Origin of the sequence: Paenirhizobium cremeum (genome assembly GCF_047553425.1) — a bacterium.
In the GTDB taxonomy this organism is placed as follows: domain Bacteria; phylum Pseudomonadota; class Alphaproteobacteria; order Rhizobiales; family Rhizobiaceae; genus Allorhizobium; species Allorhizobium cremeum.
In genome coordinates, this window is the sequence record NZ_CP180217.1 from 3,441,593 (window position 1) to 3,865,000 (window position 423,408).

General features: G+C 61.4%; 380 protein-coding genes, 3 tRNA genes, 1 pseudogene and 3 riboswitches (2 of these 387 only partly in view). Of the genes and pseudogenes, 160 read left to right on the top strand and 224 right to left on the bottom strand.

The window, feature by feature from the left end:
• Positions 1-278, top strand: partial view of a response regulator gene (locus tag ACLBKR_RS16685; protein WP_112830353.1) — the 3' portion only. It extends 82 nt beyond the left edge of the window; 278 of the gene's 360 nt are visible here — the last part of the coding sequence; its start codon lies off the left edge, out of view; the stop codon is at positions 276-278.
• Positions 279-293: 15 nt separating this feature from the next.
• Here the strand turns inward: ACLBKR_RS16685 and ACLBKR_RS16690 are convergent, their stop codons facing one another.
• On the bottom strand, positions 294-833 hold the full coding sequence (locus tag ACLBKR_RS16690) for a gamma-glutamylcyclotransferase (protein WP_113447391.1): 540 nt from the start codon (positions 831-833) through the stop codon (positions 294-296).
• 52 nt (positions 834-885) lie between these two features.
• Between ACLBKR_RS16690 and ACLBKR_RS16695 the strand changes: the two genes are divergently transcribed.
• Positions 886-1,899, top strand: coding sequence for a DUF2125 domain-containing protein (locus ACLBKR_RS16695; RefSeq protein ID WP_113486157.1), 1,014 nt, complete (start codon positions 886-888; stop codon positions 1,897-1,899).
• Positions 1,900-1,910: 11 nt separating this feature from the next.
• On the opposite strand, the gene ACLBKR_RS16700 is transcribed toward ACLBKR_RS16695, so the two are convergent.
• From ACLBKR_RS16700 to ACLBKR_RS16710, 3 genes are all read right to left on the bottom strand, one after another.
• Positions 1,911-2,840: a prephenate/arogenate dehydrogenase family protein gene (locus ACLBKR_RS16700; protein WP_113486159.1), complete on the bottom strand. Its 930-nt coding sequence runs from the start codon at positions 2,838-2,840 to the stop codon at positions 1,911-1,913.
• Positions 2,840-3,946: a histidinol-phosphate transaminase gene (gene hisC, locus ACLBKR_RS16705; protein WP_113338231.1), complete on the bottom strand. Its 1,107-nt coding sequence runs from the start codon at positions 3,944-3,946 to the stop codon at positions 2,840-2,842. The genes ACLBKR_RS16700 and hisC (ACLBKR_RS16705) overlap by 1 nt, the downstream gene beginning before the upstream one ends.
• Positions 3,947-4,058: 112 nt before the next feature.
• Positions 4,059-4,808, bottom strand: coding sequence for a class I SAM-dependent methyltransferase (locus ACLBKR_RS16710; RefSeq protein WP_113443076.1), 750 nt, complete (start codon positions 4,806-4,808; stop codon positions 4,059-4,061).
• A gap of 84 nt (positions 4,809-4,892) precedes the next feature.
• On the opposite strand from ACLBKR_RS16710, the gene gloB reads away from it, so the two are divergent.
• Both gloB and ACLBKR_RS16720 read left to right on the top strand, forming a co-directional pair.
• The gene (gene gloB, locus ACLBKR_RS16715) at positions 4,893-5,663 is read left to right on the top strand and encodes a hydroxyacylglutathione hydrolase (protein WP_113486161.1); all 771 of its coding nucleotides are present in this window, start codon (positions 4,893-4,895) and stop codon (positions 5,661-5,663) included.
• Positions 5,663-6,088: a cupin domain-containing protein gene (locus tag ACLBKR_RS16720; protein WP_113443077.1), complete on the top strand. Its 426-nt coding sequence runs from the start codon at positions 5,663-5,665 to the stop codon at positions 6,086-6,088. Before gloB ends, ACLBKR_RS16720 begins: the two co-directional genes overlap by 1 nt.
• A gap of 4 nt (positions 6,089-6,092) precedes the next feature.
• On the opposite strand, the gene ACLBKR_RS16725 is transcribed toward ACLBKR_RS16720, so the two are convergent.
• From ACLBKR_RS16725 to ACLBKR_RS16735, 3 genes are read right to left on the bottom strand one after another with little or no spacing between them, the layout of a single operon-like run.
• Positions 6,093-6,719, bottom strand: a complete 627-nt coding sequence (locus ACLBKR_RS16725) for a lysoplasmalogenase family protein (RefSeq protein WP_113486163.1) — start codon at positions 6,717-6,719, stop codon at positions 6,093-6,095.
• A 30-nt stretch (positions 6,720-6,749) separates the two neighbouring features.
• Positions 6,750-7,637: an EamA family transporter gene (locus ACLBKR_RS16730; protein ID WP_113486165.1), complete on the bottom strand. Its 888-nt coding sequence runs from the start codon at positions 7,635-7,637 to the stop codon at positions 6,750-6,752.
• A gap of 40 nt (positions 7,638-7,677) precedes the next feature.
• Positions 7,678-8,442, bottom strand: a complete 765-nt coding sequence (locus ACLBKR_RS16735; RefSeq protein ID WP_113486167.1) for a DUF3108 domain-containing protein — start codon at positions 8,440-8,442, stop codon at positions 7,678-7,680.
• 240 nt (positions 8,443-8,682) lie between these two features.
• On the opposite strand from ACLBKR_RS16735, the gene rpmB reads away from it, so the two are divergent.
• Together rpmB and ACLBKR_RS16745 are read left to right on the top strand one after the other, a co-directional pair.
• On the top strand, positions 8,683-8,973 hold the full coding sequence (rpmB, locus tag ACLBKR_RS16740) for a 50S ribosomal protein L28 (RefSeq protein ID WP_112830364.1): 291 nt from the start codon (positions 8,683-8,685) through the stop codon (positions 8,971-8,973).
• A gap of 104 nt (positions 8,974-9,077) precedes the next feature.
• Positions 9,078-9,713, top strand: a complete 636-nt coding sequence (locus ACLBKR_RS16745) for a queuosine precursor transporter (RefSeq protein ID WP_113486169.1) — start codon at positions 9,078-9,080, stop codon at positions 9,711-9,713.
• Positions 9,714-9,738: 25 nt separating this feature from the next.
• Here ACLBKR_RS16745 and ACLBKR_RS16750 read toward each other — a convergent pair whose 3' ends face one another.
• The 4 genes from ACLBKR_RS16750 to ACLBKR_RS16765 all read right to left on the bottom strand — a co-directional run bounded on the left by ACLBKR_RS16750 (position 9,739) and on the right by ACLBKR_RS16765 (position 14,369).
• Positions 9,739-10,776, bottom strand: coding sequence for an esterase-like activity of phytase family protein (locus tag ACLBKR_RS16750; protein ID WP_414899729.1), 1,038 nt, complete (start codon positions 10,774-10,776; stop codon positions 9,739-9,741).
• Complete coding sequence (cobT, locus tag ACLBKR_RS16755) at positions 10,766-12,670, bottom strand: cobaltochelatase subunit CobT (protein ID WP_113338224.1); 1,905 nt, start codon at positions 12,668-12,670, stop codon at positions 10,766-10,768. Before cobT ends, ACLBKR_RS16750 begins: the two co-directional genes overlap by 11 nt.
• Before the next feature lie 13 nt (positions 12,671-12,683).
• A complete protein-coding gene (cobS, locus tag ACLBKR_RS16760; protein WP_112830367.1) occupies positions 12,684-13,676 on the bottom strand; it encodes a cobaltochelatase subunit CobS in 993 nt (330 codons plus the stop codon).
• A 66-nt stretch (positions 13,677-13,742) separates the two neighbouring features.
• Positions 13,743-14,369 carry a J domain-containing protein gene (locus ACLBKR_RS16765; protein WP_113486171.1) on the bottom strand — a complete coding sequence of 209 codons (627 nt, stop codon included), beginning with the start codon at positions 14,367-14,369 and terminating at the stop codon, positions 13,743-13,745.
• 107 nt (positions 14,370-14,476) lie between these two features.
• Here ACLBKR_RS16765 and ACLBKR_RS16770 point away from each other — a divergent pair, with 107 nt between their 5' ends.
• Positions 14,477-14,758, top strand: a complete 282-nt coding sequence (locus tag ACLBKR_RS16770; RefSeq protein ID WP_113338222.1) for a BolA family protein — start codon at positions 14,477-14,479, stop codon at positions 14,756-14,758.
• Between the two features lie 66 nt (positions 14,759-14,824).
• Here ACLBKR_RS16770 and ACLBKR_RS16775 read toward each other — a convergent pair.
• The 3 genes and pseudogenes from ACLBKR_RS16775 to ACLBKR_RS16785 form a co-directional block, all read right to left on the bottom strand.
• Positions 14,825-15,694 (bottom strand): annotated as a pseudogene (locus ACLBKR_RS16775) (HlyC/CorC family transporter); the annotation flags it as partial.
• An 11-nt stretch (positions 15,695-15,705) separates the two neighbouring features.
• Positions 15,706-16,833 carry a 3-dehydroquinate synthase gene (gene aroB, locus ACLBKR_RS16780; RefSeq protein ID WP_113486175.1) on the bottom strand — a complete coding sequence of 376 codons (1,128 nt, stop codon included), beginning with the start codon at positions 16,831-16,833 and terminating at the stop codon, positions 15,706-15,708.
• The gene (locus ACLBKR_RS16785; protein WP_112830372.1) at positions 16,826-17,422 is read right to left on the bottom strand and encodes a shikimate kinase; all 597 of its coding nucleotides are present in this window, start codon (positions 17,420-17,422) and stop codon (positions 16,826-16,828) included. The genes aroB and ACLBKR_RS16785 overlap by 8 nt, the downstream gene beginning before the upstream one ends.
• Before the next feature lie 148 nt (positions 17,423-17,570).
• Here ACLBKR_RS16785 and ACLBKR_RS16790 point away from each other — a divergent pair, with 148 nt between their 5' ends.
• From ACLBKR_RS16790 to ACLBKR_RS16810, 5 genes are all read left to right on the top strand, one after another.
• A complete protein-coding gene (locus ACLBKR_RS16790; RefSeq protein WP_414899734.1) occupies positions 17,571-17,723 on the top strand; it encodes a hypothetical protein in 153 nt (50 codons plus the stop codon).
• 15 nt (positions 17,724-17,738) lie between these two features.
• Positions 17,739-18,680, top strand: coding sequence for a site-specific tyrosine recombinase XerD (xerD, locus tag ACLBKR_RS16795; protein ID WP_113447399.1), 942 nt, complete (start codon positions 17,739-17,741; stop codon positions 18,678-18,680).
• 77 nt (positions 18,681-18,757) lie between these two features.
• Complete coding sequence (locus ACLBKR_RS16800; RefSeq protein ID WP_112830701.1) at positions 18,758-19,711, top strand: acetyl-CoA carboxylase carboxyltransferase subunit alpha; 954 nt, start codon at positions 18,758-18,760, stop codon at positions 19,709-19,711.
• 173 nt (positions 19,712-19,884) lie between these two features.
• A complete protein-coding gene (locus tag ACLBKR_RS16805; RefSeq protein WP_112830374.1) occupies positions 19,885-21,165 on the top strand; it encodes a L,D-transpeptidase family protein in 1,281 nt (426 codons plus the stop codon).
• Between the two features lie 5 nt (positions 21,166-21,170).
• On the top strand, positions 21,171-21,407 hold the full coding sequence (locus ACLBKR_RS16810) for a sulfurtransferase TusA family protein (RefSeq protein WP_113425532.1): 237 nt from the start codon (positions 21,171-21,173) through the stop codon (positions 21,405-21,407).
• 70 nt (positions 21,408-21,477) lie between these two features.
• Here the strand turns inward: ACLBKR_RS16810 and ACLBKR_RS16815 are convergent, their stop codons facing one another.
• Positions 21,478-22,614 carry a CobW family GTP-binding protein gene (locus ACLBKR_RS16815; protein WP_113447400.1) on the bottom strand — a complete coding sequence of 379 codons (1,137 nt, stop codon included), beginning with the start codon at positions 22,612-22,614 and terminating at the stop codon, positions 21,478-21,480.
• Between the two features lie 14 nt (positions 22,615-22,628).
• Positions 22,629-23,696 carry a D-alanyl-D-alanine carboxypeptidase family protein gene (locus ACLBKR_RS16820; RefSeq protein ID WP_414901811.1) on the bottom strand — a complete coding sequence of 356 codons (1,068 nt, stop codon included), beginning with the start codon at positions 23,694-23,696 and terminating at the stop codon, positions 22,629-22,631.
• 208 nt (positions 23,697-23,904) lie between these two features.
• On the opposite strand from ACLBKR_RS16820, the gene ACLBKR_RS16825 reads away from it, so the two are divergent.
• The 3 genes from ACLBKR_RS16825 to ACLBKR_RS16835 all read left to right on the top strand — a co-directional run bounded on the left by ACLBKR_RS16825 (position 23,905) and on the right by ACLBKR_RS16835 (position 25,649).
• The gene (locus tag ACLBKR_RS16825) at positions 23,905-25,068 is read left to right on the top strand and encodes a M20 aminoacylase family protein (protein WP_113447401.1); all 1,164 of its coding nucleotides are present in this window, start codon (positions 23,905-23,907) and stop codon (positions 25,066-25,068) included.
• A gap of 66 nt (positions 25,069-25,134) precedes the next feature.
• Positions 25,135-25,211: transfer RNA gene (locus tag ACLBKR_RS16830), tRNA-Arg, on the top strand.
• Positions 25,212-25,358: 147 nt separating this feature from the next.
• The gene (locus ACLBKR_RS16835; RefSeq protein ID WP_113447402.1) at positions 25,359-25,649 is read left to right on the top strand and encodes a hypothetical protein; all 291 of its coding nucleotides are present in this window, start codon (positions 25,359-25,361) and stop codon (positions 25,647-25,649) included.
• A 73-nt stretch (positions 25,650-25,722) separates the two neighbouring features.
• Here the strand turns inward: ACLBKR_RS16835 and ACLBKR_RS16840 are convergent, their stop codons facing one another.
• Both ACLBKR_RS16840 and ACLBKR_RS16845 read right to left on the bottom strand, forming a co-directional pair.
• Positions 25,723-25,887: a hypothetical protein gene (locus ACLBKR_RS16840; protein WP_162708312.1), complete on the bottom strand. Its 165-nt coding sequence runs from the start codon at positions 25,885-25,887 to the stop codon at positions 25,723-25,725.
• 81 nt (positions 25,888-25,968) lie between these two features.
• Positions 25,969-26,166, bottom strand: a complete 198-nt coding sequence (locus ACLBKR_RS16845) for a hypothetical protein (RefSeq protein WP_112830379.1) — start codon at positions 26,164-26,166, stop codon at positions 25,969-25,971.
• Between the two features lie 239 nt (positions 26,167-26,405).
• Here ACLBKR_RS16845 and ACLBKR_RS16850 point away from each other — a divergent pair, with 239 nt between their 5' ends.
• Positions 26,406-26,963 (top strand): sigma-70 family RNA polymerase sigma factor, encoded by a 558-nt coding sequence (locus ACLBKR_RS16850; protein WP_244710545.1) that lies wholly within the window; start codon positions 26,406-26,408, stop codon positions 26,961-26,963.
• A 72-nt stretch (positions 26,964-27,035) separates the two neighbouring features.
• Here the strand turns inward: ACLBKR_RS16850 and ACLBKR_RS16855 are convergent, their stop codons facing one another.
• Together ACLBKR_RS16855 and ACLBKR_RS16860 are read right to left on the bottom strand one after the other, a co-directional pair.
• Positions 27,036-27,536 carry a ferritin-like domain-containing protein gene (locus tag ACLBKR_RS16855; RefSeq protein ID WP_112830380.1) on the bottom strand — a complete coding sequence of 167 codons (501 nt, stop codon included), beginning with the start codon at positions 27,534-27,536 and terminating at the stop codon, positions 27,036-27,038.
• Between the two features lie 87 nt (positions 27,537-27,623).
• Positions 27,624-29,468, bottom strand: coding sequence for a heavy metal translocating P-type ATPase (locus ACLBKR_RS16860; protein ID WP_113486178.1), 1,845 nt, complete (start codon positions 29,466-29,468; stop codon positions 27,624-27,626).
• 125 nt (positions 29,469-29,593) lie between these two features.
• Here ACLBKR_RS16860 and dxr point away from each other — a divergent pair, with 125 nt between their 5' ends.
• Positions 29,594-30,787 (top strand): 1-deoxy-D-xylulose-5-phosphate reductoisomerase, encoded by a 1,194-nt coding sequence (gene dxr / locus ACLBKR_RS16865; protein WP_113447404.1) that lies wholly within the window; start codon positions 29,594-29,596, stop codon positions 30,785-30,787.
• A 26-nt stretch (positions 30,788-30,813) separates the two neighbouring features.
• Here dxr and ACLBKR_RS16870 read toward each other — a convergent pair whose 3' ends face one another.
• The 5 genes from ACLBKR_RS16870 to ACLBKR_RS16890 all read right to left on the bottom strand — a co-directional run bounded on the left by ACLBKR_RS16870 (position 30,814) and on the right by ACLBKR_RS16890 (position 37,190).
• Positions 30,814-31,935, bottom strand: a complete 1,122-nt coding sequence (locus ACLBKR_RS16870) for a serine hydrolase domain-containing protein (RefSeq protein WP_113447405.1) — start codon at positions 31,933-31,935, stop codon at positions 30,814-30,816.
• A 78-nt stretch (positions 31,936-32,013) separates the two neighbouring features.
• The gene (gene hemA, locus ACLBKR_RS16875) at positions 32,014-33,228 is read right to left on the bottom strand and encodes a 5-aminolevulinate synthase (protein WP_113486180.1); all 1,215 of its coding nucleotides are present in this window, start codon (positions 33,226-33,228) and stop codon (positions 32,014-32,016) included.
• Positions 33,229-33,452: 224 nt separating this feature from the next.
• Positions 33,453-34,253: an FAD binding domain-containing protein gene (locus ACLBKR_RS16880; protein ID WP_113338211.1), complete on the bottom strand. Its 801-nt coding sequence runs from the start codon at positions 34,251-34,253 to the stop codon at positions 33,453-33,455.
• A 15-nt stretch (positions 34,254-34,268) separates the two neighbouring features.
• Positions 34,269-36,617, bottom strand: a complete 2,349-nt coding sequence (locus ACLBKR_RS16885) for a xanthine dehydrogenase family protein molybdopterin-binding subunit (protein WP_113338210.1) — start codon at positions 36,615-36,617, stop codon at positions 34,269-34,271.
• 84 nt (positions 36,618-36,701) lie between these two features.
• The gene (locus tag ACLBKR_RS16890; protein ID WP_112830387.1) at positions 36,702-37,190 is read right to left on the bottom strand and encodes a (2Fe-2S)-binding protein; all 489 of its coding nucleotides are present in this window, start codon (positions 37,188-37,190) and stop codon (positions 36,702-36,704) included.
• A 303-nt stretch (positions 37,191-37,493) separates the two neighbouring features.
• Between ACLBKR_RS16890 and ACLBKR_RS16895 the strand changes: the two genes are divergently transcribed.
• The 3 genes from ACLBKR_RS16895 to ACLBKR_RS16905 all read left to right on the top strand — a co-directional run bounded on the left by ACLBKR_RS16895 (position 37,494) and on the right by ACLBKR_RS16905 (position 44,029).
• Positions 37,494-37,760, top strand: a complete 267-nt coding sequence (locus ACLBKR_RS16895; RefSeq protein ID WP_112830388.1) for a YMGG-like glycine zipper-containing protein — start codon at positions 37,494-37,496, stop codon at positions 37,758-37,760.
• A 154-nt stretch (positions 37,761-37,914) separates the two neighbouring features.
• Entirely contained in the window at positions 37,915-39,840 is a 1,926-nt protein-coding gene (locus ACLBKR_RS16900) for an autotransporter assembly complex protein TamA (RefSeq protein ID WP_414899744.1), read from the top strand.
• Positions 39,841-39,871: 31 nt separating this feature from the next.
• Positions 39,872-44,029: a translocation/assembly module TamB domain-containing protein gene (locus ACLBKR_RS16905; RefSeq protein WP_113425524.1), complete on the top strand. Its 4,158-nt coding sequence runs from the start codon at positions 39,872-39,874 to the stop codon at positions 44,027-44,029.
• Positions 44,030-44,083: 54 nt separating this feature from the next.
• Here the strand turns inward: ACLBKR_RS16905 and ACLBKR_RS16910 are convergent, their stop codons facing one another.
• Positions 44,084-44,509: an Lrp/AsnC family transcriptional regulator gene (locus tag ACLBKR_RS16910; protein WP_112830391.1), complete on the bottom strand. Its 426-nt coding sequence runs from the start codon at positions 44,507-44,509 to the stop codon at positions 44,084-44,086.
• A 125-nt stretch (positions 44,510-44,634) separates the two neighbouring features.
• Here ACLBKR_RS16910 and rocF point away from each other — a divergent pair, with 125 nt between their 5' ends.
• The 3 genes from rocF to ACLBKR_RS16925 all read left to right on the top strand — a co-directional run bounded on the left by rocF (position 44,635) and on the right by ACLBKR_RS16925 (position 48,379).
• Positions 44,635-45,573, top strand: coding sequence for an arginase (gene rocF, locus ACLBKR_RS16915; RefSeq protein ID WP_414899747.1), 939 nt, complete (start codon positions 44,635-44,637; stop codon positions 45,571-45,573).
• Positions 45,574-46,112: 539 nt separating this feature from the next.
• Positions 46,113-47,900 carry a methyl-accepting chemotaxis protein gene (locus tag ACLBKR_RS16920; RefSeq protein WP_414899749.1) on the top strand — a complete coding sequence of 596 codons (1,788 nt, stop codon included), beginning with the start codon at positions 46,113-46,115 and terminating at the stop codon, positions 47,898-47,900.
• Complete coding sequence (locus ACLBKR_RS16925; protein ID WP_112830394.1) at positions 47,900-48,379, top strand: chemotaxis protein CheW; 480 nt, start codon at positions 47,900-47,902, stop codon at positions 48,377-48,379. Before ACLBKR_RS16920 ends, ACLBKR_RS16925 begins: the two co-directional genes overlap by 1 nt.
• Before the next feature lie 119 nt (positions 48,380-48,498).
• Here ACLBKR_RS16925 and ACLBKR_RS16930 read toward each other — a convergent pair whose 3' ends face one another.
• From ACLBKR_RS16930 to ACLBKR_RS16965, 8 genes are all read right to left on the bottom strand, one after another.
• A complete protein-coding gene (locus ACLBKR_RS16930) occupies positions 48,499-48,729 on the bottom strand; it encodes a formate dehydrogenase subunit delta (RefSeq protein WP_113438931.1) in 231 nt (76 codons plus the stop codon).
• Positions 48,719-49,549 carry a formate dehydrogenase accessory sulfurtransferase FdhD gene (fdhD, locus tag ACLBKR_RS16935; RefSeq protein ID WP_414899753.1) on the bottom strand — a complete coding sequence of 277 codons (831 nt, stop codon included), beginning with the start codon at positions 49,547-49,549 and terminating at the stop codon, positions 48,719-48,721. The genes ACLBKR_RS16930 and fdhD overlap by 11 nt, the downstream gene beginning before the upstream one ends.
• Positions 49,550-49,580: 31 nt before the next feature.
• Entirely contained in the window at positions 49,581-52,463 is a 2,883-nt protein-coding gene (fdhF, locus tag ACLBKR_RS16940; RefSeq protein WP_113447410.1) for a formate dehydrogenase subunit alpha, read from the bottom strand.
• Positions 52,464-52,467: 4 nt separating this feature from the next.
• On the bottom strand, positions 52,468-54,024 hold the full coding sequence (locus ACLBKR_RS16945) for a formate dehydrogenase beta subunit (protein ID WP_113425518.1): 1,557 nt from the start codon (positions 54,022-54,024) through the stop codon (positions 52,468-52,470).
• Positions 54,021-54,500 carry a formate dehydrogenase subunit gamma gene (locus ACLBKR_RS16950; protein WP_112830400.1) on the bottom strand — a complete coding sequence of 160 codons (480 nt, stop codon included), beginning with the start codon at positions 54,498-54,500 and terminating at the stop codon, positions 54,021-54,023. Before ACLBKR_RS16950 ends, ACLBKR_RS16945 begins: the two co-directional genes overlap by 4 nt.
• Before the next feature lie 193 nt (positions 54,501-54,693).
• Complete coding sequence (locus ACLBKR_RS16955) at positions 54,694-55,587, bottom strand: LysR family transcriptional regulator (RefSeq protein WP_112830401.1); 894 nt, start codon at positions 55,585-55,587, stop codon at positions 54,694-54,696.
• A 59-nt stretch (positions 55,588-55,646) separates the two neighbouring features.
• On the bottom strand, positions 55,647-56,021 hold the full coding sequence (locus ACLBKR_RS16960) for an ArsR/SmtB family transcription factor (protein WP_112830402.1): 375 nt from the start codon (positions 56,019-56,021) through the stop codon (positions 55,647-55,649).
• Between the two features lie 127 nt (positions 56,022-56,148).
• Complete coding sequence (locus tag ACLBKR_RS16965; RefSeq protein WP_414899757.1) at positions 56,149-57,081, bottom strand: L-lactate dehydrogenase; 933 nt, start codon at positions 57,079-57,081, stop codon at positions 56,149-56,151.
• Positions 57,082-57,260: 179 nt separating this feature from the next.
• On the opposite strand from ACLBKR_RS16965, the gene ACLBKR_RS16970 reads away from it, so the two are divergent.
• The 4 genes from ACLBKR_RS16970 to ACLBKR_RS16985 all read left to right on the top strand — a co-directional run bounded on the left by ACLBKR_RS16970 (position 57,261) and on the right by ACLBKR_RS16985 (position 62,637).
• Positions 57,261-58,205, top strand: coding sequence for a LysR substrate-binding domain-containing protein (locus ACLBKR_RS16970; protein ID WP_112830404.1), 945 nt, complete (start codon positions 57,261-57,263; stop codon positions 58,203-58,205).
• A 101-nt stretch (positions 58,206-58,306) separates the two neighbouring features.
• Positions 58,307-59,731, top strand: a complete 1,425-nt coding sequence (aldA, locus tag ACLBKR_RS16975; protein ID WP_414899759.1) for an aldehyde dehydrogenase — start codon at positions 58,307-58,309, stop codon at positions 59,729-59,731.
• Between the two features lie 64 nt (positions 59,732-59,795).
• Positions 59,796-61,013 carry a mandelate racemase/muconate lactonizing enzyme family protein gene (locus tag ACLBKR_RS16980; protein WP_414899761.1) on the top strand — a complete coding sequence of 406 codons (1,218 nt, stop codon included), beginning with the start codon at positions 59,796-59,798 and terminating at the stop codon, positions 61,011-61,013.
• Positions 61,014-61,023: 10 nt separating this feature from the next.
• Positions 61,024-62,637, top strand: coding sequence for a GMC family oxidoreductase N-terminal domain-containing protein (locus ACLBKR_RS16985; protein ID WP_113447415.1), 1,614 nt, complete (start codon positions 61,024-61,026; stop codon positions 62,635-62,637).
• Positions 62,638-62,738: 101 nt separating this feature from the next.
• Here the strand turns inward: ACLBKR_RS16985 and ACLBKR_RS16990 are convergent, their stop codons facing one another.
• From ACLBKR_RS16990 to ACLBKR_RS17030, 9 genes are all read right to left on the bottom strand, one after another.
• On the bottom strand, positions 62,739-63,146 hold the full coding sequence (locus ACLBKR_RS16990; protein WP_113447416.1) for a F0F1 ATP synthase subunit epsilon: 408 nt from the start codon (positions 63,144-63,146) through the stop codon (positions 62,739-62,741).
• Positions 63,147-63,217: 71 nt separating this feature from the next.
• Positions 63,218-64,681, bottom strand: a complete 1,464-nt coding sequence (atpD, locus tag ACLBKR_RS16995; RefSeq protein WP_112830409.1) for a F0F1 ATP synthase subunit beta — start codon at positions 64,679-64,681, stop codon at positions 63,218-63,220.
• Positions 64,682-64,705: 24 nt separating this feature from the next.
• Positions 64,706-65,584: a F0F1 ATP synthase subunit gamma gene (locus ACLBKR_RS17000; RefSeq protein WP_113447417.1), complete on the bottom strand. Its 879-nt coding sequence runs from the start codon at positions 65,582-65,584 to the stop codon at positions 64,706-64,708.
• A 29-nt stretch (positions 65,585-65,613) separates the two neighbouring features.
• Positions 65,614-67,143 (bottom strand): F0F1 ATP synthase subunit alpha, encoded by a 1,530-nt coding sequence (atpA, locus tag ACLBKR_RS17005; RefSeq protein ID WP_112830411.1) that lies wholly within the window; start codon positions 67,141-67,143, stop codon positions 65,614-65,616.
• Entirely contained in the window at positions 67,143-67,709 is a 567-nt protein-coding gene (locus ACLBKR_RS17010) for a F0F1 ATP synthase subunit delta (protein WP_112830412.1), read from the bottom strand. Before ACLBKR_RS17010 ends, atpA begins: the two co-directional genes overlap by 1 nt.
• Positions 67,710-67,970: 261 nt before the next feature.
• Positions 67,971-68,354, bottom strand: coding sequence for a DUF4345 domain-containing protein (locus ACLBKR_RS17015; protein ID WP_112830413.1), 384 nt, complete (start codon positions 68,352-68,354; stop codon positions 67,971-67,973).
• Between the two features lie 102 nt (positions 68,355-68,456).
• Positions 68,457-70,661: a primosomal protein N' gene (locus ACLBKR_RS17020; protein WP_113447418.1), complete on the bottom strand. Its 2,205-nt coding sequence runs from the start codon at positions 70,659-70,661 to the stop codon at positions 68,457-68,459.
• A 125-nt stretch (positions 70,662-70,786) separates the two neighbouring features.
• Positions 70,787-73,102, bottom strand: coding sequence for a methyl-accepting chemotaxis protein (locus ACLBKR_RS17025; RefSeq protein ID WP_162757829.1), 2,316 nt, complete (start codon positions 73,100-73,102; stop codon positions 70,787-70,789).
• A 377-nt stretch (positions 73,103-73,479) separates the two neighbouring features.
• Complete coding sequence (locus ACLBKR_RS17030; RefSeq protein ID WP_112830416.1) at positions 73,480-74,379, bottom strand: 1-acyl-sn-glycerol-3-phosphate acyltransferase; 900 nt, start codon at positions 74,377-74,379, stop codon at positions 73,480-73,482.
• Between the two features lie 140 nt (positions 74,380-74,519).
• Between ACLBKR_RS17030 and ACLBKR_RS17035 the strand changes: the two genes are divergently transcribed.
• Complete coding sequence (locus ACLBKR_RS17035; RefSeq protein WP_113447420.1) at positions 74,520-75,455, top strand: tyrosine recombinase XerC; 936 nt, start codon at positions 74,520-74,522, stop codon at positions 75,453-75,455.
• 103 nt (positions 75,456-75,558) lie between these two features.
• A complete protein-coding gene (locus ACLBKR_RS17040; RefSeq protein ID WP_112830418.1) occupies positions 75,559-76,653 on the top strand; it encodes a TraB/GumN family protein in 1,095 nt (364 codons plus the stop codon).
• Between the two features lie 6 nt (positions 76,654-76,659).
• Here the strand turns inward: ACLBKR_RS17040 and ACLBKR_RS17045 are convergent, their stop codons facing one another.
• From ACLBKR_RS17045 to sdhC, 18 genes are all read right to left on the bottom strand, one after another.
• Complete coding sequence (locus tag ACLBKR_RS17045) at positions 76,660-77,136, bottom strand: DUF2867 domain-containing protein (RefSeq protein WP_113425578.1); 477 nt, start codon at positions 77,134-77,136, stop codon at positions 76,660-76,662.
• A gap of 43 nt (positions 77,137-77,179) precedes the next feature.
• The gene (locus ACLBKR_RS17050; RefSeq protein ID WP_414899768.1) at positions 77,180-77,680 is read right to left on the bottom strand and encodes a cytochrome b; all 501 of its coding nucleotides are present in this window, start codon (positions 77,678-77,680) and stop codon (positions 77,180-77,182) included.
• 137 nt (positions 77,681-77,817) lie between these two features.
• A complete protein-coding gene (lpdA, locus tag ACLBKR_RS17055) occupies positions 77,818-79,224 on the bottom strand; it encodes a dihydrolipoyl dehydrogenase (RefSeq protein ID WP_113447422.1) in 1,407 nt (468 codons plus the stop codon).
• Between the two features lie 47 nt (positions 79,225-79,271).
• Complete coding sequence (locus ACLBKR_RS17060; protein ID WP_112830421.1) at positions 79,272-79,769, bottom strand: hypothetical protein; 498 nt, start codon at positions 79,767-79,769, stop codon at positions 79,272-79,274.
• Position 79,770: 1 nt separating this feature from the next.
• Positions 79,771-80,406, bottom strand: coding sequence for a LysE family transporter (locus tag ACLBKR_RS17065; protein ID WP_112830422.1), 636 nt, complete (start codon positions 80,404-80,406; stop codon positions 79,771-79,773).
• Positions 80,407-80,498: 92 nt separating this feature from the next.
• Entirely contained in the window at positions 80,499-81,728 is a 1,230-nt protein-coding gene (odhB, locus tag ACLBKR_RS17070) for a 2-oxoglutarate dehydrogenase complex dihydrolipoyllysine-residue succinyltransferase (RefSeq protein WP_113447423.1), read from the bottom strand.
• A 27-nt stretch (positions 81,729-81,755) separates the two neighbouring features.
• The gene (locus tag ACLBKR_RS17075; RefSeq protein WP_112830424.1) at positions 81,756-82,082 is read right to left on the bottom strand and encodes a YciI family protein; all 327 of its coding nucleotides are present in this window, start codon (positions 82,080-82,082) and stop codon (positions 81,756-81,758) included.
• 13 nt (positions 82,083-82,095) lie between these two features.
• Complete coding sequence (locus ACLBKR_RS17080) at positions 82,096-85,092, bottom strand: 2-oxoglutarate dehydrogenase E1 component (protein WP_112830425.1); 2,997 nt, start codon at positions 85,090-85,092, stop codon at positions 82,096-82,098.
• 172 nt (positions 85,093-85,264) lie between these two features.
• Positions 85,265-86,167 (bottom strand): succinate--CoA ligase subunit alpha, encoded by a 903-nt coding sequence (gene sucD / locus ACLBKR_RS17085; RefSeq protein ID WP_113425506.1) that lies wholly within the window; start codon positions 86,165-86,167, stop codon positions 85,265-85,267.
• Positions 86,168-86,184: 17 nt separating this feature from the next.
• Positions 86,185-87,378, bottom strand: a complete 1,194-nt coding sequence (gene sucC / locus ACLBKR_RS17090) for an ADP-forming succinate--CoA ligase subunit beta (protein ID WP_113338184.1) — start codon at positions 87,376-87,378, stop codon at positions 86,185-86,187.
• 33 nt (positions 87,379-87,411) lie between these two features.
• Positions 87,412-88,374 carry a malate dehydrogenase gene (mdh, locus tag ACLBKR_RS17095; RefSeq protein ID WP_112830428.1) on the bottom strand — a complete coding sequence of 321 codons (963 nt, stop codon included), beginning with the start codon at positions 88,372-88,374 and terminating at the stop codon, positions 87,412-87,414.
• Between the two features lie 178 nt (positions 88,375-88,552).
• Positions 88,553-89,716, bottom strand: a complete 1,164-nt coding sequence (gene zapE, locus ACLBKR_RS17100; RefSeq protein WP_113438923.1) for a cell division protein ZapE — start codon at positions 89,714-89,716, stop codon at positions 88,553-88,555.
• 68 nt (positions 89,717-89,784) lie between these two features.
• Positions 89,785-90,306: a protease inhibitor Inh/omp19 family protein gene (locus tag ACLBKR_RS17105; RefSeq protein ID WP_112830705.1), complete on the bottom strand. Its 522-nt coding sequence runs from the start codon at positions 90,304-90,306 to the stop codon at positions 89,785-89,787.
• Positions 90,307-90,515: 209 nt separating this feature from the next.
• Positions 90,516-91,295 (bottom strand): succinate dehydrogenase iron-sulfur subunit, encoded by a 780-nt coding sequence (locus ACLBKR_RS17110; protein ID WP_112830430.1) that lies wholly within the window; start codon positions 91,293-91,295, stop codon positions 90,516-90,518.
• A 9-nt stretch (positions 91,296-91,304) separates the two neighbouring features.
• Entirely contained in the window at positions 91,305-91,646 is a 342-nt protein-coding gene (locus ACLBKR_RS17115) for a succinate dehydrogenase (protein WP_113425505.1), read from the bottom strand.
• Position 91,647: 1 nt separating this feature from the next.
• Positions 91,648-93,489 (bottom strand): succinate dehydrogenase flavoprotein subunit, encoded by a 1,842-nt coding sequence (gene sdhA, locus ACLBKR_RS17120; protein WP_113425504.1) that lies wholly within the window; start codon positions 93,487-93,489, stop codon positions 91,648-91,650.
• 6 nt (positions 93,490-93,495) lie between these two features.
• Positions 93,496-93,876 (bottom strand): succinate dehydrogenase, hydrophobic membrane anchor protein, encoded by a 381-nt coding sequence (sdhD, locus tag ACLBKR_RS17125; RefSeq protein WP_112830432.1) that lies wholly within the window; start codon positions 93,874-93,876, stop codon positions 93,496-93,498.
• Positions 93,877-93,886: 10 nt separating this feature from the next.
• A complete protein-coding gene (gene sdhC, locus ACLBKR_RS17130) occupies positions 93,887-94,282 on the bottom strand; it encodes a succinate dehydrogenase, cytochrome b556 subunit (RefSeq protein WP_112830706.1) in 396 nt (131 codons plus the stop codon).
• A 298-nt stretch (positions 94,283-94,580) separates the two neighbouring features.
• Between sdhC and ACLBKR_RS17135 the strand changes: the two genes are divergently transcribed.
• The gene (locus ACLBKR_RS17135) at positions 94,581-94,955 is read left to right on the top strand and encodes a hypothetical protein (protein WP_113486188.1); all 375 of its coding nucleotides are present in this window, start codon (positions 94,581-94,583) and stop codon (positions 94,953-94,955) included.
• Between the two features lie 15 nt (positions 94,956-94,970).
• Here ACLBKR_RS17135 and ACLBKR_RS17140 read toward each other — a convergent pair whose 3' ends face one another.
• Genes ACLBKR_RS17140 through tsaD form a run of 5 tightly spaced genes read right to left on the bottom strand, consistent with a single transcriptional unit; the run spans position 94,971 to position 98,467 of the window.
• On the bottom strand, positions 94,971-95,615 hold the full coding sequence (locus tag ACLBKR_RS17140) for a class I SAM-dependent methyltransferase (protein WP_112830434.1): 645 nt from the start codon (positions 95,613-95,615) through the stop codon (positions 94,971-94,973).
• A 9-nt stretch (positions 95,616-95,624) separates the two neighbouring features.
• Entirely contained in the window at positions 95,625-96,056 is a 432-nt protein-coding gene (locus ACLBKR_RS17145; protein WP_113447426.1) for an EVE domain-containing protein, read from the bottom strand.
• Positions 96,057-96,061: 5 nt separating this feature from the next.
• A complete protein-coding gene (locus ACLBKR_RS17150) occupies positions 96,062-96,355 on the bottom strand; it encodes a YciI-like protein (RefSeq protein WP_113486190.1) in 294 nt (97 codons plus the stop codon).
• A 28-nt stretch (positions 96,356-96,383) separates the two neighbouring features.
• Positions 96,384-97,373, bottom strand: a complete 990-nt coding sequence (locus ACLBKR_RS17155) for an NAD(P)H-dependent glycerol-3-phosphate dehydrogenase (protein WP_113437690.1) — start codon at positions 97,371-97,373, stop codon at positions 96,384-96,386.
• The gene (gene tsaD / locus ACLBKR_RS17160; protein WP_113486192.1) at positions 97,370-98,467 is read right to left on the bottom strand and encodes a tRNA (adenosine(37)-N6)-threonylcarbamoyltransferase complex transferase subunit TsaD; all 1,098 of its coding nucleotides are present in this window, start codon (positions 98,465-98,467) and stop codon (positions 97,370-97,372) included. Before tsaD ends, ACLBKR_RS17155 begins: the two co-directional genes overlap by 4 nt.
• 74 nt (positions 98,468-98,541) lie before the next feature.
• On the opposite strand from tsaD, the gene hemC reads away from it, so the two are divergent.
• The 6 genes from hemC (at position 98,542) to ACLBKR_RS17190 (ending at position 104,410) form a co-directional block, all read left to right on the top strand.
• Positions 98,542-99,471 carry a hydroxymethylbilane synthase gene (gene hemC, locus ACLBKR_RS17165; protein WP_113438922.1) on the top strand — a complete coding sequence of 310 codons (930 nt, stop codon included), beginning with the start codon at positions 98,542-98,544 and terminating at the stop codon, positions 99,469-99,471.
• Complete coding sequence (locus ACLBKR_RS17170) at positions 99,392-100,204, top strand: uroporphyrinogen-III synthase (RefSeq protein ID WP_414899778.1); 813 nt, start codon at positions 99,392-99,394, stop codon at positions 100,202-100,204. Before hemC ends, ACLBKR_RS17170 begins: the two co-directional genes overlap by 80 nt.
• Positions 100,205-100,293: 89 nt before the next feature.
• A complete protein-coding gene (locus ACLBKR_RS17175; protein ID WP_113447430.1) occupies positions 100,294-101,586 on the top strand; it encodes a COG4223 family protein in 1,293 nt (430 codons plus the stop codon).
• Between the two features lie 12 nt (positions 101,587-101,598).
• The gene (locus ACLBKR_RS17180) at positions 101,599-103,197 is read left to right on the top strand and encodes a heme biosynthesis protein HemY (protein ID WP_113438919.1); all 1,599 of its coding nucleotides are present in this window, start codon (positions 101,599-101,601) and stop codon (positions 103,195-103,197) included.
• A 12-nt stretch (positions 103,198-103,209) separates the two neighbouring features.
• Positions 103,210-103,686 carry a TerB family tellurite resistance protein gene (locus ACLBKR_RS17185; RefSeq protein WP_113438918.1) on the top strand — a complete coding sequence of 159 codons (477 nt, stop codon included), beginning with the start codon at positions 103,210-103,212 and terminating at the stop codon, positions 103,684-103,686.
• A complete protein-coding gene (locus ACLBKR_RS17190; protein ID WP_113447431.1) occupies positions 103,679-104,410 on the top strand; it encodes a glutamine amidotransferase in 732 nt (243 codons plus the stop codon). Before ACLBKR_RS17185 ends, ACLBKR_RS17190 begins: the two co-directional genes overlap by 8 nt.
• Positions 104,411-104,430: 20 nt before the next feature.
• Here the strand turns inward: ACLBKR_RS17190 and ACLBKR_RS17195 are convergent, their stop codons facing one another.
• Complete coding sequence (locus ACLBKR_RS17195; protein ID WP_113447432.1) at positions 104,431-105,678, bottom strand: MFS transporter; 1,248 nt, start codon at positions 105,676-105,678, stop codon at positions 104,431-104,433.
• 110 nt (positions 105,679-105,788) lie between these two features.
• Between ACLBKR_RS17195 and ACLBKR_RS17200 the strand changes: the two genes are divergently transcribed.
• Together ACLBKR_RS17200 and ACLBKR_RS17205 are read left to right on the top strand one after the other, a co-directional pair.
• The gene (locus ACLBKR_RS17200) at positions 105,789-106,109 is read left to right on the top strand and encodes a YggT family protein (RefSeq protein ID WP_113338171.1); all 321 of its coding nucleotides are present in this window, start codon (positions 105,789-105,791) and stop codon (positions 106,107-106,109) included.
• Positions 106,106-106,420, top strand: a complete 315-nt coding sequence (locus tag ACLBKR_RS17205; protein ID WP_244710578.1) for a DUF167 family protein — start codon at positions 106,106-106,108, stop codon at positions 106,418-106,420. The genes ACLBKR_RS17200 and ACLBKR_RS17205 overlap by 4 nt, the downstream gene beginning before the upstream one ends.
• A gap of 2 nt (positions 106,421-106,422) precedes the next feature.
• Here ACLBKR_RS17205 and ppa read toward each other — a convergent pair whose 3' ends face one another.
• Positions 106,423-106,956, bottom strand: coding sequence for an inorganic diphosphatase (gene ppa / locus ACLBKR_RS17210; protein WP_112830447.1), 534 nt, complete (start codon positions 106,954-106,956; stop codon positions 106,423-106,425).
• A gap of 194 nt (positions 106,957-107,150) precedes the next feature.
• On the opposite strand from ppa, the gene ACLBKR_RS17215 reads away from it, so the two are divergent.
• Entirely contained in the window at positions 107,151-107,774 is a 624-nt protein-coding gene (locus tag ACLBKR_RS17215) for a hypothetical protein (protein WP_414899783.1), read from the top strand.
• Between the two features lie 11 nt (positions 107,775-107,785).
• Here the strand turns inward: ACLBKR_RS17215 and ACLBKR_RS17220 are convergent, their stop codons facing one another.
• Together ACLBKR_RS17220 and typA are read right to left on the bottom strand one after the other, a co-directional pair.
• Positions 107,786-108,292: a GNAT family N-acetyltransferase gene (locus ACLBKR_RS17220; protein WP_113338168.1), complete on the bottom strand. Its 507-nt coding sequence runs from the start codon at positions 108,290-108,292 to the stop codon at positions 107,786-107,788.
• Between the two features lie 200 nt (positions 108,293-108,492).
• Positions 108,493-110,319 carry a translational GTPase TypA gene (gene typA, locus ACLBKR_RS17225; protein WP_112830450.1) on the bottom strand — a complete coding sequence of 609 codons (1,827 nt, stop codon included), beginning with the start codon at positions 110,317-110,319 and terminating at the stop codon, positions 108,493-108,495.
• 188 nt (positions 110,320-110,507) lie between these two features.
• Between typA and ACLBKR_RS17230 the strand changes: the two genes are divergently transcribed.
• The gene (locus ACLBKR_RS17230) at positions 110,508-110,978 is read left to right on the top strand and encodes a YiiD C-terminal domain-containing protein (protein ID WP_414899786.1); all 471 of its coding nucleotides are present in this window, start codon (positions 110,508-110,510) and stop codon (positions 110,976-110,978) included.
• 34 nt (positions 110,979-111,012) lie between these two features.
• Here the strand turns inward: ACLBKR_RS17230 and ACLBKR_RS17235 are convergent, their stop codons facing one another.
• Positions 111,013-113,076: a M3 family metallopeptidase gene (locus tag ACLBKR_RS17235; protein ID WP_113447434.1), complete on the bottom strand. Its 2,064-nt coding sequence runs from the start codon at positions 113,074-113,076 to the stop codon at positions 111,013-111,015.
• Between the two features lie 265 nt (positions 113,077-113,341).
• Between ACLBKR_RS17235 and ACLBKR_RS17240 the strand changes: the two genes are divergently transcribed.
• A complete protein-coding gene (locus ACLBKR_RS17240) occupies positions 113,342-114,535 on the top strand; it encodes a multidrug effflux MFS transporter (protein ID WP_414899789.1) in 1,194 nt (397 codons plus the stop codon).
• A gap of 73 nt (positions 114,536-114,608) precedes the next feature.
• On the opposite strand, the gene ACLBKR_RS17245 is transcribed toward ACLBKR_RS17240, so the two are convergent.
• The gene (locus ACLBKR_RS17245) at positions 114,609-115,832 is read right to left on the bottom strand and encodes an argininosuccinate synthase (RefSeq protein ID WP_113338166.1); all 1,224 of its coding nucleotides are present in this window, start codon (positions 115,830-115,832) and stop codon (positions 114,609-114,611) included.
• A gap of 207 nt (positions 115,833-116,039) precedes the next feature.
• On the opposite strand from ACLBKR_RS17245, the gene ACLBKR_RS17250 reads away from it, so the two are divergent.
• Positions 116,040-116,891, top strand: a complete 852-nt coding sequence (locus ACLBKR_RS17250) for an SDR family NAD(P)-dependent oxidoreductase (protein ID WP_113338165.1) — start codon at positions 116,040-116,042, stop codon at positions 116,889-116,891.
• A gap of 89 nt (positions 116,892-116,980) precedes the next feature.
• A complete protein-coding gene (locus ACLBKR_RS17255) occupies positions 116,981-117,622 on the top strand; it encodes a LysE family translocator (protein ID WP_112830454.1) in 642 nt (213 codons plus the stop codon).
• A gap of 63 nt (positions 117,623-117,685) precedes the next feature.
• Here the strand turns inward: ACLBKR_RS17255 and ACLBKR_RS17260 are convergent, their stop codons facing one another.
• The 7 genes from ACLBKR_RS17260 to ACLBKR_RS17290 form a co-directional block, all read right to left on the bottom strand.
• Positions 117,686-118,480 carry an ABC transporter ATP-binding protein gene (locus tag ACLBKR_RS17260; protein WP_113338164.1) on the bottom strand — a complete coding sequence of 265 codons (795 nt, stop codon included), beginning with the start codon at positions 118,478-118,480 and terminating at the stop codon, positions 117,686-117,688.
• Positions 118,477-119,358, bottom strand: coding sequence for an ABC transporter permease (locus ACLBKR_RS17265; protein ID WP_113338163.1), 882 nt, complete (start codon positions 119,356-119,358; stop codon positions 118,477-118,479). Before ACLBKR_RS17265 ends, ACLBKR_RS17260 begins: the two co-directional genes overlap by 4 nt.
• A gap of 97 nt (positions 119,359-119,455) precedes the next feature.
• Complete coding sequence (locus ACLBKR_RS17270; RefSeq protein ID WP_113447435.1) at positions 119,456-120,409, bottom strand: ABC transporter substrate-binding protein; 954 nt, start codon at positions 120,407-120,409, stop codon at positions 119,456-119,458.
• 89 nt (positions 120,410-120,498) lie between these two features.
• Entirely contained in the window at positions 120,499-121,725 is a 1,227-nt protein-coding gene (gene rlmN, locus ACLBKR_RS17275; protein WP_414901814.1) for a 23S rRNA (adenine(2503)-C(2))-methyltransferase RlmN, read from the bottom strand.
• A gap of 350 nt (positions 121,726-122,075) precedes the next feature.
• Entirely contained in the window at positions 122,076-122,579 is a 504-nt protein-coding gene (locus ACLBKR_RS17280) for an invasion associated locus B family protein (RefSeq protein WP_112830459.1), read from the bottom strand.
• A gap of 304 nt (positions 122,580-122,883) precedes the next feature.
• Complete coding sequence (locus ACLBKR_RS17285; protein ID WP_113447436.1) at positions 122,884-123,273, bottom strand: YkvA family protein; 390 nt, start codon at positions 123,271-123,273, stop codon at positions 122,884-122,886.
• Between the two features lie 57 nt (positions 123,274-123,330).
• Entirely contained in the window at positions 123,331-123,630 is a 300-nt protein-coding gene (locus tag ACLBKR_RS17290) for a 4a-hydroxytetrahydrobiopterin dehydratase (RefSeq protein WP_113447437.1), read from the bottom strand.
• 30 nt (positions 123,631-123,660) lie between these two features.
• On the opposite strand from ACLBKR_RS17290, the gene ACLBKR_RS17295 reads away from it, so the two are divergent.
• Positions 123,661-124,140, top strand: coding sequence for a low molecular weight protein-tyrosine-phosphatase (locus ACLBKR_RS17295; RefSeq protein WP_113425493.1), 480 nt, complete (start codon positions 123,661-123,663; stop codon positions 124,138-124,140).
• Here the strand turns inward: ACLBKR_RS17295 and thpR are convergent.
• Both thpR and ACLBKR_RS17305 read right to left on the bottom strand, forming a co-directional pair.
• Positions 124,074-124,667, bottom strand: a complete 594-nt coding sequence (gene thpR / locus ACLBKR_RS17300; protein ID WP_113338158.1) for an RNA 2',3'-cyclic phosphodiesterase — start codon at positions 124,665-124,667, stop codon at positions 124,074-124,076. The genes ACLBKR_RS17295 and thpR overlap by 67 nt on opposite strands.
• 67 nt (positions 124,668-124,734) lie before the next feature.
• Positions 124,735-125,382 carry an arylesterase gene (locus ACLBKR_RS17305; RefSeq protein ID WP_113447438.1) on the bottom strand — a complete coding sequence of 216 codons (648 nt, stop codon included), beginning with the start codon at positions 125,380-125,382 and terminating at the stop codon, positions 124,735-124,737.
• 78 nt (positions 125,383-125,460) lie between these two features.
• Here ACLBKR_RS17305 and ACLBKR_RS17310 point away from each other — a divergent pair, with 78 nt between their 5' ends.
• The 3 genes from ACLBKR_RS17310 to ACLBKR_RS17320 all read left to right on the top strand — a co-directional run bounded on the left by ACLBKR_RS17310 (position 125,461) and on the right by ACLBKR_RS17320 (position 129,634).
• Positions 125,461-126,174: an ABC transporter ATP-binding protein gene (locus tag ACLBKR_RS17310; protein ID WP_112830709.1), complete on the top strand. Its 714-nt coding sequence runs from the start codon at positions 125,461-125,463 to the stop codon at positions 126,172-126,174.
• Positions 126,171-128,717 (top strand): ABC transporter permease, encoded by a 2,547-nt coding sequence (locus tag ACLBKR_RS17315; RefSeq protein ID WP_414899796.1) that lies wholly within the window; start codon positions 126,171-126,173, stop codon positions 128,715-128,717. Before ACLBKR_RS17310 ends, ACLBKR_RS17315 begins: the two co-directional genes overlap by 4 nt.
• 170 nt (positions 128,718-128,887) lie before the next feature.
• On the top strand, positions 128,888-129,634 hold the full coding sequence (locus ACLBKR_RS17320; RefSeq protein WP_112830466.1) for a Bax inhibitor-1/YccA family protein: 747 nt from the start codon (positions 128,888-128,890) through the stop codon (positions 129,632-129,634).
• Between the two features lie 261 nt (positions 129,635-129,895).
• Here ACLBKR_RS17320 and ACLBKR_RS17325 read toward each other — a convergent pair whose 3' ends face one another.
• The 4 genes from ACLBKR_RS17325 to ACLBKR_RS17340 form a co-directional block, all read right to left on the bottom strand.
• On the bottom strand, positions 129,896-130,468 hold the full coding sequence (locus tag ACLBKR_RS17325) for a CarD family transcriptional regulator (RefSeq protein WP_112830467.1): 573 nt from the start codon (positions 130,466-130,468) through the stop codon (positions 129,896-129,898).
• Between the two features lie 390 nt (positions 130,469-130,858).
• Positions 130,859-131,197 (bottom strand): ferredoxin FdxA, encoded by a 339-nt coding sequence (gene fdxA, locus ACLBKR_RS17330; RefSeq protein ID WP_112830468.1) that lies wholly within the window; start codon positions 131,195-131,197, stop codon positions 130,859-130,861.
• A 210-nt stretch (positions 131,198-131,407) separates the two neighbouring features.
• The gene (locus tag ACLBKR_RS17335; RefSeq protein ID WP_112830469.1) at positions 131,408-131,809 is read right to left on the bottom strand and encodes an RNA-binding S4 domain-containing protein; all 402 of its coding nucleotides are present in this window, start codon (positions 131,807-131,809) and stop codon (positions 131,408-131,410) included.
• Positions 131,806-134,862 carry a helicase-related protein gene (locus ACLBKR_RS17340; protein WP_113447440.1) on the bottom strand — a complete coding sequence of 1,019 codons (3,057 nt, stop codon included), beginning with the start codon at positions 134,860-134,862 and terminating at the stop codon, positions 131,806-131,808. The genes ACLBKR_RS17335 and ACLBKR_RS17340 overlap by 4 nt, the downstream gene beginning before the upstream one ends.
• Here ACLBKR_RS17340 and ACLBKR_RS17345 point away from each other — a divergent pair.
• From ACLBKR_RS17345 to ACLBKR_RS17355, 3 genes are read left to right on the top strand one after another with little or no spacing between them, the layout of a single operon-like run.
• Entirely contained in the window at positions 134,861-135,568 is a 708-nt protein-coding gene (locus ACLBKR_RS17345; protein WP_162759170.1) for a hypothetical protein, read from the top strand. The genes ACLBKR_RS17340 and ACLBKR_RS17345 overlap by 2 nt on opposite strands.
• 46 nt (positions 135,569-135,614) lie before the next feature.
• On the top strand, positions 135,615-135,770 hold the full coding sequence (locus ACLBKR_RS17350; RefSeq protein ID WP_112830472.1) for a DUF3309 family protein: 156 nt from the start codon (positions 135,615-135,617) through the stop codon (positions 135,768-135,770).
• A gap of 28 nt (positions 135,771-135,798) precedes the next feature.
• Positions 135,799-136,053, top strand: a complete 255-nt coding sequence (locus ACLBKR_RS17355) for a glycine zipper domain-containing protein (RefSeq protein WP_112830473.1) — start codon at positions 135,799-135,801, stop codon at positions 136,051-136,053.
• Positions 136,054-136,400: 347 nt separating this feature from the next.
• Here ACLBKR_RS17355 and ACLBKR_RS17360 read toward each other — a convergent pair whose 3' ends face one another.
• Together ACLBKR_RS17360 and ACLBKR_RS17365 are read right to left on the bottom strand one after the other, a co-directional pair.
• Complete coding sequence (locus ACLBKR_RS17360; RefSeq protein WP_113447442.1) at positions 136,401-137,126, bottom strand: beta-ketoacyl-ACP reductase; 726 nt, start codon at positions 137,124-137,126, stop codon at positions 136,401-136,403.
• Between the two features lie 144 nt (positions 137,127-137,270).
• Positions 137,271-138,452: an acetyl-CoA C-acetyltransferase gene (locus ACLBKR_RS17365; RefSeq protein ID WP_112830475.1), complete on the bottom strand. Its 1,182-nt coding sequence runs from the start codon at positions 138,450-138,452 to the stop codon at positions 137,271-137,273.
• A 230-nt stretch (positions 138,453-138,682) separates the two neighbouring features.
• Between ACLBKR_RS17365 and phaR the strand changes: the two genes are divergently transcribed.
• On the top strand, positions 138,683-139,258 hold the full coding sequence (gene phaR / locus ACLBKR_RS17370; protein ID WP_112830476.1) for a polyhydroxyalkanoate synthesis repressor PhaR: 576 nt from the start codon (positions 138,683-138,685) through the stop codon (positions 139,256-139,258).
• Between the two features lie 81 nt (positions 139,259-139,339).
• Here the strand turns inward: phaR and ACLBKR_RS17375 are convergent, their stop codons facing one another.
• The 4 genes from ACLBKR_RS17375 to mtgA all read right to left on the bottom strand — a co-directional run bounded on the left by ACLBKR_RS17375 (position 139,340) and on the right by mtgA (position 141,634).
• Entirely contained in the window at positions 139,340-139,747 is a 408-nt protein-coding gene (locus ACLBKR_RS17375) for a hypothetical protein (protein WP_112830477.1), read from the bottom strand.
• A 129-nt stretch (positions 139,748-139,876) separates the two neighbouring features.
• Entirely contained in the window at positions 139,877-140,062 is a 186-nt protein-coding gene (rpmF, locus tag ACLBKR_RS17380) for a 50S ribosomal protein L32 (protein WP_112830478.1), read from the bottom strand.
• A gap of 158 nt (positions 140,063-140,220) precedes the next feature.
• Positions 140,221-140,868: a glutathione S-transferase family protein gene (locus ACLBKR_RS17385; RefSeq protein ID WP_113486204.1), complete on the bottom strand. Its 648-nt coding sequence runs from the start codon at positions 140,866-140,868 to the stop codon at positions 140,221-140,223.
• Positions 140,869-140,944: 76 nt separating this feature from the next.
• On the bottom strand, positions 140,945-141,634 hold the full coding sequence (gene mtgA, locus ACLBKR_RS17390) for a monofunctional biosynthetic peptidoglycan transglycosylase (RefSeq protein WP_162759171.1): 690 nt from the start codon (positions 141,632-141,634) through the stop codon (positions 140,945-140,947).
• A 195-nt stretch (positions 141,635-141,829) separates the two neighbouring features.
• On the opposite strand from mtgA, the gene ACLBKR_RS17395 reads away from it, so the two are divergent.
• Positions 141,830-142,750, top strand: a complete 921-nt coding sequence (locus ACLBKR_RS17395) for a polyprenyl synthetase family protein (RefSeq protein WP_113425575.1) — start codon at positions 141,830-141,832, stop codon at positions 142,748-142,750.
• A gap of 1 nt (position 142,751) precedes the next feature.
• Positions 142,752-143,807 carry a histidinol-phosphate transaminase gene (gene hisC / locus ACLBKR_RS17400; RefSeq protein WP_113438913.1) on the top strand — a complete coding sequence of 352 codons (1,056 nt, stop codon included), beginning with the start codon at positions 142,752-142,754 and terminating at the stop codon, positions 143,805-143,807.
• 182 nt (positions 143,808-143,989) lie between these two features.
• On the opposite strand, the gene bfr is transcribed toward hisC (ACLBKR_RS17400), so the two are convergent.
• From bfr to ACLBKR_RS17415, 3 genes are all read right to left on the bottom strand, one after another.
• Entirely contained in the window at positions 143,990-144,475 is a 486-nt protein-coding gene (gene bfr / locus ACLBKR_RS17405) for a bacterioferritin (RefSeq protein WP_112830482.1), read from the bottom strand.
• Positions 144,476-144,715: 240 nt separating this feature from the next.
• Positions 144,716-145,027 carry a (2Fe-2S)-binding protein gene (locus tag ACLBKR_RS17410; protein ID WP_112830483.1) on the bottom strand — a complete coding sequence of 104 codons (312 nt, stop codon included), beginning with the start codon at positions 145,025-145,027 and terminating at the stop codon, positions 144,716-144,718.
• A gap of 215 nt (positions 145,028-145,242) precedes the next feature.
• The gene (locus ACLBKR_RS17415; RefSeq protein WP_113438912.1) at positions 145,243-146,982 is read right to left on the bottom strand and encodes a glucan ABC transporter ATP-binding protein/ permease; all 1,740 of its coding nucleotides are present in this window, start codon (positions 146,980-146,982) and stop codon (positions 145,243-145,245) included.
• A gap of 328 nt (positions 146,983-147,310) precedes the next feature.
• Between ACLBKR_RS17415 and ACLBKR_RS17420 the strand changes: the two genes are divergently transcribed.
• The gene (locus tag ACLBKR_RS17420; RefSeq protein WP_113338145.1) at positions 147,311-148,051 is read left to right on the top strand and encodes a LuxR family transcriptional regulator; all 741 of its coding nucleotides are present in this window, start codon (positions 147,311-147,313) and stop codon (positions 148,049-148,051) included.
• 122 nt (positions 148,052-148,173) lie between these two features.
• A complete protein-coding gene (gene pyc / locus ACLBKR_RS17425; protein WP_113447446.1) occupies positions 148,174-151,632 on the top strand; it encodes a pyruvate carboxylase in 3,459 nt (1,152 codons plus the stop codon).
• Positions 151,633-151,718: 86 nt separating this feature from the next.
• Here the strand turns inward: pyc and ACLBKR_RS17430 are convergent, their stop codons facing one another.
• The 6 genes from ACLBKR_RS17430 to ACLBKR_RS17455 all read right to left on the bottom strand — a co-directional run bounded on the left by ACLBKR_RS17430 (position 151,719) and on the right by ACLBKR_RS17455 (position 165,645).
• A complete protein-coding gene (locus tag ACLBKR_RS17430; RefSeq protein WP_414899806.1) occupies positions 151,719-160,211 on the bottom strand; it encodes a GH36-type glycosyl hydrolase domain-containing protein in 8,493 nt (2,830 codons plus the stop codon).
• A 291-nt stretch (positions 160,212-160,502) separates the two neighbouring features.
• On the bottom strand, positions 160,503-161,198 hold the full coding sequence (locus tag ACLBKR_RS17435; RefSeq protein ID WP_112830488.1) for a helix-turn-helix domain-containing protein: 696 nt from the start codon (positions 161,196-161,198) through the stop codon (positions 160,503-160,505).
• A gap of 94 nt (positions 161,199-161,292) precedes the next feature.
• On the bottom strand, positions 161,293-162,906 hold the full coding sequence (locus tag ACLBKR_RS17440) for a 5-guanidino-2-oxopentanoate decarboxylase (protein ID WP_113443120.1): 1,614 nt from the start codon (positions 162,904-162,906) through the stop codon (positions 161,293-161,295).
• A complete protein-coding gene (locus tag ACLBKR_RS17445) occupies positions 162,891-164,093 on the bottom strand; it encodes a pyridoxal phosphate-dependent aminotransferase (protein ID WP_113447534.1) in 1,203 nt (400 codons plus the stop codon). Before ACLBKR_RS17445 ends, ACLBKR_RS17440 begins: the two co-directional genes overlap by 16 nt.
• Before the next feature lie 11 nt (positions 164,094-164,104).
• Positions 164,105-164,770: a TetR family transcriptional regulator C-terminal domain-containing protein gene (locus ACLBKR_RS17450; RefSeq protein WP_113447448.1), complete on the bottom strand. Its 666-nt coding sequence runs from the start codon at positions 164,768-164,770 to the stop codon at positions 164,105-164,107.
• Complete coding sequence (locus ACLBKR_RS17455) at positions 164,767-165,645, bottom strand: arginine deiminase family protein (protein WP_112830491.1); 879 nt, start codon at positions 165,643-165,645, stop codon at positions 164,767-164,769. Before ACLBKR_RS17455 ends, ACLBKR_RS17450 begins: the two co-directional genes overlap by 4 nt.
• Positions 165,646-165,849: 204 nt before the next feature.
• On the opposite strand from ACLBKR_RS17455, the gene ACLBKR_RS17460 reads away from it, so the two are divergent.
• The 5 genes from ACLBKR_RS17460 to ACLBKR_RS17480 all read left to right on the top strand — a co-directional run bounded on the left by ACLBKR_RS17460 (position 165,850) and on the right by ACLBKR_RS17480 (position 170,231).
• Positions 165,850-166,623 carry an ATP-binding cassette domain-containing protein gene (locus tag ACLBKR_RS17460; RefSeq protein WP_112830492.1) on the top strand — a complete coding sequence of 258 codons (774 nt, stop codon included), beginning with the start codon at positions 165,850-165,852 and terminating at the stop codon, positions 166,621-166,623.
• Between the two features lie 47 nt (positions 166,624-166,670).
• Positions 166,671-167,441, top strand: coding sequence for a transporter substrate-binding domain-containing protein (locus tag ACLBKR_RS17465; protein WP_414901817.1), 771 nt, complete (start codon positions 166,671-166,673; stop codon positions 167,439-167,441).
• A gap of 72 nt (positions 167,442-167,513) precedes the next feature.
• Positions 167,514-168,245 (top strand): ABC transporter permease subunit, encoded by a 732-nt coding sequence (locus tag ACLBKR_RS17470; protein WP_113338138.1) that lies wholly within the window; start codon positions 167,514-167,516, stop codon positions 168,243-168,245.
• A 4-nt stretch (positions 168,246-168,249) separates the two neighbouring features.
• Positions 168,250-169,065, top strand: coding sequence for an ABC transporter permease subunit (locus tag ACLBKR_RS17475; protein ID WP_113338137.1), 816 nt, complete (start codon positions 168,250-168,252; stop codon positions 169,063-169,065).
• 2 nt (positions 169,066-169,067) lie between these two features.
• Complete coding sequence (locus ACLBKR_RS17480) at positions 169,068-170,231, top strand: M20 aminoacylase family protein (RefSeq protein ID WP_244710609.1); 1,164 nt, start codon at positions 169,068-169,070, stop codon at positions 170,229-170,231.
• A 212-nt stretch (positions 170,232-170,443) separates the two neighbouring features.
• Here ACLBKR_RS17480 and ACLBKR_RS17485 read toward each other — a convergent pair whose 3' ends face one another.
• The 4 genes from ACLBKR_RS17485 to ACLBKR_RS17500 form a co-directional block, all read right to left on the bottom strand.
• The gene (locus tag ACLBKR_RS17485) at positions 170,444-173,644 is read right to left on the bottom strand and encodes an efflux RND transporter permease subunit (protein WP_414899812.1); all 3,201 of its coding nucleotides are present in this window, start codon (positions 173,642-173,644) and stop codon (positions 170,444-170,446) included.
• On the bottom strand, positions 173,641-174,624 hold the full coding sequence (locus ACLBKR_RS17490) for an efflux RND transporter periplasmic adaptor subunit (RefSeq protein WP_414899814.1): 984 nt from the start codon (positions 174,622-174,624) through the stop codon (positions 173,641-173,643). The genes ACLBKR_RS17485 and ACLBKR_RS17490 overlap by 4 nt, the downstream gene beginning before the upstream one ends.
• Positions 174,625-174,650: 26 nt before the next feature.
• Positions 174,651-174,851 (bottom strand): DUF2892 domain-containing protein, encoded by a 201-nt coding sequence (locus ACLBKR_RS17495; RefSeq protein WP_112830497.1) that lies wholly within the window; start codon positions 174,849-174,851, stop codon positions 174,651-174,653.
• A gap of 104 nt (positions 174,852-174,955) precedes the next feature.
• On the bottom strand, positions 174,956-175,819 hold the full coding sequence (locus tag ACLBKR_RS17500; RefSeq protein WP_113447450.1) for a DMT family transporter: 864 nt from the start codon (positions 175,817-175,819) through the stop codon (positions 174,956-174,958).
• A gap of 213 nt (positions 175,820-176,032) precedes the next feature.
• Between ACLBKR_RS17500 and ACLBKR_RS17505 the strand changes: the two genes are divergently transcribed.
• On the top strand, positions 176,033-177,226 hold the full coding sequence (locus ACLBKR_RS17505) for an MFS transporter (RefSeq protein WP_113447451.1): 1,194 nt from the start codon (positions 176,033-176,035) through the stop codon (positions 177,224-177,226).
• A gap of 13 nt (positions 177,227-177,239) precedes the next feature.
• Here the strand turns inward: ACLBKR_RS17505 and ACLBKR_RS17510 are convergent, their stop codons facing one another.
• Together ACLBKR_RS17510 and ACLBKR_RS17515 are read right to left on the bottom strand one after the other, a co-directional pair.
• A complete protein-coding gene (locus ACLBKR_RS17510) occupies positions 177,240-179,522 on the bottom strand; it encodes a molybdopterin cofactor-binding domain-containing protein (RefSeq protein WP_414899817.1) in 2,283 nt (760 codons plus the stop codon).
• A complete protein-coding gene (locus ACLBKR_RS17515; protein WP_113447537.1) occupies positions 179,519-179,977 on the bottom strand; it encodes a (2Fe-2S)-binding protein in 459 nt (152 codons plus the stop codon). Before ACLBKR_RS17515 ends, ACLBKR_RS17510 begins: the two co-directional genes overlap by 4 nt.
• Before the next feature lie 76 nt (positions 179,978-180,053).
• On the opposite strand from ACLBKR_RS17515, the gene ACLBKR_RS17520 reads away from it, so the two are divergent.
• The 3 genes from ACLBKR_RS17520 (at position 180,054) to ACLBKR_RS17530 (ending at position 182,718) form a co-directional block, all read left to right on the top strand.
• Positions 180,054-180,641, top strand: a complete 588-nt coding sequence (locus tag ACLBKR_RS17520) for a TetR/AcrR family transcriptional regulator (protein WP_162708317.1) — start codon at positions 180,054-180,056, stop codon at positions 180,639-180,641.
• An 81-nt stretch (positions 180,642-180,722) separates the two neighbouring features.
• Positions 180,723-181,973, top strand: coding sequence for a flavodoxin-dependent (E)-4-hydroxy-3-methylbut-2-enyl-diphosphate synthase (gene ispG / locus ACLBKR_RS17525; protein WP_113447453.1), 1,251 nt, complete (start codon positions 180,723-180,725; stop codon positions 181,971-181,973).
• Between the two features lie 79 nt (positions 181,974-182,052).
• Positions 182,053-182,718: an OmpA family protein gene (locus ACLBKR_RS17530; RefSeq protein ID WP_112830502.1), complete on the top strand. Its 666-nt coding sequence runs from the start codon at positions 182,053-182,055 to the stop codon at positions 182,716-182,718.
• Positions 182,719-182,799: 81 nt separating this feature from the next.
• Here the strand turns inward: ACLBKR_RS17530 and ACLBKR_RS17535 are convergent, their stop codons facing one another.
• The 10 genes from ACLBKR_RS17535 to obgE form a co-directional block, all read right to left on the bottom strand.
• The gene (locus tag ACLBKR_RS17535; RefSeq protein WP_113447454.1) at positions 182,800-183,327 is read right to left on the bottom strand and encodes an RNA pyrophosphohydrolase; all 528 of its coding nucleotides are present in this window, start codon (positions 183,325-183,327) and stop codon (positions 182,800-182,802) included.
• Between the two features lie 18 nt (positions 183,328-183,345).
• On the bottom strand, positions 183,346-184,524 hold the full coding sequence (locus ACLBKR_RS17540) for a divergent polysaccharide deacetylase family protein (protein WP_113447455.1): 1,179 nt from the start codon (positions 184,522-184,524) through the stop codon (positions 183,346-183,348).
• 63 nt (positions 184,525-184,587) lie between these two features.
• Positions 184,588-185,910: a S41 family peptidase gene (locus tag ACLBKR_RS17545; RefSeq protein WP_112830505.1), complete on the bottom strand. Its 1,323-nt coding sequence runs from the start codon at positions 185,908-185,910 to the stop codon at positions 184,588-184,590.
• Complete coding sequence (locus tag ACLBKR_RS17550; RefSeq protein WP_414899822.1) at positions 185,900-187,366, bottom strand: murein hydrolase activator EnvC family protein; 1,467 nt, start codon at positions 187,364-187,366, stop codon at positions 185,900-185,902. The genes ACLBKR_RS17545 and ACLBKR_RS17550 overlap by 11 nt, the downstream gene beginning before the upstream one ends.
• A 99-nt stretch (positions 187,367-187,465) precedes the next feature.
• Entirely contained in the window at positions 187,466-187,948 is a 483-nt protein-coding gene (rlmH, locus tag ACLBKR_RS17555; RefSeq protein ID WP_113338128.1) for a 23S rRNA (pseudouridine(1915)-N(3))-methyltransferase RlmH, read from the bottom strand.
• Positions 187,949-188,063: 115 nt separating this feature from the next.
• A complete protein-coding gene (gene rsfS / locus ACLBKR_RS17560) occupies positions 188,064-188,498 on the bottom strand; it encodes a ribosome silencing factor (protein WP_112830506.1) in 435 nt (144 codons plus the stop codon).
• A gap of 114 nt (positions 188,499-188,612) precedes the next feature.
• Positions 188,613-189,263 carry a nicotinate-nucleotide adenylyltransferase gene (locus ACLBKR_RS17565; protein WP_414899825.1) on the bottom strand — a complete coding sequence of 217 codons (651 nt, stop codon included), beginning with the start codon at positions 189,261-189,263 and terminating at the stop codon, positions 188,613-188,615.
• Positions 189,238-190,524 carry a glutamate-5-semialdehyde dehydrogenase gene (locus ACLBKR_RS17570; protein WP_113447456.1) on the bottom strand — a complete coding sequence of 429 codons (1,287 nt, stop codon included), beginning with the start codon at positions 190,522-190,524 and terminating at the stop codon, positions 189,238-189,240. Before ACLBKR_RS17570 ends, ACLBKR_RS17565 begins: the two co-directional genes overlap by 26 nt.
• Positions 190,517-191,698: a glutamate 5-kinase gene (proB, locus tag ACLBKR_RS17575; RefSeq protein ID WP_112830508.1), complete on the bottom strand. Its 1,182-nt coding sequence runs from the start codon at positions 191,696-191,698 to the stop codon at positions 190,517-190,519. Before proB ends, ACLBKR_RS17570 begins: the two co-directional genes overlap by 8 nt.
• A 1-nt stretch (position 191,699) precedes the next feature.
• Positions 191,700-192,761 (bottom strand): GTPase ObgE, encoded by a 1,062-nt coding sequence (gene obgE / locus ACLBKR_RS17580; protein ID WP_113338125.1) that lies wholly within the window; start codon positions 192,759-192,761, stop codon positions 191,700-191,702.
• An 85-nt stretch (positions 192,762-192,846) separates the two neighbouring features.
• On the opposite strand from obgE, the gene ACLBKR_RS17585 reads away from it, so the two are divergent.
• Positions 192,847-193,704 (top strand): endonuclease/exonuclease/phosphatase family protein, encoded by an 858-nt coding sequence (locus ACLBKR_RS17585; protein ID WP_113447457.1) that lies wholly within the window; start codon positions 192,847-192,849, stop codon positions 193,702-193,704.
• A gap of 62 nt (positions 193,705-193,766) precedes the next feature.
• On the opposite strand, the gene ACLBKR_RS17590 is transcribed toward ACLBKR_RS17585, so the two are convergent.
• The 4 genes from ACLBKR_RS17590 to rplU all read right to left on the bottom strand — a co-directional run bounded on the left by ACLBKR_RS17590 (position 193,767) and on the right by rplU (position 195,737).
• Positions 193,767-194,342 (bottom strand): GNAT family N-acetyltransferase, encoded by a 576-nt coding sequence (locus ACLBKR_RS17590; RefSeq protein ID WP_113486219.1) that lies wholly within the window; start codon positions 194,340-194,342, stop codon positions 193,767-193,769.
• A complete protein-coding gene (locus ACLBKR_RS17595; protein ID WP_112830512.1) occupies positions 194,339-194,974 on the bottom strand; it encodes a GNAT family N-acetyltransferase in 636 nt (211 codons plus the stop codon). The genes ACLBKR_RS17590 and ACLBKR_RS17595 overlap by 4 nt, the downstream gene beginning before the upstream one ends.
• 136 nt (positions 194,975-195,110) lie before the next feature.
• The gene (gene rpmA / locus ACLBKR_RS17600; RefSeq protein WP_112830513.1) at positions 195,111-195,383 is read right to left on the bottom strand and encodes a 50S ribosomal protein L27; all 273 of its coding nucleotides are present in this window, start codon (positions 195,381-195,383) and stop codon (positions 195,111-195,113) included.
• Between the two features lie 39 nt (positions 195,384-195,422).
• Entirely contained in the window at positions 195,423-195,737 is a 315-nt protein-coding gene (gene rplU / locus ACLBKR_RS17605) for a 50S ribosomal protein L21 (RefSeq protein WP_113425475.1), read from the bottom strand.
• 302 nt (positions 195,738-196,039) lie between these two features.
• Between rplU and ACLBKR_RS17610 the strand changes: the two genes are divergently transcribed.
• From ACLBKR_RS17610 to ACLBKR_RS17630, 5 genes are all read left to right on the top strand, one after another.
• A tRNA-Ser gene (locus ACLBKR_RS17610) sits at positions 196,040-196,129 on the top strand.
• A 384-nt stretch (positions 196,130-196,513) separates the two neighbouring features.
• Positions 196,514-198,100, top strand: a complete 1,587-nt coding sequence (locus ACLBKR_RS17615) for a hypothetical protein (protein ID WP_414899830.1) — start codon at positions 196,514-196,516, stop codon at positions 198,098-198,100.
• A gap of 148 nt (positions 198,101-198,248) precedes the next feature.
• On the top strand, positions 198,249-199,484 hold the full coding sequence (locus ACLBKR_RS17620; RefSeq protein ID WP_414899831.1) for a hypothetical protein: 1,236 nt from the start codon (positions 198,249-198,251) through the stop codon (positions 199,482-199,484).
• A gap of 307 nt (positions 199,485-199,791) precedes the next feature.
• Positions 199,792-200,043 carry a hypothetical protein gene (locus tag ACLBKR_RS17625; protein WP_414899833.1) on the top strand — a complete coding sequence of 84 codons (252 nt, stop codon included), beginning with the start codon at positions 199,792-199,794 and terminating at the stop codon, positions 200,041-200,043.
• A gap of 6 nt (positions 200,044-200,049) precedes the next feature.
• On the top strand, positions 200,050-201,360 hold the full coding sequence (locus tag ACLBKR_RS17630) for a hypothetical protein (protein ID WP_414899835.1): 1,311 nt from the start codon (positions 200,050-200,052) through the stop codon (positions 201,358-201,360).
• Between the two features lie 453 nt (positions 201,361-201,813).
• Here ACLBKR_RS17630 and ACLBKR_RS17635 read toward each other — a convergent pair whose 3' ends face one another.
• From ACLBKR_RS17635 to ACLBKR_RS17655, 5 genes are all read right to left on the bottom strand, one after another.
• Entirely contained in the window at positions 201,814-203,718 is a 1,905-nt protein-coding gene (locus tag ACLBKR_RS17635) for a DUF262 domain-containing protein (protein WP_414899837.1), read from the bottom strand.
• A 45-nt stretch (positions 203,719-203,763) separates the two neighbouring features.
• Positions 203,764-206,451 (bottom strand): DEAD/DEAH box helicase, encoded by a 2,688-nt coding sequence (locus ACLBKR_RS17640; protein ID WP_414899839.1) that lies wholly within the window; start codon positions 206,449-206,451, stop codon positions 203,764-203,766.
• Positions 206,451-208,136 carry a site-specific DNA-methyltransferase gene (locus ACLBKR_RS17645; RefSeq protein ID WP_414899841.1) on the bottom strand — a complete coding sequence of 562 codons (1,686 nt, stop codon included), beginning with the start codon at positions 208,134-208,136 and terminating at the stop codon, positions 206,451-206,453. The genes ACLBKR_RS17640 and ACLBKR_RS17645 overlap by 1 nt, the downstream gene beginning before the upstream one ends.
• A 13-nt stretch (positions 208,137-208,149) precedes the next feature.
• Positions 208,150-209,073, bottom strand: coding sequence for a phospholipase D-like domain-containing protein (locus ACLBKR_RS17650; protein WP_414899843.1), 924 nt, complete (start codon positions 209,071-209,073; stop codon positions 208,150-208,152).
• A 139-nt stretch (positions 209,074-209,212) separates the two neighbouring features.
• Positions 209,213-212,098, bottom strand: a complete 2,886-nt coding sequence (locus ACLBKR_RS17655; protein WP_414899845.1) for an SNF2-related protein — start codon at positions 212,096-212,098, stop codon at positions 209,213-209,215.
• Between the two features lie 585 nt (positions 212,099-212,683).
• Here ACLBKR_RS17655 and ACLBKR_RS17660 point away from each other — a divergent pair.
• Positions 212,684-213,190, top strand: a complete 507-nt coding sequence (locus tag ACLBKR_RS17660; RefSeq protein WP_414899847.1) for a hypothetical protein — start codon at positions 212,684-212,686, stop codon at positions 213,188-213,190.
• Positions 213,191-213,210: 20 nt separating this feature from the next.
• Here the strand turns inward: ACLBKR_RS17660 and ACLBKR_RS17665 are convergent, their stop codons facing one another.
• The 7 genes from ACLBKR_RS17665 to ACLBKR_RS17695 form a co-directional block, all read right to left on the bottom strand.
• The gene (locus tag ACLBKR_RS17665) at positions 213,211-213,450 is read right to left on the bottom strand and encodes a hypothetical protein (protein ID WP_414899849.1); all 240 of its coding nucleotides are present in this window, start codon (positions 213,448-213,450) and stop codon (positions 213,211-213,213) included.
• A gap of 782 nt (positions 213,451-214,232) precedes the next feature.
• Entirely contained in the window at positions 214,233-215,000 is a 768-nt protein-coding gene (locus ACLBKR_RS17670; RefSeq protein ID WP_113486236.1) for an ABC transporter ATP-binding protein, read from the bottom strand.
• Positions 215,001-215,009: 9 nt separating this feature from the next.
• Complete coding sequence (locus ACLBKR_RS17675; RefSeq protein ID WP_113486238.1) at positions 215,010-215,987, bottom strand: ABC transporter substrate-binding protein; 978 nt, start codon at positions 215,985-215,987, stop codon at positions 215,010-215,012.
• 65 nt (positions 215,988-216,052) lie between these two features.
• Positions 216,053-216,892 carry an ABC transporter permease gene (locus ACLBKR_RS17680; RefSeq protein ID WP_113338120.1) on the bottom strand — a complete coding sequence of 280 codons (840 nt, stop codon included), beginning with the start codon at positions 216,890-216,892 and terminating at the stop codon, positions 216,053-216,055.
• 9 nt (positions 216,893-216,901) lie between these two features.
• Positions 216,902-218,254 (bottom strand): LLM class flavin-dependent oxidoreductase, encoded by a 1,353-nt coding sequence (locus ACLBKR_RS17685; protein ID WP_113447458.1) that lies wholly within the window; start codon positions 218,252-218,254, stop codon positions 216,902-216,904.
• Positions 218,255-218,699: 445 nt separating this feature from the next.
• On the bottom strand, positions 218,700-219,575 hold the full coding sequence (locus ACLBKR_RS17690) for an acyl-CoA dehydrogenase family protein (protein WP_112830538.1): 876 nt from the start codon (positions 219,573-219,575) through the stop codon (positions 218,700-218,702).
• 138 nt (positions 219,576-219,713) lie between these two features.
• Positions 219,714-220,250 (bottom strand): flavin reductase family protein, encoded by a 537-nt coding sequence (locus ACLBKR_RS17695; RefSeq protein ID WP_113447459.1) that lies wholly within the window; start codon positions 220,248-220,250, stop codon positions 219,714-219,716.
• A gap of 138 nt (positions 220,251-220,388) precedes the next feature.
• On the opposite strand from ACLBKR_RS17695, the gene ACLBKR_RS17700 reads away from it, so the two are divergent.
• Positions 220,389-221,849, top strand: coding sequence for an FAD/NAD(P)-binding protein (locus tag ACLBKR_RS17700; RefSeq protein ID WP_113447460.1), 1,461 nt, complete (start codon positions 220,389-220,391; stop codon positions 221,847-221,849).
• 609 nt (positions 221,850-222,458) lie between these two features.
• On the opposite strand, the gene ACLBKR_RS17705 is transcribed toward ACLBKR_RS17700, so the two are convergent.
• Genes ACLBKR_RS17705 through ACLBKR_RS17715 form a run of 3 tightly spaced genes read right to left on the bottom strand, consistent with a single transcriptional unit; the run spans position 222,459 to position 228,155 of the window.
• Positions 222,459-225,797: an error-prone DNA polymerase gene (locus ACLBKR_RS17705; RefSeq protein ID WP_113447461.1), complete on the bottom strand. Its 3,339-nt coding sequence runs from the start codon at positions 225,795-225,797 to the stop codon at positions 222,459-222,461.
• A complete protein-coding gene (locus tag ACLBKR_RS17710; RefSeq protein WP_414899854.1) occupies positions 225,794-227,203 on the bottom strand; it encodes a DNA polymerase Y family protein in 1,410 nt (469 codons plus the stop codon). The genes ACLBKR_RS17705 and ACLBKR_RS17710 overlap by 4 nt, the downstream gene beginning before the upstream one ends.
• Before the next feature lie 40 nt (positions 227,204-227,243).
• Complete coding sequence (locus ACLBKR_RS17715) at positions 227,244-228,155, bottom strand: ImuA family protein (RefSeq protein ID WP_414899856.1); 912 nt, start codon at positions 228,153-228,155, stop codon at positions 227,244-227,246.
• Positions 228,156-228,313: 158 nt separating this feature from the next.
• On the opposite strand from ACLBKR_RS17715, the gene ACLBKR_RS17720 reads away from it, so the two are divergent.
• Together ACLBKR_RS17720 and ACLBKR_RS17725 are read left to right on the top strand one after the other, a co-directional pair.
• Positions 228,314-228,754: a metallopeptidase family protein gene (locus ACLBKR_RS17720; RefSeq protein ID WP_112830544.1), complete on the top strand. Its 441-nt coding sequence runs from the start codon at positions 228,314-228,316 to the stop codon at positions 228,752-228,754.
• A gap of 173 nt (positions 228,755-228,927) precedes the next feature.
• Entirely contained in the window at positions 228,928-229,677 is a 750-nt protein-coding gene (locus ACLBKR_RS17725; protein WP_113486241.1) for an SDR family oxidoreductase, read from the top strand.
• A gap of 49 nt (positions 229,678-229,726) precedes the next feature.
• Here ACLBKR_RS17725 and ACLBKR_RS17730 read toward each other — a convergent pair whose 3' ends face one another.
• Together ACLBKR_RS17730 and ACLBKR_RS17735 are read right to left on the bottom strand one after the other, a co-directional pair.
• Positions 229,727-229,933 carry a DUF1737 domain-containing protein gene (locus ACLBKR_RS17730; RefSeq protein WP_112830546.1) on the bottom strand — a complete coding sequence of 69 codons (207 nt, stop codon included), beginning with the start codon at positions 229,931-229,933 and terminating at the stop codon, positions 229,727-229,729.
• Positions 229,930-230,841 (bottom strand): HpcH/HpaI aldolase/citrate lyase family protein, encoded by a 912-nt coding sequence (locus ACLBKR_RS17735; RefSeq protein ID WP_414899859.1) that lies wholly within the window; start codon positions 230,839-230,841, stop codon positions 229,930-229,932. The genes ACLBKR_RS17730 and ACLBKR_RS17735 overlap by 4 nt, the downstream gene beginning before the upstream one ends.
• A 110-nt stretch (positions 230,842-230,951) precedes the next feature.
• On the opposite strand from ACLBKR_RS17735, the gene ACLBKR_RS17740 reads away from it, so the two are divergent.
• The 5 genes from ACLBKR_RS17740 (at position 230,952) to ACLBKR_RS17760 (ending at position 235,351) form a co-directional block, all read left to right on the top strand.
• Entirely contained in the window at positions 230,952-231,191 is a 240-nt protein-coding gene (locus ACLBKR_RS17740; RefSeq protein WP_112830720.1) for a hypothetical protein, read from the top strand.
• A gap of 154 nt (positions 231,192-231,345) precedes the next feature.
• On the top strand, positions 231,346-231,951 hold the full coding sequence (gene leuD / locus ACLBKR_RS17745) for a 3-isopropylmalate dehydratase small subunit (protein ID WP_113338111.1): 606 nt from the start codon (positions 231,346-231,348) through the stop codon (positions 231,949-231,951).
• 176 nt (positions 231,952-232,127) lie between these two features.
• Complete coding sequence (gene leuB, locus ACLBKR_RS17750; protein ID WP_112830549.1) at positions 232,128-233,246, top strand: 3-isopropylmalate dehydrogenase; 1,119 nt, start codon at positions 232,128-232,130, stop codon at positions 233,244-233,246.
• 196 nt (positions 233,247-233,442) lie between these two features.
• Positions 233,443-234,234: a lipid A 1-phosphatase LpxE gene (gene lpxE / locus ACLBKR_RS17755; RefSeq protein ID WP_414899862.1), complete on the top strand. Its 792-nt coding sequence runs from the start codon at positions 233,443-233,445 to the stop codon at positions 234,232-234,234.
• 241 nt (positions 234,235-234,475) lie between these two features.
• Entirely contained in the window at positions 234,476-235,351 is an 876-nt protein-coding gene (locus ACLBKR_RS17760; protein ID WP_113486311.1) for an RNA polymerase factor sigma-32, read from the top strand.
• A gap of 10 nt (positions 235,352-235,361) precedes the next feature.
• Here the strand turns inward: ACLBKR_RS17760 and ACLBKR_RS17765 are convergent, their stop codons facing one another.
• The 4 genes from ACLBKR_RS17765 to thiB all read right to left on the bottom strand — a co-directional run bounded on the left by ACLBKR_RS17765 (position 235,362) and on the right by thiB (position 240,541).
• Positions 235,362-236,783, bottom strand: a complete 1,422-nt coding sequence (locus tag ACLBKR_RS17765) for a M48 family metalloprotease (RefSeq protein ID WP_414899864.1) — start codon at positions 236,781-236,783, stop codon at positions 235,362-235,364.
• A 359-nt stretch (positions 236,784-237,142) separates the two neighbouring features.
• Positions 237,143-237,871, bottom strand: a complete 729-nt coding sequence (locus ACLBKR_RS17770) for an ATP-binding cassette domain-containing protein (RefSeq protein WP_112830552.1) — start codon at positions 237,869-237,871, stop codon at positions 237,143-237,145.
• Positions 237,861-239,540 (bottom strand): thiamine/thiamine pyrophosphate ABC transporter permease, encoded by a 1,680-nt coding sequence (gene thiP / locus ACLBKR_RS17775; protein ID WP_414899866.1) that lies wholly within the window; start codon positions 239,538-239,540, stop codon positions 237,861-237,863. Before thiP ends, ACLBKR_RS17770 begins: the two co-directional genes overlap by 11 nt.
• On the bottom strand, positions 239,513-240,541 hold the full coding sequence (gene thiB, locus ACLBKR_RS17780; RefSeq protein ID WP_113486247.1) for a thiamine ABC transporter substrate binding subunit: 1,029 nt from the start codon (positions 240,539-240,541) through the stop codon (positions 239,513-239,515). Before thiB ends, thiP begins: the two co-directional genes overlap by 28 nt.
• A 41-nt stretch (positions 240,542-240,582) precedes the next feature.
• Positions 240,583-240,697, bottom strand: a riboswitch (TPP riboswitch).
• Between the two features lie 199 nt (positions 240,698-240,896).
• On the opposite strand from thiB, the gene ACLBKR_RS17785 reads away from it, so the two are divergent.
• On the top strand, positions 240,897-242,702 hold the full coding sequence (locus tag ACLBKR_RS17785; RefSeq protein WP_113486249.1) for an ABC transporter ATP-binding protein/permease: 1,806 nt from the start codon (positions 240,897-240,899) through the stop codon (positions 242,700-242,702).
• A 55-nt stretch (positions 242,703-242,757) separates the two neighbouring features.
• Here ACLBKR_RS17785 and ACLBKR_RS17790 read toward each other — a convergent pair whose 3' ends face one another.
• The gene (locus tag ACLBKR_RS17790; RefSeq protein WP_113447466.1) at positions 242,758-244,590 is read right to left on the bottom strand and encodes an ABC-F family ATP-binding cassette domain-containing protein; all 1,833 of its coding nucleotides are present in this window, start codon (positions 244,588-244,590) and stop codon (positions 242,758-242,760) included.
• Positions 244,591-244,594: 4 nt separating this feature from the next.
• Positions 244,595-245,245, bottom strand: a complete 651-nt coding sequence (locus ACLBKR_RS17795) for a thiamine diphosphokinase (RefSeq protein WP_113425569.1) — start codon at positions 245,243-245,245, stop codon at positions 244,595-244,597.
• A 233-nt stretch (positions 245,246-245,478) separates the two neighbouring features.
• Here ACLBKR_RS17795 and ACLBKR_RS17800 point away from each other — a divergent pair, with 233 nt between their 5' ends.
• The 6 genes from ACLBKR_RS17800 (at position 245,479) to ACLBKR_RS17825 (ending at position 250,651) form a co-directional block, all read left to right on the top strand.
• On the top strand, positions 245,479-246,321 hold the full coding sequence (locus ACLBKR_RS17800) for an AAA family ATPase (RefSeq protein WP_113447467.1): 843 nt from the start codon (positions 245,479-245,481) through the stop codon (positions 246,319-246,321).
• Positions 246,318-246,815, top strand: coding sequence for an NUDIX hydrolase (locus ACLBKR_RS17805; RefSeq protein WP_414899870.1), 498 nt, complete (start codon positions 246,318-246,320; stop codon positions 246,813-246,815). The genes ACLBKR_RS17800 and ACLBKR_RS17805 overlap by 4 nt, the downstream gene beginning before the upstream one ends.
• Before the next feature lie 24 nt (positions 246,816-246,839).
• Positions 246,840-246,917: riboswitch (SAM riboswitch) on the top strand.
• A gap of 106 nt (positions 246,918-247,023) precedes the next feature.
• Positions 247,024-247,953 (top strand): homoserine O-acetyltransferase MetA, encoded by a 930-nt coding sequence (gene metA / locus ACLBKR_RS17810; RefSeq protein WP_113447468.1) that lies wholly within the window; start codon positions 247,024-247,026, stop codon positions 247,951-247,953.
• 4 nt (positions 247,954-247,957) lie between these two features.
• Entirely contained in the window at positions 247,958-248,410 is a 453-nt protein-coding gene (locus ACLBKR_RS17815; RefSeq protein WP_112830560.1) for a GNAT family N-acetyltransferase, read from the top strand.
• Positions 248,411-248,416: 6 nt separating this feature from the next.
• Complete coding sequence (locus tag ACLBKR_RS17820; protein ID WP_113447469.1) at positions 248,417-249,601, top strand: vWA domain-containing protein; 1,185 nt, start codon at positions 248,417-248,419, stop codon at positions 249,599-249,601.
• A 39-nt stretch (positions 249,602-249,640) separates the two neighbouring features.
• Positions 249,641-250,651 carry an aldose epimerase family protein gene (locus ACLBKR_RS17825; RefSeq protein ID WP_113447470.1) on the top strand — a complete coding sequence of 337 codons (1,011 nt, stop codon included), beginning with the start codon at positions 249,641-249,643 and terminating at the stop codon, positions 250,649-250,651.
• Between the two features lie 34 nt (positions 250,652-250,685).
• Here ACLBKR_RS17825 and ACLBKR_RS17830 read toward each other — a convergent pair whose 3' ends face one another.
• Together ACLBKR_RS17830 and ACLBKR_RS17835 are read right to left on the bottom strand one after the other, a co-directional pair.
• Positions 250,686-251,453, bottom strand: a complete 768-nt coding sequence (locus tag ACLBKR_RS17830) for an SDR family oxidoreductase (RefSeq protein ID WP_112830563.1) — start codon at positions 251,451-251,453, stop codon at positions 250,686-250,688.
• A 119-nt stretch (positions 251,454-251,572) separates the two neighbouring features.
• Positions 251,573-251,647: transfer RNA gene (locus tag ACLBKR_RS17835), tRNA-Gly, on the bottom strand.
• A gap of 260 nt (positions 251,648-251,907) precedes the next feature.
• On the opposite strand from ACLBKR_RS17835, the gene ACLBKR_RS17840 reads away from it, so the two are divergent.
• From ACLBKR_RS17840 to ACLBKR_RS17855, 4 genes are all read left to right on the top strand, one after another.
• Positions 251,908-252,429 carry a prolyl-tRNA synthetase associated domain-containing protein gene (locus ACLBKR_RS17840; protein ID WP_112830564.1) on the top strand — a complete coding sequence of 174 codons (522 nt, stop codon included), beginning with the start codon at positions 251,908-251,910 and terminating at the stop codon, positions 252,427-252,429.
• Positions 252,430-252,490: 61 nt separating this feature from the next.
• A complete protein-coding gene (trxA, locus tag ACLBKR_RS17845) occupies positions 252,491-253,468 on the top strand; it encodes a thioredoxin (RefSeq protein ID WP_113447471.1) in 978 nt (325 codons plus the stop codon).
• Between the two features lie 95 nt (positions 253,469-253,563).
• Positions 253,564-254,247 carry an LON peptidase substrate-binding domain-containing protein gene (locus ACLBKR_RS17850; RefSeq protein ID WP_112830723.1) on the top strand — a complete coding sequence of 228 codons (684 nt, stop codon included), beginning with the start codon at positions 253,564-253,566 and terminating at the stop codon, positions 254,245-254,247.
• A gap of 135 nt (positions 254,248-254,382) precedes the next feature.
• Positions 254,383-254,571, top strand: coding sequence for a Trm112 family protein (locus ACLBKR_RS17855; protein WP_112830724.1), 189 nt, complete (start codon positions 254,383-254,385; stop codon positions 254,569-254,571).
• A 55-nt stretch (positions 254,572-254,626) separates the two neighbouring features.
• Here ACLBKR_RS17855 and ACLBKR_RS17860 read toward each other — a convergent pair whose 3' ends face one another.
• On the bottom strand, positions 254,627-255,841 hold the full coding sequence (locus ACLBKR_RS17860) for a ubiquinone biosynthesis hydroxylase (RefSeq protein WP_113447472.1): 1,215 nt from the start codon (positions 255,839-255,841) through the stop codon (positions 254,627-254,629).
• 121 nt (positions 255,842-255,962) lie between these two features.
• On the opposite strand from ACLBKR_RS17860, the gene tesB reads away from it, so the two are divergent.
• The 6 genes from tesB (at position 255,963) to xth (ending at position 263,383) form a co-directional block, all read left to right on the top strand.
• The gene (gene tesB / locus ACLBKR_RS17865) at positions 255,963-256,847 is read left to right on the top strand and encodes an acyl-CoA thioesterase II (protein ID WP_112830567.1); all 885 of its coding nucleotides are present in this window, start codon (positions 255,963-255,965) and stop codon (positions 256,845-256,847) included.
• Between the two features lie 213 nt (positions 256,848-257,060).
• Positions 257,061-257,411 (top strand): P-II family nitrogen regulator, encoded by a 351-nt coding sequence (locus ACLBKR_RS17870; protein WP_162708326.1) that lies wholly within the window; start codon positions 257,061-257,063, stop codon positions 257,409-257,411.
• A gap of 27 nt (positions 257,412-257,438) precedes the next feature.
• Complete coding sequence (locus ACLBKR_RS17875; RefSeq protein ID WP_112830568.1) at positions 257,439-258,800, top strand: ammonium transporter; 1,362 nt, start codon at positions 257,439-257,441, stop codon at positions 258,798-258,800.
• Between the two features lie 262 nt (positions 258,801-259,062).
• Positions 259,063-261,738: a DNA translocase FtsK gene (locus ACLBKR_RS17880; RefSeq protein WP_113447473.1), complete on the top strand. Its 2,676-nt coding sequence runs from the start codon at positions 259,063-259,065 to the stop codon at positions 261,736-261,738.
• Positions 261,739-261,883: 145 nt separating this feature from the next.
• On the top strand, positions 261,884-262,495 hold the full coding sequence (locus ACLBKR_RS17885) for an outer membrane lipoprotein carrier protein LolA (protein WP_414901820.1): 612 nt from the start codon (positions 261,884-261,886) through the stop codon (positions 262,493-262,495).
• An 84-nt stretch (positions 262,496-262,579) separates the two neighbouring features.
• Positions 262,580-263,383, top strand: coding sequence for an exodeoxyribonuclease III (gene xth, locus ACLBKR_RS17890; protein WP_113338097.1), 804 nt, complete (start codon positions 262,580-262,582; stop codon positions 263,381-263,383).
• A 14-nt stretch (positions 263,384-263,397) separates the two neighbouring features.
• Here xth and ACLBKR_RS17895 read toward each other — a convergent pair whose 3' ends face one another.
• The gene (locus ACLBKR_RS17895; RefSeq protein WP_112830572.1) at positions 263,398-263,853 is read right to left on the bottom strand and encodes a cyclic nucleotide-binding domain-containing protein; all 456 of its coding nucleotides are present in this window, start codon (positions 263,851-263,853) and stop codon (positions 263,398-263,400) included.
• Between the two features lie 22 nt (positions 263,854-263,875).
• Entirely contained in the window at positions 263,876-264,559 is a 684-nt protein-coding gene (locus ACLBKR_RS17900) for a response regulator transcription factor (protein WP_112830573.1), read from the bottom strand.
• A gap of 151 nt (positions 264,560-264,710) precedes the next feature.
• Between ACLBKR_RS17900 and ACLBKR_RS17905 the strand changes: the two genes are divergently transcribed.
• Together ACLBKR_RS17905 and ACLBKR_RS17910 are read left to right on the top strand one after the other, a co-directional pair.
• Complete coding sequence (locus ACLBKR_RS17905) at positions 264,711-265,268, top strand: L,D-transpeptidase family protein (RefSeq protein ID WP_414899878.1); 558 nt, start codon at positions 264,711-264,713, stop codon at positions 265,266-265,268.
• Positions 265,265-265,687, top strand: a complete 423-nt coding sequence (locus ACLBKR_RS17910; RefSeq protein ID WP_414899880.1) for an Inorganic pyrophosphatase — start codon at positions 265,265-265,267, stop codon at positions 265,685-265,687. Before ACLBKR_RS17905 ends, ACLBKR_RS17910 begins: the two co-directional genes overlap by 4 nt.
• 46 nt (positions 265,688-265,733) lie before the next feature.
• On the opposite strand, the gene ACLBKR_RS17915 is transcribed toward ACLBKR_RS17910, so the two are convergent.
• The 4 genes from ACLBKR_RS17915 to leuC all read right to left on the bottom strand — a co-directional run bounded on the left by ACLBKR_RS17915 (position 265,734) and on the right by leuC (position 269,897).
• Positions 265,734-266,291: a SixA phosphatase family protein gene (locus ACLBKR_RS17915; RefSeq protein WP_113338096.1), complete on the bottom strand. Its 558-nt coding sequence runs from the start codon at positions 266,289-266,291 to the stop codon at positions 265,734-265,736.
• 173 nt (positions 266,292-266,464) lie between these two features.
• The gene (locus tag ACLBKR_RS17920; RefSeq protein WP_112830726.1) at positions 266,465-267,295 is read right to left on the bottom strand and encodes a DMT family transporter; all 831 of its coding nucleotides are present in this window, start codon (positions 267,293-267,295) and stop codon (positions 266,465-266,467) included.
• Positions 267,296-267,490: 195 nt separating this feature from the next.
• Positions 267,491-268,300 (bottom strand): methyltransferase domain-containing protein, encoded by an 810-nt coding sequence (locus ACLBKR_RS17925; protein WP_113447542.1) that lies wholly within the window; start codon positions 268,298-268,300, stop codon positions 267,491-267,493.
• 187 nt (positions 268,301-268,487) lie between these two features.
• Positions 268,488-269,897 (bottom strand): 3-isopropylmalate dehydratase large subunit, encoded by a 1,410-nt coding sequence (gene leuC / locus ACLBKR_RS17930; protein WP_112830576.1) that lies wholly within the window; start codon positions 269,895-269,897, stop codon positions 268,488-268,490.
• Between the two features lie 319 nt (positions 269,898-270,216).
• Between leuC and ppk2 the strand changes: the two genes are divergently transcribed.
• Positions 270,217-271,122: a polyphosphate kinase 2 gene (ppk2, locus tag ACLBKR_RS17935; protein WP_112830727.1), complete on the top strand. Its 906-nt coding sequence runs from the start codon at positions 270,217-270,219 to the stop codon at positions 271,120-271,122.
• A gap of 18 nt (positions 271,123-271,140) precedes the next feature.
• On the opposite strand, the gene ACLBKR_RS17940 is transcribed toward ppk2, so the two are convergent.
• From ACLBKR_RS17940 to rplS, 4 genes are all read right to left on the bottom strand, one after another.
• Entirely contained in the window at positions 271,141-271,974 is an 834-nt protein-coding gene (locus tag ACLBKR_RS17940) for an amino acid ABC transporter permease (RefSeq protein WP_113447476.1), read from the bottom strand.
• Between the two features lie 43 nt (positions 271,975-272,017).
• Positions 272,018-272,815 carry a transporter substrate-binding domain-containing protein gene (locus tag ACLBKR_RS17945; RefSeq protein ID WP_113447477.1) on the bottom strand — a complete coding sequence of 266 codons (798 nt, stop codon included), beginning with the start codon at positions 272,813-272,815 and terminating at the stop codon, positions 272,018-272,020.
• Positions 272,816-272,963: 148 nt separating this feature from the next.
• Positions 272,964-273,488 carry a tRNA (N6-threonylcarbamoyladenosine(37)-N6)-methyltransferase TrmO gene (gene tsaA, locus ACLBKR_RS17950; protein ID WP_113447478.1) on the bottom strand — a complete coding sequence of 175 codons (525 nt, stop codon included), beginning with the start codon at positions 273,486-273,488 and terminating at the stop codon, positions 272,964-272,966.
• 145 nt (positions 273,489-273,633) lie between these two features.
• A complete protein-coding gene (gene rplS / locus ACLBKR_RS17955) occupies positions 273,634-274,170 on the bottom strand; it encodes a 50S ribosomal protein L19 (RefSeq protein ID WP_112830580.1) in 537 nt (178 codons plus the stop codon).
• A 268-nt stretch (positions 274,171-274,438) separates the two neighbouring features.
• Between rplS and ACLBKR_RS17960 the strand changes: the two genes are divergently transcribed.
• The gene (locus ACLBKR_RS17960; RefSeq protein WP_113447479.1) at positions 274,439-275,185 is read left to right on the top strand and encodes a sulfite exporter TauE/SafE family protein; all 747 of its coding nucleotides are present in this window, start codon (positions 274,439-274,441) and stop codon (positions 275,183-275,185) included.
• Here ACLBKR_RS17960 and trmD read toward each other — a convergent pair.
• From trmD to ffh, 5 genes are all read right to left on the bottom strand, one after another.
• Complete coding sequence (trmD, locus tag ACLBKR_RS17965) at positions 275,167-275,868, bottom strand: tRNA (guanosine(37)-N1)-methyltransferase TrmD (protein WP_112830582.1); 702 nt, start codon at positions 275,866-275,868, stop codon at positions 275,167-275,169. The two genes, ACLBKR_RS17960 and trmD, sit on opposite strands and share 19 nt — an antisense overlap.
• Positions 275,869-275,876: 8 nt before the next feature.
• Positions 275,877-276,446 (bottom strand): ribosome maturation factor RimM, encoded by a 570-nt coding sequence (gene rimM / locus ACLBKR_RS17970; protein ID WP_113338091.1) that lies wholly within the window; start codon positions 276,444-276,446, stop codon positions 275,877-275,879.
• Positions 276,447-276,575: 129 nt separating this feature from the next.
• The gene (rpsP, locus tag ACLBKR_RS17975; protein WP_113447480.1) at positions 276,576-276,950 is read right to left on the bottom strand and encodes a 30S ribosomal protein S16; all 375 of its coding nucleotides are present in this window, start codon (positions 276,948-276,950) and stop codon (positions 276,576-276,578) included.
• Positions 276,951-277,013: 63 nt separating this feature from the next.
• Entirely contained in the window at positions 277,014-277,334 is a 321-nt protein-coding gene (locus ACLBKR_RS17980) for a chorismate mutase (RefSeq protein ID WP_414899886.1), read from the bottom strand.
• A gap of 11 nt (positions 277,335-277,345) precedes the next feature.
• The gene (gene ffh, locus ACLBKR_RS17985) at positions 277,346-278,917 is read right to left on the bottom strand and encodes a signal recognition particle protein (RefSeq protein WP_113447482.1); all 1,572 of its coding nucleotides are present in this window, start codon (positions 278,915-278,917) and stop codon (positions 277,346-277,348) included.
• A 330-nt stretch (positions 278,918-279,247) separates the two neighbouring features.
• Between ffh and ACLBKR_RS17990 the strand changes: the two genes are divergently transcribed.
• The 12 genes from ACLBKR_RS17990 (at position 279,248) to ACLBKR_RS18045 (ending at position 291,345) form a co-directional block, all read left to right on the top strand.
• A complete protein-coding gene (locus ACLBKR_RS17990) occupies positions 279,248-280,255 on the top strand; it encodes an MBL fold metallo-hydrolase (RefSeq protein ID WP_113486251.1) in 1,008 nt (335 codons plus the stop codon).
• Between the two features lie 49 nt (positions 280,256-280,304).
• Positions 280,305-280,436: riboswitch (TPP riboswitch) on the top strand.
• Positions 280,437-280,575: 139 nt separating this feature from the next.
• On the top strand, positions 280,576-282,417 hold the full coding sequence (thiC, locus tag ACLBKR_RS17995) for a phosphomethylpyrimidine synthase ThiC (RefSeq protein ID WP_113486253.1): 1,842 nt from the start codon (positions 280,576-280,578) through the stop codon (positions 282,415-282,417).
• Between the two features lies 1 nt (position 282,418).
• The gene (gene thiO, locus ACLBKR_RS18000) at positions 282,419-283,429 is read left to right on the top strand and encodes a glycine oxidase ThiO (protein ID WP_113486255.1); all 1,011 of its coding nucleotides are present in this window, start codon (positions 282,419-282,421) and stop codon (positions 283,427-283,429) included.
• The gene (gene thiS / locus ACLBKR_RS18005) at positions 283,426-283,623 is read left to right on the top strand and encodes a sulfur carrier protein ThiS (protein ID WP_113486257.1); all 198 of its coding nucleotides are present in this window, start codon (positions 283,426-283,428) and stop codon (positions 283,621-283,623) included. Before thiO ends, thiS begins: the two co-directional genes overlap by 4 nt.
• Before the next feature lies 1 nt (position 283,624).
• Positions 283,625-284,398, top strand: coding sequence for a thiazole synthase (locus ACLBKR_RS18010; protein WP_113338088.1), 774 nt, complete (start codon positions 283,625-283,627; stop codon positions 284,396-284,398).
• A complete protein-coding gene (locus tag ACLBKR_RS18015) occupies positions 284,395-285,000 on the top strand; it encodes a thiamine phosphate synthase (RefSeq protein ID WP_414899890.1) in 606 nt (201 codons plus the stop codon). Before ACLBKR_RS18010 ends, ACLBKR_RS18015 begins: the two co-directional genes overlap by 4 nt.
• A gap of 78 nt (positions 285,001-285,078) precedes the next feature.
• Positions 285,079-285,984 carry a diaminopimelate epimerase gene (dapF, locus tag ACLBKR_RS18020; RefSeq protein ID WP_414899892.1) on the top strand — a complete coding sequence of 302 codons (906 nt, stop codon included), beginning with the start codon at positions 285,079-285,081 and terminating at the stop codon, positions 285,982-285,984.
• Positions 285,906-287,285 carry a tRNA (N(6)-L-threonylcarbamoyladenosine(37)-C(2))-methylthiotransferase MtaB gene (gene mtaB / locus ACLBKR_RS18025; protein WP_414899894.1) on the top strand — a complete coding sequence of 460 codons (1,380 nt, stop codon included), beginning with the start codon at positions 285,906-285,908 and terminating at the stop codon, positions 287,283-287,285. The genes dapF and mtaB overlap by 79 nt, the downstream gene beginning before the upstream one ends.
• 29 nt (positions 287,286-287,314) lie before the next feature.
• The gene (gene ftsY, locus ACLBKR_RS18030; RefSeq protein ID WP_414899896.1) at positions 287,315-288,676 is read left to right on the top strand and encodes a signal recognition particle-docking protein FtsY; all 1,362 of its coding nucleotides are present in this window, start codon (positions 287,315-287,317) and stop codon (positions 288,674-288,676) included.
• Positions 288,677-288,722: 46 nt separating this feature from the next.
• Positions 288,723-289,373, top strand: coding sequence for a septation protein A (locus ACLBKR_RS18035; RefSeq protein ID WP_113338083.1), 651 nt, complete (start codon positions 288,723-288,725; stop codon positions 289,371-289,373).
• Entirely contained in the window at positions 289,370-289,960 is a 591-nt protein-coding gene (locus ACLBKR_RS18040; protein ID WP_112830597.1) for a DUF2585 domain-containing protein, read from the top strand. The genes ACLBKR_RS18035 and ACLBKR_RS18040 overlap by 4 nt, the downstream gene beginning before the upstream one ends.
• Positions 289,961-290,163: 203 nt before the next feature.
• On the top strand, positions 290,164-291,345 hold the full coding sequence (locus ACLBKR_RS18045; protein WP_414899899.1) for a GGDEF domain-containing protein: 1,182 nt from the start codon (positions 290,164-290,166) through the stop codon (positions 291,343-291,345).
• Here ACLBKR_RS18045 and ACLBKR_RS18050 read toward each other — a convergent pair.
• From ACLBKR_RS18050 to ccmA, 5 genes are all read right to left on the bottom strand, one after another.
• Positions 291,329-291,946: a DsbE family thiol:disulfide interchange protein gene (locus tag ACLBKR_RS18050; RefSeq protein WP_113447493.1), complete on the bottom strand. Its 618-nt coding sequence runs from the start codon at positions 291,944-291,946 to the stop codon at positions 291,329-291,331. The two genes, ACLBKR_RS18045 and ACLBKR_RS18050, sit on opposite strands and share 17 nt — an antisense overlap.
• Positions 291,943-292,125 (bottom strand): heme exporter protein CcmD, encoded by a 183-nt coding sequence (ccmD, locus tag ACLBKR_RS18055; RefSeq protein WP_113443158.1) that lies wholly within the window; start codon positions 292,123-292,125, stop codon positions 291,943-291,945. Before ccmD ends, ACLBKR_RS18050 begins: the two co-directional genes overlap by 4 nt.
• On the bottom strand, positions 292,122-292,889 hold the full coding sequence (locus tag ACLBKR_RS18060; RefSeq protein ID WP_113447494.1) for a heme ABC transporter permease: 768 nt from the start codon (positions 292,887-292,889) through the stop codon (positions 292,122-292,124). Before ACLBKR_RS18060 ends, ccmD begins: the two co-directional genes overlap by 4 nt.
• Before the next feature lie 45 nt (positions 292,890-292,934).
• A complete protein-coding gene (gene ccmB / locus ACLBKR_RS18065) occupies positions 292,935-293,594 on the bottom strand; it encodes a heme exporter protein CcmB (RefSeq protein WP_112830602.1) in 660 nt (219 codons plus the stop codon).
• A 91-nt stretch (positions 293,595-293,685) separates the two neighbouring features.
• Positions 293,686-294,333, bottom strand: coding sequence for a heme ABC exporter ATP-binding protein CcmA (ccmA, locus tag ACLBKR_RS18070; protein ID WP_113447495.1), 648 nt, complete (start codon positions 294,331-294,333; stop codon positions 293,686-293,688).
• 277 nt (positions 294,334-294,610) lie between these two features.
• On the opposite strand from ccmA, the gene acnA reads away from it, so the two are divergent.
• The 3 genes from acnA to ACLBKR_RS18085 all read left to right on the top strand — a co-directional run bounded on the left by acnA (position 294,611) and on the right by ACLBKR_RS18085 (position 300,647).
• Positions 294,611-297,304, top strand: a complete 2,694-nt coding sequence (acnA, locus tag ACLBKR_RS18075) for an aconitate hydratase AcnA (protein WP_113338078.1) — start codon at positions 294,611-294,613, stop codon at positions 297,302-297,304.
• A 223-nt stretch (positions 297,305-297,527) separates the two neighbouring features.
• Positions 297,528-298,265 carry a DUF1223 domain-containing protein gene (locus ACLBKR_RS18080; protein ID WP_113447496.1) on the top strand — a complete coding sequence of 246 codons (738 nt, stop codon included), beginning with the start codon at positions 297,528-297,530 and terminating at the stop codon, positions 298,263-298,265.
• Between the two features lie 288 nt (positions 298,266-298,553).
• Entirely contained in the window at positions 298,554-300,647 is a 2,094-nt protein-coding gene (locus tag ACLBKR_RS18085; protein ID WP_113447543.1) for an ATP-dependent helicase, read from the top strand.
• Positions 300,648-300,732: 85 nt separating this feature from the next.
• On the opposite strand, the gene ACLBKR_RS18090 is transcribed toward ACLBKR_RS18085, so the two are convergent.
• Together ACLBKR_RS18090 and ACLBKR_RS18095 are read right to left on the bottom strand one after the other, a co-directional pair.
• The gene (locus ACLBKR_RS18090; protein ID WP_113486270.1) at positions 300,733-302,910 is read right to left on the bottom strand and encodes a TonB-dependent siderophore receptor; all 2,178 of its coding nucleotides are present in this window, start codon (positions 302,908-302,910) and stop codon (positions 300,733-300,735) included.
• Positions 302,911-303,070: 160 nt separating this feature from the next.
• Positions 303,071-303,955 (bottom strand): helix-turn-helix domain-containing protein, encoded by an 885-nt coding sequence (locus ACLBKR_RS18095; RefSeq protein WP_113447498.1) that lies wholly within the window; start codon positions 303,953-303,955, stop codon positions 303,071-303,073.
• A gap of 123 nt (positions 303,956-304,078) precedes the next feature.
• Here ACLBKR_RS18095 and ACLBKR_RS18100 point away from each other — a divergent pair, with 123 nt between their 5' ends.
• The 3 genes from ACLBKR_RS18100 to fhuB are packed head-to-tail and all read left to right on the top strand — an operon-like array spanning position 304,079 to position 307,762.
• The gene (locus ACLBKR_RS18100) at positions 304,079-304,894 is read left to right on the top strand and encodes an ATP-binding cassette domain-containing protein (RefSeq protein ID WP_113447499.1); all 816 of its coding nucleotides are present in this window, start codon (positions 304,079-304,081) and stop codon (positions 304,892-304,894) included.
• A complete protein-coding gene (locus ACLBKR_RS18105; protein WP_414899905.1) occupies positions 304,884-305,792 on the top strand; it encodes an ABC transporter substrate-binding protein in 909 nt (302 codons plus the stop codon). Before ACLBKR_RS18100 ends, ACLBKR_RS18105 begins: the two co-directional genes overlap by 11 nt.
• Positions 305,789-307,762: a Fe(3+)-hydroxamate ABC transporter permease FhuB gene (gene fhuB / locus ACLBKR_RS18110; protein ID WP_414899907.1), complete on the top strand. Its 1,974-nt coding sequence runs from the start codon at positions 305,789-305,791 to the stop codon at positions 307,760-307,762. Before ACLBKR_RS18105 ends, fhuB begins: the two co-directional genes overlap by 4 nt.
• Positions 307,763-307,768: 6 nt before the next feature.
• On the opposite strand, the gene fhuF is transcribed toward fhuB, so the two are convergent.
• The 11 genes from fhuF to chvE form a co-directional block, all read right to left on the bottom strand.
• The gene (fhuF, locus tag ACLBKR_RS18115) at positions 307,769-308,572 is read right to left on the bottom strand and encodes a siderophore-iron reductase FhuF (RefSeq protein ID WP_414899909.1); all 804 of its coding nucleotides are present in this window, start codon (positions 308,570-308,572) and stop codon (positions 307,769-307,771) included.
• 4 nt (positions 308,573-308,576) lie between these two features.
• Positions 308,577-310,748, bottom strand: coding sequence for a TonB-dependent siderophore receptor (locus tag ACLBKR_RS18120; RefSeq protein WP_113486272.1), 2,172 nt, complete (start codon positions 310,746-310,748; stop codon positions 308,577-308,579).
• Between the two features lie 156 nt (positions 310,749-310,904).
• Positions 310,905-311,555 carry a 2-dehydro-3-deoxy-6-phosphogalactonate aldolase gene (locus ACLBKR_RS18125; RefSeq protein WP_113438899.1) on the bottom strand — a complete coding sequence of 217 codons (651 nt, stop codon included), beginning with the start codon at positions 311,553-311,555 and terminating at the stop codon, positions 310,905-310,907.
• Between the two features lie 14 nt (positions 311,556-311,569).
• Positions 311,570-312,490 carry a 2-dehydro-3-deoxygalactonokinase gene (locus tag ACLBKR_RS18130; protein WP_113447503.1) on the bottom strand — a complete coding sequence of 307 codons (921 nt, stop codon included), beginning with the start codon at positions 312,488-312,490 and terminating at the stop codon, positions 311,570-311,572.
• A gap of 18 nt (positions 312,491-312,508) precedes the next feature.
• Positions 312,509-314,023: an aldehyde dehydrogenase (NADP(+)) gene (locus tag ACLBKR_RS18135; RefSeq protein WP_113447504.1), complete on the bottom strand. Its 1,515-nt coding sequence runs from the start codon at positions 314,021-314,023 to the stop codon at positions 312,509-312,511.
• Between the two features lie 21 nt (positions 314,024-314,044).
• Complete coding sequence (locus tag ACLBKR_RS18140) at positions 314,045-314,974, bottom strand: Gfo/Idh/MocA family protein (RefSeq protein ID WP_113447505.1); 930 nt, start codon at positions 314,972-314,974, stop codon at positions 314,045-314,047.
• A gap of 10 nt (positions 314,975-314,984) precedes the next feature.
• Complete coding sequence (araD, locus tag ACLBKR_RS18145) at positions 314,985-316,730, bottom strand: L-arabinonate dehydratase (RefSeq protein WP_112830617.1); 1,746 nt, start codon at positions 316,728-316,730, stop codon at positions 314,985-314,987.
• Positions 316,731-316,800: 70 nt separating this feature from the next.
• The gene (gene araD1, locus ACLBKR_RS18150) at positions 316,801-317,766 is read right to left on the bottom strand and encodes an AraD1 family protein (protein WP_113338065.1); all 966 of its coding nucleotides are present in this window, start codon (positions 317,764-317,766) and stop codon (positions 316,801-316,803) included.
• A gap of 10 nt (positions 317,767-317,776) precedes the next feature.
• Positions 317,777-318,988 (bottom strand): multiple monosaccharide ABC transporter permease, encoded by a 1,212-nt coding sequence (gene mmsB, locus ACLBKR_RS18155; RefSeq protein WP_112830619.1) that lies wholly within the window; start codon positions 318,986-318,988, stop codon positions 317,777-317,779.
• Positions 318,988-320,523 (bottom strand): multiple monosaccharide ABC transporter ATP-binding protein, encoded by a 1,536-nt coding sequence (gene mmsA, locus ACLBKR_RS18160; RefSeq protein ID WP_112830620.1) that lies wholly within the window; start codon positions 320,521-320,523, stop codon positions 318,988-318,990. Before mmsA ends, mmsB begins: the two co-directional genes overlap by 1 nt.
• A gap of 114 nt (positions 320,524-320,637) precedes the next feature.
• The gene (gene chvE, locus ACLBKR_RS18165; protein ID WP_112830621.1) at positions 320,638-321,708 is read right to left on the bottom strand and encodes a multiple monosaccharide ABC transporter substrate-binding protein; all 1,071 of its coding nucleotides are present in this window, start codon (positions 321,706-321,708) and stop codon (positions 320,638-320,640) included.
• Between the two features lie 170 nt (positions 321,709-321,878).
• Between chvE and ACLBKR_RS18170 the strand changes: the two genes are divergently transcribed.
• Both ACLBKR_RS18170 and ACLBKR_RS18175 read left to right on the top strand, forming a co-directional pair.
• The gene (locus tag ACLBKR_RS18170) at positions 321,879-322,826 is read left to right on the top strand and encodes a LysR family transcriptional regulator (RefSeq protein WP_113338273.1); all 948 of its coding nucleotides are present in this window, start codon (positions 321,879-321,881) and stop codon (positions 322,824-322,826) included.
• A gap of 106 nt (positions 322,827-322,932) precedes the next feature.
• Positions 322,933-323,331, top strand: coding sequence for a DUF2794 domain-containing protein (locus ACLBKR_RS18175; protein ID WP_112830622.1), 399 nt, complete (start codon positions 322,933-322,935; stop codon positions 323,329-323,331).
• A gap of 4 nt (positions 323,332-323,335) precedes the next feature.
• Here the strand turns inward: ACLBKR_RS18175 and ACLBKR_RS18180 are convergent, their stop codons facing one another.
• Together ACLBKR_RS18180 and ACLBKR_RS18185 are read right to left on the bottom strand one after the other, a co-directional pair.
• Complete coding sequence (locus tag ACLBKR_RS18180) at positions 323,336-323,893, bottom strand: GNAT family N-acetyltransferase (RefSeq protein WP_113447545.1); 558 nt, start codon at positions 323,891-323,893, stop codon at positions 323,336-323,338.
• A gap of 156 nt (positions 323,894-324,049) precedes the next feature.
• Positions 324,050-325,927, bottom strand: a complete 1,878-nt coding sequence (locus ACLBKR_RS18185; protein ID WP_113338063.1) for an MFS transporter — start codon at positions 325,925-325,927, stop codon at positions 324,050-324,052.
• Positions 325,928-326,515: 588 nt separating this feature from the next.
• On the opposite strand from ACLBKR_RS18185, the gene ACLBKR_RS18190 reads away from it, so the two are divergent.
• Both ACLBKR_RS18190 and ACLBKR_RS18195 read left to right on the top strand, forming a co-directional pair.
• A complete protein-coding gene (locus ACLBKR_RS18190; RefSeq protein ID WP_113425432.1) occupies positions 326,516-327,550 on the top strand; it encodes an aspartate-semialdehyde dehydrogenase in 1,035 nt (344 codons plus the stop codon).
• 167 nt (positions 327,551-327,717) lie between these two features.
• The gene (locus ACLBKR_RS18195; protein ID WP_113425431.1) at positions 327,718-328,539 is read left to right on the top strand and encodes a lytic transglycosylase domain-containing protein; all 822 of its coding nucleotides are present in this window, start codon (positions 327,718-327,720) and stop codon (positions 328,537-328,539) included.
• A 21-nt stretch (positions 328,540-328,560) separates the two neighbouring features.
• Here the strand turns inward: ACLBKR_RS18195 and ACLBKR_RS18200 are convergent, their stop codons facing one another.
• The 3 genes from ACLBKR_RS18200 to pdxY form a co-directional block, all read right to left on the bottom strand.
• A complete protein-coding gene (locus ACLBKR_RS18200) occupies positions 328,561-330,156 on the bottom strand; it encodes a sensor domain-containing diguanylate cyclase (protein WP_112830626.1) in 1,596 nt (531 codons plus the stop codon).
• A gap of 95 nt (positions 330,157-330,251) precedes the next feature.
• Positions 330,252-330,935 (bottom strand): carbonic anhydrase, encoded by a 684-nt coding sequence (locus ACLBKR_RS18205; RefSeq protein WP_112830627.1) that lies wholly within the window; start codon positions 330,933-330,935, stop codon positions 330,252-330,254.
• Positions 330,936-331,012: 77 nt separating this feature from the next.
• Positions 331,013-331,891 (bottom strand): pyridoxal kinase PdxY, encoded by an 879-nt coding sequence (pdxY, locus tag ACLBKR_RS18210; RefSeq protein ID WP_112830628.1) that lies wholly within the window; start codon positions 331,889-331,891, stop codon positions 331,013-331,015.
• A gap of 202 nt (positions 331,892-332,093) precedes the next feature.
• Here pdxY and ACLBKR_RS18215 point away from each other — a divergent pair, with 202 nt between their 5' ends.
• Both ACLBKR_RS18215 and ACLBKR_RS18220 read left to right on the top strand, forming a co-directional pair.
• A complete protein-coding gene (locus tag ACLBKR_RS18215; RefSeq protein WP_414899919.1) occupies positions 332,094-336,881 on the top strand; it encodes an NAD-glutamate dehydrogenase in 4,788 nt (1,595 codons plus the stop codon).
• A gap of 88 nt (positions 336,882-336,969) precedes the next feature.
• Positions 336,970-338,307 carry an MFS transporter gene (locus tag ACLBKR_RS18220; protein ID WP_113486315.1) on the top strand — a complete coding sequence of 446 codons (1,338 nt, stop codon included), beginning with the start codon at positions 336,970-336,972 and terminating at the stop codon, positions 338,305-338,307.
• Between the two features lie 52 nt (positions 338,308-338,359).
• On the opposite strand, the gene purH is transcribed toward ACLBKR_RS18220, so the two are convergent.
• The 4 genes from purH to htpX all read right to left on the bottom strand — a co-directional run bounded on the left by purH (position 338,360) and on the right by htpX (position 344,331).
• Positions 338,360-339,976: a bifunctional phosphoribosylaminoimidazolecarboxamide formyltransferase/IMP cyclohydrolase gene (gene purH, locus ACLBKR_RS18225; RefSeq protein WP_113486278.1), complete on the bottom strand. Its 1,617-nt coding sequence runs from the start codon at positions 339,974-339,976 to the stop codon at positions 338,360-338,362.
• Between the two features lie 99 nt (positions 339,977-340,075).
• Complete coding sequence (locus ACLBKR_RS18230; RefSeq protein WP_113486280.1) at positions 340,076-341,752, bottom strand: heparinase II/III domain-containing protein; 1,677 nt, start codon at positions 341,750-341,752, stop codon at positions 340,076-340,078.
• 219 nt (positions 341,753-341,971) lie between these two features.
• On the bottom strand, positions 341,972-343,378 hold the full coding sequence (locus ACLBKR_RS18235; protein ID WP_113447510.1) for an RsmB/NOP family class I SAM-dependent RNA methyltransferase: 1,407 nt from the start codon (positions 343,376-343,378) through the stop codon (positions 341,972-341,974).
• Positions 343,369-344,331, bottom strand: coding sequence for a zinc metalloprotease HtpX (htpX, locus tag ACLBKR_RS18240; RefSeq protein ID WP_113338055.1), 963 nt, complete (start codon positions 344,329-344,331; stop codon positions 343,369-343,371). Before htpX ends, ACLBKR_RS18235 begins: the two co-directional genes overlap by 10 nt.
• A 115-nt stretch (positions 344,332-344,446) precedes the next feature.
• Here htpX and ACLBKR_RS18245 point away from each other — a divergent pair, with 115 nt between their 5' ends.
• The 3 genes from ACLBKR_RS18245 to ACLBKR_RS18255 all read left to right on the top strand — a co-directional run bounded on the left by ACLBKR_RS18245 (position 344,447) and on the right by ACLBKR_RS18255 (position 345,569).
• Entirely contained in the window at positions 344,447-344,683 is a 237-nt protein-coding gene (locus ACLBKR_RS18245) for a DUF1674 domain-containing protein (protein ID WP_414901823.1), read from the top strand.
• A 58-nt stretch (positions 344,684-344,741) separates the two neighbouring features.
• Positions 344,742-345,200, top strand: coding sequence for a thermonuclease family protein (locus tag ACLBKR_RS18250; RefSeq protein ID WP_113338054.1), 459 nt, complete (start codon positions 344,742-344,744; stop codon positions 345,198-345,200).
• A gap of 87 nt (positions 345,201-345,287) precedes the next feature.
• The gene (locus ACLBKR_RS18255; protein WP_414899923.1) at positions 345,288-345,569 is read left to right on the top strand and encodes an excalibur calcium-binding domain-containing protein; all 282 of its coding nucleotides are present in this window, start codon (positions 345,288-345,290) and stop codon (positions 345,567-345,569) included.
• Positions 345,570-345,692: 123 nt separating this feature from the next.
• Here ACLBKR_RS18255 and acs read toward each other — a convergent pair whose 3' ends face one another.
• Positions 345,693-347,645: an acetate--CoA ligase gene (acs, locus tag ACLBKR_RS18260; RefSeq protein ID WP_112830636.1), complete on the bottom strand. Its 1,953-nt coding sequence runs from the start codon at positions 347,643-347,645 to the stop codon at positions 345,693-345,695.
• 237 nt (positions 347,646-347,882) lie between these two features.
• Between acs and ACLBKR_RS18265 the strand changes: the two genes are divergently transcribed.
• Positions 347,883-348,584 carry a DUF1013 domain-containing protein gene (locus ACLBKR_RS18265; protein WP_112830637.1) on the top strand — a complete coding sequence of 234 codons (702 nt, stop codon included), beginning with the start codon at positions 347,883-347,885 and terminating at the stop codon, positions 348,582-348,584.
• Positions 348,585-348,702: 118 nt separating this feature from the next.
• On the opposite strand, the gene ACLBKR_RS18270 is transcribed toward ACLBKR_RS18265, so the two are convergent.
• Positions 348,703-350,610: a propionyl-CoA synthetase gene (locus ACLBKR_RS18270; RefSeq protein WP_113338053.1), complete on the bottom strand. Its 1,908-nt coding sequence runs from the start codon at positions 350,608-350,610 to the stop codon at positions 348,703-348,705.
• A 113-nt stretch (positions 350,611-350,723) separates the two neighbouring features.
• Positions 350,724-351,383, bottom strand: coding sequence for a YggS family pyridoxal phosphate-dependent enzyme (locus tag ACLBKR_RS18275; protein ID WP_112830733.1), 660 nt, complete (start codon positions 351,381-351,383; stop codon positions 350,724-350,726).
• A gap of 202 nt (positions 351,384-351,585) precedes the next feature.
• On the opposite strand from ACLBKR_RS18275, the gene leuS reads away from it, so the two are divergent.
• The 3 genes from leuS to holA are packed head-to-tail and all read left to right on the top strand — an operon-like array spanning position 351,586 to position 355,782.
• Positions 351,586-354,213: a leucine--tRNA ligase gene (gene leuS, locus ACLBKR_RS18280; RefSeq protein ID WP_414899926.1), complete on the top strand. Its 2,628-nt coding sequence runs from the start codon at positions 351,586-351,588 to the stop codon at positions 354,211-354,213.
• Positions 354,203-354,724, top strand: coding sequence for a hypothetical protein (locus ACLBKR_RS18285; RefSeq protein WP_244713489.1), 522 nt, complete (start codon positions 354,203-354,205; stop codon positions 354,722-354,724). The genes leuS and ACLBKR_RS18285 overlap by 11 nt, the downstream gene beginning before the upstream one ends.
• Positions 354,725-354,735: 11 nt before the next feature.
• The gene (gene holA / locus ACLBKR_RS18290; protein ID WP_414899929.1) at positions 354,736-355,782 is read left to right on the top strand and encodes a DNA polymerase III subunit delta; all 1,047 of its coding nucleotides are present in this window, start codon (positions 354,736-354,738) and stop codon (positions 355,780-355,782) included.
• A 52-nt stretch (positions 355,783-355,834) separates the two neighbouring features.
• Here the strand turns inward: holA and ACLBKR_RS18295 are convergent, their stop codons facing one another.
• The 8 genes from ACLBKR_RS18295 to hemE all read right to left on the bottom strand — a co-directional run bounded on the left by ACLBKR_RS18295 (position 355,835) and on the right by hemE (position 364,607).
• Positions 355,835-356,716, bottom strand: a complete 882-nt coding sequence (locus ACLBKR_RS18295) for a ParB/RepB/Spo0J family partition protein (protein WP_112830641.1) — start codon at positions 356,714-356,716, stop codon at positions 355,835-355,837.
• 28 nt (positions 356,717-356,744) lie between these two features.
• Positions 356,745-357,539 carry a ParA family protein gene (locus tag ACLBKR_RS18300; protein ID WP_112830642.1) on the bottom strand — a complete coding sequence of 265 codons (795 nt, stop codon included), beginning with the start codon at positions 357,537-357,539 and terminating at the stop codon, positions 356,745-356,747.
• Positions 357,540-357,555: 16 nt separating this feature from the next.
• A complete protein-coding gene (gene rsmG, locus ACLBKR_RS18305; RefSeq protein WP_113437753.1) occupies positions 357,556-358,194 on the bottom strand; it encodes a 16S rRNA (guanine(527)-N(7))-methyltransferase RsmG in 639 nt (212 codons plus the stop codon).
• Positions 358,195-358,196: 2 nt separating this feature from the next.
• Complete coding sequence (gene mnmG, locus ACLBKR_RS18310) at positions 358,197-360,068, bottom strand: tRNA uridine-5-carboxymethylaminomethyl(34) synthesis enzyme MnmG (RefSeq protein WP_113338049.1); 1,872 nt, start codon at positions 360,066-360,068, stop codon at positions 358,197-358,199.
• 63 nt (positions 360,069-360,131) lie between these two features.
• Entirely contained in the window at positions 360,132-361,463 is a 1,332-nt protein-coding gene (mnmE, locus tag ACLBKR_RS18315; protein ID WP_113338048.1) for a tRNA uridine-5-carboxymethylaminomethyl(34) synthesis GTPase MnmE, read from the bottom strand.
• Between the two features lie 107 nt (positions 361,464-361,570).
• Positions 361,571-362,836, bottom strand: a complete 1,266-nt coding sequence (gene rho, locus ACLBKR_RS18320; RefSeq protein ID WP_112830735.1) for a transcription termination factor Rho — start codon at positions 362,834-362,836, stop codon at positions 361,571-361,573.
• Positions 362,837-363,033: 197 nt separating this feature from the next.
• Positions 363,034-363,579 (bottom strand): protoporphyrinogen oxidase HemJ, encoded by a 546-nt coding sequence (gene hemJ / locus ACLBKR_RS18325; protein ID WP_113338047.1) that lies wholly within the window; start codon positions 363,577-363,579, stop codon positions 363,034-363,036.
• Positions 363,576-364,607 (bottom strand): uroporphyrinogen decarboxylase, encoded by a 1,032-nt coding sequence (gene hemE / locus ACLBKR_RS18330; RefSeq protein WP_113425420.1) that lies wholly within the window; start codon positions 364,605-364,607, stop codon positions 363,576-363,578. Before hemE ends, hemJ begins: the two co-directional genes overlap by 4 nt.
• A gap of 400 nt (positions 364,608-365,007) precedes the next feature.
• Here hemE and ACLBKR_RS18335 point away from each other — a divergent pair, with 400 nt between their 5' ends.
• The 5 genes from ACLBKR_RS18335 to dnaQ are packed head-to-tail and all read left to right on the top strand — an operon-like array spanning position 365,008 to position 368,616.
• A complete protein-coding gene (locus ACLBKR_RS18335; RefSeq protein ID WP_113338045.1) occupies positions 365,008-365,829 on the top strand; it encodes a pyruvate, water dikinase regulatory protein in 822 nt (273 codons plus the stop codon).
• Between the two features lie 36 nt (positions 365,830-365,865).
• The gene (locus ACLBKR_RS18340) at positions 365,866-366,465 is read left to right on the top strand and encodes a Maf-like protein (RefSeq protein ID WP_113425419.1); all 600 of its coding nucleotides are present in this window, start codon (positions 365,866-365,868) and stop codon (positions 366,463-366,465) included.
• Positions 366,458-367,318 (top strand): shikimate dehydrogenase, encoded by an 861-nt coding sequence (locus ACLBKR_RS18345; protein ID WP_113425418.1) that lies wholly within the window; start codon positions 366,458-366,460, stop codon positions 367,316-367,318. The genes ACLBKR_RS18340 and ACLBKR_RS18345 overlap by 8 nt, the downstream gene beginning before the upstream one ends.
• A complete protein-coding gene (gene coaE / locus ACLBKR_RS18350; RefSeq protein ID WP_113425417.1) occupies positions 367,315-367,914 on the top strand; it encodes a dephospho-CoA kinase in 600 nt (199 codons plus the stop codon). The genes ACLBKR_RS18345 and coaE overlap by 4 nt, the downstream gene beginning before the upstream one ends.
• A complete protein-coding gene (gene dnaQ, locus ACLBKR_RS18355; protein WP_113425416.1) occupies positions 367,915-368,616 on the top strand; it encodes a DNA polymerase III subunit epsilon in 702 nt (233 codons plus the stop codon).
• 57 nt (positions 368,617-368,673) lie between these two features.
• On the opposite strand, the gene secB is transcribed toward dnaQ, so the two are convergent.
• Together secB and ACLBKR_RS18365 are read right to left on the bottom strand one after the other, a co-directional pair.
• Entirely contained in the window at positions 368,674-369,150 is a 477-nt protein-coding gene (gene secB, locus ACLBKR_RS18360) for a protein-export chaperone SecB (RefSeq protein ID WP_112830653.1), read from the bottom strand.
• Between the two features lie 96 nt (positions 369,151-369,246).
• A complete protein-coding gene (locus ACLBKR_RS18365) occupies positions 369,247-369,744 on the bottom strand; it encodes an FxsA family protein (RefSeq protein WP_113338041.1) in 498 nt (165 codons plus the stop codon).
• A 152-nt stretch (positions 369,745-369,896) separates the two neighbouring features.
• On the opposite strand from ACLBKR_RS18365, the gene ACLBKR_RS18370 reads away from it, so the two are divergent.
• The 5 genes from ACLBKR_RS18370 to gyrB all read left to right on the top strand — a co-directional run bounded on the left by ACLBKR_RS18370 (position 369,897) and on the right by gyrB (position 375,209).
• Positions 369,897-370,595 (top strand): Tim44/TimA family putative adaptor protein, encoded by a 699-nt coding sequence (locus tag ACLBKR_RS18370; protein WP_113338040.1) that lies wholly within the window; start codon positions 369,897-369,899, stop codon positions 370,593-370,595.
• Complete coding sequence (locus tag ACLBKR_RS18375) at positions 370,592-371,713, top strand: murein transglycosylase A (RefSeq protein WP_113447513.1); 1,122 nt, start codon at positions 370,592-370,594, stop codon at positions 371,711-371,713. Before ACLBKR_RS18370 ends, ACLBKR_RS18375 begins: the two co-directional genes overlap by 4 nt.
• Entirely contained in the window at positions 371,710-372,273 is a 564-nt protein-coding gene (locus ACLBKR_RS18380) for a Smr/MutS family protein (protein WP_414899938.1), read from the top strand. Before ACLBKR_RS18375 ends, ACLBKR_RS18380 begins: the two co-directional genes overlap by 4 nt.
• The gene (locus ACLBKR_RS18385; protein WP_113447514.1) at positions 372,270-372,635 is read left to right on the top strand and encodes a helix-turn-helix transcriptional regulator; all 366 of its coding nucleotides are present in this window, start codon (positions 372,270-372,272) and stop codon (positions 372,633-372,635) included. Before ACLBKR_RS18380 ends, ACLBKR_RS18385 begins: the two co-directional genes overlap by 4 nt.
• Before the next feature lie 138 nt (positions 372,636-372,773).
• Positions 372,774-375,209: a DNA topoisomerase (ATP-hydrolyzing) subunit B gene (gene gyrB / locus ACLBKR_RS18390; protein ID WP_113338038.1), complete on the top strand. Its 2,436-nt coding sequence runs from the start codon at positions 372,774-372,776 to the stop codon at positions 375,207-375,209.
• Between the two features lie 72 nt (positions 375,210-375,281).
• Here the strand turns inward: gyrB and ACLBKR_RS18395 are convergent, their stop codons facing one another.
• On the bottom strand, positions 375,282-375,878 hold the full coding sequence (locus ACLBKR_RS18395) for a nitroreductase family protein (RefSeq protein ID WP_113425414.1): 597 nt from the start codon (positions 375,876-375,878) through the stop codon (positions 375,282-375,284).
• 316 nt (positions 375,879-376,194) lie between these two features.
• Here ACLBKR_RS18395 and ACLBKR_RS18400 point away from each other — a divergent pair, with 316 nt between their 5' ends.
• The 8 genes from ACLBKR_RS18400 (at position 376,195) to ACLBKR_RS18435 (ending at position 384,040) form a co-directional block, all read left to right on the top strand.
• Complete coding sequence (locus ACLBKR_RS18400) at positions 376,195-377,475, top strand: polyhydroxyalkanoate depolymerase (protein WP_113447515.1); 1,281 nt, start codon at positions 376,195-376,197, stop codon at positions 377,473-377,475.
• A gap of 141 nt (positions 377,476-377,616) precedes the next feature.
• Positions 377,617-378,045, top strand: coding sequence for a DUF2852 domain-containing protein (locus ACLBKR_RS18405; RefSeq protein ID WP_112830737.1), 429 nt, complete (start codon positions 377,617-377,619; stop codon positions 378,043-378,045).
• A 95-nt stretch (positions 378,046-378,140) separates the two neighbouring features.
• The gene (locus ACLBKR_RS18410; RefSeq protein WP_113338035.1) at positions 378,141-378,899 is read left to right on the top strand and encodes a M48 family metallopeptidase; all 759 of its coding nucleotides are present in this window, start codon (positions 378,141-378,143) and stop codon (positions 378,897-378,899) included.
• A gap of 74 nt (positions 378,900-378,973) precedes the next feature.
• Entirely contained in the window at positions 378,974-379,648 is a 675-nt protein-coding gene (locus ACLBKR_RS18415; RefSeq protein ID WP_112830738.1) for a phosphoribosylanthranilate isomerase, read from the top strand.
• Positions 379,645-380,865: a tryptophan synthase subunit beta gene (gene trpB, locus ACLBKR_RS18420; RefSeq protein WP_113338034.1), complete on the top strand. Its 1,221-nt coding sequence runs from the start codon at positions 379,645-379,647 to the stop codon at positions 380,863-380,865. The genes ACLBKR_RS18415 and trpB overlap by 4 nt, the downstream gene beginning before the upstream one ends.
• Before the next feature lies 1 nt (position 380,866).
• Positions 380,867-381,706, top strand: coding sequence for a tryptophan synthase subunit alpha (gene trpA, locus ACLBKR_RS18425; protein WP_113447516.1), 840 nt, complete (start codon positions 380,867-380,869; stop codon positions 381,704-381,706).
• A 38-nt stretch (positions 381,707-381,744) separates the two neighbouring features.
• Positions 381,745-382,653: an acetyl-CoA carboxylase, carboxyltransferase subunit beta gene (gene accD / locus ACLBKR_RS18430; protein WP_112830664.1), complete on the top strand. Its 909-nt coding sequence runs from the start codon at positions 381,745-381,747 to the stop codon at positions 382,651-382,653.
• Between the two features lie 43 nt (positions 382,654-382,696).
• Positions 382,697-384,040 (top strand): bifunctional folylpolyglutamate synthase/dihydrofolate synthase, encoded by a 1,344-nt coding sequence (locus ACLBKR_RS18435; RefSeq protein WP_414899944.1) that lies wholly within the window; start codon positions 382,697-382,699, stop codon positions 384,038-384,040.
• 63 nt (positions 384,041-384,103) lie between these two features.
• On the opposite strand, the gene trxA (ACLBKR_RS18440) is transcribed toward ACLBKR_RS18435, so the two are convergent.
• From trxA (ACLBKR_RS18440) to ACLBKR_RS18495, 12 genes are all read right to left on the bottom strand, one after another.
• Positions 384,104-384,424 (bottom strand): thioredoxin, encoded by a 321-nt coding sequence (gene trxA, locus ACLBKR_RS18440; protein WP_112830666.1) that lies wholly within the window; start codon positions 384,422-384,424, stop codon positions 384,104-384,106.
• A gap of 75 nt (positions 384,425-384,499) precedes the next feature.
• The gene (addA, locus tag ACLBKR_RS18445; protein ID WP_113447517.1) at positions 384,500-388,054 is read right to left on the bottom strand and encodes a double-strand break repair helicase AddA; all 3,555 of its coding nucleotides are present in this window, start codon (positions 388,052-388,054) and stop codon (positions 384,500-384,502) included.
• On the bottom strand, positions 388,044-391,226 hold the full coding sequence (gene addB / locus ACLBKR_RS18450) for a double-strand break repair protein AddB (protein ID WP_113447518.1): 3,183 nt from the start codon (positions 391,224-391,226) through the stop codon (positions 388,044-388,046). Before addB ends, addA begins: the two co-directional genes overlap by 11 nt.
• A gap of 3 nt (positions 391,227-391,229) precedes the next feature.
• Positions 391,230-391,961 (bottom strand): nucleotidyltransferase family protein, encoded by a 732-nt coding sequence (locus ACLBKR_RS18455; protein WP_113443196.1) that lies wholly within the window; start codon positions 391,959-391,961, stop codon positions 391,230-391,232.
• Between the two features lie 9 nt (positions 391,962-391,970).
• Entirely contained in the window at positions 391,971-393,494 is a 1,524-nt protein-coding gene (gene tsaE / locus ACLBKR_RS18460; RefSeq protein WP_113486299.1) for a tRNA (adenosine(37)-N6)-threonylcarbamoyltransferase complex ATPase subunit type 1 TsaE, read from the bottom strand.
• A complete protein-coding gene (locus ACLBKR_RS18465) occupies positions 393,491-396,046 on the bottom strand; it encodes an ATP-binding protein (protein ID WP_414901826.1) in 2,556 nt (851 codons plus the stop codon). Before ACLBKR_RS18465 ends, tsaE begins: the two co-directional genes overlap by 4 nt.
• Positions 396,047-396,284: 238 nt before the next feature.
• A complete protein-coding gene (gene ahcY, locus ACLBKR_RS18470) occupies positions 396,285-397,685 on the bottom strand; it encodes an adenosylhomocysteinase (protein ID WP_113447520.1) in 1,401 nt (466 codons plus the stop codon).
• Between the two features lie 167 nt (positions 397,686-397,852).
• Complete coding sequence (locus ACLBKR_RS18475) at positions 397,853-398,125, bottom strand: HPr family phosphocarrier protein (protein ID WP_112830673.1); 273 nt, start codon at positions 398,123-398,125, stop codon at positions 397,853-397,855.
• A gap of 21 nt (positions 398,126-398,146) precedes the next feature.
• Positions 398,147-398,548, bottom strand: coding sequence for a PTS sugar transporter subunit IIA (locus tag ACLBKR_RS18480; RefSeq protein WP_099055923.1), 402 nt, complete (start codon positions 398,546-398,548; stop codon positions 398,147-398,149).
• 123 nt (positions 398,549-398,671) lie between these two features.
• Positions 398,672-399,139, bottom strand: a complete 468-nt coding sequence (locus ACLBKR_RS18485) for a hypothetical protein (RefSeq protein ID WP_113447521.1) — start codon at positions 399,137-399,139, stop codon at positions 398,672-398,674.
• Complete coding sequence (locus tag ACLBKR_RS18490) at positions 399,136-400,917, bottom strand: sensor histidine kinase (protein WP_112830675.1); 1,782 nt, start codon at positions 400,915-400,917, stop codon at positions 399,136-399,138. The genes ACLBKR_RS18485 and ACLBKR_RS18490 overlap by 4 nt, the downstream gene beginning before the upstream one ends.
• 72 nt (positions 400,918-400,989) lie before the next feature.
• Positions 400,990-401,712, bottom strand: coding sequence for a response regulator transcription factor (locus ACLBKR_RS18495; protein ID WP_244713632.1), 723 nt, complete (start codon positions 401,710-401,712; stop codon positions 400,990-400,992).
• Between the two features lie 343 nt (positions 401,713-402,055).
• Between ACLBKR_RS18495 and ACLBKR_RS18500 the strand changes: the two genes are divergently transcribed.
• The 4 genes from ACLBKR_RS18500 (at position 402,056) to ACLBKR_RS18515 (ending at position 405,424) form a co-directional block, all read left to right on the top strand.
• Complete coding sequence (locus ACLBKR_RS18500; RefSeq protein ID WP_113338025.1) at positions 402,056-403,666, top strand: phosphoenolpyruvate carboxykinase; 1,611 nt, start codon at positions 402,056-402,058, stop codon at positions 403,664-403,666.
• 95 nt (positions 403,667-403,761) lie between these two features.
• Complete coding sequence (arfB, locus tag ACLBKR_RS18505) at positions 403,762-404,196, top strand: alternative ribosome rescue aminoacyl-tRNA hydrolase ArfB (RefSeq protein ID WP_112830677.1); 435 nt, start codon at positions 403,762-403,764, stop codon at positions 404,194-404,196.
• 90 nt (positions 404,197-404,286) lie between these two features.
• A complete protein-coding gene (gene lysM, locus ACLBKR_RS18510; RefSeq protein ID WP_112830678.1) occupies positions 404,287-404,760 on the top strand; it encodes a peptidoglycan-binding protein LysM in 474 nt (157 codons plus the stop codon).
• Between the two features lie 37 nt (positions 404,761-404,797).
• Positions 404,798-405,424: an alpha-ketoglutarate-dependent dioxygenase AlkB family protein gene (locus tag ACLBKR_RS18515; protein WP_414899952.1), complete on the top strand. Its 627-nt coding sequence runs from the start codon at positions 404,798-404,800 to the stop codon at positions 405,422-405,424.
• 35 nt (positions 405,425-405,459) lie between these two features.
• On the opposite strand, the gene coaA is transcribed toward ACLBKR_RS18515, so the two are convergent.
• The 6 genes from coaA to hisB form a co-directional block, all read right to left on the bottom strand.
• Positions 405,460-406,455, bottom strand: a complete 996-nt coding sequence (gene coaA, locus ACLBKR_RS18520) for a type I pantothenate kinase (RefSeq protein WP_112830679.1) — start codon at positions 406,453-406,455, stop codon at positions 405,460-405,462.
• Positions 406,452-406,775, bottom strand: coding sequence for a phosphoribosyl-ATP diphosphatase (locus ACLBKR_RS18525; RefSeq protein ID WP_112830741.1), 324 nt, complete (start codon positions 406,773-406,775; stop codon positions 406,452-406,454). The genes coaA and ACLBKR_RS18525 overlap by 4 nt, the downstream gene beginning before the upstream one ends.
• Positions 406,776-406,791: 16 nt before the next feature.
• Positions 406,792-407,580 carry an imidazole glycerol phosphate synthase subunit HisF gene (hisF, locus tag ACLBKR_RS18530; RefSeq protein WP_112830680.1) on the bottom strand — a complete coding sequence of 263 codons (789 nt, stop codon included), beginning with the start codon at positions 407,578-407,580 and terminating at the stop codon, positions 406,792-406,794.
• A gap of 14 nt (positions 407,581-407,594) precedes the next feature.
• Positions 407,595-408,329, bottom strand: coding sequence for a 1-(5-phosphoribosyl)-5-[(5-phosphoribosylamino)methylideneamino]imidazole-4-carboxamide isomerase (gene hisA, locus ACLBKR_RS18535; RefSeq protein ID WP_113338024.1), 735 nt, complete (start codon positions 408,327-408,329; stop codon positions 407,595-407,597).
• A gap of 31 nt (positions 408,330-408,360) precedes the next feature.
• A complete protein-coding gene (gene hisH, locus ACLBKR_RS18540; RefSeq protein WP_113338023.1) occupies positions 408,361-409,011 on the bottom strand; it encodes an imidazole glycerol phosphate synthase subunit HisH in 651 nt (216 codons plus the stop codon).
• Positions 409,012-409,110: 99 nt separating this feature from the next.
• On the bottom strand, positions 409,111-409,719 hold the full coding sequence (hisB, locus tag ACLBKR_RS18545) for an imidazoleglycerol-phosphate dehydratase HisB (RefSeq protein WP_113338022.1): 609 nt from the start codon (positions 409,717-409,719) through the stop codon (positions 409,111-409,113).
• A 208-nt stretch (positions 409,720-409,927) separates the two neighbouring features.
• Here hisB and hslV point away from each other — a divergent pair, with 208 nt between their 5' ends.
• The 6 genes from hslV to ACLBKR_RS18575 all read left to right on the top strand — a co-directional run bounded on the left by hslV (position 409,928) and on the right by ACLBKR_RS18575 (position 418,747).
• Positions 409,928-410,455 carry an ATP-dependent protease subunit HslV gene (gene hslV, locus ACLBKR_RS18550; RefSeq protein ID WP_112830684.1) on the top strand — a complete coding sequence of 176 codons (528 nt, stop codon included), beginning with the start codon at positions 409,928-409,930 and terminating at the stop codon, positions 410,453-410,455.
• Between the two features lie 38 nt (positions 410,456-410,493).
• A complete protein-coding gene (gene hslU, locus ACLBKR_RS18555; RefSeq protein ID WP_414899957.1) occupies positions 410,494-411,801 on the top strand; it encodes an ATP-dependent protease ATPase subunit HslU in 1,308 nt (435 codons plus the stop codon).
• Between the two features lie 159 nt (positions 411,802-411,960).
• A complete protein-coding gene (locus ACLBKR_RS18560) occupies positions 411,961-412,911 on the top strand; it encodes a DUF1402 family protein (RefSeq protein WP_113457747.1) in 951 nt (316 codons plus the stop codon).
• Between the two features lie 34 nt (positions 412,912-412,945).
• Positions 412,946-414,364: a cytochrome P450 gene (locus tag ACLBKR_RS18565; RefSeq protein ID WP_113447522.1), complete on the top strand. Its 1,419-nt coding sequence runs from the start codon at positions 412,946-412,948 to the stop codon at positions 414,362-414,364.
• 91 nt (positions 414,365-414,455) lie between these two features.
• A complete protein-coding gene (locus ACLBKR_RS18570; protein ID WP_113447523.1) occupies positions 414,456-416,456 on the top strand; it encodes a hydantoinase/oxoprolinase family protein in 2,001 nt (666 codons plus the stop codon).
• A 116-nt stretch (positions 416,457-416,572) separates the two neighbouring features.
• Positions 416,573-418,747, top strand: a complete 2,175-nt coding sequence (locus ACLBKR_RS18575) for a malate synthase G (RefSeq protein ID WP_414899960.1) — start codon at positions 416,573-416,575, stop codon at positions 418,745-418,747.
• Between the two features lie 78 nt (positions 418,748-418,825).
• Here the strand turns inward: ACLBKR_RS18575 and ACLBKR_RS18580 are convergent, their stop codons facing one another.
• Positions 418,826-419,497, bottom strand: coding sequence for a L,D-transpeptidase (locus tag ACLBKR_RS18580; RefSeq protein ID WP_112830688.1), 672 nt, complete (start codon positions 419,495-419,497; stop codon positions 418,826-418,828).
• A gap of 180 nt (positions 419,498-419,677) precedes the next feature.
• On the opposite strand from ACLBKR_RS18580, the gene ACLBKR_RS18585 reads away from it, so the two are divergent.
• Positions 419,678-420,163 carry an MmcB family DNA repair protein gene (locus ACLBKR_RS18585; protein WP_112830689.1) on the top strand — a complete coding sequence of 162 codons (486 nt, stop codon included), beginning with the start codon at positions 419,678-419,680 and terminating at the stop codon, positions 420,161-420,163.
• 2 nt (positions 420,164-420,165) lie between these two features.
• Here the strand turns inward: ACLBKR_RS18585 and ACLBKR_RS18590 are convergent, their stop codons facing one another.
• The 3 genes from ACLBKR_RS18590 to hrpB form a co-directional block, all read right to left on the bottom strand.
• Positions 420,166-420,756: an ActR/PrrA/RegA family redox response regulator transcription factor gene (locus ACLBKR_RS18590; RefSeq protein WP_112830744.1), complete on the bottom strand. Its 591-nt coding sequence runs from the start codon at positions 420,754-420,756 to the stop codon at positions 420,166-420,168.
• A gap of 78 nt (positions 420,757-420,834) precedes the next feature.
• The gene (locus ACLBKR_RS18595; protein ID WP_113486303.1) at positions 420,835-422,139 is read right to left on the bottom strand and encodes an ActS/PrrB/RegB family redox-sensitive histidine kinase; all 1,305 of its coding nucleotides are present in this window, start codon (positions 422,137-422,139) and stop codon (positions 420,835-420,837) included.
• A 27-nt stretch (positions 422,140-422,166) separates the two neighbouring features.
• Positions 422,167-423,408: the 3' portion of an ATP-dependent helicase HrpB gene (hrpB, locus tag ACLBKR_RS18600; protein ID WP_113486305.1), read on the bottom strand. Its footprint extends 1,221 nt past the window's final position; the window shows 1,242 of its 2,463 coding nt (coding positions 1,222-2,463); the start codon falls outside the window, past its right edge; it ends in the stop codon at positions 422,167-422,169.

A 423,408-nucleotide genomic window follows, 5' to 3' on the forward strand; every position in this document is an offset into this window, starting at 1 on the left:
CCTATGAGGCGGCCGATGGCGCCGAAGGCCTGGAGCGCCTCTCGGAAAAATCCTTCGATCTCCTGCTTTCAGATATCCGCATGCCCGTCATGGACGGGATAGAACTGGCGCACCGTGCTGCTTCATCCTTCCCTGACCTCAAAATCCTGCTGATGACCGGCTATGCCGAGCAGCGCGAACGCGCCGACGACCTCGCCGCAAAGATCATCGACGTCGTCTCCAAGCCCTTCGCCCTGCCGGATATTCGCGCGGCCGTCGCACGCGCCCTGGCAGGCTGAAGCGTTTCACAACACCTATTCCACGCCGACACCCTCAAGCTTTGCAATCTCCGCGACCACGGCCTCAAGCCAATGGTCGCGGATACCCATCTCTCTCAGATGAGCGACCGTATTGGCGACATAAACGGGATTGGGTCCGGATTGACCGACAGCCGCGTTGACGATCCGAGCAGCCTCGCCGACCGTGACGCCGCCGCCGTACTGATGATGCGCCCGGTCTACGACATAGGTCACAGCCTTGACGATGCGGCCGTCATCGAGTTTCAGCGGCAGAAGCCGCTCGATATAGACGTGCGTGACGAGTTCGCGCTGCCTGAGATAGTCGAGAGTCTCGTCCCGGTTGGCATCGGAAACCTTGAAGGCCACACCCCTGCACGATCCGCCCCGGTCAAGGCCGAGCACCAGTCCCGGCTGCTGTTCGGTACCCCGATGCACCCATGAACGCACGCAGAGCGAGCGGCGATATCCCATCAGCCGCGCCTGAACCCGCTCTTCAAAGGGAAAGCCCGGATTCCACATCAACGATCCGTAGCCAAACACCCAAAATTCGTCCATATCGCAAGTCATTCCCGTTTGCCGAACAACCATTTTACGATCGGAGCGCCGGATGGCAACGAACAAGCCCGGGACAAGTGCCATAAGCCGCAAGATTATGCGTCTCGGCATCCTCATCCTGCTCGCCATCGCCGTCTATTGCGGGGCGTGGTTCTTCGCGGCCAATTCGCTGCAGAAGAGCCTTCTCGCCTTCTTCGGCGGCGAAAATCCGGCGGAAGTCAACATCAGTTGCGATGACACGGCTGTTCGCGGCTTTCCCTTCCGCATCGGACTTTTCTGCTCCCGGGTGGGTCTGGACGACCGCTTCCATGGCCTTTCGGCCTCGTTCGGCGCGTTGCGTTCGGCTGCCCAGATCTACGCGCCGGGCCATGTCGTCTGGGAGCTCGACGGTCCGGGCGAGGTGCGTTCCGCCCTCGGCTTCTCCGCCGCGCTGCAATGGCAGGCCCTGCGATCAAGCGTCGACTCCGGTCTGTCGGGAGTCGATCGCACCTCGCTGGAAGCAACAGGCGCAAAAGCGACCCTGACCGCGATGACCACCGGCCAGACTTTCGATACCGCTTCCGAACATCTCGAAGCCCATGCCCGCCGCAACGGCGACGACCTCGATATCGCTCTCCTCGTCCGCAACGGGATTTTCCGCTTGGCAGGCGGAGCGCCGGTCATGCCGCCGGTTTCGACGACTGTGGACCTGACCCTCGCCGGCAAGGCGAAATATCTCGACATGCAGGGCGACCGGGGAGAGGGATTGTACGGCAGCAGCGGCGAGGTCCGCCGCATCGCCATCGATCTCGGTGAGGGCCGCGTCCTGACCGCGAACGGGCCTTTTTCGGTCGGCACGGACGGTCAGATTTCCGGCAAGCTCCGCCTCGAGATGGAAGGAATAGACGGCTGGAAAGATACCCTTGTCACAGCTTTTCCCGATGCCGCTGACAACATCAAAAGTGGCACGAAGATCCTGAAGGCGCTGTTCTCCGGCAAGCAGAACGGCGGTGTCGACCTGAAGATCGAAAACGGCGTCATCATACTCGGTGGCTTTATCCCGATCGGCGTCCTGCCGCCGATCTGAGGGTCCGCAAATCAGGGTTTCTTGTCGAGGGCGTGACGACCGAAATCCGGAACGTCGACGTCCTGGCCGGCCTCGATGATCGAACGGCGAACCGCGCGTGTGCGGGTGAAGAGTTCGAACAACTTGTCACCCTCGCCCCAGCGGATCGCCCGCTGCAGATAGGCGAGGTCCTCCGAAAACCGAGCCAGCATTTCAAGGATGGCGTCCTTGTTGTGCAGGCAGACGTCGCGCCACATGGTCGGATCGGAAGCGGCAAGGCGGGTGAAATCGCGGAAGCCCGAGGCCGAATATTTGATGACTTCCGATTCCGTCACCGTTTCGAGATCATCGGCAGTGCCGACGATGTTGTAGGCGATGATGTGCGGCAAATGGGAAACGATAGCCAGCACCTTGTCGTGGTGTTGAGGGTCCATCTCGTCCACCCGGGAGCCGAGCGCTTCCCAGAAAGCCTTGAGCTGCGACAGAGCTTCGGCATCCGTCCCCGGCAGCGGTGTGAAGATGCACCAGCGACCCTTGAAGAGGCCGATGAAACCGGCATCGGGACCGGATTTTTCCGTACCTGCCAGCGGATGGCCGGGAATGAAATGCACGTTTTCCGGCATATGCGGCGCCATCTGAGCGATGACGGAAGCCTTGGTGGAGCCGACGTCGGTGATGATCGCGCCCGGCTTCAGGCGCGGAGCAATCTGTTTCGCCACAGCCTCGGAAGCTCCGACAGGCACGGAAACGATCACCAGATCGGCGCCCTCGACGGCGTCCGCAGCCGACGGTGAATAGGATGTGCCGAGTTCCAGTTCCTCGGCCCGCTTCAGCGTATCGGCGCTGCGCGTCGAGACCACCACCTCGCGAGCCAATCCGAGTTCCTTTACATCACGGGCGATTGAAGAGCCGATAAGGCCGATACCGATCAGCGCGATACGGTCGAACATGGGTTCCGGCATCACGCGCGTCCCATGAATTCGGTAAGCGTCTCGATCACGCCGAGATTGGCCTCGGCACTGCCGATCGTCATGCGAAGCGAGTTGGCGAAGCCATAGCCGCGCACCGCCCGCAGGATGTAACCGCGGCTGGTCAGGAACTCATCGGCCTCCGGCGCGCGCTTGCCGTCGACATCGGGAAAATGCACTAAAACGAAGTTGGCAACGGAAGGAGTGACCTTCAGACCGAGCCCGATCAGCGCTTCGGTGACCTTTTCGATCCAGACGAGATTGTGCTCGACGGCCTTGCCGACGAATTCCTGGTCGCGGATGGCGGCGGCACCGGCAGCGATGGCAGGCGCGTTGAGGTTGAAGGGACCGCGCACGCGATTGAGGGCATCGAGAATTTCGGACGGCCCGTAGACCCAGCCGATACGCAGCGCAGCCAGACCGTAGACCTTGGAAAAGGTCCGGGTCATGACGACGTTGCGATTGCTCGATACCAGTTCGACGCCGGCCTCGTAATCGTTACGACGCACATATTCGGCATAGGCGGCATCGAGCACGAGAATGACATTGCCCGGCAGTCCGGCATGCAGACGGCGGATTTCGCTTGCCGGCACGTAAGTGCCCGTCGGATTGCCCGGATTGGCCAGGAAGACGATCTTCGTCTTCTCGGTGACGGCCGCAAGGATCGCATCGACGTCGACGGTGCAATCCTTCTCCTTCACCACGACGGGGGTGGCACCCGCGGCCATGATCTGGATCTTGTAGACTAGGAAGCCGTGCTCGGTGATGATGCCCTCGTCGCCGGCGCCAAGGTAGACGTGGCAGAGCAAGCCCAGAAGCTCATCGGAACCGTTGCCGCACAGAATATTGTGCATGTTGAGGCCGTGGACATCGGCAATCGCCTCGCGGAGCGCCAGCGCCTGTCCGTCGGGATACATTTCGAGATGGCCTGCACTCTGCTGGAAAGCGCCGATCGCCTTGGGGCTCGGGCCAAGCGGCGACTCGTTGGACGACAGCTTGAAGACGCGGGCGACACCCGGTGCATGCTCCTTGCCCGGCACATAGGCAGCAATGTCGAGAATACCCGGGCGCGGTGTCGGCTTCATCACTTCGATGCTCATCAAACTGGCTTTCTGTCTCGAAAAATCCGGGTGAAGACCCGGTCATGTCGGCGAAAGCCAATAAAGCGGAACACCGGATTTGTCGAGACTTCGGGCAGAAAACCGACGGCTCTCAGCGCCTGACCGCCTGCCGCGTGGTCGGCACGCCATGCGGCGCGATAACCGGCACGAAAACCCGGCGAGAAGCGCGGGCCGCGACCGGCAGCCCCTGATAGAGACGTTTCTGGGCCTCGACCACGATAACACCGGAAAAGGCCGGCCAGAGCATGCGCCCGATCCGCTCGAATCCGCTCCTGAGCCTCAGCACCGCCCGGATCTTCGACGGCGGGAAGAACAATGCCTCTGCGCTTGCGCCCGGCGTGAAATTGGTTTCCCTGAGCAGGGTGGTGAGCTGCCCGCGCGAATACGGCCGCCCGGAGCCGAAGGGCGTATGCTCCATCCGCGCCCAGACGCCACGCCGGTTGGGCACCACGATCACCAGCCGGCCACCGGGTGCAAGGATGCGCCAGATCTCCTTCAGCGTCTCACGCGGGTTTTCCGTAAATTCCAGCGAATGCACCATCAGCACCCGGTCGATCGAGGCATCTGGCAGCGGCAATTCCTCTTCGAACACCAGCGCCGTGGCAGAGGGTTCTCCGACCGGCCAGTTCACCGCCCCCTGCCCCGCGGGCATGAAGGCGAAGGTCCGCTCGGTATCGGCCCTGAAGCGGTCGAGAAAAGGAACGGCATAGCCGAGACCGACCAACCGCTCCTCCGGCATACGCGCCCAGAGCGATGAAAGAGCCATGGCAATCGAATGCTCCGCCACGCGCCCCAGCATGGAATGGTAGAACTGGCGAAGATCGACGATATCGACGTGCATGCCTCATTGATAGCAGCCAGCGATTGGACTTCAAGACCGAACACGCTACATTCCGGCGAACCATCAGGAAGGAACTGAGGTCTGATGAAACCCCTCGACATCGAAGTCTTTCTCTGCCGGAGCGACAATTTCGGCGTTCTTATCCATTGCGAGGAATCCGGCGTCACCGCCTCGATCGACGCGCCGGAACTGGAGCCTATTCTTGCCGCGGCAAAGCGGCGCGGCTGGTCGATCACCCACATCTTCATCACGCATCATCACGGCGATCACGTCGAGGCGAATCTGGCGCTGAAAGAGCATTTCGGCTGCGAGATCATCGGCCCCCGCAACGAGGCAATAGCCATACCGGGGCTCGATCGCGCCGTCGGCGACGGCGACAGCTTCACCTTCGGATCAAGGACGGTTCGAGTGATCGAAACGCCCGGTCACACCGCCGGCCACATCTGTTACCACCTGCCTGACAGCAAGATCCTGTTTGCCGCCGATACGCTGTTTGCGCTCGGTTGCGGACGTCTTTTCGAACGGCCCGCGTCCGACATGTGGCATTCGCTGCAGAAACTGGCGGCGTTGCCGGACGAAACCGCCGTATATTTCGGGCACGAATATACGCTCTCCAACGCCCGCTTCGCCCTGACCATCGATCCGGACAATGCGCGACTGGTGAGCCGCGCCGCCGAAATCGAGGAGAAACGGCAGAAGGGCGAGTTCACCATACCGACCACCATCGGCCTCGAGAAGGAAACCAACCCCTTCCTGCGGGCGGAAGACCCGGCCATTCGCCGGAACCTGCTGATGGAAGGACGAACCAACGAGGAAGTCTTCGCCGAGATCCGCAAGCGCAAGGACAATTTCTGATGCGGGCGGAAGAAATCATTGAAACGCTCGGCATGCAGCGCCATCCGGAAGGCGGCTGGTTCGTCGAGACCTTTCGCGATCCCGCAGGCGCGCCGCGCGGACACTCCACCGCCATCTACTATCTGCTCCAGGAGGGCGAGCGGTCCCACTGGCATCGCGTGAAGGACGCCGTCGAGATCTGGCACTATTATGCCGGCGCGCCGCTGGCACTGCATTGCTCGCCGGATGGTAGCACCGTTGAAACCCTCGTGCTTGGGCCGGACCTTGCCGGCGGCGCCAGACCACAGGCCGTTATACCAGCCGGCGGCTGGCAGGCCGCCGAAAGCCTCGGCGACTTCACGCTTGTCGGCTGCACCGTCGCGCCGGGATTCGAATACGCATCCTTCGAGATGGCTCCGCCAGGCTGGAAACCGACAGGCATCTGATCGACTAGAGATACACCAGCGAGAGGGTCAGGATGCACTGGGCGAGAAAATAAAACGCCCAGACAGCATAGCTTGCTATCTTCTTCTGGCCCTCATCTTTCAACAGGAAAGTCTCGAGCGCGATCAGGGCATCCGAAATCAGGAACGCCACAGCCCCGATGAAGACGAAGGGCGACGGCATGGTCAAGGACATCAGGCCCATCGCCAGCATCGCGGCGATATAGGAGGCAATGGCAGGTGCCAATGGTCCCGTCGGCTTCCAGAGAATGCGCAGCAGGAAAATTCCGGCAACCAGCAAAGCGGCGGCCCCGGTCCACCGCCACGGAGCGGCCATAAAGATATCGGCATCGCCTGCCTGATAGAAAACCGTGGCATAGATCAAGAGAACGATGAGGAAGGCCCAGAGACCGAGCTTGAAGGCAAGCTCACCGCTGCGGGAAATCAGGGCGTCGCCAACGGCGCTCAACGCCAACGCGGCAACGACAAGCGCCCATGCGCCGGAAAGAGCCGCAAAAACACAAAGAAAAACGATCGGCAGGGTTTTCGCCACCGTCCGGAAATGGCTTTCCGGGCGCGGCAATATCGCGAAATAGGCAATGCCCAATAATACGGCGAGGTAAAATATCGTCATGCCGGCACTTTGGCATGCGGCGCAGAACCGTCAAGCCTCCACTTCCACTTCAGGCTGACGCCGACGGATCATATCCCGGGCGGCGAGCATGGCTCCGCCCGTAATCAACAGGCAGGCAAGGCCGATCCTGAGGCTCGGCTCCGCAAAACCGAAGAGCGTGAGGATCAGCGTCGAGAGCAGCGGTGCCGCGTAGGAAGACGCTCCGAGGATCTGGATATCGCCGTTTTTCACGCCGTAATCCCAGGCGTAGAAGGCAAGACCGACGGGGAAGAGGCCGAGGCCGACCACGGCGATCCATTGAGAAGCCGATTCCGGCCACACGGTCGTCTCCAACCCCAGATGGCAGACGAGCGAAAGGAGCGAGGTCGCGAGGCAGAAGCCCGTGACGACATCCGTCGAAGCGGCTTCGAAACGCCGCGTCATCAGCGAATAGGCCGACCAGGTGAAAGCGCAGAGAAAAGCGGCAAAATAACCGAAGCCATACGCAGCGTCGAAGGAGATGCCGTTCTTAGCAACGATCAGCACCGTGCCGGCAAGACCGGCCATCGCGCCGAGGACGTGATACCAGCGCAGCTTTTCACCCGGCAGCAGCGCTGAACCCACAACGATCAGCAGCGGCCATAGATAGGCGATCAGCCCGGCCTCGACGGCCGGAGCGTTTCTGAGCGCGGTGAAATAAAGGAAATGGTAGCCGAAAAGCCCGATCACGCCGGTGAGCCAGACCCTGGCGGGTTGCCGTAGCTCCCGGATCCGCTCGGGCCGGAGGATGAAGGTTATGATGCCAGGCAGGCTGCCGATCGCAAAGGTGACCGCCGAAAGCTGGAAGGGCGGCATCTTGCCCGAGGCGGCCGTCAGCAGCGCCAGAAACGACCACATGAGAATGGCCGTGAACCCGATAAGCGTCGACCTGATCTTCACCTTTATCCCCCATTGCGGGAATAGAGGCGTTCCCGCGTCGTCAGCCGTCGAACTTGACGGCGGTTACATACAGAGTGCCCATGCGCGTCGGCACGCGCGCGTAGACCGGAGCGTATACCTTCAGCTGTGCCGTCTTGGCAAACCAGATTTCCATGCCGGTCACGCTGCGAAGATATTCGATATCCTTGCGTCCCTTGCGAAAGCCGGACTTCGGGACATACCGAATACCGCAGACGACAGCCTCTCCTTCCACGTCTCCGGCGGTAAAGCTGCGCGTCCCCTTCGGCGTCATGATGAGATCCATCCGGCTCTCGCCGTCATAGATCGGCAGCGTCCGCGGGCAGACGGCTTCGCCATCGGGAACAATAAGCCCAGTGATCGGATCGAATACCGATTTGAGGTCTTCGTCGGTCACGGCGATCCAGCTTGCAGAACGTGGCTTGGGCGGCGGTTCGACCACGGTCTTCGTAACATTGCCGTTCTGGTAGCTGACGTCATAGACGCTGGTCTTCTTACCCGTCTGATAGACCAGCCGATAATGCTGCGCCTGCATGCGCTGGCCGCTCAGGAGACCGGAAACGGTGCTCTCTGCGGAAATCCGGGAAATGATGTCAATGAGCCCGGACGAGCGGAAATTGGCCGAAATCTTGTAGTTCTCGTTGTTCACCTCCGTCAGGAACGAAGCCCTGGCGATCGGCAGCGCACCGAGCGAAACGCTGTAGTCCGTCCGGTAGCGAATATCCTGCCCGGCCGCAGATGTGGCAACCGACACCGCAACAGCAAAAGCAAGGCTGGAGAAACGCAAGATTGGGACCCCCGGGTTCGAAAAAGCGCATTCGGCAAATCGCTTCGAGCTTTATCCTTCAACCGGACTGTGGCAAGAACATAGCGGAAATGGCCCGCGCGTGAAGGAAAATCCAAGCTTTGGCTTGACGTGGCCGGCCAGTCTGACTATAGAACCGCAACTTTCCAATCAAGCGCCGTTGGATTGCTTGACCGGCTGTTGTCCGGAAGCAGTGCATTGGCAAAGAAAAATAGGTGTACCATGTCCCGCAGTTGCGAATTGACCGGCAAGGGCGTCCAGTCGGGCAACAATGTGAGCCACGCGAACAACAAGACCAAGCGCAAGTTCCTGCCGAACCTGTGTGACGTCACGCTGATCTCGGATGCACTTGGCCAGCGTTTCCGCCTGCGCGTTTCCGCTGCCGCCCTCCGCTCCGTCGAGCATCGCGGTGGCCTTGATGCCTTCCTGCTGAAGGCGAACGAAAACGAACTGTCGATGCGCGCGCGCCTTCTGCGCCGCCAGATCGTCAAGAAGACCGCAGAAGCCGCATAAGCTTCTGCACCACATCGCTATCAAAGGCATGAAGGCTTGACCGGGTTCATCGGCAGGCCTTTTCCTTTGTCCCTCCAACTGGTGGCATCACCCAGGATAAAAAAATGCAGATGACACGTGCTATTTTCGTTTACAGCCTGCTGATGACGGCCGTGGTGGTCGCATCCAACATTCTCGTCCAGTATCCGCTTTCTGGCGAATTCGCAGGCATCAATCTCGGCGATCTCCTGACCTACGGTGCCTTCACCTATCCGATCGCCTTCCTGATTACAGATCTGACCAACCGCCAGTTCGGCCCCTCGACCGCTCGCAAGGTGGTTTTCATGGGCTTTGTGGTGGGCGTCGTCCTCTCCTTCGTCACCTCGCAGCCCCGCATCGCGATTGCATCCGGCTCCGCCTATCTGGCCGGCCAGCTGCTCGACATCTCCGTGTTCAATCGCCTGCGCCGGCTTGACTGGTGGAAGGCGCCGCTGATGGGCTCGCTCATCGGCTCGGCCCTGGACACCGCGATCTTCTTTTCGCTGTCCTTTGCTCCCATTTTCTCGATGATCGGCCCCAACGACGATTTTGCCATCGCATCGGCTCCGATCCTCGGTATCTTCTCCACCGAGGCTCCGCGCTGGATCTCCTGGGCGCTGGGTGACCTGTGCGTGAAGATACTTGTCGGCCTCTTCATGCTTCTGCCTTATGGAGCCCTGATGAACGTGCTGAAGCCCATGGCTCCGGCCCGCTCCGCCTGATTTCTCCATCGATTGTTCCGGCTCGTCAGTCCACGAGCCGGAATTCCAGCATCACCGTCCGCTGCAGGATCGAATGATTGTCGTCCGAAACCAGGATGACATGGGTGGATCCGTCTGCAGCGACAAAGGTGTCCAACCCCTCCATATTATCGATCTCTGCGGAACCGTTGGCCTCGAGAATGATCTCGCCGTCAACGACGGCACCGGGCTTGAGGCTTGCGGCCTCGATCCGGCGCAAGCGCATTGCAACGCCCGTGGCAATGGTGAACCGGCGTTCCAGCAGCAGCATGTCGCCATCGGGCAGAAAATCCCCGTCGGTCACGTCGAAGCCATCGTGAGGCACCACGCGAAAACCGCCTTTCAGGGGACCGTCGAGAATACCGGCAAAGAGGTTGCCGTCGCTGTCGACGCTCTTCTCGGCAATTGCCACGAGACCGCCCTTCAGCGGCCCGTCCTGGGAGGCGACAGCCAGCGTCTCGATCCCACCGTTGCCGCGCAATCTGCCTGCCGGAAATGGCAAGGGCAGTGCCCGCAGGAACGGCCGCGCGGTCTCAATGGTCGAAAGCGGAGAATAGCCCGTGACGCGATGCACCTGCTCGAAACCCACGAAGGCTTCATCGCCGCGCAGGGCAAGGCTCTCCGCATCGACAGTGCGCTTCGGCGCCGAACTGCGGCCGGCGGCATCCAGCATCGGCGCAATCGTCACATCATCCAGACCAGCGAGACGACCGGATGGGTCTCGCTTGATCGAACCCGTCAGCCAGTGACCGGTATCGAGAACACCGATGAATTTCCGCCCGTCATCGGTCAACCTGATCGACGACCATGCCCCGAAGAGCCGTTCGGAGGAGGAAAGCTCGAGCCCGCCCAAAAATTCAAACGCACCGAAACGGGTGTCGCCGGAGCCAGGCAGGAAAGAGGTGATCGGCCGGGCGTCCATGGGTGCGGCAACAATCTCGCCCGCAGCGCCCACATCACCCCACGCAACGGAAATACCGATCAGCGCAGCCGCAAGCAGCCGTCCAGACCGCAATCCTCCAGCCCCCACGCGGTCAGCCAGCACGGCGCGTGCGACCGCCGCGCTTGCCGCCGCTCTCGCTCTGGTCCTCGAAAAGTGCAGCAAGCTGTTCGGTCATCGCACCCGCCAACTCGTCTGCGTCGACGATGGTCACAGCCTTGCGATAGTAGCGCGTCACATCGTGCCCGATCCCGATGGCAAGCAGTTCGATCGGCGAACGCGTCTCGATCTGTTCGATCACGGCGCGCAGGTGGCGCTCCAGATAATTGCCCGGATTGACCGACAGCGTCGAATCGTCGACCGGCGCGCCATCCGAGATCATCATCAGGATCTTGCGCTGCTCCTGCCGCGCCATCAGCCTGCCGTGCGCCCACATCAAGGCCTCGCCGTCTATGTTCTCCTTGAGCAGACCCTCGCGCATCATCAGACCGAGATTGCGGCGGGCGCGCCGCCACGGAGCATCGGCGGACTTGTAGACGATATGGCGCAGGTCGTTGAGGCGACCGGGCGTCGCGGGCTTGCCGCTCGCCAGCCACTTCTCCCTCGACTGACCGCCCTTCCAGGCCTTTGTCGTGAAGCCGAGGATCTCGACCTTGACGCCGCAACGCTCAAGCGTGCGGGCAAGAATATCGGCGCAGGTGGCCGCAACCGTGATCGGCCGGCCGCGCATCGAACCGGAATTGTCGATCACCAGCGTCACGACCGTGTCGCGGAACTTGGTGTCGCGCTCCCGCTTGAAGGACAGAGGCTGCATCGGATCGATCACCAGACGGGTCAGGCGGGCGGTATCGAGATAGCCTTCTTCCAGGTCGAAGTCCCAGGAACGGTTCTGCTGCGCCATCAGACGACGCTGAAGCCTGTTCGCCAGGCGTCCCACGGCACCCTGCAGATGTGCGAGCTGCTTGTCGAGGAAGGATCGGAGACGATCAAGTTCGGCTTCGTCGCAAAGCTCTTCCGCCGTGATGACCTCGTCGAATTCCTGGGTGTAGATCCGGTAATCGACCTTCTCGTTGAAATCGTCGAAGGGACTGGCCGGCCGGCGCATTTCGCCGGGCGTTTCGGAATCGTCATCGCCCTCGTCCGACATGTCGTCGTCGGAGATTTCGGCGCCGTCCATCTCGCCGTCTTCCATCTGCTCCTGCGAGGCTTCGCTTTCCTCGGCGGGAGCGGATTCCGAACCGGCCTCTTCTTCGGCGTTTTCCTGTTCTTCTTCGTTGCTGCGCGGTTGATCCTCGTCGGTCGACTGGTCTTCGTCGCCTTCCTCTTGGTCCTCGCCGACATCCTCCGCCATTTCCATGGCCGAGAGCATATGTCTGATAACCTTGGCGAAGGCCTGCTGATCGTCGATCGCGTCTTTCAGTTCATTGAGGCTGGAGCCCGCCTTCTCCATGATGAAAGGACGCCATAGATCAAGCACCTTGCCGGCGCTGGCCGGGGGCTTTTCTCCCGTGAGCTGCTCGCGGACCAGCATCGCGACGGCCTCCTGGATCGGAGCATCCTCCTGCCGGCTGATGCCGGAGAAATTCGCCTTGGCGTATTTTTCCGAATTCATCGCGCTCATATTGGCGGCCATACCGCTCATTCTGAGCGCTCCGATCGATTCAACCCGCGCCTGCTCCACCGCATCGAAAACGGCGCGGGCATCCGCACCCTGCGGCGCCAGGGCGGCATGCACCTTCTGGTCATGGCAGGCAATGCGAAGCGCCATGGAATCGCCGAGACCGCGGGTCACGGCAAGCTCATGAGCCGTCGGTCGCTTGGAAAGCTCCGGCAGGCGCACGCGCTCGCCGGCAAGGCCGGGCCGCTCATTGGCGAACACCACTTCAACCTCGGGACTGCCGGCAACCGACCGCACGCAGCCAGTTATCGCCCTCCGCATCGGCTCGGTATCGACGCCCGCACCGGGCTTCGCGTTCACATTGTCGCCGCGACCTGCCATTTCGATCGCCTTCTTATGCGCCTACAACGATATTGGCGGCGCTCTCCTTGAGTTCGACACCGAAGGCGCGCTGGTACTGCTCGGCCACCAGCGTACGCTCGAGTTCGTCGCACTTATTGAGGAAGGTCACGCGGAAGGCGAAGGCGACATCGCCGAAGATCTCGGCATTCTCGGCCCAGGTGATGACGGTACGCGGGCTCATGACCGTCGAAAGGTCGCCGTTCATGAAGGCTGCGCGCGTCAGATCCGCCAGACGGACCATGCGCGAAACGGTGTCACGGCCGGCATCGTTGCCCGCAAAGCTCTTCACCTTGGCGAGAACGATATCGACTTCCTTGTCGTGCGGCAGATAGTTCAGCGTGGTCACGATCGACCAGCGGTCCATTTGCGCCTGGTTAATCTGCTGCGTGCCGTGATAGAGGCCGGTGGTGTCGCCGAGACCGACGGTGTTGGCGGTCGCGAACAGGCGGAAGGCCGGATGAGGCCGGATGACGCGGCTCTGGTCGAGAAGCGTCAGGCGTCCGGACGATTCCAGCACGCGCTGGATCACGAACATCACGTCCGGACGTCCGGCATCGTATTCGTCGAACACGAGCGCAACATTGTGCTGATAGGCCCAGGGCAGGATGCCGTCCTTGAACTCGGTGATCTGCTTGCCGTCCTTGAGAACGATGGCGTCCTTGCCGACGAGGTCGATACGGCTGACATGGCTGTCGAGGTTGACGCGCACGCACGGCCAGTTCAGACGGGCGGCAACCTGTTCGATATGGGTAGACTTACCGGTTCCGTGGAAACCGGAAACCATCACGCGGCGATTATGGGCGAAGCCGGCAAGAATGGCGAGCGTGGTTTCGCGGTCGAACAGATAATCGGGGTCGAGATCCGGCACATAGGCATCTCCCTTGCTGTAGGCCGGCACGCGCAGGTCGGTGTCGATGCCAAAAACCTCGCGAACCGACACAGTCGTGTCGGGGAGATTGGAAATATCAAGTTCAATTTTGCTCATCGTCTCTCCATGCCGGACGCCCCGGAGCCGGCCGCATAAAATGAAGCTTCTTGCCCAAGCTTCGGATTAACAGAAACCAACCTGCTTTAACAATTGATACGCTTGAATAACAGCGCGAAAGCGCTCTTCCGAGCCTCGGTCTCCGCCATTTGCGTCAGGATGGTGTTTTTTTACAAGCTCCTTGTAACGGCTCTTGATCTCCGCGGCAGAAGAATTGCCGGAAAGCCCCAGCGTGTCGAAGGCCTTGGCCTCCAGACTCTTCAGTTTCCGCAGCTGCGGTTGGAAGCGCGGCCCATTGCCGCGGCTCTGCTGCACGAAACCGAAAGGGTCCTTCAGGCGTGCCTGGGAGGCCGCGGAACCCGACCGCGCGGTCGAGTGAAGCGGGCTCGAACGCGCAGCCTTGTTGACGCCAACCGTCCAGGTCGGACGATGACCGGTAATCGCTTCCTTCTGGTAGCGCGCGATCTCGCCGTCGGAGAGGCCGGAGAAATAATTATAGCCCTTATTGTATTCCTTCACATGCTCGAAGCAGAACAGAAAAAACTGCCCCTCGGCGTTGCGACCAACCGGCGCGCGATGCACGCCCGGCTTGTCGCAACCGTCCCACTGACAGGTCGCAGGTGCCGACTCGGCTTCCGGCGCCTTTTTACGACGCGTCCGGATCCGATCGAAATATTTTGAATCGAGTTTCATCCGGTGATTATGGTGCCTCCGGCAAATGACGACAAGAATTGACAAACGCGAATGTTGGGAGCTTTCTGGGGGCTTTTTCGGGGGCTGCCGAAGCAGGGCGGGAAAGCATGTCCATACGCACCACAATTGAGGCGAAACTGCGCGCGGCCTTTTCGCCTGAGCGGCTTCTCGTGATTGATGAAAGCGCCCATCACGCCGGTCACCAGCCGGACATCACAGGCACGGGCGAAACCCACATGCGGGTCAGGATCGTGGCGGCCGCTTTCAGTGGCATGCCGAGGCTCGCCCGCCACCGGGCGATCACCGCGCTGCTTCAGCCGGAACTCGACGCCGGCCTGCATGCGCTGGCGATAGAGCCCGCCGCACCGGGCGAGGAAACCCGCTGGTAGCCGCAAGGCGATCCGTCGTCGTGGGAACTACTCTCAGATGGTTCCCGGACGAGGGGATTTCAAGCGTTATTCCGATCTCGCCACATCGTCGACCGGACGGATCCTGAGCTTGGTCAGGCGGTTCTTCTCGCGCTTCATCACAATGAACCGCTTGCCGTGGAACGTGAACGCTTGGCGCTCCTCGGGTATGGATTTCGATTCGTGGATGACAAGACCGGCAATCGTCGTAGCTTCCTCGTCCGGCAGGCTCCAGTCGAGCGCCCGGTTGAGGTCGCGGATCGGCACGGAGCCATCCACCACTATGGAGCCATCCGCTTCCTGACGCACACCCTGAATTTCGAGATCGTGCTCATCGGCGATATCGCCGACGATCTCCTCAAGAATATCCTCAAGGGTCACGATGCCCTGGACCTCGCCATACTCGTCGACGACCACGGCGAAATGCACTTTGCGCCGCAGGAAGGCACCGAGCTGATCCCGAAGGCTAGTGGTGTCAGGCACGAACCAGGGCTTCTGCGCAACCTTGGTAATATCGAGCTTTTCCGGCTCGACGCCGGGCTCGGCGAGCGCCCGCAACAGATCCTTGGCATGCACCACGCCGACAATGTTTTCGGCGGACCCCTTCCAGAGAGGCATGCGCGTATAAGGGCTTTCCAGCACCGCCCGAACCGCCACCTCTGGCGGATCATCGACATTGACGCCCCGCATCGCGGTGCGATGCCGCATGACGTCTGAAATCTCGAGCTCATCCAGTTCGAAAAGGCCGCTCAGCCGGTCGCGATCCTGCTTGTCTGTGGAGGCCTCGCGCTGCATGAGTTGGAGCGCCACATGCAGCGTGTTGGAATTGGCGAGCGCCAGCGTTTCCCCGCCAAGACGCACGCCCGTGATGCGCAACAGGCTGCGGATCAAGGCATTGACAGCGCGCGACAGCAAGCCATCCCCGGATGTCATTTTTCCCGCTTTTCCTCCAGGAAGCTGAACACTTCGGAGGCCGGCACGTCGTCGGCGACGAAGGACTGGCCGATGCCGCGGGTCAGGATGAAGGTAAGCTTTCCACTCTTGACCTTCTTGTCCTGGGCGATGGCATCCATCAGGAATTCGGTCGACGGCAGTTCACCGGAAATTTCGTCGATCCGGGTCGGCAACCCGACGGCCTTCAGATGAGCCTCGACCCGCCCCGCATCGTCCGGGCTTGCCAGATTGAGGCGGGCGGAAAACTGGTGCGCCAGCACCATGCCGATCGAGACCCCCTCTCCATGAACGAGACGACGACTGTCATATTCGGTCGCGGCTTCCAGGGCATGGCCGAAGGTATGGCCGAGGTTCAGGAGGGCGCGACGGCCATGTTCGCGCTCGTCCGCCGCCACCACGTCCGCCTTCGCCTGACAGCTCGTGGCGATCGCCTCGATGCGGGCTTCGCCACCGGAAAACACGTCTTTCCAGTTGCGTTCGAGCCATTCGAAGAAATCCGGCTTGTCGATAAGTCCGTATTTTGCGACTTCGGCATAGCCCGCACGGAATTCGCGCTCGCTCAGCGTGTTCAGCACGTCGGTATCAGCAAGAACGAGATCGGGCTGGTTGAAGATGCCGACGAGGTTCTTGCCGTGCCGGGTGTTGATGCCGGTCTTGCCCCCGACGGAGCTGTCGACCTGCGACAGGAGCGACGTCGGGATCTGCACGAAACGGACCCCGCGGCGGACGATCCCGGCCGCAAAACCGGTGAGATCCCCGATCACGCCGCCGCCGAGCGCGATGACGGTGTCGTTTCTCTCGATCCGCGCCTCGAGCAGCACGTCGCAAACCTTGGTCAGGCAATCGAAGCTCTTGGTCTTTTCTCCCGGCGGCAGGCTGAGCGACACGGCCTCGATGCCATCGGTCTGCAGGCTGTCCATCAGCGGGTCGAGATAGAGCGTGCCGACATGCTCGTCGGTGATGATCGCTGCCTTGCGACCCTTGATCCGCGTGGAAATTTCTCCGCCCGCCCGGCCGATCAGGCCGGGTCCGATCAGAATATCATACGAGCGCTCGCCCAGCGGGACATGCACCAGCCGTTCGGTATTGTCTGATCTACTCATTCTTGCTTGCTGCCTTTGCCGTGTAATCGATGATCGCCGCCAGAACCTCATTGGCGATGACCTCCTTGCGCACGTCGCGCGACAGGACGGTGATATCCGCCAGCGCATAGATCGGGTAGCGCTTCTGCATCAGGTCTTCCAGCGTCTTCTTGGGATTTTCCGTCTTGAGAAGAGGCCGGTGATCGCGCTTGTTGACCCGCTCCCAGAGCACGTCGAGATCGGCATTGAGCCACAGCGAAATGCCGCCCCTCTCGATCTGCTTGCGTGTTCTCTCGTTGATGAAGGCTCCACCGCCGGTGGAAACCACCCGTGGACCGGACTTGAGCAGGCGCTTGATGACGCGCGTCTCAAGCGCGCGGAACTCGTCCTCGCCATAAGCCGCAAACAGCTCACTGATCGTCATGCGCGAGACACGTTCGATTTCCATGTCGGTATCGACGAACGGCAGACCGAGCTGCCCCGCGACCATCCTGCCGATCGCGGATTTTCCCGCGCCCATCAATCCGACGAAAACGAGATTGCGGCGCCCTAGCGCGGCCCGGGCGCGTTCGCCCAAAGTCGGGACATCGGGAAAAATCGTATCGGTCATCGGCCTGTTCGCAAGTGTTTTAACACGGTATTTACAAATGAAGGGCAAGCGTCAAGCCATACGCATGAAGGAAAGCGATGGCCGCGTGCCTTGCAATGCGCAGGATACGTCGTCATATCAGCTTTCGGCCTGACCCGAGGACGATGCCATGCCAACCTTGTTCCGTTTCCTTTTCTTTTGCGCCACTGCCGTTGCGATCGTTTACGGCATCATGTGGTCGCTGGTGGTTTTCGTGGAGCCGCGGGAACGGGAAGTCACCGTTCGCATTCCATCTGAGCGCGTCAATCCGCCAGCGCAATAATCAGCGGAGGCCACCTTGTCCGATCTGAGCCGGGCCCGCGTGGAGGCCTTTCTGGAGATGATGAGCGCTGAACGCGGCGCCGCGGCCAACACGCTTTCATCCTATGAACGCGATCTGGACGATCTCCACGAGTTCCTGTCCTCCCGCCGCATTAGCCTGTACGCGGCCGACCGGCAGGCCCTTTCCGCCTATCTGTCGGACCTCGCCAGGCGAGGATACGAGCCGACCTCGCAGGCGCGGCGCCTCTCCACTATGCGGCAGTTCTACAAGTTTCTCTATGCCGAGGGCTTGAGAGGCGACGATCCGACGGCGATCCTCGATTCCCCGAAAAAAGCGCACGCCTTGCCCAAGACGCTCTCGATGGAGGACGTGAACCGACTGCTCTCGCTGGCCGCAGAGGAAGCGGCCCTGCCGGACCCAGGGCAATTATCCCGGCTGCGCATGCTGGCCCTGCTGGAACTGCTTTATGCGACAGGCATGCGCGTCAGCGAACTGGTGGCGCTGCCGGTCAAGGTTCTGGCCCAGGAAGGGCGTTTCCTGATGATCCGCGGCAAGGGAAACAAGGAAAGGCTGGTGCCTCTCTCCCGTGCGGCGATCGCGGCAGTTGCCCACTACGGTCAAAGGCTGGCCGCGGATACGGGCGGCGAGACCGGCCCTTTCCTTTTCCCCGCCGCCAGCAAGGAAGGTTATTTGCCCCGGCAGGTTTTCGCCCGCGACCTTAAGGATCTTGCAATCCGAGCCGGCTTGAAGGCGTCAGCCATTTCTCCGCATGTGTTGCGCCATGCCTTTGCCAGCCACCTCCTGCAGAACGGCGCGGATCTGCGCGTTGTGCAGGAATTGCTGGGCCACAGCGACATTTCCACGACCCAAATCTATACACATGTGCTGGATGAAAGGCTCCAGAAGCTGGTCCAGACACATCACCCCCTTGCAAAACAGGCCAAAAACCACGATTAGAGCCTCGGCTCTCCAGACTGGCAATGCCAGCGCCATGTTTAAGAATGGCCCAGGGCAGAAAGATCGGAACGGATTTCATGCACAATTATCTCGACTTCGAAAAGCCCATCTCCGACCTCGAGGCAAAGATCCACGAGTTGAAGAAACTTGCCGAGGAAGACCAGAGCATCGACACGTCCGAGGAAATCGGTCGACTGGAAGCCAGGGTCGGCGAGGCCATGGTGGAGATCTATTCCAAGCTCAACGCCTGGCAAAAGACGCAGGTCGCGCGCCATCCGCAGCGTCCGCATTTCGTTGACTACGCAGCCAGGCTGTTTACGGATTTCACGCCGCTTGCAGGCGACCGCAAATTCTCCGAGGACGCCGCGATCCAGGCCGGCCTCGCCCGGTTCCGCGGCCAGGCGGTCGCCGTCATCGGGCAGGAAAAGGGCAACGACACCAAGTCGCGTCTCAAGCACAATTTCGGAAGCCCCCGTCCGGAGGGCTATCGCAAGGCCATCCGCATCATGGAAATGGCCGACCGCTTTGGCCTGCCGGTCGTCAGCCTGATCGACACAGCCGGCGCTTATCCCGGCGTCGGCGCCGAAGAACGCGGCCAGGCGGAAGCGATCGCCCGTTCGACGGAAATGTGTCTTTCGCTGCACGTTCCGATCATCTCGGTCGTTATCGGTGAAGGCGGCTCCGGGGGCGCCATCGCGATCGCAACCGGTAACCGCGTCTATATGCTGGAACACGCGATCTATTCGGTTATTTCGCCGGAAGGTGCCGCGTCCATCCTCTGGCGCGATTCCACCCGCGCCAAGGAGGCAGCCACCAACATGAAGATCACTGCCGACGACCTCAAGGGACTCGGCGTTATCGACGGTATCATCCCCGAGCCGGTCGGCGGCGCCCACCGTGATCCGGAGCGCGTGATCGATACCGCTGGCGATGTCATCGCGGGCGCCCTTGCAGAGCTTTCTGGCCAGCCGGGCGAAAAGCTGCGCAACGACCGCCGCCAGAAATTCCTCAATATCGGGCGCAATCTCTGAGGCTTGCAGTGCAAAGCGGCCACAATCCTGCTGCTTTGCAGCGTTAGGGGCGGCACTATACTGGTCGGGCAAGCGCCTTTGGTTTATGGTTTGTAAAGATTGAAATCATAAACTGGCAACATGGCGCTTTCCGACGAAAGCACTTGTATCTTCTTCGAGATGAGCCGTCCCGAATGCGTTGGAAATCGTCAGTCCTCGTTTTGACCCTCGCCACAGTCCTGGCCGGTTGCACAGTCAACGAAACGCTCGAAACCGTCGATCTTTCCCAGGTTAGGGACAAGGACGATCATCCCCTTTCGCCGAAGATCCTCGCGGACATGCAGGCCAAGGGCATGGATCGCAACTCGCCGATCGCCATCCGCATCTTCAAGGAAGAAGGCGTTCTGGAGATCTGGAAAGCCAAGACGGACAACCGTTTCGAAAAGATCAAGGAATACGCGATCTGCGCCTGGTCCGGCCGCCTCGGCCCGAAGATGAAGGAAGGGGACCGGCAGGCACCGGAAGGCTTCTATCCCCTCTCGCCCCAGCATCTCAATCCGAATTCCAAATATTACCTGGCGATCAACACCGGCTTCCCGAACCGTTACGATGTTGCGAACGGCCGCAACGGCACGAACCTGATGATCCATGGCGCTTGCTCGTCGGCCGGTTGCTATTCGATGACCGACGAACAGATTCTCGAGATCTACGCCTTTGCCCGCGACGCTTTCAAGGGTGGACAGCAGACCATTCAGTTGCAGGCCTTCCCCTTCCGCATGACGGCGGAAAACATGGCGCGCCATCGCAACAGCCCGCATTTCGAATTCTGGCAGATGCTGAAGGTGGGTTATGACAATTTCGAGGTGACCAAGCGGCCGCCCGAAGTCGGCATATGCGGCAAGAAATATGTCTTCAACCAGCAGGTGGAAGGCGGCAAGGCCATGAGTGCGGGCGCAGCCTGCCCGCCCATGTCGACCCCGCCGGCGCTGGAAATGGCGTTGAATTCCTATAACAAGACCTACCAGATGGCCTATGAAAAGGCCTTGAAGAAGCTTGGCGACAAGGTCTGGTACGATCCGACCGAAGCCGAGCGCAAGGCGATCGTCGCTGATCAGCGCAAGGGTCACGATCTCGCTTATGCGCCGACCGGTTCCGCCCTGAAGGCCGGCAAGCTTGTCTCGGTGGAGGACGCCGAGAAAATGCAGCTTGCTCAGACCGCTGCGCCGACCTCGGCTCCGGCCGCGATTGCCCGCATGGCCGCTGCAAAACCGAACCAGAGCACGCCCGCGCCGGCAACCGCACAGCTTCCGCAGCAGACCGCTGCGGCTCTGTCCGCGACCACCGCGCCGCAGGGCACGCCGGCCGCCGTTCCCGTACCGCAGCCCAATCCGCTGACGGCGACCGCGAACGCCGCCACCGCACCGGCACAGGAAACCGCTCAGGCCGAAAAGAAACCGTTCTGGAAGTTCTGGTAGTCGCCATGAGCGAGCCTGCGGTCTATGACCTCAAGGGACTGAAATGCCCCCTGCCGGTCCTCAAGACCCGCCGCCGACTGGCCGGCATGGTCGCCGGGGCCGAACTCAGGGTCGAAACCACCGATCCACTTGCTGTGATCGACATCCCGCATTTTTGCCGCGAAGACGGCCACGATCTCCTGGAGGCGACCAGGACCGACGACGGTCATCGTTTCCTCATCCGCAAGGGGCCGGATCGTTAGAGCCCGCTGTCCGCAAACCGGCAGCGGTTACGCGATGACGGCATGCGCCATGACACCAAATCTCGGCGCCTCATATCTTCAAGCCAGGAATGGCGAGAGGATTGTCTTCGAGCGCAGCCCTGTCCGGCCGGTCAATTCCGGGACGTCCGGTAAAGGCGTCGAACAGTTCGCGCACATAGCTTTCCGACAGATCCCTAGTAATCAACACCAGACGCGTGCGCCGATCCGATGGATCCGGCCAGCCCGGCAGGCGAACCGGCGGATGAAAGATGGACTGTACCCCGTGCAACACCACCGGCCAGTCCGGCCGGTCGGTCAGCCCCACCACGGCCTTCATGCGCAGCAGTTTATCTCCGTGGGTGGAGCGAAGAATATCGAGAAACATCTCCAGCGCCATCGGATCGATCGGCGCGTCATGGATGATCGAATAGGAACGGATGTCATCCCCGTGCCTGTTCACGTCATGATGGTGATGATGCCCATGGCTGTGGTGCCCGTGGTCATCATGATGGCCGTGACGATGTTCCTCCGCGATCTCGTCCTTTAGCCAACGGTCGACGTCGGCGATCTTCGTCGCCGGATCGTAAAGCCCGTTGACAAGAACGGCGGCCTTTCCGGCTTCCTCGCTGTCGCCATCGGTGACGACGGCACGCGGATTGAGCTCTCTGAGCCTCGCCACGAGCGCATCGATCCCTGCGGCATCGGCGAGGGTCTTCTTTGTCAGGATCAGCCGGTCGGCTACCGCGACCTGCCGTACCGCCTCAATGAAGCTGTCCAGCGTCTTCATGCCGTTGACGGCATCGACGACGGTTACCACGCCATCGAGATCGAAATGCTGGGCGATGGCCGGATGCCCCATCACCGATTGCATGACCGGCGCCGGATCGGCAAGTCCCGTCGTCTCGATCACGACCCGCGAGATCGGCTTCAACCTTCCGGTCTGCATGCCGTCGACCAGCATGGCCAACGTCTCGACCAGTTCGCCGCGAACCGTACAGCACAGGCAACCGTCCGCAAGCTCGATGACGGAGTCGTTCGATGCCTCCACCAACATGTGGTCGATTCCGACTTCTCCGAACTCGTTGATGATGACGGCGGCATCCTTCATCGCCGCATCCTTGAGGATACGGTTGAGAAGTGTCGACTTTCCGGCACCGAGGAAACCGGTGATGATCGAAACCGGAATCCGGCTTTTTACAGGCGACATGATATCTCTCGAAGTCAGAATGTGGGCCGTGGCCTCGGAATCGGCACGTTGGCGATCTCGGCGACATCGGCGCTACCCGGCTTCTTCGCGGGAGCTTCCGTACCGGGGATCAGACCCGCAAAGACCGTGCGTGGCGGCCGCCCCATTTCATGGATATAGGGCGAGCGCAGCTTCATGCGGCCGGCCTCGTCGCGCCCTTCGCTGCGAACTTCACGCGCCTTCGGATTGCAGACCTCGGCGCTAATATCGGTCACCTCGCCATAGGCGTCTCCATAGGGTTGCAGCGTATCGAGACGCGGGCCGGAATTGCCCGATGTCGTCAACGCCTTCTGCAGCAGTTCGGCGGAAATATCGGCGCGTCCGCCGAGACTGTCCGCACCGAGCACGACGGACACGACCGTGCGGCCGTTGCGCGTCGCCGAGGAAACCTGATTGAAGCCGGACGCACAGATATAACCAGTCTTCATGCCATCGGCGCCGTCGAAACGACCGATGAGCAGATTGTAATTGGGATATTCCTTTTTGCCGGTATTGATCCCTTCCAGCGAGAAATAACCGGCATATTCCGGAAACTGGCGCCGCAACGCGACCGCGAGGATCGCGAGATCACGAGCGGTTGTGTACTGGCCCTTGCCCGGAAGGCCATTGGGATTGATGAAATGCGAAGAGGTCATGCCGAGGCTCCTTGCATCCGCATTCATGCGCGCAACGAAGTTGTCGACCGACCCGCTGACCCGCTCGCCGATAGCGACAGCAATGTCGTTGGCCGATTTGACCAGCAGGATCTTGAGTGCGCTGTCGAGTGTCAACTGGGCGCCCGGCTTGTAGTACATCTTGCTCGCCGGCTGATCCGCTGCGTTTTTGCTCATCGTCACCACGCTTTCGAGCGAGACCTCGCCCGCACGGATCGCCTTGAAGGTCGAATAGGCGGTCATCATCTTGGTGAGCGATGCCGGATACCATTTGCGGAACGCATCTTCATGTTCGATCACCCGGCCCGACCCGACATCCACGACCATCTTGGGATTGGCATGGGAGAGCGTCGGAAACGCGAGAGTCAGGGCGCAGACGAAAGCTGCCAGTCCCCGACCGGTCTTCTGCGTTTTCTGCACGGCGGAATACTTCGTCGACACGATCAGTCCTCTTCGGATGCGGATGAGTCTCGCAAATGGCAATTATTTGCCCTATGACTTCAAGCAATGGCAAAGCCCATTGAATACGTCAATCTTGAGGCGCACATTCCCGCGCCGTCCCAAGCAATACTCTGAAATCGTCGAGCAGGAAAGCAACATGCCGATATTGAACCGCGCTGCCGAACTCCAGGCGGAGGTCAGCGAATGGCGTCGCCATCTTCATGCCAATCCGGAAATTCTCTACGATGTCGAGAACACCGCGGCCTTCGTCGCAGACAAGCTCAAGGAATTCGGCGTTGACGAAATCGTGACCGGCATCGGGAGAACCGGGGTCGTGGGCGTAATCAACGGACGTGGCGAGAGCCGTCGCTCCATCGGCCTGCGCGCCGACATGGATGCGCTGCCGATCGAGGAGATCAGCGGCAAGCCATGGGCCTCGAAAATCGCCGGTAGGATGCATGCCTGCGGCCATGACGGACATACCGCCATGCTGCTGGGTGCGGCAAAATACCTCGCAGAAACCCGCAACTTCAACGGCAGGGTCATCGTCATCTTCCAGCCGGCGGAAGAAGGCGGCGCAGGAGCGCTCGCCATGGTCCAGGACGGGCTGATGGAACGTTTCGGCATCGAGGAAGTCTATGGCATGCACAACATGCCAGGCCAGCCGGTCGGCACCTTCTCGATCCGCAAGGGCGGCATCATGGCTGCTCCGGACAAGTTTTTCATCACCGTCAAAGGCCGCGGCGGCCACGCGGCCGAACCGCATAATACGGTAGACCCGATCGCCATCGGCGCCCAGATCGTCACCAACCTGCAGCTGATCGCCGCGCGAAACGCCAACCCGCTGCGCTCCGTCGTGGTTTCCGTCACCCGCTTCAACGCCGGAACGACCCATAACATCATTCCGGAAGAGGCTTCGCTGACCGGCACCGTCCGTTCGCTCGACGAAAACGTTCGCGACCTCGCCGAAAAGCGTATCTATGACATTGCCCACGGCCTTGCCGCCGCCAACGGCGCGGAAGCGGAAGTCGTCTACGAACGTGCCTGCCCGGTCACGGTCAATCATCCGGAAGAAACCGAACATGCCGCCCGCGCCGCCATGGACGTCGCCGGCAAGGACAAGGTCAACACCGAGATCGATCCCTCGATGGCCGGGGAGGATTTCGCCTTCATGCTGCAGTCGAGACCCGGCGCCTATATCATGATCGGCCACGGCGACACCCCCGGACTGCACAATCCGTCCTACGACTTCAACGACGAGGTTCTTGCCTATGGCATATCCTATTGGGTGCGCCTCGCCGAACAGCGACTGACCGATTGATGCCACACCCTGCAGCCGCAAAAGGGCTTGGCTTCCCGCCCGGCCTTTTGTATGGATGCGTCGAGTGGTCCCGTAGCTCAGCAGGATAGAGCATCAGATTCCTAATCTGGGGGTCGCGCGTTCGAATCGCGCCGGGATCACCATTCCTTCCTGCTGCGGGTCGAGCGGGCAATCGCACCGGGAATATTTACCAGTCTTTCAGATTCCCCCTCGTGAATAGCGCTTCACATCTTGATCGCGAATGCTGCATTCGACGATATTGGGCGCGTCATCATTGCTGCGGGGGCGCAATGCAGAACGAAATCAGCATCACCGGTCTCGAAATCCGCACGCTGCAGGAGATGGGATGGCCGTTATGGCTTTTCGCCATAGTGGCTTTCGTGGGCGTGTTTGCCATACTGCGGCGGGCTGCATCGAGACCGCAGAACATCGAAACCACTTTCCGCAAGACATTCTCCCTGACGGACGACGAGATGATGGAGGCCATCATCCGGCATTACATGGGAAAGCACGCCTGCGACCGGCAGGATGCGATGCGGCAGCTTCTGCGGGAAGTGGACCCCGAACTGGTACGGCCCTGACGGTTCTTCGCCCCAAGGGGCATTCACCCGGCGACGAAGCAGCGATCTTTCGGCCGTTTCAAAGACCCGGCGCTCAATAGCACTTGGTGCCTTCGGCACTTCCGATGCTGGCGGTAAGCTGGCCGTCGAGATGCGGCCTGTCGTCCCCGAGGGCCCACACACCGACGCCGATCAATCCCGCCCACATGGCGAGTGAAATGTTAGTCGCGACAATGAGGGCTTTCATCCTCGTGGTCATGGCGGGTTGCTCCTGGATCAGTCTGGAGCAGAATGGCAGAGAGGTTTTTGAGTCCGCTTAAGCCGATCGCTAAAATTCGATCTATCTCTTCGATTTTCGCGTCGTCCAGCCGGACTGACGCTTTTGATCGATGGCGCGCTGAAGCGCGAAGGCGGCCTCGATCAGGCGGTTTGGAACCGGCTCTCCTTCGATGGCGCCATGCAGCAAGTCCAGCTTGCGGCGAACCAGCCGGCTGTCAGCCTTCGTATCCTGCGCATTGCTGCCTGGATCGTTCCCCATGCCCACCTCCAGCGGTCCGAAAGGCCCGTCTCCGTCATCTTTCTCCGGGGCGCAGCCCTGTTTCGCGGCGATATGCCTACCCTTCGCCAGTTCTTCGTCCTGTCATTCCAACCGTTCGCGGCTCCGGATGTTCCTGCGCAAACGCGATACCCCGTTGGCGCCGGCCGGAACCACAGCAGGCGGGCGGCGTTAAATAGCATATCTCCCGTCCGTATTGTTCGCCATAGAGGAAGACGACATTGGCAGCCCAGAGAGCCAGGCGCGATGCGCAGATGGAGGTGGTCGAACTCATTCCGGCGCTCCGGGCTTTTGCCCGAACCTTTTGCAGCAAGGCCGAGGATGCCGACGATCTCGTTCAGGAAACCCTGACCAAGGCGCTTGGCAATCTCGACAAGTTCGAGCCGGGCACCCGCCTGAAGTCATGGCTGTTCACCATCATGCGCAACAGCTTTTTCACGAACATCCGGCGGCGGGGTCGCGAAAATGTCGGCCTGCCCGACGACATAGCCGAATATCTGACGGTGGAAGCCAGCCAGGAATGGTCGGTAGAGGTCGAAGACGTTCGCCGCGCGCTCTGGAGGCTACCTGAGCACCATCGCGAGATGCTGATATTGATCGTCATGCTGGGAGAACGCTACGAGGACGCGGCCGCCATATGCGGCTGTCCCATGGGGACGGTGAAGAGCCGTTTGAACCGCGCAAGGCGACAATTGCTCAGGGAATTGGGAGAAGCGCCACAAGAAACAGACGACCGAGAACCGGGCGGATCCATTCGGTCGAACCTGCGGCGCGTTTGACCTGTGTATTCATTTCTCGGAATTGGGAAGGACGGGTCCCGGCAAATCGCGGGACCCGCTATCGCGACGCAATCAGGCCGCCTTCTTCCGCGCTGCGACATTGACGGCGCTTTCGGCAAGCTTGGTCAACGCGTCATCCGTCGCGCTTTCTTCTTCCAAGGTGGCATCCAGCAAGGCGACTGCCTTGGAATGGCCGAGCTGCTTGGCCCAGGCCCGCAGCGTGCCATAACGGCTGATTTCGTAATGTTCGACCGCCTGTGCCGCCGCCAGCAGCCCGGCATCGAGTGCGGGCGTTCCCTTGAACTCCTCGAGGATCTCCTCGCCTTCCTCGATAATCCCGTCGATCGCCGGACACGTCTTGCCCCGAGCCCGCTTGCCGATGATCTCGAAAACCTGCTGCAGACGCTCGACCTGTCCCTCGGTTTCCTCCTTATGCTTCTCGAATGCCATCTTCAGCTTGGAATCCTGTGCGCCGCGCGCCATCTTCGGCAGAGCTTTCAGGATCTTGCGCTCGGCGTAATAGATGTCCTTGAGGGTTTCAAGAAACAGGTCATCAAGAGTCTTCTGTGTCATTACCGCTGTCTCCTCATCATGCTGAATTGCACAGGATGAGAACCAAGCACGGGCGGCTTTGTTCCGGAAAATTCGAGCGCCCTGCGGTCAGCCGCGCAACGCACGCAGGGCATTCAGGATTACCGCCACGTCGATCACTTCCTGCAACAGTGCGCCTTGGACGGGCGGGAGATATCCGCCCGCGGCAAAGATCATCGCCCCGACAGAAAGAGCCAGCCCCGCGACAACGCTTTGGCGGGCGATACGCCGCGTCCTGCGGGCAATCGCCAGAGCCTGCGGGAGGCGCTCCAGCATGTCGACCAAGAGTACCACGTCGGCGGTTTCGGAGGATGCAGCAGCGCCGCGCGCGCCCATGGCCACGCCCAGGTCGGCCGCGGCCAGGGCCGGCGCGTCGTTGACACCGTCTCCAATCATCATCACCGGACCATTGCGGCGTTCGCCCAGAACTACCTCCACCTTTTCTCCGGGCAGCAAGCCTCCCCGAATCTCGTCGACTCCCAGCATCCTGCCGGCAGCATCCACCACGTCGGCGCGATCCCCCGATGCGAGCACGAAGCGCCGGATGCCCTGTGCCCGGAACGCATCGATTGCCGCACCCGCGTCTGGGCGCAGCCGATCCGCCAGCAGGATGATACCCGCCACCTTGCCGTCGATGCCGAGGGCGACGACTGCAGTGCCGGGCGGCAGATCGGTGCCCAGAGCGCGAGGATCGCCGGACGAGCATCTGCCACGCACGAAATCGCTGCCGCCCACCACCACCGCGTGGCCGTCTATCCGGCCTTCCAGACCGGTACCCGGCGTTTCGACGACCTCCACAGGCGTGGAAAGAACCATGCCTCGCGTCTTTGCTTCGCACACCAGCGCTTCCGCGCTGACATGGTTGGAAGCCTGGTCGAGCGAAGCGGCAAGGCGCAAGACTTCGTCCTCCGGCACGGCACCGGAAGACCGGATCGCAACGACCCCCGCCTGTCCGCCGGTCAACGTACCGGTCTTGTCGAGCACCGCGACACGGATCGTCGCAAGCGTTTCGAGCGCTCCGCCGCTTTTCACCAGCACGCCGCGGGATGCAGCCCTTGAGAGGCCGGAGATGATCGCGACCGGAACCGCAAGGATAAGAGGACACGGCGTGGCAACGACGAGAACGGCAAGCGCTCGAGTGCTGTCTCCGCTCGCCCACCATGCGCTGCCGGCGAGCGCAAGCGTCAGCAACAGGAACCAGAGAGCATAGCGATCGGCAAGACGCATCATCGGCGCGCGGCTTTGCTGGGCCGTTTCCACCAGTCGCACGATGCCGGCATACGTGCTTTCCTCCGAACGCCGTAGTACCTCGAGATCAAAGGCGCTGCCCACCACGGTGCCACCGCTCGCCACCTCGTCCTGCCGTGAAAGCCGCACAGGGAGCGATTCACCGGTCAACGCCGACATGTCGACATCCGCCCGGTCGGACAGAAGTCGCCCATCGACAGGTACGACCTCGCCGCGCCGCATCAGGATACGTTCGCCGGGACAGAGACTTTCGATCGGCACTTCCTCCAAGTGGCCATCGACATAGCGCATGGCGGTACGGGCCACGCGACCAAGGAGCGCGGTCATTTCCCGCCTCGCTCGCCCTTCGGCGAAATTTTCGAGTTGCTGTCCTCCGGCATACATCAGCGCCACGATGGCGCCTGCAAGCGGTTCCCCGAAAGCCAGCGCCGCCGACATGGAAAGCCCGGCGATCACATCGACGCCGAGATGCCCCCTCGCAAGCGACTGCAGGATTTCCACTGCAAGTGCAGCGAGGACAACCCCCGTTCCGCCGAACCACGCAAGCATTGCAAGATCGGGACGAGCGAGGAAAAAGGCAAGACCGCCACCGCCGAGCGCTGCGAGCGCGAGAACGGCGAGAAATACCGATCCATAGTCGCGCGCGAACACCGATATGGACCTCATAGCTTCCTCACCCCGCCACCACCAATCGCCGTCGAGCCGAACGAGCATTTATAAGCAATGCTTGCCGCCCGCCGCTTTCCCTTGTAGACGGATCGGCGAATGAAGCAATCTCCGGACAAACCCATATGACGACGGACACCGGAAGGCCGCGACGCCTCACAATCCTCGGTTCCACCGGTTCGATCGGCGTCAATACACTCGATGTCGTACGGCAACTTGGCGGACGCGACACCTTCGAGGTTATGGCACTGACGGGCAACGGCAATATCGAGCTTCTGGCACAGCAGGCGCGCGAGACGGGTGCGAAGCTGGCGGTGACCGCGGACGAAAGCCAGTATATCGCCTTGAAGGACGCGCTTTCCGGCAGCGGTGTCGACGTTGCGGCAGGCGTGTCGGGGCTCGACGAGGCGGCAAGCCTTGAGGCCGAATGGGTCATGGCGGCAATCGTCGGTACGGCGGGGCTTGCCCCCACGCTGAAAGCCGCAAGCCGCGGCGCTGACATCGCACTCGCAAACAAGGAATGTCTGGTGTCGGCAGGTGAACTCTTCGTCGAGGCCGTCCGTGCCGGCGGCGGGAGGCTTATCCCGGTCGATAGCGAGCACAGCGCGATCTTCCAGTGTCTCGACAATCAACAGCGGCACGCTTTGGAGCGGATCATCCTTACCGCGTCCGGTGGCCCTTTCCGCACCTTCACACGCGACCAGATGGCGGGCGTCACCGTTGAGACGGCAAGAACCCATCCCAACTGGTCGATGGGCCTGAAGATTTCTGTCGGCAGCGCCTCGATGTTCAACAAAGCGCTGGAAATGGTCGAAGCCAAGCATCTCTTCAGTCTGCGCCCCGATCAGGTCGAGGTGATCGTCCATCCTCAGTCGATCGTTCATTCGATGGTCGGCTACAGCGACGGTTCGGTCATCGCCCAGCTCGGCACACCTGACATGCGCACCGCCATCGGCTATGCGCTGACTTATCCGAGGCGCCCGAAGCTGGATGTGGAAAGGCTCGATTTCGCCAAACTGGCCCGGCTCGATTTCGAAGCACCCGACGAGGCTCGGTTTCCGGCACTGCGGCTCGCACGCATCGCGCTGGAACGCGGCGGGGTACAGGCTGCGATAATGAATGCCGCGGAGGAAACCGCCTTCAACGCTTTTGTGGAACGGCGGATCGGCTTCCTCGACATGGCCGAGGTCGTTGAGGCCGTGATGGACCGGCTTGTCTCATGCCCGCCTGCGTCGACGATCGCCGACGTCTTCGCCGCAGATGCCGAGGCAAGGCGGACCGCCGCTCAGATCATTACCATCCGAGAACAGGCTGCCTGAAATCCCACTCCCGCCGCGCAAGCTGTTCAGCGGCGGCCATAGACCGCACGTCGCAGCATCTCGGGATAAAAACCCATGCAACCCTCAAGGGCCGTGTTCGTCATGCTGACGACCGTCAGACCTTCGGCCGGATCGATGAACCATGTGTTGCCGTAGACGCCGCCCCATTGGACCGCTCCGGGCGGCAGCGCGGTTCCTGCCTCGCGGGGATCGGTAATCACCGCGCCAAAGAACCCGAAGCGTGAGCCGGGCTCACCCTCGATATTCCCGATCTGGTTGGAAAGGCCGGCTATGGCGGTTTCGGGTTTCAGGATCGGCGCACCGCCGGTGCGAAGCGTTTCCAGAAGCTTGAGAAGGTCGTCCGCCGTGCCCGCCATGCCGGCCCCGCCTGACTGGAAAGCCTTGGGATTGAAGATCCGTGAAGGGGAAAAGACGGCCCTCCAGCCTGCATCTTCTCCGGCAACCCAGGGATCGGACATGCGGACAGGCCGCGACGGGCCGTCTCCGTAAGCCACGGTGAGACGGCCGGGATCGGTCACGTGAAAGCGCGCATCGTGCATCCCGAGAGGACCGGCGACATAGTGAACCACGGCTGCTTCGAGGCTGCCGCCATGCACGGCGGCGACCACACCGCCGAGAATGTCCGTCGCGAAGGAATAAGCCCAGCGTTCGCCAGGCGCAAAGGCGAGCGGAATATCGTTGTGGCGCGCGAAATTTTCCTCCAGCCCGAGCTCCGTATCGGATATCCCAAGCGTAATCGCCCGGTCGGCGGGCAAGAGTTCCAGCCCCGGATTATAAACGAGACCGGATGTGTGGGTGAGAAGATGACGAACGGTGATCGCCGCCTCGGCCCCATCGGCGGTTTTCGGCCGAAACCATGGCAGGTATTCCGAAACCCGGTCGTCTAACCCGAACAGGCCCGCATCGACCATCGCCAGCGCCGTTGTCGCCACGATCGGCTTGGTGATGGAAGAATAGCGGAAGATGCTGTCGATCTGCATGGGGATACCGGCTTCGCGGTCCGAAAAACCAGCCGCGCGCCGCAGCAGAGGTTCGCCGTTCCGATAGACCAGCACCACGGCGCCGGTGATGCGCTCCTGTTCGACAGCATGATCGATCATCCGGTCGACACGATCTGCAACAGTCATTCCTGAAAATCCATGAAACGAAAAATGCGGACCATGTTTCCATGGTCCGCATCGAAATGACAGCGATCGAATAAAGGATCAAGCAACAGCCCGGGCAAGCGCGCAACGCGACCACAACTGATGCAGCGCACCGACCAGATGATCGATATCGGCATCCGAATGCAGCGGTGTCGGGGTAATGCGCAGGCGCTCCGTCTTCTTCGGCACGGTCGGATAGTTGATCGGCTGCACGTAGATGTTGAAGTTGTCGAGCAGGATGTCGGAGATCCACTTGCACTTGGCCGCATCGCCGACCATCACCGGAACGATGTGGCTCGGGTTCGGCATGTGCGGAATGCCACGGGCATCGAGCATGGAACGCAGGCGCCGCACCCGTTCCTGATGAGCGAAACGCTCGATCTGGCTCGACTTCAGATGACGGATCGAAGCGACCGCGCCGGCAGCCAGCGACGGCGGCAGCGCTGTCGTGAAGATGAATCCGGATGCAAAGGAACGGATAAAATCGCAAAGCGCATTAGAAGCCGCGATGTAACCGCCCATCACGCCGAAGGCCTTGCCGAGCGTGCCTTCGATGATCGTCAGGCGATCCATCAGGCCTTCGCGTTCGGCAACACCGCCACCGCGCGGACCGTACATGCCGACAGCATGCACCTCGTCGAGATAGGTCATCGCGCCGTACTTGTCGGCGAGATCGCAGATTTCCTTGATCGGGGCGATATCGCCATCCATCGAGTAGACCGATTCGAAGGCGATGAGCTTCGGCGCCCTGGGGTCGGCCGCCGCCAGCTTGGCTTCGAGGTCCTTGAGATCGTTATGTTTCCAGATCACCCGCTCGCACTTCGCATAGCGGATACCTTCGATCATCGATGCGTGGTTGAGCGCATCGGAGAAGATGATGAGTCCGGGGATCTTCTGGCCAAGCGTACCGAGCGTCGCCCAGTTGGAAATATAGCCGGAGGTGAAGATCAGCGCGGATTCCTTGCCGTGCAAGTCGGCGAGTTCACGCTCCAGAAGGACGTGGTAATGATTGGTGCCAGAAATATTCCGGGTGCCTCCCGCACCCGCGCCACAGTGATCGATGGCCGACTTCATCGCCTCGATCACGGCCGGGTTCTGGCCCATGCCCAGATAGTCGTTGGAACACCAGACGGTAACGTCGTGCTGACCGTCCTGGGTATAGCGCGTGGCGCGGGGGAAATTGCCCTGCTGCCGCTCAAGATCCGCAAAAACCCGGTAACGCCCTTCTTCGTGAAGGCCTTCCAGTTGGCTCTTGAAAAACGCCTCGAAATCCATCGTCAAAAACTCCAGCCTGCTATTTCCCTTTTGGGATCCAACGCGTCGGCGGTCAACCCCGGCTTTGTAAATTCATTCTAAACTGCGACAAAAGGCGCGGCTTTGAGAATCTTTCCAGAGAAGTGCTAATCGATCGTCTCCATTTCAAACTTGATCTGCGTCAAGCAGGAGAAAAAAGGGCGGCCGCGGCCGCCCTTTCCTGCAGTGGCCCGTTTCAGGCGACATCACGAGGCCCCGACCGCGCGTTTGGCCATCACTTTCACGAGATTGGCGCGATACTCGGCCGTGCAATGCAGGTCCGACATCAGATCCGACGAATCAATTACGACATCGGCAATCGCGCCCGGTGACCAGTCGCGCGCAAGCGCCTCCTCCAGCCCCGCATGTCGGAACACGCCGTTCGAACCCGCGCCGGTCACGGCAAGCCGCACGCCGGCCGGGCCTTTCGCGACGAAAACCCCGGTCATGGCAAACCGGGAAGCCGGGTTAGAAAACTTGGCATAGGCCGCCCGTTCCGGCGCCGTGAACCGGACGGCCGTAATGATCTCGCCCTCCTGCAACGCCGTCTCGAAGAGATCGACAAAGAAGTCGTCCGCCCCGATCTCACGGCGATCGGTAACGATGGTTGCGCCGAGCCCGAGCATCGCCGCCGGATAATCGGCCGCCGGGTCGTCATTGGCGATCGATCCGCCGATCGTGCCGAGATGACGGACGTGCGGATCACCGATCAATGAGGCGAGATGGCATAGGGCCGGACAGACCGAGCGGATAAGACTCGATTCCGCCACCTCGGCATGAGTGACGCCGGCGCCGATGGTGACCGACCGTCCATCGACGGAAATTCCCTTGAGCACGGGAATATGCCGAAGATCGATCAGGTCGGACGGTTGCGCGAGCCGCTGCTTCAGCGTCGCGATCAGCGTCTGACCGCCGGCGATGTACTTGCCGTCATCGGCTCCGGAAAGAAGCCGGCCCGCTTCCTCCAGGGAAGAGGCGCGATGATAGCTGGTTGGATAAAGCTGCATGAAACGTCCTCCCTCTTATTCCGCGGCCTGCAGCGCTGACCAGACCGCATTCGGCGTGGCGGGCATGTTGAGCCTGTTGTTCCCGATGGCATCCGTGATGGCGTTGATGAGCGCTGGCGGAGAACCGATGGCGCCGGCCTCGCCACAGCCCTTGATACCGAGCGGATTGCCCGGACATGGAGTGTTCTGGTGCGACACCACAAAGGAGGGCAGATCGTCGGCACGGGGCATGGCATAGTCCATGTAGCTTGCCGTCAGGAGCTGCCCGTTCGACGGATCGTAGTGAACGCCTTCGAGCAGCGCCTGCCCGATGCCCTGAGCAATACCGCCGTGCACCTGTCCCTCGACGATCATCGGATTGATGATATTTCCGAAATCGTCGGCCGCGACGAACTTCTCAATCGTGGTCTTGCCCGTTTCCGGGTCCACCTCGACCTCGCAGATGTAACAGCCGGCCGGGAAGGTGAAGTTGGAAGGATCGTAGAACGCTCCTTCTTTCAATCCGGGCTCCATGCCTGCCGGCAGATTGTGCGCGGTATAGGCGGCGAGCGCCACCTGGAACCACGGCAGCGTCTTGTCGGTGCCGGCCACCTTCAGTTCGCCGTTTTCGATGACGATATCGCGTTCGTCTGCTTCCATCAGATGGGCGGCAATCTTCTTGGCCTTGGCCTCGACCTTGTCGAGCGCCTTGACGATCGCGGACATGCCAACCGCCCCGGAGCGGGAACCATAGGTTCCCATGCCCATCTGTACCTTGTCGGTATCGCCGTGAACAATGGAAACATTGTCGATCGGCACTCCGAGCCGGTCGGAAACGAGCTGCGCAAAAGTCGTCTCGTGCCCCTGGCCGTGACTGTGCGACCCGGTCAGCACTTCAACAGTTCCGACGGCATTGACCCTCACTTCAGCCGATTCCCAAAGGCCGACGCCAGCGCCGAGCGAACCCACCGCCTGGGACGGTGCGATACCGCAGGCCTCGATGTAGCAGCTCATGCCGATGCCGCGCCTCTTGCCACGCGCGGCCGCCTCCGCCCGCCGTGCAGGGAAACCTGCCCAGTCGGCCGCAGCCATCGCCGCCTCCAGCGAAGCATCGTAGTCGCCAGCGTCATAATTCATGATGACAGGCGTCTGGTGCGGGAAGGTGCGGACGAAATTCTGCCGCCGCAGTTCGGCTGGAGAAACACCGAGTTCGCGCGCGGCCGTTTCCATCGTCCGCTCCAGGAGGTAGGTCGCCTCCGGCCGGCCCGCGCCGCGATAAGCATCGACCGGCGCCGTATTGGTATAGACGGTCCGGACATTAGCGTGGATCGTCGGGATCGCATATTGGCCCGAAAGCAGCGTCGCATAGAGATAGGTCGGCACCGCCGACGAAAAGAGCGACATGTAGGCGCCGAGATTGGCGATGGTGTCGACCTTGAGGCCAATGATCCGGTTGTCCTTGTCGAAGGCCATCTTGACCTTGGACACGTGGTCACGGCCATGAGCGTCCGTCAGGAAGGCCTCCGTGCGATCGGAGGTCCACTTGACCGGCACGCCGGTCTTCTTCGATGCCCAGAGACAGACGATCTCCTCAGGATAGATATAGATTTTCGAGCCGAAGCCACCGCCGACATCGGGAGCGATGACGCGCAACTTGTGTTCCGGCGCGACGTTGTAGAAGGCGCTCATCACCAGACGCGCAACATGCGGGTTCTGGCTCGTCGTATAGCAGGTATAGTGATCTTCGGCCGCATCATAGATGCCGAGTGCCGCGCGCGGCTCCATCGGATTGGGCGAAAGGCGGTTGTTGTGGATCTCGATCTCGGTGACGTGCGCCGCGGAAGCAATGGCCTGGTCCGTTGCGGCGCTGTCGCCGATTTCCCAGTCGAAGATCAGATTGCCGGGCGCCTCCGGATGCAGTTGCGGCGCACCAGGCTTCAGGGCTTCGGGCGCCTCGGTCACGACAGGCAATTCTTCGTAATCGACCACCACCGCTTCCGCGGCATCATGGGCTTCCGCGGCGCTATCGGCCACCACGACCGCGACGGCATCGCCGACATAGCGCACCGTCTCGTGCGCCAACGGCCGCCAGGCGCCCATCTTCATCGGCGATCCATCCTTGGAATGGATCATCCAGCCGCAGATCAGGTTGCCGATGCCGTCCGCCAGCAGTTGCCTGCCGTCCAGAACGTCGATCACGCCGGGCATCGCCTTGGCGGCGGATGCGTCCACGCCCTTGATCCTGGCATGGGCATAGGGTGAACGCACGAAGTACGCATATTTCATTCCCGGCACGACCATGTCGTCCGTATACCGGCCCTTGCCTGTCAGGAAGCGCTTGTCTTCCTTGCGCGCCACGCGCGCACCAATTCCCTCAACACCCATGATTTCCTCCCGATGGCGTTCCCGGCCCGAAAATCCCTTCGTCGCGGCTCCTCAACCACGACGTCCGGCCGGAGGATGAAACGATTATTCGGCAGCCTGCCGTCTGCCATGCATTTCCGCATTGGCTGCCAGCACCGCCTTGACGATGTTGTGGTAGCCGGTGCAACGACAGATATTGCCTTCGAGTTCGTGGCGAACCGTCGCTTCGTCGAGGTGGCCGCCATGGCGGTTAATCATGTCCACGGCCGTCATCACCATGCCCGGCGTGCAGAAACCGCATTGCAGACCATGATGTTCCTTGAAGGCCGCCTGAACCGGATGAAGATCGCCACCGCTCGCCAATCCCTCGATGGTGGTGATGGTCGAGCCGGATGCCTGTACCGCCAGGATCGAACAGCTCTTCACCGATCTGCCATCCATATGCACCACGCAGGTGCCGCACTGGGTCGTGTCGCAACCGACATGGGTTCCGGTCAGGCCGAGCTTTTCACGAATGAAATGCACGAGCAGCGTTCGATCCTCGCACTCACCGCTCACCGAACGGCCGTTCACCGTCAGCGTTACTTTTGCCATATTGTTCCTCCTCGTGTCTCTCCCGGACACGAGGAGCATCATTTGACTTTTTCACATCATCTTCAACCTGTACTTTAATGCATGTCCGAAAATTATATTTCGCGGCGCAACAAAAGCGGCCCACATTATTGAAACCCCAAGCATGTCCTGGACTGGAGCCGCGTCCTCGACTTTGATCTCCATGGACTTTCCCGATTTGACGGCTATTCTGCAGGCACGGTCGTCATGACAATGCCTGCGAAACGGGCACGACCGATGCAGGGGCCGGTTTTTCCGGACGCGTAACCAGTGGAGAAGAAACGCATGAAAAAAGCTCTTGTGCTCGTACTGCTCGGCCTTTCGGTCGCAGGCTGCACGCAGACCGAAAAGGGCGCTGCCATCGGCGCGGCTTCGGGCGCAATCATCGGCGGAGCAATTACCGGCGACGTCCGGGGTGCAGCCGTAGGTGCCGCCATTGGTGGCGTGTCCGGCGCCGTCATCGGCAATGTGGCAGACCAGCCCGGCCAGTGCTACTACCGCGACCGCTACGGTCGCCGCTACATCGACTCGTGCCCGCGCGGCGGCTACTGAGGTCCGATATAGGGAGGGTCCGGCATTGTCCGGCCCCTCTCCTTGATTCGTTTTTCTCTAAAAAGTATGTCCCATCCGGTCATTTGCGTCTAAACTGGAGAGGGTTGAGCGGAATTGTCCGTACGGCCGATCCCGTTTTTGAGCAAAGTAGTGCATGCCGAGTAGATTGAGACCACCGATAGGACGTATCGCGTTTCGGACGGCTGGCACTGCATTCACGCTTGCTGCAATCCTCTGCTTTTCGCTGGTCTTTGCCGACGAAGCCTACGCATTCAAGATTTTTGGCATTACCATCTTCGGTGACGACGAAGCGGAGGTCACAGTCCTCGATCCCGTCCGCTATACCGTCTCTTTCGATACCGACAGTTCCGACAAGGAACTCGCCGACGCACTGAACCGCACTTCGCTCCTCGTCAGCGACGAGAAAAAACCGGTTTCCGGAGATCTCGGCGTGGTCATCAAGGCGCGCGACGACCGGGACCGGCTGATCGCAACTCTTTACGAAAATGCCCGTTACGGCGGAGTTGTCACAGTCACCGTCGCGGGTCAGAATCTCGACCTGCTGCCGCCGAATCCGTCCTTCGATCGCTCGGCTCCGGTTCCGGTCTCCGTCAGAATCGACCCCGGCCCTCTCTTCACACTCGGCGACGTCAGGCTGGAGGGGGATGCCGCGCGGCTCGACCCGACCGCATACGATCTTCGCACCGGCGGTCCGGCCGGCTCGCTGGTGATTCTGAAAGCCGGCAACAAGATCGTGGACGACCTGAAGGCAGAAGGCAGGCCGCTGGCGGAGCTGACGAAACGCGAGGTGGTCGCCGATCACGAGACGAACACCATCGACGTCGTACTTGCCGCCGAGGCCGGTCCCGTGGCGCCGCTTGGACCGATTGTCGTCAAGGGTGCCCGCAAGGTCGACGAGGCCTTCATCCGCCGATATTCGCGGCTCCAGCCGGGCCAGCAATATTCGCCCGAGCAGTTGCGCAAGGCCGGCGAGCGGCTCCGCGTGCTCGGCGTATTCTCCAGCGTGACCATCGAGCAAGCCGACAAGCTCGCGAGCGATGGCACGCTGCCGCTCGGAATTATCGTATCGGAAGGCAAGCACCGCTATTTCGGTTTCGGCGCCAGCATGTCCTCGATCGACGGCCTCGGTCTGCAGGGCTATTGGGGCCATCGCAACCTCTTCGGCCAGGCGGAATCGCTGCGGCTGGAAGGAACGGTCAGTGGCCTCGGCGACGGAAACATCATCGACGACCTCGACTATTCCGCCGGCATAACCTTCATAAAGCCCGGTGCCTTCTTCCCGTCCGCGACGCTGGAAGCCAGCATCAAGGGTACGACGCTCACCACGGATTCCTACGACGCGAATTCCATTGCCGGAAAGGTCACCCTCGCCTACGAGATCAGTGACTACGATACCGTCAGCGGCGGTCTTTCGCTGACCTATGACGACATCGACGACGCCTTCGGCAATAACAGCTACCTGACATTCGGGCTCCCCATCGGCTATATTCGCGATACGCGAGACAACAAGCTCAACCCGACCGAGGGCTACTATGCATCGCTGACTGCGATCCCGAGCTACGAGATCACCGGGAGCACCTTCTTTTCGTCCTTCGAAGGCTCGGTCTCCGGCTATTACGGCATCGGTGCGGAAGATCACGTGGTTCTTGCCGCGAAACTGTCGGCCGGAACCCTGCTCGGCGCCGGCGACCTGAAAGCCATTCCGGCGACGCGCCGCTTTTTTGCCGGAGGCGGAGGCTCGGTGCGGGGTTACGCCTACCAGGAGATTTCTCCCTATAACGACAATGACGACGCAACGGGCGGTCGTTCTTATGCCCTTGGCTCCTTCGAGGCGCGGGTGAACATCACGGAGAGGATCGGAATCGTGCCTTTTCTCGACATCGGCAGCGTCTCGACGGCGAATTTTCCGGATTTCTCCGATCTGCGCATGGGAGCGGGCATAGGCCTGCGCTATATGACGCCATTCGGACCATTGAGACTTGATGTCGCCATGCCGCTCGACCGCTATGACGGCGGCAGCCAATACGGCATTTATGCCGGGATCGGGCAGAGTTTCTGATGGACCGTCACGACAGGAAGACGAAACCCGGATGCTGAAGCGCCTGATCATATGGATCCGTCGATTGTTCGCCTATACGGCAGGCGGAACGCTTGCGCTCGCCATCGTCGCGATCCTGTTCGGCGGCTTCACGACGGCCGGCGCCGGCATGGTCACCAACTGGCTCTCGGCCATGCTTTCGACACCCGAGCGACGCATCACCATCGACGGTGCCGGGCCACTGCTGACAGGCGCACTGCGCGTCGAGCACCTGGCGATCGCCGATGGCGAGGGCGTCTATGCGGAGATCGACAATCTGGCGCTCGACTGGACCCCGCTGGATCTTCTATCGGGCACCTTCCGGGCCCTGCGCCTGGCCGCAGACAGGGTGAAGATCGACCGCCCGCCTGTCGTATCCGCCGGACAGACCCAAAACGACGGCGGATTTTCCCTGCCGGTCGCGATTGCCATCAAGAAACTGGAGCTGCCGGCGATCGATATCGGTGCCGCGCTTGCAAGTCGGGACGTCCGTCTCTCTCTCACCGGTTCCGGCAGGGCTTCCGGCGACACGATAACCGCGCACATCGAGGCACAGCGTCCCGGCTCACCTGAAACAAGCCTGCGTGCCGATTTCGTTTACGCACCCGCAAAGAACCGTCTGCAGGTCGCCGCCAATCTCGCGGAACCTTCCGGCGGGCTCCTCGCCAACCTGCTGAAGTTGCCGGGCGCACCCGCTGTCGATCTGACCGTCGACGGTGACGGACCGCTGTCCGACTGGCAAGGAAAGATTGCTGCAAAGCTCGATGGACGGCCTACCCTCGCCGTCCAGGCGACCCACCGACAATCAACCGATGGCACCCGCCGCATTCTGGTCGAGGGCGGCGGCCGGTTCGATGCCATACTCCCACCGGGATTGCGGCCGCCCTTTGCCGACGAAACGACAATCGATCTCGATGCGAGCCTCACCCGCAATGGCGCAATCCAGATCGACCGTGGCGCCTTGTCGACCGGAGCGCTCTCCCTTTCCGCATCAGGGCGTTATGATCCCGAAGGAGAAAATGATCTTTCGGCCGAGCTCACTGGACTGAAAGGCCCCGTCGATTTCAGCTATGAAAGCAATGGAGAAGCCGTCACTGCAGCCATCCGGGAAGCGAGCCTCTCGCTGCGCGGCCGTGCCGACGCCGCCCTCTTCGAAATGTCCGCCAAGCTGGACAAGGTGAAGGCCGCCCAAGGCGAATTCGCCGGGCTTGCCCTGGAGGCGAAGAGCAGGGCCTTCAACCTGACGAACATGACCGGCCGCATCGAAACGATGGTGACCCTGACCGGCATGCAGTTTGTCAACGCCGAACTCAACCGTCTCCTGCAGGCGCCGATGACGTTGAAGGCGCCGATCGTACTTGCCGCAACCGCGGTCGGGCTGGAGGCCGCCACCATCGAGAGCGCCAGCATAGGGGGCACCGTGGTCGGTCAATATGCGCTTGAGGACAAGCGCCTGACCGGCCGCTTCGAACTCTTCGGCATTCCCGGCATTCTTCCGGATGCCGTCGCCGCCAAGCTGCGCGACACCATCCGCGTCTCTGGCAACCTCAACTACAATCTTCCGCAGGATATCAGGCTGAACAACCTGAAGATCACCACCAATCTTGGGGAAGCCACGGGCAATATCGAACTCGACGCGGAAAAAAAGCTGACCGCCGATCTCGCCGGCCGCATTGCCGATATCGGCGCGATCGTAGAAAACACCACCGGGCCCTCCGATTTCTCGCTCGCCGCAAGCGGACCTTTGGAGGCGCTGATTGCCCGTCTTTCGCTCCGAAGCGACGCTGCAACGGTCGCGGGCCGCAAGCTTGAGGGCTTCACGGTCGATGTCGAGGGCACGGCGGACAAGACAGCTCCGAAGGGAACCCTGCGGATGGCCGGCCGTATCGACGAACAGCAGGTACAGGGCACGGCGGATCTCGTTGCCGAAAATGGCCGCTCCGCCATTCCGGCCCTGAACATCACCGTCGGCAGCAACAGGCTGGACGGCGCAATCGCCTTTTCACCCGCTTTCCTGCCGTCGGGGAACCTGACATTCGATTTTCCTGACATCGGCCTGCTCGCTGCCTTCGCCGGACAGACGGCGGCCGGTGATCTCAAGGGCACGATCGCCCTGCAGGAAAATAACGGAAAGCTGGCCGCGCAGATCGCCGCTTCCGGCTCAAATCTCAAGCGGGACACCCTTGCGGTAGCCAAGCCCGACCTGCGGCTGAATATCTCCGATCTCGCCGCTTTCGCGGTCGAGGGAACAATCTCCGCGGCCGAGGTCAAGAGCGGGACGAACCGGGTCGAGAATCCCAATCTTTCCTTCAACCGTCAGGGCAGCCGTACCGCTTTCGATCTGAACGCCCGCTACGATGCGAGTCCTCTTGTCGTGACAGGCAGCGTCGAGCAGCAGGAGGGCGGGATGGCTATCGCTCTCGACAAGGCGTCCGCGACACCCAGTGGCATCTCCCTGAAACTCGCGCGGCCGGCCGCACTGCGCCTGAGCGAAGGAACCTTGACCATCAGGACGGCCACGATCGTCGCCGGCAGTGGCTCGGTCGACATCAAGGGCAGCGCCGGTCACGAGCTTGATCTGACCGTAACGCTTGACCGGCTACCGGCCTCGCTGGCGGCAAAGGCAGCACCGAACCTATCGCCGGAGGGCGTCATATCCGGCACGTTGACGGTCAAGGGTCCGACCGCCGCCCCCGCTCTCGCCTATCGTCTCGACTGGGCAAATGCCGGTATCGCGCAAACCAGGTCGTCCGGCATCGGCACTTTCTCCGTCTCCGCGAACGGCGAGTTCAAGGATCAGAATCTTTCCCTCGACACCAGGGTCACCGGCCAGCAGGGGTTGGCCTTTGCCGGCGGGGGAACGTTGGGGCTGGCCGGAAGCCGGCCGATCAACATGAAATTCACCGGCAACCTGTCCTTCGCAGCCCTGGGAAGCATCCTCTCCGGCCAAGGCCTGGTGCTCGAGGGCAATGCCACAGCCGATGTGGCCATTACCGGCAATGCCGGCGCGCCCGAAATCAACGGTACGGCGAGAACCGCCGGCGCTAGACTGATCGATGTCCGCCGCAACCTTGCGCTCGAACAGCTGGCCGCCACAGTCAGCCTTCGCGGCGACCGGGCGGACATCACCGAACTCACCGGCAAACTGGCAAGCGGCGGTCGCATTTCCGGCAGCGGCACAATCGACATCCGTGCACCGGGGCTGCCGGCCGATATCGCCATCACGCTGGACAAAGCCGTCTATGTCGACGGAACGATGGTCGCCAGCACGGCCGACGGCAAACTTGCCCTCAAGGGACCGCTGCTCAACAATCCCGTGCTTTCTGGAACCATTTCACTTTCCAGGACCGCGATCACCATCCCTGAGAAATTGCCCGCCAGTCTTTCCCAGCTCGATATCCGGCACAAGAACGCGCCGGCTGCCGTCAGGAGCCAGATGGCCAAGGTCACCAAGAGCGAAGAGCACGGCTCCTCCTCCACCATTGCGCTGGATCTCACCGTTTCGTCGCCGACGCAGATCTTTGTGCGCGGGCGCGGGATCGATGCAGAACTCGGTGGTACGGTGCGGGTCACCGGAACGGCGGCAGCGCCAAATGTCTCCGGCGCCTTCGATCTGAGGCGCGGCCGCATGTCTATCCTGACCAAGCGGCTGGAATTCACCGAAGGCACGATCACCTTCGGCGGCGGTCTCATTCCGATCCTCGACATGGAAGCCAGCACGACATCGGGCACCACCACGATCACCATCAAGATAGCCGGTTTCGCCAACGATCCAGCGGTTTCCTTCTCCTCCTCTCCCGCATTGCCACAGGACGAAATTCTGGCACAGCTGATCTTCGGCCAGTCGATGTCACGCCTCTCCGCTCTGCAGATCGCCCAGCTCGCCGACGCGGCAAGCCAGCTCGCCGGCGGCCGCTCGACCTCGCTTTTCCAGAGCCTGCGCTCCACACTCGGTGTGGACGACCTCGATATTTCCACCGACGAGACCGGCCAGACCAATGTCAGCGCCGGCAAATACCTGAATAACCGCACCTATATCGAGCTGCAGCAAAGCGGCTCGGGTCAGAGCAAGGCCGTCATCAACCTCGACGTCGGCCGCGGCGTGAAGCTGAAGGGCGAAGCGGGAGCGGAAGGCGCGGGTGGCGGTATCTTTTACGAAAAAGAATATTGATCGGGACGACGTCGATCGGGAGAGCATCGTTCGATCGCTGTCCCCGCCCTCGTCTCAACCGACCTTGCTGGACTTCAGCAGAATACTCGATTCCGTCGTATTTATACCCTCGATCAGGCGTATGCGCCGCAGGGTCTCGTCGAACGAAGCAAGGTCGCGATCCTCCAGTTCGGCGATGAAATCCCATCGGCCATTGGTGCTGTGGAGCGCCCTGACCTGCGGCAGACCCCGCAGCTGATGGGCCACCCGATCGGCAAACTTGCCGATGACTTCGATCATCGCAATCGCCCTGACGCCGGCCGGCCTGATCTCGCTGCCGGTCCGGATCGTGAAGGCCGCGATCGTGCCATCCGCCACCATCCGCTCGATGCGCGCAGCCACCGTCGCACGCGATGCGCCCGTCATCGCCGCCAGAGACGAGGCGGAAATCCTTGCATTGTGGCGCAAAGCGCCGAGGATATCGCGATCGAGATCATCCATACGTACATTCTGTCAATCAAGTTCTGCACTTTGCGCAATTTAACTGACTTTCCGACGATTTTCCATCTTTTTGCCAACGGCGACCTCGGCAAGAATTCCGGCTTTCAGCGCCAGTTCCGAAGGAGATGCGGATGACAGAAAAGAAGGCGGCAACACTCATTGGCGTTCCCCTTGAAGAAGGCTCCGGTCGTGGTGGTTGCGCCATGGGGCCGGCTGCGCTGCGCATCGCCGGCATCGGCCACGCACTCGGCGAACTCGGCTATGCCGTCACCGATATCGGCGACCTGCGTCCGGCGCCTGCGACGGACCTCCCTCGCCATCAAAACGCCCGGCATCTGCCCGTCGTCGCCGCCTTCACGCGCGCGCTGGACGAGCACACCTACCAGGCGGCCCGTGCCGGAACCGTTCCCATCCTTCTCGGCGGCGATCACAGCCTTTCGATGGGCAGCGTTTCGGGCATGGCGCGCCATGCCGCGGAACTCGGCCGTCCGCTCTATGTGCTGTGGTTGGACGCCCACGCCGATTTCAATTCTCCTGAGACCTCGCCTTCCGGCAACATGCACGGCATGCCGGTCGCATTCTTCTGCGGCAAGGCCGAGTTCGCGCCCATCCTGCCAGGCGGCCGTCCTCTCGTCGATCCGAAGCACGTCTACCAGGTCGGCATCCGGTCCGTCGATGACGAGGAACGGGTGGCGATCATGAAAAACGGCGTCAAGGTTTTCGACATGCGCGCCATCGACGAGGAGGGCATAGGAGCGATCGTGCGCCGCATCATCGCCGAGGTCTCCGACGCCAACGGCCTGCTGCATGTCAGCCTTGACGTGGATTTCCTCGATCCGGATGTTGCGCCGGGCGTCGGCACCACCGTGCCGGGAGGAGCCACCTTCCGCGAGGCCCACCTCGTCATGGAAACGCTGCACGACAGCGGGCTCGTCTCCTCCCTCGATCTGGTTGAACTCAATCCCTTTCTTGATGATCGGGGCAAGAGTGCCCGTGTGATGGTCGAACTGGCGGCGAGTCTTTTCGGCCGCCGCGTCCTGGACCGCCCCACCCGTGCCGCCTGACCGGCCAGGAGATCCCGGACATCCCCATCGTCCGGGATCGGATACCCCAGCACCACGAAGACAAACCGCCAGATTTCGCACTGACGTAACGACATGTATGTCAGGGATCAAAGGGGATGTCAGTGAAACCCGATCGGGGTCTTGATCGAGCCGATCGAGCGGGATACGGCGCCTGCACCCTTTTCAGCCACCTGGGCGATTATCGAAAAATTATGCGCGCTAAGGATGAAATATTAACGCGAGCAGTGAATTAAATTTATACCTGAAAAAATATATAAGAGAGTATTTCATCTAAATATTACCGAGGGTTGATTTGATAATATTCATCAACCATCGGTAATTAAAAGCATAAAACTACAGTTGGACCGTGGCTACCGAAAACCCACAACGATATTTTAACTAAAATACATATAAAAATGCTTCGAATATGAAACAACTCCCAGGGTAAATCTCGGGAGCGTGCGCCAGCTAGATTTGTCATTTGCAAACTCCAATCTGCTGACGCGATTGAAACGGAACCTCGAAGCAAAGGCGTTGATATGACCTTCCTGATGCCCTTCGGTTCGGATGCAAAGGCCATCCTCGCCGCGATGACGAAATCGCTCGCAATCATCGAATTTGATTTGCAGGGCAACATTCTCGATGCCAACGAGAATTTCTGTAGGGCGCTGGGCTACGAACTCGCCGAAATCAAAGGCAAGCATCATCGTATATTCTGTGAGCCCGCTTATGTAAGCTCTCCGGAATACAAAGATTTCTGGGCCAAGCTTGCTAAGGGCGAATTCGATGCGCGTGAATATAAGCGCATCGCGAAATCCGGAAAGGAAGTCTGGATCCAGGCGTCATACAATCCGGTCTTCTCCGGCGGCAAACCTTACAAGGTCGTGAAGTTCGCAACCGATATCACGGCGGCGAAGCTGAAGGCAGCCGAGGATGCCGGCAAGCTGGATGCGATCTCCCGGGCCCAGGCGATCATCGAATTCACGCCGGAAGGCGAAGTATTGAGCGCCAACGACAATTTTCTCACCACCCTCGGCTATACTCTGCCCGAGATCAGGGGCAAGCATCATTCGATGTTCTGCGAACCCTCCTATGTCCAGAGCAGCGACTACAAGCTCTTCTGGAAGAAACTCGCAAACGGCGATTTCGTCGCGGAAGAATTCAAACGCATCGGCAAGGGAGGCAAGATCGTCTGGATCCAGGCGTCCTACAATCCGATCTTCGACATGAACGGCAGGGTCTTCAAGGTCGTCAAGTTTGCGACAGACATCACCGAACGCGTGCGCGCCGTGGACGATCTGGCCGCCGGCCTGACCGCGCTGGCCAATGGCGACCTGACGGCAAGGATAGAGAAACCGTTCATTCCGACCCTCGAAAAGGTTCGACTGGACTTCAACGCGTCGATCGAGAAACTGCAGGCAGCCATGCGCACTGTCGGAGAAAATGCAGAGGGTATCGCCGCCGGTTCGGCGGAGATTCGTTCGGCGTCCGACAGCCTCGCAACGAGAACACAGCAGCAGGCGGCAGCCGTCGAGGAAACCGCCGCCGCCCTGGAAGAGATCACGCAGACCGTTGCCGACAGCTCGAAACGCGCCGGCGAGGCGGGACAACTGGTCGCCCGCACCAAGGCCGCCGCCGAGAAATCCGGCGCGGTGGTCAAGAACGCAATCGGCGCCATGGGTCAGATCGAAAACTCGTCCCATGAAATCTCCAATATTATCGGCGTGATCGACGACATCGCCTTCCAGACGAACCTTCTGGCGCTCAACGCTGGCGTCGAAGCCGCGCGCGCCGGCGAAGCCGGGAAGGGCTTTGCGGTCGTTGCCCAGGAAGTCCGCGAACTCGCCCAACGCTCCGCCAATGCGGCAAAGGAGATCAAGACGCTGATCAATACCTCCGGCGACCACGTCAAGAACGGAGTCTCGCTGGTCGGCGAGACCGGGAAGGCACTCGACCAGATCGTTGCGGAGGTCCAGGAAATCGATCGCAACGTGATGGCGATCGTCGAGGCGTCTCGCGAGCAATCGACGGCGCTTCAGGAGATCAACAAGGCCGTCAACGGCATGGACCAGAATACCCAGCAGAACGCAGGCATGGTCGAGGAAACGACCGCAGCAAGCCACAGTCTTGCGCGGGAGGCCGAAACGCTCCGCAATCTCCTGGCACAGTTTAGATTTGGGCAACACTCTTCCGTTACAGTCAAGGTAGCGCGTCCTGATGCCTCGCCCGTCGCATCCCCGGCACGCACTCTAATCGCAAAGGCAGCCCGCGCCACCGGCGGCGCGGCCGCTTCTGCCCAGGCACAGGAAAGTTGGGAAGAATTCTGATGGCAACGACGATCAACTCCACGACCTTCGGCGGGGAAACCCTCGAAATCATCGCCTTCCGCCTGCATGACCAGGAATTCTGCGTGAAGACGACCACCATCCGCGAAATCCGCGGCTGGGCTCCGTCGACACCGATCCCGCATGCCCCGGCCGACGTTATCGGCGTCATGAACCTGCGCGGTTCGGTGATCCCGATCATCGACCTCGCTTACAAGCTTGGCATGAAGAGCACCGTCGCCAACGAGCGGTCGGCCATCGTCGTTGCCGAAGTACACAACATGGTCATCGGCATGCTGGTCGATCGGGTTTCCGATATCCTCACCATCTCGTCGAGCCAGGTGCAGCCGGTTCCGGAAATCTCGGCCTCCTTCGACAAATCCTTCTCCGAAGGCATCATCGCCAACGAGAACGGCATGATCTGCTTCCTGAACCTTTCCAAAATGTTCAAGGGCAACGAAGCGGACGACCTCGCGGCCTGAGACGGCAAAAGAGACGGATTTCAAAGACCGGAAGGTCCCGCATTGCGGGACCTTCTGTTTTTTGGAACAGCCCTTTCCGAAAAGGATAAATCCAATCGGAGCATATCTTGCCGGACCAGTCAGGCAACGACCGGACGCTTGATCGCCTTGGAAGCTTGGATCACCAGCGGCAGCAGTCCCTCGCCGCCATGATCGATATGTTCAAACAGCTGGCGACGCATGCGCGGCTCCCAGAACCTGTTGATGTGGTTCGCAACTCCTTCTACCCGCACGCCTTCCGGCTGGGAGAGGAAGAAGGTGGCGATCTGGTTCGCCATGCGAACGAGTTTTTCCGATGTATCATGCGACATTGCTGGCAACTCCGGCGACGATGCGTTCTGGTCCGGTGAAAACTTCAAAATCCTGGCCGCGCGCAATTCCGATCATGGTCATGCCCGCCTCCTCCGCCGTGCGGATGGCAAGCGCCGTCGGCGCCGAAATGGCAACAAGCACCGACGCGCCAAGGATCGCGGCCTTTTGCACCATCTCCACGGAAAGCCGGCTTGTGACGACCACGGCGCCCTCTTCCCCCTTTCGGCCCGCACGCAGCACCGCTCCGATGAGCTTGTCCAGCGCATTGTGGCGGCCGACATCCTCACGCAGCGCAATCAGACCCTCGCCGGGCACGAAGAAACCGGCTCCGTGTACGGCATGGGTTTCGCGATTGAGCAACTGCGCGCGACCAAGCGCCGCCATGGCCTCCTCGATATCCGAAGGCGTTATTAACCCGAAGCCCGAGGCAGCCACACGCGGCACGGGACGGCTCGCCTGCTCGATCGATTCGATACCGCAAAGACCGCATCCGACCGGGCCTGCCATTCGCCGCCGGCGCGCCGTCAACGCTTCCGCCGTCACGTCCCGCAATGTCACCTGAACATCGATCCCCGCCCCGGCTTCGATCGGTTCGACGGCGATGATGTCATCCGGCGAAACGATAATTCCTTCCGCCAGCGAAAACCCGAAGGCGAAATCCTCAAGATCGGCAGGCGTCGCCATCATGACCGCATGGGTGGAACCGCGATAGGAAAAAGCGATCGGCATCTCCTCCGGCACGACGCGCGAGCCGGAACGGACGACACCATTGCGACTGGCGATTTCCGGAACCGTCGCGGTGGTCTTCAATGCGCTCACGGGTCCGCTCCCCTGCCCTGCGGAATGCTTCTCACTCGGCCGCCTCCAGCTTGCCGGCGATGCGCCGCGAACGGCGCGACAGCTCTTCATAATCCTGCTGCCATTCCGTCGGACCGTTGGACGGCGACACCTGCACCGCCGTCACCTTGTATTCCGGGCAGTTAGTCGCCCAGTCGGAATAGTCCGTGGTGATGACATTCGCCTGCGTGTCCGGATGGTGGAAGGTGGTGTAGACCACGCCCGGAGCCACGCGCTCGGTAATCAGCACACGAAGCGTTGTATCGCCGGAACGGCTGGCAAGCTTGACCCAGTCGCCGTCCTTGATGCCCCGCTGCTCGGCGTCGTGCGGATGGATTTCCAGCCGGTCCTCCGCGTGCCAGGTGACATTGTCCGTCCTGCGGGTCTGCGCCCCGACATTGTACTGCGACAGGATACGGCCGGTCGTCAGAAGCAACGGGAAACGCGGCCCGGTCCGTTCGTCGGTCGCGACATATTCGGTCCGGATGAACTTGCCCTTGCCGCGCACGAAGCCGTCGACATGCATGATCGGCGATCCTTCGGGGAACTTCTCGTTGCACGGCCACTGAACGGAGCCGACCTTCTCCAGATAGTCGTAGGAAACGCTGGCGAAGCTCGGCGTCGTCGCGGCGATCTCGTCCATGATTTCGGACGGATGCTTGTAGTTCCAGTTGAGACCCATGGCCTGGGCGAGCTTCTGGGTGATCTCCCAGTCGCCATAGCCGTTCTTCGGCGTCATCACCTTGCGCACGCGGTTGATACGCCGCTCGGCATTGGTGAAGGTGCCGTCCTTTTCGAGGAAGGTCGAGCCCGGGAGGAAGACATGGGCATAATTGGCCGTCTCGTTGAGGAAAAGATCCTGCACCACCACGCACTCCATCGCGGCAAGCCCGGCAGAGACATGCTTGGTATCCGGATCGGACTGGAGGATGTCTTCACCCTGGATATAGATACCCTTGAAAGTGCCGTCGACGGCTGCGTCCAGCATATTCGGAATGCGCAGGCCCGGCTCATTGTCGAGCTTGACGCCCCAGAGTTTTTCGAAGGTCTCCCGCGTCGCATCGTCGGAGATGTGGCGATAACCCGGAAGCTCGTGCGGGAAGGAACCCATGTCACAGGAACCCTGCACGTTGTTCTGACCGCGCAGCGGATTAACGCCGACACCCGGCCGGCCGATATTGCCGGTCGCCATCGCAAGATTGGCGATCGCCATGACCGTGGTGGAACCCTGGCTGTGTTCGGTCACGCCCAGGCCGTAATAGATGGCGCCATTGCCGCCGGTAGCAAAGAGCCTTGCGGCGCCGCGCACGAGATCGGCCGGAACGCCGGTAAATTGCTCGGTCTCTTCGGGGCTGTGCTGCGGCTCGGCGACAAACGCCGCCCAGTCCTCGAATTCCGACCAGTCGCAACGCTCACGAATGAACGTCTCGTCGCACAGGCCTTCCGTGACGATGACATGGGCGAGCGCCGTCATCACCGCGACATTGGTGCCGGGCTTCAGCGGCAGATGGTAGGCAGCCTCGACATGCGGGCTGCGCACGATATCCGTGCGGCGAGGATCTACGACAATCAGCTTGGCGCCTTGGCGCAACCGCTTCTTCAGCCGCGAACCGAATACCGGATGGCCGTCCGTAGGATTGGCACCGATGACCATGACGACATCGGAATGCTCGACGGAATCGAAATCCTGCGTACCGGCCGAGGTGCCGAAAGCCTGACCGAGACCGTAACCCGTCGGCGAATGGCAGACGCGGGCGCAGGTATCGACATTGTTGTTGCCGAAGCCGGCGCGGATCAGCTTCTGGACGAGGAAGGTCTCTTCATTGGTGCAACGAGACGAGGTGATGCCGCCGATCGAATCCTTTCCATACTGATACTGGATGCGGCGGAATTCGCTCGCCACATGGGCATAAGCCTCTTCCCAGGTGACCTCGCGCCAGGGGTCGCTGATCTTTTCACGGATCATCGGACTGAGGATGCGGTCCTTGTGGCTGGCATAGCCATAGGCAAAACGGCCCTTGACGCAGGAATGGCCGCGATTGGCCTTGCCGTCCTTCCACGGCACCATGCGCACCAGTTCCTCACCGCGCATTTCGGCCTTGAACGAGCAGCCAACGCCGCAATAGGCACAAGTGGTGACCGCCGAATGCTCCGGCTGGCCGATGGCTATCACCGATTTTTCCGTCAGCGTGGCGGTCGGGCAGGCCTGCACGCAGGCGCCGCAGGAGACGCATTCGGAATCGAGGAAATGCTCGTGCATGCCCGGCGATACGCGACTATCGAAGCCGCGGCCCTCGATTGTCAGGGCAAACGTGCCCTGCACTTCCTCGCAAGCACGCACACACCGCGAGCAGACGATGCATTTCGACGGATCGTAAGTGAAATAGGGGTTCGATTCATCCTTCGCCATCCAGCGCGCATTCACCTCGCCGAGGCCGTCGCGCGCCTTGACGTGATTGTTGCCATCATAACCATAGCGCACGTCGCGAAGGCCAACGGCGCCTGCCATGTCCTGCAATTCGCAATCGCCGTTGGCAGCGCAGGTCAGACAGTCGAGCGGATGATCGGAGATATAGAGTTCCATCACCCCCTTGCGGATCTGCTTCAGGCGATCCGTCTGCGTATGCACGACCATTCCCGGCGCGCAGGGCGTGGTGCAGGAGGCCGGGGTGCCGTTGCGCCCCTCGACCTCGACGAGACAGAGGCGGCACGAGCCGAAGGCTTCGACCATATCGGTAGCGCAGAGTTTCGGCACCTGGATGCCCGCCTCCATGGAGGCGCGCATGATTGAAGTGCCCGCAGCCACCGTCACCTGCCGGCCGTCGATTGTCAGCGTCACCGTCTCTGTGGATTTCGATGCTGGCGTGCCGTAGTCGATTTCATGAATGAGAGACATGGCTTTACTCCGCTGCTTCAACGAGTGGGGTTGGCGCGAAATCCTCGGGGAAATGCGTCATGGCGCTCATCACCGGATAGGGCGTAAATCCGCCGAGTGCACAGAGCGAACCGAATTTCATCGTGTTGCAAAGGTCGGCGAGTAGAGCCCTGTTCTTTTCCGGCTCGATGCCGCGCGCAATCCTGTCCACCGTCTCGACGCCACGGGTCGAACCGATGCGGCAGGGCGTGCATTTTCCGCAGCTTTCGACCGCACAGAATTCCATGGCGAACCGCGCCTGCTTCATCATGTCCGCCGTGTCGTCGAACACCACGATACCCGCATGACCGATCAGGCCGTCTTTCGCCGCGAAAGCCTCATAGTCGAAGATCGTATCGAACAGGGAGGGTGGGAAATAGGCGCCGAGAGGCCCGCCGACCTGCACCGCCTTCACCGGACGACCGTTCGCCGTACCGCCGCCGATGTCATAGACAAGTTCGCCAAGCGTCAGACCGAAAGCCGTTTCATAGAGACCGCCATGCTTGACATTGCCGGCTAGCTGGATCGGGATCGTGCCGTGCGAGCGGCCGACGCCGTAGTCGCGATAGAAGGCGGCGCCCCGGTCCATGATGACCGGCACCGAGGCCAGCGATATGACGTTGTTGACGACCGTGGGACAGCCGAACAGTCCCTGCAGCGCCGGCAGCGGCGGCTTGGCCCGAACGATGCCGCGCTTGCCCTCAAGCGAGTTGAGCAGCGAGGTCTCTTCGCCGCAGACATAGGCGCCCGCGCCCATGCGCACTTCCATATCGAAAGTGTGGCCCGATCCCATGACCGAAGGACCGAGGATTCCGGCTTCCCGCGCGATCTCGATCGCCGCAGTCATCATGCGGATCGCATGCGGATATTCCGAACGGGTATAGACATAGCCCTTGGTCGCTCCGGTCGCGAGGCCGGCAATGGCCATACCCTCGATCAGAACGAAGGGGTCGCCCTCCATAACCATCCGGTCGGAAAATGTGCCGCTGTCGCCCTCATCCGCATTGCAGACGATGTACTTGCGATCACCCGGCGCATCGAGAACCGTCTTCCACTTGATGCCGGTCGGGAAACCCGCACCGCCACGGCCACGCAGGCCGCTGTCGGTCACCTGCTTGACGATATCGGCAGGCGCCATGGCAATCGCCTTTTCCAGCCCTTTCAGGCCCTGATAGCGACGGTAATCCTCCAGTGAAAGCGGATCGGTCACGCCGCAGCGCGAAAAAGTAAGGCGTGTCTGGCGCGCAAGAAAGGGAATATCCCTAGTCTGCCCCTGGAAGAGCGGGTGAACGCCGCCCTCAAGGAAATTCGCATCGAAGAGGCCGGGCACGTCCGCGGCTCTGACAGGGCCGTAGGCGATCCTGTGATGATCGACACGGACCTCGACAAGCGGTTCCAGCCATAGAAGACCGCGCGAACCGTTGCGCACCACATGCACATCGAGACTGCGTGTCTTTGCCTCGCGTTCGATCGCGGCGGCAACCTTGTCGGCACCGACGGCAAGTGCGGCAGAATCTCCGGGAACGAAAACGGTCACGGTCATCGGCGTGCCTCCGCAACAAGTTCGCCAAGACAGTCTTCATCGAGACGCCCACGCAACTCGCCATCCAGCATGGCGCTGGGCGCGCAGGCGCAGAGCCCGAGACAGAAGACCGGCTCGAGCGTCACGGCCCCGTCGGATGTGGTCTCGTGAAAGTCGATACCTAGAAGCGATTTGACCCGCTCGGCCAGTCCATCTCCGCCCATCGACTGACAGGCTTCGGCGCGACAGAGCTTCAGCACATGGCGACCGGCAGGGTGGGAGCGGAAATCATGATAGAAAGAAACGACGCCATGCACCTCCGCGCGGGAGAGATTGAGCGCCTGCGCGATCAACGGCTTGGCCTCTTCCGGCACGTAGCCGAACGTATCCTGTACGGCATGCAGGATCGGCAGCAGCGGGCCTTCCGTGCCCCGAAACTCGGAAATGATCGCAGACGTGCGAGACAGAACATCATCCGAAGACGATCTCACATTCATGTTCAGCCCTCCCAAACCGACACGAACATCACCAGCAGGCTGACTTTCGAAACCGGGCGCCGTCGTCGGATAAACTGGTCGTAACGTTGACGAAGACCGGAACTTGTCATTCCCAGCCGACCTTTACGGAGAATGAGCCTCCCCACCCGGCATGGTCAATAAAGCAGTCGTGTGGATTGATAGAAAAAATCTATCAAAACGCCTGCGCATTCGCCAGCCGGCCGGCTTCGTGGAGCAGCGCCGACACAAGCGGCGTGAAGGGTTCACGATACTGCGCAACCAGACCGACGGAGTGCTCAGCCTCCGGCTCGCCTATCGGGATCATCCGGATCTCCTCTGAAAAGCCAAAGGATTCCGCAACGTTGCGTGGCATGATGGAAGCCCAGCGACCCGTGCGGATATGGGAGAACAGCACGATCATCGAATTGGATTCGAGTGTCGGATGCGGCGTGACGCCAGCCTCTGCCATATGCTGGTTGATGATACGCCTGTTCTGCATGTCTGCGGTCAATAGGCAAAGTCGAAGATCGGCCATATCCCGCCACGTCACTTTTTCGCGATCCGACAGGGGCGTTCCCGCCGCCGTAATCAGGTGATAGCGCTCGGAATAAAGCGGCACCATGCTAACCCGCCCAAGGGGTTCGTTGTCGAGATAGGTGATGCCGGCGTCGATCTCAAGATTTTCAAGGAGGCTGAGAACCTGCAGCGAGGTGCGCGACAGGATGGAAAAGGTCACGTCTGGATGCTTGGCCTGGAAGGGCTCCGTGATGCGCGGCACCATCGAAAGCGCGGTGGGGACGACGGCGATGCGGATATGACCGGCAAGACCCCGGCGCGCAGCGCGCATTTCTTCCCGCATGGTGCGCGCATCGCCGACGATGCGCCGCGCCCATTCCAGAACCCGCTGCCCTTCCGGGGTGAGCCCCTGATAGCGGGAACCACGCTGCACCAGCATGACGCCAAGCTGGTCCTCCAACTGCCTGATCGCGGCCGAGAGGGTCGGCTGGGTAATGCCGCATTCCTCGGCCGCCCGGCCGAAATGTTCCGCCCTTGCGAGCGCGATGAAGAATTCAAGCTTGTCGATCAACGCCGCCCTCCCGTGCGTGCATCGTCGGGAGGAAGAAGTTCGCTACAACGTTGCAGCTTTCAGGCGTCCTCGCGCGCATCATCGGCAGCATGCGCCTTTTCGCCCGGCTCGCAATACATCTTGTAGAGCACAGACACGAGTTCGTTGAGTGCCGGGTCGGCGATGCGATAATATATCATTCGCCCATCGCGCCGGGTGCGTACGAGATGTTCTCCGCGCAGGCGCGCAAGCTGCTGGGAAACGACGGCCTGCTGCAGTCCGAGAATGGCTTCGATTTCGCCCACCGTTTTCTCGCCCCGGCTGAGAATGCACAGCATCAGCAAACGGGTCTCATGCGACAATGCCTTCAGCAACGCGCTGGCCGCCCGAGCTTTCGACATAAAATCGTCGAGCTGGTCCAGTTTCAAATCAGGACTGAACGTCGGAACACTCATCAAACCATCCGGGCGCGAGGGTAAGCATCGCTCGTGCGATATATATAACGCAATGCAGCGAAACCCCAAATAGACGACTGTCACTCTCAGGAAAAGAGCCCGCCCAACCCACAGAAATTGACGAAAATCAAAGCGCGATTGATTCGACCCTTTCCTTGAGAAGGGCCGCACTCCTGCCAAGCGCGGCATATTCGCCGACATCCAGTTCCGGAATGAGGTCAGCGATCACACCTTCCGCACCAACGATTCGGGGAACGGACAAAGCGACATCCGTCACATCCACGATATGCGGCGTGACGATCGACACCGAAAGCACGTCACGCTGATCCTGGGCGATTGCCTTGACGATGCGCGCAAGGCCGGCGCCGATGCCGTAATAGGTCGCGCCCTTGCCATTGATGATCTTGTAGGCGGCGTTGCGCACACCGTCATCGATCGACTGGCGCACATGGTCCGTCAGAGGCGAGCCGATCTGCTCGGCAAAGGATCTGAGCGAAACCGATCCAGCCCGCGCATTCGACCAGCCCAGGACTTCGCTGTCGCCATGCTCCCCGAGAACATAGGCATGAACGGACTGCGGGGATATGCCGAGATGGCAGCCAATCAGGCTGCGGAACCGGGCCGAATCGAGGATCGTTCCCGAGCCGATCACCCGTTGCGGCGGCAAGCCGCAAAGACGAGTGGCCACCTGGGTCATGATATCGACGGGGTTGGTGGCAATCAGCAGGATCGCGTCCGGCGCAACCCGCAGCACTTCGCCTACGACCTCGCGAAAGACGGCGGCATTGCGCTCCAGCAATTCGAGCCGGCTTTCGCCGGGTTTCTGGCTGACGCCGGCGGCAAGAATAACAACGCCTGCGCCCGCAAGATCGGCATAGTCGCCAGCCAGAACGCTGGTGGCCGACATGAACGGTACGGCATGCGAGATATCCTCCGCCTGCGCGATCGCCAGCGCCGCATTGCGATCGACCAGCACGATATCGCTGACGATGCCCATCAGGGCGAGCGCATAGCCAGCCGAGCTTCCCACCATGCCTGCTCCGACGATACCGACTTTCATGACTGTCTTCCCCTGTGACGAACGGCTGGTGGACTATCTCATCGCTACCGGCCGCGTTTCAATTGCCTCGCTTTGCCAGGATCGAAAAACATCCGGCATAAACCGGATGACGTCGTTACGATGGTTCTGTTTTAATGACGTGACAGCAGGCCGCAATCGGCGGCGGAGACGGGACTATCATGCGAAAACTGCCGGCGCTTTCCGCCATGAAGATCTTCGAGGTCGTGGGACAGACCCGCAGCTTCACCCGCGCTGCCGACAGACTGAACCTGACCCAGAGCGCCGTGAGCCGGCAGGTGCGCAATCTCGAGGAACAGCTCGGCGAGAAGCTGGTCATACGCCGCCATCATCATCTCGACCTGACGCCCTCGGGCATCGAATTGCTCGAAGCGCTGCAGCGCGCGTTCCACGACGTGGAACTGACGGTTCGCAACATCATGGAGAAAAGCAACCAGCATCGCCTGCGCGTCAACGTGCCGCCGACCTTCGCTAAGCGCTGGTTGATGCCCCGGCTCGGCAGCCTGCGACGCTTTCTTCCCGAGATCGAGATCAGCATCACCACCGAATTGCAGGACAGCCTGACCGAACGCAGCATCCTCGACTGCGCGATTCGCTTCGGCGATGGCGAGTGGCCCATGCTACAATCTCAGTTGTTGATGACCGAACGCCACATCGCCGTCGGCGCGCCTCAACTGCTTGCCGGTCGCACGAGAAGCGGACCGCTCGACCTTTCCGGCCTAACCTTCCTCCATGTTCTCGCCTCCACCGACCGGCGTTACCTCACCTGGCAGCACTGGCTGGTTGCAGCGGGCCTGAGCCACACCGATACGCGAGGCGGACTGGAATTCGACCTCCTCGATATGGCGATCGAAGCCGCCTGCAACGGCCTTGGAGTAACTGTCGCCGACCGCTTCATGGTAGCGTCGCTGATGAAGGAGGGTCGACTGATGCAAGTGCTGGACGTCGAGGTGGAAGGCCACGAATCCTACTGGTTGGTGACGCGGGCCGAACAAGCGGAGCCGGTGAACGTGAAAGCCTTCCGGCAATGGCTGCATCTGGAGCTCTCCAGAGATCCGGAACCCGCTGGCGGCAAGGAAATCGCCAGCAAGGCCGGCGCAGTCTGAAACATTCGATTTTTGAATGATGACCCCGAGAATAACTCGCTTGCACGAACAGGCGGGACGGCTCCTACTTGATGGAAAATACGCGGGAAGAGCAGGAGCCCATGACGGACTATCGCAATTTCATCGACGGCCATTTCGTCTCGCCAGGCGAGACCCCCGCGATCGACGTCGTAAACCCTGCCACCGGTGAAATCTTTGCGAGCGTCCCAGCGGCGTCGGAAGCCGATGCCATCAGGGCCGTCCAGGCAGCGGCCCGCGCCCAGAAGGTCTGGGGCCGGCTTCCCGCGATCAAGCGAGGGGATGCGTTGCGCCGGCTCGCCGACGCGGTGGAACGCCGCTCCGAAACGATCGGGGAGGCTCTTGCCCGGGAGTCCGGCAAGAGCATTGCGGATGCGACCGCCGAGACGATCTACGCCGCCATTCTTATGCGTTATCACGCAGAATGGGCAAGGCGCATCGAGGGAGAGGTGATCGAGAGCGACATGCCGGACGAAACGCTGATGCTGAAACGCACCCCGATCGGCGTTGTCGCCTGCCTCATCCCCTTCAATTTTCCGATCTATACGCTCGTGCGCAAGATCGCTCCGGCTCTGATCGCTGGCAACGCGGTCGTCGTGCGCCCGAGCAACAACACGCCCACCTCCGCCTTCGTCTTTGCCGAAGCGATGGAGGAAGCTGTTTTGCCGGCCGGGCTCGTCAACATCATGACGATGACCCATGACGTCGCCGGAACCCTTTGCACCCGGCCCGAAGTGGGCATGATAACACTCACCGGCAGTGTGGCAGCCGGCCGCACCGTTCTCGAATACTGCAAGGCGAACATCGCCAAACCATCCCTGGAACTCGGCGGCAAGACGCCGGTGATCGTCGAGCCCGACGCGGATCTCGATGCAGTTGCGCGCCTGGTGCTCGCAGCCAAGACCGCCCATTGCGGACAGGTCTGCACCTCGGTCGAACGTCTCTATGTGCACGAAACCGTCCACGACACCCTGCTCGACAAGCTCCGCGCCGCATTTTCCTCCCGCCGCTTTGGCGACCGCTCAAAGGACCCCGACCTGATGGGGCCTCTCGCCAACGCGGTTGCCCGTTCGCGCATCCATGCCATGGTCGAACGCGCCACGGCGGAAGGCGCAAAAGTCGAGGCAGGCGGCGTCATCCCTCAGGGCGACGGCTTCTTCTATCCGCCGACGCTTCTTTCCAACTGCCGGCAGGACATGGAGATCGTTCGCGAGGAGGTCTTCGGTCCCGTACTTGCGGTCATCCCCTACGGAAATTTCGACGAGGCGCTAACAATGGCCAGCGACCACCAATACGGCCTCGCCTCCGTCGTCTTCTCGGAAAACTATCGCAAGGTGATGAAGGCCGCCAACGAGATCGAGGCCGGCGAACTCTACGTCAACCGTTTCCCGGCCGATCCCTATCAGGGCTACCATGCCGGCTGGAAACGTTCTGGCCTCGGCGGAGACGACGGCAAGCACGGCATGCTGGAGTTCACCCAGACCCGGCTGGTCATCCTGAAGCACTGACGGGACAGCCACCGGCCTGCAAGCTCACGAAATACGATCGAACGATACGCCCGGGGGAACCGCCATGAAGATCGCATCGCTCAAGACCTATGTCGTCGCCGTCCCGCCGCCCCATATCGGCGGCATGTACTGGATCTTCGTCGAACTCGAGACGGCCTGCGGCATCAGGGGTATCGGCGAAATCTACGATACCGCCTTCCACCCGTCCGGGCTCGTGCCTCTGATCGAGGATGTCTTCCAGCGATACCTGCTGGATCACGACCCCCATCGGATCGAACGCTTCTGGCGGGCGGCCTATTCCAGCGGCTTCACCCAGCGCCCCGACCCGACGATGATGGGCATCGTTTCCGGTCTGGAGATCGCCTGCTGGGACATCATTGGCAAGGCGGCGAACCGGCCGGTGTCCGATCTGCTCGGCGGAACCGTCCACGAAAAGCTGCGCGCCTACACCTATCTCTATCCGAAAAACGCCGCCGGCGAATACGACTACAACGATCCCGATCTCGCCGCCGAAGAGGCGGTCCGAATGGTGGAAATGGGTTTCACCGCGGTCAAGTTCGACCCGGCTGGCCCCTACACAAACTATTCCGGCCACCAGCTTTCGCTCGGCGTCATGGATCGCTGCGAAGAATTCTGCCGCAAGATCCGCGATGCCGTCGGCAGCCGCGCCGACATCCTCTTCGGCACCCATGGCCAGATGGTTCCTTCCTCCGCGATCCGGCTGGCAAAACGGCTGGAGAAATACGATCCCCTCTGGTTCGAGGAGCCCGTACCGCCCGGCCAGGAGGCCGCCATGGCAGAGGTGGCCCGCGCAACCTCGATCCCCGTCTCGACCGGCGAGCGGCTCACCACGAAATACGAATTCCAGCGCGTTCTCCAGCTCGGCGCGGCCTCCATCCTGCAGATGAACGTCGCCCGCGTCGGCGGTCTTCTCGAGGCAAAGAAGATCGCCGGAATGGCCGAAGCCTTCTATGCCCAGGTCGCGCCGCATCTCTACAACGGCCCGGTGGGTGCCGCCGCATCCATCCAGCTTTCCGCGGCAACCCCGAACTTCCTGATCCACGAGGCGATCAGGGACTTCAGCGACTTCCACGGACGCATCCTCAAGAACAAGCTCGCCTTCGACGACGGTTATCTCATTCCCTCTCGCGAACCGGGACTCGGGATCGAACTCGACATGGCCGTCGTGGAGCAGCACACGCCATATATGGGCGAGCGGCTGCATCTGCAGATGGGCGCGGAACCAGCCGACGTCAAAGCCTTCGCTCCGGCCAAGGGCTGAACGGCAAGCCATGACTTACGATTTCATCATTGTCGGCGCCGGCTCCGCCGGCTGCATTCTCGCAAGCCGGCTGAGCGAGGACGGTCGCTATAGCGTTCTGCTCGTCGAAGCCGGTGGCAAGGACGACAGCTTCTGGTTCAAGATCCCGGTCGGCTACGCCCGCAGCTATTACAACCCGGCAGTCAACTGGATGTATTCCACCGAGCCGGAGCCCGAACTCGGCAACCGCCGCATCTACGCCCCCCGCGGCAAGGTGCAGGGTGGATCGGGATCGATCAACGCCATGATCTTCGTACGGGGCGCCGCATCCGACTTTGACGACTGGGAAACCGCCGGCAATCCCGGCTGGGGCGCAAGCGACGTATTGCCCTTTTTCCGCAAACTTGAGACCCATGCCGGAGGTACTTCGCAATGGCATGGCGGCAATGGCCCCATCCATGTCACGCCGATGCGCGATGATATTCATCCCGTTTCCCACGCCTTCCTCTCGGCCTGCGAAGAGCGCGGACTTCCGGTCAACACAGACTTCAACGGAGCCTCGATCGAAGGAGCCGGCGTCTACGACATCAACACGCGCTGCGGCCAGCGCTCCCACTCCAGTGCCGAATATCTGCGGCCAGCATTGAAACGGTCCAATCTTGCCATCGAACGTAATGCGGTCGCCCAGCGCCTCCTCTTCGCAGAAGATGGCAAGGCGGATGGCGTCGAGGTGATGCAGCATGGCCGGCTGCGTTCCTTCAGGTCGCGCAGGGAAGTGATCCTCGCGGCCGGCGCCGTCGATACGCCAAAACTGCTCCAGCTCTCTGGCATCGGCGATGGAACGGCTTTACAGCATCTCGGAGTAGAGACACGCCACCACCTGCCCGCCGTCGGCAAGAACCTCCAGGATCATCTCTGCGCCAGCTTCTACTATCGCGCCACCCGGCCCACGCTGAATGGCAGCTTCGGCAGCATTTTCGGGCAGGCGGCATTGGGTCTGCGATATCTTCTGACCCGCAAAGGTCCCTTCGCGATGAGCGTCAACCAGGCCGGCGGTTTCTTCCGCGGCACCGCTGATGCGCCTCGCCCGAACATCCAGCTTTATTTCAACCCACTCTCCTACCGTATCCCGGACAATCCGAAAGCAGGATTGAAGCCGGAGCCCTATCCTGGCTTTCTGATAGCATTCAATGCCTGCCGGCCGACCAGCCGCGGCGAGATCGCCATCGCCTCTTCCGATCCGCATCGCGCGCCGCTGATCCGTCCCAACTATCTCTCCACGGATCATGACATCGATGAGGTGTTGCAGGGCAGCCATCTGGTCCGCCGCATCGCGACCGCCCCGTCCCTGTCCGCGATCATCGCGAATGAAGTATCCCCCTCGCCTGCCGCCGATACTGACGAGAAACTGCTCGACTATTTCCGGCTGAACAGCGGTTCGATCTATCACCTCTGCGGAAGCTGCGCGATGGGTCCGGACGATCGCCAGGCCGTTGTCGACGCACGCCTGCGGCTACATGGCTTGCGCGGACTCCGCATTGTCGATGCTTCCGTCTTCCCGAATGTCACGGCCGGCAACATCAACGCGCCGACCATGATGGTGGCTGAAAAAGGCTCCGCCATGATTCTGGAAGATGCCCGCTAAGAACCGCAGTATCGACGAGCACGACTGCGAAAACAAAAAAGCCGGCGCACAAGGCCCGGCTTTCTTTCATTCCGAAGTCCCGGTCTATCCGTCGTAGCGGCTTACGCAGCGATCAGTATACCGTTCAGATGGGTGAGCTCGGCGAGGTATTGCTCGAGCCGGGTCTTGTGCTCGTGGTTGTCGGCCGCGTTCAGTTCCGCGCGAGCAGCCTCAATCCGCTTGGTCAGCGTTTCGCGGTTGAGCTCGGTCATCGCCACAGCCGACTCGGCCAGCAGCGTGCAGCCGGTCGGAACGATGTCTGCGAAACCACCGAAAACGACATACTTGCTGACCTGTCCGGAAGCGAGCTTGACCGAGACCACGCCCGGCTTGATGGTGGTCATGGTCGGCGCATGATTGGCCATGACGGTCATTTCGCCTTCGGTTGCCGGAATGACAACTTCGCTCACCTTTTCGGAAAGCAGCAGGCGCTCAGGCGAAACGAGTTCAAAATTGAAATTGTCGGCCATGATGGTTCACTTCTCTCGTGGATGAAGGACCGGCACGCGAAACCTTTGTTCCGCGTGCCGCAGATCCATTATCAGGCAGCTTCGGCGGCCAGCTTCTTGGCCTTCTCGATAGCTTCGTCCATGGAGCCGACCATGTAGAAGGCAGCTTCCGGCAGGTGGTCGTATTCGCCGTTGACGAGACCCTTGAAGCCCTTGATCGTGTCTTCGAGAGCAACGAGCTTGCCCGGCGAACCGGTGAAGACTTCGGCCACGAAGAACGGCTGGGACAGGAAGCGCTCGATCTTACGGGCGCGGGCAACGGCCAGACGGTCGTCTTCCGACAGTTCATCCATACCCAGGATGGCGATGATGTCCTGCAGGGCCTTGTAGCGCTGCAGCGTCGACTGAACCTTACGGGCGACTTCGTAGTGCTCTTCGCCGACGATCAGCGGGTCGAGCATGCGCGAGGTGCTATCGAGCGGGTCAACGGCCGGGTAGATGCCCTTTTCGGCGATCGAACGCGACAGAACGGTCGTTGCGTCCAAGTGGGCGAACGAGGTGGCCGGAGCCGGGTCGGTCAAGTCGTCGGCCGGAACGTAAATGGCCTGAACCGAGGTGATCGAACCCTTGGTCGTGGTGGTGATGCGTTCCTGCATGGCGCCCATGTCGGTTGCCAACGTCGGCTGATAACCCACGGCCGAAGGAATACGGCCGAGCAGAGCCGACACTTCGGAACCTGCCTGAGTGAAGCGGAAGATGTTGTCGACGAAGAAGAGAACGTCCTGACCTTCGTCACGGAACTGTTCAGCGATCGTCAGACCGGTCAGGGCGACGCGAGCGCGGGCGCCCGGCGGTTCGTTCATCTGGCCGTATACGAGCGCAGCCTTCGAGCCTTCGCCGCCGCCGTGCTTGTTAACTCCGGACTCGATCATTTCGTGATAGAGGTCGTTGCCCTCGCGGGTACGCTCGCCAACGCCGGCGAATACCGAGTAACCGCCGTGTGCCTTTGCAACGTTGTTGATGAGTTCCATGATGAGAACGGTCTTGCCGACGCCCGCACCACCGAACAGGCCGATCTTACCGCCCTTGGCGTAAGGAGCGAGAAGGTCGACGACCTTGATGCCAGTGACGAGGATCTGCGCTTCCGTGGACTGCTCGACATAAGCCGGAGCTTCCTGGTGGATGGCGCGCTTGGCTTCCGTGTTCAACGGACCGGCTTCGTCAACCGGTTCGCCGATGACGTTCATGATGCGGCCGAGGGTCTCCTTGCCGACCGGAACCGAGATCGGAGCGCCGGTATCGGTGACCGGCTGGCCGCGGACCAGACCTTCGGTCGAGTCCATGGCGATCGTACGAACCTGGTTTTCGCCGAGGTGCTGGGCAACTTCGAGAACCAGGCGGTTGCCCTGGTTGTCGGTTTCCAGCGCGTTCAGGATCGCGGGCAGCTCGCCGTCGAAAGCGACGTCAACAACAGCGCCGATGACCTGGGTAACCCGGCCGACAGAGCCGGTTGCGGACTTCGCCGCGGTAGATTTCGGGGTAGCTGCCTTAGCCATGTTTCTTACCCTCTTTCCTTAACCTCAGAGCGCTTCCGCGCCCGAAATGATTTCAATGAGTTCCTTGGTGATCTGCGCCTGACGCTGACGATTGTAGGAAAGCGTCAGCTTGTTAATCATCTCACCTGCATTGCGCGTCGCATTGTCCATGGCGCTCATCTTTGCGCCCATTTCGCCGGCGACGTTTTCGAGCAGCGCCCTGAAGACCTGAACCGAGATGTTGCGCGGAATGAGATCCGTCAGGATCGCGCCTGCATCCGGCTCGTATTCATAGACGGCGGTTGCGCCGTTCGCCGGGGCTGCTTCGCCGGCGGAAGCCGGGATGAGCTGCTGCGCGGTCGGAACCTGGCTGATGACCGACTTGAACTCCGAATAGAACAGAGTGCAGACGTCGAACTCACCCTTGTCGAACATCGCAATGACCTTGCGACCGATCGCATCGGCGTTTTCGAAGCCGATTTTCTTGACTTCCCGCAGGTCCGTGCGCTCGACGATCAGGCCGCCGAACTCACGACGAAGGCTGTCGTAGCCCTTCTTGCCGACGCAGAAGATCTTGACGGTCTTGCCGGCCGCCAGGAGCTTGCGGGCATGATCGCGGGCAAAGCGCGAGATCTGCGAGTTGAAGCCGCCGCAAAGACCGCGCTCGGCCGTGCAGACGACGAGCAGATGCACGTCGTCCTTGCCGGTGCCCGTCATCAGCCGCGGCGCGCTGTCATCACCACCCACCGCCTGGGCGATATTGGCAAGGACGGCGCTCATCCGCTGCGAATAGGGCCGGGCGGCCTCGGCCGCCTCCTGCGCGCGACGCAGCTTCGCCGCGGCGACCATCTTCATCGCCTTGGTGATCTTCTGCGTCGCCTTGACGGAGGCGATCCGGTTTTTCAGATCCTTAAGTGAAGGCATCCGTTATCCGTCCTTGGCTTGAGCCCCGATTACGCGAAAGACTTGGCGAAGGCGTCAAGAGCAGCCTTGAGCTTGCCCTTGGTGTCGTCGCTGATGGCCTTTTCCGTACGGATGGTGTCGAGGATAGCCTTGCCTTCCGACCGCAGGTAGGAGAGCAGGCCCTGTTCGAACTTGCCGACCTGGTTGACGGCGATCTTGTCGAGGTAACCGTTCACACCGGCGAAGATCACGGCAACCTGTTCTTCCGTCTTGAGCGGCGAGAACTGCGGCTGCTTCAGAAGTTCGGTCAGGCGCGCACCGCGGTTCAGCAGGCGCTGCGTTGCAGCGTCAAGGTCAGAACCGAACTGGGCGAAGGCGGCCATTTCGCGATACTGGGCAAGTTCGCCCTTGATCGAGCCGGCAACCTGCTTCATCGCCTTGATCTGGGCCGACGAACCAACGCGGGAAACCGACAGACCGACGTTAACGGCCGGACGAATGCCCTGGTAGAACAGGTCGGTTTCAAGGAAGATCTGGCCATCGGTGATCGAGATCACGTTGGTCGGAATGAACGCCGAAACGTCGTTACCCTGGGTTTCGATAACCGGCAGAGCGGTCAGCGAGCCGGCGCCACGCTCATCCGAAAGCTTGGCGGCACGCTCCAGAAGGCGGGAGTGCAGGTAGAAAACGTCACCCGGATAAGCTTCGCGGCCCGGCGGGCGGCGCAGCAGCAGCGACATCTGGCGGTACGCCACGGCCTGCTTGGAAAGGTCGTCGTAACCGATCAGCGCGTGCTGGCCGTTATCACGGAAATATTCGCCCATGGCGCAGCCGGCGAACGGAGCAAGATACTGCATCGGCGCCGGATCGGACGCGGTCGCGGCAACGACGATCGAGTACTTGAGAGCGCCGCGCTCTTCGAGAACCTTCACGAACTGGGCAACGGTCGAACGCTTCTGGCCGATAGCGACGTAGACGCAGAACAGCTTGTCCTGATCCGGGCCGTTGTCGTGGATCGGCTTCTGGTTCAGGAAGGTGTCGAGGATGATGGCGGTCTTGCCGGTCTGACGGTCACCGATGACCAGCTCGCGCTGGCCGCGACCGACCGGGATCAGGGCGTCGATAGCCTTGAGGCCGGTCGACATCGGCTCATGAACCGACTTGCGCGGAATGATGCCGGGAGCCTTGACGTCGACGCGGGCGCGGCGGGCAGCGTTGATCGGGCCCTTGCCGTCGATCGGGTTGCCGAGCGCATCGACGACGCGGCCGAGCAGTTCCGGACCAACCGGAACGTCCACGATGGCGCCGGTCCGCTTGACGGTGTCGCCTTCCTTGATGTCGCGGTCGGAACCGAAGATAACCACACCGACGTTGTCGGCTTCGAGGTTCAGCGCCATGCCGCGGATGCCGCCGGGGAACTCGACCATTTCGCCGGCCTGAACGTTATCGAGGCCATAAACGCGGGCGATACCGTCACCAACGGAGAGAACCTGGCCGACTTCCGAGACTTCCGCCTCTTTGCCGAAATTTTTGATTTGATCTTTCAGAATTGCGGAAATTTCCGCGGCGCGGATATCCATCAGCCAACCTCTTTCAGTGCAAGCTTAAGGGTGGAAAGTTTGGTGCGAAGAGACGTGTCGATCTGGCGCGAGCCGACCTTGACGATCAGACCACCGAGAATGGACGGATCGATCGAGACTGCGACCGAAACATCCTTGCCGGTGACGCTCTTCAGCGCCGCCTTCAATTCATCTTCCTGTTCGGAAGTCAGTGCATGGGCAGACACCACCTCGGCGGTGACTTCGCCACGATGGCGGGCGGCGATCTGCCGGAATGCGGCAACCATGCCCGACACGGCAAAAAGCCGCCGGTTGCCGGCGACAACCTTCAGGAAGTTCGCGACGAGGCCGCTGATACCGGCCTTCTCGCACAGCGCCGCGACAGCCTTCGACTGATCCTCGGCGGAAAACACCGGAGAAAGCACCAGTCGCTTCAGGTCGTCGCTTTCATCGATCATCGTCTGGAAACGGTTGAGATCGGCGGCGACGGCATCAATGGAACCGGCTTCGAGAGCAAGCTCGAAAAGCGAGGACGCATAGCGCTCCGCCACACCTGAAATGACTTGGGATGTGTCTGCCACGGGCAAAATATTCCCTGATTTTCATCCAGAATCCCCACGCCTTTGGAAGGCGATGCACATGATCCTGAAATCGTTACGTTTTCCCCCGAAAACACAAGGAAAGGCCGCTTGCGTTTTCCGAATTTCGCGGTCCGTCTAGCATAGGAACTCTGGACTCGCAACACGCGTATTAACGGAATGAGTCTTTAGGACAAGGCCTTGGCAGCAATTTTCCGCGAATCTGCGTCAAATTGGCAAAAGCCGCCGATGCCGGATCGACCGGCCCGTTCACACGAGACCGAAGACGTAGATGATCGGCAAAGCAGCCAGAGCGATTTCCACAATCAAAAGTAGAAAATTCAGAGCCGTCGCGCCCCTGTCCGACATGATGGAAAGAACCCGGCCGAATGCCGCGAGAACAACGGCGAAGCCAAGCGCGAGATAGACCATCGGCTGCGCCACGAGAAGCGCGGTCCCGGCAAAACCGACAATCAGACCGCCCGCCGAACGCGTTGCACCATACCCTTCCGGCCGACCGTCCCGAGGCTGGACACCAAAAAATCCCATGGCAAGACCCGGCGCGAACATCACGAAAGCGCCGATCAGGACCATTGCGGCAGCCGATCCGAAGGCCAGCTGCTCGCCGAACTCCGTCGGAAGGTAGAACTCCATTTGTCATCCCCGTCTTGGAAAATCACTCAGGCGAGGCTTATCGCACAAACGGCGGGATCGCGGTATATCTCGGAAACCTCCGATGTGGGGGATTTCGGTGGATTACAGGAAGCTTTGCGGGTCGACATCGACCTGGACCTGGATCGACCGCCGCTCCTTCGGTCCATTGGCAATCATGGTCCGCACAAAGCCCTGCATGTCGCTGGTCCGGCGACCGTGGACGAGCAGCCGGAAGCGATGGCGCCCACGGATCAACGCAAGCGGCGCCTCGGCCGGCCCAAGCACCGCGACCCCGGGCTCGGCGGGCGCCGCCTGCCTGAGCTGCCGTGCGTGGGTCTCGGCATCGATACGGTTATCCGCCGAAACGATGATCGACACCAGCCGGCCGAAGGGCGGCAGGCCGGCACGCTCCCGTTCGAGGATCTCACGATCGTAGAAGGCTTCGGCATCGCCGGAGACGATCGCCTGCATCACCGGATGCATCGGCTGGAAGGTCTGCAGCAGACCGTGGCTCTTGCGTCCCGTTCTGCCGGCGCGACCGGTCACCTGCGAAAGGAGTTGGAAGGTGCGTTCGGCCGCGCGCGGGTCGCCGTTGGCAAGGCCGATATCGGCATCCACGATCCCCACAAGCGTCATCAGCGGGAAATTATGTCCTTTCGCGACGAGCTGGGTGCCGATGACGATATCCGCTTCCCCATTGGCGATGGCCTCGAGTTCGAGGCGCAGCCGCTTCACGCCGCCAAGGTCGGAGGAAAGCACCAGCGTCCGGGCGTCGGGGAAGTGTTTCTCGACTTCCTCCGCAATGCGTTCGACGCCGGGTCCGCAGGCGATCAGATGATCGAGCGTCCCGCATTCCGGGCAGGCCTGCGGCGTCGGTTCGGCATAGCCGCATTGATGGCACTGGATTTGCCCGCGAAACCGGTGCTCCACCAGCCAGCTCGAACATTGCGGGCACTGGAAACGATGGCCGCAGACACGGCAGAGCGTCAGCGGCGCATAGCCGCGACGGTTGAGGAACAGAAGCGCCTGCTCATTGCGCTCCACCGTCTTACCGACGGCCTTGAGCAGAAGCGGTGAAAGAAACCCCCCTCGTTCCGGCGGATGCCGGCGCATGTCGATCAGATGCAGATCCGGCAGCGCCGCCCCGGCAAAACGGGTCGGCAGATGAATGCGCCTGTAGCGCCCGTTCATGCAATTGACCTGGCTTTCGACCGAGGGCGTCGCCGATACCAGTACGACCGGGAAGCCGGATATCCGGGCGCGCACCACCGCCATGTCGCGGGCATTGTAGAAGACCCGATCTTCCTGCTTGAAGGCGGGATCATGCTCTTCATCGACGACGATGAGACCGAGATCCTCGAAGGGCAGGAAGAGAGCTGAGCGCGCACCGGCCACCACGCGGATATCGCCGGTGGCGCACTGCCGCCAGACCTTTTCACGGGTCTTCGTGGCAAGATCCGAATGCCATTCACCGGGTTTCGCGCCGAAACGATCCTGGAAGCGTTCGAGGAAATTGGCGGTCAAGGCGATTTCCGGCAGGAGGATCAGAACCTGCTTTCCCTGCCGCAACGTCTCCGCAATCGCCTCGAAATAGACTTCCGTCTTGCCGGACCCCGTCACGCCGTCGATAAGCGCGACCGAAAAGCCACCGGCGCGAACGCCTTCGAGGATTTCGTCGGCCGCTTCCTTCTGCGGTCCGGCCAGTCGGGATTCGGCATACTCGGGGTCGGGCTTTGCCACCAGCGGTGGCGGCGGCAGGAAGACGGTCTCGAACACCCCCTGCTTCACCAGCCCGTCGATCACGCTCGAAGAAACTCCGGAAGCGTGGGCAAGGCCGCTCTTGGTCCACGAAAGACCGTCCGCCGCGAGATCGAGAACCTTGCGCCGCGCGGGCGTCAGTTTCTCCGGCTCGATGCCGGAAAAACGGAAGCCTTCTACCATCGGCTCGGGATCGAAGGCAGCGGGCGCGCGAAGCGCCATGCGCGCCACATAACCCGGCGGCGACAGGGTGTAGGATGCCACCCAGTCGAGAAAAGTGCGCATGTTCAGGTCAAGCGGCGGGCAATCGAAGACCTTGGTTACAGCGCGCAGCTTCTTCGGATCGACGGCGCCTTCGTCCGGCCCGTCCCACACGACACCGATGACCTGACGCGGCCCGAGCGGCACCTGAACGATCGAGCCCGGCTCAGCGGCCATGCCCTCGGGCACGGCATAGCTGTAGGCGGTCGGCGCCGGCATCGGCACCAGAACGGGCACGACGCGAGGGCGTGGCGGCAAACCGAACAGTCCGGGCGAATCGTCTTTCATGGGTCGCCAACTTGCATCCAAGGACCCGGAAAGAAAACTGCTAATGCGGGACGGAAAGCGGATGGCCCGCGGAAAACCGCGGGTCATCCCGTTCGAAATCACCGGCTGACAATGCGCCGTCCGGATCAGCCGTAGGTAGCGTAACGCTGCACCGGCGAAGCGGCCATGGCACCGGCGGTTCGACGAAGCTGAGAAACGGCGTCAGACGAAATCCCGTCCAGCCGGAACTGGGCAATCAGGTCGCGAAGCCTTTGCGATTCCATGGCGAGCGTCGCGCTGGCAGCATTCGCCTCTTCGACCATGGCCGCATTCTTCTGCGTCACCTGGTCCATCTGGTTGACGGCCGTGTTGACCTCCGAAAGCCCCACCGACTGCTCACGGGCGGAGGTCGCGATCGCATCCATGTGCTGGTTGACGGTGACGATATAGGCCTCGATCGTCTTCAGCGCCTCGCCAGTGTCCTTCACCAGCTTTACTCCGCTTTCAACCTCGGTGCTGGAATTGCGGATGAGATCCTTGATCTCCTTTGCTGCCTGCGCCGACCGCTGGGCAAGCTCGCGAACCTCCTGCGCCACCACCGCGAACCCCTTTCCGGCCTCTCCGGCGCGCGCTGCTTCGACGCCTGCATTCAGCGCCAGAAGGTTGGTCTGGAAGGCGATCTCATCGATCACGCCGATGATGTTCGCAATCTGGTTGGACGATTGTTCGATGCGCTGCATGGCGTTGACGGCATCGGCCACCACGGCGCCGGAATGGACGGCGCTGGTATTGGCCTGCACCGCAACGATCCTCGCCTCCTCGGCGCGTTTCGATGAATTCGTGACATTGACGGTGATTTCATCGAGAGCCGCCGCGGTCTCCTCAAGCGATGCAGCCTGCTGTTCCGTGCGCTTCGAAAGATCGTCTGCGCTCTGGCTGATCTCCTGCGTACCTGAATCGATGGAACGGGACGCGGCAGCGACGGCGGCCATCGTCCGGCTGAGCTGTGACACCGCTGAATTGAAGTCGCTGCGCAGGCTTTCGAACTCCTGGGCGAAGGGTTCGCCGAGATGGAAGGAAAGATTGCCGGATGCGAGTTGCTTCAGACCGTCGGCAAGGCCGGCCGTGGCCTGCGTCATGGCCTCGGTGCGAATGCGCTCGATATCCAGGTTGCGCCGGCGTTCACGTTCCGCCGTTTCCTGCGCGGCTGCGGCCTCTTCCTCCAGTCGCCGGTTGGCGATGGCATTGTTGCGAAAGATCTCCACCGCTGCGGCCATGGCACCGATCTCGTCGGGAAGGCCGACGCCCGGAATGTCGCATGTCGTGTCGCCATCGGCCAGCCGACGCATGCTGGCCGTCATGTTGCGGATCGGGCCGGCGATGCTGCGCGCCACAAGCCACATGGCTGCGACGCCACCCATTGCGATGACGGCGGCCACAATGACCTGCAAAACACCGTCGCTGCCGTTACGCTCGGTCAGATCCCGGTCGAGTTTCGTCGCTTCGGCCATGGCGACGGCGCGCGGGACGTCGATCATCACGGACCAGGGTGTTGCCGTCCTGCCGATGACGATTGGAGCAAACGCCTTGAACGCATCGCCGCTGGCGTGGACCTCCTCCTTACCGGACTGGATAAGCGCCAGATATTGCGAAAGCGCGCTATCGCCCTGGTCGAAGGGCTGGCCGATGCTTTCAGGCTTCTCGCTCGAGGCGACAATCAGCCCCTTGTGGCTCACGATCGAAACCGAGGCCTTGCCGTCATAGATCGACGCCTTCACCTGTTCGGCAAGCTTCTGGACGAAGGAGAGATCGAAATCCGCGCCGGCCACGCCGGCGAACTTGCCGCCGATGGTGATCGGAACCGACATTGTCGCCAGATAGACATTCTTGCCCTGAACGATATAGGGCAGCGGATCGAGGATGCTCTCGCCATGGCCCGTCTGCGGCCCGATATACCAGCCTCCCTTCATCACGCCGTTCGGATGAAGCTCTGAACTGTCGTACTCAACGAGCGGCTGGAGCGCGATCTTGCCAGCAGCATCCCGAGTCCAATAGGGAAGGAACCGCCCCGTCACATCCGATCCCATGTCCCGGCGGTCGCGAAACTCGGCATCGGCCCCGTCCAGCGCATTCGGTTCCCATGCACTATAGGTTCCGTTGAAGCGCGGATTGTCCTTGAGCACGTTCAAAAGAAGGGCATTGAGCTGCGCACGACGAGTTGCCGCAGGAGTGGTTGCGTCCCCGCCGGCAAGCGTCTCGAAGCTGCGCGCCATTACGCGGGCGGCATCGAAGGCACCGTCAAGCGAAGAGCGGATGATCCCCGCCTGTGTCGATGCAAGCGTCTGAAGGCTCTGCTTCGTCTTCACATCCGTGAGGCTCGTCACCTGCGTGGCAACGAACTCCCGCGTACTGGCCGCTGAAATGATGCCGTACCCCACCAGGGCCGCTGTGGCCGCCAGCACACAGACCCCCGACAAGACTGCAATTTTTAACTGTATGGATTTGAAGCGCATTCCCCGGTCCCCCTATGGCGCACACTGATCGGGGAGCTGAATGCTCCCTGAGACGGACGCTAGCTTGGGGGTCGGCGTGGTTAACGAATACCCACTAAAAACCGGGAGGAAAAACGAATCCTAATTAAGCAATTTCGAAAACTGTAGCGATTTCGCGACACCACGCCACCGAGGGGAAGACCAGGCGAAGAAACGCAACCTTGGATATATTTTTCCCGGCTGCGCGCCATCTCCGGCACCGCATACAACCGGCCGAAAGCAGATCACGGCGCAGCGTCCCGCAGATCGCCCGGCGATCGTACTCAGTCAGCACCGGCAGCCGTCGACTACGGGCTAAAGGATGCGTTGCCGTCTGCCGCAAGGGCATGCACGGTATGATGTTCGAGCGCGGCAGTGACATCATTCAGATCGCCTTCGAGCCGTGCGGGCGAGATCAGGTCACCGATGACGAAATCGAACCGGTCGCCCCTTTTGTTCAGGAGTTCGTGGAACACCGTCATGTCCCTGAGCTCGGTCGACCACTTGGCGAACCAGTAGAACAGGCCCGAGTTGCGCGCCGTCATGTGTACCGGCAAAATAGGCAGATCGTATTTGCGGGCGAGACCGACAGCCGACGTCTTCCACGGCCGCTCATTCAGTCGCCCGTTCGCCCAATAGGCGATGCGGCCGGAGGGGAAGAGCACGGTCGCCTTCTGCTCCTCGATCGCCCGGTTGGTGAGCTTCAGCGTCTCGCGGGCCTTGAGCTTGCTCTTGTGTTCCTCCCGCCACTCGACGGGAATGATGATTTCGGCGAAGCGCGGATTGACCCTGATGGCATCGCGATTGGCGAAGAACATCATGTCCGGCCGCCGGCGCTTCAGAAGATCGAAAACCGCCACGCCGTCGGCAATGCCGGTCGGGTGGTTGCTCACCATGATGAAACCACCCTTCTCGGGTATCCGTTCGCCATTGATGACGTTGATGTCGAGGCGCAGGATATTGCTGAGATATTCGAAGGCCTGGAAACCCGGCATGTTCGCGATGTCGTCAGCGAATTCGACCGCCTTTGCATAGCGCAACAACGTATAGAGAAATGGTCGCATCACCGGCCACAGGGGATGATGCACGATCCTCTGACCACGTTCGGCGATCAGTGTGTCGACGATGTGCCCCGGTTGGCCTTGCGAGACCAGAGCAACCGCCTCGGCGAATTGCCCGAACATCGTCATCGAATCACGGCGCGCCATAGAAAACCCCGACTGTACCGATCAGCCTCTATCGCAGCCCAATGTGATCGAAGCATGACACCGGATGCGGCATTTTAGGCATTCCCTAACATCTGAAGATCATGTTGGCTTAGCAGATTCTCAATGTAAAGGCAGCGCCGATGAACGACCTGCTGGTCTTCGCCGATACCGATCTTCTCGCCGAGCGCGCCGCATGGCTGCAGGGTCTTGCCGCAGAAAGAAGGCTTTCGGAAAACACCTTGGACGCCTATGAGCGTGATACCCGACAATTCCTGACATTCCTGACCGGCCATCTCGGCGGACCCGCGCGCATTCGCGATATAAAGGAATTGCGACCGGCGGATCTTCGCGCCTTTCTCGCCTATCGCCGCAAGCAGGGCTCCGGTTCCCGCTCGCTCGGGCGCCATCTCGCAGGCCTTCGCTCCTTCCTGCGTCACCTTGAAAGACGGGGGCTGGTCAACGCGGCCGGCGCCGGCGCCGTCCGTTCGCCGAAGCAACCGAAATCCCTTCCGAAACCCTTGTCCGACAGCCAGGCGCTGGCTGTCGTCAGCCGCGACGCGCAAATGCATGAGGAACCCTGGGTCGCCGCACGCGACGCCGCGGTGCTGACCCTGCTTTATGGTTGCGGTCTGCGCATCTCCGAAGCGCTGGCGCTGATGCCTGCCGACTTCGGCGAAAGAACCACCGCTCTCAGGATCACCGGCAAGGGCAACAAGACCCGTCTCGTCCCGCTTCTCCCGGCTGTGACAGAAGCTGTCGCAACCTACATCAAGCTCTGCCCTTATCATCTGGCGCCATACGAACCGATCTTTCGCGGCGCGAGAGGTGGCAAACTGCAGCCGGCAATCATTCAGCGGGAAATGCAACGCCTGCGCTCCGCCCTCGGCCTGCCGGACACAGCAACACCCCATGCGCTACGCCATTCCTTCGCCACCCACCTGCTCGGCGGCGGAGGGGATCTTCGCACCATCCAAGAACTCCTCGGCCATGCCAGCCTGTCGACGACCCAGGTCTATACCGGAGTCGATGCCGCCCGCCTGCTGGATGTCTATGACCGCGCGCATCCCCGCGCCTGACGGAAGGACCGTTAACCAAAACCGTTAAGGAAAATTGAGGGCCGCGGGACTAGAAGGAACATGTCCTTACAATCCGGGCCGACCCGCCACCAACGGACAAACCATGATCGCGCATTCCATAGACCGCATCCGAAACCGTCTCTCGCTATCCGTTCTGGGAGACGCCGCGCTATGGCTGGCTGCGGCCTTCCATCTCGCGCTGCTTGCGGCCTTCCTCTTCGTGCTGCTGACGCTGAAACCCGCTCACGCGCAGGAGGAACCAACCTGCGGCGGAAAGGATCTGCTGGCAGCTTTGCAGACGGATGAACCGGCGACCTACGCGAAGCTTCGCGCCGAGGCGGATGCGATCCCGAACGGCAGGGGCATCTTCTGGAAGATAGAGAAGCCGGGCCTCGCCCCCTCCTGGCTGCTCGGCACCATGCATGTCACCGATCCCCGCGTCCTGACGATGCCGGCGGCAGCGCGGACCGCCGCCGCAGAGGCATCGACCATCATCATCGAATCCGACGAAATCCTCGATGAAAAAAAGGCGGCTGCCGCGATGCTCATGCATCCGGAACTCACCATGTTCACAGACGGCAAGACCATCCGCGACCATCTGAGCCCCGACCAGGCCACCCGCCTTGAGGACGGATTGAAAAAGCGCGGGCTGGCGCTCGCCGCCGTCCAGCGGATGCAACCCTGGATAATTTCGAGCTTCGTTGCCCTGCCCGCCTGCGAGACGGCACGCAAATCGAAAGGCGCGTCCTTTCTCGATAAACATATCGCCGAGGATGCGATAAAGGCCGGCAAGAACGTCGCGGGGCTGGAGACGCTGGCTGAACAATTGCGCGCCATGGCGGATCTTCCGACGGAATTCCACCTTCAGGCGCTGATCGAAACGCTGGAACTTGGCGACAAGATGGACGACGTCATCGAAACCATGACGACGCTTTATCTTTCCGGCGACATCGGCATGACCATGCCCATGCTGGAAATCGTCACGCCGGCCCAGACCGGCAAGGACGAAAGCAGTTATGCCGCCTTCGAAAAGCGGATCGTCACCGACCGGAACCATGTCATGGCGGAACGGGCTGGTCCCATGCTGGCCAAGGGCGGTGTTTTCATCGCCGTCGGCGCGCTTCACCTTCCAGGCGAGGAAGGCCTTGTCGAGCTTTTGAAGAAGCAGGGTTTCACCCTGACGCCCGCCGGCGGCTGAGCCCTGTCAGCCTCGAACGAGGCGCCCGAGCATCGTCCTGACGATCAGTCTGTGGAACGGCGTGACCACCGCGATGTAGAAACGCCCGAACGCATTGTGGCGACGCACCAGCGTCGTCACCGACACCTTGCCTTCGGCTTCCCCCAACGGCTCAACGTCGACCACGATCCTGAAATCGAGGTGGCTGTCATTGAAACCGAGCACGACCTGTTCGTCCCGCTCGGAAACAACCGGGAATGCGGCGACGGTATTGGCATCCGCCACCTTCAGACCGGCAACCTTCAACCCGAACAGAGAGACGATCCGGTTGCGTAGCGCCATCAGCATCCGGACCCATCCTGGGGAGCGGCCGAGCAACAGCTTCGCGGCATCCAGCGCCACGAGTTGGGGGGCGGCGCTGGCGACAGCATAGCAGTCTGCCCAATCCGCCTCAGGCAAGGCGGGATGCGGCAATTTCACAGGTTCCGGCACGATGTTCGCCATGCGCATTCCTTCGGGGACGACACGACCGGTACGGCCGTTATTCTCAGCCCTTGGTCATACGCTGCGCGACCGGCGTTTTCCAATAGAACTGGTGAACCAGAACTGCGGCAATATGCACCACGATCAGGAGCCACATCAGCAGCTTCAGGGGTCCGCCATGCAATGAACCCACGGCTTCCACCCCGAAGTAATAGGCGGCAGCGCCACTGATCGGCAGGAGGAAGAACAACAGATAGAACGTTCCGTGCGCCAGCTTGGAGGCAATTAGAAAGACAGGCGGTTCCTCAGCCGGGGCGTCGGGTGCACCATGCGCCAGGCGCAGGACAAGACGGACCACCGAAAGACAGAGGATGGCGATGCCGACATAGGCATGCACATTGGCGGAAGCGATGTCTTCAGGTGTTGCGGTTTCGCCGCGGCTCACCAGCCGGTTCCAGTTTTCCATGCCCTCCGTGAAGAGCAGATTGAAAAAGATCAAAGCCGCCATCAGCCAGTGAATGAGCTTCTGCGACAGAGAATAGCCGAGTACAGGATTCGTCGTCATGGCGCTTGCCTTTTGTCAAAATATGAAAAACACGACAAGACCATGATAAAAGCCGCGACCTGAATAACAAGCCGCGGCCTCAATTCTTACAAAAATATAATACTTTACCGGATTAGTCTTATTATCCGGAAAATCTCTTACATGTGGATCGGCTTGAAGAAAGCGGCAAGGGCTGCTTCCTTGACCGCTTCCGACATGGTCGGATGCGCATGGCAGGTGCGGCCCAGATCTTCCGCCGAACCGCCGAATTCCATCAGTACGGCAATCTCGTGGATCATCTCGCCGGCGCCAAAGCCGACGATATGGCCACCGAGGACGCGATCGGTTTCCTTGTCCGAGAGGATCTTGACGAAACCATCGGTCGCCAGCATGGCGCGGGCGCGGCCGTTCGCAGTGAACGGGAACTTGCCGACCTTGTAGGCGACACCCGCAGCCTTCAGTTCTTCCTCGGTCTTGCCGACGGAAGCGACTTCCGGCTGGGTGTAGACGACACCCGGAATGACGTCGTAATTCACATGGCCATGCTGGCCGGCGAGGATTTCGGCGAGCGCCACACCCTCGTCCTCGGCCTTGTGAGCAAGCATCGGACCGCGCACGACGTCGCCGATCGCATAGATGCCGGCGACATTGGTGCGGAAATGGCCGTCAATCTCGACGCGGCCGCGATTGTCGAGCACGACGCCTGCGGCTTCGAGGCCGAGGCCTGCCGTGTAGGGCTTGCGGCCGGTGGCAACGAGGACGACATCGGCTTCCAGGACCTGCGCCTCACCACCCTTGACCGGCTCGAACGTGACCTTCGCGCCCTTGCCGGACTTTTCGACACCGGTGACCTTGGCGCCGAGGTTGAATTCGATGCCCTGCTTGGCCAGCATGCGCTGGAACTGCTTGGAAACTTCGCCGTCCATGCCGCCGAGGATGCTGTCGAGATATTCGACGACGGTGACCTTGGCGCCGAGACGCGACCAGACCGAACCGAGTTCGAGGCCGATGACGCCGCCGCCGACGACAACCAGCTTGCCCGGAACCTTGTCGAGCGCGATGCCACCGGTAGATGATACAATTACCTTCTCGTCGATCTCGACGGCAACGCCCGGAATGCCGGCAACGTCGGAACCGGTGGCGATGACGATGTTCTTGGTCTCGAGAACCTGCTCCTCGCCCTTGTCATTGGTGACGGAAACCTTGCCGGCCGAAACGATCTTGCCGGTGCCCTGGAAGCCGTCGATCTTGTTCTTCTTGAACAGGAAGGAAACGCCTTCGACGTTCGCCTTCACGACGCTGTCCTTGTGGGCCATCATCTTGCCGAGGTTCAGCTTCGGCGCGGCAACCTCGACGCCGAGAGCGTCCATGCCATGGGCAACATGGTTGAACATCTCGGAGGCATGCAGCAGGGCCTTGGACGGAATGCAGCCGATATTGAGGCAGGTGCCGCCATAGGTCGCCCGCTTTTCGACGACGGCAACCTTCAGACCGAGCTGGGCTGCCTTGACTGCACATACGTAACCACCGGGGCCGCTGCCGATTACCACTACATCATAAGCCATTTTCGTCGTTCCTCTGTGTGTTCCTTTGCCGCCGTTCCGGTCTCCGCTTACGGCGCGCATTCCCTGAATGAAAATCCGTCCCACGGCATGGCCTCGACCTTGCCGCCGACGGCGGACAGCTTGAAAGCCGCTCCGAAACCCGGAAGAAGCAACGTCTTCGGCGCTTCGGCGCCCTCCGGGGGCAGAAGGTCGACATTGCCCTGCCCGTCCACCGCATAGACGATACCCTGCCAGACGGTGCAGGCATCAAGATCCGCGCCGGTCACGTCGCCCTCCGGGCAATTGTTCATAGCCATACCCACCGGCCGGGCGATTTCCTCGTCGTACATCACATGCCCGTCGAGCGTGAGGCCGGCCTTTGCCGCCCGAACCTCGAACTTGTGGGAGACCGGCGTGTTCTCGCCGCTCCCTGGCCTGAAGCGCAGTTCCAGACCCGTTTCGCCTTCCGCATAGACGGCATGCTCGACACGGCACGCACCGGCCATCGCCGGGGCTTGGAACCCCGCAACGGCAAAGGCGAGCGACGCGACGAGCGACCGCCTCATCTCAGCTCGCCTTCGTCGCCGCAAGTTTCAGGCCGAAAGCGATGAACACCATGCCTGACGCGCGATTGATCCACTTGCTTGCTCGGGAGAAGGCAGCCCGCATGCGCGGCGTCGTCATGAAAAACGATACGCCGACGAACCATGCGATGAGGCAGGTCGCCATCACCAGACCGTATCCGAACTTCACCATGCCGGGCGTGGAGGCGGCGACCAGAGCCGAGAAGATCGACAGAAAGAAAAGGACAGGCTTCGGGTTCAGCGCGTTGGCGAGGAAGCCGAGGCCAAAGGCTCGCAGAGCACTCTGCCGGGCAGGCTCGGCGCCATCGGCAACCGGATTGAGGTCGCTCTTGCCCGCCCGCAGCGCCATGACACCCATATAGATCAGATAGGCGGCGCCCGCCCATTTGATGATGCTGAACAGGAGCAGCGACTTCGAGATAATCAGGCCGAGGCCGAGAATGGTGTAGGTCACGTGGAACATCAGCGACGTGCCGATGCCGAAGCTCGTGAGGATCGCCTCACGCCGCCCGTGAACCATGGCCTGACGCATGACCATCGCGGTATCGGCGCCGGGGGAAACGATCGCGAAGGAAAACACCGCCATCAGCGATGCGAGTTCCAGAAGATAGGCGTGCATGATGCCTCCATGCCGGCAATGCCGCTCGTGCGGTTGCGCTTACCGGAAAACAGGACGGCGGGAGGCCGAAAGCCGGTCTCCCGCCAGAACGATCAGAGATCGAGAACCAGGCGTTCCGGATCTTCCAGGCTTTCCTTCACTCGGACGAGGAAGGTCACGGCTTCCTTGCCGTCGACGATGCGGTGGTCGTAGGACAGAGCCAGATACATCATCGGACGAATGACGACCTGACCGCCAATGGCGACCGGACGCTCCTGGATCTTGTGCATGCCGAGAATGCCCGATTGCGGCGCGTTCAGGATCGGCGAGGACATCAGCGAGCCGTAGACACCGCCATTGGTGATGGTGAAGGTGCCGCCCTGCATGTCGGCCATGCCGAGCGCGCCGTCACGGGCGGCCTTGGCAAGACGCCCGAGTTCCTTCTCGACGCCAGCGATCGACATCTGGTCGGCATCGCGGATAACAGGAACGACAAGACCCTTGTCGGTTCCGACCGCCATGCCGATGTGGCAGAAGTTCTTGTAGATGATGTCGGTGCCGTCGATCTCGGCGTTGATCGAGGGGATTTCCTTCAGCGCATGGGTAACGGCCTTGGTGAAGAAGCCCATGAAGCCGAGCTTTACGCCGTGCTTCTTCTCGAAGATGTCCTTGTAGCGGTTACGCAGGTCCATAACGGCCGACATGTCCACCTCATTGTAGGTGGTCAGCATGGCGGCGGTGTTCTGGGCGTCCTTTAGGCGTTTCGCGATGGTCTGGCGCAGGCGGGTCATCTTGACGCGTTCTTCGCGAACCGCGTCATCGGCGCTCGAAGCCGGACGGGGAGCAGCAGCCGGAGCCGGAGCAGCGACGGCGGTCGCACCCTTGGCAATGGCGGCGATCACGTCGCCCTTCAGGACCTGGCCCCGCTTGCCGGAACCGTCGACCTGATCGGCCGAAAGATTGTTTTCAGCAAGCATCTTGGCCGCGGCCGGAGCGGCCGGCATGGCCGATGCTGCCGGTGCAGCGGCGGCAGGTGCTGCGACTGCGGGCGCTGCGGCCGGAGCCGGGGCAGCAGCAGGAGCCGGTGCCGAAGCCGTGGCGCCGGCGCCTTCGGCAATCTGGCCGAGCAGTGCGCCGAGGCCAACGGTCTCGCCATTGGCGGCAACGATCTCGGTCAGCACGCCGGAAGCCGGAGCCGGCACTTCGACGGTCACCTTGTCGGTTTCGAGTTCGACGAGCGGTTCGTCGGCCTTGACGGTGTCGCCGACCTTCTTGAACCAGGTGCCGACGGTGGCTTCGCTTACGGATTCCCCGAGGGTCGGGACGCGGATTTCAGTAGCCATTGGTGTATGTCCTGACTGTTGTTTCGTTTATTCGGCAGCCGCGGCACCGCCCGCGGAAGTCCTGATTATGATGGATGGCATGGGCGAGGTTTCGAAGCGGAAACCGAGCTCCGCCTTGATGACCGGATCGTTGTCCGCAAGAGCCTGAGCGGCTGCGGCATCGGCCGCCTCCACGACGGCGATCCCGAAGGCACCGCTCTCGGCAAAAACAGGACCCACCGCGATGGCCGGCCCCTGTTCCGCCAGAGCGTGCCAATATCCTCCATGGGCCTGCATCGCCGTCATCTCTTCCGGCGTTGCATCATGCGGGAAGCTCGACCGCGGCGGTATGAGCTTGAGGAAAAAATAGGCCATTCGACCCGTCTCCTTAGCCGCCGAGCGCGTCCTCGAGGAAAGCTTCCAGCTGGGCGAGATGCTTCGACATCAGGCCGGTAGCTGGCGATGCTGCGGCCGGACGACCGGTGTAGCGAACCCGCTGGTACTTGGCGTCAATGTGAGCCAGGACCCACTCCAGATAAGGATCGATGAACGACCATGCGCCCATGTTCTTCGGCTCTTCCTGGCACCAGACCATCTCCGCATTGCGGAAGCGGGAAAGCTCGTTGATGAGCGCCTTGGCCGGGAACGGATAGAGCTGTTCGACGCGCAGCAGGTAGATGTCGTCGATGCCGCGCTTTTCGCGCTCTTCCAGAAGATCGTAATAGACCTTGCCGGTGCACATGACGACGCGGCGGATCTTGTTGTCCTTCTGCAGCTTGATCGGACCGTCCTTCGTGACCTCCGCATCGTCCCAAAGCAGGCGGTGGAACGAGCTCTCGCCGGCCATTTCGGACAGGCTGGAAACAGCCCGCTTGTGGCGCAGCAGGGACTTCGGCGTCATCAGGATGAGCGGTTTGCGGAAGTCGCGCTTCACCTGGCGGCGCAGGATGTGGAAGTAGTTGGCCGGCGTCGTGACGTTCGCGACCTGCATGTTGTCTTCCGCGCAGAGCTGGAGGAAACGCTCCAGACGGGCGGAGGAGTGTTCCGGGCCCTGGCCTTCATAACCGTGCGGCAGAAGGCAAACGAGACCGGACATGCGCAGCCATTTGCGTTCGCCCGACGAGATGAACTGGTCGAAGACAACCTGCGCACCGTTGGCAAAATCGCCGAACTGGGCTTCCCAGAGCGTCAGCGCGTTCGGGCGGGCCAACGAGTAACCGTACTCGAAGCCCAGAACCGCCTCTTCCGAAAGCATCGAGTTGATGACCTCGTAGCGCGCCTGGTTCGGAGCGAGATTGGCGAGCGGGATGTAGCGCTCTTCGGTCTCCTGGTCATAGAGAACCGAGTGACGTTGCGAGAAGGTACCGCGTTCGCAATCCTGACCCGAGAGGCGAATCTTGTGACCCTCTACAGCCAGCGAACCGAAAGCGAGCGCCTCGCCCATGGCCCAGTCGATGCCCTCGCCGGTTTCCACCATCTGGGCGCGGTTGTCCATGAAGCGCTGGATCGTCCGATGCGCCTTGAAGCCCTCGGGAATGGTCGAGAGCTTACGGCCGATCTCCTTCAGCGACTTCATCGGCACGGCGGTCTTGCCGCGACGCTGTTCATCGGCATTGTCGGCGGCACGCAGGCCCGACCACACGCCGTCCAGCCAGTCGGCCTTGTTCGGCTTGTAGGACTGGCCGGCCTCGAATTCCTGTTCGAGGTGCGCGCGCCAGTCGGCCTTCATCTTCTCGAATTCGCCTTCGGTAATCAGGCCCTCGGCGATCAGGCGTTCTGCATAGAGCTGAACGACGGTCTTGTGGGCGCGGATCGCCTTGTACATCTTCGGCTGGGTGAACGCGGGCTCATCACCCTCGTTGTGGCCGAATCGGCGATAGCAGAACATGTCGATGACGACCGGCTTGTGGAACTTCATCCGGTATTCGGTCGCGATCTTCGCGGCATAAACGACCGCTTCCGGATCGTCGCCATTGACGTGGAAAATCGGCGCTTCGATCATCTTGGCGACGTCGGACGGATAAGGCGACGAACGCGAGAAGGCCGGATTGGTGGTGAAGCCGATCTGGTTGTTGATGATGAAGTGCATCGTGCCGGCAACGCGGTGGCCGCGCAGACCGGAAAGCCCCAGGATCTCGGCAACGACGCCCTGGCCGGCGAAGGCCGCATCACCGTGCAGAAGCAGCGGCAGAACCTTGGCGCGTTCACGAAGCGGAATGATATCGCCTTCCCAGACCTTGGCGAGCTGGTCCTGCTTGGCGCGCGCCTTGCCCATGACGACAGGATTGACGATTTCCAGGTGCGAGGGATTGGCGGTCAACGACAGGTGAACCTTGTTGCCGTCGAACTCGCGGTCGGAGGAAGCACCGAGATGGTACTTCACGTCGCCGGAGCCCTCGACTTCGTCAGGCTTGAACGAACCGCCCTTGAACTCGTGGAACACGGCGCGATGCGGCTTAGCCATGACGTTGGTCAGAACGTTCAGGCGACCCCGGTGGGCCATGCCGAATACGATTTCCTCAAGACCTTCCTGGCCACCGCGCTTGATGATCTGCTCGAGCGCCGGGATCAGGGATTCGCCGCCGTCGAGACCGAAGCGCTTGGTGCCCTTGTACTTGACGTCGATGAACTGTTCGAAGCCTTCGGCCTCGATCAGCTTCGACAGGATCGCCTTCTTGCCGTTCGGCGTGAAATCGACGCCCTTGTCCGGACCTTCGATGCGTTCCTGGATCCAGTGCTTCTCATCCGGATTGGACATGTGCATGAACTCGACGCCGATGGTCGAGCAATAAGTCCGCTTCAGGATATCGAGCATTTCCGGAATGGTCGCGTATTCGAGACCAAGCACGTTGTCGATGAAGATCTTGCGGCCGAAGTCGGCTTCGGTGAAGCCGTAGGCTACCGGCGAAAGCTCGTTATAGTCCTCGACCGGAGCAGCAAGCCCGAGCGGATCGAGATTGGCATGCAGGTGGCCGCGCATGCGATAGGCGCGGATCATCATGATGGCCCGGACGGAATCGCGGGTCGCCTGCAGAACCTCGGCTTCGCTCGCCGGCTTGCCGGTTGCGGCGGCGGTCGCCTCGGCCTTGGCCTTGACCTTTGTCTCGATGGCCTTTTCGATCACGCCCCAGTTGCCGTCGAGCGCGGAGACCAGTTCGCCCTGCGCAGCGATCGGCCAGTTCTTGCGCTGCCAGGAAGCACCGGCGGCTGCCTTCTTCACATCGGCCGGATTGTCGGCCAGCGCGCGGAAGAAAGCCTGCCATTCGGCCGAAACCGAGGAAGGATCATCCTCATAGCGCGCATAGAGCTGCTCGATATAGGCCGCATTCGATCCGTCGAGGAAGGACGTGATCAGAAATTGCTCGTTGGCTTCTTGCCTACCCATTGTGTTCTGCGAACGTCTCCGTTCGCCTCCCGACTTTAAGATGATGGCCGGATGCCCGACCTGCCGCTTTCATCAACCCGAACGCAAGCTGTATTCAGGGACTCTAAAATGCCAAATCCAGGCAAGAGGATCACTATCGGATCCACCTTGCCTGGCGCATGCTTGTGCGATCTCAGCCCTTGAGGACTTCGACCAGCGTCTTTCCGAGACGCGCCGGCGAAGGAGAAACCTTGATGCCGGCGGCCTCCATGGCTGCGATCTTCGATTCCGCATCGCCCTTGCCGCCCGAAACCACGGCGCCGGCATGGCCCATCGTGCGGCCCTTCGGAGCCGTACGACCTGCGATGAAGCCCGCCATCGGCTTCTTGCGACCCTTCTTGGCTTCGTCGATGAGGAACTGCGCTGCATCCTCTTCGGCCGAACCGCCAATTTCGCCGATCATGATGATCGAGGTTGTGGCGTCGTCGGCCAGGAACATTTCCAGGACGTCGATGAACTCCGTGCCCTTGACCGGGTCGCCGCCGATGCCGACTGCGGTGGTCTGGCCGAGGCCTTCGTTCGAGGTCTGGAACACGGCTTCATAGGTAAGCGTGCCGGAGCGCGAAACAATACCGACCGAACCCTTGCGGAAGATGGAGCCCGGCATGATGCCGATCTTGCACTCTTCCGGCGTGAGGATGCCCGGGCAGTTAGGACCCAGCAGGCGCGACTTGGACTTGTCGAGCTTGGCCTTGACCCGCACCATGTCCATGACCGGGATACCCTCGGTGATGCAGGTGATGAACGGAATCTCGGCTTCGATCGCCTCAATGATCGCGTCGGCAGCACCTGCCGGCGGAACGTAGATCACGGTGGCGTCGGCGCCGGTCTTTTCCTTGCCTTCGGCAACGGAAGCGAAGATCGGCAGGGTTTCGCCCTTGGAGCCGGTCCAGGTTTCACCGCCCTTCTTCGGGTGGATGCCGCCTACCATCTGCGTACCGTAATAGGCAAGCGCCTGTTCGGTGTGGAAGGTGCCGGTCTTGCCGGTCAGGCCCTGAACGAGGACCTTGGTGTTCTTATTGACGAGAATCGACATTGGTTCAGGTCCCTCAATTAGCCGTTGATCGCGGCTACGATCTTCTTCGCAGCGTCGTCCAAATCGTCGGCTGCGGTGATCGCCAGACCCGATTCGTTCAGGATCTTCTTGCCGAGTTCGACATTGGTGCCCTCGAGACGAACGACGAGCGGAACCTTCAGGCCGACTTCCTGAACCGCAGCGACGACGCCTTCGGCAATCACGTCGCACTTCATGATGCCGCCGAAGATATTGACGAGGATGCCCTCGACCTTCGGGTCAGCCGTGATGATCTTGAAGGCAGCCGCAACCTTTTCCTTGCCGGCGCCACCGCCAACGTCGCAGAAGTTTGCCGGCTCCTTGCCGTAGAGCTTGATGATGTCCATCGTCGCCATGGCAAGGCCTGCGCCGTTGACCATGCAGCCGATGTTGCCGTCGAGAGCCACGTAAGCGAGATCCCACTTGGAGGCCTCGATTTCTTTGGCGTCTTCTTCGGTTTCGTCACGCAGCGCGCGAACGTCGTCGTGACGGAACAGCGCATTGCCGTCGAACGAGACCTTGGCGTCGAGAACGCGCAGGTGACCGTTCTGCATGACGATCAGCGGGTTGATTTCGAGAAGGGACATGTCCTTCTCGTTGAACGCCTTGTAAAGGATCGGGAAGAGCGACTTGGCATCTTCGGCGGCAGCACCGGTCAGTTCGAGCGCCTTGACGATCTTCGCAACGTCGTCGGCGGTCACGCCGGTTTCCGGATCGATCGCAATGGTATGGATCTTCTCCGGCGTGTCATGGGCGACAGCCTCGATGTCCATGCCACCTTCGGTCGAGACGACGAAGGCAACGCGACCGACCGAGCGGTCGACCAGCAGTGAGCAGTAGAGTTCGCGGGCGATGTCGGCGCCATCTTCGATGTAGAGGCGGTTGACCTGCTTGCCGGCTTCGCCGGTCTGCGCGGTCACCAGAGTGTTGCCGAGCATGTCCTTGACGTTGGCAACGACTTCGTCGATCGACTTCGCCAGGCGAACACCGCCCTTGGCGTCAGGGCCGAGTTCCTTGAACTTGCCCTTGCCGCGACCGCCGGCATGGATCTGGCTCTTGACCACGTAGAGCGGGCCCGGAAGAGACTTGGCAGCCGCTTCCGCCTCTTCCGCCTTGAGGATCGCGACACCTTCCGCGACCGGTGCGCCGTAACCCTTCAGGAGGGCCTTGGCCTGGTATTCATGAATATTCATCGTCTTGTCCCTGTATTGGGCCTGTCAGGCGGATTACTTGAGGGCGGGGGCGATATTGATGCAGGCTTCGCAAAGACCGGCGACAGCGCCGACGGACTTCTGGAAGGCTTCTTCTTCGGCCTTGTTGAATTCGACTTCGATGATGCGCTCGACACCGCCGGCGCCGATGATCGTCGGCACGCCGACATACATGTCCTTCACGCCGTACTGGCCGGAAAGGTAGGCGGCGCAGGGCAGGACGCGCTTCTTGTCCTTGAGGTAGGATTCAGCCATCTCGATGGCGGAGGCGGCCGGAGCGTAGTAAGCCGAACCGGTCTTGAGCAGGCCGACGATTTCGGCGCCGCCGTCACGGGTGCGCTGAATGATTTCCTCGAGGCGCTCCTTGGTGACCCAGCCCATCTTGACGAGGTCGGTCAGCGGAATGCCGGCAACGGTGGAGTAGCGGGCGAGCGGCACCATCGTATCGCCATGACCGCCGAGAACGAATGCGGTGACGTCCTGAACGGAAACCTTGAACTCTTCGGAAAGGAAGAGGCGGAAGCGGGCGCTATCGAGAACGCCGGCCATGCCGACGACCTTGTTGGTCGGAAGGCCCGAGAACTTCTGGAGAGCCCATACCATCGCGTCGAGCGGATTGGTGATGCAGATGACGAAAGCGTTCGGGGCGTACTTCTTGATGCCGGCGCCAACCTGCTCCATGACCTTCAGGTTGATGCCGAGCAGATCGTCGCGGCTCATGCCCGGCTTGCGCGCTACACCTGCGGTGACGATGCAGACGTCAGCGCCTTCGATGGCCGAATAGTCGCTGGCGCCGGTCAGCTTGGCGTTGAAGCCCTCAACGGGGGACGACTGGGCGATATCCAGGCCCTTACCCTGCGGGATGCCGTCGGCAATGTCGAACAGGACGATATCGCCCAGTTCCTTGAGGCCGGCGAGATGCGCCAGCGTACCACCAATCATTCCAGAACCGATAAGAGCGATCTTATTGCGCGCCATTGAAGTGCTTCCTTTTAGATCCAAAACCAAGGCTGACAGGGATTGGCTGCCGTCCCTTGTGGAAAATCGCATATCCCCACTGGGATGAAACTGCAACCGATTATTTTCAGCACAGCATTTTCAATCGGTTAGATGGATTTTTTCTTACGTAAACGTCAAAATTTGTGACGCAAAACTGTCAAACTTCAACACGTTTCGTTTGATGAAGGGCAAGATAGTCGGCGCTGCGCATCTCGAAGAGCCGCGAAATCGTGCGATCGAACTCGAAGCCCTCGGTGCCCTTCTTCTCGGTCAACAGAGCTTCCGGCATCGCCGCAGCCGAGGCAAAAAGCCGGACGGATGCATCGTAGAGCGCATCGATCAGGATGATGAACCGCTTGGTCTCGTTACGCCTCTGTGGACCGAGCAGAGGAATGTGATCGACGAACACCACATCGAACCGTCGGGCAATCTCAAGATAGTCGGCCGCACCGAGCGGCTGCTCGCAGAGTTCGGAAAAGGAGAACCGCGCGGCCGGACCGACAGACCGCCGGACCGGGACGCTCCGCCCCTTCATCGAGATCTCTGTCGGGCTCTCTTTCCCTCCTTCGGTGATCCTCTGCCAAGCGATATCCATGACCCTGTCGGCTTCGCTTGATAGAGGCGCCACGTAGACCGGCAAGCTTTCAAGCTTTTCCAGGCGATAATCGACCGGAGAATCGAGCGTCGTCACTTCGACATACCGCTTCAGCAGATCGATAAAGGGCAGGAAGAGACCGCGGTTCAGACCGTCACGATAGAGATTTTCGGGTTCGACATTGGACGTCGCGACCAGTGTGCAGCCGCGCGCGAAGAGTTCGGTAAAAAGCCGGGCAAGGATCATGGCGTCGGCGATATCCGTCACCGTGAACTCGTCGAAGCAGAGAAGTTCCGCCTCCTCGCGCAGCGCCGCCGCCACCGGCGGCACGGGATCGGCCTGGCGGGTTTCCCCGCTTTTCAGCTTCTGGCGATGCGCATGGATACGTCCGTGCACATCGGCCATGAATTCATGAAAATGCGCCCGACGCTTCTTTTCCACCGGCGCCATCCGGAAGAAGAGGTCCATCAGCATGGTCTTGCCACGCCCGACGCTGCCATGCACGTAAAGGCCGCGAACCGACTGTTGCGGCTTGCGCTTCTGAGCGAACATCCAGCCGAGCGCGCTTTTTTTGGCGGCAGGGCGACGCTGCTTCAGGTCGTGCAGGATGCGGTCGAGGTGGCCTGCCACCTCCATCTGCGCCTTGTCCGCCTTGAGCGTACCGGCCTCGGTCATCGACCTGAGCTGCTCGGCAACGCTCGCGGCGTAATCGGGAATGGGCTGCATGCGGAACGCTCCGCCGGAGCGGGCGCCGCCTCGGCATTGGCCCGCACGGCACGAAGGAAGGAGAAATCTTAGCGGCTGAGACTGATCGGCTGGCCGCTTGCGGTCGTACCATCGAAGCGGGCGTCGGCGCTCTTGTAGAGACGACCGATCGCATTACCGTTGCGATCCTTCAGGACCACCTGCTTGCCGGCCACTTCCCAGGAACCCATCTGCGTGAGTTCGCCGGCGCAGCCGCGCGTTCCGCCCCGCGAACCGCTGCCGAGATTGGTGAGCGTCAGGAACATGTCGCAGGAGGCGCCCCCGTTCGTGACCTTCCAGTTGCCGACCATGGATTCCTTCGTCACGTCGAGCGCGGTCGCCGGCGCGACGTCGCCGGTCAGCGGACCCGGTGTCGCAGCAGCGGGCGCCGCGGGAAACTGGTTGGCGCCGGCGCCGGGAGGCGGCAACTGGCCTGACTGGACGGAAGGAACCGGCTGAGCCTGCAGCGGCGGAAGAGCACTCCCCTGATCGAGGCCGCTATAGGAGGTCCGCTGGCAGCCAGCAAGCGAAAGAACGATCGCGACCCCCGTCGCCGCATACTTCAACTTCATCATAACACTCCCGGTTAACCGCTTCTTGCCGGTTTCTCACCCGAAAACACGGCGGAATTATCGCAAACGACCTGGACGAATCAAGGCAATACGCCTTGCGAACTCCGCGTACTGTCCTTCACCAAGACTGAATCGCATTACGATATGGTAAATGGGCTACACCGGTCAAAATGCAACCCATTCCCGAAAGCGGTCGCAAGAGCTCCGGATCAGACCCGGCGTTCCACCATCATCTTCTTGATCTCGGCGATGGCCTTGGCCGGGTTTAGCCCCTTCGGGCAGGTCTGCGCACAGTTCATGATGGTGTGGCAACGATAGAGCCGGAAGGGGTCTTCCAGATTGTCGAGGCGCTCGCCCTTGGCTTCGTCGCGGCTGTCGATGAGCCAGCGATAGGCCTGGAGAAGCACGGCGGGACCGAGGTAACGATCTCCGTTCCACCAGTAGCTCGGACAGGAGGTCGAGCAGCAGGCGCAGAGAATGCACTCGTAGAGGCCGTCAAGCTTCAGGCGGTCTTCGTGGCTCTGCTTCCATTCCTTGGCGGGCGGCGGCGAAACCGTCTTCAGCCATGGCTCGATCGAGCGGTGCTGGGCATAGAAGTTGGTCAGATCCGGAACGAGGTCCTTGACCACCGGCATGTGCGGCAGCGGATAGACCTTAACCGTGCCGTTGATCTCGTCCATGCCCTTGGTGCAGGCGAGCGTGTTCGTGCCGTCAATGTTCATCGCGCACGAGCCGCAAATGCCTTCGCGGCAGGAGCGGCGCAGCGTCAGCGTCGGGTCGATATTGTTCTTGATGTACAAGAGACCATCGAGAACCATCGGGCCGCAGTCATCGATGTCGATATAATAGGTATCGATGCGCGGGTTCTGGCCATCGTCGGGATTCCAGCGATAGATCCGGTATTCGCGAACATTCTTGGCGCCGGCCGGCTTCGGCCATACCTTGCCTTCGGTGATCTGGGAGTTCTTGGGGAGAGCGAGTTCAACCATGGTAAAATCCTAGTTTGCCGACAGGAAGTCTGTCTTCACATAGCCCTTGCAACCGCCCAGCATGGAATTGCTAGCTCGAACCAACGCAACAGTACCCGAGCGTTCGAGCACTTCTGCCTTGGCACCCGGGCGCACAATGCAGGCAAGGTCCTCCGACATGAACTGGTTCCCGATAACCAGCGATCCATGCGCAGACTTCGCAGCCCTTGCCGTTTTCCAAACGCCAACCTCGTTGCTAGTCGCCGCCGTAACACCACCCGGCGCACGCAGTTTGTAGCGTTCGGCGGACATGGCATGAGACGACACCAGCAAGGCACTCGTGATAACAGCCAGGAAGAGCGGTTTCGTCATGTCAGTACACGCGGGCCTTCGGCGCGATCTTCTTGGGATCGATGCCGTCGGCGATCAGGTCGGTATGAACAGGACGATAGTCGAGCTTCACATCGCCAGCTTCCGAAACCCAGGCCAGCGTGTGCTTGCGCCAGTTGACGTCGTCGCGGCCTGCGAACGGACCGTCGACATAGTCTTCGCGGGCATGACTGCCGCGACTTTCCTTGCGCGCTTCGGCGCCATAGACCGTGGTGATCGCGTTGGCCATCAGGTTATGCAGTTCGAGCGTTTCGACGAGATCCGAATTCCAGATCAGCGAACGGTCGGTGACCTTAACGTCAGGCAGTTCCTTCCAGATCGCCGAGAGGCGGCGGCAGCCGCTTTCGAGCGATTCCTGGGTGCGGAACACGGCGGCGTCTTCCTGCATGGCGCGCTGCATCTTGTCGCGCAGCACGGCGGTTGGCGTCTGGCCGGAAGCGTGACGCAGACCGTCGAAGCGGTCCATGATCCTGTCGCAGGCGGCAACGTCGAGCGCCGGAACCGGCTCAGACTTGTTGATGACCTGGGCGGCACGGATTGCGGCGGCACGGCCGAAGACCACGAGATCGATCAGGGAGTTCGAACCGAGGCGGTTTGCACCATGCACCGAGGCGCACCCGGCTTCGCCCACGGCCATCAGGCCGGGCGCGATGCGTTCCGGGTTCTGTGCATCGGCGTTCAGAACTTCACCCCAGTAATTGGTCGGAATGCCGCCCATGTTGTAGTGAACGGTCGGCAGAACCGGAATCGGTTCGCGGGTCACGTCGACGCCGGCGAAGATCTTGGCGCTTTCCGAGATGCCCGGCAGGCGCTCGTGCAGCACCGCCGGATCGAGGTGGTCGAGATGGAGGAAGATGTGATCCTTGTTCTTGCCGACGCCGCGGCCTTCACGGATTTCCATCGTCATGCAACGCGAAACGACGTCGCGCGAGGCGAGGTCCTTGGCCGACGGGGCGTAGCGCTCCATGAAGCGCTCGCCTTCGGAGTTGACGAGATAACCGCCCTCACCGCGCGCACCTTCGGTAATGAGGCAGCCTGCGCCATAGATGCCGGTCGGATGGAACTGCACGAATTCCATGTCCTGCAGCGGCAGGCCCGCACGGGCAATCATGCCGCCGCCGTCGCCGGTGCAGGTATGAGCCGAGGTTGCGGAGAAGTAGGCGCGGCCGTAACCGCCGGTCGCCAGAACCACCATCTTGGCGGCAAAGCGATGGATCGTGCCGTCGTCCAGGCACCAGGCGACGACGCCGGTGCAGCGGCCATCGGCCGACATGATGAGGTCGAGCGCGAAATACTCAATGAAGAATTCGGCGTTGTTGCGCAAAGACTGGCCATAAAGCGTGTGCAGGATGGCATGACCGGTACGGTCGGCGGCGGCGCAGGTACGCTGCACCGGCGGGCCTTCGCCATAGTTCTGCATGTGGCCGCCGAACGGGCGCTGATAGATCTTGCCTTCTTCGTTGCGCGAGAAGGGAACGCCGTAATGCTCGAGCTCATAGACGGCCTTCGGCGCTTCCATGGCGAGATACTGCATGGCGTCGACGTCGCCGAGCCAGTCGGACCCCTTGACGGTATCGTAAAGGTGCCACTGCCAGCAGTCGGGCGTCATGTTGGTGAGCGAGGCGGCAATGCCGCCCTGCGCTGCAACGGTGTGGGAGCGGGTCGGGAAAACCTTGGTAATGCAGGCTGTCTTGAAGCCCTGTTCGGCCATGCCGAGCGTGGCGCGCAGACCGGCGCCGCCGGCGCCTACGACGACAACGTCATAGGAATGGTCGACATACTTGTAGGCCTTGCCGTTCTGGGCGGGAGAACTGTTCGATGCCATGTTGAATTATCCTACGAATGCGATCTTCAAGATGGCGAAAAGACAGAGACCGCCAATGAGAACCGCGAAGAACGTGTTGAGCATCAGGAGGACGAGCTTGGCCACTTCCGCATGGACGTAGTCCTCGATAATCACCTGCATGCCGAGCTTCATGTGGATGAGCGCCGAGATCACCACGAGGCCCATGACCACGGCGACAACCGGGCTCGAAAGCGCGCCGACGACTTCGGCATAGGGAGCGCCGCCGTAGAGAACCACGAAGCCGACGAAGAAGATGATAAGCGGAATGTTGGCGACGGCCGTCACACGCTGGCGCCAGAAATGATCGGTCCCGTCCTTTGCCGAGCCGAGGCCGCGGACCTTGCCGAGCGGAGTACGCATATCCATGGAAATTACCTCAAGCGCGAACGATGTAGGCGATCACCCAGATCACCACGGTCAGGACAACGGACCCGACGATGTTGGCCTTGGCGAGCTTGGTCGAGAAATGCTTGTCGAAGCCGTGGCCGAGATCCCACATCAGGTGGCGCAGGCCGCCCAGCATGTGGTGGACCAGAGCCCAGGTGTAGCCGAACAGGATCAGTCGGCCGATGAACGAGCCCATGAACCAGCTGACCCACTCGAAATAGGCGGCTCCCGTAGAAGCGGCGATCAGCCACCAGGCGACCAGCAGCGTCCCGAAATAAAGCGCACCGCCGGTAATTCGATGCAGGATCGACATCACCATAGTCGGGATCGGCTTGTAGATTTGCAAATGCGGCGACAAGGGCCGGTTATTTGTCACATTCGCCATCAGAACCTCGCGGCGTTTCAATGCGTTCCGAAATGTCGGACATCCCCCGTGGCAATGCCCAAAAAAGGAGCTTGGTGCATTGCATCAACGGCGACGTTTAATCCCCCAAATGTCGCGCGACAAGCACTATTGCTTGATGATTTCAATTTAATCGATTCGGATGGATAGAACTTTATGCCAACCCCTGCCTTGATCCGGCTGGCGGAAAATCGCCTGGGCGGGGTGACTTTGGGGCTAAAATCCGGCAAAGTGGCGTTAATTTTCCGTTAACGGCGCCACAATTGCGAGGGACTTGCCCATGGTTTTGTCTGCTGGATCGAAAGGGCTTTTCGTCCTTGCAGCGACCTGTGCCGTTCTTGCATCGGCACCGCTTCAGGCCGGAAACGACCGGCTCTACAACTCGTCCCGCCATCTCCCGCCTCGTCATGACGGCGGCGCCGTCATCGGCGGAAACGGCCTGCCCTCCGTCATTCCTGGGCTTGGCACCTTTGCCGGTTCGCTCTCTGCCGTGCGCGTGAAGGGCACAGGAATTTACATGGCGATCGAGAACTGGCCGGTGGATCGCAGCAGGACCTACCAGCCGCCGAAAGCCAAGATCATCGAAATCAATGCGGAAACCAGCGACGCCGCGTGCGCCTATGAGGCAGGCGTCTGCGTCATCCGCCCGCACTGAGCTTACGCGGGTCCGTCAGCGGAACTTCCAGACGGTGGTTTTCTTGATCTCGCTGTCCTCCAGAACGCGCGTGACGGGCACCTGATACGTCGCCAGCGGTTCCAGCCGTTCGGTCGGGCGATAGCTGCGCCCGGGGTCCCCCGCCAGAACTGTGAGACCGTCTGCCGTGAGGCTCGTAAACCATTCCACAAGCGCTGCGGCAAAATCCCTGTCGTAGAAGACGTCTCCCGCAAGAACCAGATCCGCATCGAGCGAATGCCCGATCAGGTCGTCACTTGAAAAGCGGACCGCCACACCGTTTGCCTCGGCATTCAGCCGCACCGCGGTTGCCGCCCAGGGGTCGATATCGACGGCAAGCACGCTATCTGCCCCGGCAAGCGCAGCCGCAATTGCCACGAGACCCGAGCCGCTGGCGAAATCGAGGACCCGCTTGCCGGCCACGGTTTCCGGATGATCCAGTATGTAGCGGGCAAGCCCCTGCCCGCCGGCCCAGGCAAAGGCCCAGAACGGCGGCGGCAGGCCGATTTCCTGAAGATCCTCCTCGGTCTTCAACCAGAGATCATGCACCTCGCTTGCAAGCCGCAGCCGGATTTCCGGCACATGCGGCGGCGCCATCAAGCTGGTATTGGCAAGGATGAACGTCTCCGGATCGGTGACCAATGACGAACCTCAGACCGGCGGATTTTCAAGGCCACCCATGCGGCATACCTCGAAATACTCCTCCTCCGTCACCGGCTGAACGGAAAGGCGCATCGAAGTGACGAGCGACATCTTGGCGAGTTTCTCATTCGCCTTGATGTCTTTCAACGAAACCGGCTTCGGCATGTCCATCACGGCACGGATGTCGACACAGTCCCATCGTGCATCGCCTTCGGCGGTCGAATCGGGATGAGACAGAGCGCAGACCTCGGTGATCCCGACGATCTCCAACCCCTCGTTGGAGTGGTAGAAAAACCCCTTGTCGCCGATCTTCATGGCCCGCATGTTGTTGCGGGCGAGATAGTTGCGCACTCCAGTCCATTCGGTGCCGGCTTCGCCCGCATCCTTCTGCATCTGCCAGGACCATTTGAAGGGTTCCGACTTGTAGAGCCAGAAAGCCATTCCGCTCATGCCTCCGGATTGTTGAAGACCCAGTTGTAGGGCTTCACATCCACGCTTTCGAAGAGGCCGGCCTTGGCGTAGGGATCGGCTTCCGCCAGTGCCCTGGCGGCATCGATATCGGCGGCGTCCACGATCACCAGGCTTCCATTCGGCTTGCCTTCCGCATCAAGGAAGGGGCCTGCGATCTTCAGGGTACCCTCGGCGTTGAGCTTGTTCAGATGTTCGAGATGCGCTGGGCGCGTTTCCATCCGCACGTTGAGATGTCCGGGTTTGTCCTTGCAGATAAAGGCAAACAGCATCGCATTTCTCCTGTTGCAATCGGTTTCGTCATTCGGTGGTGATCGGCCGCGACATCAACTGTTCGATGGCGGTCGGAATATCCAGGCTGCCGTCGATCACCTGCGCAACAGCATCGGTGATCGGCATGCGCACCCCGAGGCCTTCCGCCAGACGCGACGCGACGGCTGCCGCAAAGGCGCCTTCGACGAGTTGGCCACGGGAAAAATCGATCGGCTCTCCGCGCCCCAACGAAATCCCGAAACGCAGATTGCGCGACTGGTGACTGGTGGCGGTCAGCACAAGGTCGCCGAGACCGGAAAGCCCGGAGACCGTTTCCGCCTTGCCGCCCATTGCCTCGACGAGACGGGACATTTCGGCAAGACCTCTGGCGATCAGCGCCGCGCGCGCGGAATCTCCAAGCCCCATGCCTTCGACGATGCCGCAGGCAATCGCCAGCACGTTCTTCAGCGCGCCGCCGAGCTGCACGCCGATCCGGTCAATCGATGCATAGAGCCGGAAGGTCCGCCCCGAAATCGCATGCGCCAACCTCTCCGCGACGACATGGTCGCTTGCGGCAACGGCCATGGCCGTCGGCAGGCCGCGGGCGATATCGGCAGCGAAGCCCGGCCCGGAGAGCACCGCGATGGCATGGCGCGGCAGTGCCTCCTCCAGTACATCCGTCAAGAGACGCGCCGAACTGCGGTCGATCCCTTTCGCACAGGTAACGACGATGGCATCGTCGGCGAGAAAGGGGCCGTACCGCTGCGCGGCTTCCACCTGCGCCTGCGACGGCATGGCGAAGAGCACGATACCGGCTTCCGAAATCACTAAAGGGTCGGCGGAGAACGAAAGATTATCCGGCAGCGCGATGCCCGGAAGAGCGGCGTCATGGCGGCGGCTTGACGCGAGATCCGCCATCAGCGTCTCATCGCGCCCGACAAGCGTCACCTGCGCCCGCCCCTCAATGGCGATGACGGCGGCCAACGCCGTGCCGAAGGCGCCCGCGCCGATCACGGCGATACGTTCCGAAACGCTCATGCCTTGGCTCCCCGCTTGCCGCAACCGATCACGGCCTTGGCTTCGGCATCGAGCGGCCAGCGCGAACGCGGCTGCACATCGAGATCGTCGGGAGCGGCCCCGCTCACCATACGCTCCAGCCCGGCCCAGGCGATCATCACGGCATTGTCGGTGCAAAGCTGCATCGGCGGCGCGACGAAGCGGAAACCGTTTTGATCGCAAAGCGCCTGCAGCGTACGCCTGAGTTCCTGATTGGCGGCGACCCCACCGGCGACCACGAGAGCCGGAACGCCGTCGACTTCCGGAAACTCGGCAAGGAAGCGTTGCAAACCGCGCCCGATCCGGTCTTCCAGCGTGCGCGAAATGGCCCGCTGGAAGGACGCGCATATATCGGAAATATCCTGATCGCTGACGGGGGCGATGCTTTCGGCCGCCTGCCGAACCGCCGTCTTCAGCCCGGAAAAGGAAAAGTCGAGACGTTCCTCCCCCTTGAGCGGCCGCGGGAAATTGAAACGCTTCGGATTGCCCTTCGCGGCCGCCTTTTCCACCGCAGGTCCGCCGGGATAGGGCAGACCGAGCAGTTTGGCGGTCTTGTCGAAAGCCTCGCCCAGCGCGTCGTCGATCGTCGTGCCCCAGCGTTCGTACTCGCCGACGCCGCGGATCAGGACGAGCTGGGTATGGCCGCCGGAAACGAGCAGCATCAGATAGGGAAAAGTAAGATTGTCGGTCAGCCGCGCTGTCAGCGCATGGCCTTCGAGATGATTGACCGCATAAAGCGGTTTGCCGACAGCCCGCGCGATTGCCTTGCCGGTCATCAGCCCGACGATCAGTCCGCCGATCAGCCCGGGACCGGATGTCGCAGCCACCGCATCGATCTCGCGTAGCGTGACACCGGCGCGCTGCAGCGCCTCCTCGATCAGGCTGTCCAGCGCCTCGACATGAGCACGCGCGGCGATCTCGGGAACCACGCCGCCATAGGCGCTATGCTCGTCGAGTTGGCTCAGGACAACGTCGCCTTCGATGATGCCGGTGCCGTCCTCGAGGCGTGTGACGACGGCCGCGGCCGTTTCGTCACAGCTCGTCTCGATGCCGAGAATACGAAGTCTGGATGTCATTTGCCTGTGTTCGTTGATTGCGATCACCCGGAAACCGGTCTACGAGGACTGTCGGTAACAACGGATCAGATCGGATGCAAACAAAACCTTTTCGCATCGGCACGCGCGGCAGCCCGTTGGCGCTCGCTCAGGCTTATGAGACCCGCAGTCGGCTGATGGCGGCCCACGGCCTGCCGGAAGAGATGTTCGAAGTGGTCCCGTTGACGACCAAGGGCGACCGCATCACCGACCGTTCGCTCGCCGAAATCGGCGGCAAGGGACTTTTCACCGCCGAACTGGAGGAACAGCTTGCTTCCGGCGAGCTCGATTTCGCCGTCCATTCCTCGAAGGACATGCCGACCGTCCTGCCGGACGGACTTTTCCTTTCGGCCTTCCTGCCGCGCGAGGACGTGCGCGATGCGTTCGTCGGCGCGACCGCTCCGCGCCTTATCGAACTTCCCGAAGGCGCGACCGTCGGCTCATCCTCCCTCCGCCGCCAGGCGCTGATCCGGCGCCTGCGTCCGGATCTGAACGTCATCACCTTCCGTGGTCTCGTCGATACTCGCCTGCGCAAGCTGGCCGAGGGCCAGGTAGACGCGACGCTGCTTGCCTTTGCCGGACTGAAACGTCTCGGAAAGCAGGACGTACCGACCGAACTGCTCGACCCCAGGGATTTCCCGCCTGCCCCTGCACAGGGCGCCATCTGCGTCGAAAGCCGCATCGGCGACGCACGGATCAATGCCCTGCTGGAGGCGGTCAACGACCGCACGACCCATGATGCCGTGACCTGCGAGCGGGCCTTTCTCGGTGCGCTCGACGGTTCGTGCCGCACACCGATTGCCGGCCACGCAGTTTCGGAAGGCGGAAAGATCCGCTTCTACGGCATGATCCTGACGCCGGACGGCAGCCGTTTCCATGAGATTTCGTCCGAAGGAAATGCCAGCAATGCCGAGCGGATCGGGCGAGACGCCGGCGAGGCCGTGCGGTCAAAGGCCGGCCCCGGCTTTTTCGAAAGCTGGAGCTGAAACCGTGCGCGTTCTCGTGACGCGCCCGGAGCCTTCGGCCACACGCACGGCCGAAAGACTGCGCCGCCTCGGACATGTGCCGGTGGTCCTGCCCCTCGCACGGGCAGTGCACGACGTGCAGGCGGTGGGTGCCGCCCTTGCCTCACCCCATGTGGCAATCGCCGTCACCAGCGCCGAAGCCGTGCGCGCGCTGGAGGAAATGGGGAGCGACGCCATTTCGCCGTATCGCGAAGACCTGTTCTTCGCCGTCGGCAACGCAAGCGCCGAGGCCGCGAGACAACTGGGCTTCCGGCGGATCTTGGCAGGAGACGGCGATGGTGCGGCTTTGGCGGCAATCATCGCCGGAAATATTGGAGGTGGAATTTCCACCGAGCGGCCGCTGCTTTATCTGGCCGGCAAACCACGTGCATCCGGTCTTGAGGATGCACTGCAGGAACGGAGCATTCCGGCAAGCGTCTGCGAATGCTATCGCATGGAAGATACCCTCATCGCAGAACAAGCCTTGCGGGCATGTCTCGTGGAGCAGCCGATCGATGCCATTCTCTTCTACTCCCCGGAAAGCGTGCGGCGCTTTTTCGCTTTGCCGTTCATAAACGCCCACCGTGAGGCGCTCGCACCGATGAAATTCCTTTGTCTCAGTGAGAAAATCCGTAGCGCGCTCCCCCCCGAATTGCAGCGGAAAGCCTGCGCCGCCGAGGCTCCGGCGGAGTCCTCACTCCTTGCTCTACTCTAAGGTCGATGGCCCAAATTTGATCTTCGGCCTTCCCTTCCTCTGTTTCACTGACTAGTTTTACTGCACCGCAGGGAAATGAAGAGGTTGCCATGGTTTCCGGAAAGCCGCCCCGTCGATCGAAGTCGCCGCACGATCCGGTCACCATCGACCTGACAGCAGAGGAAGCGAAGCCAGCCGACGGCGAGGCCACGCAGCAGAGGGAAAGCGCGGAAATATCCGCAGAAGCCCGGATGCCGCATGCCGATACCAGTCCGATCGACGCGCCGGTCAAGGACGTTGAAATCGCCGCGCCGACGGAAGAGACTGCCACGACTGAGGCTGCGGAAACCAGGCCGAAAGAAGACATCTTTTCCGAAACGGAGACAGCCTCGGAGGCAACCTCCGCTGAGGTGCCTCCGTCCGATCCGGCATCCCCCTCCGCTCCGGCGCCTCGTCCCGCTCCCGCGACGTCTTCACTGGTCGCCGCCGGCATTCTCGGCGGACTGATCGCGCTCGCGGCGGCCGGCAGCATGCAATATGCCGGATTCCTGCCGAGCGCCTCTCCGCAGGAGGGGTCCGCCTCCGATACATCCGCCCTGTCTGCCGATATCGCAACGCTCAGGTCGCAGATCGCCAGCCTTCCCGCCGCCGGAACGGCTGCAACAGACCCGGCCTTGGCGGACCGCGTCACGGCTCTCGAAGCCGCCGCGGCCAACCGACCGGAAACGACAGTCGATCCCGCAGCGATCGAAGAACTCCGACTGAAACTTGCACAGAATGAAGAGGCGCTCGCAGCGCTTCGCAGTGCGATCGCCAGCAACAGCGAAGCCCTTTCCGAGAGCGAGCGCCGCCTTGCGGAAGCGGAAAAGAAAATCGAGGAGCCGCGAACGGATGTTCAGATGGCGCGTGCCATTGCGGTGACGGCCCTGAAGTCGGCAATCGACCGTGGCGGCCCCTATCTTGCGGAACTCGATGCGCTCGCCAGCATCGCGCCCGATGATCCCGCGGTTGAGGGACTGCGCCCGCATGCGGCAACCGGTGTGCCGTCGCGAACCGATCTCGTTCGTCGTTTTTCGCAAAGCGCCGATGCCGCCCTTGCCGCCATCCACCAGCCGGATCCCAACGAAGGGATCGCCCAAAGGCTTCTCTCCAGTGCGCTGTCCGTGGTGAAGGTCCGCCCCGTCGGCAACGTCGAGGGAGAAACGCCCGAAGCGATCATGGCCCGCATTGAGGACAAGCTGCGGAATGGCGACCTCAAGGGCGCATCGCTCGAATGGGATACCCTGCCCGACGCGGCCAAGGCGGCCTCCTCCGGTTTCAATGATCTGCTGAAGACCCGCATCGATGTGGAAGCACTGATCGGTGCGGCCATGGCCACCGCAGTTGCCGGCACGCCGGGCTGAGGAAAAGAACCCATGCTCAGAATCCTGTCTTACGTCGTCCTCGTCCTTTTTCTCGGTATCGGCTTTGCATGGCTTGCCGAACGTCCCGGTTCGCTGTCGATCGTCTGGCAGGGCCAGTTGATCGAGATGAGCCTGATGGTCGCCGCGGCCATGCTGGTGTCGATCGTGGCGCTCGTGATGTTCGGCTGGTGGTTCATCCGCACACTCTGGACCTCACCACACTCCGTGCGCCGCTATTTTCGCGCCCGCACCCGCGACCGGGGTTATCAGGCGCTCTCCACCGGCTTGATCGCGGCCGGCGCTGGCAATGCCGCACTCGCCCGCAAGATGAGCGCCCGCGCTCGTGGGCTGTTGCGCGCCGATCAGGAGCCGCTGATCCTCGTGCTCGATGCGCAAGCCGCCGTGATCGAGGGCCGTTTCGATGAAGCCCGCCGCCTGTTCCAGCAGATGTCGGAGGATCCGGAAACCCGCGAACTCGGTCTGCGAGGACTTCACGTCGAGGCAACCCGGCTCGGCGCCCACGAGGCCGCTCGCCAATATGCGGAAACGGCAGCCGAGACTGCGCCTTACCTGCCCTGGGCCGCGAAGTCGACGCTGGAATACCGCTGTCGAGCCGGCCACTGGGACGATGCAATCCGGCTGCTCGACCAGCAGCGTGTCGCCCATGTCCTACAGCGTGCCGAGGCCGACCGCCTGAAGGCCGTGTTGCTGACCGCCAAGGCCGAAGACCGGCTGGAAAGCGACCCGTCTGTTGCCCGCGACAATGCCGTGCAGGCTTTGAAGCTTGCCAAGGATCTGGTGCCGGCGGCCATCGTCGCCGCGAAGGGTTATCTTCGGGAGGACAACCTGCGGAAAGCCACGAGTGTGCTGGAGCAGGTCTGGAAGCTTTCGCCGCATCCGGATATCGCCCGCACCTATCTCAGGGCGCGCAGCGGTGACAGTGCCGTCGACCGGCTGAAGAAGGCGGAGCGTCTGGAGCACCTTCGCCCCAACAATATCGAATCGCTTCTGATCGTCGCCGAGGCCGCGCTTGACGCCCAGGACTTCGCCAAGGCGCGCAGCAAGGCGGAAGCCGCGGCCCTCATGGCAGCCAGCGAGCGCGTCTATCTGCTCCTCGCCGATATCGAGGAGGCGGAGACCGGTGACCAGGGCCGCATCCGCTACTGGATGGGCGAGGCACTGAAGGCCGGTCGCGACCCCGCCTGGGTTGCCGATGGCTATATATCGGAAAAGTGGTTGCCGCTTTCCCCCGTCACCGGCAAGCTGGATGCCTTCGAATGGAAGGTGCCGTTCGACCAGATCGAGGGCGCCATCGAGGACGGCACCGTCAATCGCGGTGAGCAGGCGCTAAGCGCGCTGCCGCCCCTGCAGACGAGGCCGTCAGGGCCTGCCACGCCCGAAGGCGAAGAGATGCAGCCGATGATCGAGGCCGAACCGTCTGCCGCCGTGCCAGCTCCCGCCAGCGGACAAGAGAAGGAGACGCCGAAAGTGAAGGAGGCTGCTTCGGCAACGGTTCCCGAACCCTTCTTCGGCCGCCCGCCCGACGATCCAGGCGTGCGCGATCCCGCGCGTAACACCGAAGACAGCAAGACCCGCCTCCGGCTTTTCTGACAGGGAGACCCAATGCTGGAACGCCTGCAATCCTTCTTCCAGACCCTGACCCACAACCGGGAGAGAAAGGCCTTGGCGCCCGACGATCCAAGGATCGCGGTCGCGGCCCTCTGCTTTCAGGTAATGGAGGCAGATGGCTCCGTCCATAAGGCCGAGCGCGACAAGCTGCGGCAATTGCTGAACGAACAATACGGCCTCGAAGGCGCACAGCTCGAGGAGCTTATCGATGCCGGCCAGAAGGCCGAAAGCGAGGCGGTCGACTATTACCGTTTCACATCCGACCTGAAACGCCACCTGGACGAAGCCGAGCGCCAGCAGTTCGTCGGCATTCTCTGGGATATCGTCTATGCGGACGGCGCCAGAAGCGAGATGGAAGATCATGTGATATGGCGGATCGCCGACCTGCTCGGCGTTTCCGCCCGCGATCGCGTCATCGAGCGCCGTGACGCCGTTACCCGCGCCGGGCTGGAGACTGACAGCGATGCTTGACAAGCCGGTTCGCAACCGGGGGAACAAGGCGCCTGTGCTGATCGTCCTGCACCAGGAACGCTCCAGCGCTGGCCGCGTCGGACAATTGCTGCTCGAAAAAGGCTACCCGCTCGACATTCGCCGGCCCGTGCTCGGCGATGCGCTGCCTGAAACACTGGCCGGTCACGCCGGCGCCGTCGTCTTTGGCGGTCCGATGAGCGCCAACGATCCGGACGATTTCGTAAAGACCGAGATCAACTGGCTCGACGTCCCCCTCAAGGAAAACAAGCCCTATCTCGGCATATGCCTCGGTGCCCAGATGCTGGTACGCCATCTCGGCGGCAAGGTGGAGGCCGAACCGCATGGCCGTGTCGAAATCGGCTGGTATCCCATCCGCCCGACCGAACACGGCCGCCTGCTGATGCGCTGGCCGCAAATGGTCTATCATTTTCACCGGGAGGGTTTCGATCTTCCCCATGGATGCCAGCTTCTCGCGGAAGGCGATGTCTATCGCAATCAGGCCATCCGCTACGGCGAAAACGCCTGGGGCATCCAGTTCCATGCGGAGCTGACCCGCGCAATGATGCATCGTTGGGTGGTGCATGGCGCAAGCCGTTTCGTCATGCCGAATGCCCAGCAGGGACGGGATCATCTCGAAGGGCGCATGATCTTCGATGCGCCGCTGAAAGCCTGGCTGTCCGAGTTCCTGGACCTCGTCTTTGAAAAGAACCGCTGCCCGATCTGATCCGTCGTGCCTTGCAGTTCTTAGGACCGCTTCTGCGAGCCCGGTGCATCGAGGCTGTCGATACGCCTCAGCTGCGGAAAACCGAGGGACCAGAGGATTGCAACGGCAAGCGTGCCGAACCCGCCGATCACCACCGCCGGAACAGGTCCCACCAGATGCGCCATGGTACCGGCGCGGAATTCACCGAGTTCGTTCGATGCCCCGATGAAGACCATGTTGACGGCATTCACGCGGCCACGCACTTCGTCCGGCGTCCAAAGCGCGATCAGCGTCTCGCGCACATAGACCGACGCCATATCGGCAGCCCCCATCAGCATGAGCGCGAGAATGGAGATCCACGCCGTCTGGGAAAGACCGAATGCCACGGTGGTCGCCCCGAAGAGGGCAACGCCGACGAACATGAAGACACCGGCATTGTGGCGGATGGGGAAACTTGCGAGGACCACGGCCACCGCAATCGCGCCGATTCCGGGCGCCGAGCGCAGGAGACCGAGGCCCCAGGGGCCGAGGGTCAACACATCGCTGGCAAAGACCGGCATCAGTGCAACGGCACCGCCGAGCAGGACAGCGAACAGGTCGAGCGAAATTGCGCCCAGCACCACCTTCTCGCCGAAGATGAAACGGAAACCCGCAAGGATCGTATCCCAGGTGACCGTCTTCGACGACGTGCGCTGCGCCGGCTTCTTGACCATGAAGACCAGAATGGCTGCGCCGGCAAAGAAGACGAAGGAAACGGCATAGGCGAGAATGGGACTGACGCCGTAAAGCAGGCCGCCGGCCACCGGCCCGATGATCGAGGCGGTCTGCCACGAGGAGGAATTCCACGCCACGGCATTCGGAAGGTCCTCCGCCGGCACGAGATTGGGAGCGAGCGACTGCACGGCCGGCGCATTGAAGGCACGTTCAATGCCGAAGATGGTCAGGATGATGAAGACGATGACCGGCTCGAAGGCGCCGACAGCGGTGATGACCAGCATGGCGCCGCCGCAAAGGGCGCTGACGATCATGCAGATCGCGACGATCGCACGGCGATTGTAACGATCGACGACCGAACCGGTGACGAGGATCAGAAGGAGCGCGGGCAGAAACTGCACCAGCCCGATCAAGCCCAGATAGAACGCGTTTTTAGTTTCCTCATACATCTGCCAGCCGACGGAGACGCTGAGAATCTGCGTGGCGAAGGCGCCCAGGAAACGGGCGAGGAAGAAGCGCAGATAGGAAACGTGCCGAAAGGCTGCGAAACGGTCCCCGGCACTGGAAGCATGCATGAAAAGGACTTTCCAATCTGGCGGGCGGCACGGAGAAACCGGCGCACCGTTAAACATGTTTTGTTTTCCGGCAGACTGCAGGACTTGCCCGCTTAGTCGCCAATGTCTACATGTCTGTCAACCGAGAAATGGAGACCCGCATGCTTGCGCTGTTTCAGACGATCGATCTGGCATTGAACCTTTATACCTGGGTGCTGATCGCCAGTGCCATTTTTTCCTGGCTCTATGCGTTCAACGTGATCAACTCGAGCAACAGTTTCGTCAACTCGCTGGGGACTTTCTTCTACAATGTGACCGAGCCCGTTCTGCGCCCCGTCCGCAGGGTCCTGCCGGATCTCGGCGGCATCGACATCTCGCCGATCGTCGTCCTGCTCATCATCTTCTTTATCCGCTCCCTGATGTGGAACAGCGTCTATCCGCTCTTCGCGTGAGGCGGCCCTACAAGCGTCAGGAAGATCATCTGCGCCTCGCGATCCGGTTGACGCCGAATGCGGGGCGCGATGCATTGGAGGGGCTGGAGGAAAATGCGGATGGCGAGGTCTATCTGCGCGCCCGGGTCACCAGCGTTCCCGAAAAGGGCAAGGCCAACAAGGCGCTGATCGCCCTGCTCGCCAAGACGCTCGGCGTTTCCAAATCCTCTATCTCCATCGTATCAGGAGAAACCGCCAGACAAAAAATCCTCCGGATCGATGGCGACCCGGAGGACCTGGAAAAGAGAATAGACGGCCTCTCAGCCGGCTGAAATCAATTCTGCGCCTTGTAGCGCTCGATGGCTTCGACGATCAGCTTCTTGGCCACGCCGACATCCTGCCAGCCACCGATCTTCACCCACTTGCCGGGCTCGAGATCCTTGTAGTGCTCGAAGAAGTGCTCGATCTGCTTCAGCGTGATCTCGGGCATGTCGGTGTAGTTGATGATCTTGTCGTAGCGCTGGGTCAGCTTCTGCGACGGCACGGCAATGATCTTCTCGTCCTTGCCGGAATTGTCTTCCATAATCATCACGCCGATCGGGCGCACGTTGATGACACAGCCCGGCAGCAACGGACGGGTGTTGCAGATGAGAACGTCGATCGGGTCGCCGTCGTCGGAAAGAGTGTGCGGAACGAAGCCGTAATTGCCGGGATAGGTCATCGGCGTATAGAGGAAGCGGTCGACGACCAGAGCGCCGGCGTCCTTGTCCATCTCGTACTTGATCGGGTGTCCCCCGACCGGTACTTCAACGATGACATTGATGTCTTCCGGCGGATTCTTGCCAATGGCGATTGCATCGATACGCATTTTCGTCCCCATGGGAATGTTGAAATCCCGGATTTCCTAAAGGGAATCATAACGCAATGCAACACGGCTTTGGACGGACAGACCGGCAATTGCGGGCAAGGTTACCGGCCAGATTTGCATGTTTTTCCCTCTCGTCCCTTGCAACCGCCCCGCCCTCGTCTGGTATAAGACCCCGAATACGGAGGGGATCGACTATGAAGAGCTTTTCTTTCGCGCCGCTGGCAATACTGGTTGCATTGTGTGCACTTCCGCAAGGTGCACTGGCAAACGACAGCACCTATACCGATCTTGATCTCGACAAATGCAAGACGGTCGCCTCCGACGACATGGGCGCCATCATGCTCTGTCGCGGCTATCGCAATTATGACATCCATTTTGCCGAAGGAGACCTGCGCCAGAGCGTTTTCTACGGCCCGCTCGACAAGAAGCTGCAGGAAGAGGCTTTCGAATCCTTCGAGCCTTTCAACCACATCGGCACCAAGATCGAATGGCGGCTCGACGGTTCAGGCAAGCCTTTCGCCGCAATCCTGCGATGGTTTATCGAGAATGTCGGCCCGGAGGGCGTACCGACAGAGGCCAGCACCGGCCAGGTGCTCGTGGTCAGCCGTGTCGCACAACGGGCGGACGGCCTGGGCTGCGTCGTGGGCTATGTGGATGCCCTGTCCAATCCAAACGCCAACGAACTGGCGCGCAAGCTCGCCGACGCTGAGGCCAAGGACTTCGCCTGCGGTTACCAGGAGGCGAGATGGGAGGGAAAGCGTGGCGACAAGGCCGCCGACCCGACCCATGTCTGGCCGGAAGGCTTCGCCAAGGAATAGGAAGGACGGGATCAACTCCAGATGAAGCCGAGCTTCTTGAGCTGAATGTCGTCGAAATCTTCCATCCCCTCGACGGCATCGATCCCGCCATTCGAACGGAAGAAATCGACCGCGTGATGGCTCTCTTCCAGGCACCACACGACGGTGCCGCGGCAGCCGAGCGACTTCAGCAACCGACGGGCTTCGCCGAAAAGCGTGTAGCCGAGGCCGATGCCCTGATATTCCGGGCGCATATAGATCTCGTAGACTTCGCCTTCCTGCGGCAGGGCTCGGGCGCGATTGAGGCCGACGGTCGTATAGCCCGCAATCGTCCCTGCGACATCAGCGACGAGAACGGTCGCCGGACCGGCAGTCGCCTTGCGCCACCATGTTTCGCTGCGGCGCTCGATCATCTTCGTCAGGGCGCGATAAGGAATGAGGCCCGCATAGGCGTGCTGCCAGGACGAGCGGTGCGCCTCCGCTATGGCAGCCGCATCCTGCCGCTCGGCAGGGCGAACATCAATCGACAACGTCTTCATAACGTCACTTTCGTCCCGCTGCGCCTCAGCCACCACCGGCAATCACCGGAAAAGCAGAAGAACCCACAGACTTTTCATCAGGGCAACGACGAAAATTTAACGCTTTTTTAACCTTGGCCGCAAGCCCGGCCACCGCCAAACCACAAACAAAAACCCCGGCTCGGGGAGCCGGGGTTGGAAGAAAGACCTTGAAGAAACGATCAGGCCTGAGCGGCGCGGGCCTTTTCCATACGCTTGCGGTCGTTCGGGTCGAGATACATCTTGCGAAGACGGATCGACTTCGGGGTCACCTCAACCAGTTCGTCGTCCTGAATCCACGACAGGGCGCGCTCCAGCGTGAACTTGATCGGCGGGGTGAGCTTGACCGCTTCATCTTTGCCGGCAGCGCGGATGTTGGTGAGCTTCTTGCCTTTGAGAACGTTGACCTCGAGATCGTTGTCACGGCTGTGGATGCCGATAATCATGCCGGCATAGACCTTCTCGCCGGCATCGATAATCATCGGACCGCGGTCTTCGAGGTTGAACAGTGCGTAGGCAACGGCTTCGCCGGCCTCGTTGGCGAGCAGCACGCCATTGACGCGACCGCCGATCTCGCCCTTGTAAGGCTGGTAGTCGTGGAACAGGCGATTCATCACGGCGGTGCCGCGGGTGTCTGTCAGAAGTTCCGACTGATAGCCGATAAGGCCGCGGGTCGGCGCGAAGAACACCAGGCGGACGCGGTTGCCGCCCGACGGACGAAGCTCGACCATCTCGGCCTTGCGCTCGGACATCTTCTGGACGACGACGCCGGAATGCTCCTCGTCCACGTCGATCACGACTTCCTCTATCGGCTCCATCATCTGGCCGGTCGTTTCGTCCTTGTGCATGACGACACGCGGACGCGACACGGCAAGTTCGAAGCCTTCGCGGCGCATGTTTTCGATCAGAACCGCAAGCTGAAGTTCGCCGCGACCGGATACGAAGAACGAATCCTTGTCGGCCGATTCCTCGATCTTGAGAGCGACGTTACCTTCCGCTTCCTTGAACAGGCGGTCGCGAATGACGCGGCTCGTCACCTTGTCGCCTTCGGTGCCGGCAAGCGGGCTGTCGTTGACGATGAAGGACATGGTGACCGTCGGCGGGTCGATCGGCTGGGCCGTCATTGCCTCGTTGACCGAGGGATCGCAGAACGTGTCCGCGACAGTGCCCTTGGACAGGCCTGCAATGGCGACGATGTCGCCCGCCTGGGCCTCTTCGATCGGAGTGCGCTCGATACCGCGGAAAGCGAGGATCTTCGAAATACGGCCGGTTTCGATGAGCTTGCCGTCCTGGCCGAGAACCTTGACCGCCTGGTTCGGCTTGATAGAGCCGGATGCGATGCGCCCGGTGATGATGCGACCGAGGAAATTGTTGGCCTCCAGGATCGTGCCGATCATCCGGAACGGGCCTTCCTCGACCTTCGGCGCGGGGACATGCTTGACGACGAGGTCGAGCAGCGGCGCGAGGCCTTCTTCCTGCGGACCTTCCGGCGAATGGTTCATCCAGCCGTTACGGCCCGAACCGTACATGATCGGGAAGTCGAGCTGTTCGTCGGTGGCGTCGAGCGCCGCGAACAGGTCGAAGACTTCGTTGATGACTTCTTCAGCGCGGGCGTCCGGACGGTCGATCTTGTTGATGGCGACGATCGGGCGAAGACCGACCTTCAGCGCCTTGCCGACCACGAACTTGGTCTGCGGCATCGGGCCTTCGGCAGCATCGACGAGAACGATGGCGCCATCCACCATCGACAGGATACGCTCGACTTCACCGCCGAAGTCGGCGTGGCCGGGCGTATCGACGATGTTGATGCGGGTGTCCTTCCACTCGATCGACGTCGCCTTGGCGAGAATGGTGATGCCGCGTTCCTTTTCGATGTCGTTCGAGTCCATCACGCGTTCCATGACGCGCTGGTTTTCGCGGAACGAACCGGACTGCTTGAGGAGCTCGTCGACGAGGGTCGTTTTCCCATGGTCAACGTGCGCAATGATCGCGATATTGCGAAGGTTCATGAACAGATCTCTGATGGCTGGGGCGCGAAACGGGGTGCGGCGCCTTGTTTCTTTGGCGCGCTCATAGCCTGTTTTTTGCAATTGCGAAAGGGGAAAGAGCCTGCGGAGCGGCAGAAGGGGCTTTCGCAAGGCTATGAGCCTACCTAAATCCAGTCTCGAAAGAGCCCTTTGCGGAGAGGAAAACCGACATGGCCGGCCCGATGATGACACCTGCTGACCTGCAGGCCTATCTGCATGACCATATTCCGCTTTCCGCAGCGATGCATGTCCGTGTCCTGTCGACGGAGGAGGACAGCATCACACTTCAGGCACCGCTTGCTCCGAACATCAATCACCGCGAAACGGTCTTCGGCGGTAGCGCCTCGGCTGTTGCCATCCTCGCCGCCTGGTCGCTCGTCCACCTGCGGCTGAAATCCGAGGGACTGGAAAGCCGGGTGGTCATCCAGCACAACAGCATGGACTACCTTTCCCCGATCGACGATGACTTCACCGCGCGTTCCTATCTGGTCGATCGGGATGTATGGGCTTCATTTGCACGGTTGCTGGCTCGACGGGGACGGGCACGCATATCGGTTGGTGCTGTTCTAGAGACGGGCGGCGTCATCGCAGGCCGTCTCGAAGGACAATTCGTAGCCTTTTCCAACGCCGGGTTACGCTAGGCGTACCCGGCGTTGATTGGAAGATCGTGCGCCGTCAGGCCGCCAATCCCTTCTGCTTCAGCATGGCGTCGGGGCTCGGCAACCGGCCGCGGAAAGCCTTATAAGCCTCTTCCGGATCGACGGAGCCGCCGACGGAATAGATGTTCGCCTTCAGCCGCTCGGCCATGACGGGATCGAAGGCGTCACCCGTCTCCTCGAAGGCCGCAAAGGCATCCGCATCCAGCACCTCCGACCACATGTAGGAATAATAACCGGCGGAATAGCCATCTCCGGCGAAGACATGCTGGAAATGAGGCGTCGCATGACGCATCACCAGCGAGCGCGGCAAGCCGATCTTCGCCAGCACTTCCGCTTGAACCGCCATCGGATCCTCGACCGGACCGCGGGTATGGAAAGCCATGTCGACCAGCGCCGACGAGGTGAATTCCACTGCAGCGAAACCGGCATTGAAGGTGCGGGCTGCCAGAACCTTGTCGAGAAGGGCCTGCGGCATCGACTGTCCCGTCTCGTAATGGACGGCATAGGTCTTGAGGATGTCCGGCACCGTCAGCCAGTGCTCGTAAAGCTGCGACGGCAGTTCGACGAAATCGCGGGAAACCCCGGTGCCCGATACGGAGGGATAGGTCACATCCGACAGCATGCCATGGGCCGCATGGCCGAACTCGTGGAACAGGGTGCGCGCATCGTCGAGCGACAGCAGCGCTGGCTTACCTTCCTCCGGCTTGGCGAAATTGCAGACATTGTAAATGATCGGGATCTCGCCGACGGTACCGTTCTTCAAGGGCAGCTTGTGCTGCGACTGGAAGGAACTCATCCAGGCACCGGAACGCTTGGATGGCCGGGCGAAATAATCGCCGAGAAACATGGCGACGAGCTTGTCGTCACGGTCGCGGATTTCGAAGACCCGGACATCCGGATGATAGCCGGCGACATCCTTGAGCGGCACCGCCTTGATGCCGAACAGGCGCCCGGCGACGTCGAAGCAGGCCTCGATGATCTTTTCGAGCTGGAGGTAGGGCTTGAGCTCGGCCTCCGAGAAGTCGAATTTGCGGGCGCGCAACTTCTCGGCATAGTGACGCCAGTCCCAGGGCATAACCTCGTGGTTCTTGCCCTCCTCGGCGATCAGGCCGGCAAGCTCTTCCTCCTCGGACTTCGCCTGCACCACCGCCTTGTTCCACACCTTCATCAGCAGTTCGTTCACCGCTTCCGGAGTCTTGGCCATGGTGTCGTCGAGCTTATAGCTGGCGAAATCCTTGTAACCGAGCAGTCCTGCCTTCTCCGACCTCAGCGCCAGCGTTTCCTTGACGATGTCGCGGTTGTCGGTCTCACCGCCATTGACGCCGCGGGAAATCCAGGCGTTGAAGGCCTGTTCGCGCAGATCCCGGCGCGTGGAAAAAGTGAGGAACGGCTCGATGATGGAACGCGACAGCGTCACCACATAGGCCTCGCCCTTGCCGCGGGCCTGCGCAGCCGCAGCCATGGAATCCTTCAGGAAATCGGGAATGCCGGCAAGGTCGGCATCGCCATCAAGCGGCAGCGCCCAGGATTTCTCGTCCGACAGCACATTCTGCCCGAAGCAGGCGCCAAGTCCCGCCAGCTTTTCATTGATCGCGGCGAGCCGCTCCTGCTTCGCCTTTTCGAGCTTGGCGCCGGATTTCACGAAACCCTTCCAGTGACGTTCGAGAACGCGCAGCTCCTCCGTTGTCAGGCCAAGATCATCGCGTCTTTCCCACAGCGCATCGATGCGGTGGAAGAGGTCCGCATTCATGCCGATCTTCGAATAGTGACGCGACATCTTCGGCGCGATCTCGCGTTCCAGCGCCTGGATCGCGTCGTTGGTATGCGCGCCGGCGCGGTTCCAAAACAGCGAGGATACGCGCGAAAGATTGTCTCCTGCCATTTCCAGGGCAACGACGGTATTGGCGAAGGTCGGAGCCTCGGGATTGGTCGCGATGGCGTCGATCTCCGCGTCATGCTCGGCAAGCGCTGCGTCAAAAGCCGGCGCGAAATCGTCATCCGAAACGGCTTCGAAGCGCGGCAACCCGTTGGGGCCATTCCATTCGAAGACGGCGGGACTGAATGACGACGTTTTGCTCATGACGATTTTCCCCTGGACGATCTTTGCTCAGATGCCCGCGAAGCAGACACCTCAAGCGATATGGTATCCCGATCATTTGCTTGGCAAGCGCACAAACGATGATGGAGACAAAATTTCTGGGCCTCCGATGCAGGAGACCTGTCGCGGAGTTGGTATATTTCGCCTCTCGCCAAGAACGTCTTCCGATCGTAAAAGGTGGCGAAGTCCCTTTCCGACCCGGGCCGCGTGACCGCGGCGCCCGGACCATCATAACGAACGGAAGAGCATGACCCAGGCTCGCATGAGCGAGCGCCGCACTTCGCTGATCGGCGCACTGCTGACCACCATCGGCCCCATTTCCATGGCAATCTATACCCCCGCCATGCCGGAACTGGTAAAGGCCTTCGGGACCACCGACAGCGCAATCAAGCTCAGCCTCTCGGTCTATTTCGGCGGCTTTGCCTGCGCGCAGCTTCTCTCGGGACCAATGTCGGACGCCTTCGGTCGGCGAAAGGCGACGCTCGCCTTCCTTGCCATCTATATCGCCGGAAGCCTCACGGCGGCCTTCGCGCCTTCGGTCGAGTGGCTTCTTGTCGGTCGCCTAATTCAGGGTATCGGCGCCTCGGTCGGCGTCACCGTTTCCCGCGCGATCGTCCGAGACCAATTCACCGGTCCGGAGGCAGCCCGCATCCTCAACATGATGGGCATCATGCTGGCCATCGGTCCGGCGGCGGGACCGACGCTCGGTGGCCTTGCGCTCTCCCTGTCAGGCTGGCAGGCGATCTTCCATCTGATGGTCGGCTTCGGCATGTTCAGCGGTTTGGCCGTCAGCTTCCTGATGGCGGAAACGACGATCCCGGACAGGTCGCGCATTCGGCCGGTCCGTCTGCTGACCGCCTATGCCACACTGATCAGCGATCTCAGAGTGTTGTTCTGCGCCCTCGTGCTGGGCGGCTGCGTCGGTGCGCTTTATGCCCAGTCGACCATGCTGCCCTTCGTGCTAATCAATCGGGTGGGGCTTACGCCCAGCCAGTTCGGTCTCGGCATGTTGATGCAGTCAGGCTTCTACTTCGCGGGCTCCGTTGCGCTGCGTTTCCTCAGCCGTCGGCTGGGCGAAAAAGGTTCCTTGCGCACCGGCCTTGCCCTTGTCGGTATCGGCGGAGTGATGATCGCACTTTCCGTCCGGCTGATCGAGCCGACCTTCCTGTCGATCATGGGCCCGGTTGCCGTCTGCTCCTTCGGCATTGCCTTCGTGATCCCCTACATCACCACGGCCGGTCTCCAGCCACATCCGGAGATAGCCGGTTCCGCAGCCGCCCTTCTCGGCTTCGTGCAGATGGGCTCGGGTTTCCTCGGCGGCCTCGCCGCAGCGACGCTCGGCGATCCGCTCACGGCCTTCGGCACCATCATCCCCGTCATGGAGTTCACGGCAATCTTTGCCTATCTTGGCCTGCTGGCCGCCCGCCGACGCATGGCCTGAGCAAATCCGCAATAAAAAAACCGCCGGAGCCCAGACCTCGGCGGTTTTGCGATTTCAATCCCGGAGGCTGCTTTCAGCCCTTGAGATTGCGCTTGGCGAGCGTGCGCAGGCGCAACGCATTGAGCTTGATGAAACCGGCGGCATCCTTCTGGTCATAGGCGCCCTGGTCGTCCTCGAAGGTCACCAGCTTGTCGGAATAGAGCGACTTCGGCGATTCGCGGCCAATCACCATCACATTGCCCTTGTAGAGCTTGAGGGTGACTTCGCCTTCGACATGGCGCTGGCTTAGGTCGATCGCGGCCTGCAGCATCTCGCGTTCCGGCGAGAACCAGAAGCCGTAGTAGATCAGTTCGGCATAGCGCGGCATCAACTCGTCCTTGAGGTGAGCGGCACCGCGATCGAGCGTGATCGACTCGATCGCGCGATGCGCTGCGAGCAGGATTGTGCCGCCGGGGGTCTCATAGACGCCACGGGACTTCATGCCGACGAAGCGGTTCTCGACGAGGTCGAGGCGCCCGATGCCGTTGTCGCGACCATAGTCGTTGAGCTTGGCAAGAAGGGTCGCCGGGCTCAGCCGAACGCCGTCGATCGATACGGCATCACCCTTTTCAAAACCGATCTTGATGATCGTGGCCTTGTCCGGCGCAGATTCCGGCGAAATCGTGCGCATATGCACATATTCGGGCGCTTCCTGCGACGGATCTTCCAGAACCTTGCCCTCGGAAGAAGAGTGCAGCAGGTTTGCGTCGACGGAGAAGGGAGCCTCACCCTTCTTGTCCTTGGCAACCGGGATCTGGTTCTTCTCGGCGAATTCGAGGAGGTCCGTGCGGCTCTTGAACGCCCAGTCACGCCAGGGGGCGATGATCTTGATGTCGGGGTTCAGCGCATAGGCCGAAAGCTCGAAGCGCACCTGGTCGTTGCCCTTGCCGGTCGCCCCGTGGGCAATCGCATCGGCGCCGGTCTTCCTGGCAATCTCGATCAGGTGCTTGGAGATCAGCGGACGCGCAATGGACGTGCCGAGTAGGTAGACGCCTTCATAGACGGCGTTGGCGCGGAACATCGGGAAGACGAAGTCGCGGACGAACTCTTCGCGCACGTCCTCGATGAAGATCTCCTTGATGCCAAGCATCTCGGCCTTCTTGCGTGCCGGCTCGAGTTCCTCGCCCTGGCCGAGATCGGCGGTAAAGGTCACGACTTCGGCGCCGAGTTCGGTCTGAAGCCATTTCAGGATGATCGAGGTGTCGAGGCCGCCGGAATAGGCGAGCACGACCTTCTTCACGTCTTTATGCGATGCCATGATGAGAAGTCCGTTCGTGAGCGTGAGCAGCCAAGGGCATACGAACCCTTGGTTTGCGGGCACTTTTAGCGAGATTATCGCGCTGCGCAAGAGGAACGGCCCGCAGCGGAAAGAAGGACGGGACGTCCGTCATGAAGGCTTCGTGTTTGACCGGTTGGATCGAAGCCCCATATCACATGCGCTATCGTCATCAGAAGAGGGCTCCATATGCAGCAACAGGCAATCTCAAAAGGCAATGTCGCCGTCGTCACCGGTGCTGCGTCCGGCATCGGTCTCGCAGCCGCAAAAGCCTTTGCCCGCAAGGGCATGTGCGTCGTTCTTGCCGATCTCGGCGGCGATCCCCTGGCGGATGCATGCCGGCAGGTCGCAGAACTCTCCCCGAACCCCGATACGGATATCGTGGCGATCGAGACCGACGTCGGCAGGCTTGCCGATCTGGAAGCGCTCGAACGGGCTGTCATCCAGCGTTTCGGCCGCGTTCACCTTCTCATGAACAATGCGGGCATCCAGCCGGGCAGCAGCATTTTCGGTTCGCAGGCCAATTGGGAAAACGTTCTCACGGTCAACCTGATGGGTGTCGTCAACGGCACACGGGTTTTCGGGCCGAACATGATGGCCCATGGCGAACCCGGCCTCATCATCAACACCGGCTCGAAACAGGGCATCACCACTCCACCAGGCGATCCGGCCTACAACGTGTCGAAGGCGGGTGTGAAGGCCTTTACCGAGGCCCTGCAGCACGAACTGCGCACCACCGAGGGATGCCGGGTATCGGCTCACCTGCTGATCCCCGGCTGGGTCTTTACCAGGCTGACACAGGGAGACGCCAAGACAAAGCCCGAAGGCGCCTGGACGCCGGAAGAGACAATAGCCTTCATGCTGGAGAGCATAGAGAGGGGCGATTTCTATATCCTGTGCCCCGACAACGACGTGGACCGTGCGACCGATGAAAAGCGCATCCTCTGGGCCGCCGGGGACATTGTAGAGAACCGGCCGCCATTGTCCCGCTGGCACCCGGACTATGCACAGAAGTTCAGGGCCTTCCTGAACGGTCAATAAGGCCGATTGGCAATCCGCCCGCAGCCCGGTATGGATGGCGCATATAGCGTCGCCCATACCGGGCTTCTCTCTGTTGCGGACCTGCCTCCATGGAATTCATCCCGAGCCTTCCCACCCTCCTCGCCTTCAGCTTGGCCATTTTTCTGCTCGCCATCACGCCCGGACCGGATATGACGCTCTGGATCAGCCGCTCCCTGCGCGACGGCCGGGCAACAGGGCTTATGACCCTTGCAGGCACTAGTTTCGGGATTTCGATTCACACCATGCTGGTGGCCTTCGGCATTTCGGCGCTGATCGTTGCTTCGCCCACTGCCTTCACCATCCTGAAGACCGGTGGCGCCGGCTATCTGCTGTGGCTCGCCATCCAGGCGGTGCGTCACGGCTCGAACTTCGTCGTGCGCGCCGACGGCCAGCGCCAGTCGCAGCCGGTTCAGGCTTTCCTGAACGGGCTCTGGGTCAATCTGCTGAACCCGAAGGTCATCATCTTCTTCATGACCTTCCTGCCGCAATTCGTCAGCGCCAGCGATCCGCATGTCACCGGCAAGCTGCTCTTTCTCGGCATCTGGTCGATTTTCCTGTCGCTGCCGATTGGTCTCGGCATCATCTACATGGCCGACGTCCTGTCGAGTTGGCTGCAGGCGAACCGCAAGGTTCTCCGCGCCGTCGACTACACTTTCGCTGGTGTTTTCTCGATTTTCGCCGTGAAGATCCTCTTCACCCAGGCCCGCTGAACATGAAACAAAAAGGCGCCCGGGGTCGAAACCGGACGCCGTTCAAGAACGCGCCTTACCGGCTCAGCCGATCAGCAACTCGTCGTCATCAAGCGTCTGGCCACGAATGCGTCGGAACATGTTTATCAGGTCTTCCACCTCGAGGTCCTTGCGGCTGTCGCCGGCAACGTCGAGAACGATCTCGCCGGCATGCAGCATGATGGTGCGGGCACCGAAATCCAGCGCCTGACGCATGGAATGCGTCACCATCAGGGTTGTCAGCTTGCGCTCCGATACGATGGACTGCGTGAGGTTCATGATGAACTCGGCCATGCCCGGGTCGAGCGCCGCCGTATGTTCGTCAAGCAACAGCACATCGGAACCGCTGAGTGTCGCCATCACCAGCGAGACCGCCTGACGCTGCCCCCCGGACAAAAGGTCCATCCGGTCGGCCATGCGATTTTCCAACCCGAGATTGAGCGCCGCCACGCGATCGCGAAATTCCCCGCGGCGATTGCCGCCAAGCGCCGCCGAAAGACCCCGACGCTTGCCGCGCATGGCCGCAAGCGCGAGGTTCTCCTCGATGGAGAGCGCACCGCAACTGCCGGCGAGCGGATCCTGGAAGACGCGGGCCACGAGCCCGGCACGGCTGGCGGTCGGCCTGCGAGACACATCCGCATTGCCGATGTTGACGTGGCCGGAGGTCGGCAAAACATCGCCGGCAAGCACGCCGAGCAACGTCGACTTGCCCGCGCCGTTGGAGCCAATTACGGTGACGAAGGACCCCGTCTCGATGGTGAGACTGACATTTTTCAGCGCTTGTTTTTGCAGCGGCGTGCCGCGGCCGAAGACGACATCGATGTTTTCGAGCGAAATCATGCCGAAGCTCCTCCCCGGCGTAGTCTGGGAAGCACGAGCGCGACAGCAACCAGCACCGCCGTCACGAAGTTCAGATCGGAGGCCTTGAGGCCGAGCACGTCGCTGGACAGCGCAAGCTGGATGGCAAGGCGATAGGCAATCGAGCCGACGACGCAGCCGATAAGGGCAACAAGCAGGCCGCGTTTGCCGAACAGTGTCTCACCGATGATGACGGCCGCAAGACCGACGACAATGGTGCCGACGCCGGAGGTAACGTCGGCAAAGCCGTTCGTCTGGGCAAACAATGCGCCGCCAAGCGCTACCAGCGCATTGGAAAGCGCGATGCCGAGATAGATCTGGTTATCCGTCTGCACGCCCTGCGCGCGGGCCATGCGCGCATTGGCGCCGGTCGCGCGCATGGCAAGACCGGCATCGCTTTCGAGAAAACGCCAAACGAGGAAGATCGCGATGGCGACCAGGGCAAAGAGGAAGAGTGGGCGCACGTAATATTCGGGAATCCCGTGACCGTAGAACGGCGTCAGCATGGTGTCCTGATTGAGCAGCGCCACGTTCGGTTTGCCCATCACCCTGAGGTTCACGGAGAAAAGCGCAATCATCGTTAGAATCGAGGCCAACAGGTTGAGAATGCGAAAACGCACGTTCAACAGCGCGGTCACGAGACCGGCCGCCGATCCGGCCACCATGGCGACGGCAGTCGCCACCCATGCGTTCAATCCCGCAATGATGAGGACTGCGGCAACCGCGGCCCCAAGAGGAAAAGAACCATCGACGGTCAGGTCGGGAAAATCGAGGACACGGAAGGCAAGATAAACGCCAATCGCCACGAAGGCGAAGACCAGACCCAGCTCAACGGCACCCCAGAAGGCGATTTGGCTCACGGCAGAAGTCCTTCAAGCTTGCGGCGAACGTCACGACGTGCCCGCCTGCAGCCCGGCAAGAGCAAGGGCCGCGACCGCGGCCCCGCTGTCCGATTTGTTATTCGATCGTTTTGGTCGCGCGGTTGGTGACGCTTTCCGGGAAGGTGACGCCCATCTTGGCGGCCGCGGCCTTGTTAATCACGAGATCGGTGCCGGCTGCAACGCGAACCGCGATGTCGCCGGGCTTTTCGCCCTTCAGGACACGAGCGACGACTTCGCCGGTCTGTTTGCCCACGTCGAAATAGTTGAAGCCGAGGGCTGCGAGCGCGCCGCGAGAAACGGAATCCGTGTCGCCTGCATAAAGCGGAATCTTCGCTTCCTCAGCAACGCCGACGGCGGCTTCGAAGGCAGAAACGATCGTGTTGTCGGTCGGAATGTAGATTACATCAGCACGGCCGACGAGTGCACGTGTCGCACCCTGTACTTCCGCCGACTTGGTGGCGACGGATTCGACGACCGTCAGGCCGGCCTTCTCGGCTTCAGCCTTGAGAGCTGCAAGCGTCGAGACGGAGTTGGCTTCGGCGGAGTTGTAGATGAAGCCGATCGACTTGGCGTTCGGCGTGATTTCCTTGATGAGCGCGACATGGTCGGCAACCGGCGACATGTCCGAAAGGCCGGTAACGTTTCCGCCGGGCTTTTCCATGTCCTTGACGAGCTGCGCGCCGAGCGGATCGGAAACGGCGGTAAAGACAACCGGAATGTCGCGGGTGGCAGCGACCACGGCCTGGGCGGACGGCGTGGAGATCGGCACGATAACAGTCGGGGCGTCGCCCACGAACTGGCGTGCGATCTGCGCGGCCGTGCCCGGATTGCCCTGGGCCGACTCGTAGACGAATTTCAGGTTTTCGCCGTCCTTGTAGCCGGCTTCGGCAAGCGCCTCCTTGATACCATCGCGCGCCGCATCGAGAGCGGGATGTTCGACGATTGCGGTAACCGCAACGGTCACGTCCTCGGCCTTGGCAGGCAGGACGATCGCAGTGGCTGCAAACAGGGCGAGCAGAATTGCACGCATGGGGTAACCTCCGGGATTTTGTTTTATCCGGTCTTCTTATGGAAGCGACCGGTCAAAATCAATCGCGCAGGCCGAAGACACGTCAGACCTTAGTCGTCCTCGCCGTGGCCCACGATCATCATCGCCTCGAAAGCGAGGCGCTCGGTCTTGCGCATGCGCTCGGACTCCGACTTCAGCTGGCCGCAAGCAGCAAGGATATCGCGACCGCGCGGAGTGCGGATCGGCGAGGCATAGCCGGCCTGGTTAACGAAGTCCGCGAACTTCTCGATCTGCGCCCAGTCGGAACACTGGTAGTTGGTGCCGGGCCACGGATTGAACGGTATGAGATTGATCTTCGCAGGAACCCCCTTGAGGAGCTGCACCAGCGCCTTGGCGTCCTCAAGACTGTCGTTCACGTCCTTCAGCATCACATATTCGAAGGTGATGCGGCGGGCATTCGAAAGGCCGGGATACTTCCGGCAGGCGTCGATCAGTTCTTTCAGCGGATACTTCTTGTTGATCGGCACCAGCATGTCGCGCAACTCGTCGCGCACGGCGTGCAGAGAGATTGCCAGCATGCAGCCGATCTCCTCTCCGGTACGGAAGATTTCGGGCACGACGCCGGATGTGGAAAGCGTGATACGCCGCTTCGAAAGTGACAGGCCGTCGCCATCCGAGGCGATCAGCAAGGCCTGCTTGACGTTCTCAAAATTGTAGAGCGGCTCGCCCATGCCCATCATGACGATGTTGGTGATCTTGCGATCGCTGGAAGGCACCATGGCACCGACAGGCACGTCGCGATCGGGGAAATCGCCCAGACGGTCGCGGGCGAGCAGAAGCTGCGAAAGAATTTCCTCCGCCGTCAGGTTGCGCACCAGCCGCTGCGTGCCGGTGTGGCAGAAGGAACAGGTGAGCGAACAGCCGACCTGGCTGGAAATGCAAAGCGTTCCACGGCCTTCCTCGGGGATGTAGACGGTCTCGACCTCGACGGGCCGGCCGGCCCCGCGCGCGGGATAGCGCAGCAGCCACTTGCGGGTGCCATCGTTGGAGACCTGTTCCTCGACGATCTCCGGGCGGGCAATGGTGAAATGCGTCTTCAGCATTTCACGCATGTCCTTGGCGACATTGGTCATCGCGTCGAAGTCGGAAACGCCGCGCACGTAGAGCCAGTTCCACAGCTGGCTGACGCGCATCTTGACCTGCCGTTCCGCCACACCCTTTTCGCGCAGGGCTGCCGCCATGTCCTCCCGGCTGAGGCCGATCAGGGACGGTTTCTCGGACAGCCTTGCCGGCCCGGGCGCCGCCGGTGCAACATCACGTGCGATCACATTTTCCATGACGGCCATGCCGCTCAACCTTCCTGACCCAATGCGCCGATCAAGCGACCGCCTTAAAAGCGGGCGCTTTCGATCGCTTCGATGCACCTAAGGCATGTCGGGCAAACGTGTCGATCGGTTTTGCAATCACGACATGCGAAAAACACGAAACCGAAGCGCAGGATGCTATCCGCAGGATCGCGACACGCTTCAGAAAAATCCGCAGGCGCGCAAATTTGTGCGGACCTTCCGGCTCGGGTCGCGCCTTTAGCAGTTTTTTTGCCCTGCGTCACGCCGAATATGAGGCTTCCCCGAAACGCGAAAAGCCGGCTTCCGCCGGCCCTTCGTGCACAGCCCTTGTCGGGCCGGACTTACTTGCAGCCTTCGATCTTTTTCAGCGCAGCCGAAATACCCGAAAGCGAATAGGTATAGGCAGTTCCGGTTCCACGGGCCGAGGTCGCCTTGACCGTCATCGAATGACCCGTCTTCATCGCCGCAACCAGCGCCGGTTCCTCGGCGGCATTTTCCACCCAGGCCGAAGTGTCCTTCACAAACATCACGAAATTCTTGTTGTCGACCGTGACGTTAACCTTCGAGTTCTCTTTCAACGGATAGCCCATCATGGCCTGAGGCTCATAGGAAATGTTCTGGCCGGGGCGCTGGGATATGACAAAAAAGATATCCCCATGATTGACGGCAGGCGGCTGCTTGTCGGTCGGCACCGACAATACATAGCAGACCGTTCCGCTATTCGACTTGTAAGAATAGGCACCCCAGGCCTTGAACTGCTCGATGCGAGTGGGCGACTGGGCAGCAGCGATGCCGCCGCTTGCCAGGATGATTGCCACTGCGGTTACGGTACTTCTTGCGAACATGTCTTCCTGCCGGTTGTGTTTCCATCCATCGCCCGATCGGGGAGATCGGGATATTTTTCGTCGAAACCTGATTCAGTTTGACTTAATTTAGGTTACCAAACCGTCAACGCCGCGATGTTTCTTGTCGCAGGTCGCTGCACAGTCTTGGTTTCCGTATATGACCGGGCCATGGGGAGATGTTTACCGCACCATCCCTCCCGATGATTTGATCTAGATTCAAGAAATCGGGCAAGAGTTGGGCTGCATGCGTCTTTGTTCGCCGACCTTCGCAGTCCGGATTTTTCATCCGGCCCGTTTCAGTCGCTCAGGCGGCGTCCTGCGCCGAGGGATTGTCCGCGAGCATCCGGTCCGCCGCCATGTAATGCCGTTCATTGATATGCCCGCTGATCAGCGCAATCGCCGTCGTCAGCACCGCGATATCGTCGGTGAATCCGATAAGGGCGAACATGTCCGGGATCGTGTCGAGCGGCAACACGAAATAACCGAGCGCGGCAAGGAGGATGCCACGCACCCGCAAGGGCGTTTCCCGGTCGGTCGCACAATAGAACGAAGCGACGACGTCACGCGAGAACGGGATCTGTCGCAACGCCCTCTTCAGCGTCGGCCAGAATTTCGCGCGGACATTCTCCTCCTGCCTCGCCTGCGTTTCCTCGTCACCGGGCAGCAGGATCTCGCCGATTTTGATATCGTCCATGCCTTCATGATCCTCGTGTTTAGACACGATCAAAATATGGTGAATGGCGAGATGAAATCAATCGGCCGGCAACAGACGGTCGATCGCCTCCGCCATTTTGAAGTCCAGCGCACTCAGGCCCGAGACGGCATGGGTGGAAAGAATGATGTCGACGCGGTTATAGACGTTGAACCATTCCGGATGGTGATCGATCTTTTCCGCAAGCAGGGCGCAGCGGGTCATGAAGGCGAAGGCTTCGCTGAAGTCCCTGAAGCGGAAGCTGCGGCTGATTGCGGCCCCATCCCGTCCGAGTTCCCACCCCCGTCGTTCCGCAAGCATCGTATCGATTGCAGCTGGGTCCAGTTTTTCGTATTTCATGGCAGCGATACCTCCTCGATCAGGGCCTGGATGACTGCGTTCCCAATCCTTTTCGTCTGCCTCGGCAATATCTGCCGCTCGCCTTTGGCCGAAGGCATCTTTCGCCATCTGGCCGGGCAGCGCGGCCTCGCCTCTTCCTATCCGGCCGATTCAGCCGGAACGGGCGGCTGGCACATCGGCCAACCGCCGGACCATCGTTCCATGAAAGTGGCCCTCGGTCACGGGATAGATATTTCCGACCTTCGCGCGCGGCGCGTCGACCCATCAGATTTCAAGCGGTCCGGCCTGATTCTGGCTATGGACAAGAACAATCTCGCCCATCTGCGAAAGATGGCACCATCCGGATGCCAAAGCGATATCGCACTGTTCGGCGACTATGGGTTCGCGGACGGAACGGAGATCCCAGACCCCTATTACGGCGGTCTTGCGGACTTCGAACGGGTCTACAGCATGCTCTTGACCGGCTGCAGTTCCATTTTGGAAAAACTGGAAGCGGCCCGGGCCTCGTGAAGAGGGAAGACCTCTTCCGTCAGGTAAGGACCGCCGCCGACCGATTCCTTCGACGACAGCAGCACGAAGCGCGTGACGGTAAAGGGAGCCGTATGGAAATCGCCGCGGCCGGCGAGGTAATGCACGACATCGTCGACACGCGCCGACTTGAGGCGCGCGAGCGTCACATGCGGCGTGAACTTTCGCGGATCCGGCGGCAGGCCTATGCGCTGGCAGATTCGTTCGATTTCCGCCTGCAAGGCATACATCTCCGGAGCGGGAGACACGCCGGCCCAGACCGAATGCGGTTTCTTCGATCCGAAAGAACCGATGCCATTGAGACTGAGCTGGAATTCGGGACGGTCGATACGGTCGAGTCGGTCGACGATCTCGTCGGCGGTGCGACCATCCACATCGCCGATGAAGCGAAGAGTGATGTGGTAATTCTCCACATCGATCCATCGGGCACCGGGAAGACCACCGCGCAGAAGGGAGAGGCTTAATGCCGCATTGCGCGGAATTTCGAGGGCAGTAAATAATCTCGGCATAGCGAGCTCCCCGAATCTTTTTGCAGATGCTCATAGCGAATCACGCAATGGGCATGCGTGCAAGCTATTATTTCGGCTTGTCCTTAATCGTTTTGAGGAAGCTCTCCGTGACCGGCAGCATGCGCTCGACCATGGTCGCCACACCCTTTGCATTCGGATGCATTCCGTCCTCCAATTGCAGTGCCGCCTGAGCGGCAACGCCATCGAGAACAAAGGGATAGAAGGCAAGCGCGTATTTTTCCGCAAGCCTCGGATAGATGCGGTTGAAACGCTGGGCATAGTCCTCGCCCATGTTGGGGGGCGCAAGCATCCCGACCAGCAACACCGGAATGCCGCGCCCTTTAAGCCGGCTAATGATTGCCTCGAGATTTCGTTCCGTCTCTTCCGGAGCGACACCGCGCAGGGCATCGTTTGCACCAAGTTCCAGGATCACACCGCTCGTACCATCGGGTACGGACCAGTCGACGCGGGAAAGCCCCGCCGAGGTCGTGTCACCCGAGACACCCGCATTGGCGATGACGACGTCATGCCCCCGCGCGACCAGCGCCGCCTCGAGACGGGCCGGCAACGCATCCTCCTGCGGCAATTGATAGCCCGCCATCAGGCTGTCGCCGAAGCCGACAAGCTGCAGGGACTCGGCCGACGCGAAAGACGCGAGCGGGAACATCCCGCCCAGGATCACGGCTAAATGAAGAAGAGCGGCTTTAAATCTCATTGTGCCTTTCCTAAATTGGCGGGGCCGATGACGGTGCGCGGCGGCCTCTTCGCGCCAATCTATATAAGGCGGGCAAGCGTGAGAAAAACCATCATCGAACTCAAGAAGGCCGATCTGACGCTCGGAAGCGCCGCAGCCTCGGTGCATGTGCTGAAGAATATAGACCTTGCCATCTCCCAGGGTGAATCGGTTGGCATCGTCGGTCCCTCGGGTTCGGGAAAGTCCACCCTGTTGATGGTGCTCGCCGGACTGGAACGGCTCGACAGCGGCGAAATCAACGTCAACGGCGAACCGCTGCATCGCCTTGGGGAAGATGCGCTCGCCGATTTCCGCGGAAGGAACATCGGCATCGTTTTTCAGTCCTTTCACCTGATCGCCAACATGACCGCGCTTGAGAACGTGGCGGTTCCGCTGGAACTTGCGAACACGCGGAATCCCTTCGATATCGCGCGGAAGGAACTTCAGGCCGTTGGCCTCGGCGAACGCCTGGATCACTATCCCGGGCAGCTTTCGGGCGGCGAACAGCAGCGCGTCGCCATAGCACGCGCCCTTGCCCCTTCGCCGGCCGTGCTGATCGCGGATGAACCGACGGGAAATCTCGACGTGGAAACCGGCCGCCAGATTGCCGATCTCCTGTTTGCCAAGCAGGCAGAACGCGGCATGACGCTGGTGCTGGTCACCCACGATCCGGCGCTCGCCGACCGCTGCTCCCGCCAAGTGCGCGTCGCCTCCGGGCGCATCGCCGCCGATCTCGTGGGTGACAAAAGACAGCCGGAACGGCAGCCGGCATGAAGGACTTTACATCACGGCTCGGCATCGCCTTTCGAATAGCACTTCGGGAACTGCGCGGCGGCTTGAAAGGCTTTTACATCTTCCTCGCCTGCATCGCGCTCGGCACCGGGGCCATCGCGGCGGTAAATTCCGTCTCCACCGCGATTACCGATTCCATTTCCTCCGAAGGCCGCACCCTCCTTGCCGGAGACGTCCGCTTCGAACTGACCAATCGCGAGGCGAACGGCGAAGAGATGCGCTTCCTGGAAGGCCTGGGAAAGGTATCCGCTTCGACGGTGCTGCGTTCGATGGCCCGCCTGCCGGACGGATCGGATCAGTCGCTGGTTGAGGTCAAGGCCGTCGATGAGGCCTATCCCCTCTATGGCGCCCTCGTCACCGAGCCGCCCCTATCGATACTCGACCTCCTTGCCTTGAAAGACGGAGCCTATGGCGCCGTCGCAGCACCCCTGCTTCTGGAAAGGCTCGGCCTGTCGGTCGGCCAGGAGATCCTTGTCGGAAAAGCCCGCTTCAGGATCACCGGCGCCATCGTCAACGAACCGGATTCCATTTCCGACGGCTTCGGCTTCGCCCCGCGTCTCCTGACCAGCCGGGATGCGCTCAGGGCAACCGGCCTTATCGAAACCGGCAGCCTCGTCGAACACGCCTACAAAGTCCGCTATAACGACCCGGCACCCGGACCGGAGGACGTGCGTCAAAGAGCGCAGAAGGAATTGCCGAATGCCGGCTGGTCTATCCGCACCAGCGACCGCGCCGCTCCGTCGCTCACGGAGAATATAGACCGTTTCTCGCAGTTCCTGACGCTGGTCGGCCTGACGGCCTTGGTGGTCGGCGGCGTCGGCGTCGCCAATGCCGTGCGTGCCTTCCTCGATTGCAAGCGCACGGTGATCGCAACGCTGAAATGCCTCGGCGCCCCGGCCTCGGTGGTGGTGATGGTCTATCTCTTCCAGATCGCCATCGTCGCCGCGATCGGTATCGGCATCGGTCTCCTGCTCGGCGCCATCGCCCCGATCATTGCCGCAAGCTATCTGGCCGGCATCCTGCCGATCTCTCCGGACCCCCGGCTTTATCCCGGAGCCCTGCTGCTTGCGGCCGTATTCGGCATGCTGGTGACACTCGCCTTCGCGATCCTGCCGCTGGGTCACGCCCGCAAGGTCCCGGCGACGGCACTTTTCCGGGAACAGGGCTTTGAGGCACGCGGGCTTCCGGCATGGCCTTACGTCGCAGCGACCGCGCTGGCGCTGGCCGCGTTGGCGGCGCTTGCGATTTTCACGTCCGACGACCGTCGCATTGCAGCAATCTTTCTCGTGGCGATGGCCGCCGGTTTCCTCCTCCTAAGGCTTGTCGCGCTGCTGATCGCCTTCCTCGCCCGGCGCAGCCCGCATATGCCGTCCCCGGCGCTCCGGCTCGCCGTTGGAAACATACACCGGCCCGGCGCATTGACGCCGGCAGTGACGCTTTCGCTCGGGCTTGGTCTCAGCCTGCTTGTGGCGCTTGCTCTGATCGACGGCAACCTGCGCAAGGAACTAACCGGAAACCTGCCGGAAAGGGCGCCCAACTTTTTCTTCGTCGATATCCAGAAGGCCGACCTCGACGGTTTCCGCTCGATCCTGCAGCAGCGGGCGCCGAAGGGAAATATCGTCGAAGTTCCTATGCTCAGGGGTCGCATCCTCGCCTTCAACGGCACCGACGTTACCAAAATGCAGGTCCCTCCGGAGGGGCGCTGGGTGCTGCGCGGCGACCGTGGAATCACCTATTCCGCCGATCTGCCGGAGAACGCCTCCGTTACGGAAGGAAGCTGGTGGCCGGCCGGTTATACCGGGGAACCGCTTGTATCCTTCTCCGCCGAGGAAGCGCGAGAACTCGGCCTGAAACTCGGCGACACCGTTACAGTCAACGTGCTGGGACGAAACATCACCGCCAGAATTGCCAATTTCCGCAAGGTGGAATGGGAGTCGCTGTCGATCAACTTCGTCATGGTCTTTTCTCCCCACACCTTTGCCGGTGCGCCGCATGCCTGGCTGGCGACATTGACCGATCCGGGCGCCACGACCTCGGACGAGGCGGCAATCCTGAAAGCCGTCACGCAGACCTATCCGACCATTACCAGCGTTCGGGTCAAGGATGCGCTTGACGTCGTCGACCGGCTGGTCGGACAGCTCGCAACCGCGATCCGGGCCGCGGCAGCGATTGCGTTGATCGCTTCGGTCCTGGTGCTCTCCGGCGCGCTCGCCGCCGGCAATCGCGCCCGCACCCACGATGCAGTCGTGCTGAAGACGCTTGGGGCAACGCGGGCGATGCTGATCCGGGCATTTACCTACGAATACCTGCTGCTCGGCGCTGCGACCGCTATCTTCGCACTCATTGCCGGCGGCGTCGTCGCCTGGTTCGTCCTCGCCAGGATCATGAAACTGCCCTCCTCCTTCCTGCCCGATGTCGCGCTCATGACACTGGTGATCGCCCTGGCGACGACGATCGGCATCGGCCTTGCCGGCACCTGGCGCATACTCGGGCAGAAGGCCGCACCCGTGCTGCGTGAACTCTGAGGCAGGCCGTTTACCAAGGCGCGTAATGATTACGCCTTTTTAACCTGGGCGGGACTTGTCGCGGGCCACGATAAATCTCATATTATCCACAGGCATGCTGAGCTCCGCAGCGGCGCCCGGGCGTATTGCCCGACACCGTAACATCCATCGGAGCTTGAAAAGAGGAAACAATGTCTGAACTCCGCAACTACCAGAGTCGCGTGGGCCAGAATGGCGCCCAGTCGGCCGCGATGATCGATGAAGGCCTTCGCGCCTACATGCTGAAGGTCTACAACCTGATGGCTCTCGGTCTCGCGATCACCGGTATTGCTGCATTCGTCACCTTCCAGATGGCGGTCGGCAGCGACGGCCAGTTGACCGCCTTCGGCCAGGCGATCTATTTCAGCGCCCTGAAATGGGTGGTGATCTTTGCCCCTGTCGCGCTCGTGTTCTTCATGAGCTTCAGGATTAACTCGATGAGCGTTCCCGCCGCCCAGACAACCTTCTGGGTTTATGCTGCGCTGATGGGTCTCTCGCTATCGTCGATTTTCCTGGTCTATACCGGTTCCAGCATCGTCCAGACCTTCTTCGTGACGGCCGCGTCCTTCGGCGCCCTGTCGCTCTATGGTTACACAACCAAGCGTGACCTCTCGGCCATGGGTTCGTTCCTGATCATGGGTCTGTTCGGCCTGATCATCGCTTCGCTGGTGAATATCTTCCTGGCCTCCTCGGCCCTGGAATTCGCCATCTCTGTGATCGGCGTCCTGATCTTCGCAGGCCTGACGGCCTACGACACCCAGAGCATCAAGGAATCCTATTATGAGGCCGATGGGGCGGAAATGGCCGGCCGCAAGGCGATCATGGGCGCTTTGCAGCTCTACCTCGACTTCATCAACCTCTTCCTGTTCCTCCTCCGTTTCCTCGGCAACCGCGAGTAACGGACGGAACATCGAACAGCGTCACATTCGGCGCCGTTTCGCTCAGTTTGAAGAAGCCCCGCCAATCGGCGGGGCTTTTTGTTGAGATTAGTGCCCTCGGCGTCTCCCGGGGATGTCCGACGGGCATCGGAAAAGTTTGGAGAGCGAGCCTGAAAGGTCGCGATGCACTTCAGGAGCCCAAAAAAAAGCCTCCGGCGCAAACCGGAGGCTTTTCAAAGATTAAGGGCTGGCGATCCGAAATCGCCGCACGCAAGGCAAGCTTTACGCCGCCTCTTCTTCCGGTGCGTCGTCTTCCTCGATCGTCTTGCCGCGCTTGGGACCCTTGGCAAGGTTCACTTCGACGAGACGGACAGCTTCGGTTTCCGACATCTTGTTCACGGCCGCGATTTCGCGAGCCATGCGATCGAGAGCGGCTTCGTAGAGCTGACGCTCGGAATAGGACTGCTCCGGCTGGTTTTCGGCGCGATAAAGATCGCGAACCACTTCGGCGATCGAGATCAGGTCGCCGGAATTGATCTTCGCATCATATTCCTGGGCGCGACGCGACCACATCGTGCGCTTCACGCGCGCCTTGCCTTGAACGACCTTCAGGGCGCGATCGACGAAATCGGTTTCGGACAGCTTGCGCATGCCGATGCTCACAGCTTTCGCGACCGGAACCTTCAGCCGCATCTTGTCCTTTTCGAAGTCGATCACGAAAAGCTCAAGCTTCATGCCTGCTACTTCTTGCTCTTCGATGGCGGTAATGGTACCGACACCATGTGCCGGGTAGACGATCGACTCGCCGGTCTTGAAGCCGTGGCGAGTCGGAGATTTCTTCTGCTGGGTCGTCATTCGTTTCAAAAACTCCCTGTTATGCTCCCGGCAAGATGCCGGCGCCGGGTCGGTCAGGCCCGGATGAGACGGGGGAAACCGTCGGGTCACTCCATCCTGATCCAGCCCGTCACACGCAAACACAACCTTCTTCGCGACAGCGACCCGACAGTCAAATGTCGTTAATGTCACGGAACCCGCGGAGGATGATGAGTTTGCTTTCGTGATGGTTCAGGGCATGCTAATGCCGCAAAGTGGAACAGTTCCGACAATCTATCACAAAAAACTGAGGAAATCAATATTTTACTGCCACGTCGCCTTAAATGCCGCGACGCAGACTTGACCCGGCCCTAAATGCGGCGAATCACCGACGAAGGGGAGTATCAGGCGAGCGCTCCCCGATCCGCTCCCTCAGTCTCCCTGCCCTGGCTTGGGCGAGAAGTACATCTCGTACTTTCCTTCGACGCCATCCATCTCCTTGGCTTCCGGCAATGGATCGCGCTTGACCGTGATGTTCGGCCAGATCTTGGCATATTCGGTATTGATCTGCAGCCACTTGTCGAGACCCGGCTCGGTATCCGGCTTGATCGCCTCAGCAGGACATTCGGGCTCGCAGACGCCGCAATCGATGCATTCATCGGGATGAATGACGAGGAAGTTCTCGCCCTCATAGAAACAGTCGACCGGGCAGACCTCCACGCAATCGGTGTATTTGCAGCGGATGCAATTGTCGGTGACAATATAGGTCATTGCGGCACTCCAAAAGCTCGTTTTCCGCGCGAGGACGGTGACGACCGCGTGCCCGCGCAAATTTGGGTTCAGACCACGGCTGAACGCACTCGTTTAACCAATGGGAGGATCGGTCGGACGGCTTGTCAGCTACTGCGTTATTGGCGCTATAGCAAGGATAAACAATCCTGAAAATAGCCACAGACACACACAGTTTTCTAATGGGAGACTTCAAGGTTCGTCCGGTCGCAGCCGGTCGATTGCCCGTCGCTCCTTTTTGGTGGGGCGGCCGCTTCCGGAAGAACGCACCGCCTGCTCCAGCGCGCTGATGCGTTCCGGTTCCGGTGGCGTCTGGTCCTCATAGAGTTGGCGGGCCTCTTCGTAGGGCCCGCGCCGCTCGCCCGGCTTCAAGACCACCACAACGAGATCGCGCCGCTCCAGCGCGATCTCAAGGCGATCTCCGGGCTTCAGGAGGTGGCTGGGCTGGCGCACGCTCACGCCATTGACCTTGACATGCCCGGCAGACACCCGCTCCTGCGCCAGCGTCCGAGACTTGAGTATCCGCGCAAAGAACAGCCACTTGTCGATACGCTGGCGCGAACCGGAAGGTGGCTGTTGATCGGCGGACGTCACTTCTTCATCTGCTCCTTCAGAGCAGCGAGCTTCGCAAAGGGCGAATCCGGATCGATCGGCTTTTCCTTTCGCGGAGGCTTGGCCTCAAAACGGGCAGGCTGCGACTTGTTGTCGCGTTCGGGCCGGTTGGGCCGGTCCTTGCGCTCGCCCCGATCCGGACGACCGCCGTCCGACTTCTGGCCGAAACCGCCGCGTCCGCCCTCCTTGCCCTTGGGTTTTCCGCCATGGCGTTCGTCGTCGCGGCGACGGTCGTCACGGCGGGCTTCGCCGCGGCCTTCGGCCGGTGCGCGATTGCCGCCATGCCCGCGCCGGTCGCCACCGGGACGCGCGCCACGCTGATTGTCGTTACGACCGCCCGGACGCCACAGGAGAACCGGCTTCGGCTCTGCAGGCGCAGCCTCGTCGGCGGAAGTTGATGCCTCGACGGCGATAGCGGTTTCCGCTTCGCCGGCAGACGTGGCAATCGCCTCGTCCGTGCTTGCCGTCTCATCCTGCGTCGCATCGGCACTCTGCTCGTCCCCGGAGGAAATCTCTTCCGGAGCCGCCTCGCCATCCGCGACGACTTCACCTGCCGGCGCGGCATCCGCTGGAGACTGGGCTGCAAGGAAGGCAGCCGCTTCTTCCGCGGTCACGCTGTCGGCGCGATAGCCAAGGCCCTTCAGGATTTCTTCCATGTCGTCAGGCGTCGCACCGAGAATCGACAGCATGGCGGTGGTGGTCGTAAAACGGCGGCCGTCATAGGCGCCGTCCGGACGCGGGGTCGCGCCGGGCTTCCACTGCAGCAGCGGCCGGATGAGATCGGCCAGACGCTCGAGAATGTCGATCCGCACGGCCCGCTTCCCGAGGAAGCGGAAGCCGGCGAGCTTGTAGAACATCCGCTCGAAGCTCGCATCGGTCACCACGGACGTACGGCCGGCGGCAAGAACCGGAATCAAGTCGCCGTAGCCGGGCTTGTCGAGGCCGTCATTCTTCAGCGCCCAGAGAAGGGTGATGAGCTCCGCCGGAGCCGGCTTCAAAAGCGCCGGCATGAAGATGTGGTAGGCGCCGAAACGCACCCCATAGCGGCGCATCGAGGCGCGCGCATCCTGGTCGAGCGACTTCACGTCGTCGGAAACGTCGCGGCGGAACAGCACGCCGAGGTTTTCGACGAGCTGGAAAGCCAGTCCCTTGGCGAGCCCCTGAAGATCCTCGGCGCGCGAAAGATCGTCGAGAGGCTTCAGAACCGTCGAGATGTGATGATTAACGAAGCGCTCGATGCGGGCAACCACATGATCGCGCGCATTGCCGGTCAACTGCTCGTCTGCAAGCAGAATGACACGCGGATGCAGGATGTGGTCGCTGCCCGTCAGCCGCGCGACGGGATCCCCGAGCCAGCGAACCAGACCTTCCGAACTGATCGCAAGATCGTTGTTGCCGGAAGCATGCAGCCTTGCCGCCCTTGCCTCGAATTCGAGACCAAGCGCCCTCTGCGCCGCGGCCTGCACGGCCTTGGCGTCCGGCCCCTCGGTTCCCGAAATGGGCGTGAACCGAAAACCGGCGAGCTGCCCCATGTGATGTCCCTCCACGAAGACATCGCCGTTCACACTGATTTCAGCTTCCAACATCGCATTCTCTCTCAAGCGCTTCATGAGCACAGATGTCCTGCGATCAACAAAGCGTTTCGTCAACCGTTCATGTAGCGCATCGGACAATCGGTCTTCGATTTCCCGCGTCTTTTCTTGCCAGTGTGTCGGATCGGCAAGCCAGCCGGGCCTGTTCGACACATAGGTCCATGTCCTGATCTGGGCGATTCGCGCGGAAAGCGTGTCGATTTCACCATCGGTGCGATCGGCGCGTTTCACCTGTTCGGCCAGGAAATCCTCGTTCACCGTGCCATGCCTGACGAGATCCGAAAAGAGGCTTTGGATCAGATCTGCATGCTGCGCCGGCGTGATTCGGCGATAATCCGGCAGCGCACAGGCCTCCCAGAGCTTTTCGACCCGCGCCGGCGTGTTCGCGAGATCGATGACTTCCGGATAGCGGGCAAGGAAATCCAGCGCCTGCTGATCGATAGCCGGCAATGCACGTGTCAGTCCCTCGATGCGGGGCGCCGCTTCCAGGCTGCGCTGTAACGCCGTGATCGAGGAAAAATCGAAGGCGGCGGTGCGCCACTGCAAAACCTTCACAGTATCGAATTCATGTCCTTCGAGGCGCTCAACGAGTTCGTCGTCGAAGGGATCGACCCGTCCCGTCACCCCGAAAGTACCGTCCTTGAGATGCCGGCCGGCACGTCCCGCAATCTGCCCGAGTTCCGTGGGATTGAGATTGCGGAACTGGTAACCATCGAACTTGCGGTCCTGAGCGAAGGCAACGTGGTCGACGTCGAGATTGAGACCCATGCCGATGGCGTCGGTCGCGACGAGATATTCGACGTCGCCCGCCTGATAGAGCCCTACCTGTGCATTGCGGGTACGTGGGCTGAGCGCCCCGAGCACCACGGCGGCACCGCCCCGCTGGCGCCGGATGAGTTCGGCGATGGCGTAGACCTCGTCTGCCGAGAAGGCGACAATGGCGGTCCGCTGCGGCAGGCGGGTGATTTTCTTCTGCCCAGCATAGAAAAGCTGCGACAGACGCGGCCTCTCGATGACGGTAATGCCCGGCAGCAATTGCAGGAGAATCGGCTTCATCGTACCGGAGCCGAGAAGCAGCGTCTCGTCGCGCCCGCGAAGATGCAGCAGTCGGTCGGTGAAGATGTGCCCGCGCTCGAGATCGCCGGCAAGCTGGATCTCGTCGATCGCCACGAAGGAGGCCTTGGTCTCCCGCGGCATCGCCTCAACCGTGCAGACGGAAAAACGGGCATTCGGCGGCGCGATCTTTTCTTCGCCCGTCACCAGCGCGACATGCTGGGCACCGACGCGCTCGACAAGCCGCGTATAGACTTCACGGGCGAGCAGCCGCAGCGGCAGGCCGATGATCCCGGAACCATGGGCGACCATGCGGTCGATGGCGAAATGGGTCTTGCCGGTATTGGTCGGCCCCAGCACAGCAGTGACGCCGCGGCCGCTCAGGATCATGGGTTGCGAATTCAATTACCGCTCCGGACTGCAAATGGCCGCCGGCAGGAACGAAAATCCGACCCGCAAACCTCGCCCACACATGGCGACGAACGCCGCCAAAGGCAAGGCCGATCATCGCCAAACTCCGAAAAGCGATGTGTTTTGGAAGACAAAAGCGCGCATTTTTCCGATTCCGGAACAGGCTGCGAACGAATCGGCGACGAATCGACGACTCCAGCGGATTCAGTATTTGTTCACGGCTACATATCGTCGGACTCTTGCCGGACTCCCACGAAATGCTGAATCAAATCATGAAGTTCCTGCTTTAAGGCAATCAGTTTGCTGGCAAAGCGGAGAATCGGAGAACTTCCGTCTGTCAATAGCGTTTCTGCCGGCGAGGTTGACACGAAATAAAACTTCCCCGCCACCGGCAGAATGGATCAGCAGAAGGAACGGCTATAACTTCGTTCTGCTCTACGTCATCGTCATGGCTCCCGTCTTCTGGCAGGTCTTTGGTCCCGACATCTGCTGGCAAGGAAGGACGGTAGCCTGTCCGTTGCCGGGCCATCATCCCTGGAAGCTGGCCCTTGCCGGCCAGTTTCTTTCGGCTGAAACCGTCGTCGCCTGCACGCCGAACACCTGCATATGCCGGAAATTCCCCTGGTTTGCCGCACTGTTGCAAGGGAAACGGCGCGATGGAACAAACTTGCCCACGCCGCGTTGAAGGCCCAGGCAGAACCGAGCTTTGCATCTGAATGGGGAGGGCCGCCATGCTGAGTACTATTCTCGTCGTTATCATCATTCTGCTCCTGATCGGCGCGCTGCCGAACTGGGGTTATAGCCGCAGCTGGGGCTATGGCCCTTCCGGTGGATTGGGCCTTGTGCTGCTCATCCTTGTCATTCTCTTGCTCATGGGCCGGATTTGAGCCCACGTTCCATCGAAAGGAAAAGACGATGAAAAAAACTCTTCTTGCTCTGGCATTGATCGCTCCTCTCGCATCCTGCACGGCAACGGAAAAAGGCGCGAGCATCGGCGCGGCTACCGGCGCCGTAGTCGGCGGCGTTGCAACGAATTCTTGGGGCGGAGCGGCGGTCGGCGCAGCGGTCGGCGGTGTTGCCGGCGCCCTGATCGGGCAGTCCCAGGAACGACCGGGCTATTGCATCTATCGCGACAGGTATGGTCGCCGATATGAGGCGCGCTGCCGATAAACGCACGAGGAGGATTGCGGTTCCGGAACGGACCGCAGCCGCTTGATCGGCGAAACCAGCGCTTCCGAAAAGCCACCGGCCCCACCGCCGGTGGCTTTTTGCCGACCGTTTTCAGCACCCGCGTTAAGACTTCGACCAAAGCCGGAACGAATCGGCGACGAATCGCTTACGCAGCGGGTTTCCCGCTTTGTTCACCGCTATATATTGTTGAATAACAAACGGTTAACCATAGAGAACGGTGGATATTAAGGGATTTCCCTTAGCCACCGGATCGGATCGTTAACGTATGCGCAAAAGGCATGAGGCCGGCACGAAGGCCGGCCTCATATCATGACAGGCGGATTTTCTCAGACGAAAAACTGTCCGCCATTGGCCGAAATCGTTGAACCGGTAATAAACCCTGCATCGTCTGACGCAAGAAACACCACGATGCGCGCGACCTCTTCCGGTTCGCCGAGGCGACCAACCGGGATTTGCGGAATGATGCGTTCGTTCAGCACCTTTTCCGGGATGGCGCGGACCATCTCCGTACCGATGTAGCCGGGGCAGATGGCATTGACGGTGATGCCCTTGGCGGCCCCTTCCTGGGCGAGTGCCTTGGTGAAACCGAGATCGCCGGCCTTGGCGGCGGAATAGTTGGCCTGTCCCATCTGCCCCTTCTGTCCGTTGATCGAGGAAATGGTAATGACGCGCCCGAAATTGCGGTCCCTCATGCCGGACCAGATGGGGTGGGTCATGTTGAAGACACCGTTGAGATTGGTGTTGATGACCTCGCTCCATTGCTCCGGCGTCATCTTGTGGAACATCGCATCCCGGGTGATACCGGCATTGTTGACGAGCACGTCGACCGGACCCAGTTCCGCCTCCACACTGGCAATCCCTTCGACGCAGGCGCTGTAGCTGGAAACGTCCCATTTGAAGATCGGGATACCCGTCTCCTGCTTGAAGGCCTGCGCCTTCTCGTCGTTGCCGGCATAATTTGCCGCCACCGAATAGCCGGCGTCCTTGAGCGCGACCGAGATCGCCGCTCCGATGCCCCGCGTTCCACCCGTCACCAATGCCACTCTGCCCATGAGCTGTCACTCCCTCTCTGTAAAGCTTCGCCGGCCACCGACTTTTCTTCCGAAGCCGTTGTTAGGATAGTTTTATGACACTTGATCAGACCCGCCCGGCGGCGTTTCCCACCCCGCCGGCTCCCGCAGGTCTTCGTTCCTCCCTTAAAGAGCCTCGAGGCACATGGCGATGCCCATGCCGCCGCCGATGCAAAGCGTGGCAAGTCCCTTTTTCGCACCGCGGCGCTTCATCTCGAACAGCAACGTATTGAGAATGCGCGCGCCGGAAGCGCCGACCGGATGCCCGATTGCGATGGCGCCACCATTGACGTTCACGATGGAAGTATCCCAGCCGAGGTCCTTGTTGACCGCGCAGGCCTGCGCCGCAAAGGCCTCATTTGCCTCGACCAGATCGAGATCCGCGACGTTCCAGCCGGCCTTCTTCAGCGCCTTGCGCGAGGCCGGGATCGGCCCTGTGCCCATGACCTGCGGGTCCACACCTGCGGTTGCCCAGGACGCAATGCGGGCAAGCGGCGCGATACCGCGTCGGCCGGCCTCCTCCTCGGTCATCAGCAGTGCCGCTGCCGCACCGTCATTGATGCCGGACGCATTGGCCGCGGTGACCGTGCCTTCCTTGTCGAAGGCAGGCTTGAGCTTGGCCATGCTGTCGAGCGTCGCGCCGAAGCGGATATATTCGTCGGCATCGACCGTGATGTCGCCCTTGCGGCTGGGCACGACCACTGACACGATTTCGTCCTTGAAACGGCCGGCAACCTGCGCCGCCTCAGCCTTGTTCTGCGAGGAAACGGCGAAGGCATCTTGCTCATCGCGCGAAAGCTGCCACTGGCGGGCGACGTTTTCGGCGGTGATGCCCATGTGATAGCCGTAGAAAGCGTCGGTCAGCCCGTCCTTGATCATGCTGTCGATCATCTTCAGGTCACCCATCTTGGTGCCGCCGCGAAGATGCGCGACATGGGGCGCCATGGACATCGATTCCTGGCCGCCGGCAACGATGATTGCAGCATCGCCCGTCGCGATCTGTTGCATGCCCAGCGCAACGGCGCGCAGACCCGAACCGCAGAGCTGGTTCATGCCCCATGCCGTCGCTTCCTGCGGAATGCCGGCCTTCATCGCGGCCTGCCGCGCCGGATTCTGCCCCTGTCCCGCTGTGAGAATCTGACCGAGGATGACCTCATCGACTTCCTTGGCGTCGACGCCCGCCCGCTCCAGAACGCCCTTGATCGCAACCGCGCCGAGTTCGTGAGCCGGCACATTGGCGAAGGCGCCGTTGAAAGATCCAACCGGGGTGCGCGCCGCGCTGGCGATGACAATGGATGCACTGCTCATGGGTGGTCTCCTCGCGTTTATCAGTCGTTGACGATGAAACTGGCAAAGCTTTCACCCGGTGTCAAACAGGAAGAAAGCAGACCCGTTTCATTCCTTGGTTGTACCCTCTTGAATTTCGTCAAATGCGGGTCCCGCAATGCACAAAGAGATTGTCACCGCGCTTCGTTTGCGTTTACATTCATGGAGGGAAGAGCAAAAATTCACAATAACAACGGGGTTAGGAGGCACGAATGGCCAAGACAGAGGGCGAGATTGTCATAAAAAAATATGCCAACCGCCGGCTCTACAACACAGGCACCAGCACTTACGTCACGCTGGAGGACCTGGCCAAGATGGTGAAGAAGGGAGAGGAATTCGTCGTACAGGATGCCAAGACCGGTGAGGACATCACCCATTCCGTCCTGACGCAGATCATTTTCGAGCAGGAGTCGAAGACAGGCAATACGCTACTGCCGATCTCCTTCCTGCGCCAGCTCATCGGCTATTACGGCGACCAGATGCAGATGGTCGTACCGAGCTTTCTCGAACACTCGATGAAGGCCTTCACCGAACAGCAGACCCAGATGCGGGAACAGATCACCAAGGCGTTCGGCGAAACGCCGCTGACCAAGAATCTGCAGATGCCCATACAGCTCATGGAAGAGCAGGTGAAGCGCAATACCGAAATGTTCCACCAGGCGATGCAGATGTTCTCGCCCTTCCTCGGCAGCCAGCCTCCGAAGGAAAGCCGCAAGGCGGAGGCCAAGGACATCGATGAACTCAAGGAACAGCTTCGCACGCTGCAGAACAAGCTCGACAGCCTCTGAGCCAACTACAGAGAGGTACGCGACACGAAGGGCGGAAGCATGGCTTCCGCTTTTTTTTGTGGGCCGAGAACAAGCCTGCAATCAGAGACCGATCGAAACGTCCCGGCCGGCCGAGCGGATGGAAACCGCAAAGCCTCCGACGACGTCGATGAAGGCGATCGTCATCAGGATGAAGAAATTCTGCGTCGCCGCATCCCGCACCAGCAGGAACTCGACCAGAAACGCGATGAAGACCAGCATCGACAGCATATGATTGAGAAGCGAACCGGATCCGTTCCGGGTGGCCTTCAGGATCTCGACGAACAGCACGACGAGGCCGACGAGAATGAACACGTCGCCGACCGACAGGGTCCAGATCGCGCCTGAGAGCATCAACAGCGACATCACTTCGTGCTGCAGCGCCCCGATCCCGCCGGCTCCGAAAACGCCGAGCATGGCGAGATTGTAGAGCACGAACGGCACGATCATCAGCGGGATGGCGGCAACCATGAGAAAGTCCTTCAGCCGGCGGGAAACGAACTCCCTGTCTCATTTCGGGACGATTAATTGCCGGCTGGCCGGAAAAAGTAAAGGCCGGCGCAAAGGCCGGCCCTTGAAAGATCTCTGCGTAAGCAGGACTTATGCGCTTTCCTTCGGCGTCAGCACCTGACGGCCACGATACATACCGGTCTTCAGATCGATATGGTGCGGGCGGCGCAGTTCGCCGGAGTTCTTGTCCTCGACATAAGCCGGGGCCTTCAGACCGTCAGCAGAACGGCGCATACCGCGCTTGGACGGGCTTGTTTTTCTTTTCGGTACAGCCATTTCAGTTACTCCACATGACGGGCAAAACAGATTCCGCGGCCCGGTGAGGCCGAACAGCATCTGTCTCGATCTCGGAATTTTGCGGGCTTATACATGCCCGGCAGGGCTTTGACCAGTCCCTGGCGCATTTTTTTCGCCCGGCCCTGACAAAAATGGCGTCATGCCTCGTCCTCGGGCACGATCCAGGTTTCCTGAAGGGCCGCGTCCCGCCAGGCAACCCATGCCGGGTGAGCCTGCATCGCCGACATGTACTCCAGCGTATCCTCGCTGGAAACCAGATCGTAGACATCAAACCGATTGACCACCGGTGCATACATGGCATCGGCCGCAGAGAACCCTCCGAAAAGGAAGGGCCCGCCCGAGCGCCGGCGCACCTCCCGCCAGATGTTCTCGATCCGCTGGACGTCGGCCGTGACGCCTTCCGGCAGGTCGATCGCCCGCTTCTCCCGCCGGATGTTCATTGGGCAGGCGCTGCGCAGCGCGCGGAAGCCGGAGAGCATTTCCATCGAGATCGAGCGCGCCATCGCCCGGTCACCGACATCCTCGGGCCAGATTCCCGCATCGGGAAAGAGTTCACCGGCATATTCGATGATCGAGAGCGACTCCCAGACCCGCAATGCGCCGTGATGCAGCACCGGCACCCGCCCGGTCGGGGAGATATCCCGGAAGCGAGGATTGCCCGCCTCGAAGTCGAACGGGATCAATTGCTCCTCGAAGGGGATACCGGCCGCCGTCAGCGCGATCCAGGGCCGGAACGACCATGAGGAATAATTCTTGTTGCCGATATAGAGAACGAGCCCGTCCATTGCCTTCCCCCTGCTGCTTACGCCATTTTCGAGCTTAGGGCCGCCCACGGTTCAGCACCAACAAATCTTTTGAAAGTCAGTCATAAAGGCAAGTGATATAGTCGCCTGAACGCTTGGCGCGCCGGTCGACGACGCCGGCCAGACGCTTCATGCCGTTGCCCGGCTTGCTGGCCACCCGGGTGATCGGATTGGGTAGCGAAACGGCAAGCAGCGCCGCCTGCCGCGCATTGAGCTTTGCCGCCGGGATCTTGAAATGGTGCTGGGCCGCAGCCTCGACGCCATAAATGCCCGGTCCCCATTCCGCGACATTAAGGTAAATTTCCATCGTCCGCTGTTTGGACCAGACGGCGTCGGCGACAATTGCCAGCGGCAACTCCATTGCCTTGCGCAGCATCGACCGACCATTCCAGAGATAGAGGTTCTTCACCGTCTGCATCGGAATTGTACTTGCGCCGCGGGTGGCCTCTCCGGCAAGCGCGTCATCGATCACGCTTTTCATCTCGCCCCAGTCGACACCGTGATGAGAACAGAATTGCCCGTCCTCCGACATCATCACGGCGCGCACGAGGTTCGGCGAAATGTCTTCGAAATCGACCCAGCGGCGGTCATAGCCCTGAAACGTCGCGAGATCGGCGAACATGAGCGTCGAGACCGGATGGATGAAATCGAGACGGTAGAGAACGATCAGGGCATAGGGCAGCAGGAGAAGTGCGGCCACCACACCCGCGATCCGCCTTGCCGTCTGCGGTATTCGCCGCGTTGGCACCGGCTCCTCCTCCGGGCCTGCATACCCGATATCGCTGTCCTCAGCCAATGAAACCCTGTCCGATGTTAGACTTTCCGTTTCTCTTAGCCGCCCTTGGCGGCCAACGCCAGACCGCTTTCGCCTATGGCTCGCCAAGCCCCCAGATTCCCGTTGCCTGCGCTTGAAGAGCATGCCAAATAGCCGCCCATGAGCGCGATGACAAAGAGCCCGACGACACCTTCCTTCGAAAGCCGCCTGCTGACAACCGCTTCGAGGGTCGAGGCGCTTCTGGACAAACTCCTCTCGTCTGGCTGCCTGCATGACGAACTCGTCCGGCCGCAACGGCTGCTTGATGCCATGCGCCACGGGACGCTCAACGGCGGAAAGCGCATCCGCCCCTTCCTCGTGGTCGAAAGCACCGCCCTCTTCGGCGGCAACGCCGGGGCGGCATTGCGCATCGGCTGCGCGCTTGAATGTCTTCACAGCTATTCGCTGGTGCATGACGACCTGCCGGCGATGGACGACGACGACCTGCGTCGTGGCAAGCCGACGGTTCATGTCGCCTACGACGAGGCGACCGCCATTCTCGCCGGCGACAGCCTTTTGACCTACGCCTTCGACGTGATTGCGGCACCGGAAACCGCGCTTTCCGATCGCGCCCGGATCGAACTGGTACTGGCGCTTGCCCGCGCAGCCGGCATCGGCGGCATGGCCGGCGGTCAGGCCCTCGACCTTGCGGCCGAGAAGCAGGCGCCGGACGAGGCCGGCATCGTGCTTCTGCAGTCGATGAAAACCGGCGCCCTCCTGCGCTTTGCCTGTGAGGCAGGCGCCATCATCGCCGAGGCGCCGGCTGAAGATCGTGCCCGCCTCAGGCGTTTCGGCGAGGTAATCGGCCGTGCGTTCCAGCTTGCCGACGACCTGCTCGACCTCACCTCCAACGCCGCCACGCTCGGCAAGGCCGCCGGTAAGGACGCCGCTCGCGGCAAGGGAACGCTGGTGGCGCTCAAGGGGCAGGAATGGGCGGAGGCCGAACTCGACCGGCTGGTGGCGGAGGCGGAAAGCCTGATCGGCGCCTATGGCGAGAAGGCAACAACCCTCATTGAAGCCGCCCGTTTCGTCGCCAACCGAAAGCACTGACATGAGCAAGTTCTGGTCGCCTATCGTCACCGCGCTCGAACCCTATGTCGCCGGAGAACAGCCGGCGATCGCGAACCTCGTGAAGCTGAACACCAACGAGAACCCCTGGGGACCCTCACCGAAGGTGCTGGAGGCGATCCACGCCGCGACCAATGACGACCTGCGCCGCTATCCCGACCCTTCAGCAAGGGCGCTGAAGGAGGCTATAGCCCGTTATCATGGCGTAGCATCGGAACAGGTCTTCGTCGGCAACGGCTCGGATGAGGTTCTGGCCTTCATCTTCGCAAGCCTGCTGAAGCACGATGCGCCGTTGCTCTATCCGGACATCACCTACAGCTTCTACCCGACCTATAGCCGTCTCTTCGACATCGAGACGCGCTCGATCCCGCTCGACGCGGATTACCGCATCCGCCCGGAAGACTATAACGCCCCCTGCGGCGCGATCATCCTGCCCAATCCGAACGCACCGACAGGCGTCGGCCTGCCGCTTGGCGATATCGAACGGCTTGCCACAGCCCATTCCGATCAGGTCGTGGCGGTTGATGAAGCCTATGTCGACTTCGGTGGCGAGACGGCGATCCCTCTGATCGCCGACCATGAAAATGTCATCGTCATCCGCACCTTCTCGAAGTCGCGCTCGCTCGCCGGCCTCAGGGTCGGTTACGCCATCGCCCAGCGCCCGCTGATCGAGGCGCTGGAGCGGATGAAGGACAGCTTCAATTCCTATCCGCTGGATCGCATCGCTCAGGTTGCCGCGGTCGCCTCGATCGAGGATGATGCCTGGTTTACCGCCCACCGGGACGAACTGATCGAAAACCGCAGACAATTGACGGAAGAACTTGAAAACCGCGGCTTCGTGGTGCTGCCGTCGCAGGCGAATTTCGTCTTCGCCCGCAAGCCGGGCTTCGAAGGAAAAGAGCTTGCCGCAGCGCTGCGGCAGCGGGCCGTCTTGGTACGCCACTTCAACAAGCCGCGCATTACCGACTTCCTGCGCATTTCCATCGGTACGCAAGCCGAATGCCGCCGCCTTATCGAAGCGATGGATGACATTCTCTAAGGCTCGCCCAGGCAAAGCGCAGTCGATGCAGCGCACTTCATTGAACCGGACACGCTGCAGCAGGCCGCCGATAACAAACAAGGCCGGAGCATCTTGTCCGATGCTCCGGCCTCTTGATAGGTGAGGCTGCGGGCGCCGAAGACCGCCCGCCTTTTCACGCGGTGATGGCGTCAGGCCCGAGGTTATTCCGCTTCGTCAGCGGAAGCGGCGTTGAGCTGGCCGTATTTTTCCTCGCCGATCTTCGAAAGCAGTTCGAGCTGGGTCTCGAGGAAGTCGATATGACCCTCCTCGTCCGCCAGAAGGGTCTCGAACAGTTTCATAGAGACATAGTCACCGGCCTCATAACAGATGTCGCGGGACTTTTTATAGGAGGTGCGAGCGTCATATTCGCCGGCGAGATCGGCTTCCAGAACTTCCTTGACGTTCTGGCCGATGCGCAGCGGTGCGACCGTTTGCAGGTTCGGATGACCTTCGAGGAAGATAATGCGGGCAACCAGCTTGTCGGCATGCTGCATTTCCTCGATGGACTCAGCACGTTCCTTCTTCGCAAGCTTCAGATAGCCCCAGTCTTCCAGCAGGCGATAGTGCAGCCAGTACTGGTTGACCGCGCCAAGTTCGAGGAACAATGCCTCGTTCAATCTTTCGATGACTTTCTTATCGCCCTTCATGGTGGTGATATCCTCTACCTGTGTTGCAATAACTGACATAAACCCTGCATCCAGTGTCATGTCAAACTTTTAGAATGATTCTAATCCAAACTACTGTGTATGCTGCACCGGCCATCCTAGAACATCAACGCGTTCTTGAAAACGGGCCGACCGACGGCCGGTTCCTTGCCGGACATGGAAATGAAACGGGATTCAATGGAAGGCGGCGCGGGACATATGCGCGCCTGAAGTCATCGGATATCAGGCGACCTTGCCGAGGTTTCGGCGGCGCTCAAGATTGGCAAGTCGCTGTTCCTCATGGAAACGGCGCAGGCGTTCCATGAAGTCGCAGACCTTCACGCCGTCCGTCTTGTGTGTAGCGTGATACTCTTCCGTCGTTTTGATGATGATATCGACGACGTTGGGGAAGCAGCCGCAACACCGCCCGCGCTTGCCCATGGCATGGTAAACCTTGGCGGGCACGATAAGCTGCCAACAGTCCTCATCAAGGAGTTCGTTGATAACCTCCCTGATTTCTTTGTCGGTAATAAAGTTGCAGCTACAAACCAGCATGGTTTCGTTGCCCGGGAAACATGACTTTCAGCCACTTCTTTCTGCAAAACCCGATGACCGTTGTCAAGAAAAGAATCCGCTAAAGGACACATGGTAGCCATGCGCGGTGGCGTCCCGAACATCCCATCTGGCCGGGACATCGCTAACGAGGCAACGCAATCCGAAATCCCCCAAGATTTCATCGGCGCCGATGAGCGTCGCGAAGGAGCCTGTCGTTACTGGCTTTGCGTATCGGAAAGCAGGCCGCTGGTGCGCAGCAGCGAAGCGAAACGGCCGCCCCTTGCGCTCAGTTCGTCATAACCGCCCATTTCGATGATCCGGCCCTGGTCGAGAAACAGCACGAGGTCGGCTTCGCGCACGGTCGACAGGCGATGGGCGATGATGAAGGTGGTGCGGTCCTTGCGCAGCCTGTCGATGGCGTCCTTGACGCGGGCTTCGGTTTCAACGTCCAGTGCGCTCGTTGCTTCGTCGAGCACGAGGATCGGGGCATTCTTCAGGATTGCACGGGCAATCGCGATGCGCTGGCGCTCGCCGCCCGAAAGCCGGTTGCCGCGTTCGCCGACCACTGTGGTATAACCCGTCAGGCGGCTCTCGATGAAATCGGTGGCGGCGGCAGCCTCTGCCGCCTTCATGACCTCTTCCTCGGTCGCATCCTCGCGGCCAAGGCGGATGTTTTCCTGGATCGAGCGGTTGAGCAGGCCCGCATCCTGGAACACGGTCGCGATCGAATGACGCAGCGATTTCCGGGTGACGGTGGAGATATCGACGCCGTCGATCAGGATCTTGCCCTTCCGGGGCTCGTAGACACGCTGCAAGAGATTGATGAGCGTGGTCTTGCCGGCACCCGTCGGCCCGACGATCGCGATCGTCTGGCCGGCCTTTACCGAAAAGGACACGTCGTGGACGCCCTGTCCGGTATTGGCGAAGTCGAAGGAAATGTCGCGGAATTCCACGTCGCCCTTGACGTTCCGCAGTTCGACGGCGCCGGCCGGCTCCTCGCGTTCTTGCACCGCATCCTCCAGCTTGTAGAAGTCCTCGAGCTTCGAGCGAGCCTCGAATATCTGGGTCGCGAACTGCCGCATCTGGTCGAGACGGCCGATCAGAAGGGTGGCAAAACCGGTGAATGCGATGACGTCGCCGACCTTGAGGTCGCCTCTCTGGACGAGCAGGGTGCCGATGACCAGAATAATGAGCATCGACAGGGTCGAGGCGATGCGGTTCAGCGCGCTGGCGATGGCCCACCAGTCGAGTACGGGATACTGTGCGGCGAGAAGCTGCTCGGCATAGCGTTTTAGCGCGCGCGTCTCGGCTTCGATGCGGTTATAGCTATGCAGCACCGACACGTTGCTGATCGAGTCGCTGACGTGGGAAAAAACGGTATGGTAATGGCTCTCGACGGATGCCTGCCCTTCCTTGGTGCGGGTCATCACCGTCTTGCCGATCAGAACGTAGAAGATGCTGAGCACGACCAGGACGGCGGTAAGGCGGACATCCATGGAAAACGCGGTCGGAACCAGAAGCGCAATCGCAACAGCGGTTGAAAGATGCGTGCGCATGAACTCGAGCCAGAGGCCGAAGAGCGTTTCGCTGGCGCGCAGCAACGTGTGGAGGGCATTCGAGGTGCCGCGCTTCTGGTGCCAGCTGAGCGGCATGGAAATGATGCGGCCGAAAGCCTCGGTCAGCAGGTCGGCCCGCCGGCCGTGCGCGAGACGGTCAGCCTCGCGTGCGACAAGAACGAAGGCGAAAGTATTGAAGACGCCGAAACAGCCCCAGGCGATGAGGATCATCTTCGGATCGCGCTTTTCGGAGATCGCGTCGATGATGCGACCGAAGAGAATGGGTTCGGCAATGGTGATGACAGCGAGAATGATGTTGGCGAACACCACCAGCGCCACCCGGAACCTGTAGGTCGCGAGGTATTTGAGCGCCTTGATATAGACTTGAAACAGGGACAATTGCGTTCTCTCGTCGGTCAACCGCTATCCGTTCAAAGCTTCAAGCGCTTTTCGCGTAGGAAGGCAAGAGTGAGGCGGGAAACCGGGGCATATGGTTGTTGTGCAGCTCAAGCCACGCGCTGGATAAAAAGAACACTGCAACCGGGACGGGCGGCGGATTTCGATTGGTTGTTCCGGCGGCAATGGCTAGATTTCGGATGTCGAATTTAAACGCCTCCTAACCGAATATGGTAGCAAATGATTTACATCGTGCCGGACGGGCACAAGACAAACGCGACGGCTATGGCTTTTTCGTGGTGTTGCCGCTTCGGCGGCCTTGGGGGTTTAAGTGAGTGTCAATCAGATAATCCAGTTCCTTGTGGTTGCCGACGAATGCAGGTCGCCGGAAGAGGTCGTCGTCGAGCTGGAAAAGCTCCTTCGCGCCTATCGCTTTGATTATTATGGAATTCTGCGGCATCCGAAACCGCACGAAAATCCCATGAAGCTGGTGCTTGTCGGCCGTTGGCCGGAGCGCTGGCCCGAAACCTACATTTCCAAGAAATTCGTGCTGATCGATCCGACCATCCGCTATCTTGCACAGGCCCAGAAGGGATTCCGCTGGCGCGACACGATTGTCGCATTCCGCAACGATCCGCACCGCAAGCGCATGGAACGCATGATGGGCGAATCGATACGCTTCGGCCTTGAGGACGGTTACATCTTCCCGGTTCACGGACGACAGGGGCTGCTGGGCAACATGACACTCGGCGGCAAGCCCGTTGACCTGTCGCCCGTGGAAATCACGCTGTTCGACGCCGTGGCCAAGAAGGCCTTCTGGCGTCTTCTGGAGTTGAAACAGGAGACCGGCGAGCTTGAGGCTGCTGCCACGGTCGACACGAAAATGACGCGACGCGAGATGGAGGTTCTGAACTATCTCGCCGACGGCATGACGTCCAACGAGATCAGCAAGGTGCTGCAGATCTCCAACCACACCGTGGATTGGTACATGAACGGCATCCAGGACAAGTTGAAGGCAAAGAACCGCCAGCATGTCGTGGCGCTGGCGCTCCGGCTCGGGCTCATCACCTGACGGCATCGGCGTGGGCTAAAATTTCCAAGAAACGACGCAGATGGGGCTTGCCCCGGACACCAGGTTATGAAGATATTTCGCAGTTGCAAAAATACCCTGGCCTGTCGTTTGAGGAGACCGATTTGCCCATTTCCAAGATACTTGTCGCCAACCGATCCGAAATTGCCATTCGCGTCTTTCGCGCCGCCAACGAACTCGGCCTGAAAACAGTCGCGATATGGGCGGAGGAAGACAAGCTTTCGCTGCATCGCTTCAAGGCTGACGAAAGTTACCAGATCGGCCGCGGCCCGCATCTTTCCCGCGAACTCGGACCGATCGAAAGCTATCTTTCGATCGAGGAGATCATTCGGGTTGCGAAGCTTTCCGGCGCCGATGCTATCCATCCAGGCTACGGTCTCCTGTCGGAGAGTCCCGAGTTCGTCGACGCCTGCAACGTTGCAGGTATCACTTTCATCGGTCCTCGCGCCGAAACCATGCGGCAATTGGGCAACAAGGTCGCTGCCCGCAATCTGGCGATTTCGGTCGGTGTGCCCGTCGTCCCCGCGACCGATCCGCTGCCGGACGATCCGGCGGAAATTCATCGGCTGGCGGAGGAGATCGGCTATCCCGTGATGCTGAAAGCGTCCTGGGGCGGGGGCGGGCGCGGCATGCGCGCAATCCGTGACCCGAAGGACTTGATCCGCGAGGTGACGGAAGCCAGACGCGAGGCGAAAGCTGCATTCGGCAAGGACGAGGTCTATCTGGAGAAACTCGTCGAGCGGGCGCGGCACGTGGAGAGCCAGGTCCTCGGCGATACTCACGGCAATGTCGTGCATCTGTTCGAGCGCGACTGTTCCATCCAGCGGCGCAATCAGAAGGTCGTCGAGCGCGCACCGGCTCCGTATCTTTCGGAGGCGCAGCGCCAGGAACTGGCCGCCTATTCGCTGAAGATCGCCAAGGCGACGAACTATGTCGGCGCCGGCACCGTCGAGTATCTGATGGATGCGGATACCGGCAAGTTCTACTTCATCGAGGTCAATCCGCGCATTCAGGTCGAGCACACCGTCACCGAAGTGGTGACCGGCATCGACATCGTGAAGGCGCAGATCCACATCCTCGATGGCCACGCGATCGGCACGCCGGGATCGGGCGTACCGAAGCAGGAAGACATCCGGCTGAACGGCCATGCGCTCCAGTGCCGTATCACAACCGAGGATCCGGAGCAGAACTTCATTCCGGACTATGGCCGGATCACAGGCTACCGCTCGGCTTCGGGCTTCGGTATCCGTCTCGACGGCGGCACCGCCTATCCGGGCGCGGTCATTACCCGGTTCTACGATCCGTTGCTGGTCAAGGTGACGGCCTGGGCACCCGATCCGCTCGAAGCCATCCAGCGCATGGACCGCGCGCTTCGTGAGTTCCGTATTCGCGGGGTTGCCACCAACCTCACCTTCCTCGAAGCGATCATCACGCATCCGAAGTTCCGCGACAACAGCTACACCACCCGCTTCATCGACACGACGCCGGAGCTGTTCCAGCAGGTCAAGCGCCAGGACCGCGCCACGAAGCTGCTCACCTATCTTGCGGACGTGACCGTCAATGGCCATCCGGAAGCCAAGGGACGACCGAAACCTCCCGCGGATATCGCAGCACCGGTAGTGCCCTTCATCGAAGGAGATATCCCGGCCGGCACGAAGCAGAAACTCGACGAACTCGGACCCAAAAAATTCGCCGAATGGGTTCGCGCCCAGAAACAGGTGCTGGTCACCGATACCACCATGCGCGACGGTCACCAGTCGCTTCTGGCGACGCGCATGCGCACCTACGATATCGCCCGGGTCGCCGGCACCTATGCCCGGGCGCTTCCGCAGCTCTTCTCCCTGGAATGCTGGGGCGGCGCGACCTTCGACGTTTCCATGCGCTTCCTGACCGAGGACCCCTGGGACCGCCTTGCCCGGATTCGTGAAGATGCTCCGAACCTGCTTTTGCAGATGCTGCTGCGCGGCGCAAACGGCGTCGGCTACAAGAACTATCCCGACAATGTCGTGAAGTATTTTGTACGACAGGCGGCGAAGGGTGGTATCGACGTGTTCCGCGTGTTCGACTGCCTCAACTGGGTCGAGAACATGCGTGTCTCGATGGATGCCATCGCGGAGGAAAACAGGATCTGCGAAGCAGCGATCTGCTATACCGGCGACATTCTGAATTCCGCCCGGCCGAAATACGACCTCAAATACTACACCGCCCTCGCCGCAGAACTGGAACGGGCCGGCGCCCATATGATCGCGGTGAAGGACATGGCGGGCCTGCTGAAGCCCGCCGCTGCCCGTGTGCTCTTCAAGGCCTTGCGCGAGGCGACCGACCTGCCGATCCACTTCCATACGCACGACACCTCCGGCATTGCGGCCGCGACCGTGCTGGCAGCGGTTGAAACGGGTGTCGACGTGGTGGATGCGGCGATGGATGCCCTGTCCGGCAACACCTCGCAGCCCTGCCTCGGCTCCATCGTGGAAGCGCTCAAGGGTTCGGAGCGCGATCCGGGCCTCGATCCGCAATGGATCCGCCGGATCTCCTTCTATTGGGAAGCCGTCCGTAACCAGTATGCGGCCTTCGAAAGCGACCTCAAGGGACCGGCTTCCGAGGTCTACCTGCACGAAATGCCCGGTGGCCAGTTCACCAATCTCAAGGAACAGGCCCGTTCGCTGGGGCTGGAAACGCGCTGGCATCAGGTCGCACAGGCCTATGCCGATGCCAACCAGATGTTCGGCGATATCGTGAAGGTGACGCCGTCCTCCAAGGTGGTCGGCGACATGGCGCTGATGATGGTCAGCCAGGATCTCTCCGTGGCCGACGTCGAAAATCCGGACAAGGACATCGCTTTCCCGGATTCGGTGGTTTCCATGCTGAAGGGTGACCTCGGTCAGCCTCCGGGCGGCTGGCCGGAGGCCCTGCAGAAGAAAGCGCTCAAGGGTGAGAAGCCCTATACGGCAGTTCCGGGCTCGCTGTTGCCGCCGGCCGATCTCGATGCGGAGCGCAAGGCGATCGAGACCAAGCTGGAACGCGCGGTTTCGGACTTTGAATTCGCCTCCTATCTGATGTATCCCAAGGTCTTCACCGACTACGCGCTGGTCGCCGAGACCTATGGCCCGGTGGGCGTTCTGCCGACGCCTGCCTATTTCTACGGGCTGGCGCCGGGCGAGGAACTGCAGCCCGAGATCGAGCGGGGCAAGTCGCTGGTCATTCTGCATCAGGCCAAGAGCGAGCCGGACGAGCAGGCTATGGTGAAGGTGTTCTTCGAGCTGAACGGCCAGCCACGCCTGATCAAGGTCCCGGACCGCAACCGCGCCGCCACCTCGCTAGTACGCCGCAAGGCCGATGTGACCAACGCCGCCCATCTTGGCGCGCCGATGCCGGGTGTCGTATCGACAGTGGCTGTCTCTGCTGGTCAGGCGGTCAAGGTCGGCGACGTGCTGCTTTCCATCGAGGCGATGAAGATGGAAACCGCACTCCATGCGGACCGCGACGGAACCATCTCCGAAGTCCTCGTCAAGGCCGGCGACCAGATCGATGCAAAGGACCTGCTGGTGGTTTTTGCCGGCTGACAGCCGGGCGCAGACACCGTCCTTCAACAAAGAAGAAGCCCGGCTCGTCGAGCCGGGCTTTTGTTTTGTCGAACCTCGAAGTCGGGTTACTTCGTCTTTGCGAGCTTGAAGCCCTTTTCCGGATCGGCAACCTTCTTGCCGTTGATCGTCACGGCATAGGCCGCATCGCCTCTGCGCTCGACCACGATTGCGTAAGCCGTTTCGTCGATCGTTACCGTCGCTTCGAAGGTCTTCCATTCCGGCGGCAGGACCGGACGGACGAACAGGAAATTGCCCTTGCGGCTGATGCCGAGCAGCCCTTCGACAGCGAAACGGTAGAGCCAGCCGGCCGAGCCGGTATACCAGGTCCAGCCACCGCGGCCGAGATAGGCCTCCCCGCCATAGACATCGGCTGCGACGACATAGGGCTCGACGCGGTAGCGCTCGGCGGCCTCCGCATCCCGGGCGTGATTGACCGGGTTGAGGATTTCGAAGCAGCGCCAGGCGTCTGACGCCCGGCCGGCCCTGGCGAGCGCCAGACCGAGCCAGATCGCGGCATGGGTATACTGGCCACCATTTTCGCGCACACCCGGCGGATAGGCCTTGATGTAGCCGGGATCGAGCGGCGACTTGGCAAAGGGCGGCGTGAACAGGCGAACGATGCCCGCTTCTTCATCGACCAGTTCGGAAACGGCCGCGTCGAGCGCCTTGACAGTACGCTCAGGCTTGCCCTGACCGGAAAGCACGCTCCAGGACTGTGCAATCGAGTCGATCCGGCATTCCTGCGAGTCCTTCGAACCGAGCGGCGTGCCGTCGTCGAAGTAGCCGCGACGATAGTAGTCGCCATCCCAGCCGGCAGTCTCCAGAGCTTCGGAAAGCGTTGCAAGATGGGCCGTCCAGCGCGAGACGCGGTCCTTGTCTTCCCGCTCCTCGGCATAGATGAGGAAGGATTTCAGCGTTGCTGCAAGGAACCAGCCGAGCCAGACGCTTTCGCCCTGCCCCTTGGCGCCGACGCGGTTCATGCCATCGTTCCAGTCTCCACCGAGGATCAGCGGCAGGCCGTGCGGACCGGTGCGGGCAACCGCAAGGTCGAGCGCCCGGGCTGCATGTTCGTAGAGATTCGCTTCCTGTTCCGACACGGTTGGCTGGAAGAACGAGTCGTGCTGGTTCACGTCAAGCAGCGGTCCTTCGAGGAAAGCGAGCTTCTCGTCGAGGAAGCTCTTGTCGCCGGTTGCCGTGATGTACTCGTCCACCGCATGGGCAAGCCACACCACGTCGTCAGAGATGTGGGTACGCACGCCAGCGCCCGTCTGGGGCAACCACCAGTGCTGGACATCGCCTTCGAGGAACTGGCGTGCCGCCGCGTTGAGGATCTGGCGGCGGGCAAGTGCGGGCTGGTGCAGCAGGAATGCGAGCGTATCTTGCAGCTGGTCGCGGAAGCCATAGGCACCACTGGCCTGATAGAAGCCGGCGCGGGCGAAGATGCGGCAGGCGAGCGCCTGATAGGGCAGCCAGCGGTTGACGAGGTTGTCGAAGGACTGGTCACCCGTCCTGACCTGCAGCTTGCCGGTGAAGTCGGTCCAGAAGGACTTTGTTGTCGACAGGATCGACTGGAAGTCCTCCTTCCTGATGTCGCCGATCAGCGCGCGGGCGGCGTCCGCCGTTGCTGTCTCGCCGAGCAGGAAGGTCACATCCTTTTCCGCTCCCGCCGGCACTTCGATGTCGAAGGCGATGGCCGCGCAGGGATCGCCCTCGGTATCGATAGAACCAGAGAGGCGCGACTGGCGGGCGAGCGCCTGCGGCATCCGGATCGTGCCATGGCGTCCGATGAACTCCCTCCGGCTCGCGGTGAAGCCGGTCGGCGTTTCAACGCCGGCGAGGAAAGCGATACGGCCAGGATAGTTGATGTCATACGGATTGGTGGCGAAGAGTGCGCCCGTTTCCTCGTCATGGGAGGCGAGAACGAAGGGAGCCGTCTTCTGGGCGTTGTTGCCCAGCACCCATTCCGCATAGCCGTAGACCCGGTAGGTGCGGGCTTCGCTGCCGGTGTTCTTCAGCACCAGACGTGAAAGCTTGACCGGGCGGTTCCTGTCGACCGTCTGGGTCAGTTCCAGTTCGAGACCGTCGTGACGACTGGTGAAGACCGAATAGCCGAGGCCGTGGCGTGTCTCGAAACGGGCGCTGTCGCTGAGGTTCAGCGACTGGAACGGTACATAGGTGTTGCGGCTTTCAAGATCGACCACATAGAAGGCCTCGCCGGGACGGTTCGTCACCGGATCGTTCGACCATGGCGTGACCTGATAGTCGCGCGAGTTCTGGCTCCAGGTGAAGCCGGCGCCTTCGGCGGAGACGTGGAAGCCGAACTGTTCGTTGGCGATCACGTTGATCCACGGCTGCGGCGTGGAGGTCGAGGCGTCGAGGCGCACGACATATTCCGTACCGTCCTTGGTGAAACCGCCGAAGCCGTTCCACATGTCGAGGTCATCGGCCGTTGCGGGTGTCGTTGCGACCGGGGCCGAAGCCGGCGTTGCCGGCAGAAGACCGGCCCATTCGCCTTCGGATCCGTCAGGAATGCGCGGCGTGGCAAACAGCGAGACCGCGCGGTTGATCTGGTCGACGATCTTGCCGTTGCGGGCATGGAAGACGACGCGCGCGGCGGCAAGAAGGGCCTGGGATCCGTTCTCGTCCATAAGGTCATGGCGGACCGTGAAGACGTGCTGGCGGCCTGACACATCCTGCAGGCGGTTGCGCATGTTCTCCGCAATGCGATCCAGCGCATGCTGCATGTCCTGGATGTAGGAGGTCGCACGCTCGTTGACGATGGCGAGGTCGGCGGTGACGCCTCGGCGACGCAGGTATTCGAGACCGCTCAGCGCTTCGCGGGCGATGTCGATATCCATGTCGTCGTTGATGCGCAGCGCAAAGATCGGGAAGTCGCCCGAGATCGCCATCGGCCAGAGCGCCGATTGCGAACGCAGGCCGTTGCGGACCGTTTCCGGGTCTGCACGCAGATGCGGGTCGGGATAGACGAGGTAGCGGCCGAGATGCTGGAAGGCCGCGGCCTGTTGCGAGGTGATGCCGATGTGGCGCAGTTCCACTTGGGCGCGGGTCCAGGCGTGAATGAGTTCGTGGGCGAAGGCATCCGGGTGCCGGTAGCGCTCGATGGCCTTGTCCACCTCTTCGCGACTCGGCGTGGCGATGGTCCAGAAGATCACGCTGACTTTCTTGCCCGAGGGTACGCGCACGACGCGGCGCAGGCTGAGCACCGGATCGAGCGTGAAGCCCTCTGTGCCGGAAAGCGTTGCACCCGGATCGAAGGCGGCCGCCTCCGCGAGGCTGCGGCCGCGGCCGAGGAAACGACGGCGATCCGTCTCGAATTCGGTCGGACGGCCGGGGCCAGCATTGTCGACCACCAGATGGGCGACACAGATGTCCGGATCGCTGGGGCTGCGCTTGTTGCGCTCGGCGCGGATGACGTCGCGACGGCGGCCGAACTCGGTCTTGACGAACATGCGCGAGAACAGCGGATGGGCGTTGTCGGCGTCGTCGAAGCCCAGCACCGGTTCCAGATATGAGGTCACTTCGATGAAGCGGTCTTCCGGGCCGGTGTTGAGGATGGTCAGGCGGCGGCCTTCCGCATCGTGCTCGGTGGCGACGATGCACTCGACGCTCGTCTGGATATCGCCGACCGTCTTGAAGAATTCGGCCTTGTCGTCGCCGAAGATGACCTTGGTCTTTTCGTCCTCGGCGCGGCGCGGCGCGGCGGTCGCTGACCACCACTGGCCGCTTGCCGTGTCGCGCAGGAAGATGAAGGTGCCCCAGCGGTCTTCGGTCGGGTCGGCCTTCCAGCGGGAAACCGACTGGCCGTTCCAGCGAGAATAGCCGGAGCCGGTTGCCGTCAGCATCACCGAGTAATGTCCGTTCGACAGGAAGGCGACTTCACGTTCCTTGTTGGCCGGATCTGTGATGGTGCGGATTTCCGGACGCAACAGGTCGGCCTGTCCCTTGCCGGGGGTCTGGGGCTCGTACTTGGCGCTCATCACCGGGATTTCGCGCGGCGGCTTTTCCTGCAGAAGGAGTTCGGCGGCTTCGATCACCGGATCGGAGTGGAAGAGTTCGCGCAGGCGACCGTTGAAGGCGACGTTGGCGATCGCCGCGATCGACATGCCGTGGTGGTGGGCATAGTAGTTGTAGACCACCGCGCAGGTCTTGCCATCCGGAATACGGGTGGGCGTGAAGTCGACGGCATCGTGGAAGCCGTAGGCGCCGAGCGCGCCGAGCTTGCGCAGGCGTTCCAGGTTCCTGAGGGACTCCTCCGGATAATACTGGCTGGCAAGGATCGAGGCATAGGGCGCAATGACGGCATTCTGCCCGAGGCCGCGCTTGAGGCCGAGCGTCGGTACGCCGAAGTTGGTGTACTGGTAGTTCATCTCGTGGTCGCGGGCATTGAAGGCCGCTTCCGAGATACCCCAGGGGATGTTGAGCCGGCGACCATGGTTCATCTGTTCGACGACAACCAGATTATTGGTCTGGTTCAGAATACCTCCCTGACGCTCCTGCATGACGAGCGGCGGCATCAGATATTCGAACATCGAGCCAGACCAGGAGATCAGCGCCGCACGGGCGCCGATCGGCACCACCTGACGGCCGAGCTTGTACCAGTGTTCGGTCGGAAGGTCGCCCTTCGCCACCGCGAACAGGCTGGTCAGGCGGCATTCGGATGCGAGCAGGTCGTAGCAGGCCTCATCGAGCTCGCGGCTTTCGACGCGGTAGCCGATCGACAGCAGGCGGCGCTCCGGCCGGTAGAGGAAGCTGAAGTCCATCGAGAAGGCGAGGTCACGGGCACGGTCTCGCAGAACGCAGAGACGCTGGCGCAGCGGGTCGATGTTCGACAGGTCGAAAGACGAGTCGGCGATATGCGCCTCGCAGACGCCGACCAGCGATTCCGTCCAGCGGGTGACTTCGGCACTCTGTTCCGAGCGGACCTCGTGATGCAGGTTGGCGGCAAGCTTCTGGATGTCGCGGGCGAGCACGGCGAGATTGGCGATGCGGATCGAGGCAAATTCCCGTTCGCGCTTGATCGAGGCAAGGCCGGTCTTGAAGCCGAGGATACGTTCTTCCAGGCGTCGGCGCAGCGGACGCACCGTCTTGCGGTCGTCAGGCAGTTCCTTCAGCGTCTCATAGAGGATGCCGCAGACATCGCCGATGCCGTCCAGATTGCCCTGCAGATGGGCGGAAGGGGCTTCGCCCCATTCGCGGCAGGCCGACGAAATCGCGATCAGGTGGCCGGCGAGGTTACCGCTGTCGACGGCGGAGATGTAGCGCGGACCGAGCGTCTTCAGCGTATCGGTGTGATACCAGTTGAAGAGATGGCCACGGAACTTGTCCATCCGCTCCACCGTCGAAATCGTCTGTTCGAGACGCTCGATGGTCTGCTCGAAGCTCAGCCAGCCGAAGTGCCGCGCCGACACCGTGGAAAGCAGATAGACGCCGATATTCGTCGGTGAGGTGCGGTGCGCGACGATCGGCTCCGGCTCCTCCTGGTAGTTGTCCGGCGGCAGGTAGTTGTCTCCGGCGGTCACGAAGGTCTCGTAGAAACGCCAGGTGCGGCGGGCGATCTTGCGCAGTTCGACGGTGACCTGTTCGGGAACTTCCAGGCTGTCTTCGGTTTCCGCCGACTGGCTGACATACCAGGCGACGAGCGGAGAAAAGACCCAGAGCACGACGAAGGGCAGGCCGGTCAGGTAGCCGTAGTCGCCCGACAGCGATGCGGCGAGAACCGCCAGCACGGCCAGAACCGGCGCGTGCCGCATCGAGCGGTAATAGGAAGCGATATCACCCTGGGCGACCGACTGCACGCTTGCGGCGGTCCGCCATTCCAAAAGCAGCCTGCGGCTCACCAGCATGCGGTAGAGCGACCGGATGATGGCGTCGGCCATCATGTAGGCGGTATCGGCAATGAAGACGATACGCAGCGCGACCTGGGCGTTGACCGAGCGGACTTCGGACCACAGGGTCTGGAAGTGCGCAGCCGGCACGATGTCGGTCTGGCGCGGGATGAGGCCGGAAAGCAGCGAAATGGTGGGAGCGACGAAAAGGCTGAAGATCAGCACCAGCTGCCAGACCATGGCACCCATCGGCCCCATGGTGGCCCAACCGAGCACGGAGGCGATGAACCAGGCGATCGGGGTTAGCGAGCGGCGCAGGTTGTCGACCATCTTCCAGCGGCCGAGCGCCGTGATGCCGCGGGCAGGATCGAGGATATAAGGCAGAAGCTGCCAGTCGCCACGACCCCAGCGATGCTGACGTGAGATTTCCACCTCGTATCGGGTCGGAAAATCCTCCACCAGCTCCACATCGGTCACCAGCGCGCAACGGGCGAAGGAGCCTTCCAGAAGGTCGTGGCTGAGAACGGTGTTTTCGTCGATACGTCCCTTGATCGACGTCTCGAAGGCATCGACGTCGTAGAGGCCCTTTCCGGTAAAGGTGCCTTCGCCGGTGATGTCCTGATAGACGTCCGAAACGGTGAAGACGTAGGGATCGAGGCCGCGGTTGATCGAGAAGATTCGCTGGAAGACCGAGGCGTCCTCACCGGTAGTGAGCGAAGGCGTTACGCGCGGCTGAAGGAGGCCATAGCCGCTGACGACCCGACCGCTCTTCGGATCGTGGACCGGGCGGTTAATCGGATGATGCAGCTTGCCGACCAGCTTGGTGACGGCGTCGCGCATCAGGCGCGTGTCGGCATCGAGCGTCATCACGTATTTCACGTCTTCGGGCACCATGTTGGCGCCCGGCAGATAGGATGTGTCGCGATCGCCGCGCAGCAGCAGGTTCATCTCGTGCAGTTTGCCGCGCTTGCGTTCCCAGCCCATCCAGCAGCCTTCGGCCGGATTGTAGAGCCGGCGGCGATGCAGCAGATAAAACAGCGTCCTTCCCACATGGGCATAGCGGGCGTTCAGCTCCGCCACTTCCTGCTTGGCATATTCGAGGACCTCTAGGTCTGCGGGGCTTTCCTCCACGGGACTGTCCCGCCAGTCGCTCAGCAGTGCGAAATAGATCTCGCCATGCGGATTGGTGAGGTAGTGGACCTCGAGATTGCGGATGAGTTCGTCGACATCGTCGCGCTTGGCGATCAGGCAGGGCACCGCGACAAGAGTACGCGCATCGGCTGGAATTCCAGCCTTGAACTCGTAGCCGGTAAGCCGCGACGGCTTGACCATCAGGGTCACAAGCGTGTTGAACAGGCCGGTAGCGCCCTCGGAGGCCGGAAGCGAGAACATCGCCAGCAGGATGAGGATGAGCGGCGTGGACAGGCCCGCCTGAGCGAGGAAATAGCCGACAAGCGCCAGCGCTGCGATCGTCAGGCCGATGACGGGCACGGCAATGGCAAGCCAGTTCAGCCGCTTGATGCCGTCGGCGAGACGGCGCCACAGCGGCACGCGATAGTCGATCGCCTGTTCGAGCAATGGACGCCGGGTGCCGACGAGATAGCTGCCGACATCGGGAGCGGCGCCGGCTTCGCCCGAGCGCGTAGCGGCAAGCGCGAGATCGATCGCCACCTGGGCGATTTCGATTTCCGACTTTTCGGAACGGCGGGCAAGCTTTTCGATGGTGTTGCGATAGGCGTTGCGCGAACCGAAGTCGAGCTGACGGTAGTCTGTGTGCTGGCTGAGAACCTTGTCGACCAGACAGACGTCTTCCACCCAGACCGACCATTCCTTGTCGTCGATCTCCCGCAGTCCCTTGACGATATTGCCGGTGGTCACGTTACCGGAGGACAGGCGGTTCTGCTCGGCGGTCATCGCCTCTTCGGCGCTGCGACCCGCCTGTTCCAGTCGCTGCTCCTGCCAGCTGACGGCAAAGCTCGTGTCCTGGGAACCGTTGCGCAGACGGTAGAGGAACTGCGTGGCGAAGGTATTGTCTTCTGCCAGCTGCTCGATCTGCTTCAGGATGTCCGCCGAGGCGTCGGCGTCGTTGATGCGAATGATCTCGTCGGCGACCTCGTTGGCCTTGCGGCGCATGCGCCGCGAGCGGTCGACGCGGGTGGAGATACGCCGCAGGTTTTCGATCAGCACGAAACGAACGATGGAGGGCAGCGCCCAGAGTTCGCCGATTTCCAGCACCTGATGCTTCTGGAAGCCTTCGACGAGCGCCGTCATGCTTTCCATCGACACGGTCGAATGGGTATGGGCGACATAGAGCCAGGCCAGCGCCATGGTGCGCGGGATCTCGCGGTTGCCGATTTTCATCGTCGGAAGCTGGCGGTAGAAACGCCGCGGGAAGTCACGCCGGACTTCCTGGATCGCCTCCTCGATGATGTAGTGATTGTCGAGCAGCCATTCGGCAGCAGGCGTGATGGTTGCGCCGGCCTCGACATCCGCCGCCGTCGCGCGATAGACGCGCAGGATTTCCCGTTCGTTTTCCTTGTGCCGGGCAAAGAAATCGAAATCGATCAGGCCCGGTAACTCGCTTGCGCCATCCCGCGCGAGCGCTTCGGCGCTTTCACGCAGCTCGTCGATCGTGAAATAGGCGGCCCGGATCGAGTCATTGTGATCGATCTGTCTGGATTCAAAGTCGCGCGACGGAACATGCGGAGTCATGGGAAGACTTAATTTCTCGGGTTCTGGGTTTAGAAGGCGTTCGTCAGGGTTTGTCTCGACCACTGCCGTCCTTCGGCGCCTCGCTTTGCACAAATCCGGCCGGTCGTTCAATCATCCGAACTCAAAAAGCCGGTTTGCGCAGCGATGCCGATCAGAAAACTGGTCTAGGCGGAAATCTTTCGTGCCTTCGCTGGGAAAATTGGCTTTTTTATGCCGTATTTCAAAGCCGTAGCCAAGGGGTATTACATCGAGAGCCTTGGCCCGGCCCATGGGACGCGACGCCGGAAAGCGTCACGGATTTTCAGGACGGTCGGGATAGCAGATGATCGACAGGAAGCGGATCGGCAGGCGTACCAGCACTTCCGGCCCGTGGCGGGCATCGGCGTCGAAGAACAGGCTGTCGCCGGGAAGCATAGTGTAGAGCCTGTCGCCGTGACGGTATTTCACCTCGCCTTCCAGCATGTAGATAAATTCCATGCCGGCGTGCTGGAAAGCGGGGAAAACGTCGGAATCTGCGGTCAGGGTGATGAGATAGGGCTCCACCTGCACGCCGTTGCCACTCGTCGGGATGTGACCGAGCAGGTTGTACTGATGGCCGGCACGGGTGCCGCGGCGCTCGATCTCCACGCCTTCACCCGCCTTGACGAAGACGGCATTGCGCGGCTCCTCGAAACGGCGGAAGAAGGTGGTGACCGGCACTCCGAGTGCCCGCGCCAGCGATTGCAGCGTGGTGAGCGAGGGCGAGGTATTGCCGTTTTCGATCTTCGACAGCATGCCGAGCGATATGCCGGTCGCGGCGGCCAGGTCGGAGCCGGTGATACCGAGCTTCTTGCGGAAGGCCCTGACCTCGTGACCGATCGCGATTTCCAGATTGTTTTCCTTGGGATCGCGCACGGCATGCGGGTCCTGCCGCAGCGGCGCCCGCAAAGGCTCGTTATCCGCCTCGGTCTTGTGCTGTCTCTTCCGTTCCGGTGTTCTGTCGGTCATCGTCTTCTCCCCACCGGCCGACTGATAGTCTCTGGGCAGGGGCCATGGCAATCAGACATTTTGCTGATCGCCGCCGATAGTCGCCATGCGGGTATCAATCGAGCATGCCGGCGGTCTTCCGTTCATGAATTTCTATCAGCGCAAGGCCGCCATTGTCCCGGGCTTTGCGCAGAGCCGCAGGAAGATCATCGACATGCCCGAGCCGTTCCGCGGAGATACCGTAGGCCTCCGCGATCTTCGGGAAATCCGGCGCCGAAGGTTTCACGCCTTCCGGCACGATACCCTGCTCGATCATATAGGTCTCAATCTCCCGGTAGCCGTCATTGTTCCAGACAAGAAAGATGACACGGACGCCGGCATCCCTGGCGGAGCCGAGTTCGGCAAGCGAAAACTGCAGGCCGCCGTCGCCCGTCAGGCAGACGATCTGCGTTTCCGGTTCGGCGAGACTTGCACCGACCGATGCCGGCGCGGCATAGCCAAGCGCGCCGTAGCCGGTCGCCGAATTGAACCAGCCATGCGGGCGGCCCGCTTCGAAATAGAGATTGCCGGCATAGACGGCCTGGGTGGAATCGCCGACGATGATCGCGCCCTGAAGCGTATCCCGGATGGTCTCCAGGATGGAGATTTCGGCGCGCATTTTGTCCGTCAGTTCGGCATGGGCCGCGGTTCTCGCAGCGGCGGCACGCCCTCTTCCGCCGGAAGATGTCTTCTCCTCGCCGATCTCCGTCAGAAGATCCTCGACCAGCGTGCCGACGTCCGACAGGATCGACAGGACGGCCCGTGGGCCCCGTGCGAGCTGCATGGCGTCGATATCGACGCGAACGAGATTGTCGAGTTCCGGAAAACCGTCATCGGCAAACATGCCGTAGTCGGTCTGCCCCATCTGGGTGCCGAGCGCCAGCACGAGGTCAGCCTCGGCGACAAGCTTTCTCATGGCCTTGAGGCTCGGGCTTGCCGGCACCGACAGGGGATGCCCCGAAAGCATGCCGCGGGCGTTCACGGTGCTAACAACAGGCGCATCGAGCCGTTCGGCAAGCGTTGCGACCGCCTTTGCCGCATCAACCGCGCCGCCGCCCAGAAGAATGACCGGATTTCGGGCGCGTTCGCAGCGTTCCGCCAGATCGAGCACGCTGGCAAGATCGGCGCGGGGCAAGAAGGCCGGACTTTGAAGAAGCCTCGGCAGAGGGATCTCCATCGACATGACGTCGATCGGGATTTCGATATGAACCGGTCCCGGGCGGCCGGAACGCAGGATGGTGAAGGCTCTCGCCATCACCGCAGGCAGATCGGCCGGATCGAGAAGGGTGTGACTCATCAGCGTGAAGGAAGCCATCATCGCATGCTGGTCAGGCAGTTCATGCAGCCGGCCGCGTCCGTGGCCGAGGCTCGACCGCGCATTGACGCCGGAGATAACGAGGAGCGGCACGGAATCCTGCTGGGCCTGCGCCATGGCGGTTATCGCATTGGTAAGGCCGGGGCCGGTAATCAGCAGACAGACGCCCGGTTTTCCGCTGACGCGGGCATAGCCGTCAGCCATGAAACCTGCACCCTGTTCGTGGCGAGGGGTGATATGGCGGATGTTGGAAGCGGCAAGCCCGCGATAGAGTTCGACGGTGTGGACGCCCGGAATGCCGAAGACGGTATCGACGCCATTGGCTTCCAGAATATCGATCAGCGCTTCTCCGACTGTCTTCATTTCGCCGCCCATTTCTGTTCATCCTCCCGCTCGATCAGTTCCGTCGCCAGTTCGGCCATGCGTCCGGTGGCTTCCTCGAGCTTTTCGTCATCGACGGTGAGCGACACCCGGATGAAACCTTCCGCCTGCTTGCCGAAGGAGCCGCCCGGCATGACGGCGACGTTCTTCTCGTCCAGGAGGCGGTGAGCAAACTCTAGGCCAGTGAGCCCGGTCGCGCTGACGTCGATCACGATGAACATTCCGCCTTCTGGCATCATCGGCTGCAGCGGTCCGTTGCCGGCAAGGCCTTCGGCCACAAGTCGCGCGCGGCGTGCATAATTGCCTCGCATGACGGCGGAGGTGTCGAAGGGTTCGGAGAGCGCCATTGCCGTCATGTCGGCGATGAAGGGCTGGACGCCGAACAGCATGGTTTCCGAAACCGGCAGCAGGCGATCACAGAATTCGACGGGACCGGCGGCCCACCCGCTGCGGAAACCGGGGGCTGCGTGGGACTTGGAGATCGAGGAGACGACGACGGTCCGTTCCGCCAGATCCGGCTGGTCGAAGGGCGAGGCGAAGGGTTTGTCGAAGATCAGTTCTTCGTAAACCTCGTCGCAGACGATCCAGAGATCGTGATCGCGACAGACCTTGCCGATGGCGGCGATCTCGTCCGCCGACAGAACGGCGCCGGTCGGATTGTGCGGCGTATTGAGAAGCAACACGCGCGAGCGGGGCGTAATCGCCCGGCCAAGATCGTCCGGCTGCAGATGGAAGTGGTGTTCCGGCCGAAGCGGAACGGGCGCCATGCGCGCGCCGCTTGAGGCGATGACGCCTTCGTACGTTGCGTAAAAGGGGTCGCCGACCAGCACCTCGTCGCCCGGTTCGAGCAGACCGAGCATGACCGTGAAGAGAGCGGTCTGGGTGCCCGGGAAGCAGAGAATGTTGCGCTCGGTAACTTCAGGACGGCGTTTTGCGTATTTTCCCGCCAGTGCCTTCACCACGCTCGGCTCGCCGCGACCGTTCGAATAGCGGGTGCGGCCCGCATACATGGCGCGGGCACATTCGGCGAGCAGGGCCGGATCTGGTGCCACGTCCGGCTCGCCGATCGTCAGTTCGATGACGGGAATGCCCTTCGCGGCCTTGCGACGGGCCTCGATATGAACGGCCCATTTTCCCGAACCAAGGTGAGCAAGCCGCTCGGTGATGGAGGCGTAACGCATGGGTGTTCCGATCATTTTTCGTTGGTGCCGGCATCTGGCCCGGTAAGGCGCAGGCCACCGAGCAAGGCCTCGACCGATTCCAGAGCGATACGCGGCAGAGCATGGTCGTCAAAAAGATCCTGGGCAAGCGAACCCTCGAGCCAGAGACCGTCGATCAGGCCGTTGATGGCAATGGCCAGCTTGCGGCTTTCGCCCGATGCCGGCGTGCGGCCGCATTCGGCGAGAAAGTCGGAGATAAGTTCTTCCAGCGCATCGCGGAAGATCAGGTAGTTCTCGCGGTGGATGCGGGCGAATTCCGAATCGACGCGGATGTGGCTGATGAACCCGGCCCAAAGCGAGAGCGTGCGCGGATCGGTGACCGGCGGACTGACATTGGCGATGATGAAATCATGCAGTCTGAGGCGCGCGCTCTTCACGTTGCCGCCATCCTCGGCCCCGGCTGCGCTGATCGCCGTCGTGGTCATCGATGCCATGGTCTCGCGATAGGCGGCCTGCAGCATCTGATCCTTGCTGGCGAAGTAATGGCGGATCAGGCCGCCAGTGACGCCGGCGCGGGCCGCGATCTCGCGTACGGTCGCGCCCTCCAGTCCCTTCTCCGAAATGCAGTCCAGCGTTGCCCTAATCAGGTCCTGCCGCCGCTCCGCCTCCCCGGCGCGATGGAAGACCCGCCGGCTCATGACGCCAGTCTCAATATCGGCCGGGTCAGGCAGGTGGGACCGCCTTCGCAGGCGATGCAGAGCGCGTCGGCGGCAAAGGTCTGTACCTCGCAGCCGGCTGCCTCCATGGCGGCGCGGGTTCCGGGGAAACCTTCCACCATGATGACCTTGCGCGGCGAGGTCGGCAGGACGTTGAGGTTCAGGCCGTTGCTGGCGGCAAACTCCTCTTCTGGGGCAAGGACAAGCCGGATGCCCTTTTCCTTCAAGAGGAAATAGAAGGCGGCCGGCAGCAGCGGCGCATGGACGAGCGCCAGATCCTTGGCGAGCGGGCTGATGACCGACATGAGGTGCAGGCAGGCTTCCTCGCCCTGCCAGAGCGGCAGGTCGAAGCCGAGAACCGTGATACCATGAGGTGCCAGCATCGCCGTCATCTGCTCGATGCCGGCCTGGTTGGAGCGCACACCGCGGCCGATCGCAAGCGTTGTTGCGTCCACCCAGACACAGTCGCCCCCTTCGATCGTGCCGGGGGCTTCGATGCGTCCGAGAATCGGAATGCCGGCCTTGCTATAGACTGCCTCGTGCAGTTCCGGTTCGCGCTGGCGCAGCGGCTTGCCCATGTTGAGGATGATGGCGCCGTGATCTGTCATCAGCGAGGGATCGTGGGTGAACATGGCGTCCGCCAAACCGTCGCCGCGGTCCTCTAGCCACAGGATTTCAGCCCCGGCGCCTGCCACCAGATCGGCAAAATGCCCGTATTGCTGGACGGCTCTCGCGCCGTCGAAGGTCGGCCCGTAATGCCAGACGGAGGGATCGGCATCCCTGAGGCTCGCACCCGGCCGGCGCATCACCACCCTCAAGAGTTTCCCCGACATGTCCTGAGAGCCGTAATTCTTCATGCGCCCTTCCCGATCCCACGGCCTGGCATGTCTGACCGCACTGCAAACTGATTTACTTATACGCTTGAATAATTACTGCACAAGTGCAAAACTCCCGGGCAATCCACCGGGCGGGATCCAGCGTCGCACCGGGCAGACAAGAAGCTGGCGGGAACAGTGGCAACCATCTTGCCGGGGCTTTGCCTCCGGGCATTGGCGGTATTCATGACGGTATCGGCGCAAGCCATTGACGTGCAGGATCTGCACAAGCGGTTCGGTCCGCTCGAGGTCCTGAAGGGTGTTTCGCTATCGGCAAGGCAGGGCGACGTGATCGCCATCATCGGCGGCAGCGGCTCGGGAAAATCCACCTTCCTCAGATGCATCAACATGCTGGAACTGCCGAGCGCGGGCTCGGTGACGATCCATGGCGAGACGATCGCCATGAAGAAGGACGGTCATGGCGGCCTGATGCCGGCGGACCGCAGGCAGGTGCAGCGCATCCGCAGCCGGCTCGGCATGGTGTTCCAGAACTTCAATCTCTGGCAGCACATGACGGTGCTGCAGAATGTCATCGAGGTGCCGGTGCATGTCCTGGGCATGCGCAAGGACGAAGCGGTCGCCATCGCCGAAACGCTGCTCAGGCGGGTCGGTCTTTACGAGAAGCGGGACGCCTATCCGGCCTTCCTTTCCGGCGGGCAGCAGCAGCGTGCCGCTATCGCCCGGGCGCTGGCCATCCAACCGCTAGTCATGCTGTTCGACGAGCCGACCTCGGCGCTCGATCCGGAGCTTGTCGGCGAGGTTCTCTCCGTCATCGGCGATCTCGCCCGGGAAAAGCGCACGATGATCCTCGTCACCCATGAAATGAAGTTCGCCCGCGAGGTTTCCAACCATGTGGTCTTTCTCGCCAACGGCGTGATCGAGGAACAGGGACCGCCGGAACAGCTGTTCGGCGCACCGAAATCCGAACGGCTCAAGAAATTCATCAGCTCAATCCATTGAGACTTCATCAAACCTAAAAACAACAGGGGAACATAATGAAGAATGCAATGAAGATCGCCCTTATCGCACTGGCCATCGGCGGAGCGGCCTTTGGCAACGCGGCCGCCGAACAGGTCAAGGTCGGCTTCGCCGCCGAGCCCTATCCGCCCTTCGCATCGCCGGATGCTGCCGGCAAATGGGTCGGCTGGGAGGTCGATTTCATGGAGGCCATCTGCGCCGAGGCCAAGCTCGACTGCGTCATCACTCCGGTCGCCTGGGACGGCATCATTCCGGCATTGACCTCGAAGAAGATCGATATGATCGTCGGCTCGATGTCGATCACGGAGGAACGCCTGAAGACCATCGACTTCTCCGACAAATACTACAACACGCCGACCGGCATTGTCGGGCCGAAGAGCGAAAAGTTCGAAGCGACGCCCGAAGGGCTTGCCGGCAAGATCCTCGGTGTACAGGTTTCGACCGTCCACGCCGATTACGCTCACAAGTATTTCGGCGACAAGGCATCGGAAATCAAGGAATACCAGACCCAGGACGAGGCAAACCAGGACCTCGCCGCCGGCCGTCTCGATGCCGTTCAGGCCGATGCCATCGCGCTCGACGCCTTCCTGAAGTCCGAAGCCGGCGCTACCTGCTGTGAGCTCAAGGGCAATGTGAAGGACGATCCGGCCATCCTCGGAGCGGGCGTTGGCGTCGGCCTGCGCAAGGGCGAAACCGAGCTGAAGGACAAGGTCAACGCTGCGATCAAGGCGATCCGTGCCAACGGCACCTACGACACCTTCTCGAAGAAGTATTTCGACTTCGACATCTACGGCGGTTGACCGTTTCCCCGGACATGCGGCGGGCTCCGTCGCATGCCCTCTCTGGCCTTCTGACAATCGAGGCGTTTCAAGATGGCGGCAGCGTCCGGCAGCCTTTTCGACTTGGGTCTTCTGGCGCTTTCGCCGCCGGGCTGGGGTGGCGTGCTTCTGCAAGGCTTCGCACAATCACTGCAACTTGCGATGGGTGGCTACGGGCTTGGCATCCTGATCGGGATCGGCGGAGCCTTCGGCAAGCTTTATGGCGGGCCTATCCTTCGTGACCTCCTGGAGGTCTATACCACCGTCATTAGGGCCGTACCGGAACTGGTCCTGATCCTTCTCCTCTATTATGCCGGTACGGACGCGGTGAACGCGCTGCTTTCGCTGGCCGGTCTGCCGACGGTCGATATCAGCGGACTTGTTGCCGGTATCTTCGTCATCGGCGTGGTGCAGGGGGCCTATTCGACCGAGGTGCTGCGCGGCGCGATCAAGGCCGTGCCGCCGGGCCAGATCGAGGCGGCGCGGGCCTATGGCATGTCGCCGATCAAGGTGATGACCCGCGTCACGCTTCCCGCCATGCTGCCCTTTGCCATTCCAGGGCTTGCCAACCTCTGGCTGATCGCCACCAAGGACACGGCTCTGCTCGCTGTCGTCGGCTTCAGCGAGCTGACGCTGGTGACGCGGCAGGCGGCCGGGACAACCAAGGCCTACATGCTGTTCTTCTGCGCGGCCGGCGTTCTCTACCTGCTGCTGACGCTGGTCTCCAACGTAGTGATCGGGATCATCGAGCGCCGGGCGCGGCGCGGAATTGCGGAGCCGGTGTAACCACATGACCGAGACCGTCTCCGAAATGCCCGCCTACCAGCCGCCACGAGCACGGCACCTGTTCGAGCCGCACCGGCTATTCATGATGGCGGTTTTTGCGGCAATCGTCCTTTGCGCCGCTTGGTTCATGCGCTGGGACTGGTTGCCGAAATACCAGTGGCGTCTTGTCGCCGGCGTCTGGCAGACATTGCTGCTGCTGGTTTCGACCGCCTTTTTCGGATTTCTGCTGGCGGTTCCGATCGGGCTCGTGCAGGTCACGGGTCCGAAACTGCTGGCCTGGCCGGCCAAAATATTCTGCACGATCATTCGCGGCACGCCGCTGCTGCTGCAGCTCTGGCTGCTCTATTACGGTCTCGGCTCGCTCTTCGCCCAGTATCCCGAGATCCGTTCGTCCTTTCTCTGGCCCTATCTCCGGCAGGCATGGCCCTATGGTTTTGCGGCGCTGATGCTGTCCTTTGCGGCCTACGAGGGCGAGGTGATGCGCGGCGCGTTTGCCGGGGTTCCGAAGGGTGAGCTCGAAGCAGCGCGTGCCTTCGGCATGAGCCGGCTAACGATGTTTCGCCGAATCTGGCTGCCACGGGCGATCCATCGGGCGCTTCCCACCCTGACCGGCGAAACCGTGCTGCAGCTCAAATCCACACCGCTTGTCGCCACCATCACGGTGGTCGATGTCTATGCCGTGATATCGAAAGTCAGGCAGGAGACTTATCTCACCTACGAACCGCTGCTATTGCTGGCGCTGATCTACCTCTGCCTGACCGGTCTTCTGGTCATGGCATTCCGCTTTCTCGAAAACCGCATTCCAAACCGTGGTGCATGACGATGACGATACAATTCTCGAACTACATGGCCGATGTGCTGGCGACCCGTCACCATCTCCACCAGTATCCGGAGATCGGCCTTTCCGAGTTCGATACATCGGATTACGTGGCAAAGCAGCTCGAGGCGCTTGGTTACGAGGTGCATCGCGGGCTGGCGAAAACCGGCGTCGTGGCGACCCTCAGAAACGGGACGAGCACGAAGAGCATCGGCATCCGCGCGGATTTCGATGCCCTGCCGATCCTCGAGGAGACGGGCGCGGCCTATGCCAGCAAGAACCCCGGTGTCATGCATGCCTGCGGTCACGACGGACATACCGCCATGCTGCTCGGCGCCGCGCGCATCCTTGCCGAGCGCCGCAATTTCGATGGCGTCGTGCATCTGATCTTCCAGCCGGCCGAGGAGAATTTCGGCGGCGCCAGGATCATGATGGAGGACGGCCTGTTCGAGAAATTTCCCTGCGATGCCGTATTCGCGCTGCATAACGACCCGACCATTCCCTTCGGCAAGTTCGCCCTGCGCGAAGGGCCGATCATGGCGGCGGTCGACGAATGCGTCATCACGGTCAACGGCCGCGGCGGCCATGGCGCGGAGCCACAGGATACCGCCGACCCGATTGTCTGCGGCGCCTCGATCATCATGGCTTTACAGACCGTCGTCTCGCGCAACATCCACCCCATCGATCCGAGCGTCATTACGGTCGGGGCCTTTCATGCGGGTGCGGCGAGCAACGTCATTCCCGAACGGGCGGAAATGAAGCTTTCCATCCGCTCCTTCGACCCTAAGGTGCGCGACCAACTCGAGGAGCGCATCCGCACCATTGCCGAGGGACAGGCCGCCAGCTACGGCATGAGCGTCACGCTCGACTACCAACGCGGCTACAACGCCACGATCAATCACAAGGCGGAAACCGACTTCATCCGCGCGCTCGCCATCGATTTTGCCGGCGCCGACAAGGTCTACGACATGGACCGGCCGACCATGGGCAGCGAGGATTTCGCCTACATGCTGGAGAAGCGGCCGGGCTGCTATTTCTTCCTCGGCACGCAGCGCACGCCCAACGACCCGCCGCTGCACCATCCACGTTACGACTTCAACGACGACATCCTGCCGGTCGGCACCAGCTTCTGGGTCGAACTGACGGAGAAGTGGCTGGCTGCGAAGTAGCGGCAAAAGGCCCCTCCCCAACCCCTGGAGGGGCTCGATCACCACCTGCCTCAATGCAGCAAGGACCGTTGCACCATCTTGCTTGCCGGTCGCTCCTGCAGAAGCCTGACGAAGCATTGCCACGAATGGTCTCCCCCTTGTGGGGAGATGGCCGGCAGGCCATAGGGGTTGTCATCCGATCTTGCGGAATCGGATGCACACAAGATCCGCTTTCAAGTCCGCAACACCCGGTAGATCGCCGGGATCACCAGCACGGTCAGAAGCGTCGAGGAGGCGAGGCCAAAGAGCAGCGAGATTGCCAACCCCTGGAAAATGGGGTCGGTCAGGATCACCGCGGCACCGATCATGGCGGCGAGCGCCGTCAGCAGGATTGGCTTGAAGCGTATGGAGCCGGCTTCGATCAGGACCTCTGTTAGCGGGCGTTCGGGCGAAGCGGCATGGCGGATGAAATCCACCAGCAGGATCGAATTGCGCACGATAATGCCTGCCAGCGCGATGAAACCGATCATCGAGGTCGCGGTGAAGGGCGCATGGAACAGCCAGTGACCGCCGAGGATGCCGATGAAGGTCAGCGGGATCGGCGTCAGGATGACCAAAGGCAGTTTGAACGAGCCGAACTGGGCGACCACGAGGATGTAGATCCCGAGCAGCGCCACCATGAAGGCCGCCCCCATGTCGCGGAAGGTGACCCAGGTCACTTCCCACTCGCCGTCCCACAGAAGCACGGACTTGCTTTCATCTGCCGGCTGGCCATGAAGAGCGACGTCCGGCTTTTCGAGGCCGGTCCAATCCTGCTTGTCCAGCGCATCCTGAACGGCGAGCATGCCATAAAGCGGTGCCTCGAAATCGCCGGCCAGCTCGGCTGTGACCATCTCGGCATAGCGGCCGTTGTGGCGGAAGATCGGGAATGACGCCTTTTCCTCCGTGACGCGGATGACGTCGCCGAGTTCGACGACCGAGCGCGAACCCGGCAGCAGATTGGCAGGAATCGGCGTCGAGAGGAACTTTTCGTCGAGCACTTTCGCGCCCTTCGGCCGGCTGATGACGATCGGGATCGGCGCGCGGCCCTCCCCACGATGGGAATAGCCGATGGTCGTGGTGCCGTTCAGGATCGACAACGTGTCGAAGACATCGTCTTCCGATACGCCGAAGAAATCGAGGTCGTCGGTCGAGATCGTCGCGCGCAGACGCGGGGAGGGCGTTCCGTAGCTATCGTCGACATCGACGATGAAGGGCACGGACTGGAAGGCTTCCTTCACCTTGCCGGCGGTCGCACGGCGAGTGTCGGCGTCGGGGCCGTAGATCTCCGCCAGCAGTGTCGCCATGACAGGCGGTCCGGGCGGCGGTTCCACCACCTTCAGCACGGTTCCTTCCGGCATGGCAACCTCCGCCAGAAGCCGCTTGCGCAGGTCGAGCGCGATGTCATGGCTCGAACGGTCACGCTCGCCCTTCGGCGTCAGGTTGAGCTGCACGTCACCCATATAGGCGCTCGAACGCAGATAGGCGTGACGCACCAGTCCGTTGAAGTTGAAGGGTGAGGCCGTTGCCGCGTGGGTCTGGACGCTGACGACCTCCGGCGTGGCGAGCGCGACCCTCGCCACACCTTGGGCCACCGCATCGGTTGCCTCGACGGACGAACCTTCCGGCAGGTCGATCTGGACCTGCAGTTCCGATTTGTTGTCGAAGGGCAGGAGCTTCACCGTGACATGCTTCGTGTAGAAGAGCGACAGGGAGCCGAGGGTTGCGACGCCGACGAGAAGGAGGAAAACCCAGCTTGCCCTTTTGGAGGCGAGGACCGGGCGGGCGACCGCGGCATAGCCATCGCCGAGCCTGCCGCCGGTGCCGTGAGCGGCGTCATGATGCAGCTTCGCTTTTCCGGCAATCTTCAACATCAGCCAGGGCGTGACCACGACGGCGACGAAGAAGGAGAAGATCATCGCGGCCGAGGCGTTTGCCGGGATCGGGCTCATATACGGACCCATCATGCCGGAAACGAACATCATCGGCAGAAGGGCGGCAACCACGGTGAGCGTGGCGACGATGGTCGGATTGCCGACTTCGGCAACGGCATCGATTGCCGCTTGACGGCGATCCTTGCCGTCGTTGAAACCCCAGTGCCTCGCGATGTTTTCGATGACGACGATGGCGTCGTCGACGAGAATACCGATCGAGAAGATCAGGGCAAAGAGCGAGACGCGGTTCAGCGTGTAGCCCATCAGGTTCGCGGCAAAGAGGGTAAGCAGGATCGTCATCGGGATGACGATCGCCACAACGACGGCCTCGCGGCGACCGATGGCGACCCAAACGAGCGCGATAATGGAAAGCGTCGCCAGTCCGAGATGAAAGAGCAGTTCGTTGGCCTTCTCGTTGGCGGTTTCGCCGTAATTGCGGGTGACCTCGACCGACATGCTGTCCGGGATCAGCTTGCCCTTCAGTTCCTCGACACGGTGGAGGATCTCTTCGGAAACGACGACGGCGTTGGCGCCGGCGCGCTTGGCAAGCGCCAACGTGACGGCCGGCACACACTTCATGTCGCCGCTCTCGCCCCGCGTAACGGTCGAGGTGCGGGCTTCTTCCGTATCGGTGACGAAAGAAACGTCCGCGACATCGCGTACATAAACGGGGCGGTTGTCACGGGTGGTCAGCAACAGGTTGCCGATCTCGGTGGGCGTAGAGAGGGTTTCTCCTGCAACGACGTTGATCTGCCGGCCGTCGTTCCTGATCTCTCCGGTCGGGAAGGCGCGGTTGGCCGCCGTGACCTTTGAGGAAAGCTGCTGCAGCGTTACCCCGTTGAGCGCCAGTTTTTCGGGATCAGGCGCGATACGAATGGCGTCGCCCGTCTCCCCGACGAGGTAACTGAGGCCGACGTCGTCGATCTTTGCCATTTCGACGCGCAGTTCGCGGGCGATGCGGGTGATCGCGGTGTCATCGACGCCGGCACCCTTGTCTTCGGAGGGCGTCAGCGTCAGCGAAACGATCGCCACATCGTCGATGGTGCGCCCGACGACCAGCGGTTCGGGAATGCCGACCGGGATCGAGCCCATATTGGCGCGGATCTTGTCGTGGACGCGCAAAACCGCGCTGTCTCCGGAGGTTCCGACGATGAAGCGCGCGGTGACCACTGCCTTGTCATCATAGGTCGTGCTGTAAACGTGTTCGACGTCATTGATACCCTTGACGATAGTCTCCAGTGGCTCGGTGACGAGCTTGACCGCGTCTTCCGCCTTCAGTCCGTCGGCCTGCACGATGATATCGACCATCGGCACGGAGATTTGCGGCTCCTCCTCGCGCGGCAGCGTCATCAGCGCGACAAGGCCGAGCGCCAGCGCGGCAAGCAGAAAAAGCGGGGTAAGCGGCGAGGTGATGAAGCTTTTCGTCAGGCCGCCGGCAATACCAAGACCGGGAATCTTCATGGCAATACGATCTCGTCGCCGGCGGAAAGGCCGGTCAGGATTTCAGTCATCGGCTGGCCGTCGATCCGGATCGGTTTCGCGGTCACGACAGCGCGCTCGGCCGTCCCCTCGCCGGCCCTGATGGTGACATAGTCGACGCCGTAGCGGTTCTTCAGCGCGGTTTGCGGCAGGAAGAGCGCGTTGCGTTCGCCAACCGGCACCCGCACGAGGACACGCTTGTTGACGAAGGAGGTCGGCAGATCGCTGACTTCGACATCGGCGATGACCCGGCCGTTGTCGATCTCCGGATAGATCTTGGCCAGGCGCCCCTTGTTTTCATGGCCGTTGCCGCTGTCGATCTCGATCGAAGCGCCTTCCTCAAGAAGGTCGGCATGGCGTTCGGGGATGGCGAGGCGCAGGTAAAAGCCGCCGCCGCCGATCGTGGCAACGGTCTCGCCGGCCATGACGACGGCATCCTTGGTGACGGGAACGGTCAGGACCTTGCCGGCGGTCGGAGCGAGCACGTCGCCCTCTTTGCCCTGCTCTATGTAGACAGACCGCTGCGCTTCGGCGGCTGCGATTTGGTTGCGCACGACATCGACCTGCGTGCGCAGGGCATCAAGGCGCTGGGCAGTGGTCACCCCACGCTTGATAAGTTCCTCGCCGCGGCTCAGTTCCGACTGGGCGTTGTCCAGCGACGCCTTCAACCCAAGGAGCTGGGCATCGATCGCGGCGATCTGGAAGTCGATCTTGTCGTCCTTGACCGTGGCGATCACGTCACCCGTGCCGACGCTGTCGCCCTCCGTTACCTTGAGGTCGACAACGGTTCCGCCGATGCGCGCGCGGGCAGGTACGCTGTTGCGGGCCTCCACGCGGCCATAGACCGCCTTCCATTCCGGGACCGGCATCGGCTTGAGATAAAGGGTTTCGGCGTGCGGCGCGCTGGTCGCCATGAGCGCAAGGGTGAACGCCGTAAGGCGGGCAAGCGGCTGGACAGTCATGGTGCCGTTCCTCGTGGCAGGTGAATTCAGAATGCCGTTCCCGGGCGGATGCCGAGCTTCTTGAAGATCGTCGCGGCCGGGCAGAAGCCGGTAAAGGCGGATTGCAGCAGGTTGGCGCCGATAAAAACGGTAAACCAGACGAACAGCGGATGCACGAAGACCGTCAGGACGACGGAAAGAAGGACCATCACACCGGCAAAAGCCAGAACCATGCGATCGAGAGACATTTCAACCTCCGGGAAAATACATACATATATTCGTATATATGATGATTTATATTCTATCAAGTGCTATTTCGCGAAGGGAGGTCGGCGGAGAAGAGGAGGGGTTTCTAGCTTCTGGCCGTCAGCCGCTCGCTGAAAACGATAATCAGGCCAGCGCTGCAGATCAGCGCGGCGCCGATGAAGACGTTGGCGGCGGGGATATCGCCCCAGATTGCATAGCCCAGCACGAAGGCCCAGACGAGCGAGGTATATTCGAACGGCGCGAGAACGGAGATCGGAGCACGTCGCATACCTTCGAAAAAGGCGAGTTGGGCAGCGCCGCCGATGATGCCGGTCGCCAGCGAGAGCGCAAGCTCGCCGGTAGTCGGCGTGTGCCAGACCTGCATCAGCATCCCTCCGGTCAGGACCAGGAAGAAGCTGTTCGTCACCGTCATCTGCACCAGCGAGCGGGCGCCCATCGCGGTGCGCCGCAGCAGGACGGTCGAAAACGCCCAGAGGCAGGCGGCCTGAAGGGCGAGATAGACCGGAAACGTGATCTTCATGCCGATGGGATTGCTGGCGATCAGAACACCGAGAAAGCCGACGATGACCGCGATCCAGCGCGGTGGTGTAACCCGTTCCTTGAGGATCGGGACTGCAAGCAGGGTCGCAACCACCGGAGCGGCATAGTAGAGCGTCTGCAAGGCCGCAAGCTGCATGCTCTTTGCCGCGTTGTAATAGGAGAGCCAGGCGGTCAGAAGCAGCACACTGCGGATCATCATCGGCTTCACGACCGGAGACGACAAAGTTTCGCGAACGAGGGAAGGGCCGCCGAAAATCAGGCAGCCGACGAGGATTGTGGCACTGCGGAAGAAGAGGATCTGCCAGACCGCCGTGGTTTCCACGAGGATCTTGATGGTGCCATCGTGCAGGGTGAACAGGAAATAGGAAAGGCTGGTCAGCAGGATGCCGATGCCGACGGAGGTTTTCACTCTTGCACCTGTGGCGGATCTTTAAGGAAACGACGGGCGCGGGCGCGCCGTCCGGAAGAAGCGATCCACATCTTTCCGGTTCCGAACTGCGTGTCAATCGGGATGAATTCGTCCATGTCGCAAAGACACAAATCGTGAAAAGAAGAGGCCAATTCGGCCGTTGTGAATTCAATCGATTTAAATAGAGTCGCGCCGAGGCGAAGGGAGACCGCTATGGTGGAGATTGTCAAAGAAGCTGCCGCACCGGATGCAGGTGGACGCATGATTACCCGCTCTCGGGCGGCGGTTTCGGCGCTGTTCTTTCTCAACGGGCTGATGATGGGTGCCTGGGCGCCGAAGATCCCCATCTTCGCATCGGCGTTGCAGCTCAGCGAGGCGGGCCTCGGCATCATGCTGTTCGTTTTCGGTATCGGCTCTCTTCTTCTCATGCCGATTGCCGGCGTGCAGATCGCCCGGTACGGCTCGAGCCGCGTCGTTCAGGTTGTCGCGTTCTTCTTCCTGCCGACAATCGTCGGGCTGACGCTCGTTCATTCCGTCTGGGCGGGAGCCATTGCCATTTTCCTCTTCGGGGGCATCGGCGGTGCGATGGATGTTGCGATGAACGCAAACGCGGTCGAGGTCGAGCGGTCGATGCGCCGCTCCATCATGTCGTCCTGCCATGCGTTTTGGAGCCTGGGATGCCTAGTCGGTTCGGCAACCGGCGGGATTCTCATCGCGGTTCTGGGGCCTCTGGGCCACGCTCTGATCGTCGCGGGCGTCGGAATGGCTCTCTTCTTAATCATCCGGCCGATGATCTTCGCCGACACTCCGCATCCCTCGGAACAGCGGGAGCGCGCCCGCTTTCCGCTTTCGCCGCTGCCTTGGCTGATCGGCATCGTCGCACTGTTTTCGATGATTCCGGAAGGCTCCATTCTAGACTGGGGCGCGCTCTACCTGCGAGACGAACTCAACGCGCCGACCGCACTGTCCGGCCTCGCCTTTGCCGCTTTTTCTCTCGCCATGGCGGCAATGCGGTTTGCCGGCGATCTGGTACGCGACCGGCTGGGTGCCGTCAGAACGCTGCGGATCTGTGCCGCCATATCCTTCGTCGGCCTCGTTATCGCCGGGCAGGCACCCGATGTGACGGTCGCACTGATCGGCTTCGGCATTGCAGGCATCGGCATTTCCAACATGGTGCCGATCGCCTTTTCGGCCGGCGGCAATATTCCCGGACTTGCGCCAGGGATCGGGCTTTCGGTTGTCACCTCGCTCGGTTATTCGGGTATCCTGTTTGCGCCGTCGGTGATCGGCTTCATCGCCGAATACACATCGCTTTCGACCGTCTATACCGGAGCATCCCTGCTGACCCTTGTGGTATTGGCATTATCGGGCCTCGCCCGGCATGCCGACAGCGTTCGGGGACACTGACGGCCTCGACCGGTCAGGCAAATTCGATTTCGTTTGCAAAAGGCAGGCGGCGGAGCCGCTTGCCGGTCAGTGCGAAGATCGCATTGCCGAGCGCCGGCATCGACGGCGGAGTGCCGGGCTCGCCCGCGCCGCCCATGTGCGTCGAGTTTTCCAGAAGCTCGACCTCGATCCTCGGACATCTGTCGATGCGCAATGCATCGTGATCGTGGAAATTGGCTTGCTCGACCACGCCGTCTGCAAAGGTGATCTGCTGGCCGATGGCCGCCGACAGGCCGAAAACGATGCCCGACATCATCTGGGCCTTGAAGTTGAGCGGATCGAGCACGAGACCCGGATCTGCAGCGCACCAGACATTCTCGATGTGGATCGCACCATTCCGGTCCGACACTTCCACCACCTCGGCAACCCATGTGCCGAAGGAGAGCGAGAAGGCGAGGCCCCGGGCATGGCCGGGCCGGGCGGGCGTTCCCCAGCCGGCCATGTCGGCCGCTTTCTCGACGACGGTGCGGGCGACGGGAAAATCCGCCATCAGGTCTCTGCGGAGATCGAGCGGATCTCGGCCGCCGGCATGAGCAATCTCGTCGATGAAGCTTTCATGCATGAAGACGTTGTAGGTGTTGCCGACCGAACGCCAGAAGCCGACCGGAACCGCCAGCGGCACCTTGCGACCGTCGATGCGATAGTTCTCGATACCATAGGGCTGGTTGAAGGCGCCGTCGATAAGGGCGTTGTCAGGTCCTCCCATGGGTATGTCAGGATAATAGCGACCGATGGCGCTCTCTATCACCGAAGGCGAGGCAACTGACCCTGCAAGCGCACGGGGGACGCCCTTTTCGCCGAGAACCGCCTTGTAGCGCGCCTTGGCCACCGGACGATAGGGACCATGGGTCATGTCCTCCTCGCGGGTCCAGGTCACCTTGACCGGCCTCCCCTCTGCTTCGAGAGCAAGCCGGATCGCGTAATCGGAAAAATCCGGTTCGATACGGCGCCCGAAACCGCCGCCGAGAAAGGTGGTATGGACCCTGATCTTTTCCTTCGGCAGGCCTGTGATGCGGGAACCCGCCGTATCGATCAGCGTCGGTCCCTGGTTTGGCGCCCAGACATCGAGAAGGCCATCCTTTAGCCTTGCGGTGGCGTTCATCGGTTCCATGGCGGCATGGGAGAGGAAGGGCGCGTCGTATTCCGCCTCGACGATGCTGTCATGGGGAGCCTCGGCGAAGACGAGGTCCGGATCGCCGAGCGTACGTAGGCTGAAGGAATCCGATCGCTGCAGGGATTGCGTGAGCAGGGTCTCCATTTCGGCGGAGGTGGCCGGTATCGGCCCCTTTTCCCATTCGATGGTGACGGCTTCCGCCGCCTTGAAAGCACGCCAGGTATTGTCAGCGATTACGCCGATGCCATGGCCATAGGGGCTGTCTATCGCGACGACCTTCTTCACGCCTGGCATGGCGAGCGCTGCGGCGGCATCGAAGGTTTTCATCCTGCCGCCGGGACTCGGGTTCATCCTGACCGTACCGTAAAGTATGTCGGGCAGGTCGACGTCGACGCCGTAGATCGGCGCGCCGGTAACCTTGGCCAGCATGTCCTTGCGCGGCTGCGACTTGCCGAGGAGCTTCCAGTCCTTTCGCTCACGCAAGGCAATGTCGGACGGTGGCACCAGTTCCGCGGCTTCCAGCGCCACCTCCCCGTAAGAGAGCGCCCTGCCGGACGCAGGATCGGTAATGACGCCGTCTTTCGTCGTCAGCGATCCCGCCTCCACTCCGAGCCGGCGGCCGGCCGCCTGCTTCAGGGTCTCGCGCGCGGCGGCACCTGCCTGACGCATCCTGTCGAAACCGTCGATCATCGAGGTCGAGCCGCCGGTGAACTGCAAGGCGACGAATTTCGCGACGACGCCCATGGTGCCGCGCAGGCTCTCGGCCAGGAAGCTTTCGTCGAAACGCGGAAACGGCGCGCCTTCACGCATGGCCGCCGCATTGTAATAGGCAGGTGCCGACGGTCCGTGTTCGATGACCACCTGATCCAGCGAAACGTCGAGTTCCTCGCAGACAAGGGCGGCAAGCGTCGTGTAGCTGCCCTGCCCCATCTCGGCCCGCGGGGCGATGATGGTGACACGGTTGTCGGAACCGATCTTGATATAGGGATTGAAGGTCGCCTCGCCTTCGGCGAGTTCATCCTTCAACGGGTTGGCGAAGGGCTTCCTGTAGCTGTAGTAGCCGAAGGCGACGCCACCCGCGACCGCGGCCGTGCCGAGAAGAAAGGTGCGCCGCGCGATCTTGCCGATGCTCGCCATGGTCATGCCCCCGCCATTTGCACGGCTGCCCTGTGTATCGCGGCGCGGATGCGCGGATATGTGCCGCAGCGACAGAGATTGCCGGCCATGGCGGCGTCGATCTCCTCATCCGTGGGAGAGGGATTGTTCTCCAGCAGCGCTACGGCGCTCATGATCTGGCCGGCCTGGCAATAGCCGCACTGCGCCACCTGTTCGTCGATCCATGCCTGCTGGACCGCATGAAGCGCATCCCCGGAGGCAAGCCCGTCGATGGTGCGGACGGGCGAGGTGACGTCTGCTGCCGCGATCTGGCACGAGCGCACCGCCTCGCCGTCGATGATGACCGTGCAGGCCCCGCACAGGCCCGCGCCGCAGCCGAATTTCGGCCCCTTTATGTTGAGCGCATCGCGCAGCGCCCAAAGGAGCGGCATGTCCGGTTCCACCTCGACGGCGCGTGCCGTACCATTGACGATCAGGTTCACTTCGAAGCCCTCCTGCTTTAGGGTCGTCCGGGATTATCGTCGTGACAAAATAACAAAATATGTCAGAATGTCAAATATGGCTGATTTGAAAACCGATCACAAACGGACGGCAGCGCTGGCGGCGGCGCTCGCCACCTTCATAACCTACGGCTATAAGCGCACGACGATGGACGACATCGCCAGGGCCGCAGGGCTTTCCCGCCCCGCGCTCTATCTTCTATACCGCAACAAGGCGGACATCTTCGGCGCCTGCGTTGAAATGAAGATGGAGGAAATGCGGGAGAAGGTCGCCGGATGCTTCGACGGGCGAAGATCTGTCAGCGAAGAGGTCGAGGCTGCGCTGATCGAGGGCATCCTGCGTCCGCACCAGGAGATTGCCGAAACGCCGCATGGCGCGGAAATTTTCGACGTGAAGCACGAATTTGCCGGCGACCTGTTCCTCGCCTGGATGAGGACCGTTGAAACGGAGATTGCCAGGGGATTGCTGTCAGCCTCCAAGGCGGGTCGGATCGGCACCGCGGCGGGCGACATTTCCCTGGAGGAGATCGCATCAATTCTTCTTGATGCCGTCGAGGGCATGAAGATGCGGACACGGGACATAGAGGCGCTCTCCCGCAAGCTTCCGGTGCTGGTGCGTCTGCTTGTGACCCCGCTCGAGACATGAAGGTTTTTTAGCCTGCGGTTGACAAGCGACCCCGTTTGATCCACCTCAGTCGTGCAGTTTTCTGCCGTTCGAGAGACTCCGATGGCTTCAGCAGACGAATTTGATCCCAAACCGCGCCGTGCAACCGTGGCTGTCGACGTCGGCGGCGTGATCGTCGGCGGCGGCGCGCCCGTCGCCGTGCAATCGATGACCAACACAGATACGGCCGATGTCGATGCGACGGTCGCCCAGGTGGCGGCGCTGTTCAAGGCAGGGTCCGAGATCGTGCGCATCACGGTCGACCGTGACGAGAGCGCGGCCGCCGTGCCGAAGATCCGCGAGCGGCTGCTGCGGCTCGGCATGGATGTGCCGCTCGTCGGCGATTTCCACTATATCGGCCACAAGCTTCTGGCCGATCATCCGGCCTGTGCCGAGGCCTTGGCGAAATACCGCATCAATCCCGGCAACGTCGGCTTCAAGGACAAGAAGGACAAGCAGTTCGCCGATATCGTCGAAATGGCGATCCGCTACGACAAGCCTGTCCGCATCGGCGTCAACTGGGGTTCGCTCGACCAGGAGCTTCTGACCCGGCTGATGGACAAGAACCAGGAGGAAGGCTTCCCGCTTTCCGCCCGGCAGGTGACGCGCGAGGCGATCGTGCAATCGGCGCTTCTGTCCGCCGAACTTGCCGAAGAGATCGGCCTGCCGCGCAACCGTATCATCCTCTCGGCCAAGGTCTCCCAGGTGCAGGACCTCATCGCCGTCTATTCCATGCTGGCCGAGCGCTCCAACCATGCGCTGCATCTCGGCCTAACCGAGGCAGGGATGGGCTCGAAGGGCATTGTCGCATCGTCCGCCGCCATGGGTTACGTTCTGCAACACGGGATAGGCGATACGATCCGCGTTTCGCTGACGCCCGAGCCGAACGGCGACCGCACCCGCGAAGTTCAGGTGGCCCAGGAACTGCTGCAGGTGATGGGCTTTCGCCAGTTCGTGCCGGTGGTCGCCGCCTGTCCCGGCTGCGGACGCACCACCTCGACGGTGTTCCAGGAACTCGCCCAGCGTATTCAGAACGACATCCGCAAGAACATGCCGATCTGGCGCGAGCGCTATCCCGGCGTCGAGGGGCTCAATGTTGCGGTGATGGGCTGCATCGTCAACGGACCGGGCGAGAGCAAGCATGCCGATATCGGCATCTCGCTTCCCGGAACGGGCGAAAGCCCGGCTGCCCCCGTCTTCATCGACGGACAGAAGGCGATGACGCTGCGTGGCCCCAATATCGCGTCAGATTTCGAAGCGCTGGTGATCGACTACATCGAAAAGCGCTATGGCAGAAAGAGCGCCGCCGAGTAAGATCGCCGGCCTCGCAACTTCATATTGCCGCAATTTGGCTGTTGAGGCCTTCCGAGTTCCACTGGGAGTGATTCCGACGATGATCAAGAAGCTTTCGATCCTCGCGCTCGCCGCGATTTATCTTTCCTCCTGCACCACGACCGATCCCTATACCGGTCAGCAGAAGGTTTCCAATACCGCAGGCGGCGCAGTGCTCGGTGCGGCTCTCGGTGCAGTCGGCGGCGCGGTCGTCGGCGGTGGCGGGCGCTCAAGCCGCAATGCCGCCCTGATCGGCGCCGGTATCGGCGCGCTGGCCGGCGGCGCGATCGGCAACTACATGGACCAGCAGGAAGCCGAACTGCGCGCCCAGCTGCAGGGAACCGGCATTTCGGTCACCCGCGTCGGCGACCGAATCATCCTCAACATGCCGTCCAACATCACCTTCGCCACCGACCAGTATGCGGTCATGCCGCAGTTCTATCCGACGCTGAACTCGGTCGCGATCGTGCTCAACAAGTTCAACCGCACGCTGGTCGACGTCAACGGCCATACCGATTCGACCGGCAGCCTGCAGCATAACCAGCAGCTGTCGCAGAACCGCGCCGACTCGGTCGCCAACTACCTGTTTGGCCAGGGTGTGGACCAGCGTCGCGTTTCCTCCGTCGGCTTCGGTCCGAGCCAGCCGATCGCATCCAACGCGACGCCGGACGGACGCGCGCAGAACCGCCGCGTGGAAATCCAGATCGCGCCGATCACGCAAGGCTGAACGCCAGATTGTTGATGGGATCTTTGAAGGCGTCGTCTCCGGTCGACGCCTTTTTCTCAGCCGTTCTGCGGGCAGGTTCAATTAGGCCGGAACGCCCGCCAGATGCGAGAATTCCGCGACAACCTCGTCATAGACCTTGCGCTTGAACGGAACGATCAGCTCCGGAAGTTCGGCCATCGGTTTCCACGCCCAGGCATCGAACTCGGCGATATGTCCGCCCGGCGGCGGCGAAATGGCTATCTCGTCCTCGTTGCCCTCGAAACGAAAGGCGAACCAGCGTTGCGTCTGCCCTCGATACTTACCCTTCAACCCGATGCCGATGAGCTCGGGGGGAAGATCGTAATTGATCCAGCGTCCGGCCTCTGCGAGGAGCGACACGCTCTTCATGCCGGTTTCCTCGTAGAGCTCCCGGACGGCCGCGCCCAGCGGCTCCTCGCCGCTGTCTATTCCACCCTGCGGCATCTGCCAGAGCATGGGCGAGCCGTCATATTCCGAATTGCCCTCGGGTATCCGCCGGCCGGCCCAGACAAGACCCTCACGGTTCAGTACCATGACGCCGACGCAGGGACGGTAAGGCAGGTCTTCGGCTCTGATCTTCGGCTCGCTCATGGCTCTCGTTTCATCCTTTCATTGTTCCGAATCGGTCGCAAATGCGGAGACGCCGACGATTTCGATACCACGGCCGGAGGCATCCTTGGCCCAATCGCGGATCGCCAGGATCGTCTCGTCGAAGGCCGATGCCGTGCCGATCGCCCCGCCGCTGCGACGCGCTATGCGCTCCAGCTCATCCAGCTTGTCGAGAATGGCGCGCCGGTCGAGCTGGCCGTCGAGCAACAGATTGCCATAGGCGTGCGGCATGCCGATCGCCTTGGCGAAATCGCCGCTGAGCGAACGGGCCGTGGACCCATCATCGAGAAAGAGCAGGCCCCGTTCGCCGATATCGCGCATCACCGGCTCCAGGGCCTCGCCATCGGCAAGAAACCGGCCGCCCATATAGTTCATGATACCGGTGTAATTGGTCATCCGCGCCATCGCCTCATGCAGGCTTTTCAGATTGTCGGCAGCGGATCGGCTCGTCAGAAGCGTGCCGCGGCCCGGATCATTAGCCGGATAATCTATCGGCTCGAATGGCACCTGCAACAGCACTTCATGGCCTTTGCGGCGTGCCTCCTGCATCCAGCGGGTCAGGCTGTTGCCGGTCGAGGCGAAGGCAAGCGTGATATCCGCGGGCAATTCCCGCACGGCCTTCTGGCTTCCCGTCTGGCTGAGCCCGATACCACCCACAACGATGGCGACGCGCGTGCCGCGCGCGCCGGACCATGGCCGGGCATAAAGGTCGACGGAGCGCAGACCGTCGGGCCCCACGACCGGAATGCGCCCTTCCGGCGTATCCTCCAACAGATCATCGTCCGGAAAGGCAGCCATGCGCGGATCCTGGCCGATATCCTGGGCGCCGATCAGCACGGGACCTTTTCCGTCCCGTTGCCTGGGCGAATATTTCGTCACCACCGAACCATCCTCGGTCACGGTGCGCTCGACATTGGCCCCTGACCTCGGTCGGCTGGCCTGAAGCCCCTGTTCCGCATCCGGTTTCAACACGTCAGCGTCCGCCGAAGCCACAACTTCCGGCAGATCCGTCGGCTGCAGCGTTGTGAGCGGCAGCGGCGCGAATGTCGAATAGAAGGAAAGCCCGAGGAGGCCGAGAACAAAAAAACCACCTGCGAGAGCGCCTGGGGAAGGAACGCGGCGGCGCGCGCCACCGGTCTTGCGGCTCTGACCGAGCGGTGCGTGGAGATCGGCGCTCAAGGTTCTATCCGCTCCCGGGTCGCAAATGCGTTGGGGCGCCGGATTACGCCGGCGCCCTTGTTTTTACTTCGAAACCACGGCCTTCTGCGGGTCCGGCGGGAAGGAAGGATCCGTCTTCACCCCGCGCAGCAGATCGAGCGCGTAGTTGAGCTGGAGGTCGTCCTTGGCCTCCGGCGGAACATAAGCTGAAGAGCCGGAGCCTTCCTCGTTCTCGTTCTGGCCCTTGATGTGGCCCGGCAGCGCGGATTCGCCCTCGGCGCGAACCTTGCCTTGAAGTTCCGGCGGCAGCGGCTGTTCGACCTTGACGTCCGGTTCGATGCCGGTGCCCTGGATCGACTTGCCGGACGGCGTGTAATAAAGCGCCGTCGTCAGCCGCAGCGCGCCCTTGTCACCCATCGGAATGATCGTCTGCACGGAACCCTTGCCGAACGAACGCGTACCGACGACGGTCGCTCGCTTCAGATCCTGCAGCGCACCGGCCACGATTTCCGAGGCCGAGGCGGAACCGCCATTGACCAACACGATGACCGGCTTGCCGTCGGTCAGATCGCCGGCACTGGCATTGAAGCGGCGGGTATCCTCCGGATCGCGCGAACGGGTGGAAACGACTTCGCCACGCTCGAGGAAAGCGTCCGAAACATAGATCGCCTGATCGAGCAGACCGCCCGGGTTGAGGCGAAGGTCGAGGACATAGCCCTTCAGCTTGTCAGCCGGGACTTCCTTCTTGATCTTGGCGATGGCGGCTTCGAGATCGTCGTAGGTCTTCTCGGTGAACGAGATCACCCTGAGATAGCCGACATCGCCCTCGACACGCGACTTCACAGCCCGGATCGGAATGATTTCGCGCACGACGCTAAGCTCGATTGGCTTGTCCGCGCCCTTACGCAGGATGGTGAGCTTGATCGGCGTATTGACCGGACCGCGCATCTTGTCGACGGCGTCTTCCAGCTTCAAGCCGCGAACGGATTCGCCGTTGATCTCGGAGATGAAGTCGCCGGCGAGAATGCCGGCCTTGGCGCCGGGCGTGTCGTCGATCGGGGTGATGACCTTGACCAGTTCGTCTTCCATCGTCACTTCGATGCCGATGCCGCCGAACTCGCCCTTGGTCTGGGTCTGCATGTCCGCCGCATCCTTGGCGTTCATGTAGACCGAATGAGGATCGAGCGAGGTCAGCATGCCGTTGATGGCATTTTCGACCAGTTTTTCCTCATCCGGCGGCGTAACGTACTGGGCTCGCACCCGTTCGAAGACATCGCCGAAAATCGACAGCTCCTTGTAGGTCGAGGCTCCCGCTGCCTGGGCAGGAATTCCGGCCGAATAAAGAACGCTCATCGCAGTCGCACCCATCAGTGCACCGACGAGAACAAGAGAGACCCTACGTACCATTCTCAGCCTTTCCAGAATCGTTCCCTGTCCACCACGGACGGGAATCAACCGGTTTTCCATCTTTGCGAAACTCAATGTAAAGGGTCGGACGATCGGTTTCCAGCGCCAAACCCGTCGCGCTCGCCACTCTTTTTTCTCCCATCACCGCCAGCGGTTCGCCCGAAAGCACGAACTTGCCCTGGCTGGTGCTGATCCTGTCCATGCCTGAGAGAACGACATGATAACCGTCACCGGTATTCAGGATCACCATCTGTCCGTAACTGCGAAATTCCCCCGCGAAAACCACCCAGGCATCGGCCGGCGCCGTTACCAGCGCACCGGCTGACGCGGCGATCACCATGCCCTTCGCCGCATGTCCCGTGCCGTCCGGATCGCCGAACTGACGTAGGATATCGCCCGCCACGGGCAGTTCCAGTTTCTTCTTCAGCTCCGAGAAGGGATATGCGGGCGCAATGCGGTTTTTATCGGGCAATGTCGAGAGCGCCAGCTCCCTTGCTTTCTGCTTTTGTTCCTCTGTCTGCTGACGCCGTTTCTCTTCTTCCGCACGCGCCGCTTCGGCCGCCTCCCGCACCGAGGAGATCTCACTTTCCAGCGAGGCGATCAGTCCCTCCATGGTTGAGGCGCGCTCCGCAAGTTCTTTGGAACGACGTCTTTCCGTCTCCAGTTCCTCGGCATTGCGCTTCGAAAGGCGGTCGTTTTCGACAAGCAGCAGATCCATGCGCCGCTCTTCCTCCTGCCGGCTCTGCATGGTCGCAACAAGACTGGCCATTTCCTTCTGCCCTTCGTCGCGCAGCCTCAAGAGTTCCTGCAGATCGGCGGCAAGCCGGTCCGTCTCCTTGCGGATGCCGGGAACCACGGCGCCAAGCAGAATGGCCGTTCTCACCGAGGCAAGCGCATCGTCCGGGCTGACCAGAAGTGCCGGCGGCGGGTTGCGGCCCATGCGTTGGAGCGCGGCCAGCACCTCCGCGAGAACCGCACGTCGTTCCTTGAAGGAATGCCGTATCTTGTCTTCCCGGATACCGAGATCGGCAAGTTTGCGCTCGCTCCCGGCCATCTTTCGTTCCAACTCCTTGCGTCGCGCAGCGGATTCGATCAGCGCCGATTTCAGGCTTTCCGAAGTCTTGGCGATCGCGGCGATGCTCTGCTGCAGGTTCTCGGTCTTCTCCTGGGAAAGCTGCATGCTTCGGGAAAGCTCCTGCAGTTCGCGCCCGATCTGATCCCGCTTCTGGCGCAGGGCCTGCGCCGCGTCCTCCGCACCAGATTCGGGAGACGGGGCTGCGGCCTGCCCGCCACCTGGCGTAACCGTGGAAGCGGCCGGAGTTGCGGGCTCAATCGGTTCCTGTGCCCTCGCGGGCGTCAGGACATGTCCGGCCATGACCGCAGCAAGCATCGTCAGCGCGCCGCCCGCGCCGGCGCGCAGGATGCGGCGCCCGGAGGCCGTGAATGCTTTTTGCATGGTTGGTCGTTTGTCTTGTCGCAAGGGGCTTTCCCGGTTCGCCGCCGAAATTACGCTGATTTGCCGTCGGCGCAAAGCGCCATGCGACACCAACATGGATCAGACCCGGTGATAGGGATGGCCGGAAAGAATGGTGACGGCGCGGTAAAGCTGTTCGGCGATCAGGATCCGAACCAGTTGATGCGGCCATGTCAGCCTTCCGAGGTTGAGAACGACCTTCGCCCGCTCCCGAAAGTCCGGATCGACGCCATCGGCGCCTCCGATCACGATTGCGAGATCGCGCTGGCCGCGGTCGCGATGTTCGCCGAGCAGCGCAGCAAACTCCTCGCTGTCGAGCGCCTTGCCACGCTCGTCAAGCACAACGATCATAGCGCCGTCCGGCATGCTTTTCAGCAGCTCGGCGGCTTCCTCACGCTTGCGCGTCTGCGCGTTTCCCGCGCGGCTTTCGGGGAGTTCGACCATGCGGGAAAGCTCAAGGCCGCTCGGCGGTCCCGCCTTGGCAAATCGGTCCAGATAGCGGGACGCAAGTTCCTTCTCCGGCCCGGATTTCAGCCGGCCCACGGCATAGATGCCAATTCGCATGTCGCACTCCATCCATTTCGACCGCAAAACCTGATCGGCAGCGATAGCCTGGATCGCTGCATCGCTCGGCTTCCTTCACTGCCGGATGAGCGGCAGCCGGCCGACAGTCGATGGTCTAGTGCAGTCGCCCTTCCTCGATATCCGGAGCCGCCCACATCTTTTCGATGTTGTAGAACTCGCGGATTTCGGGACGGAACACATGCACGATCACGTCACCGGTGTCTATCAGGACCCAGTCGCCCGTTTCCAGTCCCTCGACACGGGCAGAGCCGAAGCCCTCTTCCTTGAGGTCGGAAATCAGGTGCTCGCTGATCGCGGTCACATGCCGATTCGAGCGCCCGGAGACAACGACCATGTAGTCGCCCAGCGCGGATTTTCCGGCAATGTTGATGGTGACGATATCTTCTGCCTTGGAGTCCTCGAGGCTTGCAAGGACCAGCTCAAGCGCGCGGGCTGCGGCATCGGCGCCACGTTCCGGGCTTTTGGGAAGGACGACAGGCATCTTTCCCTTGGTGTGTACTGTTGTCAGAGTTTTTCCTTTCCTTGGCATAACAGAACAGCACGTCGGCGATTCCCTCGTTCGGTAATCGCTCATAGAAGGTGGCATCGTTCCGTTAATCTTTCAAGAGAGCCCGAATTGGCTATGTGGACAGCACGGGAAGCATCATTCGGCAGCCTCCCTGAGCGCAGTGGAGCTCAGCGGCGAGCGCGGCCCGTGGATGAAGGTCCAGGCAGGGGCCTTTTTCTTCCAGAGGACGCCGGCATCGTCCTCGTCGATGCGGGCATAATCGAAGGTCCGCGCCATTTTCGACGAGAGATAGGACAGTGTCGAACCCGGCCTGTCGATCACCGCGATGGGGAAAGTCGTCGCGATCCGCCGCCATTGCTGCCACTTGTGGAACGATTTGAGATTGTCGGCGCCCATGATCCAGATGAAGCGCGCATGCGGATTGCGCGCCTTCACATAATCCAGTGTCCTTGCCGTATAGCTGGTGCCGAGCGTCTGCTCGAAGGCCGTCACCTTGATGCGGGGGTCCGTGGCAAATTCCTCGCATTTTGCCAGCCGTTCGGAAAGGGGAGCGAGATTGCTGTGGCTCTTCAAGGGATTGCCAGGCGTCACGATCCACCAGAGCTGGTCGAGGCCGAGTCGCCTGATCGCGATCTCGGCCACCAGCGCGTGCCCTTCATGCGGCGGATTGAAGGACCCGCCGAACAGGCCGATCACCATGCCGCGCTCGGCATGCGGCATGAAACGGTATCGGTGGGCAATCGGGTCCTTGGCCGTCACGTCAGGGCCGCACCTGTCCGGTGCCACGCACCCGGTACTTGAAGGATGTCAGTTGTTCGACACCCACAGGACCGCGCGCATGCATCTTGCCGGTGGCAATTCCGATTTCCGCCCCCATGCCGAACTCGCCGCCATCGGCAAACTGGGTGGAGGCATTATGCAGCAGGATCGCGGAATCGATCTCGTTGAAGAAGCGCTCGACGACGTCAGGATCTTCCGCCAGCACCGCTTCCGTATGGTTCGACGAATAGCGGTTGATATGGTCAATCGCGCCGGAAACACCATCCACGATCGCGACCGCGATGATGGCATCGAGATATTCGGTGCGCCAGTCTTCCTCCGTCGCCGGCTTGAATCCCGGATGGACCTTCAGCACCGTCGCCGAGGCGCGGATTTCGCAGCCCGCTTCCGTCAGCGCCTCGAGAATCGGCATCAGATGGGTGCCGATCGCCGCGCTGTCCACGAGCAGGGTTTCGGCCGCGCCGCAGATGCCGGTGCGGCGCATCTTGGAATTGACCACAATCTTCTTCGCCATTTCGAGATCGGCCGAAGCATCCACATAGATATGGCAGAGGCCTTCGAGGTGGGCGAAGACCGGCACGCGCGCCTCCGACTGGACGCGGGCGACAAGGCTCTTGCCGCCGCGCGGCACGATGACGTCGATCGTGCCCTCGAGGCCGGTCAGCATGGCGCCGACCGCGGCACGATCCGTGACGGGAACGAGCTGGATCGCATCCGCAGGCAGGCCCGCCTTTTCGAGCCCCTTCACGAGGCAGGCATGGATCGCACGCGAGGAATGAACCGAATCCGAACCGCCGCGCAGGATGACAGCATTACCGGCCTTCAGGCAAAGCGCACCGGCATCCGCCGTCACGTTCGGACGGCTCTCGTAGATGACGCCGATTACACCGAGCGGCGTGCGCACACGCTCGATCCGGAGACCGTTCGGGCGCTCCCAGGCGGCCATGATTTCGCCGACGGGGTCCTTCAGTTCAGCGACTTCACGAATGCCCTTTGCGATGGCGGCAACCCGGTTGGAATCGAGCGTCAGGCGGTCCATGAAGGAGCCCGTCAAACCCGAGGCCTTGCCGTTTTCGACATCGATGGCATTGGCCGCAAGGATCGCTTCCTCGCCGGCCAGGATCGCATCGGCCATGGCGATGAGCGCCGCATTCTTCTGCTCGGTTGGGGCAATCGCCAACGGTCGGGCGGCGGCGCGTGCACTGCGGCCGATATCGAGCATCAGGGCATCGATGTCCGTCTGGTTGGCGTTTGCCGTGTCAAGCATGGGCTTCGTCCTTGTTTTCGGCACTCGCAATATGCTCGTGCTTATGTGCCGGATCGGTCATCACCAGATCGTCCCGGTGGATCATGGCCGAGCGGCCGGCATAACCGAGGATCTCCTCGATCTCGCCGGACTTGCGTCCGGCGATCTTGCGGGCATCGTCGGCATCGTAGCCGGCGAGTCCCCGGGCAATCTCGCGGCCTTCGGTTCCGATGACCGAAACGGTATCGCCGCGGCTGAACTGGCCGGCAACCGTGCGCACACCGGCCGGCAGCAGGCTCTTGCCCGCCTTGAGCGCAACCTGCGCGCCGGCATCGATATGCAGTTCGCCCGCCGGCTGGAGCTGGCCGGCGATCCAGGTCTTGCGTGCGGTGACAGGTGCCGCAGACGGTGCAAACCACGAATGACGAGCGCCATCGACGATGCTCTTCAGCGGATGGTCGGCCTTGCCCGAAGCAATAATCATCGCACAGCCAGCCCCGGTCGCGATCTTGCCGGCGTCGATCTTGGTCCGCATGCCGCCGCGCGAAAGTTCGGACGCGGCCCCGCCGGCCATCGCCTCGATCTCCGGTGTGATCTCGGCAACGGTATCGAGGAACCTCGCCTGCGGATCGAGATGCGGCGGCGCCGTGTAGAGACCGTCGATATCCGACAAAAGCACCAGCAGGTCGGCGCCGGCCATGGTGGCGACGCGGGCGGCAAGCCGGTCGTTGTCGCCGTAGCGAATCTCGGTCGTGGCGACGGTGTCGTTCTCGTTGATGATCGGGACAGCCCCGATCTTCAGAAGCTGTTTCAGCGTAGCGCGCGCATTGAGATAGCGCCGGCGCTCCTCGGTATCGCCGAGCGTCAGGAGGATCTGGCCGGCGACGATGGAGGAGCGTGACAGGCTTTCCGACCAGTGACGCGCAAGCGCAATCTGCCCGACCGCAGCCGCCGCCTGGCTCTCCTCCAGTTTCAACGCCCCGGAGGGAAGGTCGAGTACCGTTCTTCCGAGCGCAATCGCACCCGAGGAAACGACCAGCACATCGATGCCGCGAGCCTTGAGCTCAGCGATATCGTCGCAGATGGCATCGAGCCAGGCTTTCTTCAGACCGCTGCCGCGATCGACCAGCAGCGCCGAACCGATCTTGATGACGATGCGCTTATAGCGAGTCAGCGATTTGCGTGCGGCGGTCATGCTATTCGTCGCTTTCCGTATCCAGATCGCGCTTGCGGTTCTTGTCCCGCTTTTCCGGAAGATCCACGTCGCCGTTCTCGGCGACGATGACGTCCCGGAGCGCGCGGAGCGCCTCGGTCATGCCCTTGCCGGTGATGGCGGAAAGAAGCAGCGGCACCTTGCCGGACGCCTTCTTCAGCTCCTGCGCCTTCTTCTTCAGGCTCGCTTCGTCAAGCACGTCGATCTGCGACAACGCGACGATCTCCGGCTTGTCCTCGAGCCCTCCACCATAGGCTTCCAGCTCATGCTTCACGGTCTTGTATGCCTTGCCGACATTTTCCTCCTGTGCGGAAACGAGATGCAGCAGCACGCGCGTGCGCTCGACATGACCAAGGAAGCGGTCGCCGATGCCCACACCTTCATGAGCGCCTTCGATCAGGCCGGGAATGTCGGCGAGAATGAATTCCCGCTCGTCTATGGTCGCGACGCCGAGGTTCGGATGCAGTGTCGTGAAGGGATAGTTGGCGATCTTCGGCCGGGCGCGGGTCACCGATGCGAGGAAAGTCGACTTGCCGGCATTCGGCAGACCGACGAGGCCGGCATCGGCAATCAGTTTCAGCCTCAGCCAGATCGTCTTCTCCTCACCCTCGAGACCGGGATTGGCCCAGTTCGGCGCCTGGTTGGTGGACGACTTGAAATGGGCGTTGCCAAAGCCGCCATTGCCGCCCTTGGCAAGCCGGAAACGCTGGCCTTCGACGGTCATGTCGACAATCAGCGTCTCGTTGTCTTCCTCGAAGATCTGCGTGCCAACAGGCACTTTCAGCGTCACGTCGTCGCCGTTCGCGCCGGTCCGGTTGCGGCCCATGCCATGCATGCCGACCTTGGCCTTGAAGTGCTGTTGGAAGCGGAAGTCGATCAGCGTGTTGAGACCGTTGACGGCCTCCACCCACACGTCGCCGCCGCGCCCGCCATCACCGCCGTCCGGGCCGCCGAACTCGATGAATTTTTCGCGACGGAACGAGACGCTTCCGGCGCCCCCGTCGCCTGAGCGGATATAAACCTTTGCCTCGTCGAGAAATTTCATGCTTCAGCCATTGATAACGTGTCGGGATGTACGGAATTTATGCGGCCATCGATATAGCCGGTTGAAGCGGAGGTCAAAGAGTATCGTGAAGTTCGTCAGCTACAACATCCAGTTCGGCATGGGTCTGGATGACAAATTCGACCCCGTGCGGATCGCCGACAGCATCCGGGACGCCGATGTCATCGCCCTGCAGGAAGTAACCCGCGGTTTTCATCGCAACGGCCATGCCGATCTCGTCGAAACTTTCGCCGGGCTCTTCCCGGAATACTCTTGCTCCTTCGGTGCGGCTTGCGACGTTCTGGTCGACCACCAGGTCATCGGCGGCCGCCGCAACGAACGTCGCTTCCAGTTCGGCAACATGGTCTTGTCGCGCTACCCGATCCTTGCGACCCGGCATCTGCTGCTGCCGCGCAGCCGAACCTATGACAAGCTCAACCTGCAACGCGGCGCAGTCGAAGCCGTTATAGACGCGCCAGACGGCCCGCTGCGTGTCTATTCCCTCCATCTCGATCACGTTTCGCCCGGCGAACGGATCGCCCAGATCCGCTTCATCAAGGAACGTGTCGCAAACTTCGCCCACGAAGGCGGGGCTCTGACGGGAGCCTGCGAATTCGGGCTTAAGGATCTGCCGCTCCCCTCCGGCTACCTCGTCATGGGCGATTTCAACATGGAACCGGAATCGCCCGAATATATCGAGATGGTCGGCCTCGATGACGCCTTCTACGGCCGCGTGCCGCGCGCCGACCTGCCGCTCGATGCACTGGCGCATTGCCGCGCCCATAGCCCGGAAGGCTACAGCTGGATGAGTCCCGATCGCACCGTGCGCAAGCATCTCGACTACTGTTTCCTCAGTGGTGATCTCGCCTCTCGCCTGAAAAACGCAAGCGTCGACGTTTCCGCCCCGGGTTCGGATCATTTCCCGGTCTGGGTGGAGCTCGCCTGACACTGACAAGCGCCGCCCCCCCGGCGATGCCGGGCAGCATCAACCTGCCCGGCATCCCGTTTTCATGCGCCCGGACGGAAATCCGCCTGCGTCACCCGCGTCTCGATATGCGGCGCAACCGCATTGCGGGAACGTGAGTAGAGATCGCCGCTGCGGGTGACCGCAAAGCCGAGCTTTTCCTGAATGCGCAACGAGGCGGCATTGTCGGCGAAAGCACCGGAATGCAGCACCTCCTCCGGCATGCGGCGGAAGAAGCGCTCGACCGCCGCGGCAGCCGCCTCGGACATGATGCCCTTGCCCCAGTAGTAGCGGTCCAGCCAGTAGCCGAGATTCCACCGACCATGCCGAAGCTCGATGGCTACGGCGCCGATATGCACGTCGTCCCCCGAGGCGGTGATTGCGAACGACCAGTCCGGCGTCAGGCCGGACGTCGCCCGGCTCAGCCAGTCGGTGGCGTCCTGACGGTCGTAGGGAACAGGCACCCGCGCCAGCATCCGCACCACCTGATAGTCGGAGAGAGACTGAGCGATCGCATCGGCATCGCCCATGCGCTGCGGCCGGAGCACCAGCCGCTTCGTCTCGATGACGGGGCAAGGTCCGGGCGGTCGCGTTCCGGGACGCTGGAGGAGAGCGTTCATCTCATCTCCCCCCAGCTCTTGAGCGACATCCAGGTCTTGCGGTCGAGCCTGTACCATTCGACGGGCATCATGCCGCCGGTCGCAAGGTTGCCGACCATGCCGGAACCCTGGAACTGGAAGCCGCACTTCTGGATCACCCGCCGCGATGCGATGTTGGTGACCCTGCAACGGGCATCGATCCGCTCGATGTCGCGGGTACGGAAAGCCATGTCGATCAGCGCATGCGCAGCCTCCGTGCCATAGCCCCGGTTCCAGTAGGGTTCGCCGAGCCAGTATCCGATCTCCAGCGTCTCGTCGTCGCTGGGATGCGGTTCGAGCCCGCAGCAACCGAGAAACTCTCCGTTTACGGCTTTTGTGATGGCATAGACGCACTTGCCAATCTCGCCGATATTCGTGCGTCGCACGAAATCGGCAGCGTCTTTAGCCGTATACGGGTGCGGCATGCGCGACACCATGGTCGCGATCGCGGCGTTGTTGGCGAGATGGGCAAGGGCGTCGATGTCTTCTTCGTGGGGGGCCCGCATGACGAGCCGCTGCGATAACAAGACGGGGCAATCGCTCCGCTGCCGATCCGGCCTGAGCCGGTCCTGGGGTGACCGGGATTGGTCGACCCTCAACAATTCGCTTTGCATGGTTCAGTCTCCTTCTGGTTGAAAAGGCACAAGAAAAAGGGGAGTTGGGTGGCGCCCCATCTCCCCTGTTTTCTAGACTGAACCTGTTACGGACAGCCGGGTCGATGAGACGCCGGCTGTTTAGAGCGTTACCGGCTTATTCCGCTGCTTCCGCCGTTTTCGGCATTACGGACACGTATACTCGGCCGTTGGCCTTCGTACGGTACGCGACATTGCCGGCGGAAAGTGCAAAGAGGGTATGGTCCTTGCCCATGCCGACGTTCGCGCCCGGATGCCACTGGGTGCCGCGCTGACGCACGATAATGTTGCCTGCAACGACGACTTCGCCGCCGAACTTCTTCACGCCAAGGCGCTTGGACTCGGAATCGCGACCGTTACGCGAGGAACCGCCAGCTTTTTTGTGTGCCATTGGAGTTCTCCTTTAAACCTTGTTCTCGTTTGAGCGCGATTAAGCGGCTACGATGTCGGTGATGCGCACCACGGTGTGGTGCTGGCGATGGCCGCGCGAACGCTTGGAGTTCTGGCGACGACGCTTCTTGAATGCGATCACCTTCTTGCCGCGGGTCTGCTCGACGACTTCGGCCTTGACGGAAGCACCGGCGACGAAAGGCGCGCCGATCTTCGCATCGGCACCTTCGCCGACAACGAGGACTTCGGTGAATTCTACGGTTGCACCAGCTTCGGCTTCCAGCTTCTCGATGGAGACCACGTCGTTGGTGTTGACGCGGTACTGCTTACCGCCGGTCTTGATGACTGCGAACATTTTTTATCCTTTCATGTTCGTTCCAGCTCTGCCCGGCTTGCCGGACGGCTGTCTTTTTGTCAGTCGGTATAGCGGATGCCCTCGGCTCTATTTGAACCCGAAACACCCGCCGGTGGCTCCCCGCATCGAAGCGGGGGAAAACGAGACACAGTACGCCCATGTCTAATTCCCCGGTCGCATACGTGAGGCGCAAAAAACTGTCAAGATAAAAGCTTAGGCTGACGCGATATTCGCGCTTGCCAGCCTTTGAAACACCCGCTATGAGACAGCCCGCGCTGACCAACGCGTCATCATGCTCAAGCGGAGAGGTGGCTGAGTGGTCGAAAGCACCGCACTCGAAATGCGGCATACGGGCAACCGTATCGTGGGTTCGAATCCCACCCTCTCCGCCATTTTTAACCCACTCCCCGCCACATACCCACGTAAAGCCTTGGATTTCCGCATAAAGTCTCCGGTTGCCTGCGGCCTTACCGGGAGCAGAAAACATGCGGGTATCGCGCCGGGTACAGTCCGGGGTATCGCTGGACCCCTCGAATGAGACCCCTGAAATCTCGAGTCGGGCAACGGTGGCCATTCGTGGTCCGGGACCCTATCTCGTCAGATCAGGGTCCATTTACATCTTCCAGATAAAGATGCCGAAGAACTTGGGAGGCGGGCGTGCTCCTCCTCCGGTTCGACTCAGTCTGGGTGCGTGTTCCCATCGGCGGGCAAGGTTGTTGGCCGATCTGCTGGCGGCGCGGGCAAGGCTGTTGTTCGACACAATGAGGATGCGACACATGAGCGAAACGGGAGACGGCGGAACGAATGCCGATCGGGAGACGATTCGGGAGGCTGCCGCCTACGCTCTTGTGGAAGTGCGTGGCGAACTGAAAGCCTATCTCAGGATGATTGATCGACCTGACCCGCCAATCACCCCGGACGACCTGCAAAAGACTGCCGGAATACGCGACCTGGTCGGCCTGCATAGGGAACTTCGGAAGCGGGAAGACGGCGAGCCATACAACGACCTGATCGTCAGCAACGCCGAATTGCTGGAGCAGACAGCCCTTGCCAAGCTCGGCGAGACCGCACGCTCACCTGTTTCCCTCGCTGCCATCGTCCATGAACCTGCTGCCACTCCTTTGCAGCCCGCCATCGAAACGCCGCTGCAACCGCCGCGTGACGAGAACGGCAGGCTGATCCCGGCCTTCAAGCTGGATCGCAGGACAGTGGTACGGAGGATGTCAACTCTGCCTCGCCTCAGTGAGGCCATGGAAGAGTATTTCGAAAAGCGGAGACTGAAGAGCGGACCGAAAGGCGCCAAGGATATCAAGACAGCTCGTGCGCGTCTCAATATCTTTATTGAACTGATCGGTGATCACCCCGTCGATACCTATAATCTCACCGATCTCCAGGCCTACATCGACCTCATGCAGTATTGGCCGGGAGACAATAACATCCGTGATTCCTCCCTGTCGGCGATGCAGATCATCGACGGCAATCGCGACCTTCATCTGCAACCGTTGACCCGCAAGTCGCTACAGGAAGGCTATGTCGCCGTCGTGAAGGCTGCCATTCGGTCTTTGATGACCGCCGGAGATTATCCTGATCCCTTTGCAGGGCCGAGGCTCGTCTTTCCATCCACTGCTGCGGGCGCGGTCAAATCCGAACCGCTTGCAACTCACAAAATCAGTCAGGTATTCCGCACCGGGGTGGCTTCCGGGCTCATGGAGGACATTATGTTGCCGCTGCTCGGCCACCTGACGGGTCGCCGTATCGGTCTGCTCATCCATCTGACTGGCAACGATTTTCGGGAGAAGTTCACGGGTGTCTGGGTGGCGCAACTTGCGAGCGTCAAGAGGATCGACAAGGTCTGGGTTTCCACTCCGCACAAGACCGATGCAAGCACAACCTATTTCGTTCTGCATGAATTCCTGAGTGAAATCGGGTTTGTCGAATGGGCAGTCCGGCAAAAAGGAAACTTCCTATTCCCCAATCTGATGCGGCTTGCCGATCCCAGCAAAAGCGCGTCGTCCTACATGAACCGCCTGTTCGAGCGTGCAGGGATCAAGCAGAAGAAAAAGAAGGATGAGGATGAAGAAGGTGTCGGCAGGGAAGTTTTCCATTCACTGCGCGGCGGCAACATCGAAGACATGCGCGATGCGAAGATCGAGGGGCGCGACCGACGCTTGCAGTCCGGTCATCAGGTCGGGAATGACGAACACGACAACTATGGGTTCATGAATCTGGGTGAACGGCAGGCACGGGAAATCGCCAAGCTCCCCCTTGATCCCAACATCGATTTCTCGGTATTCCGGGGGCTGGATTTCGACCAGATCGCACGGAAGAAACGGTTGTCTGGTCCGAAGGCCCGGAAGACTTAGCTCGGATCGCTTGACCCATGCACGCCGACGGTCGACCATGAAAAAGACCGCCATCAATGGGGCTGGAACCCCTCCGGCGGTCTTTCATGGTGTGTTCGAAAATGTTGAACGTTGGCGCTGAAATTGTAAAGACCCATAGAACGGGTCAGTGAGCCGGGGGCTGGTTGATAGACCAGCCCGGACGTCAGAATTTCACACCCCACAGCGTCAACAAATTTGGCCGGGAGATCGGGACAGGCTGCTGTGCCTCGACTGGTCGGTCGAGGCCGATGAAATCCGCCAGCACGTTCCCATGCCTGCCGCACGGTCGGCGAAGGCCGCGCACGTCCAGGCCGCCATCGTCGCCGATGCCATCATGTCAGCACGTCGTGAACCGCTTCGCCGCATCTCCTACTCACGCCGCAAAGGGTGGTGGACGGAGAGCAGCCGATACCGGGGCCGTGAATTCACGTATGACACCGTCGTGCCTGCCGTGGATGCTCTCCTCCACGCCGGAATCCTTGTTGATCATGATCTTCAGCCAGCGGGACGGGCGACCGGAATTCAATCGAGCTATCGGCCCGCAGCCTGGCTTGCGGGTATCAGCACGCCGAGGCTTTGGCGGAAGCCGGGCGAGCTGATCCGGCTGAAGGATTCGGCGGGTTCCCTTGTCTCCTACCAAGACACTGAGCGGACGCACCGGGAGCGGAAGCTGGTGGAGAAGGTCAATCGTCTGATCGCAGATACGGAGATCTCGCTGAACGCACCTGATGCCCATTTCGATGGCGACGTGATTCGATTCGGGGAGCATTCGGTGTATCCGGACATGCTGTCCCTCTACCGGGTCTTCAACGGCGGCTGGACCCTCGGTGGTCGTTTCTATGGCGGTTGGTGGCAGTCAGTGAAATCGAAGGATCGGCAACATTTCACGCTCGATGGCCAGTGCACGGCAGAAGTCGATTACGAGCAACTTCACCCGAGGCTGCTGTATGCTCTCGCTGGGAAGCATCTGGATGGCGATGCCTACACGCTTCCCGGTTGGGACAGGAAGTTGTGCAAGATCGCCTTCAATGTGCTCCTGAATGCGTCTGGCTATCATCAGGCACATGGTGCGCTACTTCCGTATCTTGATGGCTGCGAGGTCTCCGCCCGCGACCTGATCCACGACATCAAGGCCCGGCATCCGAAGGTCGCGGGGTATTTCCATAGCGGCGTCGGGTTGCGGTTACAGAACGTGGATTCGGAAATGTGCCGCTTCGTCTTGGCGGACATGTCCGTGAAGAAGGGAATTGTCGTACTCCCAGTTCATGACAGCTTCATCGTGCCTGAAACGGCAAAGGATGAACTGGTGGCGACGATGAAGAAGGCATTCGAACGAGCAACGGCGCATATCGGAGATAATTGAGCCATTTCAATTACATGACGCGGACGTGGACTACAAATGCAAGCCGTCCGGGCCGTGTGTGTGGACCTGCTGGGCGTGTGCTCCGGCCCTGCACCTGCTGGTCGTCGGTGTGCCCGACCGCTCCTTGCCATTCCCCACGTCGTGGTCCGGCTGAAGGCCTCCTCGAAGAGCTGACGCTTTGACTGGAGACCCCGAAGAGGTTGGAAAGGAAAAGCATTAGTCGGTCACTAAACCTTTTTCTCCCGTTGCGCCGGCTGATTTTTGAAGCGACCATTTTCTGAGTTCCCCGACCACAAGGAGGTTTTCCATGGAACACGAAATGGAAGTTGAACTGACACTCACAACGAAGTCGCTCGGCGACCTGTTGTCCGCCACAGCCGACGCAATACGACACATAGAAGCCGAGCTCCGGGGATGCCGCCCTGATGCGCAGGAGCATCGTGAATTTCTGGAGGAACGCTTGGAGGCGCATTGCCGCTTGAATCGAACTGTTAGTGCGACGCATTGGAGCGTGCAAAGGCAACTCGGTAACGAAGCGCCGAGTTTTTCGAACGCCTGACGACATATGGCTTTTCAGTTCGTCCACCTCGAATCCTACAGTCGCAAGCCGGACCCCAAGGGCCGCTCAGTGGGATTCGTGCTGGCCGAAGCTCGCCGCGATCCGGCGGCGTCTATCCACGTTCCGTTTCCGGGAACGCCGATCGTCGTGGACGGGGTTAATCCGGAACAGGTCGAATCTTTGCACGACGCGGCAGCCGAAGCTGCGCGCACAACGCCGAAAGGCGGAAAGCCTCGCAAGGTTCGCGTCGATCAGCACACTCTTCTAACCGTCGTCGCCAGCCACCCCTACACCGTCGATGAAGTCCATGTCGATCCTCGGAAGCGAGCCGAAGTCGATCGCTGGGAGGAACTGACGATTGCCTGGCTCCGGGAGCTCTATGGCGATGCCCTCGTCTCTGTCGTGCGGCACGAGGATGAAAGCCACTGGCACCTGCACGCCTACATCCTGCCGCCTTCGCAGGACATGAAGGCAGCGGCACTGCATCCGGGGCAGATGGCAAAGGCCGAAGTCATGGCGGCCGGCCCCGGCGCAGACGAGGATTCGAAGACCCTGAACCGACGGGGCGACAAAGCTTATCGCGCCGCCATGCGCGCCTGGCAGGATTCGTACTTCGAAGTCGTAGGGGTTAAGTGCGGGTTGACGCGCCTCGGTCCCGCGCGACGTCGCCTGACGCGCGCCGAGTGGCAGGCGGAACAGACGCAGGCAAATGCGCTGCGGGCTTCCCTCGATCGGGCGGAGCACGTCCAGCGGAAGGCCGAATCCTTCATCGCCCGGACAAAGACGGAGACTGAAAACCTAGTGGCGAGCGCCGGGGCGGAGGCCGCCAAGCTCCGCGAGGAAGCGGACGCCGCGAAGGCCGAATCCTTGTGTCAGATGGAGGCCGCCAAGGCGGCGACCGCCGCCGCGCTGGCCGCGCAAGATCGGGCCGTTGCCGAACAACGGCGGGCAAGGTCGATGATGGCGCGCGTCCGGTCGGAAGCCGAACGGGTCCAGAAAGCGGCGGCAAGGATACAGCGGCTGCCCGGCCTGCTCCGCTCGCTGTGGGACGGTTTCCGGAAGTCGAAGATTCAGGATCGAGTCCGGCAGTCGGTGGATGCCGAGATGTCCCGGCTCCGGGAACAAGCAAAGGCGGCAGCCGAACGTGCGAGCTCCGCCGAAGTGGCGCGTAGAGCGGCGGAAGAGAAGCGCCGGAGCATGGAACACAGCCTTGCCGAAGTCGGCATCCAGCGCGACGCCGCATGGCGGGAGCTGGCGAAGCTGAGGCCCCCGGAGACGCGGCCAGCGCTTTCAGGTCAACCGCGCCCGAGACCGTGATTTCTGCCAAAATCGGCCCGTGCCCACAAATTGAAGGCCGGATTCAGGGCTGTACAGCGCGTCTGGCAGGTGCTGCCGTATCCAAACCCATCCCGAAACGGTCAAGGGTTCTGGCACTGACGGCAAGGCAACTGCCGAGGCTTGAGGCTTGAGGCAGCAGGCACGTTCTCCCGACAAGGATTCACCCCTTCCTCTCGACCGGAGCGCCCGCCAGGCGCCCAGATCGTTCCGGGACCCAGACAAGATGAGCATATCGGAGCGGTCAGCATCGCGCCGCCCTTGCGGGACCGCGGGAATTCGCGCACGCGGCAATCGGTCCCCGGTGGCAGCCATAGGAGCGTCAGCGAGGCGCCGCCCCGGCGGGACGCGGGACTGACTGCCCCCGACGCCGCGTTCCGTAGCTCCTCCCGGAAGGTAACCATGACTATGTCTGCAATAGACACTCTCGGGGCGTTATGCCGGCGCGATCTCGACTTCTTCGAATGGCTCCCGTGAAGTCGCGGCGTCGAACGCTTCGATATCCTCCTTTGACATCGGGGCAAGCCAGATATTTGCGGCAGTACCGAAAAGGTTCTGGCCACGTTGCCTTATTGTTTCTTCGTTCCACTCTTCATAGGAATGCAGCTCACGATTCAGCGTCAAAGCAGCGTGTGCCTTAACCGCAGGCAATTTCACCGAAAAGGCTCCGTTGGATACCTTCGCGTTCAGTTTATGGGTCAGGAGCGTCAGGTTCCCCATTTTGTTGATCGACTGTTGGCGCTGAAGTTCCCGTGCGGTTTTGTCCAAGTCGAACTCGCCGTCGGGTACATGGTCGAACCCCGGTACAGGCCAGTTTTCGTGCCACTTCTGCGGCATGATATGCTCGATTGTCAGGTCGCTTTTGATTGCGATAATCTCGCCGTCGTTGGCCCGTTTTGAGTGCTCGATGGCTTCGAAAATATGCCGCAGACGCGCTTGGCGATTCGACTTGTACTGGTCACTCCCCATCCAGGCCGCTTTCCAGTCTGTATCGCTTGGCCAACGCATGGCGTCCGCTTGGCTTGCTGACAGCAATCTACGGAGCCTTGCGAGCGGATCGCCCTTTCCAGCACGCATTTTTGCAACGACGTCCACGAAGAAGCGATTGTAATTGCCCGTGGGCAGCGCACAAATATCCCGTCGCACGATGTAAGATTCGATAAACTGGAGTGCTTGATCAAGCCTTGAACCAGGGAAGTCGCCGCACGTCGCGAGATACAAGACGAGCGGCATCGCGGTCGAGACGTCGAATGCTTTGGCGAACTGTCCGAACTTGCCAAGTGCAGTCTGATCGGATTGCTCAGCGATCAGTCGGAAGACGTCGGCGCTATTCTTTATCGACTTCAGCTCATTCTCGACGGTATCAAAAGGCTCATCCTCCAGGATCCACTTCCGATACGCTTCGAAGAGATGCTCCACAGAAACCACATCAGCCTGCATCATGGCGAGGTGGTCTACCAATAGCCAATCTAGGCGCGTTTTCGTCTGCCGGCCCCTGGTGTCGCCTTCGCGCCAGAACCAACGATCCAATGGTAGCCAGTATTGCTCGTAGAGCTTGTCGACGTTCAGAGATCCCTCAGTCTGCCCCAGGCCCTTGGCACGCTGGAAGATGAAGTTCCTCATCAGATCGCCCGCGGTGAGATCGACACCGCGGCTGTTCAGCGTTTCAAAGATGGTCTGGGCATCATCCCCGCCTTCCAGCTCGATCGAGACGACGGCTAGTCCCTGACGTAGTGCTTCGAACAGTTTCTCCAGCTTGAACGGATCGAACTCCCCGTTGACCCGGACATGTTCAAGGATTTTTTCCCGGAAGAACGCATGGGCCGCCGTTGCGGGACGAACTACTCCCTGCTCGTCCTCCGGGAGCGGTGTCGCTTTCGGTAACTCTCCCTCGGGGTCTGCTAGCGAAATGAACGAACGCCGGTCCGTGAGGGATGGCCAGAGCTTGTACTTCTCGACCTCGACATGCTCCATCACCCCGTCATTGAAGAGGTACTTCATGATTTCGTTCGAATATTCCGTCGACAGGGACGTTGCCACGTCCCGGAATGCTGCCAACAGCAACTGGAACGTCGTCAGGCGCTGTTGACCGTCAATCACCTCGAATGCTTGGACCTGGCGCCCAAAGGTTTGGATCTGGGAAATGACAATTGCACCCATGAAGTGAGGGGACGGTAGCTGTCCGCCTTGCTCAAATCGGCGCGCAACACGCTCAATGTCTTCCCACAAAAGCTCAAGCTGAGGGCTGACCTTCCAGGCATATTGCCGCTGATAGAGGGGAATGAGATAGCGGCGTTTTCCGTCGAATAGCTCAATGATGGTGCGCGTAAATGGTCTCATTGTTCCCCCCGTTTAGTATGCAATCAAGGTTGTGACACCTGATCCTCAGATGAGTTCAGCGGCCTGCGCATACGCGGCCACCAGTGACGCCAACGTCGCGCTAGGCTTCACCGCGTCATGCGGCACGAGCACATAGGTCCATGGCTTCTCGCAAGTTTCCTTTGCGTGGTTGTTGGCATGGTGAATCCACTTTCGTGCAGCCTTCGCTTTGGCCTGAACGACCGGATCGGCCACCTCGTTCTTCGCCTTGATCTCGACGATGAACTTTTCCTTGTCTGTCTCGACGACGAAGTCCGGTTCGTAAGATTGCCCGGCCGAGTATTCGATCCGGAACTGGCCTACGCCCGGCTTCATCCACCGCTGCACCGATGTCTCGCTACCTGCTTCAATGATGACCGCGAATTCCCGCTCCTGGTCAGACTGAAATTTCTGGTATGGATAGCAGCACTTGGCGAAGCCTTCGAACACGTATTTCGGCGTGTCCTTCAAAGGATTGACGGGCATTCGGAAATTCCGAATGAATGCACTGCTCGGCACGTTGTAGGCCTGCGGCTTCAGCATGACGAACCCGCGCGATACGCTAGCCCGGTAGTCCGTCGGGCTTTCCCAGTAGTGCCCCTTCATCTGCTCGAATATGAAGCGCGCCAAGTCCTTTCCATGTCCGATCAGCACGTTCTCGACATCTTCTGGGGTCGACAGATAGGCTTCCAGGCGCTTCACCATCTGCCCCGCCAGCTTGAAGAGAAGCTCGCTCTGGGTGTCGTAGTCGATCTGCGGCAGGTCCATGAGGTGTCGGACGAGATAGTTCTCTAGCCGTTCTTCCTTGGCGCTATCGACTGTGCGGGCAAGGAAGGCACGGGATTCATCCCGAAGCTTCTGGACCATGATCTGATCCGAGAGTGGCTGCCGAGCAATCGTTTCCAGATTCGAAAGATCGAAATCGTTGAAGCCGAAGTTGACCTCACTGGTCGGCAGCACGACAATTTCGGGAATCGAAATGGTGTGCATGACGAGCTGTTTCGTCACCTTGGCAACGGTCGCTGCGACGTCAGCCTTTTGTTCGAAAGTTTCGAACGTTCCCTGCTCCGGAGACATAACCTCCTTCACGATCCGGGTGATTTCAGCCTGAACCTCTGGCGTTTCGAGCTTGTCGATACCTGTCTTGATCTTGCGTTCGAACTCGCGCTCGATCACTTCCCAGGTGACGCGGGCGACCTCTCGTTCTTCGGGAGTTTCGAACACATATGGCTTCTGTTCGGATTCTTCGAATGAACCTGAGCGGCCCGTCAGCATCGTTTCGACATTGGAAGGAGCTGTAACGATCTGGGCGCCGACATCAGAAACGTCTCCATTGCCGCCGACAATGACCGTTTTGCGGATCGAGATCAGCGAGGCGGGGTCGCGCGCTGCCTTGATGACATCATCGAAACGGTCATGAGCAATCACGGTCAGGCGATCGACGGCTTCAACACCGGTCCGTTGACCATAGGGCAAGCGCAGTCCGCGCCCTAACGTCTGTTCGGTAAGAATATCAGACGCGGAGGCGCGCAGGGGCACGATCGTGTAGAGATTGGTGACGTCCCAGCCTTCCTTGAGCTTGTTGACGTGTATGACGATGTCCGTCTGCGCATCGTGTTCCAGGGCAATAAGCTTCGAGGTTGCCTCTTCCGTCTCTTCGCCTTTTGTTCCGGAGTGAACCTCGATGACGCGTCCCTTGTAGCGCCCTTGGAAGAACTCGTCGGATTCGACGAACTTCCGAATCTCTCCGGCATGGGTCGTATCCTGAGCCACGACGAGCATGAACGGATGAACGAGCTTGCGTCCCGTCTGCTGCGCGTAGATGGCAAGCTCAGCCTTAGTGTGTTCGTGGCAGTGGATGCCGTCTTCAAGCTTCATACGCTCTAGCTGCTCGGGGGTAACAGTATCAGCGCGGAATCCTTCGCGGGTGGCAACAGCCGGATCCTTGACGTAGCCGTCCTCCATCGCCTGACCGAGGGGATAGTCATAAACGACGTTCTTGAATGGGACGGATTTGGCGCCCACCGATCGCGGCGTAGCGGTCAGTTCCAGACCGATCACAGGCCTGAGTTCAGCAATCGCGGACAGTCCTGCTTTCGCACGATAGCGGTGAGCCTCGTCCATTAGCAAAACGAGATCCGGGAGCGCGGAGAGATACTCGAAATAGGATTCGCCGATATATTCGTGGAGCTTGCGAATGCGCCCCTGTTCCTTGTTGATCTTGTCGACGTTGAAGATGAACACGATCGCCGTTTGACCGAGAAGGTCGCCACGCACCGCGTAGCCGCGTTCCCAGTTATCCCCTGTCTCCACGATCGGCGGAAGCTGCGCGAACTCGGCGATGCCCCGGAATACGTATTTCGGGGAGTTCTGCTGGCTGAAGTCGGCAACCAGCTTGTTATAGATGGTCGTGTTCGGCGCCAGGATAAAGAAATGCTTAGAGCGCCCCGTGAGGTACAGGTAGGCGATGAAGGCGCCCATGAGCCTTGTTTTGCCGACGCCCGTCGCTAGGGCAAAGCACAGTGACGGGAAGTCACGCTCGAAGTCCGTCACGCTGGGATAGGTGGTCTTGATCGCTTCTAAAGCAGCAACCGGATCCGCGCTCTTCGAGAACTCGAAGGTGTCGAGGACGTCGGCCAGGATGTCGAGGGCTTCCGACTGCGGCGTCCGAAGGGAGAGGCGCGCCTTGATCTGATGAATCTGCCGCTGCAACATCAATCGTCTCCCATGCTGCCAAACAGCGGCAGCGCGGCCGCCGGCTTGTTGGCCTTCTTGGCGGTTTCGTTGCTGGCGACGTCGGCGGTCGCTTCCGTGACTGGTGCTTGCGGCAGGTTCGCAATTCGAAGTGAATAGTCGTCCCGACCCCACTCGCATTTCGAAAGGATGGAATGAGGGATCTTCTTCACGGTGAGGTTTGGGAAGCTGTCTTCCTGGGCATTGTATGCCTTGCAGCATACCAGGAGTGTGCGCTTCGGCCCGACCTCCTCGGAAAGCTTCTTGAGTGCGTCATACGTCAGCGACTGGGTGGTGACATAGATGAAGTCCGTCTCGGTCGAATGGCCGTGCCGCCAGTAGTCGGCAGGGTCTTGGCTAGGCGCGTAAATGAAGCCTTGATGCTTACAGAGCGCCTCGGCTAGCATCGCACCATTGTATTCTTTCGAGATCACCCAGTTTCCGAAGCGGTCTTTCTCAAGCAGGGACGGCGCAAGACGGTAATAACGGAAGCCACCGCCGCCTTGCCATCCTGTGAGTTCCGTCACACCTCCACTGTCATCGCCGTCGATCACCTTCTTCAGTCGGGGTACGATGTGAGTCACAGCATGATCGCCAAGCTCTACCATGATCCAGCGACGGCCCATTTTGTGAGCGACTGCGCCTGTTGTTCCAGAACCCGCGAATGAGTCCAATACGATATCGCCCTGATCGGTCGCGATCTGTAGAATGCGCTGAAGTAAGCGTTCAGGTTTCGGGGTGGCGAAAACATCCTGCTGATTGAACTCTTTAACCTCGTTCTTCGCCTCATGATTGTGGCCAGTTTCGGAACTTAACCAGACTGTCAACGGAGGAGTTCCGGTGTTTGTCAGCTCTGATAAGAACGTTTTACGTGAAGGGGAGGCCTTCCCATCCCGGCCGAACCAGATTTCATTCCCTTCGTCCAATTTGCGAAGTGTCTCTTCGGAAAAGCGGGGATAGGTTCCGGCCGGCGGCCTCCAAGTCACCCCGTTCCTAAAGGTGTAAGAAAAGCTGGCAGATTTCGTGCTTCCGCTTTTCGCGTGGAGAGGTGTTGCTTTCCAGGGTCCTTTAGGATGCAAGTCGGGATTAGAATATCGAGCGTTCATTTCCTCTGATCGAGCAAGTCGGTTCGGCCTCCAAAGCTCGCGATCTTTCGCATAAACCAAGATGTGGTCATGGTTATCGCTAAAATATTTCGCATCGTTCGCGACAGTATATTTTTTTTGCCAAACAACGTTGGCAATGAAATTCTTGCGTCCAAAAATTTCATCAAGCATTATTTTAAGATAATGCGACTCGTTATCGTCAATTGTGACCCACAGCGATCCGTCATCCTTAAGTAATTTGTAAAGAATCCTGAGCCGTTCGTTCATCATGCCGAGCCATACTGAATGCTCAACGCCATCATCATAGTGTGAAAAGGCTGATCCTGTATTATACGGCGGATCTATAAACACGCATTTTACGCTTCCCGCGAAATCATTTTCGAGAGATTTCAGGGCTAGTAAGTTGTCACCCTGGATCAGCATGTTGTCGTACATCGCATTCGGAAAGTTTGCTCTCGCGATGTGCGATAGTTGATCATCTTCCACTCGAATGCGTGGCTCGATCTTCGGACTATGACCTTTACCGACCCAATTTAGTTCAAGACGTCGTCCGAATTCCATTTCTCTCATCTTTCTACACCCAGCCGTACTCTCTGGCGCTTGTTCGGCCGATCGCTCCCCGTAGGGCGCAAGTTTTCTTCAAGTTCCTGAACTCCTGGGAGTTAAGTTCGATAAATCGGACGTCGTACCTGCCGGGCACACCAGTTCTTGCGAACACGGCGACGTAAGGCGATCTTCCCAAGGTTCCGTCGTTGAGAAGTGGACGGAGCCCATCCTTCACCTCTGGAACCTCATCATTGAGCTGTAGGCGCCACATATGGTTACCCTGAAACTTCATCCGAAGCTTGGCGACGTTTCCAGCGGACGTCACAAACTCGAAGCGCTGATCAGCGGCTCCCTGGGGGTGAAGCCCAAAGAAGAGTGCTTGTTCGGCCTTGAACTCAAGCTCACGACCCATCAAGGTAATAAAGCCACATTCAATCCAGCAAATCGTAGCTTCCGAAGGCTCAATCTCCGTGTCGTCGGATTTCAAGGCGACTTTGTGTTTGGCAGGTGGACCATCTGAAGCTGTTATTTGCTCGATCCTAGCTCGAAGCTGTCTGGCTTTCCTGTAAGTTCGGACATAGTCCGACAAAGCCTCATCTGATAGCACCGCGCCGACACGCCACAACCTCTTCCAAATCTCGAAGAATTGAACCCTGTATGCCTGATCTCCTGGGACAATCGAATTGACTTCACAGTTTGTGTTCAAAGCGGCATAGGTCAGATTTGATGAACCCGATATGCAGAGGTCAAATTCGTGTCCCCGCGTTGATCTGAAATAATACGCCTTTGGATGAAATCGCGCCCCTTTCTCCTGCAAGGATGCTACCCGAAGCGTTGCGCCAGGAAAACTCCTCATCGACTTTAAGGCTTCGGGCTGAGTGATATGATCATCAATTCCGATCAGAAAATTTATCTCTGCCGGATCTGTCAGTCGTATAAGGTCAAGTATCAATCTCGTGCCCGAAACGGTAGCATAGGCAGCCGCTATCCAAAGACCACTGCACTCATTTTCCGCCGACCAGTCTCGGATTGCCGAATAGACAGTGCTTCCGTCTCCGCTCAATTGATGTTGTAGCATTTCCCCTCCAAGGCTATGCGCCTATCTCCCACCGAATCGTCATCACCGGCGTCACATTCGGGGTGATCGCTAGCTTGGCAGCCACTTCGTCAAGTTTGTCGTTCACTTCCTTCCGGATTTCCTTGAGGGTCTTGAACGTGGAGAGTTTCAGCTCATCTCGTTCCTCTTCAAGCTTCTTGATCCGGCGCTCTTCGTTAAGCTTCTCCGCCAGAGGGATGGACTGGTTACCCCGCAACGCCTTCCGGGCTGCGCGCGCTTCGGTGTCCAACTCCTTCACACGCAGATCATTGGCACGCTCCAGGTCCTCGGCATACGCCTCTAGCTTGATCGTCTCTTCATCGAGCCATTTGACGTTCTCGTTTTCCGCAGCCTCCTGGGCGGCTTTCAGCGCGGCCTCATCGATGCTCGCCATCGCGCTTGTCGGATACTCTGCATCAACTGCGTCAACGTCGGCTGGCAGTTGAAAGAAGCGTTCTGCCGTTTCGGACGCCAGTACGGTCCCGTCATCGGTGATTGCCGCGAGGACGAGCCTGTCCCTCGATCCAATGGCCGTCTCGGCACGCATTAACGAAACGCGCATCCATCCGCGCTTGCCCACGTGCGCCTCAACGTCAGACAGCTTCGGTTGTCCTTCGTTGCGGTAGGACTGGTAGTCGAAGCGAAGTTTCGCATCTGACAATGGGCGGGAAAGACTCGTTTGCACGAGGCTGTCGGCGAGAGTGCCATCACCCAGACGGAAGAACTGCCACCCCCGGTAATCCGCCTCGGGCCACACTGTTGACCATGTTTTGCCAGCATGCTGGAACGATGGGATACCCTCGTTGCTGAATGTCGCCTCCGGGAGTTCTGCGCGGGCGAGGAGCCATAGACGTCGTTCGAACTCGGACATGGTCCTCTCGATCTCTCCGCCGCGCTGGCGCAGCATATCGACGATCGAGGCGTCGAAGAGATCGAAGAGCTGCTGACGGGTCTCCGCCATATCCGCCTTGATCTGATCCTCAAGCTCCGCTTCGAGCTTCTGGAAGGCTTCATTGACCTGTGCTTCGGTCCGGCAGGCTTGCACGACTGCAAGCACTTTCTTCTCGAAGTCGATACCGGATTCAATAACCCCGAGAACCTGATCACTGGCTCCGAATAGCCCCTCGAAGAGCCGGAACTTATTGCTGAGAAGCTCGTAAATTCGTCGCTCTGCCTGGTTCTTGCGGTTCAGCATGTTGACGACGGTGACGTCGATCTTCTGCCCGTATCGGTGACATCTACCGATACGCTGCTCAACGCGCTGCGGATTCCAGGGCAGGTCGAAGTTGATCAGCAATGAGCAGAACTGAAGATTTATGCCTTCGGCGCCGGACTCGGTCGCGATCAGGATGCACTTCTCATCGGACTTGAACGCGCTGACGATCGCGCTCTTCATATCGGCAGATTTCGACCCGGAAATTGCGTCCGTTCCCTGCTTCTCCTTGAGCCATTCCTTGTAGATCTTCTGGCTCTCCGGATCGCTGTTGGATCCATTCATGAGCGCAATCTGTCCAGCGTAACCGTTTTGGGAGAGGATTTCATAGAGGTAGTTCTGCGTACGGACGGACTCGGTAAATATGACCGCCTTACGCTGGCCGCCACGTGCCACGACTTCATCAAGAACATCTGGGAGCCTGCTGATGAGCTTTTCTCCCTTGGAGTTCGTTCCGATCGACCTTGCCAGCGACAGATACCCTTCTAGTTCGGCAATCTCCGCCGCAAGCTTATTCGAGTCGATGGCGGGCCGACCATCTTCCGAGGCATCGTCGCTAGACCCGTCTGCCGCGTCAGACAGCGTCGCGTCGTCAGCGATCTCCTCCCCGACCTCTGCCGTATCATCGATGTCCTCGACCACTTCCTCCGTGACGACCTGACTACGCTTCAATCGAGCAATCACGTTCTCGAGGAACAGCGCGATCGCGGCGATGGATGAACCCAGCGTTTTGCGGGCGCCGATGAGAACGAGCTGGTTAGGCTTTGATCCGAAGGCGATGGAGTCAGTCTTTTGCAGATAACTTGAAACCCCTTCGTAGAGTTGCTCCTCCAGGCTATGGGGCTCGAAGTCGAAGGTGACGGCGAGACGTTGAGTGTAGTTGACGTGGCCGGCTGCCTGTACGTCACGCCGCAGGTGACGCTTGTAGAGTGGGGCCATCCGACGTCGCAAAGAAATCAGGGACTGCTTGTCCGTACCGCGTCCGTACATCACCCGGAAGGATTGTTCGTCGCCGAAGAAGTTGTCGTCGATCATGGATACGAGCCCGAAGAGCTCCATCAACGAATTCTGCAAGGGGGTTGCCGTTAGCAGAACCTTGAAGCGAGAAGACAGGGCCTCTTTCAGCTTCTTTGCCTGTGCCGACGTGTTCTTCTTATAAACGTTTCTCAGGCGATGGGCCTCGTCGATGATGACAAGGTCCCAGCCGACGCGATGGATCTGCTCAGCGTTGGCGGCCGCATACTGGTAGGAGGTGATGACAATGGCGGAAGTGTTATCAAAGGGGGTGCGCTGGCCGTTCTTGACGGCGTCGCGGTATGTCTTGGAGTCCAGGATAACGCTCGGCAGAGAGAACTTCTCCTGCAATTCCTGTTGCCATTGAGTGCGAAGCGATGCCGGGGTGATGAGCAGGATGTTGCGGCGACGCTCTGCCCACTTCTGCGCAATCACGAGACAAGCTTCAATGGTCTTTCCCAAGCCCACCTCATCAGCGAGGATGACGCCCTTTGACAGAGGCGAATGCAGCGCGAACCTGGCGGCTTCGACCTGATGCGGTTTCATATCCACTCTTGCAGTGGACAGAGACTTTGCGAATGCCTCGTCGCTGCGTCCTTCGAGCATAATCCTGTGCGCGAAAAACTTGCTGTGGAAGGGAGCATAAACAGACATGAAGACCTCATTTCGAATCGAATGGATAAGACCAAATGAGGCGTTGAATCACAAGTCAGACCTGTAGGATTTCAAGTGGTTTGCAACTTTTACTAACAGAGGGCACGCCGTTACTGTTCTCCACTCTCCTCTCGTACGAGCTCCCCAAAAAACGCAATTTCTGCCAGAAGCTGAGGGCCGCGACGTGCCACAAACTTGCCCGCCCCAGTCGGCTCCTTCCGTTGCGGTCCGCCGAACAATTTCGCCCGGAAGAACTCCTCCGTTCGTCTCACTCGGTCAGTGATCACTGATTTTTGGATAGAGTGGCGGGCTGCCACACGATCCCTGGCGCCATCCACATTTGAATTCGCCTCAACCAACAGCTCGATCGTAGTTTCCAGGTCTGTCAGTCGCATTGCTTCCTATCCCTTATGCCTTGCGCGCCAGAGATTTGCGCCGGTCCCTCCCTAGCCGCATCCTGTCCAGAGGTTTGGAGAAATATCTATGGATCGAGCGTTAAAGAAACGGGAACAGCGTCGAACTTGCGTGGATTGGATGCGCCGGAATATTGCCAGACGGCAGCGACGCGATCCGGCTGCGAAAACCATGCTCCAACTGCTCGGACTGTTGTCTTCGGTGCTGGCGCTGTTTCCGGAGATGAATGCTTTCGCGCTTCCGCGACGCGGAAACTATTTCCGCAGTGATCGCCGGATGCCTCCACCAGATTATGAGCTTGGCGCTGAAGCATGGGCCCGAGAGCGCGGACTTGAACCGAGTTGGTATCCTGTCAATCGACCGAAGCCGCAGCCTTCCTGGAATCGTCTGGTCAAGGACCTGAACCGCCGGACGACAAAGGATCGCGCGCGGATCATGATTGAGGAACGCGTTCCTCCTGAGGCGTTCGAGTGGCTACGGGAGATGATCAAGACCGAGGACTGGATCGCCTTGCGCATCGTCGGCCATGACCGCACGGAAGAGGAAATCCGGGGCAGGGCAGCTATGGCAGCGATGCGGTGGGAAATCGAGCGTCAGACGGCTGAGGCCACACCTCCGGACTCGACTGATCCTGCAGGCGCCGCCGCGCCGCCGCCAGCGCTTAGACCGCGATTTTAGAATGGGGCGTCTCTTGTCGTTCACGCTACCGCTCCGAATGGTTCCAATGCCCGGAGGCCGCGATTCTGGACGTCGCGGGCTAGGGCCTGTCCAGTGCCAGCAATTCGGGTCCTCTGAACGAGACGCTGCGCACCAGTCTTTCGGTGCCTGACGTAGATCATCGCAAGATAGAAGAGCGTTTCGACGGCATTGGCGTGCATCGCCTCGACAACAATCACATCCATCGCCAGTCCACGAATCAGGGTCGTTTTTGTCTCCATCGAAATGCTCCATAACCCATTGAAAACATGTATTTTATAATGGATTTCGGGAGTCGAGCCCAGGCTTCCGGAAGCGATTTCTGGGATCGGCGATCGGATGGCGATCGGATCGTTAACGTCAGTCAGAACGGCACGACGATCAGGCAGGGGTTGACTGTGGCATGGGTCGCCATGGTCGGAAAAGGCATGCCCCCAAGGGGGATGCCGCAGGCCGCAGGCCGTTTCTGAGCGGCACATGCGATTGTCACCGAAGCGCGGGGTCTCGTGACTATGCGTGATGCCCGGTCGCCGCAGGCGAGCGACACCAGACCCGTGGCTTGTGTCGCAGGGGTGGAGCATCGTCGTGGGGCATGCTGAGGGGAACCCGCCGGGCTTAAGATTGTGCGTCATATCGGCCTCGGAACTCGGCCCTTGCCATCGGGGTATCGCTTGGGGTACACCGCCCAGTATCGCAATTTCCGTAGCGCAGTCGGGGCTTTATCCAAGACCTTGGAAGCGCGGGTATCGCGCGGCTATCTGGGGGAGTGTCCCACCCTCTCCGCCATTTCATTACCCGATGCATGGGGGTGACAGCATCAACGCAGCGTACGTGCATGATATCCCATAAAAACTGCGCGTTCTTCTTCGCCTTGCGTGAATGAGTTGTCTTTGAGCAAAGCTTTGCACCGATAGGCCGTCGCCTTTGACCAGCGGGTTCGTTCCCCGGGCGCTTTCTTACACTTGCCCGCGCCCGAGGATCTTCGTGAAAGCGGACCGTCTGCAATTGGCAGCCCCCCGATTTCCTAATGCAGGCCGAACAGCCCGAGCAATTCTTCGCGCTGGCGCACAAAGCCGGGGGTGCTGCGATCGCGCGGGCGCGGAAGGTCGATGTCGATCAGCCTTGGCTCCCCGCCTTTTTCGCGCGGCAGGATCAGGATGCGGTCAGCCAGGAAGATCGCCTCCTCGAGATCGTGAGTAACGAGCACCGTCGTCACGTCCTCCTCCTTCCAGATGCGCGCCAACTCCTGCTGCATGCCGATCTTGGTCATGGCGTCGAGCGCACCCAGGGGTTCGTCGAGCAGAAGGATCTCCGGCTGGACGGCAAGCGCGCGGGCGATGCCCACCCTCTGCGCCATGCCGCCCGAGAGCTGACGGGGATAGGCGGTCTCGAAGCCCTTGAGGCCGACGAGATCGACATATCTCTGGGAGGCGAGCCGAGCCTCCTCGCGGGATAGGCCACGCGTCTCCAGGCCGAAACCGATATTGTCGATAACCGTCAACCAGGGCAGAAGGCGTGGCTCCTGGAAGATGACCGCCCGCTCGGTGCCGACGCCGCGGACCTGTCGGCCATCGATCAGCACATCGCCGCCATCGGCCTCTTCGAGACCTGCAAGAATTCTGAGAAGCGTCGTCTTGCCGGAGCCGCTGGCCCCCACGATCGCCAGGCTCTCGCCCGAGCGGATCATAAGGTTCAGGTCATGCAGAACCGGCAAGGGTTTGCCGTTGAGGATGAAGGACTTGGAAAGGTGACGAACCGCCACCTCTCCGCGAATCGTGCCTGAAGGAGCCATCGTCACGCCTCAATTGCTCGCCGTCTCGGGAGTGTAGAGAAGGTCCCTTGCGGCCAGTTGCCCTTCCCTGAGCTTGCCTTCGCGCACAAGGACGTCGATCCAGAACTGAAGATCGCGCTCGACCGCCTTGCCGCCCGGCCGCACGCCATAACCCCTGAAATAGCGGGCGATGTCCGGATTTTCGCCGCGTTCGGCGAGCGCCTTGGCAAAAATCGCCCTGGTCTCCTCGGGATGTTCGCGGGCGTAATCCAGGGCGCGCTGCGATTGTTCGACGAAAACCCTGGCGGCTTGCGGATGCTTCTCGATGAAGTCGCGGCGCAGAACAACGAAGCCGCCGGCGATTTCTCCGAGCACGTCGGTATCGTCGAAGATCGCGCGCAGTCCGCCATTTTGCCTGGCCGCGCCTTCGAAGGTGGTCTGCCAGTAGCCGAAAGCCGAAACGTCGACCTGACCCGACCTGAGGACCTGCTCCAGCTGCGGCCCCGGAACGACGATCTGATTGGCGGCATCGGAGGGCAGGCCGACCGAATGGAGCGCCTCGCGGATCGTATAGTCAAGATGAGCTCCGAGCGTGTTCACCGCGATGCTCTTACCAACTATGTCTTTGATATCCTTTATTGGACTGTCTTCGAGCACATAGAAGATCGATTGCACATCGTCATTGATGCCGTTCGACGGATAGGCGGCGACGAAATCGTTTCCGCCCACGATCGAATTCAGCACGGCAGAGGTCGCGGCGCTGCCGATTTCCACGTCGCCCGAGGCAAGCGCGACCAGCGAGGCCGGACCACCCGTGGCATAGCCGACATTTTCAATGGTAATACCGGTGGCGTCGAAATAGCCGAGTTCGGCGGCAAGTTCATGGGCCGACAATCCGCCCTGGCTGGCGAGATAGCGGAGCTTGACCTCCTCCGCGGCATAGGCGGTGCCTGCCAGAAAAAGCGCGATGATTGCGGAGAGGAACAGCTTGCGGGAATGGGGTGTCATGGGAATTTTCCTTTCAATCACGAGATAACGGGCACGAGATAACGGGAAGGTGCCGGTCCGGGCGTTCAGGCCCATCGGCAGAGGCGTCGCTGCAGGAAGACCAGCGCAGCATTGGCGGCGAGGCCGAGAAGCGCCAGAAGCAGGATCGCGGCGAACATCAACGGGATCTGGAAATTGTACTGGGCATTCATCACCTGGAAGCCGATGCCTTTGTTGGCGCCGATCATTTCGGCCGCGATAAGGAGTAACAGTGCGGTGGTCGCCGAAAGCCTCAGACCGACAAAGATGGCGGGAACGGATGCCGGCAAGACCACCCGGCGGAAGATCTGGAGCGGTCCGGCGCCGTAAGTGCGTGCCATTTCGATCAGTTTCCGATCCACTTCCTTCACCCCGCCGATGGTGGACAGAAGGATCGGAAAGAGCGTCGCCCAGAAAATGACGAAGACCTTGGACGCTTCCCCCAACCCGAGCAGCAGAATGAAGACGGGATAAAGGGCGAGAGCCGACGTCTGGCGAAAGAATTGCAGCAGTGGATCGAGCACCTGCTCGATTGCGCGGACCTGGCCCATTAGGAGACCAAGCGGGATACCGAGCCCGACCGCTGCGGCGAATGCGATGCCCGATCGCTGCAGGCTGATCGCGATGTCATCCACGAGGGCACCGGAAGCGATACCCTTCCAGAGCGCAGCGATAATCTGGTCGAGGGGCGGGAATACCGAAGCGTTCACGAGGCCGAACTTGACCGATGCCTGCCAGAACACCAGAAACCCGATGACCAGGCCATAGCGGGAGAGGACCGGTGTCACGGCTGCCGCCGTCTGTATCAGCCATTTCGGCGTGCGGCCTTCCGTTCCGGAGAGGCCGAGACCATAGGCGCTGTCATGCCGAAGATCTTCATAGGACATGGCTGACCCTCACTCTGCGGCCTGGATGACCGCGTGCTTGCCGGCATGACGGTTTACCGGAAATGGCAGGCCGAGGTTCTCGCGCAGTGTCCGACCCTCGTAGGCGGTCCGGAACAGCCCGCGACGCTGCAGTTCAGGGATCACCAGGTCGACGAAGTCGTTGAGGCCGGTCGGCAGCCATGGCGGCAGAATGTTGAAGCCGTCGGCAGCCTCGTTCTCGAACCATTCCTGCAGCGTGTCGGCGATCTGCCCGGGCGTTCCGACGATCGTGAAGTGACCACGCGCCGAAGCGACCCACTGGTAGAGTTGACGGATCGAGAAGTTGTTTTCGTCGGCGATCTGACGGATCAGCGCCTGCCGGCTCTTCATGCCCTCGGTTGGCGGAGCCGGCGGCAGAGGACCGTCGAGATCGTAACCCCGCAGGTCGAGCGTTCCGCCTGTCAGGCCGTTGAGGAGACCGACGCCGTCCTCTTCGAGAATGAGCGAGGTGAGGCGATCGTATTTCTCGCGCGCCTCCTCTTCCGTGCGGCCAACGAAAGGCGACACGCCGGGCATGATTAAAATGTGGTCGGGATTGCGCCCGAGACCGCGTGCGCGGTTCTTGATGTCGCGATAGAATTCCCGCGCCGTCTCGATGTGCTGGTGCGCGGTGAAGATCACTTCGGCCGTCGCCGCAGCAAGACCGCGACCGTCGTCCGACTGACCGGCCTGGACGATGACCGGATGGCCCTGGCGCGAACGCGAGACGTTCAGCGGGCCCTTGACCCTGAAGTGCTCGCCCTTGTGGTCAGCATCGTGAAGCTTGGCGGGATCGAAGAAGACGCCGGTCTCCTTGTCGCGGATGAAGGCATCATCCTCGAAACTGTCCCAGAGTTTCCTGACGACCTCTACATGCTCGGCGGCGCGCCTGTAACGATCGGCATGCGGCAACTGCGTATCACGATTGAAGTTCTGCGCCGTGGCATCGCCGGTTGTGGTCACGACGTTCCAGCCCGCACGCCCGTCAGAGATCAAATCGAGCGATGCAAATTTGCGCGCCGTATTGTAGGGCTCTTCATAGGTCGTCGAGGCGGTTGCGATGAAGCCGAGATGGGTGGTGAAGGGTGCGAGGGCTGCGAAAAGCGTGACGGGTTCGAAGCCCGCAACGCGGGCATTGCCGCCTTCCCGAGCGCCGCCGAAACCCACCGCGAGACCGTCCGCCAGAAAATAGGCGTCGAACAGGCCGCGCTCCGCGGTTAAGGCTAACTGTTTGTGGAACTCGAAACTGACCGCTCCGTCGACGGGTTGGTCGGGATGCCGCCATGAGGCGATATGCTGTCCGCCACCGGGCAGAAATGCTCCAAGTCTGATCTTGCGTGTCATGGACTCGTCCTCTCTTGGTCAGATAATCGAATGGGAGCAGCCTACATTGTCTATATTTTATATAGAGAAATAGAATTGCGAATATTCCGCTCCTTCGCGAATTGATTTTCCGCCGAAAGCGCACTCACGAACGGACTGACGCGGGACCCGGAAAAGAAGGAGGACCTAGAGAGCGCCCCCAGGACGCGGCTTGCACACGTGATTTGGGAATCCCGCGTATTTTCGCGAAGCCCGCAGCCATGGCTCACGAGCGGAACCTCTGCACCGCACGCTGACAAAAAGGCAGATTTGGCTGAAAGCGCTGGTCGACCTTGCGCTGTCGAGGCCGCCGACGGAACCGCTATCGAAGAGATCGCTCCGCTCGGGACGGGTCGTCTTGTACCCATCCGTTCCGCCGGCTGCGCCGCGTTCGAAGCCTGTGAGACTGCCGCGATCCCCGCGAGCCTTATCGACCGCGAACCGTCGCACCACCTGAACGGCGGCGCGCTGCTTCCAAGGCCTGACGGAGGCGTAGAATGCGGGCGACATCGAGTTGGGACTGGTCCACTTGTATGATGTCGATAACCGACGCCACCTTCAGGATCATGGCATCCAGAAGCTCGAATTCGACCGACAGATTGTCCGGCATGCCGCTTCCGGATGCGTCGTCATATTCACCGCGGAGGATCGCCCCGTCCAGAAAAGTCTCCATGAACTCGGCTAGCAGCGATGCTTCAGGAGCCATTTCGAGAACATGGTCGGGAGAGACGGAAGTCGCGGCGGATGGCACGGCTTCATCGTCTTCCGCCTGCCAGTGCGTCCCCGGCAGTATTGCCGCAACCTCAACGGTGCCGGGCCCCAGTCCCGCCACCACGCGCCAGTCTGCTTCGGAAGCCGGACCCGGTGCAGGGGCCGGCTCCACGGTGAAGGATAGACCTTGGCGGACCAGTCGCGGGACGGGATCGCCCGGTAGAATGGAAAGGCGCTCGAACGTCTCCCCAAGGACCACTCGGGTATAGAGGGCCTTGCGCTGTTCGATTGAGCCGCTAGTGCGAAGGAGTTCGAGCGCCACCAAGTGTCTCGCAAAGTGAATGGCCAGATCCTTGCTGGAAACGGCCAGTCGGCTCACGGCTTCGGCGACGATCGTGTTCGAGATGTCCGCGCCCCCGAAGGCCGCGGGTATGGAAATCGCGAGAAGCCCGGTCCTCGACAGCGCCGACATTCCGTCACGCCCCTGCGGAAGTGGCGCCCGTAAAAAGGCCTCGACGGCGGCGATGACATGCCCCTCGGTCGGAAGCGTCGCGGGAACGGGACGCAATCGATCTGGAGCCGATGTCATCATTCAATGCCTCCGCCTGAGAGATGGACCGCCATCCGTGACGCCCATCGCGATCCTCCGGATTCGCTCCGCACGCTTTAAGGCTTTGTTTTATAGCACGCCGTCACCACAAAACCGCTCGACACTTTTGCGCGCCCCGTTTCAGATCGAATGGTACCGTCCGTTCTGATACAGCAACGATTGTCCCTGCCCGAGACGTATAGCCAGAACCTTGCCGATCACGATCACGTGGCTATGCCGCTCGATGGCCTCCTCGACCTCACAATCGAGCGCCGCCACGGCATCTTCCAGCACCGGCGCTCCGCTTGCAAGCCTCGTCCATTCGGCGCCGGCATATCGCTCAGGCCCCCGCAACCCCCCTATCCCGGCGAAACGGTTCGCGATGCTCCTGTGGTCGACCCCGATCACATTCACCGCGAAATGGCGAAAGCGCTCGACGACGGGCCACGTCGAGGAGGATCTGTTCAGGGATACCAGCATGCGCGGAGGCTCGACGGACAGCGCCGTTGCGGAGGTAACGGTCGCGCCGGACCGCTCTTCGCCTTCGCCTGCGGTGATAACGCTGACGCCCCCGCCGAGGGTTCTCAGCGCCTCCTTCAAGCTTCCGGCATCCGCCGGTCGATCGAAGACAGGGCGAATGGCGGACTCTGCAAACTCGGTCGCAATGAAGGTGCTCATGCTTTCTCTCCGCTCATGGTGTCGGAAGCAAGAGATAGCAGCGGGGGAACCGTCCCTGTAGACAAGCGTTTTTAAACTACATATATTTTATAGAAAATATGTCCAGATGTACCGCCGCGAACCGCAAGGAAGTCTGCCATGTTGAAAATCAGAGTGTCCTCGGTGCGATCCTGCCCCACCGCGCATAGATCGAGTTCACGAATCGCCATTATCGGAGGAGGCTACACCGGCGCCCTGATCGCCAAGCTTCTTGTCGAGCGCGGCCCACGAGACCTGGAGGAAGTGACGGTCTTCGAGCCGCGTGACAGGCTGGGCGCCGGTCTTGCTTACGATGTCGAAGACGCAGATCTTCGTCTCAACGTCGCAGCACACCGCATGCGGGCCATTCCGGGCGCGCCTGCGGCCTTTCTGGACTGGCTGCAGACGAGTGGAACCCTCACCGTAGATCCCCAGGCAGTAACGCCGGAGGGCGTGTTCGCCCGGCGCCGCGACTTCGGACGGTTCATGGAGACGCAGCTGTCACCCTTGCTCGAGCGAGGCGCAATCCGCCACGTTCGGGAAAACGTGCGGTCCGTCTCCCGAATGGAGGAACAATGGCGCGTGACGAGTGCGGGAGGCATGTCTGTCGCAGCCGACGTCCTGATTCTGGCGACCGGTCATCCGGCTGTGTCGAGACCGCCGGTGTTGGATACGCTTGACCGCCGCGCCGCAGGCGGCGTTATCGATGCATTCGCGCCGAACGCCTTTGAAAATATCGATCCGGCCGCGCCGATCCTGATTGTCGGCTCCGGTCTCACCGCCCTGGATGCCGTTGTTCGTCTCGAGGCTCTGGGGCACTTCGGGCAGGTCACTCTTCTGTCCCGGTCCGGCCTTCTGCCGAGGCCCCATGCCGGCGCAGGCTTTGCCCCGTTCGGTGAGTTCCTGGATGAAAAACCGACGTCCACCCGCCAGCTTCTGACCAGAGTTCGCGCGACCATCTCGCAGGCGCAGGCGCAAGGCATCCCGTGGCAATCCGTTTTCGATGCGCTGCGTCAGCAATCCCAATCTCTCTGGCAGAACCTGCCTTCGGCGGAAAGACAAAAGTTTCTCCGCCGGTTGCGACGCTGGTACGACGTTCATCGCTACCGCATGCCTCCCCAGGTTTCAGCCGCGCTTGAGCGTGGCCTTGCCTCCCGGCGGATGGATATCCTCGCCGGCCATATCTGCTCCGTGCGGGGCGACAGGCATGACCTGGCGACGACGATCCGGACACGAAGCGGCATGACCGAACGCCACTGCAATCGCATTCTGCTCGCGACAGGGCGCGATTTTCGTGACTACTGTTCGCACCAGCGTTTTCTGCTCGCAATGCACCGGGACGGTTTTATTCAATCCGATCCGCTGGGACTGGGCTTGGTCTGCGACGACGCCGGCCGCGCAATTGCCACAGACGGCACTCCTAACACCAGCCTTTTCGTTGCGGGCCCTCCCGCTCGCCCCGCCTTCGGCGAGCTGACGGGTGTGCCGGAGATCGCTGCCCAGGCTGCCGATCTGGTGGACAACCTCATTCGATCGCCCGCCCGCGAGACCAGGACGATTGTTATCAGGCGGCTGGGTTGAGGAGAGGACATTGGTGTCCGCTTTTTTGGGAGGCTATCCTTATCGGGCCCGCCGGCTCGGATAAGGAGCGACTGTTTCCTGGCGCGTGAATATAGAGCCCATCGCGATCTTCAGATACGCTCGGCACGTTCTACGCCCCTGTTTTAACGCATATCGTTTTGCCGCAAAACCGCTGAACACTCTTGCTCGATATATGGAAGAGCACTGCATCCATAAGCGGCCGGCCTTCGGCGGGCGAAACTGGAGCGCTGACGGTAGCGGCGCCAAGGGGCGGGATCCGCCCCGCGATTCGAGGAGCGGCTCGGCAGAGGCGCTGAAGGGCCACCGGTCGGAAAGAGGACAACAAGCGGAACGGCGATGGAAACCGCAAGTCCGTATCCGGCGTCGATCCGGCTGGCGTCGGTGAGCGCATGCCGCAGGACCTCGCCGGATGACCAGGGATGGCAAGCCAATGCCGGACCTCGACCGGCAAGGAAGAAGGGAAGCGTTGCCCGGTCCAGCGGATGCAGCGATCCACCGGAATGCAAGGCAGCGGGCGAAGATGAGACATATCGTGAAGGCGGCATGGACGGATATCCGGCCGGCCGGCGTCCAGGAACTGCAATCCCCTTAATGAAAATTGCGTCCCTTCGGCATGACCTCCGTCACATCGTTCCGCCGGTCCGGCAGGGATATCGGCCCATCTCCATGCCGACCGGCGTCGGTTGATCCGCGATGGCGACCGGCCGTGCCGCCATACGCCGTTTCGCCGCCGACGGGAGCGCCAAAACGGTTCGCCCTCTCCTTGAGCAGGCCGAGTTTTTCCGTGGAATCCTCGATATGCTCGGCCACGATATGGATGACGCCGCTTGCCTTTTGCAGTCGGCCATGGACGGTCACCAGCCGCGCGCCCATCACGATCGGGCGATAACGCTCGAAAGTCTTCTTCCAGACGATGATATTGGCGATGCCGGTCTCATCCTCGACGGTCATGAAGATGACCCCCTTCGCCGAACCAGGCCGCTGCCGCACCAGAACGAGCCCGGCGACCTTCACGAAGCGGCCGGCAGCAATATTTTCCAGTTCGGCGGATCGGACGATGCCGCGGCGCGCAAGATCGGTGCGCAGGAAGGAAAGCGGATGCGCCTTCAGCGAGAGCGCCAGAACCCGATAATCCTGGATCACCGCCTCACCTGCCGGGATCGGCTGCAATGCCATCGGCTCCTCCACCTGCAGATCGCTATCGGATACTCTTTCGAAGAGCGGCAGGCTTTCGACGACGGCCTCCTTGTCGAGGGCACGCGCCGCCCAAAGCGCATCCCGCCGGTCAAGTCCGAGCGAGGTGAAAGCGTCGGCATCGGCAAGCAGCTCGATCGTCGATCGCGGCAGGCCGGTCCTCAGCCAGAGATCCCGGATCGAGACATAGCCTGTCCCTCGCCGCTCGACCAGCAGTCTCATATCCGCTTCCGACAACCCCTTGACCATACGGAAACCCAGCCGGATCGCCTTCCTGCTGAGAATGACCGTTCGCATCGACGCATGCCGCTGTGCGATGCGCCGGGCGCCAAAGTCATCCTCTTCCAGTTCTGCATCCCAGACTGAAAAATTGATATCGACCGGCCGCACATTGATCCCGTGCTCGCGGGCATCGCGTATGAGTTGCGCCGGCGCATAGAAACCCATGGGTTGGGAATTGAGCATGGCCGCACAGAAGACGTCGGGATAATAGGCCTTCATCCAGGCGGATGCATAAACCAACAGGGCAAAGGAAGCCGCGTGGCTTTCGGGAAACCCATATTCGCCGAAACCCTCGATCTGGCTGAAGCATTGCTTGGCAAAATCCCCGTCATAACCCCTGGCCATCATGCCCTTGATGAAACGCTGCCTGAAATCGGCAACCTGTCCCGTTCGGCGGAACGTCGCCATGGCGCGCCGCAACTGGTCGGCCTCGGCCGGCGTGAAACCGGCAGCCGTGATCGCGATCTGCATGGCCTGTTCCTGGAAGAGCGGCACCCCAAGCGTCCGCTCAAGAACGGTCTTCAATTCAGGCTTCGGATATATGACCTCCTGGCCCCGCGAGACATTTTCGCGGTTCTTCAGATAGGGATGCACCATGTTTCCCTGGATCGGGCCCGGCCGGACGATCGCCACCTCGATCACCAGATCGTAGAACCGCCTGGGCTTCAGCCGCGGCAGCATGCTCATCTGCGCCCGGCTCTCGATCTGGAAGACGCCGAGCGTATCGGCCCGGCAGATCATGTCGTAAACGTCGTCCTGTTGATCCTTGAAAAGAGTGGCAAGCGTCTCCTCTCGCCCATAGTCGCAGGCGAGCAGCTTCATCGCCTTGGCAAGGCAGGTGAGCATGCCGAGTGCGAGAACGTCGACCTTGAGGATCTTCAGCGTATCGAGATCGTCCTTGTTCCACTCCACCATGTAACGGCCATCGGCAGTGTTCATGATCGGAACCACCTCGTCGAGCCGGTCCCGGGTGATCACGAAACCGCCGACATGCTGGGAAAGATGCCGGGGAAACCCGATCAGTTCCGACGCGTAACCGAGGACGCTGCGGGTTGTCGGATCGGCAAGTTCGAGCCCTGCCGCCCGCGCCTCGCGTTCCGAGATTTCGGATGTGGACCAGCCCCATATCGACCCCGCAAGCGCCGATTGCACATCCTCCGAAAGACCGAAAACCTTGGCAGTCTCACGGCCGGCCGAACGGGCCCGGTAACTGATGACGGCCGCCGTCAGCGCCGCATGCTCGCGCCCGTATGTGTCGTAGATGAACTGGATGACCTTCTGGCGCCGGGCATGTTCGAAATCGACATCGATATCTGGCGGCTCCTCGCGTTCGGTCGAAATGAAGCGGTCGAAGAGCAGCGTCGTCGCCGACGGATCCACCTCGGTAATGCCGAGGCAGTAGCACACCGCGGAATTGGCGGCCGATCCGCGTCCCTGGCAGAGAATGTCCTGACTGCGAGCATAGGTGATGATGCGGTGGACGGTCAGGAAATAAGGTTCGTAACGCTTGTCCGCGATCAGCTTCAGTTCGTATTCGAGGAGGTCTGCGACCTTGGGCGGAACGCCTTCCTGGAAGCGCCGGGCAGCCCCCTCATAGGTCAGCCGGCGCAAGGCCCTGTCCGCCGGCTCGCCATCGACCGTTTCATCGGGATATTGATGACTGAGCTCATCGAGGGAGAAATCGAGCCGGCCGAAGAAATCGGCGGTCGCCTCGATGGCGTCGGGATAAAGACGGAAAAGCCGCGCCATTTCACCGGGCGGCTTCAGATGCCGCTCGGCATTGGCAGCGAGACGGAAGCCGGCTTCAGCAAGCGTCACATGGTCGCGAATGGCCGTGACGATATCGGCAAGCGGCTTGCGTTCGGGCACGTGATAAAAGGGCGCATTGCTGGCAATGAGGGGGATGGAAAGCCGTTCGCCCATCGCCTGCAGCCGGGCGAAGGTTAGCCGGTCGAGGCCGTTATAACGCGGTACCAGCGCCAGATAGAGCTGATCCGTCAGATATGCGGCAAGAACTGCCAGGCGTCCGCAAAACGCTTCCGCCTGTTCGGGGTTGGCGAATGCCGGCGCCATGGCCACAAACATGAGATCTTCGGACCATTCGAGAAGATCGGCCTCATAGAGTGTGCAAATGCCCTTCTCCGATCGCAGGTTTCCCGCACTCAGCATCCGGCAGAGATGTCCCCAGCCGCGCCGGTTCATCGGATAGGCCAGAAGCTCCGGCGTGCCATCGGCAAAAACGAGCCGGGCACCGGGCCTGATGGCGTAACCCGTGACTTTCGCTGCGGCATGCATGCGCACCACGCCCGCAACTGTGTTGCGATCGGCAAGTCCGAGCCCTGCGATGCCAAGCGCATTGGCCGTCGCAACCATCTCCTCGGGATGCGCGGCACCTTCGAGGAAGGAGAAGTTGCTCGCCGCCCCGATCTCGAAGAAAACAGGCGTGCTCATGCGAAGAGCCCTTGCATGAACCAACCGGGATCGGTAGCGCCGCGTTCGTAAAGTCCCTGACGATAAAGCCAGAACCGATGGCCGGCGCTGTCCTCAATGCGGAAGTAATCCCGTGGGGGCGTATCCTCGCCGTCAACCCACCATTCCGCGCTCAGCCGTTCCGGTCCCTCGGCCCGGGCGACCCGGTGCAGGGCGCGACGCCAGCGAAATCCGACCGGAGCGCCGTCCGGCACCTCGGCCATGACCTCGATCGGTTCGGGATGGGCAAGAAGCCGGATCGGCCGTTCATTGCGGACCGGTCGCGCCACATCCGCCGCAGCCGATCGCGCCATGTCGGCAAGCGGAGCAAGGCTCGATGCCCGCTCCGGCCAATGGCTGGCATGAAGCACGGGCTGCCTGAGAAAATCCCGCCCGAAGCGCGCCGCCACCCGGTCGATGAAATCAGGGGATTGATCGGAACCGGACAGCCGGGAACCGAACATCGCCTGTTTCTGATCGAGAGGTTCCGATTGCAAGACATTGAGCCTGATGATTTCGAAACCGAAGCCGGCATCCAGATCGTCATGAAGCACGGCCATGCGCTCGTTGAACAAGGCCTTGATCCGAGAAGCATCGCGCAAGGGGCTTGCCGCTCCGATCTCGATGCGGAAGACGCGTCCGTCCACGCGAAACAGCAGGAGTTCGAAGAGGCGCCCGCCTTCGCCACGTCCTTCCAGCCCGGATTTCAGCCCCGCCGCCAGCCGCCCGACGAGATCGAGGATCGCCTCCTCGTCGCGCACCGGTTCAGCCAGACGCCGCTCGACCGAAAGAAGGGCGACCGGCCGACGCGGCACGATCGGTTCGCCCTCCCGCCCAAGCGCCTGGTCGAGCCTGAGCAGAAGTTCCGGCCCGAAACGCCGCGTCAACGGTCCGCGCGGCGCAGCCAGGAGATCGCCCACCTGTTTCAGGCCGACCCGGGCGAGCGTCAACGACATATCGGTGTCGATGCGCAGCGCCCGCATCGGCAGGGCCGAAAGGACCGCAACCATCGCCTCGTCGGCAATCACCCGCCTGTCCGAAAACCGCACCGCCGCCCAGGAAAGGCCAGTGGTCGAGGAAATCGCCCCCCGCACGTCAAGGCCGAGTTGCAGAAGACGCCGCAGAATATCGTCGATCAGGCCCTGCTCTCCGCCAAAGAGATGAGCGCAGCCGGTAATGTCGAGCAGAAGCCCGTCGAGCCCGTCGATCGCCACCAATGGCGTATAGCGATCACACCAGTCGGCAATCGCCTCGAGAAAATGCCGATCCGCATGCTGGTCGGCTTCCACGACCTCGAGCGTGGGGCAGATTGCCCGCGCTTCCGCAAGTCCCTGTCCCACCCTCAGGCCGATTGCCTCGGCCGCCTCGTCGAGCGCCGTCAGCCGCATGCTGTTTTGCATCCGGCCGGCGCAGACAACCGGCGGATGTTCAGGACGCCCTTTCGAACGCCATGACAGGCCCCAGCGCCGTCGCGCCAGCCTGTCGGTCGAAAGCCGGGGAAACCAGAGCGCCAGAATGCGCCGGACGGAAGGGGAGTGCCCCGCTGGAAGAAGGGGAAGTTGCGGGGTAAAACAGACGGTCATGGGGGTTCCACTCCAGGGTAAGGTCGGGGGGAGCCGCAAGCCGGCTCTTTTCCGGAACAAGGTGAAAGACGGGGTTGCCGATGCTGCCGCCAAGCATCGTCCCGCCGGACAAGGACCGCGCCGCTGCCGGCGCGGGTTCGATGCGCAGGCGCAGGGAAGCGCTGCTTGTTTCCTCTTCGCCCGCCTGCCGCAGAAGAAGCAGGAAGCCGCCACTTCCTTTGGCCTTCAGGCTGAGCCGCCGGCTCTCGGTCAGGCCGAAGCCGCGCGGATTGCCCTGAACCTCCAGCATCACGGCGGAAAAGGCGCTGCAGGAAAGCGCCGCATCCGCCAGCCACAGCGCATCTTCGAGCTTCCTCGGCATGGCATGCAGCAATTCGCCCGGCCGGAAGCCGTAATCGGCAAGGCCCGCCGCATGAGGTAGACCCGCCTCCCGGGCGACGGACCGTTCGCCGATCCAGAGGATCCGCCTGTCCGGCCGGTGGGGTCGGCACGCCAGGCAGAGCCCGAGACCGAAGCCGCTGACTGCCGCCGCATCCCGCATCGTCACACCGCGCACCTCGATCATCGACCCGGCCGGAAAGCCCTCGGGAAGAAGGTCTCCGAGACCGTCCATCCTCCCACCGGAACCGTCGGAAGTCCGGGCAGCCATATCGCCAGCGACCGGCATCAACCCGTCCGCGACAGGTTTGCCTTCGATCTTCGCAATCGCCTTGCGCAAGGCAAAAAGCTTTTCCTGCGCCAGAGCGTTCCCGCCCATGACGTTTCTCCCGTCAATTTGTTCTCTATATGTTCCTATGGATTCCAGAGCTTTTGCAAAGAGTCAACCACATTTGCTGTGAATTTATTCCTTGACGGGATTCCCACTCGAAAAGCGACGGCAAAGATCCTATATGAAGGGCTCGACAAGGAGCTACGATGGCCCGCATTGACCAGACCGAAGATTGGCGTGACAGGCACGCACCGACGATCAGCGCATTCGAATCGTTGGCGATCGAGGCTTATGGCCATTTGCCGGAGGAGTTTCGTGCGCTGACCGGCAACCTGATTATCGAGATCGCCGATTTTCCGACGGACGAGGTCTTCGAGGACATGGCGCTCGAAACGCCTTTCGATTTGCTCGGCCTGTTCGAGGGACGTGGCATTTCCGAGCGCTTCACCATGGAAACCGGCGAAATGCCGAACCGCATTACCCTCTATCGCCGTCCGATTCTCGATTACTGGGCGGAGAACGAAGAGACGCTCGGCGACATCATCACCCATGTGCTGATCCATGAGATCGGCCATCATTTCGGCCTTTCCGATGACGACATGGAACGCATCGAGGAAAGCGCCGAGGACGCCGCTGCGGATCGCTAGGAGCAACTCCAGCAAAAGCGGCTTCCACTTTCGCCGGAAATGCTTCAGGCCGAATTCCGCAGGCGCAGGCAATTCCGGCCGAGATCCGCAGGCTTGAGCCGGCCACGCAGGAAACGGGTGGCGGCTGCATTGTCACGCCCCTATCCCTTGGCCTCCATTTCAAGGAGGTCCTCATGTCGGTTCTGAAAAACAAAGTCGCCATCATTACCGGTGCATCGTCGGGCATCGGCCGTGCAACGGCCATGCTGCTTGCCGCCGAAGGCGCATCCGTCGTCCTGAACGCTCGCGGCCGCAGGGCGTTGGACGAGGTTGCCGACGCCATCCGGCAGGAAGGCGGAACGGCCCTCGCCGTCGCAGGCGACGTCGGCTTGGACGAAACCCACGCGGAACTGGTGTCTGCCGCCACAGGCCGGTTCGGCAGGCTCGATATCGCGATCAACAATGCCGGCACGGTCGGCCCGATCAGGCCGCTTGCGGAAATTGCCCCGAAGGAATGGCAGGACACGCTTGCCGCCAACCTGACATCGGCCTTTCTCGGCGCCCGTCGCCAGATCCCGGCCATGCTGGAAAGCGGCGCGGGCGCCCTCGTCTTCGTTTCGAGTTTCGTCGGCACCAGCGTAGGTCTGCCCGGCATGGCGGCCTACGGGGCCGCGAAGGCAGGGCTCATGGGGCTGGTGAAGGGAATTACCGCGGACTATGGAAGCCGGAACATCCGCGCAAACGCGCTTCTGCCCGGCGGCACGGACACGGCCATGGCCGGAGATGAGGCCCAGAAGGACTGGGCCGCAGGCCTGCATGCATTGAAGCGAATCGCAAGACCGGAGGAGATCGCCCAGGCAGCGCTTTTCCTCGCAAGCCCGCTGTCGAGCTTCGTCGCCGGTTCGGCGCTTTATGCCGATGGCGGCAACGCCGCCGTCAAATGAGACCCGAATGATCGCGAAGGTCCGCCGGAACGGCGGACCTTTATCCGGCTCACTGCTCGCCGAGCTTCATCGACGGATCGTAGTCCTTGCCATGCACGGTCTTCACCACGGCCTGGCCGCAATACATCTGGTTGGTCGCGGCGTTGAAGGAAAGGCTCGGCGCGCCGTGCAATTCCCAGCCCTTGTTGAGAGCGTCGGTGACCCGATGACAGAAGGATGCGTCATCCGGGCCTGTGAGGAAACGATAGACTTTCACGATATCTTGCCTTCTCTCTGTTCTATGATCGCGATTTTCGCGAGAAGTTTCTCAGCCTCATCGAGATGCAGCCGCTCGATCATGCGGCCCTCGACATTGATGACGTTGAGCGCAGCCGCTGCCGGATCGGCAAAGGCCGCAACGATCGCCCTGGCCTCGGCGACCGCCTCCGGGGAAAAACCGAAATGCCGGTTGGCGCCCTCGATCTGCGCCGGATGGATCAGCATCTTGCCGTCGAAGCCCATGGAGCGGCCCTGCAGGCACTCGCGGCCGAAAGCCTCCAGATCGCGGAAATCGTTCGAAACGCTGTCGATGGCGTCGAGTCCATAGGCGCGCGCTGCAAGGATCACCTGCATCAGGAAGGGTACGAGATAGATGCGTTCCGGCTCCGGTGCCACGCCCGTCGCCTTTCTCAAGTCGTTCAGGCCGACGACGAAACAGTCGAGCCGACCGCCGGCGGTACGGCCGGAAGCGGCGATCTGGCCCGCATTCAGCACGCCGAGTGGCGTCTCGATCATCGCCCATATCCTGAGACCTTCTGACACATCGGCCTCCGACAGGAGATCCGCGACCGCACGAACGGCATCGGGTCCATCGACCTTGGGAAGCAGGACGGCATCGGGCCGGCATGCAATCACAGCCGCCATGTCCTCTGCGAAATAATCGCTGCCGATCTCGTTCACGCGGATAACGGCTTCGCGGCCGCGAAGCGGCGTTTCGGCGAAGAAACGGCAAAGATTGTCGCGCGCCTCGGCCTTTTTATCCGGAAAGACCGAGTCCTCCAGATCGAAGATGACGGCGTCGCAGGCGAGACCATGGGTCTTTTCGAGCGCGCGAACGTTGACGGCAGGCACGCTCAGGACGGAACGGCGCAATCTGGAAGGGTGGTCGTCGGCAAAGGAAGTCATGCCAGCGTTCTGCCAATCTTTGCCCCCTCGCGCAAGCCGACATTTGCTCGAAAGCCCTTGCATTCCCGATGAAGAAGGACCACCTTGATGAACGAGAAAGGATTTCGAACATGCAGAATCTTCGTTCCGTCGCTCTGGGTCTTGCCGGCATCGTCGTGATTGCCGCAGCCGCTGCCTTCACCGTCTCGCTGACGCTGATCGCCGGTGCCGTGCTGACGCTTTCGCTCGCCTACCGCATGCTGACCGCGCGGACCAAGGCAGCCCCCGTCTATGCCAAGGCAGGCAAGAAATCCGGTGAGCGCGAGATGCGCATCTGGAACGACGGACGCGGCACGATCATCGATCTCTGAGGCCTGGACCCTGTTGGAGCGGCGGAAGCTGGCGGCAAAAACGGCCGCGGACGGCGATAGCGTACACTTTCGGGCAATAAAGACCTTCAAATCCGCACAATTTTCCTCTAAGGGCTGCGGAAATTCCTGAATTGCATTCCGAGGGCAGGGTCTGATGGAAAAGTTCGAAAAGCTCACCGGCGTCGCCGCGCCGCTTCCGGTCGTCAATATCGACACGGACATGATCATCCCGAAGGACTATCTGAAGACCATCAAGCGTACCGGTCTCGGAAAAGGCCTCTTCGCCGAAGCCCGCTACAAGGAAGACGGCACGCTCAACGAGGATTTCGTCCTCAACAAGCCTGCCTACCAGAACGCCAAGATACTGGTCGCCGGTGACAATTTCGGCTGCGGTTCGTCCCGCGAACATGCACCGTGGGCGCTGCTCGACTTCGGCATCCGCTGCGTGATCTCCACGAGCTTTGCCGATATTTTCTACAACAACTGCTTCAAGAACGGCATCCTGCCGATCGTCGTCAGCCAGGAAGAACTCGACAAGCTGATGGACGACGCAGGTCGCGGCTCCAACGCCGTGCTGACGGTCGATCTGGAAGCCCAGGAAATCACTGGCCCGGATGGCGGCCGCATCAAGTTCGAGATCGACGCCTTCAAGCGCCATTGTCTGCTGAACGGCCTCGACGACATCGGCCTGACGCTGGAAAAGGCCGGCGCCATTGCCTCCTTCGAAAAGACGAACGCCGTCAACCATCCCTGGGCCTGACGCTTCTCGAATATGACCTCGGAAAACGATACCGGCGCGGCGGCCTGAGCCCTCGCGCCGGGATGCCCAGGGCTACGGCTCCTCCCACCGTACCGTTCTGCTGTTGAGCGTCCTTGAAACGCAGGGCTTTGCCCGATAGAAGGCGGCAACTCTTTCAAAGCCAGGGAGGCTTCCCCATGACACAGCGCAATCTCTTCCTTCTGCCCGGCGATGGCATCGGCCAGGAAACCATGGCCGAAGTGCGCAAGATCATCGACTACATGAATGCCGAACAGGGCGCAGGCTTCACCACCGACGAAGGCCTCGTCGGCGGTTCCGCCTATGACGCCCATGGCGTCGCGATTACCGATGCCGACATGGAGAAGGCGCTCGCCGCAGACGCCGTGCTGTTCGGCGCGGTCGGCGGCCCGAAGTGGGACGCAGTGCCCTACGAGGTACGTCCGGAAGCAGGCCTTCTGCGCCTGCGTAAGGATCTCGAGCTCTTCGCCAACCTGCGTCCGGCGATCTGCTATCCGGCCCTCGCCGAAGCCTCTTCCCTGAAGCCGGAACTGGTCGAAGGCCTCGACATCCTGATCGTGCGCGAACTGACCGGCGGCGTCTATTTCGGCGAGCCGAAGACCATCACGGACCTCGGCAACGGCCAGAAGCGCGCCATCGACACCCAGGTCTACGACACCTACGAGATCGAACGCATCGCCTCCGTCGCCTTCGAGCTGGCTCGCACCCGCAAGAACGCCGTCTGCTCGATGGAAAAGCGCAACGTCATGAAATCCGGCGTGCTCTGGAACCAGGTGGTCACCGAGACCCACAAGACCAAGTATCCGGACGTGAAGCTCGAACACATGCTGGCCGATGCCGGCGGCATGCAGCTCGTGCGCGCGCCGAAGCAGTTCGACGTCATCGTCACCGACAACCTGTTCGGCGACATGCTCTCCGACGTGGCAGCCATGCTCACCGGCTCGCTCGGCATGCTGCCGTCTGCATCGCTCGGTGCACCGGATGCCAAGACCGGCAAGCGCAAGGCCATGTACGAGCCCGTGCACGGCTCGGCGCCCGATATCGCCGGCAAGGGCATTGCCAACCCGATCGCCATGATCGCCTCCTTCGCCATGTGCCTGCGTTACTCCTTCAACATGGTCAAGGAAGCCGACAACCTCGAAAAGGCGATCGCCAACGTGCTCGACAAGGGCATCCGCACCGGCGACATCATGGCCGAAGGCGCAACCCGCGTCGGCACCGCCGAAATGGGCGATGCGATCCTCGCCGAATTCAAGGCGCTTTCCGCCGCCGCATGATCGTGGAAATCGGAGAGATTTCCGGAAAGACATAGGGTCGTCGAAGGCATTCCCGGACCAAACCGAACCGGATCGGTGGCCGGCGACGCAATCGCCCTTGCAATTCGCTGCCGCGGCAACCATCTTGCCGCGGCGGCATGCCATGTGGATGCCCGGCATCCATGAATGGCGGAACGGGAATAAGCGGAAGGCATACGTGAAGGGCATCGAAACCACCTGGGCCTGGCTCAAGAAGCGACGGGACGCGAACCGCCACCCTCCGGCACCCCATTACTGGCAGATCTTCGCGATCGTCGCCGCCAATCTGGTGCTTCTGTCCTTCCTCGTCTTCGACACGGCGGTCGGTGCGGTGCGGCCGGCCGGCCCCTTCACCCATTCGCTCGGCGAGCTCATCACCGATTTCGGCAGTTCGGGCTGGATCCTGATCGCCTCGGCCATCCTGTTCTTCGAAGGGCTCTCCTCCTTCCGCCTGTCCCGCAGCGTGAAGCGCGGCTTTCGCGCCCTCTATGCCGCCCAGATCGGCGCTTATTTCTTCCTTGCCGTCGCTCTTTCCGGGCTTTCGGCCAACCTGCTGAAGCGGATCATCGGCCGCGCTCGGCCGAGCCAGTTCGACGAGTGGGGCTCGTTCGGCTTTTCCTCCTTCAGCGGCTCGAAATTCGAAAGCTTCCCCTCGGGCCATGCCACGACGGTCGGCGCCATCTTCATGGTGCTGATCCTGCTCGTGCCCCGCTACCGGCTGGCCTTCATCCTGCTGGCACTCTGGATGGGCTTCAGCCGCGTCATGGTCTCCGCCCATTATCCGAGCGACGTAATCGCGGGCCTCTCCTACGGAGGCTGGTTCTCGTTGTTGCTCGCCAATGTCTTCGCCCGCTACAGGCTGGTCTTCATGCCGGACGCCAAGGGCTGGCCGGTACCGAGGCTTTCCCTTATTCCCGTGCATCGGCTGCCGCCCGACCTCCTGGGAAAGCCTTTCGGCAACGGCAACTGAGCCGGGCCGCCTTCTCCCATCGCTTTACGACCAAAAAAATACTGCCGGAATCGCTTTTCCCGCGATTACGACAAAACCACGCGCCATCCTGATGCGTAGAATAGGGCGACGACTGGAAGATCCCGTCCGGCGGCTCGCTGAAAAAAGCCCCGTCCGCCATGGAACCGGAGCGTCCCTCGTCCGTTGAAACTTCGTTCCGGCGGGATAGTCCCGCAGCGTTGCGCATTCCATGGAGACGACGATGAAATCCATGTCCGCCGACAGACATATCATCCGGTTTGCTATGGCCCAGCCCTATCTCGACAGGGAGGAAGAGCTGGATCTCGCGATCCGCTGGAAGGACGAAAACGACCAGCAGGCCCGCAACCGCATCGCCCAGGCCCATATGCGCCTGGTGATCGCCATGGCCTCGAAATTTCGTGGCTTCGGCCTGCCGTTGAGCGACATGATACAGGAAGGCTATATCGGGCTTCTGGAAGCCGCCGCCCGCTTCGATCCTGCGCGCGAGGTGCGCTTCTCCACCTATGCCGGCTGGTGGATCCGGGCTTCCATGCAGGACTATATCCTGCGCAACTGGTCGATCGTCCGGGGCGGTACGAGCTCCTCCCAGAAGGCGTTGTTCTTCAACCTGCGGCGCTTGCGCGCCAAGCTCGCCCGTGGGGATAACCGCCTGAGCGAACAGGCCATCCACCAGGAAATCGCCTCCGCTCTCGGCGTCAGCCTCGCCGACGTCCAGTCCATGGATGCACGGCTTTCCGGCAACGATGCCTCCCTGCAGGCTCCGGTCGCCGGCCGGCATGGCGAGGGTACGGAACAGCTCGATATGCTGGAAAGCGACGAGCCCCCGCCGGACGAGCAGGTCAGCGGCATCATCGACGGCGAGCGTTGGAGCGCATGGCTGCGCGCAGCCATGACCGGCCTTAACGAAAGAGAAAGCCACATCATCAAGGCACGGCGGCTGACGGAAGACGCCGTCACGCTGGAGGAGCTCGGCGTCGAACTCGGCATTTCCAAGGAGCGCGTGCGCCAGATCGAGACCCGCGCCATGGAAAAGCTGAAGACGGCGCTTGCCGGCGTCGCCCCCCGGACGGGAGAAAAGCTCGAAATGTCCTTCTGATCGGCGCCGGTTACTCGGAAATGATCTTGACCCGGCTTCCCTGCTGAATGGTGGAAGTCGGCGTCAGTGCGTTTATAAGCCGGAACAGTTCCAACTTCCTGTCCGTTCCCATCATCCGCGCCGAAAGCGAGCCAATCGTCTCGCCCGCCCCGACGGTGACGACACGCACGCGCAGAGGCTTCAGCGAGGCGGCCTCCTGCGGCGTGATCCGACGGAAGCTCGAGCGCAGCTTTTCGGCCGTGGGATCGAGCATGGCGCTGCCCTTCGGCACCGCGGTCAGGAACCGGAAGATCTGCGACCCGATACGGATCACGGTGATGTCGAAATCCCAGCGGTCGGCGGTCGCTCTCGCTGTCGCGGCTTCGAGCCCGTTGACTGTGATCGGCTTGATCGTCTCGGGCAGAAGCCCTGTCACCCAGCCGCTCGAAATGTAGTTTTCCAGACTGCGCTTCTGGTTGTCCGCCACGCCGTCGAAGCGGATCGCCACGTCGCCGGGGCCAGTCGCCAGCACCGCCTCCACCTTGTTGTCGATCTGGAAGCCTTCCGGCACGTCGAAGCGGATGCCGAGACTTCCGTGCAGGAAGGTCTGTCCACGGACATAACCCTCCTGCGGGCTGTCCCCGTAAAGCAGCCCATCGATGCCGTTGAGATAATAATCGCGGCCGGTCTCGCCATGCGTGCCCTCCGGCCCGAAGGCGCGCGCATGCCGGCGGGCAAGCTCGACGCGCTGCGGCGCGTTCGGATGGCTCGACAGGAAGTCGAGGCTCTGGTCCGCATCCGGATCGACAGACGTGAAATGACTGTAGGCCGCCATGGAATCGAGGAAGCGAGCTGCGGCATAAGGATCGTATCCGGCCTCGCCGAGTGTGCGCACACCGATCACGTCGGCCTGCAGCTCCTGTTGGCGGGAAAAGGCCGCAAGCCTCAGCTTGCCGCGCGCCAGCGCCTGCTTGCCGGCAATATCGCTCGACAGCACTTCCGCGACGACGCGGCTCGCGATCACCTCGGCCTCCTCGCGGCGCTGCCGCTCGATGCCGTGATTGGCGGTCACGTGCGCCATCTCGTGAGACAGTACGGCTGCGACTTCGGAAGCGTCGTTGGCAAGCGCCAGCAGTCCGCGCGTCACGTAGAGATAGCCGCCGGGAAGCGCAAAAGCGTTGATCGCCGGCGAATTGAGAATGGTGATGCGATAGGATTGCGCCGGGTTTTCCGAGACCGCCGTCAAGGCGCCGGCGATGCGCGCCACCAGCTTCTCGGTCTTTTCGTCGTGATATTCCCCGCCATAGCTTGCAACGATGCGCGGATGCTCGCGCGCACCCATCTGAGCGCGCGGATCGTTCTTCTGCACCTCGTCGACGATCTGCGGATTGCTGGAGGGGCTGACCGTCGGCACATAGGCCTGCTCGAACAGCGACTGGCAGGAAGTCAGCATGAGCGCGGCCGAAAGCGTTGCGACGAGCCCGCGCCGCAAGCCAGGCGATCGGCGCCGCCGAACGCGAGCGACCGGCGCTGTGCTCTTATCGGCGATTACCTGCATCCTGCCCCACTACCATCCTACCGCGATCCGGACCGATGGCGTCCGGGAAAAAATTGCCGTTGCGACCTGCGAGAATCGATCCTTCGGCACCATCCATTTAACATCATTCATCGGATATGGATAAATTTGCATAAGGGAAAAGATGCGCAGGTGGGCGCAAAAAGACTAGGACGACAAAAGAAAACCACCCATTCCTTAAGCGCATGCCACCGGTGAACGTCCAAATTAAGGCGAACCGACCGGGAATGGCACACTCAGCCGCCCGAATGGCCGAGAAACCGCCCGATCGCCTCGATATCGACCGTCTCCGCAAACATGTCATGCGGCCCGTCGAAAACGATCCGGCCCCGGTCGAGGAACAGGACGTCTCCCGCAAGCCGGGCCACTTCGTCCGGATCGTGGCTGACGATGACGATCGTCGCACCCGTCTCTCGGTGCAGATCGATGAGCAGATCCGCCATTGACGACCTCAGCCCCGGATCGAGCGCGGCAAACGGTTCGTCGAGCAGCATGACCGGCTTGCGTCGCACCAGCGCCCTTGCAAAGGCCGCTCTCTGACGCTCTCCGCCCGAAAGCGTCGCCGGGCTGCGTTTGTCATAGCCCGCAAGCCCGACGCGAGACAGGGCCATGGAGACGGCCTCCCGGTCCGCAGCGGAAAGCCGCATCCCCGGATCGATGCCGAGCCCGACATTGGTGAAGACATCGAGATGGGAAAAGAGGTTGTTGTCCTGGAAGACCAGCGAGACCGGCCGCCTGCCGGGCGCAAGCCCGCTCACATCCTCGCCCGCGATCAGCACCCGGCCCCGGTCGGGTCGCTCGAAACCGGCGATCAGGTTGAGGAGTGTCGACTTGCCCGAGCCCGATGGACCGGCAATGGCGGTGATACGCCCGGCGCCGATGCGGCAGTCGAAATCGAACACGGCTTCGCCGAGGCGAAGCTTTACGCCGTCCAGCACGATGTCACCCGTCGCGTTACCCGACATCGGCACGCCCCTCTCCTGATGCGGTTCCCCACGTTCCGGCCAGCGCCAGTATCAGGCAGACGAGACCGAGCAGGAAGGCGAAACCGTCGGCATCGTCGCTGCGATAGCTGCCCATCCGGCTATAGATCAGATAGGGCAGGGTCGTCAGGTTTTCCGAACCGAACAGCGCCACAGCGCCAAGATCGCCGAGCGACAATGCCATCGAAAAGGAAAATCCGGTCAGTATCGGCCGATGCAGCACCGGCCAGTCGACGAATTTCAGACGGGCAAGGCCATGCATGCCGAGGCTTGCGGCAAGCCGCGCCGTTCTCGCCCGGTGTTCGGCAAAGGCAGGCGCCAGCACGCGCATGGTAAAGGGCAGCGACATCAGGGCATTGATGCACACCACGACCAGCGGCGCGAAGGCAGAAGTATTGCCGTAGGCCCTGAGCACCATGAACCACCCGGTCGCCAGCACCGTCGTCGGCACCAGCAGCACCAGCGAGGACGAGGCTGCAAGCAGTCCGGAAAACACCATTGCCGGCTGAGATCGCCGCTTGCCGGCGGGCAACGCCGCCCGTGCCTCGATGATCGCGACACTCGCCGCAACGGAAATGACTGCCGCCGAGGCCGCAATGGCGAGACTGGTCAGCGCCGCATCCTGGAAGGCCTTCTCGCCTGTCAGCTTGAGGAGATCGGCCCTCAGGCCGGATATCGCCACCTGCCCGAGCGGCAGCCCGAGAAAGAGCGCGGCGGCGAGGATCGCTATGCCGTCAAGCACCCGCGTGACCGGAGCGCGTCCATCGAAACGCCTGACGGCAGCACCGGCCGACGCGCCCGGATCGGACGGCGTTCCGGCAAGCGACAACAAGCCGAGAATGACACCGGTTACCGCGATCTGCAGGAGCGCCAGCGATATCGCGCGCGGCGGATCGAAATCGAGCCGCAGCGCCTGATAGATCGCCACCTCGATCGTGCTTGCCGCCGGCCCCCCGCCGAGCAGCAGTACGAGCGTGAAACTGGTGATACAGAGCATGAAGATCAGCCCGGCGATCCCCGGCAGGATGCGCCGGATGACAGGCCATTCGATGAAGCGGAAATTGGAAAGCGACCCCATGCCGAGACCGGCGCTGGTGCGCCAGTACTCCGCCGGAATACGTTCGAGAGCGGCAAGGACCAGCCGCGCCGCAAGCGGCATGTTGAAGAAGACGTGGGCAAGCAGGATGCCGCCGAGCCCATAGATGCTGAAACGCTGGCCCGCACCGAGCAGGACGAGCATGTCGTTGACGAGGCCCTGTCGCCCCCAGATGCCGAGCAGGCCGAGTGCTCCGATCAGCACCGGCAGACCCATCGGCACCGCCATCAGCCGGATCAGCCAGACACGTCCGGGAAATCGCGGTTGCCGCGCAAGCGCCCGCGCAACCGGTATAGCAAACGCGACCGAAAGCAGCATCGACAACACCGCCTGAAACAGCGTGAAACGCAACACGGCGCCGACCACCGGATCGGTGGCCACGGACAGCAGCGCGCCTTCCCCGCCGAATTGAAGGAGCGAAACGACAGCAATGCCGATAAAGGCCGCAATCGCCGAAAATGCGACGAGGCCACCGGTAAGCGCCGGCAGCCTCTCGCGAAGATCCATGAACTGGAAAACCGTCCCGCTCAATTCAGGGTCATGGCGGCGAGCCATTCGTCGATCCATGCCTTGCGGTTGGCGGCAACCTCGTCCGGGCTCATCAGGAAGGTGTCCTTCGGCGAGACCAGCTTGCCGAAGGCGTCCGGCAACGCTTCCGAGGTCGGACCGACCGGCATCATCCAGTTATTGGTCGGTATGGCGTCCTGAAAGCCGGGGCTGACCATGAACTGCAAGAATTCCTTGGCCAGTTCCTTCTGCGGCGCCTTCTTGAGAAGTCCGGCAACCTCGATCTGGATGTAGTGCCCCTCGGAGAATTCTGCAGCCTGGTAACGGTCGGTGTTCTCAGCCACCATGTGATAGGCCGGAGACGTCGTATAGGACAGCACCATCGGTGCCTCCCCCTTGGTGAACAGGCCATAGGCCTCCGACCAGCCGGGAGTGACCGTCAGCACACGGCCCTTGAGTTTGCCCCAGGCGTCCGCGGCCTTGTCGCCATAGACCGACTTCACCCAGAGCAAAAGGCCGAGACCGGGCGTCGAGGTGCGCGGATCCTCGATCACGATCTTCTCTTCGGGGTTGCCTTCCACCAGCTCCTTCAGGCTCTTCGGCGGATTTTTCAACGTCTCGGTATCGTATACCACGGCGAAATGGCCATAGTCGTAGGGAACGAAACTGTCGTCGGAAAAACCGCCGGGAACGGAAACCTTGGAAACATCGACGCCGTGAGTGTCGAACAGGCCGGTCTGCTTCGCTTCCGCGACGAGGTTGGTGTCGAGGCCGAGCACCACGTCGGCCTTGGTCGCTTCTCCTTCGAGCTTGAGGCGGGTGAGCAGCGCCACGCCATCGGCAACGCCGACGAAATCGACGGTGCAGCCGCACGTCTTCTCGAAGGCTTCCTTGACCTTCGGCCCAGGTCCCCATTCGGAGATGAAGCTTTCATAAGTGTAGACCGTCAGGGTCTTGTCCGCAGCCATCGCGGAGAGCGCAGGCAGCAACGAAAAGACCGTGGCCGCAACAAGCCCGCGGCTCAAAAACGAAAAAGATTTGGTCGGCATATCGCCCCTCCATACAAGTAGGATTTCGGGATAGGGCGTCTTTGTCTTACGCGTCTAATCCCTCCGCCGGTGTTAGCCGGATCAGGTTCCGCGGGTTGGCTTTTGACCTCTCAGCTCCACGTCCGGAAAGGACATGAGGCACCCCGTTAGAGCAGGAGGAGACATAGCGCGGTGGTCTGCTGGAGGCAAGAGCATTGCGAAAAGTGCCTGAAACGGCCGATGTTGCGCGGCCTCAACGCTTTTCCAACCTATTTCTGCCATTCTGTCGCAGGAAGGCTGGTATTGTGTCCGGGTACGGGTGCACAGCGCCTTTGTGATGATATAAGAAAAAGCCGATACGGCGAGACAGTGATATATGGTCAGTTCGGATCCGGAAAAAGCTGCAAACGGGCGCCCCACGGCTGCGACGGTCGAACTTAGTTTTTCGCGGCAAGTGCGGATCGCCGCCGATTCCTTCTGGGCATCCTCGGTGCGCAACCGGGTCTTCGTGGTCGCCGGCGCGCTGCTTGCCGTCATCCTCCTGACCACCTACGGCCAGGTCCTGATAAACCGCTGGAACGTGCCCTTCTACAATTCCCTGGAACGGCGCGACATCGATGCCTTCATCCGGGAGCTCGGCAATTTCGGCCTGATCGCCGGTTTTCTGCTGCTGCTCAACGTCGTCCAGACCTGGCTCAACCAGATGACCGCGCTCTACATGCGCGAGGGCCTGTCGCGCGATGTCGTCGACCAGTGGTTGAAGGACCGTCGCGCCTACCGGCTCTCGATGTCGAGCCCGCTCGGCGTCAATCCGGACCAGCGCCTGCACGAGGATGCCCGCAAGCTCGCGGAAATGACCACCTCGCTGTCGATCGGACTTGTCCAGGCAACGATCCTGCTCGTCAGCTTCATCGGCGTTCTCTGGCAGATGTCGAGCGGCTTCGTCTTTCATGTCGGCGACTACAGTTTCTCCATTCCCGGCTATATGGTCTGGGGAGCGCTGATCTATGCCGCCGCCGCGTCGCTGCTCAGTAAAGTGGTCGGCTGGCGGCTCACCCGGCTCAATGCCGAACGCTATGCGCGCGAAGCCGACCTGCGCTTCTCGCTGATGCGCGCCAACGAGAACCTCGAGGCCATCGCGCTCGCCGGCGGCGAGGAAACCGAGCGCCGCCACATTCACGAGGCGATCGATTCCGTTCTTGCCGTCATCCGCCAGCTTGCCATGGCGCTGACCAATCTCACCTGGGTCACGGCCGGCTTCGGCTGGCTCGCCATGATCGTGCCGATCCTGATCGCGTCTCCGGCCTACTTCGCCGGCACCATGACCTTCGGCGAACTCATGGCCGCGGCCGCTGCCTTCAACCAGGTCTATTCGGCCTTGCGCTGGTATGTCGACAATTACGGTGCCATCGCCGACTGGCAGGCCGCCCTTCTCCGGGTGACGGTCTTCCGCGCCGCGCTGATGGAAATCGAGGATATCAAGCCGAAGGACGGCGGTATCGCTATCGAGGTCGGCCCGCCCGGCAAGCTCAGCTTCGAGGACCTTGCGATCTGCCCGCAGATCGATGGCGAGATCAGCCGTACCGGCTTCAGGATCAGGGAACAGAACCCGGAAATCGCCGCCGGCGAGCGCATCATGGTCAATGGCGATCAGGGCGTGAACCGCCGGCTGCTGTTCAATGCGATTGCCGGGCTGTGGCCCTATGGCAAGGGTACGATCCGCCTGCCGCAGGAAGACAACATCCTCTTCGTGCCGCAGCTCGAATATCTGCCGGAAGGCAAGTTGAAGAGCGTGCTGGCCTATCCGCTTGCCTCGGCCGGCATCCCGGAAGAGGCGATGGTCGCCGCCCTGAAGCGGGTCGGCCTGGAACGCATTGCCGACAAGCTGGACGAGCGCGCCCGCTGGGACCGCCTGCTGGATAAGGACGAACAGATGGCGCTGGCCTTTGCCGGCCTTCTCCTGCGCAAGCCCCGCTGGATCGTCTTCAACGATGTTCTGGAAGGACTGGAATCAGACACGGTCGCGACCCTATCGAGCGTCATGTCAGAATTCACCGACGCGACGCTGATCTATATCGGCCGCTCCGGCGCCTTCTACGACGCCACCTCGCCGCGCCTGTTACATCTGGAACGGCTCAGCCCGGAACCGCCCCGTCCGCGGGAAACGACGGAAGCCGCCTGAGGCAGGAAGCCGCCGCGGGCGGTACGCGCTGTTTTGAGGCCTTGGGCCCTGGGCCTCAGCCCTCCAGCTCCTCGCGCAGCATTTCCAGTTCCAGCCATTCCTCTTCCATGCGGGTGAGATCGGCGCGCAGCTTTTCCATTTCGGCAGCAAGCCTGTTGAAGGTCGCAGGGTCCTTGGCGAAGAGGTTCGGGTCGGCCATCTTCACCTCGCGGGCGGCGATTTCCTTCTCCGTCTTCTCCATTTCCTTCGGCAGGTTTTCGAGAGCGAATTTCTGCTTGTAGGAAAGCTTGCCCTTGCCCTTCGAACCTTGATCCGCAACAGGCTTGTCCGCGCTGCCGGACGCCTTCGCCTTCTCCGCTTTCTCCACCCGCTTGCGCTCGTCCTCGGCGCCCTTGCGCTGGGCGAGCATGTCGGAATAGCCCCCGGCATATTCGATCCAGCGGCCATCGGGATGTTCCGGATCGACCGGCGCGATAGTGGACGTCACGGTCCGGTCGAGGAAGTCGCGGTCGTGGCTAACGAGGATGACGGTTCCCGAATAGCCGGCAACGATCTCCTGCAGAAGATCGAGCGTCTCGATGTCGAGATCGTTGGTCGGCTCGTCGAGGATGAGCAGGTTCGAGGACTTCGCCATGATCCGGGCGAGTATCAGCCGGGCGCGCTCGCCGCCGGAAAGGTTGCGGATCGGCGTGCGGGCTTGTTCCGGCTGAAACAGGAAGTCCTTCATGTAGCCGGTCACATGCTTCTGCTCGCCATTGACGAGCAGGTTTTCGCCGCGCCCGTCCGTCAGGTAATGGGCGAGCGTATCGTCGGGGTTCAGCCCTTCGCGTTTCTGGTCCAGCACCGCGATTTCGAGATTGGTGCCAAGCTTCACCGAACCGCTGTCCGGTTCGAGCTGACCGGTCAGCATCTTGAGGAGCGTCGTCTTGCCGGCCCCGTTCGGGCCGATCAGGCCGATACAGTCGCCGCGATGAACCCGGATAGAAAACGGCGCGACGATCGTGCGCTCGCCATAGGCCTTGGTGATCTTTTCCGCCTCGATCACCAGCTTGCCGCTCTCGCGGCCCTCGGTGACATTGGCCTGGATTGTGCCCTGCGGCCCCTTGTGACCGCGATATTCCGCCCGCATCGTCTGAAGCTGGCCGAGGCGGCGCATGTTGCGCTTGCGCCGAGCGGTCACGCCGTAGCGCAGCCAGTGCTCCTCGCGTTCGATCGCCTTGCCGAGTTTGTGCTGCTCGATTTCTTCCTCCTCGAGCACCTTGTCGCGCCATTCCTCGAAGTGGGCGAAGCCCCGGTTGAGCCGGCGCGAAAGACCGCGGTCGAGCCAGACGGTCGCGGTGGAAACCTTTTCCAAAAAACGCCGGTCGTGACTGATCAGAACGAGCGCGCTACGGCTCTTGGCAAGCTCGCTTTCCAGCCATTCGATGGTCGGAAGGTCGAGATGGTTGGTCGGCTCGTCGAGCATCAGGATATCGGGTTCCGGCGCCAGCACCCGCGCCAGCGCCGCCCGGCGGGCCTCGCCGCCGGAAAGGCTCTTCGGGTTCTCATGGCCCGTCAGCCCCAGATGCTCGAGCAGATAGGTGACGCGGTAGGGATCGTCGCCCGGTCCGAGCCCTGCCTCGGCATAGGCCTGCACGGTCGAGAAACCGGCGAAATCGGGAGCCTGTTCCAGATAACGGATGGTCGCAGCCGGATGACGGAAGACCTCGCCCGACTGCGCCTCGACCAGCCCGGCCGCGATCTTCATCAGCGTCGACTTTCCCGAACCGTTACGGCCGACGAGGCAGATCCGGTCTCCTGGTTCCACCTGCAGGCTGGCACCGGCAAGCAGCGGCGTGCCGCCGAAGGAAAGGAAGATATCGTCGAGTTTCAGGATGGGAGGCGCCAAGGCTTCAGGCTCCGGTCATGTCATAGGGGCGGGCAAGCAGGATCGCGTCTCCGCTCTTCAGCGATAGCGCAATCGGGCCTTCCGCCACATTGGAAATGGTGCGCGACGAACCGAACGGCAGTTGGAAATCGTCGAGCGGATAACGGACATTGCGGATCGAAAGCCCTATAAGTGGCGAAAATCCGAGAATGGAAAAAAGCGACCCCTTCGGCAGGTCGATGGCGCTTTCCCCGGGAAGCAGCGGATAGACTTCCTCCTCACCCGAGGTGAGAAGAATGTGGCGGCCCTCCTTGGCAAGGCTCACGGCCTGCAGCATGTGCATCAGCGCATGATCGGACCGCTCACCGCCGAGCCCGCCTGCAAGGATCAGGCTTTCGGCACCCCGCGCCAGCGCCTCGCCGATGGCGATCGCCCCGTCGGTCTCGGCCTTCTGCGCCGGATAGGGCATTTTCGGCACATCGGGGAAATCCCTGGACAGGTCTTCCGGCGAGGAATCGAAATCGCCCACCCAGAGTTCGGGCTTAAGGCCGAGCGCCGCCGCATGACGCATGCCGCCGTCGGCCGCGATCACCCGGCTTCCGGCGATCGCCGTCATCAGGCGTTCGGTTCCGGTGAGCGGCCCTCCGAGCAGGATGGTGAAGCTGTTTTTCCTCATGGCCCTGCCCATAGCGCATCTTTGCGTCAAAGGGAAAGCGCTTCGACAAGGCAGTCCGTCGACCGGCCCATTGCGAGGACTGCCCCTCACCCTGACCATCTCCCGCAAGCGGGGAGGGGGTGGCGACAGCCGGATGAGGGGCCGCGATCCACACGCAACGTCCACCAACGTCCACCTTGCACCGCAACTCCTCGCCCATTACCTTCCCGCCGACTAAAAACGGAAAGAAAACCATGCAATTCACCGGCACCGCCGACTACGTCGCCGACAAGGACCTCATGGTCGCCGTCAACGCGGCGATCGCGCTTGAGCGTCCGCTTCTCGTCAAGGGCGAACCCGGCACCGGCAAGACCGAGCTTGCCCGACAGGTGGCCGCGGCCCTCGGCCTCGACATGATCGAATGGAACGTCAAGTCGACCACCAAGGCGCAGCAGGGGCTCTACGAATACGATGCCGTCTCGCGCCTGCGCGACAGCCAGCTCGGCGACGAGCGCGTCAACGACGTGAAGAACTACATCCGCAAGGGCAAACTCTGGCAGGCCTTCGCCGCGGACACGAAGACCGTGCTCCTGATCGACGAGGTCGACAAGGCCGATATCGAGTTCCCGAACGACCTTTTGCAGGAACTCGACCGCATGGAATTCCATGTCTACGAGACCGGCGAGACCGTGAAGGCGAAGATCCGGCCGATCGTCATCATCACGTCGAACAACGAGAAGGAATTGCCGGACGCCTTCCTGCGCCGCTGCTTCTTCCACTATATCCGCTTTCCCGATGCAGATACGCTGGCACGGATCGTCGAGGTCCACTATCCCGGCCTGAAGCAGAACCTGATCCGCGCGGCACTCACCCAGTTCTACGAGATCCGCGAGACGCCGGGCCTGCGCAAGAAACCGTCGACCTCGGAGGCGCTCGACTGGATTCGCCTTCTGTTCGCCGAGGACGTCGATCCCGCCGACCTTCGCGTCGACCCGAAGCAGGCGCTGCCAAAGCTCCACGGCGCGCTCCTGAAGAACGAACAGGACGTCCATCTCTTCGAACGCCTCGCCTTCATGGCAAGACGGGAGGGACGATGACACGCGATGCTATGCCACACGGGACACCCAATGCATTCAAGGTTCTGATCTACGCCACCTGGCGCGATCGCCTTCTCGTTTTCGACGAACCGGACTTTCCCGAAATCGCGTTGCAGGTTCCGGGCGGCACTGTGGAGCATCCGGAAACCGTCGAACGCGCTGCCCTCAGGGAATTTGCCGAGGAAACCGGGCTCGAGCCGAAGGCACCGTTCCGGCTGATCGAGACATGCAACCACCGCTTCGAGCAAAAGGGATCGCTCATCACCCACCGGCGCTCCTATTTTCATGTGGCGCTGCCGGAAAAGCCTGCCGAAACATGGGTTCACTGGGAAACAATGCCTTTCGGCGGCGGCGAGCCGATCCGTTTCCGTTTCTTCTGGCTCGGGCTGGACGAGGCCCGTCAAAGGCTCGGATACGGCATGGCGGAAGCGCTTGCCTGTCTCGGCGGGGAGACGATGACACCCGCGCTGCACCGCGAAAACCTTTTCCGTTGATTCACGCCGCCGACAGGCGTAAAGGACTGGCCTCGTGGTGATTTGGCCGGCCGGCTTGCAGCCACGTTAAATAAGTCGCTAAAGGGCCGAGGCGAGTTCGAGAAACTTTCCGAGGACCGGTAGCGATATGGGAAGCTGCCGGTTTTTTTGTATGTGCGCGGTGCCGGGCCTGTCCGGACCGCCATGACACGGAAAGTCGAGTTCGAACATGCCGATCAAGATACCCGATACCCTGCCCGCCTTTGAGACCCTCGTGCATGAGGGCGTGCGGGTCATGACCGAAACGGCCGCTATCCGTCAGGATATCCGCCCGCTGCAGATCGGGCTGCTCAATCTCATGCCGAACAAGATCAAGACGGAGGTACAGTTTGCCCGTCTGATCGGTGCCTCGCCGCTACAGGTCGAACTAACCCTCGTGCGCATCGGCGGCCACAAGGCCAAGAACACGCCGGAGGAGCACCTTCTTTCCTTCTACCAGACCTGGGAGGAAGTGAAGGACCGCAAGTTCGACGGTTTCATCATCACCGGCGCGCCGGTCGAAACGCTGCCCTACGAGGAAGTCACATACTGGCCGGAGATGGAAAAGATCCTCGACTGGACGGAAACCAACGTCCATTCGACGATGAACGTCTGCTGGGGCGCAATGGCGGCGATCTATCACTTCCACGAGGTGCCGAAGCACACGCTGAAGGAAAAGGCCTTCGGCGTCTATCGCCACCGCAATCTTGCGCCCTCCTCCATCTACCTCAATGGTTTCTCGGATGATTTCCAGGTGCCGGTCTCCCGCTGGACCGAGGTCCGCCGCGAGGACATCAGCGTGGTCCCGGGACTGGAGATCCTGATGGAATCGGATGAAATGGGGGTCTGCCTCGTGCATGAGAAGCGCGGCAACCGGCTCTACATGTTCAACCACGTCGAATACGACTCGACCTCGCTCGGAGAAGAGTATTTCCGCGACGTCAATTCCGGCGTGCCGATCAAGATGCCGCACGACTATTTCCCGCACAACGATCCGGAGATCACCCCCTTGAACCGCTGGCGCGGCCATGCCCATCTGCTGTTCGGAAACTGGATCAACGAGATCTACCAGACGACACCCTACGATCTGGAAGTCATCGGCAGCGGCAAGGAGACCTGAGCCCATGGCGGGAACCGCCGAGATCCGTCCGCTCGCCAAAGCGGACGAGGCGGAATGGCGGCGCTTGTGGAAGGCCTATCTGGCCTTCTACGAGACCGAACTGCCCGAGGAAATCTATGCGACGACCTTCGCCCGGCTGACCGGTTCGGCACCGGGCGAATATCGCGGTCTCCTTGCGCTGGTCGACGGCCGCCCCGCCGGCCTTGCGCACTATCTCTTCCATCGTTCCTGCTGGCATATCGACAATGTGTGCTATCTTCAGGATCTCTATGCCGACCCTGAGGTCCGCGGCACCGGCATCGGCCGCGCGCTGATCGAGGCCGTCTACGAGAAGGCGAGAGCGGAAGGCTCGAAGGAGGTCTACTGGATGACGCAGGAATTCAACGCCACTGCGCGCCGGCTCTACGACCGGATCGCGGAAAAGACCCCCTTCCTCGTCTATCAGAAGAATTTCTGAGGCCCGATGTTCATCCCTTTCTTCCTGAAACTGAAGGAAGCGAGTATCCCGGTGACGCTACGGGAGTTCCTGGCGCTTCTCGAAGGCATGGAAGCAGGGCTTGCCGATTTCGACACGGAAGCCTTCTATTTCCTCGCCCGCACCGCGCTGGTGAAGGACGAAAGGCATATCGATCGCTTCGACCGCATCTTCTCCGAGATCTTTGGTGGACTGGAAACCGTCACGGGTGCCGATGGTGTGGAGACCGTGCCGATCCCCGAGGAATGGCTGCGCCGGCTGGCTGAAAAGCATCTCTCGGAAGAAGACAAGAAACTGGTCGAGGCTCTCGGCGGCTTCGACAAGCTGATGGAAACGCTGCGCCAGCGGCTTTCCGAGCAGAAGGGCCGCCATCAGGGCGGTTCCAAATGGATCGGCACCGCCGGCACCTCTCCCTTCGGCGCCTATGGCTACAATCCCGAAGGCATTCGCATTGGCCAGGATACATCGCGTCATCGTCGGGCGGTGAAGGTCTGGGACAAACGCGAATTCCGCAATCTCGACGACGGGGTTGAGCTGGGCACCCGCAACATCAAGGTAGCGCTGAGACGGCTCCGCCGGTTCATCCGCGAAGGTGCGGCCGATGAATTCGACCTTGCCGGCACCATCCGCTCCACCGCCGAACACGGCTATCTCGACGTGAAGACGCGGCCGGAACGGCGCAACACCGTCAAGCTATTGATGCTCTTCGATATCGGTGGCTCCATGGACGATCACATCCACACCGTCGAAGAACTCTTCTCCGCCGCCCGCTCCGAATTCCGGCACATGGACTACTTCTATTTCCACAACTGCCCCTATGAACGGGTATGGAAGGACAATCGCCGCCGGCATTCCGAAGTGATGGCGACCGAGGACGTGATTCGAATCTATGGCCCCGATTACCGCCTGATCTTCGTCGGAGACGCCTCGATGAGCCCCTACGAGATCACCCATCCCGGCGGTTCCGTTGAACACTGGAACACGGAGGCTGGCGCGGTCTGGATCGACCGGCTGACGGGCCATTTCCGGAAGAGCCTCTGGCTCAACCCGTTGCAGGAGGACCGCTGGGGCTATACGACATCGGTCAGCCTCATCCGCCGGCTGATGGGCGACCGCATGTTTCCGCTGACGCTCGGCGGGCTCGAAACCGCGGCGAGAGAGCTTTCCCGCTGATTTTCATCTCCTCAACATTTCCCAAGCCAGGATCACGCCATGCAGAAAGAGATTTTCGGACAGACCGCAAGCGGCGAGACAGTCGAACGCGTCACGCTTTCGGCCGGCGGCCTGACGGCCCGCATCATGACCTATGGCGCGTCGATCCAGGACCTGCGTCTCGACGGCCATGTTGCACCCTTGGTGCTCGGTTTCGACCGGCTGGAGGACTATGAGCGCCATTCGCCTTATTTCGGCGCGACCCCCGGCCGCTGCTCCAACCGTATCGCCAGCGGCGCATTCACGCTCGACGGCAAGCCGTATCGGCTCGAACGCAACGAGAAAGACGTCAATCATCTGCATGGCGGCTCGGACGGCATCGCGAAACGGAACTGGCAGATCATCGGCTTATCCTCCGACAGCGTCACGCTGGCGATGACCGATCCGGATGGCCGCGCCGGCTATCCCGGCAATTGCCGGATCACCGCCACTTACCAGCTCAGGGACGAAGGCGTGCTGTCGGTCGTCTATGAAAGCGAGACGGATCAGCCGACGCTCGCCAATATCTGCCAGCACGCCTATTTCAATCTCGACGGCGGCGCCGATATTCTCGGCCACGACCTGATGATCGCCGCCGATCACTACCTGCCTGTCGATGACGTGCTGATCCCGACCGGCGAGATTCGGCCGGTGGACGGAACCCCCTTCGATTTCCGCGAGATGCGGCCTATCCGCCGTCAGGTGGACGGCACACAGGTGCCCTACGACCACAACTTCTGCCTCTCCCCGACCCGCATGCAAAAGCGCAGCGTGGCGCTGGCCCGTAGCATCAATTCCGGCGTCACCATGGAAGTGCGCACCACCGAACCCGGCGTGCAATTCTATGCCGGCGTCTACGTGAACGTGCCGGTTCCAGGGCTCGAGGGGAAGACTTACGGCCCCTATGCCGGTTTCTGCCTCGAAACCCAGGTCTGGCCGGACGCGATCAACCACGCCGCCTTCCCGAGCCCGGTGCTGAGGCCCGGCCAAGTGCTGAGGCAGAAAACCGACTACGTGTTTTCGCGGATCTGAACCGGCCTCCGGCTGGCGATGCCCGCGATGGTCTTCAGATGGCGGTGAAGCCGTTATCGACGAAGAGATGCGCGCCGTTGACGAAATTCGATTCGTCGCTGGCCAGATAGAGCGCGGCGCGCGCCACGTCTTCCGGCTCACCGATACGGCCCTGCTGGACGGCAATGGCTGCGTCGGAGACGTCGACGCCATGCGCGGAAAGCTCAGCCACTTCCCGAAGTCCGTGCGGCGTGCGGATGAAGCCGGGGCAGACGGCGTTGCAACGGATGTTCCGGTCGCGAAACTCGACGCCGATCGCGCGGGCAAACATGTGTACGGCGCCCTTCGTCGTGTCGTAGAGCACTTCCATCGGCGTTGCCGCCACAGCCGATATCGACGAGGTGCAGACGATCGAACCGCCGCCGGCCCCGATCATGCCCGGCAGCACGGCCTTGGTCATCAGGAACATCGAACGGACATTGACGGCATGCAGCCAGTCCCATTCCTCGGTCGTGGTCTCGAGGAACGGCTTGATGACGATCGTGCCCGCATGATTGAAAAGGACGGTCACCGGACCGAAATGCGCTTCGACGCCCCGCACGGCGTCATTGACGGCTTTCTCATTGGAAACATCGGCGACCCAATGTTCCGCCACACCGCCCGCCTCGCGGATGTCAGCCGCGGTTCGGGCAGCCTCGTCGCCATTGCGATCGATGATGGCGACCTTCGCACCCTCCGCCGCGAACAGCCTGGAAGCCGCGCCGCCCATGCCGGTCGCGCCGCCTGAAATGATTGCAATCTTGCCCCTCAACCTGTCGGCCATGCCGTCCCCCTTCGATGCGGATCGGAGGACTATAGGGCGCGAAACAGCGCCTGTCTGCCGGATTGAAACGGCGCAACGTCTAAGACGCTTTGCATTTTCTGTTATTTTCGGGAGAAAACTGGAGCGGGTGAGGCGATTCGAACGCCCGACCCCAACCTTGGCAAGGTTGTGCTCTACCCCTGAGCTACACCCGCTCATATCGACGATCCGGGGGTAGTCGGTGGATCGAAGGTCGTCTGCGTTGCGGCGACGGGCGCTATATGGCCCAATCATTTTTCAAATGCAACAGGGAAATGACGAAATTTCCGAGAAAAAATCACGCGCCTTTCGAAAGCCCGGAAAACCGGGGTTTGCATGGGATGACCGCGATTGCCAAGCCCGGCAAGCGGACGTATCACTCTCCCCCGACAGCAAAACGGCCTCCTCTTTTCATCCGCAGTCCCGAAAGCCCTCCATGACAAACGACCCCCAGACCGCCTCCCCAAAGACCGCCGAAGACCTCTTTCGTTTTCTCGACGACCTGAAGATCGAGCATAGGACGGCCCGTCACGAGCCGGTCTTCACGGTCGCCGAATCGGTGGCGCTGCGCGACGAGATCCCCGGCGGCCACACCAAGAATCTCTTCGTGAAGGATAAAAAGGACCGGTTCTTCCTGCTCACCGTCGAGGAAAATGCCGTTGTCGACCTGAAGACGGTACACACGTTGATCGGCGCGGCCAGCAAGGTTTCCTTCGGAAAGCCGGAAAAGCTGATGGAATATCTCGGCGTCATCCCCGGCTCCGTCACCGTTTTCGGCGCGATCAACGATACCGGCCACAACGTCACCTTCATCCTAGATGCGGACCTGATGGAACACGAGATCATCAATGGCCATCCGCTTTCCAACGATGCGACGACCTCGATCGGCCGGGATGACCTCCTGCGCTTTCTTGAGGCGACGGGCCACACGCCGCTTGTCTTGAAAGTCACGGCCTGACATACGATCTTACTGGCAAACTCGGCCCCCGAAGAGGCCCCAAGGTGCGGGAGAGATTTCGATGAGCGACAACAGCAATCCCTATGGCGGTTTCGGCGGCCAGATGACGGGCCAGGCCCATTTCGGCGGCGCGTCCGCCGCCCCGGCTGCAGCCGCCAGCGGTGCAGCCATCAAGGACACCACCACGGCCGGCTTCACCAAGGATGTCATCGAAGAATCCCGCAACCAGCCGGTTCTCGTCGATTTCTGGGCACCCTGGTGCGGCCCCTGCAAGCAACTGACCCCGGTGATCGAGAAGGTGGTCAACGAAGCCGGCGGTCGCGTCAAGCTGGTCAAGATGAACATCGATGACCACCCGGCCATTCCGGGCCAGCTCGGCATCCAGTCGATCCCCGCCGTCATCGCCTTCGTCAACGGCCGCCCGGTGGATGGTTTCATGGGTGCGCTCCCGGAAAGCCAGGTCCGCCAGTTCATCGACAAGGTCGCAGGCCCCGCCGGCGCCGATCAGGCAGCGGAGATCGAGGCAGCGCTGGAGGAGGCGGCGACACTGCTTGCCTCGGGCAATATCCAGGAGGCTGCCCAGCTCTTCGGCGCCATCATGCAAGCCGAACCCGAAAATCCCAAGGCGATCGCCGGCATGGCCGAATGCATGCTGGCCGCAGGCCAGCAGGACCGCGCCCGCCAATTGCTAGAGGGCCTGCCGGAAGAGGTTAAGAAGGCCGCCGAAATCCAGGCGCTTCTCAAGAAGTTCGAACAGATCGACGAGGCCCGCAAGCTGGGCGACCCGGTGGCGCTCGAACATGCGCTGGCGCTCAATCCGGACGATCACGAAGCACGGATGAAACTCGCCAAGATCCGCAATGTCGAGGGACGGCGCGAGGAAGCGGCCGAACATCTGCTGCTCATCATGAAGCGTGACCGTGAATTCGATGACGACGGCGCGCGCCGCCAGCTGCTGCAGTTCTTCGAGGTCTGGGGCCCGAAGGACCCGGCCACGATCATGGCGCGGCGCAAACTCTCGTCGATCCTGTTCTCCTGAGCGGAGAAATGCGCTTCCGCCCTTGAGATTCCCCTTGCCGCAACCACATTATGGAGATGGTTGCGGCCGGGAACGGCCGGAATGGGTTTATCTTCATGCATGTCGGCAATGCCAGATATCTGACCGAAAACGACCTACCGGAAATTCTGCCCGTTTTTCCGGTGTCGGGTGTGTTGTTGTTGCCCGGCGGCCAGTTGCCCCTCAACGTCTTCGAACCGCGTTATCTCGCCATGTTGGACCATGCACTGGCCGGCAATCGCCTGATCGGCATGATCCAACCGGCCCTCGGCGAGGTTCCCGAGGCTGACATCCTGCCCGAACGCCCGCCGCTCGCCCAGGTCGGTTGCATCGGCCGCGTCACGTCTTTCACCGAAACCGGCGACGGTCGCTATATCGTGTCGCTCGGCGGCGTCTGCCGTTTCCGCCTGATGGAGGAAGTTCCCGGTTCCAAGCCCTACCGCAATTTCCGCATAGCGCCCTTCATGACCGACCTAGCCACCGGCGCCGAAGAGGAAGCGCAGGTCGACCGCACTGCCCTGCTTGCCGCCTTCCGCGCCTACCTCGACGCCAACAAGCTGGAAGCGGACTGGGAGAGCGTCGAACGAGCCAGCAATCTCACCCTGGTCAATTCGCTGTCGATGATGTCGCCCTTCGGCCCTGCCGAAAAGCAGGCGCTGCTCGAAGCCCCCGACTTGAAGACCCGCGCCGAAACGCTCGTTGCCATCACCGAGATTGTGCTCGCCCGCACCTTCGGCGACGCGGACTCTGTTCTGCAATAGAGCAATTCGAGCAAAGCTGTGCGGCGGCTTTGCCTCCGGAATGGCATCGAAACGAACGGAAGAGCATCGAAGGCGATTAAGGTATCGCCGGAAATGCGGGAGAACCCTGCCGGGAAATCGCTTGGAAAGTCGATCATGGAAAACCGCATGAGCACCGTCGACCCGAAACTCCTCGAGCTTCTGGTCTGTCCATTGACGCAAGGAGGGCTGACCTTCGACCGGGAGAAGGGCGAACTCGTCTCCGAGCGTGCCGGTCTTGCCTATCCGATTCGCGACGGCATTCCGATCATGCTGGTTTCCGAGGCCCGCAAGCTGGAAACCTGAGGGGACAAAAGCCGGTCGCACCGTCGCAATTTTCGGTGAAGGGCTCGATACCCCGTCAGATCGCCTCGCCCGCCAGGAGCTTCGGTGCGCCGCCATTGGCCGTGCCGGCCGCTTCCCGGATGAAGAAGGATTTGAGAGACGGCATCCGGTCGACCACACCAAGCCCGAAATCCCTGAGCACCCGGATCGGCGTCACGTCGTTGGAGAAGAGCCGGTTCAGCACGTCGGTGGTCACCCCCATGCGGAAGGTGTCGAACCGCCGCCAGGTCTGGTAGCGCTCCAGAACATTGAGGTCGCCGATATCGAGGCCGAGCCGGTCTGCCTCGACGATGGTCTCGGCGAGAGCTGCCACGTCCTTGAAGCCGAGATTGAGGCCCTGGCCGGAAATCGGGTGGATGCCGTGAGCGGCGTCACCGGCCAGCGCCAGCCGCGGCGCGACGAATTCGCGGGCGAGCGTCAGCCCCAGCGGAAAGGCACGGCGATCGGAGGTCGCGCGGATCGTGCCGAGCTTGTGACCGAAACGGCGCTCCAGTTCCTCTTCGAACACGAGATCGTCGGATGCCACCAGCCGCTCGGCATCGCTTGTGCGCTCAGTCCAGACCAGCGAGGAACGATTGCCCTTGAGCGGCAGGATGGCGAAGGGACCGGCCGGCAGGAAATGCTCCTCGGCTGAGCCTTCATGCGGCCGCTCGTGCTCGACCGTTGTGACGATGCCTGACTGGCCGTAGTCCCAGGTGACGGTCTTGATGCCAGCCATGTCGCGCAACTTCGAGCGCACGCCATCGCAGGCGACCACCAGCCGCGCCGAAACAACGCTTCCATCGGAGAGCGCGAGCTCGGCCGAAGGCCCGGTATTGCGAAAACCCGTGGCCGTCGCGCCATGGCGGATCCGGACACCGGCTGCAGCGCACGCCTCGCGCAGCGCGCCGACCATCGCGACATTGGGGATCATGTGGGCGAAGGGCCGACCATCCTCGACCTCGCCGTCAAAGGTAAGGAACACCGGCCGCACAGGATCGGAGGTCTTCGAATCGGTGACGATCATCCTGGTGATCGGCTGCGCCTCGGGCTCGATCCGCTCCCAGATGCCGAAGACCTCCAGCATCTTCGTGGCCGCCGCGATGATCGCCGAGGCGCGCGGGTCCTTCTTCCAGGCGTCTTCCGGCGCCGCCTCGATTACCTCGACGGCGAGATGCGGCGCTGCCTGCTTGACCGCGACTGCGACCGCCAGACCGACATAACCACCACCGACGACCAGAACATCCATCATGGCGAACTTCCTTTATCCCGACACCCCGGGCAGCGCGTTGCCCGTGTTTGCCCTTGTGCATATCACCGGCCGCTATATAGATCAGCCTTGAACGATTTCCTACAATCGGGGGCACTATACTATGTCGCAGTCGGAAGAGAAAACGCGCATCATGGAAAAGCTGATTGCGACGCTCGACCTCGAAAAGCTGGAGGAAGACCTCTTCCGCGGCAAGAGCCCCCAGAACGGCTGGCAGCGGGTTTTCGGCGGCCAGGTCATCGCCCAAGCGCTCATGGCCGCCCAGCGCTGCGTCGAGGCGGACCGTTTCGTCCACTCGCTGCATGCCTATTTCATGCGCCCCGGCGATCCTGCGGTGCCGATCATCTATCAGGTCGAGCGCATCCGCGACGGCGCGAGCTTCACCACCCGTCGCGTCGTCGCCATCCAGCATGGCAAGGCGATCTTCTCCATGTCGGCCTCCTTCCAGCTCGACGAGCCGGGCTTCGATCATCAGGTCGAAATGCCGGACGTGCCGGCGCCGGAAAGCCTGATGGGCGAAAAGGAGTTTCGCGATGTCTTCCTCGCCCAGGCGCCCGACACCGTGCGGCGCTACTGGGGTCGCGAGCGGCCGATCGAGATCCGGCCCGTCTCGCTGGTGCATTACATCTCCAAGGAAAAGCTGGAGCCGAAGGCCCATATCTGGGTGCGCACCAGCGCCGCCCCACCGGACGACAGGCATTATCAGGCTGCAATCCTCGCCTATCTCTCGGACATGACCCTGCTCGACACATCGCTCTATGCCCACGGAACCTCGATCTTCGATCCGTCGCTGCAAGCCGCGAGCCTCGATCACGCCATGTGGTTTCACCGCCCCACCCGCCTCGACGATTGGCTGCTCTATACGCAGGACAGCCCGAGCGCCTCAGGCGCACGCGGCATGACCCGTGGCAGCATTTACAGCCGCGACGGGGTTCTCATTGCCTCCGTTGCGCAGGAAGGGCTGATTCGGAAAAGAGCAGATGACTAAAAGAAGGGCAAATCGGCATTTTTGCACATAATTTGTGCGCACATGAGCCGTTCAATTGCCTGTTTATTAGCTTCGTTTATTATAATCTTTAGATTTCAATAACTTATTAGTCTTCACGAATCTGGCACATACTTTGAATGTCTGACCGCAGTCGCTGGGCGCTTTGGGGCTGGCGGCAAGGAGAGTCGGCTCCGCGCCGAGGACAAGCAAAGGATGGGAAACCAGATGAAGATTGTGATGGCCATCATCAAGCCGTTCAAGCTGGATGAGGTGCGCGAAGCCCTCACCGCTGTTGGCATCCAGGGCCTGACCGTGACCGAGGTCAAGGGTTACGGCCGCCAGAAGGGACACACGGAAATCTACCGCGGCACCGAATACGCCGTAAGCTTTCTGCCGAAACTGAAGATCGAAATCGCCGTGTCCTCCGAACTCGCGGACAAGGCCGTCGAGGCGATCGCTTCCGCTGCCAAGACGGGCCAGATCGGCGATGGCAAGATCTTTGTCTACTCGATCGACCAGGCCGTACGCATCCGCACCGGCGAAACCAATTCTGAAGCTCTGTAAGAACGGCTGTTAGGGGAGTTGTTACTGATGTCGTTTACCAAGTTTTCTTCCACTTTCGCGCGGATTGGCGCCGCTTCGGCCGCGCTGCTGGCGCCGGCGATTGCCTTTGCGCAGGAAGCCGCACCGGCCGCCGCGGAAGCTGCAGCCGCAGCACCCGTGCCGGACAAGGGCGATACCGCCTTCATGTTCCTTTGCACCATTCTCGTCCTCTTCATGCTGATTCCGGGCCTCGCCCTGTTCTACGGTGGCCTCGTGCGCGCCAAGAACATGCTCTCCGTCCTGATGCAGTGCACCGTCATCGGCGCCTCCATCATGCTGGTCTGGGTCATCTACGGCTATTCCTTCGCCTTCGGCGGCTCGACCAACGCCTTCTTCGGCGGCACGGCCAAGCTCTTCCTCTCGGGCGTGACGATGGATTCGACGGCTGCCACCTTCTCGGATGCCGTCATTCCGGAATACATCTTCATGCTGTTCCAGATGACCTTCGCGGCTATCACCCCCGCGCTCATCATCGGCGCCTTCGCCGAACGCATCAAGTTCTCCGCCGCGATCCTGTTTTGCCTTCTGTGGGTCACCTTCGTCTACTTCCCGATCGCACACATGGTCTGGGATGCAAACGGCCTGATCTTCGGCTGGGGCGCATTTGACTTCGCCGGCGGCACCGTCGTGCACATCAATGCCGGTGTTGCCGGTCTGATCGGCGCGATCATGGTCGGCAAGCGCACCGGCTACGGCAAGGACATGATGGCTCCGCACTCGATGACACTGACCATGGTTGGTGCGGCCATGCTCTGGTTCGGCTGGTTCGGCTTCAACGCAGGTTCTAACCTCGAAGCCTCCGGCGGCGCCATGCTCGCGACCGTCAACACCTTCATCGCAACCGCTGCCGCAATCGTCTCCTGGGCCTTCGTCGAAAGCCTGACCCGCGGCAAGTCCTCGATGCTCGGCGCTGCCTCGGGCATGATCGCCGGCCTCGTCGCCATCACGCCTGCCGCCGGCATCGTCGGCCCGATGGGCGCGATCGTCATGGGCCTGATCGTCTCGCCGCTTTGCTACTTCTTCGTCTCCGTGGTGAAGAACAAGTTCGGCTATGACGACACCGCCGACGTCTTCGGCGTTCATGGCGTGGGCGGCCTGTTCGGCGCTCTTGCCACCGGCATCTTCGCCTCGACCTCGCTCGGCGGCATCGGCTATGCCGAAGGCGTAACCATGGGCGCCCAGTTCTTCACCCAGGTGAAGGCCGTTCTGGTCACGCTCGTATGGTGCGGCGTCGGCTCCGCGATCCTCTACAAGATCACGGACGTCATCGTTGGCCTGCGTGTCCCGGTCGAAGCCGAGCGCGAAGGTCTCGACCTCGCCTCCCACGGCGAAGCCGCATACCACTCCTAAGGATTTCGCCGCACCGGCCTCCGGTGCGGCTTCTCCTCCCGTCGCGGCCGTCGAACGGCGAGCCGCTCTTCGCCCGGACCCCGCGTCCGGGCTTTTTTTGTGCCCTTCGGGCAAAGCGGTCTTCGGCAACCTCCATGGTTAATGCACCATTAACCCTGTCCCCTGTAATGTGCCCTATGGAGCCGTGACAGGACCGCCTCGCCTCGTGCCTGGCGCTCTGGTCGCCGGCAAGAGCTTTCTTCGACGAACGGGCAGGCAGGGGATGAACAGAGGCAATTCCGCAGCGATCGGCGACCAACCGGGCCGCTTCGCGCTCAGCGCCTTCATCGTACGGCAGGTGCTGGCGCTCCTGGGCTTTTCGATTTTCCTGGCGCTGGTGCTGGCCGTCGCTGCACTCGCCACCTGGAACGTCGCCGATCCGAGTCTCTCCTATGCGACGGCCAACGAGCCGACCAATATTCTCGGCCATGGTGGCGCGATCTTCGCCGACGTGATGATGCAGTTCTTCGGCCTTGCGAGCCTCCTTTCGCTGCTTCCCGTGCTTGCCTGGTCGCTGGCCCTCATCACCGGTCGCCGGCTTCACCGCATTCCCGCCCGCATCGCCGCCTGGTTCGTCGGCGCGATCGTTTCCTCTGCCGTCGTCGGCTGCTTTCCGCCTCCCGCCACCTGGCCGATCCCGAACGGCATTGGCGGCGTCTTCGGCGATATGATACTGCGCTTTCCGAGCCTTTTCATTGGCGCCTATCCGACCGGCACCGTATCGATGATCCTTGGTGCCCTGCTGGCGCTCCCCGCCGCTTGGCTGCTGCTTTTCGCCGCCGGCCTCATCGGGCGCGATCCGCTGGAGGAGGACGAGGAGCAAGAAGCCCTCGCCGAGCGTCGCAAGCCGCTCGCCCGCACCGTTCCAGCCGAGGAAGAGGATGACGAGGAAGGTCCGATTGCGCTCGCGCTCGGCGCCTTCACCCACAACTGGTACACCATACGCGCCCGCGCTCGCCGCCTGCTTGGCATGAAGCCCGTGGATCGCAGCCGCCATTTCGAGCAGCCCTACGATTTCAACGATGACGAGTTCGGCACGCTCAACGAACCTATCCGCCCGAAAGCGCCGAACAGCTTAGAACGCCGCGAGCCCTCGCTCGATGGCGCACCGCGCGTGCTGGCTCCCAAGCGGCATCTGGTCTCTCCACCGCCGATCAGCGTCGATAGCGACGACGATTACGATGATCCGCCCTTCGATCTCGACGACATGCCGCCGCGCCCGGCCGGAATCCTGCCGGATGACAGCGGCTGGTCGCCGTCGCCGCCCACAGCCCGCGGCGCCGATCGCCCCGCCCCGCGTGTTGCAGCACCGGCACCGCGACCGAAACAGGGCGCCCGCATCGAACGGGATGCGCAGGCTTCGCTCCTGAGACCCGAAGGCTTCCAGTTGCCCTCTGTTCATCTGCTTGCCGAGCCAAAGACGATTGCCCGCGATGCCACGCTCTCCGCCGACGCGCTCGAACAGAACGCCCGCATGCTGGAAGGTGTGCTGGAGGATTTCGGCGTCAAGGGAGAGATCATCCACGTCCGCCCCGGTCCGGTCGTCACGCTGTACGAGCTGGAACCCGCACCCGGCATCAAGTCGTCGCGCGTCATCGGGCTTGCCGACGATATCGCCCGCTCGATGAGCGCGATAGCCGCCCGCGTCGCCGTTGTCCCCGGCCGCAACGCGATCGGCATCGAGTTGCCGAACCGTACGCGCGAAACCGTCTATCTGCGCGAACTGATCGGTTCGCGCGATTTCGAGAGCAACAAAGCCAAGCTCGCCATGGCGCTCGGCAAGACCATCGGCGGCGAACCGGTGATAGCTGATCTGGCCAAGATGCCCCACCTTCTGGTCGCAGGCACCACCGGTTCGGGTAAATCCGTTGCCATCAACACCATGATCCTGTCGCTGGTCTACCGTCTGCCGCCGGAAAAGTGCCGCCTGATCATGATCGACCCGAAAATGCTGGAACTTTCCGTCTATGACGGTATCCCGCATCTGCTCTCGCCCGTCGTCACCGATCCGAAGAAGGCCGTCGTCGCGCTGAAATGGACCGTGCGCGAGATGGAAGAGCGCTACAAGAAGATGTCGAAGATCGGCGTGCGCAACATCGATGGCTTCAACAGCCGCGTCGAGCAGGCGCTGGAGAAGGGTGAGGTACTGACCCGCACCGTCCAGACCGGCTTCGACCGTCAGACCGGCGAGGCGATCTACGAGACCGAAGAATTCGACCTGAAGCCGATCCCCTATATCGTCGTCATCATCGATGAAATGGCGGACCTGATGATGGTCGCCGGCAAGGATATCGAAGGCGCCGTGCAGCGTCTTGCCCAGATGGCGCGTGCCGCCGGCATTCACGTCATCATGGCGACCCAGCGCCCGTCGGTCGACGTCATCACCGGCACCATCAAGGCAAACTTCCCCACCCGCATCTCCTTCCAGGTGACCTCGAAGATCGACAGCCGGACCATTCTTGGCGAACAGGGGGCCGAACAGCTGCTCGGCATGGGCGACATGCTCTACATGGCTGGCGGCGGCCGCATCCAGCGCGTCCATGGCCCCTTCGTCTCCGACAACGAGGTTGAGGAAATCGTCGCCTATCTGAAGACTCAAGGCGCACCCCAGTATCTCGACGCGATCACCATCGACGAGGACGGGGACGAGGAGGGCGGCGGCCCGGCCGGCACCGCCAACCTTGCCGATTCGGACGATCCCTACGATCAGGCGGTCGCCATCGTGCTGCGCGACGGCAAGGCCTCCACCTCCTATGTCCAGCGCCGCCTTGGCATTGGCTACAACCGTGCCGCCTCCCTGATCGAACGCATGGAGCAGGAAGGCATCATCGGCCCGGCCAACCATGCCGGAAAGCGGGAAATCCTCGTGCCGACGGAAGCCGACATCATCGAACGTTGAACCCCGGGCCACGGATGACGTTTACCCCCGGTCGCTGATATCCCGGCCATGATGACGCCGCGTTTTTCGGCGATGGAATGACCATATGAAGGAGTTCCGGATGATTGAAGAAAATGCCGAACGCCTGGCGATTGCGCCGGCGTCCATGACCCGTCGACAGTTCGCGCTCGGTTCCGGCGCCCTGCTGACGCTGGCAGCGCTTCCCCTGCCGCGCGCCCATGCCGCAGCCGACGCCGCCCAGAAGATTGCCGACCATTTTTCCTCGGTGAAGACGATGATGGGCGAATTCGTCCAGTTCGGCCCGCGCGGTGAACAGACCGGCGGCAAGTTCTTCATCCAGCGTCCCGGCAAGCTGCGTTTCAACTACGAAAAGCCTTCTCCGATGCGCGTCATTGCTGACGGCAAGAATGTCGTCATCGGCAACATGAAGCTGAAGACCTGGGATCTCTATCCGCTGTCAAAGACACCGCTCAGCCTGCTGCTTTCCGACAAGATCGACCTCGGAAACCAGTTGGTGCGCGACGTCAAGGAAGAAGCGGACCTCACAACCATCGTTCTCGGCGACAAGACCATCTTCGGCGATTCCACCATCACCCTGATGTTCGATCCGAAGACCTATGACCTGCGCCAGTGGACGATCACCGACATGCAGGCCAAGGATACCTCTGTGATGATCTTCAACGTCCAGACCGGCGTCGATCTCGATCCGAGCGTCTTCGAAATCCCCTATGCCGACGTGCATGGACCGAAACGCTGAGGACCGCGGTCATGGCCGGTTAAAAACCGCTTTGAATTTTGAGGAGATACGGTAGACCTTGCCCGACCAACCGGAGCACGAGGCATGTCACTGTCAATCACCACCTGGAACATCAATTCGGTCCGGCTGCGCCTGCCGATCGTCGAGGATTTCCTGAAACGGGTGAGCCCCGACATCCTCTGCCTGCAGGAAATCAAGTGCCAGAACGATCAGTTCCCCGCCGACGCGCTGAGGGCGCTCGGCTACGAGAACATCATTCTGCACGGCCAGAAGGGCTATCACGGCGTCGCCATCGCCTCGCGTTTTCCGCTGACGGAGGATCACCGGCAGGATTATTGCGGCGTCGGCGATTCCCGCCACATCTCGGCGATCTTCGAATGGCAGGGCAAACGCATCCGCCTGCATAACTTCTACGTTCCCGCCGGCGGCGACGAGCCGGACCGCGAGATCAATCCCAAGTTCGGTCACAAGCTGGATTTTATCGAGGAAATGAAGGCGCTGAAGGCCGATGCCGAGCCCGGCGTTTCCGCGATCCTCGTCGGCGATCTCAACATCGCCCCCTTCGAAAACGACGTCTGGTCGCACAAGCAGCTTTTGAAGATCGTCAGTCATACGCCGGTCGAGACCGAAGGCCTGCTGGACGTCGTCCGCCAGGGCGGCTGGGTCGACCTGATGCGGCAATACACGCCCGAGCCGGCAAAGATCTATACGTGGTGGAGCTACCGCGCCAAGGACTGGGAGGCGGCCGATCGCGGCCGTCGCCTCGACCACATCTGGTCGTCGCCGGATCTCACCGGCCACCTGAAGAAGATCGATATCCTGAAGGAAGCCCGCGGCTGGGAAAAGCCGTCGGATCACGTCCCTGTAACAGCCTGGTTCGATCTGTAAGGCAGATTACCGCTTCAGCGGAAGCGGTCGGACATGGCGGCGGCACCATCGATCAGGCTGCTGATCGATGCCCGGATACGCGCCTCGATGATCGCCGCCATCTCGGGATATTCCTCAAGCAGCCTGTGAAACAGTGCGCGGGTGATGCGGATGACATCGGCATCCTCCAGCGCGACCGCCGTATATTTGCGCTCCACCATGGTCACCAGCGCGAGCTCCGAGAGCATGGTACCGCGCTCGGCGATGGCTTCGACCTTCGGCTTGCCGCCACGCCCGAGCGACGAAAGCTCGAAGCGCCCCCTTGCCACCACATAGGCGCATTCGGCCGGCGATTTCTCGCGAAAGAGCGCCTGCCCGCCGGCAACCGGCCTGTGCTCAGCGCCGAAGGCGATCAGCCTGAGCTGATCTTTGTCCAACCCGGAAAACAGCGGAACGCCGGAAAGCAGCTCAATATCGTCGGCAAGCGCCATGCGGGTTCTCCGGGGTCACGGGTCAAGGGATGATCTTGTAGCCGCCGTTTTCCGTGACGAGGATTTCGGCGCTGGACGGATCACGCTCGATCTTCTGCCGGAGGCGGTAGACATGGGTTTCGAGCGTATGCGTCGTCACACCCGAATTATAGCCCCAGACCTCTTCGAGCAAGACGTCGCGCGTCACGACCTTCTGACCGGCGCGATAGAGATAGCGGATGATCGCCGCCTCCTTCTCGGTGAGCCGGATCTTCTTGCCGTCCTCGGTGGTGAGCAGCTTCTGGCTGGGCTTGAAGAGATAGGGCCCGACGCCGAAGGTTGCATCCTCGCTCTGTTCGTGCTGGCGAAGCTGCGCTCGGATGCGGGCAAGCAGCACGGCAAAACGGAAAGGCTTCGTCACATAGTCGTTGGCGCCCGCTTCCAGTCCCAGGATCGTGTCCGAATCGGTGTCGTGGCCGGTCAGCATGATGACGGGCGCCTTGAAGCCGCCCTTGCGCAGGAGTTTCACCGCCTCGCGGCCATCCATGTCGGGCAGGCCGACATCCATAATCAGCAGATCCACCTGACCGGTGCGAGCTGCCTGCATGCCTTTCGTTGCGTTCGGTTCCTGCAGCAGCGTGAATTCGTCGTAAAGCGAAAGCTGCTCGACCAGCGTTTCCCTGAGATCGTCGTCGTCATCAACCAGAAGGATGGTGCGCGCGCTCATGTCTGTCCTTCTCCTGCATTCTCCGTCGCCATTCATGCAACGGCTTGAACCTGAAACGCCGTCGCGCCGCAAAGAAACATGTCCACTGCTTCTTTGCCGCGCATTCGAAGTGCTATGAATACACCGAACTTCACAAACAAGGCAAAATCTCGTGAGCATTTTCAACGGATCACCTGGCGGCAAGACGCGGGGCCTGGGTGAAATCATTATCCGGCGGGCGCCGGGAAAGCGGTCGCAGGCGATCCTGCAGGCCGGCCCGCTCCGCTTCAGGGCCGCCATCGGCCGCTCCGGCATCACCGCCTGCAAGCGCGAGGGCGATGGCGCCACGCCGCGAGCGGCGATGCGCCTGCTTTATGGCTATACGCGCAGCGACCATGTCCGTCTCCCGCCCACAGCACTTGCCATGCGCCGCATCCGTCCGGACATGCTGTGGTGCGACGCACCGGCAAGCCCCTCTTATAACCGTCCGGTCCGCGCGCCCTTTGCCGCGAGCCACGAGAAACTGAACCGGGACGACGACCTCTACGACGTCTGCATCGTCATGGACTGGAACGTCGCCAGCCGACGCCGTGGCGCGGGCTCGGCGATCTTCTTCCATCTCGCAAAACCGGGATACGCGCCGACGGAGGGCTGCGTGGCGCTCTCCTTCGCCGACATGCGCCGCCTCCTGCCGCATCTCGGCCACCATACCAGGATACGGGTCCTGTGATCCCGGATGCTTCGCCACGAGCTTTCTGGGCCGCCCTCGACGAATTGCTGGCCGGTGCGCGGCTCGTCATCGACCGGCCGAAGGGCTCCGTCCATCCCCGTTATCCGGCCATGGTCTACCCGCTGGACTACGGCTATCTCGAAGGCACGCAGTCGACCGATGGCGGCGGCGTGGATGTCTGGCACGGGTCGCAGGAGAAGATCGGGATCGTCGCCGTCATCTGTACGGTCGACCTCGTGAAACGCGACACCGAAACGAAACTGCTCATCGACTGCGATGAGGCCGAGATATCGACCGTTCTCTCCTTCCATAACGAAAGCGCCGACATGAAGGGTGCCTTGCTCCGCCGTCATGCTGCACCGGAGAAACAGGCTCGCTCTGCCAGGAGCGTTTCCAGCAGAAGTGTATTGCGGCTTTGAACCGGAATTCCTTAGGAAACAAACAGATAGGGCATTGAAAACGCCGTTATCGCCGAGAATGCTCGAGGAAGCGCGGCGTAACGAAGCGCTCCAGCCGGCCCGAACCGGCGCGAAGCATCGGCCAGGCCTCTGCATCGAAATCGATGACGGCCAGTCCCCCGGTCGGATATTTCTCCGCCATCCGCCGGCACGCCTCCGCATCGCCGCTGCCGGTGAGCATCGCCGCCAGTTCCTCCATGCCGGGGTTATGGCCGAGCATCGCCACGGAGCGATACTGAGGCTCCACGCCACAGATCACCGACAGCAATGTCGCGGCTGGCGCCTCGTAGATTTCATTGACATTGCGAACCTCAGGCTTGCCCGAAAGCGTCTTTCTCACCAGCGTCCATGTCTGCTGCGTGCGTTCGGCGGTGGAGACAAGGACGAGGTCCGGCGTCAGCCCCTGCGCCTCCATATAGGCTCCAATTGCCGACGCCGCCTTGCGGCCGCGGTCGGATAGGGGCCTCGCCTTGTCCTCGATACCCTCCGGCCACGCGGACTTGGCATGCCGGAGGAGGATTAGCCTCAAACCATGGCTGGGCGTCTTCCCGTTCTTGCTCGACATCCCCTCACCCTCCCCATGATTCACGTGTGACGGCACGATAGACGCGATACCTGCACCCGATTCCGCTCGGCGCCTTATCCCGCAACGCCTCCGGTCTCCTTTCCCTGCGGGGAAACGGAGAAACCAGGATGACATCTACAGCATGCCGGCCGTTCCCGTCCTCGTTTCCTACCCTAAAGGCTGACGCAGATCGCGCCAAGCGCAACGGTCAGGCAGGCAATCAGCCGCTTGAGCGTCGGCCGCTCCCCGAGGAACAGCGCTCCGATCAGGACGGCAAACACCACGCTTGTTTCACGCACCGCCGTGACGAGGCCGGCCGGCGCAAAGGCATAGGCGACGACAACGAGGCCATAGGCGATCATCGCCACCACACCGCCGCCGAAGGCCTTCCACGTGACCGGCGAGCGGATATCGATGGCAAGTCCGCGCCGCAGCACGGCGTAGGTAATCGCAAGCATCAGGCCGTAAAGGAACAGTACCCACATGGCGTAGGCCGCCGGCTGTTCCACGAATTTCACGCCCCTCGAATCCACCGTCGAGTAACAGGCGATGACCAGACCGGTCGCGAATGCGAAGAGCAGCGACGAGGTCGCGGCCCGCGTCTTGCCGAGCGAAAGGCTCATGATCCCCGCTGCCACCAGCATGACCCCGATCGTCTGGAAGGTGCCGAGGATTTCGCCGAAGAACAGAAAACCGCCCAGCGTCACGAGCAGCGGCACCGTGCCGCGAACGATGGGATAGACCTGGCCGAGTTCGCCATGACGATAGGCCGCAACGAGAAAGAGGCTGTAGCCCACCTGCAGCGTGGCCGACATCAGGATATAGAACCACGCCTCGCCCTGTGGCAGCGGGAACCAGACGATGAACGGCAGGGCGACCAGCGTTCCCGCAAGGCTCATCACGGTCACGGACCACAGACGATCCGCCCCGTTTCTGAGGAACGCATTCCAGCTCGCATGCAGGATGGCCGCGACGAGCGCAAGCGCAATGGCAATCGTGCTCACGAGGACGCTCCGGAAAAACGCCGGACGAAGAGGGAAATGCTCGGTGGAAAAGGCATCGGCAAAGGTCAATATGACAGTTTTGTGAAGCCTCGGACCATAGCTTCTTTCAACCGCTTTACAATGCCGCTTTCGCGCAATCCGGCGGCTGCGGTCCCGAATGGCCGAACTTCGCCGGTCTCCGGCCCATGAGAAGCGTCAGCCTCGCGCAGTAATCACGTGAGCGCTGAGCACGCCTTCGATCGGCCCCGGACCGAAATGTTTCTCGAGCGCCTCCGCCACCAGTTCGGTGACGGCCTCAAGGCCGCCCGGTGCGCGCTCCTCGAGCTCGTTTCGGAGGGGATTGGCCTGACAATAGCCCGTAGCCGCATCGAGTGGGGAGCGCGAGCGACCCGTCAGTTTCAGTGTTTCGGCTTCGACCGTGGAGAAGCCTGCGGCTCTCAACTGGCCGTCGATCAGCGCGAGATCGTGATAGCCGTGCGGAATGCGGCGCATGAACTGCGGCGGGTTGTCGGCAAACCGCTGCGACAGGACCTCGCTCACCACGGAGACGAATTCATTGTTCTCGATCCTGTCCCAGACAGCCAGCAGATAGGCGCCGCGCGGCTTCAGGACACGACGAACTTCGCGATAGGAGGCGACCTTGTCGGGAAAGAACATCACCCCGAACTGACAGACAGCCGTATCGAAGGATTGATCGGCAAACGGCAGCGCCATCGCATCGGCCTGCCGCCAGAGAACATTGCCCGTCTCCTGCAGAGTCATTGCCAGATCGATCATCGGCTGGTTGAGATCGGTCGCGGTGAGCGCCGCCGTCTCCGGCAGCCTTTCCGCCATGGCGCGCGTCACCGCCCCGGTTCCCGCAGCAAGTTCCAGAACGGTCGCGGGATGTCGCGCCGCCACCTTCTCGGCAATCGCCTCGGCATATGGAGCGAAGATCATCGGCACCATGAACCGCTCGTAAAGAGCGGGAATGCTGCCTGCAAATACCTTGTCGGCATCGGTCATGGCTGCGTCCTCCCAGACATCGTGATTATACCGCAGCGTCGTTTCAGCGAAAAGCAACAGCATCGCAGGCCGATAAGGCATTCGCGGCCCCGAAACGAGACAAGGCCGCCCGCATCACTGCGGACGGCCCTGAAGGCTGTATCTGCGGCCGGCGGTGCCGACGCGTAGAATAAGGACGCTCTGGAGCTTACTTCCAGTCGCGGATGTCGACGAAATGACCGGCGACGGCTGCGGCAGCAGCCATGGCCGGGGAAACGAGATGGGTGCGGCCCTTGTAGCCCTGGCGTCCCTCGAAATTGCGGTTCGAGGTCGAGGCGCAGCGCTCGCCCGGCTTCAGCCGGTCGTCGTTCATGGCAAGGCACATGGAGCAGCCCGGTTCGCGCCATTCGAAGCCCGCATCCTTGAAGATCTTGTCGAGGCCTTCGGCTTCAGCCTGTTCCTTGACGAGGCCGGAGCCCGGCACGACCATGGCGGAGACGGTCGAGGCGACCTTCTTGCCTTCGATCACGGCGGCGGCGGCCCGCAGATCCTCGATACGGCCATTGGTGCAGGAACCGATGAAGACGCGGTCGATCGCGATATCGGTCATCTTCGTTCCGGGCGTAAGACCCATATAGTCGAGCGCGCGCCATTTGGAGGCCCGCTTGGTCTCGTCCTGAATTTCGTCCGGATTTGGCACCACGCCCTGGATCGACACCACATCTTCCGGAGACGAGCCCCAGGACACGATCGGCGGCAGGTTGGCGGCGTCGAGCACGACGGTGCGGTCGAAATGCGCGCCCTCGTCGGTATGCAGCGTCTTCCAGTAGGCGACTGCCTGATCCCAGGTCTCGCCGGTCGGCGCCTTCGGCTTGCCCTTGATATATTCGAAGGTCTTTTCATCCGGCGCGATCAGGCCGGCGCGGGCGCCGCCTTCGATCGTCATGTTGCAGACGGTCATGCGACCTTCCATGGAGAGCGAACGGATCGCCTCGCCGGCGAACTCGATGACATGGCCGGTGCCGCCGGCGGTGCCGATCTCGCCGATGATGGCAAGGATGATGTCCTTGGCCGTGACGCCTTCCGGAAGCTTGCCGTCGACACGCACCAGCATGTTCTTGGCCTTCTTCTGGATCAGCGTCTGGGTTGCCAGGACGTGCTCCACTTCGGACGTGCCGATACCATGCGCCAGCGCGCCGAAGGCGCCATGCGTCGAGGTGTGGCTGTCGCCGCACACGATGGTCATGCCCGGCAGGGTGAAGCCCTGTTCGGGGCCGACGATGTGCACGATACCCTGACGCTTGTCGCGCTCGGAATAATATTCGACACCGAAATCCTTGGCGTTCTGGGCAAGCGCCTCGACCTGGATGCGGCTTTCCTCGTTCTTGATGCCCTCGAGGCGATCCGCGGTGGTCGGAACGTTGTGGTCCACCACGGCCAGAGTCCTCTGCGGCGCATGCACCGGCCGACCGGCCATGCGCAGGCCTTCGAACGCCTGCGGGCTCGTCACCTCATGCACAAGGTGACGGTCGATGTAGAGAAGACAGGTGCCGTCGTCCTGGCGGTCGACCAGGTGGTCATCGAAAATCTTGTCGTAAAGTGTACGCGGTGCGCTCATGGCGTGTTTCCATCCGGCTGAAGAAGTGAGATCGGTCTTGGTATTCTGAAGCGCCGCCGATGCGGCCGGCAACCTTCAGCCTAGGCGGCTGTTGAGCGCTCCGGAGACGCACGCAAAGAACCGTGCCGGCAGACGCTTGTGGTCCTGCAGCACGATAAACTGGTTTGCGAGACATCCGAATTTAGATCCCATGGCGTCGCAATAACAGTTTTCCACAAAATCGGCAACGGATTTGCTTCGTCGGCCGCCTGACACATCCCTGTCATAAAGTGTTCGCGGAAACATGCTTCATCTGTCGGACGAAACGGAGATAGCCCGCATGTCTGCACCCATTGACGACCAGATCAACCGGATCAAGGAAGACATCATCGACAGCTTCGATGAAGAACTGGAACAGCAGATGGAGGAGGAGCGGCTGGAAGAGATGGTCGCCGAAGGCCTCTCCGAGCCGACCATCGACCGCCGGGTCTATTTCCGGGAGCTTTTCAGGCTGCAGCACGAACTGGTTCGCCTGCAAGACTGGGTTCAATACAAGAAACTCAAGGTCGTCGTGCTTTTCGAAGGCCGCGATTCCGCCGGCAAGGGCGGCGCGATCAAGCGCGTTACCCAGCGCCTGAACCCGCGCGTCTGCCGTGTCGTGGCACTGCCCGCCCCAACGGAACGCGAACGCAGCCAGTGGTATTTCCAGCGCTACACCGCCCATCTGCCGACCGCCGGCGAAATGGTGCTGTTCGACCGCTCCTGGTACAACCGCGCCGGTGTCGAGCGTGTCATGGGGTTCTGCACGCCTGACGAACTGGAGGAATTCTTCCGTTCCGTGCCGGAATTCGAGCGCATGCTGGTCCGCTCCGGCATCATCCTGCTCAAATACTGGTTCTCGATCACCGACGAGGAACAGGAATTCCGCTTCCGCATGCGCATTCACGATCCGCTGAAGCAGTGGAAACTCTCGCCCATGGACCTTGAGAGCCGCATCCATTGGGAGGAATACACCAAGGCCAAGGAAGACATGCTGGAACGCACCCACATTCCGGAGGCACCGTGGTGGGTCGTGCAGGCGGTCGACAAGAAGAAGGCCCGCCTCAACATGATCGCCCACCTTCTGGGGCAGATCCCCTACGAGACCGTTCCGAAGGAACAGATCGTGCTGCCGGAGCGCGTCCGCAATGCCGACTACATCCGCCATCCGGTTCCTCCGGAAATGTACGTGCCGGACGTCTATTGAGGAGCGCGGCGCCGACCGCTATCGGGCGGCGCCTTTCTCCCGCATCCGTTTTTCCAAGCGCCTCAGCAGCATCGACAGGCCGATCGTCAGGATAAGATAGATATAGGCGACGATGGAATAGGTCTCGAAGAAGCGGAAGGAGCCGGATGCATAGATCTTGCCCGCCTGGCTGATGTCGGCGACGCCGAGCACGGAGACGAGCGATGAATCCTTGACCATCGCCACGAAATCGTTGGAGAGCGGCGGAAAGATCACCTTGACGGCCTGTGGGAATACGATCAGCCGGAAGCGCTGATAGCGGTTGAGACCGAGCGACATCGCCGCCTCGATCTGCCCCTTGTCGACCGACTGGAAACCGGCGCGAAAGATCTCGGCGATGAAGGCCGAATAGCCGATCATCAGCGCGAAGATTGCCCGCCACATCAGCGACACGTCGCGCACCTGAAGCGCCGACAGCCAGCCCTGTTCGATGAGCGGCCCGATCAGGAAATTGTAGAGACTGACGAAGCCCGGAGCGCCGACGAAGGCGATGTAGAAGAGGAGGACGAGGATCGGAATGCCGCGGATCACCTCGACATAGAACCGCGCGATCTGCCTGACGATCAGGCTGTCCGACATGCCGGCGAGCGCCACCAGCAGGCCGAGCACGGTTGCCAGCGCAAAGCCCACCACGGTGACGAAGACCGTCACCCCTATGCCGCGCGAAATGGTGGCAAAGACCTGCGCATAGAGATCGTTGAAGGCGATGACGGCGGCAATTCCAAGCGCGATCGCGACAAGGGCGACCAGCCACCACGGTCGGTCGCCTTCGCCCTTTCCATTGCCTGCGCCCGAAAGTGTCTGAAAACCCATCAGCTCATGGCCCCCGGCTTTCTCAGCCTCGGCTCCCGCACCCTCACTCGCCCATCTTGTAGTCGAGAAACCACTTCTTGTTCAGCGCATCGAAGGTGCCGTCGGCCTTCAGCGCCGCGATCGCCGCATTGACCGGCGCCACGAGATCGGAACCTTTCGGGAAAATGAAGCCGAAATCCTCCGCACCGAGCGCGCCGCCGACAACCTTCAGGCCGCCATTCGATGCATCGACATAGCCCTTGGCGGCGACGCTGTCGGTGAGGACGAGATCGACGTCGCCGGCTTTCAGCGCCTGAACGGTGGCGCCAAAGGTCTCGAACAGCTTGATGCGCGGGTTCTGCTCGTTGCCGTCGAGAATTTCGTAGACGGCGGTGTAGAAAGGCGAGGTGCCCGGCTGCGCGCCGATCAGGCCATCCTTGAATTCGCCGAAGCTCTTGGCGTCCGAAAAGCGGCTCTCATCGCCCCTGACCAGCATGAACTGCTCGGACCGCATGTAGGGGTCGGAGAAATCGACCTTCTCCTTACGGTCGTCCTTGATGGTGATACCGGTCATGCCGATCTGGTACTGGCCGTCCGAGACCGCCTGGATCATCGCGTCCCACGACGTGTTCTGGTATTCGACCTTGAAGTTCAGCCGCTTGGCGATCTCGTTCATCGCGTCGTATTCCCAGCCGATGGCCTGGCCCGACTTCGGATCGACGAACTGTAGCGGCGGATAGGCATTTTCGGTCACCACCACGACGGTCTTGCCGCCGAGATCAGGCAGGTCGGCGGCAGTGGTGGGAAGCGGCAGCAGCGAAAGAGCGGAAAGACCGGCAAGTACGGCGCGGCGAAGAAGCATGATTGTCTCCCTGATTGTGGCGGGCCGAGAGTGTCACAGTTCGATTACGCCTTGCAAGAAGGCGGCATTGCATCCACGGCGCCGCTGGCGAAACGGCCTCCTCAATCCCGCATATCCGATCGAAAAGCCATCCATCCGGAGGAAGGATTCACGCCTTTTGACAATGGCCGGCGTGAACGCCGTCGCCGACTTCGAAATCGCCCTTCTGCGGCGCGGCGATCGGCTTGAACAGGCTGCGTTCCGGCTTGAGGTCGATCAGCGGCGTCCCGTCGAGGCAATCGAGGCCACGGACGAAAAGCCTGTTGCCCTCGACCTTCTCCAGGATGACGATCGAGGTGCCGATCGGATTGGGTCTCACCGGCGAGCGGATGGAAAACGTGCCATGCACCTCGCCGTTGTCGCCCGGGCTCTGCAGAACGAGATCGCGCCTGGAACGATCGAGCCAGTAGAGGATTTCGAGCCGCTCGAACCTTTCGACGCCTTTCAGCGCCGGCACCCAGGGCTCGAAAATCTCGATCTCGCAGACGGGGCCGTCATGGCGCCCCTGTCGCGGCGTCTCCATCCGCGAACTCCAGGGCGTCCGGATACGGCCGAAGAAGACCAGCCCGGCGTCGACGGTCTCCGGCGCCTCGATTTTGACTTCGTTTTCGCGGATCTCGTTCTCACGCACCATGTCTGGCTGCCTCCGTTTGCATAGCGATATATCCCATTAGAAATATCGCCGAAAGGCCACGCGATCGCTGGCACGAAAAGTCCCATGCACAAACGAAAAAAGGCGGCCCGAAGGCCGCCTTTCGAAACCCGAAATCGGGGAAGTCTTATTCTGCAGAGCCTTCGGCTGCAGCTGCTGCTTCGGCGGCAGCCTTTGCTTCAGCGGCTTCTGCTGCTGCCTTTTCGGCGGCCAGAGCCTGTGCTGCTGCGATCTTTTCAGCTTCCAGACGTGCCTTTTCCTCGGCAACTGCGGCGCGCTCGGCGTCGTTCAGCTTGCGGGCGCGGGTGCCGGTGTTCTCGACGATACGGGCCGACTTGCCGCGACGGTCGCGCAGGTAGTAGAGCTTGGCGCGACGGACCTTACCGCGGCGAACGACTTCAACGCCTTCGACCATCGGGGAGTAGACCGGGAATACGCGCTCGACGCCTTCGCCGTAGGAGATCTTGCGAACGGTGAAGCTCTCGTTGAGGCCACCGCCGGAACGGGCGATGCAGACGCCTTCATAGGCCTGCACGCGGGTACGGTTGCCTTCCGTGACCTTCACGTTGACGCGGACGGTGTCGCCCGGGGAGAATTCGGGAAGCGTGCGCTTGGCGGCGATCTTGGCAGCCTGTTCGGCTTCCAGCTGTTCAATGATGTTCATGTGTCTAACCTTCGGTTCTTCTAAAACAGCCAGAGCGCTCAACGGTTGATCCTTCGGTCGAAGCCTCCGGATTTGCCTTGCGGGCAGGAGCGGATACGCATGCTCTTTGTTGCGGCAGACGGGCAGGAGCCCATTTCCGTGGGCGCAAATACACCAAACGACCCCGGTTGTCACCCCCGACACGACACTTTTGTCGGAGGCGGCAGCCCGCCGCTTGCCCGCACGAACGGGAAGGCATAAGCCTTGTCGCCGTGGACGGGGACATGACATGCCGATTGCGACGATCCTTCTTCTCTTTGCCGCCGGTTTCTTTTCCGGTGTCGTCAATGCGATTGCAGGCGGCGGCACCTTCCTGACCTTCGGCGCGCTGACGCTGGCCGGCCTGCCGCCGATTGCCGCCAACGCCACATCGTCGATCACCCAGTTTCCCGGCTATGTCACCTCGACGCTCGCCTATCTTCGCGAGCTGAAGAGCTTCTGGCGGGGGGCCGTCGTCCTCGCCCTCGTTTCCGCGGCGGGGGCGCTCGCCGGCGCGCTCTTCCTCGTTTCTCTGTCCAATCCGACATTTCGCGCCATGGTGCCATGGCTGCTGATCGCCGCCACGGCCGTCTTCGCGGCCGGGCCGAAGCTCAGGCCGAAAACCGGGGGCGAGGGCCACCCGGCGACGCCGCTCGGCCTTGGCCTACAGACGCTGACGGCCTTTTATGGCGGCTTCTTCGGAGCCGGGATGGGCATCATGATGCTCGCCTCGCTCGGCCTTGCAAGCGGCGGCGACTATCATCGGCTGAACGCCTTGAAGAACTTCCTGTCGATCGTCATCGCGGCAGTGGCGATCGCGGTCTTTGCCACGGCCGGTGCCGTCTCCTGGACCCATGCGCTGGTCATGGTCCCCGCTGTCGCGCTCGGCGGCTATGCCGGCGTCAGCCTCGCCAGGCGGGTCCCCCAGTCTATCCTGCGTTTCCTGGTCATCGTGGCCGGCCTTCTGCTCGCCGTCTATTACTTCCTGACCGGCTGATCCTCGTCCGCCATCAGGAGATCCGGCCGCCGTTCAGCGGTCAGCTTGACCGCCTCCTCCAGCCGCCATCTTTCGACGGCCGCATGATCCCCCGAGGTCAGCACCGCCGGGATCTCGCGACCCTCGAACACCTGCGGCCGGGTATAGTGCGGATGTTCCAGAAGCCCTGCCTCGAAGCTTTCATGCACGCCGGAAAGCTGGTTGCCCATGACGCCGGGCAGAATACGCACGATGGCATCGAGCAGGGTCAGCGCGGCGGGTTCGCCGCCGGAAAGAATATAGTCGCCTATGGAAATTTCCTCGAGATTGCGGGCATCGATCACCCGCTGGTCGACGCCCTCGAACCGGCCGCAGACGATCACCACACCCTCGCCGGCGGCAAGCGCACGTACACGCTCCTGCGTCAGCGGCCGTCCGCGCGGACTCATCAGCAGCCGCGGACGGTCATCGGCCCCGACCGAGTCGATGGCGCGGGCAAGCACATCGGGTTTGAGCACCATGCCGGCTCCGCCGCCGGATGGCGTGTCGTCGACGCTGCGGTGCTTGTCGAGGGCAAAATCGCGGATCTGCACCGCTTCCATCGACCAGTCGCCGCGCTCCAGCGCCCGACCGGCAAGTGCCGCCCCGAGATGACCTGGAAACATCTCCGGATAGAGGGTAAGAACCGTCGCCTTGAAAGCCATGAGCGTTTTCACTCGTCCTTCTTCGGACGCACTTTGCCGCCGCCATAGGGCTTTTCCTCGTCGTCCTTGAGCCCGGCGGCAATGGGATCGACGAGGATCTTGCCGCCCTCGAGGTCGATTTCCAGAACGGCGGCCTCGGAGAACGGAATCAGGACCGGGCGCTTGCCGGGGCCCTTCAGCTCGAGCAGATCGCCCGCGCCGAAATCGTATATGCCGGTCACCGCGCCGTAATGATTGCCCTCGGCATCGTGCACGTCGAGGCCTTCGAGATCGGCATAGTAGAATTCGTCTTCGTCGAGTTCTTCATCCGGTAGGGCGTCGCGGTCGATATAAAGCTCCAGCCCGTTCAGCGCTTCTGCGGCGTTGCGGTCATTCACCCCGCGGAACCGTACGATGGCGACATTCTTGGCCTCACGGATCTCGAGGATTTCAAAGACGCGTCCGTCAAGGCTGTGCAGGTTGCCGTAGTCGCCGAGTGCCAGCGGATCGCCGGTATAGGCCCTCACCCGGACTTCGCCGCGCAAGCCCTGGGCTGCGCCGATCACGGCCATCAGAACGGGATTTTCTAGCTTGGTCATGGGCTCTGTCGCATTTTCGGGCAATTGTCGGATCACTGCCTTTTAGTGCGAAACCCACCGAAAGAAAACGCTAAAACGGGCGGCAGGAGACCTGCCGCCCGTTCAAACCGGACAAATCCGGTAGAAAAATTACTCGGCAGCAGCTTCGGCGGCGGCAGCAGCGGCTTCAACAGCCTTTGCTTCCTTTTCCTTGATGCGCTCGAGGGCCTTCTTGCCCGGCTTTGCCTTTTCCGGGTTGTTGCGGGCATCGCGGGTAGCAACGCCGGCTTCGGCGAGGAAACGCAGGACACGATCGGTCGGCTGTGCGCCCTTGGCGAGCCAATCCTTGATGCGGTCGACGTTCAGTTCGACGCGCTTTTCATTGTCCTTGCCGAGCATCGGGTTCCACGAACCGACCTTCTCCAGGAAACGGCCGTCGCGCGGCGAACGGGCGTCGGCGATGACGATCTGGTAGTAGGGGCGCTTCTTGGAACCGCCGCGGGCGAGACGAATCTTGAGGGACATGATGTACTCCTTGGGTTTTCTTTGGGCCGCCTTCCGGCGGTCCGGTTCTTGTTGAGGCCGCCGTCAGGCGGTCTTTTCGATTGCACCGCCATGTTCGGCGGCAATGGCTTCATGATGCCGGATGACTTCCGTGATGATGAAGTTCAGGAACTTCTCGGCGAAATCCGGGTCCAGATGCGCGTCCTGTGCCAGCCGGCGCAGGCGAGCGATCTGGTATTCCTCGCGCGCCAGGTCGGCCGGCGGCAGATTATACTTGGCCTTCAGCATGCCCACTGCCTTGGTGCAGCGGAAGCGTTCGGCCAGAATGTGCACCAGTGCGGCGTCGATATTGTCGATCGACTGGCGATAGCTGGAAAGCTGTTCCTTGACGGCTTGATCGACCATCTTCCTTCCCCTCACTTCTTCTTCGGCAGGCCCGGCAGGCCGCCGAGACCGGGAAGCTTCGCTCCGCCCAGACCCGGAAGCCCTCCGCCACCGAGACCGGGAAGTCCGCCCATGCCACCGAGACCGGGCGGCGGCTTGAGGCCGGCGGCTTCCGCCTGCTTGGCCAGCGCTTCGAGCTGCTTCGGGTCCATGTTCGAGAGGTCGGGCATGCCGCCCATGCCGCCCCCAAGCCCCATCTTCGAGGCAAGGCCGCCCATCATCTGCTTCATCATGCCGCCTTTGCCCTTGCCGCCCATCATCTTCATCATGTCGGCCATCTGGCGGTGCATTTTCAGAAGCTTGTTGATCTCGGCGGCGTCCGTGCCGGAGCCTGCCGCGATGCGCTTCTTGCGGGAATGCTTGAGAATGTCGGGATTGGCGCGCTCGGCCTTCGTCATCGAGGAAATGATGGCGATCTGGCGATCGAACAGCTTGTCGTTCAGACCGGCCGACGCCATCTTGTCCTTCATGCCGGCCATGCCGGGCATCAGTCCCATGATGCCGCCCATGCCGCCCATTTTCTTCATCTGCCTGAGCTGCTCGGCGAGGTCGTCGAGGTCGAACTTGCCCTTCGCCATCTTGGCGGCCATGGCGGCCGCCTTCTCGGCGTCGATCGTCTCGGCCGCCTTTTCGACCAGCGAAACGATGTCGCCCATGCCGAGGATGCGGTCGGCGATACGCCGGGGATGGAACTCCTCAAGTTCCGTCATCTTTTCGCCGACGCCGATCAGCTTGATCGGCTTGCCGGTGACCGCGCGCATCGAAAGGGCCGCACCGCCACGGCCATCGCCGTCCATGCGGGTCAAGACGAGACCGGTAATACCGACGCGCTCGTCGAAATTGCGGGCAAGATTGACGGCGTCCTGACCGGTCAGGCTGTCGGCGACGAGCAGGATTTCATGCGGCTTCGAGCGGGCCTTGATCTCGGCCATCTCGACCATCAGCGGCTCGTCGATATGGGTGCGGCCGGCGGTGTCGAGGATGACGATGTCATGGCCGCCGAGCTTCGCCGCCTGAACGGCGCGCGATGCAATGTCGGTCGGCGACTGGCCGGCGATCACCGGAAGCGTGTCGATGCCGGTCTGTGCGCCGAGCTGGCGAAGCTGTTCTTGGGCGGCCGGGCGTCGCGTGTCGAGCGATGCCATCAGCACCTTCTTCTTCTCGCGTTCCGTCAGCCGCTTGGCGATCTTGCCGGTGGTGGTGGTCTTGCCCGAGCCCTGCAGGCCGACCATCATGATGACGACGGGAGCCGGCGCATTGAGGTCGATGGACACGCCCTCCGAGCCCAGCATTTCCACGAGTTCGTCATGGACGATCTTGACGACCATCTGGCCGGGCTTGATCGATTTCAGGACGGAGGCGCCAACCGCCTTTTCCCGCACCTTGTCGGTAAAGGAACGCACCACTTCCAGCGCCACGTCGGCTTCCAGAAGCGCACGACGCACCTCGCGCAGCGCGGCGGAGACATCCGCCTCGGACAATGCGCCACGGCCGGTCAGTCCATTCAGAATGGATCCAAGGCGGTCCTGGAGGTTTTCAAACATCGGCTCTTCCTTATCGTTCCGGTTTCGTCTTTCGAACCGGAACGTTGGTCTTTTTTCCGCCGAAAACAAGACGCAAAGCCAAAAAGCACCCGAGGGCGCATCGCGCTGTCGGATGTTGACCTCCGGGATCTCTTTATACCTGTCAGGGTCCCAGTCGGCGGCTCGGAGTTCTTGTCTCGTCGCAGATTTCGCCGCGATAAACAGCAAAAGCCCGGGAAAGTCAAGGCTTGCCGGAAAACAGGCCGAAAAGCACGCAATTCACGCAATGCCTCTTCCAAACCAGCCGCCCCATGCCCAGATGCATGTCTTCATCGACAACGGCAAGGCACCATGGCGAGAAAACCGGCCAACCCCTATTATTCAGGCCCCATCACCGATCATTTCGACGGCACCCGCTTCTTCAATCCGGAAGGCGTGGAACCCGGCAATCTCCGCGATCTCTGGAAATGGCGGACCAACGGCGAGCGCGCCCGCTGGCCGAAGCGGGTCGAACGCCTGTCGCAGCCGGCAGCGCCTGCCGAACGCATCGGCGGCGACGGCCTGCGCGTCACCATGATCGGCCATGCCAGCCTTTTGATCCAGGTCGCCGGCCTCAATATCCTCACCGATCCCGTCTGGTCAAAACGCGCCAGCCCCTTTTCCTTCGCCGGGCCGAAACGTGTGATCGAGCCGGGCATCCCCTTCGAGGCGCTGCCGCCGATCGATCTGGTGATCGTCACCCACAATCACTATGACCATCTCGATCTTCAAACGCTTTCCCGCCTCGGCAAACGTCATGCGCCGCGGGTCGTCACCCCGCTCGGCAACGACCCGCTGATCCGCAAGGCCATGCCCGAGGCCCTGATTTCGGTCATGGACTGGGGCGACTGCATCGCGCTTTCCGATGGTATCACCATCGACGCGGAGCCTTGCCATCATTGGTCGGCGCGCGGCGTGAACGACCGCCGCATGGCGCTCTGGGCCGCCTTCGTCATCTCGACCCCGGCAGGCAAGATCTACCACATCGGCGACACCGGCTTTCACGACGGCATAAACTACAAGGCCGCCGCGGCAAAGCACGGCACCTTCCGCCTCGCCGTGCTGCCGATCGGCGCCTACGAACCGCGCTGGTTCATGAAGGGGCAACACCAGAACCCCGCGGAAGCCGTCGCCGGCATGCGGCTCTGCAACGCGGCCTATGCCGTCGGCCACCATTTCGGTACCTTCCAGCTCACCGACGAGGCGATCGAAGCGCCGGTGGAACACCTGTCGCAAGCCCTTACCGCTGAGGGCATGGAGCCGCAACGCTTCCGTCCCTTGCGTGCCGGCGAAGCCTTCGACGTGCCGCCCGTGCCGTGAACTCTCTCCTCCGGCCGTTGACAGGCGCGCCGGAATTTTCGAAAATTATCGAATTCACCAGGGGTGTCCCGACAAGGGGCTGAGATTCCGCTGGGCCATCCAAAACGACGGATGGCAGCGCGGTGACCCGTTGAACCTGATCCAGTTCATACTGGCGTAGGGACGGTGCGAGCGCTGCCAGATCTCTTTCGGGCAAGGACCTCCTTGGTTTTCTCGGAACGGCTCAGGCGAAGACGGATCCGAAACAGGATCCGCAAGGCGCATTCCATCATTCCGGCTGACATGACTGGGTCTCCAACATCAAACCTTGGAGCTCCACGATGAACATCGCCCCGCAGATCGCAAAACCCGACATCACCACGGACCCTCTTCCCGCCTCGACCCGGATCTACATTCCCGGCGAGATTCACCCGGCAATCCGCGTCCCCATGCGCCAGATCGCCGTTCATCCGACCGCGGGAGAACCACCGGTTAACGTCTACGACACCTCCGGCCCTTACACCGACCCCGCCTGCGACATTGCCATCGACCGGGGTCTTGCCCGCCTCAGGGCCGCATGGATCGCGGCACGCGGCGACGTCGAGACCTATGAGGGACGCATCGTGAAGCCGGAGGACAACGGCTTCGTCTCGCCCGAAAAACTGACGCCCGAGTTTCCGCTCCGCCATGCGCCACTGCGCGCCAGGGACGGCAAAGCCGTCACCCAGCTTGCCTATGCCCGCGCAGGCATCGTCACGCCGGAAATGGAATTCGTCGCCATCCGCGAAAATCTCGGCCGCAAGGCGATGCGGGATGCTTCCCTCCCCACGCCCCGCGATGGCGAGAGCTTCGGTGCCCATATTCCCGACGTCGTCACCCCCGAATTCGTGCGTCAGGAAGTGGCCGCCGGCCGCGCCATCATTCCCGCCAACATCAACCATCCCGAAAGCGAGCCGATGGCGATCGGCCGAAATTTCCTCGTGAAGATCAACGCCAATATCGGCAATTCCGCCGTAACCTCGTCCATGGCCGAGGAGGTGGAGAAGATGGTTTGGGCGATCCGCTGGGGCGCCGACACGGTGATGGACCTTTCCACCGGCCGCAACATCCACAACATCCGCGACTGGATCGTGAGAAACGCCCCGGTGCCGATCGGCACCGTGCCTCTCTATCAGGCGCTGGAAAAGGTCGGTGGCATCGCCGAAAACCTATCCTGGGAAGTCTATCGCGACACGCTTATCGAGCAGGCGGAACAGGGCGTCGATTATTTCACCATCCATGCCGGCGTGCGCCTCGCCTACATCCCGCTCACCGTCGACCGGGTCACTGGCATCGTCTCGCGCGGCGGCTCCATCATGGCCAAGTGGTGTCTGCATCATCACCGGGAGAGCTTCCTCTACGAACATTTCGAGGAGATCTGCGACATCTGCCGGACCTATGATGTGTCCTTCTCGCTGGGCGACGGCCTGCGCCCCGGCTCGATTGCCGACGCCAACGACCGCGCGCAGTTCGCCGAACTCGAAACGCTCGGCGAACTCACGAGGATCGCCTGGGCGAAGGACTGCCAGGTTATGATCGAGGGTCCGGGCCATGTTCCCATGCACAAGATCAAGGAGAACATGGACAAGCAGCTGAAAGTCTGCGGCGAGGCCCCGTTCTACACACTCGGGCCGCTGACCACGGACATCGCGCCGGGCTACGACCACATCACATCGGGCATCGGCGCGGCGATGATCGGCTGGTTCGGCACGGCCATGCTCTGCTACGTCACCCCGAAGGAGCATCTCGGCCTTCCCGACCGCAACGACGTGAAGGTGGGCGTCATCACCTACAAGATCGCCGCCCATGCCGCCGATCTCGCCAAGGGCCATCCGGCGGCCAGGATCCGCGACGACGCGCTGTCGCGCGCCCGCTTCGATTTCCGCTGGGAAGACCAGTTCAACCTGTCGCTCGATCCCGATACCGCCCGCTCGATGCATGACGAGACCCTGCCGAAGGAGGCCCACAAGGTCGCCCATTTCTGCTCGATGTGCGGCCCGAAATTCTGCTCCATGCGGATTTCCCACGACATCCGCGCGGAGGCCCAGAAGGAGGGTATGGAAGCCATGGCCGCGAAATACCGTGACGGCGGCGACCTCTACATGCCGGTCACAGCACCCGGCACGCTCGCCACGGATGGCTGAAATGGTCGGTATCCTGATCCGCGGCGCCGGTGTTGCCGGCCTTGCCACAGCCCATGAACTCGCAGAGCGCGGCTTCAACGTCGAAATCATAGACCGCGCCGGAGCAGTCGGGCAGGGGGCATCGCATTTCGCCGGCGGCATGCTTGCCCCCTTTTGCGAACGCGAGACAGCCGGGGAGGCCGTCTTGACCCTCGGCTTGCAGGCCGCCGACTGGTGGGAGGCCGCCGTTCCGGAGTCGGTCACACGCCAGGGAACGCTTGTCCTGGCGCCCGGCCGTGACGTTAACGAGCTCTCCCGCTTTGCAGCACGAACCACCGGCTTCGAGTGGGTGGATGAAGCTGGGATCGCGGCTCTCGAGCCGGATCTCAGAGGACGGTTTCGCCGTGGCCTGTTCTTCGCCGACGAGGCACATCTCGATCCGCGCACAACGCTGGCCGACCTCGCGCGCCGGCTGCACGAACGGGGCGCGCGGTTCCATCTCGATACCGTCGCACCGCCCGACCGACGGAGCCACGCCGCCGTCATCGACTGCACCGGCCCCCAGGCGATCGGCAAGCTTGCCGGCCTGAGGGGCATACGCGGGGAGATGCTCGTCGTGGAAACCTTCGAGCTTCATCTTCGCCGTCCGGTACGGCTGCTGCACCCGCGTTACCCGATCTATCTCGTGCCCCGCTCGAACGGCCGCGTCATGATCGGTGCGACCATGCTCGAGACGGAAGATGACGGGGCAATCAGCGTACAATCGTTGATGGAACTGCTCAACGTCGCCTACGCACTGCACCCGGCCTTCGCCAAGGCGCGACTTGTGGAGACCGGCGTCGGTCTGCGCCCTGCCTTTCCCGACAACCTTCCCCGTGTCGTCGAAACTGACGAGGGGCTCGCGATCGCCGGCATGCACCGGCACGGTTTTCTGCTGGCGCCGGCCATGGCGCGCCAGACGGCAGACCTCTTGCTGAAACGGCTCGAAGGAGACCGCACTCCATCCGACAACAACAGGAGAACATTCCGATGACGCTGATCGTCAACGGCGAACAACAGGATTGCAACGCCACTACACTGGAAGACCTGCTCCGTACACTCGACTACGAAGGCGACTGGCTCGCCACCGCAGTGAATGGGGAACTGGTCCATCGCGAAGACCGCGCCTCCTTCCCGCTATCGGACAGCGACCGGATCGAAATCCTTACGCCCATGCAGGGAGGCTGACATGTTCGAACTTTGCGGGACAGAACTCGCTTCGCGCCTGCTGCTCGGCACCGCGCGTTACCCTTCACCATCGGTACTGGCGGAAGCGGTCCGCCGGTCCGGCACCGGCATCGTCACGGTCTCGCTGCGGCGTGAAACTGCTGGTGGCAGGGCAGGCGGCGCCTTCTTCGAACTGATCCGTGACCTCGGCGTTCGGATATTACCCAACACAGCCGGCTGTCACAGCGTATCAGAAGCGGTTCTGACCGCGCGCATGGCTCGCGACCTGTTCCGCACCGACTGGATCAAGCTCGAACTGATCGGCCATCACGACACGCTGCAGCCCGACGTCTTCCAGCTTGTCGAGGCGGCGCGCATCCTTGCCGACGATGGTTTCGAGGTCTTCCCCTACACGACCGACGACCTTGTGGTTGGCGAGCGCCTGCTCTACGCCGGATGCCGGGTGCTGATGCCCTGGTGCGCCCCGATCGGCAGCGCCATGGGACCGCAGAACCTCTCCCCCCTCAGAGCCATGCGGGCGGCCTTTCCGGAAATTCCGATGATCATTGATGCAGGCATCGGAAGGCCGTCCCATGCGGCGACCGTGATGGAACTCGGCTATGACGCGGTGCTGCTCAATACCGCCGTCGCGAGTGCCGGCGACCCCGCCGGCATGGCGGAAGCCTTTGCCGGAGCGATTGACGCCGGACGCAAGGCCTGGCTCGCTGGCCCACTTGAACCACGCGACATGGCCGTGCCGTCGACGCCGGTGATCGGCAAGGGCGTCTTCGCATGAGGCTCGATCCCTTCTATCTGATCGTCGACAGCGCCGGCTGGGTCGAACGCCTCGTGCCGCTCGGCGTCAGGCTCGTACAATTGCGGATGAAGGATCGCACAGAGGCAGAACTGCGAACGCAAATTCGCCAGGCCAGGGCCCTTTGCGTCGCCCATGACTGCCAACTCGTCGTCAACGACCACTGGCAGATCGCGATCGAGGAACGCTGCGATTTCGTCCATCTCGGCCAGGAGGATCTGTGTGAGGCGGATGTGGGCGCGATCCGCGCGGCGGGGTTGCGGCTCGGCCTCTCCACCCACGACGAGGCGGAACTGGCCACGGCCCTTGCCGCGGCACCGGACTATGTTGCGCTCGGCCCTGTCTGGCCCACCGTCTTGAAGGAGATGCCCTGGGCACCTCAGGGGCTGGCCAGGGTGAAGGACTGGAAGGAGAGGATCGGCGATCTGCCGCTGGTAGCGATCGGCGGCGTGACAGTAGAACGGCTGGACGACGTCTTCGCCCATGGTGCCGACAGCGCCGCGGTGGTCACCGACATCACCCGCAATCCCGACCCCGAACAGCGGACCCGTGAGTGGATCGCCGCGACGTGCCGCTGGCGCTGAGCACCCGCATCACGCCACTGGTAATTTCACCGCTTTTCCGCCATATAAGCCACAAGATCGAGAGAAAACGGGCGCTGCATGACAGAGATGGTCGAATTCGCGAAGATGAACGGGCTTGGCAACAAGATCCTCGTCGTCGATATGCGCGGCCGTGACGACCGGGTAACCCCGGAGGCGGCCGTCGCCCTTGCCGCCGAGGCCGAGACCGGCTTCGACCAGATCATGGCGATCCACGATCCGAAGATCGACGGCACCGACGCCTATATCGATATCATCAACTGCGACGGTTCCAAGGCGCAGGCCTGCGGCAACGGCACGCGCTGCGTCGTTCAGGCGCTTTCAGCCGAAACCGGCCGCAAGGCCTTCACCTTCCAGACCGTCGCCGGCGTCCTCAATGCTGTGGAACACGAAGACGGCATGATCTCCGTCGACATGGGCAAGCCGGTGTTCGAATGGAACCGCATTCCGCTGGCGGAGGAATTCCACGACACCAGCCGCATCGAACTGCAGATCGGCCCGATCGACGATCCGGTCCTGCACTCCCCCTCCGTCGCCTCCATGGGCAATCCGCACGCGATCTTCTGGGTCGACCGCGATCCCATGTCCTTCGATCTCGGCCGCTTTGGGCCGCTGCTCGAAAACCATCCGATGTTTCCCGAAAAGGCGAATATCACGCTCGCCCAGGTCACCGGCAAGGATTGCCTGCGCACCCGCACCTGGGAGCGCGGCGCAGGCCTGACGCTCGCCTGCGGTTCCGCCGCCTGTGCCGCCGGCGTCTCGGCCGCGCGCACCGGACGAACCGTCCGCAAGGTGACGATCGACGTTGCGTCCAGCCCCAGCCGCCAGCCGCTCGTCATCGAATGGCGCGAGCGCGACGATCACGTCGTCATGACGGGTCCCGCCGAATGGGAATGGTCCGGCCATCTCGATCCCGTGACCGGCGCCTTCGAACGCGACGCGGAAGCCGGGGCCTCGGCAAAGTGAGCCGCGACGCTTCGAGCGCAACCGGGCAGGGCGGCATCGACATCGTCACCTTCGGCTGCCGGCTCAACACCTATGAATCCGAGGTAATGAAGGCGGAAGCCGCCAGGGCCGGGCTGAACGGCGCAATCCTGTTCAACACCTGCGCCGTCACCGGCGAGGCGGTGCGTCAGGCCCGTCAGGCGATCCGCAAGGCGCGGCGCGACAATCCCGAAATCCGCATCATCGTCACCGGCTGCGCCGCCCAGACCGATGCGGCCAGCTTTGCCGCCATGCCCGAGGTCGATGCCGTGCTCGGCAACGAGGAGAAGCTACGCTCCGAGAGCTACCGGTCGCTGCCCGACTTCGGTATTTCCGCCGAGGAGAAGGTTCGCGTCAACGACATCATGAGCGTGACCGAGACCGCCCCGCAGATGGTCGGCCATCTCGACGGCCATGTCCGCGGCTTCATCCAGGTGCAGAACGGCTGCGATCACCGCTGCACCTTCTGTATCATCCCCTTCGGCCGCGGCAACTCGCGGTCCGTGCCCATGGGCGCGGTGGTCGAACAGGCCCGCAAGCTTGCCGAAAACGGCTACCGCGAAGTGGTGCTGACCGGCGTCGATGCCACTTCCTACGGCGCCGACCTGCCGGGTGAACCGACGCTCGGGCTACTCGCGAAGACGCTCTTGAAGCAGGTGCCGGAAATCCGGCGGCTCAGGCTCTCCTCGATCGACAGCATCGAGGTCGACCGCCACCTCCTCGACCTGATCGCCGAGGAGCCGCGCTTCATGCCTCATCTGCATCTCTCGCTGCAGCACGGCGACGACCTGATCCTCAAGCGGATGAAGCGGCGCCATAGCCGGGCCGACGCGCTGAAATTCGTGTCGCACGTGAAACAATTGCGCCCCGACATGAGTTTCGGAGCCGACATGATCGCAGGCTTCCCGACCGAAACCGAGGAAATGGCGGCAAATTCCGCTCGGCTCGCGGAAGAGATCGGGATTTTCCAACTTCACGTCTTCCCCTATAGCCCGCGTCCGGGCACACCCGCTGCCCGAATGCCGCAGCTCGACCGCCGCCTCGTCAAGGAGCGCGCCGCCCGGCTGCGCGAGACAGCGGAAAAGCTTCAGGCCCGCCATCTCGCCGCGATGATCGGCACGCGACAGACGGTGCTTGTGGAAATGAGCGGCATGGCCCATACGGAAAACTTCGCGCTCGTCGCCACGCCCGGCTTCCAGCCGCGCGACCTTGTGACGGTCACGATCACCGGCCACAATGGCCGCCACCTCGACATTCAACCGGCCTCGGCCTCGGCCGCCTGATCGAACGGAAAGACAGAACGGAAAGCTTCATGGCGCTCGGCTTCATCAAGAAAGTCTTCACCTTCGGCAAGGAGAAGCCGGCAAGCGAAAAGCCGCCGGAAGGCGAGGATTTCGCAAGCCTGATCGAAGCCGCCGAGAAGGCTGAAGCCGAAGCGATGCCGGAAGAAGCCGTCTTCGCCGCCGAGCCGGTGCTGCCCGAAGTGATCGAAACCGCCGGCGGCCCATCGCCGGACGAGACGGTCGAAGAAGAGCAGGCCTCCGCACCCCAGGAACCGCCCGCCGTTCCCGAGGTCCCGCAAGAAGCCGAAGCCGCCTTCCACCCTCAACCCGAACAGCCTGCCGACGTTCCCCATGGGGAAATCGCATCGCGGGAGGACATCGCTCCGGAACAGGAAGGGCCGGTGGCACTCCCCAGGGGCTTCGCCACGGCAGAAACGACGCCTGAGCCGGAAGCGGAAACGCCGAAGGAAAAACTCACCTGGTTCCAGCGCCTGAAGGCGGGCCTCTTCCGCACCTCCTCGCAGCTGACCGGGCAGATCGCCGCCCTCTTCACCAAGCGCAAGCTGGACGAGGATACGCTCGACGAGCTTGAGGACCTGCTGATCCAGGCGGACCTCGGCGTCGAAACCGCCATGCGCATCACCGGTGCGCTGTCATCAGAACGCTACGGCAAGGATGTCAGCGGCGAGGATGTCGCCCGCATCATGGCGGCCGAGATCACCAAGGTATTGAAACCGGTGGCAAGGCCGCTGGCGCTCGATCTCAGCCACAAGCCGCATGTCATCCTCGTGGTCGGTGTCAACGGCACCGGCAAGACCACCACCATCGGCAAGCTCGCCGCCAAACTTTCCGGCTCCGGCCTCAAGGTCATGCTCGCCGCCGGCGACACCTTCCGCGCCGCCGCCATCGAGCAGCTGAAAATCTGGGCCGACCGCACCGGCTCCACCTTCATCGGTACCAAACTCGGGGCCGATGCCGCAGGTCTTGCCTATGACGCCTTCGAAAAGGCGAAGGCCGAAAAAAGCGACGTCCTCATCATCGATACCGCCGGCCGGCTGCAGAACAAGGCCGAGCTGATGGCCGAACTCGAAAAGATCGTACGCGTTCTCGGCAAGCTCGATCCGGAAGCGCCGCATACGGTTCTCCAGACGCTCGACGCCACCACAGGCCAGAACGCCATGAACCAGGTGGAAATCTTCCGCAACGTGGCGGGCGTCAACGGCCTCATCATGACCAAGCTCGACGGCACCGCCCGCGGCGGCATCCTCGTCGCCATCGCGGCGAAGCACAAGCTGCCGGTCTACTTCATCGGGGTCGGCGAAGGCGTCGACGATCTCGAACCCTTCGAGGCCGAGGATTTCGCCAGTGCCATTGCCGGCATCGCCCGCTGACGACCGACTGCAGGCCGAAGCCCAGGGATTACAAACGGACATCTCAATGAACAACTTCGAAAGCGATACCCAGCCGACCACCGAGGAGCGTCACCATCCGCTTCTGAAGATGGCGCTCGAACTTGGCCCGCTGCTTGTCTTCTTCTTCGGCAACCTGCGCGGCGAATGGCTGGCGAAAACCTTCCCGGCGTTGACCGCAGTCGGCGGACCGCTGTTGATCGCGACCGCCCTCTTCATGGCCGCGACGATTGCATCGCTGATCGTTTCCAAGATCGTCTTCAGGCACCTGCCGGTCATGCCCTTCGTCTCGGGCGTGGTGGTCATGGTCTTCGGCTCGCTGTCGATCTGGCTGCAGGACGAGACCTTCATCAAGATGAAGCCGACCATCGTTAACACGCTGTTCGGCGTGGTTCTGCTCGGCGGCCTCTTCTTCGGCAAGTCGCTGCTCGGTTATGTGTTCAACGCCGCCTTCCAGCTCGATGAGGAAGGCTGGAAGAAGCTCACCCTGCGCTGGGGCATCTTCTTCCTGTTCCTCGCCGTGCTCAACGAAGCCGTCTGGCGCAACTTCTCCGACGATGTCTGGGTGAACTTCAAGGTCTGGGGCACCATGCCGATCACCATCCTCTTCACCCTCGCCCAGATGCCGCTGATTATGCGTCATGGTGTCGAGCAGGACACGGAAGGAAAGACGAAATGACGACGGGCGCCGGCAACCTCGAAATACGCAACAGTTCCACCCGCTTCTGGCTGATCGTCGCTGGCCTGTTGCTGTTGGCCCAGATCGTCGTGCTGCTCGGCATGGGGCGCATACCGATCTGCGAATGCGGCTACGTCAAGCTCTTCGAACCCGGCGTCAACACACCAGGCAATTCCCAGCACATCGCCGACTGGTACACGCCCTCCCATATCATTCACGGCTTCCTCTTCTACCTGCTCGGCTGGGCGGTACTGCGCCGGGGCTCATTCGGCGCCCGCCTGACGCTTGCAGTCATCATCGAGGCAGCCTGGGAAATCCTCGAGAACTCTCCGATCATCATCAATCGCTACCGCAGCGAGACCATGGCGATCGGCTATACCGGCGACAGCGTGCTGAATTCGGCGATGGATACGGTCGCGATGATGCTGGGCTTCCTCTTCGCCGCCCGTGCGCCCGTCTGGCTGACGGTCGTGATCGCCATCGCCTTCGAACTCTTCACCGGCTGGCTGATCCGCGACAACCTCACCCTCAACGTGCTGATGCTCGTCTGGCCGCTGGATGCGGTCCGCGCGTGGCAGGGCGGCTGAAATTTCTTGACGATCGTCAAGAGCGAGACTTTGTTAAGAAAAGGTTGCTAGGCTTTTCGGACAAACAGCACGAGGCGCGCCACGGCTAGCGCGCCGACCCCTGTTTTGACCCGGGAGCCGCGGCGCAGATTTCCGTCTGCTGGGTTCCCGCCGATCGGACGGACAAACCGCCCGGTCGCCGACTGGCGCGGGTGCGTATGGACATGACCGACAATTTCGCCTTTCTCCTGCCTTTCTTCATGACGGTCTTTGGAGCGGTCTTCCTGTCGGCACGTCTCTGGGCCGCCGGTTCCGCGACCTTCTGGGGACTTGGCTTCCTGTCGGCGGCGGCCGGCTTTTCCATACCGCTGCTGCCACCGGAGGTGCTGTCCTTCAAGGCCCAGGCCATTGTTGCAAACGCCCTGTTCCTCGCGGCCTTCTGTCTTTTCGGAGATGCGCTGCTCACCCGTTTCGGGGAAAGACATTACCGCGCTCCGCGCTATGCCTTCGCCGGCATCGCGCTCGTGGCGATTGCCGCCGTCATCATCCTCAAGGAAGACCTGCGGGCTGAACTGATCCTCGGCGACACCAGCATCGCCCTGCTGCTGATCGTGCCGGTGTTTCAAGTCGCCCGCGCTCCGCGTCGTCCCATGGACCGCCTGCTGGTCTTCATGGTCGGCCTCGTCGTGGTCGAGACCTTCACGAGAGTGGCCGTCCTGATCCTGATGACCTCGTCCTCCGATGTGGGGACCCTCGACGCCTTCCTCGGTTCGGCCTACGCCTTCTACATCCAGCTCGGCGCCGGAGTGATCGCTTTCCTGCTGGCGCTGACGGTGCTTGGCACGCTGGTCGACGACCTCATACAGCGCTACAAATATGCCGCCTACCGCGATCCCCTGACGGGCCTTCTCAACCGCCGGGGCTTCGAACAGGCGATGGACTCCATGCCGGCAGGAAGATTGGCCGGCACCATTGTCATCGGCGATATCGATCACTTCAAGCAGGTGAACGATCGCTTCGGCCACGCCGCCGGGGACGCCGTGATTGCCGGTTTTGCGGCGCTCTTCACGCAATTCATGCCCCGCAAAGCCATTCTCGCCCGGTTCGGGGGTGAGGAATTTGTCGCCTTTCTGCCGGAGGAAGTGCCGGCGGCGGCAGGGGAAATCGCGGAAAAGCTACGCCAGGCCTTTGCCGCCCACGCCTGGGAGAATGACGGTTTCAATTGCGAGATAACCGCAAGCTTCGGCATCGCCGCCCAGGCGAAAAGCGATTATTCCGTCCACGCCGCAATCGCCCGCGCCGATGCCTGTCTCTACGAGGCGAAACGCGCCGGCCGCAACAAGGTGGTCATGGAAGGAAAGGTATCCGGGGAAACGCCGACACTGCGCATCATTTCGTCGTCGTGACCTCGGCCGCGGCCAGCGCCTTTTCGATGGCCGGGAAGAGGCCGTTCTCCAACGATTGCGGATCGAAGGGTCCGACCTTCTTGTACAGGATCGTGCCGTCGGCGGCGACAAGATAGCTTTCCGGAATGCCGTAAACGCCCCAGTCGATTGCGGCCTTGCCGTTCGGATCGACGCCGATCGCTTTGTAGGGATTGCCGAGTTCACCGAGGAAGCGCAGGGCGTTCTCGTTTTTATCCTTGTAGTTTATGCCCACCACGTTCAGACGGGGATCCTTCGAGAGTTCCTTGAGGATCGGGTGCTCCTGCCGGCAGGGCACGCACCATGAGGCGAAGACGTTGACCAGCGTCAGCCTGCCGGAAATGGCGGTCGTTGTCAGCGGCGCCGTGTTCGAACCGTCGAGGGCGGGCAGGTCGAGCACCGGCGAACGGGTGCCGATCAGGGCCGAGGGAATATCGGAAACATTCTTGCCGTTGACGTCCTGCTCGTAAAGCATTTTGGCGGCCGTACCGGCGATGACGGCAAACACCGCGAGCGGAACGAGCGCCAGTGCATATCGGCCGATGCCCTTGCTTGCCTTTTCCTCGATGGCAGGTTCGCTCATTGCGCGGCGTCCTCGGCCTTGCTTGCTGCGCCGGCGCTGCGACGGCGCAGGCCGGAAGCTTCCAGAACCTTCAGTTCGGCCTGGCGGGCGCGGCCGTCGAGCCAGACCCACGCAATCAGCGCAAGAACGATCAGGCCGGCAATCCCATAGGACAGGTAGACATAGAAGGCATGGCTCATGGAGAAACCTCCCGGCCCGCCATGCGAGCCGCCATGCGCCGCTGCGTCGCGATCCGGCGGCGCCAGATCTCGTTACGCATGGCCATCAGGTGCAGCGTGAAGAACAGCATGGTGAAGGCGACCGCCATGATGAGCAGCGGCCAGAGGAATTCCGGATCGATGGTCGGCCCGTCGAGCCGGATCACCGACGCCGGTTGATGCAGCGTGTTCCACCACTCGACAGAAAACTTGATGATCGGGATGTTGACGAAACCGACGAGGATGAGCACGGCGCTCACGCGCGCGGCTCTCGACGCATCGTCCATCGCCCGGTTGAGGGCGATGAGGCCGAGATACATCAGGAACAACACGAAGACGGAGGTGAGCCGCGCGTCCCAGACCCACCACGTTCCCCACATCGGCTTGCCCCACAGAGAACCCGTGATAAGCGCAATCAGGGTGAAGGCGGCCCCGAGCGGAGCGGCGGCCTTGTGGCTGACATCGGCAAGCGGATGACGCCAGACGAGCGTGCCGATCGCCGAAAGCACCATGACCGAATAGCACATCATCGAAAGCCAGGCTGCCGGCACATGCACATACATGATGCGCACCGTCTCGCCCTGCTGATAGTCGCCCTCGGTCGTGAAGCTCAGATAGAGCCCGACCGCAAGGAGCGTGGCGGTCAGACAGGCAAACCACGGCAGGACACGGGCGACCAGCGCCAGGAACCGGGTCGGGTTGGCAAGATCGCTGAACTTCGAAATGGCAAGGCTCGTGTCGTTCATGGAATGCTTCTAACCTGAGAGAGGGTCGTCTGCAATTGATCCGGGTCAATCGGACGCATTGCGCAACGCCAGAGCGGCGGCAAGCGGACCGATCACAGCGAAGAACAGCGTGATCGCAATCAGAAACAGGAACGGCGGCATAAATGGGGCCGGCTCCTCCACCGCCGCATAGGAGGCGCTAACCCCGAAGATCAGTACCGGAATGGCCAGCGGCAGCACCAGAATGGATACCAGAAGTCCGCCGCGGGGCAATGCGACGGCAACGGCGGCACCGGCCGCTCCAATAAAAGTGATCGCCGGTGATCCGACGAGAAGCGTCAACATCACCGCACCGATCGCCACCTCGTTCATGTTCATGAAGAGGCCGAGCAAGGGCGAAGCAGCGACCAGGGGCAGGCTGGTGGCGGTCCAGTGCGCCAGACACTTGACGAAGACGGTAAAGACCAGCGGCGTCTCCTGCATCAGGATCAGATCGAGCGACCCGTCGTCGCGGTCCGCCTGGAACAGGCGGTCAAGCCCGAGAAGGGCAGCAAGCAGCGCCCCGATCCAGACGATGGCCGGCCCGATGCGCGACAGGAGGTTGAGATCCGGTCCGACCCCGAACGGGATGACAGCGACGACCGTCATGAAGAACAGGACGCCGATCAGCGCGCCGCCGCCCGCCCGCACCGAGAGTTTGAGGTCGCGGAAGAAAAGGGCGATCATGCGGAAACTCCATTTTCGACCATTCCGCCGACCGCACCCCACTCTGCCCTGAGGGTGAGATGCCCGGCGGGGCAGAGGGGTGTAAGCCACATCACGAAACTTCCTCCGCCTCGTGATACTCGAACCCCTTCATCACCAGCGTCTTAGCGTTCTTAAGGCCGAGCGGCTGGTGGGTAGCGGCAATTGCGATGCCACCCTTGGCGAGGTGGACGTGGACGAGACCGGCGAACATTTCGTCTGCGCTGGCATCGAGCGCCGCCGTCGGCTCGTCGAGAATCCAGACCGGCCGGTGGGCGACGATGAGCTTGGCCATGGCGAATCGCCGCTGCTGGCCGGCGGAAAGATAGCCGTAGGGCAGATGCGCGATGCTGCCGAGGCCGACGGATTCGGCCGCCTCTTCCACGGAAAGGCCGGCCCCGCCTTCGGTGTCGCCGAGGAAATCCCGCCAGAAGGCGAGATTTTCGCGGACGGTAAGTTCCTGCTTCATGGCGTTGCGATGGCCGAGATAATGGCTCGCCTCCCGTGCCGGGCGCGTTTCTTCGCCATCCCGGAAAAGGAACTCGACCTTGCCACGGTCCGGCCTCAGAAGCCCGGCGACCACCCGCAGCAATGTTGATTTTCCCGAACCGTTGCGGCCGGTCAGCACCATCGCCTCGCCCGCATGCAACTCGAAGGAAATGTCGACGAAAATCAGGTCTTCACCCCGCCTGGCGGCGAGCTTTTCGGCAGTGAGCCGCATGCCGTTCGCTTTCCGGCAACCATCCCGGCTGCCTGTCGAAAAAATTGTCTCAATTCGCCATTCGTTGGTCTGGCACCTTTCTTAGAAATTATCTATATGGGTTTCAACCACGCCAGCGGCCGGCGTGAAGTTCATCCTTGTGCCGAACTTGATGATTGCGAAAGGCAATTTTCACGGGCGGACAGCGGAAATGGTCGCACCCGCATCCTGATGTGCATGAAGTGCATAGGCGTCCGCACGAACGTGTAGGCTATCAGAATAAGCGGGGTTCATATCCGTGTCCAAATCCATCGACAGCTTCAATTGTCGTTCGACGCTCACCGTCAACGGCAAGGACTATGTCTATTACAGCCTTCCGAAGGCCGAGGCCAACGGCCTCGCCGGCGTCTCGAAGCTTCCCTACTCGATGAAGGTTCTGCTCGAGAACCTGCTGCGCAACGAAGACGGCCGTTCGGTTACCAAGGCCGACATCGAAGCCGTTGCCGAATGGCTGAACAACAAGGGCCTCAAGGAAGCGGAAATCGCCTACCGCCCGGCTCGTGTGCTGATGCAGGATTTCACCGGCGTTCCGGCGGTCGTCGACCTCGCCGCCATGCGTGACGGCATCAAGGCTCTCGGCGGCGATCCGGAAAAGATCAACCCGCTCGTTCCCGTCGACCTCGTCATCGACCACTCGGTCATCGTCGACGAATTCGGCACGCCCCAGGCCTTTGCCCGCAACGTGGAACTGGAATACCAGCGCAACGGCGAGCGCTACCGCTTCCTGAAGTGGGGCCAGCAGGCATTCAAGAACTTCCGCGTGGTTCCTCCGGGCACCGGTATCTGTCACCAGGTCAATTTCGAATATCTCGGCCAGGCTGTCTGGACCAAGGAAGAAGACGGCGAGACGATCGCCTACCCCGATACCTGCGTCGGCACCGACAGCCACACCACCATGATTAACGGCCTCGGCGTTCTGGGCTGGGGTGTGGGCGGTATCGAAGCCGAAGCCGCCATGCTCGGCCAGCCGGTCTCGATGCTTCTGCCCGAGGTCATCGGCTTCAAGCTCACCGGCAAGCTCAAGGAAGGCGTCACCGCCACCGACCTCGTGCTGACCGTCGTCCAGATGCTGCGCAAGAAGGGCGTCGTTTCGAAGTTCGTCGAATTCTTCGGCCCGGGCATGGACAACATGCCGGTCGCCGACCGCGCCACCATCGGCAACATGGGTCCGGAATACGGCGCGACCTGCGGCTTCTTCCCGATCGACGCCGAAACCGTCAACTACCTCAACATGTCCGGCCGCACCAAGGACCGCATCGCCCTCGTCGAAGCCTATTCCAAGGCGCAGGGCATGTGGCGCGACAATGACGGCTCCCAGCTCGTCTTCACCGACACGCTGGAACTCGACCTCGGCGACGTCGTTCCCTCGATGGCCGGCCCGAAGCGTCCGGAAGGCAGACTGCCGCTCGAAACCATCGCCCCGAACTTCGCAACCGCCCTCGAAGGCGACTACAAGAAGCCGGGTCAGCTTACCACGCGCTACCAGGTCGAAGGCGAAAGCTTCGATCTCGGTCATGGCGACGTCTGCATCGCCGCCATCACCTCCTGCACCAACACGTCGAACCCGAGCGTCCTGATCGCCGCCGGCCTTCTCGCCCGCAACGCCGTTGCCAAGGGCCTGAAGACCAAGCCGTGGGTCAAGACCTCGCTTGCACCGGGATCGCAGGTCGTCGGCGAATATCTCGCCAAGTCCGGCCTGCAGAAGGAACTCGACGCGCTCGGCTTCAACCTCGTCGGTTTTGGCTGCACGACCTGCATCGGTAACTCCGGCCCGCTGCCGCCGGCAATTTCGAAGACGATCAACGACAAGGGCCTGATCACCGCGGGTGTACTCTCGGGCAACCGTAACTTCGAAGGCCGCATTTCGCCTGACGTCCAGGCGAACTACCTCGCCTCTCCGCCGCTCGTGGTCGCCTACGCGCTTGCCGGTTCGGTCCAGAAGGACCTGACCAAGGAACCGCTCGGCGAGGACAAGAACGGCAATCCGGTCTACCTCAAGGACATCTGGCCGACCTCTGCGGAAGTGCAGGAGTTCATCCACAAATACGTCACGCGCGAACTCTTCGAATCGAAGTATGCCGACGTATTCAAGGGCGACGCGAACTGGCAGGCCGTGCAGGTTCCGGAAGGCCAGACCTATGCCTGGGACGACAAGTCGACCTACGTTCAGAACCCGCCTTACTTCGTCGGCATGAAGAAGACCGGTGAGGGCCTGCACGACATCAAGGGCGCCCGCGTCCTCGGCCTGTTCGGCGACAAGATCACCACCGACCACATCTCCCCGGCCGGTTCGATCAAGGCCGCCTCGCCGGCTGGTGCCTACCTGCTCGACAACGGTGTCCAGGTCGCGGACTTCAACCAGTACGGCACACGCCGCGGCAACCATGAAGTCATGATGCGTGGCACCTTCGCCAACATCCGCATCCGCAACCATATGCTCGGCCCGAACGGCAAGGAAGGTGGCTACACCATCCACTATCCGTCGAAGGAAGAGATGTCGATCTACGACGCCGCCATGAAGTACAAGGAAGAGGGCGTTCCGCTCGTGATCTTCGCCGGCGTCGAATACGGCAACGGTTCGTCCCGCGACTGGGCCGCGAAGGGCACCAACCTGCTCGGCGTCAAGGCCGTGATCGCCCAGTCCTTCGAGCGTATCCACCGCTCGAACCTGGTCGGCATGGGCGTGGTTCCCTTCACCTTCGAAGACGGCACCACCTGGGCTTCGCTCAACCTCAAGGGCGACGAAACTGTCACCATCGAGGGCCTCGAAGGCGACATCAAGCCGCGCGAGACCAAGATCGCCAAGATCACCTATGCCGACGGTTCGGTGAAGGAAGTCCCGCTGCTTTGCCGCATCGATACGCTCGACGAGGTCACCTACATGGAGAACGGCGGCATTCTGCAGACCGTTCTTCGCGACCTCGCCGCCTGATCCGGACGGCTTCCAACGACAAGAACCGCCGGTCAACCTCGTCGGCCGGCGGTTTTCTTTGTCATTCCGGCACCGGACGGCGCGATTGGCGGGCAGTTTCACCCCATCGTGACTTTGCCTTGAACGCCGGAAGAGCTATGTGTCGACACGCACAAAAAAAGATCGACGGCGGCACCCTCCGCGAGCCGCCGATCGCGCGACGGGGCACTCCATGAGCAGGGGCATGTTCAAAGGTCTGGCACTTTTCCTGACGCTGGCGCTCGCCGCGCCCGCGCTCTCGGCCGACGGAACGCCGCTGAAGGGCGTGGTGGAACTGTTCACCTCGCAGGGCTGCGGCTCCTGCCCGCCGGCCGACCGCGCCTTCGAGGCGCTGGTGCGCCAGGGCGATGTGGTGGCGCTTGCCTATCATGTCGACTATTGGAACTACATGGGCTGGGCGGACACGCTCGCCTCGAAGGAAAACACCACCCGCCAGTACGGCTATGCCCGCAGCCTCGGCCGCAGCGGCGTCTATACGCCCCAGGCCATCCTCAACGGTCGCGACCATATGAAAGGCACCGATGTCGGTGCGATCAACCAGAAGCTCGACGCGCTGGAAAAGACCGGCAACGGCATCAGCATTCCCGTCGAGGCCGAAAAGAAGGGCGACGAACTCGTGGTCAAGATCGGCGCCGGGGTCGGCAAGGCCGACGTGGTGGTGGTCTATTTCCGCCGCAAGGAAACGGTGGAGCTCCTGAAGGGCGAGAACGTCGGCAAGAAGATGGTCTACTGGAACAGCGTCACCGATGTCCAGACCGTCGGAATGTGGGACGGCAAGCCGCTGGATCTCGTGCTGCCGGCAAAGCTCATCGGTGCGGACGGTAATAGCGGCTGCGCCATCCTTCTCCAGTCCACCGGACCGCAGGGCGAGCCCGCAGGCATTCTCGGCGCGACCATGATGATCGATCCGGCCAAAATCTGAAGCTTCTCGAAGGATTTTGCCTTGGCCGGTCCGGCCCGGGTGCATTGGGGGGCTGGGGGTAAGGGGTCAATGCGCCAGACCGGACCGTTTTGGCGCACCGCGCCAACCAAGTGCGTAGCAGTCTCAGTTTAAATTTGGGCGGTGTTTTGTCCAAAATACGGCGGAGCTAAAAAAAGCGCATTCGGCCGAAAGAGCGCTTTGCGTGGGCGGGTGCGCGCGCTGCCGGAATATCGTGAAAGTTCGCTCTATGTTCTTGCCGAATCGCCCGATCTGAGGCACATGATGGGCATGACCTCCAGCCCGTCACTGCCGTCGTCGTCGGCCTATCTGGATGCCCTGAACGAGCAGCAGCGGGCAGCGGCCTCCCATGGCATTCCCGCCCCCGAGGGTGGCGCTGGACCTCTTCTCATCATCGCCGGCGCCGGATCAGGCAAAACCAACACGCTGGCCCATCGCGTCGCCCATCTGCTTGTCAACGACGCCGACCCCCGCCGCATCCTCCTGATGACCTTTTCTCGGCGTGCTGCCAGCGAAATGGCAGCGCGTGTGGAACGCATCTGCCGCCAGGTGCTGGGGAAGGACGCATCCACCCTGACGGATGCGCTCACATGGGCCGGAACCTTCCACGGCATAGGCGCGCGCATCCTGCGCGAATATGCCTACGAGATCGGCCTCGACCCGGATTTCACCATTCACGACCGGGAGGATTCGGCCGACCTGATGAATCTTGTCCGTCACCAGCTCGGCCTCTCTAAGCTGGAAAGCCGCTTCCCCACCAAGGCGACGTGTCTTGCGATCTATTCCCGCGTCGTGAATGCGGAATGTCCGCTGAAGGAAGCACTGCAATCCTCCTTTCCCTGGTGCAGCAACTGGGAGAGCCAGTTGAAGGAGCTGTTTGCCGGCTATGTCGAGGCCAAGCAGGCGCAGAACGTGCTCGATTACGACGATCTCCTGCTTTACTGGGCCCATGCCGTCACCGATCCCCATCTTGCCGGCGCGATCGGCGGCCGTTTCGACCATGTTCTGGTCGACGAATACCAGGACACCAACCGGCTCCAGTCGACCATCCTCACCGCGATGAAACCGGCCGGCACCGGCCTCACCGTGGTCGGCGACGACGCCCAGTCGATCTATTCCTTCCGCGCCGCAACGATCCGCAACATCCTCGATTTTCCGAAGCAGTTCGACCCGCCCGCCGAGGTCGTGACCCTCGACCGCAATTATCGTTCCACCCAGCCGATCCTGACAGCGGCAAACGGCGTCATCGGCCTTGCGCGCGAACGCTTCACCAAGAACCTCTGGAGCGAGCGGGCAAGCGAGGAACGTCCCATGCTGGTCGGTGTGCGCGACGAAGCCGATCAGGCCCGCTATGTCGCCGAACAGGTGCTGGCGGCCCGCGAGACCGGCACGACGCTGAAACAGCAGGCCGTGCTTTTTCGTGCCTCCAACCATAGCGGCCCACTGGAAATCGAACTCACCCGGAGAAACATCCCCTTCGTGAAGTTCGGCGGGCTGAAATTCCTCGACGCCGCCCATGTGAAGGATCTGCTGGCAACCCTGCGCTTCGCCCAGAACCCGCGCGACAAAGTGGCGGGCTTTCGTCTATTGCAGCTATTGCCGGGCATCGGCCCGCAGACGGCCGGCAAGATCCTCGACACTGCAGCCGCCGATCCGGAGCCGCTGATTTCGCTTGCCGAAATGCCCCCGCCGCCCCGCTGCGGCGAGGAATGGGGCGCCTTCACGAGAATGCTCATGGAACTGAGGGGCATGAGCCTCGGCTGGCCGGGAGAAATCGCCAGGGTCCGCGAATGGTACGAACCGCATCTCGGCCGCATTCACGAGGATGCCGAGACCCGCATGGCCGACCTCCTGCAGCTCGAACAGATCGCAGGCGGCTATCCGTCGCGGGAACGCTTCCTGACCGAACTCACTCTCGATCCACCCGATGCGACCAGCGATCAGGCCGGCGTACCGTTGCGCGATGAGGATTACCTGATCCTTTCGACCATCCACTCCGCCAAGGGACAGGAATGGAAATCGGTCTTCGTGCTGAATTGCGTCGACGGTTGCATTCCCTCGGATCTCGGCGTCGGCACCACCGACGAAATCGATGAGGAGCGCCGCCTCCTCTATGTCGCGATGACACGCGCCAAGGACAGCCTGCATATCATCACGCCGCAGCGCTTCTTCACCCATGGCCAGAACGCGCAAGGGGACCGTCACGTCTATGCCGCCCGCTCGCGTTTCATTCCCGCCATGCTGCTGCAATATTTCGAAAAGGTGAGCTGGCCAATTGCCGCCGCCGGCGAAGGGCAGGCCGCACATGGCGAGCGACAGAAGCGGATCGACGTCGGCGCCCGCATGCGCGGCATGTGGCGCTGACCTCTCCCAAACCATCATCTGCAAACGAAAAACCGCCGGAAACCAATGGGTTCCGGCGGCTTTGAGTATCAGACGGCAGACCTTATTACCAGGTCTTGCTGAGCTTAAGCGTGAAGGTGCGTCCCTCGCCATAGCCGCAGGTCAGCGTGCCCTGGCAACCCTTGACATATTCCTTGTCGAACAGGTTGGCGACATTGAACGACAGGCCCCAGCCGTCCTTCTCGTAGCGGATGGCGGCATCGGCGAGCAGCGCGTCCGGCACCTTCAGCGTATTGGCGTAATCGGCCCAGGACTCGCCCTGATAGCGCAGGCCGGCACCGACGCTCAGGCCCTCGAGAACGCCTGTCGGCACCGTGTAGTCGAGCCAGGCCGAAGCGGTAACAGCGGGAATGAGGTAGGGGCTGTTGCCGACAAGGGTCGGATCGGCATGTTCTGTCATTTCGAGATCCTGCCAGGTAAAGGCCGCCGTCGCCTTCCAGGCGTCGGCGATCTGCACCTTGGCCTCCAGCTCGATGCCGGTGGAGGTGACTTCACCGATCTGCGACTGCAGGAAGGTGGCCGGATCGGTAACGGTCCAGTTCTGCTTGACCAGATGGAAGACCGATGCCGTGAACAGGCCCTCGAATGCGGTCGGCTCATACTTGAAGCCGCCCTCGACCTGATAGCCCTCTTCCGGCTTGATCGGCGCGGTGGCGCTGGAACCGATCACGGGATTGAAGAAGGTCGAGGCGCTGGCATAGGGCGTGAAGCCGCTGGCGAACTCGTAGGCGAGACCGACACGGCCGCTCGCCGCCTTGTCGTCGGATGAGTAGGAATAGCCGACGGTCGCATCCGATTCCGTCTTGACGAAGTCGTAACGGCCGTTGAGCGTGGCGATGAAGCCACCGCCGAACTTGATCTGGTCCTGAGCATAAATGCCGACCTGCTGCTGGGTCAGAACTTGGTCGAGATAGACGAAATTGGTGCCCTGCGGTGCGCCGTAGACCGGGTCCGTGACACTGATCGGCGTCGAGCCGCAGCAGGCCTGCTCATGATCGAGACGATAATATTTATAATCGAGCCCGACGGTCAGGTCGTGATCCAGTCCGCCGGTTGCGAATTCGCCATTGATCCGGTTGTCGATGACGAAGCTGTCGACCTTTGACTTGCCCTCGAAACCGATGCGGTAGAACTGGTAATCCGGGCCGACTGGTTCTTCGAGATAGCCGGTGCCGGTCGAGGAATCGTAGTAACCGTAAGTATATGGCGCGTTCTCGTACTTGTTGAGATGGGCGTAGCGGGCGTTCTGGGAAAGCGTCCAGCCACTGTCCAGCTCATGCTCGATCTCATAGCCGATCATGGTCTGCTGGTATTCGCCATGGTCGATGTCCGGCTCGCCATAGAAGGACTTCGGGTCGATCTTGCCGAAGGGAGCTTCGACCACCGTGCCGACGTAAGGGTAGAATCCGTTGCCGACATGCACCTGATCGAGCGCGGAATAGAAACCGTAAACGTTGAGCTTGGTGGCCTCGTCCGGCTTCCAGGTGAATTGCGGCATGATCCCGCCGCGGAAATCCTCGGAATAGTCGGTATACTGGTCGCCACCGGAGATCTTGCCGGTCAGGCGGTAGCTGAATGCGCCCTCCTGAAGAACATCGCCCGCATCGAAGCCGAAAAAGGCGTTGCCGTCGCTGTTGATGCCGGTTTCGGTGTAGAGCAGCTTTTCATCCAGCGCGCGCTTGCCCACCATGTTGACGAGACCGCCCGGATTGGCCGCACCATAGAGAACCGAAGCCGGTCCCTTCAGCACCTCGACGCGCTCCAGGAAGAACGGGTCCATCTGGAAGCCGCCGAAGCCATAGGAATAGAGGCTGAGACCGTCGAGAAACACGCCTGTCTGTGTCGCATCGAAGCCGCGGATATAGATCCAGTCCGTATCCGGATCGACGCCGAAAGGTTCGGCGAAGACACCGGCGGTATAGCGAAGGGCTTCGTCCACCTTATTGGTCACACCGCGGTCGTCGAGTTCCTCACGACCGACAACAGATACCGACTGCGGGATCTCGGCAATCGGCGTATCCGCCTTGGAACCGGTCGAGGAACGGCTTGCAGCATAGCCGTCGACCGGACCGGTCGCGCTTTCCTTCTTGCCCTGGACCACGATGGTTTCAAGCGTCGTGCCGGCGTCCTGGGCGGCAGCGGCAGCCGGCCAGGCCAGTATCGCCAGCGCAACCCCCGCACGCCAAGCCCTGCTCTTCGAGCGATATCCCCTTTGTCTGCGCATGATATACCCCGTTACACCGGCAGGCCCTGCACCCGGCCGGATCGAATAGTGTCGAAAATAAGATGAGTATTTATATCAGGATTATTCTTCCTGCTTGTCCGTTCCTGCGCGCGCTTGACCGTATTTGGTCAAACTTCGCTCGGTGGATCGATGCTCGTTCTCAATCGAGGTTTGCCTTGCGCCACATGGACGGCGATACGCCGACCTGACGACGGAAGACGCGGGCGAAGTGGGCGGGATCGGCAAAGCCGGTTTCGGCGGCGACCGCGGTCAGCGACATGTCGTGCCGGCGCAAGAACTCCTTGACGCGCACCATGCGGACCTTCATCTGCCAGCGATGCGGCGGCAGGCCGGTGGACGCCTTGAAGGCATGGCTGAAATGGGATGGCGACAGACCCGTCAACGCTGCAAGCTCGTCCAGGCGAATGGCGCGCAGGCAGTTTTCCTCGATGAATTCCGTCGCCTTGCGCAACTGCCATGCCGCCAGCTTGGAGCGCCGCCGCTCGACGGCGGCGCCGATCTTCAAGACGTCGATCAGGAGAGCCAGCGTCAACCCGTCACCGTAAAGTCCATGCAAGGGGTCGGGCGCGGCGCATTCTGCGGCGATCAGGTCGGCAAGCGCCAGCAGGCGCGCTTCGTCGCAGAGAAACCGCGGCTCCTCCAGCAGCTGGGGAGAAAGATCTTCGCCGAAACGGCGGGTGAGCCCGTCGACGTCGAAATGCAGGTCGAGATGACGCAGGAACCGGATGCCGCGCATTTCGGTGCGCATCTCCATGCCCGCCGGGATGAAGGAAATGGCGCGGCGCTGGCAAGCGCGAAGAGGAGCCGTTCCGAGCTCCGCCATGGTGAAATCACCATCCGCGCCGAACTGCGCCTCAAGCACGGCAAAGAGCCGCGGATCGCGCCCGACATAATAACCGCCAGCCTCGGGCGCGCAGTCGACGTTCCAGAGATCGGCCACCATGCCGTCCCAGTAGCGGCGATGAAATCCCTGAAGGACCGAGAAACCGTCGATGCGGTTGTTCATGCGGGGCAGATAACTCATTCCGCTCCTCGTGGGGCAGGCCGGCGGGGCTGGTAGCGTTGTTGGAAAGATATACTTGATTGGAAATATCATATTTAGTAACGCTGTGACAACCGATGTTGCGCAATTGCGAAGGAGCGGAGCATGACGAGACACCAATGGCCCGCACAAGACACGGAACAATCCAGACAGGCGTTCCGTGTCGAAGCCGTCGGGCTGACCCTCGAGGGGCGCGCCATCCTGACCGACGTGACGCTGGACTTTGTCGCGGGAGAGATTACCGCGCTCGTGGGTCATAACGGCTCCGGCAAATCAACGCTCCTGAAGATCATGGCCCGCCAGCAGACCCAAAATTCCGGAACGGTTCATTACGCCGGGCGTCCCGCCGCCTCCTTCGATGCGCGCGCCTTTTCCCGCAGCGTCGCCTATCTGCCGCAAGACGTCGGCGCCGGCGCCGGCATGACGGTGCGCGAACTGGTGGCCTGCGGACGCTATCCCTGGCACGGGGCGCTGGGGCGCTTCACCGACCGGGACCGGCAGAAGGTCGAGGAAGCCATCGCGCTTACCCATCTCGACGACTTCGCCGACAGGCTGGTCGAGACGCTCTCCGGCGGCGAGCGACAGCGCGCCTGGATCGCCATGCTGGTGGCCCAGGACAGTGAATGCCTGCTTCTCGACGAACCGACCTCGGCGCTGGATATCGCCCACCAGATGGAGGTGCTTTCGCTCGTTCGCCGGCTTTCGCGCGAGAAGGGGCTGAGCGTCGTGATCGTGCTGCACGACATCAACATGGCCGCCCGCTTCTGTGACCGCATCCATGCCCTGAAACACGGAAAAGTGGTCGCAGGCGGCACGCCGGCCGAGCTGCTGCAGCGGGAAGCGCTGGAGAACATCTACGGCATCGCGATGGACGTGATGCCCCATCCGGCCCTCAGCATACCGCTCGCCTATGTTTCGTGAAAACCCAGGCTCGTTGTTTCCGCTCAGACGCCGCACCCTGCTGCGGGCGATGGTCGGCGCGCTGTCGATGTCGGCCGTGCCGGTCCTCGCGAACAACACGCCGAGGATCGCCAGCCTCGATTACGGCCTCGCCTCCACCCTGCTTTCGCTCGGCGTCACGCCGGCCGCGGTCGCTTCGCTGGCCGACTGGGACATATGGATGGTCGAACCGGAAATGCCGCCGGGCGTGCTCGACCTCGGCAGCCCCTGGGAAGTCAATTTCGAAGTCCTCGTCGCGTTGAAGCCCGATCTCATCCTGGCCACGCCCTATCTCGACGCACTCATTCCCAAGCTCGAAAAGATCGCGCCGGTCCTGCGGCTGGCGATATACACCCCGGAAGGCGGGGAAATCCTGCCGGCCTCTATCGCGGCGACCCGGAAACTCGCCGAAGCCATCGGTCGGGCGGAAGAGGGCGAGCGCTATCTTGCGGCGGCGGAAGCCTTCTTCGCCGATTGCCGCCGAAGGCTCGAGCCGCTGTCGCCGCCCCCGCTGGCGCTCATCAATTTCATGGACGCCCGCCACGCCCGCATCTATGGCGCCCCCGGCCTGTTCAACGACGTGCTGGAAAAGATCGGCGTCGAGAACGCCTGGAAGGAAAGATCGAACTACTGGGGCTTTCAGGCCATCGGCATCGAGGAACTGTCGAGGATTGAAGACCCCCGTGCGCAACTGATCGCCTTCGAGCCCGTTCCCGCAGACGTCATGCCGAAGCTCAGCCAGAGCCCGCTCTGGCAGGCCCTGCCCTTCGCCCGGCCGGGGCATTTTTCGGTGGTTCCCGCCGCCCTGATGTTCGGCATGGTCAACGAGGCCATGCGCCTCGCCTCCCTCATCACCAGCAAGCTGGAATCCGGCTCATGAACAGCAGATCGGTAGGATTCCCTTTCGGGCCGGCGTCCGTCACGCTTACAATGGCGCTGCTGGCGGCAGCTATTGCCTGGTTTCAGGTCGCGCCGGCCCTCGAAGCCGCGCCTGCAGCCGGCTACGACGTCACGCGCATGGTGCTCCTCTATTCCACCCTGCCCCGCATGGCGACAGCGCTTCTGGCGGGCTCGGCGCTCGCGCTTTCGGGTGCGCTTTTCCAGCAGGTGCTGCGCAATCCCCTCGCCTCGCCGACCACGCTCGGCATTTCGGCCGGCGCAAACCTGGCGCTTGCGGTCGCTACGCTCTTTGCGCCCGCCTTGCTCGGCCTTGGCCGCGATCTCGTCGCCCTCGCCGGCAGTGCCATCGCCGCGGCTCTCGTCTTCCTGCTCGGCGTGCGGCGGGGCTTCTCGCCGTTTTCCCTGGTGCTCTCCGGCCTCGTCATCAGCCTATGGTGCGGCGCACTCTCGGCAATCCTGATGCTGCTCAATGAGCGCTATCTCGTCAGCCTGTTCATCTGGGGCGCGGGATCGCTCTCCCAGCAGAGCTGGTCCATACCGCTTTCGCTGGCGCCCAAGCTTGCCGCCGTCGCGATCCTTTCGGCGCTGATTATCCGTCCGCTTTCGCTGCTGGAACTCGGCGAAGCCGGCGCATCCGCGCTTGGCCTGCGCATCGCGCAACTGCGTTTCGTCGCTGTCGCAGCCGCCGTGACACTTGCGGCCTTCGTTACCAGCGCCGTCGGGGTCATCGGTTTCATCGGCCTTGTCGCTCCGACCATTGCCCGGCTTTCCGGCGCCCGGCGTCCGGTCGAGATTCTGGTCTGGTCGAGCCTTATGGGAGGAACGCTGCTGTGGTTCGCCGACGGGGCCGTGCAATATCTCGCCGGTGCCATGGCCGATTTCCTGCCGACCGGCGCCGTCACCGCCGTTTTCGGGTCGCCGCTTCTTCTCCTGCTGCTGCCCCGGCTGAAGACCCGTCACCGGGTACTGCAAGGCCGAACGAGGCAAGGCGGCCGGTTGGCCGCAGGCCCGAAGGCGCTCCTCCTGGCTCTTACCGCCGTTGCGATCATCGTGCTGGTCGGCCTGTTCCTTGGCCGCGCGCTGGACGGCGGCTGGGCCTTCCTGGATCCGGCAGCGGCCGGGGAAATCCTGATGCTGAGGGCGCCCAAGGTTTTCGCGGCACTCGCCTCCGGCGCGATGCTGGCGGTAGCCGGCGTCATTCTGCAACGGCTCACCGGCAACGAAATGGCAAGCCCCGAGGTATTGGGCATCAGTGCCGGGGCGACCTTCGGCGTGACAGTCGCGGTCTTTGCGCTGGCCGCCCCGGATCTGGCGAGCCAGCTCGGTTCCGCCGCCCTTGGCGCCCTGATCGTGCTCGGCATTATCTTTGTCTTCGCCGCCCGCTCGGGGCTTGCGCCGGAACGGGTGCTGCTTGCGGGCATCGCGCTCAGCGCCATGGTCGATGCCGTGGTCGGCATCCTCTCGGCAAGTGGCGATCCGCGCGCCATGTTCCTGATGCGCTGGATGAGCGGCTCGACCTACAATGTCGATGGCGTTACCGCCGTGACCGTTTCCGCAGCAGCGGCGCTGCTGATCGCCCTCGCTCTTTCGACCCGCCGCTGGCTGGATATCCTGCCGCTCGGCCCCCACGCGGCGACAGCACTCGGTCTTCCGCTCACCCGCTCGCGGCTGGCGCTTTTCGGCCTCGCCGGGCTGATGAGCGCGGCCGCAACGCTGAGCGTCGGGCCTTTGAGCTTCATCGGGCTGATGGGACCGCATTTGGCCCGCGAAGCGGGGCTTGTCCGGGCATTTCCGCAGATGGCCGGCGCAGCCGCGATCGGTGGCGGACTGATGGTGCTGGCGGACTGGGCGGGACGCACCGTCGTCTTCCCTTACCAGATACCGGCGGGATTGGTTTCGGCGCTGGTCGGCGCACCGTTCCTCATGCTGATGCTGCGAAAGAAGGCTTGACCGCCGTCAGTTGCGGCCTTCCGGCAGGGGACAGACCGCGCCGCAGCCGGCAACGCCCGGCAGGATATAGCGCAGGCAACAGACGCGGCGGCGGCCGAAGGTGGCGCCATCTTCCCCGCACTCCCGGCGTATCATGCCGAAAAGCGGGTTCTTCCAACCGTCGGGCCAGCACGGTTCGTCGAGCAAGACCATCCCCTCAACAGCCAGCGCCGGATCTGTCAGCCGCCCGACCTCGCTGACGATCCAGCTGAGATAGCCGGCCGCATTCGCCCAGATCAGCTTGCGGCTGACGCCGGCGTTTGCGGCAATGGCATGGATGAGCGGCTCGGCATGCAGGCGGAAAAGGCCGTGAAGGGCTTCATGTATGGTAGCCCCCTCCTCCTCGTGGCCCCAGTCGGGAAACACGAAGGCCCGTGGCTCTCCGCTGGCGGCGTCTGCCGCGAGGTTCAGTCGATCAAGGGACAAAGGCAGGACGCGCCGCAGTTCGAGCCAGGCGACGGCAGCGCCGATCATCAGGCTGCTGAAATAATACGTCGTCCACATCGAGACCACCGCCCGCCGGTCGGCTTCGCTGTAGCGGAGGGCATAGCGGTCGATCAGCCCTGAGAATATCCGCTCGTCCGCCAATTCCTGGCAGGCAACGAGCTCGGTGCCGGCAGGCGGGCGCGATAGGAACCTGCCGGTGCTGTAGATGTATTTGGCGCCGGTTTTGCGCGCCAGCAGATCGGCAAAATCAACGACGCCGGCCGCGTCCTTCGACGCGACCGGGCCATCGGCGACCGATACCTCTTTGACCGGTTCCGGGCTCACAGCCTCACCAGGTGTACTTCAGCGTACCGACGACCTTCCGGCGGTCGCCATAGTAGCAGGTGCCATAGTAGCAGGTCGTCTGGTATTCGCGGTCGAACAGGTTGGTAGCGTTGACGGCAAGATTGAGATTGTCCGTCACCTTGTAGTTCACCGCCGCATCGACCACGGTATAACCATCGACGGATACGGTGTTCTCCGCGTCGCCGAAGGTCTGGCCGACATACCGGACGCCGGCACCAAACGTCAGATCGCCCCGAAATCCGTCACCTGGGATCGTATAATCGAGCCAGGCGGAAGCGATATGCTCCGGCACGCGATCCGGTCGATTGCCGGCATTGCCGCTGAGACCGTCCTCCAGGATTTCTGCATCCCAATAAGAATAGGCGAGCGTGAGGTTGAGGCGATCGTTGAGCGCCATCTTGCCTTCGAGTTCGACGCCCCGCACCTGAACCTCGCCGATCTGGCGCTGCACGGTCGGAGTCACATAGGTGGGAACGTTGGTCTGTTTGAGATCGAAGAGAGCGAGCGTGAAGAGCGCATCGATGCTTTCCGGCCGGTACTTGAGGCCGACCTCATACTGAGTGCCCTCCTGCGGCTTCAGCGAACCCTCCACCGAATAGCCGTTGGCACCCGGCGTGACGAGCGGCTGGAAGGACTCCGAATAATTGGCGTAGACGGCGAGTTCCGGGTTGATCTTGTAGGTAAGGCCGACCCGCGAGGTAAAGGCCTCTGCGGTATCGTCGTCCTGCAGTCCGGTATCCAGATAGTCGGCTACGGTGTTCACATGATCGTAGCGGCCGCCGAGCGTCAGGATCCAGCGATCGTCGAAGGTCAGCTCTTCCTGTGCGTAGATACCGAGAGCCTTCTGCTTCACGCGCCAGTCGACATACGGTCCGAGGGTGATGCAGCTTCGGCCGCAATAGACGGGATCGTAGATGTCGATACCCGGCACCGTGCCGCTGTCGATATCTTCCCGGGTATTGTCATAGGTGTAGTCGAGACCGAGCAGCGTCTTGCTGTCGAACGCCTGCCAACTCGCATCGTACTGAAGCTGATTGTCGATCGTGAAGCGATAGCCGCTGCTATAGACCTGAAACGCTGTGCGATCGTCGGCCGGATCGGTCGTGCCGCCATAGACCTGCTCATAGTCGAGATCGATATGGCTGTAGCGGGCGTTCTGCCGGAAAGTCAGGCCGTTGTCGAACTCGTGTTCGAACTGGTAGCCGACATCGGTCTGCTCCGTATTGAACTTGTTGAATTCCGGCTCGCCCAGAAAGGTATCGAGGTCGATGTCGACGCCGTCGATAAAGCCGTAGGAGAGGCTGCTTTCACGCTTCGAATAATCCGTCAGGATGGTGAGCGAAGTGCCTTCCTCGGGCTTGATGGTCAGGGCCGGCGCGATATAGAGCCGGTCGTCGTTGGAATAGTCATAGCTGTTGGCCGCGTCCTGCCACTTGCCGGTGAACCGGTAGCTCCAGACATCGCTGTCGCCGATCGGGCCACCGAAATCGGTGCCGGTCTCGATGTGTTCGTCGCCGAAGGTGGTGTAGACTTCCGCATGAAACTCATCCTGCGGGCGCTTGGTGATGGCATTGACCAGCCCGCCCGGGCCGTTAAGGCCGAAAAGCGTGGAAGTCGAGCCCTTCAGCACCTCCACCCGTTGCAGACCATAGGGCTCAAGACGGCTCGCCGTGAACCATGCCGGGATGCGGGCAGGCAGGCCGTCGCGATAGGTGCCGAGCGCCGTCTGGTCGAAACCACGAATACGAAGATAGTCATAGCGGTCGTCTGAGCCGAACTCGTCGCCGAGAACGCCTGCGGTATAGGAAAGGGCCTGCTGCAGATTATCGACCCCCCGCATCTCCATTTCCTTCTGCGTCACCACGGAGACAGAGGCTGAAGTGTCGAGGATCGGAGTGTCGGTCTTCGTGCCGGTGGCCGATTCGGTCGCCACCACCGTCGCATCGGGACCGACGGCGCTCTCCTTCTTGCCGGTGACGACAATCGGCTTCAGCTCGGTCGATCCGTCCTGAGCGGGTTCCTGGGCAACCGCACTCGCGGCTGCCGCAAGGACGGCCAGAGTTGCGACGCCGGCAAGAAGGGATTGACATATTCCCTTTGCCGAACGCCGTCCCGAATTTACTCCGACCGCCGGTTGATCGCTCCGCCGCTGCATAGACCTCTCCTGTTCATGCCTGTCCAAAGGTCCGCAGCGACCGATCCCCGTATGCGCCGCGAACGGAGGGACAATATTAAGTGAACAAGAAGAGTCAACTTTAAACTGGACAAAAAGAGAAAAGATTAACTCCTCTCTTTTCTGGACCCCAGGATGTCAGGCGCCGGCGACCGTCTCATCATAGGCGGCAACGGTTTTGATCGCGCGTTCGGCAACGGCCCGGGCATCATATCCGGGCTTGTAGAGACTGGAACCGAGACCGAAACAGGTGACGCCGACCTTCAGATAGGCGGCGAAATCGGTTTCGGAAACGCCGCCGACGGCGCCGATCGGCAGTGTCGGCGGCAGGATCGCACGAATCGCACTGATGCCCTGCGCACCCAGCGCGCTCGCGGGGAAGAACTTGAGCGCCGCCGCCCCGGATTTCGCGGCAAGCAGCGCCTCCGTGGCGGTAAAGACGCCCGGCATGGTAACCATGCCATGGTCGACCGCACGCCTTATGACATCCGGCTCGACATTGGGGGTGACGAGAAGATTGCCGCCGACGTCGGCGAGACGGTCGACATTGGCGACGTCGAGCACAGTTCCGGCGCCGATCAGGCAGGAGGCAGGCGCAAGCCGGCGCGCCTTCTCGATCGAGACAAACGGATCCGGCGAATTCAGCGGCACTTCGATCGCCTCGAATCCGGCTTCGACCAGCGCATCGACGATCGCCTCGATCTCATCCGGTCGGACGCCGCGCAGGATCGCGACGAGGTTGCGCTTCAGCTTCGGCCAGGCGACGGACGAGATGGAGGAAGAGGTCATGACTTGTCACTCCTTCAGGCGACGGAAACGAGGGCGCGGGCGGCGGCGAACAATCCCTTCCGGACCAGTTCGCCTCCATCGAGCGCCGAGGCGCGAATGCCGGACAGTCCGAGCGCCCTGGTATAAAGGCGGGCGAGAGCGCCCGTACCGATGATGTGCACCTCGCCTTCCGGCATATAGCGCCGGTTCATGGCGGCGACTTCCGCGCCGATCAGCAGGCCGGAGAGGCGGGAGATCGCAGCCGTTCCATCGGCCGAACCCAGCAGGCTTTCCGCCCGGATCGAGAAGAGGCGGGTCGTCAAGGAAAAATGCGGGTCGGTCGCCTCGTCGACACCAGCGGCGAAAGCCGCGTGTTCGGCATCGGCACGCGCATCCTCCGGGACAGAAAGCCGAAGGATCGACTGTCGGCTGAGAAGCTGGAAAAGTTCCCCGGTCATGGCGGTGGTGAAGCGTGAAACCGCGCCATCCCTGACATCCGCCCATTTGGAATGGGTGCCGGGCAGGCAGAACAGACCGTTCTGCAGCCCGGAAGCGACGGCACCGGAAAGCTGGGTTTCCTCCCCTCGCATGACATCCTCGGCGCCAGCAATCCTCTGACAGACACCCGGCAGGATGAAAACCCGGCGGCTGGAATACTCCGGCGTCACAGCGTCGCGATAAAGACCGTCGAGGGGAGCCGGCGTCTCGACATAAGGCGCCTCCAGCCAGCCGCTGCGGGCGCCCGCCATGCCGGCGACAACGGCGGCAAGGCCTGCGGGCGCGGCAAGCGCCTGCAGGTGGCTTTCCAGGACGGGACCGAAACGATCCCGTTCGAGCCTGCCCATGCCGTCATCCGACTGACGCTCCGCCAGAACACCGCCTTCGGCATTCACGATCCAGAGGCGGAAATTGCTGGTTCCCCAATCGACGAGGGCGGCAAACGGCGAACCGGTCATGGGCGGCAAGTCATCCTTTTATTGCAGGTCTTCGGGCAGAAGGGCGACCGGAATGTCCTGATAGCAAACCGGACGGAGGAACCGCCGGATCGCCATCGTGCCGACGGAGGTCGCGCCGAAATTGGTGGAAGCCGGGTAGGGACCGCCATGCACCATGGCGTCGGCCACCTCGACTCCCGTCGGGAAGCCGTTTGCCAGAATGCGACCTGCCTTGCGCTCGAGGACCGGCAGCAGGCGACCGGCGATCGGCTCGTCGCCGGCATCGAGATGCAGCGTCGAGGTGAGCTGTCCTTCGAGGCTGCGGGCGAGCGCCACCATCTCGTCGGCATCCTTGGCCGTCACGATGATGCCGAGCGGACCGAAGACCTCCTCGCCGAGTTCATGGTTCGCCAGCCAGTTTTCGGCCGTCGTCTGGAAGAGATACGGCTTGGCGTTGCGCAGATCGCAGGTCGAAGTCAGTACAGAGCGGACATTCTCGACAGCGGCGATACGGGCGGCACCCTTGCGATAGGCATCGGCAATGCCATCCGTCAGCATGGTCTGCGCACCGACCTGTGCAAGCGCCTGCTCGGCCGTGGCCGTGAAAGTGTCCGCATCGGTCCCTTCCGTCAGCACGACGATGCCGGGATTGGTGCAGAACTGGCCAGCGCCGGTGGTGAGCGAACCAACCCAGCCCTTGGCGATCGCCTCGCCGCGGGCGGCAAGCGCTGCCGGCAGTAGGAACATCGGGTTGACGGAACCGAGTTCGCCGAAGAACGGGATCGGTTCGGGACGGCGCGCGCAGAGATCGAAGAGTGCGCGACCGGCGCCCAGCGAACCGGTGAAGCCAACGGCCTTGACCAGCGGATGCTGGACGAGCGAGGTTCCGACCTCGCGGCTTCCGCCCTGCACGAGCGAGAAGACGCCAGGATGGACGCCGGTGCGCTTGATCGCGGCATCAATCGCCTGAGCGACGATTTCGCTCGTGCCCGGATGCGCTTCATGGCCCTTGACGACAACCGGGCAGCCGGCAGCCAGCGCCGACGCCGTGTCGCCCCCGGCCGTTGAAAAGGCGAGCGGAAAATTCGAGGCTCCGAACACGCCGACCGGCCCGATCGGACGCTGGACGAGCTTCAGATCCGGACGCGGCAGCGGCTTGCGGTCGGGAAGCGCTTCATCGTGGCGGCGATCGAGATAGTCGCCCTTGCGGATATGGGCGGCAAACAGCCGGAGCTGGCCGACGGTGCGGCCACGCTCGCCGATGAGCCGGGCTTCGGGAAGGCCGCTTTCCTGCATGGCGATCTCTGTGATCGCATCGCCACGCGCATCGATTTCCTCTGCGATCGCCTCCAGGAAGGCGGCGCGGGATTCGCGGCTCGAATAGCCGTAGGTTTCGAAGGCCTCCTCGGCAGCCTTAGCCGCCCGATCGACCAGCGCGGCCGTGCCGGTGGAAAAGGAGCGGACGGGGCCAGTAGCCGGCGAAGAGTCGAAGGTTTCGTTACCTGCAACCCAGTTGCCTGCGATCAGGTGCTTTCCGGTCAGTGTATAGGCCAAGGCAGGGCCTCCTCGTTATGGTCAATCTTCGAAGGAAGCGACCACCTTCCGTTCGCCGCAGAGGAAGGAATCCGCCACGAGTCTCAACGGTTGGTAGTCGGTATCGCTTTCACGGGCGCGGACAAGCGCGCCGAAGCGCTCGTAGATGCCGGCATATTCCCGGTCGGGACCTGCCGTGTGGAGCGCATCCCCGATATAGAGTTCCGAACCGCCCTTTGAAAGACGCAAAGAGCCCTTATCGGTCTCGATCGTGATGTCCCAGGTCTGCGGGCCTTCCTGGCGCCAGTCGAATTCGGCGCCTACGGGAGCCCCATCGACGGTGCGCATGGCGATCGAGGCTGCAATCGGCTGCTTCCTGTTTTCCGGAAATTCCAGCGCCGCGCGTTCGACAAGGATCGGACCCGGTACGACGGCAGTCAGGATCGACAGCGCATTGATGCCGGGATCGAACACGCCGAAACCGCCTGGCTCCCAGATCCAGGCCTGACCGGGATGCCAGCGGCGCACGTCTTCCTTCCAGACGATCGACACGCCCTTGACGATCTTGTCCGAAAGCCAGAGTCGCGCCGGTTCGACACCGAGCGCAAAGCGGGAGTGCCAGGTGGCAAACAGCGTCACGCCCGCCTCGGCGGCAAGCGCCGTCAGCGCTTCGGCTTCGCCGAGCGTAGTGGCGGGAGGCTTTTCCATCAGCACGTCGCGGCCGGCGGCAATCGCCTTTTTCGCCATGTCGAAACGGACTTCCGGCGGTGTGCAGAGCGAAACGGCCGTCACGTCCGGACGGGCGGCGAGAAAGGTTTCGAAGCTCTCGAAATTCTCGACGCCATCGACCTTGCCGTGCCGACTGACGGCTGCGGCAAGCTCGAAATCCATGCCCCCGGCGATCGAGGGAATATGCTGGTCGCGGGCAATCTTGCCGACGCCCACGAGCGCCAGCGGAATACGCTTCGTCATGGGGCTCTCCTCAGTGCGAGTCCTTGCCGACGGCGCTGCCGCGGCAACCCTTCAGGAAGTCGAAGTCGGCGCCGGTATCGGCACCTTCCACGTGATCGTGGAAGAGGCGCGCGTAACCGCCGATCGGCGCTTCCGCTGCCGGCCGCCAAGCGGCAAGCCTGCGCTGCAGTTCCTCGTCCGGGATATCGAGATGGACGCGCCGGTTGGCGACATCGATCTCGATCATGTCGCCGTTGCGAACCACCGCGAGCGGACCGCCGACAGCGGCTTCCGGCGAGGTATGCAGGAGGACGGTGCCATAGGCCGTGCCGGACATGCGTGCGTCCGAGATACGGACCATGTCCGTAATGCCCTTGCGCAGAACCTTCGGCGGCAGCCCCATGTTGCCGACCTCCGCCATGCCCGGATAGCCGCGCGGACCACAGTTCTTCATCACCATGACGCAGGTCTCGTCGATATCGAGAGATTCGTCGTTGATCTTCGCCTTGTAGTCGTCGATGTCCTCGAAAACGACGGCGCGGCCTCGATGCTGCATCAGGTGCTCGGAAGCAGCCGACGGCTTCAGTACACAGCCCTTCGGCGCCAGATTGCCCTTGAGCACGGCAATGCCGCCATGCTGCGTCAGGGCCCGCTCGACGGGACGGATGACGTCTTCGTTCCAGTTGCGGACGTCCTTCACCTCATCCCAGATCGGACCGCCGGAGACCGTCAGCGCATCCTTGTGAAGCTTGCCCGACTCCCCGAGCATCTTCAGGACGACAGGCAGGCCGCCCGCATAGAAGAATTCTTCCATGAGATACTCGCCCGACGGCATCAGGTTGACGATGGTCGGGATGTCGCGGCCAAGCCGGTCCCAGTCATCGAGCGTCAGGTCGACGCCGATACGACCGGCGATGGCGAGAAGGTGCACGACGGCATTGGTCGAGCCGCCGACCGCGCCATTGGTCCGGATCGCGTTCTCGAAGGCAGCCTTGGTGAGAATGTCGGAAGGCTTGAGGTCGTCCTTCACCATCTGCACGATACGGCGGCCGGAAAGCTGCGCCATCACGCGGCGACGGCTGTCGACAGCCGGAATGGCGGCGTTGCCGGAGAGCGTCATGCCCAGAGATTCCATCATCGACGCCATGGTCGAGGCCGTGCCCATCGTGTTGCAGGTACCGGTCGATCGCGACATCGAGGCCTCTGCCTCCAGGAATTCCTCCTGGGTCATCTCGCCGGCCTTGACCGCCTCGGAGAACTTCCACAGATGCGTGCCGGAACCGACGCGCTCGCCGCGGAAATAGCCGTTCAGCATCGGACCGCCCGAGACCATGATCGCCGGTAGATCGACGCTGGCCGCACCCATCAGCAACGACGGCGTGGTCTTGTCGCAGCCGACGAGAAGCACGACGCCATCGAGAGGCTGGCCGCGGATCGTCTCTTCCACCGCGAGAGCCGCGAGGTTGCGGTACATCATCGCGGTCGGACGATAAGTGTTTTCCGAAGCGGAAAAGACAGGCACTTCGAGCGGGAAACCGCCGGCTTCCCAGACACCCGCCTTGACCTTTTCCGCGAGTTCGCGAAGGTGGCCGTTGCAGGGCGTAAGGTCCGACCACGTGTTGAGGATGCCGATCACCGGGCGCCCGTCGAACAGGTCGTGCGGGTAGCCCTGGTTCTTCAGCCAGCCGCGGTGATAGATATTGTCACGCGAGTTGCCGCCGTACCACTCCTGGGATCTCAGTCTGCGTGGCCAAGCTGCCGGTTTGAAAGCGCTCATGGCTTGTCTCGATTCTGTTTGGTCGAAGGGCGGGCGGCTCATGCCGCCCGATTTTGTCCGCAGGCCGCTCTCAGAGGGCCTTGACCGCCGGCATCTGTTCGGCCGCGGTCTTCAGGGGATTGCTGAGCGCAAGCCCGAACTGGGTCGCGCTGACTTCGAATACGTCGCCGTCCTGTGTCTTGATGCCGTCTGCGAAGGAAAGCGTCGCCGTGCCGAACATGTGCACGTGAAGATCGCCCGGCTGACGGAAGAGGTCGTACTTGAAATGGTGATATTCGAGGTTGGCGATGGTGTGGGACATGTTGCCCTCGCCCGAAAGGAAAGGCTTTTCCCAGATCACCTTGCCGTCGCGCAGGATGCGCGAGGCGCCGGTTACGTGTTCCGGCAGTTCACCCACCAGAAGTTCCGGACCGAAGGAGGCTGGCCGCAGCTTGGAATGGGCAAGATAGAGGTAGTTGATCTTTTCCGTGACGTGGTCGGAGAACTCGTTCGCCAGCGAAAAACCGATGCGGAACGCCGTGCCGTCCTCGCCGATCAGGTAGAAGCCGGCAATCTCCGGCTCCTCACCGCCATCGAGAGCGAAGGACGGCGACACCAGGGCCTCGCCCGGCGCGATCGCGTTGACACCGGTTCCCTTGTAGAACCACTCCGGCTGCACCCCCTGCTCACCCGGCTTCGGCTTGCCGCCCTCGATGCCCATGCGAAACATCTTCATCGAGTCGCTCATGCCGGTGGTGTCGGCATGCATGCTGTCACGGGCAGAGGCCGAACCCGTGTGGGTCAGGCCCGTTCCGGTGAGGAACATATGGGCCGGATCCGGATGACGGACAGGACAATCGAGCCTGCCGCCGGCTGCGAGCGCGGCGAGGTCGACGGCGTCGCCGGCACCCCGGCGCTCGATGGCCGCCGCGAGTGAAATCCCGGCCTCGACTGCGCTCTTCGCCAACTCGTAGGTGGAAGCGAAGCCCGGAACGAGGCGCGCAGAGTCTCCCTGGCGGCAGATGATACCGCCACCCTTCAATTGCGACAGATACATAGCCTTTACCTCAGACTGCCTTGTTCTTGTTGTAGACGTCGAAGAAGACGGCGGCGAGCAACACCAGACCCTTGATGAGCTGCTGATAGTCGATGCCGATACCCATGATCGACATGCCGTTGTTCATGACACCCATGATAAAGGCGCCGATAACGGCACCCGTGATCTTGCCCACGCCGCCCGAAGCCGACGCACCGCCGATGAAACACGCCGCGATGACGTCGAGCTCAAAGCCCACGCCGGCCTTCGGCGTCGCCGAGTTCAGACGCGCGGCGATAATCATACCCGCGAGCGCGGCCAGCACGCCCATGTTGACGAAGGCATAGAAGGTCAGCCGCTCGGTATTGATGCCTGAAAGCTTGGCCGCCTTCTCGTTGCCACCCATTGCATAAATCCGCCGGCCGATGGTCGAGCGAGTGGTAACGAACGAGTAGAGCGCGATGAGCACACCCATGACCACAAGCACGTTCGGCAGGCCGCGATAGGTCGCAAGCTGGAAACCGAGGAAAATCGCGACCACGCTGATAATCAGCATCTGGGCGGCGAAGAAAACGAAAGGTTCGTTCGGAGTGCCGTGACGTTCATTGATCTGGCGTTCGCGCATGCCGGAATAGATGGCGAGCGCAACCAGGATGAGAACGGCGATGAGCGCGACATAGTTCTTGATATCGCTGGTGGCCGGATCGGTGAACGACAGGAAATCAGGAATGAAGCCGGTCGACAGGAGCTGGAATTCCTTCGGGAACGGCCCGATCGGACGTCCTTCGAGTACGACATAGGTCAGGCCGCGAAAAACCAGCATGCCCGCCAGCGTCACGATGAAGGACGGGATTTTCTGGTAGGCCACCCAGTAGCCCTGCGCGGCGCCCATGGCGGCGCCGAGAACGAGGCAGAGTGGCACCACCAGGGCAAAATGCCAGCCCCATTTCACCAGCATGATCGCCGATATGCCGCCGATGAATGCGACGATCGAGCCGACCGACAGATCGATATGCCCGGCCACGATGATCAGCAGCATGCCGAGCGCCATGATGACGATGAACGAGTTCTGCAGCACCAGATTGGTGATGTTGACCGGGCGGAACAGCACCCCAGCGGTCATGTACTGGAAGAACAGCATGATGACCACAAGGGCCAGAAGCAGACCGTATTCGCGAATGTTCTTCCTGAGGTAATCGCTGACGGAAACTTTCGGGGTTTCGGTTCTTGTGTCGATTGCCATTAGTGTTTCTCCCCCGAGCGCATGATGGCACGCATGATGGATTCCTGACTCGCCTCTTCCTTCGAAAGCTCGGCAACGATCCGGCCTTCGTTCATCACGTAGATGCGGTCACAGGTTCCCAGAAGCTCCGGCATCTCCGAGGAGATCATCAGGATGCCTTTGCCCTCTGCGGCTAGCTGGTTGATGATGGTGTAGATTTCGTATTTCGCACCGATGTCGATACCGCGTGTCGGCTCGTCGAGGATAAGCACCTCGGGATTGGTGAAGAGCCACTTGGACAGCACGACCTTCTGCTGGTTGCCGCCCGACAGGTTGACGGTTTCCTGATAGATCGAGTGCGAGCGTATGCGCAGCTTGGTGCGGTAGTCGGAGGCGATCGCGGCTTCCTTGCGGTCGTCGATCACACCATTTGCGGAGACCGCCCGCAGGTTGGCCAGCGTGGTGTTTTCCTTGATGTTGCTGTTCAGCACGAGGCCGAGGTGCTTTCGGTCCTCGGTGACGTAGGCGAGGCCCGCATCGATCGCCCGCGGGATCGTGCTGACGTCCACCGCCTTGCCGTTCATGAACACGTCGCCGGTGATCTTGTGCCCCCAGGAGCGGCCGAACAGGCTCATCGCGGTTTCGGTGCGGCCCGCGCCCATCAGGCCGGCAATGCCGACGACCTCGCCGGCCCGCACGGTGAAATTGACGTCGTGAAGGAATTTCCGGTCGCGGTGGTTCTGGTGGTAGACGTTCCAGTTCTTCACCTCGAGCAGCGTCTCGCCGATCTTCGGCTCGCGCGGCGGATAGCGATCCTCCATGGCGCGACCGACCATGCCCTTGATGATCCGATCCTCGCTGATATCGCCGGTGTGACAGTCGAGCGTTTCGACTGTCCCGCCATCGCGCAGGATGGTGATCTGGTCGGCGACCTTGCGGATTTCGTTGAGCTTGTGGGAGATGATGATCGACGTCATGCCCTGCTTGCGGAATTCCATCAGCAGGTTGAGCAGTGCATCGGAATCGGTCTCGTTGAGCGAAGCGGTCGGCTCGTCGAGAATGAGCAGGCGCACCTTCTTGGAAAGCGCCTTGGCGATTTCGACCAGTTGCTGCTTGCCGACGCCGATATCGGTAATCAGGGTCGTCGGCGAATCCTTCAGCCCGACCTTGGCAAGCAGATCCTGGGTGCGGGAGAAGGTCTCTGCCCAGTGAATGACGCCACGGGTGGCCACTTCGTTTCCGAGAAAGATGTTTTCGGCGATCGACAGGAGCGGCACCAGCGCCAGTTCCTGATGGATGATGATGATGCCGAGTTCCTCGCTGTCGGAAATCGTGGAGAAATGACGGACCTCGCCGTCGAAATGAATTTCACCCTCGTAGGTCCCGGCGGGATAAACGCCGGAAAGCACCTTCATCAGGGTGGACTTGCCGGCGCCGTTTTCGCCGACCAGAGCGTGGATCTCGCCTTCGCGAACCTTGAGGTTGACGTTATCCAGGGCCTTCACGCCCGGAAACGTCTTGGTGATGCCACGCATCTCGAGAATGATGTTATCCATGTACAGAATTCCAGCGCAGGCACGGCGACGAAGGTCGGCCGAAGGCGCAAGCTCCCTCAATGCGATGGGAATGGGGTCCGCGACATCTCGCGGACCCGCGTCGATCCGGAGGGATCAGTTGTCGATCTGCTCGGCGGTGTAGTAACCGGAGGAGACCATGACGTCCTTGATGTTGGTCTTGTCGACGGCAACCGGCTTCAGCAGGTAGGACGGAACGACCTTTACACCGTTGTTATAGGTCTTGGTGTCGTTCACTTCCGGTTCCTTGCCCTGCAGGATCGAATCGACCATAGAGACGGCGACCTTGGCGAGTTCGCGGGTATCCTTGAACACGGTCGAATACTGTTCGCCGGCGAGAATCGACTTGACCGACGGCAGTTCGGCGTCCTGACCGGTGACGACCGGCATGACGAGATCGCCGGAACCATAGCCGACGCCCTTGAGGGCCGACAGGATGCCGATCGACAGGCCGTCATAGGGAGACAGGACACCGTTGACCTTGGCATCGGTATAGGTCGAGGACAGGAGGTTTTCCATGCGGGCCTGGGCGACGGTACCGTCCCAACGCAGCGTGCCGACCTGTTCCATGCCCATCTGGCCGGACTTGACGACGATATCGCCGCTGTCGATCAGCGGCTGCAGGACCGACATTGCGCCATCATAGAAGAAGAAGGCGTTGTTATCATCCGGCGAACCGCCGAACAGTTCGACGTTCCACGGCTTGGTGTCGGCGAACTTTTCCTTCAGGCCGTTGACGAGGCTGGTGGCCTGCAGGACGCCGACCTGGAAGTTGTCGAAAGTCGCGTAGTAGTCGACATTGCCGCTGTCGCGGATGAGGCGGTCATAGGCGATGACCTTCACGCCGGCATCGGCTGCCTTCTGAAGGATATCCGACAGCGTCGTACCGTCGATCGCACCGATCACGAGAACCTTGGCACCCTTGGTGACCATGTTTTCGATCTGGGCGAGCTGATTGGGGATATCGTCATCGGCGAATTGCAGGTCCGGCGTGTAGCCGGCGTCCTTGAACAGCTTTTCCATGGTCTCGCCGTCCGAGATCCAGCGCGTCGAGGTCTTCGTCGGCATCGAGATACCGACGACGCCCTTCGTTTCTGCGAGAGCCGCAGACGCGAACATAGCCACGCCGATAGCGACAGACGCAATAAGAGTGCTGATTTTCTTCATGGATTCCTCCCTTGGCTGATCCATCCGGCCCCAGCTCCTTCTGGCAACCGTCATTGCAACAACCGGTGCGCGCGCAGGCGGCCCCCGATCTGGGGTGAGTCTTAACGGCTCGGACATACCGATCAAATGAATTATTTGACTTTCTTCATACCATATTCGATATGTTCGTCATGTCCGACATCATCGCCAGCCGCCTTCTGCCCAAGCACTTCAATCTCATCCGGGCCATCGTCGACCTCGGGCAGCTGAGCCTGGCCGCCAACGCCCTTGCGCTCACCCAGCCGGCGGCGTCGCGCATGCTGTCCGAGATAGAGCACATCATCGGCAGTCCCGTCTTCACGCGTACGCCGAAAGGCATGGAACCCACGGCGATCGGCCGGGCGCTGGCGCGACGCGCCCAGAACCTGCTGATGGAAATCCGAGAAGCGGCCCGGGAGGTCGAGGCGATCAGGCGCGGGCTCTCCGGCGCGGTGCGCATCGGTGCGGTGACAGGCGGCGCGGTCGGCTATGTCGTTCCAGCGATTGACATGCTGAAAGCCGAAACCGATGCGGCCGACATTCATGTCGATGTGGCGCCGAGCGGTCCGCTGATCGCGGACCTCATGTCCGGTCATCTGGATTTCGTCCTGGGGCGCATTCCCGCCGGCATCGACGCCCGCCAGTTCACCATCCAGGCCTCTCTCGCCGAAGAGGTCGATCTTCTGGTGCATCAGCGCCATCCGCTGGCCAATGCCGAGCACCTGACCTTCGCCGACCTCGTGCATTTTCCCTGGGCCATGCAGGCGCCCGGGGCCCCGGTGCGCCAAGCCGTCGAGGAAGCCTTCGTGGAGCAGGGCGCGCCCATTCCCTACAACATCGTCAACACCACGTCCCTGCTGGTGATGATCGCAATGCTTGCCTCCTCGAACGCGATCGCACCGATGTCGCGGGAGGTCTCCGACCTGCTCTGTCGCCAGACCACCGGCGCGGGTCTTTGCCAACTCGACATCAAGGCCCCGATCAGCGTCGCGCCCTATCACCTCATCAGCATGACAGGCAAACGTATGTCGCCGGTGGCGGGAAGACTGCGCGATCTTCTGCTGGCCGAATTCGAGAACCGAAATCGCACGCGAAACTGATTGCGCCGGAAACGCGATCCGAACCATCGGGCGGAAGGGTTGCAATTTCATGGAGGTCAGGCAAACTGTCACCTATCCGTCACGATGGAGACGTCGAGGAGTCTTGATGACCGATGAGCCGGATTTGCAGGGACAGCCGCCGCACACGCAGGATGGCAGGCCCGCTTCCATCGTTGATCTGCAGGAATATCGCCAGAGCCGGGATCCGCTGCCGGTCACCTTTCACCGCCGGGAACTCGATGCGATCCTATGGATCTACGGACGCATGGTCGGCGAGGGCGAATGGCGCGACTATGCGATCGACCACTTGAAGGAAAAGGCGGTCTTCTCGGTCTTCAAGCGATCGGGCGAGTATCCTCTCTACCGGATCGAGAAGAATCCGAAACTGGCGTCGAAACAGGGCGCCTTTTCGGTGGTGGGCGCCGATGGCCGCATCCTGAAACGCGGGCATGAGCTTAAACAGGTACTGAAAGTGTTCGACAAGGCGCTGAAGCTGGTGGAATAGGCCTTCAGCCGGCAAAGAGCGTTCCCGGATAGCTCTCCGGATCGGGCTCGCTGGCATTGCCGTCGCCCAGCGCGATCTGCATGAAGACGGTATCCAGCCATTGCCCGAGCTTGAATCCGGTCCCGGTCAGCGTGCCGACCATGCGAAAACCGCAGGCCTGGTGAACGGCGATAGAGGCGGGGCTGGCGCCGCCGATCACGGCGACCATCTGCCGGAAGCCAAGCGCCTCGCACCGCGCAACGAGCTCCGCAAGCAGAAGCCTGCCGATCCCTTTGCCCCGTGCAGCCGGCGCCAGATAGATCGAATCCTCGACCAGCCAGCGATAGGCAGGCCGGGTGCGGAAGGCCGAAGCATAGGCATAGCCCAGCACGTCCCCGCTCTCGTCGACGGCGGCGATATAGGGATATCCCTGGCTGGTGACCGACTGGAAACGCTTCTTCATCTCTGTCTCGTCCGGCGCCACAATCTCGTAGCTCGCCGTGCCGGTGAGAACCGCGTCCGCATAAATGGAGGCGATGACGGAAAGATCCGCCAGCGAGGCGTCGCGAATGGTCACTGTCATGAAAAAACCCGGCCGGATTGAAAGCACGGCGTTTCTTGTTTCACACCCCGACCAGAGGTTCAAGACATCGCGGCGTCTCCCTAAAGGCAGCAACCCGGCGCCGAAGCACCGGGTTGCCCCAAATCAGGATCTGTCCGACGTTTCGACCTCGACGCCTCACGCGTTGATGTCGTTGTCCTTGGTCTCCCGCAGGAAGATCATGCCGATCACGAAGGACATGCCGGCGATGACGATCGGATACCAGAGACCGTAGTAGATGTCGCCCTTGGCGGCGCTCATTGCGAAGGCCGTGGCCGGCAGCAGGCCACCGAACCAGCCGTTGCCGATGTGATAGGGCAGCGACATACCGGTGTAACGGATGCGCGTCGGGAACATTTCGACGAGCATGGCGGCAATCGGGCCGTAGACCATGGTAACGTAGATCATCAGCACGGTCAGCACGGCGATGACGCCAACCCAGTTCACGGTGGCCGGATCGGCGACCATCTTGAACGCACCGCCCTTGGCGATCGTATAGACGGCCATGTCGGTGGCACCGGCGGCTTCCTCCGCAGTCAGCAGCTTGTCGGCGACGAGCTGGCTGGTGGCAACGGTGGCCTTTTCACCCGCACGGATAGCTGCAGCGTCGAGAGCCAGTTCCGGATTGGCGGCAACGAAAGCGTCGAGCTTAGATTCGGGAACCTTTACCGAACCGCGAACCAGCGGGTAGCCGTTTGCCTGCAAGGCGACGTTGATGCTCTTCTGCATCTTGGCGTCGAGTGCCTTGGCCTGGTCGGCCGACTTGATCGCGTCATAGCCTTCAATCGTCGCATCGCCGATCTTGATCGTCGCCACGGAGCCGGCGGGACCTGCAACGACGTCATAGGGAACCGAGTTCTTGGTGAGCGTCGAGGTCGCGATGTCGCAAGACGTCGTGAACTTCGCCGTACCGGTCGGATTGAACTGGAAGTTGCAGTCGGCAGGATCGGCCGTGACAGTCGCACGGATATTGGCCTGGGCTGCAGCCAGAGCCGGGTTGCCAAACTCGGTCATTGCCTTGAACAGCGGGAAATAGGTGACGACTGCAAGCAGCAGGCCGGCCATGATGATCGGCTTGCGGCCGATCTTGTCGGACAGCCAGCCGAACACGACGAAGAACATGGTGCCGAGGGCAAGCGCGATCGCAACCATGATGTTGGCATCCTGGGCATCGACCTTCAGCACGTTCTGCAGGAAGAACAGCGCATAGAACTGACCGGAATACCAGACGACGGCCTGACCGGCGACGGCGCCGAGCAGGGCGAGAATGGCAACCTTGGCATTCTTCCACTGGCCGAAGGCCTCCGAAATCGGCGCCTTCGAATGGGTGCCTTCTTCCTTCATCTTCTTGAAGGCGGGAGATTCGTTCATCTTCATGCGGATCCAGACCGAAACGGCCAGGAGAAGCGCGGAGAGAAGGAACGGAATGCGCCAACCCCATGCGGCGAAAGCCTCGCGGCCCATGGCCGTCTGGATGCCAAGAATGATCAGCAGCGAAAGGAAGAGGCCGAGCGTCGCGGTCGTCTGGATCCACGACGTGTAGAAACCACGGCGGCCATGCGGCGCATGTTCGGCGACATAGGTCGCAGCGCCGCCGTATTCGCCGCCGAGCGCGAGGCCCTGCAGCATGCGGAGCGCGATCAGGATGATCGGGGCCGCGATGCCGATGCTGGCCGAGCCGGGCAGCAAACCGACCAGGAAGGTCGAGGCGCCCATGATGAGGATGGTGACGAGGAAGGTATACTTGCGGCCGACGAGGTCGCCGAGCCGGCCGAATACCAGCGCGCCGAAGGGACGCACCAGGAAGCCCGCCGCGAAGGCGAGAAGGGTGAAGATGTTGCGGGTCGCTTCCGGATACTGCGAGAAGAAGGTCGCACCGATATAAAGCGCCAGCGAACCGTAGAGATAAAAGTCATACCATTCGAAGACCGTGCCGAGGGACGACGCAAAGATAACCTTGCGTTCCTCGGCGGTCATGCCACGAGGCGAGCCGCTAACGGCTGCGACATTTGCCATTGTAATTCCTCCACTAAGATAAATCCCCCTTTACGCGACCGGCCCAATGCTCCTCCGGGTCGTTTTGTCGCGGTACAGGTTGTTAACAGACTGGCAGAAATCCGGAAAAAGCAGAGAGATGCTTTGGACGTATGACTTAAGTCTAACTTCTTCGAACCATGATGACGCAAATGGAATTTTATGGCGGATATATATTCCATAAGCGACATAACCGGAGATTGCCCTCCCGTAGAACGGCCGGTAACGGCGATGCAAGGAAGCGTCGACGGCCGGAAAGCGCGACAATCAGGCGAATTCGGCGCTTTTACTTGACTCCCGGCAAAAACGCCTTATTAGCTCGGCGCGAAAAGGATTCGGTCATGCAATTCTTCGGCTCATCCATTGTTGAAGGGTCCGGCCCGGCGCTTGCAGCCGGGATGTTTTCGTATGCCGTCCTTTCATCCACGACCAAGGCCAAAACGACGACGAAAACCGTCTGACGTCTCCGGCCACCGCTCTCTCCCCGGCAAGGCCGGGGACATGGAAGGTGCGCGCTCGGGCTTCCTTCCTCCCTCACCACCCGCGGAGAGACAGAAAGAGAGCTTGTAAATGGGTTTCAAGATTGCAGTCGCGGGCGCCACCGGCAATGTCGGGCGCGAAATGCTGGGTATCCTCGCTGAACGGGGTTTCCCCGCCGATGAAGTCGTGGCACTGGCCTCCGCCCGCTCGCAGGGCACGGAAGTTTCCTTCGGCGACAAGACGCTGAAGGTACAAAACCTCGAAAACTACGATTTTTCCGACACCGATATCTGCCTGATGTCGGCCGGCGGCGCGGTATCGCAGAAGTGGTCGCCGAAGATCGGCCAGCAGGGCTGCGTCGTCATCGACAACTCGTCCGCCTGGCGCTACGACGCCGACGTTCCGCTGATCGTTCCGGAAGTCAATCCCGACGCCGTGGTCGATTTCAAGAAGCGCAATATCATCGCCAACCCGAATTGCTCCACGGCCCAACTGGTCGTCGCCTTGAAGCCGCTGCATGACGCCGCGACCATCAAGCGCGTCGTCGTCTCCACCTACCAGTCGGTTTCGGGTGCCGGCAAGGAAGGCATGGACGAGCTTTTCACGCAGACCCGCGCCGTCTTCGTTGCCGATCCGATCGAAGCGAAGAAGTTCACCAAGCGCATCGCCTTCAACGTCATTCCCCACATCGACGTCTTCATGGAAGACGGCTACACCAAGGAAGAGTGGAAGGTTCTCGCCGAGACCAAGAAGATGCTCGATCCGAAGATCAAGGTGACCTGCACCGCCGTTCGCGTGCCGGTCTTCATCGGTCATTCGGAAGCGGTCAACATCGAGTTCGAAAAGGAAATCACGGCAGACCAGGCCCGTGACATCCTGCGCGAAGCCCCGGGTTGCCTCGTCGTCGACAAGCGCGAGAACGGCGGCTACGTCACTCCGGTCGAATGCGCCGGCGAAGACGCAACCTACATCTCCCGCATCCGCGAGGACGCGACCGTCGAGAACGGTCTCAACCTGTGGGTCGTTTCCGATAACCTGCGCAAGGGTGCTGCACTCAACGCCGTCCAGATCGCCGAGTTGCTCGTCAATCGCGGTCTGATCAAGCCGAAGAAGGCCGCAGCCTGAGACGATCTTCTGGCCCGCCCTCGCATCCGTGCCGGGCGGGCCAGTTCATCTTTTTGTGACCGGTAACGGGCCGGAAATACTTCCGGAATAGTTGAATGAGACGTGACAGAATCAGCGCCCGCTGGCATGTTGCGGCAAAGACTAAATAAGCGAACAACGAGGCATCGATGCGACTGTCCAGAATCTCGGCGGCGGCACTTTTGACGGCGGCGGCACTTTCCCTGACGGCAGGCGGCGCGGCAGCGGCCCAATGCAGCAGCACGTCGGCGGGATTCGAGCAGTGGATCGACGAATTCAAGCGGGAGGCCAGCGGCCAGGGCGTCAGCCCGTCGGTGCTGAACAAGGTCTTTTCCTCGGTATCCTATAATACCGCGACGATCCGGGCCGATCGCGGCATGAAGAGCTACAAGCTGTCCTTCGACCAGTTCATGCAGAAGCGCGGTGGCGCCGCGATCATCTCCCGCGGCAAGGGCATGAAGAAGAACAACGCCGCCCTCTTCGCCAGGATCGAGCAGCGTTACGGCGTGCCCGCCGGGCCTTTGATCGCGATCTGGGGCATGGAAACCGGTTTTGGTGGTTTCCAGGGCAAGGAGCACACGCTTTCCGCTGTCGCCACCCTCGCATTCGACTGCCGGCGCTCCGAATATTTCACCGATCAGCTCTATGCCGCGCTCGAACTCGTCGCCAACAATGAGCTCTCCGTCTCGGCCGTCGGCGCAGCTCATGGCGAGATCGGCCAGACGCAGTTCCTGCCGCGCAACGTGGTCCGCTACGGGGTGGACGGCGACGGCGACGGTCGTATCGATCTCGTCCGCTCGAAGGCCGATGCGCTGGCGTCCACCGCAAACTTCCTGAGAGGACACGGCTGGCAGGCCGGCGCTGGCTATCAACAGGGCCAGCCGAACTTCGCCGCCATCCAGGGCTGGAATGCCGCGACAGTCTATCAGCAGGCAATCGCCTATATCGGCGCCCAGATCGACGGACAGTAACCCAACCGGCAGCCAGCAGCGTCAGGTCTGCTGTGAATTGCGGCGTTCGGCGGAAAGCACATCCGCCGCGCCGTCGACGACGACCCGGTTGCGGCCGGAAAACTTCGCCGCATAAAGGGCCAGATCGGCTTTCTTAATCAGTTCGTTGACCATCGCATGCGTTTTGCCGCCTTCCGCGGACGAACAGCCGAAGCTTGCGGTTACGGTCAGGCTCCGCCCATCGGCGAGACGGATTTCCGCCGCCTCGATGGCAATACGAACCCGTTCGGCAAGTGCCGCTGCATCGTCGAGAGACGTATCCGGTAGAAGGGCGACAAACTCCTCGCCGCCATGACGGGACAGAAGATCCTGGGAACGGAAACTGTTTCGCGCGATCTGGGCGACCCGCTGCAGCACCATGTCGCCGACATCGTGCCCATGAACGTCGTTGATCTGCTTGAACCGGTCAAGATCGAAGATAACCATGGAGATCGCGCCCATCCCTTCCCGCCCGTGCAGCAGTGCGGTCGTCGCGGCATCGAAACCGCGCCGGTTGTAGAGACCGGTCAGGAGATCCGTCTGGGCGGCATTCCGGAGTTCTCCGACCAGCAATTCCCTTTCCCGCATCAATCGGCTGGCAAACGCAACCCCTTTTGCCGCCAGCAGGATCACCACTCCGACCAGCACCGAAAACACCGCCATTGCTCCGACCAGCAATTCGAGCAGGAAACGGGAACGCAGGGCAAGCGCGTCGCCACTCGCGCGGATGTCGTCGAGCGCGAAACGGATGCCGCTCTGCCACAGAGCAGTCCTGTCGTCCTGCAGGCGCGACCATCGGTGCAACATCAGGCGAGACGGCTGCGCCTTTCCCGCGGAAATCTCGCGCGCCGTATGCGCAAGCCATCTGCCGTCAAGGGAGAGATCAAAATCCTGGAGTCGCCTGATCGCACCTGCATCCTGAAATAGGGAGAGCCGCTCGGTCACGACAGTCAGGAAGGCGAACGACTGGTTGAATGTCTCAAGGTCCTGCTTCGACAACCGGCGTCCGCGGAAGTGCTCGGTTCCGTAAAAGGCGACCATCAGTCCCGCCTCGTTTGCATCGAGAAGATCAACCAGCAGGCTCAGTTGCCGCGAAAGGTCGGGATCTTCGATCTCATAACGAAGTGCAGCGACCAGTTCCAAAAGTGCGTTCGAAACGGGCTTGTAATATCCAACGACCTGATCGACGCTTGCAATACCCTTATCGACTGTAGTGCGGAACGTCTTCAGGCGTTCGGAAACCCGCCATAGCTCTCGAATCAGCAGGTGGAGGTTGCGTTCCTCTTCCGCATAGAGCGCCAGAAGAGCCAGAAAACGATCGAGGCGGCCGTCGAGATCAGAACGCCGCACCGCCAGCGTTTCCCGGTTTGCGTCGCTTCTATCCGCAAGAAAAAGGGTTGTCGAATGCGCCTCTTCGGCAACGATGGAAGAGGCAATATTGCCAGCATCGGACACGATATAGGCGTAGTGCTTTCCGGCCTCGAAGTTCCTGTAGTTCTGGTAGTAACTGCGCAGAAGAAGAACTGCCTCAGCCGCCATGATGAGGCTGGGCAGCAGCAGTGCCGCAATGATGATCCTTCTCGTGCCTTCCAGATTCATCCATTCACCGCGAGCGTCGCTATAGCGCCCGGAATTTCCGCGCGGCTCAGCCCCTTAAAATCAAGGGCAGTCTACGGTGAAGGTGATAACAACCTCTAAATTAGCGAGGACGGATCATGCGGCTCTTCGGCATCCGCTTCCATGTCGAGACGGACGAAATCCCGAGTGTCCGGGTCCATGACCCAGAGTTCGCCATTGGCAATATCGAACCAGGCGCCATGGATCTGAAGCTTGCCGCGCTCCTCGAGGATGCGCACGCAGGGGAAGGTCCTGAGATTGGCGATCGAATTGCGGATTGAGATGCGTTCCAGCGCAGTTTGGCGCTCCGTGTCCGTCATCACCGAATTGCCCTGGATCTGTTCGGCGGCGGAACTGACGAGACCCATCCATTTTCCGATGAAGTCACCGGGAGAAAGCGGTTCCGCATTGGGATCGAGCGCCGCCCGGATACCGCCGCAGCGGCCATGCCCCATGACGATGATGTCCTTGACGCGCAAGCCCTGCACTGCAAATTCGAGCGCTGCCGACGTCGAATGATAATGGCCGTCGGGTTCGTAGGGCGGCACCATGTTGGCGACGTTTCGCACCACGAAGAGTTCGCCCGGACCGGCATCGAAGATGGTTTCCGGAGCCGCACGGGAATCGCAGCACGCAATGATTAGCGTCTGGGGCTTCTGCCCCTGGTCCGCCAATTGCCGGTATCGCTCCCGTTCGGCCGTGTAACGGCCATTCATGAAGTTGCGATATCCGTCGATCAAGGGAATAGGGAAGCTCTTCATGGCTCTTCGATTAGCGTGTGCTGACGCTCATGGCAACAGTCTCATGCAAACTTCGAAGTGTTGGCTGCCTTGCATTTTCAGCGATGCTTCGGACGTTGCGCCGGATGAACGAGCCGCCGCATCTGGACGAGCGCCATCGGCGACGACAGGCTGGAAGCGTCGCTTTCCAGCGTCAGTTCGTCTCCGCCCTTCTTCGCTGTGCGCGCCAGCATTTCATAGACGCCGGCGGTGGCAAGCTGAAGCGCCCGTTCCTCGGGCAGGCCCTCGAGCAGCCTTGCCAGGAACAGGGCCGAGAGCAGGTCGCCGAGGCCGTTCGGCGGATTGTCGATCAGCCGGTGCTCGGCAAGAAGCGCATTGCGGCCGCTGAGATAGAGATTGCCGGTTCCACCGGCCATCATCGGAACTGCAGAAGTCACCAGCATTTGCGGCGGGCCGAGAGAAAGCGCGGCCTCCATGATGTCGTTGTTGCTCTCCAGTGCGCTGCCGACCAGCCAGGCGAGTTCGTAGCGGTTCGGCGTAGCGATCGTCGCAAGCGGAATGAGATGATCGCGAATGGCCACGGCGGTTGTCTCCGGAACGTAAAGACCGCCAAGATCGCCCATCACGGGATCGCAGATATAGACAAGGTCGGGCTTCTTCGCCTTCAGCGCCTCGATGAGGCGGGCGACGGAACGTGGCTGGGCGCTGTTGCCGAAATAACCGGTCAGGACGGCGGACACTTCGGGAAGCCAGGGCGCGCGGATCAGGTCGTCGATAGCCCTGTCGAAATCCGCGTCCTCAAAGGTAAGCCGCGTCGAGGGGCCATGGCCGGGATGCCACGGAAGAACCACCGTCGGCAGGGCCCAGACGGGAAAACCGAGGCTCTCGAGCGCGAAGACGGCGGCGCGATTGCCGACCGATCCCCGGACCACATGGCTCGAAATGACGATGACGGCACCCTTTAACTTCTCTGTCATGACCGGATTTCCACTTTCGTTCGCGCCGTTGATCCGCCTTTTGTGTCGGACCTGTCAATATCGCGCATCTGCTGCGTCATATTTATCGCGTATTCAAACAGCGGAAATATCGGTCTCTGGCTCGAATGCAGATACATCATTTGGCAAATTGTTTTATGAATCATGCACGCAACATGCGCATGACATTGAAAGGGAGAGAGCAATGGTCGTGAACAGGAAGCTCAAGCGGGAACCTCAGCTGGAGGCCGCTTGCCGGATAGCGGAGGCGATCCAGGAGCCTTTCATTGATCCCGTCATCCTGTTCGGGCGTGCAAGCGGCGACGATCTCGACAACTATACCCCCGAAATGCTCGCGTTTTCCTCGCTGCGGGCAGCAGCAGACATCGCCGCCTGGGATGGCGACACGCCGCGCGTGGTCATCGCACCGGTCGCCGACGTCACGCCGGCAGGAACCCCGGTCAGCGTCCTTTCGATCATCGAACGCAACAAGCCTTTCCTGTATGATTCGGTCATGGGCGAGGTCACGAGCCTCTACCGCGATATCTTCATGGCCGTTCATCCGATCCTGTCAGTGGTGCCGGGTGGCCAGGTCTCGCTCGCCAATCCGGAGGAAGAGGAGCCGGAAGGCGCGATCCGCACCAGCTATATCCAGCTTCATCTTGCTCCGCTAACCGACGCGCAGGCAGAAGCTCTGAAAGCGCGCCTGGAAATCGTTCTCGCCCAGGTCCACATGGCCTCAGCGGACTGGAAGCAGATGCTCGCACTGCTCGATACGGCGATGAGCGAACTCGGCGAACTCGCTCCCGGCCGCCGCAAGGGAGATCGCGACGAGGCCCTCGCTTTCCTCGACTGGCTGCGCAACGACAACTTCACCTTCCTCGGCATGCGGGAATATGTCTATTCCGGCGAAGGCACCGCCGCGATCCTGGAACGCAACAAGGGCGAGGGGCTCGGCATCCTGTCCGATCCCGACGTGCTCGTCCTTCGTCAGGGCAAGAACGCTGTCACCACGACGCCGGAAATCCTCGAATTCCTGCAGGGGCCGGATTTCCTCATCGTCACCAAGGCAAATGTCAAATCGATCGTGCATCGCCGTGCCTACATGGACTATATCGGCGTCAAACGCTTCGACAAGGACGGCAAGGTGGTGGGCGAACTGCGGATCGTCGGCCTCTTCACCTCGACCGCTTACACGGGTTCGGTGAGCCAGATCCCTCTGCTTCGCGCCAAGGCCCGCAAGGTGACCGACCATTTCGGCTTCGACCCGCAGAGCCATTCAGGCCGCATGCTGCAGAACACGCTGGAAGCCTATCCGCGCGATGACCTCTTCCAGATCGAGCCGGAATTGCTTGCGAAGTTCTGCGAACAGATCAACGACCTGTCGGAACGTCCGCGCGTGCGCGTCCTGCCGCGCATCGACCAGTTCGACCGGTTTGTTTCACTCATCGTCTATGTTCCCCGTGAAGACTATAACTCCGTCGTACGCGAGAAGATCGGTAGCTATCTGACCCAGGTCTATCAGGGCCGCGTTTCCGCCTATTATCCAGCATTCCCGGAAGGCGGTGTGGCACGCGTACACATCATCATCGGCCGATCCGAAGGCAAGACACCGCGCATTCCTCAGGCGGCGCTCGAGGAAGCGGTGCGGGAAATTACAGCCCGCTGGAGCGACCGGTTCGAGACGCTGGCCGGCCCGAAGGCGCCGCGACTTGCCGTCAGCCAGGCCTATCAGGAGGCCTTCTCGCCGGAAGAAGCAGTCCACGACCTCGCCCATATCCAGGCATGCCTCGCCGGCGAACCCGTATCGATCGCCTTCCATGAGACCACGACGGATGCCGGCAGGCAGCTTTACCTCAAAATTTTCCATGCGGGCGCCCATCTGCCGCTGTCGCGTCGCGTGCCGCTTCTTGAAAATCTCGGTTTCAGGGTCATCAGCGAGCGCACCTTCGATATCCACGTCTCCACCGGGGACAAGGGTGACGAAGCGCTTGTGGTCCTGCACGACATGGAATTGCAGGTCCATGGCGATGATGCCTTCGGGATTGCCGAGAAAAGGGCGATTACCGAGGAAGCCTTCCTCGCCGCCTTCACAGGCAAGGTCGACAACGACACCTTCAACCGCCTGGTGCTGGCCGCCGGCTTGTCGGCGCGGGAAGTGACCGTGTTGCGCGCCTATGCCGCCTATCTCAGGCAGGCGGGCTTCGTCTACTCGCAGGGCCATATCGCCGAAACTTTGAACCGGCACCCGGCGATCGTCAAACTGATCTTCGATCTCTTCCATGTGAGCTTCGATCCGAAACTCGCCGAGAAGGCCCGCACCCGCAAGCTTGCCGAGATTCATGCGGAGCTCGAAACCGCGCTCCTCGCCGTACCAAGTCTGGATGAGGATCGCATTTTGCGGCGCTACATCAACGCGGTCGATTCGACGCTGCGCACCAATTATTTCCAGAAGAACGACAACGCAGCCACGATGCTGGCCTTCAAGTTCGACCCGCAGCTTCTCGACGGCCTGCCGGACCCCAGGCCTTTCCGCGAAATCTTCGTCTTCGGCGTTGAGGTCGAGGGCGTGCACCTGCGCTTCGGCAAGGTCGCCCGCGGCGGCCTGCGCTGGTCGGACCGCGCCCAGGACTACCGCACGGAAGTGCTGGGGCTCGTCAAGGCGCAGCAGGTCAAGAACGCGGTCATCGTGCCCGTGGGCGCCAAGGGCGGCTTCTATCCCAAGCAGCTGCCGGTAGGCGCAAGCCGCGACGCCTGGCTTGCCGCCGGCACGGAGGCCTACAAGACCTATATCCGCACGCTGCTGTCGATCACCGACAATATTGTCGGCGGCAAGGTCGTGGCCCCCGCCGATACCGTGCGGCTTGATGAGGACGATCCTTATTTTGTCGTTGCCGCGGACAAAGGCACCGCCACTTTTTCCGACACCGCGAACGGCCTTGCCCAGGCTGCGGGTTTCTGGCTGGACGACGCTTTCGCCTCCGGCGGTTCCGCCGGCTACGACCACAAGAAGATGGGCATCACCGCGCGCGGCGCCTGGGAAGCGGTCAAGCGCCACTTCCGGGAAATGAACGTGGATATCCAGACTACGCCTTTCAGCGTGGTCGGCGTTGGCGACATGTCCGGCGACGTCTTCGGCAACGGCATGCTGCTCTCGCAAAAGATCCGCCTGATCGCCGCCTTCGACCATCGCGACATCTTCATCGATCCCGACCCGGATACGGCAAGCTCCTTTGCCGAGCGCAAGCGCATGTTCGAACTGCCGCGGTCGAGCTGGCAAGATTACGACCGCAAGGCGCTTTCCAAGGGTGCGATGATTATTTCACGCTCGGAGAAATCCGTGGCCCTGACGCCCGAAGCAGCAGCAGCCATCGGCCTCGACAAGCCGGTCGCGACGCCCTTCGACATCATGAGCGCTATCCTCAAGGCCCCGGTCGACCTGCTCTGGTTCGGCGGCATCGGCACCTATGTGAAAGCGGCGAGCGAAACGGATACGGAGGTCGGCGACCGCGCCAATGACGCAATCCGCGTGACCGGCACCGAAGTCCGGGCCAAGGTGATCGGCGAGGGCGCCAATCTCGGCGTCACCCAGCGCGGCCGTATCGCCTATGCGCTGAACGGCGGCCGCATCAATTCCGACGCGATCGACAATTCCGCCGGCGTGAATTCGTCCGACGTCGAGGTCAACATCAAGATCGCGCTTGCCCCTCCGATGGCCGATGGCCGTCTGACCCGTGACAAGCGCAACCGCCTGCTCTCGGAAATGACCGAGGAAGTCGGTGAACTCGTGCTGCGCAACAACTACCTGCAAAGCCTCGCGATCTCGCTCAGCGAACGCAAGGGGTCTGGAAACAGGGAGGAACTGAGCCGGCTGATGAACTATCTCGAGGCGGCCGGCAGGTTGAACCGCAAGGTCGAGACGCTGCCGGATAACGCCGCGCTTGCCGAGCGTTATGCCGGAGGAAAGAGCCTCACCAGGCCGGAGATCGGCGTGCTGCTCTCCTACGCCAAGATCGTCCTGTTCGACCAGATCGTTGAATCCGGCCTGCCGGACGATCCCTATTGCGCAGCCGCTCTCACCAACTATTTCCCCGCCCGCATGCGCAAGACCTATGCGAAGGACATCGCCGGCCACCGCCTGCACCGCGAGATCATTGCGACCGTTCTGGCCAACCACGTTATCAATCGCGGCGGCCCGGGCTTCGTGGTTGCCGTCGGCGATGCAACCGGAGCACCGCCGGCAGAGGTCGTGAAGGCGGCATTGCTGACCCGGGACGGCCTCGACCTGCCGGCGGTCTGGGACCGCATCGACGCGCTTGATGCAACCATTCCCGGCGAGGTCCAGAACCGACTCTATGCAACTGTTGGCCGGGTTTACGAGGGCGTGACGCGCCTGATCGTCGAGACTGGGCTTTCCGCCGCGCCACTCGGCGAGGCTCTGCCACGCCTCAAGACGGCAGTGAAGGCCTGCGAAAAAGCGCTCTCCTCGACGCTTCCAGCTCAACTCAGGCAGCATTTCGAGGCCGAGACGGCGGAGTTGACGGCTTCGGGCGTGCCGGCAGACGTGGCAGCCGAGGTCGTGAAGCTGCAGGCCCTGCTGCTGGTGCCTGAAGTCATGCAGATCGCAGAGCGGACGGGTGCGCCGCTCGCCCGCGCCATCGAGGGCTATTTCGCGGTATCTGAAATCTTCCGCATCGACCGCATTCTGGCGCTCGGCGCCCGCGTCGCCACCAACGACCATTATGACAGCCTCGCGCTCTTCCGCAGTCTCGACCAGATCGGCGCAGCGCGGCGCGAAATCGTGATCTCTGCGCTCACAAGCCATGCCGGGGAGAAACAACCTGTCAGGGCATGGCATTCTGCCGATCTGCAGCGCATCAATCGTCTCGGGGCCGAACTGCTGGCACTAAGCGAAGGCGCGGAGGCAAGCCTGTCCAAGATCGCCGTGGCGGCAAGCCTCGTGAGCGATCTCGCCCACGGCCGTTCGCGATAAACATGGCGCTGGCGGAAGGGGGCGGACATTGACGCACGCAGTGGAAACGGTGAAACAACCGGTCTTCAGCCGCGGGGTGGTGAGCTGGATGTTTTTCGACTGGGCCGCCCAGCCGTTCTTCACCGTCATTACGACCTTCATCTTCGGCCCCTACTTCGTCTCGCGATTGACCGATGATCCGGTCAACGCGCAGGCGATGTGGAGCAACATGGCGACGATTTCTTCGGTCATCATCGCCGTGCTCTCGCCCGTTCTCGGCGCGATCGCCGATGAATCCGGCTCACGAAAGCCATGGATCGCCTTCTTCGCCGTCATCAAGATCGTCAGCCTCTGCCTGTTGTGGACCGCGGCACCGGGCTCGCCCGTCGTCTATCCGGTGCTGCTGATGGTTCTCGCGACGATTTCGGCGGAGTTCTCCATCGTCTTCAACGATTCGATGATGCCGCGACTGGTCAACACGCGCGATGTCGGGCGTGTCTCCAACATCGCTTGGGGCCTCGGCTATCTCGGAGGTATGATCGTGCTGATCGGCGTGGTTCTGTTCATCGCCGCAAGCCCGACGGACGGCCACACGCTGCTCGGCGCTTCCCCGCTCTTCGGCCTTGATCCGGTGACCGGCGAGGACGCGCGCGTCACCGGCCCGATATCGGCACTCTGGTATCTCGTCTTCATCCTGCCGATGTTCTTTTTCACGCCCGATGCTGGGCGTGGCAAGCCGCTTCCGGCCGCGGTTCGCTCGGGTCTGGCGGATCTCGGCAAAACGCTCCTGGAATTGCGCCGGAAACCCGGAATTTTCCGTTTCCTGGTCGGCCGGATGATCTATCAGGACGGCGTCAACGGCCTTCTGACCCTCGGAGGCATCTTCGCCGCCGCCATGTTCGGCTGGTCGACCATGGAAATCGGCATCTACGGCATCATCCTGAACGTCGTGGCGATCTTCGGCTGCATGGTGGCGAGTTTCATCGATCGTCTGCTCGGCTCGAAATTCGTCGTGGTGCTGAGCCTTCTCCTCCTGCTTGCGGCAACTGTCGGGATCATTTCCACCGGCAGGGACTTCACACTGTTCGGCCTCGTCCAATGGCCAGCCACTGTCAGCGACGGTCTGTTTTCGACGCCGGCGGAGAAGGCCTATATCCTCTACGGGGTCCTGATCGGCATAGCCTTCGGTCCAGTGCAGGCTTCCTCGCGATCCTATCTCGCGCGAAGCGTCACCCTCTCGGAGGCTGGGCGCTATTTCGGCATCTATGCGCTGTCGGGCCGCGCCACGAGCTTTATGGCGACACTGAGCTTCTCGCTTCTGACCTATTGGACCGGTTCGGCCCGCATCGGCATGGCGAGCCTGATCGCCTTCCTTCTCATCGGCCTCATCATCCTCCTACGCACGCCTTACCCGGCTGCCCATCCGGCTGTTTCGGCAACGGCATGAAAAAAGCCCGGTCTTGCGACCGGGCCCAACCGTTTTCCATTGTTGCAACGGATCAGTGTCGGAAGTGGCGAATGCCGGTGAAGACCATGGCGACGTTGTGCTCGTCGGCAGCGGCGATCACTTCCGCGTCGCGCATCGAGCCGCCCGGCTGGATGACGGCGGTAGCACCCGCCGCGATTGCCGCCAGGAGACCGTCGGCGAAAGGATAGAAGGCTTCCGAGGCAACCGCCGATCCCTTGGTCAACGGTTCGGCAAGGCCAAGCGCCTTTGCTGCATCCTCCGCCTTCAGCGCTGCGATACGGGCCGAATCCACGCGGCTCATCTGGCCGGCGCCGATACCGGCTGTCTGGCCGTTCTTGGCGTAAATCACCGCATTCGATTTCACATGCTTGGCGATCTTGAAGGCAAAGCGCATGTCTTCGAGTTCGGCCGCCGTCGGCGCACGCTTCGTCACGACCTTGAGATCCAGATCCTCGACCAGAACGTTATCGCGCGACTGGACGAGCAGGCCGCCCGAAACAGTCTTGGCGACGATGCCGGCCGCACGCGGATCGGGCAGGGTGCCTGTGGTCAGCAGGCGAAGATTGGGCTTGGCCGCAATGATCGCCCTGGCTTCATCGCTCACTTCGGGAGCGATGATGACTTCGGTGAAGAGCTTGACGATCTCGGTTGCCGTTTCCGCATCGAGCAACTGGTTGAGCGCGATGATGCCGCCGAAAGCCGAGACGGAATCGCAGGCGAGCGCCCGCTTGTAGGCTTCGACAAGGCTTGGACCGGTCGCTACGCCGCAGGGGTTGGCGTGCTTGATGATGGCGCAGGCCGGGCCGTTTTCCGGGCGGAATTCGGCAACCAGTTCGAAGGCAGCATCCGTGTCGTTGATGTTGTTGTAGGAAAGCTGCTTGCCCTGCAGGAGCGTCGCAGTCGCCACCCCCGGCCGCTGCTCACCGGTAACGTAGAAACCGGCGCTCTGGTGCGGGTTTTCACCGTAACGCATCTTTTCCTTCAGCACGCCGCCGATAGCGCGGTAATCCGGCATGTCGATACCGAGCGCTTCCGCCATCCAGTTGGAAATGATCGCATCATAGGCCGCCGTGCGAGCGAATGCCTTGGCGGCAAACTTCTGACGGGCCGCATAGGAGATATGGCCATCGTCAGCATGAAGTGCGTCGAGCAGCGTCGTGTAATCGGACGGGTCGGTCAGGACCGTGACATAGGCATGGTTCTTCGCCGAAGCGCGGATCATCGCGGGACCGCCGATATCTATGTTCTCGACCGTGGTCGGATAATCCCCACCCGCCGCACGAACAGCCTCGAACGGATAGAGGTTGATGACCGAGAGGTCGATGCCCTCGATGCCGTGCTCGCGCATTGCAGCCTGGTGTTCCTCGTCGTCACGGATCGCAAGAAGACCGCCATGCACTCGCGGATGCAGCGTCTTTACCCGGCCGTCCATGATTTCGGGAAAGCCCGTGACTTCGGAGACGTCGATCACCGGCAGGCCGGCAGCCGCGATCGCCTTGTGCGTACCGCCGGTCGACAGAAGCTTGACGCCAAGCGCGTTCAGCGCCTGCGCAAGTTCGACGATGCCGGTCTTGTCGGACACCGACAGGAGTGCGGTACGGATCCGGATGCGGTCCGGCACAGGAATTTTCTTGGAAACGACGGCCATGGTTTTCTCCGATCTGAATTGCGCCTTCGATGGAGATCGCAGACGCGATGCCGCCGCCTACCACAGCCCGCTCCAGGATGAAACCTTTAAGCGTCGATCCTATGCGTGATGGGCAAGAAACCAGCGGACTTCCGGACCGGTGAAGATCAGCTCGAGCTGCCGGGAAGGACGCACGCCGGAGACATCGGCGAAGAACACATCCTCGCCGATAACCAGATCGTTGGCGGGCGACGAAAACACCCAGCTCTCGCCGTCAGGCGCGACGAGTCGCACCTTGCGCTGGTCGATCCGTTCGATGGAGATTGCTGGATGGATGTGAAAGCGCGCGACCGTCGGTTCCGAGGGAGGCTTTGCGGACGGCGTGCGGTCCGGCAGCAGGAAGCGGTCCCGGCCGGCGATCTTGTTGCCGGCTTCGTTGAGCCGGATCTCGCGCTCGTGCCACAGACCGAAGCGGGCGAGATAGCCGTCATGGCTGACGCAGAGCCGATCGCTGCCGTCCGGCCCGGTCTGGCGCTGCTCGACCACCTCGGTCACGCCGCTGCTCATCAACGGACCGAGGAAGGCGGAGGAGGAAATGCGCGCCGACGAACTGGTGCCGACGGCAACGGTCGAATGCGCCGCTGTGGTGCGGGCAAGCTGCCGGAGCTTGTCGTTGGCAAAGCGCGGAGAACCGCTGTTGACGATGAAACGGTTGCGGCCCGACGACAGTTCGAACGAAAGGCAACCGGCATGGGCCGTCTTGGAAAGTTCCGGGCAGAGCGGACGGCCCGTATCCATGATGATGGCGGTCGCACCTGCCGCAAGCCGGTGAAAATGCGAATGGGGCAGCGCCTTGAACGGCTGGCCGGCACTTTCATCATAGCGCAGGACACACATGAGTTCATTGGCAAGCGTCGAGCTCGCGCCGTTGAACAAGGCGAGATCGCCACCCTGATGGCGGAAGAACCGGATCGCGGGATACATCCGATCGATTGCGGGGATGAGCCGCACGGGAACCTCGTGGCCGAGATTGATATAGGTCTGGCGAAGCGGCAGGAGGTCGAACAGAAGCTCGACCGCTGCCTGCGGATTGCGCGAGACATGGCCGCCATCGGCAAGGATCTGCAGGTCGATCTCGCGGTTGAGATCGCGGGCGGCGCGTCGGATCGTCGAGGAGCGGGACTCCATGGCGATGGAGGCCATGGCAAGCGCGATCCGGACACGCAGCCGCTTCAGGCCGATCGGCAGGAAATCCGCCTCTCGACGCAGGAAACGCACCTGAAACACGAGGCTCGCCAGAAAGCGCCGGTAGAAGCCGCCATCGGTATCCTGCAGGACGACAGGTGAATGGGAAAGCCAGGCGATGATGCGCTGGGCGACCACATCGTGATCCCAGGCCTCACCTCCGGTCCGCGCTCCGTGCTGACCGATCCAGGAATCAGTGATGGCGCGCGCATTGGCGCAGGCACGGGGACTCTTGTCGGAGCGGATATGACGAAGCCATGCGAAGCTGTGGAGCCTCGTCGCGAAAGCCGGCGACGGAGGTTCGAAATCGAAGGGCGAACGATCGCCCGCATCCAGAACGCGGCCGGCGAGCGGAAAACGCCCCTGAAGGATTTCCTCGGCCACAAAAGGATCAACGACCCGCAGATCGGTCGGGGCGACGATCAGCTTGGCGGTATTGGCCGGCGACCATTTGAGGCGCATGGCACGGCCGATCGCCAGCCCGCGAGCAGCCCGTCGCCAGGCCTCGCCGAGATAGAGAGAAATCAGCTTCTGGCGTTCTGTAATCTGCATTGTCTTTCCATACCGCCCCGAAGACATCGAGTGCGGAAGACCCCGCGAACGAGGCCGGTCAGATATCCTGTCCTCAGCACGCAGGCGCTCATCGCTTCGCTCCGCCCAGTGTCGGCCCGATGGCCGGGGGCGGAGCGTTCACATAGCGCCCTCTGCCGCCGCCAACGAGCAGGCGATGCCGAGCATCGTCAAGTTCCAACAATTTTAGTGAAGTTTCCGTTAAATTTTAGCAAGAGCGCAAGCATAGAAACCGTCCATGCCGCCGAGATCCGCAAGAATGGCGGGGGTGGCACGGAAATCGCCTCTGGGCGAAACGGCATCCTCCATGCCAGGCCAATCGGCAGGCCGGATTGGGATGCGGCGGAAAGCCGGGTTGTCAGCCAGCACTCGCTCGATCAATTCCTCGCCCTCGAGCGGATCGAGCGAGCAGTTGGAAAAGACAACCCTTCCACCCGGCCCGACAAGCGTCAAGGCATGACGCAGCAACTTCTCCTGAACATCCGCCAACTTCGCGATATCCTCCGGCCCCTTGGTCCAGAGCACATCTGGATGACGCCTTGTGGTTCCCGTCGATGAACACGGCGCATCGAGGAGAACCGCATCGAAAGGCTGTTCTCCTACGAAGTCGAGAAGATTGGACCGGACGCAATCCGCCGAGAAGCCGAGCCGTGCGAGATTGCTCTTCAGGCGCTTCAGCCGCGATTCCGACTGCTCGACCGCCGTCACGTCCGCTCCCATTGCCACAAGCTGGGCGGTCTTGCCGCCGGGCGCGGCACAAAGATCGACCACCCGCTTGCCGCGGACGTCCCCCATCAGGCGGGCGGGCACTGCGGCTGCCGCATCCTGTACCCACCATGCGCCTTCCTCGAAGCCCTCAAGCGTCGGAATCGCCCCGCGGAAGGGATCGAGCCTGACGCTTCCGGTCGGCAACACCTGACCGCCGAGCTTCGCGGCCCAGCCGGCCGCATCGTCCTTGACGGTGATATCGATAGCCGCCGGCTGCAATTGCGCCCTGGCGATCGCGGTCGCCGCCTCGCGTCCATAGGCGGCAACGAGCCGGTCGAAGAACCATCCGGGCATGCAGACGACATCGGCGACGCTTTCCAGAAGCCCTGCTTTCTCCCGGCCAAGGCGCCGCAGGATGGCGTTGGTGAGCTTGGCGAAGCGCCGGTTACGGGGATCGCGATTGGCCTGTTCGACCGCCAGATCGACGGCCGAATGATCGGGAACATCGAGATAGAGCATCTGCGCGGCTCCGACGACGAGAAGGTGATGCAGCGAGCGAGCGCCTTCCGGCAAGGGCGAATCCAGCAATTGGCCGAGGATCGCCTCGATCCGCGGCAGATAACGCAGTGCTGTCTGCAGGATCGCCCGAACGAGACCACGGTCTGCCTCGCCGAGCGCCAGGAACGCGGGATTGCCGTGTTCGGCATCCAGCATGCCATCGAGCGACGTCTTTCGGTCAACGACGGCCGAAAGGATCTTCGCCGCGGCTATGCGGGCATCGAGCCCGGCCTTGGGTGGGGCAGCAGCCACCTTGTCCTTGCCGTTTGCCGATCCGCCGCGCGGTTTCGCCTTATGGAAGGATTTTCCTGATTTGCCGCGCGTCTGTTCGTTCAAGACCATGGTCCCTTGGGGCGTTCGGAGCCGCCGCGCCCCCAGCCGGTATTCGGAACGGAGCGCGATTTGCGGGTCGCATTAGCAGCGGGCGCCTGCCGCGTCGATCCCCCAAAACCGCTCTCCTCCATCTGCAGGAGCGCGGCTATCCGGTTCTCCGTATTCGGATGGGTGGAGAAAAGATTGTCCATGCGCTGTCCGGAAAGCGGATTGATGATGAACATGTGTGCGGTCGCCGGGTTGCGTTCGGCATCGTCATTTTCGATATGGGTGGCATCCCCGGCGATCTTCTGCAGGGCCGACGCAAGCGCCCGGGGGCTGCCGCAGATTTCCGCGCCGCGCCGATCCGCTGCATATTCGCGCGTACGGCTGATCGCCATCTGGACCAGCATGGCTGCGAGCGGAGCAACGATCATGGCGACGAGAACGCCGATGAAACCGAAGGGATTGTTGCGCTCGTCCCGGTTGCCACCAAGCAGGAAGGCGAAGTTGGACAGCATGGAAATGGCGCCGGCAAGGGTCGCCGTGATCGTCATGGTCAGCGTATCGCGGTTTTCGACATGCGCCAGTTCGTGGGCCATCACGCCGGCGACCTCCTGGGGGTTGAGCCGGCGCAGGAGACCGGTCGAAGCGGCAACGGCGGCATTCTCGGGATTTCGCCCGGTCGCAAAGGCGTTGGGCTGCGGGCTGTCGAAGATATAGACCTTGGGCATCGGCAGGTTGGCGTTGCGCGCCAGTTCCCGGATGGTGGCATAGAATTCCGGCGCGCTGCGTTCGTCCACCTCTTGGGCGTGGTAGGCCGACAGCACCATTCGATCAGAATTCCAGTAGGAAAAGAAGTTCATGGCCGCGGCGACGACAAAGGCGATCAGCATGCCGCTCTGGCCGCCGATGAGGTAGCCGACACCCATGAACAGGGCCGTCATGAAGGCCAGCAGCATGGCTGTTCGCATGAAATTCATCGTTTCTCTCCGTCGTTCGGCGCAAATCCGGCTTCAAGCCTTGGTTGGTGCGCAAGACTGCATTAGATGTAAATGGACTTGGCCAAGTTTCAATGATCGCCGGAATGAATCGGATATGAGCAGTAACGCCGACAACGACAACAACCCCGTCAACGCCGAGAGTGCTACGCGCGAGCAGGAACCGCCGGCAAAGGTCCTCAGCGATGCAGCGCGGCGCGCTCTTGCCGAGGCGGAGGAACGCCGCCGCAACGAGCACAAAACAACGCCGCCGGCAGAAAGCGGCGGACGCGGCGGCGCCGACCCCGCCCGCTTCGGCGATTGGGAGATCAACGGTCGGGCGATCGACTTCTGATCCAAATCATGAATAAATACCTATTGCCCATGGGCGTACATTGGAATATATTCCTTTTATGCGTAGCCATGGGTTTCATTGCAGCGTTTTCCTCTTTGCCGGCCTGATCGCTTTTGATCCGGCCGCAACTGCGTCGGCTGGGCAGTACATCAGCGGTCCGGTTGAAGCCTCGGCGATCCGTGTAATCGACGGAGACACCGTTCTCGTCGATGCAACCCCCTGGCCGAACCAGCATGTAACGACCTATGTGCGTCTGCGCGGCATCGATGCGCCGGAACTCAAGTCCCGCTGCCCCGAGATCCGTGACGCCGCCGAACGCGCGCATTCGGCGCTCGAAGAACTCGTTTCCTCCTCCGCCACGCTTTCGCTCTTCGATATTTCAGGTGACAAATATTTCGGCAGGGTCGTCGCAAGCCTCGAACTCGAGGATGGTCGCGATGCATCCTCCATCCTGCTGGATGCAGGCCTCGTGGCCCCCTATCGGGGCGGACGGAAGAAAGCTGCCGCTTGTCCTTGAGAAGCTCGAGGCTGCACGCCTGGGCTGCCAGCGATTGCTGGACAGGTCCCACCCTATCATCTTCTATTTCTTTATAAGGAACGGAAGATGAAGACATCACTCAAGCACCTGTTTCCCATCATATTGCCGATGATGGCATCTTTACCGCCCACCTCCGGCGCCAATGCAGCTTCGGCGCAAAATTCCGGAGACCGCATCGTTTTCGCAGCCGCCCGGACCTGCAAGCAGGTGGCAAGCTGCGAGGAAGCGGTCGAGCTCTGGTGCAACGGATATCGCCGCGCCGATGCCGACAAGGACGGAATCCCCTGCGAGAACATCTGCCATTCGCTGAAGCAGGTCGAGAAGATCCGCAGTGCCATCGGTTGTTGAGCAACTCCGTCAAGGCAAAGGAGACGGAGCATTGACACCACTCGGCAATTCGCCGGAAACGCCCAGCGCAACATAAAAAGGCCCCTCGAAAGGGGCCTTTGTCCTTAAGAATACCGAGAAAGCTCAGGCGCTGCGGTTCTGACGGTTAGCGATCAGATCGTCGACGACGGCCGGATCGGCAAGGGTCGAGGTATCGCCGAGCGCGCCGAAATCGTCTTCCGCGATCTTGCGCAGGATGCGGCGCATGATCTTGCCGGAACGGGTCTTCGGCAGGCCGGGTGCGAACTGGATCTTGTCCGGCGTCGCGATCGGTCCGATCTCGGAACGGACATGCTTGATAAGCGCCTGACGCAGCGCCTCGTCGCCATCGTGATCCGCCATCAACGTGACATAGCAATAGATGCCTTGTCCCTTGATCGGATGCGGATAGCCGACGACGGCAGCCTCCGACACCAGATGGTGCGAAACGAGTGCCGATTCGACTTCCGCCGTGCCGAGACGGTGGCCGGACACGTTCAGCACGTCATCGACGCGACCGGTGATCCAGTAATAGCCGTCCTCGTCGCGCCGGCAGCCATCCCCGGTGAAATACTTGCCCTTGTAGGTGGAGAAATAGGTCTGGACGAAACGGTTGTGATCCCCGTAGACGCTGCGCGCCTGGCCGGGCCAGCTGTCGGTGATGCAGAGGTTGCCGTCCGTTGCACCTTCGATAACGTTGCCTTCATTGTCGACCAATTGTGGTTTGATGCCGAAGAAGGGCAGGGTGGCCGAGCCGGGTTTGAGATCGGTGGCGCCGGGCAGCGGCGAAATGAGGATGCCACCGGTTTCCGTCTGCCACCAGGTATCGACGATGGGAGACTTCTGCTCGCCGACAACGTTGTAATACCATTCCCATGCTTCTGGGTTGATGGGCTCGCCCACCGACCCGAGAAGGCGGAGCGAAGACCGGGACGAGCGCTTCACGAACTCGTCGCCAGCGCCCATCAGCGAACGGATCGCGGTCGGTGCTGTATAGAAGACATTGACCTTGTGCTTGTCGATCACCTCCCAGAAACGTCCCTGATCGGGGAAGTTCGGGACGCCCTCGAACATAACGGTCGTGGCACAGTTCGCCAGCGGCCCGTAGACGATATAGGAATGACCCGTCACCCAGCCGACATCGGCCGTGCACCAGTAGATCTCGCCATCCTTGTAGTCGAACACATATTCGTGCGTCATCGATGCGTATACGAGATAACCGCCCGTCGTGTGCAACACGCCCTTCGGCTTGCCGGTCGATCCGGAGGTGTAGAGGATGAAGAGCGGATCTTCCGCCTTCATCTTGACCGGCGGGCAGTCCGGCTTGGCCTTGGCGACTTCCTGATGATACCAGATGTCACGGCCCGGGGCCCATTCGATCTTGCCGCCGGTGCGGCGCACGACCAGAACCTTGTTGACGATGACATACTGCTTTGCGGCGATGTCGATGGCAATGTCGGTGTTTTCCTTGAGCGGCACCGGCTTGCCGCCGCGCACGCCTTCATCGCAGGTGATAACGAAGGTGGATTCGCAGTCGACGATGCGGCCGGCCAGCGCTTCGGGGCTGAAGCCGCCGAAGACGACGGAATGGATCGCGCCGATACGCGCGCAGGCGAGCATGGCATAGGCCGCCTCGGGGATCATCGGCATATAGATGGTGACACGGTCGCCCTTCTTGACGCCCTGCGCCTTCAGAACATTGGCAAGGCGGCAGACCGCATCATAGAGCTGATTGTAGGTGATCTTCTTGTCGATATAGGGGTTGTCGCCTTCCCAGATGATCGCCGTGCGTTCGCCATGGGTCTTCAGGTGTCGGTCGATGCAGTTGTAGGAGACGTTGGTCAGCCCGTCCTCAAACCACTTGATGGAAACCTTGCCCTTGAAGCTGGTGTTCTTGACCTTGGTATAGGGCTTGAACCAGTCGATGCGCTTGCCGTGCTTGTCCCAGAACTTCTCGGGATCCTCGATGCTTTCCTCGTACCATTTCAGGTACTTGTCCTTATCGATCAACGCACGGGTCTTCGCCGATTTGAGCACCGGATAAATCTTGGCTGACATGAACTCCTCCTCATGTTGACGCGCCAATGTCCTGACGGCCGTGGACCACTCCTCCCCGGCCTATGTGATTCATTCATAGCAGTTCACAAGCGGCCAGCAATTAGACAAAGGTCATTCGGACCTTCAAGAATTGCAATTCCGATACATTCCGGGTATAAGGCCGATGATTTCCCGGAAATTGTGGTTAAGACCCACGGCCCGCGACACCCGGCGCGGACGCGAAGAAGGATTATCTCCATGGCTCAGACCTTGCTCATGCCAAAGGCCACTGCCGTATGGCTGGTCGACAATACCGCGCTGTCATTCGACCAGATCGCGCAGTTCTGCAAGCTTCATCCGCTCGAGGTCAAGGCCATTGCCGACGGTGAAGCGGCGCAGGGTATCAAGGGCCTGGACCCGATCGCCACCGGCCAGCTTTCCCGCGACGAAATCGCCCGCGCGGAAGCGGATGTGAACTACAAGCTGAAGCTCTCGGAACCGAAGGTGCGCGTTCCCGACTCCAAGCGACGCGGTCCCCGCTACACCCCGGTTTCCAAGCGCCAGGATCGCCCGAATGCCATTCTCTGGCTGGTGCGCAACCATCCGGAACTGAAGGACGCGCAGATCTCGCGTCTCGTCGGCACCACGAAGAGCACGATCGAGCAGATCCGCGACCGCACCCACTGGAACTCTGCCAATCTGACGCCTATGGACCCGGTGACGCTTGGCCTCTGCAGCCAGATCGATCTCGATCTCGAAGTGGAGAAGGCGTCGAAGGGCCGTCCGCTGCCGACCGCCGCCGAGCTCGGTGCAACCTTGCAGGCCGCCAATGAGACGGAAAACCTCGGTTTCAGCTACGAACGCGAGGAAGAAAAGGAAATCGACGCCAACGCCGTCTTCGCCAAGCTGAAGTCGCTGAAGTCCGATCACAACGATGACGAGGAAGACGACCGCTTCTGAGGCGGCCGGAATCCGGCTAAAGGAAGAGCCCCGGCGTCACGCGCCGGGGCTTTTTCGTAGCCGCTCTTCATGGTGTCCCCGGACCTGGGGGTCTCGGTGTCACCGGATGCACACGGCTTCAGCCATGGCCATGCGACTTTAGGACAGTCGTGATTTCGTCGAGGATCGCGGGGTCGTCTATAGTCGCCGGCATCTTCCATGGCAGGCCGTCGGCAATCTTCTGCATGGTTCCACGCAGGATCTTGCCGGACCGGGTTTTGGGCAGGCGCTCGACCTTCATCACCGTCTTGAACGCAGCGACAGGTCCGATTTCGTCACGCACGAGCTGCACGATCTCGCGCTGGATCACCGAGAAATCGCGGTTCACATTATGCTTCAGCACAAGGAAGCCGCAGGGAATCTGCCCTTTCAGTTCATCGGCAATGCCGATAACGGCGCATTCGGCCACATCGGGATGCATGGCGCAGACCTCTTCCATAGCCCCCGTGGAAAGGCGATGCCCGGCGCAATTGATGATATCGTCCGTGCGGGCCATGACGAAGACATAGCCGTCATCATCGAGGATGCCGGCATCGGCCGTCTTGTAATATCCCGGGAATTCCTCGAGGCAGGATGAGCGGAACCGCTCGTCGGCATTCCAGAAGGTCACTAGGCAGCCGGGGGGCAGCGGCAGCTTCACCACGATGTTGCCAAGCGTGCCGCGCGGCACCGGATGACCGGCATCATCGAGCACCTCGATCCCGTAACCGGGCATCGGCACGGCAGGGGAACCGTACTTGACCGGCAACAGGCCGAGGCCGGCGGGGTTCGCTGCGATCGCCCAGCCGGTTTCCGTCTGCCACCAGTGGTCGATCACCGGCACCTTGAGCATCTTCTCCGCCCATTTGATGGTTTCCGGATCGGCCCGCTCGCCGGCGAGGAACAGCGCCCGCAGCCCGGAAGTGTCGTATCTGCGGATGAATTCCCCATCGGGATCGTCGCGCCGGATGGCGCGGAAAGCTGTCGGGGCGGTGAAAAGCGCCTTGACGTCATGCTCGGCCACCACCCGCCAGAAGGTTCCGGCATCAGGCGTACCGACCGGCTTTCCCTCGAAGATCACGGTGGCATTGCCTGCCAGCAGCGGCCCGTAGACGATGTAGGAATGACCGACGACCCAGCCGATGTCCGAGGCAGCCCAGAAGACTTCGCCGGGCTTGACGCCGTAGATGTTCTCCATCGTCCAGGAAAGCGCCACCATGTGGCCGCCATTGTCCCGCACGACCCCCTTCGGCTGGCCGGTGGTGCCGGAAGTGTAGAGGATATAGAGCGGATCGGTGGCGGCGACAGGCTCGCAGGCGACAGGCGTACCATTGATACGCTCGACCTCGACCGCCTTCGCGAAATCGACATCGCCATGTTCATAGCGCAGCGGCGCATGCAGTTCGTCCCGCTGCAGCACGAAACAATATTCGGGCTTCACCTTGGCCATGTCGAGCGCATGATCGAGCAGCGGCTTATAGGCGACGACGCGGCCCGGTTCGATGCCGCAGCTTGCGCTGATGACGACTTTGGCACCGCAATCGTCGATGCGGGTGGCAAGTTCGCTCGCGGCAAAACCGCCGAAGACAACGGAATGGATGGCGCCGATACGGGCGCAGGCCAGCATCGAGAAAACGGCCTCCGGGATCATCGGCATATAGATGATGACGCGATCGCCTTTTACGACGCCGTGGTTCTTGAGCACGGCGGCAATCGCCGTTACTTCGGCCAGCACGTCGTCGAAGCTGTAGCGCTTCTTCGCACCGGTCACCGGACTGTCGTAGATGACCGCGATATCTCCCCCCCGGCCTGAAGCGACATGGCGGTCGAGACAATTGTGGCAGGTATTGGTTTCGGCACCCGCAAACCAGCGGCCATAAAGCCCGGCCTCGGCGTCGAACACCTTGTCCGCCGGCTTGAACCAGTCGAGCCTGGCTGCCTGGGCTTTCCAGAATGCCTCCGGTTCACCCATCCACGACTGATAGGTCTCCAGATAATTGCTCTGCATGAATTCCTCCCAATGCAACGCCCGTCACGATTAGCGCGCGATACTAGGCAGCGGCCTGGAGGGAGGAAAGTCAGACGAAAGCCCTAGGTCATAAGGCGAAGGCTGCCTGACGGTCAGCGCGATCCGAAAATGGCCGACCCGACGCGCACGCTGGTCGCACCGAAAGCGACCGCGGTTTCGAAATCGCCGGACATACCCATGGAAAGTTTCGTAAGACCGTTTTCCGCCGCAAGCCTTGCCAGCAGCGCGAAATGCGGCCCGGGATTTTCATCGACCGGCGGAATGCACATCAGGCCCTCCACCGACAACTGAAGCCCGGACCGGCAGAGATCCACGAACGCAGCGACATCATCCGGCGCAATGCCCGCCTTTTGCGGTTCAAGCCCGGTATTGACCTGGATATAGACCGGCAGTTGCCGGCCCTGGCGCTTCATTTCCTCGGCAAGCGCACGGGCGATCTTTTCCCGGTCGACGGTTTCGATGACGTCGAAAAGCGCAACGGCGTCAGCCGCCTTGTTCGACTGCAAAGGACCGATCAAATGCAGTTCGATGCCATCGGTCTCGGCCTTGAGTTGCGGCCATTTGCCCTGCGCTTCCTGCACCCGGTTCTCCCCGAAGACCCGCTGCCCCGCAGCGATCACCGGACGGATCGCATCGGCGTCGAAAGTCTTCGATACGGCCACCAATACTGCGGAATCCGGCTCACGATCAGCCTGCTTCGTTGCCTTCGCAAGCCGTGTCCTGACCTCGTTCAAACCCTCGACTGCCGTCATGTTCCTGTCCGTTCGATTCATATGTTTCGTCCGCCATATTCGCCCGCCGCCATGGCAGGATGCAAGCCTCCCACATTCAACAGCCACAGCCGTCTGCGTGGGCGTCTCCAAAGCCGCTTTGGGGCGCTCAAAAACTTGACGCTTGGCCGGTTTCGTGGTGAAGGTCACGCCTTCCTTTCTTGCTACTCCGGAAATGCGATAAATGGCCACCGAACGTTACAATCCGCGCGACGCCGAGCCTCGCTGGCAGGCGAAATGGTCCGAAGCAGGCGTCTTCGTCACCGATAACAACGACAAGCGCGAAAAGTACTACGTGCTCGAGATGTTCCCCTATCCCTCGGGGCGCATCCATATGGGCCATGTCCGCAACTATGCGATGGGCGACGTCGTTGCCCGCTACAAGCGCGCCCGGGGCTACAGCGTGCTGCATCCCATGGGCTGGGACGCTTTCGGCATGCCCGCTGAAAACGCCGCCATGCAGAACAAGGTTCATCCGAAGGAATGGACCTACCAGAACATCGCCACCATGCGCGGTCAGCTGAAGTCGATGGGCCTCTCGCTGGACTGGTCCCGCGAATTCGCCACCTGCGACGTCGAATATTATCACCGTCAGCAATACCTCTTCCTCGACATGATGGAAAAGGGCCTTGTCTACCGCAAGCAGTCCAAGGTGAACTGGGACCCGGTCGACCAGACCGTGCTTGCCAATGAACAGGTGATCGACGGTCGCGGCTGGCGTTCCGGCGCACTGGTCGAACAGCACGACCTGGTGCAGTGGTTCTTCAAGATCACCGATTTCAGCCAGGACCTCCTGGACGCGCTCGATACGCTCGACCAGTGGCCGGAAAAGGTCCGGCTGATGCAGAAGAATTGGATTGGCCGTTCCGAAGGCCTGTCGCTGCGTTGGGAGATTGCCTCCGGCGCACCGGCCGGTCATTCGGAGGTGACCGTTTACACGACCCGTCCCGACACGCTGTTCGGTGCCTCCTTCCTGGCAATCGCCGCGGACCATCCGCTGGCGAAGGCAATCTCGGAAAACAACGCCGACGTCGCGGCCTTCTGTGAGGAATGCCGCCGCGCCGGCACGTCGCTGGCAGCGCTGGAAACGGCGGAGAAGAAGGGCATGGACACGGGCGTCAGGGTCCGTCACCCCTTTGATGCCTCCTGGGAACTCCCTGTCTATATCGCGAACTTCGTTCTGATGGATTACGGCACGGGCGCGATCTTCGGCTGCCCCTCCGGCGACCAGCGCGACCTCGATTTCGCCCGCAAATACGATCTTCCGGTCGTTCCGGTGGTCATGCCCGCCGATGGCGATCCGGCGACTTTCACCGTTGGCGACACCGCCTATGACGGCGATGGCGTGATGATTAACTCGCGTTTCCTCGACGGCATGTCGACCGCGGAAGCCTTCGAAACGGTGGCAAGCCGCCTTTCGGCAACCTTGCTCGGCAATGCCCCGCAGGGAGAGCGGAAGGTCAATTTCCGCCTGCGCGACTGGGGCATTTCCCGCCAGCGTTATTGGGGCTGCCCGATCCCGGTCATCCACTGTGAAGCCTGCGGCGTGGTTCCTGTTCCGAAGAAGGATCTGCCGGTCAAGCTGCCCGACGACGTGACCTTCGACGTCCCCGGCAATCCGCTAGATCGCCATGCCACCTGGCGTCATGTCGCCTGCCCCGAATGCGGCAGGGATGCCCGGCGTGAAACCGATACGATGGACACCTTTGTCGACTCGAGCTGGTATTTCGCTCGCTTCACCGCACCGCGCGAAGACCTGCCGACATTGCCCGCCATTGCCGACCATTGGCTGCCGGTCGATCAGTATATCGGTGGTATCGAGCACGCGATCCTGCATCTGCTCTATTCCCGCTTCTTCACCCGCGCCATGCGCGAAACCGGTCATGTCAGCATCAAGGAGCCTTTCAAGGGCCTCTTCACCCAGGGCATGGTGGTGCATGAAACCTATCGCCTGGGAACCAGCGCGAACGGCCAATGGGTAGCGCCGGCCGATATCGCCATCGAGGAAATCGACGGCAATCGCCGGGCGACGCTGATTACGACAGGCGAGGAAGTCACGATCGGTTCGATCGAAAAGATGTCCAAGTCGAAGAAGAATGTCGTCGACCCCGATGACATCATCGCTTCCTATGGCGCAGACACCGCCCGCTTCTTCGTTCTCTCCGACTCTCCGCCGGATCGCGACGTCATCTGGTCGGAGGCCGGGGTCGAAGGCGCCCATCGTTTCGTCCAGAGAGTTTGGCGACTGATATCCGAGGCCGCCGACATACTTTCGGCAGCCCAGCCGACTCCGGCCAAGGAAGGCGAGGCTCTCCCGGTTTCGCAGATCACCCACCGGACGCTGAAGGCCGTCCAGGCCGATCTCGACAAGTTGTCGTTCAATAAGGCGATTGCTCGCATCTATGAACTCGTGAACGCGCTGGCAGGACCTTTGACGACGGTTGCCTCGGGCAAGGCGGATGCCGCCTATGTCGCGGCGGTCCGTGACGCGGCCGGCATTCTCATCCAGCTGATCGCCCCGATGACGCCGCATCTCGCCGAGGAATGCTGGCAGGCGATTGGGGGAAAGGGGCTCGTCGCCAATGCGGCTTGGCCGACCTTCGATCCGGAACTCGTTGTAGAGAACGAGGTCGTATTGCCCGTCCAGATCAACGGCAAGAAGCGCGCTGAATTGACAATTGCCCGCGACGCGGATCAGAATGCTGTGCAAGCTGCGGTTCTCGCGCTGGATGTCGTCAAGGCAGCCCTCAATGGACAGCCGCCGAAGAAGGTCATTGTCGTCCCGTTAAGGATTGTGAACATTGTCGTTTGATTCCGTACGCCTGCCGAGACGCCGGGCGGGTATCCTGCTCGGCCTCGGTCTCGCCACCCTTCTCGCCGGTTGCCAGGTTCGCCCTCTTTATGACGAAACCTCGGGCACAAGCGAAAACCTCGCTGCGATCGCCTATTCCGACGCCACATCGCGGGTCGGCCAGGAGGTTCGCAACCGCTTGATATTCCTCACCGGCGGCGGTGCGGGCGAAGCCAAGACACCACAATATCGGGTGCAACTGAACATTACCTCCTCGGTGGTGGGCGTTCTCTTGCAGGAAAGCGCCGACAATCCGAATGTCGGCCGTGTCATCGTGACCGGCTCCTACACCCTGCAGCGGATTTCCGATGGCGCGACGCTGCGCGCCGCGCGCCGCCAGTCGGTTGCGCTTGTCGATTTTCCCGAGCAGGAATTTGCCAAGCTTCGTGCCATCCGCGACGGAGAAGATCGCGCTGCTCACCAGCTTGCCGAGCTGATCAAGGCCGATCTGGCAGCAGCGCTCGGACGCTGAGTCCAAAAGGGATGGCAGAGGTCAAATCCCACGAGTTCGACGGCTTCCTGCAGAAGTCGGCGCGACACTACCGTCTCTTTCTCGTCTATGGACCGGATCGCGGTCTCGTTGCGGAGCGCGCAACGCAACTCGCCGCAACGACTGGCGTCGATTTGTCCGACAGTTTCGCGCTGATCCGTCTCGACGTCTCGGATTTGCAGGCCGATCCCGGCCGCCTCATGGACGAGGTCAACGCTTTCGGCCTCTTCGGGGGCCAGAAACTCATATGGATTCGCGGAGCGCAGAACGAAAAGGCGCTCGTGGACGGGCTTCAGATCCTGTCCGAGGCCCCTCCGGAAACCAGTTATGTCATTATCGAGGGCGGCGATCTCAAGAAGGGGTCCGCCTTGCGTAAGGTGGCAGAGGGATCACGCGCCATTGCAGCCATTCCCTGTTATCAGGACGATGCCCGGGCACTCAATGCCCTTATCGACGCGGAACTTTCCGCGGCAGGGTTGCGCATCACGCCCGCTGCACGCGAACTTCTGGTGGAATCGTTGGGCGGCGACCGCATCGCATCCAGAAACGAGATCCGCAAGCTTCTGCTTTATTGCTTGCACGACGACGTCATAGACGAACAGCAGGTGACCGAGATCATCGGCGATGCAAGCGCGATTTCCACCGATGAGGTGGTCGATGCCGTGCTGAACGGCGACGCGGACGGCTTCCTGCATGCGATACAGAAGGTCGTAACCTCAAAGACGCCCGTATTTCTGGTCCTGCAATCCTGCCTGAAACAATTCCAGCAACTTGAACTGATGCGTTGCGAGGTGGAAGAAAAGCGCCAGCAGCCGGCTCAGGTGATGCAGACACTTGGCAGGGGCATTCACTTCAAGCGCAAGCCTGTGGTCGAAAAGGCGCTGCGAAACTGGACATCCGCGGATCTGGCGCGCGAGGCCGCACGCATCCAATCTACCATACTACAGAGCCGTCAGAAGCCTCTCTTGGAGGACAACCTGGCCCTGCAAACACTTCTGTCGACGACCCTTCAGTCGGCCCGGCGCAACCGCCGCGCCTGACGGACACGCTTACGTTCCTTAAAGAGCCGAAAGGGATATAGGATGGGTGCTATCAGCGCCCCTCGAGCAGTCGGCAGATTTCCTCAAGCTGATCGAGGCTCTTGTAGCTGATACGAATCTGCCCGCCGCTTCCCTTGTGGCTGATGGCGACCGAAAGCCCAAGCCGATCGGAAAGACTGCGCTCCAGAGCCACCGTATCGGAATCCTTCTCAGGCCGCAGATCGGCCTGCGGCGGAGCATTCTGCGCCTTGATATGCGTCTGAGCCAACTTTTCCGCATCACGCACCGACATGCCCTTGGCGGTAATGGTGCGGGCAAGCGCAACGGGGTCTGGCGTGGAAACGAGAGCACGGGCGTGACCGGCCGAGAGACTGCCATCGGCAAGCATGTCGCGAACGGGTTCCGGCAGCTTCAACAGGCGGAGACTATTGGCGACATGGCTGCGGCTCTTGCCGATGATCTCGCCAAGATCGTTCTGCGTATAGCCATGTTCGGCGATGAGTTGCTCGTAACCAAGCGCTTCTTCAAGCGGATTGAGATCGGCGCGCTGGACGTTTTCCACGATGGCCAGTTCCAGAGCGGTACGATCGTCCACGTCACGCACAATCACCGGGATCTCGACGAGACCGGCCAGTTGCGCTGCTCGCCAGCGTCTTTCGCCGGCTATGATTTCATAGCGGTCCGTTCCACGCGTTCGAACGACGACCGGTTGAACAATACCATGCTGTCGTATCGAACCTGCGAGGTCCTGGAGCTCGGCTTCATCGAAGTAGCGACGCGGATTCTTCGGATTGCGCGTGACGAATTCAATCGGGACCGTTCGATCCGGATTGACGCTTGTCCGCGGCTCGCCGACCGGAATGGGCTGATCCATCTCGCCGATCAGCGCAGCCAGACCCCGGCCGAGACGCCGCTTCGATACATCGTCACTCATATTTTATACCTCATAACAAATGCGCCGATTATGCTGCCTTACGCTGCCGCTCCCGCTGGATCACCTCCGATGCGAGTTGCAGATAAGCCTGACTTCCGGCGCATTTGAGATCATAAAGGATCGCAGGCTTCCCATAGGAGGGAGCCTCGGACACGCGTACGTTGCGCGGGATCAGCGTTGCATAGACTTTCTCGCCCAAATGCTCCCGTACGTCACTGACCACCTGCTGCGCCAGATTGTTGCGCGCATCGAACATAGTAAGCACGATTCCCTGGATATCCAGGGTTGGATTCACACTATGCCGGACCTGATTGATCGTTTCCAGCAACTGGCTGAGGCCTTCCAGTGCGAAGAACTCACACTGCAGCGGCACCAGCACCGAATGCGCGGCCGCCATGGCATTCATCGTCAGCAGATTGAAAGAAGGGGGGCAATCCAGCAGGATGTAGCTGTATTGCCGCGCTGAATCGCTCATCAGTGCCTTCTTGAGGCGGAAGACGCGGTCGGCCTGCTGGGAAATCTCCATTTCGAAACCGAGGAGATCCATCGTCGACGGCACGATAGCGAGATTGGGAACCGCCGTATCCACGGCAGCCTCTCCGACGGAGTGGGTCCCGATCAGAACATCATAGGAGGAAAGCTTGCGGTCGCGCCGATCGATGCCAAGACCCGTGCTGGCATTCCCTTGAGGATCCAGGTCAACGATGAGGACACGCTCACCGATGGCGGCCAATGCGGTCGCGAGATTGATGGCAGTGGTCGTCTTGCCCACGCCACCCTTCTGATTTGCGATCGTAATGATACGGTTGATTTCGACAGTCATGCCGCACCCGAGACTATTATTGAGCTGCGCGCCTCAATCGAGCGATCTCCAGAACGACGGAGTCCGTTTCCACGGCGCTCTGATGTATTACCAGATCAAAAGCCCAGCGACCACGCGCTTTCTCGATTTCGGACTGATAATCCCGCCCTTTATGCAGCGCGCAAAGAAGTTCGGGATTGCGCGTGGCCCACGGCTCTGCATAGGCTAAGAGACGGTCGAGCTCCGCAAGCGCCCTTGCCGATATGGCGTCCGGTAAAGCAATTTTGTTGGGCGCGTCCTCGATGCGGATCGGATGAACCGTACCGCGCGCACCCGTCTCGGATAGGGCCAGACGAAGAAAACTCGCCTTTTTGTGATTGCTTTCAACCAGATCGACCCATCCTTCGCCGAGCTCAGAGAGCAGGATGGCGGTGACGACACCCGGAAAGCCGCCACCGCTTCCGAGATCGACCCAATGTTTCGGACCCGGAGCAATCTTAAAGATCTGCGCACTGTCCACGACATGCCGCCGCCAGAGATCATCCCGCGTTGAGGAGGCAACGAGATTAATGGAGGCGGACCACTTTTTGAAAAGTGACGCAAAGTGCTCCAGTTTGTCGAAGGTTTCACGTGAAACGTCGAGATTCAGTACTTCTTTCAGGATATCTTTCGTCATGGTTATCCGGTTTTTTGCAACCGCTCATTTCTCTTGATGCAGCCCACCAGAAGAGCGATTGCAGCAGGCGTCATGCCGTCCACGCGCGCGGCCTGAGCTATGCTCCAAGGCCGCGCAGTCGAAAGCTTCTGCTTCAATTCGTTCGACAGGCCTGAAAGAGCGTGGAAGTCGAAATCCCGCGGAATAACGCGTTCCTCCTCAATCCGCAGCCCGGCAATATCCTGAGCCTGGCGATCGATATAAGCCGAATAAAGCGCATCGATCGAAACGGCTTCCGCCATTTTCGCGGAAACGGGGTTAAGCTCCGGCCAGATGCGGCATACATCGTCCCAATTGATATCGGGATAAGACAAAAGCTCACGTGCGGAGCGGCGTCTCCCATCCTGATTGACCGTCACACCCTGCTGCTGGGCTTCCTTTGGTGTGGCGGAGAGATCCTCCAGTCGCGCCAGCAGGCCTTCGCGTTCGCTTCGGTAAGCAACGAAGCGTTCGTGGCGCTCCCTGGAAACACAGCCCAGATCGATGCCCCGCTGGGTCAAGCGCATATCCGCATTATCGGCGCGTAGGGTGAGCCGATATTCCGCTCGGGATGTGAACATGCGGTAAGGTTCTTGAATGCCACGCGACGTCAAGTCATCAATCATCACGCCGATATAGGATTCCGTGCGGCTGAAGACCACGCCTTCTCCGCCACCGGCGAAAAGCGCGGCATTCAATCCCGCGACGTAACCCTGCGCCGCAGCCTCCTCATATCCCGTCGTTCCGTTTATCTGCCCCGCCAGGAAAAGACCGGGCACCTTGCGAACCTGCAGCGTCGGTTCCAGTTCTCGCGGATCGACGTGATCGTATTCGATCGCATATCCACATTGCAGGATACGAACATATTCAAGTCCCGGAATGGAACGGATGAAGGCGTCCTGTACGTCTTCCGGTAAGGAGGTCGAAATCCCATTCGGATAGACGGTGTCATCATCCAGTCCCTCCGGCTCCAGGAAGATCTGATGCCCGTCGCGATCACCGAAACGCATGATCTTGTCCTCAATCGAGGGACAATATCGCGGACCTACACCCTCGATCTGCCCGGAATACATGGCGGAGCGGTGGATATTCTCCCGGATCAGCCTGTGCGTAGCGTCCGTCGTCCGGGTAATGCCACAGGCGATCTGCGGGTTCGCAATGCGGTCCGTCATGAACGAAAATGGGATCGGGTCCGAATCGGCTTCCTGCCGTTCCAGAGATGCCCAGTCGATCGTCTTGCCATCCAAGCGCGCTGGCGTCCCCGTTTTCAGACGGCCAAGCTTAAGGCCAAATGACGAAAGGTCTTCGCTCAGGCCTGTCGAGGGTGGCTCTCCGATTCGCCCGGCCGGTATCTTGCGATCCCCGATATGAATAAGTCCGCGTAAGAAAGTGCCCGAGGTCAGAACGACTGCTTTCGCTCGCAGCTCTTTGCCGTCAGAGAGAAGAACGCCAATTATTACGGTATCGTTCCGAATGAAGGATACGACATTCCCTTCGACCAGAACGAGATGGTCGGTCTCTTCCAACGCAGCCTGAACGGCCTGACGGTAGAGCTTTCGATCGGCCTGGGTCCGGGGACCCCATACCGCAGGACCCTTCTTGCGATTCAGCATTCGAAACTGAATGCCGCCCTTATCGGCGCAGCGACCCATAAGACCGTCGAGAGCATCAATCTCCCGAACCAAATGACCCTTTCCGAGCCCGCCGATCGCCGGATTGCACGACATAGCTCCGATGGTCTCGCGTTTCTGCGTGACAAGGGCGGTACGCGCGCCCATTCGTGCAGCGGCCGACGCGGCCTCCGCTCCAGCGTGGCCACCACCAATGACGATTACATCATAGCTCGAATTGCCCATAGCATTGTTCCATGCCCGCTCAAAGCAGGGGGAGGGTAGATAAACATCCGTGTTTCACGTGAATCACTTGCCGACGCAGAATTCCGAGAAGATCTTCCCCAAAAGCATCTCGACATCCACCTTGCCGGTGATACGCCCGAGAACATCGGCGGCTCGGCGAAGAAACTCCGCCCGGATTTCCAATCCATCATTTTCAGCATTGATCGCCCGGCGAATGTAATCCGCAGCGTCACGCAGGTGTTGTGCATGCCTCAAACGGCTTGGAATGGCAAGAGAAACCGTACTGGTCCGTTCTTTCAAGTGATCGAGGATAGCCAACCGCAGCCGATCCAGACCAAAACCGCTCATTGACGATATGCCGATCGCACCGCGACGGTGCGGTTCCGATTCGGTTGCGACGTCCAGCTTCGTCACGACCTCAATTACGGGAACACCTTCCGGAAGCGCTATCTCGTAAACGCTGGAGCTCGATGTCTCGCGAAGCATAAGAACAAGATCAGCTTCCTCCATCTTGCGGTAGGCTCGTCGGATACCTTCTCTCTCCACCGGTTCGACGGTCTCGCGAACACCGGCTGTATCATAGAGATGAACGGCATAACCCCCGAGATCTAGTTCGCAGTGCAGAATGTCCCGCGTCGTGCCGGCATATTCTGTTACAATCGCAATCTCGCGATTGGCCAAAGCGTTAAGCAGGCTCGATTTACCTGCGTTCGGGGCTCCCGCGATAACCACGCTGAAGCCGTCCCGGATAATCTCGCCAGCCTTGAGATCAGCAAGCGCGCGCTCGATGTCCCTCGCCAGGATCGACATATCTTTCCATATGCGGTCCGAAACGCTGCCCGGAATATCCCCCTCATCGGAGAAATCGAGCTCCGCCTCAATCAATGCACGTGCGGTCAACAACTGCTCGCGCCAGTGCTGATAGACCGCCGAGAGATGCCCGCTGCTCTGTTCCAGCGCCAGCCGCCGCTGCATCTCGGTCTCGGCTGCCAACAGATCGGCAAGCCCCTCCGCCTCGACGAGATCGAGCTTGCCGTTTTCAAACGCCCGGCGCGAAAATTCACCGGCCTCGGCAAGACGGCAGTCCTCGAATGCGACAACGGCGTTCAGAACACCCTCGACGACGGCCTTGCCGCCATGAAGGTGAAACTCAACGCAATCTTCACCCGTGAAGGAATTAGGTCCCGGAAAAAAGAGAACCAGGCCCTGATCGAGCAAGGAACCGTTTCGATCTCGAATCGGTCGCAGCGCGGCCTGGCGAGGCCTCGGCAACAGGCCGGCAAGAGCCTCGCAGATGATCGCCGCCTTCGGACCGCTGAGACGAACGATTGCCACACCTGAAGGCAATGCACCAGACGAAAGAGCAGCGATAGTCTCGCGCATCGAAGACACCATCACTCGCGATCTCCGTTCCCGAAAGACGATACGAAACGGAGCCGAATCGTTTTCAGACAAGGAATAGACTATCATTCCAGGTGCCTTACGCGCCTGGAATCACCCCGTCAGGTGTTCATCGATTCAAAGAAGTCGCTATTGTTCTTCGTCTGCTTCAGTTTATCGATCAGGAACTCGATGGCATCGGTCGTACCCATCGGAGCCAAAATACGGCGAAGAACAAAGATCTTCTGCAAATCCTGACGCGGAACCAGAAGGTCTTCCTTGCGCGTGCCCGACTTCAGAATATCCATGGCCGGGAAGATACGCTTGTCTGCAACCTTGCGGTCAAGAACGATTTCGGAGTTGCCGGTACCCTTGAACTCTTCGAAGATCACTTCGTCCATGCGGCTGCCGGTATCGATCAGCGCCGTTGCGATGATCGTTAGCGAACCCCCTTCCTCGATGTTACGAGCTGCACCGAAGAAGCGCTTGGGACGCTGCAGCGCATTGGCATCCACGCCACCGGTAAGAACCTTGCCCGAAGACGGAACGACCGTGTTGTAGGCACGGCCGAGGCGTGTGATCGAATCGAGAAGAATGACGACATCGCGGCCGTGTTCCACGAGACGCTTCGCCTTTTCGATAACCATCTCGGCAACCTGGACGTGGCGAACGGCCGGCTCGTCGAAGGTCGAGGAAACGACTTCGCCGCGAACGGACCGCTGCATGTCCGTGACTTCCTCCGGACGCTCGTCGATCAGAAGGACAATCAGATAACATTCCGGATGGTTCGCGGTGATCGAATGCGCGATGTTCTGCAGAAGAACAGTCTTACCGGTACGCGGCGGTGCGACGATCAGACCGCGCTGGCCCTTGCCGAGAGGCGCCACCAGATCGATCACCCGAGCTGAAAGGTCCTTGGACGTCGGAACATCCAGCTCCATCTTGAAGCGCTCGTTCGGATAGAGCGGCGTCAGGTTGTCGAAGTGAACCTTGTGACGGATCTTTTCCGGATCCTCGAAATTGATCGTGTTGACCTTCAGGAGAGCAAAATAGCGTTCGCCTTCCTTGGGGCCGCGGATCGGGCCTTCGACGGTGTCACCCGTCTTTAGAGAGAAGCGCCGGATCTGCGAGGGAGAGATGTAAATATCATCGGGGCCAGGAAGGTAATTGGCATTCGCCGAACGCAGGAAGCCAAAGCCATCCTGCAATACCTCGACCACACCCTCGCCGATGATCTCGATATCCTGGCTGGCGAGCATTTTCAAAATCGCGAACATCAGCTCCTGCTTGCGCATGGTGCTGGCGTTCTCCACCTCAAGCGATTCCGCGAAGGTCAGGAGATCGGTCGGCGATTTGCTTTTAAGTTCTTGTAGCTTCATTTCAGCCATGAAGAGGGACCACGTCATGATTTTTTTGTTGGGGAAGGCGAGCCGATGGAATTCGGTACGATCGCGAGAAGGCCGCAAATGACAGAATGTTACGCAAGCCAGGAAGATGAGATTGCCGGAAAATAGCGATTCAGCCATTTGCCCGCAAGAGAAAAGCGGAAACGACCCAAAATAATGCGACAATGCCGCAGGGAAGGTCAAAAAGGCTTAACAATCACGAGAATGACGATGACGATCATCAACAAGGTGGGAACCTCGTTCATCAGCCGCCAGAAGCGCGCGTTGCCTATGTAGTCACCCCGGCCGAAGGACGCAACCGCGCGTGAAAAAAACACGTGAACGCCGGTCAATCCAAGGACGGCCGCAAGTTTTGCATGCAGCCAGCCGCCGTGAAACCCGTAAACGGACCAGGCGAGATAAAGTCCGAGAGACCATGAAACCATCATGGCGGGGTTCATGATCACTTTCAGCAGCCTTTGCTCCATGATGGCAAATGTCTGTGCCTGTTGCGACCCCGGCTCGCTGTCACCATGATAGATGAAAAGCCGCGGCATGTAGAGAAGACCGGCCATCCAGGAAATCACGGCAACCACATGCAGAGCCTTGATCCAGAGATAGGCCTGATCGGCACCGAAAAACATGATGTAAAGCGCGATCGCGCCGAAAAACACCAGGGCTGTCGCAGCCCTGAAAACCGCTTTCCTACCTTCTCTTGTCCCCGTCTGCCGCTCGTCCTTGCTCATCGCCTGCCACGCACCCGATTAACCAGCGCCGCCACATTCTCCGGATCGGCCTGAGGTGTGATACCGTGGCCAAGATTGAAGATGAGGGGACCGTTGCCAAGCGCCTGCAGAATGGCATCAATGCCGTCCTCAAGCGCAGAACCGCCGGCAACGACGCGCATCGGATCGAGATTGCCCTGCACGGCACCTTCCTTCTGCAGTTCCGCCGCAAAGGAGAGCGGCACGGTCCAGTCGAGACCGATCGCATCGGCCGCCGTCTTGCGGCGATAATCCTTGAGGAGCAAGCCAGCCCCCTTGGCGAAGGCGATAATCTTCGCAGCCGGCCGTTGCGTCCGCACGGACCGGATCATCCGGGCGACGGGACGAATACAGAAGCGTTCGAATTCCTCCTCGCCGAGAACCCCGGCCCAGGAATCGAAGATCTGCACCGCATCAGCCCCCGCATCGATCTGCGCCACCAGATAGGAAGCGGAGATATCGGCCAGCATGTCGAGCAGCTTCTCGAAAGCCTTGGGATGGCGATAGGCAAAGAGGCGGGCAGGGGCCTGGTCGGGCGTGCCATGCCCGGCGATCATGTAGGTGGCAACCGTCCATGGAGCTCCGCAAAAGCCGAGCAGGGTTGTCTCCGCAGGTAACTCCTTTCGAAGACGAGCGACGGTTTCCATAACCGGCGCCAGATAACCGATGAAATCTCCCGCCTCCAATGCCTCGATGTCATCGACATCGATCGGATCCATCTGCGGACCATGCCCTTCCGTAAACCGCACATTCCGCTTTAAGGCATCGGGTATCACCAAAATATCAGAAAAGAGAATGGCGGCATCGAAACCATAACGTCGGATCGGTTGCAGCGTCACCTCGACCGCAAGTTCAGGCGTATAACAGAGATCAAGAAAGCTGCCGGCCTTCGCCCGGGTCTCCCGATATTCAGGAAGGTACCGGCCCGCCTGCCGCATCAGCCAGATCGGAGGCGGGGAGACGGTCCTGCCATTCAGAACCTCAAGGATCTTTCGGTTGCCGGCGCTCAAGGGTCAGCCTTTCAAAAAAGAAATGAGAATTGAATCTTCTTCTATTTCTAAGAGTCTCTGACTATCAAGGATTAATCCCGATACACAGGTTTACCCTGCTTTCACGAGCCTTCGGGATTTGGCGGGATAGAATCCGATTGAATGGGGATTTGACCGGAACTGTTTCCATAAATCCTTTATATTCAATGGTGTAAGGAGAAGAGAATGCACGGCTCTTCTGTGGACAAGCTGTGGGTAGTTGAGGATGGCTGCGTCGTCTTACCACAATTCACAGAAGCAGTTTTCATCCGTCCTTTATCCCCTCTCATGTGGATAAATCGGCATTTTTCCCCTTGCCTCTTTGCCCCGCTGGTCGATACCTCTCTTACTCCCGAATTATCAACAGGCGGTCGAGAACAACGTGGAGAACCGAAAAAGCTTCTTCCATCTCCACCTGATTTCTGACTCAACCGGCGAGACTCTCATCTCGGCCGGCAGAGCGGCCTCGGCCCAGTTCAATTCCCATAACGCGATCGAACACGTCTATCCGCTGATCCGAAGCAAGCGCCAGCTTCTCCCGGTATTGGAGGCGATAGACCAGGAACCGGGGATCGTGCTCTACACGATCGTCGATCGCGAGCTTGCCAGCCTGTTGGAGGCGAGTTGCCGGGACATGGGCGTCCCGAGTGTCAATGTTCTCGAGCCGGTGATCGATAAGTTCCAGTCCTATCTCGGCGCTTCTTCACGGGGACGAGTCGGGGCTCAGCATGCCCTCAATGCGGAATATTTCGCGCGCATCGAAGCGCTCAACTATACGATGGATCATGATGACGGTCAGGCCCCGGATGGGTATGACGAAGCCGATGTCGTCATCATCGGGATCAGCCGTACCTCGAAGACGCCAACCAGCATCTATCTCGCCAACCGCGGTATCAAGACCGCGAATATTCCCATCGTCTGCGGAGTGCCTCTGCCGGACAGTCTCTATCGGGCGAAAAAGCCCTTGATCGTCGGCCTTATCGCCACGTCCGATCGCATATCGCAGGTGCGGGGCAATCGCGAACTCGGTGTCACCTCCGGGTTTAATCCCACCGACTATACCGATCGCGCCTCTATCGCCGAGGAACTGAAATATGCACGCAGTCTCTGTACCCGCAACAACTGGCCAATCATCGATGTGACGCGTCGGTCGATCGAGGAGACGGCCGCCGCTATCGTTGCCCTGCGTCCGAAGGTGCGATAAGGCGAATCTCATGGACCGCGTTAGAGAAGGTGCCTCATGGCAGGGAAACTGATGCTCGCTTCGGCAAGTCAGTCGCGTCGAACGCTGATGGAAAATGCCGGCCTTCAATTTGAAACCGAAGCGGCGCGGATCGATGAACGCGCGGCCGAGGCCGGCATCGCCGGAGAACCGCTGCCTCCGGATCGGCTCGCATTGGAACTCGCACGGCTGAAGGCGCGCGACGTGGCCTCAAGGAATCCGGGCGCCCTCGTCATCGGCTGTGACCAGACCATGTCGCTTGACGATATCGTCTTTCATAAGCCTGCCGATATCGATGAGGCCAGACGGAATCTGAAGACCCTGCGTGGCAAGACCCATCGCTTGAACAGCGCCGTCGTTCTGGTGAGGGACAACCGGGTTCTCTGGGAGAATGTCTCGATAGCCGAACTCAGCATGCGCGCGTTTTCCGATGAATTTCTGGAACGCTACCTGGAACGGACAGGTGACGCGGTCCTCAAAAGCGTCGGTTGTTATCAATTGGAGGCTGAAGGAATCCGGCTATTTAAAGGGATAAGCGGCGACTATTTCACCATACTGGGTTTGCCGCTACTGCCGCTTCTGGAGGAGTTGCGGACCCTGGGGGAGATCGATGGCTGATTCACGTGAAACAATTTTTAACCATGCCTTCGTTGTCGGCTACCCGATCAAGCATTCGCGCTCTCCCCTCATTCACGGGCACTGGCTGAAGCGCTTCGGGATTGAAGGAAGCTATGAGCGGGTGGCGGTCAGTCCGGAGAATTTTGAAGCGTTCATTGCCGGACTGAAGAGTGGCGCATCCGGTTTTCGCGGGGGCAATGTAACTATACCTCACAAGGAAGCTGCATGCCGGCTCGCCGATGTTCTAGATGGCTTGGCCGAGGAACTCGGCGCTGCAAACACGCTCTGGATGGAAGAGGGCAGGCTGAACGCCACCAATACCGATGGCATCGGTTTCACCGCCAGTCTGGATGCTAGTCATCCTGGTTGGGATGGCGTCGACCGCGCAGTGATCCTCGGTGCGGGCGGCGCGAGCCGTGCCATCGTACAGGCGGTTCGGGATCGTGGTATCGGGGAGATCAACGTCGTCAACCGATCCCTGGAACGGGCGATGGAACTGGCCGACCGGTTTGGTCCGGCCGTCCATGCACATCCGATGTCGGCGCTTTCGGAAGTATGCGAAGGGGCAGGTCTTTTCATCAATACCACCTCGCTCGGCATGGACGGCGAACCGGTTGCCGAAATGCCGTTCGATCGTCTTCTTTCCTCTGCCCTTGTGACCGATATCGTCTATGTTCCGTTGATGACACCGATCCTGCTGCAGGCCAAGGCCAGGGGTCTGGCGACAGTGGACGGTCTCGGCATGCTCTTGCATCAGGCAGTGCCCGGTTTCGAGAGATGGTTCGGCCAGCGACCGGTGGTGGATGAGGAACTTCGCAATCTGGTCATCGCGGACATGGAGGTTCATGCATGATCGTCGTCGGGCTTACCGGATCGATCGGCATGGGGAAGTCAACGACGGCTAAGATGTTCGCCGATGCAGGTATCGCGGTGAACGATGCCGACCGGGTCGTCCACGAACTCTACCGCGGCAAGGCAGTTGAACCGGTAGAAGCCGCATTTCCCGGCGCGGTCCGCAATGGCGAGGTGGATCGTTCGGAACTGTCGAAAAACCTTGCGAGGAATCCGGCTAATTTCAAGCTTCTGGAGTCCATCATTCATCCGCTTGTGCGCGAGCGGGAACTAGAATTCCTGGAGGCGCAGCGCAAAGCTGCAGCTGATATGGTCGTTCTGGATATTCCGCTGCTCTACGAGACAGGTGCCGAAAAACGGGTTGATGTCGTCGTTGTCGTAAGTTGCGATGCCGAGATACAGCGCAAGCGGGTTCTGGAGCGGCCGGGCATGACACCGGAGAAATTTGCGATGATCCTCGAGCGGCAGACGCCGGATGCGGAAAAACGCCGGCGGGCCGATTTCGTTGTTGACACCGGTCACGGATTGGAAGCGGCGAGAAAACAGGTTCTGGACATTATTGATAGCCTGCGTCGGCGGGCGAAAGCGGAGGCATGAATGCGCGAGATCGTCTTCGATACGGAAACTACCGGCCTCGAATTCAAGAATGACCGGGTCATTGAAGTCGGCGGGATCGAACTCCTGAACCACTTCCCGACAGGAAGAAGTTTTCACGTCTATATCAATCCTGGCGACCGGAAGGTGCATCCGGACGCCCTGGCGGTTCACGGTATCACTGATGAGTCGCTGAAAGACAAACCGTCCTTTGCTGAAATCGTCGATGATCTCGTCGAGTTTTTCGATGGCGCAAAGTGGGTGGCCCACAACGCAACCTTCGACATGAACTTCATCAATGCCGAATTCGAGCGGCTCGGTCTCCCGCCGGTGCCGGGCGAAATGGTGGTGGATACGTTGGCGATAGCGCGCCGCAAGCATCCCATGGGTCCGAACTCGCTCGATGCGCTCTGCCGTCGATACGGAATCGACAACTCCCACCGAACGAAGCACGGGGCGCTCCTAGACTCCGAGCTGCTTGCGGAAGTTTACATCGAAATGCTGGGCGGCCGTCAGGCTGCCTTCGGCCTCGTGCAGTCCGAAACACGGGGTGGTTCAAGCGGCGGTGTCGAAACCGAAGTCATCGAGGTCTCCTATGAGCGGTCGAGACCGCTTTCGGCGCGCATCAGCGATGCTGAGGCGGAAAGACATGCAGGATTGCTCGGCCGACTGGGCGGCAAGGCAATCTGGTCGAAATACCGTTGAACGAAAAAGGCCCGGTAAAACCGGGCCTTTGTATTGTCTGACGGGTGGTTCCGAAGATCAGTTCGGAACGGCCTGAACCTTGGCGCGAGCCTGTTCTTCGGCGACACGCTGGGTGAACATCTGGGCGAAGTCGATCGGATCGATCATCAGCGGCGGGAAACCGCCGTTGCGGGTTGCGTCCGCAATGATCTGGCGGGCGAACGGGAACAGCAGGCGCGGGCACTCGATGAAGAGAACTGGCAGCATATGCTCCTGCGGGAAACCGGTGATGCGGAAAACACCGCCGTAAACGAGCTCGGCGGCGAAGAGGACCTTGTCGCCTTCCTTGGCTTCAGCATTGAGCGACAGAACGACGTCGAAGTCGGACTCGGTCAGCGGGTTGGCATTGACGTTTACATTGATGTTGATGGCGGGAGCCTTGTCCCGGGCCTGCAGCGACCGCGGTGCGCCGGGGTTCTCGAAGGACAGGTCCTTGATGTACTGAGCAAGTATGTTGAGGGAAGGACTTGCGGTTCCCTGATTTTCGTTGGCCATGGGGCGTTCCTCGCGGATTGAATTGCTATGGCCGTCTATCATTTCGACCGGGTGCTTACAACCCTCAGGCCGGAAGGCGCCTTCGGCCTTTTCCGGTCATCCTCGGGGATCCTTTCCGATCGACCATGGAGACTTGCCGTTGGCATCGCGCCGGAAGTCTTCTTCATCGAGATCGATGACGGGTCCGTCCTGGCGAGAATTTCCGGCGCCGGCACTCTGATAACTAAAGCCGCTGCTGCGGGAGACGACAATGCGCGGACCGATGATCGACCAGATGAGATCCCGCACGAAAGGGACGAAGAGCAGGAGGCCGACGACATCGGTCAGGAAACCGGGGATGATAAGGAGGAAGGCGGCCACCACGATCATTGCGCCGTGGAGGATTTCCTTTCCGGGATTATCGCCCGAACGGCTTTCTTTCTGGAGGCGCTGAAGAACGCCGGCGCCCTGGATGCGCAGGAGGGCAAGTCCGGCGAACACTGCCAGAAGTGTCAAACCGAGCGTCGCAAGGACACCGATCGCCTTGCCCACCAGGACGAATGTGGCGATCTCGGCAAAAGGCATCAGCAGGAGAATGGCCAGCGGCACACGCATGAGGGGATCCCCGATCCTTCTTCAATGGTTCCGGCCTCGCCGGTCGGAGCGGTTTCGAACCGACGACAAAGCACTTCGCTATTTGAATCATCGGCATATGCGGACTATATGGGTCTCACAAGCAGGAATTTAAACAGGGCCGACGGATTGCCATGGGATCGAACGACTTTGTGACTATCTTTTTTCTGGTGGCGGCAGTCCTGATTTTCCTGCAGCTACGCAGTGTACTCGGTCGCCGTACCGGGAATGAGAAGCCGCCTTTTGATCCTTATTCGCCTCGCGACCTTGCCAAGGGGCCTGGCAGCGATGACGGAAAGGTTGTCACTCTGCCCCGCCGCGACGAACAGGGAAGCGACGAGCGTTTTGCCGTCGTCGATGCCTTCGCCGCCCCTGGCACGGAACTGAACGAATCACTGCGTGAACTGGTCAAACAGGACCAGAATTTCAACCCGAAGGAGTTTCTCAACGGCGCCCGCATGGCTTACGAGATGATCGTGATGGCCTATGCCGATGGGGATCGCAAAACCCTGAAGAGTCTTCTCTCCCGGGAGGTACTGGAAGGCTTCGAGGCTGCGATCTCGGAACGGGAAGCCCGCGGGGAAGTGGTGAAGTCCACCTTTGTCGGCATTGAAAAGGCCGATATACTTCAAGCCGCGATCAAGGACGGTGAAGAGCAGGTGACCGTTCGCATCGTCTGCCAGTTGATTACCGCGACGTATGACAAGACCGGCAAGCTGATCGATGGTGATGCGGAAGCCGTTTCTGAGGTCAACGATCTCTGGACCTTTGCGCGCGACGTCCGCTCGCGCGACCCTAACTGGAAGCTGATCGCGACCGAATCCGAGCTATGACTGGCGCCGCGGCATCGTTCAGGCTGAAACCGGTAACCTTCGACGATCTCGAGGGTTGGGATCGGGACGACCCGTCGCCGCTGTTCGACGCGCTTGCCGCCTGTCGGCGTCACATTCGAGAGGTAAAGCCTTACCGTACGGGTGCAACAGGGCTTTCGTCCGCCGATTTCCTGCCGCTGCTGGATCTTGCCGCGAGCGTCGCGCCGCAAAACGCTGCCCAGGCGAGGGCATTTTTCGAGACGGAATGTCGGCCCTTTCTGATCGAGCCGGAAAACGGCGGCCGGGGGTTCGTGACCGCCTTTTACGAGCCGGAAGTCGAAGTGCGGGAGGAGCCGGACGAGGAGTTCCGCTTTCCCTTCTACAGGCGCCCCGATGACCTTGTCGATCTCGATGACGACAACCGGGCCGCGGATATGGATGCAAGCTATGCCTTCGGTCGTTTGCAGGATGGCGTTGTTTCTCCTTACCCGGATCGCCGGGCCATCGACGAAGGCTATCTCGAGGGCAAGGGCTTGGAGATAGCCTGGGCGCGATCGAAGGTGGATGTCTTCTATGTTCACGTTCAGGGCGCAGCCCGACTCCGGTATGCCGACGGTCGCATAGGCCGCATCACTTATGCCGCTAAGGCCGGCCATCCATTCTCCGGCATCGGCAAGCTGTTAGTCGATACCGGCGAAATCCCCCTTACCGGGATATCCATGCAGTCGATCCGCGCCTGGCTCGCGGCCCATCCTGAAAGGGTGAACGAAGTCCTCTGGCATAACCGGTCCTACATCTTCTTCCGTGAGGCCGAGGTGCCGGACCCGAACCTTGGTCCGATCGCCGCGGCAAAGGTGCCTCTGGTTGCAGGCCGCTCGCTGGCGGTCGACCGGTTGATCCACAGCTTCGGCTTTCCCTTCTTCATCCGATCGGAGAGCCTGACATGCATCGACGATGGACAGCCCTTCGCCCGGCTGATGCTGGCGCTCGATACGGGATCGGCGATTGTCGGTCCCGCGCGCGGCGATATTTTTACCGGCTCCGGCGACGAGGCGGGCGAACGTGCCGGCGCCGTGCGAAATGCGGCCGACTTCTATATACTCGTCCCGAAAGAGGCGGCTTCGAGGTTCGGCTGGTGAAGGGCAAAGGAAAACTCAGCGCGGAAGATCGTATCCTGTGGGGCAAGGTCGCCAGGTCGACGAGGCCGATGCCGGGTCGCCTCGAGGAACTCGCTGGATTCGAGGAAATCTTCGTCGAGCCCGCTCCCGAGGACAAGGCGGCATCTTCGGCTTCGGCGGCTCCCGCTGGCGACGTGGCTGGTACGCAGGCGGGGCAGAAGAAGACTCCGGGCGGAATACATCATCCGCTGGAGAAACCGGTCAAGCGCAAGCTGTCGCGCGGTCATCTTGCGCTTGAGGCCCGCATCGATCTTCATGGCCTGATTCAGAGCGAGGCGCACGGCATCCTTCTCGACTTTCTCCTGCGCGCCCATGACAGGGGCTTGCGGCATGTGCTGGTGATTACCGGCAAGGGGCGTTCCATGGGAAGCGACGGCGCGCTGAAACGTTCGGTTCCGCTCTGGTTTTCCAAGCCCGAGTTCCGCTTTCTCATTTCGTCCTACGAGACGGCCGCTCGTCAGCATGGCGGGGAGGGCGCGCTCTATGTCCGACTGTCGCGAGGCAGGGGGGATCGCGGATGACACCGTTCGGCGAAGCGCTGCGACGGTTGCGGGAAAAGAAGGGCGTTTCCCAAAAGGAAATGGCGGCCGCGATCGGCGTATCTCCGGCCTATCTTTCCGCTCTGGAACACGGCCGAAAGGGGAAACCGAATTTCGATTTTCTCCAGCGTGTCGCCGGCTATTTCAATATCATCTGGGATGAGGCGGAGGAACTTTTTGCCATCGCCGGCGTGTCCGATCCGAGGGTCGTTGTCGATACCGCGGGCCTGCCCGCCGAATATACCGCTTTCGCCAATGAACTGGCCCGCAGGATTCGCACCCTCCCCCCGGATGTGCTAAAGCAACTCAACGATCTGCTCGAAGCTGCAAAAAAGCCGGCTTGAAACGCTCTAAGGCCGCCATATCCACGGGTTTCGCGCGGCCCGCCTTTGGAACTTGCGTCAAACCTCCTATAGTCGATGCGCTCGATGGCGCTGATTCGATATCGACGCTTTGAACATCATGACTGGAAAGATTGCTGAATGACCGACATGCCGATCAAGGAAAATGATGGTCCGGCCGAATACGGCGCGGATTCGATCAAGGTGCTGAAGGGGCTTGATGCAGTCCGCAAGCGCCCCGGCATGTATATCGGTGACACCGACGACGGCTCGGGTCTGCATCACATGGTCTACGAAGTCGTCGATAACGCGATCGACGAAGCGCTGGCCGGTCATGCCGATATCGTGACGGTGACCCTGAATGCCGACGGCTCCGTAACCGTGACGGACAACGGTCGTGGCATCCCGACGGATATCCACCCGACCGAAGGTGTCTCCGCTGCCGAAGTCATCATGACGCAGCTTCATGCCGGCGGTAAGTTCGACCAGAATTCCTACAAGGTTTCGGGCGGTCTTCACGGCGTGGGGGTCTCGGTTGTCAACGCGCTCTCGGTCAAGCTGAGCCTCAAGATCCGCCGCAGCGGCAAGATCCATGAGATGAGCTTCACCCACGGCGTGGCGGACGCGCCGCTGAAGGTCACGGGTGATTATGAGGGTCGCTCCGGCACCGAAGTTACGTTCCTGCCAAGCGCCGAAACCTTCACCAGGACCGAATTCGACTATGCGACGCTGGAACACCGCCTGCGCGAACTCGCCTTCCTCAACTCGGGTGTCCGCATCCTGCTGACCGACAAGCGCAAGTCAGACATCCGCCAAGAAGAGATGGTCTATGACGGCGGCCTTGAGGCCTTCGTGCGTTTCCTCGACCGCGCCAAGAAGCCGCTGGTCGAAAAGCCGGTCGCGATCCGTGGCGAGAAGGACGGCATCACCGTCGAGGTCGCCATGTGGTGGAACGACAGCTACCACGAAAACGTGCTCTGCTTCACCAACAACATTCCGCAGCGCGATGGTGGCACCCACATGGCCGGCTTCCGCGCCGCCCTGACCCGACAGATCACCTCCTATGCCGATACCTCTGGCATCATCAAGAAGGAAAAGGTGACGCTGACCGGGGATGACTGCCGCGAAGGCCTGACGGCCGTGCTGTCCGTAAAGGTTCCGGATCCGAAGTTCTCGTCTCAGACCAAGGACAAGCTGGTTTCGTCTGAAGTCCGTCCCGTCGTTGAAAGCCTGGTCAACGAGGCTCTTTCCACCTGGCTAGAGGAACATCCCTCGGATGCCAAGATCCTTGTCGGCAAGGTGGTCGAGGCCGCGGTCGCCCGTGAAGCGGCGCGAAAGGCCCGGGAACTGACACGGCGCAAGGGCGCGCTCGATATCGCATCGCTGCCGGGCAAGCTCGCCGACTGCTCGGAGCGCGATCCCGCCAAATCGGAACTCTTCCTGGTCGAGGGCGACTCGGCAGGCGGTTCGGCAAAGCAGGGCCGCTCGCGCGAGACGCAGGCCATCCTGCCGCTGCGCGGCAAGATCCTGAACGTGGAACGGGCGCGTTTCGACAAGATGCTGTCGAGCCAGGAAATCGGTACGCTCATCACCGCGCTCGGCACCTCGATCGGCAAGGACGAGTTCAACGCCGACAAGCTGCGGTATCACAAGATCATCATCATGACAGATGCTGACGTCGACGGCGCCCACATCCGCACACTGCTGCTGACCTTCTTCTTCCGCCAAATGCCGGAACTGATCGAGCGCGGTCATCTCTACATCGCCCAGCCGCCGCTCTATAAGGTTGCTCGCGGGAAGTCCGTCCAGTATCTAAAGGACGAGAAGGCGCTTGAAGACTACCTCATTACCATGGGCATCGAAGAAGCCACGCTGACGCTTGGTAACGGTGAGGTCAGGGCCGGGCAGGATCTGCGCGATGTCATCCAGGATGCGCTGAGATTGCGTTCCCTCGTCGATGGATTGCATTCGCGTTACAACCGCAACGTCATCGAACAGGCGGCAATTGCCGGAGCACTCAATCCGGAACTCACCGATAATCATGCCCGCGCCGAGGAAACCGCCGCCGAAGTGGCTAGGCGCCTCGATCTCATCGCCGAGGAAACCGAACGCGGCTGGACCGGTCATGTCACCGAGGAGGGCGGTTTGCGCTTCGAGCGCATGGTCCGCGGCGTCAAGGAAGTGGCGTCCATTGACGTCGCCTTGATCGGTTCCGCCGATGCGCGCCATATCGACCAGCTTACGCCGCGTCTCCACGATATTTATGCCGCTCCGCCGAAACTCGCCCGCAAGGACGATCGCGCGGAAATTTCCGGCCCGCGGGCACTGCTGGATTCCATCTTCGCCGCCGGTCGCAAGGGTCTCACCATGCAGCGTTATAAAGGACTTGGCGAAATGAACGCCGAGCAACTCTGGGAAACGACGCTCGATCCGAATGTCCGTTCGCTGCTGCAGGTGAGGGTGAGCGACGCAACCGATGCTGACGGTTTGTTCTCGCGCCTGATGGGCGACGAGGTCGAGCCTCGACGCGAGTTTATTCAGGACAACGCGCTGAGCGTTGCCAATCTCGATATCTGATATCGGAAAAGTTTCACGTGAATCCGGCTAAGGAGTGATTCACGTGAAACACTTGGTTAATGAAACTGGTGTTCAGTTCTTGAAGCTGCCGCTGAAGGCAACTGCAGAAAGCGGCTTGCGCTGGTTCGGTACTTCCCGTTCCTGAAGCGTCGGCGGCAGCAGCGACCTCTCACCACGACGGCCGATTGCAACGGCGGCCTCGGCGCGATATCCCGCCGGGGCACGAAGAACTTCGACGGCCCGGTCGAAATCAACGCCGCCCATAGCGTGCGCAGCGTAGCCGGAATGCATTGCCTGCAGCGCCATCATGGCCCATGCCGCGCCGGTGTCGAAGCTGTGGCTACGGAAGGGGCGGGGCTCGGAACCGTCATCGCGCCGGCTCAAGGTGTCAGAGAACAGAAAGACCAGGGCCGAAGCCGACTTGGCCCAGACCTGATTCGACTCGACCAGAAGCCCCAGGAAACTCTCCCACTCGGGCGTCGTGTTCAGTGCATAGACGAAACGCCAGGGCTGGTAGTTGCTTCCCGACGGTGCCCAATGCGCCGCTTCGAGGATGGTCAAGAGATCCGCTTCGGGCATCGCCTCGCCGGTGAAGGAGCGGGGCGACCAGCGATCGAGAAACATGGGGTGGATGGCATATTCGGAGTGGCGGTCGTTGCTGGTTGTCATCGGTGAACCTGTAGGGGGGAGGAGGATTGCGCCGTGTGGCGCGGTCAGAAGATATTGCGACGGCCCGAGCTTGCAAGCCCGTCCGGGCGGATTTCGAGGCACTCTTTCCCATCGGCATAGGCCAGGAGGGGATCGATAACCATCCTTCCCCGCGAAACATTAATTCCCCCCTGGCATTATGATGCGGCCGGGATGGCAATATCCCGCCACCAAAGGACGAATTCACAAGGGAGTTTCCATTAGGGCAAACTCTGGTAGTTTTTAACGAATGAAGCGCAGAATCGCGGAATGACGGCAGCGGAAAGGCGATCGCCCCATGTTCTACCAGCTCTATGAATTGAATCACGCGGCGATGGCCCCGTTCAGGGCAAGTGCCGATGTCATGCGCCTCGCCTATCGCAGCCCGCTCAATCCCCTTTCCCACACTGTGCTCGGCCGCACACTGGCGGCGGGGTTCGAGGTCTTCGAACGTGTCACGCGGCGCTACGGAAAACCGGAATTCGGCCTGCCGACCACGACGGTCGAAGGTCAGATGGTGACCGTCACCGAGGAGATCGTCTGGAAAAAGCCGTTCTGCAATCTCATCCATTTCAAGCGCGATCTGCCGCCGTCCGTGGAACAGGGACCACGCATCCTGATCGTCGCGCCGATGTCAGGCCATTATGCCACGCTGCTGCGTGGAACGGTCGAGGCCCTGATCCAGAACGCCGACGTTTACATCACCGACTGGATCGATGCCCGCACCGTGCCGCTCACGGATGGCAATTTCGATCTCGACGACTACATCGACTATGTGATCGAGATCCTTCACCATCTGGGCAAGGGCACCAATGTAGTGGCGGTCTGCCAGCCGTCGGTCCCGGTTCTTGCGGCCGTGTCCGTCATGGAAGCCAATGACGATCCGCTGTCGCCGGCGTCCATGACGCTGATGGGCGGCCCGATCGATACCCGCATCAATCCGACTGCGGTCAACGAACTGGCACAGAACAAGCCGCTCGACTGGTTCCGCGACAATGTCATCATGAACGTGCCCTGGCCCCAGCCCGGCTTCATGCGCGCCGTCTATCCCGGTTTCCTTCAGCTTTCGGGATTTATGTCGATGAATCTCGACCGGCACATGATCGCCCACAAGGATTTCTACATGCACCTCGTCAAGAATGACGGGGACTCGGCCGAGAAGCATCGCGATTTCTACGACGAGTATCTGGCTGTCATGGACCTGACCGCGGAGTTCTATCTCCAAACTGTCGATACGGTCTTCATCCGGCATGCCCTGCCAAAGGGGGACATGACCCATCGAGGCAATCCCGTCAATCCGACCGCCATCCGCAACGTGGCGCTTCTGACCGTGGAAGGGGAGAACGACGACATCTCTGGCGTCGGGCAGACGAAGGCTGCCCAGACGCTTTGCGTCAACATTCCGGAAAACATGCGCATGCATTACATGCAGCCGGATGTCGGCCACTACGGCGTGTTCAACGGTTCGCGCTTCCGCCGGGAAATTGCGCCCCGGATCATCGCCTTCGCGAAGCAGCATACGCCGGTGGCCAAGGCAGGCCCGGTCAAGCGGGTCATCAAGGGCGGCAAGTCGGCCTGACGGAACGGTCGATTTTCCTTGGGCAATTCAGGCCCTTGCCTGAATTGCCGGGACTTTGCCTTGAAGGCGGGGAGAGCGTTTACCACATCGATTTCATCGGGCGGCATCTCGCCCCCGTGCAAAAGCGAAGGGTAGATGATGATGAACCAGTCAGCATTGCTTCGTCCGGACTGGACGCCGGCAACTGTCGCCTTGATGGTGCTCGGCTTCGTGGTCTTCTGGCCGCTGGGTCTGGCCATGCTTGCCTATATCCTGTTCGGCGATCGCTTCCGCGATTTCAAGCGGGAGGCTAACCGCTCCGCCGATGGTATCTTTTCGAAATGCCGCAGTGGTCGCTACGGCCGCAGCCACTTCTCGACCGGCAACGTCGCCTTCGACGATTGGCGCAAGGCCGAGCTTGACCGGATCGAGGAAGAACGCCGCAAGCTCGACGAGATGCGGGCGGAATTCGACAGCTACCTGCGCGAGCTTCGCCGTGCCAAGGACCAGGAGGAGTTCGATCGTTTCATGCGCGAGCGGGCCAATGCCCGCAAGGATGACGGTGCGGCCTCCGGCTATTCCGGCGTCTGAGCAGACGCCGCCATGGATGCAGATGATAGCCGGCACCTCCGGGTGCCGGTCTTTTTTGTGGAGCGAATAAAGTTCGAATCGGCTAGAAAGAAGCCATGTTTCCCTTCCTGAAAAAACCGGCAGGCAAGACGAAGCCGATAGCGACCTCGACCCGTCAGCTCGCGCTCGACGGACGGGAAATGCCGCTCACCATTCGCCGCAATGCCCGTGCAACCCGCATCACCTTGCGGATCGAACCCGGCGGTCGCGCTTTGAAGATGACGATACCGCCGGGCCTCAAGGAACGCGAGATCGCGGATTTCCTCGATCGTCACCAGGGATGGCTGAAGGCGAAACTCGCGCGCTATGCGGATTCCCCGCCCATTGCCGATGGCGGCGAAATATCGCTGCGCGGCGTTCCCCACAGGATCATTCATACCGGCCACCTGCGCGGGTTGACCGAGGCGTTCGATTCCGAGATCGGTCCGGTGCTCAGCGTCAGCGGGATGGAGGAACATCTCGGCCGGCGCATTGCGACCTTCCTGAAGAAGGAAGCGCGGCGGGATCTGGAGATACTGGTGGCCGCCCATGCGAAGCGAGTAGGACGACCGGTAAAGTCCCTGACGATGAAGGACACCCGCAGCCGCTGGGGATCCTGTTCATGGGATGGCAATCTGAGTTTCTCCTGGCGTATCGTCATGGCACCGCCGCCGGTGATCGATTATCTCGCCGCCCATGAGGTCGCGCATCTGCGCGAGATGAACCATGGCCCGGCCTTCTGGGCACTCTGCCGCGAGCTTTGTCCGCACATGGACGAGGCCAAGGCCTGGCTGAAACGGCATGGTGCCCGGCTTCATGCCATCGATTTCGATTGAGGTTGGAAAGACCGGCACCGGCTTTGTCGCAATTTGGCTCGACTCTTTTGCATTTTCGTGTCACTTCCGCTGCCATGAAACCGGATATCAAGATCTGTGGGCTGACGACGGCGGAAGCCGTGGATCGCGCTGTTGAGCGCGGTGCGGGCTATATCGGCTTCATTTTCTTCCCCAAGAGCCCCCGCAACATCGAGCCCGACATCGCCGGCAAACTGGCGGACCGGGTGAGGGGTAGAGCGAAGATCGTTGCCGTTACCGTCGATGCCGACAATGACGACCTTGACGAGATCATCGCGCTCTTGAAGCCCGATATCTTGCAGTTCCATGGAAAGGAAAGTCCGGAACGTCTGTTGACGGTCAAGGCCGTGACCGGCCTGCCGATCATGAAAGCGCTTTCTATCCGTGAGCCTGATGACCTGAAACGGATCGCGCCCTATATCGGTATTGCGGATCGGTTTCTTTTTGATGCCAAGCCGCCGGCGGGATCGGATCTGCCGGGCGGCAACGGCGTGACCTTTGACTGGCGTCTTCTGCGCACGCTTGACGCGGGCGTGGATTACATGCTTTCCGGAGGCCTCAACAAGGACAACATCGCCGACGCTTTAAGGGAAACCGGCGCGCGTGGCATCGATGTGTCGTCCGGCGTCGAGAGCGCCCCGGGCGTCAAGGATCTGAATAAGATGGACGAGTTTTTTGCCGCGGTCGAAGACGCTTCGATCCGCGAGCCTGCATCAGGGAGCGCAGCGTGAACGAGTCACCCAAGCCCAATTCCTTCCGGGAAGGTCCGGACGAGGACGGTCGTTTCGGCATTTTCGGCGGACGCTTTGTCGCCGAGACCTTGATGCCGCTGATCCTGGACCTGCAGGCGGAATGGGAAAAGGCAAAGACTGATCCGGAATTTCAGGCGGAGTTGAAGTCCCTCGGCGCGCATTACATTGGCCGGCCAAGCCCGCTTTATTTCGCCGAGCGCCTGACCGAACACCTTGGTGGCGCCAAGATCTACTTCAAGCGGGAAGAGCTCAATCACACGGGTTCCCACAAGATCAACAATTGCATCGGCCAGATCCTGCTTGCCAAGCGAATGGGCAAGACGCGCATCATCGCAGAGACCGGCGCAGGCCAGCATGGCGTCGCCTCGGCGACGGTGGCCGCCCGCTTCGGCTTTCCCTGCGTGGTCTACATGGGCGCAACCGACGTCAAGCGCCAGGCTCCGAACGTCTTCCGCATGAAGCTGCTCGGCGCCGAGGTGAAGCCGGTAACCGCCGGCCACGGCACGCTGAAGGACGCCATGAACGAGGCATTGCGTGACTGGGTCACCAATGTCGAGGACACCTATTACCTGATCGGCACGGCTGCCGGTCCGCATCCCTATCCGGAAATGGTGCGCGACTTCCAGGCGGTGATCGGCCGGGAAGCCCGCGAACAGATGCTCGAAGCCGAGGGCAGGCTGCCCGATCTCGTCATCGCGGCCGTCGGCGGCGGTTCCAATGCCATCGGCATCTTCCACCCGTTCCTCGACGACCAGGACGTCAAGATCGTCGGTGTAGAAGCGGGTGGCAAGGGCCTTTCCGGCGATGAGCACTGTGCCTCCATCACCGCCGGCTCGCCGGGTGTCCTGCATGGCAACCGCACCTACCTGCTTCAGGATGGAGACGGCCAGATCAAGGAAGGCCATTCGATCTCGGCAGGCCTCGATTATCCGGGCATCGGTCCCGAACACGCCTGGCTCAACGACATCGGCCGCGTGGAATACGTGCCGATCCTGGACGATGAGGCGCTCGAAGCCTTCCAGCTCCTGACGAAGCTCGAAGGCATCATCCCGGCGCTCGAGCCATCCCATGCGGTGGCCGAAGTCATCAAGCGCGCCCCGAAGATGGGCAAGGACGAGATCATCCTGCTGAACCTGTCGGGTCGCGGCGACAAGGATATCTTCACCGTCGGCAACATCCTCGGCATGGAGCTTTGAAATGACCGCACGCATGGACAAACGTTTCGCCGATCTGAAGGCGGAAGGACGCCCGGCGCTGATTACCTATTTCATGGGCGGCGACCCTGACTACGAGACGTCGCTGGCGATCATGAAGGGCCTGCCGGAAGCCGGAGCCGACGTGATCGAACTCGGCATGCCCTTTTCCGATCCGATGGCCGATGGTCCCGCAATTCAGATGGCCGGCCAGCGCGCGCTGAAATCCGGACAGACGCTGGAGAAGACGCTTCAGCTCGCCCGCGAATTTCGCAAAGACGACCAGGCGACCCCGATCGTTATGATGGGATACTACAATCCCATATACGTCTTCGGCGTCGAGCGCTTTCTCGATGAAGCGCTGAAAGCCGGTATCGACGGACTGATCGTGGTCGATCTTCCGCCGGAAATGGACGACGAACTCTGCCTTCCCGCCCGCAAGCGGGACATCAACTTCATTCGCCTTGCCACGCCGACAACGGATGAGAAGCGCCTGCCGACGGTTCTGCAGAATACCTCCGGTTTCGTCTATTATGTATCGATGACCGGTATCACCGGCTCGGCGCTTCCCGATCCCTCCAAGGTCTCCGGCGCCGTCCAGCGCATCAAAGCCCATACCGACCTGCCCGTCTGCGTCGGCTTCGGCGTCAAGACTGCGGAACATGCGCGCCTCATCGGTGCAAACGCCGACGGCGTTGTCGTCGGTACCGCTATCGTCAATCAGGTCGCCAACAATCTGACCCCGGCCGGCGAGGCAACCGCCGATACCGTCCAGGCAGTAGCGACCCTGGTCAGCGGTCTTGCCGGCGGCGTGCGTTCCGCCCGCCTTGCTGCTGCCGAATAATCTTCCGATATTGGCTCTTTCAGTCAGGAGTTAGTCAATTGAACTGGATCACCAACTATGTACGGCCGCGGATCAATTCCATGCTGGGCCGCAGGGAAGTTCCGGAAAACCTCTGGATCAAGTGCCCCGAAACCGGCGAGATGGTCTTTCACAAGGACCTTGAGGAAAACAAGTGGGTCATTCCCGCTTCAGGCTATCACATGAAGATGCCGGCCAAGGCGCGCCTCATCGATCTCTTCGACGGTGGCAAATACGAGGCTCTTCCGCAGCCGAAGGTCGTGCAGGACCCGCTGAAATTCCGCGACTCGAAGAAATATACCGATCGCCTGAAGGACAGCCGCACCAAGACCGAGCAGGAGGATACCATCCTTGCCGGCGTCGGCACGGTGGAAGGCCTCAAGCTGGTTGCCGTTGTGCATGAGTTCAACTTCATGGGCGGCTCGCTCGGCATCGCTGCCGGCGAGGCGATCGTCAAGGCGTTCGAACGCGCGCTGGCGGAAAAGTGCCCGCTGGTGATGTTCCCGGCCTCTGGCGGCGCCCGCATGCAGGAAGGTATCCTGTCGCTCATGCAGATGCCGCGCACAACCGTCATGGTCGACATGCTGAAGGAAGCCGGCCTGCCTTACATCGTCGTCCTCACCAACCCTACGACGGGCGGGGTCACGGCGTCCTATGCCATGCTGGGCGATCTTCATATCGCCGAACCAGGCGCCGAAATCTGCTTCGCCGGTAAGCGCGTGATCGAGCAGACCATCCGCGAAAAACTGCCGGAAGGCTTCCAGACCTCGGAATATCTGCTCGACCACGGCATGGTGGACATGGTCGTCAAGCGCCATGACATCCCGGCGCTCCTGGCGCGAGTCCTGAAGATCATGATGAAGCGCCCGGCCAACACGGACGCCGCCCCGGCAAAGACGCCGGCTCTTTCGGACAAGCCAGCGGCCTGAACGACAGCACTCTACCGAGCCGAAGCTGCGGAATCGAAATATCATGACTGAGCCCGCCTTCAGTGAGGCAGAACAGGTAATCGAGGAGCTCATGGGGTTGCACCCCAAGGGCTTCGATCTTTCATTGGACCGTATTCGCCGGTTGCTCGAAGGTCTCGGCAATCCGCATCTGCGACTGCCGCCCGTCATTCACGTTGCCGGAACCAACGGCAAGGGATCGGTTACGGCCTTTTGCCGCGCGCTGCTCGAGGCACAGGGCCTGAGCGTGCATGTCCATACCTCACCGCATCTGGTGCGCTGGCATGAGCGTTATCGCATCGGCGTCAGGGGCGGGCAGGGCCAATTGGTCGAGGATGCCGATTTTGCCGGTGCTCTGCATCGCGTGGCCGAAGCCAATGGCGGCCAGCAGATTACCGTCTTCGAAATCCTGACAGCGGTCACTTTCCTGCTGTTTTCGGAAAAGCCGGCTGACGTCGCGATCATCGAAGTGGGCCTTGGCGGCCGTTTCGATGCGACCAATGTTATCGAAAAGCCGGCCGTCTCGGTCATTATGCCCATCTCGCTCGATCATCAGCCCTATCTCGGCGATCGTGTCGAACTGATCGCCGCCGAAAAGGCCGGCATCATGAAACGCGGGCTTCCTGTGGTCATCGGCCACCAGGAATACGAATCCGCCCGCGATGTCCTGGTGACGACGGCCGAACGGCTGGGCTGCCCGCATGTCGTCTATGCCCAGGATTTCTCCGCACATGAGGAATTCGGGCGCCTCGTCTATCAGGACGAATTCGGCCTGCTGGATCTTTCCCTGCCGCGGTTGCCGGGGCGTCACCAGTTCGCCAATGCCGCCGCCGCGATCCGTGCGGTGAAGGCTGCGGGCTTTCCGGTGACCGAGGCGATCGCGGAAAAAGCGATGACAAGCGTCGAGTGGCCGGGCCGCCTGCAGCGTATGACGGAAGGCCTGCTCATGGCCCATGCTCCGGAGGGTGCGGAGATCTGGGTGGACGGCGGGCACAACCCCGGGGCCGGCGAGGTCATTGCGGAAGCCATGGCGGGCTTCGAGGAGCGTCAGTCCAGGCCGCTCTACCTCGTCACCGGCATGATCAATACCAAGGATCCGGTCGGCTACTTCAAGGCCTTCGCCGATATCGCCCAGCACGTCTTTACTGTGCCGATTCGCGGTACGGATGCAGCCATCGACCCGGTCGTCCTCGCGCATGCGGCCTTCGATGCCGGGCTCGTCGCTTCCCCTGTCTCGTCGGTTGCCGAAGCGCTTGACGAAATTCGCGAGCGGATCGATCCCGACCAGCCGGCGCCTCGAATCCTGATCGGCGGATCGCTGTATCTTGTCGGTAACGTCCTGGCGGACAACGGCACACCGCCCAAATGAAGAGTTTGAACCAATGAAAAAGCCCGGCATTGCCGGGCTTTTCTCTTTGCTTTTGGAAGCGGATCAGGCCGCGTTCGAAATCCAGCTTGCCAGCGCCGTCTTGGGAGCGGCGCCGACCTTGATGTCAGCCACTTCGCCACCCTTGAACATGGCGAGCGTCGGAATGGAGCGGACACCGAACTTGGCGGCCAGTTCCGGGTTTTCATCGATGTTGAGCTTCGCGACCTTCACCTTGCCAGCCATTTCGGTGGCGATTTCTTCGAGGCTCGGAGCGATCATCTTGCAGGGACCGCACCATTCGGCCCAGAAATCAACGACGACCGGTTCGGCCGATTCGAGAACTTCGGCCTGGAAATTGGAATTATCGACTTTTACGGTAGCCATCTGGCTGCTCCTTTACGGGTGCTTTGCTTGCAACATATCTGATGCCGACGCCGGACATTTTCAATATCTTGTATCTCACGATGTCTTGAGCTCGGCAAGCGATTGCGACAGCAGTGTGTCGGGAAGTGCGACGACGGAGCCGTTTTCCGTGTAGACGAGCAGGCATTCGAAATCCTTGCCGGGATAAAGCGGGCGCAGGATTTCCCGGTAAATCGCGAGCTGGGCGCGGTGCGACAGCGGAACCTGCGATATTGTGGCCGGCGGTGTCCGGTTGGTCTTGTAGTCCATGAGAACGACCCGGTTCCCGATGACCGCCATGCGGTCGATACGGCCGGAGACCGCGCGCTCCTCGCCGTTCAGAATAAAGGTGCCCATGACCGCGACTTCCGCTTCGCCGCGAGACGAATAGACCGGTTGCAGATCGGGATGGTCGAGAACCAAAAGGATCGTTTCGAGCAGGCGTTCGCGTTCCTTTTGCGGCCAGAAGCGGGCGGCCCTTTCCACATAGCGTCTGGCCGCCGCCAGCCGTTCCGTCTCGGCGATCGCCGGAAGCGCCTGCAGCATGCGGTGAACCAGGCGACCCTTCTGAAGCGCGATGCCGACGGATGCCTTTTCGCCAAACAACGGCGATGTCACCAGCGCATCGTCCGTTTCGTCGACGACGATCGATCCTGCCCCGGAGGGACTTAGAGGACGCGGCAGGCTCGTCTGAGGCGGGAGCGGACGGAGCAACGCTTCCGGCAGATCTTCTGTCGCCGCCTCCGCTTTCACCTCGGTCTCCTGCGGGAACGATGCTTCGCTGCCGGGCAGGCGCCAGGAGAGGCCTTGCCATTCACCGTCCGGACCGCTGAATGTCACCTCGCGGCAATGGGTTTCGTCGTTGCGCAGCGCACTCTCGATCATCCGGTGCCAGATATCGCCCGGGTCCTGCACGCCGCGATAGCCGCAAACGATCAGCCGGTCGGCGGCGCGCGTCATCGCCACATAGAGGAGACGCCGGTATTCTTCTTCCGCCAATTGCTTGCGGCGCTCGGTATCCGTTGCGACAAGCGAATTGCCGAGAGCCTTGACCGGCACCCAGACGGGCAGAGCCGGCAGGATCTCGTCGGTCTCGATCAGCCGGAACCTGGCCAAGTGACTGTGATTGAAAGCTTTCGATCCGCCGTCGACAAGGAACACCACCGGAGCTTCGAGGCCCTTGGAGGCATGCACGGTCATGATGCGGACTTCGTTGCGATCCTTGTCCTGCTCGCGCTTGACCTCGGGGGCTTCCATTTCGAGAGTCGAGACAAAGGCCTGAAGTCCCGGCAGGCCGGCAGTCTCGAAGGAGAGGGCGAAGGTCAAGAACTCGTCGAGAATGTCACTGACCTCGCTGCCAAGGCGGCCGAGATAGGCACGGCGTCCACCGTGGGGACCGAGCACGCGGGCATAGAAATCATGCACCGGCAGGCTGCGCGACAGCTGGAGGAATTCGCCGAGGCGTTTCACAGTCGCCTCCCATCGCGAACCCGGTTCCGCGCATTCCGCCAGCATATGCTCCCAGAGGCCCCGTCCTTCCGGACGATACGCGGCAAGTTGGAACAGTTCGTCCTCGCTGTGGTTGAGCAGGGGGCACTTGAGCAACGCCGCCAGCGAAAGATCGTCAGCCGGCAGCAGCAGGAAGCGTCCGAGCGCCAGGAGATCCTGAACGGCGATATGGGAGGTGAGCTTCAGCCGGTCGGCACCGGCGACGGGGATGTTGTCGAGCCGCTTCAGCGCCCGGGTCAGCGCATTGACGAAGCTGTCACGCTTGCGCACCAGGACGAGGATATCGCCGGCGCGGATCGGCCGTTCCCTGCCTTTTTCAATGATGGTCTGTCGGCCGATCATCTGGCCGATGGCAAAGGCGATCCGGCGGGCCAGTATGGCGGATGGCGCGCTCTCCGGCGTTGCGTCGAAAGGCGCGGTCCAGTCCTCGCTTTTTTCATTGGCCTCGGCGACGATCATCGACCAGAGATCGACGGCGCCGGGATGGCCGCTGCGGCTCGACATATGCACGACGGGATCGCCGGCGGCGCTCAGCCCCCTGATATTGTCCTCGACCGAGAAGACCTGATCGACCGCGGAGAGCACTGTTGAGGTGGAGCGGAAGGATAGCGGCAGCCTGACGGAACTGAACAATTGCCCGCCCCGGTCGACTTCGCGTGCGACCTGGTTCGCTTCCTGGGAGAAACGCTCCGGTCTGGCGCCCTGGAAGGAGTAGATCGACTGTTTCTCGTCACCCACCGCAAAGAAGGTCCGCAGGACGTCCCGAGCGCCGCTGCCGGTAAAGAAGTCCCCGCACAGCGAACGGATGACCGACCATTGCAGCGGACTGGTGTCCTGCGCCTCGTCCACGAGGATATGGTCGATACCCTGGTCGAGCTTGTAATGCACCCAGGGGCCTGCGTCGCTTCGGATGAGGAGTTCGGCCGTCCGTGCGATCAGATCCTCGAAGTCGAGTTGACTGCGCTTCTTCTTGAGATCCTCGTAGTCGGCATCGAACCGCAATGCCAGCGTCAACGCCGCTTTCGTCGCCATATACATGCGGAAGATGCGCAGCCGGTCGCGGCAGGCGAGCACGTGCTCGCGCGCGGCGATCACCGCATCCTTCAGCTCCGGTGCCACCTTGCTCATAGCGGTCGCGATCAGCGAACTGTCGGCTTTCTTTGTTTCGGATGCGGTCAGGAAAGCCGAATCGAGGATGCTGGCGCGTTCAAGCGGATCGTCGGTCTGGCGGGCTACTGAAAGCGCATCGGCAACGGCCTTGACCTTTTCGCCGCCCTTTTCTTCGGCAAGACGGATGTAGAGCGCCAACATCCCGCCGTGCAGCCCGGCCAGCGGCCAGTATTCGCCTGCAAGCGAGATTTCGGAGGCATCGTCGGAGAGGCCGAAACCACGCCTGAGTGTTGCGTCAATGCCGCCGAAAGGCTCCGAGGCGCGTGAGAACTGGCGGATGGTATGGCGGTTAGCGACGACTTCGCCGAGTAATGTTTCCAGTCCGCTTTCGTCCGAAATGGAAAGGACATCGGCAAAGGCTGCGGCAAGATCGGCATCCTCCTCCGAAGATGTCGCGGTGAGAAGCAGGCGCTTCGCCTCGGCGAGAACCGCGACGGATGCCCGGTCGTCCAGAACGTTGAAATGACCGGCGACATTGGCTTCCAGCGGAAACTGGTGCAGCAGAGCTTCGCAAAAGGCGTGGATCGTCTGGATCTTCAGTCCGCCCGGCGTCTCCAGCGCCTTGGCGAACAGCCGGCGTGCATCCGCAAGCTTCTGGCGGTCCGGCCGTCGCCGTTCGATCTCATAGATGCGCTCGGAGAGCGCCTCATCCGAAAGCGTCGCCCAGTCGGAGAGCCGCGCGAAGACGCGGTTCGACATTTCCGATGCCGCCGCCTTGGTATAGGTCAGGCAGAGGATGGAAGAGGGACGTGCGCCACCGAGCAGCAGTCGGATGACGCGCTGGGTCAGCACATGGGTCTTGCCGGAACCGGCATTGGCCGACACCCAGGCGGAGCGTCGCGGATCGGAGGCAAGCGACTGCTGCAGCGTCGTCCAGTCGAGCCATGTATCGGGATCGGCACTCGTTGGCAGTGCAGGCGTATCACTCGTCATTGCCAGCCTCCTCACGGTCGGCGGTCGACCATTCGGCGACGCGGGCCAGATGATCGTATTCGCCGCCGAAATCGTTCTGCTGCGCCGGGATGAGCCGTGAAACGAAGCCGCGCTCACCCGCCTGCAGAGCTGCAACGAAACGGCCGAGTTCGGCGACCGATTGTGCCGCAAGATCGAGCGCGGATTTCTTGTTATCACCGCGTCCGGCGAGTTCGTTGTTCACCTGATCGGTCTGGAAACGATCGCCCGGTCGCAGTCGGACATAGATGAGGTTTTCGGGACGAAGCCGGCCGGCGTCGCGGAATGCCCCCTCCGTCAGGGCCGCGGCCTCCAGCGCGAGCTGCGGATCGAGCAGACTGCGCGCCTGCGCCACGCTCGGGCCAAGCCCCGTCTTGTAGTCGATGATATCGGCATGACCGCCGCCCTTGATGTCGATCCGGTCGGCCACACCGGTCAGGCGAATGCCGACGGGTGCCAGATCGACACCGCCGCGAGCCTCGGTCAGCGTCTGGCGGATCTCCGGCCGGCGCCTTCCCTCCCAGCGGAGGAAAGCATCGCCGACGGCTCGAAACCGCTGCCGCCAGACGATGTCGATATGGGTGGGAAGCCCTTGCTCGTCGAACAGCCGGTCAGTGATTGCGCGCATCGCGGCGGCACCGGCGGGGGTCAGGGGATCATGGCCTTCGCTGACGAAGCGCTCGATGATCTTGTGATAAAGCGTGCCGCGCTCGGCAGCACCCGGATCCTGATTGAACGGATCGACGGGATCGAGCCGGAGAATGCGGCGGGCATAAATGGAATAGGGGTCGCGACGGAAGCGCCCGACCTCGCTGAACGAATAGCTGCGTGGCTGAAGCTCTGCCGGCGGTTTCGGCGCCGGCCGTTGGGCCAGCGATTGGCTTTCGCCCTTATCGAGCAGTTCGACATAGTGGCGATAGATATCGCCGCGTGCCTTTAGCCGGCTTTCGAAATCGCCGCCGCCAAGCGCGAGCAGCCGTTGCAACCAGCGGGAGGCAACCGTCGGAGCCGAACCCTGGCGAAGGGCGCGGGAGAAGATCAGTTGGCGTGTGCCGCAGGCCATCTCGAAATCGTGGGCGAGCTGGCCGATGCGCTTTTCCGGCGGTTCCAGCCCGATCTCCGTCTTCATCATTCGGGAGAGGAAGGGGTTGTTGGTGGTCTGTCCGGGCCACGAACCTTCGTTCAGGCCACCGATGACGACGGTATCGACATTCTGCAGTCGGGCTTCCAGCGTGCCGAAGATGAAGACGCGCGGGTGACGCATTGCCTTCGGTTTGACTGCGACGCCGGTCATCAGCGCTGCCATGATATCAATCCACTGGGGGCCGTCGGCCTCGATCTGGCCGTCAGCGCTCATGATTTCCGCAAGCAGGTCCGCGAGCCTTTCGCCGGCCTCGTCTGACCAGAGGAGCGAGAGATCGCCCTTGTCGTCGGCGCAGACCGCTTCCAGCGTCCGTCCGGTTCGCTCGGCCCATTGGCCGACGGGCAGCCTGTCGGACAGGCGCCGTTCACCAGCTTTTGCCACGAGGGCCGAGACGAGCGGCTCGGCGGCCGCGGAAATGCGCGATGCGAGCTGGCCTGCGGCCTCGATTGTTTCACGGGAAACCCCGAGCCGCCATTGGGGCGGATGACGGTCGGTCGTCTGTTCTTCGCGACGTCGTTCGAAGAGAGCCAACAGCGTCGCGAGATCGACGGGCTGCACGCCGCCACGCAGCGCGATCACCTCCAGCGCATCGGCTGCCGAGCGGTAGGTATCAGCATCGAAGCCGAATCGAACGAGCGGATGTTTGAGCAGCGAGACGATCGCCACGGGATCGCCCGGCCGCAGCGCCGCTTCGAGCAGGAGTTGGACCAGCATGCCCTGCGGCGTCGCGGTGAAGGGCGTGCCGGCCGAATCGTCGGCGATGATGCCGAAGCGTGCCAACTCAGCCGTCACGCGGCGCGCCAGCGTCCGATCCGGTGTAATCAGCGCTACCCGGCTTTCGCCGCCCTCGCGCTGCTTTTCGAGACCGAGTCTGAGCGCAATGGCGATGGCTGTCGCTTCCTCGCGTTCGTTCGCCGCCTCGATCAGGCCGACATCGGCAAAGGCGGCTTCCATCCGCGCGGCGCCGAAATCGTCACGCCAGATCTTCCATCCGTCCGTCGCCCCCGCGGGCGCCATGGCGCGTGACAGGATCTCGGCACGATCCGCGAGATCCGAGGACGCCTCTGCAAGCGTTTCGACATCCCGCCGTTCGACGCGCATGCGCCGCAAGAGATGAAAGAGACCGTATTGCGGATGGCCGCGCGAGGCGGGATCGGAAATACGCTCGGCTTCGAGCCCGATCCGCGTCCAGTCCTCGTCCGGCATGCTCATATCGAGCCCGGGCAGCACCACCGTTCCTTCCGGTCGTGCCGCGATGGCAGCGATAAGGTCGGCAGCGGCGGGGATGGAGCCGGTGGAACCCGCAACGATGACGGGATCGCTGGAGGTTGAGCGGGCGAGCCTCTCGGCCTCGCCACGCAGGACGGCATCACGGTGGCGCGCCGGCGAGGAGCGGGTCAACTCCTCCAGACGCGCAGGCCAGAAGGTGGTGGCAATAGCGAGGAATTCGGCGGTAAGTTGCCACCACGTCGCGAAATTCGACGTGTCGAGTGTCTTGAGTGATGCCCAGTCGCAACCTTCCGTTTCCGCGGCATCGATCAGTTCCGTCAGCGCCCGGGCGAGCCATATGGCGTCTGCCGGGCTTGCCGGCGCGACCAGGGGCGTGTCGGAATGAATGCTGCGGACCACGTTCGGCAACTGGTTGCGCCAGGCAAGGATAAGGCGCGCCAGTTCGAGCAGCATGACCGTACCGCTGACCGGTGGGGCAAGGTCGAGCAGGAAAGGCGTTTCTTCCTCAAAGAAACCGCTGTCGTCATCGGTTTCGCCAAGCGGCCTTATCATCGGCAGAATGGCCGAGCGACCGCCAAGCAGATCCACGAATTCCGAGCGCAGCACACGGGCGGCCCGCCGGGTCGGAACGAGAATGGTCACCTTAGCCAGCGAAAGCGGGTCCTGCGGATCGTATCGGTATCCGGATGCAAGCCGGCCGTCGAGTAGCGTGGCTGCAAGCACCTTCAGAAATGGCAACCCCGCCGGTATCGTCAGGACACGCGGTTGATGGGTCGGCATCCCTTATGCCTCGCCCGAGAAGCGCCGAATGACCGCCTCGGCTTCTTCGAGCGCCTCGGGTGTACCGACGGTCATCCAGTGCCCCGCCATTTCGAGACCGGTAAGACGCCCTGTTGCGATGGCCCGGTCGAAGTAGATGTTGAGGTTGAAGGCGTCATCAGGTGCATCGTCGAGAAGCGAGGGCTCCATCGCGATCGCGCCCGCATAGACCACCGGCCGGGGAAGCCCTTCCGCATAGCGGACAAGGCGGCCGTCATTGCCGAGCGAGAAATCCTTCTTGCCGTTGTGTCCCGTTGTGTTCTCCAGGGGGACGCAGAGAAGCGCCATGTCCATGCTTTCAGGGTCGAAGAAGCGCGCGAGGCGGCGGAGGTTGGAAGCCTCGCCCGCCTGGTCAGCGAGCCAGAAAAGATCGGCATTCATAACATAGACAGGGGAGCGATCGAGAAGTTTCAGCCCCTTGGCAAGCCCGCCGCCCGAATTCATCAGCCGGTCGCGCTCGTCGGAAATCACGATCTCGAGCTTCTTGTAACGCGACAGGTGCTCGACCATCCGGTCGGCGAGATAATGCACGTTGACCACCGCTCGTTCCACGCCGGCATCGGCAAGCGTATCGAGGACATAATCGATCATCGGCCTGCCGCCGACGGGCACCAGCGGCTTCGGGATCGTGTTCGTGATCGGCCGCAGCCGGGCTCCGAGCCCCGCTGCAAGCACCATCGCCTGGGTGATTTTCATGGCAAGTCGCTACGCTGATTCGGCCGAGCCGATTCCAACCCGGGCACACCAGTCGCGCAAGGGGGCAAGTGCATCATGTTCGAAAGCGACGGACAGATGCCACAGGGTTCTCGGCATATGCTTCATGTAGCCTGGCTTGCCGTCGCGCTGAAGCAGGCGGATCCAGAGGCCGTTCAGCTTGCAGGCTCGCTGCGCCGACATGATTGCCCAGCTCTTGAGGAAATTCGCTTCATCGAAGGCGGGGTTCTTTCTGCGCAGGGAAAGATAGTCTTCCATCAGTTGGTCGACCAGCGGCCGTTTGACGGTAACGCGCGCATCCTGCACGATAGAAACGAGATCGTAGGCCGTTGGACCGATCATGGCGTCTTGAAAGTCGAGAAGACCAATCCGGTCGCTTCCCTCTCTGTCGCCGCGCCAGATGATGTTCGGCGAATGGAAGTCCCTGAGAACAAGCGATCTTTCGGCGTCCGACAGCGCGTCGATCAGCCCGTCCCAAATGGACAGATATTCCGCCCGTTCTTCCGTGGTGGCGGGCTTGCCCCCGCGCTTCCAGGGAAGGTGCCAGTCGATAAGAAGTTCCGCTTCCATCTTCATGGCAGTGCGGTCGTAGTCGGGAATACGGTGTATCAGCCCGCCATTGAACGTGATCTCGCGCGGGAAGGACGTCTCATGCAGGGCGGCGAGGCATTCGACGCTCGCCCGGTAACGGTCCGCAATCGGAACGCCGTTGTCGTCGAGAACGGTTTCGGGACCGAAATCCTCGATCAGCAGGATGCCGTTTTCGCAATCGCTCTCATAGATCTCGGGCGCGGCGAAACCCTTGTCCCGCAAGGCACCGGCGATGGCGACGAAGGGATAAACGTCTTCCGCCAGATGCACGATCTGCGAATAGGGCTTGCCGTCACGGATCGGCGGGCCGTCCGGTTGGCGGGGCGAATCCATCAGGATCTTTCGCGGCCCTTCGGAAGGGTAGATGTATTCATAGGCGCGGGTGGAGGCATCGCCCGTCAGATGGCGCCGCCGGGCGCCAGCCAGGCCATGAGTGTTGAGGAAGCCCCTGATCTGGAGGACACGTGAGATTCTTGAGAGTTTGCCAGTTTCGGCCTCGATGACGACCTGTCGTCCACCACTGGCTTCAAAAGCAAAGCGGATGTCGATCCGGCGGGCGGGCAGGGCGGCGCCCGCCTTCTCCGGCCATTCCACCAGGCAGACGCCATCCTTCAGCGCATCCTCGAAGCCGAGTTCGTCCAGTTCGCCCGGATCGCCGAGCCGGTAGAGATCGAAATGCGCGACCGGAAGACGCAGATCGTAATTCTGCACCAGCGTGAATGTCGGGCTCGGAACTTCGAGTTCGCTGTCATCCGCCATGGCCCTGAGCAGGGCGCGGCAAAGCGTCGACTTGCCGGCGCCAAGGTCGCCCCACAACGCGACACAATCGCCAGGCTTGAGGGCAAGCGCGAGATCCTCGCCAAGTTGCTGGGTGGCTGCTTCGGAACGGAGGAAGAGGGAAATGCTGGTCTGGCTATGGGTCATTCTGCGGCAACGGATTGGGGCATGACGGCTGTCGGGATGCGGCACGATACAGTCGTACCGCCCCCCGGGGCGCTGTCAATGGAGACCTTGCCGTTGTGGAGGTTGACGAAGCTCTCCACGATGGAGAGACCGAGGCCCGCGCCGCTGCGTCTGCCGCCCTTGCCGTTCGTCGAGAAGCGGTCGAAGACGGTCGCGAGCATGTCCGGTGTCATGCCGCAACCATTGTCATGAACGGTGAAGACGAAATCGCCATCTTCCCGCCAGCACTTCATTTCCACGGCCGATCCCTCCGGTGCGAAATTGACGGCGTTGGTCACGATCTTGATGAGGATCTGTTTCAGCCGCTGCTGGTCCGCCACGATATGGCCGAGCTGGGCCGATGCCGCGATCTCCAGTGTGACATTGCCTTCCTGCAGGCGGTCGGTCATCTGCATCGACACGTCGTCGAGCAGATCGTTGAGATCGATGTCGGAATAGTCGAGACGCATGATACCTGCATCCACCGTCGCCAGGTCGAGAATGTCGTTGACGATGGTGAGCAGAACGGAGGAAGACGTCGATATGTGGTCGATATACTCGGCCTGCCGTTCGTTGAGAGGCCCGATGGCCGGCGTTTTCAGCAGGTCCGTGAAGCCGATGATGTTGGTCAGCGGCGACCGCAGTTCATAGGAAACGTGCTGCACAAAGTCGTTTTTCAACTCGTCCGCCTTGCGCAGCGCCTCGTTCTTTTCCTTCAGAGCCCGTTCGGCTCGGACGCTGTCGGTCATATTGACGAAGGTCAGCATGGTCTGGGCGTTCGGAAGCGGCGTCACCGCGTAATCGAGCACAAGGCCGGAATAGAGTTCCAGTGTGCCCTGGCTGGAGGGGCGTTCGTCCTCGAAGCTGGTGATGATCTTGCTGAAGGCTTTCCAGCCGTCGGGCTTGTCATAGGACGGTGCACAGGCCGTCTCGATGGCGCGGATGTGGGTGCCATGACGCGCTTCGGCCTCGGTGATGCCCCAGAGCGCGCGGAATGCCGGATTGGAAAGCTGGATGCGCCCATCGGGGCCGAACACCGCAACGCCTTCGGAAAGATGATCGATGGTCTCGCCCTGCACTCGCAGCAGCGTATTGTAGCGCGTTTCGAGATCGACCTGTTCGGTGAGGTTTTCGAAGACCCAGGTGGCGCCGCCCTGCGGATGCGCAGAAGCGATCACGCGAAGCGTCTGGCCATTCGGCAGGTGCCAGAGTTCCGTCTGCGTGTCGAGCGAACGGTAGACGGCAAGCGTGTTTTCCTTCCACGCCTTCCAACTCAGCTGTTCCGGCAGCTTGTGGGCCGAACGCAGCCTGTCGAGCAGTTCCGCATGGTCGGGTCGGGCCTCGAGGAATGCGTGATCAAGCTCCCAGAGCTGCACAAAGGCCTGGTTGAAGAATTGCAGCCGCCGTTCGCCGTCGAAAATGGCAACGGGTGTCGCCAGATGATCCAGCGTTTCGGCATGGCTCTTCAGCGTACGCTGCAGTTCCTCGCGAAGCGCCTCCTTCTGGGAGACATCGATCGCCATGCCGCAGGAACCCGCGGGACCGCGCACGTCGACCACGTCGTAGAAGGTCCGGTTGCCTCGGACGGCAGTCGAAACGGTATCGTGGAAAGGGGATTCCGGCGTAACGCTCGCCTTGATCTTCTCGCGGGTCAGGCTGCTCAGGACCTCACGGTTTTCACGGATGGCCTGATCGGGAGAGGCTGCCTCGACCGCTTCGCTATAGGCATGATTGACCCAAAGCAGCCGACCATCGGCATCCCTTTGCCAGACGGGCTGCTCGATGGCGTCGAGCAGCGCCTCGAAGGTGGCGATGGATGTCTTCAGGCGGTTGCGTTCGATCTTGAGTTCGGCAAGCTCGGCCCGCAGGTTGTTGAGCGCCACGAAATGGGCGAAGGCGCGCCCGCCGGAAAGCCGGCCCTGCACCTCCAGTACTTCTCCGCGCTGGGTCTCTACGATGAGGTCGAAGCTGTGCGCGTCGAAACGAAGCTTCTCGATCGCCTTTTCAAGTTCGCCGGCCGATGCTGGCTTGAGCCAGCGGCCGAATGCGAGAAAATCGCCATCGGTCTGCGGCGCGCCGGTTTCGACCGGTAGCTGGCCGAGGAATTCCGGTCGGTTCTGTCCGTCCCAGATGACGATCCGGCGATTCTTGTCGGCGATCAGCGCCTGATACCGGGAAATCTGCTGATTGGCATCCGATAAGGCGGAACGCATCTCGGCGCCTTCGTTTTCGAGACGCGCGCGTTGGCGGATCAGCCAGACGGCCGAAACAAGCGCAGCGGAAAGGATGCCGATGACGAGGGAATAGCCGAAGGTCTCCACGGAGGTGAAGAGACGCTCCACGGGTGCCGCTACCGCCTGCGCCCGCGCAAAGCCCGGGACCACCAGTCCTGTCAGCGCCGTCGCTCCCATGCAGACCGACCAGATCTGCAGGAGCTGGTATCGCCTGCGCCCGTGCGATGCCTTGCGGATGCCTGCTCCTGCATGAGCCTGCTCCACCGCCTGTCCGAAGCCGTTCCGGCCAAGGCGCGTCATCGTTTCCCGCATATACGGGTCGCTATCATTTACCGACATATTCGGTCTGTCTCCGTCCTATGTGCCGCATTGTCGACAAGACATCCCATCTCGCGTCGCGCCGTCCGGCCGCGTCACGAATCAAGTTCTAAAACAATACTGCCTAAGGGAATCGTCGGGAAGGCCGGAGGGCAAAAAAGAGGCCGCGCCTTTTGTCAAGGACGCGGCCACTATATCTTGTGGAAAGATTGTCGGCTAATTAATAGCGATAGTGTTCGGCCTTGAACGGACCGGTCTTTTCGACGCCGATATAGCTTGCCTGTTCTTCCGATAGCTCGGTCAGTTTCACGCCGAGTTTTTCGAGATGCAGGCGGGCAACCTTCTCGTCGAGATGCTTCGGCAGGATATAGACGTCGTTTTTGTATTCACCCGGCTTGGTGAACAGTTCGATCTGGGCAAGCACCTGGTTGGTGAACGAAGCCGACATCACGAAGGACGGATGGCCCGTGGCATTGCCGAGATTGAGCAGGCGGCCTTCCGACAGGAGGATCATGCGGTTGCCCTTCGGGAACTCGATCATGTCGACCTGCGGCTTCACATTGGTCCACTTCAGATTGCGCAGTGCGGCAACCTGGATCTCGTTGTCGAAATGGCCGATGTTGCCGACGATTGCCATGTCCTTCATCTCGCGCATGTGCTCGATACGGATGACATCGCGGTTGCCGGTCGTGGTGATGAAGATGTCAGCCGAGGAGACGACGTCTTCCAGCGTCACGACTTCGAAGCCGTCCATGGCAGCCTGCAGCGCGCAGATCGGATCGATCTCGGTGACCTTCACGCGGGCGCCGGCGCCGCGCAGCGACGCGGCCGAACCCTTGCCGACATCGCCATAGCCGCAGACCACAGCGACCTTGCCGGCCATCATGACATCAGTGCCGCGACGGATGCCATCGACCAGCGATTCCTTGCAGCCATACTTGTTGTCGAACTTCGACTTGGTGACGGAATCGTTGACGTTGATCGCCGGGAAGGGAAGGAGGCCCTTCTTGCCCAGTTCATAGAGACGATGGACACCGGTGGTGGTTTCCTCCGTCACGCCGCGGATCGCTTCACGCTGCTTGGTGAACCAGCCCGGAGAAGCCTCGAGGCGCTTCTTGATCTGGGCGAACAGGATTTCTTCCTCTTCCGAGCCCGGATTGGACAGCACGTTCTCGCCGGCCTCGGCGCGAGCGCCGAGCAGGATATACATGGTGGCATCGCCGCCATCGTCGAGGATCATATTGCTGAAACCGCCGTCGCTCCACTGGAAGATCTGGTCGGTGTAGCGCCAGTAGTCTTCAAGCGACTCACCCTTGATGGCGAAGACCGGAATGCCGGCGGCGGCGATCGCCGCTGCGGCGTGATCCTGGGTCGAGAAGATATTGCAGGAAGCCCAGCGGACGTCGGCGCCGAGCGCGACCAGGGTTTCGATCAGGACCGCAGTCTGGATCGTCATGTGCAGCGAACCGCTGATGCGGGCGCCTTTGAGAGGCTTGGTTTGGCCGAACTCGGAACGGCACGCCATCAGGCCGGGCATTTCGGTCTCGGCGATATTGATTTCCTTGCGCCCGAAATCGGCGAGGCCGATGTCGGCGACGACGTAGTCCTTATGTGTGTTCATGAATCTCTCCGGCTGAAGCGAGGTCTGTTCAGTCTTTCGACGGACGCACAGGTCCGTATACGCCCGATCTTCCGGATCGGGCCTCCAGCAGAGCATCTAGCAGGGATTGGCGCCTGAGGCAACTAGACATAAAGAAGTCTTTATATCTTTATATGCCAACGGCAGTCCTAGGCTTCCTCGCCGAACTTGTCGCCGACAAGCTGCGAAAGGGCGTCAAGTACGATCTCGGCCTGGGCGCCCGTGGCGGTGACGAGAATGCTGCAGCCAGGGCTCGCCGCGAGCATCATCAGCCCCATGATCGAGGTTCCGCCGACAGTCGTCCCGTCCTTGGTGACGTGAACGGTCGCATCGTAGCCGCTGACCGTCTGCACGAACTTGGCGGAGGCACGGGCATGCAGGCCGCGCTTGTTGGTAATCAGCATTTCACGGGAGAGGGACATGGCGCGTTGCTCTCCGGCCGGTTACTTGCCGCTCAGGACGCGGCTGGCGACATTGATGTACTTGCGGCCCGCTTCCGAGGCATCGACCAGCGCTTTTTCCATGTCGTTGTCGCCTCGGACGCCTGCAAGCTTGATGAGCATGGGCAGGTTGACCCCCGCAATCACCTCGATGCGTCCGCTGTTCATTACGGAAATGGCGAGGTTGGAGGGTGTGCCGCCGAACATGTCGGTCAGGATGATGACGCCGTGCCCGTCATCGGCGCGCATCACTGCGTCGAGAATATCCTGCCGACGCTGGTCCATGTCGTCCTCGGGACCGATCGACACCGTTTCGATGAATTTCTGGGGGCCAACCACATGTTCCACTGCGTGATGAAACTCTTCAGCCAGCTTGCCATGAGTGACAAGCACTAGTCCGATCATACTTTTACTGCCCCCTTGCCTGCGCAAACAGCCGGCCAGATACCCTAACGTTCAAGCCGCGTCCATCGGTGGGACGCCATCTTGGCGATGAAAAACGGAAGTTCAAGCGCAAACTGCGATGCCTCATGTTGGGCGGGTGGCGACTTCAGTCGCGATCAGGGCCTTTATAAAGGCAAATGGCATGCGAGCGCCAGTGGGCACGCGCAGGGCCGGCAGCGTTATTTCCGGCGCAAGTGTTGCGATTTCGAACTCCGGCGGCAGTCTTGCGCCGTTTTCGGCGGGCAGGATGGCATAATGCAGCACCGCGTGCGGCAGGCTTTCGACCCGTGCGATGCCGGCATACCGAAGCTCGATGAGGCCCCTGATCGGCTCCGGCCGGCGGGCAAGCACGTGAGGGCCATGGCGGGAGACAAAGACCTGGTCATCGGAAATCAGCGCTGCGAAATCGCCTGCGAGGCGGGCTTCCGCCATGCAGTCGAAGGCGAGGGCCGATTTGCCTGCACCGGATGGTCCAAGAAAGATGAGGCCGGTCGTCCCCACGACGATGGCCGTGCCGTGAACATTGCTCTCGGCGGGCCCTGCGGTATTCATGGGGTGTTTTCCGCGGGCAGGGACAGGATGAAGCGGGCGCCCAGCATGCCGCCGCTCTCTGGATCGGCGATGTTTTCGGCCCGAAGCGTGCCGCCATGCGCTTCTGCGATCTGACGGCTGATCGACAGACCGAGGCCCGAATTCTGTCCGAAGCCCTCGCGTTCCGGTCGGTCGGTATAAAAGCGCTCGAAGATGCGATCGATGTTTTCCGCCTGGATGCCGGGACCGTTGTCCTCCACCTGGATCAGGCAGCGTCCCCGTGTGCGCGACAGCCGCACCGTGATCTTTCCGCCGACGTCCGGAACGAAGGATCGGGCGTTCTCGATCAGGTTGGTGATGATCTGGCCGAGCCGCAGGTCGTGGCCGTTGACCATGAAACGCTGCCGGGCGCCGGGCTTCTGGTCGATGACGTAATCGATCTCGACCGGTTTCTTGGTACTGCGGATTTGACGCGAAACGTCGACAAGACTTGCGAGCAGCACCTCGAGGTCGACGGGCTTTGCATCGCTGCGCGCGAGTTCGGCGTCGAGCCGCGACGCATCCGAAATATCGCTGATCAGCCGGTCGAGACGGCGCACATCGTGCTGGATGACGTCCATCAGCCGCTGTCGGGAATTGTCGTTCTTGGCAAGCGGTAGTGTTTCGACGGCGCTTCTAAGCGAGGTGAGCGGGTTTTTCAGTTCATGGCTGACGTCTGCGGCGAAGCTCTCGATCGCATCGATCCGGTCGTAGAGCGCAGTGGTCATCTCGCGCAGGGCGACGGAAAGGTTGCCGATTTCGTCCTGGCGGGCGGAGAAATCCGGGATTTCCTCCCGTTCCTTGGCTCCGCGGCGCACGCGAATGGCCGCTGCCGAAAGCCGCCGGAGCGGATTGGCGATGGTGGAGGACAAAAGTAGCGACAATACGATATTGACGAGCGTCGCGACGCCGAAAACCCGAAGAATTGCGAGGCGTTCGGCATGCACGATCTTGTCGATGTCCCCGGCCTGGGTGGAGAGCAGCAGGACACCGAGCACGGCTCGCGACCGCTGCACCGGAACGGCGACGGAAACGATCAGTTCGCCGCCCTCGGTGACGCGTACGACGGCGCCGCGCACGCCGGTCAGTGCATTCATCACCTCCGGATAGATGGAGCCATCTCCGCCCGGCGCTTCCTTGTAGACCGGCAGATTGCTCGGCTGTAGCATCGAGTTGAAGACGCGAGCGGCCCAGTCGGTCAGACCGGAGCTTTCCCCGTCCACGGGCGGCAGGTCGAACCGCAGCACCTGTCCGCGGGAATAAAGGTGCCTCGAATCGAGCAGCAGATTGGCGTCTGCATCGAAGAGCCGCGCCCGCGTGCGGGTCGGTGAGATCAGGCGTCGCAGCACCGGCGCGACACGCTCCGGATTGATCGGAAAATCGAGATCTTCGTCGCTCGGCACCGGCGTGATGCTTTGCCCCGCCTGCAGTTCCAGGAGCTTCTGCGGATCGATGGTGATCGAGTTGGTGTCGACGGAGGCCGAGGCGGAAATCGCTCCGGCGATGATTTCGCCCTGTGTAAGCAGGCTTTCGACACGGGCATCGATCAGTCCCTCGCGGAACTGATTGAGGTACATGATACCGCCAACCAGCACGATGATCGCCGCGAGATTGAAGAAGACGATCCGCCGCGTCAGGCTGGAAAACAGTGCGTGACCGAAGATGCGCCGGATGATCGTGAACGGATGGACCAGGAAGCGACGTGGTTCGGTCAGGCTTTCCAGTTCATCGAGATTTCCGTCGGCAACTTGCTTGGCCAAGTCTCACCCTTTCGCGCCGGGAGGTCCATTCCCCGCATCGTCTTTCATGCGGGGACAAGGGACCGGCGCATATCACGCTGCTTCGCGGAAGCGGTATCCTACGCCGTAGAGCGTTTCAATCATGTCGAAGTCGACATCGACCATCTTGAACTTCTTGCGAAGCCGCTTGATGTGGCTGTCGATGGTGCGATCGTCGACATAGACCTGTTCGTCATAGGCGGCATCCATCAGAGCATCGCGGCTCTTGACCACGCCGGGGCGCTGCGCGAGCGACTGCAGGATCAGGAATTCGGTGACGGTGAGGGTGACGGGATCGCCCTTCCAGGTGCAGGTATGGCGTTCCTGATCCATCACGAGCTGGCCGCGTTCCAGCGTCCGGGCCTGCACTTCCGCGCCGGCCTTGGCCGGGCCGCCGGCGGCAAGGCTTTCGCGGCTTGCGGCGCGGCGAAGGATCGCCTTGACGCGTTCGACCAGCAGGCGCTGCGAGAACGGCTTGGTGATGAAATCGTCGGCGCCCATCTTCAAGCCGAACAATTCGTCGATTTCCTCGTCCTTGGAGGTCAGGAAGATCACCGGCAGATCGGACTTCTGGCGGAGGCGCCGTAGAAGTTCCATGCCGTCCATGCGGGGCATCTTGATGTCGAAGATGGCGAGATGCGGAGGCCGCGCCAGAAGTCCGTCGAGCGCCGAGGCACCATCGGTATAGGTCTCGACTTTATATCCTTCCGCCTCGAGCGCGATGGACACCGAAGTGAGGATGTTGCGGTCGTCGTCTACGAGGGCGATCGTCTGCATGTTGTTTGTCTCCGTCATCATGAAGCGCGGCTCCTGGTATCAATCCCAGCCCAGGCGGTGGCGGTAATCAGGATGCGCTTAATGGGGATAAAGGTGGAACAAATTGTGGCAAAGATAAAGGGCGTCCGTGTCGCAGATACCCGCCACTTGCGTCAGAGGACGCCGGATTGTCGTTTCCAACCCCCCAAAACAAACCGATTTAAAAATGAAGATTTCCATTTAAATCGATTAATTATTTGAAATTATTGATATATTTCCAGCTTCCATCTTGCGTTTTCGCATTTCGAACACTAGGTTCCCCGCCATTCGAACCCAGTAGCCCCATAGTAAAGGAAGCGTGCTCATGGAGGAAATCGGTGTAAACAATCCCCTCATCGGGGTGGCGGCGATCGGATTGGGTGATGCTTCGCGCGTCTATTACAATCTGCTTGAGCGCACCCTTTATGAGGAGGCGATTCGCCGCAATGAAGCCGAACTCACCGCAGACGGTGCGCTTTGCGCCGTGACCGGCCAACACACCGGCCGTTCGGCAAAGGACAAGTTCATCGTCCGCGACGACAACACCGATGGCGTGATCTGGTGGGACAACAACAAGCCGATGTCTCCCGAACATTTCGGTATCCTGCACAAGGACATGCTGGCCCATGCAGCCGGCAAGGAGCTGTTCGTGCAGGATCTGATCGGCGGCGCCGATGTTGAAAATGCACTGCCGACACGCGTCGTCACCGAGCTTGCCTGGCACTCGCTGTTCATCCGCAACCTGCTGATCCGCCCCGAGCGGTCCGCTCTGGCAAGCTTCCAGCCGAAGCTGACGATCATCAATCTGCCGAGCTTCCGGGCCGATCCGGCTCGTCATGGCTGCCGCACTGAAACCGTCATCGCCTGCGACTTCACCAACGGAGTCGTGCTGATCGGCGGCACCTCCTATGCCGGCGAAATGAAGAAGTCGGTCTTCACCGCCCTCAATTATCTGCTGCCGCCGAAGGGCGTCATGCCGATGCACTGCTCGGCAAACGTCGGCCCCGCCGGCGATGCCGCTGTCTTCTTCGGCCTGTCCGGCACCGGCAAGACCACGCTGTCGGCCGATCCGAGCCGCACGCTGATCGGTGACGATGAGCACGGCTGGGGCGAAGACGGCATCTTCAACTTCGAAGGCGGCTGCTACGCCAAGACCATTCGCCTGTCGGCCGAAGCCGAGCCGGAAATCTACGCGACCACCAAGCGCTTCGGCACGGTTCTCGAAAACGTCGTCCTCGATGAAAACGGCATTCCGGACTTCAACGATGCCTCGCGCACGGAAAACACCCGTTGCGCCTATCCGCTGCATTTCATTCCGAACGCATCGGAAACCGGCATCGCAGGTCATCCGAAGACGATCATCATGCTGACGGCTGACGCATTCGGCGTTCTTCCGCCGATCGCCCGTCTGACGCCGGAACAGGCCATGTACCACTTCCTCTCCGGCTACACCGCCAAGGTCGCCGGCACGGAAAAGGGCGTGACCGAGCCGGAAGCGACCTTCTCCACCTGCTTCGGTGCTCCGTTCATGCCGCGTCATCCGGCTGAATACGGCAACTTGCTCCGTGACCTCATCGCCAAGCACAATGTCGATTGCTGGCTGGTCAATACCGGCTGGACCGGCGGCGCCTATGGTATCGGTCATCGCATGCCGATCAAGGCCACTCGCGCCCTGCTCACCAGCGCGCTGAACGGCGAGTTGAAGAAGATCGAGACGCGTGTCGATCCCAACTTCGGTTTCGCAGTGCCGGTTGCAGTCGAAGGCGTCGACACCAAGATCCTCGACCCGCGCTCGACCTGGGCCGATGCCGACGAATATGACGCACAGGCGAAGAAACTGGTGGCGATGTTCATCACCAACTTCGCAAAGTTCGAAGACCATGTGGACCACAAGGTTCGTGCGGCCGCTCCGAGCGCCAATATCGCTGCCGAATAATCAGGAGCGAACGACATTCGAAACCCGGCGGTTCTACCGCCGGGTTTTTGTTTTTGGCGGCATCGATTATGACAAGGGTCGAACGGAGACCGACCATGGCCAGCGACGCGCTCTATATCAACAACCGCATAACCATCGCCGGATGGGAATTGACGGAGCAGTTCGTGCTCGCCGGTGGACCGGGTGGGCAGAACGTCAATAAGGTCTCGACCGCGGTGCAGTTGTTCTTCAACATCTCCGGATCGCCGTCGCTCACCGACCGGGTCAAGGAGAATGCGTTGAAGCTTGCCGGGCGTCGTGCCTCCAAGGAAGGGGTGCTGATGATCGAGGCAAACCGTTTCCGCAGCCAGGAACGAAACCGGGAAGATGCGCGCGAGCGGTTGAAGGAACTGATCCTCGAAGCGGCTGCGCCCCCCCCACCGGCCCGCAAGAAGACCAGACCGACGAAGGGATCGGTCGAGCGGCGCCTGAAGGAAAAATCCGGCCGGTCCGAGGTCAAGAAGATGCGGGGACGCCCCGACGGTGAATGACAGGCCTGACATGTTTTAGATAATTGCTTGTGTTTTGATGCCCCGTGGTTTCATCTTGCAACTGCACAGGGATATGAGGAGGAGGAACCCATGGGTCTTTTCAGCTTTATCAAGAATGCGGGCAAGAAGCTCGGTCTCGGCGGCGACGACGAAACGCCGGATGCCGAAGCGGTGAAGAAGGAGCTTGCCTCGCACGATCTCGGAACCGAAAAGGTCGAGGTTGAGGTAGTGGACGACAAGGTGGTCCTGAAGGGCGTGGTCAAGGATCAGTCGGTGTTCGAAAAGGCCGTGGTCGCCGTCGGCAACACGCTCGGAATCTCCAAGGTCGAAGCCGGCGATCTGAAGATCGCGGAAACACCTGCGGCCGCGCCCGCTCCGGCAAAGGAGCCGGTCTTCTACACGGTGAAGAAGGGTGACAATCTCTGGAAGATTGCCGAGGCACATTACGGCAAGGGCAAGGGTGCCAAGAACACCGTGATCTTCGAAGCCAACAAGCCGATGTTAACGCACCCGGACAAGATTTATCCCGGCCAAGTTCTGCGCATTCCGGAACTCGTCGATTGATGTCGAGGGCGGCGGCGGAAGACCGCTGGTAGACGAAATGGCGGAAAGAAAGAAGCGCAGCCTGCCGGAAGGGCTGCGCCACCACCCTGACTTCATCGAGCGGGCCGAGCAGGAAAGGCTGGTCGAAACCATTCGCAACATCGTTGCGGAAGCACCGCTTTTCGTCCCGGCCATGCCCGGCACCGGCAAGCCGATGTCGGTCAGGATGACCAATTGCGGGCCGCTCGGCTGGGTGACGGACAAGGAGCGTGGTTACCGGTATCAACCGGTTCATCCTGTGACCGGCCGGCCATGGCCACCGATACCGGAGATGCTCCTCGATATCTGGAGGCGGGTGTCGGGCTATGGGGGGGAACCCGAGGCCTGCCTGGTCAATTATTACGACGATACGGCCCGCATGGGCCTGCATCAGGATCGCGATGAGAGGGAATTTGCGGCACCGGTCATCTCGATTTCTCTCGGCAACAGCTGCCTGTTTCGGGTGGGCGGTATCAATCGCACCGACCCCACCATGTCGCTGAAACTCTCAAGCGGCGATGTCTTCGTGATCGGAGGCGAGGGACGCCTTTGTTTCCACGGGGTTGACCGCATCTATCCGTCGACGTCGACGCTTCTAAAAAACGGTGGCCGTATCAACCTGACGCTCAGGCGAGTCAATCCATGACGTTCGGTGCCGGTCGATAGCCGGCGATACATCGCCTACAATTTACGAAGCGCGACCTTTTCGACGAGGTGATTGTCACCCTTTCGCAGGATGAGATCGGCGCGCGGGCGGGTCGGCAGAATGTTTTCCCTGAGGTTCTTCAGGTTGATATTCTGCCACAGGCCTTCGGCGACTTTCAGCGCCTCTTCCTCGCTGATGGCGGCATAGCGGTTGAAATAGGAGTTCGGGTCGCGGAATGCCGTTTGCCGGAGTTTCATGAAGCGGTCGACATACCAGCGATGGATCAGGTTCTCGTCGGCGTCGATGTAGATCGAAAAGTCGAAGAAATCGGAAACGATCGGCACGATCTTGCCGTCTGCGGGAAGATCGCGGGATTGCAGAACGTTGATACCTTCGAAGATCAGAATGTCCGGCCGGTCGATGATCTTGAATTCATTCGGCAGCACGTCATAGGTCAGGTGCGAATAACTGGGCGCCTTGACATTTGGCAGGCCGGCCTTGATCGCGGAAAGGAAGCGCAGCAGCGCCCCGATATCGTAGCTCTCCGGGAAGCCCTTGCGGTTCAACATGTTGTGACGGACCAGGTGGGCATTCGGATAGAGGAAACCGTCCGTCGTGACGAGGTCCACCTTCGGGCTGGAGGGCCACCGGGCCAGAAGCTCCTTCAGAACACGGGCAGTGGTCGATTTGCCGACGGCGACAGAACCGGCGATGCCGATCACGAAAGGCGTTTTCGCGACATCGGACATGCTGAGAAAGCGGTTGCGTTGTTCGAAAAGCAGCTGCGAGGATTCCACATGAGCGGACAGGAGACGCGAGAGCGACAGATAGATGCGTCGAACCTCGTCGAGATCGATCGGGTCGTCGATCGAGCGCAGCCGCTGGACCTCGTCAGCCGTCAGCGTCAGCGGGGTATCGGCGCGAAACCGGGCCCATTCCTCCGAATCGAAGAAGAGATAGGGCGAATAACCATTCGCCTCAAAATGATCGAGCGTTTCTGGCGTTTCGGATTCCCGGGGCGCTGTTGTCATGGATCCTGCCGGCTGGCCTTCTCGCTGAGGCCTGTCTGGGCGGTACGCCGTTGAAGCTCCTGCATGACTGCTTCTAGCGGGATATCGGCAATTTTCAATACGACCATAAGATGATAAAGCAGGTCGGCGCTTTCGTAGACGAGGTTTTCCCGGTCGTCCTTGATGGCGGCAATCACCGTTTCGACGGCCTCTTCACCGAGCTTCTTGGCCGCCTTCTGCTGTCCGCCGGCAACCAGTTTCGCCGTCCAGGATTCATCGGGGCGAGCCGTTGCACGCCTCGCGACGATGCTTTCGAGATCGGTCAGGGTAAACTCGGTCATGGTCTTGCGCATCCTGTCAGTCGAGCCGCATGGGAATGCCATGCTGCGCCATGTATTGCTTGGCCTCGGCGATCGAATAGGTGCCGAAGTGGAAGATGGAGGCGGCGAGCACCGCCGTGGCATGCCCCTCCCGGATGCCCGCCACGAGGTCGTCGAGCGTGCCGACGCCGCCTGATGCGATGACCGGGACGCGTACGGCATCCGCAATGGTCCGCGTCAGTTCGAGATCGTAGCCCGATTTTGTGCCGTCTCGGTCCATCGAGGTGACAAGCAGTTCACCGGCGCCGCGTTCGACCACCTGTTTCGCGAATTCGACGGCGTCGATGCCGGTCGGATTTCGGCCGCCATGGGTGTAGATTTCCCAGGCGCTCATATTGTCGCCGCCGGCGGCCTGTGTACGCCGCCGCTTGGCGTCGATCGAGATGACGATGCACTGGTCGCCGAACTTGTCGGCGGCTTCGGCAACGAAATCCGGGTTTTTCACCGCGGCGGAATTGATCGCCACCTTGTCGGCGCCGCAGAGCAGCAGCTTGCGGATATCGGCGATGCTGCGCACGCCTCCGCCGACGGTGAGCGGCATGAAGCAATGCTCGGCCGTGCGTGTGACGACATCGAAGATCGTGTCGCGTTCGTCAGAAGACGCGGTAATGTCGAGGAAACAGAGTTCGTCGGCGCCGGCGGCGTCATAGGCCTTGGCCGCTTCGACAGGATCGCCGGCATCGATCAGGTCGACGAAGTTCACGCCCTTGACGACGCGACCGTCCTTGACGTCCAGGCAGGGAATAACGCGGGCTTTCAGCGTCATCGGTGGTTCCTCGTTCAGGATCTTGCAGCGCGGATCAGCGCCAGCGCTTCCGCCGGATCGATCCGGCCATCATAAAGTGCGCGGCCGGAAATCGCACCTTCGAGTTTTCGGGCATCCGGTTCCAGCATGCGGCGGATATCGTCGAGCGATGCAAGCCCGCCAGAGGCGATCACCGGGATCGAGACGGCATCGGCAAGGGCCAGCGTCGAGGTCCAGTTGATGCCGGCGAGAATGCCGTCGCGGTCGATATCCGTGTAGATGATCGCCGCAACGCCAGCGCCTTCAAACTTTTTCGCAAGCTCGATCACGCCGAGTTCGGACGCTTCCGCCCAACCTTCGACGGCGACCTTGCCACCCTTGGCGTCGATACCGACGGCGATCTTGCCGGGAAAGAGCTTGCAGGCCTCGATGACAAGTGCGGGATCGCGCACCGCCACCGTGCCGAGGATAACGCGGGAAAGTCCGCGCGAAAGCCAGTTTTCGATATGCTCAAGCGTGCGGATGCCGCCTCCGAGTTGGACCGGGTTCTTCGTCGCCTTGAGGATCGCGTCGACGGCGCCGCCATTGACGCTTTCGCCGGCGAAGGCGCCGTTCAGGTCGACCACATGCAGCCATTCGAAGCCCTGGTCCTCGAAGGCTTTCGCCTGTGCGACGGGGTCGGCGTTGTAGACGGTAGCCTGCTCCATGTCGCCGAGCTTGAGGCGCACGCACTGGCCGTCTTTCAGATCGATTGCGGGAAAGAGGATCATGCGGATTGTCCGATAGAAGATGGAATGAAAATCACGGAGCCCAGGCGAGGAAGTTCGCAATGAGCTTCAGGCCGAGCTTCTGGCTCTTTTCCGGATGGAACTGGGCGCCCGCCATGTTGTCGCGGCCGACGAAAGCCGTCATCGGGCCGCCGTAATCCGTGGTGGCGATGACGTCGTCGGGGTTTTCCGTAGCGAGATGATAGGAATGCACGAAATAGGCGTGCAGGCCATCGGGGCCCGTCTCGATGCCGTCGAACAACGGATGCGGACGCTTGAGCGTCAGCGTGTTCCATCCGATCTGCGGGATCTTCAGTGTCGGATCGTTCGGCGTCATCTCGACGACATCGCCCTTGATCCAGCCAAAGCCCTGCGTGACGGTCTTTTCCAGTCCGCGCGACGACATCAGCTGCATGCCGACGCAGATGCCGAGGAAAGGCCGCGCTTTCTTCTCGACTGCGTCGACAAGCGCCTCGTGCATGCCCGGGACGGCGTCGAGACCGTTGCGACAATCGGCATAAGCGCCAACACCTGGAAGTACGATGCGGTCGGCAGAGGCCACCCGCTCCGCCTTGTTCGTCAGGTCGATTTCAGCGTCGATGCCGCTTTCCCGGGCTGCGCGCTCGAACGCCTTCGTCGCGGAACGCAGATTTCCCGAACCATAATCGATGATCGCAACGCGCATCGTCGAATGTCCTTTCTATTAGAGCTTCAAGGCTTGCGATCACCGTGATTGTCGCTTCCGCGCATCCGGTGACCGGCCACCCGCTCCAGTCGTTTGCTGTCAGACCAGCGTGCCCTTGGTGGAGGGAACGCGGCTCGCCTGCCGGGGATCGATTTCGACTGCGGTTCGCATCGCCCGCGCCACGGCCTTGAAGCAGGTCTCCGCTATATGGTGATTGTTGGCGCCATAATGGTTGAGCACATGCAGTGTGATGCCGGCATTCTGCGCCAGCGCCTGGAAGAATTCGCGAACGAGTTCGGTGTCGAAGGTGCCGATCTTCGGCGCGCTGAACGATACGTTCCAGACGAGAAAGGGCCGGCCCGAAACGTCGATGGCGGCCTTGGTCATCGTCTCGTCCATGGCAAGGTCGATCGATGCATAGCGGGTGATGCCACGCCGCTCGCCCAGCGCTTTTGAAATCGCCTGTCCGATCGCGATGCCGGTATCTTCGACTGTATGGTGGTCGTCGATATGCAGGTCGCCCTTCACCTCGATGTCCATGTCGATGAGCGAATGTCGGGAAAGCTGGTCGAGCATATGATCGAAGAAGCCGACGCCCGTGGAAATCCTTGCCTTTCCGGTGCCGTCCAGATTGACGGAAACGGAAACGGAGGTTTCGTTGGTCTTGCGGGAAATGCTTCCCGAGCGAGGGGTCGCTGCTTCGCCCATAAAGGTCTGCTCCATGCTGAGGACCGGGAACCCGGTCCCTGATGAGCGCTCCTTATCAGGCGCGGCGGGAAATATCCAGCAAAAGCAGGCATTGGTGGCATCGGCCGGAAGCGAGATTGTATTCGACGGCACTTCACCTACATAGGGCTCAACGGGGCCGTATCGAGCCCCCAGCAAAACGTCCTCAATGGGACCAGACAGGTGCCGAATGACAACGATTATTACAGTAAGAAAAGGCGGCAAGGTCATCATGGCCGGCGATGGGCAGGTGAGCCTTGGCCAGACCGTGATGAAAGGCAATGCCCGCAAGGTGCGGCGCATCGGGAAAGGCGAGGTGATCGCCGGCTTCGCCGGTGCGACAGCCGACGCTTTCACCCTGCTCGATCGGCTTGAAAAGAAGCTTGAACAATATCCGGGCCAGCTGATGCGCGCGGCCGTGGAACTCGCCAAGGACTGGCGCACCGACAAATATCTCCGCAACCTCGAGGCCATGATGCTCGTCGCCGACAAGTCCATCACGCTTGCGATCACCGGCAATGGCGACGTTCTGGAGCCTGAGCATGGAGCGATCGCGATCGGCTCCGGCGGTAACTATGCCTTTGCCGCAGCCCGCGCGATGATGGATTCCGACAAGTCGGCGGAGGAAATTGCCCGCCGCGCCATGGCGATTGCCGCTGACATCTGCGTCTACACCAACGACAATGTCGTGGTGGAAACGCTCGACAGCGACGATTGATCCGTCATCAACTCATTCCGACCTTTTGGAACATCGATATGACAACCTTTTCTCCCCGTGAGATCGTCTCGGAACTGGACCGCTTCATCATCGGCCAGCACGAGGCCAAGCGCGCAGTCGCCATCGCACTGCGCAATCGCTGGCGCCGCCAGCAGCTCGACGAGACGCTGCGCGACGAAGTGATGCCGAAGAACATCTTGATGATCGGCCCGACTGGCGTCGGCAAGACGGAGATTTCCCGCCGCCTCGCCAAGCTTGCCGGCGCTCCCTTCATCAAGGTGGAAGCCACCAAGTTCACCGAGGTCGGTTATGTCGGCCGCGACGTCGAACAGATCATCCGCGATCTGGTCGAGATCGGTATCGGCCTCGTGCGCGAAAAGAAGCGTGCCGAAGTCCAGGCCAAGGCCCATGCCGGCGCCGAGGAACGGGTGCTCGATGCACTCGTCGGCTCCACCGCCTCCCCGGCGACCCGCGACAGTTTCCGCAAGAAGCTGCGCAACGGCGAGCTCGACGACAAGGAAATCGACATCGAGGTGGCCGACAGCGGCGGCGGCATGCCGGGCTTCGAAATCCCGGGCATGCCCGGCGCCAATGTCGGCATTCTCAACATCTCCGAAATGTTCGGCAAGGCCATGGGCGGCCGCACCAAGAAGGTGCGCACCACCGTCAAGGCATCCTACGCCGACCTTATCCGGGACGAGTCCGACAAACTGATCGACAACGAGGTTATCCAGCGCGAGGCCGTTCGCTCCGTCGAGAACGACGGGATCGTCTTCCTCGACGAAATCGACAAGATTGCGGCGCGTGACGGCGGCATTGGAGCAGGCGTTTCCCGTGAGGGCGTCCAGCGTGACCTGTTGCCATTGGTCGAAGGCACGACGGTTTCGACCAAGTACGGCCCGGTGAAGACGGATCATATCCTCTTCATCGCTTCCGGCGCCTTCCATGTAGCCAAGCCTTCGGACCTTCTGCCCGAACTGCAGGGTCGTCTGCCGATCCGTGTCGAATTGAAGCCTCTCAGCAAGGAGGATTTCCGCCGTATCCTGACTGAGACCGAGGCGAGCCTGATCCGCCAGTACAAGGCGTTGATGGCGACCGAAGATCTCGGTCTCGAATTCACCGAGGATGCGATCGACGCGCTGGCGGATGTCGCCGTCAAGCTCAACACTTCCGTTGAGAACATCGGCGCCCGCCGCCTGCAGACCGTGATGGAACGGGTGCTCGACGACGTTTCGTTCAATGCGCCCGATCGCGCCGGTTCCTCGATCATGATCGATTCCGATTATGTTCGCGAACATGTCGGCGGTATCGCGCAGGATCTGGATCTGTCGCGCTACATTCTGTGACGCGGAAGCATCTATTTTCGTGCTTTTGCCCTGAAATCGCACGAAAGTGACATATCTCCAGGTCGACAACGGCGGCTTTGCTTATGTAAGTGAAGTCGCCGTTCGAGGTTTGCCTCACGGCAGCGGATCGGAAAGTGAAGTCTCGAGGGCAAACGGATCGTGGCACGTATTCTTTCGGCAATTCTTCTGGCACTGCTTGTCGTGATGCCTGCGGGCCTGCAGGCCGCGCCGCTCACCGTGCCCCCGGGGAACCGCAACGCCGAACAGCCGCCCGTTCCGGGTGCTTCCGTTCGCCGTACCAAGGCGGGCAAGACCACTTTCGACGTCAAATACGAAAAGGTGCGCGATCTCCTGGCATCGGACAAACGGCTGATGTCAAAGATCCGCAGCACGGCGTCTGCCTATGGCATCGATCCCATCCACATGATCGGCGCCATCGTCGGCGAGCACACTTATAATGTCGACGCCTACGACAATCTGCAGAGCTATTATGTGAAGGCGGCCTCCTACGCCGGCAACAGCTTCCGCTTTTCCTACAAGGGCGAAAACGTCGAGGATTTCGTCGACCGTCCGGAGTTTGCCGAATGCGCGGGGAAGAGTGACTCGTATACGCTCTGGACCTGTCGGGAAGACGTCTGGAACAGCGTGTTCAGGGGACATTCGGTTGGCGGCAAATCCTATCCGGACAATCGTTTCAGCGCGGTTTTCTTCCAGCCTTTTTACGCGGGCCAGACCTTCGGCCTTGGCCAGATCAATCCGCTGACCGCGCTGATGATGTCGGATCTCGTGGCTGAGAAGTCGGGTTATGACAGGCTGGACGAGACCGATGCGGCCGGCGTCTACAAGGCGATCATGGATCCCGATATTTCGCTTGCCTTCATGGCGGCGGTCATCCGCAAGTCGATCGATGATTACAGGTCGATTGCCGGCATGGATATCTCGAAAAATCCAGGCATCACCGCGACGCTTTTCAATATCGGCAGCTCCAGGCAGCGCGCCCAGGCGCTGGCGCGCAGGAATGCCGGTGCCGGGTCTCCGGTCTGGCCGGAGGAAAACTATTATGGCTGGTTGGTCAATGATCGGCTTGAAGAGCTGGAAAAGCTCCTCTGAAACGGGCCGGAACGGCCGCATCCGAGGGTAGAAGATGACGGAGACGGCCGAGGACAGCGTGAACGACGGCTATGAACCTCCGGCTCCTTTGCCGCGCAAGGTTCCGCCCTCGCGTCTCGAAATCATCCGCACCGTGCTACGCAACCCGCTGGAGCTCTGGGGTGAGCCGTCCTATACGCTGCCCTGGATCGAAACCCGCTTCTTCGGTCGCACCACCATCATCGTCAACGATCCGGATCTTATCCGCCACGTACTGGTCGACAATGCCGGCAACTATCCCATGGACGTGGTGCGCCAACTCGTGCTGCGTCCCATCCTGCGCGACGGTCTGCTGACCGCCGAAGGCAATATCTGGAAGCGCTCGCGCAAGGCGATGGCGCCCGTCTTCACGCCTCGTCATGCCAAGGGCTTTGCGCGGCAGATGCTGGAGAAAAGCGAGGAATTTGCCGCTCGCTATGTCAGCGCGGATGCCCGTGGCAGCATTCATGACATCTCCACCGACATGACGGAACTGACCTATCAGATCCTTTCCGAGACGCTATTTTCCGGTGAGTTGGCATCGGAGAGCGGCGACGTTGCCGCCGACGTGGATGCGCTGCTGCATCGGATGGGACGCATCGATCCGCTCGACATGCTGGCAGCCCCCACTTGGCTTCCAAGGCTGACGCGCATTGGCGGACAGCGCGTACTCGACAAGTTCCGCAGGCTGGTCCGCGATACGATGGAGCGCCGTCGGGCTGCGATCGCCCGCGATCCGGCGGCGGTGCCTCGGGATTTTCTGACCCTGCTGCTTGAAATCGAAGGCCCTGATGGGCTGACCACCGAGGAAATCGAGGACAACATCTTCACCTTTATCGGGGCCGGCCACGAAACCACTGCCCGCGCACTGGGTTGGACGCTCTATTGCATCGCCCACCTGCCGGAATTCCGAGAGAAGATGGAGGCGGAGATCGACGAGGTCATCGAAAGCGGCGTCGATCCCGTAACCTGGGCCGATCGCATGCCCCATGTCCGGGCCGCCTTCGAGGAGGCGTTGCGACTTTATCCGCCGGCGCCGTCGATCAACCGGCGGGCTCTTGAAGACGACAGGTTTGTCGCGGCGGACGGCAGGGTTCTGGACATCCGCGAGGGCGCCACAATCCTCATCATGCCATGGACGCTGCATCGCCATGAGTTGTACTGGGATCGCCCTCGCGTCTATGATCCTGCACGTTTCCTGCCAGAAAACCGCGAGCGCATCGGCCGGTTCCAATATCTGCCCTTCGGTGTCGGCCCGCGCGTCTGCATCGGTGCGACTTTTGCATTGCAGGAGGCCGTCATCGCACTTGCCGTCCTGATGCATCGCTTTCGTTTTACGCCGAAGGTTGGCACACGGCCGTGGCCGGTACAGAAACTCACCGTCCAGCCGGCGGGCGGATTGCCCATGCTCGTTGCTCCACGCGACCGGCCATAAATTGCCGTTTGTCAGCTAGCGCGCCGATATCCACCCGTGCATAAAGCGTAAAACCGCGTTTTGCGGCTTTCGGCAATGTGGGACATGGCGCGTGACACTTCATTACATGTTGGGCATCGATACCGGCGGCACCTATACCGACGCCGCGCTTTTCAGCGAGAAGGACGGCCTGATCGCCAAGGCCAAGGCACTGACGACAAGGCATGATCTGTCGGTGGGCATTTCCGGGGCGCTGGAAAATGTGCTCTCCGCTTCCGGCCTGCCGGCCAATGCCATAGGTCTCGTGTCGCTTTCGACCACCCTTGCCACCAATGCGCTCGTCGAAGGGCAGGGCGGACGCGCCGCCTTGGTGATGATCGGTTTTGGCCCGGAGGATCTGCGGCGAGACGGACTTGCCGACGCGCTGGGCAGCGATCCGGTGATCTTCCTGCCGGGGGGACACGATGTCCACGGCAACGAGACGCAGCTCGACATGACGCCGCTTGAAGAGATCCTGCCGGAACTGGCGACGGATGTGTCCTCCTTCGCCGTTGCCGGCTATTTCGCGGTCCGCAATCCCTCCCACGAGATACGGGTAAGGGATTTCATCCGGGAAAAATCCCATCTTCCGGTCACCTGCAGCCATGAGCTTTCCTCGAAGCTCGGCGGTCCCAAGCGCGCCTTGACGACGCTGCTCAATGCTCGGCTGGTATCGATGATCGACCGCCTTGTCGGCGCCTGCGAGGATCATCTTGAACATCGCGGTATCCGCGCACCGCTGATGGTGGTGCGTGGCGACGGCGCGTTGATTTCGGCGGCAGACGCGCGCCTCCGTCCGATCGAGACGATTCTCTCCGGACCGGCGGCAAGCCTTGTCGGAGCGAAATACCTGACAGGGCTCGACGATGCCGTGGTTTCCGACATTGGCGGCACGACAACGGATGTCGCGGTGATGGAAAACGGCCGCCCGCGCCTCGATGCCGATGGCGCGGTGGTCGGCGGTTATCGCACCATGGTGGAAGCGGTTGCCATGCGCACCTATGGCCTTGGCGGTGACTCCGAAGTCCGTTTCGACGATCGTGGGCTTGCGGCGCGGATCGATCTCGGGCCTCGTCGTTTCGTGCCGCTCAGCCTTGCCGCGACGCTGCACGGGGACGCCGTCATCGGCGTACTGGAACGGCAATTGCGCTCGGCCCATGTCGGTCGACATGATGGACGGTTTGCTGTTCGCACCGGCGTGCCGAACCATCTTTCTGCCGGGCTGCAGCCGCAGGAAGCAACCCTTTTTGCCCGTATCTCCGATGTTCCCATGGCTCTCGACCAGCTTCTCGCAGTGACGCAGCAGAAGGCGACGCTCGATCGGCTTGTCGCTCGCGGTCTCGTGCACATCTGCGGGATCACTCCCTCCGACGCGATGCATGTGCTGGGTAGGCAGGGTCAGTGGAACCGGCAGGCGGCGGATCTCGGCATGAAGGTCGCCATGCGGCAGAAGGATGGCACGGGAAAGCCTATCGCCGGCTCGTCGGAGGAACTTGCCCTGCGCATCGTTGATAGGCTGACGCGGCAGTCCGCTGAAGCCATTTTGTCAGCCTGCCTGGCCGAAGACGGTCTTGGCGACATCGATCCGGCCCGTTCTGTGCTGATCGACCGAGCCCTGAACCGCCAGAACGGTATTGCGCGTTTTACCCTGTCCCTCGACCGTCCGCTGATCGGCCTCGGCGCGTCCGCTCCCGTCTATTACCCGGCGATTGCCGAGATGTTGTCGGCGGCCTGTGCCGTGCCGGAAGCCGCCGGTGTTGCCAATGCGGTCGGTGCCGTCGTCGGACAGGTCCGCTCCACCGTGACGGTTTTCATCACCTCACCGGAAGAGGGGGTCTTCATCGTGGCCGGCGGGGGAGACAACCGGCAGTTTGCGGAAGAAGAAGCGGCGATGGCAGAGGCGGAGGAGCGAGCGTCACGCACCGCCCTTGAGCATGCGCGGGCCAGCGGCGCTGCGGATGTCGTCGTGGTGCTCGCACATGAAATCGATGCCCCCGAGATCGAAGGGCGGCGCAAGCTCATGGAGGCCCGGATCATCGCGACGGCGAGCGGACGCCCTCGCGTCTCCGAGTGATGCGGACTTTTTCCTTTTTGGAATAAATATTTGTTATTCGTGCTCGATTGACACTCAATAAGATCAGGGCATGCTCGCAGCACGAATTTGATATCGTATTGCGAGGAGAACTGGCGATGAGCCGCATTGAGAGCCACGGACTGTCCATCGACACGGGCCTGTATGATTTCCTGATCGAAAAGGCGCTGCCCGGGACAGGCGTGGACCCCGAGCGCTATCTCGCCGGCCTCTCGGCGATCGTTCACGATCTCGCGCCGAAGAACCGCGCGCTTCTTGCCAAGCGCGATGAACTGCAGGCGGCGATCGATGCCTGGTACAAGGCAAATGGCGCACCCGTCGAGATGGGCGCCTATGAGGCTTTCCTGCGCGAGATCGGCTATCTCCTTCCCGAGGGGGAAGACTTCATCGTGACGACAGCGAATGTCGATGCGGAAATCGCCGAGATTGCCGGACCGCAGCTCGTTGTGCCGGTCATGAACGCTCGTTATGCGCTGAATGCCGCGAACGCCCGCTGGGGGTCGCTTTACGATGCCCTCTACGGCACCGATGCCATCCCGGAAACCGATGGCGCTGAGAAGGGCAAGGGATATAACCCCGTCCGCGGCGCGAAGGTCATCGCATGGGGCCGCCAGCTGCTCGATGATTCGGCGCCGCTCGCCGCCGGAAAATGGGCTGACGTCACGGGCCTTTCCATCGACAAGGGCGCTCTGTTCGTCACGCTTTCCGGTGGCGGCGTTACCGGACTCGCGAACCCGGCACAATTCGTCGGCTATCGCGGTACGCCTGCCGCGCCTGAGGCGATCCTCCTGCGCCGAAACCGGCTGCATCTCGAAATCCTCATCGATGCAGAAGGCATGATCGGAAAGACCGACCCTGCCCATATCGACGATATTCATCTCGAATCGGCCATAACCACCATCATGGACTGCGAGGATTCGGTTGCCGCCGTCGATGCCGAAGACAAGGTGGTTGTCTACGGCAACTGGCTTGGCCTGATGAAGGGCGACTTGACGGAAGCAGTCACCAAGGGCGGCAAGACCTTCGTCCGTGCCCTCAACCCCGACAAGACGTTCACCGCTCCGGATGGCTCAGAACTCGTCCTGCATGGTCGCTCGCTGATGCTGGTCCGCAATGTCGGTCACCTCATGACCAATCCGGCGATCCTCGACCGCGACGGCAACGAAGTGCCGGAAGGCATCATGGATGCGGCGATAACCTCCCTGATTGCCTTGCACGACATCGGAGAGAACGGTCGCCGGGCGAATTCGCGCAAGGGTTCGCTCTATATCGTCAAGCCGAAGATGCATGGACCGGAGGAAGTCGCCTTCGCCTGCGAAATTTTCTCGCGCGTCGAGGAACTGGTCGGCATGGCGCCGAACACCATCAAGATGGGTATCATGGATGAGGAGCGCCGCACGACGGTCAATCTCAAGGAGTGCATCCGCGCAGCCCGGGAGCGTGTCGTCTTCATCAACACGGGCTTCCTCGACCGGACCGGCGACGAGATCCATACCTCGATGGAAGCCGGCCCGATGATCCGCAAGGGCGACATGAAGCAGGCGGCCTGGATCTCGGCCTACGAGAACTGGAACGTCGACATCGGCCTGGAATGCGGGCTCTCCGGCCATGCGCAGATCGGCAAGGGCATGTGGGCCATGCCTGACCTGATGGCCGCCATGCTGGAGCAGAAGATCGCCCATCCCAGGGCCGGCGCCAATACTGCGTGGGTTCCGTCGCCGACCGCGGCGACCCTTCACGCAACCCATTACCACCGTGTCAATGTCGCGGAGGTTCAGGTTGCGTTGAAATCCCGGCCGCGCGCCAAACTGGGCGATATCCTTTCGGTCCCGGTGGCACCCCGTCCCAACTGGACGGCTGAGGAAATTCAGCGCGAGATCGACAACAATGCGCAGGGCATCCTGGGCTATGTCGTCCGCTGGATCGATCAGGGCGTCGGCTGCTCCAAGGTTCCGGATATCAACAATGTCGGCCTGATGGAGGACCGCGCCACCCTGCGCATTTCCGCACAGCATATGGCGAACTGGCTGCATCATGGGATCATTACGGAAGCGCAGGTCATCGAGACAATGAAGCGCATGGCGGCCGTCGTCGATGGCCAGAATGCCGGTGATCCCGCCTATCGACCCATGGCCGGCAATTTCGACGATTCCGTCGCGTTCCAGGCGGCGCTGGAACTGGTTCTTAAGGGCCGCGCACAGCCGAATGGCTATACCGAGCCTGTCCTGCATCGCCGTCGTCGGGAACTAAAGGCAAGTCTTGCCGGACAATAATCGTGTGAGATCCGAGAAAAAAAGCCGCCGGGATGGCCGGCGGCTTTTTTGATTGTCTGGTGATAAAGCTGGTGACGCTTACTGCTGAACCACGACGCGGGCGTTCTTGCCGGGGCGGACGCGATTGTAGAGGTCGATAACGTCCTGATTCATCAGACGGATGCAGCCCGAGGAAGCGGCAGTGCCGATCGACGCCCATTCCGGCGTGCCATGCAGGCGGAACAGGGTGTCGCGCCCCTTGTCGTCGAAGAGATACATGGCGCGCGCGCCAAGCGGGTTGCTGAGGCCCGGACCCATTCCGTCCTCGACATATTTGGCGACTTCCGGCTTGCGTTCTGCCATTTCCTTCGGCGGATGCCAGGTCGGCCATTCCTGCTTCCAGGCGATATAGGCTTCGCCCTGCCATGCGAAACCCTGCTTGCCGACGCCGATGCCGTAGCGAACGGCTTTTCCGTTCGGAAGTACGTAGTAAAGGAAACGCTCGCGGGTGTTCACGACGATGGTGCCGGGCTTTTCCTTGGTGGAATAGTCGACGATCTGGCGGTGGAACTTCTTGTCGACCCTGCTGATCGGGATCGCGGGAAGAGCGAAGCCGGCATCGGTGACGGTGCCATATGAATCGCTGAAGATCTTGGTCGTAGTTGCTTCGGCGGCTTCCTTCGGCTCGGAGGATGTGGATGTGGTCGTGCAGCCGGCTAGGCCGAGTGTCGCGACAAGGCCGAACACGGTCAATGCATTGCGGAGGCGCATGGGGATGTCTCGTAGGGTTCAAGCTGGGAGATGGTGGGCTAAACCATCTTTGATTATGGTTTATTTTTGATTAAGTTCGCCTTGGCAAGTAGCGCGGACGAACCACGGGACTTCGGCAATGCAAAATGACTCCGCATTGCTTTTTTGCAACATGCCGCAAAGGTGCGCCGGGCATTATTCATGACGATTGTTTCTGTTGCCGTTAACAACCCGTTAATCGACGGACGCCAGTCCGAGCGCGCTCTTCTTGTGCGCCGGGGGGTGCAGGTGCTGCTGAACGAGATGCGTCTGGCGCTTTTGCCGGAGTTGTCGCTGGCGAACGGCCGACGAGCCGATCTGGTCGGCCTGACGGAAAAGGGCGAGATCTGGATCATCGAGATCAAATCCTCCATCGAGGATTTTCGCGTCGATCGGAAATGGCCGGAATATCGAGGATATTGTGATCGCCTGTTCTTCGCGACCCATGGCGAGGTGCCTCTGGACATCTTTCCGGAGGATTGCGGGCTTCTGGTGTCGGATGGTTACGGGGCGCACCTGTTGCGCGAGGCGCCGGAGCACAGATTACCTCCCGCGACCCGCAAGGCCGTCACCCTGAACTTTTCGCGCGCCGCCGCCCAGCGTCTGATGATGGCCGAATGGGCCGCCAGAACGTCACCGACGGAATAATCCTATTTCGGCGCGCGCTTGGCGAGAATCCGTTGAAGGGTGCGCCGGTGCATGTTGAGACGGCGGGCCGTTTCCGAAACATTCCGGTCACAGCTTTCGTAGACGCGCTGGATATGCTCCCAGCGCACACGGTCGGCCGACATCGGGTTTTCCGGCACTTCGGCCTTCTCGCCCGGACGCTGGGTCAGCGCCAGGAAGATGTCGTCGGCATCCGCCGGCTTGGAGAGATAGTCGAGAGCGCCGAGCTTGACCGCCGTCACCGCGGTCGCGATGTTGCCGTAGCCGGTCAGCACGACGATCCGCGTATCGCTACGCCGCTCCCGAATGGCCTCGATCACGTCGAGACCGTTGCCGTCGCCAAGCCTCAGGTCGACCACCGCATATTTCGGCGGCGCCGCCTTCGATTTGGCGATGCCCTCCGCGACCGAAGCGGCCATGTCGACGGCAAACCCGCGGGCTTCCATGGCGCGAGCCAGGCGCCGGAGAAAGGGCGCATCGTCATCAACGATGAGCAGGCTCGGATCGGGACCGAGGCTCTCGTCCAAATTGGTTGCGCTGTCGCTCTTCGAGCCGGGTGAAGCGAATTCTGTCATGACCTGCCATTCCTGCGGGGCACTCTGTTCATATTCTTGTCCGGTTATGGCCACTTATGACCGGCGGGTAAAGCCCTTTCAACGCCCTGCGTCCATCAGGCCGCGCGGCCAGGTGATCCTGACGCGCGCGCCCGGCCGGTCGGGACCGCCATTTTCAAACTTGAGCGTTGCGCCGGATCGTTCAAGCAGGGTCTTGGCAATGAACAGGCCGAGCCCGAGGCCCCCCGCCTTGTCGTCCCGCTGTCGGCTGGTCACATAGGGTTCGCCGATCCGCTGCAGCACGTCGGCGGAATAGCCTTCGCCATCATCCTCGATCGTGACGGCCACCCTGGAGGCGTCGTGCTCCACCGTAACGGTGACCTTCTCGCGGGCGAAATCGATCGCGTTTTCCACCAGATTGCCGAGACCATAGAGAATGCCTGCGTTGCGAACGCCGATCGGCTCTTTCGATCGATCCGATTTCTCAACCAGTTCCAGCTTGACGTCGAATTCCCGATGCGGAGCCAGCACCTCCTCGATCATGGAGGAAAGCGGCAGGCGGCGCATATGTTCCTCGTTTTCGGAAGGCAGGGTCGTCAGCCGCCGGAGGATGTCGCGACAGCGCTCGCTCTGGCTGCGCAGAAGCTGTACGTCCTCTCCGAAGCGCTCGTCCTTCCCGAGTTCACGCTCCATTTCCTTGGCGACAACGCTGATTGTTGCAAGCGGCGTACCGAGTTCATGGGCGGCCGCAGCGGCAAGGCCATCGAGTTGCGAGAGATGCTTTTCTCGCTGCAGGATGAGTTCGGTCGCCGACAGCGCATCGGCGAGCAGGGTTGCTTCCTGCGAAACGCGATAGGCATAAAAGGCGGCAAACGCCATCATCGAGGTGATCGAACACCAAACGCCGAGCTGCATCACGAGGTGGGTCGGCAGGGTTTCACCATTGTACCAGGGCAGGGGATAAGGCGTAAAGGCGAGCGCCGTGATGAAGAAGACCGCGAGCGCCAACAGCGCGACGGAAAGTCCACGGGGCTGCGAGGCGAACGAAATGATGACCGGAACGCAGATCAGCGGCGCGAAGGGATTGGCAAGGCCGCCGGTGATGAAGAGCAGCGCGGCGAGCTGTAGCAGATCGAGACCGAGCACGGCGAATGCGGCGAGCGGCTCCAGCCGATAGGTCGGCGGAAACACGACGGACAAGAGGAAGTTTGCAGCGGCAAGTGCTCCGATCAGAGCCGCGCAAATGGTCAGGGGCAGCGGATAGTCCAGCAGGAAAGCAACAACGAAGACCGTGATGCTCTGCCCCGCCACGGCCAGCCAGCGCAGACGCACCAGCGTCTGCAATCTCAATCTGCGGCTGGACGGTCCAAAATGCCTCGCCACGTCCTGAGTCGTCTTTATCATGCCGGAACTCCTTTGCCCTGTCGGCTCTCACGTACCACGCGGTTTGGCGCGTGTCGTCGGGGCAGCATCCGCCGGGTTCTCTGGCCAGGGATGCTTGGGATAGCGCCCGCGCATGTCGCTGCGGACATCTTTCCATGAACCGGCCCAGAAGCCCGGCAGATCCCGGGTGGTCTGGATTGGCCGATGCGCCGGCGATGTGAGCTCGAGCAGCAGAGGCAGCCTGCCGCCGCCGACCGACGGATGGGTTTTCAGACCGAACAGTTCCTGCACGCGGATCGAAAGCGTCGGTTCGTCTCCATCATAGCGGATGGGATGGCTCTGGCCGGTCGGGGCGGTGAAATGGGTCGGCGCGAACCTGTCGAGATCGCGTTGCAGCGCAGGCGGGACCAGCGACAGAAGTCCGTCGAACAGCGAACCGGGCGTTATATCGGCAAGGCTTCGGACATTCGTCTGGAAAGGGATGAACCAATCCTCGAGCCGGGCCAGAAGAGCGTCGTCGCCCATATCCGGCCAGGGTTCTCCCATGCTGCGGTAAAGAAAGCCGATGCGCTGCCGCAACTGCTCTCCCGTCTTCGAAAAGGGCAGCGCCGACAGGCCCAGTTGCCGGACGCCATCGGCAAGGGCACGTGCCGCTTCCGCGCCGCCGGGTTTGGGAAGCGGGGTCTCGTCGAACACGATGGCGCCGAGACGCGTCGTTCGCCGGGCGCGCACCTGTCGGCTTGCCGGATCGAAGAAGCATTCGTCTGCGGTGCGGATGGCCCCGGGCATCCGTTCCTCGACATCGTCACGGCGGATTTCCGCTGCGGCGAGCACCCGGCCCCGCGCCGCCTGGCCTGTCAGGTCGGCGATCACCAGCATCTGCGAACCGGCAAGCCGCTCGGTTTCCTCTATCTCGGCGCCGCGGCCATTGGCCATGACGAAACGCCCCCGTGCCCCGCGGGAAAGCGCAATCCGGTCGGGATAGGCATATATCAGCAGGCGCCCGGCGCTCGTATGCATGCCCTGAGGTCGCGCGCTACGCAAACCGTCTGCGATTCTCTCGGCGAGTCTACGGGCTCCCGAAGCGCGCTCGCTTTTTTCCTGCTCGAAACGCCGAAGACGCTCGTCTATGTCAAGGCTGGTGCCGCCGAGACCCTGTTCCGTCAGAAGCACGGCAAGCCGCGCGGCCTCCGCAGCCTGCCCGTTCTCCGCCGCTGTCAGCACCATGGCGGAGAGACGCGCGGGCAAGGCAAGATCGCGCATCGAACGCCCCTTGCCGGTAAGCGCTCC

Excerpts from the sequence above, each read along its gene's own strand:
- ACLBKR_RS16690 (WP_113447391.1), bottom strand. The coding sequence starts at position 833 with ATGGACGAATTTTGGGTGTTTGGCTACGGATCGTTGATGTGGAATCCG.
- ACLBKR_RS16695 (WP_113486157.1), top strand. The coding sequence starts at position 886 with ATGGCAACGAACAAGCCCGGGACAAGTGCCATAAGCCGCAAGATTATG.
- ACLBKR_RS16700 (WP_113486159.1), bottom strand. The coding sequence starts at position 2,840 with ATGCCGGAACCCATGTTCGACCGTATCGCGCTGATCGGTATCGGCCTT.
- hisC (WP_113338231.1), bottom strand. The coding sequence starts at position 3,946 with ATGAGCATCGAAGTGATGAAGCCGACACCGCGCCCGGGTATTCTCGAC.
- ACLBKR_RS16710 (WP_113443076.1), bottom strand. The coding sequence starts at position 4,808 with ATGCACGTCGATATCGTCGATCTTCGCCAGTTCTACCATTCCATGCTG.
- gloB (WP_113486161.1), top strand. The coding sequence starts at position 4,893 with ATGAAACCCCTCGACATCGAAGTCTTTCTCTGCCGGAGCGACAATTTC.
- ACLBKR_RS16720 (WP_113443077.1), top strand. The coding sequence starts at position 5,663 with ATGCGGGCGGAAGAAATCATTGAAACGCTCGGCATGCAGCGCCATCCG.
- ACLBKR_RS16725 (WP_113486163.1), bottom strand. The coding sequence starts at position 6,719 with ATGACGATATTTTACCTCGCCGTATTATTGGGCATTGCCTATTTCGCG.
- rpmB (WP_112830364.1), top strand. The coding sequence starts at position 8,683 with ATGTCCCGCAGTTGCGAATTGACCGGCAAGGGCGTCCAGTCGGGCAAC.
- ACLBKR_RS16745 (WP_113486169.1), top strand. The coding sequence starts at position 9,078 with ATGCAGATGACACGTGCTATTTTCGTTTACAGCCTGCTGATGACGGCC.
- cobT (WP_113338224.1), bottom strand. The coding sequence starts at position 12,670 with ATGGCAGGTCGCGGCGACAATGTGAACGCGAAGCCCGGTGCGGGCGTC.
- cobS (WP_112830367.1), bottom strand. The coding sequence starts at position 13,676 with ATGAGCAAAATTGAACTTGATATTTCCAATCTCCCCGACACGACTGTG.
- ACLBKR_RS16765 (WP_113486171.1), bottom strand. The coding sequence starts at position 14,369 with ATGAAACTCGATTCAAAATATTTCGATCGGATCCGGACGCGTCGTAAA.
- ACLBKR_RS16770 (WP_113338222.1), top strand. The coding sequence starts at position 14,477 with ATGTCCATACGCACCACAATTGAGGCGAAACTGCGCGCGGCCTTTTCG.
- aroB (WP_113486175.1), bottom strand. The coding sequence starts at position 16,833 with ATGAGTAGATCAGACAATACCGAACGGCTGGTGCATGTCCCGCTGGGC.
- ACLBKR_RS16785 (WP_112830372.1), bottom strand. The coding sequence starts at position 17,422 with ATGACCGATACGATTTTTCCCGATGTCCCGACTTTGGGCGAACGCGCC.
- ACLBKR_RS16790 (WP_414899734.1), top strand. The coding sequence starts at position 17,571 with ATGCCAACCTTGTTCCGTTTCCTTTTCTTTTGCGCCACTGCCGTTGCG.
- ACLBKR_RS16800 (WP_112830701.1), top strand. The coding sequence starts at position 18,758 with ATGCACAATTATCTCGACTTCGAAAAGCCCATCTCCGACCTCGAGGCA.
- ACLBKR_RS16805 (WP_112830374.1), top strand. The coding sequence starts at position 19,885 with ATGCGTTGGAAATCGTCAGTCCTCGTTTTGACCCTCGCCACAGTCCTG.
- ACLBKR_RS16810 (WP_113425532.1), top strand. The coding sequence starts at position 21,171 with ATGAGCGAGCCTGCGGTCTATGACCTCAAGGGACTGAAATGCCCCCTG.
- ACLBKR_RS16815 (WP_113447400.1), bottom strand. The coding sequence starts at position 22,614 with ATGTCGCCTGTAAAAAGCCGGATTCCGGTTTCGATCATCACCGGTTTC.
- ACLBKR_RS16825 (WP_113447401.1), top strand. The coding sequence starts at position 23,905 with ATGCCGATATTGAACCGCGCTGCCGAACTCCAGGCGGAGGTCAGCGAA.
- ACLBKR_RS16835 (WP_113447402.1), top strand. The coding sequence starts at position 25,359 with ATGCAGAACGAAATCAGCATCACCGGTCTCGAAATCCGCACGCTGCAG.
- ACLBKR_RS16840 (WP_162708312.1), bottom strand. The coding sequence starts at position 25,887 with ATGACCACGAGGATGAAAGCCCTCATTGTCGCGACTAACATTTCACTC.
- ACLBKR_RS16845 (WP_112830379.1), bottom strand. The coding sequence starts at position 26,166 with ATGGGGAACGATCCAGGCAGCAATGCGCAGGATACGAAGGCTGACAGC.
- ACLBKR_RS16855 (WP_112830380.1), bottom strand. The coding sequence starts at position 27,536 with ATGACACAGAAGACTCTTGATGACCTGTTTCTTGAAACCCTCAAGGAC.
- ACLBKR_RS16860 (WP_113486178.1), bottom strand. The coding sequence starts at position 29,468 with ATGAGGTCCATATCGGTGTTCGCGCGCGACTATGGATCGGTATTTCTC.
- dxr (WP_113447404.1), top strand. The coding sequence starts at position 29,594 with ATGACGACGGACACCGGAAGGCCGCGACGCCTCACAATCCTCGGTTCC.
- ACLBKR_RS16870 (WP_113447405.1), bottom strand. The coding sequence starts at position 31,935 with ATGACTGTTGCAGATCGTGTCGACCGGATGATCGATCATGCTGTCGAA.
- hemA (WP_113486180.1), bottom strand. The coding sequence starts at position 33,228 with ATGGATTTCGAGGCGTTTTTCAAGAGCCAACTGGAAGGCCTTCACGAA.
- ACLBKR_RS16880 (WP_113338211.1), bottom strand. The coding sequence starts at position 34,253 with ATGCAGCTTTATCCAACCAGCTATCATCGCGCCTCTTCCCTGGAGGAA.
- ACLBKR_RS16885 (WP_113338210.1), bottom strand. The coding sequence starts at position 36,617 with ATGGGTGTTGAGGGAATTGGTGCGCGCGTGGCGCGCAAGGAAGACAAG.
- ACLBKR_RS16890 (WP_112830387.1), bottom strand. The coding sequence starts at position 37,190 with ATGGCAAAAGTAACGCTGACGGTGAACGGCCGTTCGGTGAGCGGTGAG.
- ACLBKR_RS16895 (WP_112830388.1), top strand. The coding sequence starts at position 37,494 with ATGAAAAAAGCTCTTGTGCTCGTACTGCTCGGCCTTTCGGTCGCAGGC.
- ACLBKR_RS16900 (WP_414899744.1), top strand. The coding sequence starts at position 37,915 with ATGCCGAGTAGATTGAGACCACCGATAGGACGTATCGCGTTTCGGACG.
- ACLBKR_RS16905 (WP_113425524.1), top strand. The coding sequence starts at position 39,872 with ATGCTGAAGCGCCTGATCATATGGATCCGTCGATTGTTCGCCTATACG.
- ACLBKR_RS16910 (WP_112830391.1), bottom strand. The coding sequence starts at position 44,509 with ATGGATGATCTCGATCGCGATATCCTCGGCGCTTTGCGCCACAATGCA.
- rocF (WP_414899747.1), top strand. The coding sequence starts at position 44,635 with ATGCGGATGACAGAAAAGAAGGCGGCAACACTCATTGGCGTTCCCCTT.
- ACLBKR_RS16920 (WP_414899749.1), top strand. The coding sequence starts at position 46,113 with ATGACCTTCCTGATGCCCTTCGGTTCGGATGCAAAGGCCATCCTCGCC.
- ACLBKR_RS16925 (WP_112830394.1), top strand. The coding sequence starts at position 47,900 with ATGGCAACGACGATCAACTCCACGACCTTCGGCGGGGAAACCCTCGAA.
- ACLBKR_RS16930 (WP_113438931.1), bottom strand. The coding sequence starts at position 48,729 with ATGTCGCATGATACATCGGAAAAACTCGTTCGCATGGCGAACCAGATC.
- fdhF (WP_113447410.1), bottom strand. The coding sequence starts at position 52,463 with ATGTCTCTCATTCATGAAATCGACTACGGCACGCCAGCATCGAAATCC.
- ACLBKR_RS16945 (WP_113425518.1), bottom strand. The coding sequence starts at position 54,024 with ATGACCGTGACCGTTTTCGTTCCCGGAGATTCTGCCGCACTTGCCGTC.
- ACLBKR_RS16950 (WP_112830400.1), bottom strand. The coding sequence starts at position 54,500 with ATGAATGTGAGATCGTCTTCGGATGATGTTCTGTCTCGCACGTCTGCG.
- ACLBKR_RS16960 (WP_112830402.1), bottom strand. The coding sequence starts at position 56,021 with ATGAGTGTTCCGACGTTCAGTCCTGATTTGAAACTGGACCAGCTCGAC.
- ACLBKR_RS16965 (WP_414899757.1), bottom strand. The coding sequence starts at position 57,081 with ATGAAAGTCGGTATCGTCGGAGCAGGCATGGTGGGAAGCTCGGCTGGC.
- ACLBKR_RS16970 (WP_112830404.1), top strand. The coding sequence starts at position 57,261 with ATGCGAAAACTGCCGGCGCTTTCCGCCATGAAGATCTTCGAGGTCGTG.
- aldA (WP_414899759.1), top strand. The coding sequence starts at position 58,307 with ATGACGGACTATCGCAATTTCATCGACGGCCATTTCGTCTCGCCAGGC.
- ACLBKR_RS16980 (WP_414899761.1), top strand. The coding sequence starts at position 59,796 with ATGAAGATCGCATCGCTCAAGACCTATGTCGTCGCCGTCCCGCCGCCC.
- ACLBKR_RS16985 (WP_113447415.1), top strand. The coding sequence starts at position 61,024 with ATGACTTACGATTTCATCATTGTCGGCGCCGGCTCCGCCGGCTGCATT.
- ACLBKR_RS16990 (WP_113447416.1), bottom strand. The coding sequence starts at position 63,146 with ATGGCCGACAATTTCAATTTTGAACTCGTTTCGCCTGAGCGCCTGCTG.
- atpD (WP_112830409.1), bottom strand. The coding sequence starts at position 64,681 with ATGGCTAAGGCAGCTACCCCGAAATCTACCGCGGCGAAGTCCGCAACC.
- ACLBKR_RS17000 (WP_113447417.1), bottom strand. The coding sequence starts at position 65,584 with ATGCCTTCACTTAAGGATCTGAAAAACCGGATCGCCTCCGTCAAGGCG.
- atpA (WP_112830411.1), bottom strand. The coding sequence starts at position 67,143 with ATGGATATCCGCGCCGCGGAAATTTCCGCAATTCTGAAAGATCAAATC.
- ACLBKR_RS17015 (WP_112830413.1), bottom strand. The coding sequence starts at position 68,354 with ATGGAGTTCTACCTTCCGACGGAGTTCGGCGAGCAGCTGGCCTTCGGA.
- ACLBKR_RS17020 (WP_113447418.1), bottom strand. The coding sequence starts at position 70,661 with ATGAAAGACGATTCGCCCGGACTGTTCGGTTTGCCGCCACGCCCTCGC.
- ACLBKR_RS17030 (WP_112830416.1), bottom strand. The coding sequence starts at position 74,379 with ATGGCGCGCCGTGATTCGATGACGATGTTCGGGCAATTCGCCGAGGCG.
- ACLBKR_RS17035 (WP_113447420.1), top strand. The coding sequence starts at position 74,520 with ATGAACGACCTGCTGGTCTTCGCCGATACCGATCTTCTCGCCGAGCGC.
- ACLBKR_RS17040 (WP_112830418.1), top strand. The coding sequence starts at position 75,559 with ATGATCGCGCATTCCATAGACCGCATCCGAAACCGTCTCTCGCTATCC.
- ACLBKR_RS17045 (WP_113425578.1), bottom strand. The coding sequence starts at position 77,136 with ATGGCGAACATCGTGCCGGAACCTGTGAAATTGCCGCATCCCGCCTTG.
- ACLBKR_RS17050 (WP_414899768.1), bottom strand. The coding sequence starts at position 77,680 with ATGACGACGAATCCTGTACTCGGCTATTCTCTGTCGCAGAAGCTCATT.
- lpdA (WP_113447422.1), bottom strand. The coding sequence starts at position 79,224 with ATGGCTTATGATGTAGTGGTAATCGGCAGCGGCCCCGGTGGTTACGTA.
- ACLBKR_RS17060 (WP_112830421.1), bottom strand. The coding sequence starts at position 79,769 with ATGAGGCGGTCGCTCGTCGCGTCGCTCGCCTTTGCCGTTGCGGGGTTC.
- ACLBKR_RS17065 (WP_112830422.1), bottom strand. The coding sequence starts at position 80,406 with ATGCACGCCTATCTTCTGGAACTCGCATCGCTGATGGCGGTGTTTTCC.
- odhB (WP_113447423.1), bottom strand. The coding sequence starts at position 81,728 with ATGGCTACTGAAATCCGCGTCCCGACCCTCGGGGAATCCGTAAGCGAA.
- ACLBKR_RS17075 (WP_112830424.1), bottom strand. The coding sequence starts at position 82,082 with ATGGCCTATTTTTTCCTCAAGCTCATACCGCCGCGGTCGAGCTTCCCG.
- ACLBKR_RS17080 (WP_112830425.1), bottom strand. The coding sequence starts at position 85,092 with ATGGGTAGGCAAGAAGCCAACGAGCAATTTCTGATCACGTCCTTCCTC.
- sucD (WP_113425506.1), bottom strand. The coding sequence starts at position 86,167 with ATGTCGATTCTCGTCAATAAGAACACCAAGGTCCTCGTTCAGGGCCTG.
- sucC (WP_113338184.1), bottom strand. The coding sequence starts at position 87,378 with ATGAATATTCATGAATACCAGGCCAAGGCCCTCCTGAAGGGTTACGGC.
- mdh (WP_112830428.1), bottom strand. The coding sequence starts at position 88,374 with ATGGCGCGCAATAAGATCGCTCTTATCGGTTCTGGAATGATTGGTGGT.
- zapE (WP_113438923.1), bottom strand. The coding sequence starts at position 89,716 with ATGCAGCCCATTCCCGATTACGCCGCGAGCGTTGCCGAGCAGCTCAGG.
- ACLBKR_RS17105 (WP_112830705.1), bottom strand. The coding sequence starts at position 90,306 with ATGAAGTTGAAGTATGCGGCGACGGGGGTCGCGATCGTTCTTTCGCTT.
- ACLBKR_RS17110 (WP_112830430.1), bottom strand. The coding sequence starts at position 91,295 with ATGGTTGAACTCGCTCTCCCCAAGAACTCCCAGATCACCGAAGGCAAG.
- ACLBKR_RS17115 (WP_113425505.1), bottom strand. The coding sequence starts at position 91,646 with ATGACGAAACCGCTCTTCCTGGCTGTTATCACGAGTGCCTTGCTGGTG.
- sdhA (WP_113425504.1), bottom strand. The coding sequence starts at position 93,489 with ATGGCATCGAACAGTTCTCCCGCCCAGAACGGCAAGGCCTACAAGTAT.
- sdhD (WP_112830432.1), bottom strand. The coding sequence starts at position 93,876 with ATGGATATGCGTACTCCGCTCGGCAAGGTCCGCGGCCTCGGCTCGGCA.
- sdhC (WP_112830706.1), bottom strand. The coding sequence starts at position 94,282 with ATGGCGAATGTGACAAATAACCGGCCCTTGTCGCCGCATTTGCAAATC.
- ACLBKR_RS17135 (WP_113486188.1), top strand. The coding sequence starts at position 94,581 with ATGGTTTTGTCTGCTGGATCGAAAGGGCTTTTCGTCCTTGCAGCGACC.
- ACLBKR_RS17145 (WP_113447426.1), bottom strand. The coding sequence starts at position 96,056 with ATGGCTTTCTGGCTCTACAAGTCGGAACCCTTCAAATGGTCCTGGCAG.
- ACLBKR_RS17150 (WP_113486190.1), bottom strand. The coding sequence starts at position 96,355 with ATGCTGTTTGCCTTTATCTGCAAGGACAAACCCGGACATCTCAACGTG.
- ACLBKR_RS17155 (WP_113437690.1), bottom strand. The coding sequence starts at position 97,373 with ATGAGCGTTTCGGAACGTATCGCCGTGATCGGCGCGGGCGCCTTCGGC.
- tsaD (WP_113486192.1), bottom strand. The coding sequence starts at position 98,467 with ATGACATCCAGACTTCGTATTCTCGGCATCGAGACGAGCTGTGACGAA.
- hemC (WP_113438922.1), top strand. The coding sequence starts at position 98,542 with ATGCAAACAAAACCTTTTCGCATCGGCACGCGCGGCAGCCCGTTGGCG.
- ACLBKR_RS17170 (WP_414899778.1), top strand. The coding sequence starts at position 99,392 with ATGCCGAGCGGATCGGGCGAGACGCCGGCGAGGCCGTGCGGTCAAAGG.
- ACLBKR_RS17175 (WP_113447430.1), top strand. The coding sequence starts at position 100,294 with ATGGTTTCCGGAAAGCCGCCCCGTCGATCGAAGTCGCCGCACGATCCG.
- ACLBKR_RS17180 (WP_113438919.1), top strand. The coding sequence starts at position 101,599 with ATGCTCAGAATCCTGTCTTACGTCGTCCTCGTCCTTTTTCTCGGTATC.
- ACLBKR_RS17185 (WP_113438918.1), top strand. The coding sequence starts at position 103,210 with ATGCTGGAACGCCTGCAATCCTTCTTCCAGACCCTGACCCACAACCGG.
- ACLBKR_RS17190 (WP_113447431.1), top strand. The coding sequence starts at position 103,679 with ATGCTTGACAAGCCGGTTCGCAACCGGGGGAACAAGGCGCCTGTGCTG.
- ACLBKR_RS17195 (WP_113447432.1), bottom strand. The coding sequence starts at position 105,678 with ATGCATGCTTCCAGTGCCGGGGACCGTTTCGCAGCCTTTCGGCACGTT.
- ACLBKR_RS17200 (WP_113338171.1), top strand. The coding sequence starts at position 105,789 with ATGTCTGTCAACCGAGAAATGGAGACCCGCATGCTTGCGCTGTTTCAG.
- ppa (WP_112830447.1), bottom strand. The coding sequence starts at position 106,956 with ATGCGTATCGATGCAATCGCCATTGGCAAGAATCCGCCGGAAGACATC.
- ACLBKR_RS17215 (WP_414899783.1), top strand. The coding sequence starts at position 107,151 with ATGAAGAGCTTTTCTTTCGCGCCGCTGGCAATACTGGTTGCATTGTGT.
- ACLBKR_RS17220 (WP_113338168.1), bottom strand. The coding sequence starts at position 108,292 with ATGAAGACGTTGTCGATTGATGTTCGCCCTGCCGAGCGGCAGGATGCG.
- typA (WP_112830450.1), bottom strand. The coding sequence starts at position 110,319 with ATGAACCTTCGCAATATCGCGATCATTGCGCACGTTGACCATGGGAAA.
- ACLBKR_RS17230 (WP_414899786.1), top strand. The coding sequence starts at position 110,508 with ATGGCCGGCCCGATGATGACACCTGCTGACCTGCAGGCCTATCTGCAT.
- ACLBKR_RS17235 (WP_113447434.1), bottom strand. The coding sequence starts at position 113,076 with ATGAGCAAAACGTCGTCATTCAGTCCCGCCGTCTTCGAATGGAATGGC.
- ACLBKR_RS17240 (WP_414899789.1), top strand. The coding sequence starts at position 113,342 with ATGACCCAGGCTCGCATGAGCGAGCGCCGCACTTCGCTGATCGGCGCA.
- ACLBKR_RS17245 (WP_113338166.1), bottom strand. The coding sequence starts at position 115,832 with ATGGCATCGCATAAAGACGTGAAGAAGGTCGTGCTCGCCTATTCCGGC.
- ACLBKR_RS17250 (WP_113338165.1), top strand. The coding sequence starts at position 116,040 with ATGCAGCAACAGGCAATCTCAAAAGGCAATGTCGCCGTCGTCACCGGT.
- ACLBKR_RS17255 (WP_112830454.1), top strand. The coding sequence starts at position 116,981 with ATGGAATTCATCCCGAGCCTTCCCACCCTCCTCGCCTTCAGCTTGGCC.
- ACLBKR_RS17260 (WP_113338164.1), bottom strand. The coding sequence starts at position 118,480 with ATGATTTCGCTCGAAAACATCGATGTCGTCTTCGGCCGCGGCACGCCG.
- ACLBKR_RS17270 (WP_113447435.1), bottom strand. The coding sequence starts at position 120,409 with ATGCGTGCAATTCTGCTCGCCCTGTTTGCAGCCACTGCGATCGTCCTG.
- rlmN (WP_414901814.1), bottom strand. The coding sequence starts at position 121,725 with ATGGAAAATGTGATCGCACGTGATGTTGCACCGGCGGCGCCCGGGCCG.
- ACLBKR_RS17280 (WP_112830459.1), bottom strand. The coding sequence starts at position 122,579 with ATGTTCGCAAGAAGTACCGTAACCGCAGTGGCAATCATCCTGGCAAGC.
- ACLBKR_RS17285 (WP_113447436.1), bottom strand. The coding sequence starts at position 123,273 with ATGGACGATATCAAAATCGGCGAGATCCTGCTGCCCGGTGACGAGGAA.
- ACLBKR_RS17290 (WP_113447437.1), bottom strand. The coding sequence starts at position 123,630 with ATGAAATACGAAAAACTGGACCCAGCTGCAATCGATACGATGCTTGCG.
- ACLBKR_RS17295 (WP_113425493.1), top strand. The coding sequence starts at position 123,661 with ATGACTGCGTTCCCAATCCTTTTCGTCTGCCTCGGCAATATCTGCCGC.
- thpR (WP_113338158.1), bottom strand. The coding sequence starts at position 124,667 with ATGCCGAGATTATTTACTGCCCTCGAAATTCCGCGCAATGCGGCATTA.
- ACLBKR_RS17305 (WP_113447438.1), bottom strand. The coding sequence starts at position 125,382 with ATGAGATTTAAAGCCGCTCTTCTTCATTTAGCCGTGATCCTGGGCGGG.
- ACLBKR_RS17315 (WP_414899796.1), top strand. The coding sequence starts at position 126,171 with ATGAAGGACTTTACATCACGGCTCGGCATCGCCTTTCGAATAGCACTT.
- ACLBKR_RS17320 (WP_112830466.1), top strand. The coding sequence starts at position 128,888 with ATGTCTGAACTCCGCAACTACCAGAGTCGCGTGGGCCAGAATGGCGCC.
- ACLBKR_RS17325 (WP_112830467.1), bottom strand. The coding sequence starts at position 130,468 with ATGACGACCCAGCAGAAGAAATCTCCGACTCGCCACGGCTTCAAGACC.
- fdxA (WP_112830468.1), bottom strand. The coding sequence starts at position 131,197 with ATGACCTATATTGTCACCGACAATTGCATCCGCTGCAAATACACCGAT.
- ACLBKR_RS17345 (WP_162759170.1), top strand. The coding sequence starts at position 134,861 with ATGGGTTGCGAATTCAATTACCGCTCCGGACTGCAAATGGCCGCCGGC.
- ACLBKR_RS17340 (WP_113447440.1), bottom strand. The coding sequence starts at position 134,862 with ATGATCCTGAGCGGCCGCGGCGTCACTGCTGTGCTGGGGCCGACCAAT.
- ACLBKR_RS17350 (WP_112830472.1), top strand. The coding sequence starts at position 135,615 with ATGCTGAGTACTATTCTCGTCGTTATCATCATTCTGCTCCTGATCGGC.
- ACLBKR_RS17355 (WP_112830473.1), top strand. The coding sequence starts at position 135,799 with ATGAAAAAAACTCTTCTTGCTCTGGCATTGATCGCTCCTCTCGCATCC.
- ACLBKR_RS17360 (WP_113447442.1), bottom strand. The coding sequence starts at position 137,126 with ATGGGCAGAGTGGCATTGGTGACGGGTGGAACGCGGGGCATCGGAGCG.
- ACLBKR_RS17365 (WP_112830475.1), bottom strand. The coding sequence starts at position 138,452 with ATGAGCAGTGCATCCATTGTCATCGCCAGCGCGGCGCGCACCCCGGTT.
- phaR (WP_112830476.1), top strand. The coding sequence starts at position 138,683 with ATGGCCAAGACAGAGGGCGAGATTGTCATAAAAAAATATGCCAACCGC.
- ACLBKR_RS17375 (WP_112830477.1), bottom strand. The coding sequence starts at position 139,747 with ATGGTTGCCGCCATCCCGCTGATGATCGTGCCGTTCGTGCTCTACAAT.
- rpmF (WP_112830478.1), bottom strand. The coding sequence starts at position 140,062 with ATGGCTGTACCGAAAAGAAAAACAAGCCCGTCCAAGCGCGGTATGCGC.
- ACLBKR_RS17385 (WP_113486204.1), bottom strand. The coding sequence starts at position 140,868 with ATGGACGGGCTCGTTCTCTATATCGGCAACAAGAATTATTCCTCATGG.
- ACLBKR_RS17395 (WP_113425575.1), top strand. The coding sequence starts at position 141,830 with ATGACAAAGAGCCCGACGACACCTTCCTTCGAAAGCCGCCTGCTGACA.
- hisC (WP_113438913.1), top strand. The coding sequence starts at position 142,752 with ATGAGCAAGTTCTGGTCGCCTATCGTCACCGCGCTCGAACCCTATGTC.
- bfr (WP_112830482.1), bottom strand. The coding sequence starts at position 144,475 with ATGAAGGGCGATAAGAAAGTCATCGAAAGATTGAACGAGGCATTGTTC.
- ACLBKR_RS17410 (WP_112830483.1), bottom strand. The coding sequence starts at position 145,027 with ATGCTGGTTTGTAGCTGCAACTTTATTACCGACAAAGAAATCAGGGAG.
- ACLBKR_RS17430 (WP_414899806.1), bottom strand. The coding sequence starts at position 160,211 with ATGACTCCGCATGTTCCGTCGCGCGACTTTGAATCCAGACAGATCGAT.
- ACLBKR_RS17435 (WP_112830488.1), bottom strand. The coding sequence starts at position 161,198 with ATGACCGACAGAACACCGGAACGGAAGAGACAGCACAAGACCGAGGCG.
- ACLBKR_RS17440 (WP_113443120.1), bottom strand. The coding sequence starts at position 162,906 with ATGGGCGGCGAAATGAAGACAGTCGGAGAAGCGCTGATCGATATTCTG.
- ACLBKR_RS17445 (WP_113447534.1), bottom strand. The coding sequence starts at position 164,093 with ATGCGTTACGCCTCCATCACCGAGCGGCTTGCTCACCTTGGTTCGGGA.
- ACLBKR_RS17450 (WP_113447448.1), bottom strand. The coding sequence starts at position 164,770 with ATGAGCCGGCGGGTCTTCCATCGCGCCGGGGAGGCGGAGCGGCGGCAG.
- ACLBKR_RS17455 (WP_112830491.1), bottom strand. The coding sequence starts at position 165,645 with ATGAAGAATTACGGCTCTCAGGACATGTCGGGGAAACTCTTGAGGGTG.
- ACLBKR_RS17460 (WP_112830492.1), top strand. The coding sequence starts at position 165,850 with ATGACGGTATCGGCGCAAGCCATTGACGTGCAGGATCTGCACAAGCGG.
- ACLBKR_RS17465 (WP_414901817.1), top strand. The coding sequence starts at position 166,671 with ATGAAGATCGCCCTTATCGCACTGGCCATCGGCGGAGCGGCCTTTGGC.
- ACLBKR_RS17470 (WP_113338138.1), top strand. The coding sequence starts at position 167,514 with ATGGCGGCAGCGTCCGGCAGCCTTTTCGACTTGGGTCTTCTGGCGCTT.
- ACLBKR_RS17475 (WP_113338137.1), top strand. The coding sequence starts at position 168,250 with ATGACCGAGACCGTCTCCGAAATGCCCGCCTACCAGCCGCCACGAGCA.
- ACLBKR_RS17480 (WP_244710609.1), top strand. The coding sequence starts at position 169,068 with ATGACGATACAATTCTCGAACTACATGGCCGATGTGCTGGCGACCCGT.
- ACLBKR_RS17485 (WP_414899812.1), bottom strand. The coding sequence starts at position 173,644 with ATGAAGATTCCCGGTCTTGGTATTGCCGGCGGCCTGACGAAAAGCTTC.
- ACLBKR_RS17490 (WP_414899814.1), bottom strand. The coding sequence starts at position 174,624 with ATGACTGTCCAGCCGCTTGCCCGCCTTACGGCGTTCACCCTTGCGCTC.
- ACLBKR_RS17495 (WP_112830497.1), bottom strand. The coding sequence starts at position 174,851 with ATGTCTCTCGATCGCATGGTTCTGGCTTTTGCCGGTGTGATGGTCCTT.
- ACLBKR_RS17505 (WP_113447451.1), top strand. The coding sequence starts at position 176,033 with ATGGTGGAGATTGTCAAAGAAGCTGCCGCACCGGATGCAGGTGGACGC.
- ACLBKR_RS17510 (WP_414899817.1), bottom strand. The coding sequence starts at position 179,522 with ATGACCATGGCGAGCATCGGCAAGATCGCGCGGCGCACCTTTCTTCTC.
- ACLBKR_RS17520 (WP_162708317.1), top strand. The coding sequence starts at position 180,054 with ATGGCTGATTTGAAAACCGATCACAAACGGACGGCAGCGCTGGCGGCG.
- ispG (WP_113447453.1), top strand. The coding sequence starts at position 180,723 with ATGGCTTCAGCAGACGAATTTGATCCCAAACCGCGCCGTGCAACCGTG.
- ACLBKR_RS17530 (WP_112830502.1), top strand. The coding sequence starts at position 182,053 with ATGATCAAGAAGCTTTCGATCCTCGCGCTCGCCGCGATTTATCTTTCC.
- ACLBKR_RS17535 (WP_113447454.1), bottom strand. The coding sequence starts at position 183,327 with ATGAGCGAGCCGAAGATCAGAGCCGAAGACCTGCCTTACCGTCCCTGC.
- ACLBKR_RS17545 (WP_112830505.1), bottom strand. The coding sequence starts at position 185,910 with ATGGTACGTAGGGTCTCTCTTGTTCTCGTCGGTGCACTGATGGGTGCG.
- ACLBKR_RS17550 (WP_414899822.1), bottom strand. The coding sequence starts at position 187,366 with ATGCAAAAAGCATTCACGGCCTCCGGGCGCCGCATCCTGCGCGCCGGC.
- rlmH (WP_113338128.1), bottom strand. The coding sequence starts at position 187,948 with ATGCGAATTGGCATCTATGCCGTGGGCCGGCTGAAATCCGGGCCGGAG.
- rsfS (WP_112830506.1), bottom strand. The coding sequence starts at position 188,498 with ATGCCAAGGAAAGGAAAAACTCTGACAACAGTACACACCAAGGGAAAG.
- ACLBKR_RS17570 (WP_113447456.1), bottom strand. The coding sequence starts at position 190,524 with ATGCTTGACACGGCAAACGCCAACCAGACGGACATCGATGCCCTGATG.
- proB (WP_112830508.1), bottom strand. The coding sequence starts at position 191,698 with ATGACCGCCGCACGCAAATCGCTGACTCGCTATAAGCGCATCGTCATC.
- obgE (WP_113338125.1), bottom strand. The coding sequence starts at position 192,761 with ATGAAATTTCTCGACGAGGCAAAGGTTTATATCCGCTCAGGCGACGGG.
- ACLBKR_RS17590 (WP_113486219.1), bottom strand. The coding sequence starts at position 194,342 with ATGAACGCTCTCCTCCAGCGTCCCGGAACGCGACCGCCCGGACCTTGC.
- ACLBKR_RS17595 (WP_112830512.1), bottom strand. The coding sequence starts at position 194,974 with ATGCAAAGCGAATTGTTGAGGGTCGACCAATCCCGGTCACCCCAGGAC.
- rpmA (WP_112830513.1), bottom strand. The coding sequence starts at position 195,383 with ATGGCACACAAAAAAGCTGGCGGTTCCTCGCGTAACGGTCGCGATTCC.
- rplU (WP_113425475.1), bottom strand. The coding sequence starts at position 195,737 with ATGTTCGCAGTCATCAAGACCGGCGGTAAGCAGTACCGCGTCAACACC.
- ACLBKR_RS17615 (WP_414899830.1), top strand. The coding sequence starts at position 196,514 with ATGAGCGAAACGGGAGACGGCGGAACGAATGCCGATCGGGAGACGATT.
- ACLBKR_RS17625 (WP_414899833.1), top strand. The coding sequence starts at position 199,792 with ATGGAACACGAAATGGAAGTTGAACTGACACTCACAACGAAGTCGCTC.
- ACLBKR_RS17630 (WP_414899835.1), top strand. The coding sequence starts at position 200,050 with ATGGCTTTTCAGTTCGTCCACCTCGAATCCTACAGTCGCAAGCCGGAC.
- ACLBKR_RS17635 (WP_414899837.1), bottom strand. The coding sequence starts at position 203,718 with ATGAGACCATTTACGCGCACCATCATTGAGCTATTCGACGGAAAACGC.
- ACLBKR_RS17640 (WP_414899839.1), bottom strand. The coding sequence starts at position 206,451 with ATGTTGCAGCGGCAGATTCATCAGATCAAGGCGCGCCTCTCCCTTCGG.
- ACLBKR_RS17645 (WP_414899841.1), bottom strand. The coding sequence starts at position 208,136 with ATGGAATTCGGACGACGTCTTGAACTAAATTGGGTCGGTAAAGGTCAT.
- ACLBKR_RS17655 (WP_414899845.1), bottom strand. The coding sequence starts at position 212,098 with ATGTCTGTTTATGCTCCCTTCCACAGCAAGTTTTTCGCGCACAGGATT.
- ACLBKR_RS17660 (WP_414899847.1), top strand. The coding sequence starts at position 212,684 with ATGCTCCAACTGCTCGGACTGTTGTCTTCGGTGCTGGCGCTGTTTCCG.
- ACLBKR_RS17665 (WP_414899849.1), bottom strand. The coding sequence starts at position 213,450 with ATGGAGACAAAAACGACCCTGATTCGTGGACTGGCGATGGATGTGATT.
- ACLBKR_RS17670 (WP_113486236.1), bottom strand. The coding sequence starts at position 215,000 with ATGGCTCCTTCAGGCACGATTCGCGGAGAGGTGGCGGTTCGTCACCTT.
- ACLBKR_RS17675 (WP_113486238.1), bottom strand. The coding sequence starts at position 215,987 with ATGACACCCCATTCCCGCAAGCTGTTCCTCTCCGCAATCATCGCGCTT.
- ACLBKR_RS17680 (WP_113338120.1), bottom strand. The coding sequence starts at position 216,892 with ATGTCCTATGAAGATCTTCGGCATGACAGCGCCTATGGTCTCGGCCTC.
- ACLBKR_RS17685 (WP_113447458.1), bottom strand. The coding sequence starts at position 218,254 with ATGACACGCAAGATCAGACTTGGAGCATTTCTGCCCGGTGGCGGACAG.
- ACLBKR_RS17690 (WP_112830538.1), bottom strand. The coding sequence starts at position 219,575 with ATGATGACATCGGCTCCAGATCGATTGCGTCCCGTTCCCGCGACGCTT.
- ACLBKR_RS17695 (WP_113447459.1), bottom strand. The coding sequence starts at position 220,250 with ATGAGCACCTTCATTGCGACCGAGTTTGCAGAGTCCGCCATTCGCCCT.
- ACLBKR_RS17700 (WP_113447460.1), top strand. The coding sequence starts at position 220,389 with ATGTTGAAAATCAGAGTGTCCTCGGTGCGATCCTGCCCCACCGCGCAT.
- ACLBKR_RS17705 (WP_113447461.1), bottom strand. The coding sequence starts at position 225,797 with ATGAGCACGCCTGTTTTCTTCGAGATCGGGGCGGCGAGCAACTTCTCC.
- ACLBKR_RS17710 (WP_414899854.1), bottom strand. The coding sequence starts at position 227,203 with ATGCGGCTGACGGCGCTCGACGAGGCGGCCGAGGCAATCGGCCTGAGG.
- ACLBKR_RS17715 (WP_414899856.1), bottom strand. The coding sequence starts at position 228,155 with ATGGGCGGGAACGCTCTGGCGCAGGAAAAGCTTTTTGCCTTGCGCAAG.
- ACLBKR_RS17720 (WP_112830544.1), top strand. The coding sequence starts at position 228,314 with ATGGCCCGCATTGACCAGACCGAAGATTGGCGTGACAGGCACGCACCG.
- ACLBKR_RS17725 (WP_113486241.1), top strand. The coding sequence starts at position 228,928 with ATGTCGGTTCTGAAAAACAAAGTCGCCATCATTACCGGTGCATCGTCG.
- ACLBKR_RS17735 (WP_414899859.1), bottom strand. The coding sequence starts at position 230,841 with ATGACTTCCTTTGCCGACGACCACCCTTCCAGATTGCGCCGTTCCGTC.
- ACLBKR_RS17740 (WP_112830720.1), top strand. The coding sequence starts at position 230,952 with ATGCAGAATCTTCGTTCCGTCGCTCTGGGTCTTGCCGGCATCGTCGTG.
- leuD (WP_113338111.1), top strand. The coding sequence starts at position 231,346 with ATGGAAAAGTTCGAAAAGCTCACCGGCGTCGCCGCGCCGCTTCCGGTC.
- leuB (WP_112830549.1), top strand. The coding sequence starts at position 232,128 with ATGACACAGCGCAATCTCTTCCTTCTGCCCGGCGATGGCATCGGCCAG.
- ACLBKR_RS17760 (WP_113486311.1), top strand. The coding sequence starts at position 234,476 with ATGAAATCCATGTCCGCCGACAGACATATCATCCGGTTTGCTATGGCC.
- ACLBKR_RS17765 (WP_414899864.1), bottom strand. The coding sequence starts at position 236,783 with ATGCTGACTTCCTGCCAGTCGCTGTTCGAGCAGGCCTATGTGCCGACG.
- ACLBKR_RS17770 (WP_112830552.1), bottom strand. The coding sequence starts at position 237,871 with ATGTCGGGTAACGCGACGGGTGACATCGTGCTGGACGGCGTAAAGCTT.
- thiP (WP_414899866.1), bottom strand. The coding sequence starts at position 239,540 with ATGGCTCGCCGCCATGACCCTGAATTGAGCGGGACGGTTTTCCAGTTC.
- thiB (WP_113486247.1), bottom strand. The coding sequence starts at position 240,541 with ATGCCGACCAAATCTTTTTCGTTTTTGAGCCGCGGGCTTGTTGCGGCC.
- ACLBKR_RS17785 (WP_113486249.1), top strand. The coding sequence starts at position 240,897 with ATGGTCAGTTCGGATCCGGAAAAAGCTGCAAACGGGCGCCCCACGGCT.
- ACLBKR_RS17795 (WP_113425569.1), bottom strand. The coding sequence starts at position 245,245 with ATGAGGAAAAACAGCTTCACCATCCTGCTCGGAGGGCCGCTCACCGGA.
- ACLBKR_RS17800 (WP_113447467.1), top strand. The coding sequence starts at position 245,479 with ATGCAATTCACCGGCACCGCCGACTACGTCGCCGACAAGGACCTCATG.
- ACLBKR_RS17805 (WP_414899870.1), top strand. The coding sequence starts at position 246,318 with ATGACACGCGATGCTATGCCACACGGGACACCCAATGCATTCAAGGTT.
- metA (WP_113447468.1), top strand. The coding sequence starts at position 247,024 with ATGCCGATCAAGATACCCGATACCCTGCCCGCCTTTGAGACCCTCGTG.
- ACLBKR_RS17815 (WP_112830560.1), top strand. The coding sequence starts at position 247,958 with ATGGCGGGAACCGCCGAGATCCGTCCGCTCGCCAAAGCGGACGAGGCG.
- ACLBKR_RS17820 (WP_113447469.1), top strand. The coding sequence starts at position 248,417 with ATGTTCATCCCTTTCTTCCTGAAACTGAAGGAAGCGAGTATCCCGGTG.
- ACLBKR_RS17825 (WP_113447470.1), top strand. The coding sequence starts at position 249,641 with ATGCAGAAAGAGATTTTCGGACAGACCGCAAGCGGCGAGACAGTCGAA.
- ACLBKR_RS17830 (WP_112830563.1), bottom strand. The coding sequence starts at position 251,453 with ATGGCCGACAGGTTGAGGGGCAAGATTGCAATCATTTCAGGCGGCGCG.
- ACLBKR_RS17840 (WP_112830564.1), top strand. The coding sequence starts at position 251,908 with ATGACAAACGACCCCCAGACCGCCTCCCCAAAGACCGCCGAAGACCTC.
- trxA (WP_113447471.1), top strand. The coding sequence starts at position 252,491 with ATGAGCGACAACAGCAATCCCTATGGCGGTTTCGGCGGCCAGATGACG.
- ACLBKR_RS17850 (WP_112830723.1), top strand. The coding sequence starts at position 253,564 with ATGCATGTCGGCAATGCCAGATATCTGACCGAAAACGACCTACCGGAA.
- ACLBKR_RS17855 (WP_112830724.1), top strand. The coding sequence starts at position 254,383 with ATGGAAAACCGCATGAGCACCGTCGACCCGAAACTCCTCGAGCTTCTG.
- ACLBKR_RS17860 (WP_113447472.1), bottom strand. The coding sequence starts at position 255,841 with ATGATGGATGTTCTGGTCGTCGGTGGTGGTTATGTCGGTCTGGCGGTC.
- tesB (WP_112830567.1), top strand. The coding sequence starts at position 255,963 with ATGTCGCAGTCGGAAGAGAAAACGCGCATCATGGAAAAGCTGATTGCG.
- ACLBKR_RS17870 (WP_162708326.1), top strand. The coding sequence starts at position 257,061 with ATGGGAAACCAGATGAAGATTGTGATGGCCATCATCAAGCCGTTCAAG.
- ACLBKR_RS17875 (WP_112830568.1), top strand. The coding sequence starts at position 257,439 with ATGTCGTTTACCAAGTTTTCTTCCACTTTCGCGCGGATTGGCGCCGCT.
- ACLBKR_RS17880 (WP_113447473.1), top strand. The coding sequence starts at position 259,063 with ATGAACAGAGGCAATTCCGCAGCGATCGGCGACCAACCGGGCCGCTTC.
- ACLBKR_RS17885 (WP_414901820.1), top strand. The coding sequence starts at position 261,884 with ATGACCCGTCGACAGTTCGCGCTCGGTTCCGGCGCCCTGCTGACGCTG.
- xth (WP_113338097.1), top strand. The coding sequence starts at position 262,580 with ATGTCACTGTCAATCACCACCTGGAACATCAATTCGGTCCGGCTGCGC.
- ACLBKR_RS17895 (WP_112830572.1), bottom strand. The coding sequence starts at position 263,853 with ATGGCGCTTGCCGACGATATTGAGCTGCTTTCCGGCGTTCCGCTGTTT.
- ACLBKR_RS17900 (WP_112830573.1), bottom strand. The coding sequence starts at position 264,559 with ATGAGCGCGCGCACCATCCTTCTGGTTGATGACGACGACGATCTCAGG.
- ACLBKR_RS17915 (WP_113338096.1), bottom strand. The coding sequence starts at position 266,291 with ATGTCGAGCAAGAACGGGAAGACGCCCAGCCATGGTTTGAGGCTAATC.
- ACLBKR_RS17925 (WP_113447542.1), bottom strand. The coding sequence starts at position 268,300 with ATGACCGATGCCGACAAGGTATTTGCAGGCAGCATTCCCGCTCTTTAC.
- leuC (WP_112830576.1), bottom strand. The coding sequence starts at position 269,897 with ATGAGCGCACCGCGTACACTTTACGACAAGATTTTCGATGACCACCTG.
- ppk2 (WP_112830727.1), top strand. The coding sequence starts at position 270,217 with ATGTCTGCACCCATTGACGACCAGATCAACCGGATCAAGGAAGACATC.
- ACLBKR_RS17940 (WP_113447476.1), bottom strand. The coding sequence starts at position 271,974 with ATGGGTTTTCAGACACTTTCGGGCGCAGGCAATGGAAAGGGCGAAGGC.
- ACLBKR_RS17945 (WP_113447477.1), bottom strand. The coding sequence starts at position 272,815 with ATGCTTCTTCGCCGCGCCGTACTTGCCGGTCTTTCCGCTCTTTCGCTG.
- tsaA (WP_113447478.1), bottom strand. The coding sequence starts at position 273,488 with ATGGTGCGTGAGAACGAGATCCGCGAAAACGAAGTCAAAATCGAGGCG.
- rplS (WP_112830580.1), bottom strand. The coding sequence starts at position 274,170 with ATGAACATCATTGAACAGCTGGAAGCCGAACAGGCTGCCAAGATCGCC.
- ACLBKR_RS17960 (WP_113447479.1), top strand. The coding sequence starts at position 274,439 with ATGCCGATTGCGACGATCCTTCTTCTCTTTGCCGCCGGTTTCTTTTCC.
- trmD (WP_112830582.1), bottom strand. The coding sequence starts at position 275,868 with ATGGCTTTCAAGGCGACGGTTCTTACCCTCTATCCGGAGATGTTTCCA.
- rimM (WP_113338091.1), bottom strand. The coding sequence starts at position 276,446 with ATGACCAAGCTAGAAAATCCCGTTCTGATGGCCGTGATCGGCGCAGCC.
- rpsP (WP_113447480.1), bottom strand. The coding sequence starts at position 276,950 with ATGTCCCTCAAGATTCGTCTCGCCCGCGGCGGTTCCAAGAAGCGCCCC.
- ACLBKR_RS17980 (WP_414899886.1), bottom strand. The coding sequence starts at position 277,334 with ATGGTCGATCAAGCCGTCAAGGAACAGCTTTCCAGCTATCGCCAGTCG.
- ffh (WP_113447482.1), bottom strand. The coding sequence starts at position 278,917 with ATGTTTGAAAACCTCCAGGACCGCCTTGGATCCATTCTGAATGGACTG.
- ACLBKR_RS17990 (WP_113486251.1), top strand. The coding sequence starts at position 279,248 with ATGGCGAGAAAACCGGCCAACCCCTATTATTCAGGCCCCATCACCGAT.
- thiC (WP_113486253.1), top strand. The coding sequence starts at position 280,576 with ATGAACATCGCCCCGCAGATCGCAAAACCCGACATCACCACGGACCCT.
- thiO (WP_113486255.1), top strand. The coding sequence starts at position 282,419 with ATGGTCGGTATCCTGATCCGCGGCGCCGGTGTTGCCGGCCTTGCCACA.
- thiS (WP_113486257.1), top strand. The coding sequence starts at position 283,426 with ATGACGCTGATCGTCAACGGCGAACAACAGGATTGCAACGCCACTACA.
- ACLBKR_RS18010 (WP_113338088.1), top strand. The coding sequence starts at position 283,625 with ATGTTCGAACTTTGCGGGACAGAACTCGCTTCGCGCCTGCTGCTCGGC.
- ACLBKR_RS18015 (WP_414899890.1), top strand. The coding sequence starts at position 284,395 with ATGAGGCTCGATCCCTTCTATCTGATCGTCGACAGCGCCGGCTGGGTC.
- dapF (WP_414899892.1), top strand. The coding sequence starts at position 285,079 with ATGACAGAGATGGTCGAATTCGCGAAGATGAACGGGCTTGGCAACAAG.
- mtaB (WP_414899894.1), top strand. The coding sequence starts at position 285,906 with ATGGGAATGGTCCGGCCATCTCGATCCCGTGACCGGCGCCTTCGAACG.
- ftsY (WP_414899896.1), top strand. The coding sequence starts at position 287,315 with ATGGCGCTCGGCTTCATCAAGAAAGTCTTCACCTTCGGCAAGGAGAAG.
- ACLBKR_RS18035 (WP_113338083.1), top strand. The coding sequence starts at position 288,723 with ATGAACAACTTCGAAAGCGATACCCAGCCGACCACCGAGGAGCGTCAC.
- ACLBKR_RS18040 (WP_112830597.1), top strand. The coding sequence starts at position 289,370 with ATGACGACGGGCGCCGGCAACCTCGAAATACGCAACAGTTCCACCCGC.
- ACLBKR_RS18045 (WP_414899899.1), top strand. The coding sequence starts at position 290,164 with ATGACCGACAATTTCGCCTTTCTCCTGCCTTTCTTCATGACGGTCTTT.
- ACLBKR_RS18050 (WP_113447493.1), bottom strand. The coding sequence starts at position 291,946 with ATGAGCGAACCTGCCATCGAGGAAAAGGCAAGCAAGGGCATCGGCCGA.
- ccmD (WP_113443158.1), bottom strand. The coding sequence starts at position 292,125 with ATGAGCCATGCCTTCTATGTCTACCTGTCCTATGGGATTGCCGGCCTG.
- ACLBKR_RS18060 (WP_113447494.1), bottom strand. The coding sequence starts at position 292,889 with ATGAACGACACGAGCCTTGCCATTTCGAAGTTCAGCGATCTTGCCAAC.
- ccmB (WP_112830602.1), bottom strand. The coding sequence starts at position 293,594 with ATGATCGCCCTTTTCTTCCGCGACCTCAAACTCTCGGTGCGGGCGGGC.
- ccmA (WP_113447495.1), bottom strand. The coding sequence starts at position 294,333 with ATGCGGCTCACTGCCGAAAAGCTCGCCGCCAGGCGGGGTGAAGACCTG.
- ACLBKR_RS18080 (WP_113447496.1), top strand. The coding sequence starts at position 297,528 with ATGTTCAAAGGTCTGGCACTTTTCCTGACGCTGGCGCTCGCCGCGCCC.
- ACLBKR_RS18085 (WP_113447543.1), top strand. The coding sequence starts at position 298,554 with ATGACCTCCAGCCCGTCACTGCCGTCGTCGTCGGCCTATCTGGATGCC.
- ACLBKR_RS18090 (WP_113486270.1), bottom strand. The coding sequence starts at position 302,910 with ATGCGCAGACAAAGGGGATATCGCTCGAAGAGCAGGGCTTGGCGTGCG.
- ACLBKR_RS18095 (WP_113447498.1), bottom strand. The coding sequence starts at position 303,955 with ATGAGTTATCTGCCCCGCATGAACAACCGCATCGACGGTTTCTCGGTC.
- ACLBKR_RS18100 (WP_113447499.1), top strand. The coding sequence starts at position 304,079 with ATGACGAGACACCAATGGCCCGCACAAGACACGGAACAATCCAGACAG.
- ACLBKR_RS18105 (WP_414899905.1), top strand. The coding sequence starts at position 304,884 with ATGTTTCGTGAAAACCCAGGCTCGTTGTTTCCGCTCAGACGCCGCACC.
- fhuB (WP_414899907.1), top strand. The coding sequence starts at position 305,789 with ATGAACAGCAGATCGGTAGGATTCCCTTTCGGGCCGGCGTCCGTCACG.
- ACLBKR_RS18120 (WP_113486272.1), bottom strand. The coding sequence starts at position 310,748 with ATGCAGCGGCGGAGCGATCAACCGGCGGTCGGAGTAAATTCGGGACGG.
- ACLBKR_RS18125 (WP_113438899.1), bottom strand. The coding sequence starts at position 311,555 with ATGACCTCTTCCTCCATCTCGTCCGTCGCCTGGCCGAAGCTGAAGCGC.
- ACLBKR_RS18130 (WP_113447503.1), bottom strand. The coding sequence starts at position 312,490 with ATGACCGGTTCGCCGTTTGCCGCCCTCGTCGATTGGGGAACCAGCAAT.
- ACLBKR_RS18140 (WP_113447505.1), bottom strand. The coding sequence starts at position 314,974 with ATGACGAAGCGTATTCCGCTGGCGCTCGTGGGCGTCGGCAAGATTGCC.
- araD (WP_112830617.1), bottom strand. The coding sequence starts at position 316,730 with ATGAGCGCTTTCAAACCGGCAGCTTGGCCACGCAGACTGAGATCCCAG.
- araD1 (WP_113338065.1), bottom strand. The coding sequence starts at position 317,766 with ATGTATCTGTCGCAATTGAAGGGTGGCGGTATCATCTGCCGCCAGGGA.
- mmsB (WP_112830619.1), bottom strand. The coding sequence starts at position 318,988 with ATGGCAATCGACACAAGAACCGAAACCCCGAAAGTTTCCGTCAGCGAT.
- mmsA (WP_112830620.1), bottom strand. The coding sequence starts at position 320,523 with ATGGATAACATCATTCTCGAGATGCGTGGCATCACCAAGACGTTTCCG.
- chvE (WP_112830621.1), bottom strand. The coding sequence starts at position 321,708 with ATGAAGAAAATCAGCACTCTTATTGCGTCTGTCGCTATCGGCGTGGCT.
- ACLBKR_RS18170 (WP_113338273.1), top strand. The coding sequence starts at position 321,879 with ATGTCCGACATCATCGCCAGCCGCCTTCTGCCCAAGCACTTCAATCTC.
- ACLBKR_RS18175 (WP_112830622.1), top strand. The coding sequence starts at position 322,933 with ATGACCGATGAGCCGGATTTGCAGGGACAGCCGCCGCACACGCAGGAT.
- ACLBKR_RS18180 (WP_113447545.1), bottom strand. The coding sequence starts at position 323,893 with ATGACAGTGACCATTCGCGACGCCTCGCTGGCGGATCTTTCCGTCATC.
- ACLBKR_RS18185 (WP_113338063.1), bottom strand. The coding sequence starts at position 325,927 with ATGGCAAATGTCGCAGCCGTTAGCGGCTCGCCTCGTGGCATGACCGCC.
- ACLBKR_RS18190 (WP_113425432.1), top strand. The coding sequence starts at position 326,516 with ATGGGTTTCAAGATTGCAGTCGCGGGCGCCACCGGCAATGTCGGGCGC.
- ACLBKR_RS18195 (WP_113425431.1), top strand. The coding sequence starts at position 327,718 with ATGCGACTGTCCAGAATCTCGGCGGCGGCACTTTTGACGGCGGCGGCA.
- ACLBKR_RS18200 (WP_112830626.1), bottom strand. The coding sequence starts at position 330,156 with ATGAATCTGGAAGGCACGAGAAGGATCATCATTGCGGCACTGCTGCTG.
- ACLBKR_RS18205 (WP_112830627.1), bottom strand. The coding sequence starts at position 330,935 with ATGAAGAGCTTCCCTATTCCCTTGATCGACGGATATCGCAACTTCATG.
- pdxY (WP_112830628.1), bottom strand. The coding sequence starts at position 331,891 with ATGACAGAGAAGTTAAAGGGTGCCGTCATCGTCATTTCGAGCCATGTG.
- ACLBKR_RS18215 (WP_414899919.1), top strand. The coding sequence starts at position 332,094 with ATGGTCGTGAACAGGAAGCTCAAGCGGGAACCTCAGCTGGAGGCCGCT.
- ACLBKR_RS18220 (WP_113486315.1), top strand. The coding sequence starts at position 336,970 with ATGTTTTTCGACTGGGCCGCCCAGCCGTTCTTCACCGTCATTACGACC.
- purH (WP_113486278.1), bottom strand. The coding sequence starts at position 339,976 with ATGGCCGTCGTTTCCAAGAAAATTCCTGTGCCGGACCGCATCCGGATC.
- ACLBKR_RS18230 (WP_113486280.1), bottom strand. The coding sequence starts at position 341,752 with ATGCAGATTACAGAACGCCAGAAGCTGATTTCTCTCTATCTCGGCGAG.
- ACLBKR_RS18235 (WP_113447510.1), bottom strand. The coding sequence starts at position 343,378 with ATGGTCTTGAACGAACAGACGCGCGGCAAATCAGGAAAATCCTTCCAT.
- htpX (WP_113338055.1), bottom strand. The coding sequence starts at position 344,331 with ATGAATTTCATGCGAACAGCCATGCTGCTGGCCTTCATGACGGCCCTG.
- ACLBKR_RS18245 (WP_414901823.1), top strand. The coding sequence starts at position 344,447 with ATGAGCAGTAACGCCGACAACGACAACAACCCCGTCAACGCCGAGAGT.
- ACLBKR_RS18250 (WP_113338054.1), top strand. The coding sequence starts at position 344,742 with ATGCGTAGCCATGGGTTTCATTGCAGCGTTTTCCTCTTTGCCGGCCTG.
- ACLBKR_RS18255 (WP_414899923.1), top strand. The coding sequence starts at position 345,288 with ATGAAGACATCACTCAAGCACCTGTTTCCCATCATATTGCCGATGATG.
- acs (WP_112830636.1), bottom strand. The coding sequence starts at position 347,645 with ATGTCAGCCAAGATTTATCCGGTGCTCAAATCGGCGAAGACCCGTGCG.
- ACLBKR_RS18265 (WP_112830637.1), top strand. The coding sequence starts at position 347,883 with ATGGCTCAGACCTTGCTCATGCCAAAGGCCACTGCCGTATGGCTGGTC.
- ACLBKR_RS18270 (WP_113338053.1), bottom strand. The coding sequence starts at position 350,610 with ATGCAGAGCAATTATCTGGAGACCTATCAGTCGTGGATGGGTGAACCG.
- ACLBKR_RS18275 (WP_112830733.1), bottom strand. The coding sequence starts at position 351,383 with ATGACGGCAGTCGAGGGTTTGAACGAGGTCAGGACACGGCTTGCGAAG.
- leuS (WP_414899926.1), top strand. The coding sequence starts at position 351,586 with ATGGCCACCGAACGTTACAATCCGCGCGACGCCGAGCCTCGCTGGCAG.
- holA (WP_414899929.1), top strand. The coding sequence starts at position 354,736 with ATGGCAGAGGTCAAATCCCACGAGTTCGACGGCTTCCTGCAGAAGTCG.
- ACLBKR_RS18295 (WP_112830641.1), bottom strand. The coding sequence starts at position 356,716 with ATGAGTGACGATGTATCGAAGCGGCGTCTCGGCCGGGGTCTGGCTGCG.
- ACLBKR_RS18300 (WP_112830642.1), bottom strand. The coding sequence starts at position 357,539 with ATGACTGTCGAAATCAACCGTATCATTACGATCGCAAATCAGAAGGGT.
- rsmG (WP_113437753.1), bottom strand. The coding sequence starts at position 358,194 with ATGACGAAAGATATCCTGAAAGAAGTACTGAATCTCGACGTTTCACGT.
- mnmG (WP_113338049.1), bottom strand. The coding sequence starts at position 360,068 with ATGGGCAATTCGAGCTATGATGTAATCGTCATTGGTGGTGGCCACGCT.
- mnmE (WP_113338048.1), bottom strand. The coding sequence starts at position 361,463 with ATGGTGTCTTCGATGCGCGAGACTATCGCTGCTCTTTCGTCTGGTGCA.
- rho (WP_112830735.1), bottom strand. The coding sequence starts at position 362,836 with ATGGCTGAAATGAAGCTACAAGAACTTAAAAGCAAATCGCCGACCGAT.
- hemJ (WP_113338047.1), bottom strand. The coding sequence starts at position 363,579 with ATGAGCAAGGACGAGCGGCAGACGGGGACAAGAGAAGGTAGGAAAGCG.
- ACLBKR_RS18340 (WP_113425419.1), top strand. The coding sequence starts at position 365,866 with ATGGCAGGGAAACTGATGCTCGCTTCGGCAAGTCAGTCGCGTCGAACG.
- ACLBKR_RS18345 (WP_113425418.1), top strand. The coding sequence starts at position 366,458 with ATGGCTGATTCACGTGAAACAATTTTTAACCATGCCTTCGTTGTCGGC.
- coaE (WP_113425417.1), top strand. The coding sequence starts at position 367,315 with ATGATCGTCGTCGGGCTTACCGGATCGATCGGCATGGGGAAGTCAACG.
- dnaQ (WP_113425416.1), top strand. The coding sequence starts at position 367,915 with ATGCGCGAGATCGTCTTCGATACGGAAACTACCGGCCTCGAATTCAAG.
- secB (WP_112830653.1), bottom strand. The coding sequence starts at position 369,150 with ATGGCCAACGAAAATCAGGGAACCGCAAGTCCTTCCCTCAACATACTT.
- ACLBKR_RS18365 (WP_113338041.1), bottom strand. The coding sequence starts at position 369,744 with ATGCGTGTGCCGCTGGCCATTCTCCTGCTGATGCCTTTTGCCGAGATC.
- ACLBKR_RS18370 (WP_113338040.1), top strand. The coding sequence starts at position 369,897 with ATGGGATCGAACGACTTTGTGACTATCTTTTTTCTGGTGGCGGCAGTC.
- ACLBKR_RS18375 (WP_113447513.1), top strand. The coding sequence starts at position 370,592 with ATGACTGGCGCCGCGGCATCGTTCAGGCTGAAACCGGTAACCTTCGAC.
- ACLBKR_RS18385 (WP_113447514.1), top strand. The coding sequence starts at position 372,270 with ATGACACCGTTCGGCGAAGCGCTGCGACGGTTGCGGGAAAAGAAGGGC.
- gyrB (WP_113338038.1), top strand. The coding sequence starts at position 372,774 with ATGACCGACATGCCGATCAAGGAAAATGATGGTCCGGCCGAATACGGC.
- ACLBKR_RS18395 (WP_113425414.1), bottom strand. The coding sequence starts at position 375,878 with ATGACAACCAGCAACGACCGCCACTCCGAATATGCCATCCACCCCATG.
- ACLBKR_RS18400 (WP_113447515.1), top strand. The coding sequence starts at position 376,195 with ATGTTCTACCAGCTCTATGAATTGAATCACGCGGCGATGGCCCCGTTC.
- ACLBKR_RS18405 (WP_112830737.1), top strand. The coding sequence starts at position 377,617 with ATGAACCAGTCAGCATTGCTTCGTCCGGACTGGACGCCGGCAACTGTC.
- ACLBKR_RS18410 (WP_113338035.1), top strand. The coding sequence starts at position 378,141 with ATGTTTCCCTTCCTGAAAAAACCGGCAGGCAAGACGAAGCCGATAGCG.
- ACLBKR_RS18415 (WP_112830738.1), top strand. The coding sequence starts at position 378,974 with ATGAAACCGGATATCAAGATCTGTGGGCTGACGACGGCGGAAGCCGTG.
- trpA (WP_113447516.1), top strand. The coding sequence starts at position 380,867 with ATGACCGCACGCATGGACAAACGTTTCGCCGATCTGAAGGCGGAAGGA.
- ACLBKR_RS18435 (WP_414899944.1), top strand. The coding sequence starts at position 382,697 with ATGACTGAGCCCGCCTTCAGTGAGGCAGAACAGGTAATCGAGGAGCTC.
- trxA (WP_112830666.1), bottom strand. The coding sequence starts at position 384,424 with ATGGCTACCGTAAAAGTCGATAATTCCAATTTCCAGGCCGAAGTTCTC.
- addA (WP_113447517.1), bottom strand. The coding sequence starts at position 388,054 with ATGACGAGTGATACGCCTGCACTGCCAACGAGTGCCGATCCCGATACA.
- addB (WP_113447518.1), bottom strand. The coding sequence starts at position 391,226 with ATGCCGACCCATCAACCGCGTGTCCTGACGATACCGGCGGGGTTGCCA.
- ACLBKR_RS18455 (WP_113443196.1), bottom strand. The coding sequence starts at position 391,961 with ATGAAAATCACCCAGGCGATGGTGCTTGCAGCGGGGCTCGGAGCCCGG.
- tsaE (WP_113486299.1), bottom strand. The coding sequence starts at position 393,494 with ATGACCCATAGCCAGACCAGCATTTCCCTCTTCCTCCGTTCCGAAGCA.
- ACLBKR_RS18465 (WP_414901826.1), bottom strand. The coding sequence starts at position 396,046 with ATGACGCGCCTTGGCCGGAACGGCTTCGGACAGGCGGTGGAGCAGGCT.
- ahcY (WP_113447520.1), bottom strand. The coding sequence starts at position 397,685 with ATGAACACACATAAGGACTACGTCGTCGCCGACATCGGCCTCGCCGAT.
- ACLBKR_RS18475 (WP_112830673.1), bottom strand. The coding sequence starts at position 398,125 with ATGTCCCTCTCCCGTGAAATGCTGATTACCAACAAGCGCGGCCTGCAT.
- ACLBKR_RS18480 (WP_099055923.1), bottom strand. The coding sequence starts at position 398,548 with ATGATCGGACTAGTGCTTGTCACTCATGGCAAGCTGGCTGAAGAGTTT.
- ACLBKR_RS18485 (WP_113447521.1), bottom strand. The coding sequence starts at position 399,139 with ATGAATACCGCAGGGCCCGCCGAGAGCAATGTTCACGGCACGGCCATC.
- ACLBKR_RS18495 (WP_244713632.1), bottom strand. The coding sequence starts at position 401,712 with ATGCAGACGATCGCCCTCGTAGACGACGACCGCAACATCCTCACTTCG.
- ACLBKR_RS18500 (WP_113338025.1), top strand. The coding sequence starts at position 402,056 with ATGGAGGAAATCGGTGTAAACAATCCCCTCATCGGGGTGGCGGCGATC.
- arfB (WP_112830677.1), top strand. The coding sequence starts at position 403,762 with ATGGCCAGCGACGCGCTCTATATCAACAACCGCATAACCATCGCCGGA.
- lysM (WP_112830678.1), top strand. The coding sequence starts at position 404,287 with ATGGGTCTTTTCAGCTTTATCAAGAATGCGGGCAAGAAGCTCGGTCTC.
- ACLBKR_RS18515 (WP_414899952.1), top strand. The coding sequence starts at position 404,798 with ATGGCGGAAAGAAAGAAGCGCAGCCTGCCGGAAGGGCTGCGCCACCAC.
- coaA (WP_112830679.1), bottom strand. The coding sequence starts at position 406,455 with ATGACAACAGCGCCCCGGGAATCCGAAACGCCAGAAACGCTCGATCAT.
- ACLBKR_RS18525 (WP_112830741.1), bottom strand. The coding sequence starts at position 406,775 with ATGACCGAGTTTACCCTGACCGATCTCGAAAGCATCGTCGCGAGGCGT.
- hisF (WP_112830680.1), bottom strand. The coding sequence starts at position 407,580 with ATGACGCTGAAAGCCCGCGTTATTCCCTGCCTGGACGTCAAGGACGGT.
- hisA (WP_113338024.1), bottom strand. The coding sequence starts at position 408,329 with ATGATCCTCTTTCCCGCAATCGATCTGAAAGACGGCCAGTGCGTGCGC.
- hisH (WP_113338023.1), bottom strand. The coding sequence starts at position 409,011 with ATGCGCGTTGCGATCATCGATTATGGTTCGGGAAATCTGCGTTCCGCG.
- hisB (WP_113338022.1), bottom strand. The coding sequence starts at position 409,719 with ATGGGCGAAGCAGCGACCCCTCGCTCGGGAAGCATTTCCCGCAAGACC.
- hslV (WP_112830684.1), top strand. The coding sequence starts at position 409,928 with ATGACAACGATTATTACAGTAAGAAAAGGCGGCAAGGTCATCATGGCC.
- hslU (WP_414899957.1), top strand. The coding sequence starts at position 410,494 with ATGACAACCTTTTCTCCCCGTGAGATCGTCTCGGAACTGGACCGCTTC.
- ACLBKR_RS18565 (WP_113447522.1), top strand. The coding sequence starts at position 412,946 with ATGACGGAGACGGCCGAGGACAGCGTGAACGACGGCTATGAACCTCCG.
- ACLBKR_RS18575 (WP_414899960.1), top strand. The coding sequence starts at position 416,573 with ATGAGCCGCATTGAGAGCCACGGACTGTCCATCGACACGGGCCTGTAT.
- ACLBKR_RS18580 (WP_112830688.1), bottom strand. The coding sequence starts at position 419,497 with ATGCGCCTCCGCAATGCATTGACCGTGTTCGGCCTTGTCGCGACACTC.
- ACLBKR_RS18585 (WP_112830689.1), top strand. The coding sequence starts at position 419,678 with ATGACGATTGTTTCTGTTGCCGTTAACAACCCGTTAATCGACGGACGC.
- ACLBKR_RS18590 (WP_112830744.1), bottom strand. The coding sequence starts at position 420,756 with ATGACAGAATTCGCTTCACCCGGCTCGAAGAGCGACAGCGCAACCAAT.
- ACLBKR_RS18595 (WP_113486303.1), bottom strand. The coding sequence starts at position 422,139 with ATGATAAAGACGACTCAGGACGTGGCGAGGCATTTTGGACCGTCCAGC.